The organism is Nocardia asteroides, from assembly GCF_900637185.1.
Classification (GTDB): domain Bacteria; phylum Actinomycetota; class Actinomycetes; order Mycobacteriales; family Mycobacteriaceae; genus Nocardia; species Nocardia asteroides.
In genome coordinates this window covers 4,555,143-5,015,201 of record NZ_LR134352.1, presented here as the reverse complement: position 1 = coordinate 5,015,201, position 460,059 = coordinate 4,555,143, and the positions used below count along the sequence as shown (strand labels likewise).

The following is a 460,059-nucleotide window of genomic DNA, read 5'->3' as shown; positions in this document are numbered from 1 at the left end:
CACAGCACGCCCTCCTGTTCATCGATCAGGTCGGCAAGGTGGGCCAGTTCGACCACCAAGGGCGCGTATTCGAGGCGGCGCGACAGCCAGTCGGTGAACTGGTCCCAGTCCCAGCCGCCTGCGTGGATCTGGGCGACGGTGAGGTCGGCGGTGTAGGCGATGGAGGCCTCGGTGAACGCCAACGCCGCCTGCACCTGGCCGGGGTCGAGCGCGCTGGCGAAGACCCGCAGCTCGAGGGTGTCGCGGGGGTGGGGGTTGATCGCCTGGTACCGGGGCAACCCGACCGCGTGGCGGGCGCCTTTGGCCAGGTCTTTGGCACGCGAGCGAGTGTCGGGCTCGAACGGGGCGTAGCGGCTGGTGCGTCGCGCCAACCGCGAGACCTGGTCGGAGTTGCGGTAGACCAGCTTCATCCACCGGAAAATGTGTGCGGGCCCGGTGAACCCTGCCCTAGAGGCGTGCACGTGCAAACCAACACCGGCACCGGTCTCACAGCCCAACCGGGCGAGCTGGTGCAGGACCTGCCACGGGAATTCGGTGAGGGCGTACTGGTAGGTCATCGGGTGGCACACGATCTCGAAACCCATGGGGCGGATCGAGGAATCACGTTTGAGATAGCCGAGCGATCCGAGTGTGTCGGTGGCGGTCGCGATCGCATCGTCGAAACAGTCTTCGGGTACAACGACTTCCAGTTCCAGCCCGAGGAACAACGGGCCGGTGCCGTGGAAGATCGGGTCGGGACGGTAGGTGTAGTTCCACAACGTGTGCCGGTCAGCGCACCGATCACACCCGCGCCGCCCCGCCAGCAACGTGCCGCAGTCCGGACACGCGCACAGCTCCTGAGCGCACGTAGGGCAGGTGCGGTGGTTGCCGACGACGTAGCGGCTGTGGCGGGTGAACCGTTCGCACCGGAAGCACTGATCGAACAACTGGTGCGCGCAGATCCCGCAGACGAAACCGCCGGTGTCGGTGCGCAGACCGGTGAAGGTCACCTCCGCACACGACACGCACGCGTTCAATCCGGTCGCACAGTCCGAACACAGGCGCCGCCCGGCGGCGGTGTCGGTGAGGGCGAGCGAACGCACGCCGCAGCGGTAACACTGGGCGCAGGTTCGGGCGCATGCGTGGCAGACGATCCCGGCGTCGACCGGGACACGTACACCGGGTTCGCGGGATCGGCAGACCCCGCACGGATCGGGCAGATCGAGATCGGGCACAGCAAACCCCTTCCGAAAGACGACGAACGCCGCACCCGAAAACCGGATGCGGCGTGAAAGACAGGACGAAAAACGTGACCCAGGACAGGGACAGGTCAGGCGGCGCGCGCAGTTGCCAGGCGGCAGTCGACCGGTTCGCCGAGATGGCGGCCCTCGCAGGAAACCAGCGTCAGCACACGGGAGGGCTGGGCGAGCTGGCGCCGGGCGATCGCCTCGAACTCATCGATCCGGCTAGCGTTGATGGCTTCGTGGTGCTCGCCCAGATCCCCGCCCAGACCATCGACGGTGGGCAGTCCGGCCTGACGCCACATCCGCACGTACAGGCCGAACGCGGTGGTGTTCAACGGAGTCACCAAGCTCGCGCGCATCAGCGACAACACGACCTCGACCGAGGTCCCCGGCTTTGTCGACACACCGGTCGCGACCCGCTCGAGCAGCTCCCGGGCATGCGCCCGGTAGACGAACTCGGTGGACATCCGATCTTCGGTCGCGCTCAACAGCGAAAAGCTGTGGTGCAACACGTCAGCGACATCAGGGTGGCGGGTTTGGGCTCGCTGGATCTCCTCCTCGGCCCACTCCAGCTGCCTGAACGTTGCAAGGAGGGTCTTGGTGAACTCCGATCCGGCTAGCTCGCGGAGGATCGGTTCGAACATGGTGTGCGAGGTGGTCATCGGTCTCCCTACTTCGAGAAACTGTGCGGGTGAGAGGGGCCGGGGGGAACGCGAAGTGGCTCACCCGGTCACCGAGCCGGACCGCAGGGCAGGACGCGTCGCGGGGCACAGCGAGCGGCAAGCGGATACGTAAGGGCTGGTGAAAGAACCTGTAGCGCCAGGGTGTTGCCGTCGCGATGCTGGCGAGGGCCCGAGTTGGCGGCGTAGGCTGGCAGGCGGAAGAGCCGCTGGTCGGGCCACTCTCAGGAGATCGAGATGCCTGCTGGCAGACAACGACGATCCAAGCGCGACCCCGAATCGAGTCGCCGTTTGGACGAAGTCCAGAAATTGATGAAAGCTCGGCGTGAGGCAGCCACGCGCCGCGAGTCCGAGATGATGGACGCAGTCCAGATCTATCTACGTGCGGCAGGATCGATCCGACAGTGCACCGCGATACGCGACCAGCGCGTCAGCGAGTTGCGCAAGAGGATCGAGCAGTTGGAAGGCGAGCACGAGACGGAAGTCACGCGTTGGCGAGCTCAGCAAGCGGGCGCAGTGTCGACGATGCGCGACTTAGGGGAGTCCGATGACGACATCAGTGAACTCCTCGAGTTGACCAACAGACAGGTGCGACAACTGATCGCTGTGGCGCGAGTATCCGTGGCTGCACAGAACGATCCCGATTCGCAGGGACGAACACGTCCCGACCACCACGAACCTGAGCGGCCAGGCATACAGAGGGAATCGAGGGCCGGGCTGAGTGCCGAAGAACAGGCCGGTCAGAGTTTGGCGTAACCGCCGGTGTTCCAGACGTGCCAACGAAACTGGCTGGGAGCGAGGGCGACTCGGTAAGGGATACCGGGTTCTGTCGGGTACGGCCAGTAGGCCACGCCGCATCGGTGGCAGTAGTAGCCGTGGCTCCAAACACCGCGTGCTCGGTGCCGCCCGGCGTCGACCTTGCTGTTGCGGCGTGCACGCTTGAACGCGGTAGTGAAGATCGCGACAACTGGAATGGACAGCAAGATCGGAAACAAGTAGAGGCCCAGCACCGACACCATCATCCGAATCGGATGCGAGGGCAACGGCTCCATCGTCAATCCGACAGTGCTCAGGCCGAACGCGATCAGCGGGAAGAACATCAACACCGAGCCGAGGACCGACAGAGGACCGGCCGACGGGAGAATCGGCTGCCACGCCAGACTTCTCGCCAACGCAGAGCTGTGGCTGAACTCGCTGGTGGAGGTCCCAATGACCGGGACAACTCCGCCCGGTGCGACACCGAACCCGGCATGCACGCCGGTGCTGTAGCCGCTGTGGGTGCCGTCGGACATGACCGCGGGCACGTTCTGAACCCAGTCGACACGATCGCACTGCGGACAGGACATATCGAAGTTCACAGGTCCCCCAAGGACATGGTTTCGCTGGAGAAGAGCACGAGAAGAGTGGTACCTGGCAACGAACCGTGCATCGATCAAACCTTGGACCGCAGCCACTGTCGATGTGGTGTGAACCACATCCGGCAAATGTTCAGCCCCCGTGCGCACGGGTCGAAACAGTGTCTGCCCCACCCAGTCATAGGTAGTGGGCGTGCGCACGGTCGAACGCAGCGTGCGCACACCCTGCCGGGTGGTCGCGCCCTACGTGCGCACGGTTGGACCGGTGTGCGCACGGTCGGCGGGTGGGGCGTTGTCGGCGTGCGCACGGTCGGTGGCAGCACTTGCATGCAGTCGTTCGGCATCTCGCAGGATCCGGCTGACGGCGGACCGGCTGCGTCCGAGTTCACGTGCAATGTGTGCGGCGCTCCAACCATCGAGGTAGCGATGTGACAACACCGCAAAGACGGTCGCACGATCGCGACGCCCGCCGGGGTCTTGGTCGCAGATCGACATCGCCAGCGCCTCCAGGTCGATGTCTGAGCTGATCCGATCGTCGAGTGGTTCCTCGACGGGTTCGCAAGGTTCCGGTGGCGAGGCAGGCAGTGCTGCTCGGACAGTCTCGGTCGGGAGTGGTTCGAGGGCGGGTATCCGTGCTGGCGTCTGGGATGTCGCGTCGATGTCGGTGTTGGGGTGGTGTGCGTGCGCCAGAATTAGCAGGGCCAGCGAACTTTGCGTCATGCTTCCCTCGACGATGAGCGGCCACAGCCACGCTTCGCCAGCGGGCACGCCCGCGGTGATCGCGAGGGCGCGTAGCGCGGTGAACGACAGCCAGAACGCCCCGCCGGCGATCACCACGGTCAGGGCGGTCGCAGCGCGACGCGCAGTGAGGGATACGGTGTCGGCGCGTGCGAGCAGCGCAACACCATGAACGGCTGCCAGCAACGCCAGGGGCGGAATGACCGCGACAGTGGCCGCGAGCAAGGGCAGGGCCGTGGTGTGCAGGACGGCTTGGGTCGCGTTGCCGATCACGCTGACTCCGGCGGCGATACAGAGCTCGGTCCAGAAGAAGACGTGCGCACGTTCGGTGCGCACGTCGTCGGTCGTCGGGGGCTGGTTACAGGCGGATGATGGCGATGTCGGTTGCATAGGCTGATCCCCTTGCTTGGGGGCATTGGTGGTCAGAAGTCGCGGTCAGAGGCATTGCTTCACCCGCGGAGGTCCGACGAGCCGAGACCGTCGAGGCCGTGAGGTTCAACATCGGCACCGCCTATCGGCGAACCTCGGCGTCGATCAAGGCCGAAATCGTGGCCGAGCACGGTGAGGCTGGAACCTCCATGACGAGGCGTGAGGAACCGGCGACGGTGTATCGAACGGTGGAGCAGGTTCTGTTGTGCGTCGCCAACGGCCGCACCCCGGCAGTACACGAAGCCGTCGCGGCACCGCCGATCGAGACGGTCACGCTGGCGAAGCCGCCGCCACGCCGACCACGGTGACGAGCCGAGACGGACCGATACCCGGTCGCCTCGGGTCGTGCCCGTGCGTCGAGGTGCCGGCTCGCCCCGCAGTGGATCGCCGCAGTCTGTGGTGAATTGCGAGGGTGGAGATCGGGTGCGGCCGCGTCGCTGCTGAGGTCACTCGGGCTGGAACTGGAAACCAATACAGGGGATGGCCGCGGCGGGCACGGGAGGATTCTCGACCGATGACGGAGTGCTCCGCGTGATGGGTTCCTGTCGGGAGGGCCGCAGGGCACTCCCCACTTTGTCCCCACTAATTCGGCCGAACACGCCGTTGTCCACCGTTGTCGATAGTTGTCCAGGATTGTCGTCACGATCCTGTTTCACCAGGTCAGAACGATGATCCGATGTCCGATTTGTTGTTTGCCGTTGTCTGTGGTAGTCCGTTCCATCTGCACCGAGAAGGTCAGGGGATCGATTCCCCTTAGCTCCACATATGTGCAGGTCAGACCATATTTTTCGTCTGATTTGCGGGCTATGTGGTCACCAGTAAGTCCCCACTAATTCAAATGGCGAGTGTCCGGCGGGGTTCGAGTTGGGCAGCGTATTTCGAATGGATTCGCGAGCGGTCTGATTCCGCTATCCGGTCACCGCTCGGTTGAGGACATCGGCGGCGGCCTTGTGTGGGCGTCCGCGTGCCATGTAGTGGCGTTGGGTCATCGCGGGGTCGACGTGGCCGAGGACATCGGCAGTGACACGGGCCGACAGGCCGGCGTCGTCGAGGATGGTGGCCACGGCGTGGCGGAAACTGTGTGGGGTGATGTCCTCGGCGAACCCCAGGGCTTCACGGACACGCTGCCAGCCGTGTCCGACGTTTTGCGGGTCACGCAATGTCCCCACGGCCGAGGGGAACACCAGATCCAGGACCTCGATTCCGGGGTCCGGAGGAGAAGCCGGTCGCCGGTTCGCCACCGCGGCTTTGCGGCGTTTGAGCATTTCCACCGCGAACTCGGGCAGTGCGATGGTGCCGGTCCGGTTCTTCGGGTCATCTTTCCTGGTCACACGGACCAGTCCTTTGCCCGCGACGCGGACGAGTTTTCCGGTGGGACGCAGGGTCGCTGCGTCGAGGTCGATGTCGGTCCACAACAGTGCGAGCATCTGGGAGCGGCGCAGGCCGGTGGCGGCGTAGAGGGTGATTATGTCGGCGAGGTCGGCGCTTTCGCAGTAGGCGGCGACGGTGGGTGGGGTGTATGCCTTGACGGGTGTGCCGCGTTCTCGTTCGGCTTTGGCGAGTTGTCGCGGGCACAGGATCTGGGAGGTCCGGACGGCGGAGAGGATGTAGCGCAGTTCGTCGGTGGTGAGGTCGCCGGCGCCGCCGGTGCGGCCCTTGGCTTCGATGTTTTTCGGCATCTGGACTTCGCGGACGGGGTTGATCTCGAGGGGGCTGGTGCGGACTGCGTAGCGGAACATGCCCGAGAGCACGATGCGCCCGGTGCGCATGTTCGAAGGCCCCCTGGCTTTTCCGACGTCGGTGAGGAAGGTTTCGACCGCGGAAGTGGTGACTTCGAACAGGCGCCGGTCACCGAAGGCGGTGTTGAACATTTTGGCGACTTCGTCGTAGCGGGCGATGGTGGATTCGGTGCGGTCTTGTGCGATGAGGCTTGCCCGGTACCGGACCCACAGGTCGCGCACGGTCATGGATGTGGACAGTTCGCCGCTGAGGCCGACGGTGATGACGGCAGCAGCGGCCATGACGGCGTCGAGTGCTCGTTGGCCGGTGCGGTCGGGGATCGGGCGGTTGCGGGAGTCGAGTTTGGTAGGGGAGACACGGATGAGGTCGCGTCGTTTTCCGGAGGAGTCACGGACCCGGACACGCGCTTTCCAGTACCCGGGAGCGAGTTCGGTGAGCATCGGTTTGCCGGGGACCCCGAGGGGCCGGGGTGGTCTACCGCGGGTCATGGGTACACCGATCGAGTCGGTTGTGGGTGGCGGCTGTCTTAGTGTGGTGTGGCAACGAAATCCCTTTCCGCTCGGTGAGTTGGGGGAGGCCGGCGTCGTCTGCGGGTGGAGTTCGGGGTTCAACCTCGCGCAGTGCGCGTCGACCACGCGGCGTCGGTCCACTTGACCGATGCCCGGGAAGGCGACTTCACTGAATGCGCAGCTCTAGCGGCTGCTCCGACCATCACGGCGTCGGCGGCGGTTGACCGTGTGGAGGATTGCTATGTCGCGCGAGAGGCGCCATGACCGTCTACCTGGCCCTCACTAGCGCACCGGGCCCTGAACCCCTGATTCGGCGGCGTCGAGTAAGTCCATCTCGGCGAGAGCGACCACGACTGCCAGACCTGTCACCGCGCCGACGACTGCTCGGTGTGCGCGTCGACGGCCGCCTCGCGAGCGAGGATGAAGGCTCCCGAGCGAGCTGCGGCACCTTTGCGTATGCGTGCTCCCCGGGCGCGCGGAATGAAGCCAGGGTGGGGGAGGTGCAGCTGTCCGGCCTATAGTGCTCCCCGCCCGAGCGGGGATGAAGCCACCGCCGGCCCCATTACAGGCAAGTCATGAGACTGCATGCCGCTGCGGGAGATGCCGATGATGGATCATCTCCGTGTCGTGGGTAGTGTCGAGTTCAGCCAGCATCTGTGCTGAGGGATCGCATCGGCTGTCCGGTGACAGTGAAGATGAGCCACGCCAACCTCGCTGACCTGCGGTGGCCCATTTTGAGTGGCAGGCTCCCCGACCCGATTTGCCATTCAAAGTGAGCCAACTCTCTCCATCGGCCACGGCGAACTGGCTGGTCGGGCTCTCGATGGTCCAGGTTCAGTGGCAAGGCTGCGTCGATGGCTCAGGTGGGTTGGCAATAGCCTATTTTCACTGGCAACGGACATCGGCTGTAGCGTTGCTCAGTGTCGGATCTCACCGATCCGATTGGTGAATTCTGACGTCGCCGGGTGTGGCAGGGCGGGATTGTCGCCAGTTCGCAGCACGCAACAGTGACGGCGGCGACCAGCAGAGTTCCGGGCGAAGATCCGTTGAGACAACGCTCAGCTAAGCCAGCGACGGGCCACTGGCCAGCGATAATCCCGGCGACGTCGATGGTCACCCCAGCCATAATCTCCGACGTGAAAGAAGTCGAGGTCGTCGTCCAGTACGAGCGCGCGACTCTGCACGTCGGCGGGGTGTTCCTGAAGATCGACGCTGAACAGTCGAACACCGACACCAAGGTCGAGGCGATGGCCGGCACCGTTCCCGACTCCGGATGTTCTGTGGCGTAAGCCACCAGTGCTCGCGCTCGCCGCTCTGCCAGGATTGGCACTCGGCGCCTCGGTGAGCAGTCGACCGCATCGCCAGCGGCGTGGGCCGCAGCGGGCGCCACCATACGGAAGCTGCACGACGCGCCGCTACCGCCATGGCCCGGCCGGGGCCTCGACGCGCACGCATCGGAGCGCAACCGCAAATGTGCAGCGCTTACCAGGAGCGGGGTGGCCCCACCAACGTAGTCGCACACAACCGCCGGATAGCCGAGATCGCGCTTCGGCCGTGAACGCCGGCATTCACCCACGGCGACCTCCGGATCTCCCACGTGTTCGTCGAAGGCGATGAGGTCACTGGCGTTAACCGGTCCGAGGCGGCCCAGGGCGATCCCCTGTATGACCTCGCCATCCTGACGCTCGAACACCCGGAACACCTCAGTGACGTCGTCGCCGGTTACGGTGCCGACATCGACCTCAAGGTGATCCGCGCCTGGTGGTCGTTGCCTAGCCTCCTGGGGCCCGCTGGGTGGTTGAGCACGGTTTCGATCCGGCCTCGCCAGGCTGCAAGGTCGACGTGCTGAGAACCCAGGCAATGCGGACTGATCACTCGCAACCAAGATCGCGACGTCAGTATTCGCCGATACAAACATCTTCGGATCTGGGGCGAAGTCAGGATCTACCTATCGGTGACGTCAGAGATCATCGATAGAACCACTATGGCTGGCCTTCTGGGCCGAATGCGGAGGCCCGGCCCGTGATAGCAGGCTTTCCGTAGCAGATCGACGTACGAGCTGGGTGGCGTCGGGAGTGGTTTCAGGGTGCAGCGTCGACTGATTTGGTGGTGTCGTCGGTGTCGGCGTGGACGGTTTTGGTGCCCCAGCCGATGTGGGATTCGCTGCGCATGCGTTCGATCATGTGTGGGTAGTGCAGTTCGAAGGCGGGTCGTTCGGAGCGGATTATGGGGAGTTCATAGAAGTTGTGTCGCGGGGGTGAGCAGGTGGTGGCCCATTCCAGGGAGTTGCCGTGCCCCATGGGTCGTCCACGGCCACGACTTGGCCGTATCGGTAGTTTTTAACACGTTCCACACGAATGTCGTCATCGACGCCCCGAGCAGGAACGATCCGAGGGTGGAGATGGTGTTCAGCGTGGTGAAGCCGTCGGTGGGCAGGTAGTCGGCGTAGCGGCGGGGCATGCCTTCGTTGCCGAGCCAGTGCTGGACCAGGAAGGTGGCGTGGAAGCCGATGAAGGTGGTCCAGAAGTGCAGTTTGCCGAGGCGCTAGTCGAGTAGACGGCCGGTCATTTTCGGGAACCAGAAGTAGATGCCGGCGAAGGTGGCGAACACGATGGTGCCGAAGAGCACGTAGTGGAAGTGGGCGACCACGAAGTAGGTGTCGTGGACATGGAAGTCCAGCGGTGGGCTGGCCAGGATCACCCCGGACAGGCCGCCGAACAGGAAGGTGACAATGAAGCCCAGCGCCCACACCATCGGGGTTTCGAAGGTGAGCTGGCCTTTCCACATGGTGCCGATCCAGTTGAAGAACTTGACCCCGGTCGGGACCGCGATCAGAAACGACATCAGCGAGAAGAACGGCAGCAACACCGCGCCGGTGGCGTACATGTGGTGGGCCCATACTGCCATCGACAGCCCGGCGATCCCGAGGGTGGCATAGACCAGCGCGGTGTAGCCGAAGATGGGTTTGCGGCTGAACACCGGCAGGATTTCGCTGATGACCCCGAAGAACGGCAACGCGACGATGTAGACCTCGGGGTGGCCGAAGAACCAGAACAAATGCTGCCACAGGACCGTCCCGCCCGTGGCGGGGTCGAAGATGTGCCCGCCCAGGCGGCGGTCGAAGGCGATGCCGGCCAGGCCCGGGGAGTGTACGATGTCGGACAGGGGCTGATAGGCGGTCCATCCGAAATCGGCGGCGCCGCCGGGGGTGAGGAATCCCGAGACCGCCATCGTCGCGCCGAATAGGAACAGCCAGTAGCTCAAGGCGTTCAGGCGGGGGAAGGCCACGTCGGGGGCGCCGATCTGCAAGGGCAGGATCGCGTTGGCGAACCCGAACACCGTCGGGGTCGCATAGAACAGCAGCATGATCGTGCCGTGCATGGTGAACAGCTGGTTGTACTGCTCGGGAGACAGGAACTGCATGCCCGGGCGGGCGAGTTCGCCGCGCATCAACAGCGCCATCAGCCCGCCGATGAGGAAGAACGCGGTGGTGGTGACCAGGTACATGATCCCCAGCAGCTTGGGGTCGGTGGTGGTGACGATGCTCCACACCGCTGAGCCCTTGGGTCCGCCGCGGGCAGGGAACGGGCGCGAGGCCTCGACGATGGAGCCTGTTGAGCTGGGACCTGCACCATTTCCACTCCTCACCCGTCACCGGCCGAACCCCAACGGCGATACCCGCTCGATGAGCGCTCAAACGATCGTGCGCGCCTTTACCGGAAATCTGGTGTAGGCTCGGCGCCGCCGGTGTTTCCGAGCAGGGGTCCGGGAACACTCACGAGATAAAGCCACGCAAAGCAGTTACCGCCATCTGGACACGATCACGCTCGCGAATACCCGTGCGACGTACGCGGTGGCGCTGGATCGCCTCGTCGCCGATTTCGGGCCCGATACCGCTGTGGCGCTGCTGGATCCGGAACCGGACCGGGTCAGCGGCTGGTTCACCTATGTGCGGGGTGCCAAGTCGGCCAAGACCTTCAACATCCGGCTGACCGCGCTGGGCTCGGCGTCGGAGTATTGGCGTGAGCAGGGCTGGCTGGCCGGTGATCGCTTATCCGGCTGCGGGCCCGACGTGCGCCGCCGGACACGAGCAAGCATTGAGCCGCGAGCGAGCGGCGTTCATCGTGGGATCGGATGTGCGCTGCGCGAACGGGCGCTGTGGCCATGCTCTATGAGTCCTCGGCGCGTGCTGAGGAGGTGCTGAATCTGGACGTGCCGGATCTCGATGCCGCGAATCGGTGCGCGGTGGTGATCCGTCGCGGTGGTGATCCGCAAAGGATTGCGCGTGAGCTGATCGCGGGACAGACGGATACGACCCACGCCGCGGAGGGCGGGCCTTAACGCCGGTGTTGATGAAGCTGTCCGGGCACACATTGGTGCGCAGCCTGCAAGTACGCGCGGGTCTTCGATGAAGGGCTGCGTCGGTTCCAGGCCGACAGCGACCCGGCCGCGCGCCGCCGCCGGGGTCGCTGTTCCTGCCCTGGTTGAGCGGGTGACGGACGCCGTGTGCCGGGTTCGACGGCAGTCGTGGCGGCGACGCCGGGGGCGGGTTACTACGCGCCCGCGGTGATTGCCGGTATCTCGCAGGGTAAGGCGGGTGTACGGGCGGTTCGGGCTCGTCAGTGGCGGGATGGAAGGACACGTTGATGAGTTCGTCGGACAACCCGGTGCCGGGGGTATACACGCATTGAGCCGCAATCAGGAGAGGTGCCGATGATGCCCAGAGATGCCCCGACCCCGCCGCACGGTCTGCAGGTGAGTACCCCTTTGGTTGCACGCTCGGTGTGGTCGGGTGTGCTGGTCGGTATCGGCACCGCGTCCTTCATCGACGAAACCGTGTTCCACCAGCTGCTGCATTGGCACCACTTCTACGACAAATCGACCACCTCGATAGGGCTGGTCTCAGACGGATTATTCCACGCGTTCGGGTTCTTCGCGGTGGTGATCGGGTTGGTGATGGTCGCCGATCTCATCCGTCGCGCAGGGTTGTCGAAGTACGGCTTGGCCGCTGGGATCTTCCTCGGACTAGGTGTGATGTCCAGGGAGGTTGTCCCGCTCCCCGCGGGTAAGTCGATGTGACAGGCGAAGGCCCCCGGTAGTGAAGTGGAGCTGTCTAGGAACCGCTTCACCACAACCCGGAGGCCTTCGTGTCCCACGCTAACGCAGCCCTGACTCCACGAGCACGACTACGCCTGGCCCAACTGATCGTCGACCGCGGCTGGACATACACAGCAGCAGGCAAGCTGTTCATGGTGTCTGCGCGGACGGCCGGGAAATGGGCCGACCGCTACCGCGTCGAAGGCCCGACCGGGATGGTCGACCGCAGCTCACGACCAACCACACAACCGAACAAAACACCACCACACCTGGTGCGACGCATCGTGGCATTGCGTTGGCGGCACCGGTTGGGTCCGATCTAGATCGCGGGCCGACTCGCGATGCCGGCCTCGACCGTGCACGCAGTACTGGTTCGCTGCCGAATCAACCGTTTGTCGCGCATCGACCGTGTCACCGGTGAACCGCTGCGCCGCTACGAACATGCCCACCCCGGCTCGATGATCCACGTCGATGTCACCAAGTTCGCCAACATCCCCGACGCCGGCGGGCACCGTTACCTGCACCGCGCCCAGAGCAAGCGAACCGGGGAACGCGGCGCCGCTTACCGGCCCGTCATCGGCACGGCTTACGTCCATACCGTCATCGATGATCACTCCCGCCTGGCCTACGCCGAGATCTGCACCGACGAGAAGGCGGTCACCGCGATCGGGGTACTGCAACGCGCGGTCACCTGGTACGCCGAGCGGGGTGTCACCGTCGAGAAAGTATTGTCCGACAACGGATCAGCCTATAAATCACATGCCTGGCGTGATGCCTGCACCGAGCTCGGGATCAGGCATAAACGGACCCGTCCCTACCGGCCGCAGACCAACGGCAAGATCGAGCGATTCCACCGCACTCTGGGAGAGGGCTGGGCTTATGCCCGGCTCTACGATTCGACCGAACAACGCAACACAGCACTACCGGGCTGGTTGCACTTCTACAATCACCATCGAGCCCACTCCGCGATCGGAGGTCGGCCACCGGTCACCCGACTGACCAACCTCCCTGGACATCACAACTAGGCGACTGGCGGTGACCTTTGTCTCGGGTTCCGCGATGGGAATGGGCCGTCGATCCCGGCGCTGTCGCAGGTCGGCGTACAGATTACATGCTCGCAACCCGTGTCGGTGATAGTTTTATCGATCCGCCGTCCTAGTGGCCTCGGCCGTCCAGGCAAGGGGATTTACTGCGTCGAATTACATCCCGCCGCGGAACCCGGGACAAAGTCACTGCGGCCGGTGGATCGTGGAGCAGACTTGCGCCCGCTCCCCCGGTACCGGCGCCTGGCCATCCGGTGGGCGCGCCGCATCGACATCCATTACGGATTCCTGAATCTCGATGCCGCACTGATCTGATGGCGACGGCACAGCAACCGCACCGACAGAAGCTATTAGCCTGCGCCAGAAGGTCATCCGGACACGAACCCGAGAATGAGCGGCCCCCGACAGCACGTACAGCCCTCCCCACTCCCCCTTGAACACCAACCTCGGGCTGTGTGGTGAGGGCTGGCTATTCCCGGCGGCTTCACTGGGAGTTGCGGTTCGCTAACCACCACAATCATCCGTCACATAGGTCCGCTGCGAAACTCCCTGCATCGCAACGTGTCTCGGTGACACATGCAGATTCACGCTAGGAGCTATGAGGACCGGTACCCGAACTCGAATGCCGCCGAAGCTCCGTACGATACCAGCGGTGGCCCACCGCAGATACTGCGCGCGGCATGTTTGGCGGTGCGCGCGAACGTTGCTGTTGAGCATCTTCACCGACGGCGGACTTACTTCGCAATCAGCACCGCGTCGGCACGTACACAGGCTGGTGAGCCGGATCGCCCACCGCAGTCGGGACTGCGCAACTGGCCAAGCACTTCGCCAAATCAGGTATTGCGTAATGGCCACGTCATCACCATCTCGTACCCAAGTGTCTGTGTGGCATGCTCGACCCCACTCTGCAAGTCGACAAATGTAATGAGCGTAGTTTTCTGTGGACTGATGTCGACAAGCGTCCGGGCGACTTCGGCGGAAAGCCCAGTGAAAATAACCTCCGCACCCAAAAGCGCACATGCTTTTACTGCTGTGATCAGATGGGCAGCAACGTCGAGATCGATCGACGGCAGTCCGGTGATATCGACGACGGCGGCCTGCGCCCTCGAATTGCGGATATGCGCCATCAGCTGATTGGTCAAATTAAGAGCCCGGCGATCGTCCAATTCTCCTACGATCGGGACTACCAGAAGCCCTGGGATCAACTGCAGTACCGGAGTCGGGAGTTCGCTCACCGCCCTCTGCTGCTCGCGATTCGAGTGCTCGCGTTTGGCGAGGTAGATGTCGGCGGCGAGGCCGATATCGAGGAACACCAGCCTTTGTAGCGCCAGCAGCGTCGCCAACGCACGCTCGGGATCGGAAGATGAGCTGGATTCACAGATCCGGCTCGCAGCAGAGCAAAGAAACCGATTGTACGCGCCGAGAAGCCATGTCGGCTTCACGCCGAGTCGCTCGTGACGCGCGGCCATACGCATACGCTCGATGAGATAGTCAGCATCGACGGTTCCCGCCGTCAAACCGGAAAGGTGATCGCTTCGAAGATGTTCGGCCTGTTCCTCAGTGTCGCGCTCAGAAAGAAGTGCGGCAGTGTCCCGGTGTTCGTTTAGGTAGGCGCGGAGTTCGTCGGCGATCTCAGCCATACCGGCTGTCGCGACTCCGCTAAACTGCCGCAGCAATGCCTCGTCTTCATCGGTGAATTCCATTAATCGTTTCCGAGCAGCGACCATGTCATCGGTGGTCACGAGGCCACCGAAGCTTGGCGTTTCCGGGATTTCCGGACCGTGCGTGCCCATTAGAGTCATAACAGCCGCATCCTGTGCGTAGTGTTTTGGCGGATCGTGTCAGACAGCGCATACTCGTGAGCGAAGCCCGTAGGTCACCGTCCCACAGCAGCCTGCACCCCAGAGTGCGCTGGCGGCATAGCGGTCCCGACCCAAGTCGTCCTCATCGCCTGATCGCGCCGGCCACAGTACGTGATCGCCGCTTAGGCCGTTGGTGGCACGTCTGAAGAGGTGGCACGCTGTGAGGCCAGGAAGAAGTGGTCGATGTTGACGACGAGAAAGAGCGCAGTAGCGGTTGTAACCATGTGGCCATGGTCGTCTTCGATGGTGGCCCGAAGGTTCAGTTTGCGACCCTGGCGGGAATGAAGATGGGCGCGGGCGATATACGGGGTGTCGAGTAGAACCGGGGAGAGGTAGTCGATGGAGAGGTGGCGGGTGACGGCGGGTTCTCCCACGGTGTAGAGGAGGAACCCGAACAGGTCGTCGAGGACGGTGGCGACTGCGCCGCCATGGGCGATCGCTGGGGCGCCAACGTGGCGGGAGTCAAACGTGTGACGGGCGTAGACACCTTCCGCGTCACGTCGGACGCTCAACTGGTGGCCGTGCGGATTGGCTGGCCCACAACCGAGGCAATGATCATGATGGGGCGGCAAGTCTTGGCATTCCGGCGGAACCACAGGGAAGAGGGGCGTACTCTCCTCGGCCTCGGACGATACGGATCTTGTGGTATCGGATGTGCGGCTCATGGGTGCTTTCTGCATATGTGTGTCACTGGGTGGTGGCGATAAGGATGTCGCAGTGGGCTCTGCGTGCGAGCTCGGTCGGTGTATCGGACAGCAGCCGGGCCAGCGGAGTCGACCGGCACAAGTCGGCGGTGATGATGAGGTCCGGCGCCGCAGTGGCGGCAAGGCGCAATAGGGCACGCAAAGTGGGTTCGGACAAGATGCGGGTGTCGATGTCGATGGCGCCGTGCGCTAGGGCGTGCTGGCAGGCCGTGCGCAATATCGCTTCGACCGGGTTGGTGCCGCGCAGCCGGTAGGCCTCGGGTCCCAGCCGGTCGAGGTCAACTCCGAGTGTGCGTTCGTCGATGTGGTGGCGGACGCCGACGATAACCAGTCGGGCGTGGGTGGCGTGGGCCAATTCGGCGGCGCGGTCGACCACGCGGTAGGAGCGATCGGATCCATCGGTATCCACAAGGATCGTGCGATAGGCCGTCATGCCGGGCGTCCTTCGCGGGTAGGGGACGTGCGAGAGGCAGGAGCCATCGTGCACGAGGGTTGTGCGCGGCATCGGCGAGTGGTGGGCCCGGGTGCAAGCACAGCCAGCACGATCGCGCCTGCGGCGGTAATAGCAGCCAACACCAGCGCGGCCTCGCCGCTGCCGTGCACGAACGCTGCCTTGGCGTACTCGGCTAGCGGCTGGGCCGCTGGTCCGCCCTTTTCGGCGACCTGCAGGGCGGCGGCCAGGGAATCGGCAACTGGTTCGCGAGCGGACTCGGGCAGGCGGGGTAGGGCGGGCTGGATACGCTGAGTATAGCCAGCGGCCAGCACGCTGCCGGCCACGGCGATCCCGATCGCGGCGCCGATCTCGCGGGCGGCATCATTCACCGCCGCGGCGACTCCGTGTTTGGCCTCGGGGGTGTCGGCGACGATGGCGTAAGTCGCCGGGGCGGTACACAATCCCAGGCCCGCGCTCATGATCAGCAGCGGCCACAGTAGGTCGAGGTAGTTCGCGGCGAGGTCCAACCGGCTCACCAGCACCAGCCCGGCAGCGATGGTGAGGAGGCCAGTCACGGTCATCACCCGCAATCCCACCATGCTCGAGAGCCAAGGCGCGATTACGGAAATCATGGCCAGCGGCGCCACCATCGGCGCCAGCGCCAGGGCCGACGCCAGCGGACCGTATCCGAGAATCAGCTGTAGGTACTGGACCAACAGTAGAAACACCCCAAAGGTGACCAGGAACTGAATGGTCACGGACAGGGAGCCAGCACCGAAGCCTCGGCGTCCGAACAACCGCACGTTTAACAGTGGTGCCGAGATCCGTAGCTCCACGGCCACGAACGCCACCGCCGCCACGACTCCGACACCGGCGGTGACAGCGACGAGCGGGTCGGCCCAGCCGCGTGCGGGAACCTCGATCGCGGCGAACACGATCGCCGCGATCGCGACAGCCACCGTCGCCGCGCCAATTCCGTCCACCGGCGGATGCTCGGGTTGGCGAGACTCCGCGATCGTGCAAGCCAACCCGGCCAGCACAATCCCCGCCACGGTCAGCCCGACAAATACCGATTGCCACGACCACCGCTCAAGCAACATCCCGGCACCGAGAATCCCCAGAACAGCTCCGGATCCGGCGACGCCCGCCCATACCCCCACCGCTCGGCCGCGATGAGCTAGAGCGAAGCCTGCGGTCAGAATCGACAGGGTCGATGGCATCACTAACGCTGCGCCAGCACCGGCGAGTGCGCGTGCCGCGATGAGCCACACCGGGTCGGTCAGCACCAGCGGCAACGCCGAGGCGGCCGCGAACACCGCCAGTCCCGCCACCAGCACCGCGCGGCGCCCATAGCGGTCACCGATGGCTCCGGCGGGCAACACCAGACACGCCAGCACCAGTGTGTAGCCGTCAACGATCCAGGTGAGCTGGGCTTGGGTCGCCCCGGTCGCGACTGCAATCTGAGGCAACGCCGAGTACAACGCCGCCATGGCCGCGACGACCAGCGCCACCCCCAGGCACGATACTGCCAGCACCCAGTATTGGGCCCTGGTCCACCGGGCGATCTCGACAGCGCCCGTCCGGGAAGTGTTCACCGCTGCACCTCCCGCCGTTGTAGATCGATAGTCTCTGTGTGAGACTATTAGTATCATAGTGGGTCGGCGAGCGAGATGACGTCCACGCACGATCAAATTGAGCGATACGAATCGAGGAAAGGGCGGCCATGACAGAGCCGGACTCTGCCGCGGCCGATCCGCGCACCGTAGCCGACGAGCAGGTCGATCCTCGGCTGGCGCGGTCCCGCAACCGGTTGCTCGACGCGGCCAGTCATCTGCTGTCCACCGGCGGGGTCGAAGCGGTCACAGTCGATGCCGTCACCCGCGTGTCGAAGGTCGCGCGCGCCACTCTCTATCGACACTTCGGAAGCACCACCCAACTGCTCGCGGCAACTTTCGAACGGTTGCTTCCCCATGTCGACACACCGACCGGCGACGGGCCCGTGCGCGATCAACTCATCGCGCTACTCACTACTCAGGCGGACCTCGTAGAACAAGCCCCAGTGCAGATGACCACGCTGGCCTGGCTGGCTATGGGAACGATCGGTGACGACCACACCGACCCGGCAGCGGTCACCTCGCTGCGTGCCCGCGTCATCGAGCAATATCGCCAACCGTTCGACCGGATCCTCACCGGCCCCGACGCGCGGGCGATGCTCGGCGAGTTCGACACCACCTTCGCCATCATCGAACTCCTCGGCCCGATCGTGTTCGCGCGCCTCACCGGACTACGCACCATCGATCATGACGACTGCGCCCAACTGGTCGACAACTTTCTCGCTACCCGCCCAAGGGTCGCGGTCGGAAACGGGACCGACCGTCGATCAGTGCCAGTGACCGAATACCCGCCCGTGGATAACGGGTGAGCCGCTTCGAAGCAGGCCGACAAGATCAAGTACCCAGCTCACCGGCGATCCCCTCCACCTAGCGGGTAAGACTGTCGGTTCGGCACCGATCGTCGCCTTCTCGTCAACTCCGGCCCTGGATGCGGGGCACGATCGATTCGTGCTGCAGTCCTGCATCGCAATGTAACTGGCTCAGTTAGGGCTGGCTAACCGAGTTGATGCGCTTCACGATTGAGAGACTCGACTCCGTCCATCTCATGCCCAGCCGTCACCGGCAGGATCCTGGTGGCAACGCGCTGAGATCATTCAGACCGGTGCCGACTCACTACTCGCCGTGTTAGGTGTTAGCTACGCCGCTGATAGCCGTTGGCTGCAGCAACGAGTTCGGCAAAGTTCTGCACGGTTTCGGCAAAGTCGCGAGGTTTTTTTGTCATATGCCGCAGCGGGTTCCTGCCTGGGGCCAGCCCCAACCGATCTGCACCAGATCGCGCAGACTCCATCCACCAGCGACGGGACGGGTGGTGCTATTCGTGTCGAAATTCGCTGGGAGAGCGACCGGTCCATCGCTTGAAGGCGTGCGAGAAGTTCGCGAGGTCGCTATATCCGAGATCGGCAGCTATCTCACTCACCGACATCGATCGGTCGAGTAGCCGCAGCATCGCACGGTCACGCAGAAATGATTCGCGCAACTCGCGAAAGGTGGTCCCCTCCTCGGATAGGCGCCGCTTGAGTGTGCTAGTCGATATCGACAGCTCGTGTGCGACCCAGTCTTTACTCCGCTTTCCAGGATCTTCCTCCAGCAGCCGTCGTACCTTCTCCGAGAAAGACATGGTTTTACTTCGCTGGTCGAGGGTTCGTTGCAGATCCACGATGGCAAGTCGATAGGCGACCGGATCGGAGAACCTGCATACCTCGTTGAGAGTGTCTGCCGGGACACTAAGGAATGACGTCGGAGCGTCGAAGAACAACCGCCCAGCTAGGGCATCCTCATTATCGGCTAGAAAGTTCGGCGCTGACCAGCTCAGATGGAGTGTCACGGTCGGCATATCGCCGGCCAGCATGTCGAGCAGGCGCAGGAGTGCCGACCCGCTATACGCGACGACCAGGCAGTTCAGCGCCGAATCGCCTGTGTGCGCGGCGAGCCCGACGGTGAGTCCCTCGTCACTTGGGTGGAACTGCGGACTGAGAGCCGTCGAGATCAAAGGCAGATAGGTGAGCAGCTCCACGATCTCAGCTACCGAGCCTGCGCTGACCAGCGGAAAACTCAATGGGCCGAAGGACGTCAACTGAGCTTGTTCGGCGAACGCGAAGCCGAGCGAAGTTGCCTGGTCGACATCGAGTGCAGGGTAGACCTCGCGAAACCACCGTATCGGGGCCTGGATATTGCGTTGGATCAACGTCGTCTCGTCAATTCCTTCGCGAGCCATGATGTCGCGAAGCCGAGCGGCGGCGTCCGGGTCGAGCGCTTGGCTCTCGAGCAGTTGCACGAACATGAGCGGAGGCACGCCCTCGTCGTTGAGGTTCACCATGGTCTCTCTGAGCCGAATTCACAAACTTCTGACTCTGCCGAACATAGCCTCCGAACCCGTGTTCGACAACACTTGGACCAAGTCACATTGAGGACAACGCATCGAGGAGTTGGCTATGGCAGTTGTCACCTTTGTCTCCCACGACGGCGAGAAGCACGAGGCGCCGATCGAGGAAGACCAGTCGCTGATGCAGGTCGCGACCAACAACGCTGTGCCCGGCGTCGACGGGGACTGCGGAGGCGAAGCTGCCTGCGGCACCTGCCATGTGGTTGTCGATCCGCAGTGGATCGAGCAGGTCGGGCGTTCCGGCGCCGATGAGGAGGAGATGCTCGCGATGAACCCCGAGCGCCAGCCGACCTCCCGGCTGTCGTGCCAGATGATGGCATCGACGGCTTGGGATGGCTTGATCGTCCACCTACCCGAGTTCCAGATGTAACGGCGAGAAACGGATACGACGCGATGAAGATTCCCGGAGCAATCACCGCCAAGGTTCAGTCGACCATCCCGATGGATCTACAGATCCAGGGTGCACACCTATATGACAAGACTCGCCGATGGATGACCGGAACGAACGGGGAGAAGCTCTTCGTCGAGAGGCCCATCCCGCCAGTCGAAGAAGTCGCGCTCGCCGACATCGACCTCAGCAACCCTTTCCTGTACCGCCAGGGACGCTGGCAGTCCTACTTCGCGCGCCTGCGAAACGAGGCCCCAGTCCACTATCAGCCAGACAGTCCGTTCGGTCCGTTCTGGTCCGTCACGCGGCATGCTGACATCGTGGCCGTCGACAAGAACCACGAACTCTTCTCCGCTGAGCCGTTCATCGTTATCGGGGCTCCGCCCCGTTTCCTCGATATCGAGATGTTCATCGCGATGGACCCGCCACGACACGACGCACAGCGGGCCGCTGTTCAAGGCGTGGTCGCGCCGAAGAACCTGCGCGAGATGGAGGGCCTGATTCGATCGCGCGTCCAAGAGGTGCTCGACGATCTACCCGTAGATAAGCCGTTCGACTGGGTGCAGAACGTCTCGATCGAACTGACCGCGCGGATGCTTGCGACCCTGCTGGATTTCCCGTACGAGCAACGTCACAAGCTCGTCTACTGGTCGGACCTCGCAACCTCGCTGGAGCAGGCCAACGGTGGGCCATCGGACAACGATGAGGTGTTCCCCGGCATGCGCGACATGGCGAGAGGTCTCAGCGCTCTCTGGCACGACAAAGCGGCCCGGACAGCCGCTGGGGAGCAGCCCGGATTCGATCTGATCACGATGTTGCAAAGCAATGAAAATACCAAGGACCTGATCGACCGCCCGATGGAGTTCTTGGGCAACCTCGTATTGCTGATCGTCGGAGGGAACGACACGACCCGGAACTCGATGAGCGGCGGCGTTCTTGCGCTCAACCGCTTCCCTGAACAGTTCGCGAAGCTGAAAGCGAACCCCGACCTGATCCCCAACATGTGCTCGGAGATCATCCGATGGCAAACTCCGCTTGCCTACATGCGCCGTGTCGCCAGAGCTGACACCGTTCTTAACGGGCAGTTCATCCGCAAGGGCGACAAGGTAGTGATGTGGTACGCCTCGGGAAACCGCGACGAGCGAGTATTCGAACGCTCCGACGATTTCATCATCGACCGGTCAAACGCCCGCAACCACATAGCCTTCGGCTTCGGTGTTCACCGCTGTATGGGCAACCGGCTCGCCGAGCTGCAGCTGCGGATCCTCTGGGAGGAGCTACTTCCTCGCTTCGAAAATATCGAGGTTGTCGAGGAGCCCGAGTACGTGCAGTCCAACTTTGTGCGGGGCATCAGCAAGATGATGGTCCGTCTCACCCCGAAAACCAGCATATGACCACGCGGCGGGCCGTCATCGTCGGGGGCAGCCACGCCGGGGTCCAACTCGCCAGCAGTCTGCGCCAAGAAGGATGGACCGACGAGATCACCATCATTGGAGAAGAGGCGGTATTACCATACCACCGCCCTCCGCTGTCGAAGGCATACCTGGCAGGGAAGCAAACCCTCGACGAGCTCGCGATTCGCAGCGCCGAGTTCTATAACAAGCAGGAAATCCAACTCGTGGATGCAACGGTGGAGGCGATCGACCGTTCGGCTGGCCTGCTCTCACTGAGCACCGGCGACGAAGTGCCCTACGACAATCTCGCACTGTGCACGGGCGCTCGCCCCCGTCGACTCCCCGTGCCCGGTGTCGACCTGGCCGGGGTCTATTACCTACGCTCCGCGGCGGACGTCGAGATGATCCGAGAGGAAAGCAGCCCGGGGCGCCGGGTCGTGATCATCGGCGGCGGATATATCGGACTGGAGACGGCCGCCTCGCTGCGTGCGCTGGGTCTGCAGGTCACTGTGCTCGAGGCTACCGAACGCGTCCTCGAACGGGTCACCGCCCCCGAGGTATCCGCGTTCTTCGACCGAATTCACCGACAGGAGGGCGTGAACATCCGAACAGGCGCGCTAGTCGAGGCCCTATCCGGAGACGTCAGGATCCGAGAGGTATTCCTGTCCAGCGGCGAATCAATTCCTGCCGACCTCGTCATTGTCGGCATCGGCGTGGAGCCGAATACCGAACTCGCCGCCGGCGCGGGTCTGCTGGTCGACAACGGGATCGTGATCGACGGCCAGAGTCGGACCAGCGACCACAACATCATGGCCGCTGGGGACTGCGCCAGTCACGACATGGCCCGTTACGGCCGTCGCATACGCCTGGAATCTGTACCCAGCGCGGGCGAGCAGGCCAAGGTCGCTGCCGCGACCATCTGCGGGAAGTCAAAGAACATAGCTGCGCTTCCATGGTTCTGGTCGGATCAATACGATCTCAAGCTCCAGATCGCCGGTCTGAACACCGGCTACGACGAAGTCGTACTCAGCGGAGATCCTACCCGGGGCCGCGAATTCACATGCTTCTACCTCCGTGCTGGCGAGCTGATTGCCGCCGACTGCATCAATCGCCCCCGTGACTTCATCTTCAGCAAGCGGGCCATCACCCAGCAGCTTCGCATAAGCCGGGCAGAACTGGTGCTCGCTGGCTCGCCCTGAGTGACCGACTCTCGGGCGACTCGCACGACGACTGCGTGCGAACAGCATTCAGAAAGGAATGTCAGTGACGTACGCCATCCATCTGCCGCTGGCGAAGAGTCGGGAGCGACTCTCGTCAGTCCTCCTGGCGCCACTGCCGAGCCGGGTCGATGCGGCCCTCCTGCGGGCCAGTGATCAGTGGCCTGTCCGTGAGCTGGCAATGCCCCCCGCAGGGTCGGGCCTCAAGCCGATCCGAGGGACCGCTGGTCTGCCTGTGCTCGGTCACACCCTGGACTACATCCGTTTCGGATCCAGCTTCACCCGGGCCAGGTACCAGCGATTCGGGCCCGTCTCATGGATGGGCGCCTTCGGCACCAAGATTGTGATGGTGGCCGGTCCAGATGCCATACAGGAGGCGCTGACCGTCAAGGCGAAATCGTTCTCACAGGACGGGTGGGCGTATCTCATCGACGCCTTTTTTCACCGGGGTCTGATGCTGATGAGCTTCGACGAGCACAGGATGCATCGACGAATCATGCAGGAGGCGTTCACCCGCGACCGCCTGACCGCCTATGTGGACCAGCTCGGGCCGCCGCTCGAGACCGGTATTCCCGCGTGGCCAGCGGGCCAGTCCACACGCATCTATCCACTGCTGAAGGGCCTGACCCTTGACGTAGCGACGAAGGTCTTCATGGCGGATCGGGGTGGCAGTGAGGACACTGACGCCATCAACGACGCCTTCGTGGCGGCCGTGCGTGCGGCCAGCTCGATCATCCGTTTCCCGCTGCCGGGGACTCGGTGGCGGGCCGGAGTCCGTGGGCGTGCGCTCCTGGAGGACTACTTCACCTTCCACCTGCCGGCGGCGCGGAGCGCCCAGGGAGAGGACCTTTTTGCGGCGCTGTGCCATGCCCGCACGGCCGACGGTCAAGCTTTCACCGATGAGGACGTCGTCAACCACATGATCTTCTTGATGATGGCGGCACACGACACCTCGACCATCACCAGCACCGCTGCCGTCTACTTCCTCGCCAAGCATCCAGCTTGGCAGGAACGGGCTCGGGCCGAGTCCGACCAACTGGGCGGACGTCGCCCAACTATCGACGACCTGGACGCGCTGAAGACTCTCGACCTGGTGATCAAGGAGACGCTACGGCTGGTGGCGCCCGTGCCGATCATGATGCGTAAGACCATCGAGGATGTCGAAATCGCCGGACACCAAATCCCCGCAAACACACTGGTAGCCGTGGCTCCGGCGGTGAACCACTTCGACGAATCGTACTGGACCGATCCCGACACTTTTGACCCTGACCGCTTCACCGAGCCGCGGCATGAGGACCGGAATCATCGCCTCGGGTGGATCCCCTTCGGAGGAGGCGTGCACAAGTGCATCGGCCTGCATTTCGGCACTCTCGAGGTGAAGGCGATCCTGCATCACATGCTGCGAACCTACACCTGGACGGTCCCTGACCAGTATGAAGCCAGGTGGGACAACACCTCGCTCCCAATTCCCGTCGACGGATTGCCGATAGACCTGGAGCACAGATGAAAACGGACCGGATGACATTCTTGGGAGCGACCGACTTCCTCGACATCGAGCACGAGTTAGTCCGGGAGTTCACCGCCACTGTGATCGGCGACGCGAGCACCGGCCGAGAGAAGGCGAAGCGTCTCTTCGCCGCCGTTCGCGACCGGGTCTGGTATGACCCCTACACGGTGTCTGACGACCCTGCCCACTATCGCGCGAGCTTCGTCCTCGAGTCCGGGCGCGCCTATTGCGTCCCGAAGGCGGTGCTCTTGACCGCGGTGTGCCGTGCGGCGGGGATCCCTGCGGTGCTTGGCTTCGCTGACGTCCGCAATCACTTGCAGACAGACGCGTTGCGAGCGCTCATGGGTGGCACAGACCTGTTCGTCTATCACGGTTACAGCCTCCTCAATATCGACGGCCGGTGGTTGAAGGCGACGCCCGCGTTCAACACCGAGTTGTGTGCGCGTTTCGGTGTGCCGCCGGTGGATTTCGACGGCGATCGCGATGCACTACTGCACGCCTTTTCTGCCGACGGAGCCGAGCATATGGAGTACGTCCGCGAGCGGGGCGTCTACGACGACTTGCCGTTGAACGCGATCCTGGCCGAACTTCGCCGCACCTATGGGCCTCTTATCTTCAAGCGGCCCCAGGTGATCGCTGACGCTTTCACCGATACACGCGCCCACCGCACCCATCCCGACGGGATCGCCCGCGATCCCCATTCACCTACGGAGGTCCGATGAGCGCGACGATCCCAGCGGGCGTCTTGGACGTGCGCAACCCCGCCGACGGTCGGCTCATCGCAACCGTCGCTGTCGACGACCGCGAGACAGTAAGTCTCGTCGCTGCTGATCTTCGAGACGCTCAGGTCGGGTGGGCCGAAGCCGGCCCACGCCAACGCGCCAAATGGCTGCATCGCTGGCGGGACTGGATCCTTGATCACACCGACGAGCTCACCAACTTGTTGCAAGCCGAGACAGGCAAGGTGCGTCCCGACGCCCTGGTGGAGACGACAGCATCGTGCGAGTTCATCAGCTACTACGCCGACCATGCCGCGCAGTTTCTCGCCGGCGAGCAGGTCAGGTCCTCGAGCCTGCTGACCTTGTCGAAACGACTCACTACGACCTATCACCCCTTCCCGGTCGTCGGCATGATCATGCCGTGGAACTTCCCGATCACCCTCTTCCTCATGGACGCAGCGCCCGCGCTGGCAGCCGGCTGCGCGGTCCTGGCGAAGTCCTCGGAGGAGACGCCGCTGACGTGCGCGCGGATCATCGAGGGCTGGCACGAGATCGGCGCCCCCGCGGTTCTGGCGCACGTTGTAGGTGATGGCGATTCGGGCGCAGCCGTGGTCGATGCCGCTGACTTTGTACAGTTCACCGGCTCGACCGCCACCGGGCGTGCGGTCGCGATCCGCTGTGCCGAGCATTTGAAGCCGATGAGTCTGGAGCTTGGCGGCAAAGATCCGGCGATCGTGCTGGAGGACGCCGACCTTGCTCGTGCGGTGGAGGGAATCGCGTGGGGCGCTCTGTTCAACGCGGGACAGGTATGCATCTCTGTCGAGCGGGTGTATGTGGTATCTGAGGTTTACGACGAGTTCGTGGCGCGGCTGACCCAACGTGTGCGGTCCCTCGCCCATGGTGCGGCCGGTCGCGACGTGGGCGCAATGGTCACCGCGAGGCAGGTCGATATTGCCGATCGCCACGTCAGCGAGGCAGTGGTGGCAGGTGCGCAGGTTCTGGCTGGCGGAACTCGGAGTGCGGTCGGAAACTACTACGCTCCGACGGTCCTGGTCGGTGTCGACCACACGATGGCCTGCATGACCGAGGAGACCTTCGGTCCCACGATTCCGGTGATGCAGGTCGCGGATGAGAACGAGGCCATCCGCCTGGCCAACGACTCGGCGTACGGCTTGTCTGCGACGGTGTGGACCCGAGACCATGCTCGTGCTCAGCGCATCGCATTACAGCTAAACGCGGGAGCTGTCAACATAAATGATGTCTTCAGCAACCTGTTCGCCACCACACTGCCGCACAGTGGATGGAAGGCCTCGGGCATCGGTACTCGGCTCGGCGGAGCTCACGGGCTACGCAAGTACTGCCGGGTACAGGCAGTGACAGAGCCACGGATCCCTGTCCTGTCGCGAGAACTCACCTGGTACCCGTACACCCCGCGGCGCGCGGCCATGGCCGGAAGAGTGTTGCGCGCGGCGGCCGGTCGCGGCCTATGGCAGCGCCTCGGCCTCAACAAGGAGAACAGCAAGTGACGACACACCGTGCCCGCACCGCCGCAAAGACCGTAGCTATCACCGGCGGGGCCCGCGGCATCGGCTACCAGACCGCGAAGGAGCTGATTCGACGAGGCCACCGCGTCGCCATCGGCGATGTCGATGAGAAGCGCGCTCAGGAGGCCGCCACCGAACTCGGCGTGAATATCGTTACCCACCTCGACGTAACCGACCCCACTTCGTTTCGGCAATTTCTCGAGCTGGTCGAGGAAGAGCTCGGCCCCCTCGACGTGCTGATCAACAATGCGGGCATCATGCCCACTGGTCACGTACACGAGGAAGACGACACGGTGACCCGGAGGCAGGTCGAGATCAACGTCCTGGGAGTCGTCTTTGGGACCAAACTAGCCCTTCAGCGAATGCTGCCGCGGCGCGCTGGGCACATCATCAACACCGCGTCGCTGGCCGGCGAGCTCGCTGTGCCTGGACTGGCGACGTATTGCGGTACCAAATTCGCGGTCATCGGATTCACCGAGGCGGCACGGCACGAGTACCGCACGTCAGGCGTCGAGCTGTCCACCGTTAGGCCCACATTCACCAACACCGAGCTCGTCGCGGGAACCGCTGGTGCCAAGGGACTGCGCAATGCCGAGCCCGAGGAGATCGCGCGGGCGACAGCCGATCTTATCGAGCGCCCGCGTCCATTCGTACGCGTCACTCGCCTGGCCGGCGTATTGGTCGCGGCGATGAAGTTCGTCCCTGGCTGGCTGACCGCCAGGCTCGGATCCGCGCTGGGCACGGACTCGGTATTTCTCGACGGCGTCGACACAGCGGCCCGCCAGGCCTACCTGGACAGAATCCGGAGCCACTGACCCGGTCTTCGATCCCCGTTGGCCCCCTCATTCACCCGAAAGGATTCACATGCCCCGCAGGACCCTGGTCGATGACTACCCGCACAAGATGGGGGGACACAGCGGTTCTGGCGCTATGCGGGATCTTCTGCATTGGCATGGACTGGGGTGGGATGGGCCGCCCGACGAAGGTCTGGTGTCCGCTCTCGGCGGCGCACTGGGGTTATCGTACCTCCGGTCAAGCGACCTCGTTCCACCGCTGTACCTGGTAGGACGAGGCGCCGACTTCGAAATTGATCTGCCCCGCCGACTCGGCGCGCAAGTCCAGGTTCTCACGACCGATGATCCCCGAGAGGGTGGTCATGGGTTCTCGACGAGCTCGAAGCAGGCAGACCCAGCCTGGTATGGGGAGATATCGGTGAGTTGCCGTACCTCCGCGTCCAGTTCCAGATGAGTCGCCACGACATCGTCGTGATCGGTCACGACGAGGCCGAGGGGATCGCCTTTGTCGTAGACAATGACCGCGCCGAGGTGCAGAAAGTCCCGCTCGATGCACTGGCTCGGGCGCGGTCCTCGAAGTCTTTCCCGCAACCGACGCGCCACTGTACATACCGCATCAGCTGGCCGAGTGCGCTGCCGGACGTGGCGGAAGTAGCGGCGGAGGCATTTCGACAGTCCGCAGCCGGAATGCGCCGCCCATCGCAACCCGGGATCGTCGATCTCAGGGCAGCGGCATCCGGTGCGGAGGGCTTGGCCGCGGCGGTGCAGCTGGCGGCCGACATTCAGACCTGGGCCGATCTTCCGGTGGACGACCTCGAGACTCTCCTGTTCAGCCTGAGCGCTTTCATTGAGAAGGCAGGTACTGGCGGCGGGCTGTTCCGCCGATTGCTAGCCGATGGCTGCGCAGATGTCGCTCGTCTGACCGGGGACTCCGCCACCGCTCAACTCGCCGTAGCGGCCAGCCGTTGTGCGCAGGCGTGGACCGCCACTGCGCGTGCCGGTATCCGCCGCGACGTTGATATACGAGTTCGCCTGGCCGGGGTGGCCTCGGCCGCTAGCCAACTACCAGAGCTGGAGACGGACCTGGTCGCGTCCCTGGAGGCTGCTTCCAGTTCGCTGACGGCTGGGATCGCTGACAGCAGCCCCATGTCGCCGGCCAGCGGCGAATCAACCCCCAGATCGCCTACGTTCGAAGACACTCTTGAATGAGGAAATGCTATGCAGAGCACGATGATGAACGTCCCGTTGACGACCGCGGCGATTCTGCGCCACGGCTCGAGTGTGCACGGCTCGGCGACCGTGCGGACTTTGCAACTTGACGGAAGCGTGAAGGTTGCTACGTTCTCCGAAATCGGACGGAGGTCCGCTCAGTTGGCCAACGCATTGCGGGCTTGCGGGATCACAGGCGATGAGCGCGTCGCGACCCTCATGTGGAACAACCAGGAGCACGTGGAGGCCTACTGCGCAGTGCCCTCGATGGGAGCGGTGCTGCATACCCTGAATCTACGGCTCGCCTCCGATCAGCTTGTTTACATCGGTAACCACGCTCAGGACCAAGTCGTGATTGTCGATGGAAGCCTAGTACCCATGATGGCCTCAGTGTTGCTGCAGCTCACTAGCGTGCATACCATCGTTGTCACCGGAGATGTGGACCTTACCCCGCTGCACCGTGAGGGACTGACAGTCGTTGATTACGAGGAGTTCATCTCCGCCCAGCCCGAGACGTTCGACTGGCCAGACCTCGACGAGCAGTCTGCGGCCGCGGCCTGTTACACCTCTGGCACCACCGGCGACCCCAAAGGTGTCGCCTATAGCCACCGGTCGACTTACCTCCACTCGATGGCGGCCTGCGCCGCCGACGGACTGAGCGTGAGCAGCGATGACCGAATCCTCCCCATCGTCCCGATGTTCCACGCGAACGCCTGGGGGCTGGTCTACGCCGCACTCATGGCGGGTGCCGACTTGCTCATGCCTGACCGGTTCCTACAAGCCGAGCCGCTCGTGCGGCTGATCGACGTCCACAAGGCAACCATCGCCGGGGCAGTCCCGACCATCTGGAACGACGTCTTGGACTTCCTGGATTCCCACCCCAGCTACGACATCTCGTCTCTAGGCCTGGTCGCTTGCGGTGGCTCAGCTGTACCCGTTCATCTGATGAAGGCCTTCGAAGAGAGGTACAACGTACAGGTTGTACAGGCGTGGGGAATGACCGAGACCTCGCCACTAGCGGCTGTCGCGCGGCCGCCGGCGTCGCTCGACGCCCAGGAGCGGTGGCGTCTGCGAGCGACCCAAGGTCGTCCGGTTGCAGGAGTCGAGCTGAGGATCGTCGACGACGGAGGCAATGAGCTCCCGCACGACGGCGAAGCCGTCGGTGAGTTGCAAGTGCGCGGACCTTGGATTACCGGCTCGTACATCGGCGAAGAGGATGGCGGGGATAAGTTCCAGGACGGCTGGTTGCGCACCGGCGATGTCGGCCGGATCGACGAACGCAGCTTTGTCACGCTGACCGACCGCACCAAGGACGTGATCAAGTCCGGCGGGGAGTGGATCTCCTCGGTCGAGCTCGAACTTCTGCTCGCCGGTCACCCCGACGTGCTCGAGGCATCAGTAATCGGGGTCCCGGATGAGAAGTGGCAGGAACGCCCCCTCGCTGTGATCGTCGTACGCGACGGGCGGCAAGTAACACCTGCCCAACTGCGTGACTTCCTCGACGGCAAGGTCGCCACGTGGTGGCTGCCTGAGCGCTGGAGCTTCACCGCAGAGGTGCCCAAGACCTCGGTCGGCAAGTTCGATAAGAAGCGGTTGCGCACCCTGCATGCGAACGGCGAGCTGACCGTCGTCGAGATTTAGGAATTATCTCCATGCCTGGTCCTGAGTAGGACGGAACAGGACATTGATACCCATAGTGCGAAGCTTTCGCGACACCGGCGACATTACCGTGCACGTCGACATCGGCGAAAGGCTGCAAATGAAGATGGGAGTCACCTCCCAGTGCACGGCACGTTTCGCGCCGGTGGTGGTGGAATGGGGCCACCGGCTGCGCACCCCCTCTGGCGTGCGCGATATGTATTTGCATAGTGGTCACGCTCGAGATCGGTGTTGGGTGCGGCTTCATCGACAGGAAGGCTGACCATGAGCAATCTATCGGACACGGGCGGCAGGTCGTCCGATCCTGACTTGGAGGAATGGGTGCGTTCGTTCCGACTTTTGGAACCTCGATCGACTGAGTTGCCTCCCCACCATCCCAACTGTCTCGGTTGTGGACCGGCCAACCCGCATGGGCATTTTCTGACGGCCCAGCGCTGCGCAGGCGGCGTGGTCGCTCACCACCGATTCGATCGACGTCATGTAGGAGCGCCCGGAATAGTGCACGGGGGCGCTGTGGCGACAGTAGTCGACGACCTATTCGGTTTCCTGCTATACACCGTCGGCGAACTCGCCGTGACGCGCCATCTCGACCTCGACTATCTTGCTCCGGTTCAGCTCGACACTCCCTACGCCCTGCACGCCGAACTACGGTCTCGAGATGGCCGGAAATTACATCTCGGGGCCAGAATCGAGGATGCAGGGGGACATTTGGTTGTCACGGCCACAGCACTGTTCATTGTGGTCGATGTCAAACATTTCTTGCAGTCGCCGGTGAGTGCAAGGAGACAGGCATGACTGTACCGAGCGAGCGAGCACTGCTCCTGGATGCCTTGCTAACCGATCACGGCTCGGCCGGACCTTACGAGGCGTTCCGGCGGCTGCGCCAGACGCAACCAGTGTTGGTTACACGATCGGGCGTGCTGGTATTGAGCCGCTACGACGATTGCGCGGCGGCGCTCCGCGACCGCAGCCTCGGCAAGGCCGACGAGTCGCTGGGCTTCGGCTTGTCCGACATTCCTGAAGAGCTGCACCATCAGGCCATGCACCGGTTCCGACGCACCATGCTGTTCCGCAACCCTCCTGACCACCACCGGCTGCGTCGGTTGGTCGCCGACGTGTTCACCCCGAGGCACATCGACGAGTTGCGCGGCCGCATCGTCACACAGGTCAATCACTTGCTCAATGTCATGGAAGCACGGGTCTCCGTCGACATCATCAACGATCTGGCGCTCCCGCTGCCCGTGAATGTGATTGGAGATCTACTCGGGGTGCCCTTTACTGATAGAGCGGTAGCAGCACTGATAGAGCGGTAGCAGCCCCACTGGTGCGGGCCCTGCTGGCCTCGCTCGAACCCGGTGCCGATATCGCAGCCTTGACAGCAGCCTGCGACGCCGAAGACCAACTTGCCGCATATTTCGCTGACCTGTTGGCGGTCAAACGCGCCCGCCCTACCGATGACCTACTGAGCCGGCTCGCCGTCGCGAATGGCGACGACATCCTAGACGACGACGAATGCGTCGGCACCGCGATTCTTTTGTTTGCGGCAGGGTTCGAGACCACCACGAACCTGATCGGCAACGGCGTCGCCGCGCTGCTCGCCCACCCTGACCAAATGCGCGAACTTCGTGCCAGGCCAGAGTTGGCGAGCAACGCAGTCGAAGAACTATTGCGCTATGAGTCCCCCGTCCAGACCAACGGGCGTACGGTGCTCCAGCCGACGCGACTGGCGGGAGTTGATTTACATCCCGGTCAGGTCGTACTGATCCTGCTTGGGGGCAGCCAACAGAGACCCGGATCGGTTCGACGACCCCGACAGTCTCGACATCACCCGAACCGGGGTCCCGCCATTGTCGTTCGGGGCCGGCATCCATTTCTGCCTCGGCGCACCGCTTGCACGGCTCGAAGGGGCAATATTGTTCCCGCTCCTGGCGTCCCGATTTCCCGATCTTCGGCTGGTCGAGCAGCCCCGCTGGCGCACCGGGCTGTCTTTTCGCGGACTTTCGACCTTGAAGGTGGTCACCGCATAAGTCGTTGGTTCATCGGACAGAGTTGATCCGGCAAACAACAAGGCCCCTGGCGGCTTTGCCGATGAGCGCCTCCTAACGGCTGTCCATAATTCGTTCGACTAGCAGTGAGTATTGTTCTGGGGGTAGCCACTCGGCGGCTTATTCGATGATGGAGTTGATCTCCGGGCTGTGGCCACGCATGTTCGCTCGCCCGACCACACGGCTTCCGCACGAGGGCACCGACCGGTCGTTGCGGGGCCGACATCGGGAGTTGTGTTTCGAGGGCCGGGTGTTGCTGGTGGCCAGGTACTGCGGACGCATCTGACGATGCGTCAACCCGCGGCGGTATTCGGAATGGAAGCCGGCCAAAGCCCGGTGATCGACGACCTGGTATTACGTTGGCGCTGCGACCCCGGTCCGATCCCGCATGGTGTGGCGCTTACGGTGGTCAGCATCTGGTCCGACCTGCGACCGCACATTGCCGCACCGAGTAGGAACCACTGGTACTCGACCCACCATCTGGTCGCCAGCGACGCCCGATAACGAAGTCGTCGTCGTGATCGGACGTCCGTTGCACCGCAGGCCTGGACGGAATCCGGCCCGACGCCTGCCGCACCGCTATGGTCATCGCCGACGGCGGCTACCAGGGAACGGCCTCTTCATCCCGCACCGCCAGGCGCCCGGTGTCGGACTGCCGAAATGGAACAGGCCCACAACAAGTTCCACCGCTAGGTTTACGAGAAATCCCTGAGTAAACCACTCTTTGCCACGTACCGCAAACTGGCGATCGCGTGGGCAGTCGCGGACTACTTCCGCGGGCCGCTCACTTCCATCGATGCCAGGTTCAATTCCGGCCGAATCAGGGATCTGGCACTATTTCGTAATTCGACTGTGTGGGTTGCTCAGCCGCTCAGAAGGATTCGCCGAAGGTGGCGTCGCCTCTCACACAGCTCCTTGATGATCGCGGCAAACGAACGTGACCAGCGGGTGCGTCGAATCCGGGCTGGCGGTAGAGTCATGTCGAAGCGCCACTGGCCATTTGGGTCTATGCGAGCAGGTTCGGTCATAATTGGGGGCCCGATGATGTGAGCGGCATCGAGGAAGGCCTGATAGGCGCGGACGAGGTTCGGCTGACTTCGATAGCCGCAGGCGGTGATCGCGTCAAACAGCAGGGCGGCGTCGGGTGCATCCCTTATTCCACCGCTGAGGAGATAGGGCTTGAACTCGTAGATGATTCCTGGACCTCGGCGAAACGCTGCTGGCATCGGATCGCGACCCTGTCTTGGCGCAGACCTGGCTCGACCGGACCACGATGCAAGCCTGCGGAGACCTCGGCGATATCGGGTAGTTGCGGGGGCGTCATCGAGGCAGCCCGCCGCGGCGGTCAGGCAGTGTCGGCGGTGCGATAGCGTGTTCGAGGGCGTCACCGACGTTCTCCCAGATGTGCCACCGATCAGCGACCTGGAATCCTACTGGCTCCCCGCTGGCCACACCTCCGGAGTAGGGCTGTCACCCAATCCTGCAGGAGCCCCGAACGGCTCAGGCTCCAACCGGCTAGACCAGGAACGGGGCGCACTCTCGGGCCGGACACCACGACAACCGGGCAGTCACTCAGATCGGGCATGTGCCATTAGCCGACCACCCGAGCACGTCGGCGACGAGAGTTCATCACCAAAGTTCGCTCCCGACTGGCTGTTCTGCTGACGCCCTGAAGCGGTCCGCAAGTGTGAACGGATCCGGAAAGTGCGTTCGGCTTACCGTTGCGCCGGTTCAATGGTAGGCATTGACTCCAACCGCTTCCTCCGCGCACCACGCGTAAGCCGGAGGCGTCGCAGACGATTTCGACGGCCCCGGCGAACGCAACTGACTTTGTGGCCTTCGTCGACTGTGCGTCCAGGAGAGAGCGGGATGAGTATCAGCGCGCCTGCGAGGCTGATCACGGCCAGCGCGAACGCGGAGTGTTCCACTCCATCCCAGAAGGCGGCTTTCGCATACTCGGCGAGGGGCTCTCCCGCAGCCCCCGCGCGCTCAGCGACTTCGAGTGCACCAGCCAGCGAACTCCGCACCGGGTCGCGAGCAGGCTCAGGAAGGCGGGGTAACACCTCCGCGATCTTCGACGTGTAGTTCGCCGACAGGATGCTGCCGGCGACGGCGACACCGACTGCGGCGCCGATCTCTCGAGTTGCGTCGTTGACCGCAGCTGATACCCCGTGTTTCTCCAAGGGCGTGTCGAGCATGATCGCGTTGGTGGCGGGAGCGGCCGACATGCCCAGGCCAGCGCTCATGATCAGCAGCGGCCAGAGCGCATCGAGGTAAGACGAACCGGTGTCGAGGCGCTGGAGGGCCAACAAGCCGACTGCGATGGTAAGTAGCCCGGTCGTGGTCGTCACCCGGAGCCCCAGCCACGCGGCGATCATCGGTGAGACGAGAGACATCACGATGAGGGGAGCAACCATCGGGGCAAGCGCCAAGGCCGAGTGCAGGGGCGTGAACCCCAAGATGAGCTGGAAATGCTGCACCAGCAGGAACATCACACCGAAAGTCACGAGGAATTGAATGGTTATCGACAACGCACCGCTCGAGAAACCTCGGCGGCGGAACAGCCGTACATCAAGCAAGGGGTGCTCGACACGGAGTTCAGTGACGATGAAGGCCACGACACTCATTGCGCCGGTCGCTCCCATGGCGAAGACCCAGCCATCGGTCCAACCACGCGTCGGAGCCTCCATGACCGCGAATACCGTCGTCCCGATCGCCAGTACCACCAAGAACATGCCGCGAACCTCCAGCCGCGGGCATTCGGTGTCTTGTGAATCAGGGACGGTGAGACCAAGCACCAACAGCAGCAGTGCGACGACGGTCAGGCCGACGAAAATCGAGTGCCATGACCAACGTGTGAGGAGCAGACCGGATCCGACCATACCGATTACTCCGCCGGAACCGGCGACACCTGCCCACACCCCGACCGCGTACTCCCGTTTGTCCACCGGTAAGTTTGCGGTCAGCAGCGAGAGAGTCGCAGGCATGACAAAGGCGGCTCCGGCTCCCGCTACAGCCCTGGAGAGCATGAGCCATATCGGGGCGTCGACCAGCACGGGCACCAGAGAAGCGACCGCGAATACGGCCAAGCCTGCCGTCAGAACACGTCGACGGCCATATCTGTCGCCGATCGCTCCCCCTGGCAACACGAGGCAAGCAAGCACCAGCGTATAGCCGTCGACTATCCAGGTAAGCGCGTTTTGATCCGCGCCCGTGTCCAAGGCTATAGCGGGGAGCGCGGTATAGAGCGCTGCCATAGCCGCGACAACGAGAGCCACTGCGCCGCAGGTGACAATCATGGTCCAGGCTGCGGATCTTCGGGCGTCGAGCAGGTGTCCATAGCGGATCATGTCGGTTCCGGTTCCATTCGCAAGCGGCTGGTTGTCGCCGTCCGTCTTCGCGGTCCGTAGTTCAACTCGGCGTCGCCTCGACTTCGTCTAGTGATGACGGCGTGGGGTATGGCGGGCGACCGCGGCCTTGAATCCGATAGCGACCCCAGAAGTCTCGATCACCGATGGTTCCGGCAGCTTCGCCGGCAGAAGTCCGGACCACTACCGAACGTCGACGACCCTGCAGAAACTCGTCGAGAATGTCACTCTGTCCAACCCGCCCGTACCAGCAGAAGCGGCCATCGATGGGTTGGAAGAAGCCGCGCAGCTCGACCTGTACCTCGACTTCCGTGCTTGCCATGATCACCGTCGCGGACCCGATGTAGTCGGAGTCATCGTGCGGACTATGAGAATTCACTGTGGCTTCCTTCGCGTGATCGCCAGCCGACGCCTGCAACGGGATCCACCACACCAGCACTGCCGGTGTGGTGGGCCGACGTCGGAATCCGAGGGCGTTGACCGCTTGACAATCCGGTCTGCCGCAGTCAAAGTTACCTCATACCCCGAGTATCCGCTACCCATCGTTCGGGTAACTTTGGGCGGGAGTCCAAGCATTCCGACGGGGTGGCACACCGTGCCAGATACGCCGATGCCGTGCCATCGGCCGAGTCGAGAGATGGACAAATGACATCAAGCGAAGTACGAAGCCACAGCGCCGGGCCGATAGCCGTTACCACTGACGGCATGGCCCGCGTGAGTGGACGCCGACGCACCGATCTTCAACGATCGGCCGGGCGACTGCTCAAGACCTCTGCCGAGAAGTCCTATGACGCCGAGGTTGACATCGACTGGGATAGTCCATGGTGGCCGGATAAGGCATGGCTGCCCGAACACCGGGTGTCGCTCTTCGGCACCGAGATCTGGGACCGGCTCTCGGACGCACAGAAAGTTGAGCTGGGCAAGCATGAACTCGTGAGCATTCTCAGCTTCGGAATCTACGCTGAGAATCTGCTGAGCATGGCGTTGCTACGGCAGAACACCACAGGGGACCTCGTCGACAACAAGTCGCTGTACGCACTCGCCGAAGTTGGCGACGAGAGCCGCCACTCCATGATGTTCGCGCGCTTGATTGCCAAAACGGGCATCCCGCCCTACAAGCTCCCGCGCGGGTTCCTTTCGATGGCGAAGATCCTGCACTTCATCCCGCTGGGGCCGTCCATTCAGGGTGCGACGCTGTTGATCGAGGAGATCCTCGATAGGGCCCAGCGCGAGGCGATGAATGACGAGCGTCTACAGCCACAGGTCCGGCAGTTGATGAAGATCCATGTACTCGAGGAGGCACGCCACATCACGTTCGCGCGAACCGAACTTGTCGATGGCATGCGCGTACGGGGGCGAGTCTCGAGAGCATGGCATCGCGGCGTGCTCGCGGTCGTCGCAAACTTGGCTTATCCGATCTTGATTAACCCGAAGCTGTATCGTGTCGTCGGCGTGCATCCACTACGTGGGTTCTTGGCGTGCCAGTCCGGTCCACACTACCGGGAGAATTTGCAGTTCATGTCCGAGCCGATGATCCGGTTCTTTGACGAGGCCGGCATGATCGAAGGGCGCATCACAATGTTCCTGTGGCGTCTGTCCAGGAGCCTCCCCGAGGATATCGCCCAGCGGTGAGCAGCCCAGTCCGGCGAAAACACAAGCGCACGGACGTGGCGAGGAATTTCGCACGACACATGAATTTGCGGCTAGCACTGGGCGAGCCGCACCGGCCAGAGGAAACCGATGAGCAAAAGTCGATCTGCCAAGTATGCACAAAAGTCCAATGGCTCGGGAGGTGACGGAGCGCGAATCACAGTCCACCGGGCGCAAGTCCTCATCGTCGGAAGCGGATTTTCGGGAATGGGGATGGCAATACAGTTGCTGAGAGCGGGAATAGATGATTTCCTAATTATCGAGAAAGAGACCGAGATCGGCGGAACATGGCGCGACAACACGTATCCGGGCTGCGCATGTGACGTTCCTTCGCATATGTACTCGTACTCCTTCGAACCCAAACCGGACTGGAGTCGGCTCTGGGCAGGGCAGGGCGAGATCCAGAACTATCTCACCGGGCTAGCACGCAAGTACGATCTGTATCGGTACACTCATTTTGGTCGGACACTGCAATCCGGACATTGGGATCCCGATGATTCCGCCTGGCATCTGGTCACATCCGACGGCCACGAGTACATCGCCCAGTTCCTAGTCTCAGGAGTCGGAGCGCTACACATACCGAGCATCCCTACAATTGACGGGCAGAAGAACTTCAACGGCACGGTCTTTCATTCGGCGCAGTGGGATCATGATTGCTCATTGGCGGGCAAGAAGGTCGCCGTGATCGGCACCGGAGCCAGTGCGATTCAGTTCATTCCCGAGATTGCCAAGGAAGCCGCTGAACTGCACGTATACCAGCGGACGCCAGCATGGGTACTACCAAGGAAGAATGTCAAGATTCCGGAATCTATCCGGGCGGCATTCACCAGGATGCCGATTCTTGCGAAGGCAGTGCGGGCGGCTGTCTACTGGTCAGCAGAATCGTTGTCAATGGGCCTCAATGGCCACCTCAACCTCATGCGCCCACTTGAGAGCATTGCCAAGTGGAACATCGCACAGGGAATCGATGATCCCGTGTTGCGCGGTAAACTCACGCCTAGCTATCGCATCGGATGTAAGCGGATTCTCGGCTCGAGTGACTACTATCCAGCACTGAATCGACCAACCACAACCGTCATCACCGAAGGTATCTCTGAGATAACCGAGGACGCGATCGTGTCACGGAACGGCGAGAAGCGTCCAGCGGATGTGATCATCTACGCGACCGGATTCCATGTGACCGACGGGTTTGAAAGCCTTCGCCTCAAGGGCTCGTCCGGCAGGGAACTCGCAACGGTTTGGTCGGACGAAGGGATCCAGACGCACCTCGGCATCACCACCGCCGGATTCCCCAATCTCTTCTTCCTACTCGGCCCCAACACGGGGCTGGGCCATAACTCCGTAGTCTTTATGATTGAATGCCAGATCAGATACATTATCTCGGCGATCGATCTTGTCAACAAACGTGGCGCAGCTGCGCTAGAAGTACGCGAGCCGGTCCAGCGGAAATTCAACTCCGAAATTCAGGCCAAGCTGGTCAAGGGAGTCTGGAGTAGCGGCGGGTGTACAAGTTGGTACCTCGACGCACAGGGTGTCAACCGAACTGTTTGGCCGGGCTTCACATGGCAATACTGGCGGCGCACTCGCAAACTGGCGCCGGCGGATTTCGGATTTATCGGCGACTTGGCCGGTACACAATACACCGCCGACCTCTCGAAGGCGCTCGAAAAGGGGAACCTTCCGAAATGAAATACTTCAGAGACCGGGTGGTCTCGGTAACGGGGGGCGGTTCGGGCATCGGCCGCGCCGTCGCAATTCGGCTCGCTGGCGACGGCGCCCGGCTCGCGATCGCTGATATCGACGCGGAACGCGCACAGGAGACCGCCGCTGTTTGCAGTTCGCTTGGTGCAGAATGCCGACCCTATGAGCTCGATGTAGCCAATCGTCACGCATTCCAGGATTACCGGAACCGCGTCCTGGCGGAATTCGGATCGATCAGCATGGTCGTCAATAACGCGGGCGTTGCGCTAGGCGCCGATGTAGTGGACATGGAATGGATCGACTTCGAATGGTTGATGGGCATCAATTTCTGGGGTGTGGTTAACGGAACAAAACTATTTCTTCCGGATCTGATTGATTCAGGTGACGGCCACGTTGTCAATGTTTCGAGCGTTTTCGGGCTGATGGCCATACCCAGCCAGAGCGCGTACAACGCGTCCAAATTCGCTGTCCGAGGTTTCACCGAAGCGCTGCGTCAAGAGATGCGAATTAACCGCTTGCCCGTAGGTGTAACCTGCGTTCATCCCGGTGGCGTCCGGACCAATATCGTGCGGGATGCTCGGGGCGTCGGCACAATGGGCGATCAAAAGAAGATTGTTGCCGGATTCGATCGGATTGCTCTCACGACACCCGAAGGCGCTGCGGATTCAATCATGAAGGGCGTGCGTCGCAATAAGCCGCGCGTTCTCATCGGGCCTGACGCCCTCGGCTTCGATTTTATTACGCGGGCGGTAGGGCCACGGTACCAGGACCTCAACGCGCCTCTGGCCCGCCTCGGATTCGCGATAGGTCGCCGATACGGTCTGGTGAATTACAACATTTGATGCCGGACCGCCGGGCCATACGGACGTCCTAGAGTGACTGTCCAGCATCGAGGGAGATGGAATGTTCTCGAAGAAAAATATGCCATGTGAGCTCACTGTGTCCCGCGTGGTGCAGGAGACGCAGGATGCCGTCTCGATATGGTTTGACGTCCCGGAGCATCAATGGGCAACATTCTCGTACACTCCGGGACAGTTCCTTACGTTGCGCATTCCTGGGAGTGGCGAGAGGGAACCTGCAGCCCGTTGCTACTCGCTGTCGAGTTCTCCGCACACCGAGGACGAGCTGGCCGTAACAGTAAAACGCACAGCGGGTGGGTATGGATCCAACTGGCTGTGCGACAATATCACCACTGGCACTATCGTGTCCGTGCTACCGCCTAGCGGACACTTCACGCCGCAGGATCTGAATTCGGATATGGTACTGCTAGCAGCTGGCAGCGGCATCACGCCAATCATCTCAATTATCAAGTCAGCTCTGCTCGAGGGTGATGGCCATCTTGTGCTTTTCTATGCGAACCAGGACGCAGAGAGCGTAATTTTTGGCGAAGACCTTCGCTATATGGCGAAACAGTTTCCGGAACGGCTCATTCTCATAGAGTGGCTGGAGAGCGAGCGAGGACTCCCGGACCGAGAAACTCTCTCAGAACTCTGCAGCGCATATAAGAATCGAATGTACTTCGTGTGCGGTCCAGCGGCTTTCATGGACCTAGTGGGCGACGTAGCGCATCATGTCGGCATCCCGCATGGCAATCTCCATCGAGAAATTTTCCAATCTCTTCGTTCCGATCCGTTCGACACCGAAATTGGCGTCAAGCAGTCGATGACCACGGAGCAGGCACGTCTCGTGGTCTACCTGGATGGTGACCGTGCCGAGCTTCAATGGCCCAAGGATCTTACGCTCGTCGAAGTCCTGCTGAACGAGGGCTTTTCGCCGCCGTACTCGTGCCGCGAAGGCGGATGCGGCGCGTGCGTATGCAAGGTCATAGATGGTGACATACAGATGAGAGTGAACGACGTACTCGACGAGGACGACATCGAGGAGGGCGACCGCCTGGCTTGCCAGTCTCTACCGATCACCGATACCGTCATTGTGACATTCGGCTAACCGTCCACAACCAGCGGTGGCATCGCCAGAATCCAGGCGTTAACGGGCTGCCGACCTCGTGTACTTGTCCATCCGTGTAGCCCGTAGCGTAGGATCGGCATCGTGGCAGGCGCGCGACGGAAAATGTTGGAGGTCGGTAGCTCGGTGGTTCGGCGAGTTGACGCACGATCAAGCCGTTGGGAAGAGCATCGGGCCGTAGTGCGCGCGGAGCTGGTCGATGCCGCGTACCAAGCCTTCGCTAAATATGGCCCCGAGGCCAGCATGGACGATATCGCCCGGGAAGCAGGCGCAACAAAACCTAAGCTGTATCGCCACTTCAACGACAAACAGGGCCTCCGTGCCGCTGTGGTGGAGCGGGCGAAGGACCTCATGTGGACCAACATTCTCGATGCGGTCGACTTCGGATCCGAGCCGATCGGTAAAGTGATGAATCAGCTCGTCGAGCAATATACGCAATTGGTCGACGAGCACCGCAACGTTTTCAAATATCTCGTGCGGAGTCATTTTAGCGAGAGCTCATCAGAATCCGATCAGGCCCTGGAGGATGCACGCGAGCTCGCCGGTTTCATTGCTGGCCATTTCGCCGCCGTGTTGGAGAACGTTGGCGCGGACAGCACCGGCATAGATTTGGTCGTGCAGTCAATCATAGGGGCCAGCCTCTCCGCAACCGATTGGTGGATTGACTCGCAAGCCGACCCATCCGCGATGTCCCGCTCGGCCTTCCGGGATCATCTCAGCGCTATCATTTGGGGAATTATCGATGCGTCGTCACGAGCCCGGGGAATCCGAATCGATCCGACTGCGACGCTGCACACCGAGAATATTGGACTGCTCTAGGCGGATTTCGCAAGACAACGAAGTCTGATCAAAGGCCTACATTCCAGGCGTACCATCTCGGTCGCTTTGCCTTTACTTGCCAGGCCCAGCACGGCCGACGAGCAGGTTCAGGACCGCGCTGGGGTGCGGGGTCTGCTGCAGATTAGAAGGGATTTCGGGCTATAGCTACTGTAATTGCTGATGAGGGTTCTGGAAGGAAGCTGCGCTGCAATGTATCCAGCCCCATTGCTCACGTCATACCACCTCGCGTTGGCAATCATTCTATCATTTCCTTGATATTCAATTGCTTCAGTGCCAGTGGCTGATGCACCGGTGCTACATGTGAGTGCGATACGCATCCCACCGGGCCGGGCACCGGCAAGGACGCCATCGGTCCCGCTCTGCAACCAGTCACCACCGGTGCACTCGGAGTCCGAGGTCTCGAACCGGCGCGCTTGCTCGGCGGGTCGGTCGGAAATCCTAGGCTTGGCGAAGGCCGGAGTGAGATGTGGTGGGTGGTCTCACCGAGCGGCGTGCCAAGGTTATTCGGGTCGTCGATAATCGGCTCAGGGCCGTAGGGACGATCGGCTCGTTGGGAAGGCGCGGCAGTCTGGCGCAGTGACCGGGATAGACCGGGACGGTGGGCGTCATGTCAAATCCCCGTGGCCCCCAGCGCAGCCAGGGCTGCGCGCAGGCGGGTGGTGGCATCCTCGGCGACCGGATCGAGTGCGGGCTGACCGGTGACTGCGACCATGAACTGAGGGTTCATCGCTTCGACGATGATGGTGTCGGTGTCGGTGTCGGTGTCGGTGTCGGTCCGGTCGCGACGGACCACGACATTGCAGGGCAGCAGCAGCCCGATCTGGCGGTTGATCTCGACCGCTCGGTGGGCCAGGGGTGGGTTGCAGGCGCCGAGGATGCGGTAGTCCTCCATGTCGTGGCCGAGGGTGGCTTGCATGTCGATCTCGGTGAGGATGCCGAATCCTTGCTCGGCCAACGCGTCTCGGGTGCGTTCGAGCGCGTCGTCGAAGGTGGTGTGCAGCGTGGTCGACAGGGCCAGGTCCATTCGTGTGCTCCGATCCGAGGAGAGCGGTCAGGCGGTAGGGGTTGGGCAGGTCGTGTCGGTCAGACCGAATCGGCGCATCACCAGGGTGGCCGGGCACCAGCCCGCCGCGCTGTAGAGCAGCAAGTTCGCCCCGACCAGGGCGGCCAGGATCAGCCACCACGGAGACAGGGTCACACTCAGCAATACGCTGAGCAGGACCAGCGTCCCGGCCAGGGCCGGGACGAGGCGGGTGATGGTCCATCCGTGCGGTCGCGGTGGCAATGCCATCGGCGGGAGTCCTTCCAGTGTGCGTACCCGACCCCGCGCTGTGTGGGGTCAGGCTAGGGCGAGAAAGAGCTTTTCCAGTTCGTCGATGCTCATGGGCGCGGCCTCACCGTCGGGGGTTTCGGTGAGGCATTCGCGCAGGCCGGTGGCGACGATCTTGAATCCGGCGCGGTCGAGCGCTTTGGAGACCGCGGCGAGTTGGGTGACCACGTCCTTGCAGTCGCGCCCGTCCTCGATCATGGCGATCACCCCGGTGAGTTGGCCCTGGGCGCGGCGCAGTCTGTTGAGGACTTGCGTCATCGCCTCGTCGTTGGCGTTCATCGATGTTTCCCTTCTCGGATCCTCCCCAATATACCCCGTGGGGTATTGAGCGGGGGATCCGAGGAAGTGGGTTGGCCGGTGGTTCAGTGGTGAGCGAAGCTGATGGTGGGAAGCACCCGGGTCAGCCACGCCGGGCTCCACCAGGCAGCGTGCCCGGTCAGGCGCAGGATCACCGGCAGCAGCACCAGCCGCACCAGCAGTGCGTCGAGCAGGACCGCGACACCCAGGATGATGCCCATCTCCTTCGGGGGCAGCGGGTCGGCCAGGGCGAAGGTGAAGAACACCGCCACCATCACCGCCGCGGCGGCGAAGATGACCCGCCCCGAATGCGCGAGCCCGTCCAGGTGCGCGGCGTGCGGGTCGCCAGAGCGTTCGTAGTGTTCCTTGGCGGTGGCCAGCAAGAACACCGTGTAGTCCATCGCGATGGCGAAGATCATCGCGAAGAAGAACACCGGCCCCCACCCGTCCAGGAACCCCTGCGGGGTGAAGCCCAGCAGCTCGGCGCCGTGCCCGTCCTGGAAGATCAGCTTGGCCACCCCGAACGCGGCCGCGGTCGAGAGCAAGCTGACCAGGGTTCCCAAGGCCGCGATCAGCGGGGCCTGCAACGCGATCAGCAACAACACGAACCCGAGCACCAAGATGATGGCCACCACGATCGGCAGGTAGTCGTCGAGGGCTTGTTTCAGGTCGAGGTTTTCCGCCGCCGCGCCACCGACCACCGCGTCGGCGGGCAGGTCGGCGCGCAACCGGTCCAGGATTTCGGCCATCTGTGGTGCCGAGGGATCGACTGCGGGCATGGCCTGCATCATCACCACATCAGCGCCGTCGGCGGCGGGCTGGGGCGGGGTGAGCATGACGATGCCGTCGCTGGCGCGCGCGATGGTCTCGCTGGCCGCCGCGTCGGCGGTCGGGCTGATGATCGAGAGCATGCCCGGAGCGCCGGACCCCATCTGCTCGGCGATCAGTTCATAGCCCTGGCGCACCGGCGCGTCGGTGGGCACGACCGCGATCGAGGGCATCGCGGTCTTGAGCCCGAACACCGGCGCGGCCAGCCCGATCAGGATGGCCAGTGCCACCGCGGCGAACGGCCACGGATGCTTGTGCAGGATCTGGGCCCAGCGCGCGAACACCGGCGAGCGGTGCTGCTGGCGGCGCGTGTAGGGCAGCGCGGCGGCGTTGATCTTGGTGCCTAGCGCGCCGAGGACGGCGGGCAGCAGGGTCAGGGTCGCGGCGAGGACGAACACCACCGCGAGCATGATCCTGACCGCCATGGTCCGCACGGCGGGAGCGGGCACGATCAGCACCGCCGACAAGCTCACCAGCACCGTCAGCCCTGAGAGCAGGACGGCTTTGCCTGCGGTGTCCATGGTTTCGGCGACCGCGGCGCGGGGATCGCCGGTGCGGGCCAGCGCGTCGCGGAAGCGCGCGACCAGGAACAGCGCGTAGTCGATGCCCAGGGCCAGGGCGAACATCATGGCGAAGTTCATCGCCCACACCGAGATCGGAGTGATCTGGTTCAGCAGCACCAACCCACCCGCGGAGGCCACCAAGCCCGCGAGGGTCAGCAACAGCGGCAGCCCGGCCGCGACCAGCGATCCGAACGCCAGCACCATGATCGCCAGGGTGACCGGCCACGACAGCATCTCGGCCTGGATCATCGCGTCGTGGTTGGCGACATTGAAATCGCTCCACAACGCCGACGCCCCGGTCGGATACACCTCGATGCCGTCTTTGGACAGCGCGGTCAACGAGTCTTTGTGCTCGTCGACGGCTTTGACCATGTCATCGGTGGAGGCATTGGCGCCCGCGATCACGATGCCGGTGTGTCTGTCAGGGCTGATCGTGAACCCCGGTTGCGGGGCGATCACCTGCCCGATCCGCTCGTCCCCGGCGAAGACCGCCGTGGCCTGCTCGACCACCCGTGCCATCGCCGGGGCACCGATGGTGGCGGTGTCGGAATGGATCACCACCTGCACCGCGGCCGAGGAGTTACCACCGAAGTGCTGCTGGGCGAGTTCACGGGCGCGGACCGATTCCGAGCCGTTGGCTTGCCACCCGGCCCCGGCCAGGGAGGTGAACACACTCGGCGCGGCGGCGCCCAGTGCGATCAGCACCAGCAGCCATATCCCGATCACTGCCCGGGTGCGCCCGGCCATGAACGCGCCCCACCGGCCCAGCAGTCCTGGCCCGGAGGTCGTGCCGGGTGGTTTCGCCGAGGCGGTATCGAGCTTCGTTTCGGTCATCGGGAGGGTCTTCGCCGCAGCCACCGCAACCGGCGGGCCCGAGGCGTTCGCGCGACTCTACGACACCGCCGGAAACCGGCTGCACACGCACGGCAACGACCTCGGGCCCACCGCGCTCGCCGAATCACTGTCCGACGCCGACATGGACCCGGCACTGGCCCAGTACCTGGACGACCCCGGTCTCGACAGCGCCGTCACCCGCTCACACCAGGCCAGCCAGAATGCCCTCGGAGGCACCGGCGGCAGTCCGATCATCGTCATCGACGGCCACGGTTTCCAGGGACCCGTCCTGACCGAAACCCCTGCCGCCGAGCAGGGCCCGGTCCTGCTCGAGGCGATGGTCACCGCAGCCACCACCCCGGGGTTCGCCGCCCTGCACCGCCCCTACCAAGGTCCCCCGAAAATCGAGACCACCACCGAGGCGGGCCGCTGATGTGCTCCCCCGTGCGATGCCAGACCTGCGCCAAGACCACCTGGTCGGGGTGCTGCGCCCACATCGACCGTGTCCGGGCCGGAGTCGAACCCGAACAGTGGTGCCCTGGCCACCCGCGCGTGCAGGCGGGCACACCGTGGTGGCGTCCCCGAAGAAAATGAGGACATCGGCGTCAGTGCGACGTCACCGGCTGCCATTGTTGTTGTCGCCGTAGTACATGGCGTTGAGCGCGCCCGGTCGCGAGGTACCACTGGCCGGCCAGGACCGCGGCGAGCGCGAGTTCGACAACGTCACCGCCGTAATACATGATCTGGGCGCCGAGCTGCACATCGCCGACAGCGAACGATGTTCCCGCCGGTCCGGAGGCATACAAGGTCTTGGCCAGATCGCATGCCCCGCGGCAGCCGCGACCAGCGTCGCCGCCCGCAGCAGCAGCGAGTACCGGTGCCGTACCGGCTCGAGCTGGGTCACCGCCGCGGAAAACAGCACCCCCGAGGCGAAGACGTGTACGAACACCACCGCATGCAGGCCCATCCGGTCATGCACGGCCGCGAACATGCCGGTGCGGTAGAGCAGCCATAATCCGCCGATATCGAGCACCGCCGCCACCGGCGGGAACATCAGCACCGCGACGACCCTAGACCGCACGATCCCGAGCAACCTGGCCCTGGCCGGTTTGCCCAACGCGCGGAGCGCGAGCGTGATCGGGCGAGCCAGCACCAGCGCCAGCGGCGCCACCATTCCCACCACCATGTGCGTGGCGAACGGTTCGCCCGGCAGCGGCGCGAGCGCCGCAACGATCAGCAGCACACCGCAGCTCAGAGCCGCGGCTGCCGGCCACCACGACCAGTGGTCACCGCGGGCCCGTAGCCGCCACACTGCCGCCAGATATGCACCGACGGCGGCGAGTACGAGCACAACGACGATCCCGGTCAGATACTCACCCGATACGTCGGGACTGTGATGTTCGTGCACGGCCCGGCCGCTATCGTGGCGCCGCCGCACCGCGGCGACGTGCTACACCCAACAGCAGTACGCCCACCACGAGCAGCAGCACGGCGATGACATTCCACGCCCAGTCGTAGGGTACGATGTCGACCTCATAGCGGATCTGGTGCAACCGCATCAGCTTGTGCTGAACGGTGCCGTCATAGAGCTCGAACCCGCCTAGTTGTGATGTCCAGGGAGGTTGGTCAGTCGGGTGACCGGTGGCCGACCTCCGATCGCGGAGTGGGCTCGATGGTGATTGTAGAAGTGCAACCAGCCCGGTAGTGCTGTGTTGCGTTGTTCGGTCGAATCGTAGAGCCGGGCATAAGCCCAGCCCTCTCCCAGAGTGCGGTGGAATCGCTCGATCTTGCCGTTGGTCTGCGGCCGGTAGGGACGGGTCCGTTTATGCCTGATCCCGAGCTCGGTGCAGGCATCACGCCAGGCATGTGATTTATAGGCTGATCCGTTGTCGGACAATACTTTCTCGACGGTGACACCCCGCTCGGCGTACCAGGTGACCGCGCGTTGCAGTACCCCGATCGCGGTGACCGCCTTCTCGTCGGTGCAGATCTCGGCGTAGGCCAGGCGGGAGTGATCATCGATGACGGTATGGACGTAAGCCGTGCCGATGACGGGCCGGTAAGCGGCGCCGCGTTCCCCGGTTCGCTTGCTCTGGGCGCGGTGCAGGTAACGGTGCCCGCCGGCGTCGGGGATGTTGGCGAACTTGGTGACATCGACGTGGATCATCGAGCCGGGGTGGGCATGTTCGTAGCGGCGCAGCGGTTCACCGGTGACACGGTCGATGCGCGACAAACGGTTGATTCGGCAGCGAACCAGTACTGCGTGCACGGTCGAGGCCGGCATCGCGAGTCGGCCCGCGATCTAGATCGGACCCAACCGGTGCCGCCAACGCAATGCCACGATGCGTCGCACCAGGTGTGGTGGTGTTTTGTTCGGTTGTGTGGTTGGTCGTGAGCTGCGGTCGACCATCCCGGTCGGGCCTTCGACGCGGTAGCGGTCGGCCCATTTCCCGGCCGTCCGCGCAGACACCATGAACAGCTTGCCTGCTGCTGTGTATGTCCAGCCGCGGTCGACGATCAGTTGGGCCAGGCGTAGTCGTGCTCGTGGAGTCAGGGCTGCGTTAGCGTGGGACACGAAGGCCTCCGGGTTGTGGTGAAGCGGTTCCTAGACAGCTCCACTTCACTACCGGGGGCCTTCGCCTGTCACATCGACTTACCCGCGGGGAGCGGGACAACCTCCCTGGACATCACACCTAGTCCGAGGAAGATCCCAGCGGCCCGACCCCACCAATATCGGCGAACGGTGATCGATGGAACGCCGCATCGACATCCACTATCGATTCCTGAATGTCGGTGCCGCAGTATCAGACCGCGACGACTCAGCAACTGAACCTGACCGCAGCTCCTAGGGCACAGCGTGGTAGTCGGATAGGGCGAACTGAGTCATTTGGCTACGGAATTGTCGAGCCAAGCCCGGGAAAGCCGCGGGATTAAAACCATCTTCCCCGACAGGCCAAGTAACGCATCCAGAGTTCCAAGTCGTGCGAGCCAAGTGCCGTTGAACAACCGCGTTGAATCGGTCCTGCGCTGACTTTCGTACATCAATATATCGGAGCCCCCATCGCTCCAGCGTCCGCACCGACTCTACGATGTAATCTATCTGCGCCTCCAGATAGGCTAGGGCTGTGCAGAAATACGGACCGGAGTTCGGTCCGAAAGTGAAATGTAGGTTGGGATACCCAGAAAGATGTATGCTCTTGTACGCGTAAACTCCTTCGACCCATTCTTCCTGGAGGAGACGTGCGCCACAACCACGAACCGGGAATGGTACTCCAGCCTCGCCGGGTGCATCGAAAACGATCGTATCGAAGCGGCGCTCGACGCCATCAACCGTGAGGATTCCGTGCTCCGTAAGCCGAATGATCGGGAAGGTGAGGAGTCTGCAGTTGTCCCGATCTAGAGCCGGTAAGAAATCATTTGAGATGAGCAATCGCGGACGGCACGCCCGGTTGTCCGGTGCGAGCTGCCGTCGCGCCCATCTATCTTTGACCTGAAGCCTCAACTGGATTTTAGATACCTGTTCCAGCGCGGTGGTGAGACCTGTTGTTCGAACCAAACCGTATCCGATAGACTCGTACGCCCAGAAGTGGGCACTCCGGGCTAGATCCTCGGCCAGCGGTAGTTTCTCGAATAGCGAACGTCTCCACCCTGCCGTCCCGTACTGCGGGTGGGGAAGAACCCATCGCGGTGCACTCTGAAATACGGTGACGTGGCGGGCTCGGTCCACCAACTCCGGGATCATCTGGACTGCATTGGTGCCGGTACCGACGACTGCCACCGTCAGTCCGGTTACATCCATACCGGCGTCCCATCGGGTACCGTCTATCTTGTGGCCACGAAAGTCGTCGGCGCCCACGATCTCGCGCCTGCTTGCGTTCGAGAACGGCACAGTCGCCACCACGACCGAGCGGGCAGTGATGCTCTCCTCCTCGCCACTGCTGGTCGAGACACGCACATGCCAGGTCCCTCGAGCCTCGTCGAAGTCGAGTCCGTTTACGTTGTACCCGTAGCGAATCCGTCCATCGAGACCATGCCGGGTGATCACGCCGCGCATGTAGGCACGGACGTCTACGCCCGGCGTATACCTATGGCTCCAGGCGGGATCCCGTGTGAACCAGAACGACCGCAGTACTGACGGACGACCGCAGGATGCGTCCGGATGAACGCTGTCGCGCCACTCACCGCCGGGCTCAGGTGCGCGCTCGAGAACCACGACGTCCTCGATCCCCGCGCACCGTAATCGGATCGCGGTGCCGATTCCCGAGAACCCGGCACCTATGATCACGACTCGTGTGGGACCGGGAATTGTTTGCCCGGGGTCATCGTCTGTCGGCCGCCCCTCGTCGATCATGCTGCGGCCACCGGTTGGTAAGTGAGCTCGTTGATCCAGGAAGGAGTCGAACCGAGCCATTGTTTAGGGTAGTGCTCAGTGATCGTCAACAGGGCATTGCCGAGTAGTCGATGATAAGGGTGCGACTGGTCCATGACCATTTCACCGTAGTACTTGACGAGTTGGTAGATCGGATTGCGGCGGGTGGCGACGCTCCGGTCACCGATAATGCCGAACTTCCGAATCGCGTCGAAGAGCATCTGTTCGTCGAGTCCCATCGCGATGATGCTGTCGTGCATACGGGTCAGCAGGGGCAACCCGGTGAGGATGCCGATGAGTAGGGATGGGCGCAGCGCGGCGCCGGCGGCTTCGATCAGCAGTCGGTGTATCGGCCCCGCTCCAATCATGTCCAGCACATGGAAATCCACAGCTAGGTGACGGGACTCATCGGCATTGATCCGCTGAAAGACCTTGTGGCACAGGGGATCCTGGATCTCCTCAAGTAGGAACTTCAACAGTGCTCCGTCGAGTGCCACCTCGAGCATCGGAATCGCTGAGCCTAGTACGGACAGCGGCAGATCATCTGCGTAGCTGTCCAGCCATTCTATGGCTAGTCGGATATTGATATTCGGTTCTGGGATCTCGTCGTCATCGAGCATTCCCCAACGGCGCATGAGGGCCAGCTCGGCGTTTGCGTGCTTTTGTTCCTCGGCCTGGAAGTAGCGGTAGATCTCAGCTAGCGTACTGTCCTTGGTTTGACGGCCGAGCGCGACGAAGGCGCGCGAGCCGACCTGCTCGATCCAGACCAGATCGGACATGAATTGCTTGACCTGCGGGAGCTGCTCGGCCGTTATCGTGTCCGCGCCGGGCTCCCCCCAGTCGAAGTCGCCGAGTGCCCATTGGCGTTGTTTTATGATTTCCAAGGTGTGCGGCAAATCGATTGACATCGCTCTACTCCTTCGCAAATATGGACACAAAATCTTGGCCTGGTGTCCGGAGGCCGTGCATTTCGCAGCGGTAGCCGCTCACGTGTGGCATTGTCGGACAAAACTCTTGGAACTCGTTCCAGTAGACGAAAACGCTCGTCGCTGGCGCATGCTGGCCGTGAGTAATCCGGCGCCGGGCGAAGGCCGCGGCGCAGCGGGGTCTCCTGAAATCGCGGGCCCGTGCGCGCCATTTGCGTCCGTTAGCGAGGTCGAGGCCGGCGAGGGGGGAGGTGTCAGGCGATCGCAGCTGCGATTAGGCGTACGTCCTGGCCATGAATCGACGGGCAGAGGCCCCGCCTCGGGTACTCCGCGATGGCGATTTGAAAGCCCTCTAATCGCGTGGCGGACCACCGACAGGCCCGCCATCCATGGTCGTGCGCACCAGGAGAGCGACACCGTCGGGGCGTTCGGCGCACGACCGAGGGCACCGGGAAAGGCAGATCGTGCGGAGAGCTCAGACGTCAGTCTGCTGTGGGCGGGCAGTGAACAAGCCGCGAGCGTAGCGGCGTGAACGCAGGGGAGTGTAGGTCCGCAATGCTTGACACCGGGAGCGTGAACTGCGCCACCAAGTGAGCAAGCAGCCCCGAAACGCGTGCGCACAAGCGAGACCGCCGACGCCCACACCGCACTTCGGACACCGCTTCCAATGATGACTATTGCAAGGCCAGAGCACTCCCTCTCCGATAGGGCCAGTCCCGAGGCGACGACATCCGACGATGAGGACCCGCGCGTGTTGGTCCTCATCCATTCGTTCGTCGTCAGCCCGGACTTGCACCGGGGCGCCCCGTTGCGTACCACAGGAACGATGGTACTCACCTAGTATGATCGTTTCAATGCCCACGTCAGGGGTTTGAAAGTATGGCGTACGGAGGTTCATTGGGTGCATACTCAACGGTCGACCAACGACCCCTGCCCACATGACACCCGGCGACGTTGCCCGGCTCGAAGGATCCGATCACGACGATGAACTACACCAGGTTGCTTCTGAAGGCCATCGCGGTGATCCGGACGCCGTCGCCGTCTGGGACCTCGGAACGTATCCTCGACGCCGGGCTAAGGCAATTCGAAGTTGTCGGGATCAGCCGCACACGGATCGAAGACATCGCTCGTCGCGCACGGCTGGCACGTGTGACGCTGTACCGACACTTCCCGAGCAAGGGGCGCATTGTCGAGGCGGTGATTCTGCGAGAACTCGCCAGGTTCCTCGTTGAGTTGGAAGCAGAGGTGTCAAATCATCAGGATCTCGAGGAGAAGATCGTCGAAGGATTCGTTTTCACGCTGAAGGCAGTACGGGGGCACGCCCTGCTCAACAGGCTGTTGGAGACCGAGCCGGAGTCACTACTGCCGTTTCTCACGATCGAGGCAGGGGGTCTTGTCGCGACCGCGTCGAACTTTCTGGCCGACCAACTCGCGCAAGAAGTTGATGCTGCCCGCACGGATGTCGAACTTCACGTGGTTTCCGAGCTGACTGTCCGCGTGATCCTGTCGTTCGTGCTGACCCCATCGACCCGCATATCCCTCGATACCCCTGAGGGTGCGCGCCGATTCGCGCGCCGCCACCTCCTGCCTCAGCTGCGTGACGACTCAGTTGGCGGTAGCGCGACATAATGTCAGATCTGTATCGCTGCCCGGCCGCAGAGATGCGCACCGGTAGAGGACAGAGGGGGATGCGCTCCTCGACGAAGTAGCGGCATACTTGTTGTGGTGACGACGAAATCTGCACGTCGCGGCGCGCGATTCTCGGCCCTGGGTAGCACCCGGGATGCCCTACTTGATGCCGCAGAGTTCTGCTTCGAAGAGGTCGGATTCTCGGCGACGACGATGGAGGACATCGCTCGGCAGGCCGGCGTCTCTCGGGCCACGGTGTACCGGCACTTCGCGAACCGTGAATCGGTGGTCTCGGGCGTCGTCCTGCGGACGGCCGGCCGCTACCTCGACGGGATTGGCGGGCCACTCGCCGGACAGCCTGATCTCGCATCTGCCGTGCTGGTCTTCGTAGAGACCACTGTTCACGCCGCCAGCCGAGAGAAGTCGATTTCCGCTCTGTTCGTCAGCGATGATCGCCTCGCTGGAATCGGTCTGACAGAGTCCACATCGGTCGCCCTCTTCGAACTCGTCACCGAGTTCCTGCGACCGGTATTCACCCGTCACCGCGATGACCTGCAGCCGGGGATCTCAGTGGACGACGCCGCGGAGTGGATCCTGCGGACGATCCTCAGCCTGCTCACCGTGCGCGGTCCGAGACGACGCAGCCCTGCTGGCCTCCGTGCGTACCTTTGCCGCTGCCTCCTGCCTGCCATCGTCGTACCAGCGTCTACCGAATTGGATCGGCACCGCTGTCACGACGACGTGCAGATCGGCAATGCAGGTGACACAAATCTGCAGTAGTGTCACCTTGGGCAGTAGTGTCACCTTGGGGCAGGTCAACGCAGAGACGGAGGAGGCTCCGATGGAATTCCCGCAGTTCGACCCCCGAGTTGCTGGGCAGGTGCTCGGCGCAGCAACGGATGTGGGCGGCATCTCGGCTTATCTCGGATTTCGTCATGCCGAACTGAGCGCCGGTCGGTTGATCGCCGAGATGGAGGTGCGAGACGAGCTCCTTACCCCCTTCCGTACATTGCATGGTGGCTGCCTGTCAGCCATGGTCGACCATTGCCTGGGTGTTGTCTTTTATCCGGTGATCCCGACCGGCTGCTGGGTCGCGACAACCGAGTTCAAGATCAATCTTCTGCGGCCGGTCACGGCTGGCGTATGCATCGCCACGGCAGATGTCATTGCCCTGACCAGGCGATCGGGCGTCGCACGCATCGACATCACCAACGACGGCAGGCCAGTGTGCGCCGCTCAGGGAACGGTTACGATCGTCAGCGACGGGGGCGGCAGCTCGTGACGGATGGCATTATCGAGATGCAGGTACTGGCTCGTGACGGAATCACGCTGGCGGCCGACTACTATCCCCATGGTTCCAACCAGCAGGTTGTGATCCTGCTGCATGGAGGTGGGCAGAGTCGTCACGCCTGGACCACCTCAGCGCTCCGCCTGCGCGATCGCGGCTACACAGTAGTTGCATACGATGCACGTGGGCACGGCGACAGTGACTGGGCCCCCGACGGACGATACGACGTCGAGCACCTTGTCGATGACCTGCTCATAATGCGAGAACGATTCTGCACCGAGGACGCGCCCGCGGTCGTCGGAGCATCATTGGGCGGGATGACCGTTCTTGCCGCGCACCTGCTTGCGCCCCCCGAGTTGTGGGGAGCGGTGGTGCTGGTCGACGTGACCCCACGGATGGAGTTCGATGGCGCTCGACGCATCGTCTCGTTTATGTCCGCGCATCCTGACGGATTCGCGAACCTCGAAAACGCTGCCGACGTCATCGCGGCATACAACCCGCACCGCGAACGACCGGTGCGGCTTGAGGGCCTTTACAAGGTACTGCGGCAACGAGCCGACGGTCGATGGGTGTGGCGATGGGATCCCGCCTTCATCACGAGTCGTTTTCAGGCGTTGCAACAGGACGCGTCTGCCGGTGCCGAGCAATTCGACACACTTGTAGAATTGCTCGTCGCGGGTGCGGGTAGAGTCGTCGCGCCGACCCTGCTCGTGCGCGGTGCCCTGTCCGATCTGGTATCGCAGGAGACCGTTGCAGAATTCCTGGAAATTGTGCCGCACGCGGAGACGACCGATGTCTCCGGAACTGGCCATATGGTGGCAGGAGATGACAATGACGCATTCACGCAGGTTGTCACCGACTTCCTCGGACGCACCCTATAGGCCCGATCGCTTCCGGCGGTTGGATGCTGGTCATGGCGCCTTGCACGACACCATTGCCAAGGGAACGCCTGCTGACGGGCTGTTCTCTGATTGCAAGAAGGCACATCGCGACTTGCAAAGGCCAGGCGGCTGAAGGGTGAGAGGCCCATCAGCCGCATATGACGCCGGCCAGAGATAGCGGGAGAGGCGCGGACTTGAGGTCGCTAGCGATGGCCAACTGGCGATAGTGCGCGGCCTGGGCAGCATTGCATGTGCTCTCCGTTCGTCCTGCTTGTGCTGGCACCAGCCTTGCCCCTTTGAGCCAGTTCGGGCAGTTTGGAGACCAATCTCAACCGTGTCACAGAATGACGCCGGGCCGTCGGCAAACCGTCACGGGTTGAGGACCGCCTTGGGCTGTCTAGGAATTCTGTCCGCTGAGTTGTGAGTTTCCAACCGTTCGATGGACGGATCTCCGCTCATGCCGATGATGTACTCCCCACAATTCCGTGAAAGCGCTGTCGCTCTGGTCGTCGATAAAGGACGCAGGGTCGCCGATGTCGCCCGTGATCTGGAGTCACCGAGCCACGCTGTAGCGGTGGAACACCAGGCCCGCGGTGAGGCCCCCGGGACATCCATGGACGAATCGGCGCAACTGAGGGATGCGCTGAACAGGATCAAGCAACTCGAGGAGGAGCTGCGAGCGACTCGGGGTTGGCCGCGAAGGTTTTCGACGACCCACGCTCGGCTCAAAAGGCGGTCCCCGGCTGTCTCGACCTTGACCGGGCAAGGAATCAGCATCCGCACCACCAGCCGTGTGCTCGGCGTGTCCGAGCGCGGCTACCGCCATCACCGCAACCGATCACCCAGCCAACGCCGACTGCGCCACGAGATGCTCGCCGAAACGATCCGGGCTATCCATCTGGCCTCCCGTGGCCGCTACGGCGTGCACCGCATGCACGCCGAGCTCACTATCGGCATGGGTATCGAGGTTGGCTCTGGACAGGTGCGCTCGATCATGAAACATCTTGGATCCAGGAGTCGTCGCAACGGCCGGACTATGAAGCGTCCATCAAAGCAGCCAAACGTTGGGCTGGTGTGTCGCAGTCGAGAATTTTTCTGTGGACGGCCGGTGAGTTCCTCGGCGACCTCGGTTCTGCCGCAGAGTACCATTGGTGTCTTTCGTTGCTGCCGCGCTGCCACAGTGCGCCGGGATCGGCGAAGAAGACGCGAATGTCGGTGGCCATGGGAAAGGGATCGGTGCTCGGCTGTCTCGGCATCCTGGTCCCAAGTCGCGGTGCGGTGGGGGGTCGCGGGTAGTTCGGTGACGGCGGCGATGAGGCTGTCGCGGACGACTTCGGCGGTCCGTTCGGCGCCGAGGTGTCCGAGGACGAGATAGCGCTTCAGAGTTTCTGGATCGAGGAGCCAGGAACCGGGCCGCTGCCGCGGGAGTTTCGCCTGACGTCGGCTATCGGTGGGTTCATCGGGCTGGAGGCTCGACGCCGCGTCCGACGCCACGGGTGTATATGCGGAGCAAGACGCGATGTTCGATACCTCGAGCTCTTCCGCAACCGGCAGCGGCGGCATAGCGGCATCGGAATGCTGACCTCGATGGAGTACGAGAACGCAACCATCGTGGCATGAGGTCCACGGCTCCGTGAAACCAGGGTAAGACCAGACCTAGAAGACCGGCCGAGACAGATTCCATCATGGCTGGCGGAAGCACTCGCGCCCGCATGAAGTTAACTGTAGTTTTGCTCATGCCATCTCGGTCACCTTGCGCGAGTGATGATGGGCCAGGTCTTCCCCGGACCGTTCTCCCGGCAGATTCTGCTGTGTATGCATGGAGACTGCTCGAAAATGGAGTTACGGGAAGGCTTCGAGACGGTCATGCGGCGATGAAGGGGCATATCGCGGTCGGCGAGACCGCGCTGATGGGTCTGGCGTGTCGGCGAGCTTGCATCCGGTGGAGGTCGCGAGCGACTCGAAATCCATCGCCAAGCGGCGATCGTCGGATCGGATCGCAAGTTAGCGGATCGATTGCTGTTACGCATCCGTTGGAGTCTGATGGTCTATTGACAGGGTGTGACCCAGGACGCATACTCGTACCTTGAGTATCTAGTACTTGCCGTAGCACACATGGAGGTGGCGTGGTCGTGATGGCGCACTTGGCCGCAACTCAGCAAGGCACAGCTTTCCGGCCAACACCAGCCGAGTGCGTCGGGTGCAAGATCGGCCGAACCGATGCGTTCTTTGCGCCCGCCGCCATCTCGGACAACGATGCGAGAGACGAGATGGGAATCTGCCGTGGTGCCTGCGCGTAGCGAGTTGTCGGCGTCGGCCCGAGTAATTCGTGAGAATTTATCCGGAACAGTGGTCTCTGGCCTCCGAACGTTTGGTCGGACTACGCGGATGGCGTATTCAGCCGCGATGGGTGCCGCGAGTGACATTGCCGGATTGAAGTTTCAATGGCGTGAGGCGCTGTATCAATCCTGGTACTTGATTACGGTTACCGCAATTCCGGCAATTCTAATGGCCGTGCCATTCGGGGTTATCGTCTCGGTTCAGGTCGGGAACCTGATCCATCAGATCGGCGCAGATTCGCTTCTCGGTGCAGCCGGCGGTTTGGGGGTAATAAAACAGGGCGCCCCCATGGCGACAGGATTGTTGCTGGGCGCGGCTGGCGCGGCCGCGATCGCGGCCGACTTGGGCGCCCGCAACATCCGTGAAGAGATCGACGCCATGCGAACGATGGGCATAAGTCCTATGCATCGCCTCGTGATTCCCCGGATGGTGGCGATGATTCTCGTTGCACCGATGCTCAATGTCTTGATCATCTTCGTAGGGGTCGTGGCGGGATATGCAGTCGCGGTCGGTCCTCAGGGGGTGACGCCCGGCAGCTATTGGGGAACCTTCGGATCCTTCACCGTAATGGCGGATATCGGCGTGTCGATTGTCAAGTCTGTGCTGTTCGGCTTCATCGTCGTGATGATCGCGTGCCAGCGGGGTCTTGAGGCCAAAGGTGGTCCACGTGGAGTAGCGGATGGCGTGAACGCGGCAGTTGTTCTCTCCGTCGTCTCTGTCGCTGTCGTGAATCTATTGGTCACTCAGTTGGTCTCAATGTTCCTTCCAACAAGGCTGGCATAGATGTCGGAGATGAAGTACACTCCCCCGCGGCTAGTGAAGGCCCGGCGAACTGCGGCGTCACTCGGGCACCGTGTCGTTCCGGTGGAGCCTCTAGGTTTCGTCCTCAATTTCATCTGGCAGGCATTGTCGGCGATACCGTTCACGCTCAAACGATATCGAGCGGAGACAATGCGCGCGATCACGGATATGACGTGGGGGCAAGGCTCGATCATCGTGGGCGGTGGAACGGTCCCGATGCTGGTGGTGCTGGGACTGGTCATCGGCGGCTCGGTCGGCGTCGAGTCATTCGCGACTCTAGACCTCATCAGTATGGGGCCGGTGTCAGGCATTGTCTCAGCCTTCGCCAACACCCGAGAGCTAGCGCCGATCGCGGCAGGAGTCGGATTCGCCGCACAAGCTGGGTGTCGTATAACCGCCCAAATCGGATCGATGCGGATCTCAGAGGAGATCGACGCCATCGAATCGCTTGGATTGCGATCGATTCCTTTCGTTGTAACGACCAGGATTGTTGCCGGCGCGGTGGCGATCGTTCCGACTTTTCTTATCGCGCTAATCCTCAGCTACGCGGCGTGCCGGACTGTGATCGTCCAGCTGCACGGCCAGGCCGCAGGTGTCTACGATCACTACTTCTATCAATTCATCAGCGGGTGGGATATCACTGCTGCTGTGATCAAAGTTCTGGTATTCGGGACGGCTGTCATCTTGATTCACAGTTATCAAGGGTTCTTCGCGACAGGCGGGCCGGAAGGCGTCGGAATTGCGTCCGGCCGTGCCGTCCGGGCAAGTTTTGTGGCGATCATCGGTCTAGACATGGTATTGACCATCCTCCTGTGGGGTGTCAACTCCGCGATCGAATTCACAGGGTGAGCGCCGATGTCTCGATATGAAATGCCGGGAGTATCGGCAACAAAGCGATCGTCGATTATTGTCGGTATGGTCGCCGTGCTGACGGCACTGTCAGTAGCGGCCGCTTGGACAGTTGGCAATGCGGCCCGCGGCGACAACCGAATGCTCGTGGTGTTGCGCACCGAGAAAATCGGAGACGGCGTCGGCGTGGGAACGCCGGTGCAGTTCGACGGTGTCGGCATCGGTGCCGTCACTGCCATCGGCTCAGGTGATGGGGCGAAACAGGTGACTTTGATGCTTGATCGAACAAACTCGAGCGGGCTCACCGACAGCCTTCTCGTAGACTACTCGCCGTCTAATCTCTTCGGTATCAGCGAGGTTGCGCTGAAACCGGGCGTTGGGGGCACACCCCTGCGAGACGGCGTTGTTATCGACCTGACGGGTCCTCGATCTGACAGGCAGCGAGATGCGACCATGGGTGTACTGATTCGGACAGTCGCGGAGACCACGGGAAGCCTCCTTACCCCGGAACTCACCGACGTGCTGGTGCGGGTTGCTACAGCGGCCCGCCAATTCACGCCACTGATGGAGGCGATTGTGGTATCCGGTCGGAACGTCGCTGAGACACGCTCTGTGCCGGTCTCGGCATTGCTGGAACAGTACGGCTCGATGCTTGTCGGCAGCGCATCGATGATCGACGGCACGGTAGGCCTGATATATCGACTCACCACCATCGAGATTCTGAATAACCAACGCGAACTATTCGACGCCACAGTCAGTGTTGTAGGCCAACGCTTCTTCCCCGCCCTCGCGGGAACGCTATTCACGGCGCAGGCGCATCTGTCAGAATACGCGGCAATGCTCACGCCGATTCTTGCAAGTGGCAGTCGAATGGTTTCGACGCCTGGTGTTTCGAGCATGCAGCTCTCCGAGATACTGTCGCGGCTGGATCGGTCGTTCACGTCGACGCCTAGTGGCCCGGTACTGAGTATCAAACTGATTCTCGATCTAGTTCCCGCGATTGCGGCGTCATCGCCGGAAACGTTGGTTCCGACACCGTATTTCGGGGGTGGTCGATGAACAGGCATGGCAGCCTATTGGTGGTAGTCGCGAAGCTCGCGGTTTCTGTAGTCGTGATCGCAGTGCTGCTCGCAGCAATCGCGCAGACTGTACAACGCCCGGTCTCAGGAGGGACTAAGCAGTTCTCATCGGAGTTCGTCGATGCGAACGGTCTCAAGTCCGGAGACGATGTTCGGATGAACGGTGTCCGCATAGGTAAAGTGCTTTCGATCTCACTTGAGGATGGTCGCGCAATCGTCACGTTCATGGTCGAACGCGATCGGCATTTATACGAGAACACCGTCCTAGCTATACGATATCAGAGTCTGGTGGGCCAGCGTTACGTCGACGTTCAACAATCATCGCCAGTCACTGCGGAGTTGGCGGCAGGCAGTAGGATCGGGGCTTCCAGAACCATCCCGTCATTCGACATCACAGCTCTATTCAACGGGCTGGAACCGGTTCTGAGCGAGTTGTCACCAGCAGCAGTAAATAAGTTCGCTACTAATATGATCGCCGCTATAGAAGGAGACGGCTCGGGTATCGGTTCGGTTCTCGACTCTATCCAGACCTTGTCCAGCTATACGATGGACCGACAGGCAGTGATTACCGCGTTGGTGGCTAATCTGAAAAAGATATCTGACCATCTCGGCGGTCGATCCTCACATCTGGTGCAGCTTGTTTCGGAGCTGTCGGTGGTTGTCTCCACGCTACGTAGCAAGGTGGATGGAATCGTCGAATTCGCTCTTATGGCTCCAGACGTGATCGCGCCGCTGAACAGCCTCCTCGACGCGATTGGGTTGACTCCTGGTAGCAATCCGGACGCCGATACACTGCTGCGGACGATATTTCCAGATCCTCAACAGGCAGTCGAAGTACTCCGAAAACTGCCAGCGATGCTCCAGACCCTGAATAGTTGGATCCCGTCCGATAGTCCTGTCGTGAACCGAAACTGTTCGAACGGGAACGTCGACAGCCCGGATCCTTTCCAGGTGATGATCACGGGACAAAGGATATCGATATGCAAAGGATGATAGCCAAACTAGTCAGCATTATCGGGAGATTCGCTGGCTGGGCGCCAACGGCTGCCTCATCACGTGACTCGCGGGAATTGCGATGGGGCGCCCTCGGAGCATTCCTGATGGGTGTCGCGTTGCTAGCGAGCGTTTTGGTGTACGTGGTGCCATTCGGCAAGTCGACGTACTGGGCCGAGATGTCGGAACTCGGGTCCATAAAGGTCGGCGATGACGTCCGTATCGCCGGTGTTCCGGTCGGCGCCGTGAAATCGATTGAGCTGCGTCGAAAGGACGTCCGCGTGAGCTTTACGATTGACGATGATATTTTCATAGGCGATCAGACAAGTCTCGACGTCCGAATGTTGACTCTGATCGGTGGGCACTATCTCGCCTTGACATCAGCAGGGACTTCATCGCTTCGCGCCCCGATACCTTCTGACAGGGTGCATCTCCCGTACAGCCTCGGTCGGACCTTTCAGGACGCAGCACAGCCGATCGCGGATATTGAGGGCGATACCTTACGGCAGAACTTGACTAACATGAACCGCGCGATCGTTTCCGGGCCGGCAGGGATCCAGCGAGCAGTCGATGCGTTCACATCGCTCGTCGAAATTCTCGACCGTCAGAGTCGGGACGTGTCGGAAACGCTTGCGATGGCCGACGAGTACATCAGTGCAATCAATAACTCGAAGGCGATCCTCGGGGAACTGATCGCAAGTGTCAACCTTATGGAGACGGTGGGGCTCGGCAAAAAGGCTGAGATTTTCGAGGCAGTCCGGTTGATGGAACAGCTTCTGTCTCGGATCGCAGCACTCGAGCCGGTGTACCGGTCAAGGCTGGATTCCATCGCCCGAAGTCTGGCCGAGGTCATACCCGAACTGAACCGTCTAGGCGAAGGTATGGGGCAGATCATCACAAGCACTCGGGACTTGATGTCGAGACTGCAGCCCGTCGCTTCCTCAGAAGATGGCATCGTTATTGACCAGTCTGCATCGGTTGTCGTTGCGCAGTCGTTTTGTATTCCCGTCCCTGGAAAGGACTGCTAAGGATGAATAGGATTCTGGCCTCCCGCGGCCTCATATCCCTCCTCGGCGTCGGGGCTATATGCACGATATTGGTTGCTGGGTATTTCGCGGTACTCAATCCTCCGAAGACGATGCGGCACTACTGCGCAACCATGCCGGACGCAATTGGACTGTACACCGGAAACCACGTCACCATTCGTGGCGTCAGAGTTGGCACGGTGACGCACATCGAACCTCGTGGCGAAGCGGTGCAGGTTGATTTCGAGGTGGACGCCAACCATACGCCGCGTGGTGAGGTATCGGCCACTACCCTTTCAGACACCATCGTTGCTGATCGCTCCTTGGCTATTCTCGACAACAGTGAATCCGATGCTGAATGGGATCCCCGAAAGTGCATTTCCCGTACTTTGACTCCGAAAAGCATGACACAGACACTCGATGCGTTGGGTGCCCTCGCAGCAGAAATCGACAATGGGAGTGATCCGGCACAGCGCGGGCAGCTATCCGAGGAAATCGCCGCACTCGACAGCTCGTTGTCCGGCACAGGTCCGAAAATGAATGAAATAATCCGTACACTCGACCGGGCGCTCGGCTCGTCCAACGCTGCCGCCGGACACCTCGGAGCCCTCATAGATTCGCTGCACAGCTTGATGAATAGTGTCGCGCGTGGATGGGGAGATATCGAATCCATGATCACCCGTCTGGCGCCGGGGCTGGCGGTGATCGACCACGGAATCTTCGCGCGAACAGTCTCGATCATCGACTCATTGCGAATTATCGTGCCATGGCTGAACGAAATCACCACTATGTTTGGTGACCAAATCCTCCAAGGTCTCGATGCGACAGTTCCCCTCGCGCGCCTCGCCAGCGCGAATATCGGTACAATGAGGGACATTGTCGACATGGCGCCCCCGCTGCTGCAAGCCTTCGGGGACGTAACCGACGCGCACAGCGGTCGACCCGTTCTGACGTATGCAACCCCTAGGGTGGCCATGCCCCAAGCTGATGCTGACCGAATATGTGCCGCGATCGGCCTGGTCGCACAGGGCCGTTGCGATACTGCTGAGGACGGTTTGACGAATGTTTCTCTGATTCCCTTGGTGCTCGGAATGGCGGGTGCGCGATGATGAATCTGCGAGTAGACGCGGTGGCCATTTCTTCCCGGACCCGCCGGACGCAATTCGTGACCGCGGCCGCTGTGGCACTTGTATGCCTTGTCCCCGGCTGCGGATTCGATCCAGCTTCGATTCCTGTCCCTGGGACTGGGATATCGGGGGCCCGCTATAGTATCCGAATCGAGTTCGCCAATACGCTAAACCTGCCGTCACAAGCACGAGTGACGGTCGACGGTCTGCGTGCCGGAATTGTCCGCGACGTTGCGGTGATCGATGCCGGGAAAGATAACGACGGGTATGTCGTGGTCGACGTGGAAATAATCGAATCGGTCCGGTTGCCTGTTGGAACTACGGCTGAGCTCCGCCAGCCGACCATTCTGGGTGACGTCTCCATAGCGTTGATCACCCCGGAGGCCGGCGGAGGTGGCCTCATCGCGCCGGGCTCCACAATCGATCGAGGACAAACTAAGCCGTTGCTTCAGGTTGAGGACACCATGAACGTCTTGGCGACCTTTGTCCAAGGGGGTGGAATACAGCAGGCTCAGGAGATCATCAACCGCGTGAACTCGGTGCTTCCGGCGGATACACGGGAGACTGCCTCGATCTCGGAAGTGCTGGGTGCCGATATCGAAGACTTGGCACAGCACCTGGATGCTATCGACGGCTTACTGGGTGGACTGCGGGCCAGTACCGATGCTGTCCTGAGCCGAACACCCGAATTGGAGTATCTGCTGACAGATTCTGGAGTGGATCAGGCGGCTGCGTCGATGACGTCGATGATCGGTTTGATCACACTGTATGATGGATTCACGCTACTGACAGATTCCCTCCGATGGATCGGTCCGCTGGCGCAGTCAGGCGACGCGGCTGCCCGTGCTTTTATACCACTCCTTTTCACGTCCCGTCCGTTGGACCTCTCAGCCCCGTCGAACTTGAACAAGATCATTGCGCTTTTGCGCGAAAAGGTCATTCCATTCGTGGAGCACGGACCGAAGGTTAATGTTGCCGGCCTTGAGACTGCCGAAGGCTCTCCCGGATCCGAAGCCGACCGGATCGCTGGAATTCTATCGGCATTGCGGATGATCGGAGCAGTGCGATGAAACTGAGTTCGGGACTATCCCTCGTTGCTATCATGTCGGTTTTGATTCTGGGCGTCGGTTATCTCACATTCGGTGTATTGCGAATAGATGTCTTCAGTGACTCGATCAACGTGACGTTGCGTGTTCCCCAGGCGGGAAGTCTGCTAGTGGGTTCACCGATACTCCTACGTGGTGTGAGGGTGGGAGAGATCGCGTCGATAGAGAAGGCTGAACGCGGTGTCGAAATGCAACTAGCCCTCGAGTCGAGATACCGAATTCCGGCAACAGGGACCGCGACAGTCGAAGACCTATCAGGTCTCGGTGAGCCTTATATCGAGTTCGTGCCGAAGAACGGCGCCGGTCCCTACCTAACCGATGGCCAGCGCCTCGACGCGGTGCAAGTAATACTGCCCCGTTCGATTCCAGACGTGGCGCAGACTGTTACGGGTCTGCTTGAACAACTGAATCCGCAGGCGATCAGCAACATCGTCAAGACGTTGGATCAAGCGCTGACGGGAACAGACACCGTTATGCCGAGGCTGGCAGCCTCGACGACACTGTTGTCGGAGACGATTCTGAGTAGGTCGCCCGCCATCCGCAGCATCCTCGTCGATCTACAGACGATGGGCGCGGACATGGCTTGGGCCGGGCCCGGGATGGCAGCCGCTGGTCCCTTGTGGGACGAGGCAGGAATGTGGGGTGCTCTCATCGCCGATTCCATCGCCCGGCTGGCCCGTATCGGCACCATGCCGGACGACTACTTGCAAGGCAACGGCGTCGTGCCTTTCCTCGGCGAGGTCACGGAATATCTCAGCCGCATTGGACCCGACTTGCAAGAATTGGCACCAGCCGTGCAACCGCTGGCGGACAGCGCGGCGATGTCCATGCCACAGATAGACATAAGCGATTTGATAGCACGTGCTCTCAGTGCGACTGGAGACAGTGCATTGAATGTGCGTATCGGCATCAAATAGGACCGAAACACGCTACCCGAGGAGATATTCATGCCCGTAGAAACCGCTGACAACATCGACGGCAGAGCGGAGACCGTATCTAGTAAGTTGGGTACGCCGGCAGAGTCGGTCGTAGCGAACAGGAACCGGTTTGGTCCGGGAAGAACGCTGTCGGTGGACTTGCGCTCGATCATTGTCGGAGCGATAGTGGTAACACTTGTCGTTGGGATGTCTGTTAGCTTTCTGTTGTGGCTCTCTACGAGGAATGAGCTGCGAGAAGCTGACTCCATTGCGTCCGCGGAAAAGAGGGCTGAAGAAGTAGCCTCCGAGTACGCTGTTGGCGCGTCCAATATTGATTATCAGAACTTCGATGGATGGGTACGTAATCTGAAATCGAATACTTCCCCCGCCCTAGCGAACAAGTTCGACCTCACTGCTCCGCAGCTCAAAGACATTGTACTTCCACTTAAGTGGACTTCGAACGCGACCCCAATCGCCGCGAGAGTGAAATCAGAAGACGCTGGTGTTTATGTTGTGAACGTCTTCTTGAGTGTGACATCGACCAGTGCGCAGACCCCGGAGGGCGCGCAAACAACTGTCACCTACACGGTGACGCTAGACAAGAACACGGATTGGAAGATCACGGATGTCGGCGGTGTTGACATGGCCCTTCCGGTCAAGTAGCCAGCGACACTGTCAGTAGTAGGGAACTGAAATTATGACCTCGAGATCTACGATCTTTGTGGCTCCCCGAAAATACATGCTTGAGCGGGACTCTGGGCCTGCTTTGCATATCGCCGAGTGGGGATCGACGAGCCCGAGAGTGACAATCATCCTGGCACACGGGCTGGCGCTTTCTCATGGGAGTTGGGAAGACGTCGCACAACTCGTCGTCACGGCGGATCCCACCGTGCGTGTACTCGCCTATGACCATCGAGGACACGGGCAGTCGCAATCTGCTCCAGCGAGCCTGGAGCTTCTCGCCGACGATCTCGCTGCAGTCATCTCCGCATATGCACCCGTCGGCCCGATCGTGCTCGGCGGTCATTCCATGGGCGGAATGACATTGATGGCGCTGGCCGAACGCGACAGCATGGTGCTCGAAGCGCGAGTCGTCGGTGTCGCGTTCGTGGCGACTGGAGCCGGAGATATCCTCGGACGACTGATGCGCCGCGGGTTCTGGTCATGGTTGGTATCGCTGGCGTTGACTGTGGCACCGCTTCTCGTGATCCCTTCCCGGCCGCTGCTCATCGTGCGACAGCTGACACGTGCCGTCTTGTTCGGGTACCGCCCATTCCGCCACGACCTGAACCGAGCGGTAGGGCAGCTGGCGAGCAGCAATCCTCGCAGCGTCGCACAGCTGGCTCGTTCGATCCTGTCCCATGATCGGTACTCGGCACTGGATCGATTCGACTGTCGTGTCGTCGTATTCGCAGGTTCGCGCGATCTGTTGACTCCCGTTTATCACGCTCGTGCGATACACCGTCGCGTACCAAAGAGCGGCCTGGTCATCTTCCCGAACTCCGGGCACTTTCTACCCTATGAACGCCGCGGTGAGATTGCGGCCCACCTACTGGGATTGACAATGCCAATGGCGTACTCGGACAGCGACGTTGCATAGCGGCATCGGAGGCTCGAGTTCGTCGTAGGCCCAGGCGGTGTCGCCGGACAGCTCTTAGGTCTTGTCCTCATGCCCCTCGGTGGTGACCACAACGGCGATGGCTTCGGTCAGATCCCGGCGCGACGCCGAGGCGACCACACCGTCGCCGGTGCTCGACAGCGGCACACCGGTCTCGCGAACGGTGGGGATGTCGCGGCCGTAGTTCTCGCTGTACCGGCCGTTGCGCAGGATCGTGTACGACACCCCGCTGGCACGCACGCGTCTTCGGTGGGCAGGTGCATGGCCGCGGTCGACAGCGCGGTGTCGTCGGCGTTGAGGCCGCTGGTGTAGATGATCCGCGCGGCACCGGCTTTCGCGACGGCAGCGATCTCCTCGGTGTGCTGGCGGTCGCGGTTGGCCAGGTCGGTGCCCGAGACCAGCACGAACATATTCACCGGCGTAATGGTGGTGGGGTCATCGTAGTCGATGACCGCGGTGTGCACCCCTCGGGCGGCGTGGTCAATGATCTTGGCCAGGTCGCGGGCACCGGCGATCACCTCGGCGGGGTCGGTGCTGCGGTCGAGGACGGCTTCGACGGCTGCTCGGCCGAGGTGACCGGAGGTAACGGTGATGACGATGGACACAGGTCTCCGTTCAGGTTTCGACGGTGGTCAGTTGCTGATGGCGCCTGCGCGATGCAGGTAGCGGCTCTCGCCGATCTGATCGGCGGTGAAGGCGGCGATGCCGGCGCGGGTGATCGCGAAGCCGAGCTTGTCGGTGCCGAAGAACCTGACCGGATATGGCCCTTCGGTGCACAGTCCTTGGGGGCGATGAACCGCACGATCGTCCAATCCAGCCCCGAGGACATGATCTGGTTCGACATGCCGGTGATCTCCTCGTAGGCGCGGGGCATGAACGTGCGCGGCATGAACTCGATCAACCGGGTGATCAAGGTCGGGGACCCCTGCGGGTCCAGTACCGCAGGAGTGGCGTGGCCGACGAAGCGGCCCACACCGTGACGCTTCATCGCCGCCAGGATGTGGCTGGTGCCCTCGATCAGCGGGGTCCCGGTTGGCTTTGCGGTCCATGCTCGGGCCCAACGCGCTGATCACTGCATCGGCACAACATACTGCGTCCTCGATCGCGCCGCATTGGAAACCTCGCCGACCACGACTTTCACTTGCTCACCCCAGCGAGAGGGGATCTTGGCGGGTTGTGGGCGTAAGCGGTCACGGTGTGCCCGGCCGCGAGCAGCCGGTCCACCATCAGCGAACCGGTGGCCCGAAAACGGTGACATTCATACGAGTCCTCCTTCGGGAATCGGGGTGGTCAGGAGGCGTAGGGGCCGAAACGTCCCCAAGTGACGAACACCGCGGCTGCCAGCAGGGCCAGGTTGAACACGATCGCGGCGGGCTCCTTCCAGCGCGCGTGGGCCACCATTGCCAGCGTCATGATCACCGCGAGGCCGACTGCGGCGCTGAGACGTCGATGCCTTCAGCTTCTACCGTCGCAATGCTCCGTTCGTTTTCTCGACACCACCGCCGAGCGGCTACGGTTCGATGCACCTCACGAGCTCGGGCACCTATGTATTCACTGCACTCATGCTGTGCGCACGGGCGCGAGGCGGAAGCTGCGGCGAATCAGTTCGCCAGCGCGCTGCTCATGCCTCGCAATGATGTTCTGGCGGTGGGTCTGCGAAACCCGAGCGTGGCGCAGATCATCCGTGCGAAGGCTCGATGGAACGTCTCCGCGACAGCGCTGGCGAACCGGCTGCATGCGCTGGGTTTGATGACTGACTGGACATATCGCGCAGCGTTGGTGGAGTTGAGCAAGCGTGGATTCCGCTCCGCGGAGCCAGGCTCGGCGCTTGTACATGAATCGTCACAGGTGCTGGATAGAGTGCTCGCCGGGCTGCGTGGGCAAGGGATGACGGTGCGCGACATTGCCAAGGAGTTCGGTCTCACTCCCCAAGGGGTGACCGAGTACCTGTTCGGACTGACGATGACCCAGCACGAGGGAAACGGGTCGCGGACGGTCGCGGATGGATCGCCTCGCCCGCGCCTCACTGTCGTGCGAGATTACGTATCTGCTGGGTACACCGTGAGAACCTTCGTGCTGAGGGCCGTGCGCACAGCGGAATCTCTCCGATTTCTCGGCGTGCGCACGGGGCGGGTGTAGATGCGCACGGCCAGCTGCACTGTGTGCGCGGCTGAACGGGGCGTGCGCACGGTCTCGATCCTGGGTGTCAGCGTGCGCACGCGCCCACAGCGGCGGCGTACAGAAGCAGTCGAAGTGGAACGGGTGAACCAATCGTGCGAGACATGGCTGTCGCTCCGGTTCTCGACGTCGGCGCGCCGAGTCTGGCCAGCGCCGTCCTCGTCGAGCCTTCAGCTGGCGCTGATCTGTCGGTGGCCATGGCTATCGTTGTGCAAGCTCACCGACTAGGAGGTACAACGTGACTTCTGCCGACCTGAATACCTGGGCCAACAACTTCTCTGCACTTCGCGACATGCTCGACAACTACGAGAGCGAAGCGGCAAGGATCAACCCCAACTCTCCGAACCAAGGCACGAGCCAGCTCGTTGCCTTCCAGTATGGCACCTGCCTCTCCATGCTGGATCTCGCTCCGTGGCAGCAGAAGCCCGCCTGGCTCGACGCCGTGGAGTTCGGGCCGACCGCAGGCAACGAGCATAAGCTGCTCGCCTCCCGCTACGTACTCGAAGCGACTTTGAATCACGTCGACAACGTGCCGCTTGAGCAAGCGCGCACCGCTTTGCGTAACTCGGCTGACCGGCTCGAACAATTCGCTACTCGGTGGGCTGAGGGAGGGGTCGATTCCGCTGAGCTCGACGCGATTGCCACCGAGCGCCGCGCCCTCGCCAGTCGCGCCAAGAAAGCGGCTGCGGCCGTTAGCCAGCAGTAGTCCCACGGGGCAGGCCCGGGCGAGAGCGTCAAATCGCGTGGGCCCCGACCCCTGCGGGAAGAACGTCTACGCCTGACTGGTTGTACGCCGCGCCCTGGGTGTCGTCGTCGCAAGAACGCGACGGATCGGACCGTACCGGGCACGATGTCCCGCGTAGGGACTGATGCTTCGCTCGCGAAGAGCAACCGAAGGCGCCCTCCAAGGGAGCCTTCGGCGTATTCAGGACTGTCCTTGACAGGCTCGGGAAGAGCACTGAGCTCGCTAGATGATCTGGGACCCGATGGCCAGCACCCTGTCCGCAAGTTCCTGGCCTGCCACGTCGGCAACCTGCACACCGAACGGGACCAGTGCTGCCTTCAACCAGTTGAGCCCGCGCTTGATCCCCTTCTCGGTCAACGTGTCGACATCTTCGAGAAGTTCCGCGCGGTCGACGTCATCGATGCCGGGGGCGTATTCGATGTCATTGCGCAGCTGGCTGATCGCCGTCAGGACGTCGTCGAGAGACGCCCCCTGTGTAATGGTGGCGTTCATGGTGTGCCCCTGCCCGCCGACAGCCTGGTTGCCGACGGTCATCGCCCCGTAGTTGTCGGCCGAGATGTTGGTGACCGGCGCGATGGGTGCAGAACCCCCATCGATCAGGTACGGATGGCGCGCGGCGGCCCGACCGTTGGGAGTGATTTCCACGTGGTAGAACTCTCCGTCTGCTCGTTCGGAGCCCTTACAAAGACCAATCTCAACCAGATAGTGTGTTGCTTCGCGGATCTCGCCGGCAGACAACGGCCCGCTGAAGTCGTCGGCAACATCTGAACCAGGGTTCGCAAGCCGTTCGAGAACGCGGCGCAGCGCGAGCTCGTGGCGGTACGTATCACGGGCGATGCGAGCCTGGACGCGTCCTTCGGTTGGCAGGTAGAAGTCGAAGCTGCCTTCGGGGTCGCCGCCAATGGACAGATTGTTGTGGATAGCGCCCTGCGAGACCAGTTCGTCGAACACAGCCCGCGAGTCCTCTGACGGTACGACCTCGATAGGCGCGGTCGATCTGGCTTGGCCCGCGAAGACCGAGGACACCGTGGATATCCGAATCGACTCCCCCACAATGAAGTTGCTAACCGTCGGCACCGCAGGCAAGGCCCGCTCGGGTCACTGCTGTGGGAAGTTTGGCAGGATTGCGCTCGCCTGCGTAGTCGAAGTCCTCACCACCCGAGACGGCGGTCGTTGCCGATGTCATGCCGAGAATATTCGCCGAGAACCCCGACATGTGACGAGGACTTTAGCGCATCTGGCCCCTTGCACACCTGGTCGCTGGACCATACGCCCAGCGCTGCCGACGGTGGCCATCAGGAAACGAGCGTTCCGTTCGTCCTCGGTGAGCGTTGCCAGGTCCCACGCGACCTCAGTGTTGCTGGCGGTAGGCGATCCATTCGCCGACGTGGGTTCCACGCAGCATCACCTCACGCTACTGGGTCGTCTGCGGGACCGGCTGGGGGGATGGTGATCCCACTATCTCACCACTAGGTCATGTCTCCCAGTAGCTTGAGCCATTCGACTGTCAAGGCCATGACGATCCCGGCCCGGTAGGTGCAGGCCAGCTTGTCGTAGCGGGTCGCGACCCCACGCCAGTGTTTGGCCTTGTTGAACGCCCGCTCGACCACGTTGCGGCCCTTGTAGGCATCGAAATCGAACTGGGGCGGGCGTCCGCCTGCGCGTCCGCGGCGTTTCCGGTTGGCGACCTGATCAGACCGTTGCGGGATAACCGCAGTGATCCGCCTGCCTCGCAACAGCTCTCGATTCGCCGCCGAGGAATACGCCTTGTCAGCGAGCACCCGATCGGGGTTGCGGCGCGGCGAGCCACCGGCCAGCCGCGGTACCCCGATCGCATCGAGAACTGCTGGCATCATCGGCGAATCTCCGGCTTGGCCTGCGGTGATCAACACCGCCAGACCACGACCCTTGCCGTCGGTGGCCAGATGGGCTTTGGTAGTCAACCCACCGCGAGACCGGCCTATCCCGTGATCAGCCGGCTCATAACTCACCGTCCGGGCCGGGCACCGCGCCGACACCTCGGCGGGTATTGGCACCGTGCTGATGCACCCGCACGATCGTCGAGTCGACCGAGACCACCCAGTCGAGATTCCCGGTCGCATCTGCCAACGCGGTCAACGCGACCAGCACCCGATCCCAGGTCCCGTCCTCGGCATAACGGCGGTGACGCTTCCATACCGTCTGCCACGGACCGAACACCTCGGGCAGGTCTCGCCACGGCAACCCGGTCCGCAACCGGTACAGCATCCCCTCCACGACCAGGCGATAGTTGGAGAAGTTGCGACCAACCCGACCATCCGACTTCGGTAGCAGCAGCTCGAGCAGTTCCCACTGGTTATCCGTCAGAACCTGATGCCGATCACCGACAGCCGCCGCCACATCGAACATGATGCCCGACCCGATCACCTACCAGGCGAAAACCGGGGAACACGATTGGGAGACATGACCTAATTCGGCTGGAGACGCCGTTGTGGAGAGTTGTCCAGCGTTTCCGATCGTTGTCGTGGCGAAGCGTGTTTGCCCAGGTGGGGGTGCTGTTCTGGTAGTCGACAGTTATCCAGCGTTGGCCATAGTTGCCTGTGCTGCGCGCTCGGAGAAGGTCAGGGGTTCGATTCCCTTAGCTCCACGTATGCGCAGGTCAGCCTATGTTTTTAGGCTGACCTGCGTTTGTTTTTGTCACCATTAACTCCCCACTAATTCTGTTGGCGGGCTTCTATGGGTTCGAGTTCGGGCGATCTTCTCGGGTTCCTGCTGCTGATGTACTGGCAACTATCGGGCAGTGTCGTTCGGTAGTTGTCCGGTGATCGCGTGGTTGAGTACATCGGCGGCGGCCTTGTGTGGGCGTCCGCGTGCCATGTAGTGGCGTTGGGTCATCGCGGGGTCGACGTGGCCGAGGACATCGGCAGTGACACGGGCCGACAGGCCGGCGTCGTCGAGGATGGTGGCCACGGCGTGGCGGAAACTGTGTGGGGTGATGTCCTCGGCGAACCCCAGGGCTTCACGGACACGCTGCCAGCCGTGTCCGACGTTTTGCGGGTCACGCAATGTCCCCACGGCCGAGGGGAACACCAGATCCAGGACCTCGATTCCGGGGTCCGGAGGAGAAGCCGGTCGCCGGTTCGCCACCGCGGCTTTGCGGCGTTTGAGCATTTCCACCGCGAACTCGGGCAGTGCGATGGTGCCGGTCCGGTTCTTCGGGTCATCTTTCCTGGTCACACGGACCAGTCCTTTGCCCGCGACGCGGACGAGTTTTCCGGTGGGACGCAGGGTCGCTGCGTCGAGGTCGATGTCGGTCCACAACAGTGCGAGCATCTGGGAGCGGCGCAGGCCGGTGGCGGCGTAGAGGGTGATTATGTCGGCGAGGTCGGCGCTTTCGCAGTAGGCGGCGACGGTGGGTGGGGTGTATGCCTTGACGGGTGTGCCGCGTTCTCGTTCGGCTTTGGCGAGTTGTCGCGGGCACAGGATCTGGGAGGTCCGGACGGCGGAGAGGATGTAGCGCAGTTCGTCGGTGGTGAGGTCGCCGGCGCCGCCGGTGCGGCCCTTGGCTTCGATGTTTTTCGGCATCTGGACTTCGCGGACGGGGTTGATCTCGAGGGGGCTGGTGCGGACTGCGTAGCGGAACATGCCCGAGAGCACGATGCGCCCGGTGCGCATGTTCGAAGGCCCCCTGGCTTTTCCGACGTCGGTGAGGAAGGTTTCGACCGCGGAAGTGGTGACTTCGAACAGGCGCCGGTCACCGAAGGCGGTGTTGAACATTTTGGCGACTTCGTCGTAGCGGGCGATGGTGGATTCGGTGCGGTCTTGTGCGATGAGGCTTGCCCGGTACCGGACCCACAGGTCGCGCACGGTCATGGATGTGGACAGTTCGCCGCTGAGGCCGACGGTGATGACGGCAGCAGCGGCCATGACGGCGTCGAGTGCTCGTTGGCCGGTGCGGTCGGGGATCGGGCGGTTGCGGGAGTCGAGTTTGGTAGGGGAGACACGGATGAGGTCGCGTCGTTTTCCGGAGGAGTCACGGACCCGGACACGCGCTTTCCAGTACCCGGGAGCGAGTTCGGTGAGCATCGGTTTGCCCGGGACACCAAGGGGCCGAGGTGGTCTCCCGCGTGTCATCGGTGCGCTGGCGTGGTTGGGGGTGGGGTCGGCTGTTTACGGTGGGGTGTGGCACGTGAATTCCTCTCCAAATCTGTGGATTTCGCGACGAGGCTGGCGGTGCTCGGCGCTCCGGTGCGGCGTTGATTCGCGAAGAGTCGATACGCGAATGTAGCCATCGATGGGGGCATTCGACGCTGGTAGCCGCGCCGGTGCGCGTGGTCGGCCTCCCCGGGAAGACATGGCGGGCCGAGGCGTTCAACGTGACTGATGTGGATGTGGCTTTGGAAACATGTGACGATGCCGGTCAGGCCATTAGCTGCCGGAGTTGTTCGACGACAAGAGATAACCATGTCCGCGACCGGATGGATGCCGACATGTGCCGCATCGAGGTCGCGGATCGTTATCCCGACAGCCACGACGGCACGGTTGCCCGCAACCGTGGCGAACAGGACGCCGACGGCGTCTGCAACAGCCAAGCTGCCCGGAGCAGGTCGACCATCGTCGACGACTCGATGCGTAAACTCCCCTGCCCGCGCAGCAGTAGCCGACTGTGCAGAAACCTCAGACACTTGCCGTGCGTGAATCCTCGGCGGTTCGGTCCCTCGTCGGGTCTTCACCCCCCCGACAACGTCGGTTCCCGCGGCGCCAGTAGCGGGATTGGTCTGGGCTGGTTCCTGATCTCTTCGGAAACGATCGTTCACCGAACACCGTGGCGGCGACCGACAGCCGACCTCGGACTCGCAGGATTGAGTGTTCGAGAACCCGTTCGGCGACATCGGCCCGAACGAACTCGGACTCCGGCCCCTACATGAGCACGGGATTGTCCGGGTCGATGCCGGCTTCCTCGAGGACCCTGCGGGTGGAGATGATCCGGTGGAGCTCGCCGGTGGGCAGCGGCTGCCAGATCTGGTCGACGTGGCCGCGGTCGACATCGTCGCACAGTTGTTGACACTCGGCTCCGAGACTGGTGTGGTCGCAGCGTGCGTGCTGGTCGACGTAGAGCCGACTAGTGCCGTTGGGTCCGTAGACGAGGATCGCACAGGCCAGACTGAACTCCCGGTAGGGCTCAGGGAGCAGATCTAGGAAGCTGACAGGAACTTCGGTCCAGGGCAACACTGTGCCGATTAAAGGTGGGAGTGGAGGCAAGGCGGCCCCGCGCTCCGGTGGGGCGAACTCGACCACGAGGCGCCCGCCGTCCTTGCCTGGTACGAGTTCCCAAGCGAATGGCTCGGTCGGAGCGAAACCCGGAATCTGGAGTGGGATCCGACTCGCCTCGCGCGCGTGTAGCGCGGGGACCAGCAGCGGGGGAATGTTGATCGGGAGATGGATGAGTGCGATCTTGCCGCCCGACGCCTGATCGAGCACGCCTGCCACCGTGAGACCGTCCAGCGAATCTGTAGCGGTGCCGAACGCGGCAATCACCGCAGTAGCCTGCCCCGGTGGAGCTGCGGGAATCTTGACGACCGAGGATGACAGCGAGCCGTCGGGTGTTTGCCGCAGTTCGGACTCTGGGAACCAAAGACATAGGGCCGCACGCCAATTGCCCACGATCGGAACCTGAGGGATCTCCCACCGGTCCGTGGCGTACTGGTCGCCCGGCCTCATCGCGGCACGGGCCTTCTCGATGTGGCCGAGCTGAGCGTAGTTGCTGCTGTGGAGGCTGAACTTGAACTCTCCGGCGCGCGCTCGAGGCGTCATATACAGCTCGTCGGTGACCTTTTTGCCGCTGCCGGTCCACACCCGCCACTCCGCCGATCGGCGACCGTCCGGCGCGACGACCACGAACCGCACGGTGTTCTGCGGCCGCTCAAGTTTAGTCATGCCGACACCAACGAACCTCGAGCCGGAGTCGTTCCGCAGCCAATCTGTGGCCGCCGCACTGGGGCACACGCAGAGTCGATTGCGCGCCGAGACGTAGGTGGAGCCTTGGCTGTACCTCTGTGTGCGTCAGGCCGACACGTGGTCATTAGGGTTCGGGCCGCTTGAGCACTTCGAACACCCGCATTACACCCTGGCCGCATGAGCGAACCGGTATTGCGCGAGCCTCCGCTGTTTGTAGTCGAGCACGCCCAGCAGCTGCTGATGCACCTGGACACGCTGCGGTATGGATCCACCGCGACTCGTTGCTCAAGCTGACGTCGTCGTCGCGGCCGAACACGTGTGATCAGCGCCTCTGGTGGTGGGGGCGTGCGAATACGTCCGACTCAACGTGGGAAGTTCCCTATCCGGCGAGGTATCGCCATCGCTCGCTGCGGAGGACCGTAGGATCGATGCCAACGGGTTCCGGCAGAAGGGAGGGCTATGGCTGGCCTAGGAGAACACATCACCGCGATGGTCCGCAACCACGCTGCCGGCGACGATGCTGCGTTTTATTCCGTCGCATTGCAGATCGCTGCGCGCGAGGCACGGCAGGGACACCACGTCCTTGCCACCAACATCAAGCAAGCTGTCGACGCGTCGCGTGAACGAGCGCCGCTGGCGAACGTCACAGCGCTTCCTCGAGCTCGTGGCGAGTTGGCGGAACTAGTCGAGGTATCGCATCCTCAAGTACACCTACGTGAGCTGGTGGCACCATCGGAACGAACTGCTCAGATCAAGCAGTTGCTTGCTGAGCAGCGTCAGCGAAAGAACCTACTTGAGCATGGGTTCGCACCATCGCATCGCTTGCTTCTAGTGGGCCCGCCGGGAACAGGAAAGACGATGACCGCATCGGTGATCGCCACCGAGCTGTCTCTTCCGATGTACACCGTTCGTCTCGACGGCTTGCTCAGCAAGTTCATGGGCGAGACCGCTGCGAAGCTACGCACCGTGTTCGACGCCGTCGCTGTAGAACGCGGCGTCTACCTCTTCGACGAGTTCGATGCGCTCGGCGCGGACCGCTCAGGGAACGACGTCGGTGAAGCCCGCCGGATACTAAACTCCTTCCTTGTATTCCTCGAGAAATCTAGCCCTGAGTCGATCGTGATCGCGGCAACGAACCACCGATCCATCCTCGACAAAGCACTGTTTCGACGTTTCGACGCGGTCCTGGACTACACACTGCCGGACTCTCGGCAGGCTATTGCGGTGATGCGCGCCCGCCTCGGCTCACTGGTCGAGAGGGCAAGCCTGAACAAACTTGGCGAGTACACAGATGGTCTCAGTCATGCAGATCTGGTAAAGGCTGCAGAATCGGCGGCCAAAGCGGTTCTCATGCGAGGCGAGGCGATGGTGGAGCGCGACGATCTCATCGCAGCACTCAATGCGCGGCGATCGGCCACCATTGGCTGACCGGGACCAGCCACTCGAGCATCTCTACGTCCAAGGACACGCGACAGCTGAGCGCTTCGACCGCTACTCCGGACACGGCGGTGGTGGCGGATTCAAGCGCCGACCGGTCGATCGCGGTGCTCACGGAGCTGCGCGAAAACAGGAACTAACCGATGCGTTCGATGAACTCGATGGCGAACGTGAGGACTTCGAGCTTTCCTACGATGAACTCGCGTCACAAGGAACGATCATCGTCCTCGAGGGTGAAGGCGCGTCCTACCCGCTGAAGCTCGAGTCTTTGAACCGAATGACTGGTCACCAGAAGACTCCCAAACAGCCTCGCTGGCTATTGCTTTCGGTAAGACCAGCAACACTGGATGCTCCCGAGCGGGCGACGGTTTGGGTGTCGGACGCGCATCGCGCCGCGTTTATGAAACTGTTCGAGGACTACCTCAACGGCGAACCTACCAGGACTGGGCAACCACCGAACCAAGACCTCGTCGCCAACATCTCGCGAATCCGCAAAGCGATTCTCGCCGATCTGTGGACCTCTGAGGGCGAACCACCGTTGAAAGGCCAGCATTGGTGGGAGCTTTGGCTCGACACCTCGAGTGGCGACATCGAAACTATCAACGGGTTCGTGAACGCTTACAACCTTCGGATGCTGCCTCGGTCGATCCAGTTACGCGACCGCTTCGTGGTGTGGGTAGAGGCTAGCTGGAGCCAACTCGAACCGCTGCCGTTTACGCTCGTTCCACTAGCGGAAATTCGCAAGCCCGAGTTCATCGAAGCAATCGAGGACCTACCCGTAGATGAGCAGGACGAATACGTTCATGACCTGGTCGAACGCCTAAGTACGGCCGACGGAAGCGCTCCGGCGGTGTGTCACCTGGACACCGGTGTGTTGCGTAGCCATGTGCTGATCGAAGCGTCGCTCGCATCGGAGGACCTGCACACCATCATCGGCCTGTCGGGAGCGGACATGGATCCGCGGGGGCATGGCACCTCGATGGCCGGCCTCGCGCTTTTCGGTGATCGGTTGGACGCGGCACTGCAGAGCAGCGACCCTGTTCAGCTTCGGCACCGCCTGGAGTCTGTGCGAATGAAACCGGGCCCAGACGAGGCGCAAATCGATCCGTTGGACTACGGAAGCGCCACGGTCCAAGCAGTCGCTCTCCCGGAAGTCACCGCTGGGAGGAGGCGTGTGTTCGCCCTCACACTGAGTACCAAGCCCGACAACCCCGGAGACCCGACGCTCTGGTCCGCGGCCGTCGATGCTCTCGCGGTCGGCACTGACACTGCACGAGACGGTGATCGTTTCCGCCTCATCTCGGAGCCGGATCCCGACCTTGCGCGTCTCATAGTCGTCGCTGCTGGCAACGTCGACTCCTATGCCAAGGAACATGATGTCAACTCCGACCTTGCTGCGATCGAGGATCCCGCGCAGGCATGGAACGCGTTGACGGTTGGTGCGTTCACCAACCTGACCGAAGCACCGCAACATCCTCAGTACGCAGGTTGGACGCCACTGGCGGAGGCTGGGGGGCTGTCACCCCATAGTCGAACGTCGATGTTGTTTCGACACCGTAGCGCACCCATCAAGCCTGACATCTGTATGGAGGGCGGCAACGTCCTGACCGACGGCGCCCAGATGTTCGAACCCAAACTCCCGGTTCTGTCCCTACCGTCCACCGGGACCACCAGCAACGTCGCTCTGGCCTCGGCGAACGCCACCAGCGCCGCAACGGCCCAAGCGGCGCGTCTCGCTGCTCTCGCGATGGAGCGCTACCCCGACTACTGGCCGGAGTCCATCAGAGGCCTCCTTACTCATGAGGCCGACTGGACGCCGACGATGGTTCGTAGGGTACAGGCCGATAGGCTCAAAAACACCCGCCTCGAACAACTACGGCGCTACGGCTGGGGGGTCCCGACAGAGGACTCGGTTCTCAACTCATCGCGGCGGGCGGTCACGCTGGTCACCCAGGACCAGTTCGTGCCATTCGATGGCACCAGCTACGCGATGCGGCGTTTTCGGCTACACACACTCCCGTGGCCGACTGAGGCCCTCGAAGAACTCGGGTCTGCGCCGGTCCGGCTCCGGATCACGCTGTCGTACTTCATCGAGCCGTCAGCATCGCGACGCGGATGGCGGCAGCGATACGCCTACCCGTCCCACACGCTTCGGTTCGACATGCAAGGAGAGCTGGAGACTCGTCAGCAGTTCGTCGATCGGATCAACCGCGATGCCCAATCCCAGGAAGATGGTAGGGCCGGCGCAGGAACAACCTCCGATAGGTGGTTCCTCGGGGAACGTCAGCGCCATCTCGGGTCGCTGCACCAAGATGAGTGGCACGGCACAGGAAGTCAGCTCGCGCGATGCAATTCAGTGGCCGTCTACCCTGCCGGCGGATGGTGGAAGAACAACAAGCGGAGCGACCGTATTGACATGCCAGTCCGCTACTCGCTGATCCTGTCCCTCAGGACGCCCGAACAAAGAATCGACTTGTACACGCCAATTGCGACCCAACTGCATGTTCCCATCGAGACCGAGATCGTCGTGGAGTGAGATCCCGTCCAGAACCCATCGAGAGGCATCGTTGCGGGCGTGATCTTGGCCCTCTCCGGCCTAGAGACCTTTCGCCCGTTGACTGCTTATGTCGTGCGGCATGGGGCTGAGGTGATTTCGCGGCAGGCCTGAGTCGAGGATCTCGATGTCGAAGCAGGCGCGGGGCAGTGCGTCCTGGCGCGCATCCGGGCGCCGGTATCCCGGACGATGCCAGTGTCGGGAACGGTTCAGCACCCCGGATATCGGCCCGTGTCAGTCTCGCCTCGGAGGTGTTCGCAGCTTTCCTGCCCGTCAACAACGAAATTGGTACCTACTCGGGCCAGATGACCTGCCCGAGCAGGTGGTCCGGGGCGATCACGACGACGGCCTTTTCTGCGAGATGCTTCGCAGTGTTTGTGCGGCGGCCGCGGAGGTATGAGCGCACCGCTTCAACTGGATCGGTATCGATTGGGCAGTCGAGGTCCTTGCCGAGGAAGTCGACGCGGCGTCCGGACTTCCCGATGTCTTCAGGGTGGCGTCCGAGCTCGGACAGCCCGAAATCTCCGGTCTTTCTCCGTCGTGGCGGGTACTTCTGCTCAGGATGCTTGGCGTAGAAGGTGAACACGTCGAGGTCCTTCACGCCGTTCTCGCCGTCGATCCAGTGCAGTGCGCCACCTTGGCACAGTGCGGTCAGGAGTACTCGATCTCGGAATACGCGCAGGTGGGGATAATGCCGCATCAGTTCGACGTGGTCCTCGTGCGCCAGCTCGGCCAGGCGGCGGAGGTGAGCTTCGGTCAGTGGTTCGTAGGAGCGCTCACTGACATCGTCGTAGGTCATGCCGCGACTGTAGGACGATCGCCGCAGGATGAATGGGTTCTCCGGCGCGGCGGGTGGAGGGCGGGGATCCCACTAAGTCACCACTAATTCGGCTGGACACGCCGTTGTCGATAGTTGTACAGAGTTGTCGATGGTTGTCGTAGAGGAGCCTGTTTACCCAGGTAGAGATGCTGATCTGGTAGTCGAGAGTTGTCCAGCGTTGCTCATAGTTGCCGGTTCTGCACGCTCCGAGAAGGTCAGGGGTTCGATTCGGGCAGCACCGCGCTGTTGAGAGAAGCGTGGTTGGGTGCACGCCGGTGGCGAGCCCGGGAGGATCCGGCATGCGACCCGCGGGGCGCGGACCGGTCGAATACCCCAACCGGCGAGCACATTGCTGCCGACGAGAACTGTCGGCCGACGCAGGTGAGAATCAGTCGGCCGAAACTTGACGTCCGACACGGGATCGACACGAGTTCAGCCGGAAACGATCGGAATTGTCGGGATAGGTTGGGAAGTGAGCGGTGACCATTCCCCCAGGTAGCAGGCAGTTTTGGGATGTGTTGAGGCCAATTATGACTACTGCGAACCCTATTAGGTGAACAGGAAATCGATCACCGGGTGGGTGGTCCCGGCCGCGCGGCGCTCCAGATAGGGGCCCACCAGCCGGTCGAGCCGCTCGCGATGGTCCCGGGCACGCTCGTGCCACTCGACCTGCGGTAATACCCGCAGTTCGAGTGCGTGCTCCAGGGCGTCGCGCGTGCTCACGACACCTATTGTCCCTGCTCCGGTCGCGGGGGGCGCAGGGCCCCGCTACTGTGCCGGGCCCGGCCGGCCGTCTCGATAAACTGTCCCGATGGCTTTACGACATGCGGTGCTGGCCGCGTTGACGGCGGGCGAAGCCTCCGGCTACGACCTGGCCAAGGACTTCGACGCCTCGGTCGCGAACTTCTGGATGGCGACCCCGCAGCAGCTCTACAAGGAGCTCGAGCGGATGAGCGCCGACGGGCTCATCACCGCGCGGGTCGTCGAGCAGGAGAAGCGCCCGAACAAGCGGCTATACTCGGCCACCGCGGCCGGGCGCGACGCGCTGAGCGCGTTCATCGCCGATTCGACCAGGCCCACCGTCATCCGGGACGAGATGATGGTGAAGATCCAGGGCATGGGCGAGGGGGACGACGCCGCGATCACGGCGGTGCTCACCGAGCGGATCGGCTGGTCGCAGGGCAAACTCGCCCGCTATGAGCGGCTGCGTTCGCGCATGCTCGGCGGCACCAGTGAACAGGCCTATCTGGGCGAAGCCGAGCACATCGGCCCGTACCTGACCCTGTTGCGCGGCATCGCCTTCGAGCAGGAGAACATCCGCTGGGCCGAATTCGCCCTCGGCGTCCTGCGGCGCAGGAGCGCCGAGGTGACCGATCCGCCGGCGGGGGACTAGGCGATGGGGGCGACGCCACGAGTCGTCGCCCCCAACCGGCCGGTCGCCCGGATCGTGCGAGATGAGGGGGTTCGCACGATCCGGGCGCGGTCGACGCCCCTGGCTCTCGGGGCGCCTGTGCCGAGATCGGCTCGGCACAAGTACTATCTACGTTCGTAGATAGTAGGTACCGATCGTGTCCGGCGCAAGGCCCGGGCGCGAATCCGACGGCGGATCGTCTCCGTGCCCGCCGCTCGCTAGGATGTTTCCGGACGGTAAACACCGTGAATACCAGGCGGTCCCGAGCCGGCAAAGGAGCCGACGAATGCCCTGCGCGACTGTGTGTCCGGCGATGCGCGCCGAGGTGGGCTCCGGGTCGGGGCGCGCATGAGTGTGGCGCTGTGTCTACTGGCCTACACCGTGGTTGTCGTGGTCCTGGCGCCGCCGATCCTGCTGCGCGCGACCCGGAGCGGCGGGCGGCCCCGGTTGGCGCTGGCGGCCTGGCTCGGCGCCGTCGGTTCGGTCGCGGTGTCCTGGGCGCTCGCCATCGGGCTGATCGTGGTGGACGTGGTGCGGGACCTGCTCGCCGACCGGCACCTGAACCTGGGCCGCTGTTTCGTCCAGCTGCACGACTCCGTCACCGGCCGCTACGGTGCCGTGATCCAGATCGGCGTGCTGGTGCTCGGCGTGCTCGCGCTGCTCGCGTCCGCCGTCGTGGCGGGGCGGCTGGGACGATCGCTGGCGCGGGCCAGATCGGCGACGCATCGGCATGCCAGGGCGGCGCGGATGGTCGGCAGACGGCACGCCCACCACGACGCGGTCGTGCTGGACCACCCCGAGCCAGCCGCGTATTCGGTGGCGGGCAATCCACACACGATCGTGCTGACCCGCGGCATCGTGGCCGCGCTGGACGAGGACCAGCTGGCCGCCGTGATGGCCCACGAGCGCGCCCATCTCTCGGGCCGCCACCACATGCTGCTCGCCGTGACCCGGGCACTGGCCGGGGTGTTTCCCCGGACCGACCTGTTCGTCACCGGCGCCGCGCAGGTGGCGCGGCTGGTCGAGATGATCGCCGACGACGCCGCGGCCGAGATCCACGGACCCGCCACCGTCCGCGAGGCGCTGATGCTGCTGTCCGGCTCGCGGACGGCGGATCCGGCGGCCACCGCGGGGGTGGCGCTGGCCGATCGGGTGCGGCGGCTCTCGCCGCCGGTCCGCGACCGATAGGGTCCGGTCGGTCATAGCCGGTCGACGTGACAGGACGTCGCCGCACGTCCTACGATACTGCTACGTAGATTTAAGGTTCCTGTCAGGAGGACGCCCGTGGCGCACCGATTCGGCGATCTCGAAGCCGCCGTGATGGACCGGCTGTGGGCGGCCGAGGACGACGTCACTGTGCGCGACATCTTCGAAAGCCTGCTGCAGGAACGCGAAATCGCCTACACCACGGTCATGTCCACCATGGACAATCTGCATCGCAAGGGCTGGCTCGACCGGGAGCGCCACGGCAAGGCCTACCACTACTGGCCCACGCTCACCCGCGAGCAGTACAGCGCCCAGCTCATGCGGGCCGCGCTCGAAGGCGGCCGCTCCGATCTCGTGCTGGCGCATTTCGTCGAACAGATCACCGAGGACGAATCCGACGCCCTGCGCGCGCTGTTACGCCGCCTCCGCCCCCATCGCCCCAAGAGCTGACCTTCTCGCGTCCCTGTCGCCGACCCGAAGGACCGACAGCGTATGCCCAGCGAACATTCCGGTACCGGTACGGACCACCACCACACCGCCGAGCACGACGCGCACTCCGACAGCGTCACGCACGACGCGCACCAATCCGGCCACGCCGGCCACGGTGGCGATCACGTCGCGATGTTCCGGCGCCTGTTCTGGATCATGCTCGCGCTGGCCGTCCCCGTGGTCGCCGCCGACATGATGTTCGCCGACCTGGTCGGCTACACCGTGCCCACGGTGTTCGCCTGGGTCTCGCCCGTGCTGGGCACCGTGATGTTCTTCTGGGGCGGGCGGCCGTTCCTGACCGGCGCCGTCGGCGAGGTCCGTGCCCGCAAGCCGGGCATGATGCTGCTGATCGCGCTGGCCATCACCGTCGCCTTCGCCGCCTCCTGGGGCTCGACCCTCGGCCTGCTGGCCCACGAGCTGGACTACTGGTGGGAACTGGCCCTGCTCATCGTGATCATGCTGCTCGGGCACTGGCTCGAGATGCGCTCGCTCGGCCAGGCGACCAGCGCGCTGGAATCACTGGCCGCGCTGCTGCCCGACGAAGCCGAACTGCTCGGCGCCGACGGCGTCACCAGCACCGTCCCGGTCGACGACCTGCGCACCGACGACCTCGTCGTGGTCCGGCCGGGTGGCCGCGTCCCGGCCGACGGCACCGTCGAGACCGGCAGCGCCGATGTCGACGAATCCATGATCACCGGCGAATCCCGCCCGGTGCGGCGCGGACCCGGCGACCGGGTCGTCGCGGGCACGGTCACCACCGACTCGGCGTTGCGGGTGCGGATCACCGCGGTCGGCGCCGACACCGCCCTGGCCGGGATCCAGCGCCTGGTCGCCGAAGCGCAGAACTCGACCTCGCGAGCTCAGGTGCTGGCCGACCGTGCCGCGGCCTGGCTGTTCTGGTTCGCCTCCGGCGCGGCGGTGCTCACCGCCGTCACCTGGCTGCTGCTGGGTCAGCCGGAAGCCGCGGTCACCCGCACGATCACCGTGCTGGTCATCGCCTGCCCGCACGCGCTCGGCCTGGCCATTCCGCTCGTGGTCTCCATCGCCACCGAACGCGCGGCCAAGGCCGGCGTGCTGATCACCGATCGTCGCGCACTCGAGACCATGCGCACTGTCGACGCGATCCTGTTCGACAAGACCGGCACCCTCACCCGTGGCGAACCCGCGGTCGTCGCCACCACCGCGACGGCGCCCGGCCTGACCGACGACGAGGTCCTCGCGCTGGCCGCGGCCGTCGAGTCCGACAGCGAACACCCCCTGGGCCGGGCCATCGTCGGCACCGCCACCGAACACGGTCTCACCATTCCCACGGCGACGGATTTCACCGCCGAGAACGGTGTCGGGGTCACCGCGACCGTCGGCGGCGCGCGCATCGGCGTCGGCGGCCCGGCCATGCTGGCGGGCTATCACCTCGAGCCGGCCCCCGCGGCCGCCGCATGGTCCGAGCAGGGCTCCACGGTGTTGCACGTGGTCCGTGACGGCGCCCTGATCGGCGCGCTCGCCCTGGCCGACGAGATCCGGCCCGAATCCGCGCAGACCATCCGGGCACTGCACGACCGCGGCATCCACGTCGCCATGATCACCGGCGACGCCGAGCCCGTCGCCCGCACCGTCGCCGCCCAGCTGGGCATCGACGAAGTGTTCGCCGGGGTCCTGCCTCAGGACAAGGGCGCCAAGGTGCAGGCATTGCAGCAGGCCGGACACACCGTGGCCATGGTCGGCGACGGCGTCAACGACGCGCCGGCGCTGGCCCGCGCCGATGTCGGCATCGCCATCGGCGCGGGCACCGACGTCGCGATCGCGTCGGCGGGCGTGGTCCTGGCCTCCGACGACCCCCGCGCGGTGCTGTCGGTCATCGAGCTCTCGCACGCCACCTATCACAAGATGGTGCAGAACCTGGTGTGGGCGGCCGGATACAACATCGTCGCGGTGCCGCTGGCCGCGGGCGTGCTGTCGCACTGGGGTATCACGCTGCCGATGGAGGTCGGCGCGCTGCTGATGTCGGCCTCGACCGTGGTGGTGGCGGTCAACGCCCAGCTGCTGCGGCGCCTGGACCTGAGTCCCGACGCCGTGCTCGCCGGGCGCTGACCCGCCACCCCGCTCAGTCGGTCAGGCGGTGGGTGCCGTCGCGCACCGTGCCGACGAACTCCTCGATGAGGTCCTCCAGCGCCACCACACCGACGGTGTTGCCCCGGCTGTCCACCACCCGGCCCAGATGGCTGTTGGTGCGGCGCAGCCGGGCCAGCGCCTCGTACAGGGTGGTTCCGGTGCTGACCGTGGGCAGCGGCCGGATGTCGGTGCGCGGGATCTGGGTCTCCGGCCCGGCCGCGTCGTCGGCGACCTTGTCCAGCACGTCCTTGACGTGCAGGTACCCGACCAACGAGCCGTCCGAAGCGCGCACCGGATAGCGGGAGAACCCGGTCTCGGCGACCGCGGCCTCGATGTCGCCGAGCGTGGTCCCGTTGCCGCGCAACGGGACCGACCTGGCCTGGGCCAGCGGCACCATCACGTCACCGACGATCCGTTCGGAGGTACCCAGCGCCTGGGTGAGCCTGCGGTGCTCCTCCTCGTCGAGCAGCCCCTCGGACCGGGACTCGCCGATCATCTCGGCCAGTTCCACTGTCGACACCGTGGCGTCGAGCTCGTCCTTCGGCTCCACTCGCACCAGCCGCAGCGACATGTTGGCCAGGAAGTTGTAGAGCGCGATGAGCGGGCGCGCGATCCGCAACCACACCAGATGCGCCGGAACCAGCAGCAGCGCGGACCGTTCCGGCCCGGCCAGCGCGATGTTCTTGGGCACCATCTCACCCAGCAGGATGTGCAGGATCACCACGATCGTCAGCGCGATCGCGAACGCCACCGGGTGCAGCAGCTGGTCGGGTAGCCCGGCCAGCTCGAACGGGCCCTCGAGCAGATGGGCCACCGCGGGCTCACCGACCCGGCCGAGCAGGATCGAGCAGATGGTGATGCCCAGCTGCGCCGCGGCCAGCATCATCGACAGGTTCTCACCCGCCTCGATGACGATCTTGGCGTTCTTCTTGCCCTGGGCCACCAGGGCTTCCAGCCGGTCGCGGCGGGCCGAGATCAGCGCGAACTCGGCGGCGACGAAGAACGCGTTGCCCGCCAGCAGCACGACGGTCAGCACGATGCCGAACAGGTCACCCATGGTTGTGCTCCCGTGCCAGGTAGTCCGCGTCGACCGGAACCAGCCGGACCCGGTCGATGCGGCGGCCGTCCATCCGTTCCACGCGGGCGATCCAGCCGCCGCCGGAACCGCGGGATTCGGGCAGCACCACCTCGTCGCCGGTGGCCGGGATCCGGCCGAGCTGGGTCAGCACGAGACCGCCCAGCGTTTCGTATTCGCCTTCGGGCGCTTCGTATCCGGTCGCCCGCGACACCTCGTCGATGCGCAGCAGACCCGAGCAGTCCCAGCCGTCGGAGACCCGGCGCACCTCGCGTTCCTCCTCGTCGTGCTCGTCGCGCACGTCGCCGAGGATTTCCTCGATGAGGTCCTCCATGGTCACCATGCCCGCGGTGCCGCCGTACTCGTCGACGACCAGGGCCACCTGCATGCCGTCGGCCCGCACCCGTTCCATGACGGCGTCGCCGTCCAGGCTGGCGGGCACGATCGGCACCGCGACGGCCAGCTTGCTCAGCGGGATCTGCTTGCGCAGATGCGCGGGCAGCGTGAACGCCTGCTTGACGTGCACCACCCCGAGCGCGTTGTCGAGATCGCCGTCGATGACCGGGAACCGGGAGTAGCCGGTGCGCGCGGAGGCGGCGATGAGGTCGGCGACGGTGTCCTCGCGATTCAGCGATTCCACCTTCACCCGCGGTGTCATCAGGTCCTCGGCGCTGCGCTCACCGAATTCCAGCGAGCGGTCCATCACCTGCGCGGTGCGCTGGTCCATGGCGCCGCGCTGGGCGGAGGTGCGCACCAGCGAGCCCAGTTCCTGCGGTGAGCGGGCCGAGCGCAGTTCCTCGGCCGGTTCGATGCCGAGGCGGCGCACGATCCAGTTGGCCGCGCCGTTGAGGAACCGGATGAGCCAGGTGAACGTCGCGGAGAACCAGATCATCGGGCCCGCGGTGAGGCGGGCCGTGGCCAGCGGCTTGGCGATGGCGATGTTCTTGGGCACCAGTTCGCCGTAGATCATCGACAGCGAGGTGGCCAGGACCAGGGCCAGCACCAGGGCGACCGCGTGGGCGGCGCTCGGGCTCAGGCCGACCGCGTCGAGCGCGGGGTCGAGCAGCCGGGCCAGCACGGGTTCGGCGATGAAGCCGGTGATCAGGGTGGTGATGGTGATGCCGAGCTGGGCGCCCGACAGCTGGAAGGACAGGGTCCGGTGGGCTTGCTTGACCAGCCGGGATCGCACGTCACCTTCGCGGGCCGCGGCCTCGACGGTGCTGCGTTCCAGTGCGGTGAGGGAGAACTCGGCGGCGACGAACAACGCGGTGCCGAGGGTGAGTGCTACGAAGCCGAGCAGGCTGAGCACGGTCAGAACGACGGCCATCCTCAGCACCACCCACAGGAAGTGAGGGGGAGGACGGAGAATCGAGCGGACGCTGAGGGTAGGAGGACGCCGGGTTGGTCACCCGGCTCCGTAGAGGAACCCTCCTGTGTGGCGCCCTTGGACGCGGGTGACAACTGGATCCTTTCGGGGTGGGGAGAAAGCAGTGCCGAGGTCGGCAACTCCATAGTAATCGGTCCCCACCGATGATGCGTCAGCGGCGCGGGTGCTCCGCCAGCAGGGCCCGCGTGCGCCGGTCGAGCTGGCGCGCGGCGGCCGCGTCGAAATCCCGGCCGTCGACGGCGATCCGGCGTCCTTCGACGAACGCCGACAGCGGCGCGGCCGGTGGCTGGTCGAGGATGTCGAGGATCGGAGCGGCGGCGACCGGGATCGGCGTGGCCGTGCGCGCCATGGCCGCCACCATCGCCCGGGTGGGCGCGTCGTAGTCGCCGGTGTGCGCGGTCGCGGTGACGCCGGGGTGGACCAGCACGTATCGGGTGCGCCCACCCGCGTACCGGGCGGCGAACGCGACCCCGAGCAGGTCGTTGAGCTTGCCGTTGTGGCCCAGCGCGGCGCCGCCGTGATAGCCCGCGCTCAGTTGCAGGTCGTCCAGGCGCGCGGCCGCCAGCGGTGCGCCCGGGCCCGCGACGTTCACGATCACCGGCGCCGCGGCGCGTTCGAGTGAATCACGCAGGCCGTGGCTGAACAGGAAGCGGCTCAGGTAGAAGTGCGCGAAGGTGGCCTCGAGTCCGTCCGCCGTGACGGTGCGGTGGGAGCGGTAGAACCGGGCGCCCAGGACGAGCGCGTCGATGCGCGGGTGACGTTCGGTGAGCTCGTCGAGGACGGCGTGGTTGCGGGCGATCGAGTCGAGATCGGCGCGCACGAACGTGCCGCGCTCGCCGGCGGTGGCGAGAAACGCCGCTCCCTTGGCCGCGCTGCGCCCGATCACCACGACGTGGTCGCCGCGGGCGACGCGCTGGTCGGCCAGGTACCGCCCGATGCCGTCGGTGCCGCCGGTGATGACGAAGGTGCCCATCAGCGTGACCTGTCGGCGCGAGTACTGGGCAGGTGGGTGGATGTCGTCATGGGACCTCGTCGGAGTGGTCGGAATGGTCGGCCGGACCGCTGCACGATAGGTCGTCCACGGCTCGAACTGAACTGATAAGTTCACCTGGATTCTCATCCTGGTTCAGTTCGGCGCGCTGTGCGTCCCCACGAAAACGACTGTGGCCGAACGGAACCCGAGGTCCGGTCGGCCACAGTGCGGCAGTGTCTACCAGCCGCTGGGCAGCGGGCGGCCTTCCGCGAAACCGGCGGCGGACTGCACGCCGAGCACCGCGCGCTCGTGGAACTCCGGTAGCGAGCGGGCGCCGGCGTAGGTGCAGGAACTGCGCACCCCGGAGGTGATGTGGTCGATCAGGTCCTCCACGCCGGGACGTTCCGGGTCCAGGCGCATCCGGGAGCTGGAGATGCCCTCCTCGAACAGCGCCTTGCGGGCGCGGTCGAAGCCGCTGTCGGCCGCGGTGCGCGCGGCGACGGCCCGCTTGGATGCCATGCCGAAGCTCTCCTTGTAGGCGTTGCCGTCGCGGTCCACGCGCAGGTCGCCGGGGGACTCGTAGGTGCCGGCGAACCAGGAGCCGATCATCACGTTGGACGCGCCGGCCGCCAGCGCCAGGGCGACATCGCGCGGATGCCGCACCCCGCCGTCGGCCCACACGTGCACGCCGAGTTCCTGTGCGGCGGCGGCGCATTCGGCCACTGCCGAGAACTGCGGGCGACCGACGCCGGTCATCATCCTGGTGGTGCACATGGCGCCGGGCCCGACCCCGACCTTGATGATCGTCGCACCGGCGGCGGCCAGGTCGCGGGTGCCCTCGGCGGAGACCACATTGCCCGCCACCAGCGGCAGGCCGAGACCGAGATCGGCCACGGCGCGCAGGGATTCGAGCATCTTGGCCTGGTGACCGTGCGCGGTGTCGATGACGAGCACGTCGGCGCCCGCCTCCGCGAGAGCCTTTGCCTTGGCGGCCACGTCACCGTTGATGCCGACGGCCGCGGCGACCCGCAGCTGACCGCGCGCGTCGACGGCGGGGGTGTAGATCCCGGCGCGGATCGCCCCGGTGCGGGTCATCACGCCGGCCAGGGTGCCGTCGGCATGGGTGAGCACGGCCAGCTGGGCGTGCGCCTCGGCGAGCCGGTCGAAGATCTCGCGCGGCGACTCGTCGACGGGCGCCTGCACGAAATCGGTGGCCGCGACCTCGCGCAGCCGCGCGAACCGGTCGACATCGGCGCACGCGCCCTCGGTGACCACACCGACCGGCTTGCCGTCCTCCACCACGATCACCGCGCCGTGCGCGCGCTTGTGCATCAGCGCGACGGCGTCGGACACCGATTGGTCGGGGTCGAGGGTGACGGGGGTGTCGGCGGTGAGCGAACGGCTCTTCACGAACGCGATGGTCTCGGCGGCCGCGGGGATCGGCAGATCCTGGGGGAGCACGACGATGCCGCCGCGTCGGGCGACGGTCTCGGCCATCCGCTTGCCCGCGACGGCGGTCATGTTCGCGACGACGAGGGGGATGGTGGTGCCGGACCCGTCGACGCTGGACAGGTCCACGTCGAACCGGGACGCGATGTCCGTCCGGCTCGGGACGAGGAAGATGTCGTCGTAGGTCAGGTCGTACGGCGGCTGGGGTCCCGGAAGAAATCGCACTCGGCCGATCATAGCTGTGTGAGGGTCGACGTGGGCCGTGCCTCAGTGCGCGGGTTCCTTCGGCGCGGGCAGCGGCGCGGCCTGCGCCCGGCACAGCGCCACGGTGGCCGCGCACATCACCACGACGCACACGACGACCACGATCTGGCCCGCGCGTCCGGTGCGCAGGTGCTCGCCGAGGGCGGTCAGGCCCAGGAACGCGGCGGCGAGCGGTTCGGCGACCGCGGCCGCGGGCAGCGAGGCCGCCAGCGGACCGGCCTGATAGGCGCGTTGCTGCAGGTAGAAGCCGAGCAGTCCGGCGGCGATCAGCGCCCAGGTCTGCCAGCCGGTGAGCACGGCCCCGAGGCCGTCGCCGAACAGGGTGACCACCCGATCGGTGATCGCGGCCGCCAGCCCGAACAGCGCGCCGCCCGCCAGGCCCAGCGCCAGGGCCCGGTGCGCGTGGTCGGTGAGCACCAGTCCGGCCACGACGGCCACCCCGACGACGCTCCCCAGCACGGTCAGCGGGACCAGCCAGTCGCGCAGGGGCGCGGTCTCGCTGCCCGCGGTCGGATCACCGACGATCAGGAACAGCACCAGCGCGACGACCAGGACCACGGCGGTCGTGGCGGTGCGGCCGGTGATCCGCTGACCGTTGAGCCGCGCCGCCAGCGGCAGCGCGAAGACCAGGGAACTCACCAGAATCGGCTGGACCACCAGCACGGCGCCGAAACCGAGCGCGAGCACCTGCATGCCGTACCCGCCGAGATCGCCGACGATCGCGGCCCACCAGCGGCCGTTGCGCAGCAGTGAGCGCAGCAGGCCGGAGTCGTCGGGCACCGACGCGGCCGCGCGCTGCTGCGCCACCGACGCCACGGCGAACAGCATCGCGGCCAGCAGTGCGAACACGATCGCGGCGATCGCATGGTTCGTCACGCAGTCAGTGTGGCAGCCCGATCACGGCGTCGGGATCGGCCGGACACGGCGCAGGCCCGACGGGCGGCCGAAGGACAGCGTGGCCGAACCGTAATCGGTTCGGCCACGCGAGGATTCAGTTTGCCGAGCGGTTGCGGCGGGTCGCTGGAGCGGCCGGACGCGCGGCGCGACGACGCGAATTCGTCGGCGTGTCGCCGCTGCGGGCGTGTCCACCGGTGCCCGCGGGCTTGCGCGAACGTGACTCCCCGGCGGGGCGTTCCCGCCGCGGCGCGCCGCCGCCCCGGCTGTGGCCCTGACCGGCGTCGGCCGCCGCGGCGCCACCGGACCGGTTGCGTCGCGGCCGGCCACCGGTCGCCGACTTCGGCGCGGCCGCCTGCGCGGCGGGCGGTGCGGGCGGGGCGATGGCGATGCCGCTGGGCTTGCGGGCGCCGGTGATCTCCACCAGCTTCCGGTCGCCGGAGCGGACCTCGACGCCGTCGGTCTGCACGCCCGCCTTGCGGGTCATCGCGGCGACGTCCTTGCGCTCCTCGTCGGTGACGAGGGTGACCACGACGCCCTCCTCGCCCGCGCGCGCGGTGCGTCCCGCGCGGTGCAGGTAGGCCTTGTGCTCGGCGGGCGGATCGAAGTGCACGACCAGCGAGACACCGTCGATGTGGATGCCGCGCGCGGCGACATCGGTGGTGACCAGCACCGGCACCGACCCGTCGGCGAAGGCCGCCAGGGTGCGGGTGCGGTTGTTCTGCGCCTTGCCGCCGTGCAGCGAGCCGGCCGCCACACCGGCGCCGCGCAGCTGCTTGGCCAGCCGGTCGGCGCCGTGCTTGGTACGCACGAACATGATGGTCAGGCCCTCGCGGGCGGCGATCTCGGTGGCCACCGCGCGCTTGACGTTCTTGTCACGCACGTAGAGCAGGTGGTGCGACATGGTGGTGACCGACGCCTCCGGCGGCGCGGTGGAGTGGGTGACCGGCTGGTGCAGGTAGCGCTTGACCAGCTTGTCGACATCGCCGTCCAGGGTGGCCGAGAACAGCAGCCGCTGGCCGTCGGCCGGGGTGCGGTCCAGCAGCCGGGTGACCTGCGGCAGGAAGCCCATGTCGGCCATGTGGTCGGCCTCGTCGAGCGCGGTGATCGCCACGTCGGACAGGTCGGCGGAGCGCTGCTTGATCAGGTCGTCGAGGCGTCCCGGGGTGGCGATGAGCAGGTCGACGCCGCGCGCGAGCCGGTCGGCCTGGCGCTTGATCGGGGCGCCGCCGACCACCGAGGCCACCCGCAGGCCCAGCGCCAGCGCGGGCTCGTCGAGGGCGCGTTCGATCTGGGTGGCCAGTTCCCGGGTGGGCACCAGCACCAGGCCGCGCGGGCGGCCGGGCTTGGCGGGGGAACCCGCCAGGCGGGTCAGCATCGGCAGGCCGAAGGCGAGGGTCTTGCCCGAGCCGGTCGGTCCGCGGCCGAGCACGTCACGCCCGGCGAGCGCGTCGCCGATCGTGGCGGCCTGGATGGGGAAGGGCTTCTCGATGCCCGCGTTACGCAGGGCCTGCACGAGAGCTACGGGCAGACCGAGGTCGGCGAAGGTGGCGTCGGGACGCGAAGGAGTAGACACAGGGGCCTTTCGTTGGGCTGCGCATCGCGCTGGAAGATGACCGGCGCCGATGGACCCGGATACGCCGAGGGCGTGCACGGGGTGCGGCCCAGCAGGAAGGACCGATGTCCCAGGATAGGCGGCTTTGCGCTCGGGTGGGTAAACGCGCTGGTCAACCGACCGTTTTGTAGCGAGGATTGTCCTGCGCGCCGCAGCGCCGGCGGGTGGTGCCGATCCAGGGTCCGCGGAGGAGGGCGAATCGCCAGGTCAGCCGTGGAAGAGCCGGTTGAGCTCCTGCAGCCACGGCACGGCCACGGCGAGGGTCGGCACCACCAGGATGGCGGCCGATCCGAGGTAGGCGGCCGTGGCGACTCTCACGTCGCCGGTCCGGCCCGCCAGACGCTGGATCCGGATGAGGGTGGTCGGTCCGCCCGCGGCCAGGGCGCCCTGCGGAGCGGTCGACTTCGCGCACGCGACCAGGGCGCGGGCCAGCGGCTTGGGGCCGGTGACCTTGACCGCGGAGTCGTCGGCGAGCAGCTCGATCAGCAGTTTCACCGAGCCGAGCGCGGCCTTGCTGCGGACCACCCGCGGGAACGCCTCGTGCACGGCGGTGAACGCCTCGAGCACCAGGTCGTGGCGGGCCCGCAGATGCGAGCGCTCGTGGCTCACGATGGCGGTGACCTCGGCGTCGTCGAGGCTGGTCAGCGTGCCTTCGCTGAGCACCACCCGCTGCCGCAGCCCGGGCAGGCAGTAGGCGATGGGTTCGGTCGCGGCGAGCACGCGGATGTCGGCGGCGCGGCGCACCGGTCCGCTCTGATCCAGCAGGTCGACCAGCATGCGATGCCGGGACCGGCGGCGGCGGGTGTGCACGCCGACGCGCACGATGGAGAACATGAGCCGGGCGCCGACCATCAGGGTCAGCGCGAAGACCAGCACGTACACCGTCCACAGCGGCAGACCGAGCGCGTCGATCTCCTTGGTGGGGGAGGTGGTCGGCCTACCGTCGGGGCCGGGGACGAGCAGCAGGCTGGCGATGGCCAGCCCGGAACCGAAGGCGCTGAGCACGGCGGCCAGCGCGATGGCCTGCCACAACACCAGTGCCGCGCGCGGCGTGCGGTGCACCCAGGTCGCGCGACTGAGCAGAGCGGGTATCGGCCCTGCGAGAAGCAAGGCGAGACCTGCGAAGACTGCCGCGGTTGCGTTCATCGACTCTGCTCACTGCGTTGTGGGACCAGGGGCGCTCACGTCGTTGTGAGAGCCGCCAGGGAGTCTAGCTGCTCTTCTCGTCGGATTCGAGCTTGGCGAGCGCCTCGCGCAGGGCATCGGCCTCGTCCTTGCCGACCTGTTCCACGAAGTGCACCAGGGCCGCGGCGCGGCTGCCCGCCGCGTCGGCCTGCTGGAGCGCGTCGACCATCAGGCTCGCGACCAGCTCGTCGCGACTGTGCACCGGTGCGTATCGATGGGCGCGATCGTCGCGCCGCTGCACCACCAGATCCTTCTTCGCCAGCCGCTGCAGCACCGTCATCACCGTGGTGTACGCGAGCTCGCGCCGTGCCGCCAGTGCTTCGTGGACCTGCCGCACCGTCTGCGGTTCGTCGGCCGACCACAACTGGTCCATGACCGCTTTTTCGAGTTCGCCGAGTCCTGCCATTCCCTGATTTTACGGACTCAACGACAAAGATGCGTACTACAGATTGTCGTAACGGGGGGTTTGCTGGTGTGTCATTCGTCATACCCGGCCGCGCCGCGCACGTGCCGGGTGCCGATCGGGACGATCATCGGCCTGCCCGAGACCGGATCGGTGAGCACGGTCGCCTCGAGCCCGAACACCTCCGCGAGCAGCTCGGCGCTGACGATGTCGGCGGGCTTGCCCTGCGCCACGATCCGGCCGGCCGACATCACCACGAGCTCGTCGCTGTAGCGGATGGCGAGGTTGAGATCGTGCAGCACCATCACCACGGTGCGGCCGAACTCGGCGTGCAGCCGGTCGACCAGATCGAGCACCTCGAGCGAGTGCGCGAGGTCGAGGTAGGTGGTGGGCTCGTCGAGCAGCAGGATGTCGGTGCCCTGCGCCAGCGCCATGGAGATCCAGGCGCGCTGGCGCTGGCCGCCGGACAGCTCGTCGAGGGTGCGTTCGGCCAGGTCGGCGATGCCGGTCTGGGCCAGCGCGGCGGCCACCTCGGTCTCGTCGTCGGCCGACCACTGCCGCAGCCAGGACTGATGCGGGTGCCGTCCGCGGGCGACCAGGTCGGCGACGGTGAGACCTTCGGGCGCCACCGGGGTCTGCGGCAGCATGCCGATCACCCGGGCCACGTCCTTGGTCTTCATCGACGTGATGGCCTTGCCGTCGAGCACCACCTGGCCCGCGCGCGGGCGCAGCAGCCTGCCCAGGGACTTGAGCAGGGTGGACTTGCCGCAGCCGTTGGGCCCGATGACGGTGGTGACCACGCCGGGGGCGATCTCGATGCTCAGCTCGTCGACGATCACCCGCTCGCCGTAGCCGAGGGAGACGCTGTCGGCGGCGAGGCGACGGGCGGGGCTGGTCATGAGAGCGTGGCCTTCCGGTTCATGCGGACGAGCAGGTAGAGCAGGAACGGTCCGCCGAGCGCGGCGGTGACGATGCCGACCGGCAGATCGACGGGAAGCAGTGTGCGCGAGATGATATCGGCTCCGGCGACCAGGCCCGCGCCGGTGAGCGCGGAGGCGATGAGCGGTTCACCGGGCGTCCGCAGCGCCATCCGGGCGATCTGCGGTGCCGCGAGTGCGACGAAACCGACCGGCCCGACCGCCGCGGTGGCCACCGAGGCCGCCACCACGGACGCGCCGATGAGCAGCGCCTGCTGGGACTGGATCCGCACCCCGAGCACCCGGGTGGACTCCTCGCCCAGGCGCAGCGCGGCCAGCGTCCGGGCCGAGACCAGCGCCACCACCGTCACCACGGTCAGCGCGATCGCGGCGGGCACCACCCTGGTCATGTCGGCGGCGTTGAGCGAGCCGTTGAGCCAGACCTGGGCCCTGGCCGCGTCGGTGAGGCTGGCCCGGGTGAGCAGCCAGCTGATCACCGACATCAGCACCGCGTTGACGCCGATGCCGATGAGTACCAGCCGGAAACCGGTGACCCCGCGTTCCCCGGCCCCGCCCCGGCCCCAGGCCAGCAGGTAGATCGCGGCCGCGGCGAGCAGCCCGCAGGCCAGGGCGGCCAGCGGTGCGCCGACGGTGGCGATCAGCCCGGTGGTCGCGCCGCCGGTGCCGACCAGCACCGCGACCGCGCCGACGCTCGCGCCGGTGGTGATGCCGAGCACGTCCGGTCCGGCCAGCGGGTTGTGCAGGATCGACTGCATGAGCGCCCCGGCCAGGCCCAGCGCCGCGCCGACCACCACGGCCGTCAGCGCCCGGGGCAGCCGGGACTCGAGAATGATGAACCGCTGCGAGCGGGTGCCGCCGCCACCGAGGACATCCAGCACCCGGCTCACCGGAATGTTGGTGTCGCCGACGGCGATGTCCAGGCAGAACAGCACGAAGACCAGCACGGCCAGCGCCAGCACGGCCCCCAGCAGCACCGGCCGCAGCACCAGCGACACCGGGCCCACCCGCAGCGCCGGTCGCACCGCGCGCAGCTCGGCGCCGGGCTTGTCGGTCTCGATCGTGCTCACAGCGTCACCAACTTCTTCCGGCGCACCAGCGCGATGAAGAACGGGGCGCCGATCGCCGCCAGCATCACCCCGACCTGGAGTTCTCCCGGCCGCGCGACCACCCGGCCCGCGATGTCGGCGATCAGCAGCAACAGCGCCCCGATCAGCCCCGAATAGGGGATCAGCCATCGATTGTCCGGTCCGGTGACGGCGCGCGCGATGTGTGGCACCACCAGCCCGAGGAACGCGATCGGGCCGACCGCGGCGGTGGCCGCGCCGCTGAGCAGCACCACCGCGAACAGGCCGAACGCCCGGGCGCGCCCCACGTCGACGCCGAGGCCGCGGGCCACGTCGTCGCCCAGGCTCAGCAGATTCAGGCCCGGCGCGGCCGCGATCGCCATCGCCGCGCCGACCAGGATGAACGGCAGCACCTGCCAGAACACCCCGGCCTCGCGCCCGTTCACGGTGCCGACCACCCAGAACCGGTAGGTGTCGAGCGCGGCGTTGTCGAGCACCACCACGGCATTGGTCATGGCCTGCAGGAACGCGGTGACCGCGGCGCCGGCCAGGACCAGGCTCAGCGGACTGGCCTTGCCGCCGCCGATCGAGGACACCCCGAACACGATCACCCCCGCGATCGCGGAGCCCGCGAAGGCGAACCAGATGTACTGACTCGGCGCGGTGAAGCCGAACAGGAAGATGCTGAGCGCCGCGAGGAAGCCCGCGCCGGCATTGAGTCCCAGCAAACCGGCATCAGCGAGCGGATTCCGGGTATACCCCTGGATGAGCGCGCCCGCGATGCCCAGCGCCAACCCGGCGACCAGGGCCAACGCGGTGCGCGGCAGACGCAGCTCACGCACGATTTCCTCGGCGGTGGAGCGGGCCGGGCATCGGAACGGGCCGCCGTCGCAGCCGAGAGCGTGTGTGACGGCGTCGAACACCGTGGCCGGTGCGAGTGAGCGGGTGCCGATGGCGATGCTCGCCACCACCGCGACGGTGAGCAGTACCACGAGCAGAAGAAGCCCGGTCAGACGACGGCGTCTGACGGTGCCAGGGTGGATCACGGCGACGAACTTCTCCTGACTCGAATCCGGACATGACTTGATAAGTCTGGTAAGCCTAACCTATGTTCCGAGACATCATCGTCACGGGAACCAACCGTTCGAGGAGGTTCGATGCCCGAGCCCGTCACCACCGCCACGACCCGCCGCACCGCCGCGTTCGACCGCGCGTGTGCCCGGTTGCAATCGCTGCAGCCCGAACATCCGCGGGTCTATGCCGTGGCGGCGATGGCAGGCCAGGGCAAACGCCGCTGGTGGCACGTGCCGAACGGCCTGTCCGAGGGGCGCGTCGAGCTGATGTACCGGCGCCACGCCGCCGAGATGATCAACGACGACATCGCCGCCGAAGTGGTGGCCACCGCGCTGATCCACGCCGTGGTGGGCCGGGTCACCGCCCTGTTCGTGATGGCGGGCCAGGCCTGGGATCCCGGCCGCGACAACCTGTGGATCCATCACGACAACGACGGCGGGATCGACTGGGCGGGCTTGTCCGACACCACGATTCGCGTCGTCGACGGTGACCCCACCGGCGACGAGCCGGACGCGGTCGCGCTGCCGTGCGAGGCGGCGATGGCGGTCTGGCTGGCCCAGCGCTGCGCGTCCTCGCTGATCCCGTTGCAGTCGGTGCTGACCCGCTGCTCCGGGCTGCCCGCGCGCCGGTTCTGGTCGCTGGTCGGCGAATCCGTCGTCGGCGCCGCCACCTACGTGCCCGACCTGGCGCGGGCCGACAGCGCGGCCGGTGGGCGCCGTGGTCAGCTGCTGCTGGCCGCGCTCGAGGATCGCGGACTTCCGGTGCGCCGCACCAGCTGCCTGCAACGTCAGTGACCCGCCCCGGCGGGCGCGCCCAGCGCGGCGGCGAGGGTTCGGAAGGAGCGCAGCAGCAGCTCGCCGTAGTGCTCCGGGTCCGGCATCATCGCCGCGTTCGTCGTCACCGCGACGACCAGTTCCGCGCCCTGCGAGCTGATCAGATGACGCAGCCCGTCGCCGTCGAGCACCGGTAGCGAGCCGACCGCCCGGCGGACCGGCCTGCCGCAGAACGCGAGGGCGTCGGTCACCGGTGGCACATTGCTGATCGTGGTGTTGCACAACGGAACCGACGCGGCGTCGTCGAAGCGGCGCTGCGCGCGGGCCCACCCGGCCGCGCGCAACAGCAGCGCGGGCGCGGTCTCCACCCTGCGGTCGCCGCGCAGTACCACCGGATCGGCGGTGCGCTGTTTGGCCCAGGTCGCGGAGCGCTGCACGGCGGCGAGCCGCTCGATCGGGTCGGCGATGTCGGTGTGCAGGTCCACGATCATCTGGGTGAGCTGATTGGCCGAATCCCATTCGGCGACACCGCGCATCGACATCGGCACCATGGCGGCCAGTGATTCGGCGGGCAGCTCCTCGTGCTCGGCGAGGTAGGCCGCCAGGGCGCCGCCGATCGTGGTGAGCATGAGGTCGTTGATCGTGACCCGCCGCGGCGCCGCCGCTGTCGCCGCGCGGATCTCCGCCATCGGCAGCGGCAGCAGGTGAAAGGTCGTCGCCGCGTGGATGTCCCGGTTGAACCGGGTCGCCGGGCGCAGCGCGACGGGCTCGTGCACCGTGCCCGACTCGATCAGGCCGCGCAACTCCTCCTGGGCCGCGCTCGCCCGGCGCAGTCCCGTGAGGAAGCGCACGGGCTGGGTCAGCAGCGAGGCCGCGGTCCGTGCGGCGGTCGCCAGGGGAGCGGGGTCGTCGAGCCGGATCGCCGGCGCCGGTTCGGTGCCGAACAGCTTGCGTTCCAGCGCCCGGGTCGCGACGCCGTCGCCCACGCTGTGGTGGAACTTCAGCACCACGATGGTGGTGTGCTCCGCCATGGCGGGAACGCCGGTGACGCGATCGAGCACATGGATCTCCCACGGCGGCTTGCGCAGATCCATCCGGGTGGCGGTGATCTCGGCGATCCGCGCGCGGGCCTCGTCCCAGGTACCCGCCCCGGGCCGGTCCAGCCACACGTGGTCGCCCACCGTCAGGCCGGGGTCCGGCACCCAGTACGGCAGGTCCAGATCCAGGGGCACCCGCTGCAACCGCCGGTGGAACAGGGCGGAGTGCCCGAGGACGGACCGGGCCCAGTCGAGCACGTCGGCACGGGTGAGCGCGGGCCGACCGGTGGCCTCGGCGAAGTACACCGCGACGATGTTCGACAGGTGCCGGTCGGTCTCGTCGTAGACGAACACCGCGTCGCGCGGGCTCAATTGTCGGGTGCCCACCCGCAATTCGGCGCTCACAGGCCCAGTGAGGTCGCCAGCATCGGCCACGACACGTGCAGGTCGTCTTCCCAGTAGCCCCACGAGTGGGTGCCGGTCGGGCGGACGTTGACGGTGATGTTCGTGCGACCCAGCTCCTGGGCGCGCCTGCCCATGCTCGCCGTGCAGTACGCGGACGCCGCCTCGATACCGCCGCCGACGAGCATCTGGTTGGTCAGGATCGACTGGGGGTTCTTGCCGTTGATGTGCACCCGCGGATTGGCGAGGGTGTCGTGCGCGCCGGGCAGGCCGCTGCCGCTGGAGATGTAGATCGGGATGTCGGGCAGCCGGTGCGCCTGGACGTACGGGTCGTGCTCGCGCCAGGCCGCGTCGGTGACCGGGCCCCACATGTTCTCGACATCGCCGCCGCCCAGCCGCACGACGAGCGAGACGAAGGCCCGCCCGATCGGGTCGCTGGTCATCGCGCACCCGCTGTAGGCCGCGACGCTGCGGTACAGCTGCGGCGCCTGGATGGCCAGGTCCAGCACCGAGGTGCCCGCCATCGAGATGCCGGCCAGGGCGTTGTCGCCGGTGGTGGCGAAGGCCGCGTCGATCACCGGCGGCAGTTCCCGGGTGAGGAAGGTGGTCCACATGTTGTGGCCGTTGTTCTCGAGATTCTTCGCCAGACCGGCGTCGGGTTCCCGCCAGTCGGTGTAGTAGCTGAACGCGCCCTCCATCGGGATGACGACATTGACGTGCTTGTCCGCGAAGAACCCGGCCGCGTCCGTCTGCCCCGGCCAGTTGGCCGAATCCTCGCCGCCTCCGGCGCCGTTGAGCAGATACAGCGTGGGCGCCGGCGTCGTGGTGTCGGCGGGGCGCAGCACCCGCAGCGCGATCGTGCGGTCCATCGAGGGCGAGTACACGCTGATGTCGACGGTCTGGCCGGTCTGGGTCCGGCTCACCAGCCGGGCGCCGGGGTCGGCCGCGGCGTACGCGTCGACGACGACGGGCGTGGTGGCCAGTGCGGCGGCGCAGACGGCCGACATGATTCCGCGGAGGACTTGGTTGTTCACGGTGATACGAACCTGCTGACTTCTCGGAAACGACAGAAATGGATTTCGCGCCATTGTTCGCGCACGGCGGGGCGGGTCGTGGAACGACCCGCCCCGGTACATCGGCGACGAATTACTTACCCGGTGTGGGTGTGCCGCCGCTGACGGTGATCAGCGCCTGGATGAACGGCAGCGCGGCGTCGCTGAGACTGCCTGCGCCGGTTTCCAGCAGTTCGTAGAGGGAACCCATTTATCGCTCCTGAGAATTCGGGTGAATATGCCCCGACAATTCGGGGGTCGGGCGGGAGTGCGCGGTGATCTACGGGAAGAACGCTTCCACCGAGCCGAGGAATACGGTGAGCAGGTTGTCGCCCTCGGCCGCGGACCCGAGGCCGGCGATCGCCGCCTGCACGATCTCGGTCAGTGAACCCATGGTCTATCTCCTTGCGTGGTCGTCGTACACCCCCGGAAACCAGGGGCAGCCCGGGTGCGGGGGATGGGTCACAGTCAGCTTCCTGCTGTGACGCCGGTAACGTATCGCTGCTCCCATTGTGTGGCAAGCCGGTGTTTCACTCAGCGTGATTCGTTCATTCTTTTCTTTCCTGATGGAAGCTGCTTGACGATTGCCCCGGTGCCCCTCCGGACTACGTGTGACCTGTGGTAACGGCGACTGTCTGGCACAGTCGAGCCGTCTTTCGCGGCGAACGAGGACGTCTGTCATCGATGTGTCCAGGGGGCTGGATTTCATGGGATGAGTGGCTGTGATCTGCGCACGATCGAGGGTTCGGCGTACCGGCTCGGGGGCCGGAGTGGCGTGCGGGTGGGAACGCTGCGGTGGCGAGCGCCCGCGGGTGCACTAGGAGTGCCTGGTCGATTGCCGACCGGCATGTGTGCCCCTTTTTCTGGGGGCATCGGGCCGTGAATCGTCGTTTCGGTTCCGTCTCGACGCCGTTCGAAATTCATGTATGAAAGCTATCGACGGTGATGTGGGGAATGCGGAAACGCGTCGGGGGCGGACCGTTCGCGGCCCGCCCCCGGCTCCTGCTCGGTGGTGCTACTTGCCCGGCGTCGGTGTGCCGCCGCTGACCGTGATCAGGGCCTGCACGAACGGCAGGACGGCATCGCTGAGGCTGCCCGCGCCGGTTTCCAGCAATTCGTAGAGAGATCCCATGTGCCTTCTCCTTCGGTGTCGAGAATCAGTTCGGTGAATTGTTTACGGGAAGAAGGCTTCGACCGAGCCCAGGAACACGGCGAGCAGGCCGTCGCCCTCGGCCGCGGAACCTATTCCCGCAATAGCGGCCATCATCAACTCGGTCAATGAACCCATGGTGATTCTCCTTGCATCATCGGAAAGCGCCCCGTCGCGAAATGGTGTGGTGTGCACGGCGGGAGCGAGGATCACAATCAGATTTCCGCTGTCGTGATGTTGGGTAACGTAGCCGCAGTCATTTCCTCCGGCAAGAAAATCGGGCGATCCGGCTAATTCACGCCGAGATCCTTCCCGGTGGAAACACCGGCGGGTGTTGGTGTTCGTCACAGCCGATCGCCGCGTGACCTGTACCGACGTCCAGTCCCGTCAGCGCGGCGGCGAACGGTGGCGTTCGCCGTCGGGATCGTCAATCCCCCTGGAGGTCCCGCCGCCAAATCCGCGCCGGAATCCCGCTGACCAGATCGCGGCGCCGCGGTCTCGGTGTCGCGCCGCTCGGCAAGGTGGCGCTGCGGGTGCGGGTCAGCGCGGAGGTGGTGGGGTTCGGCCGGTGACGACCATCAGCAGTTCCGCGGCGGTCCCGGTGATCGGCGTGCCGGTACCGGCACGCCATCCGGTATCGCTGGCGGTGAAGGCGTATCCGGCGAACCGGGAGCGGGCGTGGAACGGCACGCCCATCGTCCAGACCCGGTCGAGGGACCACTGGGCGGCCTGGGTGGGCATCGCGCGGTCGACGCCGAGCGGGACCGCGATGTCCTGGCCGTGGACGAGCAGATCCATCAGCCGGTCGATGGGTTTCGTGCCGATCGGGGTGACGCGCGAGCCGACGGTGGCCTGCAGTTCGGTGAGCAGGTCGGTGGTCGGGGCGCGATCGGCGAGGCGGACGGCGGTGTCGTGGATGAGCCGGTCGAGGTCGCCGCGGGCCCGGACCAGGTTCACCACCAGGGATCCGAGCGTCACCCGGGTGGCCAGCAGCAGATGCGCCACCACGTCCCGGATCCGCCATCCGTCGCACAACGACGCGGTGTCCCAGGCGGATTCGGGGAGTTCTCGGAGCATGTCGAGCAGGGTGGTGCGTTCGTGGGCCACGGCCGCCCAGATGTCGTCGGTCGTCGGCTGTTCGGTTGTCATGCTGTCTCCTCGGTGGGGGTGTCGTCGGTACCGTAGGAACTCCACCGAGGTGGAGGTGCCAGCGACTGTGACCGACAGCACACGCATGACGATCGGCGAACTCGCCGCCAGGACGGGCGTCGCGGTCCGCACCATCCGGTTCTACTGCGACGCGGGCCTTCTCGACGTCGGGCGCACCGCGGCCGGTCACCGCGTGTTCGACGGCACCGCGGCAGAACGGCTGGCGCTGCTGCGCCGCCTGCGCGCCCTCGGTATCGGGCTGGCCGCGATCGCCGACGTGCTCGCCGGTGACCGGACGGTCGGTGAGGTGATCGCCGCCGAACGCGCCGCGGTCGACGCGGAACTCGCCGCCCTGAGCCGCCGCCGATCGCTGCTCGCCGCCGTGGGCGACGCGGGTCCCTCGGCCCTCACCATGGTCGCCGCGGTGGCCGACCCGCCCGTCGGACGCGCGGCGCTGCGCGAGTTCTGGCACCATCAGCTGGCCCCGCTGCCCCGGGCGACGATCGCCGACTTCCTCGACATGAACGTCCCCGAACCCGCCCCGGACGCGAGCCCGGAACAGGTGCTCGCCTACGCGGAACTCGTTGCCGCCGTGGGCGATCCACTGCTGGGCGCGGCGATGTCGGACACCATTCGGCATCGTGGCACCCCCGGGGTGCGCGACGAGCGACGGCTGCTCGTCGACCTGGCCGAGGCCTGCCTGGCAGCGGCCCCGCTGGTCGCCGCGCAGCGGGCGCCCGCCCCCGGCGCGGTCCTGGATCAATATGTCGACGTGCACGCCACCGCGCGGCGGCGTGCCGACACCCCGGCCTTCCGGCGCGAGCTGCTCGCCGCTGCCGCCGACGCCGCCCCGGTCCGCCGGTACTGGCAGCTCACCGCGACACTGACACCGGAGGTGACCTCCGGCGCCGCCCATCTCTGGCTGTTCGACGCGCTCACCGTGTCCGTGACAGCAGAACGGGGAGGCCGGATCCCGGCCTCCCCGTCAGGGTCGCGTGCCGCTCACGGCACCACTTCGACGATGTCGCCCGGCTCCAGCCACTCGTAGTGCGCCTTGGCGCCCTCGGGCGTCAGCCGGATGCAGCCGTGGGACTGCTCCTCGGTGGGCCCGATGTGATAGGCGATGTCGCCGTTGAAGAACACCGCGTACTCCATCGGCGCGTTGTGCAGGGTGCTCCAGTGGAACGGCTTCTTGAACGCCACCTTGAACACCCCGGGCGGCGTCTCGTAGCCGGGACGGCCGTGCGACATCGGGGTGGGCCCGTAGGTGACCTTGCCGTTGTCCATCAGCCACGCGTTGTTGGTGGACAGCTGCAGGCACGCGCGCGCCTGCTCGCTGCACGGGGCCACCACCGGTTCCGGCTCCGGCGCGGGAATGATCGCCGGCACGCCGGGGACATCGGGACCGCCGGGCCACAGGGGCTCGGCCTGCACGGGCGCCGCGACGGCGGCACCGGCCACCGCCGCGCACATCGCCGCCTGCACGGCCCAGCGGGGGATACGACTGCTCTTCACGAAATCTTGCCTCTCTCGCCGCGCCCACCCCTGGCCGTCGCGCGCCCAGAACATGAGCTTTCACCATCGACACAAGCCTCGGAACATAGAGGTAACTGTGATCATGGAGTATTGCGATCGTATTGAGCAAGCCCCGCTGTGCCGGTGTGTGTGTCGGCGAACTCCCGGATCAGGCGGGCGAGCTGCGCGGGCTGGTCCTCGACTGACGCCCAGCGCGCTTCTCGGCGGGGCACCCGCATCGTGGTTCTCGACCCGGCGCGCAGCCTGGGCCGGGGGCCGGCCGGCGAGGCGAATACACCGGGCGCTTGACCACTTAGGTAAGCCTGACCTATGCTCAATCCGGCGTATGGATGAGCCGGTGGTCCCGAGGGCTGCGGTCGACCCCCTCATTCCTGCCGCGGCGGGCTCCGTCCTCTGGACGGGGTCCGCCGCATCCGTCTCCCGGGGTGACCCGCCCCGGAACCGATGGTGTAGACCGGAGCGTATGAGCGACATGTCCCTGGCCGATATCACCCCCGAACTGATGACCAAGGCCAGCGAAGGCACCTTCACCGATCTGATCGGGCTGAAGTACACCGAGGTCGGCCCCGACCGGGTGCGTGGCGAGTGGGAGGTGCGCCCGCAGCTGCACCAGCCCGCGGGCATCCAGAACGGCGGCGTGTACTGCACGATCATCGAGACCCTGGCCAGCGTCGGCGCCGGGGTCTGGTTCGGCGCGCGCGGCTCGGTGGTCGGCGTCAACAACAACACCGACTTCCTGCGCGCGGTCCGCGACGGCATCCTCACCGGCGAGGCCACCCCGATCCACCGCGGCCGCAGCCAGCAGCTGTGGGTCGTGGTGATCACCGACGCCGAGGGTCGCACCGTCGCCCGCGGCCAGGTCCGCCTACAGAACCTGGCGTCCTGAGCCCCCTCACTCCGTGGTGGTGACCCGCCACCCCTCGCGACCGAGTACGTCGACGACCAGCGCCCCGATATTCCACGCGTCGTCCTCGCCGCGATGGTGGCGGCCCTCCAACGGCAACCCGGCGATCGGCAACGCCTGCGCCATCCCCGGCCGCTTGCGCAGCCCGTACGCCTCGGCGAACACCTGCTTGGCATTGGTGTGCCGCCCGCCGAACGGATATCGCACCCCACCCGCGGCGCACTGGGCCCGGAACTGCTTACGGTCGTAGTCGCCCCAGCTCGCCCACGGCCGCGCCGCCGCGTCGAATTCCGACACCAGCAGCGCGCAGGCCTCGGCGAAGGGCACCCCACCGCCGACCTGCTCCTGTGTGAGCCCGGTCAGCTCGGTGCAGAACGCGCTCACCACCGACCGTTGGGGCCGCACGAGGATCCCGTGCCTGCTCACCCGCTCCCGCCGCTGTAGATCCACCACGGTCAGCCCGATCTCGATGATCTCACTGGACTGCCCCGCGGGCACCGTCCCGTCCCAGCACGTGGCTTCCACGTCGACCACGTTCAGCAGCCCACTCCATGCGTTCACGGTTGTCGACGATAGAGCCGGAATTCCCCACCGTGCCATCGGTTTTCCCGGCGGCGATCAGGTCGAGGGTCGAGTTGTGTCTCGCCTAGGGGTTCGGCTGCGGAGGGGGCCGTTCTGCGGACCGGGCGGGCGGGCCGGATCGGGTGGACGGGCGGGTGGGGTTCGGGCGTGTCAGAATGTCGGACACCTGTCCACGATCCGTGAGGAGACCCGATGCGCTTGTCGCCGCACGAGCAGGAACGGCTGCTGCTGAGCTACGCGGCCGAGCTGGCCCGGCGCAGGCAGGCGCGGGGGCTCAAGCTCAACCATCCCGAGGCGGTCGCGCTGATCACCGATCACGTGCTCGAGGGCGCGCGGGACGGGCGGACCGTGGCGGAGCTGATGTCCTCGGGGCGCTCGGTGCTCACCCGCGACGACGTGATGACCGGCGTGCCGGAGATGATCCACGACGTGCAGGTCGAAGCCACCTTCCCCGACGGCACCAAGCTCGTCACCGTGCACCACCCGATCGGATAGACGCCCATGATCCCCGGTGAATACCTCTGTGCCGAGGGCACGATCGAACTCAACGCGGGCGCGGTCCGCCGCCGGCTCGAGGTCGTCAACACCGGCGACCGGCCGGTCCAGGTCGGCAGCCACGTGCACTTCCCGCAGGCCAACGCGGCCCTCGACTTCGACCGCGCCGCCGCCCACGGCCACCGCCTCGACATCCCGGCGGGTACCGCGGTCCGGTTCGAACCCGGTCTGCCGCAACAGGTCTCGCTGGTGCCGATCGGCGGCACCCGCGAGGTGTACGGAATCAGCACCACCCCGCCGGGCCGCCTCGATGGGTGACCGCGTCGACCTCGATGGAGGGACCCGATGACCGAACTGAGCCGCGCCCGCTACGCCGAACTGTTCGGCCCCACCACCGGTGACCGCATCCGGCTCGCCGACACCGACCTGCTCATCGAGATCACCGAGGACCGCAGCGGCGGACCGGGGCTGGCCGGCGAGGAGGCCGTCTTCGGCGGCGGCAAGGTGCTGCGCGAATCGATGGGCCAGTCGCGGGCCACCCGTGCCGACGGCGCCCCCGACACCGTCATCACCGGCGTGGTGATCGTCGACTACTGGGGCATCGTCAAGGCCGACGTCGGCATCCGCGACGGCCGCATCTGCGGCATCGGCAAGGCGGGCAACCCCGACACCATGACGGGCGTGCACCCCGCTCTCGTCGTGGGCCCGTCGACGGAGATCATCGCGGGCAACGGCCGCATCCTCACCGCGGGCGCCATCGACTGCCACGTGCACTTCATCTGCCCGCAGCTGCTCGACGAGGCGCTGGGCGGCGGCATCACCACGCTCATCGGCGGTGGCACCGGCCCGGCCGAGGGTTCCAAGGCCACCACCGTCACCCCCGGCTCCTGGCATCTGGCGCGGATGCTGGAGGCCCTCGACCACTGGCCGATGAACATCGTGCTGCTCGGCAAGGGCAACACGGTCAGCCAGGAATCCATGTGGGAGCAGTTGCGCGGCGGCGCCTCGGGTTTCAAGCTGCACGAGGACTGGGGCTCCACTCCGGCCGCGATCGATGCCTGTCTCACCGTCGCCGACGCGGCGGGCGTACAGGTGGCGCTGCACTCCGACACCCTCAACGAGGCCGGTTTCGTCGAGGACACCCTGGCCGCGATCGGCGGCCGCGGCATCCACGCCTATCACACCGAGGGCGCGGGCGGCGGGCACGCGCCCGACATCATCACCGTCGCCTCGCATCTCAACGTGCTGCCCAGCTCCACCAACCCCACCCGGCCGCACACCGTCAACACCCTCGACGAACACCTCGACATGCTGATGGTGTGCCACCACCTGAGCCCGTCGATCCCCGAGGACCTGGCCTTCGCCGAATCGCGGATCCGCCCGTCCACCATCGCCGCCGAGGATCTGCTGCACGACCTGGGCGCCATCTCCATGATCGGCTCGGACTCCCAGGCCATGGGCCGCATCGGCGAGGTCGTGATGCGCACCTGGCAGACCGCGCACGTGATGAAACGCCGTCGTGGCGCCCTGCCCGGTGACGGCGCTGCCGACAACGCCCGCGTGCAGCGCTACATCGCGAAATACACCATCTGCCCGGCGGTCTCGCACGGACTCGACGCCGAGATCGGTTCGGTGGAGGTCGGCAAGCTGGCCGATCTGGTGCTGTGGGAACCCGCGTTCTTCGGTGTCCGCCCGCACGCGGTGCTCAAGGGCGGCATGATCGCCTGGGCCGCGATGGGCGACGCCAACGCGTCCATCCCGACGCCGCAGCCGGTGCTGCCGCGGCCCATGTTCGGCGCGGCCGCGCCCGCCGCGGCGGCCACCTCGCTGCACTTCGTCTCCGAGCAGGCGATCGACGACGGCCTGGCGAACCGCCTCGACGTGCGGCGAAAGCTGGTGCCGGTCAAGAACACCCGCACGGTCACCAAGGCCGACATGCCGCACAACGACGCCATGCCGCGCATCGAGGTCGACCCCGACACCTTCACCGTCCGCGTCGACGGCGAGGTGTGGGCCGAGGAACCCGCCACCGAACTGCCGATGGCGCAGCGGTACTTCCTGTTCTGAACGACGATGCCCCGCCGACCACGGTGTCGGCGGGGCATCGCGTGCGGCGCGCTCGCTCAGTCGAACGAGCAGCCGCCGACCGGCTTGTCCGCAAGCCGGTCGAGCAGGTAGGTCACCGCGTTGTCGGGACCGAAGCCGTCGATCAGCTCCGGACCGAAGTGGCCGGGGATGGTCGTGCCGGGCAGGATCGGCGGCAGCTCGTTGGTGCGGAAGGTGACCGTGGCGCCCTGCCCGCACCAGTCCTCGGCGAGGCGGCGGGCCTGGCCGTAGGGGACGGTGTCGTCGTTGCGGCCGCTGGTGATCAGCACCGGCGTAGCCGGGGCGGCACTGCCGAGGCGCAGTTCGGCCAGCACGGGCGCGGCCTCGGGAATCTCGGCGAGGTGCTCGGTGAGCGAGCGGCCGTCCACCGTCAGCGAGTTGGTCCGCAGGAACGGGTGGTAGGTGATCAGGTCGGCGACGCAGGAGTCGGACAGCGTCGCGAGCATGGCCCGGCCCTCGGGGCTGGTCACCCGGTCCACGGCCTGCTCGAGTTCGGGGTAGCGGGCCAGCATGCCGTTGACCGCGAAGCCGATCGCGCCACCGATCAGCGCGCCGTCGATGGTCGACAGGATCGCCGACAGGTCGGCGACCGGACCACCGGCCCAGGTGCCCTTCAGATTCAGTTCCGGCGCGTAGCTCGGCTGCATCTCGGCCGCGGCCGCGGTGGCGCCGCCGCCCTGCGAATAGCCCCACAGCACCAGCGGCGTCTCGGGGCCGACCCCGCCGAGCGCGTTGGCGGCGCGGGCGCCGTCGAGGATGGCGTGTCCGCTCTCGAACCGGTTGGCGTAGGTGTGGATCCCCGGCGTGCCCAGGCCGATGTAGTCGGTGATCAGCACGCGCGCGCCCAGCGCGGTCCACACCGCCGAGGACGGCAGCTCCTGATTCGCCGAGAGCCCCAGCGGGTCGGCGGTCACCGACACCCCGGTGGAGAAGGCCACCGACATCGCGCACCGGTCGCCCTGGCCCGAGGTGCCCGGTCCGATGACCACGGTCGGGCGCGGCCCGGCGCCGCGCCAGGGATTCTGCGGCTCGATGTAGGTGCCCGACACCGCGACGGGCGAACCGTCCTGCAACCGGCTGGTGTACATCACGTGCTGGGCCTGCGTCGGCCAGCCCGTGGCCGTCGGCGGGGTCGCGAGGATGGTCATCGGCTGCGTCTTGACGATCGAGCCCGGCGCCTCCGGGATCGCCGCGGGCGGCACATAGAACGCGCTGACCGGCTCGGCGGATGCCGCGGGCATCCCGATTCCGGTGCCGGCCATCGCCGCCACACAGGCCACCGCGGCCACCGCCACCCGGCGCGCCAGCGATCGTGCTTGCTGCATACCACTCCCATCGATGCCACCACCGCACCGATGCGGTGGTGTCCTGCGCCGCAGCGGAGCTCCGTCATGACCCAGGTCACGCCGCGGCGGCAGGGTGAACGGTAACACTGTTACCGCACGCCGGGAAGCGTGGGTCGGTGGCACACTGGCGCCTATGACGGACAACGACTGGGCAGGCGTGGACCGGTATCTCGTGGACGCGCTCATCGGCGACGACGGCGCGCCCGCGCTGGCGGCCAACGCGGAAGCGGGGCTGCCCGCGATCGACGTCTCCCCGCCGCAGGGCAAGTTCTTGCACCTGCTGGCCCGCTCGGCCCGGGCGCGGCGCGTGCTCGAGATCGGCACGCTGGGCGGCTACAGCACCGAATGGCTCGCGCGCGCGGTCGGTGACGACGGCATCGTGGTCACCCTGGAATTCGAGCCGCGCCACGCCAAGGTGGCCAGGGCCAACCTGGACCGAGCCGGGGTCGGTGACCGCGTCGACATCCGGGTCGGCGCGGCCCTGGACACCCTGCCCGAGGTCGCCGAGGACAGCACCGAACCCTTCGACCTGGTCTTCATCGACGCCGACAAGGTCAACAACGCCAACTACGTGCAGTGGGCGCTGCGGCTGACCCGGCCCGGCTCGGTCATCCTGGTGGACAACGTGGTGCGCGGCGGTGCCGTGGCCGACGAGCACTCCGAGGACCCGAACGTGCGCGCCAGCCGGGAACTGATCGAACTGCTCGCCGCCGAACCGAGCCTGGACGCCACCGTCGTGCAGACGGTCGGCGCCAAGGGCTGGGACGGTTTCGCCTACGCGGTGGTCAACGGCCCGGTCGGGTGAATCCCGCCTGGGCGGCGCGACGACGCCCGGCGCGGTAGAGTGGGACGTTCTGCGCGATACCCCTGGCGCGCCGGTTATTTCGCGCCTCGACGACGGCGCGCCGGGTCGGCCACGCCGATCCCGTGGACGGGTTCACCCACCGGCAACGCGCGCGGCGGCTCCTGGGCGACCGGTATTCATCACCGGTTATCCGATCTCGATAGCGTGGTGTCATTCGGAAGGAGCCCGGCGTCATGGAATTCCGACATCTCGTTTCGTTCATCACCATCGCCGAAGAGTTGCATTTCGGCCGCGCAGCGCAGCGCCTTCACCTGACCCAACCGAGTCTCAGTGCCCAGCTGCAGAAGCTGGAGAAGTCGCTCGGTGTCCAACTGGTCGCCCGCAACTCCCACGAGGTGCGGCTGACCCCGGCGGGCCGGGAGTTCGAACTCCAGGCCAGACAGATCGTCGCCCAGCTCGACCGGGCGGCCCAGGCGGCCAAGGCGACCGCCGAGGGCCGCGCGGGCAGTCTCAATGTCGGCTACAACCTGCCCGCCAGCAGGCATGTCCTGCCCGAGGCGCTCACCAGGATGACCGAACGACATCCCGACATCGTCGTGTCGCTCTGGGAGAAACGCACCGGACCGCAGCTGGCCGCCCTGGCCGACGGCTCACTCGACCTGGCCCTGGTCTACGGCCACCCGAGCACGGCGGATTTCCGGTATCGCAGGCTGCTGCACCGGGTGCCGCTGGTGGCCGTCGTCGGCCGCCGGCATCGCTGGGCCGATCGGCCCGGTGTCCCGTTCGCGGAGTTACAGAGTCAGGACTGCGTGCTGTTCGCACGCGAACAATGTCCGGCGATGTACGACACGATCCTGCGGTCGGCGGCCGAGACCAGGATCTCGCTCAATGTCACGCATTCGGCCGACGACCCGGGCGCCACGGCGCACATGGTGTCGGTCCGGCCGCTCGTTGGATTCGCGTCGCTGCCGCGCGCGATTTCGATGGGAATGGGTGTGCCGGGCAGTAGCTCGGTGGCGGTGAAATTGTTCGATCCGGTGCCGACATTGGATTTGCACGCCGTCTGGCGGGCCGACGAACAGAATCCCGCCGTGTCGTTGTTCCTGGAATGCATCGAATCGGCACAGGTCGATGATGTCCGCGCATTGTCGGCCTGAACCCGTCGATAGGACATGACTCTCGTGCGGTAGGAACAGCGATCGTGGCGGCGACGTGATCACTTGCCGCCGTGAAGAATTCGATTCGTGAACACAGTGTCTGTCACCGCGAACGGATTCGTTCCATCCGAAACCTCCAGTCTGTATGCGATTGTTTCCGAGGCGGCCCGGCGTGACCCCGCGCGCCCGTCGCTGTGTGCCGCCGACGGCACCCAGCTGACGGCGGGGGAGCTGGACCGCCGGGTGCGCGCGCTCGCCTCGGCGCTGCTCGACCGGTCGGTCGCCGCGGGCGACCGGGTGGCCGTGCTGGGCCGCACGAGCCTGGAATGGGCACTGCTGGACTGCGCCGCGGTGGCCGTGGGCGCCGTGGTGGTCCCGGTGTATCCGACCTCGTCACCGGCCCAGATCGCGCACATCCTGCGCGACAGCGGCAGCGCGTTCTGCGCGGCCGAGACCGCCGACGACGCCGAACGGCTGACCGCCGCGGGCGCTCCGGGCCCGGTGTGGTCCTTCGCGGAGCTCGCGACCTGGGCCGCCGACGGCGCCGAGCATCCGGACCTGGACGCGCGGATCGACGCGGTCGGTGCCGCCGATCTGGCCATGATCGTCTACACCAGCGGCACCACCGGCCTGGCCAAGGGCTGCATGATCAGCCACCGCAACATGTACGTCACCGCGGCCAACACCGCCCGCCAGACCGTCGATCTGTTCGACGGCACCACCGCGCTGGCGCTGCCGCTGGCCCACGTGTTCGGCCAGACCATCCTGTTCGCCTGCCTGTACGGCGGCAGCCGCACCCACCTGCTGCCCGGCGTGCCCGACCTGGTGCCCGCGCTGGCCGGGCTGCGCCCGACCTTCCTCGCGCTGGTGCCCTACGCGCTGGAGAAGATCCGCAAGCACACCCGGGCCCTGATCACCGAGGAGCAGGAGGCCGAGGCGGTCGAACGCGGCCTGGCCCTGTTGGCCGAGGGCGCCGAACCCGCCGCGAGCGACGACGCGGTGTCGGCCGCGTTCGGCGGCAGGCTGCGCTACGTGATCTCCGGCGGCGCGTCCCTCGACGACACCACCGCCGGCTTCTACGCCGGGTTCGGCGTGGTGATCCTGAACTGCTACGGCCTCACCGAGGCGGCCACCGCGGTCACCGTCAGCGCGCCGGCCACCAACCGGCTCGGCACCGTCGGCCGCCCGATCCCCGGCACCGAGGTGGGCATCGGCGCCGACGGCGAGGTGCTGGTGCGCGGCCCGCACGTCTCGCCCGGGTACTGGGGCGCCGCCGCCGATCAGCGGCCGGTCGACGCCGAGGGCTGGCTGCACACCGGCGACATCGGCGAACTCGACGACGGTCACCTGCGGATCACCGGGCGCAAGAAGGAGATCCTGGTGACCTCCGGTGGCAAGAACGTCGCACCCACCCTGCTCGAGGACCGGGTCCGGCTGCATCCGCTGGTGGGCAACTGCATGGTCGTCGGCGATGGGCGCCCGTTCGTCACGGCGCTGGTCACCCTCGACGCCGACCGCGCGGCGAAATGGCGCATCGATCATCCCGACGAGGATCCGGCCACCGAGATCCAGGCCGCCGTGGACGACGCCAATTCACTGGTGTCACGGGCGGAATCCATTCGCGCGTTCCGGGTCGTCGACGGTGATTTCACCGTCGACGCCGGCCTGCTCACCTCGTCGCTGAAATTGCGCCGGGCCGCGATCGCCGAAACCTATTCCGCGGAAATAGATCAGCTGTACGTGTCGCGCGGGTAACGCGGCGCGAAATTCCCCAGCCGTCCCGCCGACGATAGCCGGGACCGATCGGCCGATGAATTGCGGTGGCCCGCAGTGGTTTCCGCAATACACCGGCGACAGACTCGAAATCGGAATTCGACCACCGAAAGTGATCACATCATGTATGACGTCATCGTCGTCGGAACCCGGGTCGCGGGCTCGCCCCTGGCCATGTTGCTGGCCCGTCAGGGCTATCGGGTGCTCGCCGTGGATCGCGCGACCTTTCCCAGCGACACCCCGTCCACGCACTACATCCACCAGGCCGGCCTGGGCTTCCTGAAGTCCTGGGGGCTGCTCGACACCGTCGTGGCCACCGGCTGCCCGCCGATCCGCCATCTCAACTTCACCTACACCGACATCGAGATCCCGGGCATGGCCGACCCGTCGGCCGACGGCATCGACGCCGTGTACTGCCCGCGCCGCACCGTGCTCGACAAGATCCTGGTCGACGCGGCGGGGGAGTCCGGCGCCGAGCTGATCGAGGGCTTCACCGTCACCGGTCTGCTGCGCGACGGCGACCGGGTCGCCGGTATCCGTGGCCGCGTCGGTGAGGGCCCGGAGCAGGAGTTCCGCGCGAAGCTGGTGGTCGGCGCCGACGGCGCGAACTCGATCGTCGCCAAGGAGGTCGGCGCGGCCACCTACGAGGGCTCGCCCGCCGCCTGCTTCGTCTACTACTCGTACTACGAGGGCGTCGACTGGGGCATGCACCACCGCACCGGTTTCGGTGAGCAGCAGTTCGCCTCCTGGCCGACCAACGACGGCCTGGCGCTGGTCGCGGTGATGCGCAAGCGCGACCGCTTCCGCGACTTCCGCACCGATCCCGACGCGGGCCTGCAGGAGATCGTCGACCAGGTCGACCCGGAGATCGGCGCGCGGCTGCGCGACACCGGCAAGCGCGTCGAGCCGTTCCGGCCGATGCTGTACCCGGACAACTACCGGCGCCAGTCCTTCGGCCCCGGCTGGGCCCTGGTCGGCGACGCCGGCTACCACAAGGACCCCTTCACCGGCTGGGGCATCACCGACGCCTTCAAGTACAGCCAGCTGCTGGCCGACCTGGTGCACGAAAGCCTCTCGGGCGCACGTCCCTTCGAGGAGACCATGCCCGAGTACCAGCGCGAGCGCGACGCCCAGAGCGCCAGCACCTACGAGCTGACCCAGTCCATCTCCGACCTCACCCTCACCCCGTACTACGACTCGGTGTTCCGCGCGGCCAGCCGCAGCGAGCACTACTCGAAGAAGTTCTTCGGTCTGATCGCCGGGCTGTACCCGCCGGACAAGTTCTTCGGTGAGGAGGAGCTGGCCGCGCTCTACGAAGAGGTGAACTTCCCCGTCGCCGACCGGCACGTGGTGAATACCGGAGTGACGGCGTGATCGCGGCCGGCCTGACGGCGCTCGGCGACAGCTTCGTGGAAGGCCGGGGCGACCCGGCCGCGGCGGGCGGCTACCGGGGCTGGGTGTCGCGGCTGGGCGGCCAGCTCGGGCTGCGCCCCGCCACGATCCGCAACTTCGGCACCCACGGCGCCACCACCGGTGATGTCGTCGCGGGTCAGCTGGCGGCGGCGACGAGCGCCCGGGCCGGCCTCTACGGTGTGGTTGTCGGCGTGAACGACCTGGTCAGCGCGTACGACGAGGCCCGTTTCGCCGACAACCTGCACACCATCTTCACCACCCTGCGGGCGGGCAGGGCCACCGTGTTCACGGCGACCTACCCCGACATCCCCGCCCGGCTGCCCGTGCCCGACGGCTTCCGCGGCCTGCTGCGTGAGCGGTTCGCCGTCGCCAACGAGGTGCTCGCCCGCGTCACCGCCGACACGGGCACCCTGCTGCTGGATATCGCGGCGCACCCCGACTGGGCCCGGCCGGAGGTGTGGACCGCCGACGGTCTGCACCCCAGTCCGGCGGGCCACCGCCTCTTCGCCGCCACCGCGGCCGAACTGATCTCGTCGACCACCGCCACCACTGTCGCCGCTTGAGCGTCGCGACTGCCCGTTTTCGAGAGGAAATTACGTGACGGACGAACGACGTCTGGCCCGCGACCCGATCGCCATCGTCGGGATGTCGGGTCTGCTGCCCCAGGCACACACCCACCGCGAGTACTGGCAGAACATCATCGACGGCGTCGACTGCACCGCCGAGGTGCCCGCGTCGCGCTGGAGCCTGGACGACTACTACGACGCCGACCGCTCGGTGCCGGACAAGACCTATTCGCGCCGTGGCGCCTTCCTGCCCGATGTGGAGTTCGATCCGCTGGAGTTCGGCCTGCCGCCGAACCAGCTCGAGGTCACCAGCACCATGCAGACCCTGAGCCTGGGGGTGGCGCGGGATCTGCTGATCGACGCGGGCGCGACCGGCTCGCAGTGGTACGACCCGGCGCGCACCGGCGTGGTGCTGGGCACCACCGGCCCGGTGCCGCTGATGCATCCGCTGGCCGCGCGCCTGTCGACCCCGGTGCTGGCGGAGGCGGCCCGCTCGGTCGGCCTGTCCGACAGCGATGTCGCGGAGATCTCGCGCCGATTCGTCGCCGCGTTCGCGCCGTGGGAGGAGAACTCCTTCCCCGGCCTGCTCGCCAACGTGGTGGCGGGCCGCGTCGCCAACCGGCTCGGGCTCGGCGGCATGAACTGCACCGTCGACGCGGCGTGCGCGGCCTCGCTGGCCGCCATCCGCACCGCGATCGCCGAACTGCAGGACGGCCGCGCCGACATGATGATCACCGGCGGCGTCGACACCGAGAACTCGATCTTCATCTATCTGTGCTTCAGCAAGGTCGGCGCGCTGTCGCCGACCGGCCGGATCAGCCCGTTCTCGGCCGAGGCCGACGGCACCCTGCTGGGTGAGGGCATCACCATGCTGGCACTGCGCCGGTTGTCCGACGCGCGCCGCGACGGCAACCGGATCTACGCGGTGATCCGCGGTCTGGGATCCTCCAGCGACGGCCGCGCCAAGAGCATCTACGCCCCGGTCGCCGCCGGGCAGCGGGTGGCGCTGGAGCGCGCCTACGCCGACGCCGAGTGCTCGCCCGCCGACGTGGAGCTGATCGAGGCGCACGCCACCGGCACCGCCGTCGGCGACAAGACCGAGCTGACCGCGCTGAAAGGCCTGCTCGCCGACGCGAGTTCGGAGACGGGGTTCGCCGCGCTGGGCAGCGTGAAGTCGCAGATCGGGCACACCAAGGGCGCCGCGGGCACCGCGGGCGTGATGAAACTCGCGCTGGCCCTGCACCAGAAGATCCTGCCCTCGACGATCAATGTCGACGCGCCCAACAGCGAGGTCGACGCCACGTCCACCCCGTTCTACGTCAACACCAGGACCCGGCCGTGGGTGCGCGACCCGCAGCGCCCGGTGCGCCGGGCCGCCGCCTCGGCGATGGGCTTCGGCGGCACCAACTTCCACCTGGTGCTCGAGGAAGCCGACGGCGAACGCGGCCAGGTGCTGCACCGGGTGCCGCGCGCGCACCTGTGGCACGCGCCGGATGTGGCCGGGCTGATCGACGTGGTGCGCAGCACCCCCGGCACCGACGGCGGCGACATCCCCGCCGGCCACGCCCGGATCGGTTTCGTCGCCGTCGACGCCGACACCGCCGCCGACCTGCGCACGCTGGCCGTCGACGAACTGGTGCGCAATCCCGACGCGGCGCACTGGGATCACCCCGAGGGCGTCTACTTCCGCGCCGCCGCGCTGCCCGCGCCGAAGGTCGGCGTGCTGTTCGCAGGCCAGGGCAGCCAGTACGTGGACATGGGCCTGGACACCGCGCTCAACAACCCGCCCGTCGGCGCGGCCTTCGACGCCGCCAACGCCGCGTTCACCGGCGCCGCCCAGCGCGTGGGCGCGGTGGTCTTCCCGCCGCCCGCGTTCACCGAGCAGGTTCGCGCCGAGCAGGAAACCGCGCTGCGCCGTACCGAATTCGCGCAGCCCGCCATCGGCGCGCTCGCCGCGGGCCAGTTCCGCGTGCTGACCGAGTTCGGTCTGCGGGCGCACGGCTACCTCGGCCACAGCTTCGGTGAACTGACCGCGCTGTGGGCCTCGGGCGCGCTGCGCACCGAGGACTTCTTCGCGCTGGCCCGGGCGCGGGGCGAGGCGATGACCGTCGCCGACGATGCCGAGGCGGGCACCATGGTGGCCGTCAACGCACCGCGCGAGGACGTCGCCGAGGTGCTGGCCGACCTCGACGACGTGTGGATCTGCAACCACAACGCGCCCGACCAGATCGTGGTCGGCGGTGGCCCGGCGGGCATCGCGGCGTTCACCGCGCGCAGCACCGAGAAGGGATGGGCGACACGGGATCTACCGGTCGCCGCGGCGTTCCACACGCCCTACGTCGCGCACGCCGTCACCGAATTCGGCGCCGCCGTCGCCCAGGTCGACATCACCGAGCCCGACGCCCCGGTCTACGCCGACACCGCGGGCGCGTCCTACGGCGCCGACGTGGCCGCCAACCGGGCGACGCTCACCGCCCAGCTCAGTCAGCCGGTCGAGTTCGTCGACGCGCTGCGCGCCATGCACGCCGACGGCTGCACGGTCTTCGTCGAATGCGGCCCCAAGCAGGTGCTCACCTCGCTGGTGCGCCGCACCCTCGGCGACGACGTGATCGCCTTCGCCACCGACACCGGACCCATCGGCAACGGCGACGTCGCCCTCAAGCGCGCCGCCGTTCGCCTGGCCGTCCTCGGTGTCGAGATCACCGGCATCAACCGGTACGCCGCGACCGGCGACCTGCGGCCTGCTCCGGCGGCCGACCGCATGACCGTCACCCTCTCGGCCCCCGAATACGTGCCCGACAGCCGCCGCGCGGCCCACGCCGCGGCCCTGTCCGACGGCTACCGCGTGCACCTCGAGGTGCCCGCATCCCCGCACCAGCCTGTGGTGCCACCGATCGTGGAGGAACAGCTCGTGACCACCCCCGCCCCCGGCCCGTCCGAACACCGGACGACCGACTCGCTCGACACCGCCCTGGTGCAGCACCTCGACACGCACCGGCAATACCTGGACGGCCAGCTCGACCTGGCCCGCGGTCTGGCGAGCGCGCTGAGCAACGGCGCGCTCGACGAGAACACCCTGCGCGCCATCGAAGCGGTCAAGGACCACGGCATCGCCATCAGCGAAAGCCACTCGCGTGCCAGTGATGTGCTCGCCCAGCTGGCCGAGCTCGAGGGTGGTGCGCCGGTCGCCGGGCCTCGCACGGTCGCCGTCACCCGGCCCGCGCCCCGGGCGATCACCGCCGCGCCCGCGGTGCCCGCGATCGGTGCACCGGCCCACGCACCTGTCGACGGGAACGGGCACGCGACGCCGGTCGCACCGGACGTCGATGGTGCTGCTCTCGCGGCGGTTCCGGCGGCTTCCGCCCAGCGGCCTGTAGCTACGGTGCCGCAGTCCATTGCTGCGGTGTCCGACTATGCGGACCGGGCGCAGCACGCTGCCGCGGTCGCGCGGTCCGCTACCGCGCCGCAGTCCGGTGTCGCGGTGGCGCAGTCCGCTGCCGACGGCGCGATCAGCGGTGAGGCCGTGCGCGCCGCCTTGCGGCAAGTCGTGGCCGACAAGACCGGCTACCCGGTCGAGATGGTGGATCCCACCATGGATCTCGAGGCCGACCTCGGCGTCGACTCGATCAAGCGCGTGCAGGTCATCGGCGCGCTGCAGGAACGCTTCCCGTCGCTACCCAGCCTCGGCCCCGAGCAGCTGGGCACCCTGCGCACCCTGGACCAGATCGCGGACCTGCTCGCCACCGCGGACAGCGCTCCCGCTGCGCCCGCCACCGTCGCGCCCGCCGGCGCCGGGGCCGCCACGGCCGACGGTGCCACCACCGCCGACACCCTGCGGCAGGCGCTGCGGGAAGTAGTCGCCGACAAAACCGGCTATCCGGTCGAGATGGTCGATCCGACCATGGACCTGGAAGCGGATCTGGGCGTGGACTCGATCAAGCGGGTCCAGGTGATCGGCGCCCTGCAGGAACGGTTTCCGAACCTGCCCAGTCTGGGACCCGAGCAATTGGGCACCCTCCGTTCGCTGGATCAGATCGTGGCCGAGCTGGCCGGGGGTGATGTCCACCCAAAAGCTGAGGCCGCGGCCGAAACGCCGCGGCACGTCGTCGAACTCGTCGAGCTGGCCCCGGTCGACCTCGCGGTCGACCCGTATCGCCCGGCGGGTCGCGCACTGGTGGTCTGCCTGGACGACTCCGCCGAGACCGACGTCGAGGCGATCGAAGACGCACTGCGCGAACGCAGCTGGACCGTCCAGCGGGTCGGCGCGGCCGAGGCCGTGCACGGCTCGGCGGATGTGTGCGTGGTCGTGGCTGGCGTCGCGTCGGAGTGGGCGCAGGCCGAACGCATCCTGACCGAGGCGATTCTGCTGACCGGCCGGGTGCTGCCCGCGCTGCGTGGGGCGAGTGCCAGGGCGGGCTATGTCACCGTCACCCGGCTGGACGGGCACCTGGGACTGCTCGGTGACGCCGAGCCGGTGCCCGCGCTGCTCGGCGGCCTCGGCGGCCTGGTGAAGACGCTGGCCGCCGAGGAACCGGCGCTGTTCTGCCGAGCCCTCGACATCGCTCCCGCGGCGACACCGGGGCGGGTGGCCCAGATCGTGCTCGAGGAACTGTGCGACGCGGCGATCGACACCGTCGAGGTGGGCGTCGACGGCTCCGGCCGCCGCCGCACCCCGGTGCCGAGCACCCACAAACCGGCGGTCACCACCGAGATCGTGAGCGCTGGACCGGCACTCGCTGCCTCGGCGCGCACCACCGAGGCCGTCGGCCGGGGGACGCGGTCCGGCTCCTCGGCACGCATCAGCGAGACCGCCACTGCTGGAAGAGACTTCGCGCCTTCGCTGCTCACCGCGGATGACGTGCTGCTGGTAACCGGCGGTGCCAGGGGCGTCACCGCCACCTGCGTGCTCGCCCTCGCCGAGCACAGCGACGCCCGGTTCGTCCTGCTCGGCCGGACGCAGCTCACCGACGAGCCGGCCTGGGCGGCGGGGATCGCCGAGGGCGACCTCAAACCCGCCGCAGTGCGCGCCCTGGCGGGGACCGGGGTGAAGCCGAAGGACATCGATCGGGCGTGCGGGGAGATCCGCGCGGTGCGCGAAATCCGTTCCACCCTGAACACTCTCGGTGATCGCGCCGAGTACCTGGCCGTCGACGCCACCGACGCGGACGCCCTCGCCACAGCGCTCGCGCCGTGGCGCGACACCGTCACCGGCGTCGTGCACGGGGCCGGTGTGCTGGCCGACTCCCTGATCCCCGACAAGACGGCCGAGTCGATCAGCCGGGTGCTGCGTCCCAAGATCGGCGGCCTCGCCGCGGTCCTGGCCGCGGTGGGGGAGCCGAGGGACCTGGTGCTGTTCACCTCGGTGGCCGGGCTGTTCGGCAATTCCGGGCAGGCCGACTACGCCGCCGCGAACGAGGCACTGTGCCGCTTCGCGGTGAGCTGGCGGCGCAGGCATCCCGGACACCGCGTCACCGCGCTGGACTGGGGCGCCTGGGACGGCGGCATGGTGACCGACGACCTGCGCGAGTACTTCCGTGGCCGCGGCATCCCGCTGCTCGCGCCCGCCGCCGGCGCCGCCGCGTTCACCACCCAGTTCACCACCGCGCGCAGGCCCGAACCGGTCCTGCTGGTCGGCGCGGCCACCGCGCTGTCGACGGGTGAGCGCCCGGCGGCACCCGTGCGGGCCCGCCGCGACGTCACCGGTCTGGTCGACGAACCCGTCATCGCCGCGCACCGGATCGGCGAGCACATCGTGCTGCCCGCCACCTTCGGGCTCGGCGCGATGGTCAACCTCGCGGAGCGGACCCGGCCGGGCCACACCGTGATCGGGGTCCGCGACTACCAGGTGCTCAAGGGACTGGTGTTCGACCATCCGGTCACCGCGCTGGAGATCGAGCTCGAACCGCTCGCCGACGTCGACGGCCGCACCGCGCTGCGCGCCACGGTCTTCGGCGACAAGGCCGCCCATTTCCGGGCGACCCTGCTGCTCGCGGCGGAACCCGAGGCGGCGGGCCGCCGGTCGATCGTGGCCGGTCCCGGCACCGGTGCCGACCGGATCTACACCGACGCGATCCAGTTCCACGCCCCCGCGTTGCAGGGCCTGCGGGCCATCCGGTCCGAGAGCGACAGCGCGATCGTCCTGGAGTGCTTCCTGCCCACCGGCCCGGTCGCCGACGGCGCCTACGCGGGCCGCCTGCACGATCCGGTCGCCGCCGACCTGATCCTGCAGGGCCCACCGATCCTGGGACACCGCCTGCTCGGCGCGGCCTGCCTGCCGCTGGGCGTCGGCCGGATCGACTACCACCACCCGCTGCCCACCACCGAACCCTTCGTGCTGGTGGTCGACAACCCCCGCGCCGGCCGGCTCGAAGCCCGGATCGACGCGACCGCGCTGGCCACCGACGGCACAGTGCTGCAGCGGTTCTCGGACGTCACCGTCCTCACGACGCCCGATCTGACGGAGAAGTTCCAGACCTCGGTGAGGGAGTGGACCCGATGACAGTCCTCGATTTCGACGGCATCGCCTTCGACCCGGTCGGCGCGGTCGACGCCCGTCCGGTGCCGCAGGCAGCGCCGTCCCCGACGTCCACCGCGCAGGCAGCGCCGCCCGCGCCCACCTCCGAAGTCGCGCCGTACCCGGCCGCGCCGGTCACCGAGGCGGCCCTCGGCCCGATCGGCGAGCTGCGCACCGGCCTCGTCGCCGCCCACCGCGCCGCGCTCGGCGCGCAGGTCGCGCTCCAGCGCGCCCTGTGGCAGCGGGCGACGGGGACGGCCGCCGACACCGCGTCCGGCGGTCGGCAGCTCGCTCTCACCAGCGGCGCCGCGTCCTCCCACAGCAGCCGAACCGCGTTCGGCGCACCGGACGCGGCTCACCCGGCAGGCGACGGGGCGACACCGACCGGCAGTCGCGGCTCGGCGGCCGAGTCGGCTCGGTTTTCGGGCAACCGGCAGGCAGCGGCCGACGACCACCTGCCGATCACCTCGGCTGCCGCGGGGATTGTCGCCAGGGAAGGTGCGTTCAAGCCGCTGGCGCGCACCGGGCGGACCCAGCTCGACCGCGCGGCACTGGAATTGCTGGCGCAGGGCGCGGTGGCCGAGGTCTTCGGGCCGGGGCACCAGCGCCACGGTGTCGAAGTGGCCGTCCGGCTGGCCGCCGGAGAACCGCTGGTACTCACCGGGATCGAGTCGATCGAGCTCTACGGCGGGACCGGCGACGGTCGCGTCGTCGCCCGCTACGACGGTGCGCCCGGCGCGGCGGCGCGCCAGGCCGCCGAGGTGTTCGCCCTGTTCACCGGTATGCACCTGTGCCTGTCGGGCAGCACGCTGAGCGGGGCGACCCCGGCGGTGTCCGGCGCGACCCAGGGCACGGTGGAACTCGTCGTCACCAGCCTGGATCTGGTTCCCCGTCCGTATGTGGCCGCCACCGCGAGCTTCGCCGGTGGCGAGCCGAGCGTGGCGGTCCAGGTCACCGTCGCCGAGCCTGCGGGCGCCGGTGTCGGCCCCGGCCAGGCGGCACCGAGCCTGCTGCTCAACGAGTTCCACATGACGCACCTCGCCCGTGGCGACCAGGCGATCGCGATGGGCCCGGAGTTCGCGGAGTACACCGGCGTGCGCGCGACCCGCCTGCCCACCGGCGGCCTGCTCCTGGTCGACCGGGTCCGCGACTTCGACGGTGCCCGAGGCACTCTCGACGCCGCGTCCTACACCACCGAGTACGACTCGCCCGCCGACTCCTGGTACTACGCCGACACGGCCAACGACTCCATGCCGCACTTCGTGTACATGGAGACCTCGTTGCAGGCGGCGCTGCTCATGGGCTACTACGCCGGGCCGACCCTGACCCAGCCCGGCGTCACCCTGAGCCTGCGCAACCTGGGCGGAACGGCCACGGTGCTGCGGCAGGTGGACCTGCGCGACCGCACGATCGAGCAGTCCTCCCGGATGCTGTCGACGACGATCCTGCCCGGATCCTCGCTACAGACCTTCGATTACACGCTCAGCGTCGACGGCGAACCGTTCTACACGGGCGAGACCATGTTCGGCTACTTCAGCGACGAGGCCCTGGCCAACCAGACCGGTCTGGACGCCGGCCGTCCCGCCCCGTCGTGGCTGGCCGAGAACCCGCAGGCGCCGGTCCGGACGATCGACGTGGCCGCTCGCCGCGCCGACCCCGCCGCGCCGCTGTGCTCGCGCCGCGCACTGACCCTGATCGACCGCGTCGAGGTCGTCGACGGCGGCGGGAAACACGGTGCGGGATATCTGCATTCGCTGCGCGCCATCGATCCCGACGACTGGTTCTTCGCCCGCCACTTCCACCTCGACCCGGTCATCCCCGGCTCGCTGGGCGTGGAATCGGTGATCCACGCCGTGCAGGAATGGCTCGTCGACGCGGGCCACACCGCGGGCATGGCCGACCCGGTGTTCCGGATCCCGGCCGACATCCCGTTCAGCTGGCGCTACCGCGGCCAGTTCCTGCCCACCGACGGCACCGTCGAACTCGAGGCGCACATCAAGGAGCTGCGCCGCGGGCCGCACGGGGTGATCGCGGTGGTGGACGGCTCGCTGTGGAAACCGGGCCTGCGGATCTACGAAGTCACCGATCTGGCCGTCGAACTCGTGGATCGGGGCGCGTGATGACCACGATGCGCACCGCTGCGGTGGCGAGCACCGCCGCGGAGATCACCGCCCTGCTGCTGGACCTGGACGCCCCGGTCTGGATCGTCCGCGCCGACGGTCGCGTCGGCGCCACCGCCGACCAGGCCGTGGCGGCCGGAGCCCAGGTGCTCGCGGCCGTGGCACCGCTGCCGCCGGAACACCTCGGCGACAGCGCTTTCCGCGCCGCGCACGGCGTCCGGTCCGCCTACGCGGCGGGCGCGATGGCCAACGGCATCGCCTCACCCGCCCTGGTGAAGGCCATGGCCCGCCACGGCTACCTGGCCGCTTACGGCGCGGCCGGCGTCGCACCGGCCGTCGTCGACTCGGCGCTGGGCGAACTGGCCACAGAACTCGGCGGACAACCGTTCGCCTGCAACCTCATCCACAGTCCCAGCGAACCGGCGCTGGAACGCGCCATCGTCGATGCCTGCCTGCGGCACGGCGTGCGCTGCGTGGAGGCCTCGGCCTTCATGGATCTCACCGCCGAGGTCGTGCGCTACCGGGCCGCCGGCCTCACGGTCGACCGGCAGGGCGGCATCACCATCGGGCACCGGGTGATCGCCAAGGTGTCCCGCGTCGAGGTGGCCGACCTGTTCCTGCGACCCGCGCCCGCGCGACTGCTGGCCGATCTCGTCGCGGCGGGCCGGATCACCACCGACCAGGCCCGGCTCGCCGAGCGCGTCCCGATGGCCGACGACATCACCGCCGAGGCCGACTCCGGCGGCCACACCGACCGCAGGCCGCTGACGGTCCTGCTGCCCGAACTGATCGCCGCCCGGGATCGCCTGGCCGCCACCGTCCCCGGCGCCGACCGGGTGCGGATCGGCGCCGCGGGCGGCATCGGCACCCCCGACGCCGTCGCCGCCGCCTTCGGGCTCGGCGCGGCCTACGTGGTCACCGGTTCGGTCAACCAGTCGGCGGTGGAGGCCGCGCAGTGCGGCGCCACCAAGACCCTGCTGGCCAAGGCCGAATTCGCCGACTGCGCCATGTCGCCGTCCTCGGACATGTTCGAACTCGGCGTGCAGGTCCAGGTGCTGCGGCGCGGCACGATGTTCGCCGCCAGGGCGCAGCGGCTCTACGACACCTACCGCGCCTACGACGGCCTCGACGCCCTGCCCGCGACACTGCGCGCCGAGCTCGAGTCCAGCCTGTTCCGCAGGCCGCTCGACGAGGTGTGGCAGGAGTGCGTGCGGTACTTCACCGAACGCGATCCCGCCCAGCTGGCCGGGGCCGAACAGGACCCGAAGGCGCAGATGGCGCTGGTCTTCCGCTGGTACCTCGGCCTGTCCTCGGGCTGGAGCATCCGCGGCGAAGCCGACCGGGTCACCGACTACCAGATCTGGTGCGGTCCCGCGATGGGCGCCTTCAACACCTGGGCGGCGGGGACCTACCTGGCCGCACCCGAGAACCGGGCCGTCGCCGATATCGCGGGACAGCTCATGACGGGCGCCGCCTACCTGACCCGGGTCGCCCAGCTGCGGACCGCCGGTGTCCGGCTGCCCGCGGCCTGTGCCCGCTACGTCCCACGCCCGCTGGAGGACCGATGACCATCGTCGAGACCGGAACCGCCACCCTCGGCCCCGCCTGGCTGCTGTGCCCGGCCTGCCGGACGGTCGTCTACGGCAAACGCTACGACCGCGCCGACCGGGTCTGCCCCGAATGCGACGACCACGGCATGCTCACCGCCGACCAGCGCGTCGACCTGCTCCTGGACGAGGATTCGGCCCGGCCGATCGCGACCGCGGCGACCGTCACCGACCCGCTCGGCTTCGTCGACACCAAGCCCTATCCGGAACGGGCCGAGCAGGCACGCCGGGCGACCGGTCTGCCCGAGGCGATCCGCTGCGTGCGCGGCACCGTCGACGGCACGCCGATCGTGCTGGCGGTCATGGACTTCCGGTTCCTCGGTGGCAGCCTGGGCAGCGCCGTCGGCGAGGCGGTCACCGCCGCCGCCGAAGCGGCACTGGCCGACCGGGCGCCGCTGGTGATCGTCACCGCCTCCGGTGGCGCGCGGATGCAGGAGGGCATCCTCGCGCTCATGCAGATGGCCAAGACCAGCCGTGCGCTGCGCCGTCTCGACGACGCGGGCGTGCTGACCGTCTCGATCATCACCGACCCGACCTACGGCGGCGTCGCCGCCTCCTTCGCCACTTCCACCGACATCATCATCGCCGAACCCGGTGCACGCCTGGGCTTCGCGGGCCCGCGGGTGATCCAGCAGACCATCGGCCAGACCCTGCCCCCCGGGTTCCAGACCGCCGAATTCCTGCTCGCGCACGGCATCGTGGACATGATCTGCCACCGGTCCGCGCTGCGCGCCCGGCTGTCGCGCCTGGTCGCGATGAGCACCCGCCCGCCGCGCCGCACCGAGCCGGGCGACGGCGACGCCGTCATCACCGACCCGGCCGTGCTCACCGCGCGCGGCTCCTGGGACTGCGTGCGCGCGGCCCGCCGGCTCGGCAGGCCGACCACCCTGGACTACCTGGCGTCGGCCTTCGACGATTTCGTCGAGCTGCACGGCGACCGGATGTCGGCCGACTGCCCGGCCATGATCGCGGGCCTGGCCCGGCTCGACGGACTGCCGGTCGTCGTGATCGGGACGCAGAAGGGCCACACCGGCGCCGAACTGACCGAACGCAACTACGGCATGCCGACCCCGGCGGGCTACCGCAAGGCAGCCCGGGTGCTGCGGCTGGCCGCCAAGCTCGGCCGCCCGGTCGTCGCGCTGGTCGACACCGCGGGCGCCTACCCCGGTATCGAGGCCGAGGAGCAGGGCCAGGCGGTCGCCATCGCCGAGTCGCTGAAACTGCTCGCCGGCCTGCCGGTTCCGGTCGTCACCGTGATCACCGGCGAAGGCGGCAGCGGGGGAGCGCTGGCCCTGGCGCTGGCTGACCGGGTCCTGGTGTGCGAGAACGCGGTCTACTCGGTGATCAGCCCCGAAGGGTGCGCGGCGATCCTGTGGAAGGACCCGGCCGCCGCGCCCCGCGCCGCCGCCGCCCTGCGCGTCGACGCGGCCGCCCTGCTGGAACTGGGCATCGCCGACGCCGTGGTCCCCGAACCCCCGGGCGGGGCCGACCGTGACCCCGTCGGTGCGGCCGCGCTCCTGCGCCGCGCCGTCCGCCAGGCCGTGCACGAACTGCGCGCCTGGCCGGTCACCGACCTGCTTGCCCAGCGCCACAGCCGATTCCGGGCCTACGGCGTGGTGCGGCCCGAGAACCCGGCGGCCCGATGACGCCGCACGCCCGCACCCGACCCGACCCCTCGACTCGCCCGCACCCAGAGCCAGGAGACCCGATGTCCGAGTCCGCGACCAGCGAATCCACCTTGCGCGCCGTGAGCGCCACCGACGCCGATCACAGCCTGGCGGTGCTCACCCGGCACGCGCTGTCCGTGCGCGCCGCCGCGTCGGCCCCGACCTCGGTGACCATCGCCAACGGTCCTGTGCTGCTGCGCATCACCTGGGACGACCACCCGGTCTCTGCGCCCGCCGTGGGCCACGAGAACGGCACCGACATGGCGGGCCACCTCTCGCTGGTCACCCCGGCCGCCGCCGCGCCCACCTCCGCCGTGCGGGCCGACGCCGCCGCGGCCGCGAACACCTTCGCCCTGACCGCCGAGACGGTCGGCGTGTTCTACCGCTCGCCGGAACCCGGTGCCGCGCCGTTCGTCGCGGTCGGTGACCCCGTCCGGGCGGGTCAGCAGGTCGGCATCATCGAGGCGATGAAGCTGATGATCCCGGTCACCGCGACCAGGGAGGGCGTCGTCGCCGAACTGCTCGTCGACAATGGTGACGCCGTCGAGCACGGCCAGCCGCTGATCGTGTTCGAGGCGCTGCGGTGACCCGCCCCTTGCGCAAGGTACTCATCGCCAACCGCGGTGAGATCGCGGTCCGGGTGATCCGCACCTGCCGGGAACTCGGCATCGCGACCGTCGCCGTGCACTCGGCCGCCGACCGGGACTCGGCGGCGGTGCGGCTGGCCGACGAACGGGTCCAGATCGGTCCCGCCCCGGCCAAACGCAGCTACCTGTCGATCCCGGCGATCATCGAGGCCGCCCGCGCCACCGGTGCGGACGCCATCCATCCCGGCTACGGATTCCTCTCCGAGGACCCGGATTTCGCCGAGGTCTGCGAGACCGAGGGGTTCGTCTTCGTGGGTGCGCCCGCCGCCGTGATGGCCCGCCTGGGCGACAAGTCCACCGCGCGGGCGCTCATGGCCGACGCGGGCCTGCCGCTGCTGCCCGGCAGCCGTGACCCGATCGACGACGTCGACACGGCCCGGGCGCTGGCCGAGGAGATCGGCTACCCGGTGATCATCAAGGCGGTCGCCGGTGGTGGCGGTCGCGGTATGCGGGTGGTCCGTGACGGTGAGGACTTCGGCACCGCCTGGCAGCAGACCAGGGCCACCGCCGCGGCGGTGTTCGGTGACGGCAGGCTCTACCTGGAGCGCTATCTGGAATCGGCGCGGCACGTGGAGGTCCAGATCCTGGCCGACACCCACGGCACCGTCGTGCACCTCGGGCTGCGGGACTGCTCGCTGCAGCGCAGGCATCAGAAGCTGGTGGAGGAAGCACCCGCACCCGGCCTGTCCGACGAGCTCGCCGAACAGATCGGCGCGGCGGCGGTGCGTGGCTGCGCGGCCGCGGGGTATGTCGGCGCGGGCACCGTGGAGTTCCTGCTCGCGCCCGACGGCGAGTTCTACTTCATGGAGGTCAACTGCCGGCTGCAGGTGGAACACCCCGTCACCGAGATGGTCACCGGCGTCGACCTCGTCGCCGAACAGCTGCGCATCGCGGCCGGTGAGCCGCTGCGGGTGGGCGCGGGCGTCCGCCCGTCCGGGGTCGCCATCGAATGTCGCGTCAACGCCGAGGATCCCGAACGCGAATTCGCCCCGGCCCCGGGCACACTCACCGAGTGCGTGCTCCCGGCCGGCCCGTTCGTGCGCGTCGACACGCACATAGCCGCCGGTTACGCCGTTCCCCCGCACTATGATTCGCTGCTCGCCAAGGTCGTCGTGTGGGCGCCGGACCGCCCGGCCGCCATCGACCGCATGCGCCGCGCCCTCGCCGAGACCACCATCGCCGGCGCGGGCGTCGCCACCACCACCGACTTCCTGCACGACATCCTCGACCACCCCCGCTTCCGCGCAGCCGCCCACGACACTGCCCTCATCGGTAGCCTCACCGCTCGCTGACGGGTACTCGCCACCTGTGCGCGAATCGTGCCGGACGGCGCTCGCCGAGGGCACGCTGATCGAATCCCGGCTCGGCACAGAGCTCGAGGTCCTGACGGGATAGCGGGTTGGCCGCCGGACGCGCATCACGTCGTGACGTGCCGTCGACAACGCGGCCCGAGCTCTACTCGGTCCACTCGTAGAAGTGCCAGGAGTCTCCGAGCGGGATGTAGGTGGTGTGGTGGACGAGGCCGTCGCGGGTTTCACCGGGGAGATAGTCGAACCCGGTCCGCACGACCGGGTAGTTGCGGAGCAGGCGGAAGTGGCAGCCACCGTTCGGGAGGCGTTGGACGCTGTGGAAGTGGTAGACCCCGACTCGGCGGCCTTCGAGGGCGGCGCCCGTCCAGGTGGGTTCCGAGGGATCACACGTGGTGGCGGCTCGGTGCATGGCGTCGCGGGACAGCGCCCAACCGACGTGGCCGGGAACATGGAAAAAGGTCAGCGCCATCGTCGAGGCGATGAACACGGGCACCAGGAGTCCGAGCCGCCACCAGGCCGGGTAGCGCCAGGCCACAGCGATGAGCAGGGCCACCGCCCAGATCACGACGGGAATCGCGGCCGCCAGTTCCGCCGTGAACGTGGTGTCGACGTCCTCGAACACCGTCGCGTCGGCCCAGACGATCCAGAGGCAGCACGCGAGCACCCACGCGGAGGCGAGCAGGACCGTCGCCTTCCAGGCGAGCGGAAGGGATTGTCTCGGAACAGCTGTCGCACTCACGAACGACCAAGGTACGGGTCACTCGCCCACGATGTCGGCGAGTGACTTCGCGCCGGTGACGATCTCGGTGGCCTCGGCCAGATCCAGCCGCAGGTCGCGGTCGGCGGCGGTGGCCGGGCCGTCGTGGTGGGTGACGCCGTCGGGGCCGATCACGTAGTGCAGGACGGTCTCGCCGATGTGGACGGTGACCGTGCCCGCGGGCACGAGGCCGGCGACGGCGTGGCCGAGGGGCAGCGCCAGCCAGTGCGCGCGCACGGCGTCGGTCGGGGCGCGCTCGCCCAGCAGGGGCGTGCCCCAGCCGGACAGGGCGTCGAGGACCGGGCGCAGGGCGCGGCCCGCGTCGGTCAGCTCGTAGCTGGAGCGCATCCCGTTGCGATGGTGGGTGAGGATGCCGTCGCGCTCGAGGTCCTTGAGCCGGGTGGCCAGCATGTCGGTGCTGATCCCGGGCAGGTCGGCGAGCAGATCGCTGTAGCGGCGCGGACCCGCGGTGAGTTCGCGGACCACGAGCAGCGTCCAGCGGTCGCCGACCAGATCCAGGGCGCGGCTGACCGAGCAGTAGTGGGCGTAGCTTCGGCGTGACACGTGTACTACCTTAACCAGTGGCTTGGAAAAACCAAGTGAAATCTTGGAAATACCAAGTAGTGTGTGCGGCAACCACGGTTCGGAGGGATGTTCATGCAGGTCAAGCAGTCCAGCAAGCTGTCGGGAGTGTCGTACGAGATCCGCGGCCCGGTCGCGGAGGAGGCCGCTCGGCTCGAGGCCGAGGGGCATCACGTCGTCAAGCTGAACACCGGCAACCCGCTGATCTTCGGCTTCGACGCGCCGCCGGATCTGTTGCAGGACATGGTGCGCACGCTGCCGTCGTCCACCGGCTACTCCTCGTCGAAGGGGCTGCTCTCGGCCCGGCGCGCGGTGGTGCAGTACTACCAGACCCTCGGCGTCGACGACGTGAGCGTCGAGGAGGTCTTCCTCGGCAACGGCGTCTCCGAGCTGATCATGATGGCGATGACCGCGCTGCTGGAGAACGGCGACGAGGTCCTGGTCCCGGCCCCGGACTTCCCGCTGTGGACCGCCGCCACCGCCCTCAACGGCGGCACCCCCGTGCACTACCTGTGCGACGAGGGCGCCGACTGGTACCCCGACCTGGCCGACATCACCGCCAAGATCACCGACCGCACCCGCGCCATCGTGCTGATCAACCCCAACAACCCGACCGGCGCGGTCTACCCGCCGGAGGTGCTGCGCGAGATCCTCGAGATCGCGCGCAGGCACAATCTGGTGGTCTTCGCCGACGAGATCTACGACAAGATCTACTACGACGACCTCGAGCACACCGCTGTCGCCTCCCTCGCCCCCGATCTGCTCTGCCTGACCTTCTCGGGCCTGTCGAAGAACTACCGGGCCGCCGGATTGCGCTCGGGCTGGCTGGTGGTCTCCGGCCCCACCCAGCACGCGGCGAGCTACCTGGAGGGCCTGACCATGCTGGCCGGTCTGCGGCTGTGCGCGAATGTGCCCGCCCAGCAAGCCATTCAGGCCGCGCTCGGCGGACATCAGAGCATCTACGACCTCACCCTGCCCGGCGGCAGGCTGCGCGAGCAGCGCGACCGCGCGTGGGAGGCCCTCAACGCCATTCCGGGTGTGTCGTGTGTGAAGCCCAAGGGCGCCCTGTACGCCTTCCCGCGCATCGACCTGGACATGTACCGGATCCACGACGACGAGAAGTTCGTGCTGGACCTGCTGCTACAGGAGAAGCTGCACATCGTCCAGGGCACCGGCTTCAACTGGCCGCGGCCGGACCACTTCCGCATCGTCACCCTGCCGCACGCCGACGAGCTCGAGGCGATCATCGAACGCATCGGCCGCTTCCTGTCGACCTACCGGCAGTGACGCCGCGGGCATCCGGCGCGGCCTGGCGCGGTGCCGGGGCGGTGATCCGTCCCGGCGTGCTCGCCTTCACCGGGACGATCGGCGGCACTCGCGCCCACGCCCACCATGCCGTGCAGATCGTCGTGGCCGACACGCCGGTGACCGTGGCCGACGCTGCCGGTCGCACGCACACCGGGACCGAGCTCGTGATCCCGCCCGATACCGAGCACCGCATCGAAACCGGCGCCGCGACAGGGATCGTCGTGTTCCTGGACCCGGATTCCCCGGCCGGTCGCGGTGCGGTGGCGCGGGTCGCGGACCACGGCTGGGGTGGTGGGCCCACCCTGCGCGATCTCACGCGGTCCGTGGTCGCCGCCGGCGACTTCGTCGACGGGCTGCTGGGCACCCTGGCGGAGGCGGGTGGCGGTGCCGCCGTCGCACGGCATCCGGCCGTGGTGGCGGCGGTGGCCGCGTTGCCCGCGCTGGTGGCGCGCGGCCCGGTGCGCACGGGCGAGGTCGCCGCCCGCGTCGGCTTGTCGGCCAGCCGGCTCACCCATCTGTTCACCGCCCAGGTCGGGCTACCGCTGCGCCGCTACATCCTCTGGTTGCGGCTGATGAGCGCCGTCGAGTTGGCCCGGGCCGGCCACGACCTGACCACGATCGCCCACACCGCGGGGTTCGCCGACAGCGCGCACCTCACCCGGACCTGCCGGGAGATCTTCGGGCTGCCGCCGTCGGCGCTGACCGGCGCGGTGGACTGGGACGACAGCCGAATCGTTCAAGCGCCGTCGGGGGAGCGGCGCCCAGGCTGAGGGCATGAACCTTGCGCTGCGCCGGCTCGCCCGGTACGGGTATGTCCCCCTGATGCTGGTGGGGGTCAACGGCATCGGCCTCGCGCTGGCCGCCGCCCACGCGCCGAAGCCGTGGCTGCTGCTCGTGCTGGTGGTGGCGATGGCCCTGTCGTTCGTGGCCGAACGGCTGATCCCGTACGAACCGGACTGGAACGGCGCCCAGGACGACAGCGTCCGCGACCGGGTGCACGCCGTGGTGAACGAGTCGCTGATCCTGGTGAGCGTCGCGGTCATCCCGCTGCTCGCCGCGATCGTGCCCGCACCCGGGTTGTGGCCCGGCGGCTGGCCGTTCCCGGCGCAGATGGTGCTCGCGATCCTCGTCGCGGACGCGGGAATCACGCTGACGCACTTCGCCAGTCACAAGATCGGGGTGCTGTGGCGGTTCCACGCCGTGCACCACAGCGTCACCCGGTTCTACGGTCTCAACGGCCTGATGAAGCACCCGCTGCACCAGACCGTCGAGATGGCCGCCGGGGTGGCGCCGCTGATCCTGATCGGCCTGCCGGTCGACGTCGCCGCCGCGCTGGCCCTGGCCGTCGCCCTCCAGCTGCTGCTGCAGCACTCCAACGCCGACTACCGGGTCGGGCCGCTGAAGCACGTGCTCGCCCTGAACGCGGGGCACCGCTTCCACCACCTCAAATGGGCGGGTGTCGGCGACGTCAACTTCGGATTGTTCACCCTGCTCTGGGACCACCTGCTGGGTACCTACAGCTACGACCCGCGGCGCCGCTTCACCTCCGAACAGCTCGGCATGGCAGCGCATCCGGACTATCCGGTCGGCTATACGGCCCAGCTGATCGCGCCCTTCCGCCGCCTCACTTGAGCCCCGACCGGACGAAGGCGTTGACGATGTGGCGCTGCAGCACCAGATACAGCAGCAGCACCGGCAGGCAGGCCAGGCTGGCCAGCGCCATCATCGGCCCCCACTGATCGCCCTCGGTGCCCATGAAGCTGCGCAGACCGAGCTGGAGCACGTCGTTGGACTGGCGCAGCACCACGGCGGGCCAGAAGTACTCGTTCCAGGCGTTGATGAACAGCAGGATGCCCAGCGCCGCGAGCGCGGGGCGCAGATTGGGCACCACCACCGTCCACAGGATCGCCCACGACGAACGGCCGTCGATCTTGGCGGCCGCGACGAGCTCCTTGGGGAAGGCGTTCATGTGCTGGCGCAGCAACAGAACCCCCAGCGCCGAGCACAGTGTGGGCAGCACGCAGCCGATCAGCGTGTTGATCAGCCCCATCCGGTTGAGCAGGATGTAGTTGGGCAGCATGGTGACCTGGAACGGCACCAGCCAGACGCCCACGAACGCCAGATACATCAACCGCTGCAACGGGAAGGTGTACATGGCGAACGCGTACGAGGCCAGCAGCGCGATCAGCAGCTGTCCGGCCGCCGACAGGATCGCCACCACGAAGGTGTTGACGATCAGCCCGGCCACGTCGACCTTCTGCGCGGCGTCGGCATAGTTGGCCACCGACAACGGCCACGGCAGCGGCGACAGCGAGGTGACGTCCTCGGGCCTGCGCAGTGCCGTCGCGAACAGCCAGTAGATCGGGAACACGCACACCAGCGCCGTCCCGGCGAGCAGCAGATGGCTGCCCGCCAGGCGAAGTCGGTCAATCATCATGAACGGCAACCTTTTCCGAGATCCAGACCAGGACGACGGCCAGCAGGCCGAACCCGGCGAACAACAGCACACCCGCCGCCGCGCTCAGGCCGGCGTCGAAGCTGTGGAACGCGTAGTCCCAGAGCAGGTAGTAGATGTTGGTCGTGGCCTGTGACGGGCCGCCCTGCGTCATCGAATCGATGAGCGGGAAGGACAGCGTGGGGCTGAGCAGCACCGTGGTGAGCACCAGGAACAGCAGCGTGGGCGACAGCAGCGGCAGGGTGATCCAGCGCCGGATCTGTCCCGGCGTGGCACCGTCGACGCGCGCGGCCTCGCTGTAATCGCCGCTGATGCCGGCCAATCCGGCCCACACCACCAGCACCGCGAAGCCGAGCAGCTGCCAGCCGGTGATCACGATGATCACCGCCTGCGCGGTCTCGGCGTCGTAGACCCAGTTGCGGCCCGAACCGGCCAGCTGGTCGACGAAACCGGAACCGGGATGCAACAGCCAGCGCCACACCGCCGCCGCCGCGACCGGGGCGACGAGGAACGGCGCGAACACCAGCGCCTGGTAGAACGTGCGAGCCCGGCCCTGCACCCGCCTGCTCGCCAGCGCGATCAGCACCGGCAGCACCACGGTGAACGGCAGCAGCCCCAGGATCAGCGTCGCGGTCCGCCACAGCGAGCCCCAGAACGCCGGAAGTTCGAGCAGCCGTTCGTAATTGGCCGTCCCGACCGGTCTCATCGGCGCGGTCGGCAGCAGGTTCCACGAATACGTGGACAGCTGCACCGCCTGCACCAGCGGCTGATAGGTCCACACCACGAGCAGGACCAGCGCGGGCGCCAGATACAGGTACGGCGCGATCAGGCGGGTCGCGCGGCGCCGGGTGAACCGGCGCGGACCCGGCGCGGGGGCGATGACCGCCACCCGCGCCGGGTCCTGCCTGTCGTCGACGACGAACATGTCACCGCGTCCGCGCGGCGATCGCCGCGAGCTGATCGAGCACCTCGGATTCCGGCCGGTCGTAGACCGCGGTCGCCGGGGTCGCCTCGATGGCGCAGGCCACCATGGTCGAGCCGACGAGATCGATCCGGCTGTAGCCGAATCCGGTGAAGCCGCGATGCCTGCCCACCGGCGCCAGCGGATCGATCCGGTACGACAGCGCCGGTCCGATCCACACCGGGATCCCGGCCACCGCCGCCGCGGCGGTGAGATGGTTGTGCCCGCACAGGATCATCCGGACGTCGCTGCCCGCCAGCACCTCGGCCAGCCGGTCGGCGTCGGTGAGCTTGAGGAAATCGACCGTGGCGTTCGGCGAGGGCACCGGCGGGTGGTGCAGCACCAGCACCGTGCCGCGCGGGGCGGGGGTGCGCAGCTGCACCGACAGCCAGGCCAGCTGCTCGACCTCGAGCCTGCCTTCGTGCCGCTGTGGGGTGGTGCTGTCCAGCACGATGATCCGCACACCGGCCACCTCGACGACGTGGTCGTGCGGCAGCGTGGTGTCCACCGAGCCGGGTGCCAGGTCCAGCAGTTCCTCACCGAACGCGGCGCGCTCGTCGTGATTGCCCATCACGTAGACGATCTCGGCCCCGATCTCGGCCGCGACCGGCTCGACGGCCGCCCGCAGCCGCCGGTACGCCTCGGGTGACCCGTTGTCGGACAGGTCACCCGAGAGCACCAGGGCATCCACGTGCTGCCCGGCTTCGCGCAGGTGGGTGAGCACCCGCGCGAGGTTCGCGTCGGTGTCGACGACACCGTGGACGAGCTCACCGGCGGGACGCAGGTGGGTGTCGGTGAGCTGGACGAGGGTGAATTCGCTCATGAGACCGGCAGGAGTTTGGTGCCCTCTGCCTGCGCAGCGGTCAGCGTGGACTGGGGATCCTTGCCCTGGAACACGATCGCCTCGACGGCGTCCATCATGCCGTCGCGCATCTGCAGGTAGTTGTTGCCGGGCATGGAGACCCAGGGCTCCATGGCGCCCAGCTGGGCGACGTTCGGCTTCAGCAGCGGGTTCTTCGCGGCCCAGTCCTTCAGTCCGTCGGCCTGGTCGAGCAGCCCGGTGCGCAGCGGCAGATAGCCGATGTTCTGCGCGATCTTGATGTAGGACTCCTCGCTGGTGAGGAACTTGATCAGCTCCCAGGAGGCGCGCTGCTTGGCCGGGTCGTTGGACAGGATGTGCAGCCCCGCACCGGAATTGGTGGGCACGGTCGGCTTGCCGGCGAACGCGGGCATCGGCGCCGACTGCAGGTCCCACTTGTCCTTGGCGCCGGTGACGAAGGTGCCCTGGATGGCGCTGGTCTCCAGGATCATGCCCATCTCGCCGCGGGCGAAGGCCTCATAGCCCTGCTTCTGGTTGAGCTTGGGCATGCTGCCGGAGTTCACCAGGTTCTGCGCCATCGTGGTCACCTCCACGACGGGGGCGTCGGCGTAGGTGAGGGTGCGGCGGTCCTGGGAGATCACCCGGCCGCCGTTGGAACGCACCAGCGACTGGAAGCACCAGTCCTTGGCGGTCTTGGTCAGGCAGTCGATGTACACCCCGCCCTTGCCGGTGCGGTCGGCGATCTGCTTCGACGCGGTCGCGACCTCGGCCCAGGTGGCGGGCGGCTTGGCCGGATCGAGCCCGGCTTCGGTGAACAGCGACGCGTTCAGGTACAGCACGGGGGTGGAGAACACGAACGGCACGCCGTAGGTGTGGCCGTCCCAGTCGTCGAGTACCCGGGCGCGGGGGGCGTAGGCGTGGCGGCCGTCGAAGTTGGCGGCCACCTCCTGCTTGCCGACCAGCGTGTCGAGCGGCTTGGCCTGCAGCTGGTGCACGGTGAAGTCCAGGTCGGAGAAGCCGAGCTGGGCGACGTCGGGCGGGGTGCCCGCGACCATCTGGTTCTGGATGCTCGAGATGGTGTCGGTGGCCGGGTTCGGGCTGTTGCCCTGCGGCTTCTGCGCGGTGACCTTGATATTGGGGTACTTCGTGCCGAAGTCGGCGATCAGCGCGTTGAACGTGTCGGTCCAGGCGCCCGCCATGCCGTAGTTGTAGGACTCGAACACGATCGAGACCTGCTGATCGGGCTTCAGCTCGGGAATCTGCGCGGTCGTCGTGGTGTCCTCGGACACGGTGCCGCCCAGGCCGCAACCGCTGAGCGCGACGGCGGTGGTGAACACCAAGCCCAGGATGGGCAGGGTGCGCTTCATGGTGGTTCTCCTCATCAACGGGTCGTGCGGAAATCAGGGGACGGGCACGGCCGCCGCGTCCTGGCTCGGTGCCGAATCCCGGTGCGGCGCCTGCCAGGTCAGCCGCAGGCCGGTATCGGGATCGAACAGATGGATGTCGGCGGGGTCGACGCGCACGGCGATGTCCATGCCGACGCGGACTCCCGCCGGGCGCGGGGCGCGCACGCACAGGCTGGTCGTGCCGGTGTCGAGGTGCACGAGTTCCTCGCTGCCGAGGTTCTCGACCATCCGGACCGTGCCGCGCACATCGCTCGCGGTCGCGTCGATACGCAGGCGTTCGGGCCGGATGCCCGCGATCACCGCGGTGGCGGTGTCGAGGTCACCGGTGATGTCGAGCGCGGCGTCGACGCCGTCGGCCGTGACCCGCAGGGCGCCCGCGCGGGACTGCACGACGGCGGGGAACAGGTTCATCGGCGGGGAGCCGAGGAACCCGGCGACGAAGGTGGAGCGCGGCTCGTCGTACAGCTCGGCGGGGGTGCCGCACTGTTCGACCCGGCCCTCGTTGAGCAGTGCGATCCGGGTGGCCATCGTCATCGCCTCGACCTGGTCGTGGGTGACATAGAGGAACGTCGCGCCCAGCCGCCGGTGCAGCGCGATCAGCTCCGCGCGGGTCGCGCTGCGCAGCTTGGCGTCCAGATTTGACAGCGGCTCGTCCATCAGGAAGGCGCCGGGGTCGCGCACCATGGCGCGGGCCAGCGCGACGCGCTGGCGCTGCCCGCCCGACAGGGCGACCGGCTTGCGGTCCAGCAGCGCCGACAGTTCCAGCGTCCCCGCCACCTCGCCCACCCGGCGGGCGATCTCGGCGCGCGGGGTGCGCCGGGCCCGCAGCGGGAAACCGATGTTCTTCGCGACCGACAGGTGTGGGTACAGCGCGTAGCTCTGGAACACCATGGCCAGGTCACGCCGCTGCGGCGCCGCGTCGGTGACGTCGGTGCCGCCCACCAGGATCCGGCCCGCGCTGGGTTCCTCCAGCCCGGCGATCATCCGCAGCAGGGTGGACTTGCCGCAGCCGCTGGGGCCGAGCAGGACCATGAATTCGCCGTCGGCGATGTCGAGGCTCACCTCGCGCACCGCGTAGTCGGTGTCGAACTGCTTCGACACCGCCTCGATCTGCAGTCGTGCCACGTCTCTCCTTCAGGCCGGCGCGGTGCCGGCGGTGATCCACTGCGACACGCCCGCCGCGATCGCGGGCGCGTCCTTCAGCCAGGTGAAGTGGTCGAGGTGCTCGACCGCGGAGTCCTCGTCGAGGTGCCACTGGGTGACCTCGGCCGACGGCATCCGCGAGACCAGGAAGTCGACATTGGACTTCGGGCCGAGCACGTCCTGCGACAGGGAGATCGCCAGCACCGGCAGGGTCATCCGCGACAGCAGCGTGTTGTAGCGGCGCTTGCTGCCGCTGGGGCGGTAGTAGCTGGTCAGCGAGTGCACCGACCAGTCGATCATCACCCCGCCGGGCATCGGCGCCGGGATGAGCACGCCACCGGGCCAATGCCCCTTCACTCGCGACACCAGGCCGATCCACTGGATCTGGCTCAGCGCCTCGAACCAGCGCCGCGGGCCGAACGCCCACCAGAACACGGTGCCGGTGCCGATCACGGTGACCCCCGCGACGCGGTCGGACTCGGCGGCGGCGAACAACAACGCCAGCTGACCGCCCAGGCTGTGCCCGAACAGGTGCAGCGGCGCCCGCGGGAACCGGTCCTCGACCGCCGACACGATGGCGGGCAGGTCGATCTCGAGCATCTCGCGATACCCGAAGTCGGTGTGCTCGCCGAGCGCGGGCTCGGCCTCGCCGTGCGCGCGCAGGTCACAGGTCGCCACCGACAGGCCGGTCGCGTGCAGTGCCTTGGCCAGCGACCGGTAGTTGCGCGCCTTCATGGCCATCGCGGGCAGGATCAGCACGACGGGCGCGGCCGGGTCGGCGGCGGGCAGCCAGCGCACGGTGAACCGGACACCGTCGCCGGTCTCGACCGTGGTGGTGTCGGGCGTGGTGGCGGGCCCGCCCGCCCCGCCCCCCACGGAATCGCTGCGCGATGCGGGATTCATCGGTCGTCCGTTCCGGCGATGCGGACATCGCACACGTAGTCGAAGGTGAATTCGGCGGTGAGCACGTCGTTGTCGTCGAGCAGTTCGGCCCGGCCCGCCAGCGGGAACCGGGCGGACTCGGTGGCGCCCAGCACGGCGGCCAGGCCGTCGGCGTCGACGGTGGCCACCGCGCGGATCCGGCCGCGGGCCGGCTTGCGGTAGGCGGCGGTGCCGCCGCGCAGCACCAGCCGGTCGATCGTGTACAGGCGGTGCGCGGCGGCGCCGACGAACGCGGCGGCGCCGGCGATGTCGGCCGCGGTGAACAGCGCGCCCGCGTGCACGGTGCCCATGTGGTTGCACATCACCGGCTCGGCGGGGATCTCCACCACCGAGCGGGCCCGGGAGATCTCGGTGATCCTGGTGCCGACGTGGGCGCCGAACGGGACCAGCGCCTGCGAGGCGTCGCGCAGGTAGGCGTAGTCGACGGCGTCGGGGTCCAGCGCGGGGTAGGCGGCCCCGAAACCGGCGATGCTGCGGGTGGCCATCTCGTGTCCTCTCAGCGCGGCCCGCGCAGGACGCGCCGCGCGATCGACCAGCGCAGCACCTCCGACGGACCCTCGTAGATGCGGAAAGCCCTGGCCTCCACCAGGAACCGGGCCACCAGGTAGTCCTCGCAGACGCCGAGCCCGCCGTGCAGCTGCACCGCGCGATCGAGCACCCGCCACACCGCCTCGGAGACGAAGGTCTTGGTGATCGAGGCCTCGTGCCTGGCCTGCCCGGAGGTGGCGCCGTGCTCGTCGATGGTGGCGGCGGTGGCCCGGACCAGGCTGCGCGCGGCGGCGAGGTCGATCTCGTTGTCGGCGATCAGGCCCTGGGCCATGCCGTGGTCGGCGATCGGGACGCCGAAGGAGTGCCTGCCGGTGATGTGCTCGGCGGCCAGCTGCTGGGCGCGCACCGCCAGCCCCAGCCAGTTCATGCAGAACACCAGGCGCGAGGGCGCCAGCCGGGCCTGCGCCAGGTCCAAGCCGCGGCCGACCGTGCCCAGGATGGCGGACTCGTCGACCTCGCAGTCCACGAACTCCACCTCGCAGTGCCCGCCGGGCGCGCTGGTGTGGTCCAGGGTCGGCATCCGGCGGCCCACCCGCAGACCGGGATTGTCCCGGTCGACCAGGAACATGGTCGGCCCGTCGGTGGTGGCGGCGACGCAGATGGTGAACGCGGCGCCCTGCGCGCCGGTGGTGAAGTGCTTGCGGCCGTTGATGACCCAGCCGGCGTCGGTCTCCTCGGCCACCGTGGCCAGCATCCGCGGATCGGAGCCCGCGCCGGGGGCCGGTTCGGTCATGGCGATGGCCGAGCGGACCTCGCCGGAGGCCAGCGGCGCCAGATACCGCTGCCGCTGTTCGGGATTCGCGACCGCGGCCAGCAGGTGGATGTTGCCGTCGTCGGGGGCCCAGGCGTTGACCGCGAGCGGGCCGAGCAGGCTGGCGCCCGCCGCCTCGAGCACCTCGGCCTGTGCCCTGGTGTCGAGGCCGAGTCCGCCGTAGGCGGGGTCGGACAGCGGGCCGAACACACCGGCCTCTTTGGCCTTCTTCTGCAAGTCGAGGCGCAGGGCGTCGTCGGTGACGCGGCCACCGGCCACGACCTCGCGCTCCACCGGGATGACGTGATCTCGAACGAACTGCCTGGTCTTTTCGACCAGTTCCGGCACGGGAGTCATGCCGCCAGTCTCGGGCGGTGGGTGCGCCGGAGGCCGGGGCGATAGTGAACGTCGATCGGTCCAATCGTCTCGCCACGCCCCGGCGGCACCGCGGGCGCCGCTGCACCACGGTGATCTCGACAACGATTCCGCCGAGGGGATGGGCATGACCGACGTGAGCGTGCGGGTGATCGACCGCACCGAGGCAGCCGACGCGGTGTTCGCCCTGGTGCTCGCCGCGGCCGACGGCGGCGAGCTGCCCGCGTGGACGCCGGGCGCGCACATCGACGTCGCGGCAGGCGCCGCCGGGGTGCGCCAGTACTCGCTGTGCGGTGACCCCGCCGAGCGGGACCGCTGGCGGATCGCCGTACTGCACGAGCCGCGAGGCCGTGGCGGCTCGGCGCACCTGTTCCGGACCGCGCTGCCCGGCAGCACGCTGTCGGTGTCCTCGCCCCGCAACAACTTCGAGCTGGCGCCGGCCGCGCAGTACACCTTCGTGGCCGGCGGGATCGGAATCACCCCGATCCTGCCGATGATCGCCGCCGCCGACCGGGCGGGCGCGGACTGGACGCTGCACTACGGCGCCCGCAGCCGATCGCACATGGCCTTCGCCGAGGTGCTCGCCGCGGACCACCGCGTGCGGCTGGTGCCGCAGGACGAGGCCGGGCTGCTGCCGATCGCGGAGATCCTGGCCGCCCGGCCGGGCGCGACGGTGTACTGCTGCGGTCCGGAACCGCTGTTGACGGCCGTCGAGGCCGAGGGCGCGCGCGGCGGTGTCACCGTGCGCACGGAACGCTTCGTGCCGCGGCCGGTCGAGGACGCCGGCGCCGACGCGCCCTTCGAGATCCGGCTGGCGCGGACCGGCCGGACCCTGCGGGTCGCGGCCGACCGGTCCATCGTCGACGTCCTCGAGTCGGCGGGCGTCACGGTGATCACCTCGTGTCGCGAAGGCACCTGCGGCAGTTGCGAAACCCCGGTGCTCGACGGCGCGGTCGACCACCGCGACTCGCTGCTCACCGCCGAGGAACGCGACAGCGGCGCCACGATGATGCTCTGCGTCTCGCGGGCCCGCTCCGGCGTGCTGGTGCTCGACCTGTGACCGCCCCGCGGAATCGATGCCCCCAAGAACGAGCGCGTAACCGACGCGCCCGATTCCCGTCCGGGAATGTGAGAGGAAGAAACATACGATGAGGAAATCTGCTGCGGCCGCGGCGCTGCTCGCCGCCGCGATCGGCATCACGGCCGGCATCACCGGCTCGGCGTCGGCCCAGGCCGGCGCGCCGGTCAACTTCACCGCGCAGGAAGTGGCCGGCAAGTCCGTCATCACCACCGACGCGGGCTCGATGGTCGTCGAGGACGGCGCGTTCAAGGTGAAGGCGACCGACGGCACCACCATCGCCGCCACTCCGCTGACCTTCCGGCTCGACGAGTTCGAGCTCCCCATCGCGGCCGAGATCGCGGGCAACACCGCGACGCTGACCCCGCAGCTCGACGCCTCGCAGGCGGTCTACAAGCCCGTCGCCCTGCCCTTCGAGGACAAGGCGCCCTGGAAGAACGAGTACGACCGTGAGGTCGCGGCCTGGAGCCGGCTGACCTCCACCATCTCCACCGGTGCCGCGGTGGGCACCCTCGTCGGCGGCCTGGCCGGTGGCGCGGTGGGTTGCGTGCTCGGCGGCATCGTCGGCGCGACCGTCGCCTCGGCCACCATCGTGGGTCTGTTCGGTCCGTTCCTGCCCGCCGCCGCGGTGGGTTGCATCGGTGGCATCCTGGCCGTCGGCGCCCTGGGCACCCTGGCCGGTCAGATCTTCATCACCGCGCCCGTGGCGATCGGTGCGGCCATCCAGTACTTCACCACCATCAACCAGCCGTTCAACGCCCCGGCGAAGTAGCGGTGGTCGAAGACCCGGTATAGAGCGACCGGGGGACACCCGACCCCGTCCGATCCCCCGATCGGGCGGGGTCTTCGCCGTCCACTACTTTCGACGGATGACCGCGACCTCCACCGCGCTGTACTGCGGGACGCACTGGGACGAGCAGGGCCGCTGGTTCTACGCGTTGCTGCGCGCCGACGGCAGCACCGAGCTGCTGCCGGGCATCGGTACCCGGCTGGCGTTCCGCGTCACCGGCGGTGACCGGTTCTGCCTCGGGTATCACGGTTTCGGGGCCGGGCGGCGGGGCAGGCAGCCGTGTCCGCGCCGCGCGGTCGCCGAGTCCGGCAAGCAGTGCGCGCAGTGCCGGATCACCGAGGGCTGGTCGGTGGTGCACAGCCATCGCGGGCCGCTCACCGCGCTGCCCGAACAGATCCAGGGGTATGTCGCGCAGCCGCACCACCTCTACATCGCCTACTTCGGCGACGGTATGGCCAAGGTCGGGACGGCCTCGGCCGTGCGGCGGCACCGCAGGCTGTTCGAGCAGGGCGCGCTGGTGGCCCGGTTCATCACCGATTCCCCGGACGGGCTGCACGTGCGCGAGCTGGAACGCGTCGTCTCGGAACGCGCCGGCCTGCGCCAGGCGGTCGCCGGGGTGACCAAGACCCGCATCCTGACCAAACCGCTCCCGCCCTGGCCCACACTGGAATCCGCGGTCGCCGAGGCGGCCGAACACGCGGCGAGCACCCTGCCCGCCGACATCGTGCGCACCGACACCGCCTGGGCGGGCGGCCGCGACTTCTACGCCACGATCCAGGCCCGCGGCCGCTTCCCCGATGCCGTCGAATTCACCGCGGACACCGGCGAATACGTGCTGAACGCGGTCACCGCGCACGGCCACACCATCGCCTGCGCCGACGAGGCGGGAGCCGCGGAACTGGTGCTGGTCAACGATTCCCGGCTCGTCGGCAGACGGATCGAACTCGACGCCACCATCAGCGCGGTGGCCGCCCCCGCCCAGACCAGCCTGTTCTGACCGCCCCGATCAGCGCGGCAGCACGGGCAGGGCGAGCAGGCCGCGGATGAGCGTGCTGGTCTGCCAGCGAGGGGTCAGGGCCGCCGGCGCCAGCCGCAGGCCGGGGTAGCGGCGCTGCAGGGCGGTGACGGCGATCGTGGCCTCCATCCGGGCCAGCGGGGCGCCGACACAGAAGTGGATGCCGTGCCCGAAGGCCAGGTGCCCGGCGGTGGGCCCGTCGGTGGCGAGGACGTCCGGATCGGCGAACCGGGCGGGATCGCGATTGGCGGCCGCCACCGACACATAGACCAGCTCCCCCGCGGGAATCTCGGTGCCGCCCAGCGTGACCGGCTCGGCGGTGTAGCGCACCGTGGCCATGTCGACCGGTCCGTCGAAGCGCAGGAACTCCTCGATCGCGGCGGGTACCGCGGCCGGATCGGCGCACAGCGCCTGCCACTGCGCCCGGTCGCGCAGCAGCGCGTTCATGCCGTTGCCGATCAGGTTGACGGTGGTCTCGTGCCCGGCGACCAGCAGCAGGAACGCCATCGACACCAGCTCCCGGTCGGTGAGCCGGTCGCCGTCCTCGTCGGCGAGCACCAGCTCCGAGAGCAGATCGTCGGCCGGGTCGGCCTGCTTGGCCCGGACCAGACCGGCCAGGTAGCCGACCATGGCGGCGGAGGCGGCCGGGCGCGCGTCGTCCTCGCCCTCGCCGACGACCGTCACCAGCGCCCTGGTCCAGGCCTGGAAATCGTCGCGGTCGGCGAACGGCACCCCGAGCAGCTCGCAGATCACGGTCACCGGCAGGGGATTGGCGAACTCCTCCATCAGGTCGACCTCGTCCCGATCGGCCATCGCGTCCAGGAGGTCCTCGGTGATCCGCTCGATCCGGGGCCGCAGCCCGGCGACCTGCTTGGCGGTGAACGCCTTGTTCACCAGTTTGCGCAGCCGCGTGTGCGCGGGCGGGTCGGTGCCGAGCATGTGGCTCAGCAGCGCGCTCACATTCGGGTCCAACGGGGTGTCGTGGCGCTTCGCGCGCAGGATCTCCTCCACCTGCCCGACATCCTTGGCCAGGCGCGGATCGGCCAGTGCCGCACGGGCTTCGGCGTAGCCGATGACCACCCAGCGGATCACGTCGTCGGGGAACCGGACCCGGTGGACCGGGCCGTCGGCGCGCCAGCGCCGGTAGTGGGCGTGCGGGTCGTCGAAGAAATCGGCGCCGATGGACTCGACGCGGGCAGCAGCGGTGGTGTCGGCCATCTCACCGACGGTACCCGCGTCCGGCGAACGACTCGCCGGACGCGCGCGATCCCGATCAGGCGATCGGAGCTGGGCATGGAATCGGCTGCGGCGAACCGGAATTCACCGAACGCTGCTCGAATGGGAGCCGAATCGTCCGCAGGGAGGAAGACCATGACAAGTACCGAAATCGACGTCGACGCGACCGCGCAGCGGCGGGTCGCGGAATTGACCGCGGTATTCGAACGCGGACTGCAGGAGAAGCTGGGGGTCGGCGATTCGCTCGGCATCCGGCTGGACAGCGCGTCGAAAGGCCGCACGCGCTATCACCTGGACCCGAATCCGGCGACCATCAACGCGATGTTCACGGTGCACGGCGGAGTACTGGCCACCCTCATGGACACCGCCATGGGCAGCGCGGTGTTCACCGAACTCGGCGACGGCGTCGCCTACACCACGCTGGAACTGAAGGTGAACTTCATCCGCGCGGTGACGCTGGACGGCAGCAGGCTCACCTGCGACGCCACCGCCGTGCACGTCGGACGCCGCACCGCGACCGCGGAGGGACGTATCACCGACGCGGCGGGCAAGCTCATCGCCCACGGCACCACCACCATTCTCGTGCTGGCCCAGGGCAATTGAGAAACGACTCCGGCCCCGTCCCGAGACGATCGGGGCGGGGCCGGAGTCGTCGGCTCAGGCCAGCGCGCGGCAGCTCTCGACGAAGGCGACCAGTTCGTCGACCGGTTCGGTGCGCGCGTCGACGGCGCGGTCGATCACCTTCACCAGGTGTTCGTAGGCGGCGGTGTGGTCGTAGTCGGCCACGTCCGCGATCTTCAGTGCCCAGCGCCAGTAGCCGCGCAGGGTGTCCGACAGCGGCATCCGGAAGTGGGCGACCACGTCGCGGATCGGCGTGACCACGGCGTCACCGTCGTGGCGCAGGTAGCGGGTCACCACGTCGGCCATGAAGCTGAAATGGCGGGCCTCGTCGCGCGACAACCGGGTGAGCACCCCGGCCAGCACCGGGTCGGCGACCACGTCACGCAGCTGCTGGTAGTACATCTGCGTGGCCTTCTCCTGCACCAGGGCGTAGGCGAAGAACTGCACCGGATGGTCGTAGGGCAGGTCGAACGGCTTGTGCCCCTCCACCGCCAGCTCCGAGCGCAGCGTGGACCGCTGCGCCATCCCCGCCGCCTCCTGATAGCGGGCCAGCGCCCTGGCGTGGGTGTCCTCCTCGAGCGCCCACCGCACGGTGAAGTGGTAGAGCTCCCGATTGTGTTCGAAGGTGGGCAGGTCCACGGTGTCGTCGACCGGGAAGTGCCGGTGATACACGTCGAAGTAGCCGGGCAGGTGGTCCTCGATGAGGGTCACGAACTGCACCGCCGAACGCTGTCCCTCGGTGAGCCTGCCCGCGTCGGCGGCGGCCCAGTCCACGGCGGTCTCCACGTCCCAGGCGCGCGTCGCCGGTGACGCGGCCAGGAAGCTGTCGACCGCGGTGACCAGCTCCGGCACCGGCAGCAGCCCCGCTGTGCCGATCATGGCGCTACCTCGCATTCCGGCAGACCAGCGCGTAGTGCTTGGTGGTGTAACCCCAGCCCGCGTTGGCGATCTCGAGATAGCGGCGCAGCTCGGCGGCCAAGCCGGGACCGTGGGTGTCGATGCGCGCGGCGGCGGCGTCGACATTGGCGATCCAGTCCTCGATGGTGCGCCGGTAGTGCTCGGTGAGATCGTCGACCGAGATCACCGAGAAGCCGGCGTTCTCGGCGGCCGCGATCAGCTCCGACAGCGGGCGCAGCTCACCGAAACCGAAGATCGCCTCGCGGACGAATCCGGTGCCGGCCCGGTCGTCGAACGCGGTCCGGTTGGCGGCGTTGCGGAAGCAGCTCTCCGACACGTACAGCGTGCCGCCGCGGCGCAGCACCGACCTGGCCCGCCGGAACACCGCGTCGGGGTCGGGCATGTGCACGATCGAACCGAGCAGCGTGACGGCGTCGAATCCGCGGGCGGGCAGGTCGAGGTGCTCGAAATGCCCGACCCTGGTGTCGACCAGGTGGGCCACGCCGCGCGCCGCCGCCTGCTCGGCGATGTAGTCGTGCTGGCGCGGCGCCGGGCTCACCCCCAGTGTGCGACAGCCCAGTTCCCCGGCCATGTACAGGATCAGCGAGCCCCACCCGCAGCCCACGTCGAGCAGCTGTTCGCCGCCGCACAGCCCGAGCCGGTCGGCGACGAACCGCAGCTTGTTGCGCTGCGCCTGTTCCAGAGTGTCGTCCTCGGATTCGTACAGCCCGGAGCTGTACTTGCGCAGCGGATCCAGGAACTGGCCGAAGATGTCGGGATCGAGATCGTAGTGCTGATTGGTGTCGGCGACGGCGGTCACGACGAGGTCTCCCGCACCGCGCGCTCCACCACCGCGGTGACCTCGGCCAGGGTGGACATGCCGAAGACGTCGGCGTCCTCGAGTTCGATGTCGAAGGTGCGCTCGATCCGGGCGACCATGCGCAGCACCCGCACCGAGTCCACGCCCGCCATGGCGCGCAGGTCGGCGTCGGGGGTGAGGTCGGCGGCGGGCAGGCCGGTCTCGGAGATCGCGATCTCGGTGACCGTGCGCAGGATGGTGTCGGCGGAAGTGGTGGTCATGGCCGGGCTCCGTTCGGGGAGAAGGTGTTCGCCGTGGACAGGGCGTGGTCGAGCAGGGCGACATCGTCGTCGCCGAGAGTCAGCCGGGCACGCTCGGCGTGCAGGTCGAACGGCTGGTAGGTGGCGGTCGAGGAGGCGCACACCGCGCCGTCGAGGTCGAGGATCTCCGCCTGCGCCGGAATCGGGCCCGCGCCGCGGCCGGTGGGCAGCGTCGCCACACAGCGGTAGTCGCGGTCGACGGCCAGCGGGGTGAGGAAGCGGGTGCGCTGGGAGACGGTGAAGGCGGGCACCTGGCGGGCCAGCACGATCAGGTTGCCCATCACCTCGTCGCAGATCACGCCGATCAGGCCGCCGTGCACCACGCCGGGATAGGACTCGAACGCGCGCCCGAGCCGGAACGCGGCCACCAGGGCGCCGTCGTCGCGGGGGGTGAACGTCAGCCGCAGGCCGGTGGGGTTGTGCGGGGAGCAGCCGAAGCAGTGGTAGTCGGGGATCACCGACCACGGCACCTCGACCGTCGCGGGCCGGTCGCCGGTGGTCATCAGGCGATGGCGTCGGCGAGGGCGCGGCGCACCTTCGCGTTGCTGGACAGGTCGAGGCCGGTGATGCCGGCGAAGGTGCGGCGTACCTTGTCGTGCAGCACCTCGAGCTCGCCCTCGGCGGCGACCTGCTCGAGGAACAGGTCGAAGCCGGTGTCGATGGTCTCGTGGTCGCCCAGTTCGGCGATGCCGGCCTTGAACGTGCTCACCGGATGCTTGATCTTGGCCTCGGAGCTGTAGACGTAGAGCGTCTCGAGCACCGACGGCAGTTCCTCGGGCCGCCTGCGCAGCCGCTCGGTGGTGTAGTGGATGAACTCCCGGGCATGGCCCGCCTCGTCACGACTGGCGTTGAGCAGCAACGTCTTCAGCACCGGCTCGGCCACCCAGCCCGACACCGCCCGGTACACGTGATTGACCGTGAGCTCGGAGATGATGTTGGTGGCCAGGGTCGCCGAGGGCGTGCTGCCCGGCGCGTACGGCTCGCGCATCGCGTCGACCGCGCGGTCGGCGACGTCCTCGCCGACGGCGCGCAGCCAGGCGCGGAAGGCGTAGTGGTGCTGCACTTCCTGATAGCCCCACACCACCGCGAAGGTGGAGAAGTCGTAGTCGTCGACGAACTCGTCGAGGAAGCCGTGCACGGCCGCGATCACATTGGACTCGCCCATCGCCGCGCTCTTGGCCAGGGTGATGTACTCGGGGCGGACCAGGGCCGGGTCGACGGTGTCCAGGGCGAGGTCGCCGAGGTTCCAGTGCAGGCGTTCGTAGTGGCGGAAGATGTCGTAACTGTGCACGGGGCACTCCCATTCGGTCGCGGGGTGGGTGGCGCGGGTCAGCGCCGGCCGATCAGGTCACGGGCGGCCAGCCGCTGGAGCTTGCCGCTGCTGGTGCGGGGGATGCTGCGCGGCGGCACCAGGTGCACCCGCACCGCGGAGAGCCCGAGGTGGGCGGCGACGGCGGCCCGCACGGCGGCGGCGAGGGCTTCGGCGTCGGGCCCGGTGCGTTCGGTCTCGGCGATCAGCGCGATCACGTCGTCGTCGGGATCGACGGCGGCGGTGCAGCGGGCCTGGTGGATGCCGTCGAGGTCACGGACCGCGGCCTCCACGTCCTGGGCGTAGTAGTTCACGCCGCGCACGGTGATCATGTCCTTGCAGCGGCCGGTGACGAACAGTTCGCCGTCGCGGCGGTAGCCGAGGTCGCCGGTGCGCAGCCAGCCGTCGGTGAACCGGTCGGCGACCGCGTCCGGGTCGGCGCTCAGATAGCCGGGGGTGACGGGCGCGCCCTGGATGAGGATCTCGCCGACCCGGCCGTCGGGCAGCTCCGCGCCGCTGTCGAGGTCGACGATGCGCAGCGCGATCCCGGCCACCGGCGCACCGACCGAGGCCACGGCCCTGGCACCGGCATCGGTGCGCGGAACCGGCTGGGCCAGTGCCGAATCCGACAGCCGTGCGCGGTCGACCCACTCGAACACGGGCTCGCGCAGCAGCGGCGGGAACGCCACGGCCAGGGTGGCCTCGGCCATGCCGTACACGCCGAACATCGTCGACGGCGCGAACCCGGCCGGCGCGAACCGCGCGCAGAAGGCGCTCACCACCGGCTCCGCGATCGGCTCGGCGCCGTTGAACGCGATCCGCCAGTGGCTCAGGTCGTAGTCGGCGACGCGCTCGGGCGGGATCGCGCCGAGCAACGCCTCGTAGCCGAAGTTCGGCATGGCGGTGATGGTGGTCCCGGTGGCCGCGAACTCGGACAGCCAGCGCGCCGGGTCCTTGACGAAGGCCAGCGGCGACCAGACATGGGCGGGGATGCCGCGCAGCACCGCCGACAGCGTGCCGAACAGGCCCATGTCGTGGAACAGCGGCAGCCAGAAACCGCCCTGGTCGGTCAGCCCGAGGTCGATGCCGGTGCGGATCGCGGACAGCCCGGCCACCACATTGGCGTGGGTCAGCCGCACTCCCTTGGACAGCGCGGTGCTGCCCGAGGTGAACTGGACGATCGCCGCGTCGCCGGGGCCGAGGTCGGGCAGGATGTCCGGCTCGGCGGTCACGCCGGTGATCAGGCCGGTGGTGTCGACGAACTCGACGCCGATGCCGCCGAGCAGCGGGATCATCGACGCGAATCGCGGTGACACCAGCACGGTGCGCATCCCGGCGGCCGCGGTGATCGCGGCCAGTTTGGCCGGATACGCCGCCGTCGCGCGGGCGCCGACGGGCAGCGGCAGGGGAGTGGCCGCCCCGCCCGCCCCGGCGATCCCGAACAGCGCGGTCAGGAACTCCGGCGCGTTCGGCGACAGGATGCCCACCGGTTCCCCGCGGCCGATCCCGCGCCGCCGCAGGGCGGTGGCGGTGGTGTCCGCCCGCTGCCGCAGCTCGGCGTAGCCGAGGTGTTCGGACACCGACCAGAACGTCGCCCGCACCTGTGGATGCGCGGTGGCGACGGCGGCCAGCAGCGTACCGAGCGTGTCGCCCGAACCCGAGGAATTCATGACCGAAACGACAACAGTGCCATATGAAATCGTGTTGAACGACTTCCGAAATACACGCGCCGATAATCACCGTCGATCGCCCAATTGCGCTGCCTGATAAAGATATTCGGCTATCGCCCGATCGGAGCGGCCGATACTGCGCGAATTCGGCGTTCCCGGGCGGCGACGATGAGCGGCGAATTCGCACACCGAAATATCGCGCAAGGAGCTGCCGGTGACGTCCGATCATGTCGCGGTCGGGGACCCGACTCCGGTACAGATCGCGGTGCTGGAGAGCGTCGCCCCGCACTGCCGCCACGACCCCTACCGAAGCTACGCGACCCTGCGTGCCGCCGGCCCGTTCGTGCCGGGCCCGCACGAGGTGCACCTGGTGCCCCGGCACGCCCAGGCGCAGGCGATCCTGAGCGACCCGCGCTGGAGCCACGCCGAGGAACCGGAACTGCTGCACGGCGACAGCGAGGTGGAACTGCCCGGGTCGTTCCTGTGGATGGAACCGCCGGACCACACTCGGCTGCGCGGCCTGGTCGGCAAGGCCTTCACCGCCCGCACCGTGGCCGGGCTGCACGAGCGCGCCGAGCGGCTCGTCGCCGAACTGCTCACCGCAATCCTGGCCGAGCGCGAGACCGACGTGCTCGAGGCGCTGGCCTATCCCGTACCGCTGACCCTGATCTGCGAACTGCTCGGCGTGCCCGCCGAAGCCCACGCCCATGTGCGCGAGATCTCCGCGCACATCGCGCGCGGCCTCGATCCCGACACCCTGCTCAGCCCCGCCGAACTGGCCGCCCGCACCACCGCCGTGCACGCCTTCACCGATTTCTTCGGCGACCTGATCGCCCAGCGCCGCCGCGACCCGCGCGACGACCTGATCACCGCCCTGGTGCACGCCGAGGACGCCGGCGTCCGGCTGACCCGCACCGAACTGATCGGCACCCTGCTGATCCTGGTCGTGGCCGGGCACGAGACCACCGTCAACCTCATCGGCAACGGCCTGCTGGCCCTGATCCGCCACCCCGACCAGTTCGCCCGGCTGCGCGCGGACCCCGCGCTGTGCGGCCCGGCCGTCGACGAGGTACTGCGCTACGACCCGCCCGTGCACCTGACCACCCGCACCGCGCGACACGAGATCGAGCTCGCCGGACGGACCTTCGTGCCCGGCGACGCGGTGATCGTGCTGATCGGCTCCGCGGCCCGCGATCCCGGGGCTTTCCCCGACGCCGACCGGTTCGACATCGGCCGCTACCGCCCTGGGCAGCGACCGGAGCGGCACCTGTCGTTCGGGCTCGGGCTGCACTACTGCCTCGGCGCGCCGCTGGCCCGCCTGGAGATGCAGACGGTGCTGCGCGCGGTCGCCACCCGGGTCGAGCGGATGGAACTGCTCGCCGAACCGCCGTACCGCCCGAACGTGGTGGTGCGCGGCATGTCCGAACTGCGAATCAGCCTGGAGGGCCGATGAGTACCGCTGTCCCCGCCGACCTCACCTTCGACGCCTTCGCGCCCGAGCACCGGGCCGACCCCTACCCGGCCTACCGCCGGGTCAGGGAGGCGACGCCGCTGTTCCCGTACGCGCTGGGTGATGTCCCGGTGACGCTGGTGACCCGCTACGAGGAATGCGCCGCCGTGCTCACCGGCACCGACTGGGGACACGGCTACGCCGCCGGGATCAGCCCCTTCCGCGACACCACCGCCGCCATCCCCGGCTCCTTCGTCCGGATGGACCCGCCCGAGCACGGCCGCTACCGCAAGCTGGTCGCCAAGGCGTTCACGCCCGCGCTGGTCGGGGCCATAGCGCCGGTGGCGGGGGCGGTCGTCGACGGCCTGGTCGACGCCGCCGTTGAACGCGGCGAGCTCGACGTGCTCGAGGATCTGGCGGTGCCGCTGGCCGTCGCGATGGTCGCGGTGCGGCTGCTCGGCGCCGACGCGGCCGACGGAGACAGCTTCCGCGCCTGGCAATTGGCGATCGCGCGCGGCAGCGACCCGGACTCCTGGCTCGGCCCCGACGACATCACCGCGCGCACCGACGCCGCGCTCGCGTGCATGGGGCACTTCGCGCGGCTGATCGGCGAGAAGAAGCAGCGCCCCGGGCCCGATCTGCTCAGCGAACTCGTCGCCGCGAGCGTGGACGGTGACGTCCTCACCGAACCCGAGGTGATCGGGATGTCGCTGTTGCTGCTGGTCGCGGGCATGGAGACCTCGATCAACCTGATCGGCAACGGCATGCTCGCGCTGCTGCGCCACCCGGACCAGCTGGCCCTGCTGCGGGCGAACCCCGACCTCGTGGGACCGGCGATCGACGAGATGCTGCGCTACGACGCGCCCACCCAGTTCACGATCCGGGTCGCCCTGGCCGACACCCGGGTGGGCGAGCACACCTTCCGCCGCGGCGACGGCGTCGTCGTGCTCACCGGCTCGGCCAATCGCGACGACCGGGTCTACCGCGACGCCGACACCTTCGACGTCACCCGGTTCACCGGAAACCGGCCGCCGCGTAAGCATCTCGGGTTCAGCCTGGGGATCCACTACTGTGTCGGCGCGCCGCTGGCCCGGCTCGAAGCCGAGGCGGCCATCCGCGCCCTGCTGGACCGGGCACCCGAACTGGCCCTGGCCGACGCGCCGATCGAGTACCGGCCCAGCCTGATCCACCGCGGCATCCGGCACCTGCCGGTGACCCTGTGACCCCGCGCGCCGGGCACGCCATCGTCGTCGGGGCGGGCGTCGCCGGGCTGCTGGCCGCGCGGGTGCTGGCCGATCGCTTCGAACGGGTCACCGTGCTCGAACGCGACGAGCTGGACGCGAAAGAGCCGGTGCGGCGCGGTGTTCCGCAGGCCTGGCACCTGCACGGCCTGCTCGATCGCGGCCGCCGGATCATGGAGGAGCTGTATCCGGGGTTCACCGAGCAGGCGGTCTCGGACGGCGCGACGGTCGCCGAGGTGCTGGTCGGCACCCGCTGGTACGTCGGCGGCGGCAGGCTCGCGGCAGGTTCCACCGGTCTCACCTCGCTCATCGCCACCCGGTCGCTGCTCGAGACCGTGCTGCGGCGGCGCACCCTGCACCTGCGCGGGATCGAGCTGCTGACCCGCACGACCGCGCAGGGCCTGGTCGGCGACGCGCGGCGGGTGCGTGCCGTGACGGTGCTCGGACCGGCGGGCACCCGGACCCTGACCGCCGACCTGATCGTCGACGCCGCCGGCCGGGGCTCCCGGATCACGCAGTGGCTCGGCGAGATCGGCGCCGCCGCACCCGCGGAGGAACGCCTGGATGTCGACCTCGGCTACGCCTCGCGGTTCTTCCGGCACCGGCCCGGTCAGCTCGGCGGCCAGGCCTCGGTGATCGTCTCCACCGGCGCGAACGGGCGCGGTGGCGGCGCGGTCCGGGTGGAGGGTGACCGGTGGCACGTGACGCTGGCCGGGATGCTCGGCGACCACCCGCCCGTCGACGACCACGGCTTCCGCGACTACGCCGCCTCGCTGTCGGCGCCCGACATCCACTCCCTCGTGGTGGGTTCCGAGCCGCTCGGCGACGCGGTGCCCTACCGGTTCCGGACCGCGGTGCGGCGCCGGTTCGACGGCAGGTCCGCGCCCGCCGGGCTGCTCGTCCTCGGCGACGCGCTGTGCGCCTTCAACCCGCTCTACGCCCAGGGCATGACGGTCGCCGCGCTGCAGGCGGCGGCCCTGCGCGACTGCCTGGACGCGAGCGAATCCGACCTGCCCGCCCGCTATTACGCCGCCGCCGACGACGCGGTGGCGGTGGCCTGGCAGCTCGCCGCGGGCTCGGACCTGCGCCATCCCGGCGTGGCGGGCCGGCGCACGGTGCGCACCCGGCTCACCAATGTCCTCGTCGGCCGGATCCAGCGCGTGGCGCACCACGATCCGCGGGTAGCCAGGACCTTCCTGCGGGTCGCCCACCTGGTCGACCCGCCCGCCGCCCTGACCACCCCGGAGTCCTTGCGCCGCATCCTCCTTCCCTGACCACCACCGGAGAACCAGGAGACCCACCCATGACCTCCACGACTTCGCCGATCGACGCCCAGGCGGTCCAGACCGCGCTGGTCCAGCTGTTCGGGCCGGACGGCCGCGCCGACCCGTACACCCCCGCCGCCGTGCTGCGTGAGGCGGGCCCGATCCATCAGACCCCGCTGGGCCACCACGTGCTGACCCGCTACGAGGACTGCGCGGCCGTGCTGTCCACCACCGCGTGGAGCCACGCCGAAGAGGCGGCGATGATGCATCCGACGGTGTCGCCGGAGGACGCCGCCGAGGAACTGCCCACGTCGTTCCTGTGGATGGAGCCGCCGGACCACACCCGCCTGCGCAACCTGGTCACCAAGGGTTTCACCCCGCGCATGGTGACCCGGCTGCGGCCCCGGATCGAGCAGCTGTGCGAACAGCTCGTCGACGACGCCTTGGCCGCAGGGGAATTCGATCTCGTCGAGATGATCGCGTACCCGCTGCCGCTGATCATCGCCTGCGAGCTGATCGGGGTGCCCGAGGAGGCCTACGACCAGGTGCACCGGTGGTCCCAGGACCTGGCCCGCGGGTTCGACCACGACTACACGCTGCCGCCGGAATGCCTGACCGCGCGCAGTGCCGCCTCGCGCGGGTTCATGGGCTACTTCCGCGAGCTGCTCGACGAACGCCGGGCCGACCCGCGCGACGACCTGCTCAGCGTGCTGTCGCAGGTCGAGGACCGGGGCGACGTGCTCACCGAGCAGGAGCTGCTGGCCACCTGTATCACCACCTTCGTCGCCGGCCACGAGACCACCGCCAACCTCATCGGCACCGGCATGCTGCGCCTGCTGCGCAACCCCGATCAGCTGCGGCTGCTGCGCGAGCGGCCGGAACTGCTCGCGTACGCGCCCGACGAATTGCTGCGGCTCGACCCGTCGGTGCAGATCACCACCCGTGCCGCGACCCGTCCGATCACCGTCGCCGGACACGAGTTCGAGCAGGGCGAAGGCGTGGTGATCCTGATCAACTCGGCCAACCACGACCCGGCCGCCTATCCCGATCCGGAGCGCGTCGACATGACCCGCTACTCCGATCCGATGAACCCCGCCAAGAAGCACCTCGGCTTCAGCCTCGGCATCCACTACTGCCTCGGCGCCCCGCTCGCCCTGCTGGAGATGGAGATCCTGCTGGATGTCCTGTTGCGCAAGGCGGGCACGTTCGAATTGCGTTCGGACAACCCGGTGTTCAAGCCCAACGTGGTCATCCGCGGCCTGGAATCACTGCGGGTCGCGCTGACCCCGGCCTGATCCGCGCCGGTCCCCGGCCCCGCCCGCCGTCCGGCAGGCGGGGCCGGCGGCCGTCTCAGTCGTCGGCCGGGATGTCCAGGGCCTCGAGGAACGCCGACGCGGCGGGACTGCGGCCGACGCGGCTCCACACGACGTACTCGACCCGGGTCGGCGCGTCGGCCACCTCGACGGTGCGCACCCCGGTCAGGTGCGGCGCGTGCGCGGCGGGCAGCATCGCCACACACAGGTCCTGCCCGACCAGGCGGGCGATGTAGTCCGCGGTCGTCACCTCGAAGGCGACGTCGCGGGTGAGCCCCGCCGCGGCGAACGCCAGGTCCGACTGGATCCGGCCGGCCGTGCCCGCGGGCAGATCGACGAACACCTCCGCGGCCAGCCGGGACAGCGTCACCATCGGCTCGCCCGCCAGGGCGTGTCCCGGCGCGACCACCGCCACCAGCCGGTCCCTGGCCAGCTCCCGCACGGCGACGCCACGCGGCGCGGCGCCGCTCGGCAGCCCGAGGAAGGCCACGTCCAGCGTGCCCTGCTCGACCTGCTCGGCCAGGTCCTCGCTGGCGCCGACCCGCAGGCTGATCCGCACGTGCGGATGCCGTGTGCGGAATTCGCGCAGGGCGGCGGGCAGATCGACCGCGGCCACGGTCGGGATCAACCCCACCGCGAGCCTGCCGCGCACCTCACCGACCGCCGCCGCCACCTCGGCCGCCGCCCGCTCGGCCGCCTCCAGGCATTGCCGGGCCGCGGGCAGGAACGCCGCGCCCGCCGGGGTGAGCCGGACCCGCCTGCTCGTGCGCTCGAACAGTCGCGCGCCCAGTTCCCGTTCCAGCCGGGCGATCTGGTGGCTCAGCGCCGACTGCACCACCAGGCAGCGTTCGGCGGCGCGGGTGAAGCTGGTGGTCTCGGCGACGGCCAGGACGTAGCGCCGTTGTCGCGGGACGTTCCCGCACCCACGGAACGAAGGATCGGATGAGGCCCCTGCTCGTCGTGGCGGCGGTGCTCGCCGGAGCCGTCGCGTCGATCCCGCTGCCCCAGCACCGCGCTGCGGCCGAGGACCTGCTGTTCCCCGCGACGCTCGGGCTACCCGCAGGGTTCCGGCCCGAGGGGATCGCGATCGGATCGCTGCCGATGGCCTATCTGGGGTCGATGGCCGACGGCTCGGTCTACCGGGCGAATCTGGTGACGGGGCACGGTGCGCTGCTGAGCCGGGGGCCGGGAACCCCGGCGCTGGGCCTGCGGCTGGACGAGCGCGGCAGGCTGTTCGTGGCGGGCGGCACCGGCGGGGACGTCCGGGTGCTCGATGCCGGGACCGGCGCGCAGCTGGCGAACTACCGGGTCGCCGACGGCCAGGCGACCTTTGTCAACGATGTGGTGCTCACGTCCGCGGGCGCGTGGATCACCGACTCCACCGCGCCCGTGCTGTATCACCTGCCGATCGGCCCCGACGGCGCCCTGCCCGCGCCCGAGGCGGTGGTCCGGGTGCCGCTCACCGGCGAGATCGAGTACGTGCCAGGCGCTTTCAACGCCAACGGCATCGTCGGCACACCCGACGGCACCGGTCTGCTGATCGTGCAATCGGTCACCGGCCTGCTCTTCCGGGTCGACCCCGCCACCGGCGAGACCCGCCGGGTCGACCTCGGCGGCGCCTCCCTCGTCGACGGTGACGGGCTGCTCCTCGACGGCACCACGCTGTACGCGGTGCAGAACCGGCAGCAGGCGATCGCGGTGATCGACCTCGACCCGTCGGGCGCGACAGGGGTGCTCACCGGTCGCGTCACCGATCCCCGCTTCGACGTCCCCGCCACCATCGCGGCCTACGGCGATCGGCTGTATCTGCCGAACGCCCGCTTCGACACCGAGCCGACCCCCGCCACGCCCTACACGGTCGTGGCGGTGCGCCGGCCGCGCTGAGCGCCTACGTGCCGGCGACGCGGATGTTGCGCATCGTGACCAGCGCGGTGGCACAGAGGATCTCGGCGTCGTCCTCGACGGAGAAGACCTCGGCGGCGGCGATGGTGAGCAGCGAACCCGGCTTGATCACCCGGCCGCGGGCGAGGACGGTCGCGCCCTTGGCGGGAGCGAGGATCTTCACGGTGTAGTCGACGGTCATGTTGATCCAGCCCGCGGGCAGCAGGGTGCCCGCGGCCGAGCCGGCGGCGAAATCGGCGAGCGAGCCGAGGACACCGCCCTGGAAGTAGCCGTCGTGCTGGGTGAGTTCGCGCCGGTGCGGCTGCACGATCTCCACCTCGCCGGGGTCGATCCGGCCGAAGTGGAAGCCCAGGTGGGCCGCGGCCGGCATGGACAGCACCGCGGCCGACACCAGCTGGGCGAAATCGGGATTCGGGGCCTGTGGGGTCATCGGGGTCCGGCTCCTCGTTCGGGCGGATGCGGCCAGGCGGCGAATCCCGCCGCCGCGTAGCGGGCGCGGGCGGCCGACCTCATGATCTTGCCACTGCTGGTCTTGGCGAGCTGGCCGGGCAGGGTCAGCACCAGATCGCCCACGGCGAGATCGTGCTCGCGGAGCATCGCGGACCGGATGGCGCCACGCACCTCGGCCGGGTCGGCGTCGAGCCGGTCGCGGCGCAGTTCCTGCACGACGACCAGCCGTTCGCCGTCCGCGCCCGGGGCGGCGAAGGCGGCGGACCCGCCGTGGCGCAGCGCGGGATGCGCCGACTGCACGGTGTCCTCGATGTCGTGCGGATAGTGGTTGCGCCCGCGGATGATCACCATGTCCTTGACCCGGCCGACCACGTACAGCTCGCCGTCGACCAGCAGGCCGACATCGCCGGTGCGCAACCAGCCGGTGCGCGGATCGTCGGCGGCGCGCGCCCGCAGCAGTTCGGCACTCGCCTCGGGCCGCTGCCAATAGCCCTGGGCCACATGGTCTCCCGCGACCCAGATCTCCCCGGCGCGCCCGGGTGGGCACGGTCGCAGGGTGGCGGTGTCGACGACGCGGACCCGCTCGCCGGACAGGACGCGGCCCGAACTCACCAGTGTGCGCGGCTTCCCCGCCCGGGCGGGACGGTAGTGGCCCGCGCCGAGTGCCGCGGCGTCGGCGGTCAGGGTGCGCGGACCCCGGCCCTTGCCGCTGCCGGTGACCAGCAGCGTCGCCTCGGCCAACCCGTAACACGGGTACAGCGAGGTCGCGCGGAAACCGTACGCGGCGAAGGTCTCGGCGAACCGGGCCAGGGTGGCGGCGCGGATCGGTTCCGCGCCGTTGAACGCGACCTGCCAGCTGGTCAGATCCAGCCCGGCCGGTGGTTCGGCGGCGGCCCTGGCCACGCAGGCGTCGAAGGCGAAGTTCGGTCCGCCGCTCGAGTGCGCGCGGTACTCGCCGATCGCTCGCAGCCACAACAGCGGCCGTCGCACGAAGGTGGCCGGCGCCATCAGCACACTGGTCGCACCCACCCAGAGTGGTTGCAGCACATTGCCGATCAGCCCCTGGTCGTGGAACAGCGGCGCCCAGCCGACCACGGTGGACCCGCTGTCGTGGCCGAAGGCCAGCCGGATCATCTCCTGATTGGCCGCCAGATTGCGGTGCGAGACCAGCACGCCCTTGGGCGTGGCCGTGGAGCCGGAGGTGTACTGCAGCAACGCCACCGCGTCCGGTTCGATCGGCTCGGCCGCGAAGGCGGTGTCGCCGGGAAGGCCGGCGGTGAGCCACCGCGCGCCGGGCAGCAGCGGCGCGAGGGCCGCGCGCAGCGGCTCCACGGCGGCGGCCTCGGTCAGGACGACCGCGGGCGTGCAGTCGAGGACGATGGCGCGCGTGGCCTGCTGCACGTGTCCGCGGCGCGGCGGATTCACCGGGACCGCGATCACCCGCGCGTACAGGCACCCGAAGAACGCGGCCAGGAAATCCGGTCCCGTCGGGTAGACCAGCAGCGCCCGGTCACCCGGCGCGCACACCGCGCGCAGCCGCGCCGCCACCGCCGCGGCCCGTGCGTGCAAGCCGGCGTAGGTGAGATGGCCGTTCTCCGTGCCGGTCTCGTCGAGGAACCGGAAGGCGACCCGATCCGGTGTCGTCGCCGCGCGTTCGCGCAGCACCTCGGGCAGCAGCTGTCCGGGCCGGGTCATCGGCCCGCGCCGAACGACACCGGCAGGCTGTCCAGTCCGCGCAGCAGGAAACTGTGCTGCTGCCAGGCGAATTCGCCGGCGGGGGCGGCCAGGCGGGGGTGCCGCCGCAGCAGTGCGCCGAGGGCGATCCGGGCTTGCAGCTGGGCGAGCGCGCCGCCGAGACAGCCGTGCATGCCGTGCCCGAAGGCGAGGTGGTCGCCGGGGACGCGGGTGACGTCGAACTCGTCGGCGCGGGCGAAGACGGCGGGATCGCGATTGGCCGCACCCAGACACACCAGGACGTGCTCGCCCGCCTGGATCGTCTCGCCACCGATCACCACGTCGCGGGTGGCCAGCCGTTTGGTCAGCTGCAGGGGCGCGTCGTAGCGCAGAGCCTCGGCGACGGCGGCGGGGAGCCGCTCGGGGGACTGCCGCACCAGCGCGGCCTGGTCCGGATGCCGCAGCAGCGCCAGGGTGGCGGTGCCGATGAGGGCTTTGGTGGTCTCGGTGCCCGCCACGAAACACATGACGCAGACGAAGATCAGCTCCTCGTCGGTGAGCGTGTCGCCGTTGGCCGTCCTGGCCGCGAGCAGCAGGCTGATCAGATCGTCACCGGGGGCGGCCCGTCGCTCGGCGAGCACGTCGGCCAGGGCGTCGGCGAACAGGTCGACCACCGTGCGCACCCGGGCCAGGTCCGGCGCGGTCATCAGGCCCGGCTCCAGCAGGAAGCGGATGTCGTGGGTCCAGCCGCCGACCCAGGCGTGCAGCGCGGGCGGCAGCGCCATCCACTCGCACAGCACCGCGACCGGCAGCGGCCCGGCCAGCGCGGCGACCACGTCGGCGCCCCCGGCCGCCACGGCCGGACGCAGCAGCCGTTCGGCGATCGCGGCCACCGTGGGCTCCATCGCCGCGACGGCCCGCGCCGTGAACACCTTGTTCACCAAACCACGCAACCGGGCGTGCGCGGGATCGTCGGTGAACACCAGCGAGGTGCGGCCCAGCCGCTCGATCCGCGCGATGTCGGGCGCACCCAGCCTGCGGGCCTGCGCGGTGACCAGTTCCGGTATCAGTCCCGCACCGAAGCTCTTGTCGTGCAGCACTTCTCGCGCGTCGGCGTGGCGGGTGAGTACCCACATGCCGAGTGTCTTGTGAACCGGCCGGGTGGCCCGCAACGCCCGGTACACCGGGTACGGGTCGCGACGGAACTCGGCGCTGAACGGATTGAACCGGATCGCGGGAGCGGTCGTCATCGGCCTCGTCCACGCGAGAGGAACGTGTCCGGGTGCGGGCGGGCGACGATCCGCAGCAGGCCGAGCTTGCCCATCCGGAAGCCCAGCGCCGACATCTTCAGATACCGCTCGTACCGGGCGACCGTCTCGGCGCCGACCAGGGCCACCGCCTCGGCGCGTCGCGCGCGCAGCCTGCGGGCCCACTGCTCGCAGGTCCAGGCGTAGTCGAGCCGGTCGTCGGTGAGCGCGACGATCGCGAACACCCCGTCGGCGGCCGCGGTGATCTCGGCGAGGGTGGGCAAGTCGGCGTCGGGGAAGATCTGCTGCTGCATGAACGCGCTGGCCTGCTCGCGGCGCATGTTGCCGTAGACGATCGTCTGCAGCGACAGGGCGCCGTCGACGGTCAGCCAGTCGCGGCAGCGGGTGAAGAACTCCCGATACACCGCGACCTTGGCGGCGGGAGTGTCGTCGGGCCGCGCGAAATGCTCGAACGCGCCGATCGAGACGATCCCGTCGAACCGGGACTTCGGCTCGAAGTCCACCCAGCTGCGCGTGTGCACCTCGACGCCGGGCAGATCCAGGGCACGGACGTGGCGGGCCTGCTCGTCGCTGAGGGTCAACCCGGTCAGCCGCGGCACGCCGTGACCGGCGCTTGCGCGCGCCAGCACCGCGCCCCAGCCGCAGCCGATGTCGAGCAGCGACTCGGCGTGCTCGGCGCCGACCGCGCGCAGATGGTGGGCCAGCTTGCGTTCCTGCGCCGCAGCCAGGGTGTCGCCGGGGGAGGCGGGCATGGCGCACGAATAGCTCAGCGAGTCGTCGAGCCACAGGCGGTAGAAGTCGTTGCCGACGTCGTAGTGGTGCCGGATCGCCGCCGCCGCTGCCTCGGTGCGCGCCGCGCCGGCCGGACCGGTCACGGACGGGCCGCGTTCGCCAGCTGCGCGTGCAGGTGTCCGGCGACCGCGTCCAGGGTCGGATTCTCGTAGAGGTCGTCGGGGGAGATGTCCACCCCGAACCGCTCCTCGACCTCGATGAGCAGCGCGACGGCCACCGCGGAATCGACACCGAGACGGTCGAAGTCGGCCTGCGGGTCGATCGCCGCGGTCGGTGTCTCCAGCAACTCCGCGAGGTACTCCCGGCACCACGCGACGATGGCTTCTCTACTGGTGTCCACGACTGCTCCTCATACGCGTTTGGCGGCCAGGCGGTCGGCCGAGGGGATCTTCAGATCCCAGGCCAGGCCGAAGGTTTCGAGCGTCCAGATCAGCCAGTAGCCGGGATCGAGCCGGTACCAGTGCAATCCGAACGACGGTGACTCGGGAAAGGCGTGATGGTTGTTGTGCCAGGACTCGCCGAGCGTGACCAGCGCGAAGACCCCGCCGTTGCGGCTGTTCTCGCGGGACCGGTAGGGCTTGGTGCCGATCCGGTGCAGGAACGAGTTGATCGCCCACACGATGTGTTCGAGCAGGAAGATCCGCACGAACCCGCCCCACAGCAGACCGCTGACCGCGCCCGTCCAGCTCTGGGTGAGCAGGCCGCCCAGCCCCGCCGGGATCAGCAGACCCAGGCCCACCCACCAGTAGTAGAGCCGCGCGACCCGGACCAGGGCACGGTCCTTGATCAGATCGGGCGCGTAGTGCACGACGTTCGGGTACTCGTGGCGGCGCATCCACAGGAAATGCGAGTGCGCCAGGCCGCGCAGCGCGCCCACCCAGCCGTCGCCGGACAGGTTGGGCGAGTGCGGGTCTCCCGCGCGGTCGCTGTACTCGTGGTGGCGGCGATGCAAGGCCACCCACGACACCACCGGGCCCTGCCCGGCCATCGAACCGAGCACGGCCAGTGTCGCGGCGACCGCGGGCGTGGTGTGGAAGGTGCGGTGGGTGAACAGGCGGTGATAGCCGACGGTGATCCCGAGTCCGGTCGCCAGCCACAGCGCGAACAGCAGCCCGAACTCGACGGCGCCGAACGGGCGCACGAACAGGAAGCCCAGTGCCGCCAGGGTTCCCACGATCGGCGCGATGTCGAACAGCAGGAAGTGCCTGCGCTGCAGGCGGTGGATGTAGGGGTTGCTGATCGTCTTCTTCCGCGGCGCGGTGTCGTCTCGCGTCATCTCACCCTCGTCAGGTCGCCGATCCGGTTGCCGGACAGTCGGACCGTAACAACGGACGAAGCCCACGGCGCGCGGTCGCCGCGGGCTTCGATCGTGGGATAGGAGCTGTGGATGGCGGGCCGGTCAGCCCGCGTTCGCGCGCAGCACCACCTTGCCGTTGCGGCCCGGGGTCTCCGACAGCACGGCGGCGTCGGCGGCGTGGTCGAGGGGGAATTCGGCCTGGGCGTCCAGGCGCAGGGTCCCCGCGGCGGCCAGGCCGACGAGTTCGGTGATCAGGCGCCGGTAGTCGGCGCGGTCGATCTCGGCGCTGCGCTTCTGGCCCCAGAAACCCTTGACGACAGCCTGTTTGAAGATGACGGCGCCGGTGTCGATGATCAGCGGCTGACCCGACAGCGCGCCGAAGGAGATCAGTTCGCCCGCGGGGGCCAGCAGCGACATGAGCGCGCCCGCGGCGGGGCCGCTGATCTGGTCGACGGCCCGCACCACCGGCTCGCCGTCGGTGACCGTGGCGGCGCGGTCGGCCCAGCCGTCGGTCTCGGTGTCGATCACCGGGCCGTACCCGAACTGCTCGAGCGCCCGCACCGACGCGGGGCCGCGGACCAGGCTCAGCACCCGCACGCCGCGCTGCCGCGCGAACAGGTTCAGCAGCCGCCCCACCGCGCCGTTGGCGGCGTTCACGGTGATCCACTGGCCCGGCTGCACCCGCAGGTCGTCGAGCAGCATGAGCGCGCTCAGCGGCATGGCCAGCAGCTGGCAGGCGGTCTCGTCGGGCACCGACGGCGGCATCGGCACCACCTGGTCGGCGCGGGCCAGGAAGAAGCCGGCCCAGGCCGCCCGCGCGCCCGCCACCGCGACCCGCAGGCCGACCTCGACGCCGACGGCGCCGGGACCGAGCGCGTCGACCACCCCCACCGCCTCGGTGCCGGGGATCGCGGGCAGCGGCGGCCGGTAGCCGTAGACGCCGCGGATGATGGCGAGATCGTGGTTGTGGACGGGGGACAGGATCGTCGCGATCCGGATCTCGCCCGGACCCGGCTCCGGCGGCGGCACCTCCTGGGCGGTGAGCACGTCTTTCGGTTCGCCGAACCGGTCGATCACCACTGCCTGCATGTCCGCCTCCGTCTGGTTGCGAGTCACTGCACGTCGGGTCCCATTGTGGCACCGCCCCGGTGTCGCGCAGGTCAGGCCAGCGGCGTCTCGTGCACCGTGCGCCAGCGCAGACGGTCACCGGTGGCGTCGAGGACCGCGGTCACGCGGCGCGCGGTGGTCACCGGACCCACGTGGTGGCGTTCGAGGAAACGGATCACCACGGTGGACCCGTCGTCGAACAGGCTCTCCAGTTCGGCGATCTCGATCGTCAGTCCCGGCTGGGCGTTGCGGGCCCCGCGCAGGCCGTGCAGCAGCTCGGCCTTGGCGAGGATCTCCCCCGCGGTGGTGACCATGGTGAAGGTGTCGTGCTGGGCGTCGGCGAAACGGTCGAACACGGCGTCGGGGGCGGCGGTGCCGAGCCAGTGCGCGAGGTCGGCGTGGACGGACTCCACGGAGGCACGCACGGCGGGACTGGGCGGGGTTCGGGTGTCCACGCGGTGATTCTAGGCCGCGGAACCGGATTGCCGGAGAAGTCAATACGCCGCAGGAGTGACCCGACGGGGTGAGGAACCCGCGCCGGAAATCGCTCCCGAGGGGGACGAGCCGGGGCCCGCCGCTGCCTAGGCTCGATCCATGGCAGAGGCACTGGGGACGCGGCCGCCCGCGACATCGTCCGGTCGGCGGATCGCCGAGGTCGACCTGCTGCGCGGCTTCGCGCTGTTCGGCATCCTGCTCACCAACGCGATCGTGGCGACCACGCTGTGGTCGGTGATCGGCACGAAGCAGTATCCGGTGTCGCTGTTCGGCGGCACCGTCGACCAGCTGGTGCGCGCCACCGTCGACGCGCTGTTCACCGGCCGGTTCTACCTGCTGTTCGCCTTCCTGTTCGGTTATTCGTTCACCCTGCAGATCGCCGCCGCCGAACGGGCCGGGGTCGCGCCGGTGCGGCGGTTGCTACGCCGCTGCGCCGCGCTGCTGACGATCGGGCTGGTGCACGTGTATCTGCTGTGGATCGGCGACATCCTCACCCTGTACGCGGTGCTGTGCCTGGTACTGATCACCCTGCGCAAGCTGCGCCCGCGCACCGCGGTGATCACCGGCGTCGTGCTGTACGCGACGTGGTCGGTGTGGAGTGTCTTCGCGGGGAAACCGGGCGTGCTCGCCCTCGGTGAGCTGGTGAACCTGCCGAAGATCTCGGCGGACTACACGGGCGCCTTCGCCGACACCGTCGCCGCCCAGACCGCGCTCGCGCCGGTGTTCCTGCTGCTGATCTGGTTCGGCCAGGGGGTGCCCAGCCTGGCCACGTTCCTGCTCGGCATGGCGGCCGGACAACGCACTCTCTTCGAGGATGCCGACACGCTGCGCCGGTGGTCGCCGCGGGTGCTGGTGATCGGGCTCGGACTCGGGCTGCCGATTTCGGCGGCGACCTTCGCCGAATCGATGCGCTGGTGGGAGGCGCCCGCGGTGCTGCACTGGCTGCAGTACTGCGTCGCCCCGGCCATGACCTTCGCCTACATCGCGCTGGTCCTGCGGCTCGCGTGGTGGGCGCCGACCGCGCGATGGGTGGCGCCGCTCGGTGCGGCGGGCCGGATGGCGGCGTCGAACTACATCGGCCAGTCCGTGGTCCTCATGGTCGTGTACACCGGCTACGGTTTCGCGCTCGCCGACGACATCCCACCCCTGGGCGTGGTCGCGATCGGCCTCCTGACCTTCGCCGCCCAGCTCGCCCTCAGCACCTGGTGGCTGCGCGGGCATCCCTACGGCCCGGTCGAATGGCTGCTGCGCGCCGCCACCTACCTGACGATCCCGCCCTGGCGGCGGCGCGCCGACGAGACGAAGGCCCGATCCGTGTGATCGCCCGCCGCGTATGAAATTCCTGCGAAACCCGGCCCGCAGCTGAGCCGATTCAGTCGGAAAGCATTGGGCGGCTATGGATTCGGCTGTGAGGGTCGGTGGAACTCGGCGCGCCAGCGCTGACGGCCGGGTGCGTCGGGCCGGGGCAGTCGCTCGACCCGGACCGCGGTGAGGTCGGGGGTGGCGAAGGCGTCGATGTCGCCGGCTGTGAGGGGCCAGGGTGGCCCGGGGATCGGGGAGGTGGCGATGTCGGCGATGACCAGCAGGGTGGCGCCGGGGGCGAGCAGGGAGCGGATGTTCGCGGTGGCGTCGGCGCGGACACCCGGCGGCAGGGATTGCACGGTGATGGACTCGAGCACCAGGTCGAAGGCGTCGAGCCAGGCCGCGGGCGGGTGCAGGAGATCGGCCACCTTGTAGGTGACCGGCGACTGCGGGAAACGGGCGCGGGCGCCGCGGATCGCGGTGGGGGAGATGTCGAACGCGGTGGTCCGGATGCCCTGGGCGGCGACGAATTCGGCGTCGGTGCCGTACCCGCAGCCGATGACCAGGGCGCGGGTGCCCGCGGGCTGCGGGGCGTCGCGCAGCCAGTCGACCAGGAGCGGATTGGGCTCCGCCCGGTCCCAGGGGACCACCGAGGTGCCCGCCGCGGCCTCGGCGTAGAGCGGCTCGAACCAACCGGTCGGATCATTCGCGGCCAGCGCCCGGTCGGCGAGACGGCGGTCGGCGGGCGGCTGCGCGGCGGTCATCCTTCCAGTCTCCACCAGTGCGCCACGGCCCGCCGTACGGCCTCCCGGCGAGTCGCCGCCGGTCAGGGGATGAGCACGACTTTGCCTGTCGTCGACCGATTTTCGAGCGCGTCGTGGGCCCGGGCGGCCTCGGCGAGCGGGAATTCGGTGACCGCGGGGACGAACAGTCCCTCGGCGGCCGCCGCGAGCGCCCGCCGCGACAGCACGAGCAGATCACCACCGGCCCGTTCCACCATCGGCGGCCCGAGCACCGACCGGGAGGTGACACCCCGCGCCGCCAGTGCCGCCGGGTCCACCTCGGTCGGCGCGCCCGCCGACCAGCCGAACACCAGATGCGTGCCGCCGGGGCCGAGCAGGTCGACCGCGGCGGCGCCGATCGCGCCGCCGACGCCGTCGAACACGTCGGTCGCCGCGCGTCCGCCGAGCTGCGCGCGCACCTGCGCGGGCCAGTCGTCGGCGGTGTAGTCGACGGCGATGTCGGCGCCGTCGGCCGCCACCCGGCGCACCTTGTCCGGGCCGCCCGCCAGCCCGACCACCGTGGCACCCGCCGCGCGGGCGTACTGCACGAGCAGGGTGCCGATGCCGCCCGCCGCGGCCGTCACCACCGCCACGCTGTCGGCACCCAGGTCGGCGAACTGCAGGATGCCCAGTGTGGTGCGGCCCGTGCCGACCAGGGCCACGGCCGCGGCGGCCGAGACACCGCCGGGGATCGGCAGCAGCCGGTCGGCGTCGGCCACCGCCGATTCCGCGTAGCCGCCGGGCGCGGTGCCCAGGTGGGTCACCACCGCGGTGCCGAGCAGCGCGGGATCGACGCCGGGGCCGACCAGGTCGACCGTGCCCGCCACCTCGCGGCCCGGAATCGTCGGCAGGTCCGGGAGGGGGAAGGGCCCGGGTTCGCCGCGGCGCAGCGCGGTGTCGACGAGGTGGACGCCACTGGCCGCCACCGCGATGCGCACCTGGCCGGGGCCGGGCTCGGGGTCGGGAACGGTCTCGTAGCGCAGGTGTCGGGCCGGGCCGAATTCGTGCAATCGGATCGCGTGCATGCGAATACTGTTCAACCTGAACGGCACTCGAGGTCAAGTCGGCGTGGGCGGCACACCGGTCGCCGATGGTCAGGCAGGTTCGGTGGCGACCCCGGCGCGGCGTTCGGCGCGGGCCGCGAAACCGTCGCACAGGGCGTCCAGGCCGAGGAACAGCAGGTCCTCGGAGGTGAGTTCGCTCACGCCGGCGCCCTCCAGGTCGGCCAGCGCGGGGGGCACCGGGAACGAGGGCGTGCCCTCGAGCAGGTCGCGCAGCCCGTTCGTGTCGTCGGTGGCGGTGCGGCGCTCCGCCAGCAGCGCGCCGCCCACCACGGGCAGGCTGGCGCCGGAGATGTAGTTCCAGACCGTGAACGCCATGGTGGTGGCCTCGCGCGCCGACACCTCCAGGGCGCGCAGCCCGTCGACCAGCCAGGCCAGGCTGGCCAGGCCCTGCGGGCCGAAGCTGTAGCGCGGGACGGCGAAGGTCAGCAGCACCCACGGATGCTGCTGGTAGAGCTGCCAATCGATCTCGGCGGCGATGCGTACCCGGTCGCGCCACGACCAGCCTTGGCCGGCCGGGTCGGGGTAGGGGTGGCGGGCGGCGATCTCGTCGGTCATCGCCGCGATCAGCTCGTCCTTGTTCGCCACGTGCCGGTACAGCGACATCGTGCCGACCTCGAGCCGCTCGGCGATGCGGCGCATCGACACCGCGTCGAGCCCATCGGCGTCGGCGAGGGTGATCGCCACGTCGACGATCGCGGTGCGGGTGAGTTTCGCATCAGTCATCCCATGACTCGCTTTCGAATTTCCCAGTCGATGCGTACACTGTACCCATTCCCCGCGTACGGTGTACGCAAACCTCGGAAGGATGTCGGAATGACGAAGCTGGAACCGGCGGTGCCCACCGCGCAGGCCGGTGGACGCCGCGCATGGCTCGGACTGGGCGTGCTGCTGCTGCCGGTGCTGCTGGTGTCGATGGACATCTCGGTGCTGTTCCTCGCCATGCCGACCCTCACGGCGGACCTGGACCCCAGCGCCTCCCAGCAGCTCTGGATCCTCGACATCTACGGGTTCATGCTGGCCGGACTGCTCATCACCATGGGCAACCTCGGCGACCGGATCGGCAGGCGCAACATCCTGCTGGCCGGCGCCACCGTCTTCGGCCTGGCCTCGGTGCTCGGCGCCTTCGCGCCGAACCCGGAAGTCCTCATCGCCGCCCGCGTGCTGATGGGCATCGGCGGCGCCACCCTGCTGCCGTCGAGTCTGGCGCTGATCTCGAGCCTGTTCCCCGACGTCCGCGAGCGCGCGACCGCCATCGGCATCTGGACCGCCTTCTTCGCCGGCGGCTCGGCCGTCGGCCCGATCATCGGCGGTGTCCTGCTGCACCACTTCTGGTGGGGCTCGGTGTTCCTGATCAACATCCCGGTGCTGGCGATCCTGCTGCTGTTCGGCCCGTTCCTGCTGCCCGAGCACCGCTCGGCCGCGCTCGGCCCGCTGGATCTGCCCAGTGTCGCGCTCTCCATCGGCGGCATCCTGCCGGTGGTGTACGGGATCAAGCACATCGCCGCCGAGGGTTTCGACATCACCTCGCTGGTGATCGCCGCGATCGGCGCGGTGCTGCTGGTGGTGTTCGTGCGCAGGCAGCGTCAGCTGGCCGAACCGCTGCTCGATCTGAGCCTGTTCACCCGACCGCTGTTCCGGGTGGCGATCGGCGCGAGCCTGGTCGGCATGATGTCGCTGGCCGCGCTGAGCTACCTGACCAGCGTCTATCTGCAGTCGGTCACCGGGCGTGACCCGCTGCAGGCCGCGCTGCTCGGCATCCCCATGGCGATCGCGGTGTTCGTGTTCTCGATGAGCGGGGCCAGGGTCGGTCGCGCGCTCGGCGTGCGCGCGACCTTCACCCTCGCCCTGGCGATGTCGGCGGTCGGCAACCTGATGCTGCTCGGCGTCGGCGTGGACGGCGGGCTGATCTGGTACCTGGTGGGCTCGGCGGTGGCCGGTATCGGCTACGGCATCTCGTTCACGCTGGTGTCGGACGTGGCCGTGTCGGCCGTGCCCGCCGAGCGGGCGGGGTCGGCGGTCGGCATCTCGGAGACCAGCTTCGAACTGGGCAACGCGCTGGGTCTGGCGCTGCTGGGCTCGGTCGCCGCGCTGGTCTTCCGGTCCGGCGGCGACTTCGGCGACACGCTCGGCGAGACCGTCGCCGAGGCGGGTGGCGACACCGCGCTGATCGACGCGGCGCGCGCATCCTTCGTCACGGGCATGCACGTCGCGACCGCGGGCGGCGCGCTGCTGCTGATCGCGATGGCGGTGCTGGCCTGGCGTTCGGCCCGCGGCACCCGCTGAGCCGGACAGGCGGCCGGGCAGCACCGGCCGCCCTCACCGGGCGGATGTCCAGGTCGGTTGCATAGGATCGGCGGATGCGGAACGAGGGTGCGGCCGGCCTGGCGACATTGCTCGCGCTGGCCGACTCACGCCTGCCCGTCGGCGGGCACGTGCACTCCGGCGGCGTCGAGGAGGCGATCGCGGCGGGCCTGCTGCGCGACAACGCGACTGTCGAGCTGTACCTGCGCCGGCGGATCGCCACCTCGGGGCTGGTCGCGGCGTCGCTGGCCGCCGCGGTCTGCGCCGGATCGCTGACTCCCGAGCGCGCCGAACTCGAAGCCGACGCCAGGACACCCTCGCCCGCCGCCAGAACGGCCTCGCGCGCGCAGGGCCGCGGCGTGCTGCGGCTGGCGAAACAGCTGTGGCCTCAGCACGAATGGACGCCCGCGGGCGTGCGGCCGCACCTGTCGACGGTGTTCGGCATGGTCGGCGCCGCCGCGGGCACCGAGCCCGAACAGCTGGCAGGCGTCGTCGTCTACACCACGCTCACCGGCGCCGCCACCGCCGCCCAGCGACTGCTGGCGCTGGACCCCGCCGCCATCGCCGCGGGCACCATGCGGCTCGCGTCGCTGTGCGACCGGATCGCCGCCGAGGCGGTCAGCGGCCTGGCCGCGCTGTCGGATCCGCTGCAGGACGCGCTTGCCGAACGGCACCTGCACCGCGACATGCCCCTGTTCGCCTCCTAGCCTCCCCGAATCCCCGTCCCCGAGAAGGAGTCACCATGCCGCCCCATCTGATCGACGGCGAGCCGCACGAGCACAGCCACGACCGCCCCAAGCGCCACCGCGTGCCGGGGGAGGCGCTGCGCATCGGCATCGGCGGCCCGGTCGGCTCCGGCAAGACCGCGCTGGTCGCCGCCCTGTGCAGGCAGCTGCGCGACGAATTGTCTTTGGCCGTGCTGACCAACGACATCTACACCACCGAGGACGCGGACTTCCTGCGCCGCCACGCCGTCCTGCCCGACGAGCGGATCACCGCCGTGCAGACCGGCGGCTGCCCGCACACCGCCATCCGCGACGACATCACCGCCAACCTCGACGCCATCGACGACCTGGTCGCGGCCAACCCGCCGCTGGACCTGATCCTGGTGGAATCCGGCGGCGACAACCTCACCGCCACCTTCTCCTCCGGCCTCATCGACGTGCAGATCTTCGTCGTCGACGTGGCGGGCGGTGACAAGGTCCCGCGCAAGGGCGGCCCCGGCGTCACCTTCTCGGACCTGCTGGTGGTCAACAAGACCGACCTGGCCCCGCTCGTCGGCGCCGACCTCGGCGTGATGGAACGCGACGCCGCCAAGGTCCGCGAGGGCCGACCGACCGCGCTGGTGTCGCTGACCGACGACCCCGCCGCCACCCCGGTGCTGGCGTGGGTGCGCGAGCAGCTGCGCCACGCCGCCGAGCAGGACACGGCCACCGGCGTTGCGCACTGAGCTGAGCATCGTCGCCGCGCTGGGCAGGCTGCCCCGCATCGAAGCGGTGGGCGGCCTGGCCGCGCGGTACACCGGCGCCGACACCGTGCACCTGATCGGCACCGCGGCCACCCCGCTGGGCGGGGACGAGCTCGACATCCGCGTCGTGGTGCTGCCCGGCGCGCGGTTGACCGTGCGGTCGGTGGCGGCGACGATCGCGCTGCCGAGCGCGCGGACGCCGATGTCGGTGGGGCACTGGCACTTCGAGGTCGGTGCGGGCGCGGAACTGGATGTCGATCCGGAGCCGATGATCGTTGCCGGTGGCGCGTGTCATCACACGGTGACGACGGTGCGGCTGGCCGCCGACGCGCGGCTGCGGCTGCGCGAGCGGGTGCAGCTGGGCCGCAGCGGCGAGGACGACGGCGCCTGGCGCGGTGACCTGATCGCCGACCTCGACGACCTGCCCCTGCTCCGGCATCGCCTCGCCCTCGGCGCCGGCACGGTCACCGACGACCGGTTGAGCGCCGCACGCGCCATCGACAGCGAACTGCGCTACCCGGACGATCGGCCCGCCTGGTCCGGTGGGCTCGACGCGGTCCGGCTACCGCTGGCCGCGGGCGGATCGCTGTCCACCCGCACGAGCACCCGCCTGCACGCGGGCGATCCGTCCGGCGCGGACCGAACGGCCGCCGTCGGCTAGAACGAGATCAGGCCGTTCGGCGCGGAACGAGCGGGCACCACCGAGCGGCGCCTTCTGATACGCGAATGGGAGCCGGGGCGAACCCCGGCTCCCATCGCTGTGGATCATCGATCAGGCGCTGACCAGCACCGCCGAGTCGTCGGCGATCTCGCCCGGCGCGGCCGCGCGCGGCGGCGCGAGGAATCCGTTCGCCGCGCCCACCGCCGCGCCGACACCGGCGCCGACGACCGTGAACGGCACCGACACCGCCATGTAGCCGGCCATCCCGCCCAGGATCGGACCCGCGACCAGGCCGATCGGGACGAACGGGATACCGGCGACGAGGCCGGCCACCGCGCCGCCCGTGCTCGCCATCATGGCGAACGGGGTGGCCACCATCGACCCGACGGCGGCACCGCGCGCGGCGGAGCCCAGGGTCTCCGACGCGATCCGGTCCGACCGGCTGCGCTCGAGCCCCACCGAGTCGAGGAAGGTCGCGAGGTTGGCCTCGGTGTTGGCCGCCGCGTCGTTGATCTGGATCGACGTCTCGACCGGGACGAACTCCGGCACCGGGACCAGCTGGTCACCGAAGCGGAACTGCCCCGGCGGCGGCAGGATCGGCGGCACCGGCGCGACCGCCGTCGGCGCGTGCAGCGTGCCCACCGGCGACAGGTAATCCGTCTCCGGGCCGCTGCGTGACCACGCCAGCGAACTGCGCGTGTTCTCCGGCATCTGCTGTCCCACATAGGGGGTGGCGTTGGGCGCCACCGCGTCGAACTCCGGCCCGGCCGGAAGCTCGGTCTGGGTCACCGCCGCCTGCGCGGGATCGGCGTTCGCGGTGCCCGTGCCGATCAGGGCCATGACCAGGGGGACCGCTCCCGCCGCGACGACCGACCCCACTTTCTGTCGCTGCGGGCTCGGCGCCCTGTGTTTCCCCGTCGCCATAGATCACCTTTCATCCTGGGGATTTGGTCACACATATGACGTCCGGCATTCGGACCGAGGCCGGACCCGGATGGGTCCGAAACGACGGCAGCCCGCAATATCGTGTGTGGGAAGGGTGATCGGACGACGCGGGCCGGGCGGTTCGGGAGAACCACCCGGCCCGACGAGGCGTGCGAACTAGCCGGCCTCGCGCTGCGCGCGCACCTGCTTGCTGTTGTTGCCGGGCGGGGCGCCGAGCGCGGCCGCGAGCTCGTCGGCGTCGGCCTGGTCGGACTGGACCTCCTCGATCGCCAGCCGGGCGAAGACCCACTGCTCGGTGGCGGCCATCTGACCGCGGTTGCGGCCGAGGAACGAGACGAACCAGCCGATCACGGTGACGATCCGGCTGCGGTAGCCCACCAGGTAGTACAGGTGCAGCGCCAGCCAGGCCAGCCACGCGAGGAAGCCGCTGAACTCGAACTTGCCGATCTGGCAGACGGCGTCGAAGCGCGAGATCGTCGCCATCGAGCCCTTGTTGAAGTACTTGAACGGCGCGCGCTGCTCGGGGGTCTGGCCCTTGAGGCCGGCCTTGATGGCCTTGGCGGCGTAGGTCGAGCCCTGGATCGCGCCCTGCGCCTGGCCGGGCACGCCCGGCACCGACATCAGGTCGCCGACCACGAAGATGTTCGGATGGCCCTTGACCGTGAGGTCGGGTTCGACGATCACGCGCCCGGCCCGGTCCACCTCGGTGCCGTCGGACCGCTCGGCGATCATCTTGCCCAGCGGGCTGGCCTGCACACCGGCCGACCACACCTTGCACGCCGATTCGATCCGGCGGGTGCTGCCGTCGGCGTCCTTGACGATGACGCCGTGCGCGTCGACATCGGTCACCATGGCGTTGAGCTGGATCTCCACGCCCATCTTCTCCAGCCGCTTGGCCGCCTTGGCGCCCAGTTTGGGGCCCATCGGGCCGAGCACGGCACCCGCGCCCTCGAGCAGGATGACGCGCGCGTCGCGGGGGTCGATGGTGCGGAAGGTGCCGTCGAGGGTGCGATCGGCCAGCTCGGCGATCTGCCCGGCCAGCTCCACACCGGTCGGGCCCGCGCCGACGACGATGAAGGTGAGCAGCCGGTCGCGCTCCTCCTGGGTGGTGGCGAGCTCGGCCTGCTCGAAGGCGCCCAGGATGCGCGCGCGCAGTTCGAGCGCGTCGTCGATGGTCTTCATGCCCGGCGCGAAGGTGGCGAAGTGGTCGTTGCCGAAGTACGACTGCTGGGCGCCGGTGGCAACGATGAGGCTGTCGAACGGGGTGACGGTGTCGCGGTTGAGTAGTCGCGAGGTGACCGTGTTGTTCTCCAGGTCGATGTCGTGCACGTCGCCGAGCAGCACCTGCGCGTTCTTCTGCTTGCGCAGCACCAGCCGGGTGGCGGGCGCGATCTCACCGGTGGACAGGATGCCGGTGGCCACCTGGTACAGCAGCGGCTGGAACAGGTGGGTGGAGGTCTTCGAGATGAGGGTGATGTCGACATCGGCCTTGCGCAGGTGCCTGGTGCCGAACAACCCGCCGAACCCGGAACCGATCACCACCACGCGGTGCCGCTGGTTCCCGACAGACTGAGTGCTCATCGTCCTGCTCCTCGACAGACTGGGGTGGCCCCGCAACGGTGGTGACAGGGTTTACCGTAGTCGGCTCCGGATGCGACGTCGCCACGAGATCCCGGTTCCGATCTTGGTGTGGTGCGTTCCTTCACCGGGCGCCGTGGGTCGCGGTGAGAACCACCGCGGCCCACGGACCCGATGACGTGATCGAGGATACGGGACGAGCCGGGTCAGCGACCGGCAAGCAGGAGCTCGGCGACCTTGGTGTCGGTCTCGGCGCCCTCGGTGTAGCCGCCGTCGGCGCCGAGCGCGTTCATGATCGCCAGGGTGTAGCGCTCGCCGTCGCCCGCCACGCCCACCGAGTTGACCACCCAGCCGTCGGCCTCGGCCGACCAGCCGTTCTTCAGGCCGGGACGCATCCGCGCGCCCGCGCCCCACACGCCCCAGTGCTGGTTGGAGTCGACCGAGCGCATCCGGTCCAGCAGGTAGGCGAGGTCGTCGGGGTGCATGGTGTCGAGGATGGTGTTCATCAGCCGGTCCAGGTCGGCGGCGGTGCACTTCTGGAAGGACCAGTCGGGGAACATCGCCGAGGCGGTCGGCTGCGGGATGAGGCTGACCATGCCGTAGGCCCGGAACGCGTTGTTGTAGGCCATCCGGTCGAGACCGATGTACTTGTTCCACAGGACGTCGGCGGCGTGATCGTTCGACGTGGCCAGCATGGATTCGAGGTTGGTGCGGTCGTCGGGGGACAGGCCGATGGCGCCGACCCTGGCCCGGTTGAGCAGGTCGGCGGCGATGGCCAGTTTGATCGTGGAGGCGGTCCACACCTGGTTCTCGGCGTGCTCGTTGGCGTAGGTGCCGCCGGTGACGCGATCGCGCAGCACGTAGCCGACGACGCCGGGGCGGCCGGCCAGGTAGGAGTTCACCCGCGCGATGCGCGAGCTCATGTCGTTGTCGAACCCGGGCACCGTGACCTGGGTCAACGCGGGGGGCGCCGCCTGGGCCGCGGTGACCACCAGCGGCACCCCCGGAGTGAGGACGCCGGCGGCGGCGAGGAGACAGGCGGTTGCTGCGACCCGGGAAACGACGCGGGTGGAAGGGGAACGGTCACGCACGAGGGACCACCTTGGCACACCTGACGCCCGATCGCACTACTTGAGGTGAGATCCGGAGTGTGTTACATCGTCGTTGCGCCGCAGCGGATTCCGATCAGTGATGGGCCGCGTGCGGAGTCGCGATGGTGCAGCCGTTGAGCCGATGGCAGTGTTCGAACGCTTCGCCGTGGCGATCCAGCGGCCACGAGTGGATCACCTGATCGGGGCCGTACCGCCGGGAATTGATCAGCTCCCAGCGTGCACCCGCGCGTCGGACGACGAAGCCGCCACCGGGAACCAGGGGAATCACCTGCGCGCTCATGTACCGGACCAGCCTTTCGCCTGCCGCCGAACTGTCCCACCCGAAGGCCAACGATCCCACGGCCGCGCTCGGGGGTGCCGCAGGCGCGGCCGCGAAGGCGTTGCGGTGTGGTCTATTTCACTAGCCCTGCGCGGTCACCTCGGCGGGGCCGCGCGATTGCGGGTCGGTCGCTGGGCGTATAAACGACGGATGCCGCTGCATCTCCATCGCGCCGAACGCGCCGACGCGCTGGCCGACGGATTGGGAACGGTGCTCGCGGCGCCGCAGGCCGATCCGTTCGCCGCCGAGGTGGTGGCGGTGCCGGCGAAGGGGATCGAACGCTGGCTGGCGCAGCGGCTGTCGGGGGTGCTCGGCGTGGCGGGAACCGGCGACGGAATCGCCGCCAATATCGCGTTCCCCGCACCCGCGGCGCTGGTCGCGGAAGTGCTGGCCGCGGCGACCGGCGTGGCGCCCGCCGACGATCCGTGGGCGGGGCAGCGGGTGGTGTGGACCCTGCTGCGCGTGCTCGACGAGGTCGTGGACCAGCCGTGGGCGGCGGTGCTGGCGCGTCATCTCGGGCTGCCCGGCGCGGGCCACCGGATCGGGCGGCGCTATGCCACCGCCGCGCACCTGGCCGCGCTGTTCGAGTCTTATACCGCACAGCGGCCCCGATTGCTACTGGACTGGGCGGCCGGTGCCGACACCGACGGCGCGGGCGGACCGGTCCCCGCGGACCTGGCCTGGCAGCCGCAGCTGTGGCGGGCCCTGCGCGCGGCGATCGGATCGCCGAGCCCGGCCGAGCGGCTCACCGCGGCCTGCGCGCGACTGCGGGCCGAGCCGGACTCCGTCGACCTGCCTGCGCGGCTGTCGCTGTTCGGCCTCACCCGGCTGCCCGCCGACCAGCTCGCCGTGCTCACCGCGCTGGCCGAACACCGCGACGTGCACCTGTGGCTGGCCCACCCCAGCCCGGCGATGTGGACGGCCCTGTCCGCGGCGTCGCGTGACGAGCACGCGGGTGACACCGGTGCCCGGAGCGACGACACCGATCGCGGGGACCATCAGTCGGCGACCGATCGCACGGACCACCTGTCGGGGGCGGCGGCGCTCGCGACCGATCGTGTGGACTCCCGGCCGGGGGCGGCCGCGTTCGCGACCGATCGTGCGGACCAGCACTCGGGGATGACCGGGAGTACGCACGATCGCGCGGACGAGCAGTCGGCGGCTGCCGTGCTTCCGGACATCGCCGAGGCAGTGCGCGGGGAGCGGGGGGCGACGATGCCCCGATCGGCGGACGACAGCGCCGACCTGGTCCGGCATCCGCTGCTGGCCGGCCTGGCTCGCGACGTCCGTGAACTCCAGCATCGACTGAATCCGTTGCTGCACAGCGAGACCCACCTGTCCGGCACCCCACTGCCCGGCAGTCTGCTCGGCGCCGTGCAGTCCGCTCTCCGGGACGATCGGGTGCCCGCCGCGGGCGCGGTCGCCGACGGCACCGTCGAGATCCACGCCTGCCACGGCCCGGCCCGCCAGGTCGAGGTCCTGCGCGATCTCCTGCTGACCACCTTCGCCGCCGACCCCACCCTGCAACCGCGCGACGTCCTGGTCATGTGCCCGGACGTCGAGGCCTACGCGCCGCTCGTGCGCGCGGCCTTCGGGCAGCGCGGGACCGGCGCCGTCGACCTGCCCGCCGAGGGCGAGCACCCCGCGCACCAGTTGCGGGTCCGGCTCGCCGATCGCGGCCGGGCGGTGACCAACCCGATGCTGGCGGTGGTGATCGCGCTGCTGGAACTGGCCGACGGTCGCGTCACGGTGACGCAGGTGCTCGAACTCGCGGCGAGCGAGACCGTGCGGCGCCGCTGCGGCTTCGACGACGACGCCGTCGAGCGGCTGCGCGAATGGGCCGCCGAATCCGGCGCCCGCTGGGGCATCGGGTCGCGGCAGCGCGAGGCGTTCGGGCTGGCCGAGTTCGCGCAGAACACCCTGAACGCGGCCGTCGACCGGATCCTGCTCGGCGTCACCGCCGACGAGTCCGGTGACGACTGGCTGGATCTGGCGCTGCCGCTGGACGACGTGGACTCCAACGACGTGGATCTGGCCGGTCGCTTCGCCGAGTTCGTCGACCGGCTCGCGGTGTGCCTGCGCGACCTGCGTGGACCGCGCCCGGCGGCGGAGTGGACCGCGGTGCTGCTGCGCGCGGTGGATCTGCTCACCGACGTGCCGGACGCGCAGTCCTGGATCCGGGCCGAGGCGCGCCGCGAGATCGTGGCCGCCACCGAACACGCGGGCAGCACCCCGCTGCGGCTCGCCGATGTCGCGGTGCTGCTGACCGGCCGTCTCGCCGGTGGGCCCGGCCGCGCCAACTTCCGCACCGGCGAACTCACGGTGTGCACGCTGGTGCCGATGCGTTCGGTGCCGCACCGGGTGGTGATCCTGCTCGGCCTCGACGACGACGTCTTCCCGCGGCCCGGCTCGGTCGACGGTGACGACCTGCTCGCCCGCGACCCGCTGGTCGGCGAGCGCGACGCCCGCAGCGAGGACCGGCAGCTGCTGCTCGACGCGATCATGGCCGCCCGCGACCAGCTGCTGATCCTGCACACCGGCGCCGACCCCGTCACCGGCGCGAGCAGGCCGCCCGCGGTCCCGGTGGCCGAACTGCTCGACGTCCTCGCCGCGCACGTCGGTCCGGCCGCGCTGGGCGCGGTCCACCAGCGGCACCCGCTGCAATCGTTCGACCGCCGCAATTTCGCGTCCGAACGCCCGCGCAGCTTCGACACCGTCGCCCTCGCCGGCGCCCGCGCGGCCGCTCGCCCGGCGCGCCCGCGCCCGCCGCTGCTCAGCGAACCACTGGCACCCGCTCCGCCCTCCGATGTGGCGTTGGCCGAACTGATCGCCTTCGCCGAACATCCGGTGCGCGCGTTCCTGTGGCAGCGGCTCGGGTTGCGGGTGCCGGAGGAAGCCGAGGACATCGCCGAGCAGCTGCCCATCGAACTCGACGGTCTGGCCAAATGGGACCTGGGCGAGCGGATGCTGAGCGCGCGGCTCACCGGCGCCGACCCCGCGGCCCTGCGCGCGGCCGAGTGGCGGCGGGGAACCTTGCCGCCCTTCGCTTTCGGCGCCGCGGTGCTCGACGAGGTGGAAGGCACCGTCGACACCATCGTGCGCACCGCCCTGCCCGACTACGAGGCCGCGCCGCGAGCCGTCGACATCGCGATCGACCTCGGCAACGGCCGCACCCTGGCCGGCACCGTCCCCGAGGTGCGCGGGGAGACCCTGGTCCGCACCACGTATTCGCGGCTGGCGCCCAAACACCGGCTGGCGGCCTGGGTGTCGCTGCTGGCGCTGGCCGCGACCGAGGACCGGTCGTGGCGCGCGATCAGCACCGGACGCGGGCAGTTCCGCAGCAGGCCGGTGGCCCGCTCGGTGATCGTCGCCCCGGAGGCGCCCGCCGCGCTGGCGGTGCTGCGTGATCTGGTCCGGCTGCGCGACGAGGGCCTGTGCGAGCCGCTGCCGGTCGCGCCCGCCGCCACCGCCACCTACGCCGAACGCCGCTTCCGCGGCGACAGCGTCGCCGACGCCCTGCTCGCGGCCGAACACGCCTTCGACGGCGGACCCAACGGCCCCGACAAATTCGGCGACCACACCGACCGCTACCTGCGCTACGTGTGGGGCCGCGCGCCCCGCTTCGACCGTGTCGCCGCGGCGGCCGCGCGGGCCGGGGAACCGGAGAGCACCCGTTTCGGCGCCGTCGCCCGCCGCTGGTGGGCGCCGCTGCTGGCCGCCGAGAGTCAGGGGCAACCGTGACCGAGACCGTGGCTGCGCCCGCCGCCTTCGACGCCACCGGTCCGCTCCCGGCGGGCACCACGGTGCTCGAGGCGAGCGCGGGCACCGGCAAGACGCACGCGATCGTCGGGCTGGCCGTGCGCTACGTCGCCGAGGCCGGCATCGGCATCACCGAACTGCTGCTGGTCACCTTCAGCCGCGCCGCTACCCAGGAGCTGCGCGAACGCACCAGGGACCGCTTCGTCGCCGTGGCCGCCGCGCTGGCCGACCCGGAGGTCGCGCGCGCCCACCCGGACGAGCTGGTCCGCGCCCTGGCCGACACCGACCCGGCGACGCTGCGGCTGCGCAGGCACCGATTGCTCACCGCCCTGGCCGATTTCGACGCGGGCACCATCGCCACCACCCACTCGTTCTGCCAGCGGATGCTCGACGAACTCGGCCTGGCGGGGGAGCACGATCCGGGCGCGCGGCTGGTGGAATCGGTCGACGAGCTGGTCGCCACCGTCGCCGACGACCTCTACCTGGCCCGCTACGCCCGCGACCGCCCGCCGTTCACCCTGCGCGAGGCGCGCACCCTCGCGCTGGCCGCCGTGCACGACCGGCACGCCGAACTCGCTCCGCGCACCGACGGCGCCGCCGGCGAGCGGGTCGCCTTCGCCACCGCCGTGCGCGCGGAGACCGAACGCCGCAAACGCCGCGCGGGCCTGCGCGATTTCGACGACCTGCTGGTGCTGCTGCACGAGGTCCTCAGCGACCCCGAGCACGGCGCCCGCGCCTGCGCGCGGATCCGGGAGCGCTACCGGGTGGCCCTGGTCGACGAGTTCCAGGACACCGACCCGCTGCAGTGGGACATCCTGCGCCGCGCCTTCCACGACCACGCCACCCTGGTGCTGGTCGGCGACCCGAAACAGGCCATCTACGCCTTCCGCGGCGCCGAGGTGCTCAGCTACCTCGACGCGGTGGCTGTGGCGGACCGGCGCAGCGAACTCACCCGCAACTGGCGCAGCGACGCCGGGCTGCTGCGCGCGCTCGACCACCTGTGCGGCGGTGCGGAACTGGGCCATCCGGAAATCAGCGTCTACCCGGTCACCCCGACCCGGCCCGCCACCCGGCTGCACGGTGACCCCGCGATCGTCACACCGCTGCGGCTGCGGGTACTGCCGCGCACCGGCGCCGGACCGCGCAACCGGTCGGGCTTCCCGTCGGTCGGCAGGCAGCGTGCCAAGGTCGCCGACGATCTGGCCGCCGACATCGTGGCCCTGCTGGAATCCGGCGCCACCATCGAGGCCGGGCCCGAACGCGGCGCGGGCAGGCCGCTCACCGAGGTCGGCGACGGCCGCCCGCGCAGGCCGATCGGACCGGGCGACATCGCGGTCCTCGTGCGCACCCGCACCCAGATCGACGTGATCCGCGCCGCCCTGGACCGGGTGGGTGTCGCCTCGGTGCTGGCGGGCGGCACCAGCGTGTTCGCCACGGTGGCCGCCACCGACTGGCTGTGGGTGCTGCGCGCGCTCGAACAACCGCATCGCGGCGACCGGGTCCGGCTGGCCGCCTGCACGCCGATCCTCGGTGTCACCGCCGCCGAGATCGACACCGGGGGCGCCGATCTGGTGGGCCGGATCTCCACGCAGCTGCGCGAGGCGGCCCGGCTGTTCGGGCGGGCCGGGTTCGCCGCCGTGTTCGACAAGCTGGCCACCGAGACCGATCTCGCGCCGCGGCTGCTCGCGGTGGAGAACGGCGAACGCGAACTGACCGACCTGCGTCACCTGGCCCAGCTGCTCGACGAAGTCGCCGTGGCCGAGGGCCTCGGGCTCACCGCGCTCACCCGCTGGCTGGCCGACCGCGTCCGCGACCCGGAGGCGGGCAGCGTCAGCGGCCGCAGCCGCCGCCTGGACCGCGACGCCGCCGCCGTGCAGATCGCCACGGTGCACGCCAGCAAGGGGCTCGAATTCCCGCTCGTCTACCTGCCGTTCGCGTGGGACAGCGCCAAGAACCCCTATCCGGCGACGCTGCTGTTCCACGACGACGCCGGCGCCCGCGTCCTCGATATCGGCGGCAAGGAGGCGCCCGGCTACAGCGAACGCCAATTGCGGTGCGAGGCCGAGGAATCCGGCGAGGAACTGCGGCTGCTCTATGTCGCGCTGACCCGGGCCATGTGCCAGGTGGTGGCCTGGTGGGCGCCGGCGGTCACCACCGGCGCCGCGCCCCTGCACCGGATGCTGCTCGGCCGCAGACCCGGTTCCGCGCAGGTACCGCGCCGCGCCGAGATCCCCGCCGATACCGCTGCCGTGCAACGCATCACCGAGTGGGCCGCCCCGGCCGCCGAGGTGATCTCGGTGACCGCCGTCGACCGTCCCGACGACGTGGAACCGCGCCGCGTCCGCACCGAACTGCCCACCGGGGAGCTGGCCGCCGCCCACTTCGCCCGGGTGCTCGACCAGCAGTGGCGCCGCACCTCGTACTCGGCCCTCACCGCGGGCGCCCACGACGCGACCGGAGTGACCGCGGAGGAACCCGAGGACGGACCAGGGCCCGACGACGAACCGGCCGAAGCGCCGCTGGACGCCCCCGTCGGGGGCACGGGCGCGCCGTCGCTGATGAACGGCCTGCCCTACGGCGCGGAATTCGGCACCCTGGTGCACGGCGTGCTGGAAGCGGTCGACACCTCGGCGCCCGACCTGGCGGTCGAGGTCCACGCCCGGTGCGTCGAAGCGGTCGAGCACACCATGGCCGAACTCGACGTCGACCTGCTGTCCACCGCCCTGCTCGAAGTCCTGCGCACCCCGGCCGATTTCGGGTCGCTGGCCGGCATCGCCGGCCGGGACCGGCTGCCCGAGCTGGAATTCGAGCTGCCGCTGGGCGGCGGTGACACCCCGGGCACGCACGCCGCGGGCATCCACGCCGTCGCCGGCCTGCTACGCACCCACCTGCCCGCCGACGATGTGCTGTCCAGCTACGCCGACCACCTCGCCGCCCTGCCCGACACGGTCCTGCGCGGCTACCTCACCGGCAGCATCGATGCCGTCCTGCGGGTGCCCGACGGGAGCGGGGAGCACCGCTACCTGATCGTCGATTACAAGACCAACCGCCTCGGCACCGGCGACCTCACCGTCGAGCACTACCGGCGCGAGCACATGGTGGCCGAGATGATCCGGTCGCACTATCCGCTGCAGGCGCTGCTCTACGCGGTCGCGCTGCACCGCTACCTGCGCTGGCGGCTGCCCGGCTACGACCCCGCCCGTCACCTCGGCGGCGCCCGCTATCTGTTCGTGCGCGGCATGATCGGCGCGGACACCCCGCCCGGGCACGGTGTCTTCGACTGGCGTCCGCCCGCCGAACTCGTCGTCGCGCTGTCGGATCTGCTGGCAGGGGGACCACGATGACCGCGATCCAGGTGGCGCAGCGGGGCACCGGGCTGCTGCGGGTGTTCAACGAGGCGGGCGTGCTCTCCGCCGCCGACGTGCACGTCGCGGTGCGGCTCGGCCGGATGGGCCGCGAGGACAGCGAAGACGTACTGTTCGCCGCCGCGCTGGCGGTGCGCGCCGTGCGCTCGGGCTCGGTGTGCCTGGAGCTGGCGCGGATGCGCGAGATCGGCATCGACGCCGACGAAACCCGCGACACCGCGACGGGGATCGACCCGGCGAGCCTGCCGTGGCCGGACCTGGACCGGGTGCTGGACGGGTTGCGGCGCAGTCCGCTGATCCAGGGTGGCCAGGCTGGTCCGCTGCGGCCGCTGCGCATCGTGGAGGCCGACGCCGAGGGTGGCGCGCTGCTCTACCTGGACCGCTACTACCAGCAGGAACAGACCCTGCGGCGGGTGCTCACCGAGCGTAGCGCCGATCACCCGGAGATCGACACCGCCCTGGTCCGCGCCGAACTCGACCGCCTCTTCGCCGACCCGCTCGGCGCGGGACCCGACCGGCAGCGGCTCGCGGCCGCGCTGGCCGCCACGCACTGGACCACCGTGGTGGCCGGTGGACCCGGCACCGGCAAGACCCACACGATCGCGCGCATCCTCGCGCTGCTCACCGCGCACCGCCGGGCCAGCCCGAAGCTGCCCGCGCTGCGGATCGCGCTGGCCGCGCCCACCGGCAAGGCGGCCGCGCGGTTGCAGGAGGCGGTGCGCGACCAGGCCGCCGAACTCGGCTTGCCCGAGCTGACCGCGTCCACCCTGCACCGGCTGCTCGGCTGGCAGCGGGGGCGCACCACCCGTTTCCGCCATCACGCGCACAACCGGCTGCCCTACGACGTGGTGGTGGTCGACGAGACCTCGATGGTCTCGCTGACCATGATGAGCCACCTGTTCTCGGCCTTGCGCCCGGACACCCGCCTCGTCCTGGTGGGCGACCCCGACCAGCTGGCCTCCGTCGACGCCGGCGCGGTGCTGGCGGATCTGGTCGCGGGGCCGATCGGCGGTGCGCCGAATCCGGCACTGCGCGAACTGCTTCCGGCCGACCCCGCCTTCGCGGCGCGGGCGGGGTCGGCGACCGCCGGCGTAGGGCCAGGGGATCACAGAGGCGAGACGCCTGACCTCCACGGGCGGACCGGTGACGCGACGGGACTCGGTGGCGGCACCGAGTCTTCGGCGGATTACCCGGGAGGGCAGTCGGATTCGGATTCGCTGAGCGCGCTGGAACTGCGCCGGCTGCGCGGTGGGATCGTCCGGTTGACCCGGGGCAGGCGGTTCGGCGGCCGGATTGCCGACCTGGCCGTCGCGGTGCGCGCCGGTGACGCCGACGCGGCGCTGCGGATCCTGCGCGCGGGCGGCGGCGATGTGTCGCTGTGCGATCCCGACGACACCGCCGCGGTCCGCGCGGACGTGACCGCCGCGGCCCTGGCGGTCACCACCGCCGCCGACGCGGGCGACGCGGTCGGCGCGCTCACCGCCCTCGAATCGCACCGGCTGCTCTGCGCGCATCGCCAGGGCCCGTTCGGCGTGGAGCGCTGGGACCGGCTGGCCGCCGACTGGGCCGCCGCCGGGGGCGCGGGACCCGAAGGGCCGCAAGCGGTCTGGTATCCCGGCCAGCCGCTGCTGGTCACCGCCAACGATCACGAGGCGCGCATCTACAACGGCGACACCGGCGTCATCGTCCGCCGTCCCGACGGTTCGCTGCGGGCGGCGCTGCAGCGCGGCAGCGAACCGTACCTGGTGCATCCGACCCAGTTCCCGGCCGTGGTCACGGTGTTCGCGATGACCATCCACCGCAGCCAGGGCAGCCAGTACGACACCGTCTCGGTGGTGCTGCCCGAACCCGAATCCACGCTGCTCACCAGGGAATTGCTCTACACCGCCATCACCCGCGCCCGCACCCATGTGCGGATCATCGGCACCGAGGAGTCCATTCGCGCCGCCATCGGACGGCGGGTGCTCCGGGCCAGCGGACTGTCCCGGAACACCCCGGTCTAGCCGTCAGCGGGCCGCGCTGCGCGACAGGTTCCACGACCACCAGGCGTCGTCGTCGAGTTCGGCGTGGATCGGTTCCTCGATCTCCAGGCGCAGTTCGGGTGGCAGGCCGGTCAGCGCGGGCAGGATGTCGGGCGACAACCGGCTCAGGTACCCGGTGTCGAGCCGCTTGCCGTGCTCCCAGCGATCGACATTGCGTTCGGCGACAAGGTGTTCCGGATTCAGCAGCGCCAGCGCGACCAGCGTCGCCAGCGCGGTGCCGACCGCGGCGCGCGGCACCCAGCTCCACCGCAACCGGGCGATGGCGACCAGCACCAGCACGTACACCAGGCCCACCCACAGCTCGCACACCTCCACCAGCAGCCGCAGCACGGTGAACCCGTAGGCCTGCTGGTAGGTCCACATCCGGGCCAGCGCCGACCCGACGATCACCAGGGCCAGCACGCTCACCGCCGAGAGCAGGATCCGCAACCAGCGCCGGTCGGCCGCGCTGTCCTGGGCGGCCCAGCGCAGCACCGCGAGGATCACCGCCAGGGTCAGGATGCTCACCGCCGACAGCTGCCAGAAACCGCTGCGCGCGTACTCCGCGTAGGTCAGGCCCGCGGTGCGCTGCACGTAGTCGTCGCCGCCGAACAGGGCGACGAACTGGGCGCCGACGAACGCGGCGAACAGCACGGTCAGCGCGCCGACCGGCAGCATCCACTCACCGCGCGCCCAGGTCCGCGCCGGACGGGCGACGGCGGTGGCGGGCGCCGGTGGCCCGGCCAGCAGATACAGCGCGCCGAGCGCGCCCGCCGCGACCACCCCGAACAGCAGGATCCACTGCCAGGCCGTCGCCGCGTCCACCGAGGGCACCAACCCGCTCAGCAATTCGGCGAACGTGGCGTCCGCCCCACCCAGCAGCGGCACGAACACCACCAGCAGCGCCGCCGTCACCGCCACCGACGCCCCGTAGCGGCGCACCGTCGACGAATCCGCCGCCTTGCCCGGCCGCAGCCCCGCGAACGCCCATGGCACCGCACCGAACACCGCCACCGGCACCGCCGCCACATCGTGCAGCAATCCCCGCCGCGTCGCCCGCCCCAGCACCGCCAGCGACCCGGCCACCCCGGCCGCCAGCACACACAACACGAACAACCACCCGGCCGCCCGGAACGTCCCCACCCCGAGCAGGACCAGCGCGGCCGCCGCCCACCACACCCGATCCCGCACGGTGGCGGGGCGCTCGGCCTCGGCCGCGGACTCGCTTTGTCCCGCAGCAGCATTCACTGCCGACGGAACCCGCCCCGCCGCTCCCCGGTCGGCCGAGGAAGCCTGCTCGGAGCCGACTTGTACAACGCCACCCGTCGATGCGGCGTTCGCGGAGCCTGCGTGCACCGCAGCGATGGTCGCCGTGGAGTGCGGCAGGCCGGAGCGCGTGCCGCCACTGGTCGGCGTGCGCTGCGCGGAGCCGGGTCGGGCGCCGTCACGAGGCGGTGCGGACCGGGCCGGCCCGGTGGCCTGATCGGGCCGTTCGTTCGAGGATTCGACGGACGGCGCCTGGGCCCGGTGGGTCTGTGCCACATCGGGTGTCGAGCCGGCAACGGTCGGCCGGCTGCCGGTGGTCTGCTGAGATGCCGCAGCAGTGCTGGTCGCGCTGGGCTGCGCGGCGCCACCGGTCGGAGTCGACTCGGTTGAGTCGGACTCGGCGGACCGATCGGGCGGTGTGATCGAGGACGCGTCGGCCGCACCCGTGGCCCGGTGGGTCTGGGCCGCTTCAGGTTCGGGCGACGAGGGTTGGTTCGCTTCGGCCGTGGTTTCGGCCGCATCTGATGCCGAGCTGTGTTCGGTGGTGGGCGTTGAGTGTTCGGTCGATGGTGTTCGGTGAGGCGGCGCGTCCGCAGGGCCCGCCGTGGCAGACAGGTCCCCGGCGACCGGGGGAGTAGGGTTGTTCGGCGACGCCGAGGACGTCTGTGCGGCAGCGGGATTCGGGGTCGCTTCGGCGGAAGCGCGGGAGCGTGCGCGGTAGTCGACGGCGCACAGGGCTCCGGTCAGGACGGTGCCGGCGAGGAGCCAGCCGATGCCGGGGCGGTCGATCGGGATGACGGTGGCGCCGATGACGCCGGTGATCGCGGCGGCCGGGAGGACGCCGGCGGGACGGGCGACACGTTCCCAGTACGGAGTGGCCCGGGGTGCGGGTGGGGGCAGCTTCGGCATGGGCTGCATCGGGGGAGTGGTGGCGGCTGCGGCCTGCCAGCCCGCCGTCCACGGCGCGGGCGATGTTTCAACCTGCGCCGCAACTGCTTTCGTTGCAGGACCGGCCCCTGTTCGTGCGTCGAGCAGACTCGTGCCGGTGGTCGCGGCGCCGGTGGTCGTTGGTGCTCCGCTGCTGCTGCTGCCGCTGGCGCTGGCGCCGCCGCCGCTGGCGCTGGCGCTGCCGGTGCCGCTGCTGTCGCTGCTGCTGCCGGTGCTGCCGCTGCTGCTGCTGCTGCTGCTGTCGCTGCTGTCGCTGCTGTCGCTGCTGTCGCTGCTGTCGCTGCCGCCGCTGCTGCTGCCGCTGCCGCCGCTGCTGCCGCTGCTGCCGCTGCTGTCGCTGCCGCCGCTGCTGCCGCTGCCGCCGCTGCTGCCGCTGCCGCTGCCGCTGCTGCTGCCGCTGCTGCTGCTGCCGCTGCCGCTGCTGCTGCTGCTGCCGGTGCTGCTGCTGCCGGTGCTGCTGGCGCTGCTGCTGCCGCTGCCGCTGCTGGTGGCACCACTGCTGATGGCACCACTGTCGCCGCTGCTTGTGCAGCCACTACCGCCGGGCTCGCTGTGGCCGGTGTCGCCGGGGTTCGTGCCGTCCACGGCCGCGGGGATCGCTGTGGTGGCGGCACTTTCGGCGCCGGTGGATAGGGCGTCGCCGGAGGCGGGTGGCGGGGTGGGTTCCTGCGGTGTCGTGGTTTCCTCGGGCATGGGTCCCCTCCAGGGATGTGCGGGATCGTCCCGGGACCGTGGCGGTCCGGGATGGTGGGTGTCGGGTGTGGGGCGGGTCAGTCCGTGGGAAGGACGACGCGGATGCGGGAGCCGGGGCCGGCGACGGCGATGGTGCCGCCGTGCAGGTCGACCACCCAGCGGGCGATGGCGAGGCCGAGGCCGGTGCCGCCGCCGTCGGTGCGGCCGCCCCGGGTGAATCGGTCGAAGACGGTGGCGCGGTCGGCCTCCGGAATGCCGGGGCCGTCGTCGGCGATCTCGAGGACGGTCGCGTGCGGCGTCGCGTGCGCGTGGACGCGCACCTCGCCGCCGGCGGGACCGTGCCGGGCCGCGTTGTCGAGCAGGTTGAACAGCACCTGGTGCAGGCGGGCGCGGTCGGCGAACACCGTGGCGGCCGCCGGGTCGATCGCGGTCGTGAAGCGGACGCCACGGCCGAGCGCGGCCGTCATCACCTCGGCTTCGGCGATCACCTCCGCCAGCAGCGGGGCGACAGGACAGTGTTCGCGATCGAGGGTGAATGCGCCCGCCTCGATGCTGGACAGGTCGAGCAGTTCGGAGACGAGTAGACCCAGCCGTTCGGTCTGCGCCAGCGCCGTCCGCAGAGTCGCCGGATCGGGGTCGCTCACCCCGTCGACGATGTTCTCCAGCACCGCGTGCAACGCCGTCACCGGCGTCCGCAGCTCGTGCGAGACATTGGCGATGAGATCGCGGCGCTGCCGGTCGGCGGCGGCCAGGTCGGCCGCCATCTGGTTGAACGCCGTCGCGAGCTGACCCACCTCGTCGCGCGAGGTGGCTCGCACCCGGAAGCTGTAGTCGCCGTGCGCCATCCGCCGCGCCGCCGCGGTCATCTCCCGCAGCGGCCTGGTGATGCCGTGCGCGAGGAACTGCGAGGTCACCAGCGCGATGATCATGGCGGTGAGAGTGGTGAAGGTCGGCAGCCAGCCGATCCGGAACCAGAAGTAGGCGAACGCGACCGCGCCCGAACACACCATCAGCACAGCCAGTTTCAGCTTGATCGAGCGCAGCGGGTCCAGTGGCCGCGGCAGCCGGTCGGCGACCCGGTCCAGCAGGGTCGGGGTCGCGTCGGTGGCCGTCATCGCGCGTCCAGGGCGTAACCGACACCGTGCACGGTGCGGATCAGATCGGCGCCGAGCTTGCGGCGCAACGCCTTGATGTGACTGTCGACCGCGCGGGTCCCCGCGGCGTCGGACCAGTCCCAGATGTCCTCGAGCAGCCGTTCCCTGGCCAGTACCGCCCGCGGCCGCTGCGCCAGCCGGGTGAGCAGATCGAATTCGAGCGGCGTCAGCCTGGCCTCGGTGCTGCCGCGCCAGACCCGCCGCTCGTCGAGATCGATCCGCAGGTCACCGACCACGATGGCGTTGTCGCCGCGCTCGGCGGCCCGCTCCACCCGGCGCAGCAGCGCGTGCACGCGGGCGGCCAGCACCCGCATCGAGAACGGTTTGGTCAGATAGTCGTCGGCGCCGACGCCGAGGCCGACGAGCTGATCGGTCTCGTCGGTCCGCGCGGTGAGCATGAGCACCGGGACATGCCGCTCGGCCTGAATACGCCGGCACACCTCGAGCCCGTCGAAACCGGGCAGCATCACATCGAGCACCACCAGATCCGGTTCGGACGCGGCCGCCGCGGCGACCGCGCCGGGACCGTCGTGCGCCACCTCCACGGTGTAGCCCTCGGCCCGCAACCGCGCCGCGACCGACTCCGCGATGGTCACCTCGTCGTCGACGACGAGGATCCGCCGCGCGGGTGCCGCGGTCCCGCCCCCACTGAATTCCATGGTCAGACCCTAGCGAGCGGGTGTGGAGGGAACCGGCGCCAAGTGTGGAGATTCTGTGTGCGGTCGATACCATGGCCGGGTGCCTCAGCGTTTCCGCTCCACGCCGCCGCCCGCCTCCTGAGCGAGGTGCACCGAGTAGCCGTACCGCCCGCGATGAGGTGGTGACGGCCCCGCTCGGTAGTCGATGGCGCGTGCCCTGACCCGCTGTGCGCACCTCGTTTCCGCGACCTCCTTCCCTCTGTCGCAGGAGCGAATTCCCTGATGTCTGTTTCCCTTTCCGTGTCCACGCCTGCCCGTCGCGGGCTCGTTCCGCTCGTCGTAGCCGGGGTGCTGTGGGGCACCGGCGGATTGCTGGGTGCCCTGGTGCGAGACCGCACCGGGCTGGTGCCGATCGGTGTCGCCGCCTACCGGCTCGCCGTCGGCGGCGTGATCCTGGTGCTCGTGTCGCTGCTCGTGCGGCGCGCACTCCCGCGTGGGCGCGCCGCCTGGCGGCGTATCGGTGCCGTCGGCGCGCTCGCCGCGGTGTTCCAGACCTGCTACTTCGCCGCGGTCGCCACGTCGTCGGTGGTGCTCGCGACCCTGGTGACGATCGGTGCCGCGCCCGTCGTCGTCGCTTCGGCCGACCATGTCACCGGCCGCAGGCCGCTGGACCGGCGTCGCGCGGGGACCCTCGCCCTGGCACTCACCGGGCTGGCCGTGCTGGTCGGGGTACCGGGTGCCGACGCGACGGGTCTGCTCGCCGGTGCGGTGCTCGCCCTCGTCGCGGCCTGCGCGTTCGCCGCGGTCACCCTCGTCACCGCGCGACCGGTCCCCGGCCTCGACCCGGTGACCGCCACGGGTTACGGATTCCTGGCCGGCGCCGCCCTGCTCGCCGTCCCCGCCGCCACGACCGGCCTCACGATCGCCCCGACCCCGGCGAATCTGCTCGCGGTCACCGTCCTCGGTCTGGCGCCCACCGCCCTCGCCTACGGTCTGTTCTTCCACGGCCTGCCCGCCGCGGGTGCCGCCACCGCCGCGCTGCTCACGTTGCTGGAACCCCTCACCGCCACCCTGCTCGCCGTCGTGTTCCTCGGCGAACGCCTCACTCCCGTGGCCTGGACCGGCGCGGGGCTGCTGGCCGCCGCGCTGATCCGTACCGCGACGATCGACGACCGCGCACCGGTCGAGCCAGGCTGAAACACGCAGTGGGCGAGGCGATCAGGCGTCCGGGAACAGGCCAGGCAGTTCCATGGCGTAGGCCAGGTCGTCGCGGGTGCCGAGGGTGACCAGCAGGACGCGGATCATGGTGATGCGGGCTTCGGAGGCCAGCGCCGGGTCGGGATCGCTACCCGGCTCGGCGTCGGCGGTGAGCCGGTAGACGATGTACTCGCACACGTGCAGCGCCGCGTCCATGTCCAGCGGCGCGGGCACCGGGCGGCCCAGCTCCTCGAACGTCTTGCGGACCAGATCACGGATGTCGTCGAGGGCGCGTTCGCGATAGGCCGAGACGGGGGAGCCGGGGTCGTGCAGTTCGGCGAAGAGCGGACGCAGCATCGGGCCGTGCCCGCGCGCCCAGTCCACATAGGCGTCGATCAGCCGGATCCCCAGCTGGACCGGCTCGTCGGTCCCGCTCAGCGCCTCCCTGATCCCGCCCACCAGGCCGTCGTTGGACGCGGTCAGCACCACGTGCAGCGGCTCGGAGGCATTGCCGAAATAGCGGTAGAAGGTGGGCCTGGCCAGGCCGGCCTGCTCGATGATCTGGGCGACGCTCAGCCCGCGCGAGCCGTTGCGGGCGAACACCGCTGCGGTCGCGTCCACGATCCTGGCCCTGACCTCGTCGGCCTGTGCCCTGGTCTGCGGGGGACGTCCACGGCGCACCGTGGCGGAATCACCGGACATCGCACCTCCTCACAACCGCCCGACGCCTGCGGAAAGCTTGACACGGTACCGGCTCCAACCATTAATCTAACACTACTGTTCAGCAAATAGCCGAACCTGCGCGATCGCACCGCGCGACCCATCTGTTGAGGAGAAGGGCCGACAATGACGACAGCCCCCGAGCTGACCGCCGAACCCACCGCGCTGCCGACCGCGCTGGTCAAGCCCCTGTTCGACCGTGCGGTCGCGGGCGGCGCCCCGTCGGTACCGGTCTACGCCCCGGCCACCGGACGCAAGATCGGCGACCTGCCGCAGTCCTCCGTCGACGACATCGAACGTGCCTTCAAGGTGGCCCGCCACGCTCAGCGCGACTGGGCCAAGGTGCCGGTCAAGCAGCGCGTGGAGATCCTGCGCCGCTTCCACGACATCGTGCTCGCCGAGCAGGACACCATCCTCGACATCGTGCAGACCGAGACCGGCAAGTCCCGGCCGCACGCCTTCGACGAGGTCGGCGACGTCGCGCTGAACTCGCGCTACTACGCCGCGGTCGCGCCCAAGCTGCTCGCCGACCGCAAGCCGCGCGGCGTGCTGCCGGTGCTCACCTCGGTCGAGGTCCGCAACCGCCCCAAGGGCGTCGTCGCGGTCATCTCGCCGTGGAACTACCCGCTCGCGCTGTCGGCCTCCGACGCGTTGCCCGCGCTGGTCGCCGGTAACGCGGTGATCGCGCGTCCGGACAACCAGACCGCGCTGTCGGCGCTGTGGGCCATCGACGCCGCCGAGCGCGCGGGCCTGCCGCGCGGGCTGTGGCAGGCCGTGCTCGGCCGTGGCCGCGAGATCGGCGGCGACGTGATCGCCCGCGCCGACTACGTCGACTACACCGGCTCCAGCGCCACCGGCCGCACCATCGCCCAGCAGGCGGGCGAGCGCCTGATCGGTTACTCGCTCGAGCTCGGCGGCAAGAACCCGCTGCTGGTGCTGGCCGACGCCGACGTCTCCAAGGCCGCCAAGCTGGCCGTGCGCGCCTGCTACTCCTCGGCCGGTCAGCTGTGCGAGTCGATGGAACGCATCTACGTCGACGCCTCGGTCTACGACCAGTTCGTCGCCGAGTTCGTCGGCAACGTCAAGAACATGTCGCTGGGCGGCGAGCTCGACTACAGCAAGGACATGGGCTCGCTGACCTTCCAGCGCCAGCTCGACACCGTCAGCGCGCACGTCGACGACGCCGTCGCCAAGGGCGCCAAGGTGCTCGCCGGCGGCCGCGCCCGGCCCGACCTCGGCCCGTACTTCTACGAGCCCACCGTGCTGGCCGACGTGCGCGAGGGCATGACGGTCTACCGCGAGGAGACCTTCGGCCCGGTCGTGTCGGTGTACAAGGTCGACTCCGACGAGGACGCGATCGAAGCCGCCAACGACACCGCCTACGGCCTCAACGCCAGCGTGTGGAGCAAGGACGAGGAGCGCGGCAAGGCCGTGGCGGCCCGGATCAACGCCGGATCGGTGAACGTCAACGAGGGCTTCATCGCCGCCTGGGGCAGCGTGGACGCGCCGTCGGGTGGCCTGGGCATCTCGGGCCAGGGCCGTCGGCACGGCCCCGAGGGCCTGCTCAAGTACGTCGACACCCAGACCATCGCGGTCCAGCGGGTGCTGCCGATCGCGCCGCTGCCCGGCATGTCCGAGCAGATGTGGGCCAAGACCATGACGCTGGTCTTCGGCGTCATGAAGACGCTGCGCCAGAAGTAGCGCAGCGAAAAACGAAGCAGGGGTAGGTATTACATGAAGCTCGAGACGGTCGCGGGTAAGCGGGTGCTGGTCACCGGCGCCGCCATGGGCCTGGGCAGGCTGTTCGCCGAGACGGCGGTCCGTGAGGGCGCCGACGCGGTGGTGCTGTGGGATGTCAACGAACTCGCGTTGCGCGAGACCGCCGCCCAGCTGACCGCCCTGGGCGGCAAGGTGCACTCGCACGTGGTCGACGTGTCCTCACAGGACTCCATCCGCGAGGCGGCCGAGGCCGTGCGCAAGGAGATCGGCGGCATCGACATCCTGGTCAACAACGCCGGGATCGTGCGCGGTAACACCTACTTCTGGGAAACCGAGAACCGCGCCGACATCGACAAGACCATGGCGATCAACTCGCTGGCCCCGATGTACGTGGCCCTGGAGTTCCTGCCGGGCATGGTCGCCGGTGCCGGGCAGGCGCGGGTGCTCAACATCGCGTCCTCGGCCGGTCTGGTCGCCAACCCGCGCATGGCCGTCTACGCGGCGTCGAAGTGGGCGGCGCTGGGCTGGTCGGATTCGGTGCGCCTGGAGCTCGAGCAGGCCGGCCACGACCACGTCAAGGTCACCACGGTCTGCCCGACCTACATCAACACCGGCATGTTCGACGGCGCCAAGGGGTTCCTGTTCACCCCGATCCTCGAGCAGACCGAGGTCGTGGAGACCTCGTGGGCGGAGATGAAGGCGGGCGGCGCGCTGGTGGTGCTGCCGTGGACCTCGCGGATGAACCGCGCGATCTCGGGCCTGCTGCCGCTGAAGGTGCGCGACTTCTATCTCAACGCGGTGGGCGTGTACCACTCGATGGATCAGTTCACCGGTCGCAAGTAGACCCCGGCGACGCCCCGCCGACCGGCCGCGCTCGCGGTCGACGGCGGGGGCGTCGCCGTCCGCAGCCTCGCGACACACGGGTGCGTGAGGGTCCGGTCGGCTACCTACCCGGTGCGGGACCGGCTCTGACGACCTTTCACGGTCGCGACCCCAGCACGACGGTGGCGTAGTACTCCTCGGATTCCTCGACGCGGGGCACCAGTCCGTGCCCGGCCAGGATCGCGCACGCGCTCTCGACCTGTCCCGTTGAGGTTTCCACCAGCACGGTGCCGCCGGGCGCCAGCCACCGCGCGGCCCCCGCCGCGACCCGCCGGAACACGTCGAGCCCGTCGGCGCCGCCGTCCAGGGCCACCAGGGGTTCGTGCTCGCGGGCCTCCGGCGGCATGTCGGCCACCCGGTCGCTGGGCACATACGGTGTGTTCGCCAGCAGCACGTCGATCCGTCCGCGCAGATCACCCGGCAGCGCGTCGAAGAGATCACCGCCGAAGACGGGCGCGTGCAGCGGCGCGAGGTTCGCCCGCGCGCACGCCACCGCCACCGGATCGATGTCGGCGGCCGCGAGTTCCACGTCGTGTCCCCGCGCGCCGAGCTCGGTGGCCGCCGCGAGCCCGAGTGCCCCACAGCCGCAACACAGGTCGACGACACACACCTGCGCCGCACCCGGCGCGACCCCGGCCACCGCCCGCTCGACGAGGAACGCGGTGCGCTGCCGGGGCACGAACACCCCGGGCCGCACACCGACGCGCAGCCCACGGAACTCCACCCAGCCCAGCAGATACTCCAGCGGCGTGCCCGCGACCCGCTCGGCGACCAGGCCCGCGAGGCGGTCGGCGTCCCCGGCGGCGGCCTCGACCAGCAGGGCGGCCTCGTCCTCGGCGAACACGCAGCCCGCGGCACGGAGCGCGCCGATCACCGCGGTGGGGGCGGAAACAGTCATGCAGCGATTGTCCCGTGCCGGGCAACCGGTTTTCCCGCGGCGGGCTCAGCGCGCGGTGTCGAGCTCGAACGTGCGGGTCGCGTCCAGGTAGATGCCGCGCTGGGCGATGCGCGCGGGCGGCGGCAGCTGGGAGACCAGCTGCTCGAGCGAGGTCATCGCGCCCACCACGTTCGTACCGGCCACCAGGAAATCGGCGACCGCGCGCCGGATGTGGTTCGGCGAGGTCACCACGACCGCGCTGGTCGCGCCGATATCGCGCAGCAGCCGGGTGCTGAACAGCGCGTTCTGCACCGTGGAACCGGCCCGATCCTCCACATGGATGCGCTCGTTCGGCAATCCGCGCCCGACCAGCCAGCGCCGCATCGCCTCCGCCTCGGACACCCCGTTCTGCGGGTTGCCGCCGGTGACCACCACCGGCGAGAACGGCGCGGCGACCGCCTGCAACCAGGCCGCGGTGAGCCGGTTCTCCAGCTCGGGGCGCAGCGCGCCGTCGGGCAGCAGGCCGTAGCCCAGCACCACGATGCCGGTCTGCGGGCCGATCAGCGCGGGCAGGGGATTGGGCAGGGTCGAGGCCGCCGCGGTGACCGCGCGCAACACATTCGAGGTGCCCGCCGCCATGCCGCCGTCGATCGCGCCGAGCCGCGCCATCGCCTCGCCGACCGCGGCGGGGTCGCCCGCGTAGTGCGACCAGATGGCCTGCAGGGCCAGTGCGTCGACATCGTTGGGGTCGGCGGCGATGAGGGCGCGCAGATCGGCGCGCCCCGCGGCGTCGTCACCGTCGGTGAAATGCCGCTGAGCGGAGTTGTACAGCGCCGTCACGTCCGCTTCCGCGGCGGCGGGGGCGACACCGGCGGAGGTGACCGCGGCTACCGCGGCGGCCGCGGCGGCCAGCTGTTTCCAATGCCTCGAGAACTTCACGACAGTCGACACCCTTCCCGCGAACGGTTCGGTACGTGCTGGCAGAGCTGGTGGCAGAGCTGCCGACACCCTACGGCCGGGCCGCCCCGGCGCCGAGCACCCCGACGACCTTCCGCGCGTCGCCGCCCGGTGGTCGGCGCCGCGGGTTGCGGCGGATAAGCTGATGCACCGTGGATACCGCTTCGCTGACCGGCAAGGAACTCGCCGCCGCCATCAACGCCGACACGAAGGAGCGCGCCGCCGCGCTCACCGCCGCGGGCACCGCGCCCACGCTGGCGCTGATCGTCGCCAACGACGACCCGGCCAGCGCCTGGTACGTGAACTCGCTGCGCAAGGCCGCCGAACGCCTCGGAATCGCTTGCGAGCGCATCGATCTGGGCGCCGACGCGAGCGCCGAGGCGATCCGCGCCGAGCTCACCGCGCGCAGCGCCGACCCGGCCACCGACGCGATCATGCTGCAGACGCCGCTGCCCGCGGGCGTCAGCCTCGACGACGTGAGTTCGGCGATCGCCGCGCACAAGGACGTCGACGGTGTCAGCCCGCTGTCACTGGGTCTGCTCGCCGCCGGCCTGGACGGTTTCGTGCCCGCCACCTCCGAGGCGGTCGTGGAACTGCTCGCGCACCATGGCATCGCGCTGGAGGGCCGCCCGGTGACCGTCGTCGGCCGGTCCAACATCGTCGGCAAGCCGCTCGCGCAGCTGCTGCTGGCCAGGAACGCGACGGTGACCGTCGCGCATTCGCGTACCGCCGATCTGGCCGCGGTGACCACCCCCGCCGAGATCGTGGTCGCGGCCGCGGGCCGGATCGGGCTGGTCACCGGCAAGCACATCGCCGACGGCGCCGTGGTGATCGACGTGGGCACCAACGAGGCCGCCGACGGCGGCATCGTGGGCGACGTGGACGCGGCCTCGGTGCAGGGCAAGGCCGCGGCGCTGAGCCCGGTCCCCGGCGGCGTCGGCCCGGTCACCACCGCGCTGCTGATGCGCCACGTGGTCGTCGCGGCCGAGAAGGCCCGCGCCTGAGCGGGTTACCCGCCGTCCTCGATCGGGTCTAGCGGACCGGCCCGATCGAGGTGATCAGATACTTGCCGCCCACCTTGGCGGTGCCCACCAGCTGCGGGTTGTAGATGATCGGCGCGGAATCGGGCCGGAACTCGGTGATCACCACGAAGTACTGACCGGCGAACGCGGCGGGCGTGATCGACAGGCAGTGCGTGGTGCCCACCGGAATCGTGTCGATCCCGGCCTGGATCGCGGTGCCCGAGGGGAGCGCGGCGTCACCGGAGACGAGTGTCCTGGCCTGATCACCAGAGCGCGCCACGTAATACGCGTGCTGGAAGGCCAGGATCGCGGCGACGCCGTTCTCGGTGCCGCCCGGCCCGTTGCCCTGGATCTTGCTGCCGACCTGTTCGGGCGGGCAGCTCCCGGCGACCGGTACCGCGCTCGCCGGCGCGGGCTCGATCGGCGTGCTCGCGGCCGCGGACTCCGGTGCCGGACCTCGCAACTGGTAGTAGCCGCCGCCGATCAGCAGCGCGCCCGCCACCGACGCGGCCAGCGGCGCGGCCCACCGCGGCGGACGACGGCGGCGCCGGGATCGGTCGATCATCCGCGCGAAGACCTCGTCGTCGCCGCCGTAGTCGGGGGCCGGGCGCTCGGGTTCCGCCGTGGCCGCGACCCAGTCGGCCCAGGTGCCCGCAACCACGGGGGCGCGCGTGTCGGGGGTGATGATCGGCAGTTTGTCGGTGCTGGGGCCGTTGTCCGGTTCCGGAAGGGCGTGGCGCGCACCGGGATCGAACGGTCCGCCGACGATGGGCAGCCGATCGGTGGCGTAGTTGTCCGCGGGGGCGAGACTGCGCAGCGGCGCGGGCCGCGCCTCGGGCTCGGTGGCGTGGACCGCGGACAGGGAGATCACCGGGATGCCCGCGGGCGTCGTCGGACCACCGGCGATGCGATGGCGCGGTCCGGTGACCGGTTGCGGACCGGATTGCTCGGTCAGCCGGCGGGGGCGCGGCGCACCCAGATCGCGACCGGGGCGCCGGGATCCGGCAGCGGTGAACGGCACACCGGCCGATCCCGGGTCCTGCTGCCGTGCCCCGATCGGTCTGTGCGCATCCGGTCGATCCATCGCCCCACCTTCATCAGGCTGTCGCCGTCAGTTCGTCCCACAACGATTTCGTTACGGGCACGATACTGCGCTGACGGTGGGATCGGCGAATGCCACGAGGGAATTACTCACCAGTGAATGTAGACCGGGTCACCGATCCCGACATTCTCGTAGTACCAGGCCGCGTCGTCGGGGGAGAGATTGATGCAGCCGTGGCTGACATTGGCATAACCCTGCGAGTCCACCGACCACGGTGCCGAGTGCACGAAAACGCCACCCCAGGTGAGGCGCTCGGCCCATTCACCGTCGATGATGTAACCCTCGGGGTCGTCGAGCGGAATGCCGATCGTGCGCGAGTCGAACACCACCGAGCGGAACTTCTCCAGCACGGTGAAATTGCCCGTCGGCGTTTCGAAACCGGGCTTGCCCATCGAGGCGGGCATGTTCCGCACCACCTGGCCGCCGATGCTGACGGTGAAGGTGTGCGCCGACAGGTTCGCCTCGGCGTACACGCCGCCGTTGGTCTGGAACTCGGTGCGCAGATTGCCGAACTGCACCGAGATCGGTGCGCTGGCGGGCAGATTCGCCGACGGCGTCCAGCGCAGCTCGGTGTTGTTCACCCAGGCGAAGGTGCCGGGCAGCGCCTCGGTCGAGCGGATCGTCGCGGTGCGCTCGGCGGCCGCGCGGTCGGTGACCGGGGCGGCGAAGGTGAACGTGACCGGCGCCGCGACGCCGACGAGCTGTCCGTTCGCCGGGGAGATCGCGGTGACCGTCGCGGTCGGGGTTGTGCCGATCAGGGCCGCCGACGCGGCTCCGGACCAGAACGCGGCGAGGAGTGCCGCCATGGTCGCGACGAACAGGAAACGAAGTGCGTTCTTCATAAACGCCACCCCTTCAGTCACTCGTAGGCGGATTCCAAGTCTAGGCCGCCATGATCAACTAGACCTATCGAAGTGATAACGGCCGACGGGCCCATCGGAGTGTCGTCTTGTGTTCGTGCAGGTCATGCGCCCTGGAAATCGATCCCACATCGATACCGGTTCAGCCGAGCCGGCCCGGCCCGGGCAGCGGGACCGGCGCGACCGCCCGCGCGGCGTCGAATTCGGCTCTGGCCGCGGTGATCTCGTGCTGATGCCGGACCACCCAGGCGCCCATGGCGTGGCTGATCCGGCCGAGGTCGGTGCCGAGCGGGGTGATGGCGTACTCGACCCGCGGCGGCACCGTCGGGTACACGGTGCGCCGCACGAGCCCGTCGCGTTCCAGGTCACGCAGGGTTTTGGTGAGCATCTTCTGGGTGATGCCGTCGAGCCGCCTGCGCAGCTCGTTGAACCGCACCGGACCCTGGGCCGCCCGCAGCGTTCCCAAGACCAGCAGTACCCACTTGTCGGCGAGCACGGCCAGTAGCTGCCGGGCCGGGCAGTCGCGCAGGAAGGCCTCGACCGAGCCGTCACGGTCGCCGGGCGTCGGGACAGTATCCATGAGGTACCACGGTATCGGAAAGGTGCCTACTTCCCCGGAGATACCACGGCGCCCAGACTGGAACGCATGTGGCAGATCGCGCAGACGGCAATCGGTGGACCGGACGTGTTCGAACGGGTGGAGGTGCCGCGCCCCGAACCCGGGCCGGGGGAGGTGTTGCTGCGCGTGCTGGCGACAAGCGTGAACGCCGCCGACCGCAAGCTGCGCAGCGGCCACAACCGCACCCTGGGGCCACCGCCGCTCGTCCTGGGACTGGATGTGTCGGGTGTCGTCGTCGAGCGCGGCGACGCCGCGCACCGGTTCGCGGTCGGCGACGCGGTGTACGGCATCGTGTTCGGCGGTGCGAACGCCGAATACGTGGTGGCCCACCAGGATCGGCTCGCTCCGGTGCCGGATTCCCTCGATCCGGTGGTGGCGGCGGCGCTGCCGGTGGCCGGGCTCACCGCCTGGCAGACGCTGTCGTCGGTGCGCGCGGGGGAGCGGGTGCTGATTCACGGGGCCGCGGGCGGTGTCGGGCATCTGGCGGTCCAGCTCGCGGCGCGGCGCGGAGCCTGGGTCGCAGGCACCGCCCGGGCCGAGCATCATGGCGCGTTGCGCGCCCTCGGCGCCGCGGAGCTGATCGACTACCGCACAGCGGATTTCACCAGCGGCGTGCGTGACATCGACCTGGTGCTGGAACTGATCGGCGACGACACCACCGACCGATCGCTGCGGGTGCTGAGCCCGGCCGGGCGGGTGATCGCCGCCGAGGGCCCGGACATCCACCCGGACGCGCGGGTGACCCGGTTCCGGGTGGCGCCGGCGACGAGGGCGCTGACCGAGCTCGCCGCCACCGTCGCCCGCGGCGATCTGGCCGTGCACATTGCGGCCGTCCTGCCGCTGGCCGAACTCGCCGCGGCGCATCGGCTCGGCGAGGCGGGCGGGGTGCGCGGCAAGATCGTGCTGACCGCGGTGTGAGTCAGCCCCGGACGGCGTGCAGGACGTCGGCGTGCAGCGCGTCGGCCCGGGCGGCGATGGTCTCGACGCGCAGCAGGGCGGTGGCGAAACCGTCGCCCAGGGCGGCCGGCAGCGAGCCGACATTGATCTCGATGTTGAGCTGGGAGCTCAGCGCGGCCGCGCGCGCGGCGTCGGCCGCGGCGCCGATGTCGGTGACCACGTTGGGGTTGCCGATCGGCAGCAGTTCGGCGGCCAGCGACAGGATCTCGTCGGCCTCGTCGACCACGGCGGCGGGCACCCGGGCGGCCTCGACCAGGGCGGCGTTGATCGCCTCGGTCCGGGCGGCCTGGTCGGCCTCGGTGTCCTTGGGCAGCTTGTAGGCGTCGCCGACCGCGGTGAACGCGGCGGCGTCGGCATCGGCCAGCGCCAGCGAGCGGGTGCGGGCGGCGTCGGCGGCCTCGATGATCCGGTCGACGACCGGCCGGTGCGCGGCGTCCTTGGCCCGGGTGGTGTAGCGCGCGACCATCGCGACCAGCGCGGCCGCCTGGGCGGCGTGCAGGGCCGCCACCGCGCCACCGCCGGGCGCGGGCACCTTCGCGCCCAGCTGCGACAGATAGTCCTCCAGGGTCACCGCACCGAAGGAGGGGGTGGTCTGCTGCGGCGAGGCGGTGGGCTGCGACACGACGAGGTGGCCTTTCGATGCGGCGAGAAGTGCGGGGAATCGCCGTCAACGCTACCGGGTCGCCGCCCGCGTACCCCGCCCGACCAGCACTCCCGGCGACAGACCGACCGGTCGGGGTGGCTGTCGGCGGCGGGGCTATGTTGAGACCATGCGGATCGGATTGAGCATCAACTACTCGGGCGGTTTCAAGGAGGTCGCGGCCGAGGTCGCCGACCTGGAACGCGCCGGCCTCGACATCGTCTTCGTGCCGGAGGCGTATTCGTTCGACGCGGTCAGCGCCCTGGGCTACCTGGCGGCCCGCACCGACCGGGTGCAGCTGGCCTCGGGCATCCTGCAGCTCTACACCCGGACCCCCAGCCTCACCGCGATGACCGCGGCCGGCCTGGACTTCGTCTCCGACGGGCGCTTCATCCTCGGCATCGGCGCCTCCGGTCCCCAGGTCATCGAGGGCTTCCACGGCGTGCCCTACGACGCGCCGATCGGGCGCACCCGCGAGCTGGTGGAGATCTGCCGCCAGGTGTGGCGTCGCGAGAAGGTCAACTACCAGGGCAAGTACTACCAGATCCCGCTGCCCGCCGACCGCGGCACCGGCCTGGGCAAGGAACTGAAGCTGATCAATCGTCCCGTGCGCGAACGCATCCCGGTGCTGCTGGCCGCGCTCGGCCCGAAGAACGTGGAGCTGGCCGCCGAGGTCGCCGAGGGCTGGCAGCCGATCTTCTTCCTGCCCGAGAAGGCCCAGGACGTGTGGGGCGACGCGCTCGCCGCGGGCAAGGCCAAGCGCGACCCCGCACTGGGCGACCTGGAGATCTTCGCCGGCCCGCCGCTGGCGATCGGGGACAACGTGACCCCGCTGCTGGAGTTCGTGAAGCCGCACCTGGCGCTCTACATCGGCGGCATGGGCGCCAAGGGCAAGAACTTCTACCACACGCTGGCCACCAAGTACGGCTACGGCGCCGCGGCCGACCGCATCCAGGAGCTCTACCTGGCCGGTGACAAGCAGGCCGCCGCGTCGGCCGTGCCCGACGACCTGGTCCGCGACGTCTCGCTGATCGGCACCGAGAGCTTCGTCAAGGAGCGCATCGCGGCCATGGCCGCGGCCGGTGTCACCACCCTCAACGTCACGCCGCTGGCCGAGGACGCCAAGGGCCGGGTCAAGCTGATCGAACAGCTGCGCGGCCTCTGCTGAGACCCCCGCCGACGCGAACGCGCCGCCGTCCTCGCTCCGGGCGGCGGCGCGTTCGTGTGGGTCAGGACGTGAACGATGCCAGCGCGGCGGCCAGCGTGGTGTGCATGGCGAACACCTGATCCAGGCTCGTCATCTTGAGCTGCCTGCTGGTGGCGGGCCCATCGGCGACGATCGCGATCGCGGTGTTCGTACCGGCCCGCTGATGGGCGGCGACCAGGGTCGCCATGCCCGCCGAGGCCAGGAAGCCGACCGCGGTCAGGTCGATCACCAGCGCCGCGGGTTTGCCCGCCAGGATCGCCTCGATGGCGGCGTCCAGCGCGGGCGCGGTCGCCAGATCGACCTCGCCGGTCACCGTGAGCACCGTGACGCCGTCCTGTACCGCCGTCGTGGTGGTCATCGTGTCCGTGAGTGGATACGCGTCTCCGGATGAATTGGTCACGACTCAACAACACACAACTTCGCCCGAATACGCAAGCCATCCGGCGGCGAGCAGGCTGCCGGAGCCGCTCGCGCGCCTATACTCGGGAACCGGTGCGAGTCTCCGCCACGCCGTGTGCCAGGGAACAGGAGTACCGATGCTGCCCGACCCCGTCGACGCCACCGACCTCAACATCTACGGCACCGACCAGCTGCCGTGGAGCCGGGTGCGCAGCGCGCTCGAGACCGGCCTGGCCGCGCTGGAGACCGCCCAGTTCCTCGGCACCGTCGGTCCGGACGGCAAGCCGCACGCGGCGGGCATCGGCGCGACCCTGGTCGGCGAGCACTTCTACTTCACCAGCGGTCCCGCCGCGCACAAGACCCGCTACCTGGCCGCGAATCCGGCCTGCACGCTGTCGTTCCGTTTCCCCGACGATGTCGACCTGGTCGTCGAGGGCGTCGCCACGCGCACTCTCGACCACGCCGAGATCGATCGGGTCACCGCCGACTACCGCGACACCGGCTGGCCCGCCGAACGCGCCGGCGAGGCCGTCACCGCGCCGTTCAGCGCGCAGAGCGCCGGACCCGCGCCCTGGTATCTCTACCGCTTCACCGCCCACTTCGCCGTCGGTGTCGCGCTGACCGATCCGCACGGCGCCACCCGCTGGCGTTTCCCGCACTGACGCGCCACCGCCGCGTCGGCGCGGAATCCGGGCCGGGCGATGGTAGAGCTGGCAGGCATGAGCCGCGCGGTGGTCTGGATGCTGTGGATACTCGAGCTGAGCGTGACCGTCCTCGGCCTGGTCTGGCTCCTGTTCTACTCCTGGAGCGGGTCCGGTATCGGGGTGCTGGTGGTCTGGAACGTGCTCGCGCTGGCCTACATCGCGGCGGGGTGGGCGCTGCTGAGCAGACGGCTGCCCGACGAGCCGGGGCTCGAGTTCGCCGGGTGGTGGATCGGGCCGCGCTGGTACGCCACCATGATCGCGCTGGTCGCCAGTGGTTCCGGGCTGGCCGCCGGGATGATCCTCGTCGTCGCCAAGAGCGCCGCCGCGGAGGAGCCGCTCACGCAAGGGGTTTCGGCGGCCACGGTCCTGATGTCGTGGCTGCTGCTGCACACCGCGTTCGCGCAGATCTACGCCCGCGCGTTCTTCCCCGGCGGCGGACTGCAATTCCCCGAGTGCGCGGTGCCGCAACTGGCCGAGTTCGTCTATTTCTCCTTCACCATCGGCACCTCGTTCGCGGTCTCGGACGTGTCCGTGGTCGACCGCGGGATGCGCAGGCGGGTCACCGCGCACAGCGTGCTGAGCTTCTTCTTCAACGCCGCCGTGGTCGCCATCGCCATCGACTGGCTCAAGGGCTGAGCGGTGCCGCCGGGGTAGGTCTGGCGTATTCCCGAAGTCGTCGTACTGTGAGGGCGTGAACATCGATGTGACGCCGCTACCGGGGATCGGCGTGTGCAAGGACTTCCCGCTGGCCGAGGCGCGGCGCCGGATCGGCGTGATCGAGCATCGCGACGGTTCGGTGGACCTGGTGGTCTCCCGGCCGGGCGACTACGACACCACCACCTCGATTCCTTTGTCCAGCACCGAGATCGGAGTGCTGGCCGGTTTGCTGGGCGCGCCCCAGGTGGTGCAGAAGACCCGCGACGCGCTCGTGGTCGGAGGGCTGTCGACGCGGCAGTTCGCGATCGATCGCGGCAGCCCGTTCGACGGCCGCCCGCTGCGCGACACCGAGATGCGCACCAGGACCAAGGCCTCGGTCGTCGCCGTGGTCCGCGCCGGTGAGGTGACGCCCTCGCCCGGAACGGATTTCACCTTCATCGCCGGTGATCTCGTCGTCGTGGTCGGCACCGAGACGGGGCTGGAGGCCGCCGGAAGGTTGCTCGACCAAGGCTGACCGGCCCGCGGAATGGTAAAGGGAAGGTAAGGTATCGCCTAGCTGAGGTTAGGTGATCCAATGAATGTAGATGTGACTTCCCTGCCGGGAATCGGTGTCAGGAAAGAGTTTTCGCTGTCGAAGGTGGACCGCCGGATCGGTGTGGTCGACCATCGGGACGGGGGGACCGACCTGATCTTCACCAAGGTCGGTGACCCGGACACGACCGTGCAGGTCCCGCTCTCGGAGACCGAGGCACGCACCCTGGCCAGCCTGCTCGGGGCGCCGCAACTGGTCGCGCAGCTGCGCGAGGAGCACCGCGAACTCGACGGGGTGAGCACCCGGTCGCTGCCGGTGCCGCCGAACTCGCCGTACGCCGGGCGGCGCCTGGGCGAGACGGAGATGCGGACCAGGACCAGGTCCTCGATCGTCGCCGTGCTGCGGGCCGGCCAGGTGCACGCCTCGCCGGGACCCGAGTTCGAGTTCGTCGGTGGTGACATGGTCGTCGTGGTCGGCACCAATGCCGGGCTCGACGCCGCCGCTGCGATTCTCTCCGACGGCTGAGCTCGTGCAGCTCAGTGGAACCGCGCTGGCATTGATCCAGTTGGGGGCGGTGTTCTTCGGGTTGGGTGTGCTGGGCCGGATCGCGGCGCGCGTGGGCTTGTCGCCGATCCCGCTCTATCTGCTCGGTGGTCTGGTGTTCGGCACCGGCGGCCTGATCGAACTGCACGAGGTGGAGGACTTCATCCATCTCGCCAGCGAGATCGGCGTCGTGCTGCTGTTGTTGCTGCTCGGTCTGGAGTACACCGCCGGTGAACTGGTCACCGGCATGCGGAAATCGTGGACGGCCGGTCTGCTCGATCTGGTGCTCAACGCGACGCCCGGGGTGATCGTCGCGCTCATGCTCGGCTTGGGACCGACCGGGGCGATCGCGATGGCGGGCGTCACCTACATCTCCTCGTCCGGCATCGTCGCCAAGGTGCTCAACGATCTGGGCCGGCTCGGCAACCGGGAGACGCCGGTGGTGCTGTCGATCCTGGTGTTCGAGGACCTGGCGATGGCGATCTACCTGCCGGTGCTGACCGCGGTGCTGGCCGGTGTCGGATTCGCGGCGGGCCTGACGACGGTGGGGATCGCGCTGGTGGCGGTGACGATCGTGCTCGTCGTCGCGCTGCGCTACGGCAAGTACGTCTCGGCGATCGTGGCCAGCGAGGACCGGGAGATCTTCCTGCTCAAGCTGTTGGGCTCGGCGCTGCTGGTGGCCGGTGTCGCGTCGGCGGTGCAGGTGTCGGCGGCGGTCGGGGCGTTCCTGCTCGGCATCGCCATCTCCGATTCCACCGCGCACGACGCCACCAAGATCCTGGAACCGCTGCGTGATCTGTTCGCGGCGATGTTCTTCGTGCTGTTCGGCCTGAGCACCGACCCGGCGACGATCCCGCCGGTGCTGGGCTGGGCGGTGTTGCTGGCCGTGGTCACCACCGCGACCAAGATCGCCACCGGCTGGTGGGCGGCCAAACGCGCGGGTGCCTCCCAGCTCGGCCGCGCCAGGGCGGGCACCGCGCTGGTGGCGCGCGGCGAGTTCTCGATCGTCATCGCCGGTCTGGCGGTGGCCGCGGGCGCGGTGCCCGACGAGTTCGCGGCGCTGGCCACCACCTACGTGCTGCTGATGGCGGTCATCGGGCCGATCGCGGCGCGCGTTGTCGAGCCGGTCATGCGGGCCACCGTCACCCGCAAGCAGAGCGTGCGGGCGGACCCCGCGCTGGAGTGAGCGGTCCATCGCGGCCCCCCCGCGCGGGGGCCGCGATGGGCTCACGGCTCGATCAGCCCGGCGCGGATCGCGTATCTGGTCAGGTCGAGGCGGTCGCGCAGGCCCAGTTTCTGCAGGATGTTGGCGCGGTGCCGGTCGACGGTCTTCGCGCTGATCACCAGGGTGGCGGCGATGTCGCGGGCCGAGTGCCCCTCGGCGATGAGCTTGAGCACCTCCTCCTCGCGCGGGGTCAGGATGGTGTCGGGCAGCGCCGAACCCTGGCGGGCCAGCTGCAGGTAGTCGCGGATCAGCGCGGTGACCGCGCCCGGGTACAGGAACGATTCGCCGCGCATGGTGGCCCGGCACGCCTCGATGAGATCGCGGTCGGCGACCGACTTGAGCACGTACCCCGACGCGCCCGCCTTGAGCGATTCGAAGAAGTACTGCTCGTTGTCGTACATCGACAGCATGAGGATGCGGGTGCCCGGCCGGGTGCGGGTGATCTCGCGCGCGGCCTGGATACCGGTCATCCGCGGCATGGCGATGTCGAGGATGACCAGGTCGATGCCGTCGTCGGCCAGCGCGGTCACCGCGTCGAACCCGTTGGCCGCCTCGGCGACCACCCGCAGATCGGGTTCGTTGTCCAGGATCATCCGCAGCCCGCTGCGGACCAGGGCGTGGTCGTCGGCGAGCAGGATGCGGGTCGGGGCGCTCATGTCGGTGCTCCGTTCCGCCGCACGGGGATCGCGAGTTCGACCGCGGTGCCGCCCGCGACCGGGGAGTCGATGGTGAGGGCGGCGTCGATCAGCAGGGCGCGCTCCCGCATGCCCCGGATCCCGGCCCCGTCCATGGCGACACCGCCGCGGCCGTTGTCGGACACCCGCAGGATCACCGCGCCGCCCCGCGGGGCCAGCAGCAGGTGCACCTCGTCGGCGCCCGCGTGCCGCAGCACGTTGGTCAGACTCTCCTGGGCGATGCGGTAGCAGACCAGCTCGACGTTCGGGTCGAGCCGGGAGATGTCCGGATCGAGGTGGCGGTGCACGGGAACCGCGGCGGTGCGGGTGAATTCGTGGCACAGCGCGTTGATCGCGCTGTGCAGTCCCAGATCCTCGAGCACGTCCGGGCGCAGGCGCGCGGCGATCCCGCGGACCTCGTCGAGGCAGCCGCGCACGGTCTCCTGCGCCTCCTCGACCTCGGCCCGCAGCTCGGTGGGCGCCCGGTCGAGGACCCGTTTGAGCCGCAGCAGCGCCACGGTCAGGCTCTGCCCGATCTCGTCGTGCAGTTCCCGCGCGATCCGCCTGCGTTCGCCCTCCTGCGCGGCCAGGGCGGTGGCGCCGGCGACGGAACGTTCGGCCTCGAGCCGGTCGAGCATGGCGTTGAACGTCTCGATCAGGTGGTGGAAGTCGCCGCTGTCGCGCCGGTCCAGCCGGGCCGCGCGTTGCGGCGGGTCGACCCGGCGCATCGAGGCCACCAGCTCGTCGAGCGGGGCGAAGCTGGTGCGCAGCGCGAGCGCGTTGGCGGTCAGGATCACCGCCAGCCCGATGAGCAGCACCGGCACCTCGGTGAGCCGGACCCGGGCCGAGACGGTGGCGGGGGACAGCGCCAGCACCAGCGTGCCGAGGGTGAAGACGACGCCGTTGAGCAGGCAGACCCGCCAGAACAGGGCCGTGACCGGAGTACGGGCTGCTGGACGGTTCATACGACCCAGCATGCTGGCGCTCCGCCCGCGTGTCTATGGGGTCCCGCACCCATCCGGCCTCCACCCCGCAGGTGTCGCGGCGCCCGGAAATGGGTGCCACGGCCGATGGTGACGGCCGGTGCCGCCGCCGAGACTCGGTATATCGCATTCCACCAGGCCAGGAAGGACCCGCTCGCCGATGGACACCGAGCGCACGACGATCCCCGGCACCGGCGTGCTGCACCACTTCCGCACCCGCCGCGGCACCCGCTTCGCCCTGCTGACGGAGCCGACCGGCACCCGGCACCTGCTCGCCTACGCCGCGGACCGCGACGAGCCCGCCGCCGACATCGCGCTGGCGCCTGAGGAAGCCGACCAGCTCGCCGAGCTGCTGCGCAGCAGTGCGGTGCTGGACCGGGTCGCCCGGCTGGAGCGGCGCCTCGACCACCTCACCGAGCGGGGCTGACCGGTCGTGCGCGCCAGGGACATCGCGATGAACCTGCCCACCGTGCGGCCCGCCGATCCGGTGGCCAGGGCGGTGCGGCTGATGGTGGTCAACCGGCTGCCGGGCCTGATCGTCGTCGACGCCGCCGACCGGCCCGTCGCGGTGCTGCCCGGCACCCAGGTGCTGCGCCTGGTGATTCCCGGCTCGTACCAGAACGATCCGACACTGGTCCGCACCATCGACGAGGTACACGCCGATCTGTTCTGGCAGGAACCGGGCAGCCTCACCGTCGGTGACTGCCTGCCCGACGGCGCGGCCACCCCGGCGACGGTGACCCCCGACGCCACGCTGCTCGAGATCGCGATCCTGATGGCGCGCAAGCACTCTCCGCTCATCGCCGTGGTCGACCGGTCGCGCACGCTGCGCGGGGCCATCACGCTGGAGCGGTTGCTGACCAGTCTGGCCGTCGCGGGCCCGGGCGACTGAGGCCGACCGATGGCCGCCGCGCTCGCCGTGCTGATCTTCGTGGTCGCGTTCTACTTCATCGCCACCGAGAAGGCCGACAAGGTCAAGACCGTGCTGATCGCCGCGGGACTGATGGCGGTGTGCGGGCTGATCCCCGGCGAGGAGGTGTTCTTCTCCCCGCACGAGGGGATCGACTGGAACGTGATCTTCCTGCTGCTCGGGATGATGATCATCGTCGGTGTCGTCAAGCAGACCGGGCTGTTCGACTATCTGGCGATCTGGTCGGCCAAGCGCTCCCGGGGCAACCCGTACCGGCTGATGGTGATGCTCATGCTGATCACCGCGGTGGCCTCGCCGTTCCTGGACAACGTCACGATCATCATGCTGGTGGCCCCGGTGACGCTGGTGGTGTGCCGCCGGCTGGGCATCGCCGCGCAGCCGTTCCTGATCGCCGAGGTGCTGGCCGCCAATATCGGTGGCGCCGCCACGCTGATCGGCGATCCGCCCAACATCATCATCGCCAGCCGGGCCGGTCTGACGTTCAACGACTTCCTGGTGCACATGGCGCCGATCGTGGTGCTCACCTTCGCGGTGTTCGTGGCGCTGACCCGGTTGCTGTTCCGCTCGGCCCTGCGCACCGATCCGGGCTCGGTGGACGCGGTGATGGCGCTGCAGGAACGCCGCGCGATCCGCGATCCGAAACTGCTGATCCGCTCGCTGATCGTGCTCGCCGGGGTGATCGTGGGGTTCTGCCTGCACAGCGTGGTGCACGTGTCGCCGTCGGTGATCGCGCTGGTCGGCGCGGGCACCATGGTGCTGGTGTCGGGCCTGGACATCGGCGACATCCTGCACGAGGTGGAATGGCCGACGCTGGTGTTCTTCATGGGCTTGTTCGTCATGGTCGCCGGGCTGGTGCACACCGGGGTGATCGCCGCGATCGGCGGCGCCGCGATCCACCTGGTCGGCGACGACTACTTCCTGGCCGCCACCGCGCTGGTCTTCGGGTCCGCGCTGCTGGGCGCGTTCGTCGACAACATCCCGTACACGGCGACGATGGCCCCGGTGGTCGAGGACATCGTCGCCGGTGCCCCCGACCCCGAGACCGGGCGTGCGCTGTGGTGGGCCTTCGCCCTGGGCGCCGACTTCGGCGGCAACGGCACCGCCGTGGCCGCCAGCGCCAATGTCGTCGCGCTCGGGATCGCCGCCCGGGCCGGGCAGCGGATCTCGTTCTGGCAGTTCACCCGGTACGGCATCGTGGTGACGCTGCTGAGCACCACGATGGCGTGGATCTATGTGTGGCTGCGCTACTTCTGACCCGCGCGGCTACTCCGCGGGCAGCGCGACGCCGGTCGCCTGGGCGATGTCGGCCAGCATGCGCTGGGCCGCCTGCACGCCGATGCCCGACATCCAGGTCTCGTCCGGCACCTCGTAGACCCGGTTGCCCTTGACCGCGGCCAGGTCACGCCAGACCGGGCTGCTGGTCACCGCGTTCTTCGGGGTCTTGCCCGGATCGTCGATGGTGGCGACGAAGATCATGTCGGCGTCGGCGCTGTCGATCTGTTCCGGGCTCACCTCGACCATGATCTTCTTCGGGTCGGTCGTGATCTGGTTGGCCGGCCGGTTCAGGCCGACATCGGCCAGCACCACGCCGCTGAAGGACTGGTTCTGGTACAGCCGGGTCGGGCCCGCCAGGAAGCGGATCACCGACGCGCTGGGCGCGGTGCCGTTGTTCTCGGCCTTGATCAGTTCGCCGAGCGCGTGCGCGCGGGCCTCGTACCTGCCCAGGGCGTCGGCCGCGCGCTGATCGAGGCCGAGGGCCTTGGCGTGCACGGCCAGATTGGCCTTCCACGGGCCGCCGGTGGTCTCGGTGAACACGGTCGGGGCGATGCCGCTGAGCTTGTCGTAGACCTTCTCGTGGCGGATCTTCGAGGACAGGATCAGGTCCGGCTTCAGCGCGGCGATCCGCTCCAGGTTCGGCTCGAGCAGCGGACCGACGTCGGTGACGTCGCCGAGGCCGGCCTTCAGGTACTCGGGGAAGCCGCCCGCGGTCTTGGTGTGCGGGACGACCGCGCCGACCGGGGTCACCCCGAGCAGCGTGGTCGAGTCGAGTTCGGCGGTGTCGAGCACCACCACGCGCTGCGGGGCGCGCGGGATGGTCACCTGTCCCATGACGGTGTCGAGGGTGCGCGGGAAGCTGGCCGTGTCGGCGCCGGTGTTCGCCGCGCCGGTCTGCGGTGCGTCGGTACCGCATCCCACGAGCGCGGTGAGCGCGAGCAGCGCTCCCGCGGCGGCGGTGCCTGCCCGGCCGAATCCGCGGGCGCGGAGGCGTCGAAGGGACATGACGGTCCTCATTTCTGGTCGGAGGGCGACGGCCCGGAGCCGGGTCGCCGTGGGGGACAGCGGATGTCAGGCGCGGGCCCGGGCCGCCCGGCCGAGCGGGATCACCAGGGGCGTGCCGGTTTCCGGATCGGGGATCACCCGGCATTCGACGTCGAAGACGGTGCGCACCAGCTCGGCGTCGAGCACCTCGGCGGGCGGGCCCGCGGCGGCGAGGGCGCCCTCGCGCAGCACCACCAGGTGGTCGGCGTAGCGCGCGGCCTGGCCCAGGTCGTGCAGCACCATGACGACGGTGCGGCCCGCGGTGGTGTTGAGATCGGCCACCAGGTCGAGCACGTCGAGCTGGTGCCGCAGGTCGAGGAAGGTCGTCGGCTCGTCGAGCAGCAGCAGGTCGGTGTCCTGGGCCAGGGCCAGCGCGATCCAGGCGCGCTGGCGCTGTCCGCCGGAGAGCTGGTCGACGGGCAGGTCCCGCAGCGGCGTGGTGCCCGTGCGGGCCATGGCGTCCTCGACGGCGGACTGATCCTCGGCCGACCAGGGGCGCAACAGTTTCTGATGCGGATAGCGGCCCAGCCGCACCAGCGCCTCGACGGTGATCGCCTCGGGTGTGATCGGCTGCTGGGGCAGCAGGCCGAGCCGCAACGCCAGTGCGCGCGCGGACATCCGGTGGATGTCGGCGCCGTCGAGGGTGACGGTGCCGCCCGCGGGCCGCAGCAGCCGGGTCAGCCCGCGCAGCAGCGTCGACTTGCCGCAGGCGTTGGGACCGACGATGGCGGTGACCGCGTGACCGGGCAGGGTCAGGTCCAGCCCGTCGATCACGGTGCGCTCGCCGTAGCGCAGTGCCAGTGCGCGGGTGGCCAATTCGTTGCCGGGCTGCCCGGTCATGCTGTCCTCCGATTCGCCGGATTGCTGTCGCGCACCAGCAGCCACAGCAGCCACGGTGCGCCGACGGTGGTGGTGACGACGCCGACCGGCAGGCCCTCCACCGGCAGCAGGTGCTGCGCGACGAAGTCGGCGCCGGTCAGCAGGGTCGCGCCGGCCAGGCCGGTGACGGCCAGGGTCGCCGCCGTGGGCGGCCCGCACAGCAGCCGCACCACCTGCGGCACCGCGAGCGCGACGAACACGATCGGACCCGAGATCGCCACGGCCAGCGCGGCCAGCGCCACCGCGGTGAGCAGCAGGCGCAACCGGGCGTTGCCGACGCCCACACCGAGCCCGCCCGCCGAGTCGTCGCCGAGATCGAGCACGGCCAGGGTGCGGTACTGCACCACCAGCAGGGCCAGGACCAGCACGGAACCGACGGCGGCGCCGGTGACCTCGGGCCAGGTGCGGCCGTAGAGCGAGCCCGCCGTCCAGTGCATGGCCGAGCCGGCCAGCTCCTTGGGGAAGCGCACGATCACCAGATTCACCGCGGCGGCCAGCCCGGCCTGGATCGCCAGGCCCACCAGGACGAGCCGGGCCGTGGGCACCTGGGTGCGCCAGCCGATCACGCCGAGCGCCACCGCGGCCGCCAGGCCACCGGCGGTCGCGCCGACCGGGATCGCGTACTGGGTCGCCCCGGCGGCCAGCACCAGCACCGCGCCGAGCGAGGCGCCGCCGGTCACGCCGATGACGTCGGGGGAGGCCAGCGGATTGCGGAACAGCCGTTGCAGCACGCCACCGGCCACGGCCAGCCCGGCACCGGCGATGACCCCGGCGGCCACGCGCGGCGCGCGGAACTCCTGCACGACGTAGACGTCGCCGCGGTCGCCGAGCCCGAGGGCGGCGTGCAACGCGGTCAGGGCGCTCATCGGCACCTCGCCGGTGGACAGGGCGAGGGCGATCAGGGCGCACAGCGCCACGGCGAGCACGAGCGCGAGCACCCGGGTCCGGGTGGCGGGCGCGGTCAGCACGGTCGTCATCGGCGGACCTTCCTGGTGGCGAGGACCGCGAGCAGCGGCGCGCCGACGAACGCGGTGATGATCCCGACCTCCACCTCCGAGGGCCGGATGATCAACCGGCCGATGATGTCGGCGCCCAGCAGCAGCACCGGACCCGCGACGAGACAGCCCGGGATCAGCACCCGGTGATCGGTGGTGCCGGTGACCAGCCGCACCAGGTGCGGCGCGGCCAGCCCGACGAAGGCGATGGGCCCCGCCACCGCGACCGCGGACCCGGCCAGCAGGACGACGGCCACCATGCCCGCGGTCCGGATCCGGGTCACCGGCACGCCCAGCGCCACCGCCGCCTCGTCCCCGAGGGCGACCGCGTTGAGCCCGGACGCCAGCAGCACCCCGGCGAGTACGCCGATCACCACGAACGGCAGCAGCGGCGTCAGCACCGACAGTTCGCGTCCCGCGATCGAGCCGACCAGCCAGAACCGCGCCTCGTCGAGGGTGCGCTCGCTGAACAGCAGCACCGCCGAGGTCCACGACGCCAGCACCAGCTGCACCACCGTGCCGCCGAGGACCAGCCGGACCGGGTCCAGATCGCCCGCCCTGCGTCCCAGCGCGAGGGTGAACACGGCGGCCACGGCCGCACCGGCGAAGGCGAACCAGACGTACTGGCCCGGCTGACTCAGCCCGAGCGCGTAGATGGCCGTGACCACCGCGAGCGCCGCGCCCGCGGTGATGCCCAGCGTCGTCGGCGCGGCCAGCGGATTGCGGCTCACCCCCTGCACGATGGCGCCGGCCAGCCCGAGCGCGGCGCCGACCACGAGCCCGACGACGGTGCGCGGCCAGCGCATCCCGGTGATCACCGCGGCGTCGCGGTCGGTGCCCTGGCCGAGGATCGCGTCGATCACGGTGCCGACGGGCACCGACCGGGATCCGAGCGCGAGGCTGAGCACGATGCACAGGGCCAGCGCGGCGAGCCCGGCCGCGAACACCGCGGTGCGGCGCAGCGCCGGGCTTGGCGAAACTGTCATGGACACGGTGGATTTCCCTCATCGCGCACGACCGAGCGCGCCTGGCCGTCGGGCAGGCGGAAGACGCTGTGATGCGTGCGGATCGGTCGGCGAGCAGGTGGCGGGACGACGGCGCGGCCGTCACCCTCGCCGTGCTGCGAAGGTTGCGAACCGGATCGCGGGAAACCTTAGGATAGGCAAGCCTTCATTGCAAGACGCTCGTTCTCAGGGCCGCACGTGGCCGGTGACGAGGCGATGCAGCAGCCGGGCCGCGGTCCGCGCGGTGCGCCCGTCGATGTCGAGTGCCGGATTGAGCTCGGCGACATCCACGACGGCCAGCGCGCCACCGGCGCTCACCCGGTCGCACACGGCCTGGATCGTGGGCAACGCGACACCGTAGGCCGCGGGCGCGCTCACTCCCGGCGCCACCGCGGCGGGCAGGACGTCGAGATCGATCGTCAGGTAGAGCAGGTCGACCCCGGCCACGAATTCGTCGACGAAGGCCAGCGCGCGGTCCGGGTCGCAGTCGTCGTCGAGCAGGTACCGCACGCCGAACCGGTCGGCGGTGTCGAACAGGACCGTGGTGTTGCTGGGCTGGCTGATCCCGAGCACCGCGTAGCGCACGTCCGGGTCGGCCTCGAGGATCTGCCGGAACGGGGTGCCGGAACTGGGCACCGGATCGGGTCGCAGGTCGAAATGCGCGTCCAGGTTGAGAATTCCGATTCGCGTGCCCGGGATGCGTCGCGCCGAGCCGGCGAGCCCGAGGTAGGTGCCGTACGCCACCTCGTGCCCGCCGCCCAGGATCACCGGGAACGCGCCGTCGTCGAGCAACGCGGACACGGTCGCGCCGAGGCGGCGCTGGCCGTCCTCGAGCCGGTCGCCGGTGACCGTCACGTCGCCCGCGTCGCAGGCGCGCAGGGGAGTGCGCAGCGCCATCGGGGCCAGCGCGCGCCGCAGCGCGTCGGGACCCTGCGCGGCGCCGGGCCTGCCCTTGTTGCGCCGCACCCCTTCGTCACTGACGAAGCCGACGAACACGCAGGACCCGGAATCGGTGCCCGGCGCGTACGGCCGCACCGCCTGGTGCCAGCGCAGGTGCTCGGTGGTGGTGCCGTCGATCCGGCCGGTCCACGGGGATTCGGACATCATCGGGCAGACCTCATTTCGCGTAGGCGAGCGCGCCGCCGCGCCACACCCGGCTGATCAGCGGAACTCCGGGACGGTAGGCCAGATGCAGGTGCGAGGGGGCGTCCAGGGCGATCGCGTCGGCGCGCAAGCCCGGGGTGAGCGCCCCGATATCGGTGCGCCGCAACGCCCGGGCGCCACCGGCGGTCGCCGCCCACACCGCCTCGTCGGGCGTCATGCGCAGATCCCGCACGGCCAGCGCGATACAGAACGGCAGACTCGTCGTGTAGCTGGTCCCGGGATTGCAGTCCGCGCCGAGTGCCACGGTCACGCCCGCGTCGAGCAGCGCGCGCGCGTCGGGATAGCTGTTGCGGGTGCAGAAGTCGGCCCCCGGCAGCAACGTGGCCACGGTGTCGCTGCCCGCCAGCGCGTCGATGTCGGCCGCGCTCACGTGCGCGAGATGGTCCACCGACGCCGCGCCCAGCTCCACCGCGAGCTGCGCGCCCGGACCCTGATGCAGCTGATTGCCGTGCACGCGCGGCACCAGCCCGTGCGCGATGCCCGCCGAGAGCACGGCGTGGGCCTGCTCGCGATCGAAGGCGCCCTGCTCGCAGAACACGTCGATCCAGCGGGCGTGCGGCGCGCAGGCCGGAATCATCTCGGCGCACACCATCGCGACGTAGTCGTCGGCGCGCCCGGCGTACTCCGGCGGCGGAACGTGCGCGGCGAGCAGGGTCACCTCGTCGGTGAACCGGCCCGCGATGCGGACACTGCGCAGTTCGTCGACGACGGACTGGCCGTAGCCGCTCTTGCACTCGACGGTGGTGCTGCCCGCCCGCAGCGACTCGTCCATCAGCCGCCGCACGGTCGCGGCGAGCTCGTCGTCGGACGCGGCCCTGGTCGCCGCGATGGTGGTGCGGATGCCACCGGCGCCGTAGGGCAGCCCGGCCATCCGCGCGGCGAACTCCTCGGCCCGGTCGCCGGCGAACACCAGATGCGAGTGCGACTCGACGAACCCCGGCAGCACGGCACGCCCGTCCAGGGACAGGCCGGTGTCGGCGGCGGGCGCGTCGGCACTGTCGCCGACCCACAGCACCGTCTCGCCGTCGAAGACGATCGCGGCGTCGCGGCGCAGGCCGAGCGGGCCCTCGCCCAGGGCGGGATCGTTGGTGACCAGGGTGCCGATCTCGGTCAGTGCGGTGGTGGGCACGGGGGACGTCCTCCTAGACGCGGGTGTCGACCATGGCGGTGTGCGGGGGATAGATCATCCGTGCGGGCGGACGGGCGGTGCGGCGCGCGACCGGGTAATAGATCGCCGCGGTGAACACGATGCCCACGATCCAGGAGATGTCGGCGCCGCCGAGCAGGTCCGTGACCGGACCGGTGTAGAGCTTCTGCGCGAGGAACGGGATCTGGGCCAGCACGCCGAGTCCGTAACAGGCCAGCGCGGGCACGTTCCACGCCCCGTAGCGGCCGTGCGGATCGTAGAGCGCGGGCAGGTCCACCCGTTCCTTCGAGATCAGGTAGTAGTCGATCAGATTGATCGCGCTCCACGGCGTGAACACCATGAGCAGCACCAGCACGAAGTTCTTGAAGTTGTTCAGGAAGTCGGCGCTGGCCGCGATCGCGATCAGCATCGAGACACCGACGAAGCCCACGATGTAGAACGTGCGGGCCCGGGTGGAGATCTGGGTGCGGCCGTCGAAAGCGGTGACGGTGGTCAGGATCGACATGAACCCGCCGTAGGCGTTGAGCACGTTCACCGTCAGCTTGCCCACCACGATCACCAGGTACACCCCGAAGGCCAGCGCCGCGGGCCCGGCCAGCGCGCCCAGGAAGCCGACCTGGTCGGCCAGGAACGCCTTGCCCGCGACCGCGGCCACCAGCGCGCCCAGCGTCATCGCCCACTGCGAGCCGAGCACGCTGCCCAGGAAGGTCGACCAGAAGGTGGTGCGTTCGCTGGTACTGCGCGGCAGGTAGCGGGAGTAGTCGGCGACATACGGACCGAAGGTCAGCTGCCAGCCGGCACCGAGGGAGATGGCGAGCAGGAAGGTCACCGCGTCGAACCCGATCACCCCGACGAAGTCGCCGACCGGGTATTCGGCGAAGAGGCGGACCGTGAGATAGGTGAACCCGACGATCCCGACGACGGTCGCGATCCGGCCGACGACGTGGATGAGCCGGTACCCGGTGACGGCCACGAACGCGGTGAGCGCACCGAAGATCACGATGCCGATCACCGGATCGTCCACGTGCAGCATGTTGTTCACCGCCTGCCCGGCCAGCACCGTGCCGGTCGCCGCGAACCCCAGATACATCAGGATCACCAGCACCAGCGGCACCACCGCGCCCCGCACGCCGAACTGCGCGCGGCTCGAGATCATCTGCGGCAGTCCCATGCGCGGTCCCTGCGCCGAATGCAGCGCCATCACCACGCCGCCGAAGACGTTGCCGAGCAGCAGACCGAGGATCGCCCAGAGCGCGTCGGCGCCGAAGACCACCGCCAGCGCCCCGTCGACCACCGCGGTGATCTGCATGTTCGCGCCGAACCAGAGCGTGAACTGGCTGCGCGGGGTGCCGTGCCGTTCGCTGTCGGGGACGACGTCGATGGTGCGGCGTTCGGGGGTGAGCAGGTCCTCGGAACTGCCGGTGCTGGTCATAGCGGCCTGTCTTTCTGCGGTGACGCCGTCGAGCGTGCGGCCCCGGCCTGTGCGCTGGGTCACGTTCGATATGTATATGCCTGTATAGACAGGTTCGTCAAGCGCTAGGCTGCCGTCGAACGGTCGCACATTGACACGGCTGTATATACAGGTTTATACATGTACCGGTCGCTGTGACCGGCCCCACAGGCGAATCCATCGAGTATCACCCGATCCGTGCGCCGTTCCGATATCCCGGGAGAATGGTTTGAACAAGCCCGTTGCTGTGCTGACGCGGGGTCTCACCGCGCGTCACATCCGTTTCATCGCGCTCGGCTCGGCCATCGGCACCGGCCTGTTCTACGGTTCCGCGGAAGCCATCCACCGGGCCGGACCCTCGGTGCTGCTGGCCTACCTCATCGGCGGCGCCGCGATCTACCTCGTCCTGCGCGCCCTGGGCGAGATGGCGGTGAGCAATCCGGTCGCCGGCTCGTTCGGCGAATACGCCAGTAAGCACCTGGGCCCGCTGCCCGGGTTCCTCACCGGCTGGACCTACACCTTCGAGATGCTCATCGTCTGCCTCGCCGACGTCACCGCGTTCGGCGTGTACATGGGCTTCTGGTTCCCCGATGTGCCCCGCTGGATCTGGGTGCTGTCGATCATCTTCTTCATCGGCGCGATCAACCTGCTCAGCGTCAAGGTGTTCGGCGAGGTCGAGTTCTGGTTCAGCCTGGTCAAGATCGTGGCCATCGTGGCGATGATCGCCGGCGGCATCGCCGTGCTGATCTTCGGCTTCGGCATCCACGACACCGGCGACGGCGTGCGGAACCTGTGGTCGGACGGCGGCTTCTTCCCGACCGGCGTCGGCGGTTTCCTCGCCTGCTTCGCCATCGTGATGTTCGCCTTCGGCGGCACCGAGATCATCGGCATCACCGCGGGCGAGGCCGAGGACCCGCAACGCACCATCCCGCGCGCGATCAACACCGTGCCGGTGCGCATCATCCTGTTCTATGTGCTCACCCTCGCGGTGATCATGGCGATCGACCCGTGGCGCACCATCGGCGACGAGGGCAGCCCGTTCGTGCAGATCTTCCAGAGCCTGGGGCTCGGTCCCGCGGCGGCCGTGCTGAACGTCGTCGTGATCACCGCGGCGCTGTCGGCCATCAACAGCGACATCTTCGGCGCGGGCCGGATGATGTTCGGCATGGCCCAGCGCGGCCAGGCGCCCGCGGTGCTGCGGCAGGTCTCGCGCAACGGGGTGCCGTGGATGACGGTGGTCATCATGACCGTCACGCTGCTGGTCGGCGTGCTGCTCAACTACCTCATCCCGGACAAGGTGTTCCTGGTCATCGCCTCGATCGCCACCTTCGCCACCATCTTCGTCTGGCTGATGATCCTGCTCTCGCAGTACCGCTCGCGGCGGCGGATGTCGGCCGAGCAGGTCGCGGCGCTGAAGTTCCCGGTGCCGTTCTGGCCGTACGGTCCGATCCTGACCATGGCGTTCCTGGTGTTCGTGGTCGCGGTGATCGCCTTCGACGCCGACAGCCGGGTGGCGCTGGTCGTCGGCGCGGTGTGGCTGGCGCTGCTGTGCCTGGCCTACCGGCTGTGGGTGCGCCCGGCCGTTGCCGCCGCGCCGGACCCGGTGCCCGCACCGGAACCCGTCGCCGATATCGCCTGAAAAGTCGTGTCCCGCAAATTGTTTGGAATGGAGTAAGCACAGTGAGCATCGACTCGGACCGGCAGGCGCCGGTCGACCGGGAACCGGTCGTCGTCGGGACGGGCGCGGTGGCGCCGCGCGACGTGGTGCGGGTGGCCAGGGACGGCGCGCCCGTGCGGCTCTCGGCCGAGGCGCTGGACGCGATCGCCCGGAGCCGTCGGCGCATCGAGGCGCTCGCGGCCGATCCCAAGCCGGTCTACGGCGTGTCCACCGGTTTCGGTGCGCTGGCCGTGCGCCACATTCCGCTCGAGCTGCGCAAGCAGTTGCAGCGCAGCCTGGTTCGCTCGCACGCGGCCGGGTCGGGTGCCGAGGTGGAGCGGGAGGTGGTGCGCGCGCTGATGCTGCTGCGCCTGTCGACCCTGGCCACCGGACGGACCGGTGTGCGTCCCGTGGTCGCGCAGACCTACGCCGCGCTGCTGTCGGCCGGGATCACTCCGGTGGTCTACGAATACGGCAGCCTCGGCTGTTCCGGTGATCTCGCACCGCTGGCGCACGTGGCGCTGGCGGTGCTCGGCGAGGGCACCGTGCGCGACGCCGACGGCGCGCTCGTACCCGCCGCGCGGGCGCTGGCGGCGGCCGGGATCGAACCGGTGGAGCTGGAGGAAAAAGAGGGTCTGGCGCTGATCAACGGCACCGACGGCATGCTCGGCATGCTGGTGCTGGCCTGCCACGATCTGCGGGCACTGCTGCGCCTGGCCGACGTGACCGCCGCGATGAGCGTGGAGGGCCTGCTCGGCACCGACAAGGTCTTCGCCGCCGATCTGCAGGCGCTGCGCCCGCAGCCCGGCCAGGCCGTCGCGGCCGCGAACATGACCCGTCTGCTGGCGGATTCGGCGATCGTCGCCAGTCACGCCACTCCCGACTGCACCGTCGTCCAGGACGCCTACTCGCTGCGCTGCGCCCCGCAGGTGGCCGGCGGCGCCCGCGACACCCTCGCGCACGCCGAACGCGTCGCCGGGTACGAACTGGCATCCGCGGTGGACAATCCGGTCGTCACCCTGGACGGCCGGGTCGAATCCAACGGCAACTTCCACGGTGCCCCCGTCGCCTATGTGCTCGACTTCCTGGCGATCGTCGTGGCCGACGTGGCCAGTATCAGCGAGCGGCGCACCGACCGCTTCCTGGACAAGGCCCGCAACCACGGCCTGCCGCCGTTCCTGGCCGACGACCCCGGCGTCGACAGCGGCCACATGATCGCCCAGTACACCCAGGCCGCCATCGTCTCCGAACTCAAGCGCCTGGCCGCGCCCGCGTCGGTGGATTCCATCCCGTCCTCGGCCATGCAGGAGGACCACGTCTCCATGGGCTGGTCGGCCGCCCGCAAACTGCGCCGCGCCATCGACGGACTCACCCGCGTCCTGGCGATCGAGGCGCTCACCGCCGCCCGCGCCCTCGACCTGCGCGCCCCGCTCACCCCGTCCCCGGCCACCGCCGCCGTCCGCGACGTCCTGCGCACCCGGGTCCCCGGCCCCGGCCCCGACCGCCACCTGGCACCCGAAATCGAGGCCGCCGTCCACCTCGCCGCCACCGGCGCCCTCCTCACCGCCGCCGAATCCGTCACCGGCCCCCTCGGCTGACCAGCCGCCCCCGCCGGAAACGGCGGGGGCACCGGGCTCTTCCGGGTGATGAGGCATGCTGGAAGTCGGCGGACGCGTCGACGGAACAGGAGCCGGAATGCTGCCCGAGCACCGTGAACCGACTGTGCGACACGCGGTTCGCCTGATCATGCTGGACGATCTCGACCGCCTGCTGCTGTTCTCGGGAATAGACTCCACCGACGGGGACACCTTCTGGTACCCGATCGGCGGCGGCCGCGAACCAGGCGAGACGCCTCAGCAGACAGCGGCCCGTGAAGCCGAGGAGGAAACCGGCCGCACCGATCTCGTGGTCGGCCCGGAACTCTGGCGCCGCCGCGCCCTCGTCACCTGGGACGGCACCACCTACGACTGCCACGAACGCTACTTCCTCGCCCGCGTCCCCTGTTTCGACATCGACACCACCGGCTTCACCGCCCTCGAACGCGCCACCGTCACCGGCCACCACTGGTGGACCCTCCCCGAACTCACCACCACCCCCGCCCGCATCGCACCGGGCGAACTCGTCACCCGCCTGACAGACCTCCTCCGCGACGGCCCACCCCCCACCCCGATCACGCTCGCGCACTGAGGTTCTCGGTCGCGGGACGGGCCAGTGCTTCGTAGACCCACTGGTGGGCTCGCCCCACAGTGACGCGCGGGGTCAGGAGGGTGTCGGTCAGGGTCCAGTAGCGGTGGATGCGGGGGTCGGTATCGGTGGCACCGGTGAGCATGTCTCGGCGGAACCGCGGCGAATCGCGTTCGCCGCGGGCGCGGGCGTGGGCTCGGACGTAGCGGTCGACTTCGTCTGTGCTGTGCGGGTGTTCGTCTCGCAGGACGCGGGGGACGACATCGGTCATGATGTCGCCGACTTCGACGTACAGGCGGTGGCCGTCGCGGACCAGGTGCGGGCGGTCGCGCCAGAGTTGGTGTCGCACAGCGGTGTGCAGGTCGGCAGTGGTGGTGAGCGCGACCAGTTCCGCGTAGGCGACGATCTGGTCGACCGTCGGATCCGGAGGCGGTTCGGGCACGTTCCACCCGACGAAGACGTCGATTTCGCGGCCCGGAATCGGGGCGAGCACGCGCTGCCAGAATCGCAGCAGTTCCACGTGTGCCGCGTCGCCGTCCTGAGCGGCGGCCAGCACGGCGAGGCGCTGCGCGCGGCCGGCCGGAGCGGCCGTGCCGATGGCCCGCAGCGCCGCACGTCGCCAGGCCAGCGAGCGGAATTCGGCGTCGACCCGGGCACTTTCGGCCGCGACCACCTCGTCGATCGATCGTTCGCCTCGCAGCACCGCGGAGATCGCTTCCAGCCCGAGTCCGAGCGCGCGCAGACGCCGGACCAGCAGTAGCCGTTCGGTGGCGGCTGTGCCGTCGAACATCCGGTGGCCGCCGGCGCTGCGCTGGGACTCGAGTATGCCCTCGTCGCAATAGAACCGGATCGTGCGCACGGCGAGCCCGGTGCGCCGCGCCAATTCCCCGATGCTCACCAGTGTCACCGCGGGTGTGTCACCCGTCACAATCTCTTGCACCTCCACCCCGGTGGAGCTTTTAGCGTACCGGTACCGCCGCTCGGTCCCGGATGGGCTCGGCGGGCGGCGCAGCGTACAGAGAATGCAGACAGGAAAGGGTGATTCGTGGCTACCACGCGGGAAGACAACATCGTCGCAGGCATCGCGGAGATCGTCGAGGAGGTGACCGGCATCGACGTCGCCGACGTGACGATCGAGAAATCCTTCGTCGAGGACCTGGAGATCGACTCGCTGTCGCTGGTGGAGATCGCCGTCCAGCTCGAGGACAAGTACGGCGTCAAGATTCCCGACGAGGACCTGGCGAGTCTGCGGACCGTCGGTGACGCGGTGGCCTACGTACAGCGCATGGAGGCCGAGCAACCTCGGTTGGCCGCGGAGATGGTGGCGAAGTTCACCGAGGCCCAGGACAGCTGAGGTTCGGCCGCCGGGGGAGCGGCCGGATCTCAGCGTCGCCCGCCCGCGCCGGTAGGGGGCGCGGGCGGGGTGGGGATCAGTTCTCCTGCATGGGAATGCGGACCCCGCGCTCGCGGGCGACGTCGGCGGCGTGGTCGTAGCCGGCGTCGACGTGGCGGATGACGCCCATGCCGGGGTCGTTGGTGAGGACGCGCTCGAGTTTCTGGGCCGCCAGGGGCGTGCCGTCGGCGATGCAGACCTGGCCGGCGTGGATGGAGCGGCCCATGCCGACGCCGCCGCCGTGGTGGATCGACACCCAGGACGCGCCGGAGGCGGTGTTGAGCAGGGCGTTGAGCAGCGGCCAGTCGGCGATCGCGTCGGAACCGTCGGCCATGGCCTCGGTCTCGCGGTAGGGGGAGGCCACCGAGCCGGAGTCGAGGTGGTCGCGGCCGATGGCGACCGGGGCGGACAGTTCACCGGAGGCGACCATCTCGTTGAACTTCAGGCCGGCGCGGTGCCGTTCGCCGTAGCCGAGCCAGCAGATCCGCGCGGGCAGGCCCTCGAACTTCACCTTCTCGCCCGCCATGGTGATCCAGCGCTTCAGGTGTTCGTTCTCGGGGAACAGTTCCATGATGGCGCGGTCGGTGGCGGCGATGTCGCGCGGATCGCCCGAGAGCGCGGCCCAGCGGAACGGGCCGAGCCCCTCCTCGAACAGCGGCCGGATGTAGGCGGGCACGAAACCGGGGAACGCGAACGCGCGGTCGTAGCCGCCCTTGCGGGCCTCGTCGCGGATCGAGTTGCCGTAGTCGAACACCTCGGCGCCCTTGTCGAGGAACCCGACCATCGCCTCGACATGCTTGGCCATCGAGGCCTGCGCCTCGGTGGTGAACCAGGCCGGGTCCTTCTCGGCCAGGGTGTGCCAGTCCGCGAGCGCGACCCCGATCGGCAGGTAGGACAGCGGATCGTGGGCGGAGGTCTGGTCGGTGACGATGTCGATCGGCGCGTCCATCGCCAGCAGCTGCGGGAACACCTCGGCGGCGTTGCCGACCAGCCCGACCGACAGCGGCCTGCGTTCGTCGCGTGCCGCGATCGCGAGTTCGAGTGCCTCGGTAAGGGTGTCGGCCTTCGTGTCGAGGTAGCCGTGCGCGATGCGCCGGTCGATGCGCGCCGGATCGCAGTCCACGCACAGCGCGACGCCGGAGTTCATCGTCACCGCCAGCGGCTGCGCACCACCCATGCCGCCCATGCCCGCGGTCAGGGTGATGGTGCCTGCCAGGGTGCCGCCGAACCGCTTGCGCGCCACCGCGCCGAAGGTCTCGTAGGTGCCTTGCAGGATGCCCTGGCTGCCGATGTAGATCCACGAACCGGCGGTCATCTGCCCGTACATCATCAGCCCGAGCTGCTCGAGCTTGCGGAACTCCTCCCAGTTGGCCCAGTCACCGACCAGATTGGAGTTGGCCAGCAGCACCCGCGGCGCCCACTCGCTGGTGCGGAACACCCCCACCGGCTTGCCGGACTGCACCAGCAGCGTCTCGTCGTCGGCGAGGGTCTCCAGCGTGCGCACGATCGCGTCGAACGCGGCCCAGCTGCGCACCGCACGACCGGTACCGCCGTAGACGACGAGATCGTCGGGGCGCTCGGCGACCTCGGGATCGAGGTTGTTCATCAGCATCCGGAGGGCGCCCTCCTGCTGCCAGCCGCGCGTGCGCAGCTGCGAGCCGCGCGGCGCGGAGACGGGCCGGGGGCCGGGTTCGGGCCGGTGGGCGGCGTCGGTCATCGGTTTCACTCCTCGAAATGACGGCTGTGTCCTGGGTCACTGAAATCCAGGTTAGTGGTATAGTCCTGTATATACAAGTACCTGTCAAGCTCGCTGTGGCGTTCGGGCGCAACGTATTCTCTGAGCAAACCGAGGGAACGGATACCGGTGGTGGCGATCGAAGTGGTCGATGCGGACCTGGCCGCACTGTACGGCGAGCTGGGGACCGAGTTCGCGGCGTACGAACGCGTGAAGCAGCTGATCATGGCTCAGATCAAGGGCGGCCGGTGGACCGAGGGCGCGCAGATCCCCTCGGAGAACCAGCTGGTCACCGCGCTCGGGCTCTCCCGCATGACGATCAACCGGGCCCTGCGTGATCTCACCGCCGACGGCGCGCTCACCCGGGTGATGGGGGTCGGTACCTTCGTCGCGCCCGCCAAGGCGGCCTCACCGCTGTTCGAGGTCAGGAACATCGCCGACGAGATCTCCCGGCGCGGGCACCGGCACCGGACCGAGGTGGTGTTCGTGCGCGCCGAGGAGGCGGGCGACCGGCATCCGGTGCTGGGAAACGCCATGAGCGGCAGGGTGTTCCACTCGCTGCTGGTGCACATCGAGGACGATGTGCCCATCCAGGTGGAGGACCGCTATGTCGATCCGGCACAGGCGCCCGACTACCTGACCCAGGACTTCACCACCGTCACCCCGAACACCTACCTGAGCGAGGTGGCTCCGCTGATCCGCGGTGAGCACGTCGTGGAGGCGGTGCGGGCCAGCCGCGAGGAGTGCGCGCTGCTCGACATCGACGCCGACGAACCGTGTCTGCTCATCCGGCGCAAGACGTGGTCCTCGGGCGGGCTGGTGAGTGCCGCGCGGTTGATCCATCCCGGTTCGCGTAATCGGCTGGAAGGTAGCTTCGGGCCCAATCGCGACGAATGAAGCCGCTCGATTTCACTGCCGTCCGCCACGCTGTTCCGGCCGGTGTGAACACTGGCCGGTGATACCTCGAATTCGTGGCCGATACCGCCTCGGAAATTGTTATCCGATCTGAATGCCGGCCGCGTACAGCAAATTGCTGGCTAATCGAAAAAATGTCCTTGACCTGGCATGTTGCGCGGAGGGCAATTTTCGTTACGTTTCGGGTTATCACTGTTTCGTGACGAAACACCCGCCCTGACCTGTTCGGGCTGTACGTTTGGTGGCCCATGGTTCGCTGGGTTCCATTCAGGTAACGGAGAGGGCGGAAATGGCTATAGTGGCGCGGCAGTCGGGGCCGCTCCGGACGACCTCCCGACAGGGCTTTTCCGTACTGAAATCGACCACGGCGCAGTCGGTGCCGGTGGTCGCGGCCATGGCATTGCGGCCGGCGTGGTGGCGTGGTGCCGCCACGGGACAGCAGTCGTTCGGTTCCCTCGCCCGCTAGGAGCTCACCATGCAGACCCACCGACCCGTCGCGGGCGCGACGATCCCGGCCATCGAGCCGATCCTGACCCCCCACGGTGACGACTGCCGACGCCTGCGCGTCGTCGCCCGCATCGACGACCCGGCCGTCTGGCACACGGCGGTCGGCCGACTGCTCGCCGGCGGCCTGCGCCGCTGGCACGCCAGAGCCGACATCGCCGACCATCCGGCGCTGCGCCGCTGGTCCCGCCTTCAGGACGACCGGCCGGTGCCCGAACGGCCGAGCCTGCGGGCGGTGTTCGAGGCGGTCGCCGCCGGTGCCGAGCTCGCCACCGGCGACCCCTGCGCCGACCTCGCCACCGCGATCATGCTGCTGTCGAGCTGCCCCACCGAGGTGGTCCTGCAGGCCGACCCGATGAACGACCCACGCGCGGTGCGGTTCTCCGTGTACGCCTACCGCGACGACGACCTCCCCTTGGCCGAGGCGCTGATCACCACGACGGTCGAGGCCTGCGGCGCGCTGCTGGCCCGCCGCTGCACGGTCCTGCGCGAGGGCCCCACCGTCCGTCCCACGGTCCCGATCGTCGACCACCCCCTCCCGGACCTCCTCGTCCTCGGCAGCACCGCCGCCCGCTGACTCACCCCGCCCGTCGCCGAGCATCGCGGACAGTGCCTCGGTGATCGCCGCCCGCAAGCGGTCGTGCCGTGGCCCGAGCGCGTGTTCGGGCGCCGACCGCTCGGCACCGTACAGATGCACCGGCCCGACCCGCAGCGCCGCCGGCTCCCAGTCGTACCGAGCGTGCACATGCCCGTGCAGATGCGCCCGGGTATTGCCGAGCACCTCGTAGTTGATCCGCGGCCGCGGCAGCTCGGTGAGCAGGATGCCTCGACGGCGGCTGTGCGAGAGGGATTTCGATGCTACCGGCGGGCGGTGACACGCACCGGGGACGTGGGGGAAGGGTCGGCCGAAACGCTTCCAATTCGAAACGAATGCCCTGACGGTGTGACGTTGAGTGTCGAAATGGCAAGGGAGCGTTAGTATCTCGAGCTAACGATCGGGAGTATTGGGAAAGACGCCAAACTTCGGCGGGGGACCTGTGGAGATCTCACTATGCGGACAAGCCGATTCGCGGCAACGCGCGCGCGGTCGTAGAGTGGGTTCGAGCGGCGATTCCGCGCTCCACCCGCCGGACGACGACGTCCACGGCAGCCCCTCTGATCAGGTGTTTTCCGGGTTTCCTCGGAAGAATCGGCTCGTGGTCGGTGCGATCCCCAGTGGCGGGGACGTCGTGCCCGCATCGCGCTGTCGCAGTGTCGCGACAGCTCTTCAGTCCTTACCTCGGCGCAACAAGTTCCCCGCCTCGCTGGGCTAGGGTCTCCGAATCCCTTGGAGCACTGCAGCTTCCACTGGGTTACGGGGTTCGCCCATGGTGAAGATTCGGTCTTGTGTGACTCGCGTGCTCGAGTTACCTTGCGGCACTGTCGAATACCACGGGTGAAAAGTGAAACCTGTTGTAGCGCTTGACAAGTCGGGGAACGTTCTACAAAACTACCCGTCGGTAGGTAAGCGGTCGGGAAGCTCTCGGGCCCGGTCGTTTGTGACAGGTCACCAGCGTCGACGGCCCGCGCTCGAGCACCCGCCGAACCCTGTGCGCCAGTCGGGGTGAACCTCACCGCCATCGTGACCACACCAAAGGAGTTCAGCGCCATGGACAATCCCGCGCTACCCTCAGCACCCCGTCAGGATGGGCACCCGGCCGTGCACCCGGAGCACTCGGGTGACCAGGTGGCGGTCCTGTCGCGACCGTCCGGCGTCGGCGACGCGGCTGTCGGCCCGGTCGAGCTGCTCCCGCTGGTCACCGAGCGATTGCATGAAATCCTCGGCACCGGTGGTGAATTCGACGACATCTACCGGCACGTCCTGGCCGCTCCCGGGAAACGGGTCCGGGCCCGCCTCGTGCTCGCGTGCGCGGGTCTGCTCCCCGACGTGGAGGCGGCACCGCGTCACGCCGCCATCGATCTGGCCTGCGCGATGGAGATGCTGCACGAATCCTCGCTGCTGCACGACGACATCTGTGACGGTTCCCTGTTGCGCCGCGGCGCGCCGTCGGTCCCCGCCGCCTTCGGCGTGCGCATCGCGGCCAGGGCCGGATTCCACCTGGCCGGCACCGCCATGCAGGTCGTCGCCCAGGTGCTGGCCGACAACGCCGGGGTGTTCGCCGGCATCGGCGACGCCCCCGGCGTGACCTACGCCGACCGGCTGTCGGACCTGTCGTTCGGCCAGCTCATCGAAACCCTGCCGCCCGCCGTCGACGCCACCGCGCTGCGCCGCCACTACGAGCTGGTGGCGGGCGCCAAGACGGGCACGCTGTTCCGGCTCTCGTGTTCCTACGGCGGCACCGCGGGCGGCGCCGACAACGACCGGCTGCAGGCGCTGATGGAGTACGCCGACCAGCTCGCGCTCGCCTTCCAGATCATGGACGACGTCCGCGACATCGAGGGCGGACCCGAACTGGGCAAGGACGCCTGCGGCGACCTGGACCGGCGGGTGCCGACCTGGCCGGTCATCGAATGGCTGGCCCTGCGCCCCGGCGCCCGCGAGATGTGGCTGGACGAGACCACCTCCAGCGCGGTCCTGCAGGCCGACCTCGTCGACAGCGGCGCGACCAAGGCCGCCCGGGTGGTCGCGGTGCGCGCCACCGAGACCGCGAGCGCCGCGCTCGACATCTTCCCGCCGTCGCCGGCCCGCGACGATCTCCGCGAACTCCTGCAGCAGGTGATCAACCGATGAGAAAGACCCGGATCGGCTCGCTCGCCTACGGGCTGCGCCACCTGCGGCGCGCGCCCGACCTGGCCGCGCTGCGCGCCGCGACGACCCCCGCCGAGCTGGCCGCGCTGGCCCTGATCCCGGCGGGCCGCAACCTCGGCATCTCGGTGAGCTTCCTGCCCGCGCACCTGCGCGACGAGGCCACCGCGGCCCTGCTGGCCTGCCGGGTCCTCGACGCCTTCGAGGACCTGAGCGAGCGCGCGATCGCGAGCGGCGCCGTGCTCGCGGCGGCGGACTACCTCACCGGCGCCACCGACACCCCGCCGCCCGCGCTGCCCGCGGTCGCCGTGGCGGCCCGCGACAGCGAGGCCGTCGACCGGCTGCTCGCCGACCGCATCACCGACATCAGGGCACTGGTCTCGGTGCTGTCGGCGGACGGGCGCAAGCGGGTCGGCGAGGTCGTCACCGACGTGGCCGGCGTGATGGCCCGCAACATCGACACCCCGCTGTCGCGGGTCGCCTACAGCGAGGGCGTGCTCGGCCGGGTCACCCACTACGCGTGCGCCCTGGTCGCCGACAATGTGCTCTCCGAAGCCGACCTGCGTGAGCTCACCGGCTGTGTCGCGGTCATCGCCCAGTCGGCGAACGACCTGCGCGACAACGAGTTCGAGATCTACGGCGTCGCCGACCGCGAGGAACTGAAGCGGATCGTCATGCTGCAGTTGCTCGCCCCCGCGCTCGGCGGGTTCGCCCTGCTGGCCCGGCTGGGCCCCGGCACCCCGAGCCGGGGTGCGCGCGCGGCGATGGCGTACATGACCATCACCACCTCCGCGTTCCTGTGCTCGGTGGTCGACACGCCCGCGCCCTACCGGCGCAAGGTCGGCGCCGCGCTGCTGGCGGCGTCCTCGAACCGCTACTGGAACCGGATGCTGGAGCGCGTGCGCGGTACCGCCGACCTGGCGATCCACCGGATGCTCGACGCCTCACCGGATTTCGCCGACGGCGCGAGCGGAGCCACGCGGGTCCTCGGCGCGGGCGACCCGCTGTCGATGCCGACCTCGCTGGTCCCGCTGATCGTCGACACCACCTTCGCGCTCGTGGAGACGCTGCCCGAGGAGCCGCTCACCGGCGAACTCCCCGACGCCGAGATCCGCACCATGATGATCGCCGACCACCTCGCCTTCGGCGCGATGGAACGGGTGGCACCGCACGAACCCGAAGCGCTGCAGGCCCTCGCCACGAGACTCCAACTCGCTGCCCTCGACACCAGCACCCAAGGGAGCCGCCCATGAGCAACCTGATCCGACCCGCGCTCACCGTCCTGGACATCACTAGCGAAGGAGCTCGACTATGAGCACCCCAACGCCCGTCGCCCCCGAACAGACGCCGTTCAGCAAACGCGTGCTCAAGCTCGAGCACGCCTCCAATGTCGGCCCGCTCGTGCACATCGCGCTGTGGATGGGCATGACGGCCTTCGGGCTGTTCGTGCCGTTCGCCTCGAACTGGTACGTGGCGGTGCCGCTGATCATCGTGCTGTCGCTGCTGAACCTGTCGCTGACCATCGGCGTCATGCACATGCACACCCACCGGCCGCTGTTCGTGTCGAAGTTCCCGAACCGGGTCGTCGACATCCTGTGCTGTCTGCCGGGCAACCTGACCGCCGCCGAGATGCGTGAGGTGCACGTCCTCAACCATCACCGGTTCAACGACGGGCCCGGCGACGTCACCGCGACCACCGGTATGGAGAAGGGCCTCGGCGCCATCTGGTACTGGGTCCGCTACGGCGTGATCGTCAAGGTCCACACCATGCGGATGGTCTTCGCCGCGAACCCGGCGCCGCGGCGCCTGCGCACCCGCCACCAGTTCCTGTTCGACCTGGCGGTGTACGCGGTCGTGATCGGCGGTGTCTGGTACGCCGCAGGCATGGAGAAGTTCGTCCTGTTCTACTGGGTGCCGTTCCTCATCACGCAGGTCAACGCGGGCTACTTCGCCTGGCTGAGCCACGCGCCGGCCCGCGGCTTCGACGACGAGCCGAGCACCTCGCTGAACAACGCGGGCAACATCCTCAACTTCCTGATCTTCAACCAGGGCTACCACAGCGTGCACCACCGCTACCCGGGTATCCACTGGAGCCAGATCCCGGACAAGCTCGACTACATGCGTGACGTGAACCCCGGCGTCATCGTCCCCTACTGGATGGTCGCGCAGTCGGGCTGGCGCCTGTTCTGGCCCGGCGGCTTCCTCAACGAGGGCTACGGCAACAAGTGGAAGGCCAAGCTGGAGAAGCGCATCGAAGAGGGGACCGTGCGCAACCGGTACCTGCCGTGGTTCGCATGGATCTGATCACCCCCACGTCGTCGCAGGCCAGGGACGTCCTGACGAGCCGCTCGCGCCTCGTGCCGTTCCTGTTCGCCTTCGCCGTCTACGGCGTCGCCGGCATCACCGTGCCGCTGATGCTGCTGTTCGCCGGCGGCTGGTTCCTGCCGAAGACGATCGACAAGGGCCCGCACCTGTCGACCGTCCCGGCACTGATCATCGACGTGCTGCTGCTGGGCCTGTTCGGCCTGCAGCACTCGGGCATGGCCCGGCCCGCGTTCAAGGCCTTCGTCACCCGCTGGGTGCCGGAGGCGCTGGAGCGGACCGTCTACATCGTGGCCGTGTGCCTGGTGATGTGGGTGATCATGCTGGCGTGGCAGCCGATTCCGGCGCAGCTGTGGTCGGCCGAGGGCACCGTGGGACTGGTGCTCGACGCCGGGTTCTGGCTCGGTTTCGTGCTGGTCTACGCGGCGACGTTGCTGCTGAACCACTTCCACCTGCTCGGCATCAGCCAGGCCTACCGCGAGTACGTCATCCAGGTACCCGACGCGACGGTGGACCGGTTGCAGGTGAACGGGGTGTACCGACTGGTCCGGCATCCGCTGATGACCGGCCTGCTGGTTTCGTTCTGGTTCGCCAGCACGTTCACCGTCGGGCATCTGGTGTGGGCACTGGGGCTGACCGGCTACATCCTGCTGGGCACCTACCTGGAGGAACGGGACCTGATCGCGCGCTTCGGTGCGTCCTACCGCGCCTACGCGGCTCAGGTTCCCGCCTTCTTCCCGTCCGTGCTCCGCATCTTCGGCCGATCGACCCGACAGCCGTGAAGCGTTCCCGCCCCGCGTGTTTCCCCTTCGGGTGACACGCGGGGCGGGCACCGCCCGAGTGCGGGAGAGGAATCGATGTGAACGCGCATCCTGTTCGAGAGCGCATCAGACACAACTCCACAGACCCGGGCCCGGCGGCCGGCATCGGCCGCTCGTACGCCAAGGCGATCCTGCTCGGTGAGCACACCGTCGTCCACGGCACCCCCGCGATCGCGTTTCCCCTGCCCGCGTTGCCGGTGCGCGCCATTGCCCGGCGCGGCGCCCCCGACACCGAATCCTCCGTCCTGGCCGCGGGACACTTCCGGTTCCTCGCCGGTGATCCGCACACCGCGAGCACCGCCTCGGGGCCGCGGGTCGCGGTCGAGGAAGCGTTGCGGCGCTGGGGATGTGCCGGCGATCTCGTCGACGTCCTCGTCGAATGCGACATCCCGCTGGCGCGTGGCCTGGGCTCCAGCGCCGCGTGCGCGGGCGCGGCGGTCCGCGCGGTCGCCGACCTGTACGGCCGCGCCGTCGACCCGGCCACGCTCTACGAGCTGGTGCAGTGCGGCGAACAGGTCGCGCACGGCCGGGCCAGCGGCATCGACGCCAGCGCCGTGCTGGCGAGCGGGCCGATCTGGTTCCATCAGGGCGCGGCCCGGCCCTTGTCCGTCGGCGTGGACGCCGCGCTGGTGATCGCCGACACCGGCGTTCCCGGTTCCACCCAGCACGCGGTGGCGGGCGTCCGCCGCACCTTGGAGCGCGACCCGGCCGCCGCGCGGGCGCAGCTGGCCACGGCCGCCGGGCTGATCGAGGCCGCCGCCGCCGATCTCACCGCCGGACATGCGGCGGCCCTGGGCGATGCGATGCTGTCGTTCCAGCGCCTGCTCGCCGACCTCGGGGTCAGCACCCCGCAGATCGATGCCCTGGTCGAGGCCGCCTGCGCCGCGGGCGCGTTCGGCGCCAAGCTCACCGGGGCCGGCCTCGGTGGCTGCGTGCTCGCCCTCACGCCCACCGGATCGGTGGCCGCGGTGAGCGCCGCCCTGCGCCGGGCCGGCGCCGCGCAGACCTGGACGGTCACCACCGCGAGCCTGCGCCCCGGCCCTCTGTCCCCCTCCGCCTCGAGACCGGAACGCGAAACCAGCCGATGACTTCCCCTTCCGCAGCACCCGTGGCGGCCGCGCCGCAGTCCGACGGCACGGCCGTGGCCGTCGCCTACCCGAACATCGCCCTGGTCAAGTACTGGGGCAAGCGCGATGAGACCCTGTTCCTGCCCGTCACGGGCAGCCTGTCGATGACGCTGGACATCTTCCCGACGACCACCGCCGTGCGGCTCGTCGACGGTCCCGCCGACACCGTCGAACTCAACGACACCGCCGCGACCGGTACTGCGCTGAGCCGGGTCGAGAACTTCCTCGACCTGGTCCGCGCGCTGGCGGGCCGATCCGAGCGCGCCGCCGTCGTCACCCGCAACGCGGGCCCGACCGGGGCCGGTCTGGCCTCCTCGGCCAGTGGATTCGCCGCCCTCGCCACCGCGGCCGCCGCCGCCTACGGGCTCGACCTGGACGGGCGCGCCCTCTCGCGGCTGGCCCGGCGGGGCTCCGGCTCGGCCTCGCGCTCGATCTTCGGCGGGTTCGCCGTCTGGCACGCGGGCGAGGGCGACGGCGAAGCCGGCGACCTGAGCTCCTACGCCGAGCCGATCGGTGGGGACGAGCTGGATCCGGCCCTGGTCGTCGCGGTCGTCGCGGCGGGCGCCAAGTCGGTGTCGAGCCGGGTCGCCATGCGCCGGACCACCGAGACCTCCCCGTTCTACCGGCCGTGGGCCGAGTCCTCGGTGCTCGATCTGGCCGAGATGCGGACCGCCGTCGCGAACGGGGATCTGGCCGCCATCGGCGAGATCGCCGAACGCAACGCGCTCGGAATGCATGCCACCATGCTCACCGCGCGGCCCGGCATCCGCTATCTGTCCCCGCACTCGCTCGCGGTGCTGGACGCGGTGCAGGCGCTGCGCGCCGACGGCATCGTCGCCTACGCCACCATCGACGCGGGCCCCAATGTGAAGGTGTTGTGCGCGCGGGCCGACGCGCCCACCGTCGCCGCCACCATCGAGGCGCTCGGTGGCTTCGTCGCCACCACCACCGCGCACATCGGTCCCGGCGCGCGGCTGATCGGGGGCGAACACCCGTGATCAGTTGTCGCGCACCGGGAAAGCTGTTCATCGCGGGGGAGTACGCCGTCGTCGAGCCGGGCCATCGTGCGGTGCTCACCGCGGTGGACCGCTACGCGACCGCGACGATCACCGAGGTGCCCGCCGACGCGGCCACGACCCTGCGGTCGGATCTGGACGGCGGGACCTCGCTGACCTGTCACCGTGACGGTGACCGGCTGGTCCCGGCCACCCCCGATGCCGCCGTCCCGGCCGCGTTCGCCTACGTCTTCGCCGCCGCGTCGACGCTGGACCGGCTGCGTGCCGAGCGCGGGATCGTCTCCCGCCCTTATGATCTCGCGGTCTCCACCGACCTCGGCGACCCCGACGGCCGCAAGTACGGTCTCGGTTCCAGCGCGGCCGTCACCGTCGCGGCCGTCGCCGCGCTCGGCCGGTTCCACGACCTCGATCTTTCCCCGATGGACCGGTACCGGCTGGCCATGCTCGCCACGATCGCGGTGAATCCGCGCGCCTCCGGGGGCGACGTGGCGGCGGCCACCTGGGGCGGGTGGCTGGCCTACACGTCCCCGGACCGCACGTTCGCCGCCGCCCTCGCCGCGAACGACGGCATCGACGCCGCACTGCACGCCCCTTGGCCCGGCCTCTCGGTGCGCCCACTCCGAACCCCGACCCGGCTCGCCCTGCATATCGGCTGGACCGGAAACCCCGCGTCCACCCCGGATCTGGTCGCCGCTGCCACGGCCGACCCTGCCGCCGTCCCTACTCGCCGAGTAGCGGTCGCCGAGGCCGTCCCTGCCGCCGGCACGGCCCGCGATCGCCGCGCGGCGTTCAATGCCCGCAGCAACGACTGTGTCGGCCGCCTGCTGCTCGCGCTCGATGCCGACGATCCCGTCGCGGTCCGCGCCGAGATCGACCGCGCCCGTGACCTTCTGGTCGACCTCGACGACAGCACCGGCCTCGGCATCATGACACCGCGGCTGCGGGAACTGTGCGCGGCGGGCGCCGCCGTCGGCGCGGCCACCAAACCCTCGGGCGCGGGCGGCGGCGACTGCGGGATCGCCCTGATCGAGCGGGACCGCCCGGCCGCGATCGCCGAACTCACCGGCCGCTGGGTCGCCGCGGGTATCCGGCCGCTGCCGCTCCGTATCCACCCGACCGAAGGGGAGATCGCATGATCGCCGATCGCAAGGACGACCACGTCCGGCACGCGGTGAACCAGCGTCGCGCCGACTCCGGCGGCAACGACTTCGACGCGGTCACCTTCGTCCATCACGCCCTGGCCGGTATCGACAGCGCCGATGTCGCGCTGACCACCGAATTCGCCGGAAAGCCCTGGGACACACCGCTCTACGTCAACGCCATGACCGGCGGCAGCGCCGCCACCGGCGAGATCAACCGCAAGCTGGCTGTCGCGGCCCGCGAGACCGGCATCCCCATCGCCACCGGCTCGATGAGCGCCTACTTCCGCGATCCCGCGGTGGCCGGCACCTATCGGGTGCTGCGCGAGGAGAATCCGCACGGTTTCGTGATGGCCAACGTCAACGCCACCGCCACGCTGGACCAGGCGCGCCGCGCGATCGACCTGCTCGAGGCCGACGCGCTGCAGATCCACCTCAACGCGGTGCAGGAAGCCGTGATGCCCGAGGGCGACCGGTCCTTCGCCTCGTGGCCGCGCCAGATCGAGCACCTCACCGCCCACGTGCCGGTGCCGGTGGTCGTGAAGGAAGTCGGCTTCGGGCTGAGCAGGCAGACCGTCACCTGGCTGCGCGACGCCGGGGTCGCGGTCGCCGATGTCGGCGGACGCGGCGGCACCAACTTCGCGCGCATCGAGAACGAGCGGCGCCCGGCCGCCGACTTCGCCTTCATCGAGAGCTGGGGCCAGTCCACCCCGAACTGCCTGCTCGACTGCGCGGGCATCGACGGGATCGACATCGCGGCCTCCGGCGGCATCCGCTCGCCGCTCGACATCGCCAGGGCGCTGGCCCTGGGCGCGACCGCGACCGGCGTGGCCGGCGCGTTCCTCGACACCGTCGTGCGCGCCGACACCGACACGCTGATCGCCCAGATCCGCACCTGGCTCGACCAGCTGCGCCAGATCCTGACCGTGCTCGGCGCCCGCACCCCGGCCGACCTGGCCGGCTGCGACCTGCTGATCACCGGGGACGTGGCGACCTTCTGCGCACTGCGCGGCATCGACGCGGCGTCCCTTGCCCACCGGAGTCCCTGGTGGCGCGAATCGAAAGACCGAGGAGGAGTCATCGGTGAATGACATGTCGTACGCAGCGGTCCCGCTGCAGTGGGTGGGGCCGGTGCGCATCACGGGGAACGTCGTCGACGACGCCGTCGACATTCCCCTGGCCACCTACGAGACCCCGCTGTGGCCCTCGGTCGGTCGCGGCGCCCGCATCTCCACGCTCACCGAGAAGGGGATCGTCGCGACCCTGATCGACGAGCGGATGACCCGTTCGATCCTGCTCGAGGCCGACGACGCCTACACCGCGCTCACCACCGTGAACACGCTGAAGGACCGTTTCGCCGAACTGCAGGACGTGGTCGCCGGCACCAGCCGCTTCGCCCGGCTGATCGATCTGCACCACCAGATCAACGGCAACCTGCTGTTCCTGCGGTTCGAGTTCAGCACCGGCGACGCCTCGGGCCACAACATGGCCACCCTGGCCAGCGATCACCTGATGGACCACATCCTGGCGACCCTGCCGGGCGTGCGATACGGCTCCATCTCGGGCAACTTCTGTACCGACAAGAAGGCCACCGCGGTCAACGGCATCCTCGGGCGCGGCAAGAACGTCGTCACCGAGCTGCTGATCCCGCGCGCGGTGGTCGAAGCGCGGCTGCACACCACCGCCCGCCAGGTGGTGGAGCTGAACATCCGCAAGAACCTGATCGGCACCCTGCTCGCGGGCGGAATCCGTTCCGCCAACGCGCATTACGCCAACATGCTGCTGGCGTTCTACCTGGCCACCGGCCAGGACGCGGCCAACATCGTCGAGGGTTCCCAGGGCGTCACCCACGCCGAGGACCGCGACGGCGACCTGTACTTCTCGTGCACCCTGCCCAACCTCATCGTGGGCACCGTGGGTAACGGCAAGCACGCCAGCTTCGTCGACGAGAACCTCGAGCGCCTCGGTTGCCGCGCCGACCGCGAGCCGGGCGAGAACGCCCGCCGCCTCGCCGTCATCGGCGCGGCTTCGGTCCTGTGCGGCGAACTGTCGCTGATGGCGGCACAGACCAATCGCGGCGAGCTGATGCGCGCCCACACCCAATTCGAGCGGTCAACCACGAGCAACGGAACCCAACGATGACGCACACACTGCCGGTCGGTATCCACGACCTTTCGTTCGCCACCACCCACTACGCCCTCGACCACGCCGTCCTCGCCGAACGCCTCGGCGTGGATCGCGACAAGTTCTACCTGGGCATCGGCCAGGAGAAGATGAGCGTCGCCGCGGCCGACGAGGACATCGTCACCATCGCCGCCGCGGCCGCGGCGCCCATCCTGGAGCGGCACGGCACCGACAACATCCGCACCGTGCTGCTGGCCACCGAGACCGGTGTGGACCAGTCCAAAGCCGCCGCGCTGTACCTGCATTCGCTGATCGGGCTGCCCAACGCCGCGCGGGTGGTCGAGCTCAAGCAGGCCTGCTACGGCGGTACCGCGGGCCTGCAGTTCGCGGCGGGCCTGATCGCCCGTGACCCCGCCCAGCGGGTGCTGGTGATCGCGGCCGACATCGCCAAGTACGACCTCGACTCCCCGGGTGAGCCCACCCAGGGCGCCGCGGCCGTCGCGATGCTGGTCACCGCGAATCCGGCCATCCTGCAACTGGATCCGCAGTCCGGGCTCTACAGCGCCGACATCATGGACTTCTGGCGGCCCAACTACCGTAGCGCCGCCATCGTCGACGGCAAGACCTCGGTCAACGCCTACCAGAAGGCGGCCCAGGAGGCCTGGACCGACTACCGCCGCCAGGGCGGGCGCGACCTCGGCGAGTTCGCCGCGTTCTGCTACCACCAGCCCTTCACCAAGATGGCCTACAAGGCGCACCGCCACCTGCTGGAGAGCCAGGGCCACACCGCCGACGCCGCCGCGATCGAGGCCGCCATCGGCGACACCACCCGCTACAACCGCACGGTCGGCAACAGCTACACCGCGTCGCTGTACCTGGGCCTGGCCGCGCTGCTCGACCACGCGGGCGACCTCACCGACCGGGCACTGGCGATGATCAGCTACGGCTCCGGCAGCGTCGCCGAATTCTTCAGCGGCACCGTGCAGCCCGGCTACCGCGAGCACCTGCGCACCGCGGCCAACCGGGCCGCCATCGACTCGCGCGAACTGATCGGCTACGAGCACTACCGGCAGCTGCACGAGGCCGGTTCGCCCAGCGACGGCGCCTACCACGCCATGGCGGAGGAGACCCGGCGCCCGTACCGGCTCGCCGCCGTATCCGGCCACAAACGCATCTACGAAGCCCGCTGAGGTGGCCCTGTGAGCAGTAACGACACCACCACCGTCACCGGCGAGCTACCCGGTGACACCGCCCCCCGGAGCCACGTCCGGGTCCTGATCATCGGCAGCGGCCTGTCCGGGCTGGGTACCGCGATCCGGCTGAGCCAGCACGGGGTCACCGACTACGTCGTCGTCGAACGCGGCGCCGACGTGGGTGGCACCTGGCGCGACAACACCTACCCGGGCGCGGGCTGCGACGTGCCCTCGCAGCTGTACTCGTACTCGTTCGCGCTGAACCCGAACTGGTCGCGCTCGTTCTCCCCGCAGGCCGAGATCGAGCAGTACCTGCGCGAGGTCGCCGACCGCTACGGCGTGCGCGACAAGCACGTCTTCGACTGCGCGATGACCGCGGCGCGGTGGAACGACACCGACGGGCACTGGGAGGTCGACACCACCAAGGCCGCCTACACCGCGGACTTCGTCGTGTCGGCGGCCGGCGTGCTCGCCGAACCGAATCTGCCCGACATCAAAGGCATCTCGAGCTTCGAGGGCGAGATCTTCCACTCCGCGCGGTGGAACCACGACGCGAGCCTGGCGGGCAAGAAGGTCGCCGTCATCGGTACCGGCTCCTCGGCGGTGCAGATCGTGCCGTCGATCGCGCCCGAGGTCGAGCACCTCGACGTGTACCAGCGCACCGCCACCTGGGTGATGCCGCAGCTGGCCCGGCCCTACCTGTGGCCCGAACGCTTCGCCTTCCGTCACATCCCCGGCTTGCAGCGGCTGGCCCGCGGCTTCATCTACCTGGCCCGGGAACTGTTCGTGATCACCCAGGTGAAGTACCCGCGCACCGGTCTGCTGCTGGAAGCGGTGGGCCGGGCGAAGATGCGCTGGGAGATCCGCGACCCGCAGCTGCGGCGCAAGGTGCTGCCCGAGCACCGCCTCGGCTGCAAGCGGATGCTGGTGTCCAACAAGTTCTATCCCGCCCTGGACCGCGACAACGTCGACCTGGTGACCGACGGCATCGCCGAGGTGCGGGCGAACTCGATCGTCACCGAGGACGGCACCGAGCGCGAGGTCGACGCGATCGTGCTGGCCACCGGCTTCCACGTCGCCGATTCGCCGACGTTCAACCTCTACACCGGACGCGACGGGCGCACGGTCTCGGAGGCGGCCGACGCCGAGGGCTACCAGATGTACAAGGGCACCACGGTGGCCAACTTCCCCAACATGTTCTTCATGCTGGGCGCCAACTCCGGGCTGAACTACACCTCGCTGATCTACATCATCGAGTCCCAGATCAACTACGTGGTCGACGCCATCGCCACCATGCAGGCGCGCAACCTGCGCTCGTTCGAGGTGAAGGTCGACGTGCAGCGCGCCTACAACCGCGCGCTGGAGCCGAAGATGGCCCGCACCGTGTGGGTCACCGGCGGCTGCACCAGCTGGTTCCTGGACAAGCACGGCAACAACTCCGCGCTGTGGCCCGACTACAGCTTCAAGTACCGGCGCCTGGTCCGCCGGTTCGACATCGAGGCCTACGACACCACGGCGCGGGCCCGGTGACCGACTCGCCGCGCCACGTGCGGGTGGCGATCATCGGCGCGGGATTCGCCGGGCTCGGCGTGGCCATCCGGCTGCGCCGGCTCGGGATCACCGACATGGTGGTGTTCGAACGGGCAGGCGATGTCGGCGGCACCTGGCGCGACAACACCTACCCCGGTGCCGGCTGCGACGTGCCGTCGCAGCTGTACTCGTACTCGTTCGCCCCGAATCCGAACTGGACGCACTCCTTCTCGACCCAGCCGGAGATCCAGCAGTACGTGCAGGACGTGGTGGACCGGCACGGGATCCGCGAGTCGATCCTGCTCGACTGCGAGGTGACCGGCGCGCGCTGGAACGCCGAGACCGCGCGCTGGGACATCCACACCACCCGGGGCGCGTTCACCGCCGACATCACGGTGTCGGCCGCGGGTCCGCTCAGCGCGCCCAAACTGCCGGACATCAAGGGCATCAGCGAGTTTCGCGGCCCGCTGTTCCACTCGGCACGCTGGGATCACGAGGCCGACCTCACCGGCAAGCGGGTCGCGGTGGTCGGCACCGGCGCCTCGGCCATCCAGATCGTGCCCGCGATCGCGGACCGGGTCGGGCAGCTGTCGCTGTATCAGCGCAGCGCGCCGTGGGTGCTGCCGCGCCTGGGCCACCGGTACACCCGGGCCGAACGCCTCTGGTACCGGCACGTGCCGGGCGCGCAGCGGGTGGCCCGCACCGCGGTGTACTGGGTGCGCGAGTCGTTCGTGCTGTGGCAGTCGAAGTACCCGCCGCTGGCCGACTTCTTCTCGGCCGGTGCCCGCCTGAAGATGTGGCAGGTGCTGCGGGATCCGGTACTGCGCCGCAAGGTCACCCCGGACCACCGGCTCGGCTGCAAGCGCATGCTGATCTCGAACGAGTACTACCCGGCCCTGGCCAGGGACAATGTCGAGGTCGTCACCGACGCGGTCACCGAGATCACGGCACAGTCGATCGTCGCGGCCGACGGCACCGAACGCGAGGTCGACGCGATCGTCTTCGCGACCGGGTTCCGGATCACCGACTCGCCGACCTACGACCTGATCAGCGGCCGGGACGGGCGCACCCTGGCGGAGGTGTTCGACGCCGAGGGCCTGGCCGTCTACAAGGGCACGACCATCGCGAACTTTCCCAATCTGTTCCTGATGATCGGTCCCAACGCGGCATTGAGCTACACCTCGGCGGTGTTCACCATCGAATCGCAGATCAACTACATCGCCGCCGCGATCGAGACGATGGACGCACGGGGACTGGCGACCGTGGAAGTGCGCGCACAGGCTCAGCGTGACTACAACCGGGAATTGCAGACGAAATTCGCCGGCACGGTCTGGAACGGCGGCGACTGCACCAGCTGGTTCGTCGACGAAAAAGGAAATCAGTCCCGGCTCTGGCCGGATTTCAGTTTCCGGTTCCATCGCATGCTGCGGTCTTTCGACGTCGCGGCCTATGACACCACGATGCTCGGGGATCCGGTCGCGCCGAATTCCTGACACAACTGATCCCGGGACGAGGTAGGGGGCGTCCCGGGATCGGTCGTCGAGTTATGCCGACATTGTTTCCAGCAAGGCCACGACTATTTCCACGATGCCACCGATGACACTGGACATAGCACCTTCTCCCTTCGGTCGGATGATCGGCCCGCAGGCGAGCACGCATCGACGTCGCAACGCCGACTTCATCGATGTCGTGCGGAGGGACGGAAAATCGCCTGTAGTCCGGAATGCGGAAGAACGCTGAATTATCGGGTCGCACCGAACTCGGTGCGGAACAGCATTCACACCGTAGCAACCCGGTTTCCCGCATTCAAGATCCGATGTCGCTGCGGCGAGTCCGCCGGATATCTACCGAATCGACGGGGTGACCTGCTGGCCCGGGCCGCGGGTCGATCCGCGCAGCGGATTGGCCGTCGGGAAAGTGATCGAGGGCAGGGTGACCCACATCCGGACGCGGGTGCCTTTCTCGTCGTGCCCGAATTCCAGATCCTCGGTGAGCACGCGCATCATCTCCACGCCGCGCCCGCGGAAACCGGGGTCGGTCGGGGTGGGCACCCAGGTGCCGAAATCGGTGATCTCGATGACCACCCGGTTGCCCTCGCAGGTGGCGGTGAGGGTGACCCGGCCCGGCTCGGTGTCGCGGTAGGCGTGCTCGACGCTGTTGCTGCACGCCTCGTTGGCGGCGGCGACCAGATCGGCGGCCAGATCGTGCGGGACGGCGGCGGTCGCGAACCAGCGGTAGAGATTGCGGCGCAGGCCGGTCAGTTCCGCCGCGGCGGCGGGGATGTCGAGGCGCAGCGGCTCGGGCGGCTGCCGGTAGACCACCATGGCGACGTCGTCGTCGTAGCCCGCGGGCGGACACAGGCGCGAGAGCACCGCGTCGGCCACATCGCGGGGCAGCGCCGCCCCCGTCTCGCTGAGCACGCCGGCGATCTTGACGAAACCCTCGTCGATGTCGATCCCGCGCTGTTCCACCAGGCCGTCGGTGAACAGCACCAGGGTCGCGCCAGGGGGCAGCGCGGTGGTGGCCTCGGGCCTGCGCGGGGTATCGAAGGTGGCCAGCGGCACCGCGCGTCCACCCTCGAGCATGCGGCCCGGCCCATTGGGCGGCGCCAGGATCGGCGGCATGTGACCCGCGTTCGAGTAGCGGACCATGCCGCGTTCGGGGTCGAGGACCGCGGCGCACACCGTGGTGCACATGGCGCCCGGAATCCGGGCCGCGACGGCGTCGAGCTCGGCGAGCAGCTGCGCCGGACCGGCGCCGCGCAGCAGCAGAGCCCGTGCGGCCGTGCGCAATTGGCCCATCACCACCGCCGCCGACAGGCCACGGCCGACGCAGTCGCCGACCACCACGCCGATGGTGCCGTCGCGCAGCGGGACCACGTCGTACCAGTCGCCGCCGATCTCGAGCGGCGGCAGCGCGGGCTCGTAGTGCACCGAGAAGCGCGGCGGCAGCTCGATCGGGCCGAGCATGGCGCGCTGCAGGGTGAGCGAGGTGGCGCGGGCCTGATCGAAGTTGCGGGCGCGCTGCAGCGCGACGCTGAGATGTCCCACCAGCAGCGAGCACAGCGCCCAGTCCGCCGCGTTGACCGCGCGGGGCGAACCGAACCGCAGCCACAGCGCCGCGTCGCCGGTCTCGCCGAGCGCCGCGACGACGGCCTCGACGCCGCCGTCCTCGCCGGTGACGGCGGACAGGCCGCGGGCGGGCTGACGGCGCGCGCGGTCCAGCAGGCTGCGCACCTCCTCGTCCAGGAGGACCCGGCCGCCCACCTCCTGCACCGGCGAGGCCACGAATTGCGCGGTATCGGCAGGGGAGTCGGTGCCGGGGGCGGCCGACGGCGGCTCGCCGCACGAGTACACGTCGGGCAGCCCGGTCCGGCTCGGCCAGACCGCGACGAGCGCCGTGCGCGCCCCCATCGTCTGGCGCAGTTCGTCGAGCCCGACCGACAGCACCTCCACCATGCTCGTCGCCGCGCCGACCGCGGTGGCCAGTCGCGAGGCCGCCTGATCGCGGGCCTGCGCGTCGTGCTCGGCGGTCACGTCGCGCACAGTGCCGACGAAGATCTGCTCGTTGTTCTCCTGCTTCACCAGGGAGCTCGCACTCACCTCGAGCCAGCGTTCGCGCCCGTCCCGGTGCTGGATCGGCAGCACGAAACGCGAAGCCTCCGTACCGATCTGGGGATATCCGGCGCGCTCGGGCAGCGCCCACGGATGCGGCAGCCGGTAGGGGACCGCGTCGGCGCCGTAGCCGGTGAGCACGCCGAAGGCGGAGTTCACCTCGACGATGGTGCCGTCCTCGTCGGCGACGAAGAACCCGTCCTGCAGTGACTCGACCAGCGCGGTCCGGAAGGCGTCGCGACCGGCCAGATCCTCCGCGCGCGAACGCTGCTGCTCGTAGCGGCGGGTGCCGTCCAGATAGCCGCGGGTGGCGATGTCGAGCGCGGCCATCGTCTGCAGCAGGAACTCCAGCGCCACCTCGGCGACGCGGCTGTCCGGGGCGGCGGCCACCTGCTCGGCGACCGTGCGGAAGTGGTGCTCGGTGAGGTCGAGCAGGCTGATGCCCTCCACGAGAGCCCGCCTGCCGAGGTCGTAGCCCTCCGTGAGGCCGGCCTGGCCGGGCGCGGCGACATGGCGGCGCAGGGCTGCCGAGTAGTCGTCCAGAAATGCGGCCAGGCCAGCGGTCATCGGCAACCTCTCATGGGCAGGGTCCGCGGTAGCGGGCGGCGAGGACCAGCGCGTCGTCGGTGTCCTTGGCGTCGCGGGCGAGCACGTCGCCGGCGATGGCCGTCGCGGGGCGGGCCAGATCGATCGATTCGGGGCCGACTGAGACGATGCCGTCGGTGGCCATCAGCAGCAGATCACCCGCGCGGATCGGCAGGGTCTGCGGTTGCAGGTGCGCGGGCAGCCGGTAACCGACGATGCCGCCGGTGAGCAGCATCGTCGCCCGCAGTTCCGAACCGGCCGGGCCCCGCGTGAGCAGCCGGGACTCGACATTGCCAACGCCGAGCCACTGCAGCGTCTCGCCCGGTCCGATCAGCGCCAACGAGACTGCGGCGCCGCGGGTTTCGACCATCGCGCGATGGCACAGCACCATCAGCACGTCCAGTGGTTCGCCGCGGTTGTCGGCCAGGATGACCATCGCGCGGTCGGCCGCGTCGGCCGCGGCGGCGCCGTGCCCGAGTCCGTCGAGCACGGCGAACAGCGCGCCGCCGTCGCCGGTGTCGAGGACGACGGCGCGATCACCGGAGACGTCCTGTCCCGGCAGTGCCCGACCGGCCGCCGACCATTCGGTGCGGCCGATGATCCCGTCTTCATGCACCGTCGGGTACCCACTTCCACATCTCGATCAACGTCCCGCGACCGGGGGCGGAATCGATGGTGAGGCCGTCCATAAGCCTGCGCGCGCCGGGGAGCCCGAGCCCGAGTCCGCGGCCGGTGGAGTACCCGTCCTCGAGTGCCCGGGGGATGTCCCGGATGCCGGGGCCCTGGTCCTCGGCCTGGACCACCAGCGAGCGGCGGCCTTCGCGCAGATCGACGAGCAGGCGGATCTCGCCGCTGCCCGCGTAGCTGGTGATGTTGCGCGCGATCTCGGAGATCGCGGTCGAGATCATGGTGCGGTCGGTGAGGGTGAAACCCAGGGCAGCGGCCAGCTCGTGACCCGCCTGCCGGGCGGTGACGATGTCCTCGGACACTTTGACCGCGATGGCCACCTGCTCAGCGACCACTGTCACGACCGTCTCGTCGACTGCGCGGGAGCCGGTTGAGCCAGGCGAGGCCTTCCTCCAGATCCAGCGCGGTGTGCATGTCTTCGAAGGTCAGACCCAGCTGGACCATGGCGAAGGCCACCTCCGGCTGTAGTCCCACGATGACGGTCTCGGCACCGCGGAGCTGGGTCATGTGCGCGATGGTCCGCAGCGAACGGGCCGCGAAGGAGTCCATGACGTCGATCGCGGTCACGTCGACGATGATGCCGGTCGCCCGATAGTGGCTGACCTGCTTCATCAGGTCGTCCTGGAGCCGCTCGGTGTCGGCGTCGGTCAGGGCCGACTGCACCGAGGCGATCAGGTACGTGCCCTGCTTGAGAATGGGTACCGGCATGGCGGGGGAGTCAGCGTCCGTCCCGCTCGCCGACGCGCTCGGTCACCCGGGACACCTCGTAGCCGAGCAGGCGCTCGGCCTCTTCGATACCGCCCTGCAGGTCGCCGACCGCGTTCATCTTCGACAGGTCGAGGCCGATGGTGACCAGGGTGAGCGCGATCTCCGAGGACAGGCCGGTGATGATGACGTTGGCGCCCATCAGGCCGGAGGCGTCGACGGTCTGCACCAGGTGGTTGGCCACCACGGAGTCGATCGCGGGCACACCGGTGATGTCGATGACGACCACCTTGGCGCGGTTGGCGCGGATGGCGCGCAGCAGCTGCTCGGTGAGCTGGCGGGCGCGCTGGGAGTCGAGCACACCGATGATCGGCAGGATGAGCAGCTGCTCACGCACCTGGAGCACCGGGGTCGACAGCTCGCGGATGGCTTCCTGCTGGCGGCTGATGACGCGCTCGCGCTCCTGCACGAACGACACGCCCACGGTGTTGGCGATGCGGTTGGCGGCGGGCTCGTAGGCGTCGAGCACCTGGTTGAGCATCTCGAAGTTCGACTGGTACTTCGAGAACAGCGAGCGGGCCAGCACGTCGCGCAGCAGCAGCACGATGCCCAGGATCTCGTCGGTCTCCACGCCTCGGGGCACGATGCGCTCGGACAGATCCCGCGCGTAGGCCTGCAGTGCCTCGACGCTACCGGTTTCGAGCACCTCGACGTAGTTGTCGAAGATCGAGGTGGCCTCGGAGAAGATCTCCTCCGGGGTCATCGCGGTGAGCAGCTGGGCCTCGGTGATGCGGCGGGCCCATTCCTCGCGCAGGACGGTGCGGTTCTGCCGGAGGTGGTCGACCAGTTGCGGCAGCAGACTGTCTACCGGTCGTGCCGGCAGCGAATCCGCCGAAAGACTCATGGACACCTCGGACATGGAAACTCCTGCCCCTTTCGACGGAACTGCTCGGGTGCGCACGGCGCGCGGTTGATCCGAGCCTACTCATACCCCAACCGGGATGCCGCCCAAACGTGCGGGTTCTCCGCCGCGTCGCGGGCTACTCCGGGGCGAACCCGCGTTCCAGGGCGCTCAGCGCGCGGTCCAGATAGACCGTGAGGTCGGTGTCACCGCGCTCGAGCCAGGCGTCGAAGGCGGCGCGCGCGGCGGCCAGCGTCGTCCGGCCGACGGCCAGCGGGACCAGGTCGTTCGCGGTGGTGCCGAGCCTGCGGGCGGCGAACTCGCCGACGGCGCGCTCCCAGGCGTCGTAGTGCGCGCCCGCCCCGGCCGACAGGGCGGGGACACCGGAGACGAGCAGCATCCTGGTCCGCAGTTCGGGGATGTCCTCGGCGCGATAGCGGTTGGCGGCCACCACGATCCGGCGCACCGCGGCCATCATCGGCTCGTCGTCGGGTACCGCGGCGAAGGCGTCGCGCAGGTCCTCGACCTCGACGTCGAACTGATGCCACAGCACCTCGGCCTTGCTGGGGAAGTACCGGAAGAAGGTGCGTTCGCTGACGCCGGCCGCGGCGGCGATGCGTTCCACGGTGACGTCGTCGAAGCCGTGCTCGGCGAACAGCCGCATCGCGATCACTTCGAGCTCGCGGCGCGTGGTGCGCGGGGGGCGACCGCGATGAGCGCGCGGCGTCGGGACTGACATGGATACAGAGTAGGGACTCCGCGGGCCTTGATTATGTCAGTGACTGTCGTTAATGTCGGAGCCATGTTCGTGGCCCACCTCACATGGCCCGAGGCGGGCTCATGTGCCGCCGCGGGAGTGATCCTCGTCATCCCGCTCGGTGCCACCGAGCAACACGGCCCCCACCTGCCGCTGTCCACCGACACCGACATCGCCGCCGCGGTGTGCGCCCGGGTCGCCGCCGCGCGCGCCGACGTCCTGGTCGCGCCCGCGGTGCCCTACGGCGCCAGCGGCGAGCACGCCGGCTTCGCCGGCACCCTGTCGATCGGGCAGGCCGCGCTGGAACTGCTCGTCGTGGAGCTGTGCCGCTCGGCCACCGACACGTTCGCGCGGATCGTGCTGGTCAACGGGCACGGCGGCAATGTCGAGACGCTGCGCCGCGCGGTCGCGCTGCTGCGCGCGGAGTCGCGGGACGTGCGCCTGTTCTCGCCCGGCTACGGCGGCGACCCGCACGCGGGCCGCACCGAGACCTCGATCCAGCTCGCGCTCGCGCCCGACCGGGTGCGGACCGAGCTGGCCGAGCCGGGCGACCGCCGCCCACTGGCCGAACTGCTGCCGCTGCTGCGCGCGGGCGGGGTCAGGGCCGTGAGCCCCAACGGCATTCTCGGCGACCCCACCGGGTGCAGCGCCGACGAAGGCGCCGCGCTGCTGCGCGCGGCCACCACCGCACTGCTGGAAGACCTGGGCCGCTGGTGGCCGCAGGATCGTGAGGAAGGACTTCACCGATGAATCCCTGGTTCGAGACCGTCGCCGAGGCGCAGCGCCGCGCCCGCAAGCGCCTGCCGAAATCGGTGTACGGCGCGCTGATCGCGGGCTCGGAACGCGGCCAGACCATCGAGGACAACCAGGCCGCGTTCACCGAACTCGGCTTCGCCCCGCACTGCGCGGGTCCGATCGGCGAGCGCGACCAGTCCACCACCGTGCTCGGTCAGCAGCTGTCGATGCCGGTCATGATCTCGCCCACCGGCGTGCAGGCGGTGCATCCCGACGGTGAGGTCGCCGTGGCCAGGGCCGCCGCCGCGCGCGGGATCGCCATGGGCCTGAGCTCGTTCGCGAGCAAGCCGATCGAAGAGGTCGTCGCGGCCAATCCGTCCACCCTGTTCCAGCTGTACTGGTGTGGCAACAAGGACCAGATCCTGGAGCGGATGGCCCGGGCCAAGGCGGCGGGCGCCGTGGGCCTGATCCTCACCCTGGACTGGTCGTTCTCGCACGGGCGCGACTGGGGCAGCCCGGTGATCCCGGAGTCGCTGAACCTGCGCACCATGATGTCGTTCGCGCCGCAGACCCTGGCCCGCCCGCGCTGGCTCGCCACCTACCTGCGCTCGGGCTCCATCCCCGACCTCACCGCGCCCAACATGGCGGTCGGCGGCGGCGCGGCGCCCGGCTTCTTCGGCGCCTACGGCGAATGGATGCAGACCCCGGCCCCGGACTGGGACGACGTGGCCTGGATCTGCGCGCAGTGGGACGGGCCGGTGCTGCTCAAGGGCGTCATGCGGGTCGACGACGCGCTGCGCGCGGTCGACGCGGGCGTGGCCGGCATCTCGGTGTCCAACCACGGCGGCAACAACCTCGACGGCACCCCCGCCGCGATCCGCGCGCTGCCGGTGCTGGCCGACGCCGTCGGCGACCAGATCGAGGTGGTGCTCGACGGTGGCATCCGCCGTGGCAGCGATGTGGTCAAGGCCGTGGCGCTGGGCGCCCGCGCGGTCCTGATCGGCCGCGCCTCGCTGTGGGGCCTGGCCGCCAACGGGCAGGCCGGCGTGGAGAACGTCCTCGACATCCTGCGCGGCGGCATCGACTCGGCGCTGCTGGGTCTGCGCAAGACCTCGATCGCCGATCTCGACCGTGGCGACATCGTCATCCCGGCCGGTTTCGAGCGCGCCCTCGGCGTGCCCGCCGACAGCGAGAAACCGCTCACCACCGCGGATCTCGTCCAGTAGTAGGCCAGACGGACGGCACCGGGACCCGTCCACGCGGGTCCCGGTGCCGCGTCCCTTTCGACCGCGCGGGCCCGGTCTGCCGCTAGAATCGGCCCTTCGCGCAATCGATTTCGAGGGGGACGACGTGGGTGGGGGATCCGGGGGCGCGATCGGGCGCGTGCGAATCATGAAGTCGCGCAGTGTGTCCTGCACGCTGCCCGCCGTGGTCGCGCTGGCGCTCGTGACGGCGGGCTGCGGGACCGGGGCGCCGTCGCACCGCGCGGCGACGACCACCAAGTCGCCGGTGACCAGCACGGCCCGGCCGACCACCGGTACGCCGTCGCGGACCACGTCCTCGGCGCGGCCCACCACCAGCACCACGGGACAACCCACCGCCGTCGGAGTCTGCGTGGACACCACCTCCTCGACCCGGGTGGCCGACGGGCAGTGCGACAGCTCCGACAGCCGGTACGCGCGCTTCTGGTACCAGCACACCGACACCCTGGTCTATCCGGCGATCGGTGCGGCCGTGGCGGTGGCCGCGGGCAGTTTCGTGCGGCCCACCGGCGGGGTGATCCACGACCGCGGGGCGCCCGAGCGCGGCGGCACGATCACTCGCGGCGGGCTCGGGAACAACCGGCCCGACTCCGGGAGCAGCGGGTCCTAGCCGGTCGCGCGCCGGTGGGTCAGACCGGATCGGGCGCGGGTTCGCCTGTCTCGGCGGGGCGGCCGCGGCCGGTGGGGCCGAATTCGGTGCCCGCGCTGCGGTGGTGGTTGATCAGCACGTCGTAGATCTCGGCGAGGGCGGCGAGCTGGCCGCGGTCGAGCACGTCGATCATGTTGCGCCGCACGCTGCGCACGTGCGCGGGCGCGGCGGTGGTGAGCAGCTGGCCGCCCGCGGTGGTCAGCCGGGCGACGGTGCGGCGCTGATCGTGCGGCATGGTCTCCCTGGTCACGAGTCCGCGCTTCTGCATACGGGTGATCTGGTGCGAGAGCCTGCTCTGCGACCATTCGAGCGCACCGGCCAGGTCGGCGAAGGTCAGGCGCTGACCCGGCGCGTCGGCCAGGTAGGCCAGGACCGAGTACTCGACCCAGCTGAGGTTGGCAGCCCGGCCCGCGTCACGCCCGATCGCCGCGGCGATCAGGTCGCGGGTCCGGACGTAGCCCAGCCAGGCGCGCATTTCGACATCATCGAGCCACTGTGGATCGGTCACGATCGAGCTCCAGATTCTCCGGTGCATGCTTCGGATTGGAACGGTGCACGCCCCGCCACCGTCCGGAGAATGGGTAGCACCGTTCGGGTTGAACGTGCAACCTCGATCTTGGTTCAGGCCATTGGCTTACGTCACATAGGGTTGCCTAACCAGCAGGTGGACGCGGGTGGTCGATAGGCTTCCGAGTGCTTTGTGACCAGCCACCCGAGGAGTGCGATTCGTGACCGCGCCGGAGTTCCGCTATTCCGATCTGCTGCCGATCGGCGCCGACGACACGCCGTACCGCTTGCTCACCACCGAGGGGGTCAGCACCTTCGAGCACAACGGTCGCACCTTCCTGCAGGTCGAGCCCGAAGCGCTGCGGCTGCTCACCGAGACGGCGATCCACGACATCAGCCACTACCTGCGCCCGGCCCACCTGCGCCAGCTGCGCAAGATCATCGACGATCCGGAGTCCTCGGGCAACGACCGCTTCGTGGCGCTCGACCTGCTCAAGAACCTCAACATCTCCGCGGGCGGCGTGCTGCCGATGTGCCAGGACACCGGCACCGCGATCGTGATGGGCAAGAAGAGCGAGGGCGTGCTGACCGGTGTCGACGACGCCGAGTGGATCAGCCGCGGCGTGTTCGACGCGTACTCCACGCTGAACCTGCGGTACTCCCAGCTCGCCCCGATCACCATGTGGGACGAGAAGAACACCGGCTCCAACCTGCCCGCCCAGATCGAGCTGTACTCCACCGAGGGCGACGCCGACAACCCGGTCTACAAGTTCCTGTTCATGGCCAAGGGCGGCGGTTCGGCCAACAAGTCGTTCCTGTACCAGGAGACCAAGGCCGTCCTGAACCCCGAGCGCATGCTCGAGTTCCTCGACGAGAAGATCCGCTCGCTGGGCACCGCGGCCTGCCCGCCCTACCACCTCGCTGTGGTCATCGGTGGCACCAGCGCCGAATTCGCCTTGAAGACAGCGAAATACGCCTCGGCGCACTACCTGGACAACCTGCCGACCGAGGGCTCGATCACCGGCCACGCGTTCCGTGACCTGGAGCTCGAGGAAGAGGTCTTCCAGCTCACCCGCGAGTTCGGCATCGGCGCGCAGTTCGGCGGCAAGTACTTCTGCCACGACGTGCGGGTGGTCCGCCTGCCCCGGCACGGCGCCTCCTGCCCGGTCGCCATCGCGGTCTCCTGCTCGGCCGACCGCCAGGCGCTGGCCAAGATCACCAAGGACGGCATCTTCCTGGAGCAGCTGGAAACCGAACCGGCCCAGTACCTCCCGGAGCAGACCGAGGAGATCCTCGGCGGCGACGTGGTGCAGATCGACCTCAACCGTCCGATGGACGAGATCCGCGCCGAGCTGTCGAAGTACCCGGTGAAGACCCGGCTCTCGCTCACCGGCCCGCTGGTCGTGGCCCGCGACATCGCGCACGCCAAGATCAAGGAGCGCCTGGACGCGGGCGAGCCGATGCCGCAGTACCTCAAGGACATGGCCGTCTACTACGCGGGCCCGGCCAAGACGCCCGAGGGCTACGCCTCCGGTTCGTTCGGTCCCACCACCGCCGGTCGCATGGACTCCTACGTCGACCAGTTCCAGGCCGCGGGCGGCTCGATGATCATGCTGGCCAAGGGCAACCGCTCGGCCCAGGTCACCAAGGCCTGCGGTGAGCACGGTGGCTTCTACCTGGGCTCGATCGGTGGCCCGGCCGCACGCCTGGCGCTGGACTGCATCAAGAACGTCGAGGTGCTCGAGTACCCCGAGCTCGGCATGGAAGCGGTCTGGAAGATCGACGTCGTGGACTTCCCTGCCTTCATCGTCGTCGACGACAAGGGCAACGACTTCTTCGCCGAGACCTCCAAGCCCATCGCCCTGCGGGTGCGCACCCGGTCCAAGGAACGCGTGTAGACCTCGTCCGGCTGTCGACGGCCCCGGTTCCCGCTGCGGTGGGGACCGGGGCCGTTCTCGTTCGCCGCGCGAACGGGCCCTCGTGTCGCGACGTTCCGGAGGCGGGTGGGCCGACCAGCATCTACGTAGTGGCATAGTAGGTTGGTCGTGGAGGTCGTCCCCGGCGAGCGGAAGGAGGTCACGGTGGTGCACGCGCCGGACCGTCCCGTCGCCGGCTACCGGCCTGGTGTCGTCGCCGCGCTGCTGGCGATCGTCGGCGCGGTGTGCGCGCTCGTGATCGACTGCACCACGGTGCATCACGAGGACCACCACGCCGCCGGCGCCGAGCGCCTCGCGGTGGCCGCCGTCGTGGACACCCTCGATCTCGTCGTGCCCGGGCACCCGCTGCCCGATCACTGCCTGGCCGGGACGGCCGTGGCCGACACCGGGATCGTGCTGCCCGCGCTGAGCCTGCTGGGCGCGCTGATCGTCGTGCTGGTGGCGGCGCTGGAGCATCCGGTCCGCACACCGCGCGGTCCGCCGCGTTCGTCGCCGCGGTACCGCCCGGGCCGCGACATCCTGACCCACCACTGCATCTGTCGTCGCTGATCGGTCAGCGCCAGGTCCGGCCGTCTCCGGCCGGACCGGAGTCCGCGTGCCCGTTCTCGTCAGTGCCGCCGCGCCCGGCGGACGACACAGGAAGCGACAGACATGCAGGAACACGTGCTCGACCGAACCGTGCCCGCGATCGCCGACCGGCCACACGCCCTGGTCGGCAACACCCCGGTGATGTGGGTCGGTGCGCCGCTGGCCACCGCCGACCGGGGCTTCTGGGCCAAGCTCGAAGGCTTCAATCCCGGCGGTATGAAGGACCGTCCCGCCCTGCACATGGTGCGCAAGGCCGAGCAGCGCGGTGAGCTGCTGCCCGGGGCCCGGATCGTCGAATCCAGCAGCGGCACCCTCGGACTCGGCCTGGCTCTGGCCGGGCTCGTGCACGGGCATCCGGTGACGGTGGTGACCGATCCCGGGCTCGAACCGATCGTGGCGCGCATGCTCACCGCGTTCGGCGCCCGGGTCGATCTCGTGGAGCGGCCGCACGCCACCGGCGGCTGGCAGCAGGCCCGCCGCGACCGCGTCGCCGAACTGCTCGCCGCCGAGCCCACCGCCTGGTGCCCCGACCAGTACAGCAATCCTGACGCCGCCGACGGCTACGCCGGGCTCGCCGCCGAACTGATCGAGCAGCTCGGCCGGATCGACGTGCTGGTGTGCGCGGTCGGCACCGGCGGCCACTCCGCCGGGGTGGCCCGCGCATTGCGCCGCCACCATCCGCGGCTGCGGCTGATCGGCGTCGACACGGTGGCCTCGACCATCTTCGGCCAGCCCGCGGGCCCGCGCCTGATGCGCGGGCTCGGGTCCAACATCCATCCGGCCAATGTCGACTACGGCGCGTTCGACGAAATCCACTGGGTCGCACCGGCCGAAGCCGTCTGGGCGTGCCGCACCCTGGCCGCCACCCACTACGCCACCGGCGGATGGAGCGTCGGCGCGGTCGCGCTGGTGGCCGGGTGGGCGGCGCGCACCGCCCCCGCGCGCACCAGGATCGCCGCGATCTTCCCCGACGGACCGCACCGCTACTTCGACACCGTCTACAACGACGCCTACTGCCACGAGCACGGCCTGCTCACCGGGCCGCCCGCCACCGAGCCCGCGACGATCGGCCATCCGGCCGAGCGGGTGGTCGAATCCTGGACGCGGTGCACCACGGTGGTCGACCCCCGCGCGGCGACGCCCGGTGCGCACCGGACCGGAGCGGTGACCGCATGACGACGCTGCGGACCTTCGCCGGATTCGACACCCCGGCGCGGCTGCTGATGATCAACCAGTTCGGCATCAACCTCGGCTTCTACATGCTCATGCCGTATCTGGCCGGCTACCTGTCCGGCTCGCTCGGCCTGGCGGCCTGGGCGGTCGGGCTGGTGCTCGGGGTGCGCAACTTCTCCCAGCAGGGCATGTTCCTGCTCGGGGGCACGCTGGCCGACCGGCTCGGCTACAAGCCGCTCATCGTGGCGGGCTGTGTGCTGCGGACCGCGGGGTTCGCCGCGCTGATCTTCGCGACCTCGCTGCCGATGCTGCTGATCGCCTCCGCCGCGACGGGATTCGCCGGCGCGCTGTTCAATCCGGCGGTCCGTGCCTACCTGGCGGCCGAGGCGGGGGAGCGGCGGGTCGAGGCGTTCGCGGTGTTCAACGTGTTCTATCAGGCGGGCATCCTGGCGGGTCCGCTCGTCGGTATCGCCCTGCTCGGCGTGGATTTCCGGTGGACGGCCGCCGCGGCCGCGGTGGTGTTCGCGCTGCTGTCGGTGGCGCAGCTGTGCGCGCTGCCGCAACGCACGGGGGTGACCACCACGACGTCGGTGCTCGCCGACTGGCGCGCCATCGCGGCCAACCGGCGCTTCATGGCGTTCGCGGTGGCGATGGGCGGGTCGTATGTGCTGTCGTTCCAGGTGTATCTGGCCTTGCCGCTGCAGGCCGATGTCATCTCGGGGGCCGGCGCGCAGGTGCTGACCGCGCTGGTGTTCGTGGTGTCCGGCGTGGTCGCCGTCGCGGGGCAGGTGCGGATCACCGCGTGGTTCCGGGAGCGCTGGGGGGTCGGTCGCGGCCTGGTCCGCGGTGTGGGTGTGCTGGCGGTGGCGTTCGTGCCGCTGGTGCTGGTGCCCGGCCCCGCACCGTTCGGCACGGTGGCAGCGGCGACGGCGTTGCTGCTGTCGGCGGCGGTGCTGGCGATCGGGACGGCGGCGGTGTTCCCGTTCGAGATGGACACCGTGGTGTCGATGGCCGACGGCAAGCTGGTCGCCACCCATTACGGGTTCTACAACACGATCGTCGGTGTCGCGATCCTCGCCGGCAATCTGGCCACCGGCGCGGTGCTGGGCGCCGCCCGCGCCGCCGGGGCCGACCGGCTGGTCTGGGCGGGCCTGATCCTGATCGGCGTGCTCACCGCCGTGGCGGTACATCGCGCGATCCGGCCCGCCGGCGGACGGCACCGGCAGGCGGCGGCGCTGCCCGCCTACACCGCGGCGCCGGGCCGCTGGCCGGTCCGGACCGGCGGTGACCGGTGGACGGATCCCGTTCCGGCCGCGCGCATCGACGAGCCGGTGCGCTGACCTGCGCCCGAGCCCGAGCCAGTCCCCGCGGTCGGCTCGGGCTCGGGCGTGGTCGATAGACTTCCGGCATGACTACTGTGCTCGGCCGGGTGGCCGACCGGATGCTGGTGACGATGACGGCCGCCGCGGCCGTGACCGCCGTCGGCGCCGGCCTCGTCGCAGCCCAGCCGGGCACCCCCGACCAGCGCGAACAGTTCCAGTCCGCCGCGGGCACCGAGGGCCTGGACCCGCCGTTGGCGCTGGCCTACACCCTCGCCGAACAGCAGGCCCACGCCGAGGGCGTGCCGCTCTCGATCACCTCCGGCTACCGCACTCCCGAGCAGCAGGAACTGCTGTGGCAGGACGGCCTGGCCACCTACGGCAGCCCCGACGAGGCCCGCCGCTGGGTGCTGCCACCGGAGGAATCCACCCACGTCTCCGGCCACGCCGTCGACGTCGGCCCCCAGGAAGGCGCCGCCTGGCTGGAAGCCAACGGCAACCGCTGGGGCCTGTGCCGCACCTTCGACAACGAGTGGTGGCACTTCGAGCTGGTCACCGCGCCGGGCGCGCCCTGCCCGCCCACGGTGCCCGACGCCAGTCTGCGCTGACCCCGGGCACGACCGCGTCAGCGCAGCGGCGCGAAGAACGCCCGGATGTCGGCGACGTGCGCGGCCGGTTCCTCCATCGCGACGAAATGGTTGCCGGGGTTGTCCGCCGGCCAGTGGGTGATCTTGTGGTCGCGGTCGGCGAGCTTGCGCATCAGGGGTGAGCCGCCGCCGTAGACGCCGGTCGGTACCAGGTTCTGGCCGGTGGGCCACGCGAAGCCGCCGTCACGCAGCCCGTCGTACATCGGCCACGAGGACGTGCCGGTGGTCTGGGTGAACCAGTAGATCGCGGCATTGGTGAGCAGCAGGTCGCGGTCGATGACGTCCTCGGCGAGCTCGGCCATCGGGGTGAACTCTTGGAACTTCTGCATCAGCCAGGCCAGCAGCCCCACGGGGGAGTCGTTCCAGCCCAGCGCGAAGGTCTGCGGCGCGGCCCGCAGCAGGGTGTGATGGTCGATGCCGCCGGTCATCCACTGCTGCATCTCGTTCCACTGTTCCAGATCCTCGGCCGACATGTCCGGCACGTCGGCGGCGGTGGGCATCCCGATACCCCCGTCGAGGTGGACACCGATCACATGTTCGGGCGCGGCCATGGCCATCTCGGGTGCGATATAGGCGCCCAGGTCACCGCCCTGGGTGCCGTAGCGGGCGTAACCGAGCCGGTCCATCAGGGTCGCCCACATGCTCGCCACCCGCGCGGTGCTCATCCTCGCTTCGCGCGGCTCGGCCGAGAAGGCGAATCCCGGCACCGACGGCACCACCACATGGAAGGCGAGTTCCGGATCGAGTCCGTGCGCCCGGGGATCGGTCAGCGGGCCGATCGTGCGGGTGAACTCCACGAACGAATTCGGCCACCCGTGGGTCAGCACCAGCGGCACCGCGTCCGGCTCCGGCGACCGCACGTGCAGGAAGTGCACATCGAGGCCGTCGATCTCGGTGACGAACTGCGGGAACGCGTTGAGCGCGGATTCCTGTGCGCGCCAATCGAACTGCTCCACCCAGTACGTCGCGAGTTCGCGCAGGTAGCTGGTGGGCACGCCACGTTCCCACCCCGTCCCCGGCAGCGGTGCGGCCCAGCGGGTGCGCCGCAGCCGCTCGTGCAGGTCGTCGAGGTCGGCCTGCGGGATGTCGATACGGAAGGGGCGAATGGCGGTCATGCGATCTCCTCTGTCGATGTCTTCACCGACGATAAAAGGCATCTAGGACAGTTTCGGTCCTAGATGGCAGGCAGAATCGACGGCATGACCGATACCGCCGCCCGCCTGCTCCGATTGCTGTCGCTGTTGCAGATGCCGCGGGAGTGGCCCGGCAGCGAACTCGCCGACCGGCTCGGCGTCACCGACCGCACCGTCCGCCGCGACGTCGACCGGTTGCGTGAGCTGGGCTATCCCGTCGTCGCGGCCCTGGGCGCGACCGGCGGCTACCGGCTGACCGCCGGGTCCGCGCTGCCGCCGCTGGTCCTCGACGAGGACGAGGCGGTGGCGGTCGCGGTCGGATTGCGGGTCGCGGCAGGGCAGGCCGTCGCCGGGATCGAGGACGCGTCGGTGCGCGCGCTGACCAAACTCGAGCAGGTCCTGCCCGCGAAACTGCGCAGGCGGGTGCGGGTGGTGGGCACGGCCGTGGCGGTGCGCGCCGGCACCGGCCCCACGGTCGACCCGGAGGTGCTCACCACGCTGGCCGCCGCCGTGAGCAACCGGGAACGGGTGCGCCTGCGCTATCGCGACGCGGCGGGCGCCGAGTCCCGGCGCCATGTCGAACCGATCGGTGTCGCCGCGGCGGGCCGGCGCTGGTACCTGGTGGCCTACGACCTCGACCGGGACGCCTGGCGCAGCTTCCGCGCCGATCGGATCGAGGGGCCGCAGCCCACCGGCGCCCGCATCGTCGCCAGGGAACTGCCCGCCGACGACGCCGCAGGCTATGTCGCGGGCTACCGAACCGACTGGGCCACACCGGAGTACACGGTGGACGTGACGATCGATGCCCCACCGGGCCGGGTGGCGGGCAGGCTCGGCGCGGCAGCGGGCAGCCTCCTCGCCGTGGGCGACACCGCGTGCCGGCTCACCGAGACCCGTGCCGACGACCCGGACTGGCTCGCCGTACAACTGATCGGCCTCGGCGTGCCGTTCCGGGTGTGCGACTCACCGGAACTGCGCGCGAGTCTGCGTGCCTGCGCGGCCCGGCTGGCGCACGCGCTCGGCGGGTGAGCTCAGAGCCGGCCGGTGTCCTTGAGCACCCGGCGGGACTGGGCGAAGAGCATGCCCACATTGACCGACTTGCGGCAGACCACCACCACGACCAGATCGTCGCGGCTCTCGGCGCGCAGGAACAGGTGGGTGAGGTTGTTGGAGTTCACCAGGATTTCCTGGAAGTAGTGATCGTCGCTGCGGATGCCGCGGCGCTCCTTCCAGATGTCCTCGATCATCACCACATTGCGGCCCTGGAACAGGTCCAGGGTGGCGGCGGCGAGCAGGTCGAGGACCTCCGGCGGATGGTTGTCGACGGTCTCCACCGCCAGCAGCATGCCGGTCGACATGTCGATGACGCCCGCCGCGACACAGTCGGGGACTTCGCCGCGCAGGGACTTCACCATCCCGCCGAGCCGCTCGGACATGCTGGCGGGGGTGCCGTTGGCGTTCATGGGATCCTCTCGGTTCGCCGCCGTGGCGACGGGTCGGGCACGTCCGCGGCGGTCGCGGACGGGGGAGCGGCCTGCGGTGGACGCGGCCGCAAAGTGTCGTTGATCCCGCTGGCACCGCGGCGGCGCCGGGGAAGAGCCGGATCGACCATGCCGGTCCGCCCGGTCGCGGGCGGCAGGTCGGTGGCATGCCGGGCGGGCACCGTCACCTGCCCACCTGCCAGCAGCCGCGCGACCTCGACGGTCACCGGGTAGAGCGGGCGCCCGAGCAGGAAGGCCAGTTCGCGGCAGCTGCGGGTGCCGTCGACCAGCCGCAGCAGCGCGGCGGCCGCACCGTCGCCGTCGGCGGCGCAACGCCCGATTTCGGTGAGTGCCAACAGGTTCCGGTAGGGCGAGAAGCCGGCATGGATCAGCGCGGCCAGCCTGCGTTCGGTCTCGTCGAGCAGCCACCGCGGCTCGTAGCCGGGATCGGCTCCGGCGAACATCTCCGGATCGGCGTCGATCCAGTGGTAGCGATCGATCCAGCCCGCCGCGATGGCGAAGGCGCCGTCGACGGTCGCCGTCATCCGCAGCAGCCGGGCCCTGGCCGCCCCGAGCGGCCGGTCACCGCCCGCCCGGTCCAGTGCATCGAAACCCGGTGCGCCCCCGGTGGTCACGGTGACGACGCGGCCGCCGGCGAACCGGATGTCGCCACCGGGCTCACCGGTGATCCGCAGGATTCCGGAGAACCGGCCGGCCTCGGCGTGGGTGAGCGCCGTCGCGAGCGGACGGGTGGTGTCCCGCAGCGGGACGGGTAGCTGCATGGTGGTCACATCCGGTGGGCGGGGCGAGGTCGGCGCCTGATCGGGGGATCGGCGCCCCCGGCGCACGCGGGCCAGCAACGGCCACCGAGCAATTCCGGCGAACATTTCCGGCACCTTCATCGGGCTGGGCGGCCGAGTTCCGGCGAACTCAGCGCATCGGCGAATGCGGCGGCCACGCGCGGCCCGCCCGAGCGCGCGGACCACGCGGCGGCGCACCGTAAACCTGACGGTTCAACCCGGGTGGACGGTGTCGATTCTGTCGATCAAGCACGACGATCCCCTGAAGAATTGCTGACGGCGTGCGGTGTCGACCGCACCGTGATCGCTCCGGCTCGACCGGGTGGTCGCCGTCGCGCAAGCAAAATCCTGGCAGCACAGAGGATTTCGAGCAACCGATTCCGCGAAATTCGATTCGGCGAATTCCGATGGACAAAACCGGTCGGTCTCGGCCACCCGGCAATCGCCTGGCCACCACCCCACCGACCCGGCCCGGCACCGTCAAGCCGGGTTGGCGGACGGCGCCGCTCAGCCCACCGGCGCCGGTTCGCCCGGCATGCCTGCCAGGGTGAGGCCGCCCTCGATGGTGTTGGGGACGCGGCGGCGGTTCGGGGAGCCGAGGGCGGTGGTCAGGTCGCCGCCGTCGTGTTCGGCGAGCAGCTCGCCGCTGTCCCACACCAGCAGCGTCGCGCTGACGGTGTTCTCGGCGGTCGAGTGGGCGAGGTCGTAGTGGGCGCAGCCGGGGACGTGGCCGTAGGTGATCCACAGGTCGTAGCCGGTCATGAACAGGTCGAGGTCGAATTGCACACTCAGGCCCAGCAATTCGCTGCGGCCGTTGTCGTCGACGCCGGCGAACGCCTCGTCCAGCGCCAGCAGGCGCGGGGCCTGCGGGTCGGCGGAGTCGAGCATCACGTGCGCGGCCGCGAACAGCGGCAGGTGCAGCGACACCGACTGTTCGCCACCCGAGAGCGCGCTGTGCCGGGCCACGGTCAGCTTGTCCTCGCTGCCGTCACCGTTGATGAGGGTGAACGAGAAGACCCGCCAGGTGCGGTAATCCAGGGTGGCGGCCAGGATCTCGGGGTAGGACCGTTCGGGGTGGGCGGTGCGCGCGGCCCGGATCTCGGCGGCGAAGTGGGCGCGTACCGCGCCGAGGTCCTCCGGGCTCAGCGCGGCGGTGTCGCGGTCGAGCAGCTTGCACATGGCGCGGGCGGCCTCGGACTGGCCGTCGGCCAGTACCCAGTGCACGCCGATGGTGTTGCCCGAGGACATCCGGCGCTGCTTCATCTCCGCGCCCATCCGGGTGATGAGTTCGCGTGCGTCGCTGGTGCGTTCGTGGATCTGCTGGGCCAGGCCGGTGAGCAGCGCGTCCTCGAGGATGCGCCGTTCGGCGTCGGTGAGCAGCAGCTCCTGGTCGCGGCGGGCGGCGTCGATGCGGGCGGCGAAGTCGGCGAGGGCGGCCTGGCCGTTCTCGTCGTGCACGGCCACCACGGTGAGCCCGTCGGCGGCGTCCCAGTGCAGCCGGTAGTCGCGGCCCGACGCGGTGAGCGCGGCGTCGAACTCCTGCAGCGCGCTGGTCACCGCCGAGCGGGTGGACTTGCGCCCCGCCTCGGTGGCCTTGACCTGGGCCGTGGCGCGCTCGAGATCGACGTAGAGGGCGGCGACCTCGTCGGGCAGCACCACCGGATCGGTCTCCGGTCCCGCGGCCACGATGCGGTATTGCAGCTGGTCCGGGGTGGACCAGGCGGCGTCGGTGCTCGGCCAGCGATGCTCGACCGACGCGCCGAGCAGGCTGAGCAGGTCGGGCCGGGCGTAGGGCGCCAGCGAACGCACCTCCGCCAGCACCTCGGTGAGCGCGGTGGCCAGCGCCTCGTTGGCGGTGCGGTAGGCGGCCTCGGCGTCACCGACGGCTTCGATCGCGGCATTGGCGGCCTTGCGGGCGGCCCGCTGCTCGGCCTTGGCCGTCTCGATCGCGGCCCGGGCGGTCTCGAGTTCCCGGTCGATGTCGGCCGCGCCCGCGCCCAGCGCCTCCCGCAGCGTCTCCAGCTTGCGCTGCTGCTCGGCGACGCCGAGCCGTGCGGCCTCGGCCTCCTCCGCGAAGGCCTCGGCCAGGGCGCGCGCCTCGTCGTGCCGGTCGGCGCCCTCGCGTTCGCGTTCACGCTCGCGCTCGTGTTCGGCGCGCAGCCGCAGCAGACCGGTGCCGGTGTTCTCGAAATGCCGGATGGCGGCGGCCAGCGCGTCGAGTTCGCGCGCCTCGGTGGGCGTGCGGTGCGCTTGGGCGGTGGCGCGCAGCTTCTTGTCCATGGCGGTGGCCTCGCCGACCGCCTGATCGTGATCGCGTTCGGTCTGCGCGACCGCCTCGGATCGCGACCGCATGAGCCCGGCGGTTTCCGCGACCGCGCGCATGGCGCCGGTGATCGCCGACGGACGGGGCAGGGCTTTGACGGCGGCGCTGATACGCGCCGAGTCGGCGGTGGCCGAAGCCTGCTCTGCTTGAGCCGCCTCGACCTCGGTCGTGGCGGCCTCGATCGCCGCGTCGAGTTCGGCTTGCCGCAGTTCGCGGCGGCGGGCGCGCGCGGTCGCGCCGAGGAATTCGGCCTCGGTTTTCGTGTGGCGGCCCACGTGCAGGCCGTGATGGAAGATGCCGGCGGTGCCGATGACCGGGTGCCCCGAGGTGGCCGGGACGCCGCGGATCCCGTCCGCCGCAAGTGACTCGTCGACGGCGATCGAGGCGAGCACCCCGGCGACGAGCTCCGCCGGGATCGGCAGGTCGGCGGAATCGTCCTCGACGACGAGCAGATCGGCGAGCGTGCGACCGGCGGGGCGATCGGTGGCGGGCAGCGGGACCAGGTAGCGGACCCCGGCGGTGTCCGGGACCAGGGCCGGGTCGCAGATCCGGGCGTCCAGGAGTCCGGTGGCCTGCAGGGCGGCCTCGATGCCCGCGGCTTCGGCCGGGGTCACCGTGTCCGCGAAGCGGACCGCACGCCACAGCGGCGCGCCGGGGAGATCGTCGTGCGTGCGGGCATCGGTCGGGTGCGGTGGCGGCGCGTCGTCGCGTTCGGCGGCCACCTGCTCGCGCTCGGCGACCAGGGCCTCCCTGCGGGTGGTGGCCGCGGCGGCCCGGGACTTGGCTTCCTGCCTGCGGGTACGGATCCGGTCCTGGAGGGGCTCGCAGAACTCCGCGAGGACCTCGTGTGGTGACGGCGCGTCGTCGGTGCCCGCCGCGGCCAGCGCAGATTCCAGCGCGGCGAAGAGATCGCCGGTGGACCCGGGCTCGTCGGCGGGCGACGTGAACGCCGCGGCGTGGGTCTGCCACCAGGTACGCAGGGCGGCGGTGGATTCGGTGCGGGCGAGGGCGACCGCGGCTTCCGCGTGGGCCACCTCGGCGGCCGCGGCGTCGCGCAGCTCCACCGCGCGTTCGGCCAGGCGCTGGGCCCTGGTGCGGTCGGCGGCCAGGGATTCCCAGCGGCTCAACGCTTTTCGCACCGCGCGCACGTCGGCGTCGCGTTCCTCGGCGTGCCCGCGCACGGTGGCGGTGAGCTGGTCGCCGCGGCCGTCGGCGCCCGGCGCCGTCCACTCGATGCCCGCTTCCTCGGCGGCGGCGCGCAGCGCGTCCTCGCCGCGGACCAGCGCGGCCGCGGCGGTGCGGACCGCCTCGGCGGCCCGCTCGGCCTCCTCGGTGCGGCGCTGCAGCGTCTGGCCGGCCTCGGCGGCCTTGTCGCGGTGCACGGCGGCGGAGGTCTCGAGCCTGCGGACCGCGTCGGCGAGGTCGTCGAGCTGCTGTTTGCCCTCGTAGGCGCTGGAGCGTTGCAGGTTCTCGCGGTCGGCGATGGCCTGCTCGTAGGCGCGGTCGGCCTCCTCGGCCCTTACCTCGGCCGCGGTGCGGTCGGCGTCGCGGCGGGTGCGCAGCGCGGTCGCGGCGAACAGGGCGGTCGAGGCGTTGGTCACCGCGTCGAGCCGGGCGCGGACCTGGTCGACGTCCGTCTTCGCCTGTACCGCGAGGTATTTGCGGTACACGTCGACGAAGCGGCGGGTCGCGGTGTCGGCCTGCACCAGGCCGTCGAGGGTGCGCCCGACTTCCTCCATATCGCTGAAGGAGCGGGCCGCGTCCAGGATCAGCTGCTCGTCGAGCGGCCGCAGGCCGTCGGTGAGGGCCTGGGACAGCCCGCGCGGGTCGAGGTTCTTGGCCAGCTGCGGCCTGCGCAGCGTGAGGATCAGGTTGATCAGCTGGTCGTAGCGCTGCACGCCGAGCCCGAACATGCGCGCGTCGATGGCGGCGCGGTACTCCACCGGCCGGTCGACGATGGCGTCGCTGCCGATCTGCTCGGCCAGCTGCTTGCGGGTCAGCGGGCGATCGTCCGGGCCGATCAGCGAGAAGTCCACGCCCGCGCGGCCGTCGGCGACGAAATACCAGCGGGTCACCTTGTCCGAGGATCGGGTGGCGCGCATGCCGATGCCGACCGTGACGACCTCCGGATCGTCCCAGCTGCCGCGCGCGAACTCCATCCACACATACGAGTAGGCCGATTCCTGCTTGCGATACAGCAGATTCGACTTCATGGTGCGCTCTTCACCGGCGAACGGGTTGAGCCTGCGCGGCTCGATCCGCCCGTCCAGGACGAACGGGAACAGCACCTCGAGCGCCTTGGTCTTGCCCGAACCGTTCGGGCCGCGCAGCACCAGGCGGCCGTCGGCGAAGCAGAACTCCTGGTCGCGGTAGTCCCACAGGTTGACGATGCCCGCGCGGGTCGGGACGAAGCGCACTCCGCCGTGAATGAGCGACATCTCAGTTCCCTCCCGTTGCGGTGCCGTCGGTCTCGGCGGCCGTGACGAACAACTCCTCGGCCCGGCGGACCCGCACGGTGACCACCGCGCCCCGGTACCTGGCCAGCGCGGGCAGCACCAGCAGCCCACCCTCGACCGGCCGCACCAGCCGCAATCGGCTCAGCAGGCCGACGACCTCGGTGGTGAGCCCGCCGACATCGGCCTGCCACTGGGCGGCGAAGGTCGCGCCGTAGCGGTCGGTCAGCGCGGTGACGGTGCCGCGCACCCAGGCGTCCTCGAGGTACGGGTAGCCGGGAGGCTCCTCGTCACCGGCCTGTTCGTCGCCGGATTCGCCGGTGGCGTCGAGGGATTCGGTGTCCTCGGCGAGCGGGGCGAACACGCCCGCCGCCGGGATGGCGGCGTCGAGCTGGTCGAGCAGGGTGCTGGACGCGTCGGGCGCGGCCCGCAGCGGCAGCGGATGGTCGATGTCGAGCACCACGTCGGCGATCTCGCCGATCAGCAGCAGCGCCACCTGGGCGAGCGTGCCGGTGCCGGGGAACCGGGTGTCGGACAGTCGGCCCGAGGTGTCGATGAGCGCGACCCCCTCGGCCCGGCGCTCGGCCCGCAGCCCGGTGCAGTACTCGACCTCGCTCACCAGGTGGTCCTGGCCCAGCAGCGCGCGCTCGACCGGCGTGAGTTCGGCGAGGTACACGACCGGCCGTTCCACCAGCGCCCGGCGCACCCGGCGGGCCTGCTCGGCGGGCGCCTGCTCACTCTCGTCGGCCAGCAGGCCGCGCACGCTGTGCAGATGCTGCAGGGCGCGGGGCGGCCGGAACAGGGCGAAGACGACGGGCCGGTCGATGTCGTAGAGCGCCTCGCCGGCCTCGGGATCGCTGGCCCAGCCGCCGGCGTCGCCGTCGGCCAGCGTCAGCGCGCCCCGGGTACCCAGCCAGCCGACCGCGTCGACGAACGCGTCCCGGTCGGCGGCGCGCTCGGTGGACAGCTCCAGGCCGTCGACGCGGCTCGCGTAATCGGCCACGTGCTCGGCAAGTTCGGACAGCGTGATCTGGTCGCCCGCGCGGCCCAGCGCGGCCAGCGCCAGCGCCAGGTAGGCGTAGCGGCGGCGATCGAAGACCCGGTCGTTGACGCTGCGCGCGGGCTGGGAGTCGTCGAGGCGGTCGTGCACCGGATACAGCCGGGCCGTGGTCTCGGTGACCTCGAGCCGGTAGCCGAACAGTTCGGCCAGGTCCTCGCGCAGTTCGGTGGCCCAGCGCCGGATCAGCGGCAGCGCGATCCGGTCCGGGTAGACCCGGGTGACCAGGTGGTTGGCGAGCATCACCCGGGCCGCGCGCTGGTAGCTGTCCAGGGCGAGGGCGTCGATGCGGCGTTGCTGTCTCATCGCGGCGTCCCCCGCCGGGTCGTCGCGGTGACCTCGAGGCGGCGGTTGTTCAGGTGCAGCAGCCCGGCCGCGGTGCGGATGACCGTGGACCCGTCGCAGGGTCGCACCGTCAGTGTGACGCCGTTGTCGGAACCCGTTGTGCCGTCGACTTTTCCGCTCACCGGCACCCACGCGGTCGAGGCCGCGTCGAGCAGGCGCAGCAGCACCTCGGTCTCGCGCCGGTCCAGCACCCGCTCGTGCACGGCGCCGGTGGCCAGCGACGCCGCGGCCGCCGCGCGTTCCCGCTGCGCGGCCAGCTGGGCTTCGCGCAGCCGCCGGATACCGGCGTCGTTGCGCGCGATCCGGGCGGGCGCGCCCGCGCTCGGCGCGCGACCGGTTTCGGCGAGGGTGCGCGAGATCTCCAGCGGCGGTGCCTCCCACCAGGATCGGCCCGCGGGGATCAGGTCGGCGTCGGGATGCTCGAGCGCGAGATGACGCGGCCTGCCCAGCCCGAACACCGCGTCGTAGAGCGCGTGCGCGCTGCCCGTGGTGGGCGTGTCGACGAACCAGGCGGCCAGATGGCGCAGCGCCGATTCCCGGCTCACCCCGCCCCGGCGGGTCTCGGTGACCCGGCGCAGCAGCGACAGCACCGCGGCGATCGCGCTCATGGTGGCCTCGCGCAGCCGGTCGGCCTCGCACGTGTCGCTGGACTCGCCCCCGGTGGCGACGAACCAGGTGCGCAGGCCGTCCCAGCGTGAGCGCCAGTCGGCCTCCCGCTCGGCCGGGCTCAGCAGCACCCGCTCGTCGCAGCTCGCGGCCCGCGCGATCAGCTCCGCCACCCCGGTGTCCTCGACCTCACCGATCGCGGCCGCCAGCCGCGGCGCGAACCGGGCCAGATCCATGCTGAACTCGCGCATGTGCGCCAGCAACGCGTCCTTGTGCGCGAGAAAGGATTCCGGGGTGATCTCGGTGGTGCGCACCAGATCGCCCAGCGACAGGTAGAAGTGCGCGGCCCTGGCCGCCATGTCGGTGAGCGCGGCGTCGAGCCTGCGCAGCGTGGTGTAGACCCGCTCGGCGTCGCCGTCGCGATTGGCCGCGGCCAGGGTGCGCAGATCGGTGAGCAGTTCGGGCAGCACCAGCCGCGACAGCGACGCGTCGTCCATCCGGGCGGTGAGCACGCCCGCCACCGCCCGGTACGCCTGGAACCCGGCCTGGGCGAACTGGTAGACGTAGTGCCGGTTGCGGTACTCGGCCAGGGTGGCCGCCCTGGTGCCGTCGTAGCTGCGTTCCAGCACGCCCCAGCGGTGCAGCTGCTCGAGCAGCGGGCCGATCTCGCCCGCGGGCAGCGGCACGCCCGCGGGCGCGTCGCCGGTGTGGGTCTCGGCCCTGGCGATCCACTCGGCGACGTCGTCGGCGTGCAGCAACACCACGTAGGCGGCGCGGGCGCTGTCGAAGGCGCGCAGCACCCGCAGGTAGTCGGCCCGCTTCTCGGCGGTCGCGAACGAGAACAACCGCAGCCGCTCGTCCCACAGGGCGGGGACGGCGCTGGGCAGGCCGTCGGCGAGGTCGGTCACCGTAGACAGGTTAGTGGTGGCCGCCGCCGGCTCCGGGGGACCCGTCCCGGATCGGCGCGCCCCCGCCGCGTGGTAGGCCCCGCTCACCCGACGTTGAGCGTGCGCAGCTGTTCGAGGAAGGCCTGGGTCCGCGGGTCTCCGGGATAGCGTTCGATGATCTCCCTGGCCGCCTCGCCCGCGATCCACGCCAGCGACGGCAGCGAGCGCCTACCCGCGCCGAACGCCGCCACCCCTTCTTCGACGGCCCGTTCCAGGTCGCGGTCGCGCACCGCGACCACGGCCAGGGTGAGCCGGGCCTCCGACACCCGCATCGGGTTGCGGACACTGCCGTCGGGCCGGGTCGAGTCGCTGATCACCTGCTGGGCGTAGCGCTCGGCCAGCCGGTCCTGCCCGGCCACCCGGCAGCAGTCCATGGCGTAGAAGTCGAACTTCGTCGCGTCGACCACGAAGTGGTTGTCCAGCCCGGCCGGATATCCCATCCGCGACAGGATCGCCCTGCCCTCGTCGAGGGCGGTCTGCACGGCCCTGCGGTCGCCGAGCCGGGCCCAGCCCTTGGCCCGCTGGGCCGCCAGCTGCACCCCGACGCCCATCGACGAGGTGCCCGGCATGGCCTTCTCCGAGACGTCGATCGCGCCCCGGAAATTGCCCTGGGTCAGCGCGAACCAGGCCGACATCTCGGCCGCCCAGGCGGAGATCTCGATGTTGCCGGCCTCCCGGCCCAGCGAGTCCGCGGCCCGCCGGGTGGCCTCGGCGCCCGCCCGCCTGCCGAGGTCGTAGTCGACGCAACCGACCAGCAACGCCACCCAGCCCGCCAGCACCAGGATCTCCCGGTGCTGGCTCAGGGTGAGCCTGCCGTCGAGCAGCGAGGTGATCCGGCGCAGCCAGGCGGTGCCCTCGGCGTGCAGCTCGTGCGGGTCGGCGTAGGCGTACTCGCAGCACAGCCGTTCGGCGGTGATCCGCACCGCGTCCAGGGTGGCGCTGTTGACGTCGGACATCCGGAGCCTGCCGATGAACTCCAGGGTGTCCATACCCGTCGCCGATAACAGCTCGTCATCCCGGTTGGGCCGGGCCTTGGGGAAGAACGCGGCGGTGACGGTGTCGAACGCGGCCGCGATGATCGGCGCGTAGAACTCGTCGGGTCGCGATTCGCCGGACTCCCAGCGTCGCCAGTTGCGCAGCAGAGTACTGTCCGTGGGCAGGTTGTGGGAGGACTTGGCACGCATGGCGCGGACGGCATCGGCTTGCGACCACCCCCTCGCGTCACGTTCCGAACGCATCCGGACAGCCCAGACGGGTCGATCATCAGTTGCGGTCACGGCGGTAGTATCCCACCAGTTAACGTTCGGCGTCCCGAATAGGGCATGTAGATGTCATCGGCTTGACATCTGCTGCCGGCGGCCGCGAATACGCATGCTGTAAGCAGGTGCTCGGCCCGCAGACCGGACACCCGCTCTGCAGGAGAGCTTGCAGGGCAACGCAGTACCCCCGCGCCGCGTCCGGCGTGGCGCGGGGGGATCCGACAACAGAACAGCGATCCCAATCCAACGGAGGTTCGGGTGGAAGCGTTGATCTATGGATACTTGCGGGACGACCTGGCCGAAGGCCAGGGCGACCAATTGGAGGATGCCCTACGCACCCTCGCGCGCACCGCGGGGATGTGTTTCGCCGCGACGTTCCATGAATCGACCGCGGGTGACGGTGCGGCCTTCGCCGAGCTCACTCAGGAATTGAAGCGGGCCGACGCCCACCACGTGGTGGTGCCGTCACTCGATCACCTTGCCGGCCAGACGATCCCGCGCGACCTGCTGATCGCGAAGCTGGCGCACGAGGCGGCCGCCCAGGTCCTGACCCTGGAGCGCTAGCCGTGGCAGGTTCCGCCGGCACAGAACCACCATCCTGGTAGCGGCCGCTCCGGCCGCGAGGCAGGCGAACAACGCGAGCAGGCGCTGGTCGCCGAACACCGGATACACCTGCCAGTGCAGCAGGTACGCGAACAACGAGCTGTCGGCCACCGCCACCGCCACCACGGCGAGGACGGCGGGCACGCGCAGCGCGGGCAGCCACACCAGCAGCAGGATGCCCGCCATCACCAGGCGTTCCCGATCGGTGACGCCGAAATACCCTGGAACACTTGCCAGCAGCACGGCGCTGACGACGAGCCGCTGCCAGACAGCCGTCGCCTTCGCTCCGGCCCAGCCGAGAACGAAGTACCAACAGGCCAGCGGTGACAACGGGATATCGCGAGGGGGATAGAGCCCGAACGATTGCCACCGCACGACCAGCGTCATACCCAGCACGGCCAGCGCGAACCAGAACGGCGCCCGCCGCTCCCAGCGGTCGAGCCGGGGGATCCGGATCAGCAGCGCCGCGGCCACCGTGCAGTAGAGCAGGACCTCCAGGAACCACAGATGCCCCGCCGTGTCGTTGCGCGGGCCGAGGATCTTGTTGAGCAGCAGCACATTCTGCCAGCTGTAGTAGCCGGGTTGCCAGACCATGGTGAGCAGCACCCACAGCGCGGTCGGCACCGCGATCATCGCCACCGCGCGGCCGGTGTGCCGCAACCGCCGCGCCGCCGGTGCCGCGGTCACCGCGAACCGGGCGAAGTTGTAGCCGGCCACCGCCAGCAGCACGTGCGCCGCGCCCCACACCTCGAACAGCTGGATGTGCGAGCCGAGGATGAGCACGATGCCCAGCGCGCGCAGCGCGGTACCGGTGTCGAGCGACCGGCCCAGCCCGGTCCGGCCGCGCGGGACACGCTCCAGCTGGGCGATCGGCTGTTGCGGCCAGTCCCGCGGCAGCCTGCCGACGATCCGCTCCAGCCGGGCCGCGGTGGTCACATAGCTGAGCGAATTGCCGCCCAGTTCCACGAAACTGGACTCCCTGGTGACGCGGTCGACGGGGATCGCCAGCGCGTCGGCGTAGATGGAACGGATATCGGCGCCGCCATCCTGGTCCGGCGCCAGCGTACGCACCGCGGGGTAGTCGATCTTGCCGTTGGCGAGGCGGGGCAGTTCGGCCACGGTCGCCACCGCGATGGCGCTCGCGGGTAGCCCGGACACCCGTGCGATGACGGCGGTGGGATCGCCGGTGCCGGCGTGGTCGACCGCGGCGATCAGGCGGGTGCCGTCGTCGGCGCAGGCCGCGGTGAAACCGGCGGCCGCGAGCTCGGATTCGACCCGGCCCAGGTCGATGCGCAGCCCGAACAGCTTCGCGAACCGGCTGCGCCTGCCCACCACCTGATAGAGGCCGTCGCCGGTGCGCCGCGCCAGATCGCCGGTGCGCAACGCCTCGACCGTGCGGCCCAGCGCCAGGTCGGCGGGCTCGCGCGCGTACCCGAGCATCACGTTGGGACCGTGGTAGACCAGTTCGTCGGCGGTGCCGTCGTCGACCGGATCCAGCGTGAAATGCCCGCCCGGCACCGGGATTCCGATGCAGTCGGGATGCTCGGCGGCGAGTTCCGGTGGCAGATAGGCCATCCGGGCCGTGGCCTCGGTCTGGCCGTACATGACGAAGAACCGCCAGCCCGCCGCCGTGCCCAGGCGCGCGTAGGCGCGCACCCGGGCCGGGTCGAGCCTGCCGCCCGCCTGGGTCACGTATCGCAGATCCGGCAGCGACATCTCGGCGAAACCGATCCGGTCCAGCATGTCCACCGTGTACGGGACGGCGGCGAAGGAGGTGGCCCGGTGCGCCCGGAACTCGTCCCAGAACTCCGGTTCGAGCACCGAGCGGTCGGTGAGCAGCAGGCTCGCGCCGCGCAGCAGATGGCTGTGCACCACCGACAGCCCGTAGCAGTAGAACAGCGGCAACGTGGTCGCCGCCCGGTCGGCGGGGCCGATCGCGAGGTATTCGGCGATCGACTCGGCATTGGCCAGCAGATTCCGTGCCGAGAGCCGCACCAGCTTCGGCGACCCGGTCGAACCCGACGTGCTCAGCAGCAGCGCCAGCTCCGGATGCAGCCGGTGCGCCGACCGTGCGCGCTCGGACACGACCCGCCCACCCTCGACGACGACGTCCGGGTCGTAGGTTGCCCCGAGTTCACCGGTGAGCTCCTCGGTCAGCAACACCACACAGCCCGCGTCCAGCGCGCCGAGGTAGGCCACGAGCGAGCCGAGATCGTTGCCCGCGGCCAGCGCCACCAGCCGCCGCTCGGGACCCAAGCGCTCGGAGAAAGCCGCGACCAGGTCCGCGAGCTGGGCATAGGTGACCCGATCCAGGGTGTGCGCGTCGGTGGACGGCTGCCGGTGCAGCACCGCGATCCGCTCGTCGAAACCCCGGAGATGCGCGACGATCGGGTGGTTCGGCACCCGCAGCAGTCTAGGTGCCGGTCCGGGCGATGTCCGGGAGTTACCGGCGTGGCGAACTCCCGGTGAACCCGATCAGAGCCCGAAACTGCCCGGACCGCGCCGCCGCAGGTACTTCTCGAACTCCGCCGCGATCGCATCGCCGTCGATCTTGGCCATCGTCTCGTTGAGATCGGTCGCCGCGTCGCCGCGCTCCTCGAGCGAGCGCACGTACTCGTTGATCTCCTCGTCGCCGACGGTCATCTCGTTGACCGCCGCCTCCCACTCCTCGGCCTGTTTGGGCAGCTCACCGAGCGGAACCTCGATGTCGAGCACCTCCTCGACCCGGTGCAGCAGCGCGATGGTGGCCTTCGGGTTCGGCGGCTGCGACACGTAGTGCGGCACCGCCGCCCAGAACGACACCGCGGGCACCCCGGCCTTGACGCACTGGTCCTGCAGCACCCCGGTGATCCCGGTGGGCCCCTCGTACCGGGTCTGCTCCAGGCTGAACCGCTCGGCCGCCTCGGGGCTGTACGCCGATCCGGTGACCGGCACCGGACGCGTGTGCGGCGTGTCGGCGAGCAACGCGCCGAGGATCACCACGGTCTCCACGCCCAGCTGCTCGATGAACTCCAGCAGGTCGTTGCAGAAACTGCGCCACCGCATATTGGGCTCGATGCCGCGCAACAGCACCACGTCGCGGTCGCTCCCGGGCGGCGAGCACACCGACAGCATCGTCGAGGGCCACTGGATCTCCCTGGTCACCCCGTCCACCTGGCGGACCGTCGGGCGGTTGACCTGGTAGTCGTAGTAGTCCTCGGAATCGAGTTCGGCGAGCGGCTCGGCGTCCCAGATCAACTCCAGATGTTCGACCGCGCCACTGGCCGCGTCACCGGCGTCGTTCCAGCCCTCGAAGGCCGCGACCAGCACGGGATTGCGCAACGTCGGCAGTTCCGTCTCGGGGGTTTCACTGGCATCCACCCGGTCAGCCTAGTGTCTTGCGCGAATTGTTTTGCGGTGACCGGCGCTGTTGCGTGTTTCCCGCGCCGGCTGTGTCCGGCGCCACTCGTATCACCCACATGGTCCTGCGCGTCGGGGCCGCCCATTAGTCTTGAATCATGTCTGCGTCCTTGCCCACCGGGTTCGATACCACGCTCCTCGACACGCTCCGGCGGCGTGTCGTCATCGGCGACGGCGCGATGGGCACGATGTTGCAGGCCGCGGACCTCACGCTCGACGATTTCCGTGGCCTCGAGGGATGCAACGAGATCCTCAACGACACCCGCCCCGACGTGCTGCGCGCGATCCACCGCGCCTACTTCGAGGCAGGCGCCGACGCCGTGGAGACCAACACCTTCGGCTGCAACCTGCCCAACCTGGCCGACTACGACATCGCCGACCGGATCCGCGACCTGTCCGAGCGCGGCACCCGCCTGGCCCGCGAGGTCGCCGACGAGATGGGCCCGTCCGCCGACGGTACCCCGCGCTACGTGCTCGGCTCCATGGGACCGGGTACCAAGCTGCCCACGCTGGGCCACGCCCCGTTCGTCGCGCTGCGCGATGCCTACACCGAGGCGGCGCTGGGCATGCTCGACGGTGGCGCCGACGCCATCCTGGTCGAGACCTGCCAGGACCTGCTGCAGGTCAAGGCCGCGATCACCGGCAGCAGGCGGGCCATGGTGGCCGCGGGCCGCCGGATCCCGATCATCACCCACGTCACCGTGGAGACCACCGGCACCATGCTGGTCGGCAGCGAGATCGGCGCGGCACTGACCGCGCTCGAACCGCTGGGCATCGACATGATCGGCCTGAACTGCGCCACCGGTCCCGACGAGATGAGCGAGCACCTGCGGCACCTGTCGCGGCACTCCCAGATCCCGGTGTCGGTGATGCCGAACGCCGGTCTGCCGGTGCTCGGCGCCAACGGCGCGGAGTACCCGCTGACCCCGGAGGAGCTCGCGGTCGCGATGAGCGGCTTCGTCTCGGAGTTCGGGCTCTCGCTGGTCGGCGGCTGCTGCGGTACCACGCCCGAGCACATCCGGCAGGTCGCCGAGGCGGTCCGCGCGACCGAGGCCACGCTGCCGCCGATCGAGGCGCGCCGCACGCCCGCGCACGAGCCCGCCGTGTCGAGCATGTACACCGCGGTCCCGTTCGAGCAGGACGCCTCGATCCTGATGATCGGTGAGCGCACGAATGCCAACGGCTCCAAGGCATTCCGCGAGGCCATGCTGGCCGAGGACTGGCAGCGCTGCCTGGAGATCGCCAAGGACCAGACCCGCGACGGCGCGCACATGCTCGACCTGTGCGTCGACTACGTGGGCCGCGACGGTACCCGGGACATGAACGAGCTGGCCTCGCGCCTGGCCACCGCCTCGACCCTGCCGATCATGCTCGACTCCACCGAACCGCCGGTGCTGCAGGCCGGTCTGGAGCACCTGGGTGGCCGCTGCGCGGTGAACTCGGTGAACTACGAGGACGGCGCGGGCCCGGATTCGCGCTTCCAGCAGATCATGCGGCTGGTGTCCGAGCACGGTGCCGCCGTCGTCGCGCTGACCATCGACGAGGAGGGCCAGGCCCGCACCGCCGAGACCAAGGTCGCCATCGCCGAGCGGCTGATCGAAGACATCACCACCAACTGGGGCCTGCTCGAGTCCGACATCATCGTCGACACCCTGACCTTCACCCTCGGCACCGGCCAGGAGGAGTCGCGCCGCGACGGCCTGGAGACCATCGAGGCCATCCGCGAGCTCAAGCGCCGCCACCCCGACGTGCAGACCACCCTGGGTCTGTCCAACATCTCCTTCGGCCTGAACCCCGCCGCCCGGCAGGTGCTGAACTCGGTGTTCATGCACGAATGTGTCGAAGCCGGCCTGGATTCGGCGATCGTGCACGCCTCCAAGATCCTGCCGATCAGCCGGATCCCGGAGGAGCAGCGCCAGACCGCGCTGGACCTGGTCTACGACCGCCGCACCGAGGACTACGACCCGCTGCAGAAGCTGATGGCGCTGTTCGAGGGCGTCTCGACCGCGTCGTCGAAGGCTTCCCGCGCCGAGGAACTGGCCGCGCTGCCGCTGTTCGAACGGCTCGAGCGGCGCATCGTCGACGGCGAGCGCAACGGCCTCGACACCGACCTCGACGAGGCCATGCAGACGGTGCCGCCGCTGCAGATCATCAACGAGACGCTGCTGTCGGGCATGAAGACCGTCGGTGAGCTGTTCGGCTCGGGCCAGATGCAGCTGCCGTTCGTGCTGCAGTCGGCCGAGGTGATGAAAACCGCGGTGGCGCACCTGGAACCGCACATGGAGGCCACCGACGACTCCGGCAAGGGCCGGATCGTGCTGGCCACCGTGAAGGGCGACGTCCACGACATCGGCAAGAACCTGGTCGACATCATCCTGTCCAACAACGGCTACGAGGTGGTCAACCTCGGCATCAAGCAGCCGATCGCCACCATCCTCGACGCCGCCCAGGACAAGAAGGCCGACGTGATCGGCATGTCCGGGCTGCTGGTGAAGTCGACCGTGGTGATGAAGGAGAACCTCGAGGAGCTCAACGCCAAGGGCGTGGCCGAACAGTTCCCGGTGCTGCTCGGTGGCGCCGCGCTGACCCGCTCCTATGTGGAGAACGACCTCACCGCCGTCTACGCGGGCGAGGTGCACTACGCCCGCGACGCGTTCGAGGGCCTGCGCCTGATGGACGAGATCATGACCGTCAAGCGCGGCGGTGGCCTGGATCCCGACAGCCCGGAGGCCATCGCGGCCAAGGAGAAGGCCGCCGAGCGCAAGGCCAGGCACGAGCGGTCCAAGCGGATCGCCGCCGAACGCAAAGCCGCCGAGGTGCCGGTGGAGGTGCCCGAGCGCTCCGACGTCGCCGCCGACCTGCCGGTCCCGACGCCGCCGTTCTGGGGCACCCGGGTGGTGAAAGGCCTGCCGCTGCAGGAGTATTCGGGTCTGCTCGACGAGCGGGCGCTGTTCCTGGGCCAGTGGGGCCTGCGTGGACAGCGCAGCGGGGACGGCCCCTCCTACGAGGAGCTCGTGGAGACCGAGGGCAGGCCGCGGCTGCGGGCCTGGCTCGACCGGCTCGCCACCGAGGGCGTGCTGCAGCACGCCGCCGTCGTCTACGGGTACTTCCCGGCGGTGTCGGAGGGCGACGAGGTCATCGTGCTGACCGAGCCGGATCCCGATGCGCCGGAACGGTACCGGTTCACCTTCCCGCGCCAGCAGCGCGACCGGTTCCTGTGTATCGCCGACTTCATCCGCTCGCGGGAGCGGGCGCGCGAGACCGGCCAGGTCGACGTGCTGCCGTTCCAGCTGGTCACCATGGGCCAGCCGATCGCCGACTTCGCCAACGCGCTGTTCGCCGGGGACAACTACCGCGACTACCTCGAGGTGCACGGCATCGGCGTGCAGCTCACCGAGGCGCTGGCCGAGTACTGGCACCGCCGGGTGCGCGAAGAGCTCACGCTGGACGGGCATTCGGTCGCCGACGACGATCCGGCCGACATCCAGGACTACTTCAAGCTCGGCTATCGCGGTGCCAGGTACTCCTTCGGCTACGGCGCCTGCCCGGAGCTCGAGGACCGGGCCAAGCTGGTGGACCTGCTCGAGGCGAGCCGGGTCGGGGTGACGCTGTCGGAGGAGCTGCAGCTGCATCCGGAGCAGTCCACCGACGCGTTCGTGCTGCTGCATCCGGAAGCGAAATACTTCAACGCCTGAGACACTGGCAGACGACGGTGCATCGGACCGGTCCTCGCGGGACCGGTCCGATGTCGTTGTGCCGGTTGTGAGTCTGGTCACGAAGCCGCCGTGTGTGCACTGGCCACGGCGATCTCCGGGCCGGGCAAAGCAGTTCAGCACGTAGGATTTTCGGAAGTTTCATCCCGCTGTGGCGCGGAGGGCTGGACGACTCGGCGGTATGCAGGAGGGGCACACGTTATGACATCGGATCGGTTGATCGCGGGACGCTATCGACTCACCGACCCGATCGGCACGGGCGCGATGGGGGTCGTGTGGCGCGCCACCGACGTCCGGCTGCGTCGCACGGTCGCGGTCAAGCAGCTGCTGCTGGCACCGGGACTCACCGGTTCGCAGGCGCTGGAGGCGAAACTGCGGGCCATGCGCGAAGGCCGGATCGCGGCCCGCCTGCACCACCCCAACGCCATCACCGTCTTCGACGTCGCCGAGGAAGACGGCCAGCCCTGGCTGGTCATGGAATACATGAACGCGCCGAGCCTCGCCGTGAAGCTGGCGGGCGGGGCGACGCTGCCGCCGCTCGAGGTGGCCGGGATCGGCGCCCAGGCCGCCGCGGCGCTGTCGGCCGCGCACGACGCCGGGATCATGCACCGCGACGTGAAGCCGGCCAACCTGCTCGTCGGCGACGACGGCACCGTCAAGCTCACCGACTTCGGGATCTCGCACGCCACCGGCGATGTCACCGTCACCGCCACTGGTTTCCTGGCGGGCACCCCCGCGTATCTGGCGCCCGAGATCGCCCGTGGCGACGATCCGAAACCGGCCGCCGACGTGTTCGCGCTCGGCTCCACCCTCTACGCGGCCGTGGAGGGCGCGCCACCGTTCGGCGAGGGCGACAACCCCCTGGCGGTGCTGCACGCCGTGGCCAGGGGAGTGGTGCCCGAGCCGAAGCAGGCCGGCTCGCTCGGGCCGGTGCTGATGTGGCTGCTGACCGCGTCGGCCGACGACCGCCCGACCATGGCGCAGGCCCGCAAGGCGCTGGAAGACGTGGCGGCGGGCCGGATTCCGGCACTGCCCGCCACGGCGACGAAAGTGCTGCCGCTGAGCGAGTCGGCCACGACGGTGCTGCCGCAGCAGGCCGCGCCCGCGGGTGCGACGGCGGCCAAGGGCGGCGCTGCCGCGCTGCTGGGCGGTGGCCTGGCGCTGGCCAAGGCGGCCAGGTCCGCGATCACGGGTGGGTCGTCCGCCGCCGGAACAGCGGGCCCGGCGGGTGGTGCGGACGCGGCACCGTCGCGAGCACCGCGCGGCGACGATCCGCAGCGCCACGACGTCCAGGACGACGTGCGCGGTGAGGAGCGCGCGCTGTCGCCGTCCGGGCCGCCCCCGGTCGTCCCGGCTGCGCCCGCGCGCACCGACCCGCCGAACAACAGCCGGGCCATCCTGCTGCTCGCCGCCGCCGTCGCGGCGTTCACGGTGATGCTGGTCGTACTGGTGGTCACCCGGGACCGGGGCGCCGATCCCGCGCAGCAGGCCGCGGATCCGGTCACCGTCACCACGGTGGTCGACGGCAAGGTGAGCACCGTGGTGATCGTGCCGGAGCAGGAGACGGTCACCGTGTCCGCGCCGCCGCCGTCCGGGCCGACCACCCCGGGCGCCACCTCCGGCGCCGCGCCGACGAGCACCTCGGGCAAGCCGACCGCCACCCCGAGTCCGACCACCACCACGATCACCACCACCCCGTTCGGCCCGCCTACCCCGGACAAGATCAACCAGTTCATCGCCGGGTACTACGGCATGCTGCCGGGCAACATCGGCGGCGCCTGGGCCCAGCTCGCCCCCGGCTATCAGGCCCAGACCGGCGGCTTCGGCGAGTACTCCAGGTTCTGGTCGTCGGTGCGGTCGGTGACGGTCGGCTCGATCACGCCCAGCGGGGAGAACCGGGCCGTCGTGTCGCTGACCTACCAGCTCGCCAACGGCACCGTGACCTCGGAGAACCGGTGGATCCAGGTCGCCGGGACGGGCGCCGGCCTGCAGATCGCCGGATCGGGCGTCTGACTCGCCCGCTACCCTGGATCCGGCTCCGGCGCCCGCCGGCCGACCCCGACGTGACGAGAACGAGGCGAGAATCAGGTGAGCGCGCGACCGGCCGCGGTGCTGTGGGACATGGACGGCACGCTGCTCGACTCGGAGAAGCTGTGGGACATCGCGGTCCGGGAACTGGCCAGGGAGCACGGCCGGGAGCTGACCGACGAGGTCCGGCACGCGCTGATCGGCGCCTCCGGGCCGAACGCGCTGCGGATGCTGTTCGACGGCATCGGCGTCGACGCGACCGTGCCGATGCTCGCCGAGGCGGGGGAGTTCCTCGAACGCCGGGTCACCGAACTCATGCTCGGCCCGATCCCGTGGCGGCCCGGCGCCAAGGACGCGCTCGCCATGGTGCGCGCCGCCGGGATGCGCTGCGCGCTGGTGACCAACACCAAGCGCTCGCTCACCGAATACGGGCTCGACACGCTCGGGCGCGACTTCTTCGACACCTCGGTCTGCGGTGACGAAGTGGCGCACGGCAAACCCGACCCCGCCATCTACCGCAGGGCCGCCGACCTGCTCGGCGTCGACCCGCTCGCGTGTGTGGCGATCGAGGATTCGCCCACCGGCGCACTCGCGGCACAGGGGGCGGGCTGTGGGCTGATCGTGATTCCGTGCGAAATCGCGGTTCCCGAGGCGCCGGGGCGGGTATTCCGGGAGTCACTGGTGGGTTTGTCGGTCGCCGATCTGACCGCCGCGCTCGTGGCGCGGGACGAACATTTCGGCAGCGCAGCGAGATAGGGCGCAATAGCCTACCGTGATTGTTTCGCGATCGCGGTGAAACTTTCGAAAACTGTTGTCGCACAGCACAATCCGGCCGACTGTGATCTGCTCGGGATAGGCCGGATTTGCCGAAACCCTGGGCGTGTCGGCGAGAATTACCGCAAACTGAATACATGACAGGGACGCGGGGGCTTGACGAAATCGTCGACATCGCACGGTATCCGCTCACCGATCTCGGTGGTCCGGGCCGGCGCGCCGCGGTCGAGGCCGCCCGCGCCGAACTGGCCGGGGACGGCTGTACGGTCCTGCGTGAATTCATCCGGCCGGAACTGTGGGACACGCTGCGCGCCGAGGGGGAGGCGATCGCCCCCCACGCCCACTACCAGGTGGAACGGGTCAACGCGTACAACATCCCGCTCGACGCCGATCTGCCCGACGGTCATCCGGCCCGGATCGTGCTCGACCGCGGCAACGCCTTCGTCGCCCGCGACCGGATTCCCGCCGACGCGCTGATCCAGCGCCTCTACACCGACCCGATCTTCCAGCGCTTCGTCGCCGACTGCTTCGAACTCGACGAACTGCACGAATTCGCCGATCCGCTGGCCGGTCTGTGCCTGAACGTGGTCGAGCCGGGCATGTCGCACCCCTGGCATTTCGACACCAACGAGTTCACCGTCAGCATGCTCACCCGGCGTCCCGACGCGGGCGGGGTGTTCGAATACTGCCCCAACATCCGCGCGCCGCACGCCGAGAATCTCGACGACGTGCGCGCCGTGCTCACCGGCGAGGGCGAGCGGTTCATCCGCGCCCTGGAACTGCGCCCCGGCGATCTGCAGCTGTTCAAGGGCCGCTTCTCGCTGCACCGGGTCACCGAGGTGGCCGGTGCCGGACAACGACATTCGGCGATCTTCGCCTACACGGACCGGCCCGGGGTGATCGGCACTGTCGAACGCACCAGGCAGCTGTTCGGCCGTGTCCTGCCCGACCATGTGGCCGCCGCGGCCGACGCCGTCCGAGGTGACCGACTGCTCGACTGAGAGGAACCGCCCATGTCCGTTCCGTTGCACACCACCGGCAAAGCATCCTTCGACGACATCTACGAAAGTCCCGATCCGCGTGCCTACTTCGCGCGGATGAACGAGCTGGACTACCGGATTCCGGAACTGGCCAAGCCGCACTTCCAGGAGCAGTTGCGCCAGCTGCGCGCCGCCCGGCCGGACCGGATCCCGACGGTGCTCGACCTGGGTTGCTCCTACGGGGTGAACGCGGCGCTGCTGCGGACCGGCACCACGGTCGAAGAACTGGCCGGGCACTACCGCGACCACGCCGAGACCGACAAGGTGGGGCTGATCGCGGCGGACCGGGAGCGGTTACGCACCGACCTGCTGCCCGACGTACGCTTCGTCGGGATGGACGCCGCACGCCCGGCGCTTGCCTACGCTCACGCCGCCGGATTCCTGCACGACTACGTGCACGCCGACCTCGAGGCCACCGAGCCGACCGAGGCGCAACGCCGTGTGCTCGCCTCCGCGGATCTGGTGATCTCAACCGGCTGCGTCGGCTACATCACCGAGAAAACCCTGTCCAGGGTCGCCCAAGCGGATCCGCGCAAACGACCGTGGATGGCCCATTTCGTGTTGCGCATGTTCGATTTCGGCCCCATCGCCGAGGAACTCGCCGCGCTCGGCTATCGCAGCGAGCAACGTCCCGGTATGTTCCAGCAGCGTCGCTTCGCCTCCGATCAGGAACGCGCCCAGGTGCTGGATGCGTTGGCCGCCAAGGGAATCGACACCACCGACCACGAAGCCGAAGGCTGGCTCTACGCCAACCTGTTCGTCTCCCGCCCGCATCCCATCGAGACCTGAGGATCTGGATTGAACCAACCGACGTTCGCCGCCGAAGACACCCTGCCCCGGGTACCGCTGCCGACACTGGACGACAGTTGCGCGCGGTTCCTGCAGTGGTGCCGACCGCTGCTCGACGCCGACGAACTCGCCACCACCGAGGCCGCAGTAGCCGAGCTGCTGCGGCCCGGCGGTGCGGGCCGGACCCTGCACGCCGCGCTCGCGGAGTACGACGCGACGCCCGGGGTCGGTAGCTGGCTCGACGAGTTCTGGCCCTCGCGCTACCTGGGCCGCCGCGACCGGATCGCGCTGAACGCCAACTTCGTGTTCCTGTTCCGCGACGACACCCCGCTGGCCGCCTCCACCGTGGCGGGCCAGACCGAGCGCGCCGCCGCGCTCATCGGCGCGGCCGTCGACTACAAGCTCGCGCTGGACCAGGAACTCGTCCCGCCGGTCACTCAGCGTGGGCAGCAGCTGTCGATGTGGCAGAACAAGTACCTGTTCTCCGAGACCCGGATCCCCGGCGCGGAACAGGACACCGTCCGCAAGCCCTACAGCCCGGAATGGCCGGGTCCGTCGGACGCGCGCCACATCGTGGTGTTCTACCGCGGCAACATCTTCCGGATGGACGTCATCGGCCCCGACGGCGCGCCCTATGCCTTCGAGGACGTGGTCGACGGACTGCGCGCGGTGCTCAAGGGCGGCACCAAGCCCGCGGCGACCGACACCGCGGTCGGCCACCTCACCACCAAGGCCAGGGCCGAGTGGGCGAGCAGCCGGGCCGCACTGCGCACCGAGGCGGCCAATGTCGCCGCCTTCGACGAGATCGAGACCGCGCTGTTCGCGGTGTGTCTCGAGGACTTCGCCCCGCGCGACGAACTGCACGCCTGTGATCAGCTGCTGCACGGCGACAGCGCCAACCGTTACTTCGACAAGTCGGTGTCGTTCATCGTCTTCGCCGACGGCCAGGCCGGCATCAACATCGAGCACTGCGGCCTCGACGGCACCACCGTGCTGTCGTTCGTCGACGCGCTGCTCGAGCGGACTGCGCAGGACCACGCCGCCACCAGCGGCGCCCGCGCCCAGGGCCTGCCCGCGGTGGAACCGGTGGAGTTCGTGCTCGACTCGGCCGCCCGCGCCGACATCGCCGCGGCGGGCGCCGACTTCGCCCGCTTCGCCGCCGACACCGCCACCGCGCTGGTCTCCTTCGACGACTTCGGCACCGGGGCGGCCAAGCAGCTGGGCATCTCGCCCGACGCCTTCGCCCAGCTGGCCTACCAGCTCGCCCACCGGCGCAGCAAGGGCCTGACCGGGGCCACCTACGAGTCCATCGCCACCCGGCAGTTCCGCAACGGCCGCACCGAGGCCATGCGCGTGGTCACCCCGGAGATGGTGGCCTTCGTCGACGCGATGGTCGACGACACCGCCGACCGCGCGGCCAAGCTGGCCGCCGCCCGCACCGCGGCGAGCGCGCACGTGGGCCGGGCCAAGGAGTGCCAGGCCGGGCAGGCGCCCGAGCAGCACCTGTGGGAGCTGCAGTGGATCCAGCGCCGTCGCGGCGCGGAACTGGGCGTCGCCGACGAGCAGATCGCGCTGTTCGACAGCCCCGGCTGGACGATCATGCGCGACGACTACCTGAGCACCAGCTCGGCGCCGTCGGTGCACATCCGCTACTTCGGTTTCGGCTCCACCAGCCCCACCTGCATCGGCATCGCCTACGTGCTGCTGCCGGACCGCTGGAACATCTACCTGGCCACCCCCAAGTCGGTGGCCGACCAGATGCACGCCTTCGCCGACCACCTGCGCACCGCGGTCGCCGACCTGCGCGAACTGCTGAGTTAGCCGGCGGCGGGGGCGCCGCGTGTTCGCGGCCCCCTGTGTCCCGCCGGTCAGGCACCGTTGCTGTGCTCCTTGTCGCCTGCGCAACGGCACCTGACCGGCGGGACGGCCGCGAACCGGCCACGGCGTGGCCGTCCCCTCCGCGAGGTCGGGGCGTGCGGGGCGGGGCTTGTTCGGCGGCAGTCCGGGTGCGCGGGTGCGGGGCTGGAAATCGGGTGGCAGGCGTGTGAAACAATCTCTCATCGTGAAGAACTTCGAATCCCTGTTCGCCGAGCTGACCGAGCGTGCCCAGACCCGTCCCGAGGGTTCCGGCACCGTGGCCGCGCTGGACGCCGGCGTCCATTTCCAGGGTAAGAAGGTGCTCGAGGAAGCCGGGGAGATCTGGCTGGCCGCCGAGCACGAGAGCGACGAGGCACTCGCCGAGGAGATCTCCCAGCTGCTGTACTGGGTCCAGGTGATGATGGTGGGTCGCGGGCTGACGCTCGAGGACGTGTACCGACATCTGTGACGGCTGATCCGTCCGGTCGACACCTCCTCCCGTCTTCTTCCCGAAAGGACCCCTTCCCATGTTGCGCGTCGCAGTTCCCAACAAGGGCTCGCTGTCGGAATCGGCCGTCTCGATCCTGAGCGAGGCCGGTTACCGCAAACGCACCGACTCCCGTGACCTGACCGTCCTCGACCTCGCCAACCAGGTCGAGTTCTTCTTCCTCCGGCCCAAGGACATCGCGATCTACGTCGGCTCCGGCGAGCTCGACCTCGGTATCACCGGTCGTGACCTGGCGCTGGACTCCGGCTCGCCGGTCAGTGAGCGGCTCGCCCTCGGCTTCGGCCGCTCCACCTTCCGCTACGCCGCGCCCGCGGGCGAGGACTGGAAGGTCGAGGATCTGGCGGGCAAGCGCATCGCCACCTCCTACCCGAACCTGGTCCGGTCCGACCTGGCCCGCTTCGGCATCGAGGCCGAGGTGATCCGCCTCGACGGCGCCGTGGAGATCTCGATCCAGCTCGGCGTGGCCGACGCGATCGCCGATGTCGTCGGCTCGGGCCGCACCCTGCGCCAGCACAACCTGGTCGCGTTCGGCGACTCGCTGTGCGACTCCGAGGGCGTGCTGATCGAACGCGCCGGGTCCGCGCAGGACGACCGGGCCCGCAATCAGCTCATCGCCCGCGTGCAGGGTGTGGTGTTCGCCCAGCAGTACCTGATGCTCGACTACGACTGCCCCAAGTCGCTGCTCGACGACGCGGTCGCCATCACCCCCGGCCTGGAATCGCCGACCATCTCCCCGCTGGCCGACCCCGACTGGGTCGCCATCCGCGCGATGGTTCCGCGCAAGCAGGGCAACGAGCTGATGGACCGCCTCGCCGACCTCGGCGCCAAGGCCATCCTCGCCACCGATATCCGGTCCTGCCGCGCCTTCTGATCTCCGCTGCGGTGACGGCCCGGCGAGCACGAACGCTCGCCGGGCCGTCACCGTCCGTGGGCCATTATCGCGTGCCCGGCGCCGCTGTCTGCGAGATCCGCTCAGGCTGAACGCAATCGGTGTGGGGCGGCGAACGCGTTGCTACCTTGCGGTTTCTCGATGAGGAACACAAGGAGTCACCGTGTCGCAGACACCACCCGAGCCGCGCCCGGGTAGCGCGTTCACCTGGAACGAGGACTGGCTGGCGACCGTCGTCGGCCTCGCACTGATCGGCCTGGTGCTGGCCGGCGCGATTCCCGACTGGCTGGTGCCGTGATGAGCGAGCCGAAGACCACCACCGAAACCGCCGCGCTGCACACCAATCCGAAACCGACCGGCGCCGACGTGGTGGCCGGGATCGCGCTGGTGCTCGCGCTGGGCGCGCTGACCCGCTTCTTCGACACCCAGGCGCCGCAGTGGGCCGTCGGCACGCCGTTCCAGCGGGTCGCCAAGACGGTCGAATACCCGGTGTACGCGATCGCGATCGGGTTGATCGGCAATATCGTGCTGAGCAAACTGGGGCTGCGGGATCGGCTCTCGGCCGGGTTCCGGACCGAATTCTTCATCAAGACCGGCGTCGTGCTGCTCGGCGCCTCGATCAACCTGAAGATCCTGGTGACGGCCGCCGCGCCGGCGATCGTGCAGGCGCTGGCGCTGATCACGATCGTCTTCGGCTTCACCTGGTGGCTCGGCGGCCTGCTCGGGCTCGACGACAAACTGCGCGCGCTGCTGTCCTCGGCGGTCTCCATCTGCGGGGTGAGCGCGGCGATCGCGGCGGCCGGCGCGGTGCAGGCGCGGCGCGAGCAGATCGCCTACGCGGCGTCGCTGGTGATCATCTTCGCGCTGCCGTCGATCTTCCTGCTGCCCTGGCTGGCCGGCGCGCTCGGCCTGTCCGACGCGGTGGCGGGTGCCTGGATCGGCGGCAATATCGACACCACGGCGGCGGTGGCCGCGGCGGGCGCGCTGGCGGGCGAGGACGCGCTGAAGATCGCGACCATCGTCAAGACCACGCAGAACGCGCTGATCGGCGTCGTCGCGATCGCGCTGACCGCCTGGTTCGCCTTCCGGGTCGACCGCACCCCGGGCGCGGCCAGGCCGTCCCTCGGCGAATTCTGGGCTCGCTTCCCGAAATTCGTGCTCGGTTTCGTGGCGGCCTCGATCATCGGCACCCTGTACCTGCAGTCGGTCGACAAGAAGACCGGCGCCGCGCACCTCGCGGTGATCAACGACCTGCGGACCTGGTTCCTGATCCTGGCCTTCGTCTCCATCGGCCTGGAGTTCTCGCTGCGCGGGCTGCGCGAGGCTGGGTGGCGGCCGATCGTCGTCTTCGGGTCGGCGGCCGTGGTGAATCTGGCGGTCGGACTCGGACTCTCGGTGCTGCTGTTCCGCGACTTCTCCGGGTAGCCGCGCTCAGACGTCCTCGGGCGGGCGGACCTCGGGCACGCCCAGCGCGACCGGCGACGAATCCTGCTGCGGCCAGCCCGGATACGGTGGCGGGGTGCCGCCGTACTCCGGGCACAGGCTGTGGAAGTCGCAGAACCGGCACATCGAGTTGCGGGTGGGCGGGAAGTCGCCGGTGCGGCCCGCCTCCAGGATCGCCTGCCACAGGGCCGTGAGGATGCGCTCGAACCGTTCCAGCTCGTCGCGATCGGGGGCGTAGGTGAGCAGGACCTTGTCGGCCAGATAGATCAGGCGCAGCTGGGCGGGCAGGATGTTGCGGGTGCGCAGGATCATCAGCGCGTAGAACTTCAGCTGGAACAGCGCGCGTGCCTCGTGCTGCGGGCCGGGGGAGCGGCCGGTCTTGTAGTCGACCACCCGCAGCAGCCCGTTGGGGGCCACGTCGATGCGGTCGACGAAGCCGCGCAGCGGGATGTCTCCGGCCAGGTCGACCTCGACCCGCTCCTCCAGTGCGTGCGGCTCGAAGCGGGTGGGGTCCTCGAGCTCGTAGTAGCTCTCGACCAGCCTTCGGACCTCGGCGAACAGGGCCTCGGGCCCGCCCGCGGCGACCACCTCGTCGACCTCCTCGCGCCCGGCGCGCACCCGCTCCCAGGCCCCCGGCACGAGCTCGGCCGCCCGCCGCGGATGACGATCGGCGGCGGGCAGCCCGAACAGATCCTCCAGCACCGCGTGCACCACGGTGCCCCGCACCGCGGCCCGGCTGGGCGGTTCCGGAATCCGGTCCACCGCCCGCAACCGGTACTTCAACGGGCACTGCTTGAAATCCGCTGCCCGCGAAGGCGACAGCGCCGGACGCGACCGCGGGGCCGGAGCGTCGGCGGCATCGTCGGCGGGGGACACGGACACGGGCACTGACATACTTCGCAGGGTATCGGCAGGCACCGACAGCCCATCGTCACGATTCGTCGCGCACCCTCGCCTCTGCCAAGATCACCGCATGCATCGAATGATCCGGGTGGGGGCGGCCGTGGCCGCGATGATCGTGCTCAGCTCGTGTGAGGAACCGGGCAAGACGGTCCGGGTACCCGCCAGCACCACGGCGGCGGCGACCACGACGACCAGTCCCGAGCAGGCCCTGCGCACGGGCAAGCTGGCCGAGGGCATGCGGATCGCCGAGGTGCTGGCGCTGCCCACCGACATCGACCCCCGTTTCGTCCGGCACGGCAGCTCCGATGTCCTCACCTCGGCGCGGTTGCGGATCTCCGCCGGGCACCACAACGCGATCGCCGAGGCCGCCGACGACAACGGCTTGCTGGCCGGGTTCGTCAGCGAGCGATCCAACGGCAGCATGGAGATCGGCGAATCCCACTGGCTCACCCACGGCGTGCTGCGCTTCCCCGACGCCGCCGCCGCGACGACCGCCGCCGACGACTTCGCCACCGCCGCGACCGCCGAACGCGGACTGCTGCAGACGGCCGACTGGACACCGACGCCCCTGGCGACCGCGCCGGACACGCGGTTCGTCCAGCTGACCGCGCGCGGCCGGGTCGAGGGCATGGCCTTCACGCCGTACCGCGACTACGTCGTGTTCACCAAGGTGCGCGCCGGTGCGCTCGCCGACATCGAGGCGATCACCGCGCGGGCCCTGGAACGGCAACGGCCGCTGCTGGATTCGTTCACCGCGACGGCCACGGCCGACCTCGCCCGCCTGCCCTACGACCCGGACGGCATCTACGCGCTCTCGATCGGCGACAACGGCAGCGGCCGGGGCGCCTACCGGCAGCACGCCGCGCTGCTCTTCGCCGAGGACCAGCAGGCGGCGGTGACGCTGTATCCCCGGCTGGGCGTGAGCGCTCTGGCCACCAAGGGCAGCACCGTCTACCGCGCCGCCGACGCGGCGGGCGCGGCCGAACTCAGCGCGGCCACCGCGGCCGCCATCGCCGCCGCGCGCGCCAAGACCACCGCGCCCGCGCCGGCCGACGTACCCGGGGTGTCCTGCCTGACCGACGGGAAGGACCATGCCAACGCCTGGGTCTGCCTGGTGACCGCGGGCAGGCACGTCGCCGAGGTCTGGGCGAAGACCCAGGAGGTGGCGCACAGCGAGGCGCGCGAGCAGTACCGGGTACTCGCGGCGGCGAAGTAGACCACCCACGGGTCACCCCGTGCGGTGCGGGACCGGGCCGACCTGGCAGGCTGTGATGTCCACTCGAAGAACGGAGATCCATGACGGCCAGACGGACCGGTCCATTCACCATCGGGGACCGGGTGCAGCTGACCGATGCCAAGGGGCGCCTCTACACGGTGGTGCTGGAGGAAGGGAAGGAATTCCACACCCACCGCGGCGGCATCAAACACGACGACCTCATCGGCACCGACGAGGGCACCGTCGTGAAGTCCACCAACGGCACCCCCTACCTGGCGCTGCGCCCGCTGCTCGTCGACTACGTGCTGTCGATGCCGCGCGGCGCGGCCGTGATCTACCCCAAGGACGCGGCGCAGATCGTCCACGAGGGCGATGTCTTCCCCGGCGCGCGGGTGCTCGAGGCCGGCGCGGGCTCCGGCGCGCTCACCTGCTCGCTGTTGCGGGCCGTCGGGCCCGAGGGCGAGGTGATCTCCTACGAGATCCGCGACGACCACGCCGAGCACGCGGTGCGCAACGTCGAAACCTTCTTCGGCGAACGTCCGGCAAACTGGTCGCTGACCGTCGCCGACGTCGCGGGCTACGAGGGTGAGCAGGTCGACCGCGTGGTCCTGGACATGCTCGCGCCCTGGGACGCGTTGCCCGCCGTTTCCAAGGCGCTGGTCCCCGGCGGCGTCCTCATCGTCTACGTGGCGACGGTCACCCAGCTGTCGAAGGTGGTCGAGGCCCTGCGTGAGCAGGAATGCTGGACCGAGCCCCGCTCCTGGGAGTCCATGGTCCGCGGCTGGCACGTCGTCGGCCTGGCGGTGCGCCCCGAACACCGCATGCAGGGCCACACCGCCTTCCTGGTGAGCGCCCGCCGCCTCGCCGAGGGCACCGTCACCCCCAAGCCTCAACGTCGCCCCTCCAAGGGCTGAGCGGGCTGTCCGGCTCCTCCGGCTACCCGGGGGGCCGCACGGGCCCTGTCGGGCGCGCTGCGCGGGTCAGGCGGGGGTGCAGGGGGCCTGGGCGAAGCCGAGGAGGAGGCAGCCGCTGGCGTCGGAGATCTTCCAGGTGCCGTCGACCTGCTCCCAGGTGACCGGGAAGGCGGGGGCGGTGCCGTGCGGGGAGGTGATGGTGACGTCGGCGGTGGCGGTGTTGCCGGTTGTCACGACGTTGGCGACGGCGAAGCTCAGGGTGTAGCCGGCCAGCATGCCGTTCATCTGGTCGATGTTGGACTTGCGCGCCTCGCCGTTGACGATCAGCTTCGCCTTCTCGTCGGTGGACAGCGCGGGGTCGGAGAACTCGAGCAACGTCGCCTTCAGGGAATCGGCGGTGGGTGCGGCGGCGTTGTCACCGGACGGAGTTGCCGAAATGCTGGACGGAGCGGCCGCGATACTGGTACTGCTGCTGGTGGCCTTCGTCGAGGAATCGTCGGAGCCGCCGCAACCGGTCAGTCCGACGGTGACGGCGAGCGCCGCAGCGGCGGTAGCGACGGTGACACGGATCGTGCGGGGAGGAAGGAGCATGCTCAGCAACCTTTCGGCTCGATGGGCGAGAGCACTCGCCGAGTGCCCCGCAGTGGGGTGTTAGGGGAGCCTAACATGGCCCGGATCGGCCGATCACCGTACAAGATGTGATCACGACGAAACCATGTCGGAAAGCGAGAACTGACGGCGCCCGGTAGCGTTGAAAGACCGGGACTGGGAGGAGCAGCATCATGAGCCCCAACGAGAATTCGGATTCGGCGGCCTGGCGAGAGCTCGAGGCGGTACGCGCCGAGGCGGCTGCTCTCCGCAGGCAACTCGCCGACTCGCCGGATCGCGCACGCGAATTGGAAGCACGGATCGATTCGCTGACCATCCGCAACGGCAAGTTGATGGACACGCTCAAGGAAGCGCGCCAGCAGCTGATCGCCCTGCGTGAGGAAGTCGATCGCCTGGGTCAGCCGCCCAGCGGCTACGGCATCGTCATCCACACCTACGAGGATCAGACGGTCGACGTCTTCACCTCCGGTCGCAAGATGCGCCTCACCTGCTCGCCCAACATCGACGTCGCGACGCTCGAGTACGGCCAGACCGTGCGGCTCAACGAGGCCCTCACGGTCGTGGAGGCCGGGAACTTCGACGCCATCGGCGAAATCGGCACGCTGCGCGAGATTCTCGACGACGGCCGCCGCGCCCTGGTGGTCGGCCACGCCGACGAGGAGCGCGTGGTCTGGCTGTCCGGCCCGCTGTCCAAGATTGCCGAGTACGACGACGTCGACGACCCTGATTCCCCGATTCGCAAACTGCGCCCCGGTGATTCGCTGCTGGTCGACACCAAGGCCGGCTTCGCTTTCGAGCGGGTCCCCAAGGCCGAGGTCGAAGACCTTGTGCTGGAAGAGGTTCCCGACGTCGACTACACCGACATCGGTGGGCTCGGCCGCCAGATCGAGCAGATCCGCGACGCGGTGGAACTGCCGTTCCTGCACAAGGATCTGTTCCGCGAGTACGCGCTGCGCCCGCCCAAGGGCGTGCTGCTCTACGGTCCGCCCGGTTGCGGTAAGACGCTGATCGCCAAGGCCGTCGCCAACTCGCTGGCCAAGAAGATCGCCGAGGCCCGCGGTGAGGACGCCAAGGAGGCCAAGTCCTTCTTCCTCAACATCAAGGGCCCCGAGCTGCTCAACAAGTTCGTCGGTGAGACCGAGCGCCACATCCGGATCATCTTCCAGCGGGCGCGCGAGAAGGCCTCCGAGGGCACCCCGGTGATCGTGTTCTTCGACGAGATGGACTCGATCTTCCGCACCCGCGGTTCGGGTGTCTCCTCCGACGTGGAGACCACCGTTGTGCCGCAGCTGCTTTCGGAGATCGACGGCGTCGAGGGCCTCGAGAACGTCATCGTGATCGGCGCCTCCAACCGCGAGGACATGATCGACCCCGCGATCCTGCGGCCGGGCCGCCTGGACGTGAAGATCAAGATCGAGCGGCCGGACGCGGAATCGGCGCAGGACATCTTCTCCAAGTACCTCACCGAGACGCTGCCGCTGCACGAGAGCGACCTGCGCGAGTTCGACGGCGACAAGGCCGCCTGTGTGGACGCGATGATCGAGAAGGTCGTCGAGCGGATGTACGCCGAGAGCGACGACAACCGGTTCCTGGAGGTCACCTACGCCAACGGTGACAAGGAGGTCCTGTACTTCAAGGACTTCAACTCCGGCGCGATGATCCAGAACATCGTGGACCGGGCCAAGAAGTACGCGATCAAGTCGGTGCTCGACACCGGTAACCCGGGTCTGCGGATACAGCACCTCTTCGATTCGATCGTCGACGAGTTCGCCGAGAACGAGGATCTGCCCAACACCACCAACCCGGACGACTGGGCCCGCATCTCGGGCAAGAAGGGCGAGCGGATCGTCTACATCCGCACGCTGGTCACGGGCAAGAACGCGTCGGCCAGCCGCGCGATCGACACGGAGTCGAATACGGGTCAGTACCTGTAGGCGCGTACGCAGAAGGCCGCGCTCCCTGGGGGCGCGGCCTTCTCACGTACCGGGGCCCGGTGAGCTTTTTTCCCGAAAACGCCACGCGACACAGAGTGGATAGGGCACGCTTCACATGTTCGTCAGACCTGATGAGGACCCTAAACGAGGAGTGTTGTCATGGCCGGTTCCGCCGCTGATCTGCTGACCGAGATCATCCTGCAGACCATCCAGAACCTGTTCAGCTCGATCAGCGCCGGCTGATCCCAGCCGTCCGCACGAGGGCCGCGTCTCCCACTCCCGGGGACGCGGCCCTCGGTCGTTTCTCAGCCCTGGGCGACGGTCACCGCGTCGAACACCACATCGGCCACCGGGGTCCCGTCGGCGCCGCCGCCGGCCACACCGGCGTTCGCCACGGTGGTCAGCGCGTCCATGCCCGCGGTGACGGTGCCGAAGGGGGTGTAGTTCGGCGGCAGCTGGGTGTCGCGGTAGACCAGGAAGAACTGGCTGCCGTTCGTGCCCGGGCCCGCGTTGGCCATGGCCACGGTGCCTGCCGGGTAGACCGCGCCCGCGAGGTTCTCGTCGGCGAACTTGTAGCCGGGGCCGCCCATACCGGTGGCGGTGGGATCGCCGCACTGCAGCACGTAGATGCCCTGGGTGGTGAGCCGGTGACAGCGGGTGTGGTCGAAGTAGCCCTCGCCGGCCAGGAAGGCGAACGAGTTCACCGTGCGCGGCGCCGCGGCGGCGTCGAGCTGGATCGCGACGGTGCCGCAGGTGGTCTGCAGGGTCGCGGTGTAGCTCGCGGCCGGGTCGATGGTGAGGGCGGGCTCGGCGTTCCACTGCTTGCCGTTCGGCGCGCCCGCGGCCGCGGGCGCGCACCCGGGGACGACCGCCTGGTGCGCGGGCACGGCCTGGGCGGCCGGGGCGATCGCCGCCAGCGCGGCGACGGCGCCCAGGCCGACGGAGACGCGACGGAGGATGGCGATGACGGATCGGTCCTGCGAATGACTGCTCACCTGGATGGTGTCTCCTCGGACTGGGTGCTGCCGGACGATGTACCGCGCATCCTGCCAGCCGGGCTCGTCGTGTGGGCGGTGGACGCCGGAACTCGCGGGCGGCGATCGTCGAGGACCGGTCCGGGGCGTCCTAGGATGAGACACGGGATTCGTCGACAGCGGTGCCGGCCCGGCTCACCCGGACCGGTGACAAGGAATCGAGGCGCCCATGGACATCGGCGTGGTGCTGCAGTGCAATCCGCCCGCGTCCCGGGTGGTCGAATTGGCGAGAGTGGCCGAGACGCACGGGTTCTCGCACGTGTGGACGTTCGACTCGCACCTGCTGTGGCAGGAGCCCTACGTCATCTACAGCGCGATCCTCGCCGCCACCCGCACCGTCGTGGTGGGGCCGATGGTGACCAACCCGGCCACCCGCGACGTGACGGTGACCGCCTCCACCTTCGCCACCCTCAACGCGATGTTCGGCAATCGCACGATCTGCGGGATCGGGCGCGGCGACTCGGCGGTCCGGACCCTCGGCGGCAGGCCGGCGAGCCTGGCCGCGCTGCGCGAGGCGGTGACCGTCATCCGGGAACTGGCCAACGGGCGCAGCGTCCGGATCGGCGACAGCGAGGTGCGGTTCCCGTGGGGCGCGGACTCGCGGCTGGACGTGTGGGTGGCCGGGTACGGGCCCAAGGCGCTCGCGCTCACCGGGCAGATCGGTGACGGGTTCATCCTGCAGCTGGCCGACCCCGACATCACCGCCTGGTCGATCGCGCGGGTGCGCGCGGCGGCGCGGGCGGCGGGCCGGGATCCGGCGTCGGTGCGGATCTGTGTCGCCGCGCCCGCCTACGTCACCGACGGGACCGCGGCCGGGCTCGACCACGCCAGGGAGCAGTGCCGCTGGTTCGGCGGGATGGTGGGCAACCACGTCGCCGAGATCGTGGCGAGATACGGTGCGAGCGAGGAGATCCCGGCCGCGCTCACCGACTACGTCGCGGGCAGGCAACCCTACGACTACAACGAACACGGGCGTGCGGACAACACCCACGTCCAGTTCGTACCCGACGCGATCATCGACCGTTTCTGCCTGCTCGGCCCGCCCGACGCACAATTGGCCCGGCTGCGTGAACTGGAGCGGCTCGGTGTCGACCAGTTCGCCGTCTACCTGCAGCACGACGCGAAGACCGCGACCCTGGACGCCTACGGCGAGCAGGTGCTGCCCCGCCTGCGCGCGCCGGTCACGGCCATGCGCGACGCCCGCGGCTGACGGGCCGGCGCGTCGCCTGCCGCTACGCTGCGGGGATGACCGAGATCTGGCACAACCCCCGCTGCACGAAGAGCCGCAACGCCACCGCGCACCTGGACGCGACCGGTGTCGAGTACACGGTGCGGCGCTACCTCGACGATCCGCCGACCGTCGACGAACTGCGCGCGGTGCTGGCCCGGCTGGGCGCGCAGCCGTGGGACATCACCCGCACCGGCGAGCAGATCGCCAAGGACCTGGACATGGCGAGCTGGGGTCGTACCGAGGCCGATGTGGATCGCTGGCTGGCCGCGCTGGCCGAACATCCGAAACTCATCCAGCGCCCGATCGTGCTCACCGCCGACGGCGGCGCCGTGGTGGCGCGCGACGAGGAATCCCTGCGCGGCCTCGACTGATCGGTGTTAGCCCACCGATAACTATTCGGGCACAAGCCGTAACGGGTGCGCCGCTCCCGGTGATGTAGATCACATCAGCGGGACATGGTGTCCCGCGGCGGATATCGAACCGAACGTGGATCGCCGGCGGGTTCGACAGCGGGAACTCCACGCGGTGGGAGGTTGTCATGAAATCGCTTCGCAAGATCGCTGTCGGCGCTGCGGCCGCCGGGCTCATCGGTGCCTCGACGTTGCTCGCGGGCCCGGTCCAGGCCACACCGCCCGGCCACTGTTCGGTGAACCCCATCGCGGGCACCGGAGCCTTCTCCCAGTGTGGTGATCCGGTCTGGCATCAGGTGCGCGTGACCTGCTGGGCCTGGTGGAACTGGTTCAGCAGCTACGAGCGGTACGGGCAGCCCGCGTTCGGCGGGTACCACTCCGAAACCGCCTGTGACCTGCCGTTCAGCATGCAGACCTGGCAGGTGATCGTCTACTGATCCGGACTCGCGGGGGCCCCGGCGAGCAGCGCGTCCAGGATGACCCTGGTGTCGGGGACGAACGGCCAGGCCGGATAGGCCAGGTGCGCGCGCAACTGCTCGTCGCGCCACCACCAGCCGTCCGCGATCTCGGACGGCTGGTGGCGGATCGGACCGTCGTGGCGCACCTCGTAGCCGAACAGATGGCAGCGCAGCGGCCTGCCCGCCCAGCTGCCGTCCCAGGACGCGGTGGCGCGCAGGGCCGGTCGGGTGCCGGCGGGCAGCGCGATGCCCAGTTCCTCGTGTAGTTCGCGGGTCGCGGTATCGGCCGGGTCCTCGCCCGCGTCGACCACGCCGCCGGCCAGGATGTCGTGCAGGCCGGCGAAGACGAGTTTGCTGTCGGTGCGCCGATGGACATAGATCCGGTGGCCGTCACGCGAGCGCACCAGCACCCCCGCGCTGGCGTGCCAGAGTCCCTCGCGGTAGACGGTGCCCCGGTCGGCGGTGCCGATCACCGTCCCGCCCGCGTCGTAGACGGCGAGCAGTTCCGACTCCGGGTTCGCGGGCACCGCCCGAGGGTAGCCGGTCTCAGCGGCGCCGCCCGCGCGGCTTCACCCCCGGACGCGGTGCCGCCGCCCGGGCGCGGGCCGCGGACACCGCTGCCGCGGCAGCGGTGTCGGCATCGATCCGCCGGCGGATCAGATACTGCTGCACGCAGGTCCACACCGCGTTCGTCGCGAAGTAGACGAGCACGACGACCGGCATGATCGCGCCGCTCACCAGTGCGCCCGCCGGGAACACCCACAGCGACATGCGGCGCAGCAGCGTCGCCGTCGCGTCCTCGGTGGGCGGGGTCAGCCGGGCGGTGAGATGGGTGGCCAGCACCGTGAGCAGCACCAGCGGCACGGCCAGCGCCGCGACCGGCCCGACCAGGTCGCCCGCGCCGGTCAGCGTCGCCGAAAGGGGAGCGCCGAACAGCCGGGCGTCGAGGAAGGCGTGCACGTCGGGCACGCCGAACAGGTAGTTCGGGGTCGCGCTGTTGACCTCCACGGACAGGGGAGTGCTGGTGGCGGTGAACGGGCCGGTGGCGTAGGCGCCGGTTCGGTCGAACGAGCGCAGCACGTGGAACAGCCCGAGGAACACCAGGCCCTGGGCGATGAGCGGGACGAATCCGCCGAACAGGCGCACGCCGTGTTCGCGGTGCAGCGCGCGGATCTGTTCGGCCTGCGCGCGTTGATCGCCGGAATGGCGACGGCGGATCGCCTCGACGCGCGGTTGCAGCGAGCGCAGGACCGCCTGGGATCTGGCCTGCCGCAGCGCTGGCCGGATCAGCAGGGCGCGGACGGTGACGACGAGCGCGGCCACCGCCAGCAGCCAGGCCAGGCCGTCGGCGGGACCGAGGGGAACGGCGAGAAGCCGGTGCCAGCACCACAGCAGCGCGGACACTGGAAAGTACACGAAATCGAGCATGACGGGACGACCTGTCCGGAGAGCGTGCGCGAACGCACGGGTGGGGGAGTGGGATCACGAGATCGACCGGTCGCGCGGGTGCGCGATCGGTCAGCGGTGATCGATCCCCGGTGCTCGGGGGCGTGGGCGCCCGGCACTGTCCGGATTGCTCTGCGGCAGAAAGGAACCGCGCAGACGACGCTGGGCCGACCGGGGCGGTCCCGCGGTGGCGATGCGGCCGGGCAGGCGCCGCTGTCCGGTGACCGCGACGAGTGCGCAGACCATGGCGGCGGCGACCGCGCCGAAGGCCAGCATGCGCGCGGTGTCACCGCCCGGGGTCGTCAGGAGCACGAAGGCGGGCAGCACGCACGCGAGGACCGCGTACGCGAGAATCAATGCCCGGGCCTGCATGCCGCCGAGCATACCGATCGGCGGCGTCCCGCGACGGCGGCGAGGCGAGGCGGATGATAGGTGGTACAGCGTGTCACGGGCAATAGCGGCACGGGTATCCTGGGCCCTGTGACTGCATCATCCGCCCAGGCCGAGCAGCCCGTCGGCGACGGGCGAGCCACGCGCTGGCACGGCCACAAGGCCAAACGCCGCGCGGAGATGATCGACGCCGCCATCGAGGTGATCGAGGAACACGGGCTCGAGATCTCGGTGCAGTTGATCGCCGAGCACCTCGCCCTGCCCCGGCCGGTGGTGTACCGCCATGTGGGCGGTCGCGCCGAACTCGACGCCCTCGCCCGCCAGCGCATCCTGGAGATGCTGCTGTCCCAGCTGCTGCCCGCGCTGCAGCCCGACGGAACCCTCAAGGACGCGGTCCGCGGTGCCGTCGGCACCTATCTGGACTGGATCGAACTCCATCCCAACCTGCACAAATTCCTCAGCGACGCGGCGCCCGAAGGCAGCGCGGTGACGCTGGCCGGCGCGGGCCGCGAGGTCGGCGGCCAGCTGGCCGACATGTTCGCCGCCACCCTGGCCCGGTTCGGCATCGACCCGGCCAGGGCCCGGCCGATGGCGTTCGGCATGGTCGGTCTCGTCGACGGCGTGGTCGCCAGCTGGCGCGCCGATCCGGAACCGGTGCTGTCGGCCGAGCAGGTCCAGGGCATCCTGACCGAGTCGGTGCTGTCGCTGTTCGAGGGCAACGCGCGCAGTCTCGGTGTTCCGCTGCAACGTGATTCGCTGGTGGCCGAACTGCTCGTCGCGCCCGAGGCGGCCCCGCCGCCCGAGGCGCGCCTGCGCTGACTTCACCCCGCGGGCGCCACCAGCCGGTAGGTGCGATGCCACAACCACTCCACCGGACCCTTCGTGAACCGGCGTAGCCACAGGTGGGCGAACGCGGTGATCAGCAGGACGACCAGCAGGTAGATCCCGACCGTGAAAGGCACCCGCGCGGTGGCGGGAACCTGTGCGGCCAGGCCGAAACCCCAGCCGTAGCACAGCAGTCCGGCCAGCAGGTTCTGCAGGATGTAGCAGCTGAGCGCGGTCTTGCCCACTTCGCTCAACCGCGCGCCGGCGAACCCGACCCGCGGCCTGCGGACGTAGAACTCCGCGACCGCGGCGAGAATGCCGAGGGCGACGAAAGCCGCCGTGCCGTAGCGGGTGAACAACACCAGATCGCCGCCGACGAAGACACCGGCCAGGAAGTCGACCGGCGCCGCCACCCCGAACCCGATCAGCATCAGCCGCCGGCGCAGGCGCGTGCCCTCGGGCGCGAACACCCCGGCTCGGTACAGCCGCGCGCCCAGCAGGAACAGCGCCACCGACATCGGGAACACGAACAGCGCTTCCACCCGGAAGGTGAGCGCGTGGTCGAGCCGGAACACCACCAGGTCCCAGAACGAGCCGTCCGCATAGGGATTGGGGTCCAGCGGTTCGGACTCGGGCTGCCCGCCCGCGGGTGCGAAGGCCAGCGCGGCGGCGATCAGGGTCAGCATCGTCACGTGGACCGAGGCCGCGACGATCAACCACCGGCGTTGCGCGCGTTCGGAAGTCGCCAGCAGATAGGCCACCACCAGGCCGGTCACCGCGTAGCCCATCAGCACGTCGAATTCGGCCACCAGCAGGAAGTTCAGCAGGCCGTCGAGGAACAGCAGGCCCGCCCGCCACGGATACCGGCCGGGCCACGGCCTCCCCGCGCGCCGGGCCGAGGACTGCTGGATCGCCAGCCCGATGCCGAACATCACCGTCAGCAGGCCGAGGAACTTGCCCTGGGCCAGCTGTTGCAGCACCCGCTGCGACCACATCCAGCCGTTCTCCGCCGTCGCGCCGAGGCTGTCGACATAGCCGACGAGTCCGGCGGGGTCGGTGAAGATCCACACGTTGGTGCCGAGGGTGCCCAGAATCGCGATGCCCCGCAACACATCCAGGGCGAGCAGCCGCCCGGGGCGAGGCGGTGCGGCGGTGCCGATTTCCCGAACGGATTCGCTCATCGTCCGAGTATCGCGAGGGTGCGGATGCGCGGGATCGCCCGCGAGGACCATCCCGGGGTCATCCCCTCGGGTGACCCCGGGTCCGACCCGCTCCGCCGGGTCAGCCCCGCTGGGCCGGCCCGACCAGCACCGCGGTCGACGAACTCGGCGACGCCCTCGTGATCTGGCCACCGACCAGCTGTTCGGGGTGTTCTGGTACCGGCTGCCGGTGGGCCACACGCCGCCACCTCCGGAGCAGGCTCCCGGGCTGGTCGCGCAGGTGCTGGCGGGTCTGCGACCGCGCGGCTGAGCTCGGCGGCCGTGGCCCCGTGGACCGAGATGCCGGTGCGCGTCGGGCGCGTCGCCTAGGCTCGACAGCATGCAGCGCATCATCGGAATCGAGGTCGAGTACGGCATCTCGACCCCCACGGAGCCGACGGCCAACCCGATCCTCACCTCCACCCAGGCGGTTCTCGCCTACGCCGCCGCGGAGGGCGTGCCCCGGGCCAAGCGGACCCGCTGGGACTACGAGGTGGAATCCCCGCTGCGTGACGCGCGTGGTTTCGATCTGAGCCGGATGAGCGGGCCCGCGCCCGTGATCGACGCCGACGAGGTCGGCGCGGCCAACATGATCCTCACCAACGGCGCCCGGCTCTACGTCGACCACGCCCACCCGGAGTACTCGGCCCCCGAGGTCGTCGACCCGCTCGACGCGGTGATCTGGGACAAGGCGGGCGAGCGGGTCATGGAGGCCGCCGCCCGGCACGCCTCCAGCGTGCCCGGCGCCCCGCGCCTGCAGCTGTACAAGAACAACGTCGACGGCAAGGGCGCCTCCTACGGCACCCACGAGAACTACCTGATGAACCGCGACACCCCGTTCAGCCACATCATCGCGGGCCTGACGCCGTTCTTCGTCTCCCGCCAGGTGATCTGTGGCTCCGGCCGGGTGGGCATCGGCCAGTCCGGCGACCACGCGGGCTTCCAGCTGTCCCAGCGTGCCGACTACATCGAGGTCGAGGTCGGCCTCGAGACCACGCTCAAGCGCGGCATCATCAACACCCGTGACGAGCCGCACGCCGACGCCGACAAGTACCGGCGCCTGCACGTGATCATCGGCGACGCCAACCTGGCCGAGATGTCGACCTACCTCAAGGTGGGCACCACCGCGCTGGTGCTGGACCTGATCGAGGCGGGCGAGGACCTCTCGGAGTTCCAGCTGGCCCGCCCGGTCACCGCCGTGCACCAGATCAGCCACGATCCGTCGCTGCGCGCCACCGTGGCGCTGGCCGACGGCCGCGAGCTGACCGGCCTTGCCCTGCAACGGCTCTACCACGAGCGGGTCGCCAAGTTCGTCGACCGCGAGGGCAACGACGACCCGCGCGTGCGCGACATCGTCGACAACTGGGCGATGGTCCTGGACCTGCTCGAGCGCGACCCGATGGAGTGCGCCAACCTGCTCGACTGGCCGGCCAAGCTGCGCCTGCTCGAGGGCATGCGCAGCCGTGAGGGCCTGGGCTGGGCCGCGCCCAAGCTGCACCTGATGGACCTGCAGTACTCCGACGTGCGCCTGGACAAGGGCCTCTACAACCGCCTGGTGGCGCGCGGGTCGATGAAGCGGCTGGTCAGCGAGCAGCAGGTGCTCGACGCGATGACCAAGCCGCCCACCGACACCCGCGCGTACTTCCGCGGCGAGTGCCTGCGCCGCTTCGGCGCCGATATCGCCGCCGCCAGTTGGGATTCGGTGATCTTCGACCTGGGCGGCGATTCGCTGGTGCGGATCCCCACCCTGGAACCGCGCCGCGGCACGAAAGCGCACGTCGGGAAGCTGCTCGACGCCGCGCAGTCGGCCGCCGAGCTGGTCGACCAGCTCACGCACTGAGGCGTTTTCCGGCACGACCGGGCGACAATCCGATCGCTAATAGACCACCTTGTCGGATCGGCTCGGTAGGGTTGAGGGACGAGCACGAACATTGCTCATGATCTCGACCGTGCTCATCCGAAAGGTCGGGATCATGATGAGGAAAGAGGAGGTCGGCTGCCATGGCACAAGAGCAGACCAAGCGCGCCGGGGGTGGCGACGAGGACGAGGGTCCCGAGGGTGTGGACGCGGCGGGTCAGGAACGCCGCGAGAAGCTCGCGGAGGAGACCGACGACCTGCTCGACGAGATCGATGACGTGCTCGAAGAGAACGCCGAGGACTTCGTGCGGGCCTACGTGCAGAAGGGCGGCCAGTGACCTCAGGTGATCCGTTGCGCCTCCACGCGGGGCAGGCTCTCTCCTCGTTCACCGAACACCTCCGCATGCACGCCCCGGACCTGTTGCCCGGCAGCAGGTTCGGGGGTACGGATCTGACCGCGGCGGCCGACTTGGCGCCGCACGGGACCACCATCGTCGCGGTCACCTACCGCGGCGGCGTGCTGATCGCGGGCGACCGCAGGGCCACCATGGGCAACCTGCTGGCCAGCCGCGACACCGAGAAGGTCTACATCACCGACACCTTCTCGGCGGCGGGTATCGCGGGGACCGCGGGCATCGCGATCGAGATGATCCGGTTGTTCGCGGTGGAGCTGGAGTACTACGAGAAGATCGAAGGCGTGCCGCTGACCTTCGACGGCAAGGCCAACAAGCTGTCCAAGATGGTCCGCGACAATCTGCCCGCCGCCATGCAGGGGCTGGCTGTCGTGCCCATCCTGGTCGGTTTCGACGACCAGATCGCCGATCCCGACCGGTCCGGCCGCATCGTGTCTTACGACGTGGTCGGCGGGCGCAGCGAGGAGCGGTTCGGCTACACCGCCGTCGGCTCGGGCTCGATGTTCGCCAAGTCGTCGCTGAAGAAGCTCTACCAGCGCGGCATCGATCAGGACCGGGCGCTGCGGGTCGCGGTGGAATCGCTGTTCGACGCCGCCGACGACGACACCGCCACCGGTGGTCCGGACATGCTGCGCGGGATCTACCCGACAGCGGTGGTGATCGACGGCGAGGGTGCCGCCGAGGTGGGCGAGGACCGGCTCGCCGAGATCGCCGCCGCCGTGATCGCCGACCGGGAAGCCGCGGAAGAAGGGGGCGCCGTCCTATGACGCTGCCGTATTACGCCTCGGCCGAGCAGATCATGCGCGACAAGACCGAGCTCGCCCGCAAGGGCATCGGTCGCGGTCGCAGCGTGGTGGTGCTCGTGTACGACAAGGGCGTGCTGTTCGTCGCCGAGAACCCCTCGGCGACGTTGCACAAGGTCAGCGAACTCTACGACCGCATCGGTTTCGCCGCGGTGGGCAAGTACAACGAGTTCGAGGCCTTGCGCCGCGGTGGCATCCTGCAGGCCGACCTGAAGGGCTACCAGTACGACCGGCGCGATGTCACCGGTCGTGGTCTGGCCAACCTCTACGCGCAGAGCCTGGGCTCGATCTTCACCGATCAGCTCAAGCCCTACGAGGTGGAGCTGTGCGTCGCCGAGGTCGGGTATCCGGAACAGTCGTCCACCTCGGTGCTGTACCGGATCACCTTCGACGGTTCCATCGTCGACGAGCGCGAGTACGTCGTCATGGGCGGCACCACCGAGCCCATCCTGACCGCGCTCAAGGCCGCCTACAAGCCGGGGCTGTCCCTGGACGAGGCGCTGAAGGTGGCGGTCGGGGCGCTGCAGGCCGGTCAGCCCGAGGCCGACAAGGACAAGCGCACGCTGGGTGTGGCCTCGCTCGAGGTGGCCACGCTGGAGCAGGCACGGCCCCGGCGGGCGTTCCGCCGGCTGCAGGGTACCGCCCTGGAGCAGGCCCTCGGTACGCCGAAGGCCAAGGCCGTGACCGAGGCGAAGCTGCCCGAACCCGAGGACGGCGCGGGGGAGTAGACCCCGCCGTCACGATCATGATCGGGCCCGCGGACCGGCACGGTTCGCGGGCCCGATCCCGTCGTGCGCGGCGGGGTCTTTCGCTGTCCGAATCGTTGTGAACACGTTTGCGAATGGGTTGTCCGGAGCGCCGCGCGGGCCCTGGTCATGGCTGTAGTGTCGATAGTGTGCAGCGACGAATCATGGGGATCGAGACCGAGTTCGGTGTGACATGCACCTTCCACGGTCACCGTCGGCTGTCCCCCGACGAGGTGGCCCGGTACCTGTTCCGCCGGGTGGTGTCCTGGGGCCGTAGCTCTAATGTCTTCCTTCGAAACGGTGCCAGGTTGTACCTCGACGTCGGATCGCATCCCGAGTACGCCACGGCAGAATGCGACAGCCTGGTGCAGCTGGTCACCCACGACCGGGCGGGCGAGCGGGTGCTGGAAGACCTGCTGATAGACGCCGAACAGCGGCTCGCCGAAGAAGGCATCGGCGGCGACATCTACCTGTTCAAGAACAACACCGACTCCGCGGGCAACTCCTACGGCTGCCACGAGAACTTCCTCGTGGTCCGCGCGGGCGAGTTCTCCCGGATCTCCGACGTGTTGCTGCCGTTCCTGGTCACCCGCCAGCTCATCTGCGGTGCGGGCAAGGTGCTGCAGACGCCCAAGGCGGCCACGTTCTGCCTGTCGCAGCGGGCCGAGCACATCTGGGAGGGCGTCTCCTCGGCGACCACCCGCTCGCGCCCGATCATCAACACCCGCGACGAGCCGCACGCCGACGCCGAGAAGTACCGGCGCCTGCACGTCATCGTGGGCGACTCGAACATGGCCGAACCGACGACGATGCTCAAGGTGGGCACGGCGTCGCTGGTGCTGGAGATGATCGAGGCGGGCGTCTCGTTCCGCGACTTCGCCCTCGACAACCCGATCCGGGCGATCCGCGAGGTCAGCCACGATCTGACCGGCCGCCGCCCGGTGCGGCTGGCGGGCGGCAGGCAGGCCAGCGCGCTCGAGATCCAGCGCGAGTACTACGCCCGCGCGGTCGAGCATCTGCGCAACCGCGACCGTGATCCGCAGGTCGACGCGGTGGTGGACCTGTGGGGCCGCACCCTCGACGCGGTCGAGGCGCAGGACTTCGCCAAGGTCGACACCGAGATCGACTGGGTGATCAAGCGCAAGCTGTTCCAGCGCTACCAGGACCGCTACAGCATGGAGCTGTCCGACCCGAAGATCGCCCAGCTCGACCTGGCCTACCACGACATCAAGCGCGGACGCGGCGTCTTCGACCTGCTGCAGCGCAAGGGGCTGGCCAAGCGGATCACCGAGGACGAGGCCGTCGACGCCGCGGTGGACACCCCGCCGCAGACCACGCGCGCCAAGCTGCGCGGTGACTTCATCACCGCCGCGCAGGAAGCGGGCCGGGACTTCACGGTGGACTGGGTGCATTTGAAGTTGAACGATCAAGCACAGCGCACGGTGTTGTGCAAGGATCCGTTCCGGTCGGTCGACGAGCGGGTCGATCGGCTGATCGCCTCGATGTAGGCGACACCCCCGGACGGGGGGCTTGCGGCGGGACCGATGGCGCATGGGAGCGACTGCGTAGGCGCCATCGGTCCCGTTGTCGTGTGCGGGGTCAGTCGGTGGTGGTGACGACCGTCGCGTAGGTCGCGGTGAGGCCCGCGACGAACGAGGTGAGCGCCAGCTCGAAGCTGTCGTCGTCGATCTCGTCGGCCACCGCGCGCAGCAGGTGCGCCTGGTTGAGGTGCGGGTAGCGGTCGCGGTAGACCTGCACGTCGTCGGCGAATCCGCCGGCGAACGAGCCGACCGTGGAGCCCATCACCAGGTAGCGGGTGGCCGCGCCGATCATGGTCGCGTAGCGCGGCGGCCAGCCCGCGCCGACCAGGCCGCCGTGCACGGCGTCGGCCGCGCGCAGGTTCTCGGCGCGGCGGCCGGGGCCCGCGGCCAGGTACGGCACGAAATTCGGGTGCGCGACCAGGGCCGCGCGGTAGCTGCGCGCCCAGGCGGCCAGGGCCCGGTCCCAGGGCTCGGTGTCGAAGGCCGAGGTGTCGACGTGGCTCATGATGCCGGTGGCGATGTCGTCGAACAGGTCGTCCTTGTTCGGGTAGTGGCCGTAGAGCGAGGCCGCCTGGACGCCGAGTTCGGCGGCCAGTTTGCGCATGGAGACCTCGGCGAGTCCGTCGCGGTCGATCAGGGTCAGCGCGGCGTCGCGAATGCGCTCGCGGCTCAGCAACGGTACGCGCGGCCTGGCCATGCGGTCCTCCTGTCGGCTCGGGGTCGGAGTCGAACGCTATCACCGTTCGCCGAAACGGCTCTTGATTAACCGAACAGCGTTAGGATACGGTGCCCGAGTAAACCTAACACCGTTTGGTTCAGGAGTGGTCCGATGGATCTCGCACTCTCGCAAGCGCACCGCGACCTGCGCGAACTCGCCCGCACATGGGTGGACAAGGAAGTCGTCCCGCACGCCGCGGAGTGGGACCGGGCCGAATCGGTCGACCCCGCGATCGTGGGCAAGCTCGGCGCGCTGGGTTTCCTCGGCATCGGCATCGACGAGGAGTACGGCGGCTCCGGCGGCGACATGCTGGCCTACTGCGTACTGCTCGAGGAACTGGGCCGGGGTGACAGCGCGGTGCGCGGCATCGTGTCGGTCTCGCTCGGCCTGGTCGGCAAATCGATCGCGCGCTTCGGCACCGAGGAGCAGAAACGCCGCTTCCTGCCGCCGCTGTGCGCGGGCGAGCAACTCGGTTGCTTCGCCCTCACCGAACCCGGCACCGGCTCCGACGCCGCGAGCCTGACCACCCGCGCCACCCGGGACGGGGCGGACTGGGTGCTCGACGGCAGCAAGATCTTCATCACCAACGGCACCTGGGCCGAGGTGGCGCTGGTGTTCGCGCGGACCGGCGAGCCCGGCCCCAAGGGCGTCACCGCGTTCCTCGTCCCCACCGGCACGCCCGGCTTCGGCCGCACCGAGATCAAGGGCAAGCTCGGACTGCGCGGCCAGGCCACCGCCGAGATCGTCCTCGACCGGGTCCGGGTCCCCGACGCACTGCGGCTGGGCGAGGAAGGCCAGGGTTTCCGGATCGCCATGGCCGCGCTGGACAAGGGGCGGGTCGGGGTCGCGGCCGGCTGTGTGGGCCTGGCTCGCGCCTGCCTCGAGGCGGCGGTGCGGTACGCCGGGGAGCGCGAACAGTTCGGCAAGCCGATCGCCGGTTACCAGCTGGTGCAGGAGTTGCTGGCCGACATCGCCGTCGACACCGACGCCGCGCGGCTGCTGGCCTGGCGCGCCGCCGATCTCGTCGACCGGGGCGAACCGTTCGGCACCGCGGCCTCGATGGCCAAGCTGTTCGCCTCCGAAGCCGCCGTGAAGGCGGCGAACAACGCGATCCAGGTGTTCGGCGGCTACGGCTACATCGACGAGTACCCGGTCGCCAAATACCTGCGCGATGCCCGCGTGCTGACCCTCTACGAGGGCACCACCCAGATCCAGAAACTGCTCATCGGGCGCGCCCTCACCGGCGTGAACGCCATTGTCTGACACAGGAGTACCCACCGTGACCACCAGAACTGCCTTCGTCACCGGGGCGGCCCGCGGCATCGGCGCCGCGACCGCTGCCCGGCTGGCCGCCGACGGCTACGCCGTGGCCGTCGTCGACCGCGACGCCGACGCCGCCGTGCTCGCCGCGGGCGCGATCAACACCGCGGGCGGCACCGCGATCGGGCTCGGCTGCGATGTCGCCGACGAGGACGCGGTCGCCGCGGCGGTCGCGCGCACCGTCGCCGACCTCGGCTCGCTCGACGTACTGGTCAACAATGCCGGCGTGCTGCGCGACAACCTGCTGTTCAAGATGACGGTGGACGACTGGGACACCGTCATGGCGGTGCACCTGCGCGGTGCGTTCCTGTGCAGCCGGGCCGCCCAGAAGTACATGGTCGAGCGGGGCGGGGGCGCCATCGTCAACACCTCGAGCGTGTCGGCGCTGGGCAACCGCGGCCAGGCCAACTACGCCGCCGCCAAAGCGGGCATCCAGGGGCTGACCCGCACGCTGGCCATGGAACTCGGGCCGTTCGGCGTCCGCGTCAACGCGGTCGCGCCCGGGTTCATCGCCACCGAGATGACCGCCGCCACCGCGGCGCGAATGGGTGTGGAGGCGGCGGACCTGCAGGCCAGGACCGCCGAGATCACCCCGCTGCGCCGGGTCGGCACGCCCGCCGACATCGCAGGCGTGGTCGCGTTCCTCGCCTCCGACGACGCCGGATTCGTCACCGGCCAGACCGTGTACGTCGACGGCGGCCGCCGTCTCTAGATCGAAGGTTCGCACACATCATGCAGCGCACAGTTTTCACCGAGGAGCACGAGGCGTTCCGCAAGACCGCCCGCGCGTTCATCGAATCGCAGGTCGTGCCGGTCTACGACCAGTGGTATGAGGCGGGCATCGTCCCGCGCGAGTTCTACCGGGCCCTGGCCGATCTGGGGGTCTTCGGCATCGAGGTGCCCGAGGAGTACGGCGGCGCCGGGATCGAGTCGTTCAAGTTCCAGGCGATCCTGATGGAGGAAACCGCCAGGGCCGGAGTGTCGTTCGGCGGTTCGGGGGTGCACGTGGGCCTGTGCCTGCCGTACCTGAAGAACCTCGCGACCGCGGAGCAGAAGCAGCGCTGGCTGCCCGGGTTCGTCTCCGGCGAGATCATGTTCGCCATCGCGATGACCGAGCCCGGCACCGGATCCGACCTGGCCGGCATGCGCACCACCGCGCAGCTGTCCGAGGACGGCACGCACTACGTGCTCAACGGCGCCAAGACCTTCATCACCGGTGGCGTGCACGCCGACCGGGTGATCGTCTGCGCCCGCACCGCACCGCCCGCGGAATCCGATCGCCGCCACGGCATCTCGCTGTTCGTCGTGGACACCACCGCGCCCGGTTACCTGGTCGGGCGCAAGCTCGACAAGCTGGGCCTGAAGGTCTCCGACACCGCCGAACTGTCGTTCAGCGACGTGCGGGTGCCGGTCTCGGACCTGCTCGGTGAACCGCACCAGGGCTTCCGCTACCTCGGGCAGAACCTGCCGCAGGAGCGGCTGTCCATCGCGGTCGGCGCCTACGCCCAGGCCAGGGCCGCGATCCGGTTCGCCCTGGCCTACACCCGGGACCGGACCGTGTTCGGGCAGCCGGTGGCGCATTTCCAGAACACCAAGTTCGAGCTGGCCGCCTGCCGGGCCGAGGTCGACGCCGCCGAGGCCGTGGTCGACCGGGCGCTGGACGCGCTGGACCGCGGCGAACTCACCCCCGCCGACGCCGCCTCGGCCAAGCTGTTCTGCACCGAGGTCGCCTCCCGGGTGATCGACCGCTGCCTGCAGCTGCACGGCGGTTACGGCTACATCACCGAGTACCCGGTGGCGCGCCTGTACGCCGACAACCGGGTCAACCGCATCTACGGCGGGACCAGCGAGGTGATGAAGATGATCATCGCCAAGGACATGGGCCTGTGAACGCCACCCTGTCGCTGGCGAGTATCCTCGCCGAACCCGCGCGCCGAAGGCCCGACCACCTGGCCCTGATCGAGGGCGAGACCCGGATCACCTTCGCCGAGCTGTGGCGCCAAGCCCGCGCCCAGGCCGGTGCCCTGATCGCGCGGGGCGTACGTCCCGGCGATCGGGTGGCGCTGTTGTGCCCCAACACCGCCGACTTCCCCCGCGCCTACTTCGCGATCCTGGCCGCGGGCGCGACCGTGGTCCCGGTCCACCTGCTGCTGACGGCCCCCGAGATGGCCTATGTGCTGCGCGACAGCGGCGCCACGCTGCTGATCTGTCACCCGCAGGTCGCGGCCACCGGGGCCGAGGCGGCGCGGGCGGTGGGCATCGACAGCGTGGCGCCCGCCGACCTGGCCGGCGAACCGATTCCGGCGTTCGTCTCGCGCGGCCCGCTCGACACCGCCGTGGTCTTCTACACCAGCGGCACCACCGGCACCCCGAAGGGCGCCGAGCTGAGTCATCTCAACATGGTGATGTGCGCGACGGTGAACACCTTCGACGCCAACGAGATCCACCGCGACGACATCGCCCTGGGCGTGCTGCCGCTGTTCCACGTGTTCGGCCAGACGGTGTCGATGAACTCGCACTGGCGGGTCGGCGGCACCCTGGTGCTGCTGCCCCGCTTCGACGCCGCCGCGGCGCTCGCGGTGATGACGGCCGAGCGGGTGAATCTGTTCCACGGCGTCCCGACGATGTATCTCGCGTTGCTCGACGCCGCGACGCGGGCGGACGAACTGCCCGCGCTGAAGCTGTGCATCAGCGGCGGCGCGGCCCTGCCGGTGGCGGTGCTCGAGGACTTCGAGCGGGTCTTCGGCGCGCCAGTGCTCGAGGGCTATGGGCTGTCGGAGACCTCGCCGACCGCCGCGGTGAACCAGCCGGTCTACGGCACCGAGGCGGGCACCGTCGGGCATCCGGTGTGGGGCGTCGACGTCGAGATCGCCGATCCCGCCGTCACCGACCGGATCGCGCTGCTGCCCGTCGGCGCGGTCGGCGAGGTGGTGGTGCGTGGCCACAACGTGTTCAGCGGCTACACCGGCAGGCCCGAGGCGACCGCGGCGGCGGTGGTCGACGGCTGGTTCCGCACCGGCGACCTCGGCACCCGCGACGACACCGGCCGGATCCGCATCGTCGACCGGATCAAGGAGATGATCCTGCGCGGCGGGTTCAACGTGTACCCCACCGAGGTCGAGGCGGCGCTGGTCCGGCACCCGCGGATCGCGCAGGTCGCGGTGATCGGGGTGCCCGACGAGCACTACGGTGAGGAGATCGTGGCCGTCGTCGTGGCCGACGGCGAGCTCACCGAGCGGGAGGTGATCGAGTTCGGCCAGGAGCAGGTCGCCCGGTACAAGTACCCGCGCCGCGTCGAATTCGTCACCGAACTGCCCCTCGGTCCCACCCACAAGGTGCTCAAGCGGGAACTGCGCCGACGTTTCGGAGGAGTGGCATGACAACGGATTTCGCCGATTTCGACAGCCTGCGGGCGGCGGCGGGCAGCGAACTCGGGCCGAGTGAGTGGATCACGATCGACCAGGACCGGATCGACCGGTTCGCTGCGGCCACCGGTGACCACCAGTGGATCCACGTCGACCCGGTCCGCGCCGCCGCCGGTCCCTACGGCACGACGATCGCGCACGGCTTCCTCACCCTGTCGCTGATCGTGCCCATTACCCAGCAGGTGATGACGGTCAGCGCGGCGAGCGCGGCGATCAACTACGGCCTCGACCGGGTGCGGTTCCTGACGCCGGTGCCGGTGGGCGCCCGGATCCGCGGCCGGGTCGCGCTCACCGAGATCACCGAGGTCCCCGGCGGTGTGCAGGCGCACCGCCGGGTCACCGTCGAGCTCGAGGGCGCCGACCGGCCCGCCTGTGTGGCCGACGCCATCGCCCGCTACCTGGCCTGACCTCGACCGGGGGCCGCTGTCCGCGGTCCCCGGCGTGCGGAGCGGGTGCAGCCCGGTCCGTGCCGCAACCGTGCGCCGACGCGCCGTGACGGACGGGCGACCATTACCCTCTATCGGGTGGCGATATCCAAGGTCGAGCGGCTGATGAATCTGGTCATCGCGCTGCTGTCGACCCGGCAGTTCCTGAGCGCGGAGCGGATTCGCGCCAGCGTGGCCGGTTATGAGGACTCCGCGACCGACGAGGCGTTCAGCCGGATGTTCGAGCGCGACAAGAACGAACTGCGCGACCTGGGCATTCCGCTGGAAGTCGGCCCGGTGGGGCGGTTCTCGACGCTCGAGGGGTACCGGATCAACCGGGACGCCTACGAACTGCCCGACATCGACCTGTCCAGCGAGGAGGCGGCCGCCGTCGCCGTCGCCGTGCAGATGTGGGCCTCACCCGAACTCGCGAGTGCCGCCGAGGGCGCGCTGCTGAAGCTGCGCGCGGCCGGGGTGACCGTCGAGACCGAGAACGTGGGGGTGTCGGTGCCCGCGGTGCCCGCGCGCACCCGCGGCTCCGAACCCGTGCTGCGCGAACTGCTCGCCGCCGTCGACGCCGGACAGGCGGTGCGCTTCGGGCACCACAGCGCGATCACCGACCCGTTCGTCACCCGCGACGTGGAACCGTGGGGCGTGGTGACCCGGCACGGGCGCTGGTACCTGGTGGGGCACGACCGCGAGCGCGACGCCGTGCGCACCTTCCGGCTGTCGCGCATCGGCGGCGAGGTGACGCCGTACGGTCCGGTCAACGCCGTGCGCAAGCCCGAGGACGCCGACCTGCGCGCCATCGTCGACCGGGTCACCGGGGACGCGCCCGTCACCGGGACGGCCACGGTCTGGGTCGCCAAGGGCCGCGGGCGCGAACTGCGCCGCATCGGCACCGAGGTGGAGACCGGCGAACTCGGCGGCAGGCCGGGCTCGGTGGTGACGGTTCCGGTGCGTTCGCGGGACTGGGTGGCCCGGCTGATCACCGGCCTCGGACCCGATGTTCTCGTGCTGGATCCGCCGGAACTGCGCGCCGACGTGATGAACCGGTTACGGTCGGTACTCGACCACACGGAGGTCACGTCGTGAGTTCGCGTCTGTCCCTGCGCCTTTCGCGCCTGCTGAACATGGTGCCGTACCTGCTCGCGCACCCGGGTATCAGCGCGGCCGAGGCCGCCGCCGAACTCGGGGTCACCACCAAGCAGCTGATGAGCGATCTCAATCAGCTGTGGATGTGCGGGCTGCCCGGCTACGGGCCCGGCGATCTGATCGACCTGTCGTTCTCCGAGGAGAGCATCGAGGTCACCTTCTCGGCCGGTATCGACCGCCCGCTGCGGCTGACCTCCACCGAGGCCACCGCGCTGCTGGTGGCGCTGCGCTCGATCGTGGAGATGCCGGGCATGGTGGATCCGACCGCCGCGCACGCCGCCATCGCCAAGATCGAATCGGCCATCGCCAGCAGCGACGCCGTCGCCACCGGGAAGCCGGCGGTCGTGCCGGTGGAACAGCCGGTGGTCGCCACCGTGCGCGCGGCGCTCGCCGACGGCAGGGCGGTGCGATTGGTGTACTACTCGGCCAGCCGCGACGAGGTGTCCGAACGCGTCGTCGACCCGATCCGGGTGGTGCTGGTCGACAACAACAGCTATCTGCAGGCCTGGTGCAGGCAGGCCGAGGGGGTGCGGCTGTTCCGGTTCGACCGGATCGAGGACGCCGCCGAACTCGACGAACCCGCGCGCCCGCCCAGCCACGCCGCCGCCGACGCGGCCGCTCTCGACCTGTTCCAGGACGACCCCGACGTGCCGCTGGCCCGGCTGCGGATCCGCGCCGACTACGCCTGGGTGCTCGACCAGTACCCGATGCACCGCATCCAGTCCCGGCCCGACGGCAGTATCGAGGCGGGCATGCGCTTCGCCTCGGCCGACTGGATGGCGCGGCTGCTGCTGGGCTTCGGCACCGGCGTCAGCGTGCTCGGCCCTCCCGACCTGGTCGCGGCGGTGCGCGAGCGCGCCGACGCGGCCCTGGCCGCCTACGCGGCCGCCGGACTGCTGGGGGAGACCGAGCCGGCGTGAACCAGCGAGTACTGGTCCTCGGTGCGGGCAGCGTCGGGGTCTTCGTCGGCGGTCACCTGGCCGCCGCGGGCATGGAAGTGATCTTCGTCGGACGGCAGCGGGTGCTCGACGACATCGCCGAGCACGGGCTGCGGCTGACCGACCTCGACGGCGGTGCGACCGAGGTGTCGCCCGACCGCTTCGGCCTGGCCCTGGAACCCGACGAACCGGAACTGGCCGACCTGGTCCTGGTGACGGTGAAGTCCGCCGCGACCGCGGCCGCGGTGCGCGCCGTCGCCGGACGGCTGCGGCCCGGCACCCCGGTGGTGAGCCTGCAGAACGGGATCGGCAACGACACCCTGATCCGGGAGGTCCTGCCCACGGCCATCGTGCTGGCGGGCATGGTGATGTTCAACGTCGTGCATCGCGGCAACGGCAACTTCCACCGGGCCAGCGACGGCGTGGTCGCCGTGCAGGACGACCCGGTGGTCGACCGGTTCGCCGAACAGTTCCGCGCCGCGGGGCTGCCACTGCGCCGCCACCGCGACCTGCGCCCGGTGCAGTGGGCCAAGCTGCTGCTCAACCTGAACAACCCGATCAACGCGCTGTCCGGGCTGCCGCTGCGCGAGGAACTGGCCGAGCGCGACTACCGCCGCTGCCTGGCCCTCACCCAGGCCGAGGCGCTGGCGGTGATGAACACTGCGCGAATTCGGCCCGCCCAGCTGACCGCGGTACCGCCGGAACTGATGGTGCACCTGCTACGGGTGCCCGATGTCGTGTTCCGCCGGGTGTTCGGCCGGGTGCTGGCGATCGACCCGCTGGCCCGCTCGTCCATGGCCGACGACCTCGCCCTGGGCAGGCGCACCGAAATCGCGTGGTTGTGCGGGGAAATCGTGCGGCTGGGCGAGATGGTGGGGGAGCCGACGCCGGTCAACCGCAAGCTCACCGAGCTGATCCGGATCGCCGAATCCGGCGACCCCCGCCGCTACAGCGGCAGCCGGCTGTTCGCCGAGCTGAGCGGCGCGGCGGGCGGCGGCCGGGGTTGAACGCGTGGCGAACACCGCTGCGGGTGACCGGTCACCACGCCGCGCGTGCAGGTAGCATCGGTAATCACCACAGTCTTTGGAGGTAACTGATAATGGGCACGTTCAGCTGGACGCACCTGCTGATCATCGCGTTGCTGTTCGTCCTGCTCTTCGGCGCGAAGCGGCTGCCGGACGCGGCGCGTGGTCTCGGCCGGTCCCTGCGCATCTTCAAGAGCGAGGTCGGCCAGATGCAGTCGGAGTCCGCTCCGCAGGCCGCGCAGACCGCCGCCACGCCGGCGCCGCCGCAGCAGCTGCCCGCGTCCGCACCGCAGGCGCAGGCACCGATCGCCGAACCGCAGCCGAACCAGAAGTCGGTCTGACCTCGGTCCTCACCCCGGAGCGCGGACAACCGCTCCGGGGCTGAGCGCTGTTGTGACGAGCATCCGCCGGACCGAGGGTTAGAGGCCACCACCCACCATGCGCATTCCGTTCGATCCCCGGCGCAGCAAGCGCAGGACGAATCCCGACGGCACCATGTCGTTGGTCGAGCACCTGCAGGAACTGCGCACGCGGCTGTTGCTGGCGCTGGCCGCCATCGCGGTCACCACGCTGCTCGGTTTCCTCTGGTACGCGCACCCGTTCCTCGGGATCGAGAGCCTGGGTGAGATCCTGCGCGGACCCTACTGTTCGCTGCCGGAGTCCTCGCGCGCGGCGCTGACCCCCGACGGCACCTGCCGGCTGCTCGCGACCGCCCCCTTCGAACAGTTCATGCTGCGGTTGAAGGTGGGCTTCACCGCCGGTGTGGTGCTGGCGGCGCCGTTCTGGCTGTACCAGCTGTGGGCGTTCATCACCCCGGGGCTGTACGCCAAGGAGCGCCGGTACGCGGTCGGGTTCGTGGTGTCGGGCACGGTGCTGTTCGTGGCGGGCGCGGTGCTGGCCTACGTCGTGGTGTCGCACGCGTTGTCGTTCCTGTTGAGCATCGGTGACAACGTCCAGATCACCGCGCTCAGCGGTACCCAGTACTTCGGGTTCATCATCAATCTGCTGATCATCTTCGGCGTCAGCTTCGAGACGCCGCTGGTGATCATCGGGCTGAATCTGGTGGGCGTGCTGCCCTACGTCAAGCTCAAGGCGTGGCGGCGCGGCATCATCTTCGGCCTGTTCGTCTTCGCGGCGATCGTCACCCCGCAGGACCCGTTCTCGATGCTCGCGCTGGCCTGCGCGCTGACGGTGCTGTTCGAGCTGGCCGTGCAGTTCGCCCGGTTCAACGACGCCCGCCGCGCCCGCCGCGCCGCGTCCGAGGGCTGGGGCGCGCTGTCGGACGAGGAAGCCTCCCCGCTGGACACACCAGCCCCGGTCACCCCCGCCGCCCCGGTCGCCGACCCGGAGAAAACCACCCGCCCGGTGTCGGACTACTCCGATACGCTCTGACGGGTGACCGATTCTCCCGCGGGGGCCAGCGAGTTGGCGCGGTTCGCCAGCGAAATCTCCTTCGATCTCGACCCTTTCCAGCGCGACGCCTGCGCGGCGCTGGAAGACGGGCACAGTGTGCTCGTGTGCGCCCCGACCGGCGCGGGCAAGACGATCGTCGGTGAGTTCGCGGTCCACATGGCGCTCGCCTCGGGCGGCAAGTGCTTCTACACCACGCCGATCAAGGCACTGTCGAACCAGAAGTTCGCCGACCTCACCGCACGGTACGGCCGCGACAGCGTCGGCCTGCTCACCGGCGACCAGTCGATCAATCCCGACGCGCCCGTGGTCGTGATGACCACCGAGGTGCTGCGCAACATGCTCTACGCGTCCTCCGACGCGCTGCGGGGCCTGTCGTACGTGGTCATGGACGAGGTGCACTACCTGGCCGACCGGTTCCGCGGCGCGGTGTGGGAGGAAGTCATCCTGCACCTGCCGCCGGACGTGCGGCTGGTGAGCCTGTCGGCCACGGTCTCCAACGCCGAGGAGTTCGGCGCGTGGATGGAGACCGTGCGCGGCGACACCGCGGTGGTGGTCGACGAGACCAGGCCGGTGCCGCTGTGGCAGCACGTGATGGTGGGCAGGCGGATGTTCGACCTGTTCGACACCAAGTCCAGCGATCAGAAGGTGCTCGTCGACGAGGACCTGGTGCGGTTCATCCGCCAGCGCGAGACCGCCGACCGCATGCAGGGTTACGGCGGACCGCGCGGTCGCGGCGGCCGCAGCGGCTTCCGTCCGCTGCCGCGCCCGGAAGTACTGGCCCGCCTCGACGAGGAAGGCCTGCTGCCCGCGATCACCTTCATCTTCAGTCGCGCGGGCTGCGACGGCGCGCTGGCCCAGTGCCTGCGCTCGCGCCTGGACCTGAGCAGGCCCGGCGACAGCGAGCAGATCGACGCGATCATCGACAAGCACACCGGCGACCTGCCCAAGGGCGACCTCGAGGTGCTCGGCTACTGGGAGTGGCGCGAGGCGCTGCACCGGGGGCTGGCCGCCCATCACGCCGGCATGCTGCCCGCCTTCCGGCACACCGTGGAGGACCTGTTCGTGCGCGGGCTGGTGCGGGCGGTCTTCGCCACCGAGACGCTGGCGCTGGGCATCAACATGCCGGCCAGGACCGTGGTGCTGGAACGGCTGGTGAAGTTCAACGGCGAATCGCACGCCGAACTGACCCCGGGCGAGTACACCCAGCTCACCGGGCGCGCGGGCCGCCGCGGCATCGACGTGGAAGGCCACGCGGTGGTGCTGTGGCAGCCCGAGGTCGACACCAGCGCCGTGGCGGGTCTGGCCTCCACCCGCACCTACCCGCTGCGCAGCTCGTTCCGGCCCGGCTACAACATGTCCATCAACCTCATCGACCGGATGGGCGCGCAGGAGGCGCGGGCACTGCTCGAACGGTCCTTCGCCCAGTTCCAGGCCGATCGCTCGGTGGTCGGGCTGGTCCGTGGCATCGAACGCAACCAGGGCGCGATGCGCAAACTGGAGAGCCAGCTCGGCGGCGTCGAGAGCGGGTTCATGGAGTACATGTCGCTGCGCGAGCGGATCAAGCAGCGGGAACGCGAGATCCAGCAGAAGGGCCGCGCCGACCGTCGCGGCGCCGCGGTGAAGGCGCTGATCGAACTGCGCCGTGGCGACGTGGTGGCCATTCCGTCGGGCAGGCGGGCCGGTCTCGCGGTCATCCTGGAACCCGACCAGACACCCGGCGACCCGCGTCCGCTGGTCCTCACCGAGGACCACTGGGCGGGCCGTGTCTCGGCCGCCGACTTCCCGGTGCCCGCCGAGGCACTCGGGCACATGCGGCTGCCCCGGCGCGTCGACCACCGCACCGCCCGGATCCGGCGCGACCTCGCCTCGGCGCTGCGCGGCACCGGCATCTCCGCGCCCGGCAGGCGCAGGCGCAACGACCACACCAGGGCGGGCGAGGACCGGGAACTGGCCACCCTGCGGCGCAGCCTGCGCGCGCATCCCGCGCACAACCGTCCCGATCGCGAACAGCTCAGCCGCACCGGCGAGCGCTACGCGCGGCTCGCGCGCGAGACCGAGACGATGCGCCAGAAGGTTGCCGCGACGACGAATTCGCTCGCCCGCACCTTCGACCGGATCGTCGGCCTGCTCGAGGAACGCGGCTTCGTCGAGCGCGGCGAGGTGACCGCCGACGGCAGGCGGCTGGCCCGGATCTACGCCGAGAGCGACCTGGTGGTCGCCGAGGCGCTGCGGCAGGGCCTGTGGCGCGGGCTCGGCCCGGCCGAACTCGCGGCGGTGGTGTCGACGCTGGTCTACGAATCGCGCCAGGAAGGCGGCTTCCTCACCGCGTCCGGTCCCACCGAGCCGATCCGGCGGGCGGTGGGAGCCACCATCGAGGTGTGGTCGCAGCTGCGCGCCGACGAGTCGCGGCACAAGCTGCCGCCCACCAGGGAACCCGATCTCGGGTTCGTCACCGGCGTGTACAAGTGGGCGCGTGGCGACGCATTGGCCGAGGCGTTGCTGGCCAGTGGCGACCAGGGCACGCCGCTGTCGGCCGGTGATTTCGTGCGCTGGTGCAGGCAGGTCATCGATCTGCTCGACCAGATCGACAAGACCGCCGACGATCCCGAGATCGCGGGCACCGCGGCCAAGGCGGTGCGTGCCGTCCGGCGGGGTGTCGTCGCGGTGGACGCCGCGTAGTGGATACGTCTGTGATTTGATTTCCTGGCGTACCGACCGTGATGGCGGAGTCGTGCGAAAGCGGCTGGCCTGGCGCGGGGGGCTACCGTATGTACAACGATGCGAGTGGAGGCGAGTGGATGAGCGGCCCGTACGGACCGAACGGCCCAGGGGAGGGAAGCAACGATCCCACCCAGCACTGGGGAGGTCAGCAGGGGGCCGGTGGCGCCGGTCCCACCCAGCACTGGGGTGGCGCGGCGCAGCCACCGCAACAGCCGCAGCAGGCGCAGCCCACCCAGCACTGGGGTGATCCGAACGCGCAGCAGCCGCAGCAGCAGTGGGGCCAGCAGCCCCAGCAGCCCGCGCAGCCGCAGTGGGGTCAGCAGCCGCAGCAGGGTGGGGTGCCGCAGCAGCCGACCGGTCCGCAGCAGCAGTGGGGGCAGACGCAGCCGCCGCCGCAGGACTGGAATGCCCAGGCGGGCAACGCCCAGCAGCAGTGGGGCCAGCAGCCGCAGCAGCAGTGGGGGCAGCAGCCCGCGCCGCAGCAGCAGTGGGGCCAGCAGCCGCAGCCGTCCTCCGGTGGCAAGGGCAAGGGCCTGATCATCGGCCTGATCGCGGCGGGCGTGCTGGTGCTCGCCGCCGTCGTCGGTCTGCTGCTGGTCGTGTTCTCCTCCGACGAACTCGATTCCGCCGCGGTGCAGGACGGCGTCTCACGCGTGCTGAAGGACTCCTACGGCATCGCGGACGTGTCCGACGTGTCGTGCCCCTCGGGCCAAGAGGTCAAGGTCGACGCGACCTTCACCTGCGACCTGAAGGTCAGCGGCGAGGCCAAGAAGGTCACCGTGAAGATCACCAAGGACGACGGCACCTACGAGGTCGGCCGGCCGAACTAGGCTGTCACGTCACCGATTCCGGGCCGTCCGCGTTCGCGGGCGGCCCGGCATCGTGTCAGGCCCGGTGCACCGCGGTGAGCGCGGTGACCAGCCGGGTGATCGGGCTCTCGGCGTTGTAGGCGGTGGCGAGCGCGAGCAGCCGGTCGTGGTCGGCCGGGGTGACGGGCAGCGTGTCGGGACCGGACAGGATCACCTCCGCGTCGCGGACCACCCGCACCACCGGGGCCGCGGCCTTCAGATAGTCCTGGGCCGCCGCCAGTTTCGCGCGCACACCCTTGGCCAGGTCGGACTCCGGGTCGGCCACGGCCGCGGTGAGGGCGTCCAGGGAGCCGAACTTCGAGATCAGCTGCGCGGCCGACTTGTCCCCGATACCCGCCACGCCGGGCAGCCCGTCGGACGCGTCGCCGCGCAGGGTGGCCATGTCGGCGTAGGCCGGTCCCGCGTTCTGTTCGGGCACACCGTATTTCGCCGCCACCTCGGCCGGGCCGAACAGCTCGGCCTTGGCCAGGCCGCGACCCGCGTAGAGCACCCGGACCGGCGGTGCCGGGTCGTCGCGGACCAGCTGCAGCAGGTCGCGGTCACCGCTGACGACGATCACCGGATCCCGGCGCTCGCGGCTGGCCAGAGTGCCCAGCACGTCGTCGGCCTCGAGGCCCTCGGCGCCGCCGGTGGCGATACCCACCGCGGCGAGCACCTCGATGATCATCTCGACCTGCGGGGTGAGAGTGTCGGGCACCTCCTCGGCGCCGGGCGCCGCGCCCGCGCTGGTGTCGAGCCGGTGCGCCTTGTAGGAGGGCACCAGGGCCACCCGGTACGGCGGGCGCCAGTCCAGGTCGAGGCCGACGACCAGCCGGCTCGGGCGGTGCTTGGTGATCAGCGAGGCCACCATGTCGGTGAAGCCGCGCAGCGCGTTCACCGAGCGTCCGTCGGCGGCCCTGAGCTTGTCGGGGATCGCGTAGTAGGCGCGGAACCACAGGCTGGCTCCGTCGAGGATCAGCAGGGGTCCGCGCGAGGTGTGGTCAACGGTCACGCCCGTGATTGTGCCCCGGATCGGGCCCACCGCGCCCGTGGCCCGGGCTGCGCGTCGGCCCGGCGGGCGGTCACGCCGTCCTGGGCCGCACCGCCCGCGGCGGGTAACGTCGGGGGCTATGAGCGCGCACACGGATGCCAGGTTCGCGGCCGATGTCTACGGTGAGCGGTTGGAGCGGGCGGTGGAGCTGATGCGCGCGGCGCATCTGGACGCCCTGCTGATCACCCCGGGGCCCGATCTGCGATACCTGATCGGATCGGCCGCCGAATCCTTCGAACGGCTCACCTGCCTGGTGATCCCGGCCGACGGGGCGACGCCCTCGGTGGTGATCCCCAAACTCGAGCTGGCCTCGCTGGACGGTTCGGCCGCGGGCGAACTCGGCCTGCAGATCCTGGACTGGGTCGACGGCGTCGACCCGTATCAGCTGGTCCGCTCGACCCTGCACGCCGGCTCGCGGATCGCCGTGGCCGACGCCATGCCCGCCCTGCACCTGATCCCGCTGGCCGAATCCACCTCCGGGCTGCCCGCCTCGGCCACGCCGGTGCTGCGGCAGGCGCGGATGATCAAGGGCGAGGCCGAGATCGAGGCGCTACGCCGTGCCGGTGCCGCCATCGACCGGGTGCACGCGCGGATGGGCGAGTTCCTGCGGGTGGGCCGCACCGAGGCCGAGGTGGGCGCCGACATCGCCGCCGCCATCGTCGAGGAGGGGCACACCGAGGCCGCGTTCGTCATCGTGGGCAGCGGCCCGCACGGCGCCGATCCGCACCACGGTGTCTCGGACCGGGTGATCGAGCCGGGCGATGTGGTCGTCATCGACATCGGCGGCCCGGTCGAGCCCGGCTACTACTCCGATTCCACCCGCACCTACGTCCTGGGCAGTCCGGGCAAGCAGGTCGCCGAGCGGATGGCCCTGCTCGAGGCCGCTCAGGCGGCCGCTGTCGCCGCGGTCCGCCCGGGGGTGACCGCGGAGTCCATCGACGCGGCCGCGCGCACCGTGCTGGCCGAGGCGGGCCTGGGCGACGCCTTCGTGCACCGCACCGGGCACGGCATCGGCCTGTCGGTGCACGAGGAGCCCTACATCGTGGCGGGCAACGACCTGGTGCTCGAGCCGGGCATGGCCTTCAGCATCGAGCCCGGCATCTACTTCCGCGGCAGGTGGGGCGCCCGTATCGAGGACATCGTCGTCGTCACCGCCGACGGCGCGGAGTCGATGAACAACCGGCCGCACGGCCTGACGGTGTTGTAGCCGCTACTTCAGCGTGCTCGACGACAGCACCCGGCGCACCTGGATCGCCACCACGACGCGCGTCGGGTTCTCCCGCGGCACCCGGTAGCGGGCGGTGTAGCGGCGCACCGCCTCGGCCACGTCGTCGGCCTCGGTGAGCACGGTGGCGGGCCCTTCCAGGGTGAGCCAGCGCGGTCCGTCGAGCTGGCTCACCGCCGCGTACCTGCCGCGCGCCGCGTTGCGTGCCTTCACCGACGCGCCGTCGGTGATGACGCGCGCGATCCCGCTCTCGGCGTCCCAGGTGAAGCCGACCGCGACCACGTGCGGCGTGCCGTCGGCGCGCAGGGTGGTGAGGGTGGCGAGGTGCCGTTCGGTGACGAAGTCCAGGGCGGCGGGGGACAGCGGTGTGGTGGCGGTCGGCATACCGGAAACGGTAGCCGGGCCGGCGGGCGGCCCACGCCCCGGGTTTCGGCCCGGGCGGCCGGATTCCGGCGCGGGGCGGCCCGGCGCCGGGGACATCGCCGGGATGACAGACTGAGCCCCATGGGAAAGCAGCAGAACGACGGACCGGTGCTGGTCCTGGGCGGGCGCAGTGAGATCGGCGTCGAGGTGGCGCGCCGGCTGGCACCCGGACGCGTGGTGATCCTGGCCGCCCGCCGGTCCGACGCGCTGGGCCCCGAGGTCGAGCAGATGCGCGCCGCGGGCGCGACCGCCGTGCACACCGTGGAATTCGACGCCGACGACACGGCGACCCACGCCCGGCTGCTGGAGAAGATCGCCGGCGAGCACGGCGGCATCGGCACCGCGGTGCTGGCCTTCGGCGTGCTCGGCGATCAGGCCCGCGCCGAAACCGATCCGGCGCACGCGGTCGCGGTGGTGCACACCGACTACGTCGCCCAGGTCAGTGTGCTGACCTCGCTCGCCACGCTGCTGCGGGCGCAGGGCACGGGGCAGATCGTGGTGTTCAGCTCGATCGCCGGGGTCCGGGTGCGCCGCGCGAACTACGTCTACGGTTCGGCGAAGGCGGGCCTCGACGGCTTCGCGAGCGGTCTCGGTGACGCCCTGCACGGCACCGGCGTCCAGCTGTTGCTGGTCCGGTCGGGCTTCGTGATCGGCCGGATGACCACCGGGATGGCGCCCGCGCCGATGTCGAGCACGCCCGGCCAGGTCGCCGACGCCGTCGTGCGGGCCCTGGGCAAGGGCGCGACCCGGGTCGCGGTGCCGGGCCGGATCGTGCTGATGTTCTTCGTGATGCGGCGGCTGCCGCAGTTCGTGTGGCGCCGGATGCCCCGGTGACCGAGGGTTCCTGGGCCGGTCACCCGATCGTCGTCGTCGGGATCGGCGCCGACGGCTGGTCCGGGCTCGGCGAGCGGGCCCGCGCCGCCCTTGGCACCTGCGAGGTGGTGTTCGGTTCCGCCCGTCAGCTGGGCCTGCTCCCGCCCGGTCCGGCCGAATCGGTGCCGTGGCCGACCCCGCTGCTGCCCGCGCTGACCGAGTTGTTCGCCCGCGCCGCCGAGCGCCGGATCGGTGTGCTGGCCAGCGGCGATCCCATGTTCTACGGCATCGGTGTCACCCTGGCCCGCCGCTTCGGCGCCGACGCGCTGCGGGTGTATCCGCAGCCGTCCTCGGCGTCGCTGGCCTGCGCACGGCTCGGCTGGCCGCTGGCCGAGACGCCGGTGGTGAGCGTGGTGGCCCGGCCGCTGCCCACGGTGCTGCCCGAACTGGCCGACGGCCGCCGCCTGCTGGTGCTCAGTGAGAACGAGACCACGCCGCGCCTGCTCGCCGAACTGTTGCGCGACAACGGTTTCGGCGCCTCCGCCCTCACCGTCCTGGAACAGCTGGGCGGGCCGGACGAGAATCGGCACACCGGCACCGCCGCCGACTGGGCGCACCCCGACGGCGATCCGCTCAACCTGATCGCCGTCACCGCCGTCGCCGACCCGGACCGCAGGCGCGACACCCGGCTGCCCGGCCTGGCCGACACCGCCTTCACCGGTGACGGTCAGCTCACCAAGGCCGAGGTCCGCGCGCTCACGGTCACCGCCCTGGCCCCCGCGCCGGGTGAACTGCTGTGGGATGTCGGTGGCGGGTCCGGCAGTATCGCGATCGAATGGTGCCGGACGCATCCGCTGTGCCGGGCCGTCACCTTCGAACGGCTGCCCGCCCGGCGCGCGCAGATCGCCGCGAATACGCGCGCGCTCGGCGTTCCCGGGATAACGATCCGCGGCGAAGTGCGCTCGGAGTTTGCCGACGGCGAATTCCCGGCGCCGGACGCGATATTTCTCGGCGGCGGTCTCACCCAGGACGGCGTGTTCGGTGAGTGCTGGCGGCGGTTGCGTCCCGGCGGCCGCCTGGTCGCCAACGCGGTCACCGCGGAATCGGAAGCGCAGCTGCTGGACTGGCGGGCCACCCACGGCGGCACCGTGCGGAAATTTCAGATCTACCGGGGTGAACCGCTGGGCGGGTTCACCGCGTGGCGCCCGCAGCTGCCGGTCGCCCAGTGGATCGTCACAAAACCCGCTGGTTGACGCTGCGCGCGGCCGGTCCGCCGATCACGGGCAGATCACGCGCAGATCACGGTGAAACCGTTCACGCAGCATCCCGACGCCATGAAAGTTACGAACCGAACGTGTAAGAAGCGTGGCTCGGGGGTAGGGTCGGGGCCGTTCCGGGTAGATCTCCCGGTGCGATGTGTCCATTGATGGGGAGTTACATGAAATATTCGATGTTCGCCACCATGACCGACCTCGGTGGGCAGTCCTGAGGGTCCTGATCCTCGGCGGCACGGGCGAAGCCCGGGAGCTGGCCCGGATCGCGTCCGGTGAGCGGGGGCTCGACATCGTGTCGTCCCTGGCCGGGCGGGTCACCCATCCGCGGCTGCCCGTCGGTCCGGTGCGCATCGGCGGGTTCGGTGGTGTCGAGGGCCTCCGAACCTGGTTGCGCGAGAACGCGATCGATGCCGTCGTGGACGCCACCCATCCCTTCGCGGCGCAGGTGAGCGCGCACGCGGCGACCGCGGCCGACGATCTCGGCATCCCCGCACTGCACCTGCGGCGCCCGGAATGGGTGCAGCGGCGCGGTGACCTGTGGACTCGGGTGCCGGACCTGGCGGCGGCCGCCGAGGCGCTGTCCGCGCACGGTGAGCGGGTGCTGCTCACCATCGGCCGCCAGGGCGTCCGCGCCTTCGCCGGCTGTACCCGCCAGCGGTTCGTCATCCGCTCGATCGACGCTCCCGAAGGGCCGATGCCCCCGCGGCACGAACTGCTGCTGGCACGGGGACCGTTCACCTTCGACGACGAACTGGTGCTCATGTCGCGCCACCGGGTCGACGTGCTGGTCACCAAGAACAGCGGCGGCGCGCAGACCGAGGCGAAGATCGCCGCCGCCCGCACGGCGGGTCTGCCGGTGGTGATGGTCGACCGGCCGCCGCTGCCCGCCGGCGCGGTGAGCGTCGGCGAGGTCGGCGCCGCCGTGGACTGGCTGCACGACGCGGCCGCGCACCGGGTGTGCTGAGCTTGTCCCGTGCTCAGCGCGGGGCGGCGAAGATCCGTGGGAGCTGGTCGAACCAGTGCAGCACCGCGCGCTCGTAGGCGATGCCGAATTCGAGCGTGGCCCGCTGGTGCGGGGCGAGCGCGGCCGGGTCCTCGTCGAGGTAGCGATCGAGCCGGTCCTGGTGGACGTCGCGGTTGGTGGCGATGATCCGGTCCCGGTGCGCGGGCTCGAGATGCTCGCCGAACGACAGCGTCAGCAGCAGTGGCACCCGGATGGTCTCGACGCCGGGATCGCGGCCGATCCACTCGGCGAAGGCCTCGCGGCCGGTCTCGGTGATCCGGTAGGGGGTGCGCTCCCTGGCGCCGCGTTCCCCCTTGGTCACCAGGCCCGCCGCGTCCATGGCGGACAGTTCGCGGTACACCTGGCTCTGGGTGATCGTCCAGAAGTCGCCGATGCGATGCTGGGCCTGGGTGGCCAGGTCCCAGCCCGACTTCGGGCCCTCGTGCAGGAAGCCGAGCAGCGAGGCCGCGGTGGAGTTCAGCGGGCGGCGTCGAGTCGCGGTGTCGGTCAACGGTCAACTCCCTTCGAACTACATTCCTCTGTGGAATGTTACGCCGGGGTGCGCGGGTTCCCATCCTGCCGGGCGTCGCGGCGTGTTCGCCGGGAGTTCGCCGAAGCGACGGCGACCGGGCGGAAACGCGCGCCCTGATCGCCGTCGCCCCGACCGCGGTCAGAGCTGGGAGACCGAGAGGGTGTCGCCGTCGCGCAAGCTGTACTCGCTCAGCGGCGCGCCGTCCTGGAGTTCGACGTCGGTCTCGGTGAGCAGGCGCTGGCTCTCGACCGGGATGCCGGTCTCGGTGGCGACCTCTGCCTTCAGTTCGTCGACCGTTCCGGCCAGATCGATGCTGACCTGGATGGTCGTGCCGTCGGGTCCGGTGATGTTCAGGGTGGCCGTCTCGGCGATCGGGGCGCCGGGCAGGCCGGGCGCCCCGCCGGGAGCCGCCGGAGCCGCCGGTGCCGCGGGTGCGGCATCCGGTGCCGCGACGTCCGGTGCGGGAGCGCCGGGTGCCGCGGGGGCACCGGGCACCGGCGGCAGCCCGGGACCGGGCTGGGCCGTCGCGACGCCGGACAGCCCGGCGACGGGCACGAGCAGGGCCGCCGCCGTGAGTGCCGTCGCGACGGCGTGGCGCACCCGGGAGGGGAGAACACGATCTGCGTGGTGCTGAACTCTCATCGTGGTGAATCCTTTCCTCGTCCGCGCGGGACGTGCTGGGGAATCGAACCAGGTCACGAGATGTCACGCTGTGGAGCAGGGCGGGCCGGGCCCGCCGGACCCCAGTGTGCCACCGGACACCCCCGGGATCGTCGAACCCGGGGGTGTTCTGCGAGGCGGATCGCGCTGCTAGACGGGTGTTCCGTAGCGGCGCGAGGTGAACACGCGGGTCCCCTCGGGGGTCGCGAACGCGGCCGTGGTGGAGGAACCGATGATCAGCAGGGTGCGCATGTCGACCTCGTCCGGGTCGAGCTCGCCCAGGGTGATCACCCGGACCGACTCGGCCGGCCCGCCGACATCGCGGCCCAGCACCACCGGTGTCTCGGGCGCGCGGTGGGCCAGCAGCACCTCGCGCATGGCGCCGACCTGCCAGCGGCGCTGCGAGGAGGCCGGGTTGTAGATCGCGATCGCCATGTCGGCGGCGGCGACGGCGGCCAGCCGCTGGGCGACGACATCCCACGGCTTGAGCCGGTCCGAGAGCGAGATCATCGCGTAGTCGTGGCCCAGCGGCGCGCCGACCCGGCTCGCGACGGCATTGGCCGCGGTCATGCCCGGCAGCACCCGCACCGGCACCTGCGCGAACTGCGGCTCGGCCGACACCTCGAGCACCGCGGCGGCCATCGCGAACACGCCGGGATCGCCGGAGGACACCACGGCCACCTTGGCGCCGCGCCGCGCGAGATCCAGGGCCATGGCGGCCCGTTCGGACTCGACCTTGTTGTCGCTGGCGTGCCTGCGCTGGCCCGGGCGGACCGGCACGCGGTCGATGTAGGTGGTGTAGCCGACGAGATCGGTCGCCGCGGCCAGTGCGGCGGTGACCTCCGGGGTGGTCCAGGCGGTGTCGCCGGGGCCCAGCCCGACGACGACGACCTCGCCCGTGGATTCGGCCGGTGCGGTGGTGGTTTCGGCCCGGGCGGTGCGGGCGACGATCGGGGTGGTCGGGGTGGGACCGGGCACCAGGGTGATGGCGAAGTACGGCACGTCGGCGTCGTCGACGTCGGCGGCGGGCAGCACCCGCTCGCGGGTGCTGCTGGCCCGCTCCACGTAGTACGCGTCGGCGAGGCGTCCCGAATCCGCGAGTGCCTGGCGCACACCGGGATAGGTGCGGCCCAGTTTCATGATCGCGGCGGCCTCGGTGTCGCGCAGGCGGCGGGTGAGCTCGTCGACCGGCAGCGTGCCCGGCAGCACCGTGAGTACCTGCTCGCCCTCGACCAGCGGCGTGCCCAGGGCGGCCGAGGCCGCGCTGACCGAGGTGATGCCGGGGACGATCTCGGCCTCGAACCGGTCGGCCAGGCGCCGGTGCATGTGCATGTAGGAGCTGTAGAACAGCGGGTCGCCCGCCGCGAGCAGGGCCACCGAGCGGCCGGCCGCGAGGTGGACGGCCAGCCGGGCCGCGGCCTGCTCGTAGAACTCGTCGATCGCGCCCTGGTAGCCGCCGGGATGGTCGGTGGTCTCGGTGGTCACCGGGTAGACCAGGTGTTCTTCGATCTGGCCGGGCCGCAGATACGGTTCGGCGATGCCGCGCGAGATGCTGCGCCCGTGGCGGGCGCTGTGGAAGGCCACCACGTCGGCCGCCGCGATGAGGCGGGCCGCCTTCACCGTCACCAGTTCCGGGTCGCCGGGGCCGAGGCCGATGCCCCAGAGTTTGCCGCTGCTGATGTCACTCACTCCTGGTCACTCGCGATCGCGTTGAGCGCCGACGCGGTGATGGCGCTGCCGCCGCGCCTGCCCCGCACGGTCAGATATTCGACTCCACCGAAGTCGATCAGCGCCTGCTTGGATTCGGCGGCGCCGATGAAACCGACCGGGATGCCGATGATCGCGGCCGGGGCGGGCGCGCCCGCGTCGAGCATGTCGAGCAGGTGGAACAGCGCGGTCGGCGCGTTGCCGATGGCCACCACCGCGCCGTCGAGCTGGTCGCGCAGCAGCTCGAGCGCCGCGACCGACCGGGTGTTGCCCATCTCGGCGGCCAGCGCGGGGACCCTCGGGTCGGTGAGGTTGCACAGCACCGGGTTGTCGGCGGGCAGCCGCTTGCGGGTGACCCCGGAGGCGACCATGTTCGCGTCGCACAGGATCGGCTTGCCCGCGCGCAACGCCGCGCGCGCCGCCGCGACGACGCCCGGGGAGTAGGCGATGTCACCGGCCAGGTCGACCTGCCCGCAGCCGTGGATCATCCGGACCGCCACCCGCTCGACGTCGGCGGGGAAACCGGCGAGATCGGCTTCGGCGCGGATCGTCGCGAACGAGCGCCGATAGATCTCGGCGCCGTCGGTGAGGTAGCTGGTACGCACGTCGGACATGCGGTCAACCCTAGAACCTGTGTCCGGCGGGGTATCCGCCGCGGTCGCTCAGGTGCGCGGCCGCTCCAGGATGCGCGACATCACCAGCGAACTGCGGGTGCGGCCCACGCGCGCGTTCTCCCTGATCCGCTCCACGGTCACCTCGATCTCGGCCATGTCGGTGGCCATCACGTGGACCAGCGCGTCGGCCTCGCCCGCGATGGTCCACACGCCGACGATCTGCGGGATCGGTTCCAGGGTGCGGCGCAGTTCGGCGGGGGAGATGTTGTCGCGGTAGTACACCTCCACGTACGCCTCGGTCGTCCAGCCCAGGGCCGCCGGATTGACCTGGGCGGTGAAGCCGGTGATCTGACCGGTGGCGACCATCTTGTCCACCCGCCGCTTCACCGCGGGCGCCGAGAGCCCCACCGCCGCGCCGATCTCCTGGAACGAAGCGCGCGCGTGGGTGAGCAGCGTGGCCAGGATGCGGCGATCGATGTCGTCCATGTCACTCCTCGGGCCGGAGACGCAAGATTTCTCCATCATGGCACCGATATGCGCAACGAATCGGTGTTCCCCGTGCAACGGGCGGACATTTACCTTCGGAGCAACACTCGATCCGCGCAGCCACCGGGAGTCCTGATGACCGCCGCAGCCCCCCTTCGCGCCACGACGTCCACGCGGGTCGCCACCCCGCGTCGCTATGTCATGTGCAGGCCCGATCACTTCGAGGTCGCCTACGCGATCAACCCCTGGATGGACCCGGCGGCCCCCGTCGACCGGGCGCGCGCCCTGGCGCAGTGGGAGATCCTGCGCGCCGTGCTCGAACAGCACGGCCACAGCGTGGAGACCGTGCCGGGCGAACCCGGTCTGCCGGACATGGTGTTCGCCGCCAACAGCGGCATCGTGATCGGCGGGCACGCGCTCTCGGCGCGGTTCGCCCACCCGGAACGTGCCGCCGAGGGCCCGGCGTTCCACCGCTGGTTCGCGGCCAGGGAACTGCGCGCACTCGCCCCGGCGGAGGAGACGAACGAGGGCGAGGGTGACTTCACCTTCGCCGGGCAGCGGATCCTGGCCGGAGTCGGCTTCCGCTGCTCGCTGTCCGCGCACGCCGAGGTGGAGCGGTACTTCGACCTGCCGGTGGTGTCGCTGGAACTGGTCGACCCGCGCTTCTACCACCTCGACACCGCGCTGATGGTCCTCGACGACACCACCGTCGCCTACTACCCGGGCGCGTTCAGCCCGGCCGCTAGGGAGGTGCTGGCCGCGCTGTATCCGGACGCGATCCGCGCCGACGAGAACGACGCGCTCGCGTTCGGGCTCAACGGCGTCAGCGACGGACACCATGTCTTCCTCGACCCGGGCGCCACCGGCCTGATCGCGGCCTTGCGGGCGCGCGGGTTCACGCCGGTACCGGTGGACATGTCCGAATTACGGAAGGGCGGCGGCGGGGTGAAGTGCTGCGTGCTCGAACTGCACGCCCGCCGCGCCGCCTAGCCCGGGTGCCCCGGCCGCGGTCGCGGCGGCCGGGTGGGCGCGGGGCCGTGTCCACCTCCCGGTCCGCGGCCGGCCCGCCGGCGCGGCAGGTGGGCGTGGAAACCGCCGCGGCTCACTCGAATTCGGTGCCGCCGTCGCGCAGCACGTAGGCGTCGGAGACGATCTTGCCGATCGCCCGTCCACCCAGCACCGGCGACATCCGTTCGACGGCGGGCCGCACGACGAGACCCTCCCGGATGTTGCTGCCCGCACCGCTGACGGTTTCGGCGCCCTCGGCCAGCGCCAGCAGCGCGGCCGCGTCGTACGGGCCCTCGTAGAGCACCGGCACCCGCGGCACCGCGAGGCCGAGTTCGCCCAGCAGCGCGCCGATCTCGGCATGGCCCAGCCAACGCACCGGCTCGTCGCCGGTGGCGACGGCGATGTCGAACAGGCCGAACCCCAGCGTCGCGTCCTGCGCGGCCGAGGCGCCGTAGTGCAGGTCCTGCACGCCCGCGCCGTACACCTCGCCGAAGAGCCCGACCCGGTCGGCGTCGAGCGCGGTGGCGATCTTGCGGGCCGCCTCGTCGAGTCCGTGCGCCCGGATCGCGCGCCAGTACAGGTTGCCCTCGGCGGGCACCAGCGCGAGCGATCTCCCGCCGACGCCCTTGGAGGACACCAGGATCCGGTCCTCGGCGCGGACGTGGGTGAGCAGGCAGGCGGTGCCGTGGATCTTCTCCGTCGCCACCACCGGCTCGCCCGCGGCGAAGATGCCGGGGAACCGTTTGATGTTCTCCACATCGATCCAGCGCAGCAGCTCCGGCGCGGCTTCCAGCTGTCCGGACATCGAGACCGGGACCGGCGGAACCCATTTGGTGACACCGAGCGCCTCGGCGAAATCGGTGCGGGCGCTCGCCGCGGCCGCCAGGTCGACCCCGGCCAGCGCGGCGGGCGTGCACACGATGCCCTGCGACACCTCCCCGCGCAGCCGCACCGCCTTCACCCGATCGCGCCGCGACCCCGCCAGTTTGCCGGTGAGCCCCAGTTCGGCGATCAGCTCCTCGGGCAGCACCGCCTGCTCCGGGATGTAGATCGCGTGCTCGCCGGTGGCGAACTGGCCTTTGGCGACGACGGCCCGGTACAGGCCGACCTGGGCCAGCTCGAGCCGGTCGGCGTTCGGATGCGGATGGACGACGAGCCGTTCGGCCGTCACCTGCAATGTGGACATGGAAACCCCCTCTTGACGTGGGGGTCAGCGTACGAGGCGGCACCGACGGAGTCGACCGAATTTCCCTGCGGTGCAGCGCAGGTGGGTCAGTGCGTGCGCACGTGGTACCCGTCCGGCGTCGCCACGACATCGGTGACCGGGCCGGTCGGGCGCCCGCACCGGCGGTCGCACCCGGACCAGTGCTGCCTGCCCGCCACGGTGACCTCCTCGGCCACGATCAGCGCGTCCACCGGCGGCTGCGGGCCCGGCGTGACCCGGTCGGCCTCGACGGCCGCGGCGAGGTCGGCGCGCACATCGGTGAGCGATTTCGCGCACCCCGGTTTCCCCGCGCACGCGCTGGTCAGCAGCCACGGCGAGTGCGCGTCGAAGATCAGGCCCATGGGGGCCAGTACCCGCACGACGGTGTCGGCGGGACCCTCGTCCAGATCGGTGACGACCAGGCTGCGCCACGGCGTCACCAGCACCGGTCGTTCGACGGCGGCGAGGAATTCGGCGGTCCGCGCGGGCAGTGTCCCCAGCGGCACGCCGGCGCCGAGGCTGACCAGGCCGTCGTCCTGATCGAGCCAGCCGATCGGAATGTCGTGTGCCGCACCGAGTTCCAGTGGCGCGCCGGCGGGGGAGCGGTCCAGGGTCTCGACGACCCGTTCGGCGCCACCGGGGATCTCGTGCAGCCGCCACTGCCCGTCGGCGCCGGTGCCGCGCAGGTCGAGGAAGCCGTGGGCCGCGTCGAGCATCACCTCGACGGCCTCGGCCGCGGTCACCCGCACGCGGGTGTCGGCGCCGGCCAGCAGCAGCGCGAACTCGCCGTCGCCGACCGCCTGGATACCGATGTCGCCGCGCAGCGTGCTCACATCGCCGCGGCCGTCGTCGAGGGTGAACAGCACCCGGCCCGGTAGGTCCGCCAGCCGGGGGTCGCCCCGCAGGCCGGTGTCGAGGTGGGTCGCCAGGTCGCGCACGTCCGACCAGCCGCCGACCCGGCCCGACAGCGGCGAGGCGACGATATTGCGGACCCGCTCGTGGGTGCGGCTCGGCAGCAGGCCGACCGCGTCGAGCCGGTCGGCGAGCGCGGCGGCGTCGGTGACCCGGCGCAGCTGGATGTTGCCGCGCGAGGTCAGCTCGAGCGCGCCGTTGCCCAGCTCGCGCGCCGCGTCGGCCAGGGCCTGCAGTTGCGCCGGGGTCAGCGTGCCGCCGGGGACGCGGATCCGGGCCAGCGGCCCGTCGGCGGCCTGGTGCAGGCGCAGGACACCGGGGCAAGAGTCGGGAGTGCTCCTGGTCATGATCCGTCCAGCCTACGACCGCCGACGCGCGCGGCACCGCCGGGCATCGCCGCGCGCGGTCCCCTAGGGTGGTGGGCGACAGATCGCCGGTTCGGACATCGACAGGAGAGGTTGTCGCATGTTGCGTGAGTTCGTGGACAAGCGGGTGGTTCCCGCGCTCGACAAGGTCGCGCGCAGGCAGACCGGGGCGGTGGACCGCTACGTCGACTGGCTCGAGCGCAGGCATCCGCAGGACGCGCCCGTGCAGACCGTGCAGCGGCTGTCGCGCCAGTATCTGGTCGTCGTCACCACCAGTGGTGTGGTGGTCGGGCTCACCGCCGCCGTGCCCGGGGTGGGCACCGTGCTGAGTCTGCTCGCGACCGGCGTCGACACCGCGGTGTTCCTGGAGGCGTCCTCGGCGCTGGCCGTCGGCGCCGCGGCCGCCTACGATCTCGACCCCGCCGATGCCCGCCGCGACCATCTGGTGTCGAAGGTGGTGCTCGGGGAGTCGGGGACGAAGCTGCTCGACGAGACCGCCGGGCACAAGACCGGCCAGTGGCTGGGTGTCGTCACCGACCGGATTCCCGGCCTGGCGAGCATGCCCGATTCGCCCGCCAAGCGGTTCATCGTGAACTACCTGGTGAAACGGACGCTGCTGATGTTCGGCACGTTCATTCCGGCCGGAATCGGCGCCGTCATCGGCGGTGTCGGCAACAACGCGCTCGGGCAGATGGTGGTCGCCAACATCTACCGCAACCTCGGTACCGGTTCGCCGGAGATGGTCGCGGTGGGCACCGACCGCGACTGACGCCGCCGGCTTGACCTTCGAGCCGCTCGAACCCCGATGATGGGCCGGTGTCCGATTCCGAGCTGCTCACCATCGGTGCCTTCGCCCGTGCCTGCGGGCTGAGCGCCAGCGCGCTGCGCTTCTACGCCGACGCGGGCGTGCTGGTCCCGGCCGTCGTCGACGCGACCACCGGGTACCGGTACTACGCCCCCGATCAGGCCGCGACCGCCCGGCTCGTGCGATCCCTGCGCGCCGTCGACATGCCGCTCCCCGCCGTCGTCACGGTTCTCACCGAACCTGATCCGGCCCGGCGAGCGTCCCTCGTCGACGACCACCTCCACGCCCTGGACGACCACCTCGACGCGATCCGCTCCGCCGCCGACGCCGCCCGCACCGCGATGCGGTCCGGAACCACACCTGCCGTGCCCTCCGCCACCGGCACAGCGCCAGAGACGGATTCGCCGTCGGGTGACCGCGACCACGCGCCGGCAGCGGAACCGAACACAGCGGCGCGGCGAGACGAGTGTGTCGTCCGGGTGCGCGGCCCGCTGCTCGCCGCCGCGATCGACCAGATCGCCGCCGCGACGGTGCTCGACCCGGATCTGCCGGTACTCAACAGCATTCACCTCGAAGCCCGAGGCGAGGACCTCGTCCTCACCGCCACCGACCGCTACCGCCTGGCCACCCGCACCCTCCGAACAACCCCGGCCGCCGCCCAAACCCCCACCACCGACTTCGATCCCGCCACCGCGGGCCAAGCCGCGACGCTTGCCGCCGAAGATCGCCCCGCGGCCGACATCGCCGCGACGGTCGCCGCCGACGACAGCTTGGGCACCGCCACCGTGGGCGAGGCCGCGACGCTCACCTCCGGCGATCTCCGCGCGGCCGACATCGCCGCGACGGCCTCGGCCGCGGACTGGGGCGCCGCCGTCCCCGACTGGTCCGCGACCGTCGACGCCGACGACCTGCGGACTGCGGCCTCCTGGCTGCGTCGTACGCACACCGTCCGCTTGCGTCCCGGCGCGACGCACCTCGAACTCGGCGCCGACGCCGCGCGCGAAGACCGGCGGCGGTGCCGGATCAGTGCCGAGGAGTTCCCCGACTATCGGGCGATGCTGGCCGCGTTGCCCCCGGTGACGACCCGGGTGGTGCTGAACCGGGCGGCAGCGCTGGCCGCGCTCGAGGAGTGCGCCGCGCCGACGATCACGCTGGTTGTGGACTCGGCCGGGGTGCGGCTCGGGGTGGCGCCGATGGGTGCGACTGCCGCCGGTCCGCCGATGACGATCCACTTCGCCGTGATCACGCTGTATCCCGCCGTGGCGGGCGCGGTCGGCCCCGACGTGATGGTCGACCTGCTCGCGCCGGACCTGCCCGCCCGCATCCGTTCCGCCGACGACGGCGACCTGCTCACCCTGGCCATGCCGTGCCGCCCCGACCTCCCCGAGGAGACCTCCCGATGACCACCACCGACCCTGTCATGGCCCGGATCACCCAGGGCGTCAAGGACTTCCGCGCCGGTGACGCCGATGCCGCCCGCACCACGCTGCTCGCGATCTGGTCCGAGATCGGTGTCGCGGGTGATCCCCTGCACCGCTGCACCCTCGCCCACTACCTGGCCGACTGCCACGACGATCCCGCCGAGGCCCTGGTCTGGGACACCCGTGCTCTCGATGCCGCCGACGCACTCTCCGACGCCCGCGCTCAGCAGTACCACGCGAGCCTGCACGTGGCGGGCTTCTATCCCTCCCTGCACCTCAACCTCGCCGACAACTTCCGCCGCCTCGGCGCTTTCCCCGCCGCCACCCGCCACCTCGACGCCGCCCGCGACCGCCTGGGTGCCCTCACCGACGACGCGTACGGAGCGATGATCCGCACCGCCGTCACCGAGGTCGCCGCCATGATCGCCGCCGGTGACTCCACCCGCCGCCCGACCCACTGACCGCCGGCACCCAGGTGGGCTGGAAAGTTGCTTCCCGGGGGCGGCCAGTACGATCGGGATGCTCGGCGGGCGTCGAGGAAACCGGTGGAAATCCGGTGCGGTCGCGCCACTGTGAACAGCCAGACCCTCTCCGGCGAGCACCCCACCCGATCCCGTTGGGCGCGCCACCCGAGGAAGGTCTCACCCTGTGATCCTGCTGCTGTCCACCTCCGACACCGACCTGCTCAGCGCGCGCGCCAGTGGCGCCGACTACCGGTGGGGCAACCCCGCCCGGTTGCTGATCGAGGATCTGCCGGAGCTGCTCGACGGCGCCGACCTGGTGATCGTGCGCATCCTCGGCGGCAGGCGGGCCTGGGAAGCGGGCCTGGACGCGGTGCGTGCCAGCGGAGTCCCGATGGTGGCGCTCGGCGGTGAGATCGCGCCCGACGCGGAGCTGATGGAATGCTCCACCGTCCCGGTCGGCGTCGCGGCCGACGCGCACAACTACCTCGCCGCCGGTGGCGCCGAGAACCTGCGCGAGCTGCACCACTTCCTCTCCGACACCGTGCTGCTGACCGGGCACGGCTTCGCCCCGCCGGTGGAACTGCCCACCTGGGGCGAGCTCGAGCGCTCGGCGCGCATCCTGGAACCGCACGCCCCGACCGTCGCGGTGGTCTACTACCGGGCCCAGCACCTGGCGGGCAACACCGGCTACATCGACGCCCTGTGCACCGCCATCGAGGCCAAGGGCGCCCGCGCGCTGCCGGTGTACTGCGCCTCGCTGCGCACCGCCGAACCCGAACTGCTGACGCTGCTCGGCCGCGCCGACGCCCTCGTGGTCACCGTGCTCGCGGCCGGCGGCAGCAAGCCGGCGACCGCGTCGGCGGGCGGCGACGACGAAGCCTGGGACGTGGCCGCGCTGGCCGCCCTGGACGTGCCGATCCTGCAGGGTCTCTGCTTGACCAGCGGCCGCGCCCAGTGGGAGGCCAACGACGACGGCCTCTCGCCGCTGGACGTCGCCACCCAGGTGGCGGTGCCGGAATTCGACGGCCGCATCATCACGGTGCCGTTCTCGTTCAAGGAGTTCGACGCCGACGGCCTGTCCACCTATGTCCCCGACGCCGAGCGCGCGGCCCGGGTGGCCGGTATCGCCGTGCGGCACGCGCGCCTGCGCCACATCCCCGCCGCCGACAAGCGGATCGCGATCATGCTGTCGGCGTATCCGACCAAGCACGCCCGCATCGGCAACGCCGTCGGCCTCGACACCCCCGCCAGCGCGATCCGGCTGCTCACCGAACTGCGTTCCGCCGGTTACGATCTCGGCGACTCCGGCGAGATTCCCGGACTGGACGACAACGACGGCGACGCGCTGATCCACGCGCTCATCGCCGCGGGCGGCCAGGACCCCGACTGGCTGTCCGCCGAACAGCTCGAAGGCAATCCGATCCGCATCGGCGCCGCCACCTACACCCGCTGGTTCGACTCGCTGCCCGCCGACCTGCGCGAGGCCGTCGTCGAGGCGTGGGGCCCGCCGCCGGGCGAACTCTACGTGGACCGGTCCGCCGATCCGCAGGGCGAGATCGTCATCGCCGCACTGCGTTTCGGCAATGTGGTGCTCATGGTGCAGCCGCCCCGCGGGTTCGGCGAGAACCCCGTCGCCATCTACCACGACCCGGACCTGCCGCCGAGCCACCACTACCTGGCGGCCTACCGCTGGCTGTCCGCGCCCGACGGCTTCGGCGCCGACGCCATGGTGCACCTGGGCAAGCACGGCAACCTGGAATGGCTGCCCGGCAAGACCCTCGGCATGTCGGCTTCCTGCGGCACCGACGCCGCCCTGGGCGACCTGCCGCTGATCTACCCGTTCCTGGTCAACGACCCGGGCGAGGGCACCCAGGCCAAGCGCCGCGCGCACGCCACCCTGGTCGACCACCTGATCCCGCCGATGGCCCGCGCCGAGACCTACGGCGACATCTCCCGGCTCGAGCAGCTGCTCGACGAGCACGCCAACATCTCCGCGCTCGACCCGGCCAAGCTGCCCGCCATCCGCCAGCAGATCTGGACGCTCATGCGCGCGGCCAAGATGGACCACGACCTGGGCCTGGCCGAACGGCCCGAGGAAGACGTCTTCGACGACATGCTGCTGCACGTCGACGGCTGGCTGTGCGAGATCAAGGACGTGCAGATCCGCGACGGCCTGCACATCCTGGGCCAGGCGCCCGCCGGCGAGATGGAACTCGACCTGGTGCTGGCCATGCTGCGCGCCCGCCAGCTGTGGGGCGGCGAACAGAACGTGCCCGGCCTGCGCGAGGCGCTGGGCCTGAGCGAAGCGGGCGACGAGTCCCGCGAGCGGGTCGACGTTGTGGAGGCCCGCGCCCGCGAACTGCTGGTGGCGCTGCAGGCCGAGGGCTGGTCCGCCGACGCGGTCGAGCGCCTGGTCGCCGACTTCGAGACCGCGATCCTCGACGGCCACCGCGCCACGGGCGCCGATGCCGAGCGCTTGGACAAGGTCGCCGCGATCCTGCGGTTCGCCGCCACCGAGGTCGTGCCCCGGCTGCGCGAGACCAGCGTCGAGATCGCCCGCGTGCTGCACGCGCTGAACGGCGGGTTCATCCCGTCCGGGCCCAGCGGCTCTCCGCTGCGCGGCCTGATCAACGTGCTGCCGACCGGCCGCAACTTCTACTCCGTCGACCCCAAGGCCGTGCCGTCGCGGCTGGCCTGGGAGACCGGTCAGGCCATGGCCGAATCGCTGCTCGCGCGCTACCGCGCCGACCACGGTGACTACCCGAAGTCGGTGGGCCTGTCGGTGTGGGGCACCTCCGCGATGCGCACCTCCGGTGACGACATCGCCGAGGTGTTCGCGCTGCTCGGGGTGCGGCCGGTGTGGGACGAGGCCAGCCGCCGCGTCACCACTCTCGAGGTGATCCCGCTCGCCGAACTCGGCCGTCCCCGTGTCGATGTCACCGTGCGCATCTCGGGCTTCTTCCGCGACGCCTTCCCGCACGTGCTCGCCCTGCTCGACGACGCGGTCCGCCTGGTCGCCGATCTCGACGAACCCGCCGAGTCGAATTACGTCCGCGCGCACGCCCAGTCGGATCTGGCCGAGCACGGCGACGCCCGCCGCGCGACCACCCGCATCTTCGGCTCCAAGCCCGGCACCTACGGCGCGGGCCTGCTCCAGCTCATCGATTCCAAGAGCTGGCGCACCGACGACGACCTCGCGCAGGTGTACACCACCTGGGGCGGCTACGCCTACGGCCGCGACCTCGACGGCGCGCCCGCCGCCGACGACATGCGCACCGCCTACCAGCGCATCGCGGTGGCGGCCAAGAACACCGACACCCGCGAACACGACATCGCCGACTCCGACGACTACTTCCAGTACCACGGCGGCATGGTCGCCACCGTGCGCGCGCTGACCGGCAAGAACCCCGAGGCCTACATCGGCGACTCCACCCGTCCCGACGCCGTGCGCACACGCACGCTGTCGGAGGAGACCGCCCGCGTGTTCCGGGCCCGCGTGGTGAACCCGCGCTGGCTCGAGGCCATGCGCAGGCACGGCTACAAGGGCGCGTTCGAGATGGCCGCCACCGTCGACTACCTGTTCGGCTACGACGCCACCACCAATGTCGTCGCCGACTGGATGTACGAGAAGCTCACCGAGAGCTACGTGTTCGACGAGGTGAACCGCAAGTTCATGGAGCAGTCCAACCCGTGGGCGCTGCACGGCATCGCCGAGCGGCTGCTCGAGGCCGCCGAACGCAAGCTGTGGGAGCACCCCGAAGCCGAGACCCTGGACAAGCTGCGCCAGGTGTACCTCGAGACCGAGGGCGAACTGGAGTGAGCGCCGAGCAGCCCGCCGCCTACTTCCGGCGCGACGGCGCGGTGTACACGCCGACGTCGTGGGGTCGCAGCCTGTGGGCCGACGGGCTGCTGTCGGGTCCGCCGGTGTGCGGGCTGCTGGCCCGCGAGATCGACGACCGGTTCCACGACGGTGACTTCGCGCCCGCGCGCTTCACCGTCGACCTGCACCAGCCGGTGCCCGCGGTCCCGCTCACCGTGGACAGTGAACCCACCCGGGACGGCAACCGGGTGCGCGCGGCCACGGCCGTACTGCGCGCGGACGGGGAGGTGGTCGCCCGGGCCTCGGCGGTGCTGCTGAAACGGTCCGCGCAGCCGCCGGGCGAGGTGTGGCGCGCGGACCGCCGCCCGCCGCTGCCCCCGCCGTCGGTGCTGGCGGCGGTCGCCCCGACCGTGCACCTGTTCGACAGCGACGGCTCCGGCGCGGGCTGGACCGTCGAGATCTCCCGGCACGAGAACGACTCCCGCAAACGCAAGTGGGTCCGCCCCATCGCGGTGGTGGCCGGGGAACCGTTGTCGCCGTTCTGTTCCGCGGCGATGGCGGGCGAGCAGGCCAGCCTGGTCACCAACTGGGGCACCGAGGGGATCGGGTTCATCAACACCGACGTGTCGATCACCTTCGCGCGGCTGCCGCGCGCTGTCGAGATGGGCATCGAGGCCGATGATCACCTCAGCAGCGACGGCATCGCCGCCGGTGCCGCCATGCTCTACGACGCGGACGGGGTGTTCGCGCTGTGTACCGTGTCGGCCGTGGCCAACGAGCGCAGGCAGATCAGCGGCGCGGCCATCGACGCCTACATCCCGGCCCGGGGTGGCGCGCAGCGGGTCTGACTCCCGACTTGCCGGAAAACTAGAACAGGTTCTAATCTGTTCGGGGAGCGGCACCCGGCCGCGTGCAGAAGAGAGTCGCGATGAGCACTTCTCCGGCGTATTTCACGCGAGACGACGGCGTTTTCCAGCCCACCAGGTACTCGATGAGCCTGTGGGCGCCGAACACGCTGTCCGGGCCGCCGGTGTGCGGGCTGATGGCGCGCGAGGTGGAGACACGCTACTGCGCCGACGGATTCGCCCCCGCCCGGCTGACCGTCGACCTGCACCGCGCCGTACCCGCCGTGCCGCTGACCGTGCAGAGCGAGCTGGTCAGGGACGGCAAACGGGTCCGCGCGGTGAGCATCGTGCTGCGCTCCGGGGAGGCCGTCGTGGCCCGTGGCAGTGCCCTGCTGCTGCGGCGTTCGGCCCAGCCGCCGGGCCAGGTGTGGCGCCCGGAGCGGGAGCGCCCGCTTCCGCCGCCGGAGGCACGCGCCGCGATCGACGACGCCATGCACCTGTTCGGCAGCGACGGCACCGGCTGGTCGGTGACCATGAGCGAGCACCAGAACGACACCAGGAAGCGCAAGTGGGTGCGCAACATCCCCGTCGTCGCGGGGGAGGAGTCGTCCCCGTTCTGCTATGCCGCGATGACCGGCGAGCAGACCAGCCTGGTCACCAACTGGGGCACCGAGGGCATCGGCTTCATCAACACCGACGTCTCGATCACCTTCTCGCGCATGCCGATCGGGCCGGAGATGGGCATCGAGGCGGAATCGCATCTCAGCGCCGACGGCATCGCCGCGGGCGCCGCGGTGCTCTACGACGCCGAGGGCGCGTTCGGGATCTGCACCACCACGGCCCTGGCCAACGAGCACCGCCAGATCAGTGGTTCGGTGATCGACACCATGACCGAGGTGATGTCGATGGCTGAGGTCACGCCGGATCGAGCCCGCTGAACGCCAGCCCGACCGTGGTCGCGCACAGCACCACGCCGACCGCCGTCGTGGTCAGCAGGTAGCCGAGCACGATCAGCCGCGCCACGGGCAGCAGTGCCAGCACCAGCGCGGGGGCCAGCAGGACGGCCAGTGTCAGTGCCCAGCTGAGCCAGTACGCGGTGGGAATCGGTTCGATCTCGGCGAACGCGACGGTGCGCGGCATCGGGATCCGCCAGGCGTCCTGGACCGCGAAGGTCGCGGGGACCAGCACGAACACCGCGACGAACAACCCCGCCGCCACACCCCAACTCGCCCGCCACCTGACCTGTCCCGGCACCGTCGCACTCACCCGCGCACACCTTCCCTGCCACCCGGTTCACCCACTCCGCCGTGGCCCATGCTGCCTCGAGTGGGCCGCGCACGGACGCAACCGCGCGCCGTGTCACCACGCCGGAACCGTGCGAGGGGTGCTCAGGCGGGCACGAGGGTCACGATCAGTTCGTCGGCGATCGACTCGGCCTTCACCATGCCCTCGCCGAGGTACAGGGTGGCGGCGCGGGGCCTGCCGTCGGGCAGCGGGACCACCGAGACCGCGTCGACCCGGCGCCCGGCGAACAGGACGTACGGGTGCTCGTCGGTGACGTCGAAGGCGGTGTATTTGCCGGAGGCGGCGACGTATTCGATGTTCACCGGGTCCACCAGCGGCTCGAACGGATCCCGCCACGGCGCGGCGCCGATCCGCAGTTCCGCGCCGTCCACGCCGACGTCGAGCAGCAGGGTCGACCCGTCGTGGAAGGTGAACTCGATCGGGCCCTCGGCGGTGTCGATGTCGTCGCCCAGGACGTAGAACATCCGGCGGACGGCGATGATGGTCGCGTCGACCGCGGCGGAGAGCGCGGTGCGGCCGTACTCGTCGATGTCGGACACAGGTTTCCTCTGACGGTCGATCTCGCACGCGACGGCGCGACGCTCCGGACGGATGCACCATCATGTCGCCGGACCCGCGCGGCACGCAACTTCGCCCCGGCGTGTTCGCCGTCCCGTCCCCTCGTACAGTGGATTCATGGTGGATGCCGCCCCGGACGCGGTCCAGCGTGCGGCCGACGTGCTGGCCGGACGCCGGCTCGTGGTGATCACCGGGGCCGGGCTGAGCACCGACAGCGGCATCCCCGACTACCGCGGCCCGGCTTCGCCGCCGCGCAACCCGATGACCTACCAGCAGTTCGTGGGCGACGCCGCCTTCCGGCAGCGCTACTGGGCCCGCAACCACCTGGGCTGGCGGCGGATGGACGCGGCCCGCCCCAACCCCGGCCACCGCGCGGTCGCCGCGCTGGAACGGGCCGGCGTGGTGAGCGGCGTGATCACCCAGAACGTCGACCTCCTGCACACCAAGGCGGGTGCGCGCCGGGTGATCGACCTGCACGGCACCTACGCGCGGGTGCGCTGCCTGCGGTGCGCGGCCACGATCTCCCGGATGACCCTCGCCGACCGGCTCGAAGCCGCCAATCCCGGTTTCGCCGAGGATGTCTCGGCCACCGGCATCGAGGTGGCCCCCGACGCCGACGCCGTGGTCGCCGACACCGCGCGCTTCCGGATGCTCGACTGCGCCGCCTGCGGCGGCATGCTCAAACCCGACATCGTCTACTTCGGCGAATCCGTCCCCGCCGACCGCGTCGCGGCGGCATTCGCCCTGGTCGACGACGCGCAGGCGGTCCTCGTCGCCGGCTCGACGCTGACGGTCATGTCGGGCCTGCGATTCGTCCGCCGCGCCGCGAAGAACGGTGTGCCGGTGGTGATCGTGAACCGCGGCGCCACCCGCGCCGACGAGCTGGCCACCGTCCGCGTCGAGGCCGGCTGCTCGGAGACGTTGTGCGCCTTTGCCGAACGGCTGCCCGCGCCGATCCCGGTCGCCGGACCATGAGCGAATCCGCCGACGACGCGATCGCCGCATTCTTCGCCGGAAAACCGCATTCTCTCGAGATCTTCACGGTGCTACGGGAATTGATCGCCGCAAACGGGCCGGCGGAACTGTCGGTGGCTTCGCAGATCGGCTTCGGCCGTGCCAGGAAGTTCGCCTGGGTTTCGCTCTACAACATCAGCGGGCGGAATCCGGAAGGCACCGTGCAGATCATGCTCGCGATCGATCGGGAAATCGCGGGTCCACCGGTGTACCGGGTGAATCAGGTCGGGCGGGCGCGCTGGAATCACCTGGTCGTCGTGCATTCGCTCGCCGAAGCACACGATCCGGAACTGGCAGATCTGATCGCCGCCGCCTATCGTTTCGGTGCGAAATGATCGGTTACTTGATCCCTCGGTGACGGCGCCGGATCCGGCGTGGGTAAGCTCTGCGCACCAGTGCATGAAGAGTTCCACCCGCGGCGCAAAGTTTTCCTCGCAGCGGGGTTGTCGGCCCTCGTGTGGGCCGTGTGATCGCCCCCCATTCGCCAGCCGATCAGAACCAGGGCTTTTCGATGACCGATACCGTCGTTGCCGAACCACGCCTCACGCACCGCCAGACCCTCACGATCCTGTCCGGCCTGCTACTCGGGGTGTTCCTCGCCGCGCTCGACCAGAACATCGTCAGTGTCGCGATCGTCCGGATCGCGAACAGTCTCGACGGGTTCGACGAACAGGCCTGGGCGACAACGGCGTATCTGATCACCGCCACCGTCACCACGCCGCTCTACGGCAAACTGGCCGACATCTACGGGCGGAAACCGTTCTATCTGCTGGCCATCGCCCTGTTCGTGATCGGGTCGGCGGCCTGCTGCTTCGCGACCACCATGTACCAGCTGGCGGGTTGCCGCGCCTTCCAGGGGCTGGGCGCGGGCGGGTTGATGTCGCTGGCGTTCACCATCGTCGGCGATATCGTGCCCGCCCGGGAACGGGTCCGCTACCAGGGATATTTCCTCATGGTGTTCGGCATCGCGACGGTGCTGGGCCCGGTGGTCGGCGGCTTCCTGTCCGACTACGAGAGCCTGGGCGGCATCGAGGGCTGGCGCTGGGTGTTCCTGGTGAACGTGCCGGTCGGGGTGCTGGCGTTCCTGGTCGTGGCCAAGGTGCTCAACGTGCGGCACGTCCGGGTGCGCAGCCGGATCGACTGGTTCGGCGCGGCCACCCTGGTGATCGGCGTCGTGCCGTTGCTGATCGTGGCCGAACAGGGCCGGATGTGGGGCTGGACCTCGCCGAAGTCGTTGCTCTGCTACGGGATCTGCGCGGGCGGGCTGCTGCTGTTCCTCGTCGTCGAGTTCGTCATGAAGGACGCGGCGCTGATCCCGCTGCGGCTGTTCCGCAGCTCGACGTTCAGCATCGCCATCCTCGGTGGCTTCCTCGTCGGTGTCGCGATGTTCGGCGCGATCACCATGGTGCCGCAGTATCTGCAGGTGGTGCGGGGGTTCTCGCCGACCGAGGCGGGTCTGCTGATGCTGCCGCTGGTGCTGGGCATCATGGTCGGCGCGCAACTGTCGGGCCTGATCACCAAGGCCACCGGCCGCTACAAGGTGCTGCCGGTGCTGGGCGCGCTGATCCTGGCGATCGGCTGCGGCCTGTTCGCCCGGGTGAGCTTCGACGGGCCACTGTGGCAGCCGCTGGCCTTCAGCGCCGTCATGGGTTTCGGGCTCGGCGGCTGCATGCAGACCCTGGTCATCGCGGCGCAGAACGCGGTGGCGCAGAGCGAGATGGGAGTGTCGACGGCGGCGGCCACCTTCTTCCGCCAGCTCGGCGGCACCCTGGGCGTCGCGGTGTTCCTCACGGTGCTGTTCGACCGGCTGCCCGGGTCGATCCTGTCCGCGTTCGGCGGCGCGCTGCCGCCCGGGCTCGACGCCGCGGGCCTGGACGCCCTGCAACGCGACACCTCCGGGATCGCCGGGCTGCCCGACGAACTGCGGGTGCCCATCCTGACCGGGTTCACCGACGCGATGCAAGGTGTGTTCCTGCTCGCCGCCGACCTCGCGATCGTGGCCTGCCTGGTCCTGGTGTTCATGAAAGAGATTCCGCTGCGCGAGGATCCGGTGCCCGACGAGGATCCCGACGCCACCCTGCTGCGCGATGTGAGCCTGCACGACGCGCACGAGATCGGCGACCGGTTGCATCCCACCGCCACCGGCCGGGTGATCGCCGGTCTGCTGCGCCGCGACGACGACCGTCCCGTCCCCGGCGCCACCCTCACCCTGATCGACCAGCACGGACATCAGGTGGCGCGCGGCAACGGCGACGCCGCGGGCGCCTATGTGGTGGAGGCGCCGGAACCGGGCAACTACGTGCTCATCGCCGCGGCCGCCGGGCATCAGCCCGAGGCGGTGAGTGTGTCGATGGGGGAGCGGGCCCTGCACGTGGACCTGATGCTCGTCGGCGCGGGGGAACTGACCGGCATCGTGCGCTCGGCCCGGCGCGGTGAACCGCTGCTGGGCGCCACGGTGACGCTCACCGATCCCGGCGGCGACGTGGTGGGCGCCGCCATCACCGGCGAGGACGGCGCCTACGTGTGCCGCGACGTCGTGAGCGGCACCTACACCCTGGTGGCGGTGGCCGACCACATGCGGCCGTCCGCGGTATCGCTGACCGTGCCGGAAACCGGGTCGCTGCACCACGACATCGACCTCGAGCCGATGGCGATCCTGATCGGCTCGGCCTGGGTCGACGGCGAGCGGCCGGTCGCCGACGTGCAGATCACCGTCCTCGACGCGGCGGGCGACCCGGCGGCCACCACCCGCACCGACGACAAGGGGCAGTACCTGGTCCCCGACCTTCCCGAGGGCGAGTACACCGTCGTCGCCCGCGGGTATCCGCCGGTGGCGAGCCAGGTCTCGGTCACCCGCGGCGAGATCACCCACGACGTGACCCTCGGCTACGACACCGAGGAGTCGATGCACCACCGCTGACCGGGGTGCCGCGCGAGTACGCGGCACCCCGGCTGGTCAGGCGCTGACGGAGGCTTCGCGCTGGAGTTCCAGCGCGATGTCGACGAGCTGGTCCTCCTGGCCGCCGATGAGCTTGCGCCTGCCCGCGCGCACCAGCAGCTCGGCGGCGGAGACGCCGTAGCGGTCGGCCTGACGTTCGGCATGCCGCAGGAAGCTGGAGTAGACGCCCGCGTAACCCATCATCAGGGCCTGGCGATCCAGCAGGCATTCCGACGGCATGGCCGGGCGGACCACGTCCTCGGCGGCGTCGGTGACGGCGAAGAAGTCGACGCCGGTGGAGATGCCGAGTTTGTCGCAGACTCCGATGAAGGCCTCGATCGGCAGGTTGCCCGCGCCCGCGCCGAATCGCCGTGCGCTGCCGTCGATCTGGGTGGCGCCCGCGCGGACCGCGTACACCGAGTTCGCGACCGCGAGACCGAGGTTCTCGTGCCCGTGGAAGCCCACCTGGGCGTCGTCGCCGAGCTCGGCGACCACGGCCGCCACCCGGTCGGTGACCTGCTCGAGGACGAGCGCGCCGGCGGAGTCGACGACGTAGACGCACTGGCAGCCCGCGTCGGCCATGATGCGCGCCTGTCGCGCGAGCACGTCCGGCGGCTGGCTGTGCGACATCATCAGGAAGCCGACGGTTTCCAGGCCCAGTTCGCGGGCGACCGTGAAATGCTGGACGGAGACGTCGGCCTCGGTGCAGTGGGTGGCGACGCGGCAGATGGTGGCGCCGTTGTCCTGCGCGATCTTGATGTCGTCCTTGACACCGACGCCGGGCAGCATCAGGAAGGCGATGCGCGCCTTCTTCGCCGTCTCGGCGGCGGCCTTGATGAGCTCCTGTTCGGGGGTCTTGGAGAACCCGTAGTTGAACGAGGAACCGCCCAGGCCGTCACCGTGGGTGACTTCGATGACCGGCACGCCCGCGCCGTCGAGCGCCGCGACGATGTCGCGGACCTCGGTGACGGTGAACTGGTGACGTTTGTGGTGCGACCCGTCCCGCAGCGAGGTGTCGGTGACGCGGATGTCGAGTTCGGGGGAATAGACCATGATGTGCGCTCCTTACACCCGGGCCGAGAGGATCTGGCCGGCGACGACCTCGCCGACGCGGGTCGCGGCGGCGGTCATGATGTCGAGGTTGCCCGCATAGGGGGGCAGGAAGTCGCCGGCGCCTTCGACCTCGACGAAGATCGAGACCTTGGCCATGCCACCGGAGATCACCGACGGGTCGTCGAACTGTGGGTCGTTGAGCAGCCGGTAGCCGGGCACGTATTCCTGGATCGACTTCTCCATGGCGACGATGCTCTCGGCGATGGCGTCGCGGTCGGCGTCGTCGGGGATGGAGCAGAAGATGGTGTCGCGCATGATCATCGGCGGTTCGGCCGGGTTCAAGATGATGATGGCCTTGCCGCGCTCGGCGCCGCCGATGGTCTCGACACCCTTGGAGGTGGTCTTGGTGAACTCGTCGATATTGGCGCGGGTGCCGGGGCCGGCCGAGACCGAGGACACCGAGGCGACGATCTCGGCGTATTTGACCGGCACGACGCGGGATACGGCCGCGACCATGGGGATGGTGGCCTGGCCGCCGCAGGTGATCATGTTGACGTTCGGGGCGTCGCGCAGCGAGTCCAGGTTCACCGGCGGGATCACCGCCGGACCGACCGCGGCCGGGGTGAGATCGATGGCACGGATACCGAGTTCGGCATAGCGCGGCGCGGCGGCGCGATGCACGTACGCCGAGGTGGCCTCGAAGACCATGTCCGGCTTCTCGTCCTGGGCGAGCAGCCAGTCCACGCCCTCGGCCGAGGTCTCCAGGCCGAGCCCGCGGGCGCGCTTCAGGCCTTCGCTCGCGGGGTCGATGCCGATCATCCAGCGGGGCTCGATGGACTCCGAGCGCAGCAGTTTGTAGAGCAGGTCGGTGCTGATGTTGCCGGATCCGACGATCGCGGCGGTGACTGTCCCGTTGGACACGTCGAGCCTCCTTGGCACAGTAGTGGGCTAGGCGAAAGACAAACGGACGGAACCGAGTCCGGCGAACTCGGCGAGGAATTCATCCCCCGGGCGGGCGTCGATGGCGCGGGTGCAGGAACCGGGCAGCACGATGTCGCCCTTCTTCAACCGCACCCCGAAGGTCGCGACCTTGCGCGCCAGCCACGCCACCGCGATCACCGGATCACCCAGCACCGCGTCGCTGCGGCCCTCGGCGATGACCTCACCGTTGCGGGTGAGCACGGCGTCGATGGCCTTGATATCGATGTCGCCGGGCGCGACGCGCTGTTTGCCGAGGACGAAACCGGCGGAGGAGGCGTTGTCGGAGATGGTGTCGGCCAGGCCGATCTTCCAGTCCTTGATCCGCGAATCGATCAGCTCGATCGAGGGCGCGTAGGCGACGGTCGCGGCGAGGACGTCGGCTTCGGTGCAGTCCTCGCCGGGCAGGTCGGCGCCGAGGACGAAACCGACCTCGACCTCCACGCGCGGCAGCAGGTACTTCGAGGTGTCGACGGGGACGTCCTCGAAGACCTCCATCTCGGCGAGCAGGTGTCCGTAGTCGGGCTCGTCCACGCCCATCATCTGCTGCATGGCCTTCGACGACAGGCCCACCTTGTGACCGACGACCTTGGCACCCGCCTTCAGCCGGCGCTGGATGTTGAGCAGCTGGATCTCGTAGGCGTCGACGACATCGATCTCCGGGTGCCGGGCGGCGATGGGGGACAAGGCCACCCGATCCAGCTCGGCCCGTGCCAGTTCGGCGGCCACCTCGGTGCGCACGCTGGTTGTCAGCATCCTGGTTCCCTCTTCTCCTCTGGTGATGCCTCTTCATGCTCGGGGCCGGGACGGGCGCCGGGGCCGGTCGTTCCCGCTGGATGGGCCGGAAGTTGTGTGATCCGGCCCGGGATCGCGGCACACGCGACGACCAGCACCACCGTCATGGCGGCGATGGTCGCGAACACCAGATGCACCGCGCCCGACAGCGATTCCGGCGAGGGCGGTGCGCTGTCGCCGAGCCTGGCGTTGACGACCGCGCCGAACACCGCCACACCCACCGCGCTGCCCAGTGAGCGGGCGAACATGTTCGTCGAGGTCACCACGCCGCGTTCGGTCCAGCTCGCGCTCGTCTGCGCGGCGATCAGCGTCGGGGTGGCCACCAGGCCCATGCCGGAGCCGACCACGAAACACGAGGCGGCGACCTGCCACAGCGGCGCCGACTCGTCGAGCAGCAGCGTGGTGGCCGTCCCGAGCGCGGCGATCGAACTGCCCAGCACCGCGCAGGTGCGGAAACCGAAGCGCAGGTACACCTTTCCCGCCTGCGCCGCCGACAGTGGCCAGCCCAGGGTGAGCGCGCCGGTGACGACACCCGCCACCAGCGCGCTGGTCCCGAGTACGCCCTGGTTGAACATCGGCACGTAGGTGGTGAACCCGAACAGCAGCGCGCCACCGAGCATCGAGGCCACACTGCTCGCCACCACCACCCGCCTGCCGAACACCCACGGCGGCAGAATCGGGTGCGCGGCCCGCGCTTCCACCGCCGCGAACACCACCAGCGACACCGCCGCACCGCCGAACACGGCCAGGCTCGCCGGCGAATCCCAGGCCCACGCCCGCCCGCCCTCGAGCAGCCCGAGCACCAGCGCGCCCGCGCCGAGCGTCAGCAGGACCGCGCCCGGATAGTCGACGCGGCGCCGCTGCCGGGGCGATTCCTCGTGGAAGTTGCGCACCAGCATCCAGGCCGCCAGCCCGGCCAGCGGCAGATTCACCAGGAAGATCCAGCGCCAGCCCAGGTAGTCGGCGCAGATCCCGCCCAGCAGCGGACCCGTCACCGACGACACCGCCCACACCCCCGCCAGATAGCCCTGCACGGTGGCCCGTTCGGCGAGGGTGTACAGATCGCTCGCGATCACCATGGTGGTCGGCTGGATGGCGCCCGCCCCGATGCCCTGCACGGCCCGGAACGCGATGAGCGCCACCATGCTGGTCGCCAGCCCGCACAGCAGCGAGCCCAGCGCGAACACCGCGACACCGAACAGCATCACCGGTTTGCGGCCGAAGGTGTCGGCGAGCGCGCCGTAGACGGGCACGGTCACCGCCTGGGCCAGCAGATAGATCGTGAAAAGCCAAGGGAACAGCGCGAAGTCACCGAGGTTGTCGGTGATCGACAGCACCGCGGTCGCCAGGATCGTCGAATCCAAGGCGACGAGACCGGTGGCCAGCATCAGCGAGGCGAGCACCGGTCCGCGTTCGGAACCGAAGCCGACTTCCGCACGCGCGGTATCGGTCGCCACAGGGCACCTCCCGGCTCAGAAGCGGATACGGACGGTGTCGCTCGCGGGCCTGGCCTGACAGGCCAGGGTGTAGCCGGCGTCGATGTCCTCCTGATCGAGGACGGTGGAACCGGGCATGCTCACCTCGCCGGCCACGACGGTGCACGCGCACGACCCGCACTCGCCCTCGCGGCACGAATACGGCACGTCGAGACCGTCGGCCAGCATCACATCGACCAGCGTTCGCGACTTCGGCCAGCGCAGCGCGTGCACGGCGCCGTCGAGTTCCACCTCCACCTCGGCGGCCTCGCCCGCGTCGTCGGCGGCGATCGGCTCCGGATCGGCGAACGGATCGCCCGACAGCGAGACGAACACCTCGGTGGTGATCCGCTCCCGCGGCCAGCCCGCGCCCGCCAGCGCTTCGGTCACCGCCGCCATGAACGGGCCCGGCCCGCACACGAACGACTCGAAACCGGCATACGGATCGGCGAACCGCGCCAGCTGCGCCGCCGTCGGCAGGCCCTGCAGTGATTCCAGCCAGTGCACCACCTGCACACGGCCGGGGTGCCGGGCCGCCAGGTCGCGCAGCGCCGCGGCGAAGATCACCGACTCCGGGTCGCGATTGGCGTAGAACAGCACCACCCGGCCCGTACCCGAGGCCAGCGCCGATCGCAGGATCGACATCACCGGGGTGATGCCGCTGCCGGCGGCCCACAGCAGCAGATCGGTGTCGAGGGAGGCCGGGGTGAAGGTGCCCTGCGGCGGCAGCACGTCCAGGGTGTCGCCGACGGAGACGTTGTCGCACAACCAGTTCGATCCGTACCCGGCGGCGGTGCGCTTGATCGTCACCTGCGGGCGCTCGTCGGTGAACGGGGAACTGGCCAGCGAGTAGCACCGGGCCACCGGCTCGGGCCGTTCGCTGGGGATCCGCAGCGTGAGGAACTGGCCGGGCCGGTAGGCGAAGCGTGCGGCGGCCTCGGCGGGAACGTCGAACACCAGCGAGCGCGCGTCCGCGGTCTCCTCGATCACCGCGGCCACCCGCAGCGTCACCACCCGCGAGCCACGCGGCACATCGACAGTCGCCCTCGTCACTGGTGTCCTCCTCGCTCACAGCACCGGTCGTGCGAGGCCACCGTCGCAGCCCGCGGCGGTGCGCGGGGGCGCCGCTCCCGGTGGCCGGGAGATCACCGGCGCACCGCCCACTGACCGGGAAGACCAGGGCGGACACCGGACCGCGCGACTCTAGCGTCGCCGTCGTGGACACTCGATCTCCCGGGGGCGCCCGATGAACCGCATGCAGAACACCGTCGCGCTGGTGACCGGCGCGGCCGGGGGAATGGGCCGCGCCCATTGCCGTCGGCTCGCCGAGGAAGGCGCCGACATCATCGCCGTCGACATCGAGGCCGCCGCGGCGGGCCTCGCGCAGACGGCCGCCGAGGTCGCGGCGCTGGGCCGCCAGTGCGTCACGGCCACGGCCGACGTGCGTGACCAGTCCGCGCTGGACGTGGCCGTGGCCGACGGCGTCGCCGCGCTGGGCCGCCTCGACGTGATCGTGGCCAATGCCGGGATCTACGCCGACCTCGGCCCCTCCTGGGAGCTGACCGACGAGGCCTGGCAGCGCACCGTCGACATCAACCTCACCGGCATGTGGCACACCGTGCGCGCCGGCGTTCCCGCGCTGACCGACGGCGGGTCCGTCGTCATCGTCAGCTCCACCAACGGCATCACCGGCGCCGCGTCGGCCTCGCACTACTCGGCGAGCAAGCACGCGGTGGTCGGGCTGGCGCGGACGCTGGCCAACGAACTCGGCCCGCGCGGCATCCGGGTGAACACCGTGCACCCCGGCTCGGTCGCCACCCCGATGATCCTCAACGACGCCGTCTACGCGAAACTGCGGCCCGATCTCGACCAGCCGACCCAGCAGGACGCCGCGGAGGCACTGGCCGCTCGCACCCTGCTGCCGGTGCCGTGGGTCGACCCGGTCGACGTGAGCAACGCGGTGCTCTTCCTCGCCTCCCCCGAGTCCCGTTACGTGACGGGAACCCAGCTCGTGGTGGACGCCGGACTGACTCAGAAGGTGTGACATGGGACGGGTTTCGGGCAAGATCGCACTGGTGACCGGCGCCGCGCGCGGCATCGGCCGGGCACAGGCCATCCGGCTGGCCGAGGAAGGCGCCGACATCGTCGCCGTCGACCTCTGCGGACCGGTCGACACCGTGGTGACGCCACCGGCGAACGCCGACGACCTCGCCGAGACCGTGCGCGCGGTCGAGGCGACCGGCGCGCGTGCCGTGGCCGCCACCGTCGACGTGCGGGACGGCGCCGCGCTGCGCGGCGCGGTCGACGCCGCGGTCGCCGAGCTGGGCGGACTCGACATCGTCTGCGCCACCGCGGGAATCAGCTCCAGCGGCGGCGCGCTGGAACTGACCGAACAGCAGTGGCAGACGATGATCGATGTGAACCTCACCGGGGTGTGGCAGACCTGCAAGGCCGCCACCCCGCATCTGATCGAACGCGGCGGCGGCGCGATGATCCTCACCAGCTCCATCGCGGGACTGCGCGGGCTGGTCGGGGTCGCCCACTATGTCGCGGCCAAGCACGGCGTGGTCGGCCTCATGCGGTCGCTCGCCAAAGAGCTGGCCCCGCACCACATCCGGGTCAACTCGGTGCACCCCACCAATGTGGACACCCCGATGATCCAGAACGACCACGTGCGCAAGATGTTCCGGCCCGACCGGGAGGTGCCCACCCGCGAGGAGTTCGCCGAGGCCGCCCGGCACATGAACATGCTGCCGATCCCGTGGGTCGAACCGGTCGACATCGCCAATGCCGCCCTGTTCCTCGGCTCCGACGAGGCCCGCTACATCACGGCGGTGACCCTGCCGGTGGACGCGGGCTCGACCCAGCGCTGAACCGCTCGCGGCACAGGCAGTGACCGCCGGCATGCCCGGCGGTCGGCAGGACGAACACCCGCCGACCGCCGCCACCGGCGCGGGACCCTGTGCCGGCGCCGCGCCCTGGGTGTGCGGCCGTGCGGGAATCAGCGTGCCGGGGCGGGATCGCCGGCCGGCCGGGCTGGGGCGGGATCTGTGGCCGGCGCGGACAGGGCCGGAGGGAGCGGACCCTCGTGCAGGACGCCGAGGCGCTGGGTCGCCCGGGTGAGTGCCACATAGAGTTCGGCGGCGCCGCGCGGCCCGTCGGCCAGGATCCGGGCCGGGTCGACGACGAGGACGGCGTCGTATTCGAGGCCCTTCGTCTCCGCGGCGGGGACAGTGCCGGGAACACCCGGCGGGCCGATCACCACGCTGGTGCCTTCCCGGCCCGCTTCGGTGCGGACGAATTCCGCGATGGCATCCGGCAATTCGGCCTTGTCGACACGGCGGGCCCACGGCCGGACACCACACGCGCGCACCGATTCCGGCGGCCGCACCTCGGGTGCGAAGTCCGCCAGGACCGCGGCGGCGACGGCCATGATCTCGGCGGGGGTGCGGTAGTTCACGGTCAGCGGGCGGTAGGCCCAGCGGCCGGGGACGTAGCGGTCCATGACGGTGGCCCACGAGGTGACACCGGCGGGGGAGCGCCGCTGGGCGAGATCGCCCACCACGGTGAACGACTTGCCGGGGCAGCGGCGCATCAGCACCCGCCAATCCATCTCCGACAGCTCCTGCGCCTCGTCGACGACCACGTGCCGGTAGGTCCAGTCCCGGTCCGCGGCGGCGCGTTCGGCCAGTTCCCTGGTGTCGCGTTCGAGGAACCGTTCGGCCAGGTCCGCGCCGAACAGCATGTCCTGGGCGAACAGGTGATCCTCGTCGTCCATGTGGTCCTCACGGCTCACCAGGGTGTCCAGCACGCCGGCCGCGTAGGCCGCCTCGGCGCGGCGTTCGCGCTCGGCGGTGTCGTCGACGGGCTCGTCCCGGCCCAGCAGGTCGACCAGCTCGTCGAGCAGCGGCACGTCCGACACCGTCCACGCGGCGCCGTCCGCGCGAGCCAGCGACGCGTCGGCACCGGCGGCGCGCAGCCGCTCCGGCGACGAATACAGCTCGGCGAGCAGGGTTTCCGGCGTCAGGATCGGCCACAGGGCATCCAGGGCCGCGGTGAAATCGGTGCTCTCGGCGAGCTCGGCGACCAGGTCGCCGCGCACCTGTTCCCAGGCCTCCCGGTCGTCGCGGGTGAGCCAGCCCTGCCCGATCCGCCCGATCGCGCGCTCGGTGAGCACGTAGGTGACGATCTCGCGGAACACCGCGCGCGCCTCGTTGTGCGGCCTACCGCTCGCGCGCGCCTCCTCGATCGCCCACTGCGCGGTCTCGCGGTCGATCCGTACCGTGACGTCGGCCAGCTCGATCGGGATCGGGTCCTCGGGCAGGCGCTGCCGATCGGCGACGGCGGCCGCGAGGACCTCGAGGATGCGCAGGGAACCCTTGTGGCGCACCGCGTCCGGCGTGTCCTCGGCGGTCACGCGCAGGCCCGGCACGAGGTCGCCGGTGGTGGTGAACACGACATTGGTCTCGCCCAGCGCGGGCAGCACGTGCGAGATGTGGTCGAGGAAGGCCGGATTGGGGCCCACCACCAGCACACCCTGCCGTTCCATCCGCGCGCGCTGGGTGTAGAGCAGATACGCCACCCGGTGCAGCGCGACCACTGTCTTGCCGGTGCCGGGACCGCCCTCGATGACCAGGACACCGGGATGGTCGAGGCGGATGATCTCGTCCTGTTCGGCCTGGATCGTCGCGACGATGTCGCGCATCCCGGCCCCGCGCGGCGCGTCCAGCGCCGCCAGCAGGGCCGCGTCACCGTGCTCGGCGCCGTCGGGCCTGCCCAGCACCTCGTCGGTGAACTCGGCCACCCGGCGGCCCCGGGTATGGAACTGCCGCCGTCTGCGCATGCCCTCCGGCGAGGCGGCGGTGGCGACGTAGAAGGCGCGGGCCGCGGGCGCGCGCCAGTCCAGCAGCAGCGGCTCGAATTCGTTCGTCTCGTCGAACAGGCCGATCCGGCCGATATAGGAGGTCTCGCCGGTCACGGCGTCGAGCCTGCCGAAACACAGGCCGTTGTCGGCCACATCCAGGCGCCGGGCCTCCTTGGCCAGCGCCCGCGCCTCGAAGTCACGGTCCATGGCCGAGACGCCCTTGCCGCGCAAGGTCGCGCGGTAGCGGCCCTTCACGCGGGCGCGTTCGCTGTCGAGCCGCGCGTACAAGCCGTCCACATACTGCTGTTCGGACCGCAGTTCGTCCTGATACCCCTGAGCGGACACCTGCCCTCACTTTCCCGGTTCGCCGATCCGGCGGAGCGCGTCGTCAGTCTCGTTTCCGCAGCTCATCGCCACGGCCGGACGATTATGGGGCATCACCGGGGCCTTGCGGCAAGGCCCCCTGTGCGCTATATGTTGGAAAGGGAAGGGAGTGAGGGGCTCCTTCCGTTCCCACGCACAGGGGGCCGAGAACCGGCGATCACGCCGAGCGGGCCGTGTCCTTCCTGGTCAGGAATGCCAATACCGCGGACTCGAATTCGTCCTTGCGCTCGATCATCGCCCAGTGCCCGCAGTTCGGGAACACGTGCAGCTCGGCGCGCGGAATGGTGCGCATCGGGATCAGCGCCATATCGAGGGGGCTCACCCGATCGTCGCGGCCCCAGGTGATCAGGGTCGGCGCGGCCACCTTGTGCAGCATCGCCCACGGCGGCGGCGCGTCGGAGGCCTCCATCGCCTTGACCATCATCGCGAACGCGGCCTTGCTGTACATCCGGCGGGCGCTGTCGAGAGTGGCCGGATCGGTGGCCTGGGTCCAGCGCTCCTCGATCAGCTCCTCGGTGACCATCGCCGGGTCGTAGACCATCGAGTGCAGCCACTGGATCAGCCGCTCCCGGCTTGGCTCCTCGGTGAACTCCTGCAGCAGCTTGATGCCCTCACCGGGGCCGGGGCTGAAGATGTTCTTGCCGATGCCGCCGATCGTCACCACCTTGCCGACCCGCTCCGGATGCGCGATCGCGTAGTTCAGCGCGACACCGCCGCCCATCGAGTTGCCGATGATGTCGACGGTGTCCAGGCCGAGCGCGTCGACGAAGCGGACCACCGCCTCCAGCGCGGTGACCATCGGGTGGCCGCCGAAGTCGTCGCTCACCCCGAAGCCGGGGAATTCCAGGACCAGGCAGCGGAACTTCTCGGCGAACACCGCGAGATTGCCGCGGAAGTTGCGCCAGCCGGTCACGCCGGGACCCGAACCGTGCAGCAACAGCAGCGGTGGGCCGTCGCCCGCCTCGTGATAGCGCAGCACGCCCGCGTCGGTGTGGATCTCCCGCAGCGTCGCCTCGTAGCTCAGCTCGGTCATGCGTGCGTCCCGCCGTCGATGCGGATCTCGGTGCCGGTGATGAACGCGCCGTCCTCGGAGACCAGCATGGCGATCACGCCGGCCACCGCGGTCGGGTCGCCCATGCCCGCGCCGCCGGACTCCAGGTCGGTCGGCAGGACCGGCGACAGCTTGGCGAACAGCGCCCAGTCGGCGTCGGCGGGCACGTACCCCGGGGTGGCGTCGGTGATGCCGGACTTGATGCTGCCCGGCGCCACGCACACCGCGCGCAGGCCCTTGCCGCCGAACTCCAGGGCGATCGCGTGCGTGAAGGACTGGATGCCGCCCTTGCTCGCCGCGTAGGCCGCCATGTACGGGTGCGCGAACGCCGCCGAGGTGGAGCTGAAGTTCACCACCGTCGAGCGCGGGTTGGCCAGCAGCGCGGGCAGTGCCTCGCGGACCACCAGGAAGGTGCCGGTGAGGTTGATCCGGATGATCTGGTCCCACAGGTCCAGTGAGGTCTGCTCGGTGTGCGCGGCGCGCAGGATGCCCGCCGCGTTCACCAGCGAGTCCAGGCCACCGAGGGTGTCGATCGCCGCGCGGAGGCCGTCGACGACCGACTGCTCGGCGCCGATGTCGATGGTCAGGGTGGTGAGCCGGTCCGCGGTGCCGCGTTCTTCGGCCTGCGCGCGGGTGGCGGCCAGGCCGTCGGCCGACACGTCGGCGCCCACCACCCGGGCGCCCTCGTCGAGCAGCCGCAGCACGGTGGCCTGGCCGATGCCGGACGCGGCGCCGGTCACCAGGGTCCGGTGGTCGTCGAGTCTGTTCATGATCGTCTCCTGACAGGGTGTGGGGTCAGCCGAGCCGGCCGGGGACCGGCTCGTGCCGCAACTGATCGGTGGCCAGCGCCCCGGCGCGCACCGCGTTCTCGATGGAGTCGCGCATGGCGGGGCAGGTGGGGATCCAGCTGCTCGGTTCGCCGAGCGCGGCGCGGCGGGCGAACTCCGGGCACGCGGACTCGGCGTCGTCGAGCCACTGGACGCTGGTGTGGCTGGGACTGAACTTCTCGGCCAGCACCTTGTTGCCGCAGCTCGCGCATTCGACGGGTTGCATGGCGGCCCGCCTCAGCGCTCGCCGGCGGCGTGCCGGGCGCCGACGTAGCCGAACACCATGGCGGGGCCGATGGTGGCGCCCGCACCGGCGTAGTCGTTGCCCATCACCGCGGCCGAGGTGTTGCCCGCGGCGTAGAGACCGGGGATGGGCGTGCCGTCGGCCCGCAGCACCTGCGCGTCCTCGTTGTAGACGAGTCCGCCCTTGGTGCCGAGATCGCCGATCCGTACCCGCAGCGCGTAGAACGGGCCCTTGTCCAGCACGTCGAGCGCGGGCGTGGCCAGGGTCGGGTCGCCGTAGTAGTTGTCGTAGGCGCTCAGGCCGCGGCCGAAGTCCGCGTCGTGACCGTCGCGGGCGAAGCCGTTGAACCGGCCCACCGTCTCGCGCAGGGTGGCGGCCGGGACGCCGATCGCCGCGGCGAGGCCTTCGACGTCCTCGGCGGTCCGCATCAGCCCGCTGGTCAGCCAGGACGCCGGGAACTTCTGGCCGGGCACGATGCCGCCGATGGGGTAGCGGCTCTTGGCCTTGGCGTCGAAGATCAGCCAGGCCGGATCGTGGCTGCCCGCCAGCTGGGCGTGCACGAACGTCACGTACGGCGAGGCCTCGTTGGTGAAGCGGTGCCCGGTGGCGTCGACGATGATCGAGCGCGGGATCGAGCGCTCCGACACCAGCACCTGGTTGATGCCGTCGGGCCGCTGGAACGAGGGCATCCACCACGCGTCGTCCATCAGGTCGACGGCCGCGCCGACCTGCTCACCGGCGACGATGCCGTCGCCGGTGTTGTCCGCCGAGGCCGCGCTGAAGTTGTCGCGCCCGCCCTCGGGCAGATAGCGCTTGCGCATGGCCTGATTGTGCTCGAATCCGCCCGTGGCCAACAGCACCCCGGCGCGCGCCCTGATCCGGATCTCGCGGCCGCCGCGTTCGGCGACGACACCGATGACCGCGCCGGACTCGTCGGTGATCAGCGAGCGCAGCGGGGTGTCGAGCCACAGCGGGACGCCCGCGTCGCGCAACGCCAGCCGCAACCGGGCGATCAGCGCCCGGCCGAGGGTGTCCATGTGCCGGCGCAGCAGGATCGCCTTGACCGCGCGCAGGCCGGTCAGCAGCGCCGTCCACCGTGCCTTCCAGGTGCGCGTCACCATGTTGAGCTGGACGAAGTCCTTGGAGGTGATGAACAGGCCGGGCGGGGTGGCCAGCGCGGCGGGGCGCAGCAGCTCCTCCTGGTCGCCGAGCTGCTTGAGGTCCACCGGCAGCGGCTCGATCGAGCGGCCGGCGGGCCGCCCGCCCGGCGCCTCCGGGTGGTAGTCGGAGTAGCCGGTGCACCACTGGAAACGCAGGTGCGGGCTGGTCTCGAGGAAGGCCAGCATGCGCGGGCCCTCGTCGATGAAGGCGTCGAGGTTCTTCGACGGGACGCGGTCGCCGACCACGGCGTCGAGGTAGGCGCGCACATCGGCGCGGGAGTCGCCCAGTCCTTCGCGCAACAGCGTCGGGTTGTTGGGCACCCAGATGCCGCCGCCGGAGAGGGCGGTGCTGCCACCGTAGTAGGCGGCCTTCTCGATGACGAGGGTGTCCAGGCCGCGGTCGGCGGCCGCGAGCGCGCCGGTGAGCCCGCCCGCGCCGCTACCGACGACGAGGAAACCGACTTCGTGATCCCAGTGCTGATCGGTCATCGTCGCCTCAGCCCACGACCATGTCGTCCTGCGACCAGAACGCGCGCATGCCGGTGATCCGCGCGCCCTCGTCGAAGGTCATCACATCGATCGGATCGAGGGTGAACTTCTGGTCACCGAAGGTGGTCACCACCCGGAAGCTGAAGGCGGCGCTGTCGCCGGCCACCCGCACCGAGAACAGCTCGGTCGCGCGTTCCATCGGCTCGATGGCCTCGTAGAACTTCCGGATCGCCGCGTGGCCGACGTGCGGTTCGCTGCCGACCGGATCCTCCACCGTCGCGTCCTCACGGTAGAGGGCGACGATGTCGGCGGCCGTACCGTTGCCGACGGCCTCCACATATTTCCGCACCGTCGCGCGAATGTCGTCCGCTGAAGCCATCGTGTCGCTCCTGAAAATGTCGAGAAGGGGGTTGTGTGAACGGAACCACAGTCCGGGTCCGTTCCGGGCCGGTCTCTCCCGGCCAGCGGGAGAGACCGGAAGGGGGTTCATCCGCCGAGGATGTCGCGCACGGCGAGGTGGCTGAACAGCATCGACGCGCCGATCGGGTTGCCGCCGCCGGGGTACACCTCGCCGCTGACCGCGGCCATGGTGTTGCCCGCGGCGTAGAGCCCCGGAATCGGGGATCCGTCGCGGCCGAGGACCCGGGCGGCGGTGTCGGTGCGCAGTCCGCCCTTGGTGCCGAGATCGGAGATGCCGAACGCGGCCGCGTGGTACGGGCCCTTGTCGAGGGCCACCAGCGGCGGTTCGCCATTCGAGAAGGCGCGGTCGTAGGCCTCGTCGCCGCGGCCGAAATCGGGATCGGTGCCGGTGGGGACCAACGCGTTGAACCGCTCGACGGTGGCCACCAGGTTCTCGGCGGGCACGCCGATCTTCGCGGCCAGCTCCGGCAGGGTGTCGGCGGTGTGCCACAGGCCGGCGTCCACGTACCGCTGCGTCTCGACCATGGAGACGTTGGTGGCCTTGATCGGCGGCACCTCGCCCTCCTTGTCGTCGTAGATCATCCAGAACGGCAGGGTCAGCCCGCGCTCGGTCATCTGCCGGATCACCTCGCGGCCCAGCCGGTCGTAGGGCGCGGACTCGTTGACGAAGCGGCGCCCGTCCTGGTCGACGAAGATGCCGCCGGTGAACCACAGCGCGAACGCCGACCGGCCGTCCGGATGGGTCAGCCCAGGCGACCACCACGCCTGATCCATCAGATCGGTGTCGGCGCCCGCGGCGATGCCCGCCTGGTGCGCCAGCCCCTGATTGCCCCACGGCCCCATGGTGTCGCGCGCCTCGCCCGGCACACCGTAGTGCGCGCGCAACTCGGCGTTCTGCTCGAAACCGCCCGCCGCCAGCACCACACCGCGACGCGCGCGGATCGCGATCCGGGCGCCGTCGCGTTCGACGATCGCCCCGGTCACCGCGCCGTCCTCGACGATCAGTTCCACCAGCGGGGAGTTGAGGAACAGCCGGGCGTGCGGGTAGCTCGACAGCGCCCGCAGCATCCGCCCGATCAGCGCCTGTCCGCCGATCAGCAGCTCGGGCAGGGGCGCGCCGAGCCGGTCGGTGTCGAGCGGTCCGCGCAGCGATTCGCGCAGCGGGCCCAGCTCGGCCGCGGGCAGCGGCGTCGGCATGATGTGGCGCTGCCCGTCGAGCCTGGCCTTGGGCGCCTTGCCGAAGTAGTCCGGCCACGGCAGCATCTCGAACGCGAAATGATCGTCGGATTCCAGGTATTCGATCAGGTCGCGGCCGCGCCGCACATAGGTCTGCTGCAGCTCGTCGGGGGTGCGGTCGCCGACGACGGCGCGGTAATAGGTGAGCGCGTCCTCGATCGTGTCGTCGGTGCCCGCGCGCTCGAGCACCGGGTTGCAGGGGAACCACACCCCGCCGCCGCCCGAATACGCGGTCGTGCCGCCGAACTTGTCGGTCGCCTCGACCACCGCGACGCTGAGCCCCTCGCGGGCGGCGGTGTAGGCGCCGGCCAGGCCACCGCCCGAGCCCGCGACCAGTACATCCACCTCGTCGTTCCAGTCCACCACTGTCTCCTCCTGGTGCCACCTGTGCAGTGCGCACGACGGTAGGACCCGTGACGGCGGTCACGGTGGCGCCCGTCCCGATCACCGGGAGGCCATCGATGCGCGAACGTGCCAATCAGCGGGAGGGACACCTGCTCTCCCGGCCCGGGTTTCCTTAGCGTCGCCGCCAGAACCGGTCTCCATCGAAAGGTAGGCACAGTGAACCCCGAGACCCCATCGGCACCAGCGCAGGACCAGGCCGACGTCGACGTGGTCGTCGTCGGCGCGGGCATCGCCGGGCTGTACGCCCTGCACCGATTCCGCGGCAGCGGCCTGACGGTGCGGGTGTTCGAAGCAGGCCAGGGCGTGGGCGGCGTCTGGTACTGGAACCGCTACCCGGGCGCGCGCTGCGACGTGGAGAGCGTCGACTACTCGTACTCCTTCGACGAGGCCCTGCAGCAGGAGTGGGACTGGAGCGAGAAGTACGCCACCCAGCCCGAGATCCTGTCCTACCTCGAGCACGTCGCCGACCGCTACGACCTGCGCCGCGACATCGAATTCGGTACCCGCGTCACCGATGTCGTGCTCGACGAGACGACCCTGCGCTGGCAGGTCGCCACCGACACCGGCCGCACGGTGCGGGCCCGGTTCGTGGTGCTGGCCACCGGGCCGCTGTCCAACGCCAACACCCCGGCCATCGAGGGGCTGGACACCTTCGCCGGGCAGGTGCTGCACACCTCGCACTGGCCGCACGAAGGCGTCGACCTGACCGGCAGGCGGGTCGGCGTGATCGGCACCGGATCCTCCGGCATCCAGACGATCCCGTGCGTGGCCGAGCAGGCCGCGCAGCTGCACGTGTTCCAGCGCACCGCCAACTACAGTGTGCCCGCGGGCAATACGCCGCTCACCGACGACGACCGGCGGGCACAGAAGGCGAACTATCCCGAGCGCAGGCGGCTGTCGATGGCCAGCGGCGGCGGCTCGCCGCACCAGGCCCATCCCGAGTCCGCGCTCGCGGTGGACGCGGGGGAACTCCGCGCCGCCTACGAGAAGCGCTGGGCGCTGGGCGGTGTGCTGTTCAGCAAGACCTTCCCGGACCAGCTGGTCACCCTGGCCGCCAACGACACCGCGCGCGAGTTCTGGGAGGAGAAGGTGCGCGCGGTCATCGACGACCCGCGGGTGGCCGAGCTGCTGGTGCCGCGCGATCACCCGATCGGCACCAAGCGCATCTGCACCGACACGAACTACTACCAGACCTACAACCGCGACAATGTCGAGCTGGTCGACCTGCGGGCCACGCCCATCACCCGGGTCGACGCCGCGGGCATCCACACCACCGACGCGCACTACCCGCTCGACACCCTGGTCCTGGCCACCGGCTTCGACGCGATGACCGGCTCGGTGTCGCGGATGAACATCGTGGGCCGCGGCGGTGAGACGCTCAACGAGGCGTGGCGCGAAGGGCCGAAAACCTATCTGGGACTGGGCATGACGGGCTTCCCGAACCTGTTCAACCTCACCGGACCCGGCAGTCCGTCGGTGCTGGCCAACATGGTGCTGCACTCGGAACTGCACGTGGACTGGGTGGCCGAGGCCATCGCCTTCCTCGACGGCCGGGGCGCGCTGGCGCTCGAGGCACGGCCGGACGCGGTCGCCGACTGGGTCCGCGAGTGCGCGCGGCGGGCCGAGGGAACCCTGATGATGCAGGCGAATTCGTGGTACCTGGGCGCCAATATCGAGGGCAGGCCACGGGTCTTCATGCCCTTCGTCGGCGGGTTCGGGGTCTACGGCGAGATCATCGCCGAGGTCGCGGCCGCGGGCTACAAGGGCTTCGACGTCCTGGAGGACTGAGCACAGACGACAAGGGGTGGTCCCGCGCGGGACCACCCCTTGTCGTGTGCTTCAGGCGGAGAAGCCGCCGAACGCGCCCCGGTAGAACAGCAGCGGCCGGGCGCCCTCGGTGGCCCGCAGATCGGCGACCCGGGCCAGCACCACCGTGTGATCGCCCGCGTCGTGCTCGAGCTCCACCGTCGCCTCGATGTGGGCCAGCGCCCCGGCCAGCGCCGGCGCGCCGTTGCCCGCCGGGTCCCAGTCGACGCCGGCGAACTTGTCCGCGCCGCTCACCGCGAACTGGCGGCACAGCGCGCTCTGCTCCTCGGCCAGGATGTTGATGCACAGGGCGCCCGCCGTGCGCAGCAGCGGCCAGCTCGTGGAGCTCTTGGCGGGGCAGAACGAGACGTACGGGGGATCCAGCGACACCGACACCACCGACTGACAGGTGAAGCCGAGCGGGCGCGTCCCGTCGTGCGCCGCGATGACGGCGACACCCGTCGCGAAGTGTCCCAGCACCCGGCGCAGCTCGGCCGGGGCGGGGATACCCGCGTCGACGACGACGTTGTCTGCATTCATGGAGGTCCTTCCGAACGGATTGCGGTGCCCTCAGAATCCGGGGTCGGCGGGGGCGGGCGAAAGATGTCCTCCCGGTCAGCGGTTGTCGGTGGGGAAGTGGTCACCCGCCCGGTTGCTACCATGCACCGATGGTGACCAGCGAGCCCGATCCCGGCGTGCCCAACCTGCCGCCGACCAGCTGGGCGGTCCTGGCCATGCTCTCCTACGAGGAGGAGATCTCCGGCTACGACCTGAAGAAATGGGCCGACTGGAGTCTGCGCTACTTCTACTGGACACCGTCCTACAGCCAGATCTACGCCGAGCTGAAGAAGCTCGAACAGCACGGCTTCGCCAGTTCCCGGCTCGACCACGACAACGCCATGCGGGGCAGGCGGCTCTACCAGATCACCGACGCGGGCCGGACCGCGGTGACGCTGTGGTGGAACCGCGCGCCGGTGGATCCGTCGGTGCTCAAACATCATGTGCTGCTGCGCGTGATGTTCGGTCACCTCGGCTCACCGGACCGGCTCAAGCAGATCCTGCGTGACCACATCGCCGACGTCGACGAGCTCGAGCACCGGGCCGCGATCGACGCCGAGGCCGCGAAATCCGAACCGGGCTGGGCCTATTCGCAGATCGTGCTGCAGTGGGCACAGCGGCACTACGCGGCCGAACGGGAACTGGCCCAGCAGCTCATCGACGACATCGACGAGGCCGCGACCGTGCTGGCCAAGGCCGAACGCGACGACCGGGCCGAATACCCGCACCCGACACCGGGTCGCTGGCGCGAGATCGAGCAGCAGGTCCGCGAGGAAGAGGACCGTCAGCACGACCCGGCCTAGGTAGGCCGGGTCGTCGGGGTCCGGCGGTCAGGCCGGTCCCAGGACGTCGCGCACCATCGCCCACACCTCGGCCCGTGCTGTCCGGGTGGCCGCCAGCGACGGGATGGTGAGGAAGCCGTGGAACAGGCCGTCGTAGCGGCGATGCCGCACCGCGACACCGTCCTTCGCCAGCCGCCGGGCATAGGCGTCCCCGGCCGCGCACGGCGGATCCAGTTCGGCGGTGACCACCACCGCGGGCGGCAGCCCGGCCAGCGACGCGGCCCTGGTCGGCACCAGCCGGACGTCGTCGGTGCCGTGCGGGGCGTAATTCTGCCAGTACCAGCGCATGGCGCTGGTGGTGTTGTAGTGGCCGGTGCCGAACCGCCGGTAGGACTCGGTGTCGAAATCGTCGTCGATCACCGGGTAGAGCAGGATCTGCGCCGCGAGCGCGGGACCGCCGCCGTCGCGCACCGCGATGGCCACGGTGGCCGCGAGATTGCCGCCCGCGCTGTCGCCGGCCAGCGCGATCCGCGCCGGATCACCGCCGTAGGTGGCCGCGTTCGCGACCGCCCAGCGCAGGGCGGCGAGCATGTCGTCGTGGGCGGCCGGGGCCGGGTGTTCGGGGGCGAGCCGGTAGTCGACCGAGATCACCACCGCGCCGACCCCCACCGCCATCGAGCGGCAGAATTCGTCGTGGCTGTCCAGATCGCAGAACACGAAGCCGCCGCCGTGGGCGAACACGATCACCGGCAGCGCGGCGCCGTCGTGGTGCGGGCGGAACACCCGCAGCGGCAGCGGGCCACCCGGGCCGTCGATGGTGAGATCGTGTGTCTCGCGCATCTCGGGCAGGCGCTGCAGCGGGCCGCGCCGGGCGCGGATCGCGGCTCTGGCCTCGGCGGCGTCCATCGCGGCGACATCGGGGAAGCCGGCGTCGAGCGCGGCGAGCATCGCCGCCACTTCGGGATCGGGCACGGCGCCGGGCCCGGTGGTGGGGAATTCACGGACTGTCACTGACCCTCCAGGGGTGAGGCGAGCAGGCTCGGCGTGCGAGCGGGTCGCCGGTCACGGTAGGGCCGTGGGGCCGCGACGCACCCGCAGTCTCCCGCTGGGCGGAAACCCCTGGTCGGTCCGCCCGGCGGGGTGCCTACCGTCGGCCCATGAACACCGCGAAGGTCTACGTGACCGACACCGTCGTGACGAAACCCGGCCGGGCCAGGGACTTCGTCGACGCGTATCTGCGTGAGTACGCGCCGGGCGCGCGCGAACGGGGGATGGCGCTGGAACGGATCGTGGTGAGCCCACCGATCTGGTTCCCGGACGAGTCCAACACGGTCGTGGCGACCTGGGTACTCGACGGCGCCGAGGGCTGGTGGGAGATGACCTGGCGCGGCCGCACCGACACGGCCCTGCGCGCGTGGTGGGCCGCCGCGGACGAGCTCGTCCTGAGCCGGACCCGCACGACCGGGGCCGAGGCCGCCGATATCGAAAGGCTCGGCCATGTTTGATGTCGTCCGGCTCCTGCACCTGCCGCCCGGGCTCGACGCCCCGCCCGCCACGCTGCTCGACGAGCTGCGGTCGGCCCCGGCCGGGCGGGCCCGCCGGGTGCTGGTCCAGCCGACGCTGCCCGGCGTGCGCAACGGCGGCGACGTGCTGGTGCATCTGCGATTCGACGAACCGGCCGACTGGTCGGCCTGCGCGCCGCGCGTGGCCGCGGTGCTGGCCGAACACGGTGTCGCCCACATCGACGGCGCCGAATTCGACGGCGGCGTCGGCGGTGCCGCCGAACCGCGCACACCCGGCACGGTGTACCGGGTGCTGCTGTTGCGGGTGGCACCCGGTACCCCGCGCGCGACGATCGACCGGTTCGAAGCCGACCTGCTGCGGATGCCGCGCTACATCGACACCATGCGGTCCTGGCAGCTGAGCCGGGTGATCCGCGGGATCGGCTCGGCGCCGTGGACGCACGTGTGGGAACAGGAATTCACCGACCTCGACGGGCTGGACGGGCCCTACCTGATGCATCCGGTGCACTGGGCCCACGTCGACCGGTGGTTCGATCCGGAGTGCCCGGAGTCGATCGTGCACGATCGCATCTGCCACAGCTTCTGCGAGAACATCGTCGCGGGCTGAGCCGGTTCGCCGCCCGGGCCCGCGCCGGGCGGCGAACCGGGCCGGGTCAGGCGGTGCGCACCACGCGCCGGTCGGCCATGGTCCTGGTCGCCGGGCCGACGCCCAGCGGGCGCGGATGCTGCTGCAGGGTGGGGCGCACTCGCACCCGGCCGTCGTCCACGTGGCGCCAGATGTTGAGCGCGGTGGTGCGCACCGGGGCGGTGAGCCGGTGGTCGAAGAGCATGCGGTCGACCGGACCGCACACCGACACCGCGGCCACCGCGGACTCGCCCAGATCGCCGATCGGGGCCGCGATGCACCCGAACCCGGCCAGCGACTCCTGCCGTTCCACGGCGATGCCGTGCGCGCGCACCTTGTCCAGCTCGGCGTCGAGCTGGGCGCGGGTGGTCAGCGAGTACTTGGTCCGCGCGCCGGCCTGACCGGTGACGACCTCGGCCAGCCTGCGCTCGTCGGAGTAGGCCAGGATCGCCTTGCCGACCGCCGTACAGTGCGCGGGCCGCCTGCCGCCGACCCGGGTGGGGACCGCCGCGGCCAGATCGCCGCCGACCTTGTCCAGGTACACGACATCGGCGCCGTCGAGGACGGCCAGGTGCACCACGAATCCGGTGACCCGGTGCAGTTCGTGCAGGAACGGCATCGCCGCGCGATGCAGCCGGTCCTGGTGCACGGCGAGTGAGCCGAGCTCCATCAGCCGGATGCCGAGCTCGTAGTCACGGCCCTCGCGCCGCAGCCAGCGCAGCTGCACGAGCCGCTCCAGCATGCGATGCGCCGAGGACCGGGGCAGGCCGGTCCGGCGCACGATCTGGGCGAGCGTGAGCCTGCCAGGGCCGTCGAACGCGTCGAGCAGCAGGGACGCGCGATCCAGGATCGCGCTGGGGGTGGTGGCCTCGGCCTGGATGACCATGGGGTGCTCCATTCGGATCTACGAGCTGATGCCCGCTCGCATATTTCGATTAGGCATATACCTATTGATACCATCTGTTGTGTTCGTTGTCACATGAATGGCCGAAGGTGTTCCGAACGACAACGGCCCCCGTCCCGAGCGGGGTGCTCGGGACGGGGGCCGTGAACGGGCCGCGCGGACTACATCGCGGCCAGCGGCTCGCTACCGGACCAGTCGTGGCCCCAGTAGCTGTCGGCGGTGATCTCCTCGGCGCTGTAATAGGTTTCGTCGACCCGCATCCCCTCGGTGCCGAACTCGATGTCCCAGCCGCCGGGCGCGCGCACGTAGAACGAGACCATCTTGTCGTTGGTGTGGCGGCCCAGCGTGGACGAGACCGAGAAGCCGTCCTTGGTCACCCGGTCCAGCGCCTGGCCGACCGCGTCGAGCGTGTCGACCTCCACCATGATGTGCACCAGGCCGGGCGCGCCACCGTGCGGCGCCGGGCACAGCGCCAGGCTGTGGTGGCGCTCGTTGATGCCGAGGAAGCGCACCCGCATGGGGCCGAACTCCGGCGGGGCCGGGATACGGAACGCGCCGCGCGGCAGGAAGCCGAGCACCTCGGTGTAGAAGCCGAACGCGCCGTTGGGGTCCATGGTCGGCAGCACGACATGGCCCAGGCCCTGCGCGCCGGTGACGAACTTCGCGCCGAACGGCGTCACCACCGGGCTGTGGTCGAGCACCGCGCCGTGGAACACCTCGAGAGTGGCTCCGGTCGGATCCTCGAAGGTGATGACCTCCTCGACCCGGCGCGCGTCGGCCTCCTCCACCGAGAGCGGCTTCACCGCGATGCCGGCGGCGGTGACCGCCTCCTGCACCCGCACCAGGGCGGCGTGGTCGCGCACCTCCCAGCCGATGGTCACCACGGCGTCGGTGTCGCCGGGCACCACGGTGATGCGCGCCGCGCGCTCGTCCATCCGCAGGTACAGCGCGTCCGGGTCCGGGCCGCTGCCCTGGGCGAAGCCGAGCACGTCGAACGCGAAGGTGCGCCAGCGGTCGATGTCGGCGGTCTGGATCTTGACGTAGCCGAGGCCTTTGATGTCTGTCATTTCCGTGTGTCCTTCGTGGTGGTCGGTCAGATCATCGAGCGCAGGTTGTCGGCGGGCTCGATGCCGAGGGAGCTGAGTGCCGAGGCGTGGTACACGGTGCTGGGCACGTGGATGGCGTGGGCCAGGCCGACGTGGGCGTCGCGCCAGAAGCGCTGCAGCGGCTTGTCCATCCGCATCGCGTTGCCGCCGGAGCGGGCGAAGATCTGGTCCACGGCGGTCACCGCGCGCCAGGCCGCGCGGACCTGGGTGCGCCGCACCGCGGCCCGCTCGGCGAAGCCGATCTCCTTGCCCGCCTCGACCAGGTCGTAGATCCGGTCGACGTTGGTGAGCAGTTCCTGGCGCGCGGCGTTGATGTCGGCCGCGGCCTCGCCGATGGCGAACAGCACGTACGGGTCGTCCTTGACGGCGGTGCCCTGGGCGCCGACGCGGTCGCGCTGGTAGTCCAGGTGGGCGGCCAGCGCGCCCTCGGCGATGCCGACCACCGCGGAGCTGATGCCCAGCGGGAACATCGTCGACCACGGCATCTTGTAGAGCGTCTCGGTGACGCCGTACTCCTTCTGCGCGGTGCCGTCGATGACGTGGTCGCCGTTCATCACCCGGTAGTCGGGCACGAAGGCGTCCTTGACGATGATGTCCTTGGAGCCGGTGCCCTTGAGGCCCACCACGTTCCAGGAGTCCTCGACGATCGTGTAGTCCGACCGCGGCAGGATCATGTGCAGCATGGTCGGCGGCAGCGCCATCTTGCCCTCGGCGTCGCCGAGGAAGGCGCCCAGGAAGATCCAGTCGCAGTGGTCGGTGCCGGAGCTGAACTGCCAGCGGCCGTTGAAGATGTAGCCGCCCTCGACCGGCCGGGCGATGCCGGTGGGCGCGTACGGCGAGGCGATCCAGGTGTCGTGGTCGTCGGACCACACCTCGTCCTGCACCTTCGGATCGGCGAAGGCCAGCTGCCACGGGTGCACGCCGACGATGCCGGTGATCCAGCCGCTGGCCCCGTCCAGCGCGGCGGTCGCCATGACCGTCTCGGCGAACTCGCGCGGGTGCGACTCGAACCCGCCGTACTTCTTGGGCTGCAGCAGGCGGATCGGGCCCGCCTCCTTCAGCAGCCGCGCGGTGGCGTCGGGCAGCTGCCCGAGCTGTTCCGCCTCGGGAGCCTGATCGCGCAGCTGATCGGCGATCGCGGCGATGTTGTCGAGAACCTTGGTCATCGCAGGTGGTGCTTTCTGTTCGTGGGGTGGCGGATCAGGACATGGTGTTGATGACGGCGCCGCGGGCGATGTTGTCGGCCACCTCGGCCTCCCAGCTGGTCACCGCGCGCTCGGTGTCGATCTCGAACTCGAACCGCTTGGTCATGTCGTCGGTGACGTCCTCGATGTCGACGTAGAACTGCTTGTACCAGCGTCGCAGCTGGTAGACGGGTCCGTCTTCCTCCGAGAGCAGCGGGTTGTCGATCGGCGCCTTGTTCTTCCAGATCGCCACGTCCTGCTCGAAGCCGTACTCGACGCCCTGGGCGAACTGGGCGGCCATGGCGTTGGCGTCCTCGTCGGACATGCCCTGCGGCTTCTTGACCATCGCGCCGTACTGCAGCACGAAGGAGTTCTCGCTGACCGGGTAGTGGCAGTTGATCAGCACGGTCTCGATCGTCATGCCGTTGGCCTCGCTCCAGAGCCAGTCGATCATGTACGACGGACCGAAGTAGGACGCGTCCGAGCGCAGCGTGGAGTTCGGGTCGTCGTAGCTGGTCCCGACCTCGATGTCGTGGCGCGGGGTCGAACGCATGTACTGGGTGGCGACCGGGCCCTCGAAGACGTTCTTGAAGTAGCGCGGGAACGCGTAGTGCACGTAGAAGAAGTGCGCCATGTCCACCACGTTGTCGACGATCTCGCGGCAGTGCGAACCCTCGATGAGCATCGAGTTCCAGGTCCAGTCGGTCCACTCCGGGGAGCCGTAACCCTCGATCTCGGGGATGGTCACGGCGTCGGTGGGCTTGCTGCCCTGCGGGTCGTGCCAGATGTAGAGCTGGCCGTTGCGCTCGAGCGTCGGCCAGGACCGGGTCTTGGCCAGCGGGGGCACGCGCCGCGCGTAGGGGATCGCGGTGCACTTGCCGTTGCCGCCCCAGCGCCAGTCGTGGAACGGGCAGGCGATCGAGTCGCCCTTGACGGTGCCGTGGGCCAGGTTGCCACCCATGTGGCGGCAGAAGCCGTCGAGCACGTGCAGCGCGCCGTCGGACTCGGACTGGAACACCACCAGCGTGGTGCCGAAGGCCTTGACCTCGTGCGGCTTGCCGTCGCGGAACGACGACAGCAGGCCGAGGCAGTGCCAGCCGCGGGCGAAGCGCGTCGGCGCGGCCGCCGCCTCGATCTGGCGGTAGTCGGCGGTGGCGGCGGGTGTTCGGCCGTTCGGCGGGTTCTCCGGCATCGAAACCTCCATGTATCGGACGGAGTGGGATGAGCTGCGCCGATGGTCGTGCCGCGAGCGCCGTCGCGGCACGGTGTCTTCCCGGTCAGCGGACATGTTTCGTCGGCTTCGGGCGCCTTTCCCGATCAGCGGGAGAGGAACCGGTCACAGCGCGCGCCCGGTTCTAGCGTGGCCCTCGACCCGCAGGAGGAGAGGAACGCTCATGAGTACCGTCGCGGTGGTTCTGCAGACCGACGCCATCCGGCTCTTCGCCGAGGCCGCGCGCTCGCACGATCCGGCCTACCGGCTCGCCGATCGCCCCGTGGTCCCGCCGACCTTTCTGCCCGCCGACGGCTTCGGCGTGCCCGCGGGGGCGCGGACCCAGACCGATCACCGCTTCTTCGGCCCGCCGCCGCGCGGCGGCGACCAGCTGACCGCGATCCGCGCGGCCGCCGGCGCCGCGGCCACGGAAACCCTCACCCGGTACTTCGACCGCACCGGCGGACTCGTCGCCGAGTCCTGGGCCGACGCCGAACCCGTCGCGGCCGAACCGATGTCGCCGCAGGTCACCGCGTTGCTGGCGACCTACGCCACCGACTGGCTCGGCGCGGAGAACATCCGCCGGTTCCGCACCAGGGTGGTGCGGGCGCTGCCGCCGGGCGACACCCTCGCCTGCTCCGGCCACCTCACGCAGAGCTACGTGCAGGACGGCGAGGCGCGCGTGGACGTCACGCTCACCGGCGTCGACGGCACCGGCGCCGTCGTGGTGCGCGCCTGGGCGTGCTTCGCGCACGAGCCCCGGCAAAACGACTGATTCGGCCCTACGCGCCCGCCCTCGATGGTGTGATGTGCATAGTGCACAACGACGTACGGAGGTAGGACATGGCGCGACGGTACGAGGGCAAGGTCGTCTTCATCACGGGGGCGGCCCGGGGCCAGGGCCGCGCGGAGGCGATTCGGTTCGCTGAGGAGGGCGCCGACATCATCGCGGTCGACGCGTGTGTGGATTTCGCCAGCACCAGCTACGCGGGCGCCACCGAAGCCGATCTGGCCGAGACCGTCGAACTGGTCGAGGCCGCGGGCGGCAAGATCATCGCGAGCAAGGCCGATGTCCGCGATTTCGCGGGGCTGTCGGCGGCGCTGAACGCCGGGATCGAGCGATTCGGCCGGCTCGACGTGGTCGTGGCCAACGCGGGCATCTGTTCGGCCGCGCTGTCCTGGGAGGTCACCGCCGAGCAGTGGCAGGAGACGGTCGATGTGAACCTGACCGGCGTCTTCCACACCGCGAAGGCGGCGATTCCGTACCTGATCGAGCAGGGCCAGGGCGGTGCGCTGGTATTCATCAGCTCGGTGTCGGGCCTGAAGGGCACCCCGTTCACCGGCCACTACGTCGCCACCAAGCATGCGATCACCGGCCTGGCCAAGACCATGGCCAACGAGCTCGGCGTGCACGGGATCCGGGTCAACACCGTGCATCCGGCGGGCGTGGCGACCGGCATGCAGCTCACCGAGATGGGCCCGCTGCTGGAGAAGTTCGCGAGCACGCTGGCGCCCATCTTCATGAACGCCCTGCCGACCTACCTGACCGAGCCGTCCGACATCGCCAACGCCGTGGCGTGGGTGTGCTCGGACGAGGCCTCGCAGGTCGCCGGCGCGCAGATCCCGGTGGACATGGGCAACCTGAACCGCTGATTGGTATTTTTATACCGCTCACGCTACCGTGGTATTAAAATACCAACTGGAGGCGTGATGGTGGAGTTGAAGTCGCCCGCGGAGATCGAGCGGATGCGGGTGACCGGCCGGTTCGTCGCCGACGTGCTGGCCGGCGTGCACGCGTCGGCCGCCGTCGGGGTGAACCTGCTCGAGCTCGAAGAGTATGTGCGGGAACGGATTCGCGAGCGCGGCGCGGTGTCGTGCTACTGGGACTACGCGCCCTCCTTCGGCCGCGGACCGTTCCGCAACACGGTCTGCCTGTCGGTGAACGACGCGGTGCTGCACGGACTTCCGCACGACTACGTGCTGCGCGACGGCGACGTGCTCACCGCCGACCTGGCCGTCTCGATCGACGGCTGGGTCGCCGACGCCGCGGTCAGCTCCATCGTCGGGACGCCGGATCCGGCCGATCAGCGCCTGATCCGCGCCACCGAGGAGGCCCTGGAAGCCGGCATCGCCGCCGCGGTGCCGGGCAATCACATCGGCGACATCTCCGCGGCGATCGCGGAGGTCGCGCGGGCGTACGGCTATCCGGTCAACACCGAGTTCGGCGGCCACGGGCTGGGCCGGACCATGCACGAGGACCCGCACGTCGCCAACAGCGGCCGCCCCGGCCGGGGTTTCCGGCTGCGGCCCGGCCTCACCCTCGCCATCGAACCCTGGTTCGCGGCGCGGACCGCGACGGTGGTCACCGACGCCGACGGCTGGACGATCCGCTCCGCCGACGGTTCCCGCTGCGCGCATTCCGAACACACGATCGCCGTCACCGCCGACGGTCCGAGCATCCTCACGCTGCGGGACGGAACATCCGGCTGATCAGGCGGATTCGGCGACCTGCTCGGCCCGGTAGACCTCGGCGAGTTCGGCCAGCGGGATCGACAGCGCCTCGGCCAGGCCCACGACGGTGCCGAAGGCGGGGGAGGGCAGGCGCCCGGACTCGATCTTGCGCAACGTCTCCGGGGAGATGCCGGCCGCGTGGGCGACCTCGGTGAGATCGCGCTCGCCGCGCGCCGAGCGCAGCCGACGGCCGAGCCGGCGGCCCGCTTCGACCTGGGCGGGGCTGAGAGGAAGACGCACCATCTGTCCGAGGGTAGGTGGGGTATTTAAATACCGCAAGCGCGGACGGGCCGGTGATCGTCGCCGATCACCGGCCCGTCCGCGCGCGGACTCAGTGTGCGGTGCCGCCGGTGGCGGGCGTGCGGCCGTGCCGCATGATCACCGCGAGCACCAGGGCCACGGCCGCGGCGGCGCCGCAGACCCAGAAGCCCAGCTCGTAGCCGCGATCACCGAAGATGTCCGGCACCGGCGTCGGCGGCTGGTCCTGGCCACCCACGCTGATCAGCGCGGTCATCCCGTTGGCGTGCAGGAAGGCGGTGACCACGGCCAGGCCGATCGCGACACCCATCGACTGCATGACACCGAGCATGCCCAGGCTGATGCCCTGCTGCTCCTGCGGCACCGCCTCCACCATGAGGATCGGCATGGCCGCGTAGTAGAAGCCGAAGCCGATGCTGAACACGGCGTTGACCAGCAGGAACACCGTGCTGGTGTGTGGCAGCACGGCGAAGGCCGCGGCCGAGCAGACGAAGATCGCCAGCGCGATCACCAGCGGGATCCGGGCGCCCACCTTGCGCGCGATCACCCCGGCGAGCGCGCCGCACACCATGGTCACCACCGCGCCCAGCAGCGCGATCCGCAGCGCGAACTCGAGCAGGGTGTAGCCGTTGCCGTAGGTGTAGCCGGGATCGAGCGCCACCTGCACGGCCTCGGGCGGCATCGGCTGACCGGTCATGGCCTGCACCTTGGCCAGCACGCCCTGCTGGACGCCCGCGGTCACGGTCGCCTCGTCGGGCGTCTGCGACATGTAGGCGATGGCGTAGGACACGACGCCGATCTGCAGCGAGGCGAACAGTGCCCCGGCCAGCACCAGCGCCACGCGCGGGTGGAACAGCAGCTGCATGTCCATGATCGGTTGCGCCACCCGGGTTTCCACCAGGACGAACAGCACCAGCAGGACCACACCGGTGATCACCCAGGCCAGCGTGGTCGGCTTGCTCCAGCCCCAGTCGTGGCCCTTGTCGAGGTAGATCAGGATCAGCGCGGCGCCGCCGGCGAGCAGCAGCGCGCCGACGAAGTCGATGCGCTCACGCACGCGCAGGGTGGATTCCGGGACGACGAAGTACACCAGCGGCAGCATCAGCAGGGTGAACGCGGCCAGGGCCCAGAAGATCGCGCGCCAGCTGTAGTTGTCCACCAGGAAGCCGCCGAGCAGCGGACCCGCGATGGCGGAGACGCCGAGGCCGGTCGCGGTGATGCCGAGGCCGAGCGGAACGTACTTGCGCGGCATCAGATCCCGGATCAGGCCGTAGGCGATGACCGCGGTGGCGATGGCGGTGGCCTGCAGGCAGCGGCCGAGCAGGAAGATGCCCCAGTTCGAGGTGGTCGCGTCCAGGACGCAGCCGATCAGGAACAGCACGCCGCAGACCAGGAACATTCGCTTCTTGCCCCAGACGTCGCTCATCTTGCCGATGAGCGGTGAGGCGGCCGCGCCGATGAGCCCGAAGACGATGATGGCCCAGTTGATGTTCGCGCCGACGCCGGGGAAGGTCGGGGCGATCTTCTGCAGCGCCGCGGACACGATCGTGTACTGCATCGGCGCGATCTCGGTGAACAGCACGATCACCGCGAGTACGGCGAAGACGCGCGCCTTGGAGGCGCCGTCGAGCCTGCCGGTGTCGTTCTCCGGTTTCGTCGTCGTCACGGGACTCGCCGGGGTGGGATCTTGGGGAATGGTGGACATGCCACGCTCCGATGTTCGAGAACTACTGCGAGGGATGGATCCCCGGCGAATGTGACGCAGGTCGCAGTGCCGGTTCCGCCTCGGAGTATGTGACCCCTACCGAGCGCTAGGTTGGTGAAGTTATGGAAACGTTATGTTTGCTCCCGCTGAGTGGGTGAAAGCAGCGTGACGAAGTGGCGGTAGGCCTGCGGTAGGTCGATCTCGTCGCCGTCGAGCAACCACTGGATCTGCAGTCCGTCGAGGACCGCCAGTAGCAGCGGCGCCGCCTGGGCCGGGGTCAGGCCGCCGGGCAGGTGGTCACCGAACTCGCTGGTCAGCAGGTCGGCGAAGTCGGCGCGGGCCTTGGCGTAGCGCGCGGTGAAGAACGCGCGGGCCGGGTGCGCCTCGGTCACGCTCTCCCCGGCGAGCACGGTGAACGCCTGTGCGTCGGCGGGCCGCTCGGTGGTGTACTCGACGATCTGGTCGAGGTGGGCCAGCTTGGCCTCGGAGAGCCGGGCCACGAACGCGGCCACATCCCAGCGCTCGCGTGCCTCGAGGACGCCCGAGAGCAGTGCGTCCTTGCTGGGGAAGTAGTGCAGGACCCCGGCCTGGGTGAGGCCGACGCGGTCGGCCACGGCGGCCAGTGAGGTGCCGTGGTAGCCGCGCTCGGCGATGAGGGTGGTCGCGGCATCGATGATGGCGGTGCGGCGGGCCTGAGCCTGGGCCGCGCGGCCGCCTTGCTGTCCCCGGGTCACCTCGCGAGCGTATCGGTCGGGCGCCGCGCGGCGTGTCGGCGGCGTGGCGCGACGCGGCTGGGGCGCGACCGGTCGGTACGTCCATCCGGTGCGAATCCTGTTGTGCCGGAGCCCGATCGGGATCTGTCCGATCTGGTGTTATGCACAATAGCCATGGCGCATCATGAGTGGGTAACGCGCCGATTCCGGGGTAGGACCGGTTCGGCAAGTCGGAGGGAAAGCCCATGAAGTTCAAGCAGTTGCTGGCTGCCGGTGTCCTCACCGTGGCAGCGACCGGCATCACCGCGGCCACCGCGTACGGCGCTCCGGTCGCCGGGCCGTCGGTGTCCGGGGTCGACGGCGCGGTGGCCTATACGGCGGCGGTCGCGCCCGACGGTTCCGCGGCGACGGTGGAACTGGCCTCGGGCCGGTTCGAGCTGACACCCGACGCCGGTGTCGCCGTGCTCGCGCCGGACGGGAGCCGCGTGGGCTTCATTCCGACCACCGTGCAGACCGTGGCCGGGCCCGCCGTGCGGGTGGTCCCCGAGGTCGATGCCGCCGCCACGACATTGACCCTCACCTCGGTGGGCGCGCCCGCACCGAATCCGGTGGCGCTGCAGCACATCGACCAGACCGGGAACATCGTCGCCGGCATCGCCATCGGGTGTGTGGTGGGCGCGCTGATCGGCCTGATCTTCCTGGTCGTCTCCGCGATCCCGGGCTGCGTGATCGGCGCCGTGATCGGCGGGATCATCGGCGCGAACCAGTAGGGGAGTGGACGGCGGGTGGTCGACGTGACCACCCGCCGTTCCGCTGTCCTGAGGCGTCCGGCCGGTCGGTCACGGCCTGACCGCCCGGGTCGCGCGGTCGACGAAGGCGCTGTCGGTCAGGACCGGCACGGTGGGGTCGGCGTCGAGTTCGGTGGCGAGAACGACGTCCTCGGCGAACCCGATCGTCGCCAGTTCGCGGCCGGACGCGCAGTCGGCGATCAGGGCTCCGACATCCGGTATGGCCGTGAACATGCTTGCCGCGGACAGGCTTTCCGGCGACGGCTGCGTGGCGCCGCGATCCAGCAGCGCCGCGGCGAGCGCGCCCGCGCCGAGCCAATCCTCGAGCGCGGGCCGATGGAGTTGTGCGCCCGGGCCCGGGTCGGCCCGGCCGTCACCCGGCCGGTGTTCCCCGGCGGGCACGATCGCGATCGGATGCCGCGGCGTCCCCCAGCCCTGGGCGATCAGCCAGTCCGCGACCGCCCGGCGATTGCGCAGGGACGCGGCGACGACGGTGGTCGTTCCCGCCGCGGTCGCCGCGATCGCCGACCCGTTCGGTGAGGGCAGGACGAGCCGTTCGGTGAACGGCGCCCGCCGGATCGCCGCAGGCGACAACGACCACGGGTGCCCCGGTCCCGCCGCACGCCGCCCGACCGCGAGCGCGGCGTCACGGCTCTCGGCGAAGTCGCGCGCCGAGTCGTCGCGCCACCGGTACGGAAATACCGCGGTCCCCGCCGCGGTCGCCACCGAGACCGAGGTGGTGAACGACAACACGTCGATCACCACCAGGCAGGCCGCGTCCTCTCCGATCGCCGCCGCTCCGGCGCGCCCCCATTCGGTCCTGATCCCGAACCCGCGCTGCGCGGCCCACTCCGCCCCCACCGGGACCTCCTCCGTCGATCGCTGAATGTTCCAGTCCACCACGAGGTCCCGGACCGGTGTCAGTGATGCGCTCAGGCTGCGCGTAGATCAGCGGGGTGGCGGTGGCGTGAGATCCAGGTGGGGTGGCGGACGGAGGCGGCGCAGGGTGCCGTCGATGCTGGTGACGAACAGCGCCCAGTCTGTGCCGTCGCGGGCGATGCGGACCGAGGTGGGGCCGATCGGGGGCGGTGCGGGCAGGGGGCCGGTGCGGGGTGTGGTCCAGGCGGTGGCGAGGGTGCACCAGGCACCGGTGGTGATGTCGACCTGGTAGACGCTGCCGGAGTAGTCGCCCGCGACGAAGGCCAGCCCCGCGGCGGACACATCTAGGTCGTCGAGGCCGGGGAGGAGTCCGTCGGGCACGGCGGCGACCGGGACCGGCCGGTCGGGGGCATCCAGCGGCACCCGCAGGATCTGGGAGGTCGCCACGTCCTCGGTGAGGACGGCCCGTCCGTCGGGGGCGAGCGCGAGGCCGTTGGGGCGGGGCACCGGCGACCAGCCGAGGACGAATTCGCCTGTGGCCGGGCGGTATCGGCTGATGCCGACCGGCGGCCACGGCACCGACAGCTGGGAGATGAGCAGATCACCGTCCGGGAGCAGCAGCAGTCCGTTGGGCTGGACCAGATCGGGTAGCAGCACGGTGACCTCGCCGGTCGGCAGGTGCAGCTGCCGCAGCGTGCCACCTCCGCCGGGGGTGGTGCCGTCACCGGTGACGAAATACAGGGTGTCGCCGGACAACCGGAGCCCGGCGGGATTGTCCAGCCCGGTCAGCACGGTGGTGACCAGGCCGTCGCGGTCGACGTGCAGCAGTTCGCCCTCGACGATCCCGGTGACGTAGAAGCCGCCCGCGCCGTCGGCTTCCAGATTCTCCAGCCCACCGAGATCGGCGGCCACGACCTCGGCCTGCCAGCCGCCGGCGCAGCCGGGAGCGGCGTGCGCGACGGTGACCGGGCCGAGGCCGGTGACGGCCATGGCCACGAGTGCTGTTGCGAGACAGCGGAGATGACGCGGTCCGGAAGCTCGGCGCATGCCCGCAGCCTAGCTGCGATTCCGCCTCAGTCCGCGGTGGTCGTGCTCAGCCAGGTGGCCAGGACCGCGGACGCCTCGGCGTCGGCCGCCAGCACGGCACGATCGTCGGTGGTGAGTTCGACGGACTCCAGCTCGGACTTCCAGTGGGTCAGCCGCTCGGTGTCGCCGGCCGCGACCGCCAGTTCGGCGAGCGCGGCGTAGGCGCGGGCCCGGTCGAGGGCGGGTGCGGTGGTGGCGAACCGGCGCAGACCGGTCTCCAGCACCCGGGTCGCCGCGCGGTCGTCGTTCTTGAAATCGCGCAGGATCCGGGCATTGTCGAGCACCTTCGCCAGGCCCGCCAGCTCCCGCGAACCACCGTATTCCAGCTTCATCGGCTCGTCGCGCTGCACCACCAGCACCGTATTGCCGACCGGATCCACCAGCGAGAACCGCGACTGGCCGGGCCGGAACCGGGTGATCCGCGGCCGCCCCTTGGCGGGAATCCTGCCGTAATGCGCGCGCAGCGCGGCGGTGAACTCGGCGTGCCGGGCCGCGACATCGTCGACGAACACCAGCGCGTTCACCTGTTCGGCCTGCTCCGCCACCCCCGCCGGCCCGGGCGCGAAATGCAGCGCGCACCCGAATCCTTCGACCGCCCCGTACACATAAGGCCGAGTCTGCTCATAGGTGACGGTGTAGCCCAGCGCCCGATAGAACGCCAGGGTGTTCGGCAGATCGCCGCTCCACAGCATCGGCACCGCGGTATCGGTCATCATCAAGCCCTTCCGGAGAACGAAGTCGATCCGCCCCGAGGTTAGGAAGACTTTCCCGAATCCGCCCATACTTGTTTCGCCGAAGACACCGCCGCTCCGTTGTCGGAGCAGCTGAGCCGCGCGCGGATTCTCGGTCAGGGCGTCGGGGGCAGGGAGGCCGACATCCTGCCGACCGGAGTTGCCATGAGTCGGATCCGGTCAGCCAGCAGTGCGCAGTCGACCGGGCCGGTGGTGTCGACGACGAGTGTGTTGGTGAGCCCGAGCGGCGTGGCCTCTGCGCCATGGCGAGGGATACCTTCACGGTGTCCTTGGACAAGAACTGGGCATGCAGTTTCGGCGCCAGCGCGCGTCCCAACGTGGACTTACCCGAGCCGGGAAGCCCGTTGATCAACACCAGTAGCTTGTCCATCGCATCATCATCCCGAAGATCCGGCGCAGTAGACCTGGTGAAGGATCCGGCGGCCGGGTGGGGTGGGGCTGATGGCATTAGGCTGCCGGGTATGACGAACCGCCTCGGCGAACTGCAGGACGCGAACTTCGTGCTGCTCACCACCTTCCGTAAGGACGGCACTCCGGTCGGCACGCCGGTGTGGGCTGTCGCCCGCGACGACAAGCTGTATGTCTGGACGGTCACCGACTCCTGGAAGGTCAAGCGGATCCGCCGCAATCCCGAGGTGACGCTGCAACCGTGCGACGCGCGCGGCAAGACGCACGGTGCCGTCGCCGGCGGAACCGCGCGGATCCTCGACGCCGCCGAGACCGAGCAGGTGCGGTCCTGGCTGCGCCGCAAGTACTGGCTCACCGGGCCGCTGGTGATCCTCGGCAGCAACCTGCGCCGCGGCAAGGCGGGCACCATCGGCATCGAGATCGTGCCCGCCTGACGGATCGGCGCGAAGCAGTACCCAGTACCGACGGTATCGGATAACGTGGGCCGGAGCGGATATCTCCGAAGGGACTCACATGGCCGACAAACGCACCCGCGCCGTCGTCGTCGCGGGCGCGCGTACCCCGTTCGTGCGCGCGTTCACCGACTTCACCCGCCTCGACAGCATCGCCCTGGCCGGTGCCGCCGTCCGCGGCCTGATCGAGCGCACCGGTATCGCGCCCGGCGAGATCCAGTCCATCGTGTGGGGTGGCGTGGTGCTGCCCAGCCACGCGCCCAACATCGCGCGTGAGGTGGCCCTCGACCTGAACCTGGACTTCGGGTGCGAGGGGTACACGGTGACCAGGGCGTGCGCGTCGGGCCTGCAGGCCGTCACCTCCGCGGCGGCGGCGATCGAACGCGGCGAGTACGACATCATGATCGCCGGCGGCAGCGACTCCACCAGCAATGCCGAGATCAAACTGCCGCAGAAGGTGGTGCACGCGGTCGCGCCCGTCGCGCTGGGCAAGCCGAAGCCCAAGGACTATCTCGATGTGGTCCGTCAGCTCGCGCCGTTCACCGACATCCTGCCGCGCCAGCCCAAGATCTCCGAGCGCACCACCGGCGAGGTGATGGGGGAGTCGGCCGAGAAGATGGCCAGGATCAACGGCATCTCCCGCGCCGACCAGGACGAGTTCGCGGCCCGCTCGCACCACCGGGCCGCCGCCGCCATCGCCTCGGGCCGATTCGACGACGAGGTCGTCCCGGTGACCACACCGTCGGGCGTCCGGATCGAGACCGACGGGCTGGTCCGCGCGAACACCAGCGTCGACAAGCTCGCCGGACTGCGCCCGGTCTTCGCCGAGGGCGGCACCGTCACCGCGGGCAATGCCAGCCCGCTCACCGACGGCGCGTCCGCCGTGCTGCTGATGAGCGAGGAGAAGGCGCGCGCACTGGGTTTCACGCCGCTGGCCGCGTTCCGCTCGTGGAGCTTCGTCAGCGTGGACCCGGCCGACCAGGTCCTGATCGGCCCCGCCATCTCGATGCCGCGCGCGCTCGACAAGGCGGGCCTGAGCCTGGCCGACATCGACCTCGTCGACATCCACGAGGCGTTCGCCGCGCAGACCCTGTCCGTACTGCGCATGCTGGAGAGCCCGGAGTGGGCCAAGACCCGGCTGGACCGCGACGAACCCGTCGGCTCCGTCGACATCGACAAGCTCAATGTGCACGGCGGCTCCATCTCGCTCGGCCACCCGTTCGGCGCCACCGGCGCCCGTATGGTGACCACCATGGCCAACGAACTGGCGCGCACCGGCAAGGAGACCGCGCTGCTGGGCATCTGCGCGGCGGGCGGCATCGGCGCCTCGGCGGTACTCGAACGCGTGTGACCGGCGGTGGGCAGACCCTCCGCCGACCGAACGTCGTCGCACCCCCACCGCGAACAGCGCGCACCGCGAACAGCGCAGGCAGCGCGAGGTAGCGCGGGCAGGCATCAGGTCGTCTGCCCGCGCTGGCGCAGATAGCCGCTGAGGTGGGCGGCCGCGTCCAGCATGGCGAGGCCGCGCGCGGTGAGCCGCGCGCGCCAGTCGTCGAGGGCGCGGCTGACCGCGTCCGTGCCGCCCGCCTCGCGGATCTGCGTGACGACCAGCGCGATCCGCGACAGGGGGTAGCCGCCGCGGCGTAGCAGGTGGGCCAGTTCGGCGTCGCGGATGTCGGCGGGTCCGTAGCGCCGGTAGCCGGTGGATCGGTCCCGGGCGGGGGTCAGGATGCCCGCGGCCTCCCACTTCCGCAGCGTCGCGGGGGTGACGTCGAGCAGGTGCGCGAGTTCGCCGATGGTTCTGACCTCGGCCCGCGGGAGCGCGGAAGCGTCGGCGGTCAGCTGCGCGACGGCCGCGGCGACCGCGTCGAGGGTCTCGCGGTCGCGCAGCAATCGCTGGTGACCCCGGTCGACGAGGTCGAGCGCGAGATCGATGTCGCCGGCGCCGATCGCGATCATGATCCGCCCGCTCGTGGCATGCCCGTAGGCGGGCAGCAGCGCGAGAAAGGCCCGCAGAGCGGTGGCGTGCAGCTCGGTGTAGATCCGGTAGCCGCTGGGGGTGCGCCGCGCGGCGGGGAGAAACCCCGATTCCTCGTAGTTGCGGACGGCCTGTGTCGACAGGCCGTGTTCTCGTGCCAGATCGGACGGCCGAAGTTCTCTCACGGTTTTGAGACTTTACCCGGCATCTCACGCATTATCGCAGGCAAAGTCTCCATCGAATGTTCAACGATACGATTGAGACACATGAGCCACGACATTCGCGACTTCGTCCCGTCCACCTGCACCCTGCTCGGCCTCGGCGAACCGACCCACCTCGAGCCGGCGTTCCCGCTGCTGCGCAACGAGCTGTTCGCCCAGTTGGTCGCACACGGGTTTCGGTCCATCGCCCTGGAATCCGATCGGCTCGCCGCGTTCGCGGTCGACGACTACGTCCGCCACGGCATCGGCGATCTCGACGAGGTGCTGCGCTCCGGCTTCTCGCACGGCTTCGGCGCGGTGCCCGCCAACCGGGAACTGGTCGAGTGGATTCGTGACCACAACCGCACGGTGCCGCCCGCCGAACAGATCGCCTTCCACGGCTTCGATGCCCCGCTGGAGAACACCAGCGCCCCCAGCCCGCGCCTGTACCTCGAATACGTCCGCGACTACCTGGAACTGGACCTCGACATCGCCACCCCCGCCGGCGACGACGAACGCTGGCACCGCGACGAGGCGATCCTGGACCCGGCGAAGTCGATCGGCGACACCGACGACGCGCGGCGCCTGCACGCCCTCGCCGACGACCTGCAGAACACCCTGTACGCCCGCACCCCCGAGCTCATCGCGGCCACCTCGGAAACCGAATGGCGCAGGGCCACAGCGCAGCTCGGCGCCGCGCTCGGTCTCCTGCGTTACCACCGCCAGGCCGCCCGCCGCGTCGACGAGGCCACCCGGATCTCCGGCCTGCTCGCCACCCGCGACGTGCTCATGGCCGAGAACATCCGCGACATCCGCGAGGTCGAAGACCGTCGCGGCCCCACCCTGCTCTACGGGCACAACGTGCACCTGCAGCGCAACCGCAGCACCATGACGATGGGTCCGCTGACCCTGCGCTGGTACAGCCCCGGAGCCATCCTCGGACCCCTGCTCGGCGACCGCTACACCTACCTCGCGGGCAGCCTCACCCGCGACCCCGAAACCCCAGGCGCCCAAGCGAATATGCGCGACTGGACGCTGACGCCCGCCGCCGATGCCACCGCGAGCGACCCCGACATCGACGAGCGCGGCCTGTTCCCGCTGGACCAGGAGACCATCGACGGCGCGGACGCGATCTGGCACCTCCGCCTCGCCGCCCCGGCGCGACAGCCCTAGGTCGCCTGGCTCACCGAGGACATGTGGAAGTCCGGGATCCGCAGCGGCGGCATGGCGGTGCGGGTGAACCAGTCCTTCCATTCGCGAGGCAGGGTGATCTCGGTGGCGCCCGCCTCGCTGACCCGGCGCAGCAGGTCCAAGGGACTCTCGTTGAACCGGAAATTGTTGACCGCGCCGGTGACCCGGCCGTCCTCCACCAGGTAGACCCCGTCGCGGGTGAGCCCGGTCAGCAGGAGGGTGGCCGGGTCCACCTCGCGGATGTACCACAGGCAGGTCAGCAGCAGTCCGCGTTCGGTGCGGGCGATCATGTCGTCGAGCGAGGCGTCGCCGCCACCGGTGAGCAGCAGGTTCTCCCCGGGAACCGTGGCGGGCGCGGCGAACTCGGCGGCGGTCGCACGCGGGTACACCAGCGACTCCACGACACCGGACCCGATCCAGTCCACCCGCTGCGCGGGCAGCCCGTTGTCGAACACCGACAGCGACTCCGACGACGCCGGGGTCGCCACGAACGGCCGGTACTCCAGGCCGCTCGCGTTCGGGTCGGAGTACAGGGTCAGCGGAATGTCGCTGAGCCGCTCGCCGATCCGGGTACCGCCGGCACGGGAGAACGCGGTGTGGCCCTCGTGCGCGCCGCGGCCCTCCATCGTCCAGGCCAGATAGATCATCAGGTCGGCCACCGCCGACGGTGGCAGCAGCGTCTCGTAGCGGCCCGCGGGCAGCGCGACCCGGTTGGCCGACCAGTCGAGGCGCCGGGACAACTCGGCCAGCAGCCCGGGGGTGTCGACATCGGTGAAATCGGCGGTGCCGACGCCGACCCAGGCGCTCGCGAGATCGCTACCCTCGCCGCGCTTTCCGTTGATCTCCACCGACCCGGTCGGCTGGCTGAACCGGCGCCGGATCCCGGTGGATGTGCCCAGCCAGGTGGTGTGCAGCTGGTGGTGGGCGAAACCGTAGAGCCGGTCGCCACCGTCGAACCCGGCCGACAGGTCACGGGCCAGCTGGGTGAACACCGCGATCTCGGTGGCGCCGGGCGCGTGGTCCCAGGTGGCGGTGTCGTCGACGGTGGGTTCCAGCAGTGGCATCGCGTCGCGGGCAGGCGCCGCCGTCCGTGCGGCCTCCTCGCTGGCGCGCACCACCGCCTCGATCTCGTCCGGGTCGACGCTGGTGGAGCTGATACTGCCCACCCGCGCGGCGTTCGGGCCGTCGCGGAACACCGAGACCACCGCCCAGTCGCGCGACACCGACGACCCGTTGGTGGTCATCGAATTTCCCGCCCACCGCAGCGACGCCTCGTGCGCGTCGGTGACGATCACGATCGCCTCGTCGGCCTTCGACGCCGCCAGCGCGCGCTCGACCACCGCGCCCGCCGGGAACACACCCGTTGCACTCACTGGCCGCCCTCCGTCCGGGTGTTGAGAATGTTGATCCCGCGTACCAGCACCGACGGGCAGCCGTGGCTCACTGCCGCCACCTGGCCGGGCTGGGCCTTGCCGCAGTTGAACGCGCCGCCGAGCTGCCAGGTGCTGGGCCCGCCGACCGCCTCCATCGCACCCCAGAAGTCGGTGGTGGTGGCCTGGTAGGCGACATCGCGCAGCTGACCGGCCAGCTCCCCGTCGCGGATCCGGAAGAACCGCTGCCCGGTGAACTGGAAGTTGTAGCGTTGCATGTCGATCGACCACGACTTGTCGCCGACGATGTAGATGCCGTCCTCGACCCGGGAGATGAGCTCGGCGGTGCTGGTGTCGCGCTCGGGATCCGGTTGCAGCGACACATTGGCCATCCGCTGGATCGGCACGTGGTGCGGGGAATCGGCGTAGGAACAGCCGTTGGACCGGTCCAGCCCGAGGCGTGGCGCGAAGACCCGATCCAGCTGGTAGCCCACCAGGACGCCGTCGCGCACCAGATCCCAGCGCTGCCCCGCCACCCCCTCGTCGTCGTAGCCGACCGTGGCCAGGCCGTTGACCTGGGTGCGGTCCCCGGTGACGTGCATGATCGGGGTGCCGTAGCGCAGTGTGCCGAGCTGGTCGGGCGTCGCGAACGAGGTGCCGGCGTAGGCGGATTCGTAGCCGATCGCCCGGTCGTACTCGGTGGCGTGGCCGATCGACTCGTGGATGGTGAGCCACAGGTTCGTCGGATCGATCACCAGGTCGGTGGGACCGGCGACGACGCTGGGCGCCTTCACCTTCTCCGCCAGCCAGGTGGGGATCTGCGCGAGTTCGCCCGCCCAGTCCCAGGTTCCGTCGGCGCCGGTGACGTACTCCCAGCCGCGGCCCGCGGGCGCGGCGAGGGTGCGCATGGTCTCGAACACCCCCGACGCGGCGTCGACGGTGATCGCCTCCAGCTGCGGATGCAACCGCACCCGCTGCTGGGTGATCGTGGAGCCGGCCGTGTCGGCGTAGAAGGTCTGTTCCTTGACCTGCAGCACCGAGGCGGTCACGTGGTCGACGCCGTCGGCGGACGCGAGCCGCTCCGAATAGTCCTGCAGCAACGCCACTTTGTCGGCGGTGGGCACCGCGAACGGGTCGAGGTCGTAGGCCGACACCCACGACACGTCCGCGTAGCGCGGCTCGGCGGCGAGCTCGACCCGCTCGCGGTTGAGCGCGGGCAGCGTCGTCGCGACGGTGACCGCGCGGCGCGCCACCTCCGCGGCGGTCGCGGGCGTGAGCGCGGCGTGCGAGGCGAAACCCCAGGTGCCGTCGACGATCACGCGCACGGCCAGACCGAGCTCGGTCGCGTCGGTGACCGCCTCCACCCGCCCGTCGCGTAGCCGGATGGACTGGGTCACCAACCGCTGGACCCGCAGATCGGCGTGCTCGGCGCCGGCCGCGCGCGCCGCCGACAGCGCCGCCTCGGCGAGCGCGGGCAAGCCCAGCGCACGGAACTGTTCGTCCACTTCTCTCGACGTCGCGGTACTCACCCGGCCTACGCTAGCCGGTGCCGCCGACACACGGGACCCGTGCCGCCGATTGCGGTCCCGGCCAGGCGGTATTTCGGGCCGTCGTGCGCGAAAACCCGGCTCCGGCAGCACAACCGTGACGCGCTGACCCCGATCCTCCCGCCGCGAGCTGTCCGGATGGCGTAGGGTGCCCGCCGTGCCGCCATCCGCCCTCCGCGATCGAAAAAGGGAACGAACCCGTCGTGCGATCCTCGTGGCCGCCGTCGGCTTGTTCGAGGCCAGAGGCTATGAGGAAACGACCGTGGCCGAGATCGCGGCCGAGGCCGAGGTCGGCACCCGGACCTTCTTCAACTACTTCGCCAGCAAGGAAGAACTGCTCTTCCCCGAACCCGACGAACGGGTGCGCGCGGCCGTCGCCGCCATCGCCACCCGGCGGCCGGGGGAGCGGCCGGTGGAAGTGCTGCTGCGCGCCTTGCGCGCGGCGGGCGACAATCCCGGCGAACATCTCGTCGACGATCTGGGCGCCCGCGTGGCCGCGCTGCGCGCCCGGGTCTCGCGCACCGTGCCCGCGGTGAGCGGTCGCGCCGCGCACGCCCAGCTCGTGGCCCAGCGCGAGATCGCCCGGCAGTTGCACGCGGCGTTCCCGCACGAACTCGACGAGGTCGGGGCCGCCGCGCTGGTGGGCGCGGTGGTCGGCGCCGTGTCGGGCGCGCTGACGGTGCTGTTCCAGCAGCCCCAGCACGGCATCGACGACGGCGAACGACTGCACCGCAAGATCCACGAGACCACCTCGCGCGTGCTCCAGCCGTGGCTCGCCGCCGCGGCGCCGAAGGAACCGGCGCGCTAGCCGAACTGCTGCCAGCCCAGCCGCACCACCATCACCACCACCACGACCAGCAGCACCACCCGCACGAACCCCGCGCCCTTGGCCAGTGCCATCCGCGAACCGACCAGCGCGCCCGCCACGTTCGCCACGGCCATGCCCGCGCCGAGACCCCACAGGATGTGCCCGGTCGCACCGAGGAACACCAGGGCGCCCAGATTCGATCCGCAGTTGATCACCTTCGCCATCGCCGCCGCCCGCACGAACTCGGTACCGAGCAGCGTGGCGAAGGTGATGATCAGGAACGTGCCGGTGCCCGGCCCGAGCAGGCCGTCGTAGAGCCCGATCAGACCCGCGGCCAGCGCCACCACCAGGATCACCTTGCGCTGCGTCGGCGGATGGGTCGCCATCGTCATGCCGACCGAGGGCCGCAGCGTGACGAACAGCGCCACCGCGACCAGCACCACCATCACCAGCGGGATGAACAGCTCCCGATCGATCAGCGACACCGCGGCCGCGCCGCAGGCGGCGGTGATCGCGGCGATCATCGCACCGGGGATCAGCACCGCCCACTGCATCGGCACCCGGCGCGCGAAGGTGACGACCGCCGTGGCCGTGCCCGACAGCGCCGCGAGCTTGTTGGTGCCCAGGGCCGTCTGCGGCGCGATCCCGGGCGCCACGAGGAACAGCGTCGGCAGGATGATCAGCCCGCCGCCGCCGACCACCGCGTCGACCCAGCCCGCCGCGCCTGCGGCCACGAGCAGGACCGCCCAGTCTCCCAGTTGCATCCGACCAGGCAATCAAGATCACGGCCGGAACGCCAACCCGGGCCTAGGCTGGTCCGGTGCGCCGGTTCAGCTTGTGGCTTCGCGGCCGCCCCATCGTGGCCGATTCCATCCTGGCCTTCATGCTCATGGTGCTCGACGCCCTCGGCGCGGGCAACGAGGACAACAAGGCCGCCTACCTGGTCTTCTCGCTGATCCTGCCGCTGCCGCTGGTGCTGCGCCGGATCTACCCGCGGGCCATGGCCGCGGCCATGTTCGCGCTGTCGCTGCTGTGCACCGCGGTCGGGTACGTGGTGGGCAACGACACCACCGGCCACGTCGCGCTGATCGGGCTCGGGGTGATGCTCTACACCCTGGTGGCCTATGTCGGGCGCCGCGACGGTCTGCTGTATCTGCTCTGCCTCGGCGTCGACCTGACCGTCTCGGTCCTGCTGCTGCGCCAGCCCGACGGCGGCGACCTCGCCCTGGTCGGGGTGATCTACGCGCTGTGCTGGACGCTGGCCGAGTTCAACGGCGCCCGGCACGCCTACGACGCCGAGGTCGCCGCGCGGCTCGCCGTCGCCGACTACGACAAGGAACGCCGCGCCCACGAAGCCGTCGCCGCCGAGCGCACCCGCATCGCCAGGGAACTGCACGACGTGGTCGCGCACGCGGTCAGCGTCATCATCGTCCAGGCCGACGGCGCCAAGTACGCGCTGCGCCACGACCCCGACACCGCCGAACGCGCCCTGGCCACCATCGCGGGCACCGGCCGCGACGCCCTGCGCGAACTGCGCCGCACGGTCGCGCTGCTGCGCACCGAGCACGCGCCGGAACTGCTGCCCCAGCACGGCAGCGCGGGCATCGCCCAGCTCGCCGAGCTCATGCGCGACGCGGGCCTGGCCGTCGACCTGGAACTGACCGGCGAACTCGACGACATCACCCCCGAGGTGAGCCTGGGCGTGCACCGCATCGTGCAGGAATCGCTGACCAACACCCTGCGCCACGCCGGGGCCAGCCCCAAGGCGACGGTGCGGGTGCAGCGGCGGCCCGACGACATCCGGATCGAGATCGTCGACAGCGGCGGCGTGCCGGAACGCGAACCCGCCGGCGGTATCCCCGGCGCGGGCATGGGCCTGGTCGGGATGCGGGAACGGGTGGCCGTGCTCGGCGGAACCCTGTCCGCCGGACGCACGGGCGACGGGCGCTGGCAGGTGCTGGCCACCCTCCCGCTGCGGGCCGAAGCGGACTGATCCGCCCGCTAAGGTTGGGAAATGCCGATCAGCGTGCTCGTGGTGGACGATCAGGAACTCATGCGGATGGGCCTGAAGATGGTGCTCGGGGCACACCCCGACATCGAGGTCGTCGGCGAGGCGGGCAACGGCGACGAAGCGGTGCGGCGCACGGCGCAACTGCGGCCCGACGTGGTCCTGATGGACGTCCGGATGCCGGTGGTGGACGGCGTCACCGCCACCGGCCGGATCGTCGCCGCGGGCGACGGCGTCCGCGTCCTGGTGATGACCACCTTCGACCTCGACGAACACGCCCTCGGCGCGCTGCGCGCCGGCGCCAGCGGGTTCCTGCTCAAGGACACCCCGCCCGAGGATCTCGTCTCCGCCATCCGCAGCGTCGCCGCCGGTGACGCGGTGGTCTCGCCCAAGGTCACCAAGCGTCTGCTGGACCGGCTCGTGGCCGAGGACCCCGCCGGCCTGCGCGACCCCGGCGTCCTCGACGTCCTCACCGCGCGCGAACGCGAAGTGCTCGAGCAGATCGCCGCGGGCCGCTCGAATGCCGAGATCGCCGCCGCGCTGTTCCTCTCGGAGGCCACGGTGAAGACGCATGTGGGCCGGGTACTCACCAAACTGGGGCTGCGCGACCGGGTGCAGGCGGTGGTGCTCGCGTACGAGACCGGGCTCGTGCGGCCCGGCGGCTGAGCGGCCGGGAGAAAAATCGGGCGCTCGTGCGTTGGAGAGGGTAGATCGTCCGAAAGGATCGCCATGACCGCCCTGCTGTTCGTGCTCTACGTCGTCGTCGAGATCGCCGCGTTCGTCGGCCTGGCCCAGCTGATCGGGGCCGGCTGGGCGTTGCTGGCGCTGATCGCCGTCTCCGGCGTCGGCCTGCTGCTGCTCGGCGCCCAGGGCCGCCGCGTGTTCGACCGCTTCCGCCGGGCCGCGCGCGGGGAGGTCACCGCCGAGAGCGCGGTCGCCGACGGCCTGCTCGTCGCCACTGGATCGGTCCTGCTGTTCGTGCCGGGCCTGGTCACCGGCCTCATCGGGTTGCTGGCGCTGTTCCCGCCCACCCGGGCGCTGCTGCGGCCGGTGCTGGAGAAGCTGGGCACCCGCCGGTTCGGGCCGCTGCCCTCGTTCGCACCATCGCCGTACCGCGGCATGGTGGTCGACGCCGACAGCGGCGACGTGGTCGACGGTGTTGTCGTCGGGCAGTGGTATGACGACGGACACACCGGCGGTCCGCGTGCCCTCGGGTCCGCCTGAGCCGGATATGCGGCCCCGGGGCGGGCGAGGGTCTACAGTGTGCCGATGGCCACCGAGCAGATCACCGTCACGGTGAGCGCGGAACTGGCCGACGCGGTGCGCAGAGCGAGTGCCGCTGCCGGACAGTCCATGTCGGATTTCACGGTCGCCGCGTGGCGACTCGAACTCATCGCCGTCGAAGCGGGCGGGCACACCCCGGCGGGGTTGCGCGACGCCGACGTCCGCGCCGTGCTGTCCCTGCCGACCTGACGATCCGCCGATACGGCAGACTGGGTCACCGTGAGTACCCAGTTGCTGATCGGCGGTCGTTTCTACAGTTCCAGCTCCCCGGACGCGACCGCGATGGCGGTCACCGACGGCACCGTGGTGTGGCTCGGCGCCGAAGCCCCGGGCCGGGCGATGCACCCCGACGCCGAGATCGTCGACCTCGACGGCGCGTTCGTCGCCCCGGCCTTCGTCGACCCGCACGTGCACGTCACCGCGCTGGGCCTGCAACTGACCGGACTCGACGTCCGCGGCGCCGCCTCGCTGGCCGAACTGCTCGACGCCGTCCGCGCGCACGCCACCGCACAGCCGGACGGCGTGATCATCGGCGAGGGCTGGGACGACACGACCTGGCCCGAACAGCGGCCGCCGACGGTGGCCGAACTCGACGACGCCGCCGGTCCGGGCCGGCTCGTCTACCTGGCCCGGGTCGACGCGCACTCCGCCGTCGCCTCCTCGGCCCTGCTCGACGCCGCCGGTGACCTCGGCGACGGCTACCGTCGCGGTGAGCCCGTGCGCGCCGACGCCCACCACCGGGTGCGCACCGCCGCCCTCGCCGAACTCGGTCGCACGCAACGGGATCGGGCCCGCACCGCCGCGCTCGACGCCGCGGCCGCGCACGGGATCGTCGCGGTCCACGAATGCGCCGGACCCGACATCTCCGGTCGCGACGACGTCCGCGAACTGCTCGCCTTCGAGCACGGCGTCGCGGTCCGCGCCTACTGGGGCGAGGCCGTCCGCACCGCCGACGAGGCCAAGGCCCTGATCGCCGAGCTCGGGGTCGACGCGCTCGGCGGTGACCTGTTCGTCGACGGCTCGCTCGGCTCGCACACCGCCCTGCTGCGCGACCCCTACGCCGACGCGGACGGCTGCGGCACGCGGTTCCTCGACGCCGACACCGTCACCGCGCACCTCCGCGCCTGCACCGAAGCCGGTGTGCAGGCCGGATTCCACGCCATCGGCGACGCCGCCATGGACATCGTCGTCGCCGGATTCGCCGCGGTCGCCGCCGAACTCGGCGGACCGGCGATCGCCGCGCGCGGGCACCGGGTCGAGCACGCCGAGATGACCGACGCCGCTGCGATCGAGCAGCTCGCCACGCTCGGGGTGATCCTGTCCGTGCAGCCGGGCTTCGACGCGGCCTGGGGTGGCCGGGACGGGATGTACGCCACCCGCCTCGGCGCCGAGCGCGCCGCCGCGATGAACCCCTTCGCCGCCATGGCCGCCGCGGGCATCTCCCTCGCCGTCGGCTCGGACGCGCCCGTCACCACCCTGAACCCGTGGGAACAGGTCCGCGCCGCGGTACACCACCGGACCCCGGGTCACGGCCTCTCGCCGCGCGCGGCGTTCGCGGCGGCCACCCGCGGCGCCTGGCGGGCGGGCGGTGTCCGCGACGGGGTCGCGGGCACCCTGGTCCCGGGCGCGCCCGCCTCCTACGCGGTCTGGGACGCCGGTGACCTCGTCGTCGCGGCCGCCGCCGACACGGTGCAGCGCTGGTCGACCGATCCGCGCTCGCGGGTCCCCGGGCTGCCCCGCCTCGACCCCGGCGCCGACCTGCCCACCTGCCTGCGCACGGTCCGCGACGGCGTCACGATCTTCACCGCCTGACCACGCGCCGTACCGGCATCGAATCACGGAGCAGGACATCATGATCCATCCCGCCACCGACCCCGGGTCCGACCCCGCGCCCGCCGGGGGCGAGCCCGCCGACCCGGCAGGACGCGCCCGGAACGGCACCGCGACCGGGGGCGCCGCGGAGAACGAGCAGGACCCGAGCGATACGGCGGCTCCTCGCGGCGCGGCGGGCGGAGCGGGCGCGGCGACTGCGGACGGCGCGGCAGCGGAACGAGGCGCGGCGACGCCGGGCACGGCGGCGGGCGGACAGGGCCCGACCGGCACGGCGGCCCCGGGCGCCGCCGCGGGCGGTGGTCGCGTCGTGCTCCTGCGGCTACTCGCGGCCGTCGCGGGCGGGCTGCTGCTGTTCGGCAGCTTCCCGCCCCGGCCGTGGTGGTTCCTGGCGCCGGTCGCGATCGCCCTGCTCACTCTCGCCGTGCGGGGCACGGGCAAGGCGCGCGCGGGCTTCGGGTACGGATTCCTCGGCGGGCTGGCGTTCTTCGTACCGCTGCTGCCGTGGACCGGCATCTACGTCGGTCCGCTGCCGTGGCTGGCGCTGTCCACGGCGTGCGCGGTGTACTTCGGACTGTGGGGTGTGCTCACCCGCCGGCTCGGTGCGTTGCCCGGCTGGCCGGTCTGGGTCGCCCTGGCCTGGACGGCGACCGAATGGGCCAGATCGAGTTTCCCGTTCGGCGGATTCCCCTGGGGGCGGGTGGCTTTCGGGCAGGCCGACGGCTGGTACCTGCCGCTGGCGGCCTACGGCGGCGCCCCGCTGATCGGTTTCGCCGTCGCCCTCACCGGCACCGGCCTGGCCGCGCTCGCCCTGCGGGTGCGCGCCTGGTCCCGGCACCCGGCACCCCGCCGGGCCGACCGGTCCGTTCGCCTCGGATTTGCCACCGCGGCAGTCACTGTGGCTATCATGCCCCTCGCCGGAGTGATCCTCCGGCCGACGCTGCCCGCCCCGGACGACGGCAACCGGACGATCACGGTCGCCGCGATCCAGGGCAGCGTGCCGCGGCTGGGCCTCGAGTTCAACGCGCAGCGGCGGGCCGTGCTGGACAACCACGTCCGGCGCACCGAGGAACTCGCCGATGCCGTGGACCGCGGCGAGACGCCCCGGCCCGATGTCGTCATCTGGCCGGAGAACTCCTCCGACATCGATCCATTGCGCAACGCCGACGCCGCCGCCGAGATCACCCGGGCCGCGCAGCGGATCGGCGCGCCGATCCTGGTCGGCGCAGTCCTGGTGAACGGTGACCGCACCACCACCAACTCGGTGATGGTGTGGAACGGCGCGGCGGGCCCGGCCGATCGGCACGACAAGAAGATCATCCAGCCGTTCGGTGAATATCTCCCGATGCGAGGTTTCTTCCGTTTGTTCTCTTCCTATGCCGACCAGGCCGGCTATTTCGTCCCGGGCGACGGTGACGGAACGGTCACGGCCGCCGGCGTGCCGATCGGAGTGGCGACCTGTTACGAAGTCGCGTTCGATCGGGCATTCCGGGAATCGATGGCCGCGGGCGCGCAACTGCTGACGGTGCCGACCAACAACGCGACCTTCGGCGAGAGCGAGATGACCTACCAGCAGATGGCGATGTCGCGGGTGCGCGCGGTCGAGCACGGGCGGGCGCTGGTGATCGCAGCAACCACCGGTGTCAGCGCGATCATCACCGCGAACGGCGTGATCGAGCAGCAGTCCGAGCAACTCGTCCCCGCCGCGCTGGTGGCTCAGCTACCATTGCGCGACACGACGACGATCGCGACCCGAATCGGCGCGGCGCCCGAACTGGCGTCCGTTATTCTGACCGCGATCGGCGTGGCGCTGGTATTTTTCCGGCGCCGGCGAGCGAATCAGGCGCAGGTTATGCGGAGCTCGCAGAATTCCGAATAAGCGGTTTGTTTCAACCCGGGGGAAGCGGCCTCAGGTAGCTGCTGCGAGGGTGTAATCCGTTGAGCTCGAAAACAAATCCAGAACGGTAGCCATCCGGCTGCCGGAGTACTCCGAATCTATGGGCGTGGACAGCCACGCCCTGGGCCTTCGTGTGCCCGGGCGCTGCTCGGGGAGTCGTGACACAAAGGCAGAACGGAGTGCTTGATGAGTTCATTGGCCACCGACCGCGTCAGCTCATGCGTCACCGACGACGATCCGGGCCAACCGTTCGCTCTCTCGCCCGGTCAGACGGCCCTGTGGTATGCGCAACGGATCCGGCCCGATATTCCCCTCACCATCGCCCATTACGTCGAACTGCACGGTGATCTCGACCCGGGCAGGCTGCTCTACGCCGTGGAGCGCTTCGGTGCCGAATCCCAGGTGGGACACGTGCGCCTACTCGAGATCGACGGGGTACCGCACCAGCGGGTCGACCTGGCCTGGCGGCCGGGCTGGGCCCGCATCGACCTGCGCGGCGAGCCGGACCCGCGCGCCGCGGCGCTGCGCTGGATGAATCAGCACGCCAGCACCCCGATCGACATGGAACGCGAACCGCTCACCATCAATGTCGTGTTGCAGGTCGGTGACCAGGACTGGTTCTGGTACGAACGCGGACACCACATCGTTATCGACGGTTACGGAGCGATGAACGCGCTCGCGCGCACCGCCGAGATCTACACCGCCGTCGGCGAACAGCGCGAGCCGTCGGTCTCGCGGGCCGCCGCGCTGGTCGAGCTCTACGCCGACGAGTCGCGCTACCGCGAATCCAGCCGGTGCCGGGCCGACCGCGAGTACTGGATGGAACAGCTCGCGGGCGTGGGCGAGCCGATGACACTGTCCTCGGTCACCGCCACGGGCGACACCCACGACCCGGGGCGCCACCGCGCCACCGCGGTCCTCGACACCGACCTCGACGCCCTGCTCACCGACGCGATCACGGCGCACGGCTCGGCCAACTCCGCGCTCATCGTCGCGGCCCTGGCCGCCTACGTGCGCTCGGTCACCGGCGACTCCGACGTCGTGCTGAGCCTGCCGGTCTCGGCCCGCACCACCGTGGCCCTGCGCCGCTCGGCGGGTGTGGTGTCGAACGTGGTGCCGCTGCGCGTGCGCTTCGACGAGCACACCACCGTCGCCGACGTCGTGCGCCAGACCGAACTGCAGATCACCGGTGCGCTGCGGCACCAGCGCTACCGCTCCGACGACATCCGCCGCGACTGCGGGTACTCCCGGGACGCGCGTGGCTTCTTCGGCCCGATGGTCAACATCATGCTGTTCCACGACGAGCTCAAGTTCGGTGACATCGCAGGCCAGCTGCACGTGCTCGCCACCGGTCCCGTCGAGGACCTCTCGATCAACATCTACAACGGCGACGGCGGCCGCATCCAGCTCGACTTCGAAGCCAACCCCAAGCTCTACGGCGAGGCCGAAGTGGCCGCCCACCACGGTCGCTACCTGGACTTCCTCGGCCGCTTCCTGGCCGCCGAGCCCGGCACCCCCACCCGCGCGCTGACCGCGATCACCGCCGACGAGCAGGCCCTGGTGCTGCGCGAGTGGAACGCCACCGAGATCCCGGTGCCCGAGGCCACTCTGGTCTCGCTGTTCACCGACCAGGTGCGCCGTAGCCCGCACGCCGTCGCCCTGGAATTCGGCGACCGCGCCATCGGCTACACCGAGCTCGGCGACCGGGTGAACCAGCTCGCCCGCGAACTGATCGCGCGCGGGGCCGGACCCGAGACCACGGTCGGGGTGTGCCTGCACCGCAGCATCGAGATGGTCATCGGGCTCTACGCCGTGCTGGCCACCGGTGCCGCCTACCTGCCGCTGGATCCGGATCATCCGGCCGACCGGATCGACGCCGTGCTGGCCCAGGCCCGCCCGGTGTGTGTGCTCACCGCCGCGCGCGACCTGGTCCGCCTGCCCGAAGGCGTCACCCGGGTCGAGCTGGACACCATCGACGTCACCGGCCACGCGGCCGACCCGATCACCGACGCCGATCGGCGCGCACCGCTGCGGCCCGAGCAGCTCGCCTACGTCATCTTCACCTCCGGTTCGACCGGCAAGCCCAAGGGCGTCGGCGTCACCCACGCGTCGATCGTCAACCGGCTGCGCTGGATGCAGGCGGAATACCCGCTCGACCACACCGACGCCGTCCTGCAGAAGACCCCCGCCACCTTCGACGTGTCGGTCTGGGAGTTCTTCTGGCCGTTGCAGGTGGGCGCCCGGCTGGTCGTCGCCGCGCCCGACGGTCACCGTGACCCGGCCTACCTGGCGCGCATCATCACCGAGAAGGGCATCACCACAGCGCATTTCGTGCCCTCGATGCTGTCGCTGTTCGTCACCGATCCGCGCGTGGCCGGTGGGGCCGGGCTGCGGCGGGTGTTCTGCAGTGGCGAGGCGCTGCCCGGCGCCACCGTCGCCGATTTCCACGCCGCGCTGCACGGTCTCGACGGCGGCCCCGACCTGCACAACCTGTACGGGCCCACCGAGGCCGCGGTCGACGTCACCTACTGGCCGTGCCCGGCCGACGCGACCACGGTGCCGATCGGCTCGCCGGTCTGGAACACCCGGACCTACGTGCTCGACTCGCAGCTGCGGCCGGTCCCACCCGGTGTCGCCGGTGAGCTGTACCTGGCCGGCGTCCAGCTGGCGCGCGGCTATCTCGGCCGCCCCGACCTCACCGCCGACCGGTTCGTCGCCAACCCGTTCACGCCGGGCGAGCGCATGTACCGCACCGGCGACCTGGCGCGCTGGCAGCTCGACGCACCTGTCCTGGAATACCTGGGCCGCACCGACTTCCAGGTGAAGATCCGTGGTCTGCGGATCGAGCTCGGCGAGATCGAATCGGCGCTGCTCGCCCAGGACGCCGTCGCCCGGGCCGTGTGCGTGGCCCGCCCGAGCCGCACCGGGGACGACGAGCTCGTCGCCTATGTGGTCGCGGCGTCCGGTGCCACCGCGCCCGAGCCTGCGGTGCTGCTGGCGGGGCTGCGCCGCAGCCTGCCGTCGTACATGGTGCCCTCGGCGCTGGTCGTGCTCGACGAGATGCCGCTGAGCGCCAACGGCAAGGTCGACCGCAAGGCCCTGCCCGAACCCGCTGTCGGCGTGCGGCTCACCACCGGCGCCGCCGCGCCGCAGACCGAACTGGAATGCGCGCTCGCCGAGATCTTCACCGAGGTCCTCGCCCTGGACGGGACCGCCATCGGCGTCGAGGACAGCTTCTTCGACCTCGGCGGCAACTCGCTGGTGGCGGCGCGCGCGGTGGCCCGGATCAACACCACCCTCGACGCGAACCTCACCATCCGTGAGCTGTTCGAGGCCTCCACCATCGCCGCGCTGGCCGGCTACATCAGCACGCACCGGCCCGAAACGTCCACGCCCAAGCTGGTTCCCGCGGTGCGCCCGGAACGGGTGCCGCTGTCGCTGGCCCAGCAGCGCCTGTGGATCCTCAACCGCTTCGCCGAGCACGCGGCCGCCTACAACATGCCGCTGGCGCTGCGCCTGACCGGCACGCTCGACCTCGACGCGCTGCGCGCCGGCCTGCGGGACGTGCTCGACCGGCACGAAAGCCTGCGCACCAGTTTCCCCGAAGGCCCCGACGGTGCCTACCAGCTGATCCACCCCGCGGCCGCGGTGGAGCCGGCACTGGTACCGGTCGACGTGATCGCCGCCGACCTCGTCGGCCTGATCGCCGAATTCACCGGCCAGGGCTTCGACCTGCGCACCGAGACCCCGCTGCGGGTCGCGCTCTACCGGGTCGGCGCCGCCGACCACCTGCTGGTGGTGGTGCTGCACCACATCTGCGGTGACGGCTGGTCGGTCGCCCCGCTGGCGCGAGACCTCATGAGCGCCGTCGCGGCGCGCGCGGACGGCGCCGCGCCGCAGTGGACTCCGCTGCCGGTGCAGTACGCGGACTTCGCGCTGTGGCAGCGCGCGCTGCTCGGTGACGAGGCCGACCCGGAGTCGCCGTTGGGCAAGCAACTCGGTCACTGGCGTGACGCGCTGGCCGGTCTGCCCGACCAGCTGGACCTGCCGCTGGACCGCCCGCGCCCGCTGCACCGCGAGACCGGCGGCGACACCGTGGCCTTCACCATCGACCCCGAGATCCGCGGCGCGGTGAGCGAACTCGCGCACGCGCGCGGCGTCAGCATGTTCATGGTGCTGCACGCCGCGCTGGCCACCTTGCTGGCCCGCCTGTGCGGCACCGGCGACATCACCGTCGGCACCCCCATCGCGGGCCGCTCCGATCCGGCCCTGGACGACCTGGTCGGCATGTTCGTGAACACGCTCGTGCTGCGCACCGAGGTCGACCTCGGCGCCGGATTCGACCGGATGCTCGATCAGGTCCGCGAGACCGACCTGGACGCCTTCGCCAATCCCGACGTTCCGTTCGAGCGGCTGGTGGAGCTGGTCAACCCGGACCGCTCGACCTCCCGGCACCCGCTGTTCCAGGTGATGCTGTCCTACGACCGCACCCCGGAACTGCGCGTCGAACTGCCCGGCGTCGCCGCCGAACTGGTGCCCGTCGAGACCGGCGTGGCCAAGTTCGACCTGCAGCTCGAGGTACGTGACAACCACGCCGACGGCCCGCTCGAGGCCGAATTCGGTTTCGCCACCGACGTGTTCGACCGCGCCACGGTCGAAGCGATCGCCCGCCGTTTCACCGCGCTGCTGACCGCCGTCGTCGCCGACCCGACTGTCCCGGTCGGGGACCTGGAGCTGCTCGACCGCAAGGAGGCCGCGCGCCTGGTGCCGATCGCCGGCGCGCCGGCCGAGCCGGCCGGCACGCTGGCCCGGCTGCTGGGGGAGACCGCCCAGCGGCTCGCCGACGCCGTCGCCGTGCGCTACCTCGGGTTCGACACCACCTACCGCGAACTCGACGAGCGCTCGAACCGGTTGGCGCGCAGCCTGATCGCGCACGGCGCCGGACCGGAGGCCGTGGTCGCGGTCGCGCTGCCGCGCAGTCTGGAATCCATCGTCGCGATCTGGGCCGTGGCCAAATCCGGTGCCGCGTACGTGCCCGTCGACCCGGCCTACCCGGCCGGGCGGATCGCGCACATGATCGGCGACTCCGGCGCCGTGCTCGGGCTCACCCTGCCCGAGCATCTCGCGGGGCTGCCCACCACCACGGGCAAGCACCGCAAGGCGCCGGAATGGCTGGTCTTCGGCACCGCCGAGTTCGAGGCCGACTGCGCGAGCCGCTCGGCCACCCCGGTCACCGACACCGACCGCAGGCACCCGATGCGCGCCGGTCAGCCCGCCTACCTGATCTACACCTCGGGCTCGACCGGCACGCCGAAGGCCGTGGTCGTCACCCACGCCGGCATCGCGTCGCTGGCCAGCGAGCAGACCCAGCTGTTCAAGGTGACCGACGGCGCGCGGACCATGCACTTCTCCTCGCCCAGCTTCGACGCCTCGGTGCTGGAGCTGCTGCTCGGCTTCGCCGCGGGCGCCACCATCGTGGTGGCACCGGCCGACCTGTACGGCGGTGCGGAACTGGCCGGATTCCTGCGCTCGGAGCGGATCACCCACGCGTTCATCACCCCGGCCGCGCTGGCCACGGTGCCCGCGGGCGACTTCCCCGATCTGAGCACCGTGATCGTCGGCGGTGAGGCCTGCTCCGACGAACTCGTCGCCCGGTGGGCCTCGGCGTACCGCATGCACAACATGTACGGCCCCTCCGAGGCCACCGTCGCGGTCACCGCCAGTGCCGCCATGGTGGCGGGGGAGCCGGTGCCGTTGGGCGCGCCCGTGCGCGGTATGCGGCTGTTCGTCCTGGACGCGCGGCTGCACCCGGTCCCGCCGGGCACCCCCGGCGAGCTGTACGTGTCCGGCCCCGGCCTGGCGCGCGGCTACCTCGGCAAGCTCGCCCTCACCGCGCAGCGGTTCGTCGCCAACCCGCACGGCCGGGTGGGCGAACGGATGTACCGCACCGGCGATCTCGTGGTCTCCGACGCCGTCGGGCGGCTGCGCTTCCTCGGCCGCGCCGACGACCAGATCAAGATCCGCGGCTTCCGCATCGAACTGCGCGAGATCGACCACGTGCTGCGCGAACACCCCGGCGTGCGCTCGGCGCTGACCGTCGTGCACGTCGACGAGCAGGGACAGCAGCGGCTCGCCTCCTACGTGACCGCCGACGGCGCGATCGAACCCGCCGCGATTCTGGCCACCGCGCGCGGCAGGCTGCCCGGATACATGGTGCCGGCCGCGGTCGCGGTGCTGGACCGGATGCCGGTCACTCCGGCGGGCAAGCTCGACCGAAAGGCTTTACCCGCACCGGAATTCACGACCACCGCCGGATCGCGGGCGCCGCGTACCCACCTGGAGATGCGCGTCGCCGCGGTGTTCACCGAGATCCTGGGCCGCCCGGTCCCCGGCGCCGAGGACAGCTTCTTCGAGATCGGCGGCAACTCGCTGCTGGCCACCCGGCTGGCCGCGGCACTGCACGCCGATTTCAGTGTGGATCTGCCGGTGCGCCAGATCTTCGAGGCGCCCACTGTGGCCGGCATCGCCGGTCTCATCGCGGAAGCGCCCCGGACGCAGCGGGTGGCGCTGGCGGTACACACCCCGCGCCCGGGACGCATACCACTGTCGCTGCCGCAGCAGCGGCTGTGGTTCCTGAACCGATTGTCCCCCGAATCCAGCGCGTACAACATCGCATTCGTCTTGCGAATCGGCGGAGATCTGAACGTCGCGGCCCTGCGCGCGGCGCTCACCGATCTGGTCGAGCGCCACGAGGTGCTGCGGACGATCTTCCCCGAGGACCTGTCCGGCGCCCAGCAGATCGTGCTGCCCGCGGCGGGCGCGGTCCCGGCCGTCGCGGCGATCGACACCGATCCCGCGCAGGCCGAGGCCACGCTGACCACGCTGGCCCGCGAAGGATTCGACCTCACCTCGCAGACGCCGCTGCGTGTGCGGCTGCTGCGGGTCGCGCCCGAGGAGCACCTGCTCGGCGTCGTCGTGCACCACATCGCCGCCGACGGCTGGTCGCTCGGCCCGCTCACCCGGGATCTGGCGCAGTCCTACGTCGCCCGGGCCGCGGGGAGCGCACCGGCGCGGCCGCCGCTGCCGGTGCAGTACGCGGACTTCAGCCTGTGGCAGCGGACGGTGCTGGGCGCCGAGGACGACCCGGACAGCATCGCCGCCACGCAGCTCGCGCACTGGCGCGAGGCACTGGCCGAACTGCCCGACGAACTGCCGTTGCCGTTCGACCGGCCGCGCCCGGCCGACCCCACCGGGGTGGCGGGCACGGTGCGGTGCGAGGTCTCGGCGCCGCTGCAGCGGGCCATGCGTGAGCTGGCCGCCGACACCGGCGTCAGCCTGTTCATGGTGATCCGCTCCGCCCTGGCCGTGCTGCTGCGCGGGGTCACCGGCGGTCGCGACATCCCCCTCGGCACCCCGGTCGCCGGGCGCACCGACATCCAGCTCGACGACCTGGTCGGCATGTTCGTCAACACCCTCGTCCTGCGATCCGACGTGGACCCGGACCGCAGCTTCGTCGACCTGCTGCTGGCCGACCGCGACGACGAACTGGCCGCCATCGCCAACTCCGACCTGCCGTTCGAACGGGTCGTGGACGCGCTGGGCCGCGACAGCAGGGCAGGCAACCGGCACCCGCTGTTCCAGGTCGCGCTGAGCATGCAGGACGACCGCGCGCCGCGCCTGGAACTGCCCGGATTGCGGTTGGCCGCCGAGGAACTCGACATCGCCCGCGCCAAGTTCGATCTCGAACTGCGGGTGGCCCCCGGCGAGGACGACGGACAACGGTTCGACTTCGTGTACTCGGCCGAGTTGTTCGACGCGGACACCATGGCCACGCTCGCGCAGCGGTTCGTGCAGATCCTGACCCAGGTGACCGCCGACCCGCACCAGCTGGTGAGCCAGATCGAGGCGCTGACCGTGCCCGAACGCCGGACCCTGGTTCCCGCGCAGGGACCGTCCGCGGTGACGCCGATCGTGCTGGCCGACATCATCGAGCGCGCCGCGACCACCTTCGCCCACCGCCCCGCGCTGCGCTGGTTCGCCGGTGGCAGCGTCGCGGGCGAAGTGGGCGAGCTCGACTACGACGAGGTCGGCGAGCGGGCGCACCGGCTCGGCCGGGCCCTGATCGCGCGCGGCATCGGCACCGGTGACCGGGTCGCGGTCGGCCTGACCCGCGGGCTGGACTGCGCGCTGGCGATCTTCGGCGTCGCCGCGAGCGGCGCGGCCTTCGTGCCGGTCGACCCGCGCTACCCGGCCGACCGGGTCCGGCACATGCTCACCGACTCCGGCGCGAGCGCCGTGCTCACCACCACCGCCGACGTGGCGTCGCTGCGCGAGGCGGCCGGCCCGATCGAGACCCAGTGGATGCTGGTCGACGACGTCGAATTCCACGCCGAACTGGCAGGCTACGACGGTGCGCCGATCACCGACGCCGAACGGGTCCGCCCGGTCCGCCCGGCGGATCTGGCCTACCAGATCTACACCTCCGGCTCGACCGGCCTGCCCAAGGGTGTCACCGTCACCCACAGCGGTCTGGTGAGCCTGGCGGTCGATCTGCAGGAGCGGATGGGGCTGGACCGGTTCGCCCGGACGTTCTTCTTCTCCACGCCCAGCTTCGACGTCTCCGTGCTGGACATGCTGCTCGCGGTCTGGTCGGGCGCCGAGATGGTGATCGGCCCGATCGACATCTACGGCGGCGACGAACTCGGCGCGCTGCTCGAACGGGAGGACATCACCCACACCTTCCTCACCCCGGCGGTGCTGGCCTCGATCGACGCCGCTCGCTGGCCGCTGCCGCACCTGCGCGGGCTCATGGCCGGTGGCGAGGCGGTACCGCCGGACCTGGTGGCGAACTGGGCGCCGGGCAGGCGGTTCGTCAACGCCTACGGTCCCACCGAGTTCACCGTCATCGCGGCGATGTCGCAGCTGGCGCTGGACCGGCCGGTGACCATCGGCACGCCGGTGCGCGGTGCGCGGGTGCTCGTCCTGGACGAGCGGCTGCGGCCCGTCGCCACCGGAGTGCCCGGGGAGCTCTACCTCGGCGGTGCCGGCATCGCCCAGGGTTACCACGAGCGGTTCGGGCTCACCGCGGGCCGGTTCGTGGCCGACCCGTTCGGCCCGGCGGGCAGCCGGATGTACCGGACCGGTGACGTCGTGCGCTGGACCGCCGACCGCGAACTGGACTACCTGGGCCGCAGCGACCATCAGGTCAAGGTCCGTGGATTCCGCATCGAGCTGGGCGAAATCAGCGCCGTGCTCGGCAGCCACCCCGACGTCCGGTTCTCGCACACCGAGGTCCGGCGGATCGCCGGCGACGACCGCATCGTCGCCTGGGTGCAGCTGGCCGACGGCACCGACCCGGCCGTGCTGGCCGAGGTCCGCAACCACGCCGCCGCGCGGCTGGCCGGGCACATGGTGCCCGCGTCGCTGACCCTGCTCGACCAGGTCCCGCTGACGCCGGTCGGCAAGCTGGACCGGGGCGCGCTGCCGGAACCGGAGTTCACCGCCACCGCGGGCCGCGCCCCGCAGACCGCCGCCGAGCGGCTGGTGGCCCAGGTGTTCAGCGATCTGGTCGGCGCCGCCGAGGTCTCGGCCACCGACAGCTTCTTCGACATCGGCGGCAACTCGCTGCTCGCCACCCAGCTGGTGGCGCGGCTGGCCGCGGCCAGCTCGGTCCGGCTGGAGGTGCGCACCGTGTTCGCCGCGCCGACGGTGGCCGAACTCGCCGCGCTGCTCGATGCCGGGCCGTCCGGCGACGAAGGCCGCCCCGACCTGGTGAAGCAGGAGCGTCCGGAACGGATTCCGCTGTCGGCCGCCCAGCGCAGGCTGTGGTTCCTCAACCGGTTCAACGCGGGCACCGAGGGCGAGGGGCAGTCGGCGGGCGCCTACAACATCCCGGTCGTGCTGCGCCTGCACGGCCCGGTCGACCTCGACGCGCTCATTGCCGCTCTGCACACGGTGCAACGTCGGCACGAGACGCTGCGCACGGTGTTCCCGGAGAGCTCGGGGGAGCCCGAGCAGCTCGTCCTGGACCCGGAGATCGCGGCCGTCACCCTGTTCCACGCGACGGCCTCGCCCGACGAGGTCGAGTCGGCGGTGACCCGGTTCGTCACCCCCGGCTTCGACCTGTCCGGGTCGGTCCCGATGCGCGCGGCCCTGATCACGGTGGACCACACCGGCCTGCCGGTGCCCGCGCAGGCCAAGCTCGCCGTCGCGGGCTCCAAGGAGCACGTGCTGGTGCTGGTCGTGCATCACATCGCGATGGACGGCTGGTCGCTGGAACCGCTCGCCGGTGAAGTCGCCGCCGCCTACCGCGGGATCCGGGCCGGCGAGCAGTACGGCGACTTCATCCCGGAGATCCAGTACACCGACTACACCCTGTGGCAGCAGGAACTGCTCGGCACCGAGGACGATCCCGAGTCGGTGATCAGCAAGCAGCTGGCGCACTGGCGCGGTGTCCTCGACGGCCTGCCCGAGCTGCTCACCGTGCCGGCCGACCGGCCGCGCCCACCGGTGCCCTCCTACCGCGGCGGCACCGTCGACTGCCAGGTCGACGCGGCCACCCACCGCGCGCTGCGCAGCATCGCCACGGCCAACAACGTCAGCATGTTCATGGTGCTGCACGCGGCGCTGGCCGTGCTGTTGCACCGGGTCACCGGCGACGACGACATCGCCGTCGGCACCGCGACCGCGGGCCGTGGTCACCCGGCGCTCGACGCGATGATCGGCATGTTCGTCAACACCCTGGTGCTGCGCACCGAGGTCACCGACGAGCGCGCCTTCGTCGACCTGCTGCGCAATGTCCGCGACCGTGACCTGGACGCCTTCGCCAACGCCGACATGCCCTTCGAGCGCCTCGTCGAGGTGCTCAATCCGGCCCGCTCGCAGGCTCATCACCCGCTGTTCCAGGTGATGCTGTCGGTGCGCAACGCCCCAGTGCGGATGCTGGAACTGCCCGGGCTGCGGATCGAGGCGGTCGACACCGACGCCGGGATCGCCAAGTTCGACCTGCAGTTCACCTTCACCGAGACCCAGACCGCCGACCGGATCGGCGACGGCATCACCCTCGCGGTGAACTACGCCGCCGACCTGTTCGACGAGGTCACCGCACGAAGGCTCGGCGACCGGCTGGTCCGGCTGCTCACCGCCGTGGCGGCCGACCCGCACACCGCGGTCGGCGACCTGGCCCTGCTCGACGCCGTCGAGTGGACCGCGCTCGCGCCGGTGCACGGCAGCCGCGCCGACATCCCGGTGAGCTTCCCCGCGGTCTTCGGTGCCGCGGTGGCCAGGTCACGGGACTCGGTGGCGCTCTCGGCCGGCGACACCGTGGTCACCTACGACGCGCTCGACCGCTGGACCAACCGGCTGGCCCGGGTCCTCATCGGTCAGGGTGTCGGACCGGAAAGCCTGGTGGCCCTGGGCATTCCGCGCTCGGTAGAGTCGGTGGCGACCATGCTCGCGGTCGCCAAGGCCGGTGCGGCGTTCGTGCCGGTCGACCCGAACTACCCGGCACAGCGGATCAGCCACATGCTCACCGACTCCGGCGCCGCGGTGGGGCTGACCCTGCTCGCGCACCGGGACCGGCTGCCCGGCGACTGCCGCTGGCTGGTCCTGGACGACCCGCAGACCCGGGCCACCGTGCTCGGCACCGACGACACCCCGATCACCGACGCGGACCGGATCCGGCCGCTGCGGGTGAGCAACCCGGCCTACATCGTCTACACCTCCGGCTCCACCGGCACCCCGAAGGGCGTGGTTGTCACCCACGGCGGCATCTCGAACTTCGCCGCCGAATGCGCCGACCGCTACGACGTGCGGCCGGGTAGCCGGATCCTGCACTTCGCCACCCCGAGTTTCGACGGTTCCATGCTCGACATCCTGTTCGCGCTCGGCGGCGCCGCGACGCTGGTGATCGCCCCCACCGGCATCGTCGGCGGCGAGGAACTGCGCCAGCTCTACATCCGCGAACGCATCACACACGCGTTCGTGACCACCGCGGCGCTCGGCACCGTCGACCCGGCCGGGGTGAACTCGCTGGCGCACGTGCTCGTCGGTGGTGAGGCGCTGCCGCCGGATCTGCTCGCGCGGTGGGCACCGGGCCGCAACTTCTACAACGTGTACGGACCCACCGAGACCACGATCGTCACGCTGATGCCGCAGCCGATGAGCCCGCAGGGGCCGATCACCATCGGCGGCCCGATCCGCGGCGTCGCGGCCACCGTGCTCGACCGGCGGCTGCACCCGACCCCGGTCGGCGTCACCGGCGAACTGCAGCTCGCCGGTTCGGCGCTGGCGCGTGGCTACCACAACCGGCCGGGCCTGACCGCCCAGCGGTTCGTCGCCAATCCCTATGGCGCGCCGGGCGAACGGATGTACCGCACGGGCGACCTGGTGCGCTGGCGCGACGGTGTGAAGTCGGCGCTGGACGTGGAGTACGTGGGCCGCACCGATCACCAGGTGAAGGTGCGCGGGTTCCGCATCGAGCTCGGCGAGATCGACGTGGCATTCGGCAGGCACCCCGACGTGGAGTTCGCGCTCACCATCGGGCACACGACCCAGGCGGGTGCGACCGCGCTGGTGTCCTACGTGAAGGCGCGGGCCGGACTCGCGCCGACGGTGCGGGAACTGCTCGACCACGTCGGCGCGCACGTGCCGAACTACATGGTGCCGCAGTCGGTCATGCTCCTCGACGAGGTGCCGCTGAACCCGGTCGGCAAGCTCGACCGGGCCCGGCTGCCCGAGCCGGTGTTCACCGCGGCCGAGGGCTATCGCGCGCCCTCGACCCCGGCCGAGGTGGCGCTGTGCACCGTGTTCGCCGAGGTGCTCGGCGTGGAGCGAGTCGGCGCCGACGACGGGTTCTTCGAACTCGGCGGCAACTCGCTGCTGGCCACCAAGGTCGTCGCGGCGCTGCGCGAGCAGGGCTACGACATGCCGGTGCAGCTGATGTTCGGCGACGCCACCCCGGCCGGCATCGCCGCCCGGCTCGACGGCGCCGACGCCGGTGCCGCCATCGCCGCGGCGACCGCCCCGGTGCTGCCGATCCGGCCGTCCACCGGGCCGCACGACACCCCGCTGTTCTGCGTGCACCCCGCGATCGGTCTGGCCTGGTGCTACGCGGGCCTGCTCGCGCACCTGGCGCCGGGACGCCCGGTCTACGGCCTGCAGGCGCCGCACGTCTCCGGCGACGACCGGTTCACCTCCATCCCGGAGGCCGCCGGACACTATGTGGCCCACATCAAGTCGATCCAGCCGCACGGTCCGTACCACCTGCTCGGCTGGTCGCTCGGCGGCCTGATCGCGCAGGAGGTGGCGGTCCAGCTGCAGGACGCGGGGGAGGACGTCGCCCTGCTCGCCATGATGGACAGCTACCAGCTCGGCGACCGCTGGCTCGACACCGCGATGCCGAGCGTGGCCGACATCCTCGGCGAGTTCGGCGCCGACATCCTCGGCGGGGCACCGCTGCCCGCCGACATCGACCTGCACGAGGCGGCGGATCTGCTGCGGGCACAGCCGGGCCCGTTCGCCGCGCTCTCGGTCGAGAATCTCGAACGGCTCTACACCGGGTACGCCGACGGCACGATGATGGCGAACCGGTTCCGGCCGCGCACCTTCGACGGCGACCTGGTGTTCTTCTCCGCCGTGGCGGACGAGATCAACGCCGCCGATCCCGGCAGGCGAGCCGAAGCGTGGCAGCCGTTCGTCACCGGCAACATCCACAACCACGACCTGCCCTGCAGGCATGCGGCGATGACCACGCCGGAATCGCTGGCGGTGATCGGCCCCGTGCTGCATCGCCACCTCGACGCGGTCCCGGAGATCACCGTGTGCGGCGGCGGCCAGAAGGAGATGCGTCCGTGAGTCTGGCGGTAGAAGTCCGTGGCCTGGCCAAGAGTTACGGCAAGGTGCGCGTGCTGAAGGAGATCGACCTGGAGATCCCCGCGGGCACGGTGCTCGGCCTGCTGGGACCCAACGGCGCGGGCAAGACGACCACCGTGCGGGTCGTCACCACGCTGCTGCGGCCCGACGCCGGCTCGATCCGGGTCGCCGGTGTCGACGTGCTGGCCGACCCGGCCACCGCGCGCACCCGGATCGGCCTGTCGGGGCAGTACGCCGCGGTCGACGCGAACCTGACCGGGTACGAGAACCTGCGCATGGTGGCGCGCCTGTACGGCATGTCCCGCAAGCAGGCGGTGGAACGGGCCGAACAGCTGCTCGCCGCGCTGGGCCTGGAATACGCCGCCGGACGGCGCGCGGGCACCTACTCCGGCGGCATGGCCCGGCGGCTCGACCTCGCGGGCGCGCTGGTGGCGCGCCCGCCGGTGGTGGTGCTCGACGAACCGACCACCGGCCTGGACCCGCGCGGCAGGCTGGACATGTGGCAGGTGATCGGCGACCTGGTCGACGACGGCACCACCGTGCTGCTCACCACGCAGTACCTGGAGGAAGCCGACCTGCTGGCCGACCGCATCACCGTCATCGACAAGGGCACGGTGATCGCGCGCGGCTCGGCCGACGAACTCAAGACCTCGATCGGCGGCGACCGGCTGACGGTCACCCTCGCGGCCGGGCAGAGCCCGGCGTCGGCGATGACGGTGCTGCAGCAGGTCGGCGTCGGTGAACCGATCCACGAACCGGGCAGCGACGAGGTGTCGGTGGTGGTCGGCAACGGCTCCCGCACCATGGTCGAAGCGCTGCGCCGGCTCGACGACGCGGGGGTGTGTGTCGTCGACGCCGTCGTCGTCCGGCCCACCCTCGACGACGTGTTCCTTTCCCTCACCGGGACTCCGGCCGAACCGGTCGTGGAGCCCGAAACCGACGACGTGCAAGAGGAGATTCTCTCGTGAGCGTGGCACCGGAGGTCGCGGAGGATTACGACACCCGCGAGATGCCGATCCAGACCGCAGCGCCCCGGCCCGCCGCGGCGGCCGAGGCGCCGCCGCGGGCTCGGTTCATCCGCGACAGCGCGATCGTGGCCCACCGCAATCTGCTGACCATCCTGCGGGTGCCGACGCTGCTGGTGACCGCGACGGTGCAGCCGCTGATGTTCGTGTTCCTGTTCGCCTACATCTTCGGCGCGTCCCTGGGCGGCGACCAGTACCGCGAATTCCTGCTTGCGGGCATCTTCACCCAGACGGTCGCGTTCAACGCCGCCTTCACCACCGTCGGCCTGGCGGGTGACCTGCAGAAGGGCATCATCGACCGGATGCGGACCCTGCCGATGTCGCGGCTGGCGGTGCTGATGGGCCGCACCCTGTCGGACCTGGTGGTGAACGTGCTCAGCCTCGGGGTGATGGTGATCTGCGGCTACATCGTGGGCTGGCGCATCCACGGCAGCGTCGCCGACGCCGCGCTGGCCTTCGCCATCATCCTGCTGTTCGCGTTCGCGATGTCCTGGGTCGGCGCGCTGACCGGCCTGATCTCGCCGACCGTCGAGGTCGCCCAGAGCGCGGGCCTGATCTGGATGTTCCCGCTGTCGTTCATCTCCTCGGCGTTCATCTCCGCCGAGACGCTGCCGGGTCCGCTGCGCACGATCGCGGAATGGAACCCGATCACCGCGGTGTCGGCGGCCGGGCGCAAGCTGTTCGACAACGACGCGCCGCCCTCGTTCGCCCCGGCCACCGGCTGGGCGGCCGACAACTGTGTGCTCTACGCGGTGATCTGCTCGGTGGTGATCCTGGCGGTCGCCATGCCCGCGGCCCTGCTGCAGTACCGCAAGGTCGCCAGTCACTGACGGCCGGACACGGCGAAGGCCGCCTCCCATGGGGAGGCGGCCTTCGCCGTGTGTGTCGCTCGCCCGCTAGCCGCGGCGGCGGGTCTTGAGCAGCTCCAGGCGCTCCTTGAGCAGCTCCTCGAGCTCCTCCTTGCTGCGTCGCTCCAGCAGCATGTCCCAGTGGGTGCGGGGCGGCTTGACCTTCTTGGTCTCCTGGGTGGTGCCCTCCATGAGCGTGCCCTCCTGGCCGTTGCGGCACAGCCAGGTGGGCGGGATCTCCGCGTCGTCGGCGAACGGGACATCGAACTCTTCACCGTTGTCGGTGCGGTAGCGGGCGATCCGGCGCGGGGCCAGGTCGTGGTCGCGATCGGTCTCGTAGCTCACCGCTCCGAGCCGACTGCCTCGGAGTACGCGATCTGCCATGTGTGCTCCCTGTCTTCGGCGGCGTGACGCCGCGGGTTCGCGGCCGTGGCGGTTGCGGCGCGCGAACTGGTCGTGGTCCTACCGTTAACGCGCGGGACGTCTGAACTGTTCCATTGTAGTGGAACGGGCGACGGCGCCGAGCGGGCCATGAGCCGTGCCCGCTGAGCGAGACCTGAGCCGCCCGATCGGCGCTCGGACCGCTAGGGTTTCGCAGCATGTCGCGCAGTCGCCTGCTGCCCTGCCTCTGGTGCGGGCGGGAGATCGTGGATTCCGAGTCGGGTCGCCGTCGCCGCTATTGCCGCCAGTCGTGCCGGCAGCGTGCCTACGAACACCGCACCAGCCTCAAGGGAACCGGGATTCCGGAGGACGCGGTGGTGCTGTCCGCGCAGGAGGCCGCGGATCTGGCCGACCGCTGGTTCGCCGCCCGCTGCGCCGCCGAGGACGTGGCCACCGCGGTCTCGGAGGGCGCCGAGCACGACGAGCTCGCCCAGCTCAGCGCGACGCTGTTGCAGTTGGCCAAGGAAGCCGAGCGGCTGCGCTGAATCTCGCCGTGGGCCAACGTCTTCCGGGGCATCAGGCTTCGATCGCCGTGTCGGCGCGGGCGCGCAGGTACACCGCCGTCACCCCACCGGCGACGAACAGCGCCAGCGCGGTGGCCGCGCCCGCGGTGGCCAGGTCGGGGCTGGTCAGCGGCTGCCCGCGCAGCGCCTGCCACAGCACCAGGGTGAGCAGCCCGAAGTAGCCGAGAACCGCCACCCCGAGCAGCGCCGCCCGGACCGTCTCCGTGCGCAGCCACCGGTACCGGGGAGCCAGGGCGACCAGGGCGACCGCGAGCAGCAACAGCACCTGGATGCCGTGCAGCCCGACGAAATGCGGAATGCGCAGGTCACCGCCGGTGGTGCTCCAATGGGTGAGCGGCATGGCGCCGAGCCCGTCGCGGGCCGCGTCACCGTGCGCGCCGCCGGCCCGGACGGTGTGCCCGGCCATCAGCCCGACGACGGTGCCGTCGGCCTGGCGCACCAGCTGGGGCCCGGTGAAGCCCATCAAATACCCGAGCATCATGCCCGCCACCGCCAGCCACAGGCCCGCCTTCAGGGCGATCCGGGTCGGCCGGTCGGCCAGTTTCTGCCACGAGATGATCAGGGCCAGGACCAGATTGGCGAGGAACAGCCCGGGCACACCGGAGGTGAAGACCTGCTGCCCGATCTGGTTCACCGGGTCGCTCGCGGTGTTGAAATGGCTGAAGGTGCCGCGCGCGGCCTGCAGCGCGATGAACCCGACGTCGGCGATGCCGGTGATCGCGAACACGGTGCCCAGCCACCAGGTCGCGCGGCGCCCGCGATGCGGCAGGCGCAGGATCCAGGCCAGCGTGAGTCCGTAGAGCGCGAAGGCGAGGCCGAACTTGGCGGGTTTGAGCCAGACCGATTCGCCGAGCAGTTCCCGGTCGTCGACGAGCATGCCGACCGCCGACACCAGCACCAGCGCGGCCATGAGCGCGGAGTTCACCAGCAGCGGGACATGCCAGGGCGCACGGTCGCCCCGCGCGGGCGCGGCGGGGGAGCGGAGCCGGGACAGGGTGTGGGTGAGATCGATCGTCGCCATGGCTCGACGGTAGAAATCCGATGTGCGCCAGCACCTCCCGCTGCGGGACCGTTCGATTCCGGTACCGGGGTAGGGGTCGGCCCTACCCCGGTGGGGTCAGATGCCCAGGCGCCAGATGGCGGCGTCGACCGCGCGTGGCGACACGGTCGCCACGGCCTGCAGGAGGCGGGTGTAGCGCGGGTAGAGCTCGATCGGGCGGGTGCGGATCGCCGTGCGGATCCATCCCGCGGCCTCGTCGGGGGTGAGCGCGGCCGACTCGGCGTAGTCGCCGGTGGGGGCGATCATCTCGGTGCGCACCAGCGGGAAGCCGACCGTGGTGACGTGCACGCCACGGGACCGGGTCTCGGCGCCCAGGCTGCGCCCGAACGCGCCGAGCGCCGCCTTGGATGCGTGATAGGCGGTGAACAGCGGCATCGAGCCCGCCGCGACACCCCAGGTGGCGACATTGACGACGTGCCCGTCGCCCGCCGCGAGCATGCTGGGCAGCAGGCCCATGGTCAGCCGGGCCGCGCCGAAGTAATTGAGCGCCATGGTGCGCTCGTAGTCGTGGAATCGGTCGGTGGCGTCGGCCGCGCGCCGGCGGATCGAGCGGCCCGCGTTGTTGACCAGCACGTCGACCGTGCCGTAGCGCTCGAGGACGGTCTTCACCAGGTCGTCGACGTCGGCGGGATCGGACAGGTCGCAGGGGATGGCGTCGGCGAGCCCGCCCGCCGCGCGCACCGCGTCGCGGACCTCCAGCAGCGGTTCGGGGGTGCGGGCGACCAGGATCAGGCGGGCGCCGTCGCGGCCGAGCGCGTGCGCGGCGGCCCGGCCGACTCCGGACGACGCGCCGGTCAGCAGGACGGTCTTCCCGGCGATCTCGTGCTGTTCGCCCAGCACGAAGCGCGCCACGGCGCGGGTCGCCGCGGGCGGGTTGAGCAGCAGCGATCGGGCGAGCTCTGCGAACACGGCGACTCCTGGACATCGAGGGACGGCGATCAATTGACTACCTAGTAAATTACAAACTGGTCAATTGAGTGTCAACCGTCGCCGCGCTGATGGTTGGATGGGGCGGTGAGTACAGCCGGAACCAAGGGTGTCCCGCGCCCCGAGCGTGAGCAGCAGATCCTCGACGCCGCCGTCGCCGAGATCGGCCGGGTAGGCTACGCGGGTCTGTCGCTGGCCGACGTCGCGCAGCGGGCCGGGGTGTCGAAGCCGCTGGTCTACACCTATTTCCAGTCCAAGGACGGACTGTACATCGCCTGTGTCGAACGCGCGGCCACCCTGATCTACGACGCCATCGAAACGGCCATCACCGGAGCCGACGGCCTGAGCAAGGCCGAACGGACCCTCGACGAGCTGTTCCGCGCCCTGGCGCCCCGGCCGCACGACTGGACCGTGGTCTTCGACCGTTCCCATCCGGACGAGGGCGCCGCCGCCGACGCGGTGCGCGCGGCCCGGCGCCGCATCGCCGCCCAGGCCGCGCGCGGCGTCGCCGACGCGCTCGCCGGTCTCGCCCTCACTGATCCCGACGACCTGTCCGCCTTCACCGACGTCTGGATGGGCGCGGTGACCTCACTGGTGCTGTGGTGGCTGCGCCACCCCGAGCAGACGGCGGCGCAGATGAGTGCCCGCAGCCACCGGCTGTTCGGGGCCCTGGTCACCGCGCCGCGCTGAGCGGCGCCTTCGGCGACTCCGGCAGCAGCTCCGCGAGCAGCGGTGCCCATTCGTAGCGGCGCCCGGGGAAGCAGCGGTCGAGCAGGTCGCGCATGACCGCGGGGGCGATGGACGCGCCCGGAGAGGCGCCCAGCAGACCGGCGATGGTGCCGTCGGCGCCGGTCACCAATTCCGTGCCGAAGGCCAGCACACCGCCGCGCCTGCTGTCGGGCTTGACCAGCTGGGCCCGCTGACCGGCCTGGATCAGTTCCCAGTCGGCCGGATCGGCGGTGGGGTAGAACCGCTGCAACTGGGCGAACTTGCGGCGCGGCGCGGCGAGCAGTTCGGTGACCAGGTATCGCACCAGGCCGAGGTTCTGCAGCCCGGCCGCCACCAGCGGCACGATGTTGTGCGGCCGCAACGTGGTGAACAGATCGGTCAGCTTGCCGTAACGCAGCAGCCTGGTGCTGAAGGTGGCATACGGGCCGAACAACAGCGCTGCCGAGCCGTCGACCTCGCGGCGGTCCAGATGCGGCACCGACATCGGCGGCGCGCCGAGGGCGGCCTGGCTGTAGACCTTCGCGTGGTGCTCGGCCACCACGGCGGGATTGCCCGTCCGCAAGAACTGGGCGCCCAGCGGGAACACGCCGTAGCCCCGCACTTCGGGCAGGTGCGCGCGCTGCAGCAGCCGCAGGGCGTACCCGCCCGCGCCGACGAACACGAACCGCGCGCGGACCTGGAAACGTTTGCCGCTGTCCAGGTCCCGGCCACGTACGGTCCAGATCCCGTCCTTGCCGCGGGTGAGCCCGGTGATCTCGCGATGCAGCCGCACGGCCGCACCCTGCGTCGCCATGGCCGACAGCAGCGACCGGGTCAGCGCGCCGAAGTCGACGTCGGTGCCCGCGGTGTGCCGGGTGGCGGCCATCGGCTCGTCGTCGGCGCGACCGCGCACCAGCAGCGGCGCCCACTCGGCGAGCACGGCCCGGTCCTCGGTGTACTCGAGACCGGCGAAGCCGGGCTGATCGCGCAGGGTGGCGTAGCGCTGCCGCAGGTAGGCGATGTCGCGGTCGCCGAAGACCGCGGTCACGTGCGGGGTCGGGGTGGTGAAGGTCGCCGGGTCCAGCGCGCCGCGCGCGGCCAGCGCCGTCCAGAACCGGCGGGTGAGCGCGAATTGGCCGGCGATCTCGGCCGCCTTGTCCGCGTCGGTGGGATCGGGCATGTAGTTGAGCTCGCACAGGCCCTGGTGGCCGGTGCCGGCGTTGTTCCACGGATGACTGCTCTCCGCGGCCGGCTCGCCGAGCCGTTCGAACAGCGCGATCGACCAGTCCGGCGCCAGCGTGGCGAGCAGGGCGCCGAGGGTCGCCGACATGATCCCGCCGCCGATCAGTACGGCATCGAGAATGTCTGCGCCACCGGATGTTCCGGGGTGGATGGGTGTCGTCTCGGTCATCGTCGAACCTCCCGTGAGCGGTGTACAGCCCATCCTCACGCCGCGGAGAGTGATCCGTCCAATACGGAATCGGTGAGGATATGATCCGGAAATGGATGATTTCGGTGACGCGCAGGCCCTGGCGCCACTGCTGGCGGCCTTCGACGCGGCGGCCGAGGAGGGGCACTTCACCCGGGCGGCCGACCGGCTCGGCGTGCCGCAGTCCTCGCTGAGCCGCCGGATCAAGACGGTGGAACAGCAGCTCGGGGTGGCGCTGTTCCAGCCGTCGGGCCGGGGCGTGACGCTCACCGTCCCGGGCCGCGCGCTCTACGAACACACTCGCGGCCTGGTCCGGGCCCTCGACGACGCGGTGCGCCGGGTCCGCGCCGACGCCGACCCCGACAGCGGCCTGGTGCGGTTCGGATTCCCGCTCACCCTCGGACCGGTGAGCGTCCCGTCGTTGCTGGCGCAGTTCCACACGAGAGCGCCGAAGATCCGGCTGCATCTGGTGCAGGCGCACGGGGAGGCGCTGGCCGCGCAGGTCCGCGACGGCAGGCTGGACCTGGCGGTGATGATCCCGCCGCCGCCCGACCTGCCGTCGGTACCGCTGGGCAGGCAGCGGATCGCGCTGCACGTGGCGCGCACGCATCCGCTGGCCGCGCGCGACCGGGTCGACCTGGCCGAGCTGGCCGCGGCGCCGTTCATCGCCAACCCGCCGACCTACCAGCTCCGGACCCTGCTCGACACCTGGTGCGCCGCAGCCGGTTTCACCCCGCGAGTGCTGTTCGAGATCACCGAGTTCGACACCCTGCGCGAGCTGGTCGCACTCGGCCTCGGCGTGGCACTGCTGCCCGCGGCCGAGATCGCGCACCCCGATCTGGTGGTGGTGGCCATCGATGGCGAACGCGACCGCGAGATCGGCCTGGTCTCGGGAGACCATGGGCCGACACTCGCGGTCGCGCGGCTACGGGATTTCCTGATCGCGCGCACGGCGCACATCAGTGGAGCACGGGATCAGTCCTGAGCGACACCGGCGTCGACGCCACGGGCGGCGAGCCACGGGTGCGGGTCGATCGGGGCGCCGTAGAGCGAACCGTCCGGCACGTGCACCTCGTAGTGCAGGTGGGGGCCGGTCGACTGACCGCGGTTGCCGACGGTCGCGACGACGTCACCGGCGTTCACGTGCTGGCCCGGCTGGACCAGGATCTCGTTGACGTGACCGAACACGCCGATGGTGCCGTCGTCCTGCTGGATCCGGACCCACAGGCCGAACCCGGAGGCCGGACCGGTCTCGATGACGGTACCGTCGGTGACGGCGAAGACCGGTGCGCCGATCGGATCGCCGAAGTCGATGCCGTTGTGCGCGGTGCCCCAGCGGGCGCCGTAGTAGGAGGTCAGCCTGCCGTTGACCGGGCGCACGGTGTGCGGGCGCGGCGGCGGCGGGGGCGGGGCGATGGCGGGCAGCGGGGGCAGCTCCGGCAGCGCGAGCGCCACGGCTTCGCGGTGCTCCTCCCACGGGATCGGGGCCGAGACGGGCGCGGCGCCCTGCGGGCCCTGGGCCTCGGCGGGGGTGTAGGCGGTGAAACGGTACGGCGACTGACCCGCGGCGATGGTCTCGGCGGAGCCCGCGGTGATGCTGGTGTCGGAAGCCGGGGTCTCGGGCGCACCGAAGGTGGCGGCGGAGGTTCCCACGAGTGCGGACAGAGCCACCGCACCCGCGACAACGCCTCCCCAACGGCCGGCCATGGCGTCGGAGACTCGAGCAGATAACGGGTTGGTCACGAACATGTTTCGAACGTAGCGAAACCGTGATCTCGACAGCGAATGATGTGGCTGCGATCACGAACCGCTATAACGCCAGTTGATCTATAACGACACCATAACGAAAGCGGAAATTCCCGGGACCGACCGGGCGGAATTCCCAGGTCGCAAGATCATTGCCGAACTACGGCTTCCGGAGGACACTGATTCAGTGGACGCTAACGGAGTTCGGGCCATCGCCGCCCTGGCCGACCCCACCCGGCGCGTGATCTTCGAGTCCTTACCGCAGGGCCCGCGCGCGGTCTCCGACCTCGCCGCGGCAGCCGGGATCACCAGCTCCGCCGCGTCCCAGCACCTGCGGGTGCTGCGCGAAGCGCACCTGGTGTCGATGCGTCGCGACGGCAACCGGCACCTGTACTCGCTGGACCCGCGCGGCCTCAGCGATGCCCGCGACTACCTCGAGCAGTTCTGGCCCAGCGCGCTGGCCGCGCACGCCGCCGCACTGCGCGAGGCTGCCGCCCCCGGTCAGCCGACGCGGCGATAACGCGACCGGGTCGACTCGGTCCAGTCCTGCTTGTCCAGCTGGGCGTCGACGGCGGACACCACCTCCGGCACCCCGATCCGCAAGAGTCCTGGGTCCGGGACCCTGGCCTCGGGATCGCCGACCTGACCCGCCCACAGCACCGCGTGCCTGCCGAGCAGATGCGCGGGCGGTCCGCCGCGCCGCGGTGGCGTGGGACCGAACAGCAGCACCGTCCGGGTACCGAACGCGGTCGCCAGGTGCGCGACACCGGTGTCGCCGCTGATCACCAGGGCGGCCTCGGCGACCGTGGCGGCCAGGTCGGTGAGGTTCTGCCTGCCCGCCAGCACCCGGTCGTCGGGCAGCCCGGCCTGGGCTGCGACCTGCACCGCGATCTCCCGCTCGAACGGATCACCGGTCAGCACCACGTCGCGCCCGAGGACCAGCAGGTGCCGCACCACCGCCGCGAACCGCTCCGGCGGCCAGCGGCGGGCCTGCGCGCCCGCGCCGACGTGGACGACGACGCAGTCCCGGCGGCTGATCGAGGTGACCGGCGGCATGAGCCCGAGGTTGCGGCGATCGGCCGCGATGCCCTCGGTCTCCAGCAGCCGGCACCAGCGGTCCACCACGTGCGCCTCCGGGTCCCAGCGCGGCCCGGCGAGCTTGGGCAGCGCGGGGGAGCGATGGCCGATGATCCGCGCGGCGCCGGTATCGGCCAGCGCTCTGGCACTCGCGCCGTCGGCGCCGTGCAGATTCACCGCCAGCTCGGGCGCGGGCCCGTCCCAGATGAGGGCGGCCGGATCGGCGGTGGGCACCAGCTCGTCGACCGAGGAGATCAGATCGACGATCTGCTCCAGTCGATGCGGTGCGGCGAGCACGATCCGGCTCCGTGGTTCGGCCCGGCGCAGAGCACGCAGAGCCGGGACCGCGGCGAGGAGGTCACCGAGGCCCCGGGCTTGCAGCACGAGTACAACCGACACTTCCATGAGCTACCCGAGAGCCGCGCCGACCAAACGTTCGCGAATGCAAGGACGTGGCGACGGTCACCCCCGGTGCCCGCGCCCGCACTCGACGCGATGCCGCCGATCGCGACACGATCACAGCTCCAGCTAATATCGGGAAAACCGGAGATCCCAGGCATAACATCTCGTCATGACGACAAATACCGTGCTGGAGAGCCCCTTTGCGGCTCTGGCCAAGAAAACCTGGCAAACGATTCTGGTCACCGGCCTCCTCGCGGTGGTCCTCGGCATCATCGTGCTCGTGTGGCCCGGTCCGTCACTGCTCGTGGCGGGCATTCTGTTCGGTATCTACATGGTTGTCAGCGGCATCTTCCAGTTGGTCGCCGCCTTCACCCACCTGCCCAGCACCAGCTTCCGGGTGCTGTCGTTCATCAGTGGTCTGCTGTCGCTGGTGATCGGTATCTTCTGCTTCCGCGATGACCTGACCTCGATCCTGCTGCTCGCCTTGTGGATCGGCATCAGCTGGCTGTTCCGTGGCATCACGGTGCTGTTCGCGGCGGCCTCGGAGCCGGGGACGCCCGGGCGCGGGTGGCAGATCTTCTACGGCATCATCAGCGCCGTCGCCGGTGTGGTGCTGATCGTGTGGCCGATCAGCTCGATCTCGACGCTGGTGCTCGTGGTCGGCATCTTCCTGATCGTCATCGGCATCATGGAGATCATCACCGCCTTCGGTGTCCGCAAGGACGCCCATCTGCTCGACCAGCAGCTCCGGTAACCCGCGCACGAGTTCGTCGGACCACGGCCGGTGCCTTCGGGCACCGGCCGTCGTCGTCTGAACTAGGCTCGGCACCCATGGAATTCGTATACAACCTGGTGGTTGTCACCCATCTGCTGGGCATGGCGGCGGTGGTCGGTGGATTCGCCGCGTCGCGGCCGGTGGTCTCGGAACTGATGGTCTGGGGCGCGCGGGCGCAGCTGATCACCGGCGTGATCCTGGCGGGCCTGGCCTCCGGGGTCGACTCGCTGGGCAAGGACCCGGACACCACCAAGCTGGCCGTGAAGCTGGCGATCTCGGTGATCGTGGTCGCGCTGGCCGAGATGGGGCGGGCCGACGCCAAGCGCGGCAAGCAGATCGACTGGATGACCGATGCCGCGGGCGCGCTCGCGATCGTCAACGTCGCCGTCGCCGCGCTCTGGAACTGAACGGCGTCCGGATGGAGTTCCTCGGGGTCCATCACGTCGCGATCATCGCCACCGACTACGCGCGCTCGAAGCGGTTCTACACCGAGATCCTCGGTGGCACGGTGCTCGACGAGAACTACCGGGCCGACCGCGACTCGTGGAAGCTCGATGTGGCGCTGTCGGGCGGCTGCCGGATCGAGCTGTTCTCCTTCCCCGACCCGCCTCCGCGGCCGAGCAGGCCGGAGGCGGCGGGGTTGCGGCATCTCGCCTTCGCCGTCGCGGACGTGGCCGCCGCGCTCACGACCTTGCGTGAGCGCGGCGTGCGCACCGAGGAACTACGGGTCGACGAGCACACCGGCAAGCACATGGCGTTCTTCTTCGACCCCGACGATCTGCCGCTGGAGCTGTACGAGGCGTAACTCGTCAGCTCGCGGCGCGGGCCAGCCGGGTGAGTTCGACCGTGGCCGAACGCAGGTCACCGATCCCCGAGAGCGGCGCGGTGTAGCCGACCCGGGTGCGGGCCACCCCGCGCGGTGTCTCGACCCGCAGGTCGAGGCCGTAGCGGTCGGCGCGCTCGCAGGTGGCCGCCGTGGCGTCCGGGAATCCGCCGAGCCGGGTGGCCATGGCCAGCAGCGCGTCGGCGTGGTCGGCGTTGAGGTGGGCGATGCCCGGCGCGGCCAGCGGCACGATCGGATCCGGCTGCGCGGCCAGGTAGTCCTGCGCGGAGGCCGAATCCATCCGTCCGTACCCGCCGACCCAGCGCACCCGCTGGACCCGCAGCACCCACAGGGTGAAGTCGCTGTAGTCGATGTAGTACTTCGCCGCCGGGATCGCGGCCAGGTGTGCCGCGCGCGCGGCCTCGGCCTCGGCGCCCTCGGGACGCTCGACCACACCCGCGAGGGTGATCCTGGTGCCCGCCAGCGGATCAGCCGGAATGTCGGGGGTGACGATCGCGATGCTGGCGCGCGGATCGGCGGCCAGGTTGCGGCCGTGTTCGGCCAGCCGGGACACGCTCAGCACCGGGGCGCCGTCGAGCAGTCCGTAGGTGATGAACGACGCCCACGGCGCGCCGTCGGCGGTGAGACTGGCCAGGGTGCCCGTATTGGTGGCCGCCGCAATCGTTCTGGCCTCCTCGGCCGCCGAGGGGCGGGCCTCGTTGGCCAGGGGAGCGGTCGGCAGCGGGATGGAGGGAGCGTCGCCGGGATCGCCGTGGTCGAGAGTCATGGCCACAGCGTATCCACCCGGGCCGTCCGGCGGGGGGTGCTCGCGAGCCAACCGTGCAGGGCCGTGTAGACCGCGTCGTGGTTGAGCAGACTGAAATGGTGGGCCGCGGGCACGTGCAGGCCGTCGATGTCGGCCAGCCCGATCCGCCGGGTGCGGCCGCGGCCGGCGCCGCTGCCGCTGAGCACCAGCCCGTCCCCGACCACCCGGCCGACCGGATGGGCGGGGCTGTGGGTGACGGTGGCGGTGACGAAGTAGTGGTCGACGCCGGCGATCAGCGGCACCTCGCGCACCGCGCGGGCGCGCAGGGCGTCGGCATCGAGATCGCGCCAGTCCTCGTCGACGAGCGAGCCCTGCCGCAGGTCGCGGATCCCGGCACTGCGCCGCCGCAGCAGCGAGCTGAGCGGCCGGGTCTCGGGCAGCAGGCCGAACGCGGCGGCGGCGACATGGGCGAGCTGCTCGAGCGGGGCGCCCAGGTGCGGGGAACCGAGGCAGACGATCTGCCGGACCGCGCGCACCCAGCTCGCGCCCGCCTCGTCGGCGCGGTGGCAGGCACCGCGAGCGACAAGCCCGCCCATGGAATGGCCGATCAGGCAGATCTCGTGCACCGGCAGCGGCCACGACGCGACGAGGCGGGTCAGCAGGTCGTCGAGCTGAGCGGCGTTCTCGGAGATGTGCAGCCCGGAGTTGTAGCGCACGAAGACCGGTGTGTAGCCGAGGTCCTGTTCGAGTCGTGCGCCGTAGCTGGGACGGCCGCCGAGGCGCCAGGCGTGCTCGGTCTCCGCGAGTCCGTGCAGGTGGACGGCCAGCCGGGTGGTCGGCACCGGGACGTGCGCGGCGAACTGTTCCGGCGGGACCGGTGCGCCGTCGACGCGGAAGGTCATGGGGGAGGCCAGGATCGGAGCCTCGTCCTGCAGGGTGTCGCCGATGAGTCCCTGCACGGCGGCCAGTACGCCCGCGCCCCACACCGTGCGCGAGGGCGCGGTGACGCCGGGCATCCGGACCGCGCTCGCGACCTCGCCGACCACGAATCCCGTACCGCCGACGACCGCGTACACGCTGTCGGTGATCGCGTCGTGCACCACCTTCACCGGGTGGGCGGCCGGGCCGACGCCCATCCGTACCGCGGCGAACACGCGATCGGAGATGGCGCGATGGATGGCCGCGATCCCGTCGACGGCGCCGACGAACTCGTCGCCGGCCAGGCGTGTGAGTGCCTGTACTTCGGCCTGGGACTGGGGGAGCTGCTCGGTCACAAGTTTGAGAGTACAACTGTGCACTGAAATGCGCGGGGTTCGGGTCGCTTTCGGGGAAAGTGTGCGCCGGTCCGGATCTCGGTGCTGACACATCACAAACGCCATGCCGATACTGAGATATGCGCATTAAAACATGTGTCTGCGATCGAACAACACCTAAAAAAGAAGGGCACGGACGGGGGAGGGCCACCGTCCGTGCCGCCGACGACCCGCTCAGGGCCGGTGCATGATCGCGTACCAGAGCGCACCCATCGTGCCGAGCACGAACAGCGGTGAGATGACCCAGGTCTCGACCCGGTTGCCGGTCCGATCGATCAGGGGCACCCGGGTCCGCAGCGGGAACGGCCACAGCAGCCGGCAGCCGCGGTCGGTGAGACAGTCGCCCAGCAGATGCGCCAGGCAGCCGAGGCCGACACAGATCGGCAGCCACGCGGGCCGGTCCACGATCCAGTGGTCGACGGCGAAGGTGCCCGCCGTCGCCAGCACGATCACCGTGCCGTAGGTGCGCACGCTCTTGCCCGGCGGGCACAGATGCAGCGACCGCACCGCCAGCGCCAGCAGGAAGAACACCAGGCTCAACGTGAACGGCCTGCCGAGATAGTGCTCCCCGGCCCAGGTGGCGGCGACCGCGGCGACGACGAACAGCAGCGAGTGGGTGCCGTGCCGGTGCCCACCGGAGACCCAGGAGATGAACCGGCACAGGTGATGTGAGACCGGGCCCAGCACATGCGAGATGGTGCCGCTCGGATGATCCGCGTCCGGCAACAGCGCGGCCCCCGCGGTGAGCAGGGTACCCATGATCAGCTCGGCGATGCCGAAACGGGTTGTGTCGCTGTCGAACAGGGGGAACGCGGCGACCGTGAGCGGGAGCGCCGCGGCGGTTCCCGCCCAGGCCAGCGCACCACTGGTCGCATGAGAATGTCCAAGCACCCCGCAACGTTAGTGGACCGAACTATCTCGGCGCATATGCCGAGGACTGCGGGGAATGCCCGGCCCGCCACGGTGGTTGGGTCAGGGGACACCAGGGAAAGGACGACGATGAGCGCATTCAACGACCAGGTGATCGCCGAATTCCGGGCCAACGGCGGCCGGGTCGGCGGCATGTTCGAGGGCAACGAGCACATGGTGATCATCACCACGACCGGTGCGAAATCCGGTCGCGCGATCACCAACCCGCTGGTGTACCTGCCCGACGGGGAGCGGATCGTGCTGATCGCCTCCAACGGCGGCGCCGACCGGCACCCCGCCTGGTACCACAACCTGGTCGCGAATCCGGAACTCACCGTGGAACTGCCCACCGAAACCTTCACCGCCAAGGCCGAACTCGTCACCGAGCCGGAACGCACCGCGCTCTACGACCGGATGGTGGAGCTGATGCCCGGCTTCGGCGAGTACCGGGAGAAGACGAGCCGTCAGATCCCCGTCTTCGCGATCCACCGGGCGGGTTAGTCGCGGGCTCGAGCCGAATAGTTGCCGGGTGTGTGAGCTGCTGGTTCTATCGGTTCGTGACCGAAACCACCGACGTGCCCCGCATCGTGCACGCCTCCCGCGACATCGCGGCGAGCGCGGCCGCCCTGTTCGAACTGATCGCCGACCCCGCCCAGCAGCCGCGCTGGGACGGCAACGACAATCTCGCCGAGGCGGCGGCGGGCCAGCGGGTCCGCGCCACCGGTGACGTGTTCACCACCACCCTCACCAACGGGGTCGATCGCGACAACCACATCGTCGAGTTCGAGGAGGGCCGCCGGATCGCGTGGAACCCGTCCGAGCGTGGCAAGACCCCGCCCGGACACCTGTGGCGCTGGGAGCTGGAACCCATCGACGAGGCCACCACGCGGGTGACCCACACCTACGACTGGACCCGGTTGGACGACGAGCTGCGGCAGGTGCGGGCCAAGGCCACCACCGCGGACAAGCTGCAGGCCTCGGTGGACCGCCTGGCCGCCGTGGCCGAGGCAGGCCCGGCCGTCTGAGCCGACAGCGACGCCCCGTGACCGGAGAAGGTCACGGGGCGTCGCGCTGTGCGGGTGGGCCCGGCGGCGGATGCGGCCGATCGTGCCTAGGTGGTCACCGGGGTCCGGGTGGCGCGCTCGATCAGGTATTCCACCAGGTGTGTCAGTACCGCCTTGGCAGAGGGCCGGTCGCGGGCGTCGCACAGCACCACCGGGGTCGCCGGATCCAGGTCGAGCGCGTCGCGCACCTCGTCGACGGTGTAGCGGGGCGCGCCCTCGAAGCAGTTCACCGCGATCAGGAACGGCAGCCCGCGCCGCTCGAAGAAGTCGACGGCGGCGAAGGAATTGCTGAGCCTGCGGGTGTCGGCCAGCACGATCGCGCCCAGCGCGCCGCGGCACAGCTCGTCCCACAGGAACCAGAACCGGTCCTGGCCGGGGGTGCCGAACAGGTACAGCACCAGGTCGCGGTCGATGGTGATGCGGCCGAAGTCCAGCGCGACCGTGGTCGTCGACTTCTGTTCCACCCCCGACAGATCGTCGACGCCGGTGCTGACCTCGGTGATCAGCTCCTCGGTGCGCAACGGCGCGATCTCGCTGATCGAGGAGACCATGGTGGTCTTGCCGACGCCGAAGCCGCCGGCGATGAGGATCTTCACCGACGCGGCCAGGTGCTGCCCGCCGCCCGGTGCGCTGAGGTCAAAGTTTTCGGATGCCATCCAGAACCGCTCGCAATACGTTGAGGTCCCCGGAGCCGGCCTCGGCCGCTACCGGAGCCCGGAAGATGAGGTGGCCATCGCCGATGAGATCACCGACGAGGATCTTGGTCACCGCCAGAGGAAGTTTCAGCACGGCCGAGACTTCGGCCACCGACTGCGGACGTTTGCACAGGCGTGCGATCGTCGCGTACTCGGGTTCCGGTCGTCGCAAGGTCGGGGCGGGATGCACCGCCACCACCACCGTGAGCATGTCCAGGTCGTGCGCCGCGCCCATGGTGCGGCCGCGGGTCACCGCGTACGGCCGGACCAGGGGTCCGGCCGCGTCGTCGAACCACGGATCGCCGAGTCGAGTCATCGCAGTGCTTCCTATAGCTCGGCCAGTCCGTGGCGCGGCTCGGTCGACAGGTAGCTGCCGACCCGCTGCACGGTGAGGTTCATTTCGTAGGCGACCATACCGAGATTGGCCGACTCGTTCGCCTGCAGCGCCAGGCAGGCGTTGTCGCCGGCCGAGGTCACGAACAGGACGGCACGGTCGAGCTCGATCACCGCCTGCCGCACACCGCCGCCGTCGAACCGGCTGCCCGCGCTGCGCGCGAGGCCGTAGAGGGTCGACGACATGGCGGCGAAGTGTTCGGCGTCTTCCCGCTTCATCTGCGAGGAGCGACCGAGCAGCAGCCCGTCGGTGGACAGCACGACCGCGTAGCGGACCCCGGCCAGCCGGTCGACGAGATCGTCGAGCAGCCAGTTGAGATCACCTGGGTGGGAAGAGTTCACCTCAGCCTTCCTGTTCGTCCTGATGCGTGGTGGAGAGTGGTTTGCGGCCCTGCCTGGTGCCGTTCTCGATCGCCGACATGATGTCGCGCGCCTGTTCGGCCGAGCGTGGCCGCTCCGGCGTGCGCGGCGCCTCGGCCGCGGGTTCGTCGGTGAGTTCGGGCGCGAGGTTGGTCTGGCGCTGGCGGCGCGGCAGCGCGGGCCTGCCGTCCTCGGTGGGCGCGGGCGGTTCCGGTGCCGGTTCCACCGGGCGCGGCGCGGGCGTGGGCGCCGGGTCGGCGACCAGGGTGGCCACCGGCGAGTGCGCCGGCTCGATGGCGGCGATCGGGGCCGGCGCGGCGACCGCGGCGGGCAGGCCGCGGCGCAGCGGTCCGGTGGTCGACGGGGACGCGGGCGCGTCGGCGTCCCCGGCCAGCAGCGACACCGGCACCAGCACGATCGCGCGGATGCCGCCGTAGTCGGATTCGCTGAGCCGCACCGAGATACCGTGCGCGACGGCCAGCCGGGCCACCACGAACAGGCCGAGACGCGAGTCCGAGGACAGCGTGCCGACGCCGAAGTCCGGCGGATCGGCCAGCATGGCGTTGAACCTCTCCAGGTCCTCCGGGCCCATGCCCATGCCCTGGTCGGTGATCTCGATGACCACGCCCTTGCCGACGACATTGCCGCCCGCCTCCACCCGCGACTGCGGCGGGGAGAACGCGGTCGCGTTGTCGACCAGCTCGGCGAGCAGGTGCACGAGGTCGGCGACCACGGTGCCCACGACGCTCACCTCGGGCAGCTTGGTCACCCGCACCCTGGCGTAGTCGAGGGTCTCGCCGATGGCGCTGCGGACCACGTCCATCACCGGCACCGGGTTGCGCCACTGCCTGCCGGGCCTGCCGCCGCCGAGGATGATCAGGTTCTCGGCGTTGCGGCGTTCGCGGGTGGCCAGGTGGTCGAGCCGGAACAGGGTCTCCAGCAGGGCCGGATCCTCCTGGCGGCGTTCGGCTTCGTCGAGGATCTCGAGCTGGCGGTGCACCACGATCTGGCTGCGGTGGGCGATGTTGAGGAACACCGCGCGCACGCCCTCCCTGGTCCGGGCCTCGTCGACGGCGGCGCGCAGCGCGGCCGAGGCGGCGTGCTCGAACGCCTGGGCCACCTGGCCGATCTCGTCCTTGCCGAAATCGAGGGTGGGGGAGGTCGGCACCGCGTCGATGTCGCCGCCCTCGCGCAGCGCGCGCATGGTGGCGGGCAGCTGCTCGTCGGCCAGCGCCAGGGTCTCGGTGCGCAGCCTGCGCAGCCGCCGGATGATCCGGTTGGCCAGGATCACCGCGACCAGGAACACCAGCACACTGAGCGCGAGCACGCCGCCACCGGCCATGGCGGCGTTCACCTCGGCCCGCTCGGCGGTGTCCTGGGCGAGCTTCTGCACGTGCCGGTTGTGCGCGCCGTACGCGTCGAGCATGGCGCGGTTGACTTCGGTTGCCGCGCTCTGCCATTCCGCGTTCGACAACGGCAGCGCGGCCTGGGTTTGCTTGGCCGTCGACCCGCTGGTCGTGGTCGTGGCGGGCGCGGCGAAGCGCTGCACGATGGCCGACTCCATCCCGGACAGCTGCTGCCAGGTCGGGGCCGCCATCAGGGCGGTCAGCGCGGTGCGCTCGGATTCGCCGAGTTCGGCCACCACATTGGCGATCTCGTGGCGGTAGAACCCGGCCTGGCGGATGAACTCGTCGAGCGGCACGGTGGCCGCGGGGCCGCCCGCGACCATGGCCACGGCGAGCGCATTGCTGCGCGACATCGCCTCGGCGGCGTTGAGCAGGCGCATGCCCTCGGCGACGCCGGAGGCCACCACCGCGTCGGGGGCGGCGCGCTCGGCGACCTTGGTGCCCTGGGTGAACACGTCGAGCAGCCGGTTGTAGAAGGTGTAGGCGTCGGTGGCGGGCAGCATGCCGGCGTCGGCGCCGCCGCGGACCCCGGCCAGATGCGTTCCGAGGGTGGTGAATCCGCCCTTGTCGTCACCGATGTTGGAGTCGTCGACCTCGCGGATGCCCGCGGAGATCTCGATCAGCGCGCGGAAGGCGGCGTCGAGCCGGGCGCGCGCGGGACCCAGCGCGGCCTGGGCGGTCTCGTCGCCGGCCAGGTGGGCCAGGGTGAGCTGACGTTCGGACTGGACGGCCTCGATCAGCTCGCGGGTGTACGGCACCGCGGCCTGCATCTCCGAGGCCCAGGTCTTGGCCTTGTTGCTCTCGTCGACCAGGTAGCCCGCCGTGCCGACGCCGACCACCACCAGCGTGAGACTGGGGATGAGAGCGATCGCCAGAATCCGGGTACGAACACCGAGTCTCGCTAAGAACATCGCCATAACGTAACGGAATCGTTGCAGTCTTGACCTGCGTGTCTCGCTGAGCGAGACGCGATTTGGTTTGCGCGGGAACGTTTTTGCTATGCGGGGACGACATCGCGCGGCGGCGAGCTCACCCCGCCGGCTGAGCCGCGATGGCCCAGTCGGCGGGGGCTCGCCATGGCCTGGCGGGCCCGGGACGGTCCCACCAGGTCAGGTCGGTGGCGCCGCTACAGCGTGCGGTCGGCGCCCGTTCGTGGGGGCGGGGCGGCCGCCAGGGCCGCGTTCTCCGCCTCGGTCAACTGCCGGGCGCGCAGGACGAATCGCATGCCACGGCCCGCCTCGAGGGAATCCGCGCCTGCCTGGCCGCGGACCGCGTCCACGGTCAGGTGGGTGTCCTTCCAGCATTCGAACAGCTCCGGGCTGATCCAGAACTCGGTGTGCCAGCTGAGCCTGCCCAGCAGGACGTCGGCCTTCTCGATCGGGAACTGCTTGGCGGACAGGCACACCGGCGCCGCGTCCTCGTCGGCGCAGTCGCCGGACTGGCGGAACAGCACCGGCCCGTTGTCCTCGATCAGCCTGCGCAACAGAGTCTGTGCTCGTTCGGTGATCTCCACACGGTGGACCCGGTTCTGCATCAGAACATCCCCAGTGTCGTCGTCGAATAGCTGACCAGCAGATTCTTGGTCTGCTGGTAGTGCCCGAGCATCATGGCGTGATTCTCCCTGCCGAATCCCGACTTCTTGTAGCCGCCGAAGGCGGCGTGCGCGGGGTAGGCGTGGTAGCAGTTGGTCCAGACCCGGCCTGCCTTGATGCCACGGCCGAGCCGGTGGGCGGTGTTGATGTCGCGGGTCCACACGCCCGCACCGAGGCCGTAGAGAGTGTCGTTGGCGATGCGGATCGCTTCGTCGGTGGTGTCGAAGCGGGTCACCGCGACGACGGGGCCGAAGATCTCCTCCTGGAAGATCCGCATGGTGTTGTCACCCTCGAAGACGGTGGGTTCGATGTAGTACCCACCCGGCAGGCCGTCGACCTTGCGTGCTTCCCCTCCAGTCAGCACGCGGGCGCCTTCGGCTCTGCCGATGTCCAGGTAGGACAAGATCTTCTCGTATTGGTCGTTGCCGGCCTGTGCGCCGATCATCGTCTCGGTGTCGAGCGGATGACCGGACACGATGGCCTCGGTGCGGGCGATGCAGCGGGCGAGGAACTCGTCGTAGATCGACGAGTGGATCAGTGCCCGGGAGGGGCACGTGCACACCTCGCCCTGGTTCAGGGCGAACAGGACGAAGCCTTCGACGGCCTTGTCCAGATAGTCGTCGTCGGCGGCCATCACATCGGGCAGGAAGATGTTGGGGCTCTTGCCGCCCAGTTCCAGCGACACCGGGATGAGGTTCTCGGCGGCGTACTGCATGATCAGCCTGCCGGTGGTGGTCTCGCCGGTGAAGGCGATCTTGGCCACCCGGGGGCTCTGCGCCAGCGGTTTGCCCGCCTCGACGCCGAACCCGTTGACCACGTTGAGAACTCCCGGGGGTAGGAGATCGGCGATCAACTCCACCACCAGCAGCAGCGAGGCCGGGGTCTGTTCGGCGGGTTTGATCACCACGCAGTTGCCCGCGGCGAGCGCGGGAGCGAGTTTCCACGCGGCCATCAGGATCGGGAAGTTCCACGGGATGATCTGCCCGACCACGCCGAGCGGCTCGTGGTAGTGGTAGGCGACCGTGTCCGGATCGATCTGCGAGATCCCGCCCTCCTGGGCGCGCAGCACGCCGGCGAAGTAGCGGAAGTGGTCCACCGCCAACGGCAGGTCGGCGGCCAGGGTCTCGCGGACGGGTTTGCCGTTGTCCCAGGTCTCCGCGACCGCCAGCGGCTCGATGCTGTTCTCGATCCGGTCGGCGATCTTGAGCAGGATGTCGGCGCGCTCGGCGACCGGGGTCGCGGCCCAGCGCTCGGTGGCCCGGTGCGCGGCCTCGAGGGCCATGTCGATGTCGGCGGCCGTCGACCTCGCCACCGCGCAGAACGTCTCGCCGTCGACCGGCGAGGTGTTGTCGAAGTAGCGGCCCTCGATGGGGGCGGCCCAGTCACCTCCGATGAAGTTGTCGTATCGGGCGGCATAGCTGACTATGCCGGTATCCGATCCGGGCTTGCCGTAGATCATGCGTCTCGCTCCTCGCGACCCGTGCGTGGTGGAACCCACTATGGTCGGCGAAGGTTGGCACGAGGTAGGTGAGCGCGTTCGCGCAGGTCAGCCCTGGCGTGCGGTGTACAGACGCGCGGTGACGACGGCCCGGCGGACGTCGTCGCGGGGCAGCAGGCGCAGGGCGTGCTCGTGCACGGCGACGTCGCCGGTGCAGCGCTGCCCGAACGCGACGGCGTGTTCGGGCCGGTCGCTGTTGAGGACCGCGTTGCGGATCCCCACGTCGAGGTGGGCGCGCCACTGTTCGACGCCGGGCAGGTCCGAGCCGGGCAGCAGCGGGCCGCGGTAGAGCCACAGCGCCGAGGTGAGGTCGCCGCCCTCGATGGCCGCGAGCAGGTCGACCGCGTCGCAGGACACCGGCCCGGTGAGCATGTAGCGCCGGTTGGCGATCTCGCCGCGGGTGGCCCGGCGCAGGTGCGAGACATCGGCTTTGAGGGTGTTGAGCGAGACCGCGCGGTCGCCGTAGACCGCGGCGTGCAGCTGCTCGGGGGTGTAGCCGTCGGGTTCCAGTGCCAGCAGCGCGAGGATCTCGAGCTGGCGCGGTGGCAGCGGCACCGGCCTGCCGTCACGCAACAGCCTTGCGGCGCCGAGACATTCGAGGCGCACGCCCGGCGCGGGCGCGGGCGCTTCGGCGCGCAGCATCGTCTCCACGGCGGTCACCAGGGCGCGCACCGAGGTCATCACCATCGGATGCGACCGTTCCCAGCTCGACGACAGGTCGAGTACGCCCACCTGTCGCCCGTCGGGGCCGTGGATCGGCGCCGAATAGCAGACCCAGCCGTGCAGGGCGGCGACCAGGTGCTCGGCGGAGAACACCGTGACGGCCTTGTCGTCGTGCAGGGCCAGCGACAAACCGTTGGTGCCCATGTGGCTTTCGTCCCAGACCCCGCCCGGCGCGAAGTTCACCTGTTCACCCTGGCGGCGCAGGGCGCGATCGCCCGCGGTCCACAAGATGGTGCCCGATTCGTCACTGACGACGGCCAGGTACCCGGAATCCTCGGCGATGCCGCGCAATTGGCCTGCCAGTTCGGTGACCGGTCTGCGCAGCGGCGACTCCGACCAGCGGTCGCTGATGTCGTCGAAACCGGGTGCCACGGACTGGGCGGGATCGACGGTGTGCAGCGAGCGCTGCCAGGATTTGGCGACTTCCTCGCGCACCGGGCCGGTGTCGCGGGGCAGCTGCAGCGGGCGCGAGGGCGCGGCGAGCTTGTTCCACTGCTGCTCGAGCGCGCCCCGGTAGTCCGAGAGCCGGTCGGGTCGGGGCGATCCGGCGATCGGGTCGTCGTGTGCGCCCACGTTCACTCCCTGCTCGTCGGTGGCGCCTTCCTGTCTAGCAGCTGCGTCACCGGTGTGTGGACCGTTTGCGGGAGGACGACCGGGTCACCGGTAGCTGCCCTGTCGTGGCGGCTTGACGTGGCGGCCGCGGTTACTTGTTCAGGAACAGCCCGGCGATGTCGGCGTTCTTGATCGGGGTGTCGATATTGCGCTGACCGGCGCAGAGCAGGTCCACCTGGACGATCATCGAGTCGACCAGGGTGCCCGAGGGCTCGTTGTCGGTGCCGTTGCGTTCCTTGATCGCCTTGGTGATGGTGATCCGCTTGGTGTCGGGTTCCTGGCCGACGTAGTCGCGGCAGGTGGTGTCGCCGCCCTTGTTGAGCACCCGCTCGACCTCGGTGCAGCCGCTCGCCAGGGCTGCCGCCACCGCGATGCCAACGGCGAGAGCGCCGGTCCGGGTGGTGGCGTGCATGGTTCCTCCTGGTGGTCCGCTGCGCGCGACTCGCGCGCCGAGTGGCTCCAGCCTAGGCGGTGCGGGTCAGCTGCGGTGTATCCGCAACGGAACCAGCTGTTCGCCCGGAGTCATCGAGCCGTGATAGCCCACCATCATCGACTCGACGGGTTCGGCCGCGGTGCGGACCACGCCCGCGCTGCCGCACGCGGCGACGACGAGATCGCCGATGCGCGCGGCGGATTCGTCGGACACCTGCGGCCCGAACCAGCCCGCGGTGATCGCCTCGGCCCTGGTGCGGACCAGGAAGTCGGCGCCGAGGATCCCCGTCCAGGTGTCGGCGACATCGCCGAGCGCGCCGTCGGCGGTATAGACGTGGCGGGCCCTGACCTCGCCGCCGAGCGCCACGACGCCCTCGGTCAGGCGCGGGTCGGCATCGGCGTCGATGCGGTCGGTGAGCTCGACCATGCCGTGGTCACCGGTGACGATCAGCGCCGAGCGCGGGGGCAGCCGGGTGGCCAGCTCGGTGACGATCCGGTCGACATTGGCCAGTTCGAACCGCCAGGCGCGCGAGCGCGGTCCGCGGGCGTGCCCGGTGGTGTCGAGGTCCGAATGGTAGGTGTAGACCAGGGTTTTCGGCGCGGAGGCGAGCGCGTCGAGGACACCGTCGACCAGGTCGCCGACGGAGAACGTCGGGCGGAAACCGCCGCCGCGCCAACCCGCGCGGGTGAGGCCGGACCCGTTCTGATAGCCCGGCGCGACCTGGATCGCGGTGACCCCGCCGGCCGCGGCGCGCTCGAAGGCGGTGCGCTGGGGCTGGATTCGCTCGGGCGGGAATGCGGTCAGGGTGTCGACCTTCGGGCCAGCGCCGGTGAGCCGCCAGCGCAGGGTGTTGAACAGCCGCTCCTCGCCGGGCAGCCGCACCAGGTAGCCGACGATGCCGTGTTCACCCGGCGGCAGACCGGTGCCCAGGGTGGTCAGGCTGGTCGCGGTGGTGCTCGGGAAGCCGACGGTCATCTCGGCGGGCGGCAGGCTGGTCAGGAAGGGCGCGCTGTCGGGGTGGGCGGCCAGGGCTTCGGCGCCGAGCCCGTCCACCAGCAGGACGCAGACGTGGTCGACATCCAGGGCCAGGCCGAGCCGGTCGGTCTCGCCCGCGACACCGAGGCAGGCCAGGGCCGAGGGCAGCAGGTCGGAGAGCGCGCCCGTCCCGTAGCGCGGAAGTGTGAGGTGTTCGTCGGTCACGCCTGTCCTGTTCCGGCTCGGCCGGTGGCGCGTCGCGGACGGCGGACCGCCGGCGGGGAAATGCGGTGTCACCCACTGTAGGTGAGCGTGCGCGCCCGGCCGAGCGAATAAGCGAGAGCGCCTCAGGCGCCGGCGCGGTGCCCGGCGATCAGGTCGGCGAACGAGCGCATGATGGTGTCGACGAGGACAGTGGTCGGGGTCCCCAGCTGCTGGCAGCGCTTCTCGAGCTGGCCGTCGAGCCACAGCGAGGCCAGGCCGTGCGCCAGGCCCCACCAGGCCACGGCCAGGGTCTCGGCGCGGTCGGCCGACAGCGCGCCGGTGGCGACGGCCTCGGCGACGGTCTCTTCGAGCACGCCGAAGGCGGTGTCCCCGGCGATGTGCGCGTCGGGGTGTTTGTCGGGCTGGGAGAGCTCGGGCCGGAACATCAGCTGGAACTGCGCCGGATGTTCGCGGGAGAACCGGATATAGCTCGCACCGAGGTCGGACAGCGCGGCCAGCGGGGTGTCGGCGGCGGCGCGCGCGGCGGTGAGGTCGGCGGCGAGCTGCTGGAACCCGTCGACCGAGAGCGCCGAGAGCAGCGCGGCACGGTCGGCGAAATGGTGATAGGGCGCGCCGCTGCTGACCCCGGCCTCGCGGGCCACCCGGCGCAGGCTGACGGCGGCCAGGCCCTCGGTTTCGATCAGGCGCAGGCAGGCGTCCATCAGCGTGGCCCGCAGGTCGCCGTGGTGGTACTTGGTGCGCTTCACCCTCCGAGCGTATGCGAGGAGCGGTCGCGGATCGGTACTGGACAGGAAATCTATGCGGTGCTTAGATTATTTGAGCACCGCTCAGATGGGCGGTCGCCACCGCGGAACGAATGGGTGAACCACCATGACCACACGGGTACTCGTCACCGGCGCAACGGGTTTCGTCGCCGGCCACTGCATCGCCGAACTGCTCGAGCACGGATACGCCGTGCGCGGCACCGTGCGCGACCTCGCCGCGCACGGCAAGCGCGCGCACCTGACCGAACTCGCCCGCCGCACCGGCGGTGAGCTCGAGTTCGTGGCCGCCTCGCTCGACGACGACGCGGGCTGGGCCGCCGCCGTCACCGGGTGCGACGCGGTCCTGCACGTCGCCTCGCCGTTCCCGTCCACTCCGCCCGCCGACGAACAGGCGCTCATCGGGCCCGCGGTGGAGGGCACGCTGCGGGTGCTGCGCGCCGCCGCGGCCGCCGGGGTGCGCCGCGTGGTGCTCACCTCGTCGGTGGCCGCGGTGGCCTACGGTCACGACGTCGACCGGCCGCGCACCGAGGCGGACTGGTCCGTCGTCGACCGGATCCCGGCCTACCAGAAGAGCAAGACGCTGGCCGAGCGGGCCGCCTGGGACTACGTCGCCACCCTGACCGACGGCCCCGAACTCGTCGCGGTCAACCCGGGGATGGTGCTCGGGCCCCTGCAGAGCGCTCAGGTCACCAGCACCTCACACGAACCGATCCGGATGCTGCTGAACCGGGAGGTGCCGGGCTCGGTACGCACCGGCTGGACCCCCGTCGACGTCCGCGACCTCGCGACGGCCCATCGGCTAGCCCTGGAAGTGCCCGCGGCGGCGGGCAATCGGTACCTGTGCGCGGCCGAGCCGCTGTGGATGGGCGAGCTGGCCCAGCTGCTGGCCCGCGACTACGCCGCGCAGGGCTTCAAGGTCCCGACCCGCGTCCTGCCCGACCTGCTGGTCCGGCTGGTGGCGGTCTTCGACAAGACGGTGCGGCTCACCCTGCCCGTCCTCGGCCGCACCGAACACGTCGTCGCCGACAAGGCCCGCGACGAACTCGGCTGGACCATGCGCCCCATCGAGGACACCGTCCGCGACACCGCCGACAGCCTCATCACCTTCGGCCTGGTCACCCCACCCGGCGCCCGCAAGCAGCGCCCAGCCGCCACTCCGGCCGGAACCCACTGAGGGTCAGCGCCATTCCTGGCGTTGCAGGTCCAGGATCACCGGGTGCATGAGGGTGGACACCTCGGGGTCGTTCGCGCGGCGGTCCGGGGGGAAGACGGTGGCGGCGGCCAGGGTGCGGTCGTCGAGGGACCGTAGCGGGGTGGGGGAGCGCAGGGCCGGGGACGGGGTGTCGCCCGCCGCGGCCAGGACGAAACCCCAGTCGCCGAAACTGGGGACGTCCACGTGGTACGGGGTGGTGTGCAGGCCCGCGGCGCGCAGGGTGGCGTCGATGGTCCAGAACGAGCGGGGCGCGAAGAACGGTGAGCCGGACTGCACCACCAGGCGGGCGCCCGGGGCCAGGACATTGGCGGTCATCGCGTAGAACTCCTGCGAGTACAGCTTGGCCACCGAGGTCTGGTCCGGATCGGGCAGGTCGACGATCACCGCGTCGAACAGACCCGGCGCGCCACGCAACCAGGTGAAGGCGTCGGCGTTGATCACCCGGACGCGGGGATCGTCGAAGGAACGCTGGTTGAGGGCGGTGAGGCGCTCGTCGGTGCGGGCCAGCTCGATCATCGCCGGATCGAGCTCCACCAGCGTCACCTGCCCGATATCGGGGTAGCGCAGGATCTCGCGCAGCGCCAGCCCGTCGCCGCCGCCGAGCACCAGCACCGAACGGCGCGACCCCGCCAGCACCGGATGGACCAGCGCCTCGTGATAGCGGTATTCGTCCACCGAGGAGAACTGCAGCCCGCCGTTGAGGTAGAGCCGGGTGTCGGTGGTGCCGAACGGCGAGAACGACTCGGTGAGCACGATCTGCTGATACGGCGTGCGCGACTGCCACACGATCGGATGCGCGAACAGCGCCTGCTGCGCGCTGGCCTCGAACCGGTCGGCGTAGACGTAGGTGCCGGTGAGCCCACCGGCCACCACCACCGTGGCGACGATCAGCACGTGCCGGGCGGTGCGGGCCATCCGGTCGCGAAAGAAGAAGAACGCCAGCGCCAATCCCGCGATCGCGTTCACCACGCCCACCACGAGACTGCCCCGGATCTGCCCGAACACGGGCAGCAGCAGGAACGGGAACGCCAGCCCGCCCAGCAGTGCCCCGACATAGTCGGCGGCGAACAGGTCGGCGACCGCGCTGCTGGCCTCCTGCCTGCGGACCTGCTGCAGCAGTTCCATCAGCAGCGGGATCTCGGCGCCGACCAGCATGCCGATCAGCGCCGCGGCCAGCACCAGCGTGCCGGTATAGACATTGAGCCAGGCGTAACTGGCGTACAGCGCCGCCACCGACAGTCCGCCGATCACCGCCAGCGCCAGTTCCACCGCGACGAAGGCGGCGGCCGCCTGCGCGCGCAACGGTTTCGCTGCCAGCGCGCCGACACCCATGGCGCACACCATCACGCTCAGCGTGATCGAGGCCTGCGCGGCGGTGTCACCGATCAGGTAGCTGCCGAGGGTCACCAGCGACAGCTCGTACACCAGACCGCAGGCGGCGCAGACGAACACGGTCGCCAGCAGCGCCACCCTGGCCAGGCGGTGCACCGGCATCAGGTGAGGCTCGCGGCCACCACCAGCGCCACCGCGATGTGCGCCGAGGCCGTGACCCAGACCGCCGGATGCGGTTCCGGATCGGCCACGACGGCCCGGAAATCACCCGGGGTGAGCGCGTCGAGCAGGACGAACGCCAGCGCCATGGCGGCCAGGCCGATCACGCCGTAGATCGCGCTGGCGAGCAGGGCCTGGACGATCTTGCCGTCGGAGGTCCAGATCGCGGTGGCCACGATGACGCCGACGCCGAACAGGTTCGACGCGAGCAGGATGGCGGCGTTGCGGTTGCGCTCCTGCCAGATCTGGGCGCGCAGATCACCGGAGGTGAGCAGGTCGACGAGGCCGAAACCGACCGCCATCAACACGATTCCCACCGCGGAATAGGCGAGCGCGGCGCCCGCGTCCGCCGCCAGGTCGGCGAGCATGAGTGTCCTCCTGTGCTGTGTGAGGCGAGCCGCCTCGGTGAACTACTTGCCGCCGTTGTCGCTGCCGCCACCGCGGAAGTCGCCTGCGGCCGAGCCGCTGTTCCAGCCGTAGGTGCTGGTGTGGGCGTGATGGCGGCGGGTGCCGTTGGCGAGACTGTCGATCAGCACGAGCGAACCGCCCGCGTGCGGGGACACCGCGACGAGATCCTTGTCGAAGCGCAGGTAGTGGTTGTCGCCGGTGTTGCGGCGATCGCGCGGATCGGTGGCCTTGGCGATCGCGGCCGCGACGGCGGCGGGCGCGGCGGCCGCGGTGAACGCGAGCCCGTTGTTGGCCTGATCGAGCTGGCGGGCGCGCTGATAGCGCTCGGCCACGAAGTCGCGCGGATTCTGGTCGCGGGTCACGACGACCACCACGATCACGGCGACGATGGTGGTGACGACGGCGACGATGCCCGCCACGATCCACTTGGTGCGAGTCATCGTCACCGCGGCGCTCCGGAACCGGTGCGCCGCACGACTGTCGGCGATGCGCTGATGAGAAACCCTCCCCGTACAAAAACTGGGCGGACTGTATCACCCGGGGCGCGCGCACGAAAAGTCGTTCGTCCGGAGATCAGTGCTCCCGCGGGCGCCGCCAGAGCAGGGTGTAGCGCCACATCAGGCGGCGCCGGATCCGTACTCCCGGCAGCAGCTCGGCCGACACCGACCGGATCTCGGCCAGCGTCTCTCGCGGGTCGCGCACGGTCGCGGCCGGCCCACCCGCCTGCCCGCGCCGCCACCGATCGATCCCGGCGATGACCGGCAGGACGGGCAGGTAGTGGAAATCGGTGTGGGGGCGCATCTTCCACAGGCCGACGACGGCGAGGGTGCCGCCGGGGGCGACCAGCTCGCGCAGGGCGGTGACGCCCTCGCGCAGCGGGACGTGGTGCAGCGTCGCGACCGCCGTGACCACGTCGAAGGTGTCGTCGAGGGCGCGGAAGTCGCCCTGCTCGAGATGAACGCGAGGCGCGGCGGGCGCGGTGGCGAGCACGGTGTCGTCGATGTCGACGCCGAGGACCGCGTCGCAGCGGGTGGCGAGCTTGCGGGCCAGCAGGCCGTCGCCGCACCCGATGTCGAGGGCCGTGCGGGCACCGGCGGGGACCTGGTCGAGGATCCACGGGTGGTAGTGGGTGTTGTGATTCCAGTAGGGGTCCGGCGACATGTCACGACAACGGGCGCGTCCGCGTCCCGGTTCCCGGGCGGAACCGCCGGGCGCGCAGCCGGTTCGGTGGCTAGCCGCGCGTGGCCGCGTAGTTCGCGAGCCAGGCGGGGAATTGGGTGAGGTCGTCGAGGACGATGTCGGCGCCCGCCGCGCGCAGGCCCTCAGCGTCGTAGGGGCCGGTGGTGACCCCGACGGCGAACGCCTCGGCGGCCTTGGCGCCGCGCATGTCTCCCGCGTGGTCGCCGACGAACACCTGGGCCGATTCGGCCAGCAGGACCTCGGCCTTGCCGGTGGACCACAGGTCACCGGCGAGCCGGTCGACGGTCCAGCCGAAATGGTCGACGTGCAGCCGGGCATGCGGTTCGAACTTGCCGGTGACCACCAGGGCGCGGCCGCCGCCGGTGCGCACGGTGTCGAGTGCCTCCGCCGCGCCGGGCAGGGCGGGGATGTCCGCGACGACGTCCGGGTAGAGCTCGCGGTAGCGGGTGACCAGATGCGGGATCAGGTCGTCGGGTGCGCCCGCGTCGCCGAGCAGGGTCGCCAGGGGCGGCCCGAGGTGCTCGGCGAAATGGCTGCCGTCCATCGGCAGGTCGAACTCGCGGGCGAGGGTGTCGATCGCGAGGGCGACACCGGGGCGCGAGTCGATGAGGGTCATGTCCAGATCGAAGCCGACGGTGAGGGTCACCGGAGGAGCCTATCGGGGCGGGTCGCCGGGGCCGCGGCGTGACGGCGGGAGGCCCGGTCAGGGGCTGATTCACGTGGAACGCCCGGTGCACTCGATGCCGAAATAAGTTGGGGGAGCGGGTTTCTGTGATGCACAGCGCGCATCACTGCACCCATTCCCGGAAGTATGGCCGGTTCGATGCGATCGGCGAAGTGCCAGGTGAAGGCTGGTCGAGGGCGGCTCGCGTCACTGGAATCACCCGTCACGAACAGTGACCGCAAGTGTGCATCGACTGCCATAACGGTGCGCACGAGTGTCGGCCGGAACAGGGGTCGATCGCCGGTGCCGTGCGTTGAGGAGACGTCGGCAGGGGTCCGGACACGACAATGGCAAGGAGGGGAAACCACTCCTTGCCACTCTCAACATATAGCGCACCCCGGGGCTTGCGGCAAGACCCCCGTTCTGCGGCACAATCGCCTGCCGAAGCTGTGACCTGCGAAAATGATGGGGGTAGACGTGATCGACGTGATTGTCGCGGGCGCCGGGCCGACCGGTGTGATGCTGGCGAGCGAGCTGCGGCTGCGCGGCGTGGACGTGGTGGTGCTGGACCGGGACCCCGCACCGACCTCGGTGGTGCGCGCGATGGGCCTGCACGCCCGCAGCCTGGAAATACTCGATCAGCGCGGCCTGCTGGACCGGTTCCTCGCACTCGGCCGGACCCATCCGCTGGGCGGCTTCTTCGCCGGCATCGTCAAGCCGCAGCCCGGCGGTCTCGACACCAGTCATCCGTACGTGCTGAGCCTCCCGCAGACCGTCACCGAACGCCTGCTCACCGAGCACGCCGTCGAACTGGGGGTGCCGATCCGCCGCGGCGCCGAGGTGACCGGCCTCGACCAGGACGACCGAGGTGTGCGGGTCGAGCTGGCCGACGGCACCGCGCTGCGATCGCGCTACCTGGTCGGCTGCGACGGCGGCCGCAGCACCGTGCGCAAGCTGCTCGGCATCGACTTCCCGGGCGAACCGAGCCGGGTCGACACCCTGCTCGGCGAGATGCGGCTGACCGCGTCGGCCGAGACGCTGGCCGCGGTGAACGCCGAGGTCCGCAAGACCCAGCTGCGCTTCGGCGCCATGCCGCTCGGTGACGGACTGTACCGCGTCGTCGTGCCCGCGGCCGAGGTCGCCGAGGACCGGACCGTGCCGCCGTCCTTCGACGAGGTGACGCGGCAGCTGGTGGCCACCGCGGGGACCGACCTGGGCGCGCACGCGCCGCGCTGGCTGTCGCGTTTCGGCGACGCCACCCGATTGGCGCAGCGCTACCGGTCCGGCCGCGTGCTGCTGGCCGGCGACGCCGCGCACATCCACCCGCCGCTGGGCGGCCAGGGTCTCAACCTGGGCCTGCAGGACGCGTTCAACCTGGGCTGGAAGCTGGCCGCCGAGGTCGGTGGCCGGGCGCCGGCCGGGCTGCTGGACAGTTACGAGGCCGAACGGCGCCCGATCGCCGCCGACGTCCTGGACAACACCCGCGCCCAGATGGAACTGGTCTCGCTCACCCCCGGCGCGCAGGCCGTGCGCAGGCTGTTGGCCGAGCTGATGGACTTCGACGAGGTCAATCGGCACCTGATCGAGAAGGTCGTCGCCATCGGGACGCGCTACGACCTCGGCGACGACCACGACCTGGTCGGCCGGCGCCACCGCGACATCGCCCTCACCGAGGGCCGCCTCTACGAGCGGATGCACGCAGGTCGCGGGCTCCTGCTCGACCGGACCGGCCGCCTGTCGGTCACCGGCTGGGCCGACCGCGTCGACCATCTCGTGGACGCCGGTGCGGACACCGAGGTCCCCGCGGTCCTGCTGCGGCCCGACGGTCACATCGCGTGGGTGGGCGCCGACCAGCGGGATCTACTCGAACCCCTGTCCCGCTGGTTCGGCGCCGCGGCCTGACATCGGCCTCGATCAGCTGCTGGCCGCCGCGGTGAACGGAGCGACCACCGGCACCGCGGCGGGCCGCGACGGATGCCGCCACACGCCCTTGCGCTCCAGGATCGGCAACACACCCTCGCCGAACCAGTAGGCCTCCTCCAGATGGGGATAGCCGGACAGGATGAAGTGATCAATGCCGAGCGCGGCGTACTCGAGCAGCCGATCGGCCACCTCCGCATGTGAGCCGACCAGCGCGGTCCCGGCCCCGCCGCGGACCAGCCCGACCCCCGCCCACAGGTTCGGCGCGATCTCCAGGCCGTCGGTGCGGCCGTCGTGCAGGCGGGCCATCCGGCGCTGGCCCTCGGACTCGCTGGCGGCCAGGCTGGCCTGCACCCGCTCGATCTCGCCGGGCGCGATCCCCGACAGCAGCCGGTCGGCCTCGGCCCAGGCCTCGGCGGCGGTGTCGCGGCTGATCACATGGATCCGCAGGCCGAAGTCGACGGTCCGGCCCTCGGCGGCCGCGAGCCCGCGGATCCAGTCGAGCTTGGTCGCCACCGCGTCCAGCGGCTCGCCCCAGGTCAGGTAGGTGTCGGCGTAGCGGGCGGCGACCGGTCCGGCCGGACCCGAGGAACCGCCGAAGAAGACGGGCGGAATCGGGTCGGGGCGGGAGCTGAGCAGCGCGTCCCGGACCCGCAGGTGCTCGCCGGTGAAGCTGAACGGCGTGGTCGACTCCCACAGCTGCCGCACGATGTGCAGGAACTCGCCGGTGCGCGCGTAGCGCTCGGCCTTGTCCAGGAAGTCGCCGTAGGCCTGCTGCTCGCGCGGCTCGCCACCGGTCACCACGTTCAGCAGCAGCCGGCCGCCGGAGTGCCGCTGGAACGTCGCCGACATCTGGGCCGCCAGCGTCGGGCTGGTGAGGCCGGGGCGCAGCGCGACCAGGAACTTCAGCGTCTCGCTGGTCTGCACCAGCATGGCCGTGGTCAGCCAGGCGTCCTCGCACCAGGCGCCGGTGGGGGTCAGCACGCCCTCGAAACCGTTGTCCTCGGCCGCGGCCGTGAGCTGGTTGAGATAGCGCAGCGTGGCGGGCCGATCGCCGGACATGAAGCTGCCGTGTCCGCCGGCGACCAGCCCGCGGGAGTCGCCGTATGTGGGCAGGAACCAGTGGAACGACAGTCCGCGCTCGGTCATGTCCGCCTTTTCGTCGCAGTGATGGGAACAGTCATCGATGCTGACCGGCGAATCCGGTGCCGTCACGGATTCGGATCACCCTGCGTCCAACCCCCGGCCCGCACGACAACGGCCGGGGAAACTAGACGTAACCATGCGAAACACGTAACCTCGTTGGAGGCTCGCGCAACGATGCGTGGGCGGCCACGACCTACGAAACGAGTTTCCTCAATGACGCGGCATGTCGACGTACTGATCATCGGCGCCGGCCTCTCCGGAATCGGCGCGGCCTGCCACCTCGTTCGCGAGCAGACCGGACGCAGCTACGCGATCCTCGAGCGCCGCGAGAACATCGGCGGCACCTGGGATCTGTTCAAGTACCCCGGCATCCGCTCCGACTCGGACATGCTGACCTTCGGTTTCGGTTTCCGCCCGTGGATCGGCACCAAGGTGCTCGCCGACGGCGGCAGCATCCGCCAGTACGTCGAGGACACCGCGAAGGAATACGGCGTCACCGACCACATCACCTTCGGCCGCAAGGTCGTGCACCTGGCCTTCGACCGCGCCACCGCGCAGTGGACCGTCCAGGCCCTGATCGAGGCCACCGGCGAGACCGAGACCTGGACCGCCGACGTCGTGGTCGGCGCCAGCGGCTACTACAACTACGACGAGGGCTTTCAGCCGGACTTCCCGGGTCAGGCCGATTTCCAGGGCCAGATCGTGCATCCGCAGCACTGGCCCGAGAACCTGGACTACCGCGGCAAGAAGGTCGTCGTGATCGGCTCCGGCGCCACCGCGATCACGCTGATCCCGTCGATGGCCGACGATGTCGAGCACATCACCATGCTGCAGCGTTCGCCCACCTACATCCAGGCGCTGCCCTCCGACGACCCGGTCGCCATCGGCTTCAAGAAGTCGCGGGTGCCCGACGCCATCGCCTACAAGATCGGCCGCGCGCGCAACATCGCGCTGCAGCGGGCCAGCTTCCAGCTCTCGCGCACCAACCCGGAGCTGTCCAAGAAGCTGATCCTGGCCCAGATCCGGCTGCAGGTCGGCAAGCACGTGGACATGCGTCACTTCACCCCGTCCTACAACCCGTGGGACCAGCGGCTGTGCGTGGTGCCCAACGGTGACCTGTTCAAGGCGCTCAAGAGCGGCAAGGCCGACATCGTCACCGACAGGATCGCGAAGTTCACCGAGAAGGGCATCCTGACCGAGTCCGGCCAGGAGCTCGAGGCCGACATCATCGTCACCGCCACCGGCCTGAACGTGCAGATCCTGGGCGGCGCGACCATGACCATCGACGGCGAGCCGGTGAAGATGAACGAGACCGTCGCCTACAAGAGCGTGCTGTACTCCGACATCCCGAACTTCCTGATGATCCTGGGCTACACCAACGCGTCCTGGACGCTGAAGGCCGACCTCGCCGCGGCCTACCTGTGCCGGGTGCTCAACATCATGCGCGACCGGGGGTACACCACCTTCGAGGTGAACGCCAAGCCCGAGGACTACGCCGAGGAGTCGCTGATGGGTGGCGCCCTCACGTCGGGCTACATCCAGCGCGGCGACGGCGTGATGCCGCGGCAGGGCGCGCGCGGGGCCTGGAAGCTGGTCAACAACTACTACCGCGACCGCACGCTGATGCACAAGGCGCCGATCGAGGACGGCGTGCTGCGCTTCAGCAAGACCGGCACCGCCGCGCGGGCCGGGCAACAGCAGGTCGCCGAAGCCGAGGCCTGACCGCCGGGCAGTACCGGCAGCACAGACGGGGTCCGTCACACCATCGGTGTGGCGGACCCCGTCCGTTGCCGGGCGGCGATTCGTGCCCGATCCGCTTGCGCGGAGCGGGTTTCGATCACCCGGGCGAATTCCCAGCGCCTCCCGTACTATCGCGATCGAAGACACCGCCCGGGGAGACGAAGGAGGACGGTGTGGGATCTCGCCTACCGGCGACCATCCGTGACGCGGGGACGTGGCTACGGCGATTCGCCGCGACGACACCGGGCATCATCGGGGTGCTGCTCGTGGTCACCACGGTGGCCTGCCTGGCCGCCGGATCGACTGCGGGACAACAGCTCGACGCCAAGATCGGGCGCACCGAGCAGGTACTGGACCGAACCGAACCGCTGGCCTTCGCCGCGCAGAGTCTGTACGTCTCGCTCTCCGCCGCCGACGCAGGCGCGGCCACGGCGTTCCTGTCCGGGGGCATCGAGTCACCGCAGGTGCGCGACACCTACGAGCAGTCGCTCGCCGAGGCAGCCGCTGCCCTGGCGGAGGCGACCGCGGGCGCCACCGACGCGCAGAGCCGGGCGATCGTGGCCCGCATCGCCGCCGACCTGCCGACCTACACCGGCCTGGTGGAGACCGCGCGGGCCAACAACCGGCAGGGCTTCCCGGTCGGCTCGGCCTACCTGCGCCAGGCCTCCGACCTGATGCAGACCTCGTTGCTGCCCAACGCCGAACAGCTCAACAAGGCGCGCTTCGCCGCCGTGCGCGAGGACCAGGACCGGATCGGCGCGCTCCCGCTCACCTCGATCACCTTGCTGCTGCTCGTGCTCGTGGCCTGCGGGGTGGGCTCGGTGCTGTTGTTGCGCCGCACCAACCGGTGGGTGAACGCCGGCGTCGTGGTGGCCGCGGCGGCCGCCGTGGTGGCGCTGCTGTGGTCGGTGGGCGCCACCCTCACCGCCGCGCACCTGCTCGACACCGGTGACACCGGCGCCGGTGCGCGCGTGGAGAACCTGGCGAACGCCCGCATCCTGGCCCAGCAGGCCCGTACCGACGAGACCCTGGCCCTGATCACCCGTGGCGACATCACCGCCCCCGAGGCCGCGTTCCACACGCACACCAGCGCCCTCGAGCAGCGCCTGACGGCGGCCGGTGGCGGCGACTCGGAAGCCGGTCGGGCACTGACGAACTGGACCGCGGGCCACAACGCCCAGCGCACCGCCTACGAGAAGGCCGACTTCACCGGCGCGGTCACCCAGGCCATCGGCACCGGGCCCGACAGCTCGGCCACCAGCTTCGCCCGCCTCGATCGCGAACTGCGCGACGCGCTGGCCCAGGCGCGCACCGACCTGCGCGACGGCGTGGACGCGGCCGGAACCACGTTCGCACTCAGCCCCTTCGGCACCCTGCTCCTGCTGCTGGCCGCGGCGGGCGCGGTGGTCACCGGACTGTGGCCACGAATGAAGGAATTCCTATGAGAACCCGGCGCCCCCTGCTGGCCACGGCCGTGGCCGCGGTGTTCGTGCTGGTCGCCGGCTGCGGTGACGCTCCCGAACCGTCGACCATCCCGGCCACGGCCGTCGCACCGCCGATTCCCGGAGCCGAGGCGATCACCGCGGCGCCGAGTGCCGAGGGCAGCGGATCCTGCGACACCGAGGCCACATTGGCCCCGGCCGGGCAGCCGCGCCCCGGCGCCATGCCCGCGGGGTCGTCGATGGCGGCGATCGTGGCCAACGGCAGGCTGCGGGTGGGCGTGGACCAGAACACCTACATGTTCGGCTTCCGCAATCCGTCCACCGGGCGGCTGGAGGGCTTCGACATCGATCTCGCCCGCGAGATCGCCCGCGATCTGTTCGGCGACCCGGACAAGATCGAGCTGCGCTCCGTCGCCGCGGCCGACCGGATCCCGCTGCTGCAGGAGAAGAAGGTCGACATGATCGTGCGCACCTTCTCCGCCACCTGCGAACGCCGCCGCGACGTCGACTTCTCCAGCGTGTACTACCGTGCCGCCCAGCGCATCGCGGTGCCGAAGGGCGCGGGCATCACCACCTCCGCCGGGCTGGCGGGCAAGCGGGTCTGTGTCACCAAGGGCACCACCGCCGCGGCGCCGCTGTTCGCGCTGCCCACCCCGCCGGCCGTGCTCGGCGTGACCAACTGGACCGACTGCCTGGTCGCCCTGCAGCAGGGCACCGTCGACGCGATCAGCGGCGACGAACCGATCCTGGCCGGACTCGTCGCCCAGGACCGCAATCTGGAACTGGTCGGCGACCCCATCGGCACCGGCGCCTACGCGGTCGGGGTGCCCAAGGGCAGTGAGGATCTGGTCCGCTTCGTCAACGGCGTCCTCGACCGCGCCCGCGCCGACGGCACCTGGCAGCGGATCTACCAGCAGCACCTGTCGGTGCTCGGCCCCTCGCCGGGCCCGCCGCCACCGAAGTACGTGGGATGAGCTGGCCGCTGCTCGGCCCGGCCGAGATCGATCGGGAACTGGCCGCCCGCACCGCGGAACTGGCGACCGTGACCACCACACTGCTGGAACTGGACCGGCATCCGGGGCTGGCGCTGGTGCGCCGGTACCCGCCGACGGGGGAGACCGCGCGCCGCTGGGCGCCGGTGGAGAAGGCGCTCGGCGAACTCTGGGAGGACCTGGGCCGGGTCCGCGCGATCGTCGCGGAGGCCGAAACCGTGCGCGGCGCACGCAAACTCGACGACCGGACCCGCGCCCGGCTCACCGACCTGCTGCGCGGCCGTCCGCACGAGATCGCGCGGATCCCGATCCCGTTGGCGCAGCGCGGCCTCACCGGACCCGCCGAAACCGTGGTGACCGTCGGTATCGCGGACTCGCTGGACCGCATGCGGGCCGCCTTCGCCGTCGTCGCGCCGTTCGCCGACGCGGTGGCGGCGGTGGACAGCCAGGTCATCGGCGCCGTCGCGCCGCTGCAGCAGCGGGTCGAACAGGCCCGGGGCGCGCTCGACGCGGCGGCCGAACCGCTGGCGACGCTGCTGCGCCGCGCGGGTACCGACCCACTCGGCTTCGCCCCGGGCGAGATCACCGCCGCGCTCACGGCGCTGAACGCGCTCGTCGCGGCCGAATCCGCCCGCCACGCCGACCATCTGGCCGTCGCCGCCGATCTGCCCGCCGCGGTGGCGGCGCTGCGGCGGCAGCTGACCGAGCTGGCCGAATTGCAGCGCCAAGCCGACGACACCGCAGCCCAGGCCGCGCGGAAGGTCGCCGCGGGCGCTCTGCCCGGCGGTGGGGAACCGGCGGCGCGGCTCAGCGCCGAACTCGACACGCTCGGCGCACAGCCGACCCGGCCGACGGTGGAGCACCTGCTCGCGCTGCGGGCGCGCGCCGACACCGCGGCGGGCACGGCGGCGCAGCGCCGGGAACTGGCCGGTGGCCTGCTGGACCGGCGGGCCGAACTACGCGGCAGGCTGACGGCGTATCGCGCCAAGGCCTCCCGGCTCGGGGTGAGCGAGGACCGCGACGTCCTGGCCGCCGATCGCATCGCCGCCGGGCTGCTCGGCCGCACTCCGTGCGATCTGGCCGCGGTCACCCGGGCGGTCGCCGACTATCGTTCGATCATCGGGGAGAAAGCGGGGCGGACAGCATGACATGTAGTGAACCGGGGTGCGGCGGCACCGTGGAGGACGGCTACTGCGCCGTCTGCGGTACCGCGCCGGTGGCGGAGAGCGCGCCACCGCCCGATCCGGCCCGGGGTACCGGGCGGTCGTCGCGGACCACCGCGCAGCCACGCAACGGTGCCGCCGCGCCGGCCCCGGTGACACCCGGCAGGTGTGCCGAACCCGGGTGCGGCGGAACGATCGCCGACGGCTACTGCGAGATCTGCGGCACCGCGCCGACCGCCACCGCGGTGTACAGCCCGTCCGCGCCGACCGTGAGCGCGAGCAGCCGCACGTCGAGCCGTTCGGTGCGCACCCACCGGTCCGGGTCGGTCCGCTCGGCGGGCCGCGGCAGGCTCGGCGCGGGCCTGGTCGAAGTGCCGCCGGTACCGCGCGTCGACCCGGCCGCCGCGGTGCTCACCGACCCGCAGGTCCCCGAATCCGATCGGTACTGCGGCAAATGCGACAAGCCCGTGGGCCGCAGCCACGACGGCGTTCCGGGCCGGACCTCCGGCTTCTGCCCGCACTGCGGCACCCGCTACTCCTTCGTTCCCCGCTTGCGGGCGGGCGATCTGGTGGGTGGGCAGTACCAGGTCGCGGGCGCGCTCGCGCACGGCGGGCTGGGCTGGATCTACCTGGCCACCGACCATCGGGTCAACGACCGCTGGGTGGTCCTGAAGGGCCTCATCGACATCGGCGACAGCGACGCGCTCGCCGCCGCGCTGGCCGAACGCCGGTTCCTGGCCGAGGTCGACCACCCGAACATCGTCAAGATCCACAACTTCACCGAACACGCCGACGCCGACGGTGATCCGGTCGGCTACATCGTGATGGCCTACGTCGGCGGCACCTCGCTCAAGCAGATCCTGCGCAAGCACCGGGCCGAGACGAACAGCTATCTGCCGCCCGCCCAGGCCATCGCCTACGTGCTGGAAATGCTGCCCGCTCTGGGCTACCTGCACGCGCGGGGCTGGGCGTACTGCGACTTCAAACCCGACAACGTGATGCAGACCGAGGAACGGCTCGAGCTGATCGACCTGGGCGCGGTCATCTCGATGGACGACCGCACCAGCCCGATCTACGGCACCATCGGCTACCAGGCCCCCGAGATCGCCGAGACCGGCCCCACCGTCGCCACCGAGGTCTACACCGCGGGCCGTACCCTCGCCGTCCTCATGATGCGGGTGGCCACGGCCGAGGGCAAGCTCGGCCCGCTGCCCACGCCGGACACCGAACCGCTACTGGCCCAGCATGATTCACTGCACCGGTTCCTGCTGCGCGCCACCCACGCCGACCCGCTGACTCGCTTCGGTTCCATGTCGGAGATGGCCGACCAGCTCACCGGAGTGTTGCGCGAGGTCCTCGCGACCGGCGACGGCATTCCGCGGCCGGGGATGTCGAGTTCGTTCGGTCCGGCCCGCGCGGTCTTCGGCATCGACGGCACCACCCCCGACGCCGCCGCCCTCGTCGCGGGACTGCCCGCGCCACTGGTCGACCCGGCCGACAGCGGCGCCGCCCTGCTCGCCACGACCGACGCGGCGACCCCCGCCGAACTGGAGGCCGCGCTCACCGCCGGGCTGCGCGCGGTGGTCACCGGATCCGGTGAGTCGGTGGAGATCCCGCTGCGCCTGGTCCGCGCCGAACTCGAGGCGGGCGATCCGGCGGCCGCCTTGACCCGGCTGGACGCCCTGGACGCCGACCTGGACTACGACTGGCGACGAGTCTGGTACCGCGCGCAGGCCGCGCTGCTCACCGGCGACCACGGCACCGCGGCCGCCGATTTCGAAGCCGTCTACAACGCCCTGCCCGGCGAGCCTGCCCCGAAGCTGGCCCTCGCGGCAGCCCTGGAACTCGGCGCGCAGCAACGTGACACGCCCGAGCTGCGCCGCGCCTCGGCGCTCTACGAACTGGTGTGGCGCACCGACCACACCTACCTGTCCGCCGCCTTCGGCGCCGCCCGGCTGCGGCGCGCGGCGGGCGACCGCGCCGGGGCCGTGGCCGTGCTCGACCAGGTGGACCGCACCTCGTCGATGTTCACCGAGGCCAGGGTCTCCGCCGTCGACACCCTGCTGGCGGGCCGAGCGGCCGATGACCTGGACGAGGCGCTGCTGCGGGAGGCGGGCGAGCGGGTCGAGCGATTGAACCTGGACTCGCGCAAGCGGACCGCCGAGGTCCGCATGCCGGTCCTGGAGGCGGCGCTGAACTGGATCCGGTCGGGACAGCGGCCGAGTGCGGCAGGCAAGCTGTTGGACGTGGAATTCACCGAGCAGGGAGTGCGGACGGGGTTGGAACGATGCTTGCGGACATTGGCGCGGGAAGCCGACGACATGTGGAGCCGGTTCGTGCTGGTGGATCAGGCCAACGCGGTGCGGCCCAGGACCACGCTGTGAGCGCGCCGGGCTGCCCCGACTGCGCGGGGTCGGCGCGGGCGGGCCACCGCTTCTGCGAGGGCTGCGGCCGTGAACTCGGGGTGCGCAAAACCGCGCTGCCGGTCCACGATCCGGTCACCGCGCCGCAGTGCTCCACCTGCGGGGAACGGCAATATCAGGGCGGCTACTGCGTGCAGTGCGGCAGCCCCAAACCGATGCCCGACCGGTTCGAGGACGATCTGGGCGCGGTCTACCTGCTCACCGATCGCGGGATCAGCCACGCCAGAAACGAGGACGCGATCGCCGCGGCGGTGCGCGACGGCGACGGCACCCGGGTGATCGTGGTCAGCGACGGCGTCTCCACCTCCCAGGACCCGCAGGCCGCCTCCGGCACCGCGGCCAGGTCCGGTGTCGACGCGGCCCTGGCCGCGCTGGCCGACGGCCGGTCCGCGCAGGACGCCGTGATGGCCGGGCTGGCCACCGCGACCGCCGCCGTGCGCGGGATGTCCCGCACGGCCGAGTACTCGCCGTCGTGCACGTATGTCTCGGCGATCGTGCGCGACACCCCCGAAGGCACCGAGATCACCGTCGCCAATGTCGGTGACAGCCGCGCCTTCTGGCTCGCCGCCGGCGACCCCACGGCCTCGCGCCGGCTCAGCGTCGACGATTCCTGGGCCCAGGCCCTCGTCGACGCGGGCGCCCTCGACGAGGAAGCCGCCATGCACGATCCGCGCGCGCACACCCTGCTGCGCTGGCTCGGCGCCGACGGCGGTGAGACCCCGTGGTCGGCGAACTGCCTGCAGAGCATGGTGGCCACCGAGCCCGGCACCCTGCTGCTGTGCAGCGACGGCCTGTGGAACTACCTGCCCGACGCCGTCGCCCTCGCCGGCTTCACCGTCGAGACCTCGCCGCAGTCGGCGGCCCGCGCGCTCGCCGACTTCGCGATCAGCAGCGGCGGCAGCGACAACATCACGGTGGCGCTGGCACCGGTGCCGGTGCCCCGCGCCGTTTCGCCCGATCCAGGAGTGTCATGAGTTCACCGGGAACCGCAGGTATTTCGATCGCCGTCGACCAGAACGAGTTCCTCGCCGACGGCGCGCGCGTGGTGGACGCGGTGCTCACCGTGACCACCGGCCCCGAGCTGGCCGCGATCGCCACCCCGCCGCCGCGGCTGGAGATCCTGATCATCGACTGCTCGGGGTCGATGGGGAACAAGCGCAAGTTCGACAACGCGCGCACCGCCACCCGCACCGCCCTCGACGAGATCCCCGACGGCACCGCGTTCGCCATCATCGAGGGCACCGAACGGGCGCGGATGATCTATCCGACCGGCACCATGTCGGCCCCGGCCGACGGCAACCACCGCACCGCGGCCAAGCGCGCGCTGGACCGGCTGCGTCCCGACGGCGGTACGGCCATGGGGTCCTGGCTGGCGCTGGCCCGCCAGGTGGCCGCGGCGCACCCCGGCGCGCAGGCACACGCCATCCTGCTCACCGACGGCAAGAACGAGCACGAGACCCCCGAGCAGCTGGCCACCGAACTCGACCGCGCCGAAGGACTTTTCGTCTGCGATTGCCGCGGTGTCGGGGACGACTGGAACGCCGCCGATCTGCACACCATCTCCTCGAAGCTGTCCGGCGACGCCGACGTGGTCGCCGACCCCAAGGACCTGTCGGCCGACTTCGCGGCGATGATGCGGTCCTCCGCGGCGCGGGTCATCCCCGAACTCACGCTGAAGGTGTGGACGCCGGCCGGGGCGCGGGTGCGGATGGTCAAGCAGGTGGCGCCGGTGCTCGAGGACCTCACCGGCCGCCGCGTCGACACCGGACCGCAGGTGGGGGAGTATCCGCTGTCGTCGTGGGCCGCCGAGGAACGCGAGTACCACGTGCAGATCGAGCTGGAACCGGCCGCGCCCGGCCGGGAGAAACTGGCGGGCAGGCTCAGTGTGCTGGCCGGGGACGAGGTGCTCGGCCAGGGCCTGGTGCGGGCGGTGTGGACCACCGACACGACGCTGTCCACCCGGATCAGCACCCGCGTCGCCCACTACACCGGCCAGGTCGAGCTGGCGCAGGCGGTGCAGGAGGGGCTGGCCGCGCGCCGCAGCGGCGACGTCACCACCGCCACCGCCAAGCTGCGCCGCGCCGTCGAACTGGCGGCGGCCTCCGGCCACGAGTCGACGGCCAAGCTGCTGCGCGGCGTCGTGGAGGTCGACGACCGCGACGGCACGGTCCGGTTGCGCGGCCAGGTCACCGCGGCCGACGAACTGGCGCTCGACATCCGCTCGACGAAGACGGCGCGGGTCCGGCCGGAGGGCGCCTGACATGCCGGTGTGCGCGGAAGGGCATCAGTCGCAGGCCATCGACTACTGCGATGTGTGCGGGTCGGCCCTGGACGACACCCCGGTCGCCGATCCGGCCGCGCTGCGCCTGTGCCCGTCCTGCGCCACCCCGACCAGCGGCCGCTTCTGTGAAGTCTGCGGCCACGATTCGGCCCTGCCCGCGGCCGCGACACCGCAGGCCGACCGACCCGAACCGCGGGGCAGCGACCCGACCCTGGTGCGCGGCGAGGCCGGTGCCGGGCTCTGGGTGGCCAGGGTGTTCGCCGACCGCGACTTCTACGCCAGGGTCCAGGCCCGCAAGGGTCCCGACGCCGAACGGGTCGCGTTCCCGGACTTCTACCCGGAGCGCCGAATCCCCTTGCGCGGCGAGCGGTTCCTGATCGGGAAGCGGTCGGCCTCGCAGGGCATCGTGCCTGAGATCGATCTCGGGATCGCCCCCGCTGACATCGGCGTCTCGCGCGCGCACGCGCTGATCCGCCTCGACCCGGCGGGCGGGCTCACCGTCACCGACCTCGGCTCCACCAACGGCACCAGCCTCGACGGCGCCGAGACACCCATCCCGGCGCAGGCCCCGGTGCCGCTGCGCGACGGCAGCCGGATCCACGTGGGCGGCTGGACCACCATCGCGATCACGACCGGACCATAGACGGATCCGTTCACCGAACCGTAGGGTCGGGACCATGACGAAGTTCGACGGGAAGACCTGCCTGATCACCGGTGCCGCCAGCGGGCTCGGCCGCGCCACCGCGTTCGCGGCCGCCGCCAAAGGCGCAGCCCTCGTGCTCACCGACATCACCGCCGACGCGCTGGAGACCACGGCCGCGGAACTGCGCGCCGCCGGCGCCACCGTGCACCTGGCCCACGCCGCCGACGTCAGCGATCACGCCGCCGTCGTCGGGCTGGCCGCGCACACCTTCGACGCGGTGTCCCGGGTCGACATCGTCATGAATGTGGCGGGCATCGCCACCTGGGGCACCGTCGACAAGCTCACCCACCAGCAGTGGCGTCGCACCGTCGACATCAACCTGATGGGCCCGATCCACGTGATCGAGGAGTTCGTGCCGCCGATGATCGCGGCGGGCCGCGGCGGTCACGTGGTGAACGTGTCCTCGGCGGCAGGTCTGTTCGGCCTGCCCTGGCACGCGCCCTACAGCGCCACCAAGTTCGGGCTGCGCGGTGTCTCGGAGGTGCTGCGTTTCGACCTGCGCAGGCACAAGATCGGCGTCAGCCTGGTCTGCCCCGGCGCGATGGCGACCCCGATGGTCGACAGCGTCGACATCGCCGGTGTCGACCGCGACAACGCCGCCCTGCAGAAGGCGATGGGCCTGTTCCTGCGCCATGCCGTCACCCCCGAGCAGGCGGCCGCCGCCGTGGTGAAGGGTGTGGAACGCAACCGCTACTGGGTCTACACCTCCCGCGACATCCAGCTCGCCCACTGGGGCCAGCGCTACGTTCCCTACGGCTACACCCTGGCCATGCGCGGACTGAACTCGGTGATGTCGAACTACGCCACCAAGAACGCCCTGGTGCGCTGACCGGCCGGGCCCCGGATCGCGAGGTCCGGGGCCCGGAGCCGCTCAGCGCGTCAGGTCGGCGGGGTCGGTGTTGGCCCCGCACAGCACGACGCACACCCGTTCACCCGGTTGCGGCCGGTAGGCCGGGCCGGTGCCGCCGTCGAGCAGGGCGGCCAGTGCCGTCGCCGCGCCGTATTCGACCGCGATCCGGTGCTCGTCCCACAGCTGCCTGCGGGCGCGCACGATCAGTTCGTCCTCGACGAGGACCGAGCGCACGCTCTCGTCCTGCGCCACGGCCAGCGCCATCGCCGAAACATTCGGCGCGCCCAGGGAATCGGCCGCGACGGAGTCGACCGTGACCTCCACCGGCCGGCCCGCGGCCAGTGCCGCGTTCAGCGACCGGCAGCGCACCGGTTCGACCGCGACCGTCCGCACCCCGAGGTGCTGGGCCGCGACGGCCGTGCCGGTGAACAAGCCGCCGCCACCGACGGCCACCAGCACGGTGTCGAGATCGGGAATCCGGGCGCCGATCTCGCGCATCAGCGTGCCGGCGCCGGCCGCGACGAGCGGATGATCGTAGGCGTGGGAAGACAGCGCGCCGGTGGTCGCGGCAAACTCCTGGCACGCTGCCAGCGCCTGCTTGTACTCGGGCCCGATCAGCCGCACCTCGGCGCCGTAGTCGCGCAGTCGCCGGATCTTCACCGGGGGAGCGGTGTCCGGTAGGAAAACGGTCGCGGGCACGCCCGCTTCGCGCGCCGCCCACGCGCACGCGAGCCCGGCGTTGCCGCCAGAGGCGATCGTCACACCCGCCTCCGGCAGCGTCCCCGCCGCCGCGTGCGCGCGCACGAAATTCTGCGCGCCGCGCGCCTTGAACGAGCCGGTGAACTGCAGGTACTCGAGGGCGAACCACAGGGGATCCGCCCCGGTCGCGGCCGGTGCGAGCGTGATCGGGCGCACCGATCCCGCGATCCGCGCGGCCGCCGCGGTGATGTCGTCATACGTCGGTGTCACGCCTCGACTATGCCAGCGCAACGCCCTCGCCGAGCGGTCTCCGAAGGCTCCGCGGACCGGTCGAATTGTTACGGCGGGTTTACGCGGAGCTGAGGCTGGGTAAATAACGGATCGGTAACAAGCTCGAAGACGGGATGTCGCGTCGGTCTGGGGACGCGAGTTCCCCGACGTGATCCGACGCACGTCCCGTGTGTCAGCAAAGGATGTGCACATGAGCGAGCGCAAGACGCGGCCGACAACCACAGCCGCCACCGCGGTCATGACGGAGCCCAGCTACAGCGAGGTGCAGGCATGAGTGCGAACTTGATGATCGTGGACGACGACGTCCAGATGCGTGGCGACCTGCGCCGCGCGATGGAGGACGAGGGATACGCCGTCGCCGAGGCCGGCGTCCCCGAGGACGCCCTCGACCGGCTCCGCAGCGACGGACCGCCCGACCTGATGATCGTCGATCTGATGCGCGGCGAGACCGACGGCTTCGACTGCATCAGGGAGATCCGCCGCGACCACGACGTGCCGATCATCGTGATCAGCACGCGCTACGACACCCACGACGTGGTCGCCGCGCTCGAGGCGGGCGCCGACGACTTCGTCAGCAAGCCGTTCGAGATCAAGGAGATCACCGCCCGGATGCGCGCCCTGCGCCGCCGCGCCAGGATCACCGCCGAACGCGATGTGACGCCCGAAGCGGTGCTCGACGCCGATCCGGTCGCCCCGCTGATCCTGGCCACCGACGCGGGCGCGGTGCGCCGCGGCAGCGAGGAGATCCATCTCACGGTCACCGAATTCCGGTTGCTGTGTGAGCTCGCCGAGACCCCCGGGCGGGTGCTCAGCCGCAGCGTCCTGCTCGAAAGAGTCTGGGACCAAGGATTTTTCGGTGACGAGCGGATCGTCGACGTCCACGTGCGCCGGTTGCGCACCAAGATCGAGCGCGATCCGTCCGACCCGCGCATCGTGGTCACGGTGCGTGGTCTGGGCTATCGCCTCGATCCGCAAGCGTAGTCAAAGACTCGTCATACAACTGCAAAGAGCTCGACACAGAGACCGCAAAGTCGGTTCGCCACTGTAGATGTATGCCTTCGTCCACCACGTCCATCGAATCCGCCACCGCCCCTGCGGTTCTCGGTTCCGAACCGAGACTGCGCCCCGCTCGCCTGGGTGACGGGGCCCAGCTGTGGCGGATCGCCCGTGACTCACAGGTACTCGACGTCAACTCCAGCTACGCGTACCTGCTGTGGTGTCGCGATTTCGCCGCCACCTCGGTGGTCGCCGAGAGCGACGGCCGCGCGGTCGGATTCGTCATCGGCTACATCCGCCCGGACGCACCCGACACCGTGTTCGTCTGGCAGATCGCCGTCGACGCCGAATTCCGCGGCCGGGGTCTGGCCGCCCGGATCCTGCACTCGCTGCTGGATTCGGTGGCCCCCGCGGGCATCACCACGCTGGAAACCACGATCTCACCCGGCAACACCGCCTCCCAGGCGTTGTTCGCCGCGGTGGCCCGGGAGCGCGGTGCGGGTTTGCGCACCGTCTCCCTGTTCGAAACGCACGATTTCCCCGATTCACACGAGGCCGAGCAGCTGTACGTCATCGCACCCGCTCAGCGCCAGGAGGAACGACGATGATCACGACCACCGACACCAGCATTTTCGAGGCGATGGAATCGAACGTGCGGGGCTACTGCCGAGATTGGCCGACCGTCTTCGCCACTGCCGAGGGTGCCTGGCTGCGCGACGAGCAGGGCCGCGACTACCTCGACTTCTTCGCCGGGGCGGGCGCGCTGAACTACGGCCACAACAACCCGGTGCTCAAGCGGGCGCTGCTGGACTACGTGGCGGGCAACGGCATCACCCACGGCCTGGACATGTCCACCGTGGCCAAACGCGAACTGCTCGAAACCATCCGCGACACCCTGCTGTCGCCGCGTGGCCTGGACTACAAGGTGCAGTTCCCCGGCCCCACCGGCGCCAACGCCGTCGAGGCCGCGCTGAAGCTGGCCCGCAAGGTCACCGGCCGCAAGACGGTGCTGAGCTTCACCAACGCTTTCCACGGCATGACCCTGGGCGCGCTGTCGGTCACCGGCAACGCCGCCAAGCGGGCGGGCGCGGGCGTGCCGCTCGAGCACGCCACCCCGATGCCGTTCGACGGCTACTTCGACAACACCATCGAGGACTTCGGCTGGATGCAGCGCGTCCTCGACGACAGCTCCTCCGGTTTCGACCGCCCCGCCGCGGTGATCGTGGAGACCGTGCAGGGTGAGGGCGGGGTCAACCTGGCCCGTGCGGAATGGCTGCGCCACCTGGCCGGCCTGTGCGCCGCGCGCGACATCCTGCTCATCGTCGACGATGTCCAGATGGGCTGCGGCCGCACCGGCCCGTTCTTCTCCTTCGAGATCGCCGGCATCACCCCCGACATCGTCACCCTGTCGAAGTCGATCGGCGGCTACGGCCTGCCGATGGCGCTGGTCCTGCTCAAGCCCGAGCACGACCAGTGGGCGCCGGGCGAGCACAACGGCACCTTCCGTGGCAACAACCCGGCCTTCGTCACCGCCACGGCCGCGCTGCGCGAGTACTGGTCCGACGACACCCTCGCCCAGCGCACCATCGCCAACGGCGACTACCTGTCGCGGTCGCTGGCCGCGATCGCCGGGCGTCACTCCGGCGTCTCCACCCGGGGCCGCGGCATGGTGCACGGCATCGTGTTCGACGACCCGTCGCAGGCGGGCAAGGTCTGCCGGACCGCCTTCGAACAGGGCCTGCTCGTGGAGACCTCCGGTTCGATGGACGAGGTGGTGAAACTGCTGCCGCCGTTGACCCTCGGCAGCGACGAACTCGAGCAGGGCCTGTCCGTGCTGTCGAACTCCATCGACACCGTGTGTGGAGGTGCCGCATGATCGTGCGCACCACCGCCGAGATCACCGGTACCGAACGGGATGTGGCCGGGCCGGGCTGGCGCAGCAAGCGCATCGTGCTGGCGGGTGACCGCGTCGGTTTCTCCTTCCACGAGACCACCATCGAGGCCGGTACCGTCCACGAGTTCCACTACCAGAACCATGTCGAAGCGGTGTGGCTGATCGAGGGCGAGGGCAGTCTGCTCGACCTCGACAACCAGGCCGTCTACCAGCTCGGACCTGGTTCGATGTACCTGCTCGACGGCAACGAACGTCATCAGGTCAACGCCCGCACCCGCCTGCGGATGCTGTGCGTGTTCAACCCGCCCGTGACCGGCCGCGAGATACACGACGAGAACGGGGTGTATCCGCTGATCGTCGAGGAGGATGCCCGTGTCTGATCGGCTCGACCGTTACCCGACCCGCCTGACCGAACCGGCCGCGCACATCGAGCGCACCGATCCCACGGTGTGGGGGCAGGTCACCTCACCCGAGCTGGCCGGGTTCGACTCGGCCGGGTACTCGGTGATCCCCGACCTGCTCACGCCCGACGAGGTCGCCGCGTTCGGCGCCGAAGTGGGCCACCTCGCCGCCGACCCGGTGCTCTACGGCGACGAACGAGTGGTCGTGGAACCGGTGGCGGGTCAGGTGCGTTCGGTGTTCCAGGTGCACAAGCTCAGCAAGCCGATCGCGGAACTGCTGGCCGAGTCGCGGATCGTCGGCCTGGCCGAGCAGATCCTCGGGTCGGCGGTGTATCTGCACCAGAGCCGGGTCAACTACATGCCCGGTTTCGGCGGCAGCGGCTTCGCCTGGCACTCCGATTTCGAGACCTGGCACGCCGAGGACGGGATGCCCGCCCCGCGCGCGGTGAGTCTGTCGATCGCGTTGACCGACAACTTCCCGTTCAACGGCAGCCTGATGCTGATGCCCGGGTCGCACCGCACCTTCGTGCCGTGCCTGGGTGAGACGCCCGACAGCCACTATCGGGAGTCGTTGCAGGACCAGCGGTTCGGGGTGCCGACGAACGACGACATCACCTTCCTCGCGGCCCGCTACGGCATCACCCAGTTCACCGGCCGGGCCGGTTCGGCGCTGCTGTTCGACTCGAACCTGATGCACGGTTCGGCGAACAACATCACCCCGTTCCCGCGCTCGAACATCTTCCTGGTGTTCAACAGCGTCGAGAACGCGCCGGTGCGGCCGTTCGCGGCACCCGCGAGCAGGCCCGCGCACATCGCGGCCAGGGAGATCACCCCGGTCCGCGAGTACGCACCGGAACAGGCCGCGCTGGCGGATCGCTAGCGCGGCAGCTCGGTCAGGGAGGCCGCGGCCCGCGGATCATCGTGGGCCGCGGCCTTCCACCAGTGTTCGGCGCCCGCTCGGTCACCCGCCCGCAGCAACAACACCCCGAGGTCGTACGCGGCCGCACTGTGGCCCGCCTCCGCGGCCTGCGTCAGCAACATCCGCGCCGAATCATGCTCTCCCCGTTCGTGCATGGCGGTCCCGAGGTCGTACAGCGCCCGCCCGAACCCCTGCCCACCCGAAGCCTGCGGTGCGCGCAGAGCCGACGCCGGCGGGTTCGGCTCGGCCGGAGAATCCGGGGGTATCGCCGGTACCACGGGCGCGATCGGTCCCTGTCCCGGCGCCCGGCTGTCGATCGCCGGTTGTTCGGGCATCCGTGAGTCCGCGGAGGGCAGTCCCTGGGTCCCCCTGCCCAGCGGGGTGATCGTCGCCGGACGCTCCGGCCCCGCAGCCGCAGAGGAAACCGGATGCGGCCTGCCGGCAGCAGACATCACGCTCGGCGCCGACGGAGTTGCCGGCACGCCACCGACTACGGGATCGGACTGCGTCCCACCGTGGCTGTCATCGGACGCCGATACAGCCGCCGGTGGGGGAGTGGAAGACTCGGAGACCAGCGGCGAGGGATCCGAAGCAGCGGCGTCGTTCGTCGACGCAGCGCCCCGTCCGGGAATCGCCGACGTGTCCGACATCGGCGCACGGAACTCCGGAGACACGAACCGCGCCCCGGCATGTTCTGCGGCGGACGGGCGATCGTCGAACGATCCGGCCACGGCATCTCGCCCGCCAGCCGAACCATGGCCGTCAGCCGAGCTGTGGCCGTCAGCCGGAACCTGGCCACCAGCCGAACTGTGGCCGTCAGCCGGAACCTGGCCACCAGCCGAACTGTGGCCGTCTGCCGGAACCTGCTGGACGGAGGAGATCCGCCTGGTCGGAAGCCGCTCAGCAGTCGGCGCCTGGCGAGCGTCCGGTGCCTGGCCGTCGACCGAATCCTGCCCGGCGGTCGAGATCCGCCTGGTCGGAAGCTGCGCGGCGTTCGGAGCCTGCGCCTCGTTCGGAGCCTGCTCGGAGGATGCGACTCTCCTG

417 protein-coding genes and 5 pseudogenes (3 of these 422 only partly in view) are annotated in these 460,059 nt (G+C 69.8%); 225 read left to right on the top strand and 197 right to left on the bottom strand.

Annotated elements, in window-relative coordinates; all coding sequences use genetic code 11:
* Positions 1-3, bottom strand: the 5' portion of a protein-coding gene (locus EL493_RS23410; protein WP_022566096.1) for a class II glutamine amidotransferase. It extends 789 nt beyond the left edge of the window; 3 of the gene's 792 nt are visible here — the first part of the coding sequence; the start codon lies at positions 1-3; its stop codon lies off the left edge, out of view.
* Positions 1-1,082, bottom strand: partial view of a hypothetical protein gene (locus EL493_RS23405; protein ID WP_232017250.1) — the 5' portion only. The gene continues 10 nt to the left of window position 1, outside the view; only the first 1,082 of its 1,092 coding nucleotides appear in the window; its start codon is at positions 1,080-1,082; its stop codon lies beyond the left edge, outside the window. Before EL493_RS23405 ends, EL493_RS23410 begins: the two co-directional genes overlap by 13 nt.
* Before the next feature lie 39 nt (positions 1,083-1,121).
* On the opposite strand from EL493_RS23405, the gene EL493_RS32475 reads away from it, so the two are divergent.
* Positions 1,122-1,271, top strand: a complete 150-nt coding sequence (locus tag EL493_RS32475; protein WP_019050224.1) for a hypothetical protein — start codon at positions 1,122-1,124, stop codon at positions 1,269-1,271.
* A gap of 38 nt (positions 1,272-1,309) precedes the next feature.
* On the opposite strand, the gene EL493_RS23400 is transcribed toward EL493_RS32475, so the two are convergent.
* Positions 1,310-1,885 (bottom strand): hypothetical protein, encoded by a 576-nt coding sequence (locus EL493_RS23400; protein ID WP_019050223.1) that lies wholly within the window; start codon positions 1,883-1,885, stop codon positions 1,310-1,312.
* 309 nt (positions 1,886-2,194) lie between these two features.
* Between EL493_RS23400 and EL493_RS23395 the strand changes: the two genes are divergently transcribed.
* A complete protein-coding gene (locus EL493_RS23395; RefSeq protein WP_126405862.1) occupies positions 2,195-2,659 on the top strand; it encodes a hypothetical protein in 465 nt (154 codons plus the stop codon).
* On the opposite strand, the gene EL493_RS23390 is transcribed toward EL493_RS23395, so the two are convergent.
* Both EL493_RS23390 and EL493_RS23385 read right to left on the bottom strand, forming a co-directional pair.
* Positions 2,644-3,480 (bottom strand): hypothetical protein, encoded by an 837-nt coding sequence (locus EL493_RS23390; protein WP_022566099.1) that lies wholly within the window; start codon positions 3,478-3,480, stop codon positions 2,644-2,646. The genes EL493_RS23395 and EL493_RS23390 overlap by 16 nt on opposite strands.
* 21 nt (positions 3,481-3,501) lie before the next feature.
* The gene (locus tag EL493_RS23385; protein ID WP_019050220.1) at positions 3,502-4,332 is read right to left on the bottom strand and encodes a DUF2637 domain-containing protein; all 831 of its coding nucleotides are present in this window, start codon (positions 4,330-4,332) and stop codon (positions 3,502-3,504) included.
* Positions 4,333-4,484: 152 nt separating this feature from the next.
* Here EL493_RS23385 and EL493_RS23380 point away from each other — a divergent pair, with 152 nt between their 5' ends.
* A complete protein-coding gene (locus EL493_RS23380) occupies positions 4,485-4,733 on the top strand; it encodes a hypothetical protein (protein WP_019050219.1) in 249 nt (82 codons plus the stop codon).
* Positions 4,734-5,333: 600 nt separating this feature from the next.
* Here EL493_RS23380 and EL493_RS23375 read toward each other — a convergent pair.
* Positions 5,334-6,605 (bottom strand): site-specific integrase, encoded by a 1,272-nt coding sequence (locus EL493_RS23375; RefSeq protein WP_232017344.1) that lies wholly within the window; start codon positions 6,603-6,605, stop codon positions 5,334-5,336.
* Between the two features lie 1,178 nt (positions 6,606-7,783).
* On the opposite strand from EL493_RS23375, the gene EL493_RS32780 reads away from it, so the two are divergent.
* Both EL493_RS32780 and EL493_RS32775 read left to right on the top strand, forming a co-directional pair.
* On the top strand, positions 7,784-7,963 hold the full coding sequence (locus EL493_RS32780) for a hypothetical protein (protein WP_022565737.1): 180 nt from the start codon (positions 7,784-7,786) through the stop codon (positions 7,961-7,963).
* A gap of 308 nt (positions 7,964-8,271) precedes the next feature.
* On the top strand, positions 8,272-8,523 hold the full coding sequence (locus tag EL493_RS32775) for a hypothetical protein (protein WP_022565736.1): 252 nt from the start codon (positions 8,272-8,274) through the stop codon (positions 8,521-8,523).
* A gap of 232 nt (positions 8,524-8,755) precedes the next feature.
* On the opposite strand, the pseudogene EL493_RS23365 reads toward EL493_RS32775, so the two are convergent.
* A pseudogene (locus EL493_RS23365) lies at positions 8,756-10,280 on the bottom strand (cytochrome c oxidase subunit I).
* 247 nt (positions 10,281-10,527) lie between these two features.
* On the opposite strand from EL493_RS23365, the gene EL493_RS23360 reads away from it, so the two are divergent.
* The 3 genes and pseudogenes from EL493_RS23360 (at position 10,528) to EL493_RS23345 (ending at position 12,796) form a co-directional block, all read left to right on the top strand.
* Entirely contained in the window at positions 10,528-10,878 is a 351-nt protein-coding gene (locus EL493_RS23360) for a hypothetical protein (protein WP_022565734.1), read from the top strand.
* A gap of 551 nt (positions 10,879-11,429) precedes the next feature.
* Entirely contained in the window at positions 11,430-11,753 is a 324-nt protein-coding gene (locus tag EL493_RS23350) for a DUF2243 domain-containing protein (RefSeq protein ID WP_197724355.1), read from the top strand.
* A gap of 68 nt (positions 11,754-11,821) precedes the next feature.
* Positions 11,822-12,796: pseudogene (locus tag EL493_RS23345) on the top strand (IS481 family transposase).
* Between the two features lie 851 nt (positions 12,797-13,647).
* Here the strand turns inward: EL493_RS23345 and EL493_RS23340 are convergent.
* From EL493_RS23340 to EL493_RS23325, 4 genes are all read right to left on the bottom strand, one after another.
* The gene (locus tag EL493_RS23340) at positions 13,648-14,556 is read right to left on the bottom strand and encodes a protoglobin domain-containing protein (protein WP_162178105.1); all 909 of its coding nucleotides are present in this window, start codon (positions 14,554-14,556) and stop codon (positions 13,648-13,650) included.
* 242 nt (positions 14,557-14,798) lie between these two features.
* On the bottom strand, positions 14,799-15,341 hold the full coding sequence (locus EL493_RS23335; RefSeq protein WP_051719635.1) for a PaaI family thioesterase: 543 nt from the start codon (positions 15,339-15,341) through the stop codon (positions 14,799-14,801).
* A 22-nt stretch (positions 15,342-15,363) separates the two neighbouring features.
* Positions 15,364-15,813 carry a universal stress protein gene (locus EL493_RS23330; RefSeq protein ID WP_022565929.1) on the bottom strand — a complete coding sequence of 150 codons (450 nt, stop codon included), beginning with the start codon at positions 15,811-15,813 and terminating at the stop codon, positions 15,364-15,366.
* Positions 15,810-17,408 (bottom strand): MFS transporter, encoded by a 1,599-nt coding sequence (locus EL493_RS23325; RefSeq protein WP_019050193.1) that lies wholly within the window; start codon positions 17,406-17,408, stop codon positions 15,810-15,812. The genes EL493_RS23330 and EL493_RS23325 overlap by 4 nt, the downstream gene beginning before the upstream one ends.
* A 128-nt stretch (positions 17,409-17,536) precedes the next feature.
* Between EL493_RS23325 and EL493_RS23320 the strand changes: the two genes are divergently transcribed.
* Positions 17,537-18,235 (top strand): TetR/AcrR family transcriptional regulator, encoded by a 699-nt coding sequence (locus tag EL493_RS23320; protein WP_019050194.1) that lies wholly within the window; start codon positions 17,537-17,539, stop codon positions 18,233-18,235.
* A 503-nt stretch (positions 18,236-18,738) separates the two neighbouring features.
* Here EL493_RS23320 and EL493_RS23315 read toward each other — a convergent pair.
* Positions 18,739-19,740: a helix-turn-helix domain-containing protein gene (locus tag EL493_RS23315; RefSeq protein WP_030204276.1), complete on the bottom strand. Its 1,002-nt coding sequence runs from the start codon at positions 19,738-19,740 to the stop codon at positions 18,739-18,741.
* Positions 19,741-19,858: 118 nt separating this feature from the next.
* On the opposite strand from EL493_RS23315, the gene EL493_RS23310 reads away from it, so the two are divergent.
* The 12 genes and pseudogenes from EL493_RS23310 to EL493_RS33965 all read left to right on the top strand — a co-directional run bounded on the left by EL493_RS23310 (position 19,859) and on the right by EL493_RS33965 (position 32,293).
* The gene (locus EL493_RS23310; RefSeq protein WP_019050196.1) at positions 19,859-20,179 is read left to right on the top strand and encodes a 2Fe-2S iron-sulfur cluster-binding protein; all 321 of its coding nucleotides are present in this window, start codon (positions 19,859-19,861) and stop codon (positions 20,177-20,179) included.
* 23 nt (positions 20,180-20,202) lie between these two features.
* Complete coding sequence (locus EL493_RS23305) at positions 20,203-21,591, top strand: cytochrome P450 (protein WP_019050197.1); 1,389 nt, start codon at positions 20,203-20,205, stop codon at positions 21,589-21,591.
* Positions 21,588-22,790 carry an NAD(P)/FAD-dependent oxidoreductase gene (locus tag EL493_RS23300; protein ID WP_019050198.1) on the top strand — a complete coding sequence of 401 codons (1,203 nt, stop codon included), beginning with the start codon at positions 21,588-21,590 and terminating at the stop codon, positions 22,788-22,790. The genes EL493_RS23305 and EL493_RS23300 overlap by 4 nt, the downstream gene beginning before the upstream one ends.
* A 64-nt stretch (positions 22,791-22,854) precedes the next feature.
* The gene (locus EL493_RS23295) at positions 22,855-24,315 is read left to right on the top strand and encodes a cytochrome P450 (RefSeq protein ID WP_022565928.1); all 1,461 of its coding nucleotides are present in this window, start codon (positions 22,855-22,857) and stop codon (positions 24,313-24,315) included.
* Positions 24,312-25,037, top strand: a complete 726-nt coding sequence (locus tag EL493_RS23290) for a transglutaminase domain-containing protein (RefSeq protein WP_019050200.1) — start codon at positions 24,312-24,314, stop codon at positions 25,035-25,037. The genes EL493_RS23295 and EL493_RS23290 overlap by 4 nt, the downstream gene beginning before the upstream one ends.
* A complete protein-coding gene (locus tag EL493_RS23285; protein WP_019050201.1) occupies positions 25,034-26,560 on the top strand; it encodes an aldehyde dehydrogenase family protein in 1,527 nt (508 codons plus the stop codon). Before EL493_RS23290 ends, EL493_RS23285 begins: the two co-directional genes overlap by 4 nt.
* Entirely contained in the window at positions 26,557-27,393 is an 837-nt protein-coding gene (locus tag EL493_RS23280) for an SDR family oxidoreductase (RefSeq protein ID WP_019050202.1), read from the top strand. Before EL493_RS23285 ends, EL493_RS23280 begins: the two co-directional genes overlap by 4 nt.
* A gap of 49 nt (positions 27,394-27,442) precedes the next feature.
* Positions 27,443-28,497, top strand: a pseudogene (locus tag EL493_RS23275) (BtrH N-terminal domain-containing protein); the annotation flags it as partial.
* A 93-nt stretch (positions 28,498-28,590) separates the two neighbouring features.
* Entirely contained in the window at positions 28,591-30,222 is a 1,632-nt protein-coding gene (locus tag EL493_RS23270; RefSeq protein WP_019050205.1) for a long-chain fatty acid--CoA ligase, read from the top strand.
* Between the two features lie 282 nt (positions 30,223-30,504).
* Positions 30,505-31,035 (top strand): PaaI family thioesterase, encoded by a 531-nt coding sequence (locus tag EL493_RS23265; protein ID WP_022565926.1) that lies wholly within the window; start codon positions 30,505-30,507, stop codon positions 31,033-31,035.
* Entirely contained in the window at positions 31,032-31,553 is a 522-nt protein-coding gene (locus tag EL493_RS33250) for a cytochrome P450 family protein (RefSeq protein ID WP_198041206.1), read from the top strand. The genes EL493_RS23265 and EL493_RS33250 overlap by 4 nt, the downstream gene beginning before the upstream one ends.
* Before the next feature lie 11 nt (positions 31,554-31,564).
* Entirely contained in the window at positions 31,565-32,293 is a 729-nt protein-coding gene (locus EL493_RS33965; RefSeq protein ID WP_198041205.1) for a cytochrome P450 family protein, read from the top strand.
* Positions 32,294-33,148: 855 nt separating this feature from the next.
* On the opposite strand, the gene EL493_RS23255 is transcribed toward EL493_RS33965, so the two are convergent.
* The 3 genes from EL493_RS23255 to EL493_RS23245 all read right to left on the bottom strand — a co-directional run bounded on the left by EL493_RS23255 (position 33,149) and on the right by EL493_RS23245 (position 36,092).
* Positions 33,149-33,511 carry a hypothetical protein gene (locus tag EL493_RS23255; RefSeq protein ID WP_022565923.1) on the bottom strand — a complete coding sequence of 121 codons (363 nt, stop codon included), beginning with the start codon at positions 33,509-33,511 and terminating at the stop codon, positions 33,149-33,151.
* 489 nt (positions 33,512-34,000) lie between these two features.
* Positions 34,001-35,635 carry an MFS transporter gene (locus tag EL493_RS23250; RefSeq protein WP_022565922.1) on the bottom strand — a complete coding sequence of 545 codons (1,635 nt, stop codon included), beginning with the start codon at positions 35,633-35,635 and terminating at the stop codon, positions 34,001-34,003.
* 61 nt (positions 35,636-35,696) lie between these two features.
* Positions 35,697-36,092: a DUF4873 domain-containing protein gene (locus tag EL493_RS23245; protein WP_022565921.1), complete on the bottom strand. Its 396-nt coding sequence runs from the start codon at positions 36,090-36,092 to the stop codon at positions 35,697-35,699.
* Between the two features lie 206 nt (positions 36,093-36,298).
* On the opposite strand from EL493_RS23245, the gene EL493_RS23240 reads away from it, so the two are divergent.
* The 5 genes from EL493_RS23240 to EL493_RS23220 all read left to right on the top strand — a co-directional run bounded on the left by EL493_RS23240 (position 36,299) and on the right by EL493_RS23220 (position 41,788).
* A complete protein-coding gene (locus EL493_RS23240; protein ID WP_051719633.1) occupies positions 36,299-37,285 on the top strand; it encodes an AurF N-oxygenase family protein in 987 nt (328 codons plus the stop codon).
* A gap of 225 nt (positions 37,286-37,510) precedes the next feature.
* On the top strand, positions 37,511-38,992 hold the full coding sequence (locus EL493_RS23235) for a flavin-containing monooxygenase (protein WP_022565919.1): 1,482 nt from the start codon (positions 37,511-37,513) through the stop codon (positions 38,990-38,992).
* Complete coding sequence (locus EL493_RS23230) at positions 38,989-39,846, top strand: SDR family NAD(P)-dependent oxidoreductase (protein WP_022565918.1); 858 nt, start codon at positions 38,989-38,991, stop codon at positions 39,844-39,846. The genes EL493_RS23235 and EL493_RS23230 overlap by 4 nt, the downstream gene beginning before the upstream one ends.
* A gap of 61 nt (positions 39,847-39,907) precedes the next feature.
* Positions 39,908-40,951 carry a ferredoxin--NADP reductase gene (locus EL493_RS23225; RefSeq protein ID WP_022565917.1) on the top strand — a complete coding sequence of 348 codons (1,044 nt, stop codon included), beginning with the start codon at positions 39,908-39,910 and terminating at the stop codon, positions 40,949-40,951.
* A gap of 198 nt (positions 40,952-41,149) precedes the next feature.
* The gene (locus EL493_RS23220; protein WP_019050212.1) at positions 41,150-41,788 is read left to right on the top strand and encodes a TetR/AcrR family transcriptional regulator; all 639 of its coding nucleotides are present in this window, start codon (positions 41,150-41,152) and stop codon (positions 41,786-41,788) included.
* Between the two features lie 631 nt (positions 41,789-42,419).
* Here the strand turns inward: EL493_RS23220 and EL493_RS23215 are convergent.
* From EL493_RS23215 to EL493_RS23200, 4 genes are all read right to left on the bottom strand, one after another.
* The gene (locus EL493_RS23215; RefSeq protein ID WP_019050213.1) at positions 42,420-42,833 is read right to left on the bottom strand and encodes a DUF302 domain-containing protein; all 414 of its coding nucleotides are present in this window, start codon (positions 42,831-42,833) and stop codon (positions 42,420-42,422) included.
* Between the two features lie 27 nt (positions 42,834-42,860).
* Positions 42,861-43,100 (bottom strand): YgaP-like transmembrane domain, encoded by a 240-nt coding sequence (locus EL493_RS23210; protein ID WP_022565916.1) that lies wholly within the window; start codon positions 43,098-43,100, stop codon positions 42,861-42,863.
* A 48-nt stretch (positions 43,101-43,148) separates the two neighbouring features.
* Positions 43,149-43,418: a metal-sensitive transcriptional regulator gene (locus EL493_RS23205; RefSeq protein ID WP_019050215.1), complete on the bottom strand. Its 270-nt coding sequence runs from the start codon at positions 43,416-43,418 to the stop codon at positions 43,149-43,151.
* Between the two features lie 83 nt (positions 43,419-43,501).
* On the bottom strand, positions 43,502-45,661 hold the full coding sequence (locus tag EL493_RS23200) for an MMPL family transporter (RefSeq protein WP_074965658.1): 2,160 nt from the start codon (positions 45,659-45,661) through the stop codon (positions 43,502-43,504).
* On the opposite strand from EL493_RS23200, the gene EL493_RS23195 reads away from it, so the two are divergent.
* Positions 45,573-46,094, top strand: coding sequence for a mycothiol-dependent nitroreductase Rv2466c family protein (locus EL493_RS23195; protein WP_170211469.1), 522 nt, complete (start codon positions 45,573-45,575; stop codon positions 46,092-46,094). The two genes, EL493_RS23200 and EL493_RS23195, sit on opposite strands and share 89 nt — an antisense overlap.
* Positions 46,095-46,277: 183 nt before the next feature.
* On the opposite strand, the gene EL493_RS23190 is transcribed toward EL493_RS23195, so the two are convergent.
* The 5 genes and pseudogenes from EL493_RS23190 to EL493_RS23170 form a co-directional block, all read right to left on the bottom strand.
* Positions 46,278-47,069, bottom strand: a complete 792-nt coding sequence (locus EL493_RS23190; protein WP_022565914.1) for a cytochrome c oxidase assembly protein — start codon at positions 47,067-47,069, stop codon at positions 46,278-46,280.
* Positions 47,070-47,079: 10 nt separating this feature from the next.
* Positions 47,080-47,220, bottom strand: a complete 141-nt coding sequence (locus tag EL493_RS23185; RefSeq protein WP_081723039.1) for a DUF2243 domain-containing protein — start codon at positions 47,218-47,220, stop codon at positions 47,080-47,082.
* A 41-nt stretch (positions 47,221-47,261) separates the two neighbouring features.
* Positions 47,262-48,236: pseudogene (locus EL493_RS23180) on the bottom strand (IS481 family transposase).
* 270 nt (positions 48,237-48,506) lie between these two features.
* The gene (locus EL493_RS23175; RefSeq protein WP_378671433.1) at positions 48,507-49,946 is read right to left on the bottom strand and encodes a flavin-containing monooxygenase; all 1,440 of its coding nucleotides are present in this window, start codon (positions 49,944-49,946) and stop codon (positions 48,507-48,509) included.
* 62 nt (positions 49,947-50,008) lie between these two features.
* Complete coding sequence (locus EL493_RS23170; RefSeq protein WP_022565911.1) at positions 50,009-50,938, bottom strand: ferritin family protein; 930 nt, start codon at positions 50,936-50,938, stop codon at positions 50,009-50,011.
* Between the two features lie 1,002 nt (positions 50,939-51,940).
* Here EL493_RS23170 and EL493_RS23165 point away from each other — a divergent pair.
* From EL493_RS23165 to EL493_RS23095, 15 genes are all read left to right on the top strand, one after another.
* A complete protein-coding gene (locus EL493_RS23165; RefSeq protein WP_022565909.1) occupies positions 51,941-52,585 on the top strand; it encodes a TetR/AcrR family transcriptional regulator in 645 nt (214 codons plus the stop codon).
* A 96-nt stretch (positions 52,586-52,681) separates the two neighbouring features.
* A complete protein-coding gene (locus tag EL493_RS23160; protein WP_081723035.1) occupies positions 52,682-53,365 on the top strand; it encodes a TetR/AcrR family transcriptional regulator in 684 nt (227 codons plus the stop codon).
* Between the two features lie 61 nt (positions 53,366-53,426).
* On the top strand, positions 53,427-53,867 hold the full coding sequence (locus EL493_RS23155; protein ID WP_030204326.1) for a PaaI family thioesterase: 441 nt from the start codon (positions 53,427-53,429) through the stop codon (positions 53,865-53,867).
* 17 nt (positions 53,868-53,884) lie between these two features.
* Complete coding sequence (locus EL493_RS23150) at positions 53,885-54,754, top strand: alpha/beta fold hydrolase (RefSeq protein ID WP_022565907.1); 870 nt, start codon at positions 53,885-53,887, stop codon at positions 54,752-54,754.
* 439 nt (positions 54,755-55,193) lie between these two features.
* Positions 55,194-56,129 carry an IS3 family transposase gene (locus EL493_RS33915; RefSeq protein ID WP_081723032.1) on the top strand — a complete coding sequence of 312 codons (936 nt, stop codon included), beginning with the start codon at positions 55,194-55,196 and terminating at the stop codon, positions 56,127-56,129.
* A 1,013-nt stretch (positions 56,130-57,142) separates the two neighbouring features.
* On the top strand, positions 57,143-57,877 hold the full coding sequence (locus EL493_RS23140) for an ABC transporter permease (RefSeq protein ID WP_019050175.1): 735 nt from the start codon (positions 57,143-57,145) through the stop codon (positions 57,875-57,877).
* Positions 57,878-58,744, top strand: a complete 867-nt coding sequence (locus tag EL493_RS23135; RefSeq protein WP_022565903.1) for an ABC transporter permease — start codon at positions 57,878-57,880, stop codon at positions 58,742-58,744.
* A 66-nt stretch (positions 58,745-58,810) separates the two neighbouring features.
* The gene (locus tag EL493_RS23130; RefSeq protein WP_022565902.1) at positions 58,811-59,803 is read left to right on the top strand and encodes an MlaD family protein; all 993 of its coding nucleotides are present in this window, start codon (positions 58,811-58,813) and stop codon (positions 59,801-59,803) included.
* A gap of 53 nt (positions 59,804-59,856) precedes the next feature.
* The gene (locus tag EL493_RS23125) at positions 59,857-60,816 is read left to right on the top strand and encodes an MCE family protein (RefSeq protein WP_198041217.1); all 960 of its coding nucleotides are present in this window, start codon (positions 59,857-59,859) and stop codon (positions 60,814-60,816) included.
* A 107-nt stretch (positions 60,817-60,923) separates the two neighbouring features.
* Positions 60,924-61,844 carry an MlaD family protein gene (locus EL493_RS23120; protein ID WP_019050177.1) on the top strand — a complete coding sequence of 307 codons (921 nt, stop codon included), beginning with the start codon at positions 60,924-60,926 and terminating at the stop codon, positions 61,842-61,844.
* A gap of 2 nt (positions 61,845-61,846) precedes the next feature.
* Entirely contained in the window at positions 61,847-62,950 is a 1,104-nt protein-coding gene (locus EL493_RS23115) for an MlaD family protein (protein WP_022565899.1), read from the top strand.
* Positions 62,951-63,159: 209 nt separating this feature from the next.
* Complete coding sequence (locus EL493_RS23110) at positions 63,160-64,038, top strand: MlaD family protein (RefSeq protein WP_022565898.1); 879 nt, start codon at positions 63,160-63,162, stop codon at positions 64,036-64,038.
* Entirely contained in the window at positions 64,035-64,991 is a 957-nt protein-coding gene (locus EL493_RS23105) for an MlaD family protein (protein WP_022565897.1), read from the top strand. Before EL493_RS23110 ends, EL493_RS23105 begins: the two co-directional genes overlap by 4 nt.
* A gap of 30 nt (positions 64,992-65,021) precedes the next feature.
* On the top strand, positions 65,022-65,654 hold the full coding sequence (locus tag EL493_RS23100) for a hypothetical protein (protein ID WP_022565896.1): 633 nt from the start codon (positions 65,022-65,024) through the stop codon (positions 65,652-65,654).
* A gap of 139 nt (positions 65,655-65,793) precedes the next feature.
* A complete protein-coding gene (locus EL493_RS23095) occupies positions 65,794-66,591 on the top strand; it encodes an alpha/beta fold hydrolase (protein WP_067488063.1) in 798 nt (265 codons plus the stop codon).
* Positions 66,592-66,645: 54 nt separating this feature from the next.
* Here EL493_RS23095 and EL493_RS23090 read toward each other — a convergent pair whose 3' ends face one another.
* The 3 genes from EL493_RS23090 to EL493_RS23080 form a co-directional block, all read right to left on the bottom strand.
* Positions 66,646-66,849 carry a Rossmann-fold NAD(P)-binding domain-containing protein gene (locus EL493_RS23090; RefSeq protein ID WP_022565894.1) on the bottom strand — a complete coding sequence of 68 codons (204 nt, stop codon included), beginning with the start codon at positions 66,847-66,849 and terminating at the stop codon, positions 66,646-66,648.
* 274 nt (positions 66,850-67,123) lie between these two features.
* Positions 67,124-67,597, bottom strand: coding sequence for a Rossmann-fold NAD(P)-binding domain-containing protein (locus EL493_RS33910; protein WP_022565893.1), 474 nt, complete (start codon positions 67,595-67,597; stop codon positions 67,124-67,126).
* 302 nt (positions 67,598-67,899) lie between these two features.
* Positions 67,900-68,022 carry a hypothetical protein gene (locus tag EL493_RS23080; RefSeq protein WP_081723034.1) on the bottom strand — a complete coding sequence of 41 codons (123 nt, stop codon included), beginning with the start codon at positions 68,020-68,022 and terminating at the stop codon, positions 67,900-67,902.
* Between the two features lie 132 nt (positions 68,023-68,154).
* Between EL493_RS23080 and EL493_RS23075 the strand changes: the two genes are divergently transcribed.
* Both EL493_RS23075 and EL493_RS23070 read left to right on the top strand, forming a co-directional pair.
* Positions 68,155-68,748 (top strand): ImmA/IrrE family metallo-endopeptidase, encoded by a 594-nt coding sequence (locus EL493_RS23075; RefSeq protein WP_022565892.1) that lies wholly within the window; start codon positions 68,155-68,157, stop codon positions 68,746-68,748.
* 277 nt (positions 68,749-69,025) lie between these two features.
* Positions 69,026-69,493 carry a hypothetical protein gene (locus EL493_RS23070; protein ID WP_019050185.1) on the top strand — a complete coding sequence of 156 codons (468 nt, stop codon included), beginning with the start codon at positions 69,026-69,028 and terminating at the stop codon, positions 69,491-69,493.
* Between the two features lie 261 nt (positions 69,494-69,754).
* Here the strand turns inward: EL493_RS23070 and EL493_RS23065 are convergent, their stop codons facing one another.
* The 4 genes and pseudogenes from EL493_RS23065 to EL493_RS23050 all read right to left on the bottom strand — a co-directional run bounded on the left by EL493_RS23065 (position 69,755) and on the right by EL493_RS23050 (position 75,448).
* Entirely contained in the window at positions 69,755-70,483 is a 729-nt protein-coding gene (locus tag EL493_RS23065) for a hypothetical protein (RefSeq protein WP_126405856.1), read from the bottom strand.
* 518 nt (positions 70,484-71,001) lie between these two features.
* Positions 71,002-71,920 (bottom strand): annotated as a pseudogene (locus EL493_RS23060) (IS5 family transposase).
* 381 nt (positions 71,921-72,301) lie between these two features.
* Positions 72,302-73,597 carry a site-specific integrase gene (locus EL493_RS23055; RefSeq protein ID WP_232017248.1) on the bottom strand — a complete coding sequence of 432 codons (1,296 nt, stop codon included), beginning with the start codon at positions 73,595-73,597 and terminating at the stop codon, positions 72,302-72,304.
* 834 nt (positions 73,598-74,431) lie between these two features.
* Positions 74,432-75,448 (bottom strand): hypothetical protein, encoded by a 1,017-nt coding sequence (locus tag EL493_RS23050; protein WP_019047707.1) that lies wholly within the window; start codon positions 75,446-75,448, stop codon positions 74,432-74,434.
* Positions 75,449-75,928: 480 nt separating this feature from the next.
* On the opposite strand from EL493_RS23050, the gene EL493_RS23045 reads away from it, so the two are divergent.
* Positions 75,929-76,897, top strand: coding sequence for an AAA family ATPase (locus tag EL493_RS23045; protein ID WP_022566726.1), 969 nt, complete (start codon positions 75,929-75,931; stop codon positions 76,895-76,897).
* The gene (locus tag EL493_RS23040; protein ID WP_030203671.1) at positions 76,890-79,442 is read left to right on the top strand and encodes a S8 family peptidase; all 2,553 of its coding nucleotides are present in this window, start codon (positions 76,890-76,892) and stop codon (positions 79,440-79,442) included. Before EL493_RS23045 ends, EL493_RS23040 begins: the two co-directional genes overlap by 8 nt.
* Before the next feature lie 310 nt (positions 79,443-79,752).
* Here the strand turns inward: EL493_RS23040 and EL493_RS23035 are convergent, their stop codons facing one another.
* Positions 79,753-80,259, bottom strand: coding sequence for a hypothetical protein (locus tag EL493_RS23035; protein WP_019047704.1), 507 nt, complete (start codon positions 80,257-80,259; stop codon positions 79,753-79,755).
* Between the two features lie 570 nt (positions 80,260-80,829).
* Positions 80,830-81,003, bottom strand: a complete 174-nt coding sequence (locus EL493_RS23030; protein ID WP_019047703.1) for a hypothetical protein — start codon at positions 81,001-81,003, stop codon at positions 80,830-80,832.
* Positions 81,004-81,091: 88 nt separating this feature from the next.
* Here EL493_RS23030 and EL493_RS23025 point away from each other — a divergent pair, with 88 nt between their 5' ends.
* From EL493_RS23025 to EL493_RS23010, 4 genes are all read left to right on the top strand, one after another.
* A complete protein-coding gene (locus EL493_RS23025; RefSeq protein WP_022566728.1) occupies positions 81,092-81,673 on the top strand; it encodes a PadR family transcriptional regulator in 582 nt (193 codons plus the stop codon).
* Positions 81,674-82,039: 366 nt separating this feature from the next.
* Positions 82,040-82,879 carry a M56 family metallopeptidase gene (locus EL493_RS23020; protein WP_019047701.1) on the top strand — a complete coding sequence of 280 codons (840 nt, stop codon included), beginning with the start codon at positions 82,040-82,042 and terminating at the stop codon, positions 82,877-82,879.
* Positions 82,880-83,011: 132 nt separating this feature from the next.
* Positions 83,012-83,347, top strand: a complete 336-nt coding sequence (locus EL493_RS23015) for a BlaI/MecI/CopY family transcriptional regulator (RefSeq protein ID WP_198041140.1) — start codon at positions 83,012-83,014, stop codon at positions 83,345-83,347.
* 42 nt (positions 83,348-83,389) lie between these two features.
* Positions 83,390-85,474: a heavy metal translocating P-type ATPase gene (locus tag EL493_RS23010; RefSeq protein ID WP_019047699.1), complete on the top strand. Its 2,085-nt coding sequence runs from the start codon at positions 83,390-83,392 to the stop codon at positions 85,472-85,474.
* A gap of 13 nt (positions 85,475-85,487) precedes the next feature.
* Here EL493_RS23010 and EL493_RS23005 read toward each other — a convergent pair whose 3' ends face one another.
* The 11 genes from EL493_RS23005 to EL493_RS22955 all read right to left on the bottom strand — a co-directional run bounded on the left by EL493_RS23005 (position 85,488) and on the right by EL493_RS22955 (position 97,734).
* Positions 85,488-86,552 carry a hemolysin family protein gene (locus EL493_RS23005; protein WP_019047698.1) on the bottom strand — a complete coding sequence of 355 codons (1,065 nt, stop codon included), beginning with the start codon at positions 86,550-86,552 and terminating at the stop codon, positions 85,488-85,490.
* Positions 86,545-87,897 (bottom strand): hemolysin family protein, encoded by a 1,353-nt coding sequence (locus tag EL493_RS23000; protein ID WP_022566729.1) that lies wholly within the window; start codon positions 87,895-87,897, stop codon positions 86,545-86,547. The genes EL493_RS23005 and EL493_RS23000 overlap by 8 nt, the downstream gene beginning before the upstream one ends.
* Before the next feature lie 211 nt (positions 87,898-88,108).
* The gene (locus tag EL493_RS22995; protein WP_019047696.1) at positions 88,109-88,930 is read right to left on the bottom strand and encodes an SDR family NAD(P)-dependent oxidoreductase; all 822 of its coding nucleotides are present in this window, start codon (positions 88,928-88,930) and stop codon (positions 88,109-88,111) included.
* A 237-nt stretch (positions 88,931-89,167) separates the two neighbouring features.
* Entirely contained in the window at positions 89,168-90,604 is a 1,437-nt protein-coding gene (locus EL493_RS22990) for a GuaB1 family IMP dehydrogenase-related protein (RefSeq protein ID WP_022566730.1), read from the bottom strand.
* 42 nt (positions 90,605-90,646) lie between these two features.
* On the bottom strand, positions 90,647-91,519 hold the full coding sequence (locus EL493_RS22985) for a DMT family transporter (RefSeq protein ID WP_019047694.1): 873 nt from the start codon (positions 91,517-91,519) through the stop codon (positions 90,647-90,649).
* Positions 91,520-91,634: 115 nt separating this feature from the next.
* A complete protein-coding gene (locus tag EL493_RS22980) occupies positions 91,635-93,113 on the bottom strand; it encodes a DEAD/DEAH box helicase (RefSeq protein WP_022566731.1) in 1,479 nt (492 codons plus the stop codon).
* A gap of 246 nt (positions 93,114-93,359) precedes the next feature.
* A complete protein-coding gene (locus tag EL493_RS22975; protein WP_022566732.1) occupies positions 93,360-94,298 on the bottom strand; it encodes a M56 family metallopeptidase in 939 nt (312 codons plus the stop codon).
* 64 nt (positions 94,299-94,362) lie between these two features.
* A complete protein-coding gene (locus EL493_RS22970; RefSeq protein WP_019047691.1) occupies positions 94,363-94,743 on the bottom strand; it encodes a BlaI/MecI/CopY family transcriptional regulator in 381 nt (126 codons plus the stop codon).
* Between the two features lie 71 nt (positions 94,744-94,814).
* Entirely contained in the window at positions 94,815-95,639 is an 825-nt protein-coding gene (locus tag EL493_RS22965) for an ABC transporter ATP-binding protein (protein WP_019047690.1), read from the bottom strand.
* Positions 95,636-96,745 (bottom strand): FecCD family ABC transporter permease, encoded by a 1,110-nt coding sequence (locus tag EL493_RS22960; protein ID WP_019047689.1) that lies wholly within the window; start codon positions 96,743-96,745, stop codon positions 95,636-95,638. The genes EL493_RS22965 and EL493_RS22960 overlap by 4 nt, the downstream gene beginning before the upstream one ends.
* Positions 96,742-97,734 carry a FecCD family ABC transporter permease gene (locus EL493_RS22955; RefSeq protein WP_019047688.1) on the bottom strand — a complete coding sequence of 331 codons (993 nt, stop codon included), beginning with the start codon at positions 97,732-97,734 and terminating at the stop codon, positions 96,742-96,744. Before EL493_RS22955 ends, EL493_RS22960 begins: the two co-directional genes overlap by 4 nt.
* A 165-nt stretch (positions 97,735-97,899) precedes the next feature.
* Here EL493_RS22955 and EL493_RS22950 point away from each other — a divergent pair, with 165 nt between their 5' ends.
* Entirely contained in the window at positions 97,900-98,610 is a 711-nt protein-coding gene (locus EL493_RS22950) for a hypothetical protein (protein WP_019047687.1), read from the top strand.
* Here EL493_RS22950 and EL493_RS22945 read toward each other — a convergent pair.
* From EL493_RS22945 to EL493_RS22930, 4 genes are all read right to left on the bottom strand, one after another.
* Positions 98,604-100,031 carry a wax ester/triacylglycerol synthase family O-acyltransferase gene (locus tag EL493_RS22945; RefSeq protein ID WP_019047686.1) on the bottom strand — a complete coding sequence of 476 codons (1,428 nt, stop codon included), beginning with the start codon at positions 100,029-100,031 and terminating at the stop codon, positions 98,604-98,606. The two genes, EL493_RS22950 and EL493_RS22945, sit on opposite strands and share 7 nt — an antisense overlap.
* The gene (locus tag EL493_RS22940) at positions 100,028-101,035 is read right to left on the bottom strand and encodes an alpha/beta hydrolase (protein WP_019047685.1); all 1,008 of its coding nucleotides are present in this window, start codon (positions 101,033-101,035) and stop codon (positions 100,028-100,030) included. The genes EL493_RS22945 and EL493_RS22940 overlap by 4 nt, the downstream gene beginning before the upstream one ends.
* Positions 101,036-102,254: 1,219 nt before the next feature.
* Entirely contained in the window at positions 102,255-102,578 is a 324-nt protein-coding gene (locus EL493_RS22935; protein ID WP_126405849.1) for a hypothetical protein, read from the bottom strand.
* 192 nt (positions 102,579-102,770) lie between these two features.
* Positions 102,771-103,379, bottom strand: a complete 609-nt coding sequence (locus EL493_RS22930; RefSeq protein ID WP_019047680.1) for a maleylpyruvate isomerase family mycothiol-dependent enzyme — start codon at positions 103,377-103,379, stop codon at positions 102,771-102,773.
* 67 nt (positions 103,380-103,446) lie between these two features.
* Here EL493_RS22930 and EL493_RS22925 point away from each other — a divergent pair, with 67 nt between their 5' ends.
* Positions 103,447-104,427, top strand: coding sequence for a MerR family transcriptional regulator (locus tag EL493_RS22925; RefSeq protein WP_019047679.1), 981 nt, complete (start codon positions 103,447-103,449; stop codon positions 104,425-104,427).
* Here EL493_RS22925 and EL493_RS22920 read toward each other — a convergent pair.
* Positions 104,382-104,894, bottom strand: a complete 513-nt coding sequence (locus EL493_RS22920) for a L,D-transpeptidase (protein WP_232017247.1) — start codon at positions 104,892-104,894, stop codon at positions 104,382-104,384. The two genes, EL493_RS22925 and EL493_RS22920, sit on opposite strands and share 46 nt — an antisense overlap.
* Before the next feature lie 493 nt (positions 104,895-105,387).
* Between EL493_RS22920 and EL493_RS22915 the strand changes: the two genes are divergently transcribed.
* Positions 105,388-105,801, top strand: a complete 414-nt coding sequence (locus EL493_RS22915) for a PaaI family thioesterase (protein WP_030203690.1) — start codon at positions 105,388-105,390, stop codon at positions 105,799-105,801.
* Between the two features lie 6 nt (positions 105,802-105,807).
* On the opposite strand, the gene EL493_RS22910 is transcribed toward EL493_RS22915, so the two are convergent.
* The gene (locus EL493_RS22910) at positions 105,808-106,380 is read right to left on the bottom strand and encodes a 3'-5' exonuclease (protein WP_036836623.1); all 573 of its coding nucleotides are present in this window, start codon (positions 106,378-106,380) and stop codon (positions 105,808-105,810) included.
* 213 nt (positions 106,381-106,593) lie between these two features.
* Here EL493_RS22910 and EL493_RS22905 point away from each other — a divergent pair, with 213 nt between their 5' ends.
* From EL493_RS22905 to EL493_RS22895, 3 genes are read left to right on the top strand one after another with little or no spacing between them, the layout of a single operon-like run.
* Positions 106,594-106,896 carry an urease subunit gamma gene (locus EL493_RS22905; protein ID WP_019047675.1) on the top strand — a complete coding sequence of 101 codons (303 nt, stop codon included), beginning with the start codon at positions 106,594-106,596 and terminating at the stop codon, positions 106,894-106,896.
* Positions 106,897-106,902: 6 nt separating this feature from the next.
* Complete coding sequence (locus tag EL493_RS22900; protein ID WP_019047674.1) at positions 106,903-107,214, top strand: urease subunit beta; 312 nt, start codon at positions 106,903-106,905, stop codon at positions 107,212-107,214.
* 27 nt (positions 107,215-107,241) lie between these two features.
* Positions 107,242-108,963, top strand: a complete 1,722-nt coding sequence (locus EL493_RS22895; protein WP_019047673.1) for an urease subunit alpha — start codon at positions 107,242-107,244, stop codon at positions 108,961-108,963.
* 56 nt (positions 108,964-109,019) lie between these two features.
* Here the strand turns inward: EL493_RS22895 and EL493_RS22890 are convergent, their stop codons facing one another.
* The gene (locus tag EL493_RS22890; RefSeq protein WP_019047672.1) at positions 109,020-110,327 is read right to left on the bottom strand and encodes a lipase family protein; all 1,308 of its coding nucleotides are present in this window, start codon (positions 110,325-110,327) and stop codon (positions 109,020-109,022) included.
* A gap of 154 nt (positions 110,328-110,481) precedes the next feature.
* Here EL493_RS22890 and EL493_RS22885 point away from each other — a divergent pair, with 154 nt between their 5' ends.
* The 11 genes from EL493_RS22885 to EL493_RS22835 all read left to right on the top strand — a co-directional run bounded on the left by EL493_RS22885 (position 110,482) and on the right by EL493_RS22835 (position 129,909).
* Entirely contained in the window at positions 110,482-111,153 is a 672-nt protein-coding gene (locus EL493_RS22885; protein WP_019047671.1) for an O-methyltransferase, read from the top strand.
* A gap of 233 nt (positions 111,154-111,386) precedes the next feature.
* Positions 111,387-112,310 carry a LysR family transcriptional regulator gene (locus tag EL493_RS22880; RefSeq protein WP_019047670.1) on the top strand — a complete coding sequence of 308 codons (924 nt, stop codon included), beginning with the start codon at positions 111,387-111,389 and terminating at the stop codon, positions 112,308-112,310.
* Between the two features lie 96 nt (positions 112,311-112,406).
* Positions 112,407-114,065, top strand: a complete 1,659-nt coding sequence (locus EL493_RS22875) for an AMP-dependent synthetase/ligase (protein ID WP_019047669.1) — start codon at positions 112,407-112,409, stop codon at positions 114,063-114,065.
* A 141-nt stretch (positions 114,066-114,206) separates the two neighbouring features.
* A complete protein-coding gene (locus EL493_RS22870) occupies positions 114,207-115,457 on the top strand; it encodes an NAD(P)/FAD-dependent oxidoreductase (protein ID WP_019047668.1) in 1,251 nt (416 codons plus the stop codon).
* Entirely contained in the window at positions 115,454-116,059 is a 606-nt protein-coding gene (locus tag EL493_RS22865; RefSeq protein WP_019047667.1) for an SGNH/GDSL hydrolase family protein, read from the top strand. Before EL493_RS22870 ends, EL493_RS22865 begins: the two co-directional genes overlap by 4 nt.
* A gap of 34 nt (positions 116,060-116,093) precedes the next feature.
* Positions 116,094-122,561, top strand: coding sequence for a type I polyketide synthase (locus tag EL493_RS22860; RefSeq protein WP_019047666.1), 6,468 nt, complete (start codon positions 116,094-116,096; stop codon positions 122,559-122,561).
* Positions 122,558-124,696 carry a beta-hydroxydecanoyl-ACP dehydratase gene (locus EL493_RS22855; RefSeq protein ID WP_030203691.1) on the top strand — a complete coding sequence of 713 codons (2,139 nt, stop codon included), beginning with the start codon at positions 122,558-122,560 and terminating at the stop codon, positions 124,694-124,696. The genes EL493_RS22860 and EL493_RS22855 overlap by 4 nt, the downstream gene beginning before the upstream one ends.
* Complete coding sequence (locus EL493_RS22850; protein ID WP_019047664.1) at positions 124,696-126,264, top strand: PfaD family polyunsaturated fatty acid/polyketide biosynthesis protein; 1,569 nt, start codon at positions 124,696-124,698, stop codon at positions 126,262-126,264. The genes EL493_RS22855 and EL493_RS22850 overlap by 1 nt, the downstream gene beginning before the upstream one ends.
* Positions 126,261-127,949, top strand: coding sequence for an acetyl-CoA carboxylase, carboxyltransferase subunit beta (gene accD, locus EL493_RS22845; protein ID WP_019047663.1), 1,689 nt, complete (start codon positions 126,261-126,263; stop codon positions 127,947-127,949). The genes EL493_RS22850 and accD overlap by 4 nt, the downstream gene beginning before the upstream one ends.
* 62 nt (positions 127,950-128,011) lie before the next feature.
* Positions 128,012-128,557, top strand: a complete 546-nt coding sequence (locus tag EL493_RS22840) for an acetyl-CoA carboxylase biotin carboxyl carrier protein (protein WP_019047662.1) — start codon at positions 128,012-128,014, stop codon at positions 128,555-128,557.
* On the top strand, positions 128,554-129,909 hold the full coding sequence (locus EL493_RS22835; protein WP_019047661.1) for an acetyl-CoA carboxylase biotin carboxylase subunit: 1,356 nt from the start codon (positions 128,554-128,556) through the stop codon (positions 129,907-129,909). The genes EL493_RS22840 and EL493_RS22835 overlap by 4 nt, the downstream gene beginning before the upstream one ends.
* A 163-nt stretch (positions 129,910-130,072) precedes the next feature.
* On the opposite strand, the gene EL493_RS22830 is transcribed toward EL493_RS22835, so the two are convergent.
* Positions 130,073-130,666: a hypothetical protein gene (locus EL493_RS22830; protein WP_022566740.1), complete on the bottom strand. Its 594-nt coding sequence runs from the start codon at positions 130,664-130,666 to the stop codon at positions 130,073-130,075.
* 18 nt (positions 130,667-130,684) lie between these two features.
* Positions 130,685-131,248 (bottom strand): winged helix-turn-helix transcriptional regulator, encoded by a 564-nt coding sequence (locus EL493_RS22825; protein WP_019047659.1) that lies wholly within the window; start codon positions 131,246-131,248, stop codon positions 130,685-130,687.
* A 93-nt stretch (positions 131,249-131,341) separates the two neighbouring features.
* Here EL493_RS22825 and EL493_RS22820 point away from each other — a divergent pair, with 93 nt between their 5' ends.
* The 3 genes from EL493_RS22820 to EL493_RS22810 are packed head-to-tail and all read left to right on the top strand — an operon-like array spanning position 131,342 to position 134,206.
* Positions 131,342-132,553, top strand: a complete 1,212-nt coding sequence (locus EL493_RS22820; protein WP_030203695.1) for a pyridoxal phosphate-dependent aminotransferase — start codon at positions 131,342-131,344, stop codon at positions 132,551-132,553.
* Entirely contained in the window at positions 132,550-133,344 is a 795-nt protein-coding gene (locus tag EL493_RS22815; protein WP_019047657.1) for a helix-turn-helix transcriptional regulator, read from the top strand. Before EL493_RS22820 ends, EL493_RS22815 begins: the two co-directional genes overlap by 4 nt.
* 4 nt (positions 133,345-133,348) lie before the next feature.
* A complete protein-coding gene (locus EL493_RS22810; RefSeq protein ID WP_019047656.1) occupies positions 133,349-134,206 on the top strand; it encodes a sterol desaturase family protein in 858 nt (285 codons plus the stop codon).
* Here EL493_RS22810 and EL493_RS22805 read toward each other — a convergent pair.
* From EL493_RS22805 to EL493_RS22770, 8 genes are read right to left on the bottom strand one after another with little or no spacing between them, the layout of a single operon-like run.
* Complete coding sequence (locus EL493_RS22805) at positions 134,199-135,011, bottom strand: carbohydrate ABC transporter permease (RefSeq protein ID WP_019047655.1); 813 nt, start codon at positions 135,009-135,011, stop codon at positions 134,199-134,201. The two genes, EL493_RS22810 and EL493_RS22805, sit on opposite strands and share 8 nt — an antisense overlap.
* On the bottom strand, positions 135,001-135,954 hold the full coding sequence (locus tag EL493_RS22800; protein WP_019047654.1) for a carbohydrate ABC transporter permease: 954 nt from the start codon (positions 135,952-135,954) through the stop codon (positions 135,001-135,003). Before EL493_RS22800 ends, EL493_RS22805 begins: the two co-directional genes overlap by 11 nt.
* Before the next feature lies 1 nt (position 135,955).
* Entirely contained in the window at positions 135,956-136,813 is an 858-nt protein-coding gene (locus EL493_RS22795) for a metallophosphoesterase (RefSeq protein WP_019047653.1), read from the bottom strand.
* The gene (locus EL493_RS22790; protein WP_019047652.1) at positions 136,810-138,177 is read right to left on the bottom strand and encodes an ABC transporter substrate-binding protein; all 1,368 of its coding nucleotides are present in this window, start codon (positions 138,175-138,177) and stop codon (positions 136,810-136,812) included. Before EL493_RS22790 ends, EL493_RS22795 begins: the two co-directional genes overlap by 4 nt.
* 33 nt (positions 138,178-138,210) lie before the next feature.
* On the bottom strand, positions 138,211-139,341 hold the full coding sequence (locus EL493_RS22785; RefSeq protein ID WP_019047651.1) for an ABC transporter ATP-binding protein: 1,131 nt from the start codon (positions 139,339-139,341) through the stop codon (positions 138,211-138,213).
* Between the two features lie 9 nt (positions 139,342-139,350).
* The gene (locus EL493_RS22780; RefSeq protein WP_019047650.1) at positions 139,351-140,262 is read right to left on the bottom strand and encodes an alpha/beta hydrolase family protein; all 912 of its coding nucleotides are present in this window, start codon (positions 140,260-140,262) and stop codon (positions 139,351-139,353) included.
* Complete coding sequence (locus EL493_RS22775; RefSeq protein WP_019047649.1) at positions 140,259-140,786, bottom strand: YiiD C-terminal domain-containing protein; 528 nt, start codon at positions 140,784-140,786, stop codon at positions 140,259-140,261. The genes EL493_RS22780 and EL493_RS22775 overlap by 4 nt, the downstream gene beginning before the upstream one ends.
* A gap of 11 nt (positions 140,787-140,797) precedes the next feature.
* A complete protein-coding gene (locus tag EL493_RS22770; RefSeq protein WP_019047648.1) occupies positions 140,798-141,958 on the bottom strand; it encodes an acyl-CoA dehydrogenase family protein in 1,161 nt (386 codons plus the stop codon).
* Between the two features lie 145 nt (positions 141,959-142,103).
* Between EL493_RS22770 and EL493_RS22765 the strand changes: the two genes are divergently transcribed.
* From EL493_RS22765 to EL493_RS22755, 3 genes are all read left to right on the top strand, one after another.
* Positions 142,104-143,036 (top strand): PDR/VanB family oxidoreductase, encoded by a 933-nt coding sequence (locus tag EL493_RS22765; protein ID WP_126405847.1) that lies wholly within the window; start codon positions 142,104-142,106, stop codon positions 143,034-143,036.
* Positions 143,037-143,124: 88 nt separating this feature from the next.
* The gene (locus tag EL493_RS22760) at positions 143,125-143,826 is read left to right on the top strand and encodes a hypothetical protein (protein WP_019047646.1); all 702 of its coding nucleotides are present in this window, start codon (positions 143,125-143,127) and stop codon (positions 143,824-143,826) included.
* 97 nt (positions 143,827-143,923) lie between these two features.
* Complete coding sequence (locus EL493_RS22755) at positions 143,924-144,841, top strand: DUF2797 domain-containing protein (protein ID WP_019047645.1); 918 nt, start codon at positions 143,924-143,926, stop codon at positions 144,839-144,841.
* 9 nt (positions 144,842-144,850) lie between these two features.
* Here EL493_RS22755 and EL493_RS22750 read toward each other — a convergent pair whose 3' ends face one another.
* On the bottom strand, positions 144,851-146,077 hold the full coding sequence (locus tag EL493_RS22750; RefSeq protein WP_019047644.1) for a cytochrome P450 family protein: 1,227 nt from the start codon (positions 146,075-146,077) through the stop codon (positions 144,851-144,853).
* 153 nt (positions 146,078-146,230) lie between these two features.
* Between EL493_RS22750 and EL493_RS22745 the strand changes: the two genes are divergently transcribed.
* Entirely contained in the window at positions 146,231-146,698 is a 468-nt protein-coding gene (locus tag EL493_RS22745; protein ID WP_019047643.1) for a PaaI family thioesterase, read from the top strand.
* A 54-nt stretch (positions 146,699-146,752) separates the two neighbouring features.
* Here EL493_RS22745 and EL493_RS22740 read toward each other — a convergent pair whose 3' ends face one another.
* Genes EL493_RS22740 through EL493_RS22715 form a run of 6 tightly spaced genes read right to left on the bottom strand, consistent with a single transcriptional unit; the run spans position 146,753 to position 151,711 of the window.
* On the bottom strand, positions 146,753-147,595 hold the full coding sequence (locus EL493_RS22740; protein ID WP_019047642.1) for an acyl-ACP desaturase: 843 nt from the start codon (positions 147,593-147,595) through the stop codon (positions 146,753-146,755).
* A 4-nt stretch (positions 147,596-147,599) separates the two neighbouring features.
* Positions 147,600-148,433: an SAM-dependent methyltransferase gene (locus EL493_RS22735; protein WP_019047641.1), complete on the bottom strand. Its 834-nt coding sequence runs from the start codon at positions 148,431-148,433 to the stop codon at positions 147,600-147,602.
* Complete coding sequence (locus EL493_RS22730; protein ID WP_019047640.1) at positions 148,430-148,693, bottom strand: acyl carrier protein; 264 nt, start codon at positions 148,691-148,693, stop codon at positions 148,430-148,432. Before EL493_RS22730 ends, EL493_RS22735 begins: the two co-directional genes overlap by 4 nt.
* Positions 148,690-149,235 carry a PaaI family thioesterase gene (locus tag EL493_RS22725; protein ID WP_019047639.1) on the bottom strand — a complete coding sequence of 182 codons (546 nt, stop codon included), beginning with the start codon at positions 149,233-149,235 and terminating at the stop codon, positions 148,690-148,692. The genes EL493_RS22730 and EL493_RS22725 overlap by 4 nt, the downstream gene beginning before the upstream one ends.
* Entirely contained in the window at positions 149,235-150,023 is a 789-nt protein-coding gene (locus EL493_RS22720; protein ID WP_019047638.1) for a ferritin-like domain-containing protein, read from the bottom strand. Before EL493_RS22720 ends, EL493_RS22725 begins: the two co-directional genes overlap by 1 nt.
* Before the next feature lie 38 nt (positions 150,024-150,061).
* The gene (locus EL493_RS22715) at positions 150,062-151,711 is read right to left on the bottom strand and encodes an AMP-binding protein (RefSeq protein WP_019047637.1); all 1,650 of its coding nucleotides are present in this window, start codon (positions 151,709-151,711) and stop codon (positions 150,062-150,064) included.
* A gap of 214 nt (positions 151,712-151,925) precedes the next feature.
* Here EL493_RS22715 and EL493_RS22710 point away from each other — a divergent pair, with 214 nt between their 5' ends.
* Genes EL493_RS22710 through EL493_RS22695 form a run of 4 tightly spaced genes read left to right on the top strand, consistent with a single transcriptional unit; the run spans position 151,926 to position 156,962 of the window.
* Positions 151,926-153,164 carry a cytochrome P450 gene (locus tag EL493_RS22710; protein ID WP_019047636.1) on the top strand — a complete coding sequence of 413 codons (1,239 nt, stop codon included), beginning with the start codon at positions 151,926-151,928 and terminating at the stop codon, positions 153,162-153,164.
* Positions 153,161-154,384, top strand: coding sequence for a cytochrome P450 (locus tag EL493_RS22705; RefSeq protein WP_019047635.1), 1,224 nt, complete (start codon positions 153,161-153,163; stop codon positions 154,382-154,384). The genes EL493_RS22710 and EL493_RS22705 overlap by 4 nt, the downstream gene beginning before the upstream one ends.
* On the top strand, positions 154,381-155,676 hold the full coding sequence (locus tag EL493_RS22700) for an NAD(P)/FAD-dependent oxidoreductase (protein ID WP_019047634.1): 1,296 nt from the start codon (positions 154,381-154,383) through the stop codon (positions 155,674-155,676). The genes EL493_RS22705 and EL493_RS22700 overlap by 4 nt, the downstream gene beginning before the upstream one ends.
* A 29-nt stretch (positions 155,677-155,705) precedes the next feature.
* On the top strand, positions 155,706-156,962 hold the full coding sequence (locus EL493_RS22695) for a cytochrome P450 (protein ID WP_019047633.1): 1,257 nt from the start codon (positions 155,706-155,708) through the stop codon (positions 156,960-156,962).
* Positions 156,963-157,017: 55 nt separating this feature from the next.
* Here the strand turns inward: EL493_RS22695 and EL493_RS22690 are convergent, their stop codons facing one another.
* The gene (locus tag EL493_RS22690; RefSeq protein ID WP_030203702.1) at positions 157,018-157,869 is read right to left on the bottom strand and encodes a LysR family transcriptional regulator; all 852 of its coding nucleotides are present in this window, start codon (positions 157,867-157,869) and stop codon (positions 157,018-157,020) included.
* 53 nt (positions 157,870-157,922) lie between these two features.
* On the opposite strand from EL493_RS22690, the gene EL493_RS33235 reads away from it, so the two are divergent.
* Complete coding sequence (locus EL493_RS33235) at positions 157,923-158,864, top strand: SMP-30/gluconolactonase/LRE family protein (RefSeq protein WP_019047631.1); 942 nt, start codon at positions 157,923-157,925, stop codon at positions 158,862-158,864.
* Positions 158,865-158,868: 4 nt separating this feature from the next.
* On the opposite strand, the gene EL493_RS22680 is transcribed toward EL493_RS33235, so the two are convergent.
* From EL493_RS22680 to EL493_RS22645, 8 genes are all read right to left on the bottom strand, one after another.
* Positions 158,869-159,312: a PaaI family thioesterase gene (locus tag EL493_RS22680; RefSeq protein ID WP_019047630.1), complete on the bottom strand. Its 444-nt coding sequence runs from the start codon at positions 159,310-159,312 to the stop codon at positions 158,869-158,871.
* Entirely contained in the window at positions 159,309-161,027 is a 1,719-nt protein-coding gene (locus EL493_RS22675) for a fatty acyl-AMP ligase (RefSeq protein WP_019047629.1), read from the bottom strand. The genes EL493_RS22680 and EL493_RS22675 overlap by 4 nt, the downstream gene beginning before the upstream one ends.
* Positions 161,024-162,256: a cytochrome P450 gene (locus tag EL493_RS22670; RefSeq protein WP_019047628.1), complete on the bottom strand. Its 1,233-nt coding sequence runs from the start codon at positions 162,254-162,256 to the stop codon at positions 161,024-161,026. The genes EL493_RS22675 and EL493_RS22670 overlap by 4 nt, the downstream gene beginning before the upstream one ends.
* The gene (locus EL493_RS22665) at positions 162,253-163,149 is read right to left on the bottom strand and encodes a class I SAM-dependent methyltransferase (protein ID WP_019047627.1); all 897 of its coding nucleotides are present in this window, start codon (positions 163,147-163,149) and stop codon (positions 162,253-162,255) included. Before EL493_RS22665 ends, EL493_RS22670 begins: the two co-directional genes overlap by 4 nt.
* Positions 163,146-163,406 (bottom strand): acyl carrier protein, encoded by a 261-nt coding sequence (locus EL493_RS22660; protein WP_022566742.1) that lies wholly within the window; start codon positions 163,404-163,406, stop codon positions 163,146-163,148. The genes EL493_RS22665 and EL493_RS22660 overlap by 4 nt, the downstream gene beginning before the upstream one ends.
* 9 nt (positions 163,407-163,415) lie before the next feature.
* Complete coding sequence (locus EL493_RS22655; RefSeq protein ID WP_019047625.1) at positions 163,416-164,342, bottom strand: acyl-CoA desaturase; 927 nt, start codon at positions 164,340-164,342, stop codon at positions 163,416-163,418.
* 123 nt (positions 164,343-164,465) lie between these two features.
* Positions 164,466-165,452, bottom strand: coding sequence for a zinc-binding dehydrogenase (locus tag EL493_RS22650; protein ID WP_019047624.1), 987 nt, complete (start codon positions 165,450-165,452; stop codon positions 164,466-164,468).
* A gap of 71 nt (positions 165,453-165,523) precedes the next feature.
* The gene (locus EL493_RS22645; RefSeq protein WP_019047623.1) at positions 165,524-165,925 is read right to left on the bottom strand and encodes a hypothetical protein; all 402 of its coding nucleotides are present in this window, start codon (positions 165,923-165,925) and stop codon (positions 165,524-165,526) included.
* Positions 165,926-166,064: 139 nt separating this feature from the next.
* Between EL493_RS22645 and EL493_RS22640 the strand changes: the two genes are divergently transcribed.
* Positions 166,065-167,285, top strand: coding sequence for a DUF418 domain-containing protein (locus tag EL493_RS22640; RefSeq protein WP_019047622.1), 1,221 nt, complete (start codon positions 166,065-166,067; stop codon positions 167,283-167,285).
* Positions 167,286-167,359: 74 nt separating this feature from the next.
* Here the strand turns inward: EL493_RS22640 and EL493_RS22635 are convergent, their stop codons facing one another.
* From EL493_RS22635 to EL493_RS22625, 3 genes are all read right to left on the bottom strand, one after another.
* Complete coding sequence (locus tag EL493_RS22635) at positions 167,360-168,031, bottom strand: class I SAM-dependent methyltransferase (protein WP_019047621.1); 672 nt, start codon at positions 168,029-168,031, stop codon at positions 167,360-167,362.
* A 62-nt stretch (positions 168,032-168,093) separates the two neighbouring features.
* Positions 168,094-169,074: a zinc-binding dehydrogenase gene (locus EL493_RS22630; protein ID WP_019047620.1), complete on the bottom strand. Its 981-nt coding sequence runs from the start codon at positions 169,072-169,074 to the stop codon at positions 168,094-168,096.
* Positions 169,075-169,143: 69 nt separating this feature from the next.
* Positions 169,144-169,836 (bottom strand): TetR/AcrR family transcriptional regulator, encoded by a 693-nt coding sequence (locus tag EL493_RS22625; protein ID WP_019047619.1) that lies wholly within the window; start codon positions 169,834-169,836, stop codon positions 169,144-169,146.
* 90 nt (positions 169,837-169,926) lie between these two features.
* On the opposite strand from EL493_RS22625, the gene EL493_RS22620 reads away from it, so the two are divergent.
* The 4 genes from EL493_RS22620 (at position 169,927) to EL493_RS22605 (ending at position 173,543) form a co-directional block, all read left to right on the top strand.
* Entirely contained in the window at positions 169,927-171,396 is a 1,470-nt protein-coding gene (locus EL493_RS22620) for an MFS transporter (protein ID WP_019047618.1), read from the top strand.
* A gap of 74 nt (positions 171,397-171,470) precedes the next feature.
* The gene (locus EL493_RS22615) at positions 171,471-172,121 is read left to right on the top strand and encodes an urease accessory protein UreF (protein ID WP_019047617.1); all 651 of its coding nucleotides are present in this window, start codon (positions 171,471-171,473) and stop codon (positions 172,119-172,121) included.
* 35 nt (positions 172,122-172,156) lie between these two features.
* Positions 172,157-172,864, top strand: a complete 708-nt coding sequence (gene ureG / locus EL493_RS22610) for an urease accessory protein UreG (protein ID WP_019047616.1) — start codon at positions 172,157-172,159, stop codon at positions 172,862-172,864.
* A complete protein-coding gene (locus EL493_RS22605) occupies positions 172,854-173,543 on the top strand; it encodes an urease accessory protein UreD (protein ID WP_019047615.1) in 690 nt (229 codons plus the stop codon). The genes ureG and EL493_RS22605 overlap by 11 nt, the downstream gene beginning before the upstream one ends.
* A gap of 111 nt (positions 173,544-173,654) precedes the next feature.
* Here the strand turns inward: EL493_RS22605 and EL493_RS22600 are convergent, their stop codons facing one another.
* The 4 genes from EL493_RS22600 to EL493_RS22585 form a co-directional block, all read right to left on the bottom strand.
* Positions 173,655-174,422, bottom strand: coding sequence for a hypothetical protein (locus EL493_RS22600; RefSeq protein WP_198041134.1), 768 nt, complete (start codon positions 174,420-174,422; stop codon positions 173,655-173,657).
* Between the two features lie 222 nt (positions 174,423-174,644).
* Positions 174,645-176,069, bottom strand: a complete 1,425-nt coding sequence (locus tag EL493_RS22595) for an NAD(P)/FAD-dependent oxidoreductase (RefSeq protein ID WP_022566746.1) — start codon at positions 176,067-176,069, stop codon at positions 174,645-174,647.
* Positions 176,070-176,272: 203 nt separating this feature from the next.
* The gene (locus tag EL493_RS22590; protein WP_019047612.1) at positions 176,273-177,067 is read right to left on the bottom strand and encodes a serine hydrolase; all 795 of its coding nucleotides are present in this window, start codon (positions 177,065-177,067) and stop codon (positions 176,273-176,275) included.
* 184 nt (positions 177,068-177,251) lie between these two features.
* The gene (locus tag EL493_RS22585; protein WP_019047611.1) at positions 177,252-177,458 is read right to left on the bottom strand and encodes a hypothetical protein; all 207 of its coding nucleotides are present in this window, start codon (positions 177,456-177,458) and stop codon (positions 177,252-177,254) included.
* Positions 177,459-177,647: 189 nt separating this feature from the next.
* Between EL493_RS22585 and recC the strand changes: the two genes are divergently transcribed.
* Genes recC through EL493_RS22570 form a run of 3 tightly spaced genes read left to right on the top strand, consistent with a single transcriptional unit; the run spans position 177,648 to position 186,624 of the window.
* Entirely contained in the window at positions 177,648-181,238 is a 3,591-nt protein-coding gene (gene recC / locus EL493_RS22580; protein WP_019047610.1) for an exodeoxyribonuclease V subunit gamma, read from the top strand.
* On the top strand, positions 181,235-184,600 hold the full coding sequence (locus EL493_RS22575) for a UvrD-helicase domain-containing protein (RefSeq protein WP_019047609.1): 3,366 nt from the start codon (positions 181,235-181,237) through the stop codon (positions 184,598-184,600). The genes recC and EL493_RS22575 overlap by 4 nt, the downstream gene beginning before the upstream one ends.
* A complete protein-coding gene (locus EL493_RS22570; RefSeq protein WP_019047608.1) occupies positions 184,597-186,624 on the top strand; it encodes an AAA family ATPase in 2,028 nt (675 codons plus the stop codon). The genes EL493_RS22575 and EL493_RS22570 overlap by 4 nt, the downstream gene beginning before the upstream one ends.
* Positions 186,625-186,627: 3 nt before the next feature.
* Here the strand turns inward: EL493_RS22570 and EL493_RS22565 are convergent, their stop codons facing one another.
* From EL493_RS22565 to EL493_RS22550, 3 genes are all read right to left on the bottom strand, one after another.
* Positions 186,628-187,890, bottom strand: a complete 1,263-nt coding sequence (locus EL493_RS22565; RefSeq protein WP_198041135.1) for a DUF4153 domain-containing protein — start codon at positions 187,888-187,890, stop codon at positions 186,628-186,630.
* A gap of 1,736 nt (positions 187,891-189,626) precedes the next feature.
* Positions 189,627-190,664, bottom strand: a complete 1,038-nt coding sequence (locus tag EL493_RS22555; RefSeq protein WP_019047606.1) for a HAMP domain-containing sensor histidine kinase — start codon at positions 190,662-190,664, stop codon at positions 189,627-189,629.
* The gene (locus EL493_RS22550) at positions 190,661-191,362 is read right to left on the bottom strand and encodes a response regulator transcription factor (RefSeq protein ID WP_019047605.1); all 702 of its coding nucleotides are present in this window, start codon (positions 191,360-191,362) and stop codon (positions 190,661-190,663) included. Before EL493_RS22550 ends, EL493_RS22555 begins: the two co-directional genes overlap by 4 nt.
* Positions 191,363-191,623: 261 nt before the next feature.
* Between EL493_RS22550 and EL493_RS22545 the strand changes: the two genes are divergently transcribed.
* Positions 191,624-192,538 (top strand): DMT family transporter, encoded by a 915-nt coding sequence (locus tag EL493_RS22545; RefSeq protein WP_022566750.1) that lies wholly within the window; start codon positions 191,624-191,626, stop codon positions 192,536-192,538.
* Positions 192,539-192,559: 21 nt separating this feature from the next.
* Here EL493_RS22545 and EL493_RS22540 read toward each other — a convergent pair whose 3' ends face one another.
* Positions 192,560-193,240, bottom strand: coding sequence for a TetR/AcrR family transcriptional regulator (locus EL493_RS22540; protein WP_019047603.1), 681 nt, complete (start codon positions 193,238-193,240; stop codon positions 192,560-192,562).
* A gap of 144 nt (positions 193,241-193,384) precedes the next feature.
* On the opposite strand from EL493_RS22540, the gene EL493_RS22535 reads away from it, so the two are divergent.
* Together EL493_RS22535 and EL493_RS22530 are read left to right on the top strand one after the other, a co-directional pair.
* Positions 193,385-194,959, top strand: coding sequence for a succinic semialdehyde dehydrogenase (locus EL493_RS22535; RefSeq protein WP_019047602.1), 1,575 nt, complete (start codon positions 193,385-193,387; stop codon positions 194,957-194,959).
* 33 nt (positions 194,960-194,992) lie between these two features.
* Positions 194,993-195,820 (top strand): SDR family NAD(P)-dependent oxidoreductase, encoded by an 828-nt coding sequence (locus tag EL493_RS22530; protein WP_019047601.1) that lies wholly within the window; start codon positions 194,993-194,995, stop codon positions 195,818-195,820.
* 136 nt (positions 195,821-195,956) lie between these two features.
* On the opposite strand, the gene EL493_RS22525 is transcribed toward EL493_RS22530, so the two are convergent.
* Both EL493_RS22525 and EL493_RS22520 read right to left on the bottom strand, forming a co-directional pair.
* Positions 195,957-196,757 (bottom strand): putative protein N(5)-glutamine methyltransferase, encoded by an 801-nt coding sequence (locus EL493_RS22525; RefSeq protein WP_019047600.1) that lies wholly within the window; start codon positions 196,755-196,757, stop codon positions 195,957-195,959.
* A 45-nt stretch (positions 196,758-196,802) separates the two neighbouring features.
* Positions 196,803-197,675: a YdcF family protein gene (locus EL493_RS22520; protein WP_019047599.1), complete on the bottom strand. Its 873-nt coding sequence runs from the start codon at positions 197,673-197,675 to the stop codon at positions 196,803-196,805.
* A 170-nt stretch (positions 197,676-197,845) separates the two neighbouring features.
* Between EL493_RS22520 and EL493_RS22515 the strand changes: the two genes are divergently transcribed.
* Positions 197,846-198,697 (top strand): bifunctional 5,10-methylenetetrahydrofolate dehydrogenase/5,10-methenyltetrahydrofolate cyclohydrolase, encoded by an 852-nt coding sequence (locus EL493_RS22515; protein WP_019047598.1) that lies wholly within the window; start codon positions 197,846-197,848, stop codon positions 198,695-198,697.
* A 28-nt stretch (positions 198,698-198,725) separates the two neighbouring features.
* Here EL493_RS22515 and EL493_RS22510 read toward each other — a convergent pair whose 3' ends face one another.
* The 3 genes from EL493_RS22510 to EL493_RS22500 form a co-directional block, all read right to left on the bottom strand.
* Complete coding sequence (locus EL493_RS22510; RefSeq protein ID WP_022566751.1) at positions 198,726-199,799, bottom strand: hypothetical protein; 1,074 nt, start codon at positions 199,797-199,799, stop codon at positions 198,726-198,728.
* A 107-nt stretch (positions 199,800-199,906) separates the two neighbouring features.
* On the bottom strand, positions 199,907-200,659 hold the full coding sequence (locus EL493_RS22505; protein WP_019047596.1) for a L,D-transpeptidase: 753 nt from the start codon (positions 200,657-200,659) through the stop codon (positions 199,907-199,909).
* A 160-nt stretch (positions 200,660-200,819) separates the two neighbouring features.
* Positions 200,820-201,257 (bottom strand): winged helix-turn-helix transcriptional regulator, encoded by a 438-nt coding sequence (locus EL493_RS22500; RefSeq protein ID WP_019047595.1) that lies wholly within the window; start codon positions 201,255-201,257, stop codon positions 200,820-200,822.
* 66 nt (positions 201,258-201,323) lie between these two features.
* Here EL493_RS22500 and EL493_RS22495 point away from each other — a divergent pair, with 66 nt between their 5' ends.
* Positions 201,324-202,214 carry an NADP-dependent oxidoreductase gene (locus EL493_RS22495; RefSeq protein WP_019047594.1) on the top strand — a complete coding sequence of 297 codons (891 nt, stop codon included), beginning with the start codon at positions 201,324-201,326 and terminating at the stop codon, positions 202,212-202,214.
* 1 nt (position 202,215) lies between these two features.
* Here EL493_RS22495 and EL493_RS22490 read toward each other — a convergent pair whose 3' ends face one another.
* A complete protein-coding gene (locus tag EL493_RS22490) occupies positions 202,216-202,875 on the bottom strand; it encodes a cyclodeaminase/cyclohydrolase family protein (protein ID WP_019047593.1) in 660 nt (219 codons plus the stop codon).
* A 148-nt stretch (positions 202,876-203,023) separates the two neighbouring features.
* Here EL493_RS22490 and EL493_RS22485 point away from each other — a divergent pair, with 148 nt between their 5' ends.
* Complete coding sequence (locus EL493_RS22485; RefSeq protein WP_019047592.1) at positions 203,024-204,061, top strand: LLM class F420-dependent oxidoreductase; 1,038 nt, start codon at positions 203,024-203,026, stop codon at positions 204,059-204,061.
* Between the two features lie 61 nt (positions 204,062-204,122).
* Here the strand turns inward: EL493_RS22485 and EL493_RS22480 are convergent, their stop codons facing one another.
* Positions 204,123-204,458 carry an STAS domain-containing protein gene (locus tag EL493_RS22480; RefSeq protein WP_019047591.1) on the bottom strand — a complete coding sequence of 112 codons (336 nt, stop codon included), beginning with the start codon at positions 204,456-204,458 and terminating at the stop codon, positions 204,123-204,125.
* 178 nt (positions 204,459-204,636) lie between these two features.
* Here EL493_RS22480 and EL493_RS22475 point away from each other — a divergent pair, with 178 nt between their 5' ends.
* From EL493_RS22475 to EL493_RS22455, 5 genes are read left to right on the top strand one after another with little or no spacing between them, the layout of a single operon-like run.
* The gene (locus EL493_RS22475) at positions 204,637-205,161 is read left to right on the top strand and encodes a pyridoxamine 5'-phosphate oxidase family protein (protein WP_019047590.1); all 525 of its coding nucleotides are present in this window, start codon (positions 204,637-204,639) and stop codon (positions 205,159-205,161) included.
* 57 nt (positions 205,162-205,218) lie between these two features.
* On the top strand, positions 205,219-205,839 hold the full coding sequence (locus tag EL493_RS22470) for a DUF1345 domain-containing protein (RefSeq protein WP_019047589.1): 621 nt from the start codon (positions 205,219-205,221) through the stop codon (positions 205,837-205,839).
* A 55-nt stretch (positions 205,840-205,894) separates the two neighbouring features.
* The gene (locus EL493_RS22465; RefSeq protein WP_022566753.1) at positions 205,895-206,374 is read left to right on the top strand and encodes a cation:proton antiporter regulatory subunit; all 480 of its coding nucleotides are present in this window, start codon (positions 205,895-205,897) and stop codon (positions 206,372-206,374) included.
* A gap of 60 nt (positions 206,375-206,434) precedes the next feature.
* On the top strand, positions 206,435-206,917 hold the full coding sequence (locus tag EL493_RS22460) for a cation:proton antiporter regulatory subunit (protein WP_022566754.1): 483 nt from the start codon (positions 206,435-206,437) through the stop codon (positions 206,915-206,917).
* 4 nt (positions 206,918-206,921) lie between these two features.
* Positions 206,922-208,121, top strand: coding sequence for a cation:proton antiporter (locus tag EL493_RS22455; protein ID WP_030203715.1), 1,200 nt, complete (start codon positions 206,922-206,924; stop codon positions 208,119-208,121).
* Between the two features lie 41 nt (positions 208,122-208,162).
* Here EL493_RS22455 and EL493_RS22450 read toward each other — a convergent pair whose 3' ends face one another.
* Positions 208,163-208,816, bottom strand: a complete 654-nt coding sequence (locus EL493_RS22450) for a response regulator (RefSeq protein WP_019047585.1) — start codon at positions 208,814-208,816, stop codon at positions 208,163-208,165.
* Positions 208,813-209,799: a sensor histidine kinase gene (locus EL493_RS22445; protein WP_019047584.1), complete on the bottom strand. Its 987-nt coding sequence runs from the start codon at positions 209,797-209,799 to the stop codon at positions 208,813-208,815. The genes EL493_RS22450 and EL493_RS22445 overlap by 4 nt, the downstream gene beginning before the upstream one ends.
* 178 nt (positions 209,800-209,977) lie before the next feature.
* Here EL493_RS22445 and EL493_RS22440 point away from each other — a divergent pair, with 178 nt between their 5' ends.
* The 3 genes from EL493_RS22440 to EL493_RS22430 are packed head-to-tail and all read left to right on the top strand — an operon-like array spanning position 209,978 to position 212,002.
* The gene (locus EL493_RS22440) at positions 209,978-210,244 is read left to right on the top strand and encodes a hypothetical protein (RefSeq protein ID WP_019047583.1); all 267 of its coding nucleotides are present in this window, start codon (positions 209,978-209,980) and stop codon (positions 210,242-210,244) included.
* A gap of 27 nt (positions 210,245-210,271) precedes the next feature.
* On the top strand, positions 210,272-210,709 hold the full coding sequence (locus EL493_RS22435; protein ID WP_174436000.1) for a CBS domain-containing protein: 438 nt from the start codon (positions 210,272-210,274) through the stop codon (positions 210,707-210,709).
* A 9-nt stretch (positions 210,710-210,718) separates the two neighbouring features.
* The gene (locus tag EL493_RS22430) at positions 210,719-212,002 is read left to right on the top strand and encodes an ArsB/NhaD family transporter (RefSeq protein ID WP_019047581.1); all 1,284 of its coding nucleotides are present in this window, start codon (positions 210,719-210,721) and stop codon (positions 212,000-212,002) included.
* Positions 212,003-212,011: 9 nt separating this feature from the next.
* Here the strand turns inward: EL493_RS22430 and EL493_RS22425 are convergent, their stop codons facing one another.
* From EL493_RS22425 to EL493_RS22395, 7 genes are all read right to left on the bottom strand, one after another.
* Positions 212,012-213,028, bottom strand: coding sequence for an ABC transporter substrate-binding protein (locus tag EL493_RS22425; RefSeq protein ID WP_019047580.1), 1,017 nt, complete (start codon positions 213,026-213,028; stop codon positions 212,012-212,014).
* Between the two features lie 66 nt (positions 213,029-213,094).
* Positions 213,095-213,907, bottom strand: coding sequence for an ABC transporter ATP-binding protein (locus EL493_RS22420; protein WP_019047579.1), 813 nt, complete (start codon positions 213,905-213,907; stop codon positions 213,095-213,097).
* A complete protein-coding gene (locus EL493_RS22415; protein WP_019047578.1) occupies positions 213,904-214,923 on the bottom strand; it encodes a FecCD family ABC transporter permease in 1,020 nt (339 codons plus the stop codon). Before EL493_RS22415 ends, EL493_RS22420 begins: the two co-directional genes overlap by 4 nt.
* Positions 214,920-215,927, bottom strand: a complete 1,008-nt coding sequence (locus EL493_RS22410) for a FecCD family ABC transporter permease (protein ID WP_022566756.1) — start codon at positions 215,925-215,927, stop codon at positions 214,920-214,922. Before EL493_RS22410 ends, EL493_RS22415 begins: the two co-directional genes overlap by 4 nt.
* 204 nt (positions 215,928-216,131) lie before the next feature.
* Positions 216,132-217,052, bottom strand: a complete 921-nt coding sequence (hutG, locus tag EL493_RS22405; protein WP_019047576.1) for a formimidoylglutamase — start codon at positions 217,050-217,052, stop codon at positions 216,132-216,134.
* A 10-nt stretch (positions 217,053-217,062) separates the two neighbouring features.
* The gene (hutI, locus tag EL493_RS22400; RefSeq protein WP_019047575.1) at positions 217,063-218,238 is read right to left on the bottom strand and encodes an imidazolonepropionase; all 1,176 of its coding nucleotides are present in this window, start codon (positions 218,236-218,238) and stop codon (positions 217,063-217,065) included.
* Positions 218,239-218,251: 13 nt separating this feature from the next.
* Positions 218,252-219,688 (bottom strand): purine-cytosine permease family protein, encoded by a 1,437-nt coding sequence (locus tag EL493_RS22395; protein WP_019047574.1) that lies wholly within the window; start codon positions 219,686-219,688, stop codon positions 218,252-218,254.
* 247 nt (positions 219,689-219,935) lie between these two features.
* Between EL493_RS22395 and EL493_RS22390 the strand changes: the two genes are divergently transcribed.
* Genes EL493_RS22390 through EL493_RS22380 form a run of 3 tightly spaced genes read left to right on the top strand, consistent with a single transcriptional unit; the run spans position 219,936 to position 223,550 of the window.
* A complete protein-coding gene (locus tag EL493_RS22390) occupies positions 219,936-221,345 on the top strand; it encodes an amino acid permease (RefSeq protein WP_030203724.1) in 1,410 nt (469 codons plus the stop codon).
* A 41-nt stretch (positions 221,346-221,386) separates the two neighbouring features.
* Positions 221,387-222,961 carry a histidine ammonia-lyase gene (gene hutH, locus EL493_RS22385; protein ID WP_019047572.1) on the top strand — a complete coding sequence of 525 codons (1,575 nt, stop codon included), beginning with the start codon at positions 221,387-221,389 and terminating at the stop codon, positions 222,959-222,961.
* Positions 222,962-223,016: 55 nt separating this feature from the next.
* A complete protein-coding gene (locus EL493_RS22380) occupies positions 223,017-223,550 on the top strand; it encodes an NUDIX hydrolase (protein ID WP_081723184.1) in 534 nt (177 codons plus the stop codon).
* Here the strand turns inward: EL493_RS22380 and EL493_RS22375 are convergent.
* Complete coding sequence (locus EL493_RS22375; protein ID WP_022566758.1) at positions 223,534-224,475, bottom strand: MerR family transcriptional regulator; 942 nt, start codon at positions 224,473-224,475, stop codon at positions 223,534-223,536. The genes EL493_RS22380 and EL493_RS22375 overlap by 17 nt on opposite strands.
* Before the next feature lie 117 nt (positions 224,476-224,592).
* On the opposite strand from EL493_RS22375, the gene acpM reads away from it, so the two are divergent.
* Positions 224,593-224,901, top strand: coding sequence for a meromycolate extension acyl carrier protein AcpM (gene acpM, locus EL493_RS22370; protein WP_019047569.1), 309 nt, complete (start codon positions 224,593-224,595; stop codon positions 224,899-224,901).
* Between the two features lie 76 nt (positions 224,902-224,977).
* On the opposite strand, the gene hutU is transcribed toward acpM, so the two are convergent.
* The gene (gene hutU, locus EL493_RS22365) at positions 224,978-226,657 is read right to left on the bottom strand and encodes a urocanate hydratase (protein ID WP_019047568.1); all 1,680 of its coding nucleotides are present in this window, start codon (positions 226,655-226,657) and stop codon (positions 224,978-224,980) included.
* Between the two features lie 141 nt (positions 226,658-226,798).
* On the opposite strand from hutU, the gene hutC reads away from it, so the two are divergent.
* The 14 genes from hutC to EL493_RS22290 all read left to right on the top strand — a co-directional run bounded on the left by hutC (position 226,799) and on the right by EL493_RS22290 (position 243,605).
* The gene (gene hutC / locus EL493_RS22360) at positions 226,799-227,572 is read left to right on the top strand and encodes a histidine utilization repressor (RefSeq protein WP_081723185.1); all 774 of its coding nucleotides are present in this window, start codon (positions 226,799-226,801) and stop codon (positions 227,570-227,572) included.
* Positions 227,573-228,065: 493 nt separating this feature from the next.
* A complete protein-coding gene (locus EL493_RS22355) occupies positions 228,066-228,671 on the top strand; it encodes a hypothetical protein (protein ID WP_019047566.1) in 606 nt (201 codons plus the stop codon).
* A gap of 1,044 nt (positions 228,672-229,715) precedes the next feature.
* The gene (locus EL493_RS22345; RefSeq protein WP_198041137.1) at positions 229,716-230,825 is read left to right on the top strand and encodes a polyprenyl synthetase family protein; all 1,110 of its coding nucleotides are present in this window, start codon (positions 229,716-229,718) and stop codon (positions 230,823-230,825) included.
* Entirely contained in the window at positions 230,822-232,093 is a 1,272-nt protein-coding gene (locus tag EL493_RS22340) for a hypothetical protein (RefSeq protein WP_019047564.1), read from the top strand. Before EL493_RS22345 ends, EL493_RS22340 begins: the two co-directional genes overlap by 4 nt.
* A 58-nt stretch (positions 232,094-232,151) precedes the next feature.
* Positions 232,152-233,144 carry a fatty acid desaturase gene (locus EL493_RS22335; protein ID WP_019047563.1) on the top strand — a complete coding sequence of 331 codons (993 nt, stop codon included), beginning with the start codon at positions 232,152-232,154 and terminating at the stop codon, positions 233,142-233,144.
* Positions 233,135-233,944, top strand: coding sequence for a methyltransferase family protein (locus EL493_RS22330; protein ID WP_019047562.1), 810 nt, complete (start codon positions 233,135-233,137; stop codon positions 233,942-233,944). Before EL493_RS22335 ends, EL493_RS22330 begins: the two co-directional genes overlap by 10 nt.
* 77 nt (positions 233,945-234,021) lie before the next feature.
* The gene (gene mvk / locus EL493_RS22325; RefSeq protein WP_019047561.1) at positions 234,022-235,071 is read left to right on the top strand and encodes a mevalonate kinase; all 1,050 of its coding nucleotides are present in this window, start codon (positions 234,022-234,024) and stop codon (positions 235,069-235,071) included.
* Positions 235,068-236,108, top strand: coding sequence for a diphosphomevalonate decarboxylase (gene mvaD / locus EL493_RS22320; RefSeq protein WP_030203734.1), 1,041 nt, complete (start codon positions 235,068-235,070; stop codon positions 236,106-236,108). The genes mvk and mvaD overlap by 4 nt, the downstream gene beginning before the upstream one ends.
* Positions 236,105-237,262: a phosphomevalonate kinase gene (locus EL493_RS22315; RefSeq protein WP_019047559.1), complete on the top strand. Its 1,158-nt coding sequence runs from the start codon at positions 236,105-236,107 to the stop codon at positions 237,260-237,262. The genes mvaD and EL493_RS22315 overlap by 4 nt, the downstream gene beginning before the upstream one ends.
* Positions 237,259-238,356, top strand: coding sequence for a type 2 isopentenyl-diphosphate Delta-isomerase (fni, locus tag EL493_RS22310; protein WP_019047558.1), 1,098 nt, complete (start codon positions 237,259-237,261; stop codon positions 238,354-238,356). Before EL493_RS22315 ends, fni begins: the two co-directional genes overlap by 4 nt.
* A 1-nt stretch (position 238,357) precedes the next feature.
* Positions 238,358-239,407 carry a hydroxymethylglutaryl-CoA reductase gene (locus EL493_RS22305; protein WP_019047557.1) on the top strand — a complete coding sequence of 350 codons (1,050 nt, stop codon included), beginning with the start codon at positions 238,358-238,360 and terminating at the stop codon, positions 239,405-239,407.
* Positions 239,404-240,579 carry a hydroxymethylglutaryl-CoA synthase gene (locus tag EL493_RS22300; RefSeq protein ID WP_019047556.1) on the top strand — a complete coding sequence of 392 codons (1,176 nt, stop codon included), beginning with the start codon at positions 239,404-239,406 and terminating at the stop codon, positions 240,577-240,579. The genes EL493_RS22305 and EL493_RS22300 overlap by 4 nt, the downstream gene beginning before the upstream one ends.
* Positions 240,580-240,588: 9 nt before the next feature.
* Complete coding sequence (locus EL493_RS22295; RefSeq protein WP_019047555.1) at positions 240,589-242,112, top strand: flavin-containing monooxygenase; 1,524 nt, start codon at positions 240,589-240,591, stop codon at positions 242,110-242,112.
* Positions 242,109-243,605, top strand: a complete 1,497-nt coding sequence (locus tag EL493_RS22290; protein ID WP_019047554.1) for a flavin-containing monooxygenase — start codon at positions 242,109-242,111, stop codon at positions 243,603-243,605. Before EL493_RS22295 ends, EL493_RS22290 begins: the two co-directional genes overlap by 4 nt.
* Positions 243,606-243,956: 351 nt before the next feature.
* Here the strand turns inward: EL493_RS22290 and EL493_RS22285 are convergent, their stop codons facing one another.
* From EL493_RS22285 to mftR, 6 genes are all read right to left on the bottom strand, one after another.
* Positions 243,957-246,293, bottom strand: coding sequence for a SpoIIE family protein phosphatase (locus tag EL493_RS22285; protein ID WP_019047553.1), 2,337 nt, complete (start codon positions 246,291-246,293; stop codon positions 243,957-243,959).
* Between the two features lie 10 nt (positions 246,294-246,303).
* On the bottom strand, positions 246,304-246,927 hold the full coding sequence (locus tag EL493_RS22280) for a PP2C family serine/threonine-protein phosphatase (RefSeq protein WP_019047552.1): 624 nt from the start codon (positions 246,925-246,927) through the stop codon (positions 246,304-246,306).
* A complete protein-coding gene (locus tag EL493_RS22275; protein ID WP_019047551.1) occupies positions 246,920-247,333 on the bottom strand; it encodes an ATP-binding protein in 414 nt (137 codons plus the stop codon). The genes EL493_RS22280 and EL493_RS22275 overlap by 8 nt, the downstream gene beginning before the upstream one ends.
* Positions 247,323-247,706 (bottom strand): STAS domain-containing protein, encoded by a 384-nt coding sequence (locus EL493_RS22270; RefSeq protein WP_019047550.1) that lies wholly within the window; start codon positions 247,704-247,706, stop codon positions 247,323-247,325. The genes EL493_RS22275 and EL493_RS22270 overlap by 11 nt, the downstream gene beginning before the upstream one ends.
* 10 nt (positions 247,707-247,716) lie before the next feature.
* Positions 247,717-248,622 carry an STAS domain-containing protein gene (locus EL493_RS22265; RefSeq protein ID WP_019047549.1) on the bottom strand — a complete coding sequence of 302 codons (906 nt, stop codon included), beginning with the start codon at positions 248,620-248,622 and terminating at the stop codon, positions 247,717-247,719.
* Positions 248,623-248,743: 121 nt separating this feature from the next.
* Positions 248,744-249,343 (bottom strand): mycofactocin system transcriptional regulator, encoded by a 600-nt coding sequence (gene mftR / locus EL493_RS22260; protein WP_030203743.1) that lies wholly within the window; start codon positions 249,341-249,343, stop codon positions 248,744-248,746.
* 63 nt (positions 249,344-249,406) lie between these two features.
* Here mftR and mftE point away from each other — a divergent pair, with 63 nt between their 5' ends.
* The 3 genes from mftE (at position 249,407) to EL493_RS22245 (ending at position 251,968) form a co-directional block, all read left to right on the top strand.
* Entirely contained in the window at positions 249,407-250,111 is a 705-nt protein-coding gene (gene mftE, locus EL493_RS22255) for a mycofactocin biosynthesis peptidyl-dipeptidase MftE (protein WP_019047547.1), read from the top strand.
* Entirely contained in the window at positions 250,108-251,322 is a 1,215-nt protein-coding gene (gene mftD, locus EL493_RS22250) for a pre-mycofactocin synthase MftD (RefSeq protein ID WP_019047546.1), read from the top strand. Before mftE ends, mftD begins: the two co-directional genes overlap by 4 nt.
* A 166-nt stretch (positions 251,323-251,488) precedes the next feature.
* On the top strand, positions 251,489-251,968 hold the full coding sequence (locus tag EL493_RS22245; protein WP_019047545.1) for a hypothetical protein: 480 nt from the start codon (positions 251,489-251,491) through the stop codon (positions 251,966-251,968).
* A 19-nt stretch (positions 251,969-251,987) separates the two neighbouring features.
* Here the strand turns inward: EL493_RS22245 and EL493_RS22240 are convergent, their stop codons facing one another.
* Positions 251,988-252,515, bottom strand: a complete 528-nt coding sequence (locus EL493_RS22240; RefSeq protein WP_022566765.1) for a MarR family winged helix-turn-helix transcriptional regulator — start codon at positions 252,513-252,515, stop codon at positions 251,988-251,990.
* Positions 252,516-252,735: 220 nt separating this feature from the next.
* On the opposite strand from EL493_RS22240, the gene EL493_RS22235 reads away from it, so the two are divergent.
* From EL493_RS22235 to EL493_RS22215, 5 genes are all read left to right on the top strand, one after another.
* The gene (locus EL493_RS22235; protein WP_022566766.1) at positions 252,736-254,412 is read left to right on the top strand and encodes a fumarate hydratase; all 1,677 of its coding nucleotides are present in this window, start codon (positions 252,736-252,738) and stop codon (positions 254,410-254,412) included.
* 147 nt (positions 254,413-254,559) lie between these two features.
* Positions 254,560-255,000, top strand: coding sequence for a putative copper homeostasis (lipo)protein LpqS (gene lpqS, locus EL493_RS22230; protein WP_019047542.1), 441 nt, complete (start codon positions 254,560-254,562; stop codon positions 254,998-255,000).
* 102 nt (positions 255,001-255,102) lie between these two features.
* The gene (locus EL493_RS22225; protein ID WP_019047541.1) at positions 255,103-256,215 is read left to right on the top strand and encodes a PLP-dependent cysteine synthase family protein; all 1,113 of its coding nucleotides are present in this window, start codon (positions 255,103-255,105) and stop codon (positions 256,213-256,215) included.
* Entirely contained in the window at positions 256,212-257,552 is a 1,341-nt protein-coding gene (locus EL493_RS22220; protein WP_022566767.1) for an MFS transporter, read from the top strand. Before EL493_RS22225 ends, EL493_RS22220 begins: the two co-directional genes overlap by 4 nt.
* Positions 257,553-257,620: 68 nt before the next feature.
* Complete coding sequence (locus tag EL493_RS22215) at positions 257,621-258,139, top strand: M15 family metallopeptidase (RefSeq protein WP_022566768.1); 519 nt, start codon at positions 257,621-257,623, stop codon at positions 258,137-258,139.
* Positions 258,140-258,156: 17 nt separating this feature from the next.
* On the opposite strand, the gene EL493_RS22210 is transcribed toward EL493_RS22215, so the two are convergent.
* Positions 258,157-259,293 (bottom strand): epoxide hydrolase family protein, encoded by a 1,137-nt coding sequence (locus tag EL493_RS22210; RefSeq protein ID WP_019047538.1) that lies wholly within the window; start codon positions 259,291-259,293, stop codon positions 258,157-258,159.
* An 84-nt stretch (positions 259,294-259,377) separates the two neighbouring features.
* Here EL493_RS22210 and EL493_RS22205 point away from each other — a divergent pair, with 84 nt between their 5' ends.
* Positions 259,378-260,340 carry a helix-turn-helix transcriptional regulator gene (locus EL493_RS22205; protein ID WP_019047537.1) on the top strand — a complete coding sequence of 321 codons (963 nt, stop codon included), beginning with the start codon at positions 259,378-259,380 and terminating at the stop codon, positions 260,338-260,340.
* Positions 260,341-260,342: 2 nt separating this feature from the next.
* On the opposite strand, the gene EL493_RS22200 is transcribed toward EL493_RS22205, so the two are convergent.
* The 6 genes from EL493_RS22200 to EL493_RS22175 form a co-directional block, all read right to left on the bottom strand.
* Positions 260,343-260,774 (bottom strand): hypothetical protein, encoded by a 432-nt coding sequence (locus EL493_RS22200; protein WP_019047536.1) that lies wholly within the window; start codon positions 260,772-260,774, stop codon positions 260,343-260,345.
* Positions 260,771-261,679, bottom strand: a complete 909-nt coding sequence (locus EL493_RS22195; RefSeq protein ID WP_126405840.1) for a hypothetical protein — start codon at positions 261,677-261,679, stop codon at positions 260,771-260,773. The genes EL493_RS22200 and EL493_RS22195 overlap by 4 nt, the downstream gene beginning before the upstream one ends.
* A gap of 420 nt (positions 261,680-262,099) precedes the next feature.
* Positions 262,100-266,353 (bottom strand): TIGR02680 family protein, encoded by a 4,254-nt coding sequence (locus tag EL493_RS22190; protein WP_019047534.1) that lies wholly within the window; start codon positions 266,351-266,353, stop codon positions 262,100-262,102.
* A gap of 1 nt (position 266,354) precedes the next feature.
* Entirely contained in the window at positions 266,355-267,731 is a 1,377-nt protein-coding gene (locus EL493_RS22185) for a TIGR02678 family protein (protein ID WP_019047533.1), read from the bottom strand.
* Positions 267,728-269,284: a TIGR02677 family protein gene (locus EL493_RS22180; RefSeq protein ID WP_019047532.1), complete on the bottom strand. Its 1,557-nt coding sequence runs from the start codon at positions 269,282-269,284 to the stop codon at positions 267,728-267,730. The genes EL493_RS22185 and EL493_RS22180 overlap by 4 nt, the downstream gene beginning before the upstream one ends.
* Before the next feature lie 83 nt (positions 269,285-269,367).
* Positions 269,368-270,507: a hypothetical protein gene (locus EL493_RS22175; RefSeq protein ID WP_019047531.1), complete on the bottom strand. Its 1,140-nt coding sequence runs from the start codon at positions 270,505-270,507 to the stop codon at positions 269,368-269,370.
* 333 nt (positions 270,508-270,840) lie between these two features.
* Between EL493_RS22175 and EL493_RS22170 the strand changes: the two genes are divergently transcribed.
* Positions 270,841-271,146 (top strand): hypothetical protein, encoded by a 306-nt coding sequence (locus tag EL493_RS22170; protein WP_022566773.1) that lies wholly within the window; start codon positions 270,841-270,843, stop codon positions 271,144-271,146.
* Here the strand turns inward: EL493_RS22170 and EL493_RS22165 are convergent.
* A complete protein-coding gene (locus tag EL493_RS22165) occupies positions 271,048-273,588 on the bottom strand; it encodes an AMP-binding protein (RefSeq protein WP_019047530.1) in 2,541 nt (846 codons plus the stop codon). The genes EL493_RS22170 and EL493_RS22165 overlap by 99 nt on opposite strands.
* A 72-nt stretch (positions 273,589-273,660) precedes the next feature.
* Positions 273,661-274,545 carry a PAC2 family protein gene (locus EL493_RS22160; RefSeq protein WP_019047529.1) on the bottom strand — a complete coding sequence of 295 codons (885 nt, stop codon included), beginning with the start codon at positions 274,543-274,545 and terminating at the stop codon, positions 273,661-273,663.
* Positions 274,546-274,682: 137 nt separating this feature from the next.
* On the opposite strand from EL493_RS22160, the gene metH reads away from it, so the two are divergent.
* The 10 genes from metH (at position 274,683) to EL493_RS22115 (ending at position 287,607) form a co-directional block, all read left to right on the top strand.
* On the top strand, positions 274,683-278,279 hold the full coding sequence (gene metH, locus EL493_RS22155; protein WP_030203754.1) for a methionine synthase: 3,597 nt from the start codon (positions 274,683-274,685) through the stop codon (positions 278,277-278,279).
* Between the two features lie 219 nt (positions 278,280-278,498).
* Positions 278,499-280,310, top strand: a complete 1,812-nt coding sequence (locus tag EL493_RS22150; RefSeq protein ID WP_022566774.1) for a serine/threonine-protein kinase — start codon at positions 278,499-278,501, stop codon at positions 280,308-280,310.
* A 75-nt stretch (positions 280,311-280,385) separates the two neighbouring features.
* Complete coding sequence (locus tag EL493_RS22145; protein ID WP_019047526.1) at positions 280,386-281,081, top strand: HAD family hydrolase; 696 nt, start codon at positions 280,386-280,388, stop codon at positions 281,079-281,081.
* 155 nt (positions 281,082-281,236) lie between these two features.
* Positions 281,237-282,100 (top strand): HalD/BesD family halogenase, encoded by an 864-nt coding sequence (locus EL493_RS22140; protein WP_019047525.1) that lies wholly within the window; start codon positions 281,237-281,239, stop codon positions 282,098-282,100.
* Between the two features lie 12 nt (positions 282,101-282,112).
* Complete coding sequence (locus tag EL493_RS22135) at positions 282,113-282,928, top strand: class I SAM-dependent methyltransferase (RefSeq protein WP_019047524.1); 816 nt, start codon at positions 282,113-282,115, stop codon at positions 282,926-282,928.
* Between the two features lie 9 nt (positions 282,929-282,937).
* A complete protein-coding gene (locus EL493_RS22130) occupies positions 282,938-284,749 on the top strand; it encodes a choline/carnitine O-acyltransferase (protein ID WP_019047523.1) in 1,812 nt (603 codons plus the stop codon).
* A gap of 241 nt (positions 284,750-284,990) precedes the next feature.
* Positions 284,991-285,254 carry a phosphoribosyl-ATP diphosphatase gene (locus tag EL493_RS22125; protein WP_019047522.1) on the top strand — a complete coding sequence of 88 codons (264 nt, stop codon included), beginning with the start codon at positions 284,991-284,993 and terminating at the stop codon, positions 285,252-285,254.
* 58 nt (positions 285,255-285,312) lie between these two features.
* Positions 285,313-286,164, top strand: a complete 852-nt coding sequence (hisG, locus tag EL493_RS22120; RefSeq protein ID WP_019047521.1) for an ATP phosphoribosyltransferase — start codon at positions 285,313-285,315, stop codon at positions 286,162-286,164.
* Between the two features lie 181 nt (positions 286,165-286,345).
* Entirely contained in the window at positions 286,346-286,480 is a 135-nt protein-coding gene (locus tag EL493_RS33615) for a hypothetical protein (protein WP_019047520.1), read from the top strand.
* Entirely contained in the window at positions 286,480-287,607 is a 1,128-nt protein-coding gene (locus EL493_RS22115) for a YeiH family protein (protein WP_019047519.1), read from the top strand. Before EL493_RS33615 ends, EL493_RS22115 begins: the two co-directional genes overlap by 1 nt.
* Before the next feature lie 6 nt (positions 287,608-287,613).
* Here the strand turns inward: EL493_RS22115 and EL493_RS22110 are convergent, their stop codons facing one another.
* The gene (locus EL493_RS22110; protein WP_051719589.1) at positions 287,614-288,519 is read right to left on the bottom strand and encodes a RecB family exonuclease; all 906 of its coding nucleotides are present in this window, start codon (positions 288,517-288,519) and stop codon (positions 287,614-287,616) included.
* Between the two features lie 79 nt (positions 288,520-288,598).
* Between EL493_RS22110 and EL493_RS22105 the strand changes: the two genes are divergently transcribed.
* Complete coding sequence (locus tag EL493_RS22105) at positions 288,599-289,744, top strand: DUF7373 family lipoprotein (RefSeq protein WP_126405838.1); 1,146 nt, start codon at positions 288,599-288,601, stop codon at positions 289,742-289,744.
* An 80-nt stretch (positions 289,745-289,824) separates the two neighbouring features.
* On the top strand, positions 289,825-290,658 hold the full coding sequence (locus tag EL493_RS22100) for a tRNA (adenine-N1)-methyltransferase (RefSeq protein WP_019047516.1): 834 nt from the start codon (positions 289,825-289,827) through the stop codon (positions 290,656-290,658).
* 66 nt (positions 290,659-290,724) lie between these two features.
* Here the strand turns inward: EL493_RS22100 and EL493_RS22095 are convergent, their stop codons facing one another.
* On the bottom strand, positions 290,725-291,249 hold the full coding sequence (locus EL493_RS22095; protein ID WP_019047515.1) for a hypothetical protein: 525 nt from the start codon (positions 291,247-291,249) through the stop codon (positions 290,725-290,727).
* A gap of 191 nt (positions 291,250-291,440) precedes the next feature.
* Between EL493_RS22095 and arc the strand changes: the two genes are divergently transcribed.
* Positions 291,441-293,201 (top strand): proteasome ATPase, encoded by a 1,761-nt coding sequence (gene arc / locus EL493_RS22090; RefSeq protein ID WP_019047514.1) that lies wholly within the window; start codon positions 291,441-291,443, stop codon positions 293,199-293,201.
* A 305-nt stretch (positions 293,202-293,506) separates the two neighbouring features.
* Here the strand turns inward: arc and EL493_RS33610 are convergent, their stop codons facing one another.
* Positions 293,507-294,196 carry a peptidylprolyl isomerase gene (locus tag EL493_RS33610; protein WP_019047513.1) on the bottom strand — a complete coding sequence of 230 codons (690 nt, stop codon included), beginning with the start codon at positions 294,194-294,196 and terminating at the stop codon, positions 293,507-293,509.
* A 208-nt stretch (positions 294,197-294,404) separates the two neighbouring features.
* On the opposite strand from EL493_RS33610, the gene EL493_RS22080 reads away from it, so the two are divergent.
* The 3 genes from EL493_RS22080 to EL493_RS22070 all read left to right on the top strand — a co-directional run bounded on the left by EL493_RS22080 (position 294,405) and on the right by EL493_RS22070 (position 296,313).
* Positions 294,405-295,445, top strand: a complete 1,041-nt coding sequence (locus tag EL493_RS22080) for a TIGR03842 family LLM class F420-dependent oxidoreductase (RefSeq protein WP_019047512.1) — start codon at positions 294,405-294,407, stop codon at positions 295,443-295,445.
* Between the two features lie 35 nt (positions 295,446-295,480).
* A complete protein-coding gene (locus EL493_RS22075) occupies positions 295,481-295,837 on the top strand; it encodes an arsenate reductase family protein (RefSeq protein ID WP_019047511.1) in 357 nt (118 codons plus the stop codon).
* Between the two features lie 167 nt (positions 295,838-296,004).
* Positions 296,005-296,313, top strand: a complete 309-nt coding sequence (locus EL493_RS22070; RefSeq protein ID WP_019047510.1) for a hypothetical protein — start codon at positions 296,005-296,007, stop codon at positions 296,311-296,313.
* Here the strand turns inward: EL493_RS22070 and EL493_RS22065 are convergent.
* From EL493_RS22065 to EL493_RS22055, 3 genes are all read right to left on the bottom strand, one after another.
* Positions 296,307-296,861, bottom strand: a complete 555-nt coding sequence (locus EL493_RS22065) for an NUDIX hydrolase (protein WP_019047509.1) — start codon at positions 296,859-296,861, stop codon at positions 296,307-296,309. The two genes, EL493_RS22070 and EL493_RS22065, sit on opposite strands and share 7 nt — an antisense overlap.
* Positions 296,862-296,880: 19 nt before the next feature.
* The gene (gene yidC, locus EL493_RS22060; protein WP_198041138.1) at positions 296,881-297,750 is read right to left on the bottom strand and encodes a membrane protein insertase YidC; all 870 of its coding nucleotides are present in this window, start codon (positions 297,748-297,750) and stop codon (positions 296,881-296,883) included.
* A gap of 102 nt (positions 297,751-297,852) precedes the next feature.
* Positions 297,853-298,152, bottom strand: a complete 300-nt coding sequence (locus EL493_RS22055) for a DUF6412 domain-containing protein (protein WP_074965630.1) — start codon at positions 298,150-298,152, stop codon at positions 297,853-297,855.
* A gap of 108 nt (positions 298,153-298,260) precedes the next feature.
* Here EL493_RS22055 and EL493_RS22050 point away from each other — a divergent pair, with 108 nt between their 5' ends.
* Positions 298,261-298,989, top strand: coding sequence for a TetR/AcrR family transcriptional regulator (locus EL493_RS22050; protein ID WP_030203762.1), 729 nt, complete (start codon positions 298,261-298,263; stop codon positions 298,987-298,989).
* Positions 298,990-298,991: 2 nt separating this feature from the next.
* Here the strand turns inward: EL493_RS22050 and EL493_RS22045 are convergent, their stop codons facing one another.
* Positions 298,992-300,155, bottom strand: coding sequence for a DUF418 domain-containing protein (locus tag EL493_RS22045; RefSeq protein ID WP_030203765.1), 1,164 nt, complete (start codon positions 300,153-300,155; stop codon positions 298,992-298,994).
* 379 nt (positions 300,156-300,534) lie between these two features.
* Here EL493_RS22045 and dop point away from each other — a divergent pair, with 379 nt between their 5' ends.
* The 5 genes from dop (at position 300,535) to pafA (ending at position 305,522) form a co-directional block, all read left to right on the top strand.
* Entirely contained in the window at positions 300,535-302,034 is a 1,500-nt protein-coding gene (gene dop / locus EL493_RS22040; RefSeq protein WP_019047504.1) for a depupylase/deamidase Dop, read from the top strand.
* 161 nt (positions 302,035-302,195) lie between these two features.
* Complete coding sequence (locus EL493_RS22035; RefSeq protein WP_019047503.1) at positions 302,196-302,390, top strand: ubiquitin-like protein Pup; 195 nt, start codon at positions 302,196-302,198, stop codon at positions 302,388-302,390.
* Positions 302,387-303,232 (top strand): proteasome subunit beta, encoded by an 846-nt coding sequence (gene prcB / locus EL493_RS22030; protein WP_022566778.1) that lies wholly within the window; start codon positions 302,387-302,389, stop codon positions 303,230-303,232. The genes EL493_RS22035 and prcB overlap by 4 nt, the downstream gene beginning before the upstream one ends.
* Positions 303,229-303,996, top strand: a complete 768-nt coding sequence (gene prcA, locus EL493_RS22025; protein ID WP_019047501.1) for a proteasome subunit alpha — start codon at positions 303,229-303,231, stop codon at positions 303,994-303,996. The genes prcB and prcA overlap by 4 nt, the downstream gene beginning before the upstream one ends.
* A gap of 167 nt (positions 303,997-304,163) precedes the next feature.
* Positions 304,164-305,522 carry a Pup--protein ligase gene (gene pafA / locus EL493_RS22020; protein ID WP_030203767.1) on the top strand — a complete coding sequence of 453 codons (1,359 nt, stop codon included), beginning with the start codon at positions 304,164-304,166 and terminating at the stop codon, positions 305,520-305,522.
* Between the two features lie 91 nt (positions 305,523-305,613).
* Here pafA and EL493_RS22015 read toward each other — a convergent pair whose 3' ends face one another.
* Complete coding sequence (locus EL493_RS22015) at positions 305,614-306,252, bottom strand: TetR/AcrR family transcriptional regulator (RefSeq protein WP_019047499.1); 639 nt, start codon at positions 306,250-306,252, stop codon at positions 305,614-305,616.
* A 132-nt stretch (positions 306,253-306,384) separates the two neighbouring features.
* On the opposite strand from EL493_RS22015, the gene EL493_RS22010 reads away from it, so the two are divergent.
* From EL493_RS22010 to EL493_RS21955, 12 genes are all read left to right on the top strand, one after another.
* Positions 306,385-307,536, top strand: a complete 1,152-nt coding sequence (locus tag EL493_RS22010; RefSeq protein ID WP_019047498.1) for an acyl-CoA dehydrogenase family protein — start codon at positions 306,385-306,387, stop codon at positions 307,534-307,536.
* A gap of 16 nt (positions 307,537-307,552) precedes the next feature.
* Positions 307,553-308,305 carry a 3-oxoacyl-ACP reductase FabG gene (gene fabG, locus EL493_RS22005; RefSeq protein WP_019047497.1) on the top strand — a complete coding sequence of 251 codons (753 nt, stop codon included), beginning with the start codon at positions 307,553-307,555 and terminating at the stop codon, positions 308,303-308,305.
* A 20-nt stretch (positions 308,306-308,325) separates the two neighbouring features.
* Positions 308,326-309,483, top strand: coding sequence for an acyl-CoA dehydrogenase family protein (locus EL493_RS22000; protein WP_019047496.1), 1,158 nt, complete (start codon positions 308,326-308,328; stop codon positions 309,481-309,483).
* Entirely contained in the window at positions 309,480-310,973 is a 1,494-nt protein-coding gene (locus EL493_RS21995) for a long-chain-fatty-acid--CoA ligase (RefSeq protein WP_019047495.1), read from the top strand. The genes EL493_RS22000 and EL493_RS21995 overlap by 4 nt, the downstream gene beginning before the upstream one ends.
* Positions 310,970-311,425, top strand: a complete 456-nt coding sequence (locus EL493_RS21990) for a MaoC family dehydratase (protein ID WP_019047494.1) — start codon at positions 310,970-310,972, stop codon at positions 311,423-311,425. Before EL493_RS21995 ends, EL493_RS21990 begins: the two co-directional genes overlap by 4 nt.
* A 117-nt stretch (positions 311,426-311,542) precedes the next feature.
* Positions 311,543-312,538 carry a helix-turn-helix transcriptional regulator gene (locus tag EL493_RS21985; protein WP_019047493.1) on the top strand — a complete coding sequence of 332 codons (996 nt, stop codon included), beginning with the start codon at positions 311,543-311,545 and terminating at the stop codon, positions 312,536-312,538.
* A complete protein-coding gene (locus EL493_RS21980; protein ID WP_019047492.1) occupies positions 312,535-313,518 on the top strand; it encodes a helix-turn-helix transcriptional regulator in 984 nt (327 codons plus the stop codon). Before EL493_RS21985 ends, EL493_RS21980 begins: the two co-directional genes overlap by 4 nt.
* A complete protein-coding gene (locus tag EL493_RS21975; protein WP_019047491.1) occupies positions 313,515-314,543 on the top strand; it encodes a 2-dehydropantoate 2-reductase in 1,029 nt (342 codons plus the stop codon). The genes EL493_RS21980 and EL493_RS21975 overlap by 4 nt, the downstream gene beginning before the upstream one ends.
* Before the next feature lie 92 nt (positions 314,544-314,635).
* Positions 314,636-314,902, top strand: a complete 267-nt coding sequence (gene tatA / locus EL493_RS21970) for a Sec-independent protein translocase subunit TatA (protein ID WP_019047490.1) — start codon at positions 314,636-314,638, stop codon at positions 314,900-314,902.
* 97 nt (positions 314,903-314,999) lie between these two features.
* A complete protein-coding gene (gene tatC, locus EL493_RS21965; protein WP_019047489.1) occupies positions 315,000-315,953 on the top strand; it encodes a twin-arginine translocase subunit TatC in 954 nt (317 codons plus the stop codon).
* A 3-nt stretch (positions 315,954-315,956) separates the two neighbouring features.
* Positions 315,957-318,653 carry a DEAD/DEAH box helicase gene (locus EL493_RS21960; protein WP_022566780.1) on the top strand — a complete coding sequence of 899 codons (2,697 nt, stop codon included), beginning with the start codon at positions 315,957-315,959 and terminating at the stop codon, positions 318,651-318,653.
* A gap of 119 nt (positions 318,654-318,772) precedes the next feature.
* Positions 318,773-319,525: a DUF4333 domain-containing protein gene (locus tag EL493_RS21955; protein WP_019047487.1), complete on the top strand. Its 753-nt coding sequence runs from the start codon at positions 318,773-318,775 to the stop codon at positions 319,523-319,525.
* A 55-nt stretch (positions 319,526-319,580) separates the two neighbouring features.
* Here the strand turns inward: EL493_RS21955 and EL493_RS21950 are convergent, their stop codons facing one another.
* The gene (locus EL493_RS21950; RefSeq protein ID WP_019047486.1) at positions 319,581-320,555 is read right to left on the bottom strand and encodes a 5'-3' exonuclease; all 975 of its coding nucleotides are present in this window, start codon (positions 320,553-320,555) and stop codon (positions 319,581-319,583) included.
* A gap of 118 nt (positions 320,556-320,673) precedes the next feature.
* On the opposite strand from EL493_RS21950, the gene EL493_RS21945 reads away from it, so the two are divergent.
* Positions 320,674-321,801, top strand: a complete 1,128-nt coding sequence (locus tag EL493_RS21945; RefSeq protein ID WP_019047485.1) for a M24 family metallopeptidase — start codon at positions 320,674-320,676, stop codon at positions 321,799-321,801.
* A gap of 3 nt (positions 321,802-321,804) precedes the next feature.
* On the opposite strand, the gene EL493_RS21940 is transcribed toward EL493_RS21945, so the two are convergent.
* Complete coding sequence (locus EL493_RS21940) at positions 321,805-322,203, bottom strand: TIGR03618 family F420-dependent PPOX class oxidoreductase (RefSeq protein WP_019047484.1); 399 nt, start codon at positions 322,201-322,203, stop codon at positions 321,805-321,807.
* Positions 322,204-322,323: 120 nt separating this feature from the next.
* Here EL493_RS21940 and EL493_RS21935 point away from each other — a divergent pair, with 120 nt between their 5' ends.
* The 3 genes from EL493_RS21935 to EL493_RS21925 all read left to right on the top strand — a co-directional run bounded on the left by EL493_RS21935 (position 322,324) and on the right by EL493_RS21925 (position 325,293).
* Positions 322,324-323,076, top strand: coding sequence for an SDR family NAD(P)-dependent oxidoreductase (locus EL493_RS21935; protein ID WP_019047483.1), 753 nt, complete (start codon positions 322,324-322,326; stop codon positions 323,074-323,076).
* Positions 323,055-324,308 carry a precorrin-6y C5,15-methyltransferase (decarboxylating) subunit CbiE gene (cbiE, locus tag EL493_RS21930; protein WP_019047482.1) on the top strand — a complete coding sequence of 418 codons (1,254 nt, stop codon included), beginning with the start codon at positions 323,055-323,057 and terminating at the stop codon, positions 324,306-324,308. Before EL493_RS21935 ends, cbiE begins: the two co-directional genes overlap by 22 nt.
* Positions 324,309-324,540: 232 nt before the next feature.
* Positions 324,541-325,293 carry a cobalt-precorrin-6A reductase gene (locus tag EL493_RS21925; protein WP_030203771.1) on the top strand — a complete coding sequence of 251 codons (753 nt, stop codon included), beginning with the start codon at positions 324,541-324,543 and terminating at the stop codon, positions 325,291-325,293.
* A gap of 13 nt (positions 325,294-325,306) precedes the next feature.
* On the opposite strand, the gene EL493_RS21920 is transcribed toward EL493_RS21925, so the two are convergent.
* The 5 genes from EL493_RS21920 to EL493_RS21900 form a co-directional block, all read right to left on the bottom strand.
* A complete protein-coding gene (locus EL493_RS21920) occupies positions 325,307-325,843 on the bottom strand; it encodes a PadR family transcriptional regulator (RefSeq protein ID WP_019047479.1) in 537 nt (178 codons plus the stop codon).
* A 159-nt stretch (positions 325,844-326,002) separates the two neighbouring features.
* Entirely contained in the window at positions 326,003-326,506 is a 504-nt protein-coding gene (locus EL493_RS21915) for a ubiquitin-like domain-containing protein (protein WP_022566784.1), read from the bottom strand.
* A gap of 168 nt (positions 326,507-326,674) precedes the next feature.
* Positions 326,675-328,204: a precorrin-2 C(20)-methyltransferase gene (locus EL493_RS21910; RefSeq protein WP_030203776.1), complete on the bottom strand. Its 1,530-nt coding sequence runs from the start codon at positions 328,202-328,204 to the stop codon at positions 326,675-326,677.
* Between the two features lie 5 nt (positions 328,205-328,209).
* Entirely contained in the window at positions 328,210-328,845 is a 636-nt protein-coding gene (locus EL493_RS21905) for a precorrin-8X methylmutase (protein ID WP_019047477.1), read from the bottom strand.
* A 48-nt stretch (positions 328,846-328,893) separates the two neighbouring features.
* The gene (locus EL493_RS21900) at positions 328,894-329,331 is read right to left on the bottom strand and encodes an Lrp/AsnC family transcriptional regulator (RefSeq protein WP_019047476.1); all 438 of its coding nucleotides are present in this window, start codon (positions 329,329-329,331) and stop codon (positions 328,894-328,896) included.
* A 135-nt stretch (positions 329,332-329,466) separates the two neighbouring features.
* Between EL493_RS21900 and ddaH the strand changes: the two genes are divergently transcribed.
* Complete coding sequence (ddaH, locus tag EL493_RS21895) at positions 329,467-330,321, top strand: dimethylargininase (RefSeq protein WP_022566785.1); 855 nt, start codon at positions 329,467-329,469, stop codon at positions 330,319-330,321.
* A 112-nt stretch (positions 330,322-330,433) separates the two neighbouring features.
* Here the strand turns inward: ddaH and EL493_RS21890 are convergent, their stop codons facing one another.
* On the bottom strand, positions 330,434-331,525 hold the full coding sequence (locus EL493_RS21890) for an RNA ligase (ATP) (protein ID WP_019047474.1): 1,092 nt from the start codon (positions 331,523-331,525) through the stop codon (positions 330,434-330,436).
* Between the two features lie 86 nt (positions 331,526-331,611).
* The gene (gene cobG / locus EL493_RS21885; protein ID WP_019047473.1) at positions 331,612-332,802 is read right to left on the bottom strand and encodes a precorrin-3B synthase; all 1,191 of its coding nucleotides are present in this window, start codon (positions 332,800-332,802) and stop codon (positions 331,612-331,614) included.
* A gap of 118 nt (positions 332,803-332,920) precedes the next feature.
* On the opposite strand from cobG, the gene EL493_RS21880 reads away from it, so the two are divergent.
* From EL493_RS21880 to EL493_RS21855, 6 genes are all read left to right on the top strand, one after another.
* Complete coding sequence (locus EL493_RS21880; protein ID WP_019047472.1) at positions 332,921-333,589, top strand: hypothetical protein; 669 nt, start codon at positions 332,921-332,923, stop codon at positions 333,587-333,589.
* Positions 333,590-333,636: 47 nt separating this feature from the next.
* Positions 333,637-335,028, top strand: a complete 1,392-nt coding sequence (locus EL493_RS32465; RefSeq protein WP_019047471.1) for a DNA polymerase III subunit beta family protein — start codon at positions 333,637-333,639, stop codon at positions 335,026-335,028.
* Complete coding sequence (locus EL493_RS21870) at positions 335,025-335,507, top strand: hypothetical protein (RefSeq protein ID WP_019047470.1); 483 nt, start codon at positions 335,025-335,027, stop codon at positions 335,505-335,507. Before EL493_RS32465 ends, EL493_RS21870 begins: the two co-directional genes overlap by 4 nt.
* 187 nt (positions 335,508-335,694) lie before the next feature.
* Positions 335,695-339,330, top strand: coding sequence for a cobaltochelatase subunit CobN (gene cobN / locus EL493_RS21865; RefSeq protein ID WP_019047469.1), 3,636 nt, complete (start codon positions 335,695-335,697; stop codon positions 339,328-339,330).
* The gene (locus EL493_RS21860; RefSeq protein WP_019047468.1) at positions 339,327-340,178 is read left to right on the top strand and encodes an acyl-CoA thioesterase domain-containing protein; all 852 of its coding nucleotides are present in this window, start codon (positions 339,327-339,329) and stop codon (positions 340,176-340,178) included. The genes cobN and EL493_RS21860 overlap by 4 nt, the downstream gene beginning before the upstream one ends.
* An 80-nt stretch (positions 340,179-340,258) precedes the next feature.
* Positions 340,259-341,113 (top strand): acyl-CoA thioesterase domain-containing protein, encoded by an 855-nt coding sequence (locus tag EL493_RS21855; RefSeq protein ID WP_198041139.1) that lies wholly within the window; start codon positions 340,259-340,261, stop codon positions 341,111-341,113.
* Here the strand turns inward: EL493_RS21855 and EL493_RS21850 are convergent.
* Both EL493_RS21850 and EL493_RS21845 read right to left on the bottom strand, forming a co-directional pair.
* Positions 341,091-341,441 (bottom strand): hypothetical protein, encoded by a 351-nt coding sequence (locus EL493_RS21850; RefSeq protein WP_074965628.1) that lies wholly within the window; start codon positions 341,439-341,441, stop codon positions 341,091-341,093. The genes EL493_RS21855 and EL493_RS21850 overlap by 23 nt on opposite strands.
* 122 nt (positions 341,442-341,563) lie before the next feature.
* Entirely contained in the window at positions 341,564-342,019 is a 456-nt protein-coding gene (locus EL493_RS21845) for a hypothetical protein (protein WP_019047465.1), read from the bottom strand.
* Between the two features lie 136 nt (positions 342,020-342,155).
* Between EL493_RS21845 and EL493_RS21840 the strand changes: the two genes are divergently transcribed.
* The 3 genes from EL493_RS21840 to EL493_RS21830 all read left to right on the top strand — a co-directional run bounded on the left by EL493_RS21840 (position 342,156) and on the right by EL493_RS21830 (position 345,972).
* The gene (locus EL493_RS21840) at positions 342,156-343,013 is read left to right on the top strand and encodes an NAD-dependent protein deacetylase (RefSeq protein WP_019047464.1); all 858 of its coding nucleotides are present in this window, start codon (positions 342,156-342,158) and stop codon (positions 343,011-343,013) included.
* On the top strand, positions 343,010-343,387 hold the full coding sequence (locus EL493_RS21835; protein ID WP_019047463.1) for a DUF5655 domain-containing protein: 378 nt from the start codon (positions 343,010-343,012) through the stop codon (positions 343,385-343,387). The genes EL493_RS21840 and EL493_RS21835 overlap by 4 nt, the downstream gene beginning before the upstream one ends.
* Before the next feature lie 176 nt (positions 343,388-343,563).
* Positions 343,564-345,972, top strand: coding sequence for an MFS transporter (locus EL493_RS21830; RefSeq protein WP_019047462.1), 2,409 nt, complete (start codon positions 343,564-343,566; stop codon positions 345,970-345,972).
* A gap of 36 nt (positions 345,973-346,008) precedes the next feature.
* On the opposite strand, the gene dmpG is transcribed toward EL493_RS21830, so the two are convergent.
* From dmpG to EL493_RS21805, 5 genes are read right to left on the bottom strand one after another with little or no spacing between them, the layout of a single operon-like run.
* Complete coding sequence (gene dmpG, locus EL493_RS21825; protein ID WP_019047461.1) at positions 346,009-347,043, bottom strand: 4-hydroxy-2-oxovalerate aldolase; 1,035 nt, start codon at positions 347,041-347,043, stop codon at positions 346,009-346,011.
* A 12-nt stretch (positions 347,044-347,055) separates the two neighbouring features.
* The gene (locus tag EL493_RS21820) at positions 347,056-347,964 is read right to left on the bottom strand and encodes an acetaldehyde dehydrogenase (acetylating) (RefSeq protein ID WP_019047460.1); all 909 of its coding nucleotides are present in this window, start codon (positions 347,962-347,964) and stop codon (positions 347,056-347,058) included.
* Positions 347,965-347,991: 27 nt separating this feature from the next.
* Positions 347,992-348,777: a 2-keto-4-pentenoate hydratase gene (locus EL493_RS21815; protein ID WP_019047459.1), complete on the bottom strand. Its 786-nt coding sequence runs from the start codon at positions 348,775-348,777 to the stop codon at positions 347,992-347,994.
* Complete coding sequence (locus EL493_RS21810) at positions 348,771-350,273, bottom strand: MDR family MFS transporter (protein WP_019047458.1); 1,503 nt, start codon at positions 350,271-350,273, stop codon at positions 348,771-348,773. Before EL493_RS21810 ends, EL493_RS21815 begins: the two co-directional genes overlap by 7 nt.
* 15 nt (positions 350,274-350,288) lie before the next feature.
* Positions 350,289-351,344 (bottom strand): ferredoxin--NADP reductase, encoded by a 1,056-nt coding sequence (locus EL493_RS21805; RefSeq protein ID WP_022566786.1) that lies wholly within the window; start codon positions 351,342-351,344, stop codon positions 350,289-350,291.
* Positions 351,345-351,537: 193 nt separating this feature from the next.
* On the opposite strand from EL493_RS21805, the gene EL493_RS21800 reads away from it, so the two are divergent.
* The gene (locus EL493_RS21800; RefSeq protein WP_019047456.1) at positions 351,538-352,335 is read left to right on the top strand and encodes a mycofactocin-coupled SDR family oxidoreductase; all 798 of its coding nucleotides are present in this window, start codon (positions 351,538-351,540) and stop codon (positions 352,333-352,335) included.
* Between the two features lies 1 nt (position 352,336).
* Positions 352,337-353,164, top strand: coding sequence for a mycofactocin-coupled SDR family oxidoreductase (locus EL493_RS21795; protein WP_019047455.1), 828 nt, complete (start codon positions 352,337-352,339; stop codon positions 353,162-353,164).
* A 128-nt stretch (positions 353,165-353,292) separates the two neighbouring features.
* Here EL493_RS21795 and helR read toward each other — a convergent pair whose 3' ends face one another.
* The 7 genes from helR to EL493_RS21760 form a co-directional block, all read right to left on the bottom strand.
* The gene (gene helR / locus EL493_RS21790; RefSeq protein ID WP_019047454.1) at positions 353,293-355,500 is read right to left on the bottom strand and encodes an RNA polymerase recycling motor ATPase HelR; all 2,208 of its coding nucleotides are present in this window, start codon (positions 355,498-355,500) and stop codon (positions 353,293-353,295) included.
* A gap of 196 nt (positions 355,501-355,696) precedes the next feature.
* Entirely contained in the window at positions 355,697-356,572 is an 876-nt protein-coding gene (locus tag EL493_RS21785; protein WP_019047453.1) for an alpha/beta fold hydrolase, read from the bottom strand.
* On the bottom strand, positions 356,569-357,360 hold the full coding sequence (locus EL493_RS21780; protein WP_019047452.1) for an SDR family NAD(P)-dependent oxidoreductase: 792 nt from the start codon (positions 357,358-357,360) through the stop codon (positions 356,569-356,571). Before EL493_RS21780 ends, EL493_RS21785 begins: the two co-directional genes overlap by 4 nt.
* Before the next feature lie 25 nt (positions 357,361-357,385).
* Complete coding sequence (locus EL493_RS21775) at positions 357,386-357,643, bottom strand: hypothetical protein (RefSeq protein ID WP_019047451.1); 258 nt, start codon at positions 357,641-357,643, stop codon at positions 357,386-357,388.
* Positions 357,644-357,654: 11 nt separating this feature from the next.
* Positions 357,655-359,310 carry an FAD-binding protein gene (locus tag EL493_RS21770; protein WP_019047450.1) on the bottom strand — a complete coding sequence of 552 codons (1,656 nt, stop codon included), beginning with the start codon at positions 359,308-359,310 and terminating at the stop codon, positions 357,655-357,657.
* 7 nt (positions 359,311-359,317) lie between these two features.
* The gene (locus EL493_RS21765) at positions 359,318-359,689 is read right to left on the bottom strand and encodes a nuclear transport factor 2 family protein (RefSeq protein WP_019047449.1); all 372 of its coding nucleotides are present in this window, start codon (positions 359,687-359,689) and stop codon (positions 359,318-359,320) included.
* Positions 359,690-359,796: 107 nt separating this feature from the next.
* Positions 359,797-361,332, bottom strand: coding sequence for an FAD-binding protein (locus EL493_RS21760; RefSeq protein WP_022566787.1), 1,536 nt, complete (start codon positions 361,330-361,332; stop codon positions 359,797-359,799).
* Positions 361,333-361,527: 195 nt separating this feature from the next.
* On the opposite strand from EL493_RS21760, the gene EL493_RS21755 reads away from it, so the two are divergent.
* On the top strand, positions 361,528-363,159 hold the full coding sequence (locus EL493_RS21755; protein ID WP_019047447.1) for a flavin-containing monooxygenase: 1,632 nt from the start codon (positions 361,528-361,530) through the stop codon (positions 363,157-363,159).
* Positions 363,160-363,210: 51 nt separating this feature from the next.
* Here the strand turns inward: EL493_RS21755 and EL493_RS21750 are convergent, their stop codons facing one another.
* A complete protein-coding gene (locus EL493_RS21750; protein ID WP_019047446.1) occupies positions 363,211-363,717 on the bottom strand; it encodes a flavin reductase family protein in 507 nt (168 codons plus the stop codon).
* 131 nt (positions 363,718-363,848) lie between these two features.
* On the opposite strand from EL493_RS21750, the gene EL493_RS21745 reads away from it, so the two are divergent.
* The gene (locus EL493_RS21745; RefSeq protein WP_019047445.1) at positions 363,849-364,538 is read left to right on the top strand and encodes a PadR family transcriptional regulator; all 690 of its coding nucleotides are present in this window, start codon (positions 363,849-363,851) and stop codon (positions 364,536-364,538) included.
* 27 nt (positions 364,539-364,565) lie between these two features.
* Here the strand turns inward: EL493_RS21745 and EL493_RS21740 are convergent, their stop codons facing one another.
* A complete protein-coding gene (locus EL493_RS21740; protein ID WP_019047444.1) occupies positions 364,566-365,528 on the bottom strand; it encodes an alpha/beta hydrolase in 963 nt (320 codons plus the stop codon).
* A gap of 146 nt (positions 365,529-365,674) precedes the next feature.
* Between EL493_RS21740 and EL493_RS21735 the strand changes: the two genes are divergently transcribed.
* On the top strand, positions 365,675-366,022 hold the full coding sequence (locus tag EL493_RS21735) for a hypothetical protein (protein ID WP_019047443.1): 348 nt from the start codon (positions 365,675-365,677) through the stop codon (positions 366,020-366,022).
* Positions 366,015-366,647 (top strand): Dabb family protein, encoded by a 633-nt coding sequence (locus EL493_RS21730; RefSeq protein WP_019047442.1) that lies wholly within the window; start codon positions 366,015-366,017, stop codon positions 366,645-366,647. Before EL493_RS21735 ends, EL493_RS21730 begins: the two co-directional genes overlap by 8 nt.
* A 46-nt stretch (positions 366,648-366,693) precedes the next feature.
* On the opposite strand, the gene EL493_RS21725 is transcribed toward EL493_RS21730, so the two are convergent.
* The 4 genes from EL493_RS21725 to EL493_RS21710 all read right to left on the bottom strand — a co-directional run bounded on the left by EL493_RS21725 (position 366,694) and on the right by EL493_RS21710 (position 371,051).
* Complete coding sequence (locus tag EL493_RS21725; protein ID WP_022566789.1) at positions 366,694-367,551, bottom strand: IclR family transcriptional regulator; 858 nt, start codon at positions 367,549-367,551, stop codon at positions 366,694-366,696.
* Positions 367,552-367,730: 179 nt separating this feature from the next.
* A complete protein-coding gene (bphC, locus tag EL493_RS21720) occupies positions 367,731-368,636 on the bottom strand; it encodes a biphenyl-2,3-diol 1,2-dioxygenase (RefSeq protein WP_019047440.1) in 906 nt (301 codons plus the stop codon).
* Positions 368,637-368,662: 26 nt separating this feature from the next.
* Positions 368,663-369,841: an acyl-CoA dehydrogenase family protein gene (locus EL493_RS21715; protein WP_019047439.1), complete on the bottom strand. Its 1,179-nt coding sequence runs from the start codon at positions 369,839-369,841 to the stop codon at positions 368,663-368,665.
* Positions 369,842-369,875: 34 nt separating this feature from the next.
* Complete coding sequence (locus EL493_RS21710) at positions 369,876-371,051, bottom strand: Rieske 2Fe-2S domain-containing protein (RefSeq protein ID WP_022566790.1); 1,176 nt, start codon at positions 371,049-371,051, stop codon at positions 369,876-369,878.
* A 202-nt stretch (positions 371,052-371,253) separates the two neighbouring features.
* Here EL493_RS21710 and EL493_RS21705 point away from each other — a divergent pair, with 202 nt between their 5' ends.
* The 3 genes from EL493_RS21705 (at position 371,254) to map (ending at position 373,559) form a co-directional block, all read left to right on the top strand.
* On the top strand, positions 371,254-371,844 hold the full coding sequence (locus EL493_RS21705; RefSeq protein ID WP_019047437.1) for a hotdog family protein: 591 nt from the start codon (positions 371,254-371,256) through the stop codon (positions 371,842-371,844).
* Positions 371,845-371,912: 68 nt separating this feature from the next.
* On the top strand, positions 371,913-372,722 hold the full coding sequence (locus tag EL493_RS21700; RefSeq protein WP_019047436.1) for a mycofactocin-coupled SDR family oxidoreductase: 810 nt from the start codon (positions 371,913-371,915) through the stop codon (positions 372,720-372,722).
* Positions 372,723-372,779: 57 nt separating this feature from the next.
* Positions 372,780-373,559 carry a type I methionyl aminopeptidase gene (map, locus tag EL493_RS21695; protein WP_019047435.1) on the top strand — a complete coding sequence of 260 codons (780 nt, stop codon included), beginning with the start codon at positions 372,780-372,782 and terminating at the stop codon, positions 373,557-373,559.
* On the opposite strand, the gene EL493_RS21690 is transcribed toward map, so the two are convergent.
* The 3 genes from EL493_RS21690 to EL493_RS21680 all read right to left on the bottom strand — a co-directional run bounded on the left by EL493_RS21690 (position 373,560) and on the right by EL493_RS21680 (position 376,277).
* Positions 373,560-373,823 carry a helix-turn-helix domain-containing protein gene (locus tag EL493_RS21690; RefSeq protein ID WP_019047434.1) on the bottom strand — a complete coding sequence of 88 codons (264 nt, stop codon included), beginning with the start codon at positions 373,821-373,823 and terminating at the stop codon, positions 373,560-373,562.
* A gap of 88 nt (positions 373,824-373,911) precedes the next feature.
* On the bottom strand, positions 373,912-375,543 hold the full coding sequence (locus EL493_RS21685; protein WP_019047433.1) for an MFS transporter: 1,632 nt from the start codon (positions 375,541-375,543) through the stop codon (positions 373,912-373,914).
* Between the two features lie 131 nt (positions 375,544-375,674).
* Entirely contained in the window at positions 375,675-376,277 is a 603-nt protein-coding gene (locus tag EL493_RS21680) for a TetR/AcrR family transcriptional regulator (protein ID WP_019047432.1), read from the bottom strand.
* 224 nt (positions 376,278-376,501) lie between these two features.
* Here EL493_RS21680 and EL493_RS32460 point away from each other — a divergent pair, with 224 nt between their 5' ends.
* Positions 376,502-377,026: a hypothetical protein gene (locus EL493_RS32460; RefSeq protein ID WP_019047431.1), complete on the top strand. Its 525-nt coding sequence runs from the start codon at positions 376,502-376,504 to the stop codon at positions 377,024-377,026.
* Between the two features lie 69 nt (positions 377,027-377,095).
* Here EL493_RS32460 and EL493_RS21670 read toward each other — a convergent pair whose 3' ends face one another.
* The 4 genes from EL493_RS21670 to EL493_RS33905 all read right to left on the bottom strand — a co-directional run bounded on the left by EL493_RS21670 (position 377,096) and on the right by EL493_RS33905 (position 380,131).
* Positions 377,096-377,905 carry a 2-phosphosulfolactate phosphatase gene (locus EL493_RS21670; RefSeq protein WP_019047430.1) on the bottom strand — a complete coding sequence of 270 codons (810 nt, stop codon included), beginning with the start codon at positions 377,903-377,905 and terminating at the stop codon, positions 377,096-377,098.
* Positions 377,906-377,992: 87 nt separating this feature from the next.
* Positions 377,993-378,913 (bottom strand): NHL repeat-containing protein, encoded by a 921-nt coding sequence (locus tag EL493_RS21665; RefSeq protein ID WP_022566791.1) that lies wholly within the window; start codon positions 378,911-378,913, stop codon positions 377,993-377,995.
* 83 nt (positions 378,914-378,996) lie between these two features.
* On the bottom strand, positions 378,997-379,725 hold the full coding sequence (locus tag EL493_RS21660) for a VOC family protein (RefSeq protein ID WP_019047428.1): 729 nt from the start codon (positions 379,723-379,725) through the stop codon (positions 378,997-378,999).
* Positions 379,631-380,131 (bottom strand): AAA family ATPase, encoded by a 501-nt coding sequence (locus EL493_RS33905; RefSeq protein WP_074965489.1) that lies wholly within the window; start codon positions 380,129-380,131, stop codon positions 379,631-379,633. The genes EL493_RS21660 and EL493_RS33905 overlap by 95 nt, the downstream gene beginning before the upstream one ends.
* A gap of 91 nt (positions 380,132-380,222) precedes the next feature.
* Between EL493_RS33905 and EL493_RS21650 the strand changes: the two genes are divergently transcribed.
* Positions 380,223-380,603: a PPOX class F420-dependent oxidoreductase gene (locus tag EL493_RS21650; RefSeq protein ID WP_019047427.1), complete on the top strand. Its 381-nt coding sequence runs from the start codon at positions 380,223-380,225 to the stop codon at positions 380,601-380,603.
* A 79-nt stretch (positions 380,604-380,682) separates the two neighbouring features.
* Positions 380,683-381,972, top strand: coding sequence for an acetyl-CoA C-acyltransferase (locus EL493_RS21645; protein WP_019047426.1), 1,290 nt, complete (start codon positions 380,683-380,685; stop codon positions 381,970-381,972).
* A 104-nt stretch (positions 381,973-382,076) separates the two neighbouring features.
* Here EL493_RS21645 and EL493_RS21640 read toward each other — a convergent pair whose 3' ends face one another.
* Complete coding sequence (locus EL493_RS21640) at positions 382,077-382,784, bottom strand: TioE family transcriptional regulator (protein ID WP_019047425.1); 708 nt, start codon at positions 382,782-382,784, stop codon at positions 382,077-382,079.
* An 81-nt stretch (positions 382,785-382,865) separates the two neighbouring features.
* On the opposite strand from EL493_RS21640, the gene EL493_RS21635 reads away from it, so the two are divergent.
* Positions 382,866-383,972, top strand: a complete 1,107-nt coding sequence (locus EL493_RS21635; RefSeq protein ID WP_019047424.1) for an erythromycin esterase family protein — start codon at positions 382,866-382,868, stop codon at positions 383,970-383,972.
* On the opposite strand, the gene EL493_RS21630 is transcribed toward EL493_RS21635, so the two are convergent.
* Both EL493_RS21630 and EL493_RS21625 read right to left on the bottom strand, forming a co-directional pair.
* A complete protein-coding gene (locus tag EL493_RS21630; RefSeq protein WP_022566793.1) occupies positions 383,969-385,363 on the bottom strand; it encodes a metallopeptidase TldD-related protein in 1,395 nt (464 codons plus the stop codon). The genes EL493_RS21635 and EL493_RS21630 overlap by 4 nt on opposite strands.
* Positions 385,360-386,889, bottom strand: a complete 1,530-nt coding sequence (locus tag EL493_RS21625; protein ID WP_030202381.1) for a TldD/PmbA family protein — start codon at positions 386,887-386,889, stop codon at positions 385,360-385,362. The genes EL493_RS21630 and EL493_RS21625 overlap by 4 nt, the downstream gene beginning before the upstream one ends.
* 280 nt (positions 386,890-387,169) lie before the next feature.
* On the opposite strand from EL493_RS21625, the gene EL493_RS21620 reads away from it, so the two are divergent.
* Positions 387,170-387,715, top strand: coding sequence for a TetR/AcrR family transcriptional regulator (locus EL493_RS21620; RefSeq protein ID WP_022566794.1), 546 nt, complete (start codon positions 387,170-387,172; stop codon positions 387,713-387,715).
* Here the strand turns inward: EL493_RS21620 and EL493_RS21615 are convergent.
* A complete protein-coding gene (locus EL493_RS21615) occupies positions 387,712-388,479 on the bottom strand; it encodes a TSUP family transporter (RefSeq protein WP_019047420.1) in 768 nt (255 codons plus the stop codon). The two genes, EL493_RS21620 and EL493_RS21615, sit on opposite strands and share 4 nt — an antisense overlap.
* Positions 388,480-388,535: 56 nt before the next feature.
* Here EL493_RS21615 and EL493_RS21610 point away from each other — a divergent pair, with 56 nt between their 5' ends.
* The 9 genes from EL493_RS21610 (at position 388,536) to EL493_RS21570 (ending at position 410,461) form a co-directional block, all read left to right on the top strand.
* On the top strand, positions 388,536-389,708 hold the full coding sequence (locus EL493_RS21610) for a sensor histidine kinase (protein ID WP_022566795.1): 1,173 nt from the start codon (positions 388,536-388,538) through the stop codon (positions 389,706-389,708).
* A gap of 21 nt (positions 389,709-389,729) precedes the next feature.
* Positions 389,730-390,389 (top strand): response regulator, encoded by a 660-nt coding sequence (locus EL493_RS21605; RefSeq protein ID WP_019047418.1) that lies wholly within the window; start codon positions 389,730-389,732, stop codon positions 390,387-390,389.
* A 63-nt stretch (positions 390,390-390,452) separates the two neighbouring features.
* The gene (locus EL493_RS21600; RefSeq protein WP_019047417.1) at positions 390,453-390,947 is read left to right on the top strand and encodes an FxsA family protein; all 495 of its coding nucleotides are present in this window, start codon (positions 390,453-390,455) and stop codon (positions 390,945-390,947) included.
* Positions 390,948-390,992: 45 nt separating this feature from the next.
* Positions 390,993-391,196, top strand: a complete 204-nt coding sequence (locus EL493_RS21595; RefSeq protein ID WP_030202374.1) for a hypothetical protein — start codon at positions 390,993-390,995, stop codon at positions 391,194-391,196.
* A 30-nt stretch (positions 391,197-391,226) separates the two neighbouring features.
* Positions 391,227-392,819, top strand: coding sequence for an amidohydrolase (locus EL493_RS21590; protein WP_019047415.1), 1,593 nt, complete (start codon positions 391,227-391,229; stop codon positions 392,817-392,819).
* Positions 392,820-392,859: 40 nt separating this feature from the next.
* A complete protein-coding gene (gene lnt / locus EL493_RS21585) occupies positions 392,860-394,716 on the top strand; it encodes an apolipoprotein N-acyltransferase (protein ID WP_019047414.1) in 1,857 nt (618 codons plus the stop codon).
* A 204-nt stretch (positions 394,717-394,920) separates the two neighbouring features.
* Complete coding sequence (locus tag EL493_RS21580; RefSeq protein WP_022566796.1) at positions 394,921-408,588, top strand: amino acid adenylation domain-containing protein; 13,668 nt, start codon at positions 394,921-394,923, stop codon at positions 408,586-408,588.
* The gene (locus tag EL493_RS21575; protein ID WP_019047412.1) at positions 408,585-409,574 is read left to right on the top strand and encodes a daunorubicin resistance protein DrrA family ABC transporter ATP-binding protein; all 990 of its coding nucleotides are present in this window, start codon (positions 408,585-408,587) and stop codon (positions 409,572-409,574) included. The genes EL493_RS21580 and EL493_RS21575 overlap by 4 nt, the downstream gene beginning before the upstream one ends.
* Before the next feature lie 41 nt (positions 409,575-409,615).
* Positions 409,616-410,461: an ABC transporter permease gene (locus EL493_RS21570; protein ID WP_081723213.1), complete on the top strand. Its 846-nt coding sequence runs from the start codon at positions 409,616-409,618 to the stop codon at positions 410,459-410,461.
* Between the two features lie 66 nt (positions 410,462-410,527).
* Here EL493_RS21570 and EL493_RS21565 read toward each other — a convergent pair whose 3' ends face one another.
* Positions 410,528-410,863: an RNA polymerase-binding protein RbpA gene (locus EL493_RS21565; RefSeq protein ID WP_030202367.1), complete on the bottom strand. Its 336-nt coding sequence runs from the start codon at positions 410,861-410,863 to the stop codon at positions 410,528-410,530.
* Positions 410,864-411,078: 215 nt separating this feature from the next.
* Here EL493_RS21565 and EL493_RS21560 point away from each other — a divergent pair, with 215 nt between their 5' ends.
* A complete protein-coding gene (locus EL493_RS21560; RefSeq protein WP_019047409.1) occupies positions 411,079-411,405 on the top strand; it encodes a hypothetical protein in 327 nt (108 codons plus the stop codon).
* A 31-nt stretch (positions 411,406-411,436) separates the two neighbouring features.
* Here the strand turns inward: EL493_RS21560 and EL493_RS21555 are convergent, their stop codons facing one another.
* The gene (locus EL493_RS21555; protein ID WP_019047408.1) at positions 411,437-412,465 is read right to left on the bottom strand and encodes a hypothetical protein; all 1,029 of its coding nucleotides are present in this window, start codon (positions 412,463-412,465) and stop codon (positions 411,437-411,439) included.
* Between the two features lie 96 nt (positions 412,466-412,561).
* Complete coding sequence (locus EL493_RS21550; protein ID WP_019047407.1) at positions 412,562-413,413, bottom strand: SDR family oxidoreductase; 852 nt, start codon at positions 413,411-413,413, stop codon at positions 412,562-412,564.
* A gap of 105 nt (positions 413,414-413,518) precedes the next feature.
* Here EL493_RS21550 and EL493_RS21545 point away from each other — a divergent pair, with 105 nt between their 5' ends.
* Positions 413,519-414,121 carry a TetR/AcrR family transcriptional regulator gene (locus EL493_RS21545; RefSeq protein ID WP_019047406.1) on the top strand — a complete coding sequence of 201 codons (603 nt, stop codon included), beginning with the start codon at positions 413,519-413,521 and terminating at the stop codon, positions 414,119-414,121.
* Here EL493_RS21545 and mqo read toward each other — a convergent pair.
* Positions 414,105-415,550 carry a malate dehydrogenase (quinone) gene (gene mqo / locus EL493_RS21540; RefSeq protein WP_019047405.1) on the bottom strand — a complete coding sequence of 482 codons (1,446 nt, stop codon included), beginning with the start codon at positions 415,548-415,550 and terminating at the stop codon, positions 414,105-414,107. The two genes, EL493_RS21545 and mqo, sit on opposite strands and share 17 nt — an antisense overlap.
* A 91-nt stretch (positions 415,551-415,641) precedes the next feature.
* Between mqo and EL493_RS21535 the strand changes: the two genes are divergently transcribed.
* Positions 415,642-416,553: a LysR substrate-binding domain-containing protein gene (locus EL493_RS21535; protein WP_019047404.1), complete on the top strand. Its 912-nt coding sequence runs from the start codon at positions 415,642-415,644 to the stop codon at positions 416,551-416,553.
* Here the strand turns inward: EL493_RS21535 and EL493_RS21530 are convergent.
* Positions 416,544-417,221: a M23 family metallopeptidase gene (locus tag EL493_RS21530; protein WP_232017246.1), complete on the bottom strand. Its 678-nt coding sequence runs from the start codon at positions 417,219-417,221 to the stop codon at positions 416,544-416,546. The two genes, EL493_RS21535 and EL493_RS21530, sit on opposite strands and share 10 nt — an antisense overlap.
* Positions 417,222-417,501: 280 nt before the next feature.
* Between EL493_RS21530 and EL493_RS21525 the strand changes: the two genes are divergently transcribed.
* Positions 417,502-417,834, top strand: a complete 333-nt coding sequence (locus EL493_RS21525; protein ID WP_019047402.1) for an ArsR/SmtB family transcription factor — start codon at positions 417,502-417,504, stop codon at positions 417,832-417,834.
* On the opposite strand, the gene EL493_RS21520 is transcribed toward EL493_RS21525, so the two are convergent.
* Complete coding sequence (locus tag EL493_RS21520) at positions 417,816-418,790, bottom strand: glycosyltransferase family 9 protein (RefSeq protein ID WP_126405831.1); 975 nt, start codon at positions 418,788-418,790, stop codon at positions 417,816-417,818. The genes EL493_RS21525 and EL493_RS21520 overlap by 19 nt on opposite strands.
* A gap of 172 nt (positions 418,791-418,962) precedes the next feature.
* On the opposite strand from EL493_RS21520, the gene EL493_RS21515 reads away from it, so the two are divergent.
* The 3 genes from EL493_RS21515 to gloA2 all read left to right on the top strand — a co-directional run bounded on the left by EL493_RS21515 (position 418,963) and on the right by gloA2 (position 420,373).
* The gene (locus EL493_RS21515) at positions 418,963-419,547 is read left to right on the top strand and encodes an HdeD family acid-resistance protein (protein WP_036835772.1); all 585 of its coding nucleotides are present in this window, start codon (positions 418,963-418,965) and stop codon (positions 419,545-419,547) included.
* 77 nt (positions 419,548-419,624) lie between these two features.
* Entirely contained in the window at positions 419,625-419,975 is a 351-nt protein-coding gene (locus EL493_RS21510) for a hypothetical protein (protein WP_019047399.1), read from the top strand.
* Positions 419,976-419,986: 11 nt separating this feature from the next.
* Positions 419,987-420,373, top strand: a complete 387-nt coding sequence (gene gloA2 / locus EL493_RS21505; RefSeq protein WP_019047398.1) for an SMU1112c/YaeR family gloxylase I-like metalloprotein — start codon at positions 419,987-419,989, stop codon at positions 420,371-420,373.
* Positions 420,374-420,377: 4 nt separating this feature from the next.
* Here the strand turns inward: gloA2 and EL493_RS21500 are convergent, their stop codons facing one another.
* From EL493_RS21500 to EL493_RS21490, 3 genes are all read right to left on the bottom strand, one after another.
* Positions 420,378-421,178, bottom strand: coding sequence for a HugZ family pyridoxamine 5'-phosphate oxidase (locus EL493_RS21500; RefSeq protein ID WP_030202361.1), 801 nt, complete (start codon positions 421,176-421,178; stop codon positions 420,378-420,380).
* Positions 421,175-422,431: a lipase family alpha/beta hydrolase gene (locus EL493_RS21495; protein WP_036835770.1), complete on the bottom strand. Its 1,257-nt coding sequence runs from the start codon at positions 422,429-422,431 to the stop codon at positions 421,175-421,177. Before EL493_RS21495 ends, EL493_RS21500 begins: the two co-directional genes overlap by 4 nt.
* Before the next feature lie 213 nt (positions 422,432-422,644).
* Complete coding sequence (locus EL493_RS21490; RefSeq protein ID WP_019047395.1) at positions 422,645-423,361, bottom strand: metal-dependent hydrolase; 717 nt, start codon at positions 423,359-423,361, stop codon at positions 422,645-422,647.
* Between the two features lie 108 nt (positions 423,362-423,469).
* Between EL493_RS21490 and EL493_RS21485 the strand changes: the two genes are divergently transcribed.
* Both EL493_RS21485 and EL493_RS21480 read left to right on the top strand, forming a co-directional pair.
* Entirely contained in the window at positions 423,470-423,880 is a 411-nt protein-coding gene (locus tag EL493_RS21485) for a nitroreductase family deazaflavin-dependent oxidoreductase (protein WP_019047394.1), read from the top strand.
* Between the two features lie 56 nt (positions 423,881-423,936).
* Complete coding sequence (locus EL493_RS21480) at positions 423,937-424,404, top strand: SRPBCC family protein (RefSeq protein WP_030202354.1); 468 nt, start codon at positions 423,937-423,939, stop codon at positions 424,402-424,404.
* 86 nt (positions 424,405-424,490) lie between these two features.
* On the opposite strand, the gene EL493_RS21475 is transcribed toward EL493_RS21480, so the two are convergent.
* The 10 genes from EL493_RS21475 to EL493_RS21430 all read right to left on the bottom strand — a co-directional run bounded on the left by EL493_RS21475 (position 424,491) and on the right by EL493_RS21430 (position 434,101).
* Complete coding sequence (locus tag EL493_RS21475; RefSeq protein ID WP_022566802.1) at positions 424,491-425,099, bottom strand: GTP-binding protein; 609 nt, start codon at positions 425,097-425,099, stop codon at positions 424,491-424,493.
* A complete protein-coding gene (locus tag EL493_RS21470; RefSeq protein ID WP_019047391.1) occupies positions 425,080-425,454 on the bottom strand; it encodes a DUF742 domain-containing protein in 375 nt (124 codons plus the stop codon). Before EL493_RS21470 ends, EL493_RS21475 begins: the two co-directional genes overlap by 20 nt.
* Positions 425,455-425,465: 11 nt before the next feature.
* Positions 425,466-425,873 carry a roadblock/LC7 domain-containing protein gene (locus EL493_RS21465; protein ID WP_019047390.1) on the bottom strand — a complete coding sequence of 136 codons (408 nt, stop codon included), beginning with the start codon at positions 425,871-425,873 and terminating at the stop codon, positions 425,466-425,468.
* 1 nt (position 425,874) lies between these two features.
* Positions 425,875-428,214: a sensor histidine kinase gene (locus tag EL493_RS21460; RefSeq protein ID WP_019047389.1), complete on the bottom strand. Its 2,340-nt coding sequence runs from the start codon at positions 428,212-428,214 to the stop codon at positions 425,875-425,877.
* A gap of 209 nt (positions 428,215-428,423) precedes the next feature.
* Positions 428,424-428,831: a DUF779 domain-containing protein gene (locus EL493_RS21455; RefSeq protein ID WP_019047388.1), complete on the bottom strand. Its 408-nt coding sequence runs from the start codon at positions 428,829-428,831 to the stop codon at positions 428,424-428,426.
* Positions 428,831-430,348, bottom strand: a complete 1,518-nt coding sequence (gene exaC, locus EL493_RS21450; protein WP_019047387.1) for an acetaldehyde dehydrogenase ExaC — start codon at positions 430,346-430,348, stop codon at positions 428,831-428,833. Before exaC ends, EL493_RS21455 begins: the two co-directional genes overlap by 1 nt.
* Positions 430,349-430,435: 87 nt before the next feature.
* Entirely contained in the window at positions 430,436-431,689 is a 1,254-nt protein-coding gene (locus EL493_RS21445; RefSeq protein ID WP_019047386.1) for a transcriptional regulator, read from the bottom strand.
* A 124-nt stretch (positions 431,690-431,813) separates the two neighbouring features.
* Complete coding sequence (locus EL493_RS21440; protein WP_019047385.1) at positions 431,814-432,134, bottom strand: hypothetical protein; 321 nt, start codon at positions 432,132-432,134, stop codon at positions 431,814-431,816.
* 66 nt (positions 432,135-432,200) lie between these two features.
* Positions 432,201-433,355, bottom strand: a complete 1,155-nt coding sequence (locus tag EL493_RS21435) for an alkaline phosphatase family protein (RefSeq protein ID WP_019047384.1) — start codon at positions 433,353-433,355, stop codon at positions 432,201-432,203.
* A gap of 122 nt (positions 433,356-433,477) precedes the next feature.
* Positions 433,478-434,101: a TetR/AcrR family transcriptional regulator gene (locus tag EL493_RS21430; protein WP_019047383.1), complete on the bottom strand. Its 624-nt coding sequence runs from the start codon at positions 434,099-434,101 to the stop codon at positions 433,478-433,480.
* A 124-nt stretch (positions 434,102-434,225) separates the two neighbouring features.
* On the opposite strand from EL493_RS21430, the gene EL493_RS21425 reads away from it, so the two are divergent.
* Positions 434,226-435,293 carry an NAD-dependent epimerase/dehydratase family protein gene (locus EL493_RS21425; RefSeq protein ID WP_019047382.1) on the top strand — a complete coding sequence of 356 codons (1,068 nt, stop codon included), beginning with the start codon at positions 434,226-434,228 and terminating at the stop codon, positions 435,291-435,293.
* A 3-nt stretch (positions 435,294-435,296) separates the two neighbouring features.
* Here the strand turns inward: EL493_RS21425 and EL493_RS21420 are convergent, their stop codons facing one another.
* From EL493_RS21420 to EL493_RS21400, 5 genes are all read right to left on the bottom strand, one after another.
* Positions 435,297-436,826 carry a polyamine aminopropyltransferase gene (locus EL493_RS21420; protein ID WP_019047381.1) on the bottom strand — a complete coding sequence of 510 codons (1,530 nt, stop codon included), beginning with the start codon at positions 436,824-436,826 and terminating at the stop codon, positions 435,297-435,299.
* A complete protein-coding gene (locus EL493_RS21415) occupies positions 436,826-437,251 on the bottom strand; it encodes a DUF350 domain-containing protein (RefSeq protein WP_019047380.1) in 426 nt (141 codons plus the stop codon). Before EL493_RS21415 ends, EL493_RS21420 begins: the two co-directional genes overlap by 1 nt.
* 42 nt (positions 437,252-437,293) lie before the next feature.
* The gene (locus EL493_RS21410) at positions 437,294-437,731 is read right to left on the bottom strand and encodes a DUF4247 domain-containing protein (RefSeq protein ID WP_051719486.1); all 438 of its coding nucleotides are present in this window, start codon (positions 437,729-437,731) and stop codon (positions 437,294-437,296) included.
* A 133-nt stretch (positions 437,732-437,864) separates the two neighbouring features.
* Entirely contained in the window at positions 437,865-438,452 is a 588-nt protein-coding gene (locus tag EL493_RS21405; protein WP_019047378.1) for a class I SAM-dependent methyltransferase, read from the bottom strand.
* A 70-nt stretch (positions 438,453-438,522) separates the two neighbouring features.
* Entirely contained in the window at positions 438,523-439,137 is a 615-nt protein-coding gene (locus EL493_RS21400) for an HAD family hydrolase (protein WP_019047377.1), read from the bottom strand.
* A gap of 495 nt (positions 439,138-439,632) precedes the next feature.
* Between EL493_RS21400 and rox the strand changes: the two genes are divergently transcribed.
* A complete protein-coding gene (gene rox, locus EL493_RS21395) occupies positions 439,633-441,057 on the top strand; it encodes a rifampin monooxygenase (protein WP_019047376.1) in 1,425 nt (474 codons plus the stop codon).
* A 12-nt stretch (positions 441,058-441,069) separates the two neighbouring features.
* Here the strand turns inward: rox and EL493_RS21390 are convergent, their stop codons facing one another.
* Positions 441,070-442,224 (bottom strand): LLM class flavin-dependent oxidoreductase, encoded by a 1,155-nt coding sequence (locus EL493_RS21390; protein ID WP_019047375.1) that lies wholly within the window; start codon positions 442,222-442,224, stop codon positions 441,070-441,072.
* 210 nt (positions 442,225-442,434) lie between these two features.
* Between EL493_RS21390 and EL493_RS21385 the strand changes: the two genes are divergently transcribed.
* The 9 genes from EL493_RS21385 to EL493_RS21345 all read left to right on the top strand — a co-directional run bounded on the left by EL493_RS21385 (position 442,435) and on the right by EL493_RS21345 (position 453,794).
* Entirely contained in the window at positions 442,435-443,943 is a 1,509-nt protein-coding gene (locus EL493_RS21385) for a flavin-containing monooxygenase (protein ID WP_019047374.1), read from the top strand.
* Between the two features lie 191 nt (positions 443,944-444,134).
* Positions 444,135-445,406, top strand: a complete 1,272-nt coding sequence (locus tag EL493_RS21380) for a hypothetical protein (protein WP_022566805.1) — start codon at positions 444,135-444,137, stop codon at positions 445,404-445,406.
* A complete protein-coding gene (locus EL493_RS21375; protein WP_019047372.1) occupies positions 445,403-446,377 on the top strand; it encodes a glutamate ABC transporter substrate-binding protein in 975 nt (324 codons plus the stop codon). Before EL493_RS21380 ends, EL493_RS21375 begins: the two co-directional genes overlap by 4 nt.
* The gene (locus tag EL493_RS21370) at positions 446,374-447,543 is read left to right on the top strand and encodes a hypothetical protein (RefSeq protein ID WP_019047371.1); all 1,170 of its coding nucleotides are present in this window, start codon (positions 446,374-446,376) and stop codon (positions 447,541-447,543) included. The genes EL493_RS21375 and EL493_RS21370 overlap by 4 nt, the downstream gene beginning before the upstream one ends.
* Positions 447,540-449,942, top strand: a complete 2,403-nt coding sequence (locus tag EL493_RS21365; protein ID WP_081723187.1) for a serine/threonine-protein kinase — start codon at positions 447,540-447,542, stop codon at positions 449,940-449,942. The genes EL493_RS21370 and EL493_RS21365 overlap by 4 nt, the downstream gene beginning before the upstream one ends.
* Positions 449,939-450,955, top strand: coding sequence for a protein phosphatase 2C domain-containing protein (locus EL493_RS21360; protein WP_022566806.1), 1,017 nt, complete (start codon positions 449,939-449,941; stop codon positions 450,953-450,955). Before EL493_RS21365 ends, EL493_RS21360 begins: the two co-directional genes overlap by 4 nt.
* Positions 450,952-452,241 carry a vWA domain-containing protein gene (locus EL493_RS21355; protein ID WP_019047367.1) on the top strand — a complete coding sequence of 430 codons (1,290 nt, stop codon included), beginning with the start codon at positions 450,952-450,954 and terminating at the stop codon, positions 452,239-452,241. Before EL493_RS21360 ends, EL493_RS21355 begins: the two co-directional genes overlap by 4 nt.
* Position 452,242: 1 nt before the next feature.
* A complete protein-coding gene (locus EL493_RS21350; protein WP_019047366.1) occupies positions 452,243-452,905 on the top strand; it encodes an FHA domain-containing protein in 663 nt (220 codons plus the stop codon).
* Positions 452,906-452,939: 34 nt separating this feature from the next.
* The gene (locus EL493_RS21345; RefSeq protein ID WP_019047365.1) at positions 452,940-453,794 is read left to right on the top strand and encodes an SDR family oxidoreductase; all 855 of its coding nucleotides are present in this window, start codon (positions 452,940-452,942) and stop codon (positions 453,792-453,794) included.
* 42 nt (positions 453,795-453,836) lie between these two features.
* Here EL493_RS21345 and EL493_RS21340 read toward each other — a convergent pair whose 3' ends face one another.
* Entirely contained in the window at positions 453,837-454,784 is a 948-nt protein-coding gene (locus tag EL493_RS21340) for a threonine/serine dehydratase (RefSeq protein WP_019047364.1), read from the bottom strand.
* Positions 454,785-455,075: 291 nt separating this feature from the next.
* Between EL493_RS21340 and EL493_RS21335 the strand changes: the two genes are divergently transcribed.
* From EL493_RS21335 to thpD, 5 genes are all read left to right on the top strand, one after another.
* A complete protein-coding gene (locus EL493_RS21335) occupies positions 455,076-455,786 on the top strand; it encodes a response regulator transcription factor (RefSeq protein WP_019047363.1) in 711 nt (236 codons plus the stop codon).
* Positions 455,787-455,857: 71 nt separating this feature from the next.
* The gene (ectA, locus tag EL493_RS21330) at positions 455,858-456,409 is read left to right on the top strand and encodes a diaminobutyrate acetyltransferase (protein WP_019047362.1); all 552 of its coding nucleotides are present in this window, start codon (positions 455,858-455,860) and stop codon (positions 456,407-456,409) included.
* Positions 456,409-457,677, top strand: a complete 1,269-nt coding sequence (ectB, locus tag EL493_RS21325) for a diaminobutyrate--2-oxoglutarate transaminase (RefSeq protein WP_030202343.1) — start codon at positions 456,409-456,411, stop codon at positions 457,675-457,677. The genes ectA and ectB overlap by 1 nt, the downstream gene beginning before the upstream one ends.
* On the top strand, positions 457,674-458,075 hold the full coding sequence (locus tag EL493_RS21320) for an ectoine synthase (RefSeq protein WP_019047360.1): 402 nt from the start codon (positions 457,674-457,676) through the stop codon (positions 458,073-458,075). The genes ectB and EL493_RS21320 overlap by 4 nt, the downstream gene beginning before the upstream one ends.
* The gene (thpD, locus tag EL493_RS21315) at positions 458,062-458,976 is read left to right on the top strand and encodes an ectoine hydroxylase (protein ID WP_019047359.1); all 915 of its coding nucleotides are present in this window, start codon (positions 458,062-458,064) and stop codon (positions 458,974-458,976) included. The genes EL493_RS21320 and thpD overlap by 14 nt, the downstream gene beginning before the upstream one ends.
* Here thpD and EL493_RS21310 read toward each other — a convergent pair.
* Positions 458,973-460,059: the 3' portion of a hypothetical protein gene (locus EL493_RS21310; RefSeq protein WP_022566808.1), read on the bottom strand. The gene runs 1,889 nt beyond the window's last position; 1,087 of the gene's 2,976 nt are visible here — the last part of the coding sequence; its start codon lies beyond the right edge, outside the window; it ends in the stop codon at positions 458,973-458,975. The genes thpD and EL493_RS21310 overlap by 4 nt on opposite strands.

What these genes read in the sequence shown, in the direction of transcription:
- EL493_RS22940 (WP_019047685.1), bottom strand. Translation starts at nt 101,035, where the DNA reads ATGTCGGCCGTCTGCGCCGCCGCACTGGCCACCACGCCCGTCGTCGTC.
- EL493_RS22080 (WP_019047512.1), top strand. Translation starts at nt 294,405, where the DNA reads ATGGACATCGGCGTGGTGCTGCAGTGCAATCCGCCCGCGTCCCGGGTG.
- EL493_RS21690 (WP_019047434.1), bottom strand. Translation starts at nt 373,823, where the DNA reads ATGGTGCGTCTTCCTCTCAGCCCCGCCCAGGTCGAAGCGGGCCGCCGG.
- ddaH (WP_022566785.1), top strand. Translation starts at nt 329,467, where the DNA reads ATGACCGCCGCAGCCCCCCTTCGCGCCACGACGTCCACGCGGGTCGCC.
- metH (WP_030203754.1), top strand. Translation starts at nt 274,683, where the DNA reads ATGTCTGCGTCCTTGCCCACCGGGTTCGATACCACGCTCCTCGACACG.
- EL493_RS21320 (WP_019047360.1), top strand. Translation starts at nt 457,674, where the DNA reads ATGATCGTGCGCACCACCGCCGAGATCACCGGTACCGAACGGGATGTG.
- lnt (WP_019047414.1), top strand. Translation starts at nt 392,860, where the DNA reads ATGATCCATCCCGCCACCGACCCCGGGTCCGACCCCGCGCCCGCCGGG.
- EL493_RS22755 (WP_019047645.1), top strand. Translation starts at nt 143,924, where the DNA reads ATGACCGCGACCTCCACCGCGCTGTACTGCGGGACGCACTGGGACGAG.
- EL493_RS22190 (WP_019047534.1), bottom strand. Translation starts at nt 266,353, where the DNA reads ATGTCGCTCATTCACGGCGGAGTGCGCTTCGTCCCGACCCGCGCGGGC.
- cobG (WP_019047473.1), bottom strand. Translation starts at nt 332,802, where the DNA reads ATGACCAGGAGCACTCCCGACTCTTGCCCCGGTGTCCTGCGCCTGCAC.
- EL493_RS22100 (WP_019047516.1), top strand. Translation starts at nt 289,825, where the DNA reads ATGACGGCCAGACGGACCGGTCCATTCACCATCGGGGACCGGGTGCAG.
- EL493_RS22930 (WP_019047680.1), bottom strand. Translation starts at nt 103,379, where the DNA reads ATGACAACCGAACAGCCGACGACCGACGACATCTGGGCGGCCGTGGCC.
- EL493_RS22225 (WP_019047541.1), top strand. Translation starts at nt 255,103, where the DNA reads ATGCAGGAACACGTGCTCGACCGAACCGTGCCCGCGATCGCCGACCGG.
- EL493_RS22705 (WP_019047635.1), top strand. Translation starts at nt 153,161, where the DNA reads ATGAGTACCGCTGTCCCCGCCGACCTCACCTTCGACGCCTTCGCGCCC.
- EL493_RS21940 (WP_019047484.1), bottom strand. Translation starts at nt 322,203, where the DNA reads ATGCCGACCGCCACCACACCGCTGTCCCCCGCCGCCCTGGACTTCGTC.
- EL493_RS22135 (WP_019047524.1), top strand. Translation starts at nt 282,113, where the DNA reads ATGTCCGTTCCGTTGCACACCACCGGCAAAGCATCCTTCGACGACATC.
- EL493_RS22740 (WP_019047642.1), bottom strand. Translation starts at nt 147,595, where the DNA reads ATGATCGGCACAGCGGGGCTGCTGCCGGTGCCGGAGCTGGTCACCGCG.
- EL493_RS23195 (WP_170211469.1), top strand. Translation starts at nt 45,573, where the DNA reads ATGAACGCGCCCCACCGGCCCAGCAGTCCTGGCCCGGAGGTCGTGCCG.
- EL493_RS22330 (WP_019047562.1), top strand. Translation starts at nt 233,135, where the DNA reads ATGGATCTGATCACCCCCACGTCGTCGCAGGCCAGGGACGTCCTGACG.
- EL493_RS22055 (WP_074965630.1), bottom strand. Translation starts at nt 298,152, where the DNA reads ATGCAGGCCCGGGCATTGATTCTCGCGTACGCGGTCCTCGCGTGCGTG.
- EL493_RS22340 (WP_019047564.1), top strand. Translation starts at nt 230,822, where the DNA reads ATGAGAAAGACCCGGATCGGCTCGCTCGCCTACGGGCTGCGCCACCTG.
- EL493_RS22670 (WP_019047628.1), bottom strand. Translation starts at nt 162,256, where the DNA reads ATGACGACCGCTCCCGCGATCCGGTTCAATCCGTTCAGCGCCGAGTTC.
- EL493_RS23135 (WP_022565903.1), top strand. Translation starts at nt 57,878, where the DNA reads ATGTCGGAGATGAAGTACACTCCCCCGCGGCTAGTGAAGGCCCGGCGA.
- EL493_RS21410 (WP_051719486.1), bottom strand. Translation starts at nt 437,731, where the DNA reads ATGACTCGCACCAAGTGGATCGTGGCGGGCATCGTCGCCGTCGTCACC.
- EL493_RS23215 (WP_019050213.1), bottom strand. Translation starts at nt 42,833, where the DNA reads ATGGACCTGGCCCTGTCGACCACGCTGCACACCACCTTCGACGACGCG.
- thpD (WP_019047359.1), top strand. Translation starts at nt 458,062, where the DNA reads ATGCCCGTGTCTGATCGGCTCGACCGTTACCCGACCCGCCTGACCGAA.
- EL493_RS22010 (WP_019047498.1), top strand. Translation starts at nt 306,385, where the DNA reads ATGGATCTCGCACTCTCGCAAGCGCACCGCGACCTGCGCGAACTCGCC.
- EL493_RS23130 (WP_022565902.1), top strand. Translation starts at nt 58,811, where the DNA reads ATGGTCGCCGTGCTGACGGCACTGTCAGTAGCGGCCGCTTGGACAGTT.
- EL493_RS21580 (WP_022566796.1), top strand. Translation starts at nt 394,921, where the DNA reads ATGAGTTCATTGGCCACCGACCGCGTCAGCTCATGCGTCACCGACGAC.
- EL493_RS22625 (WP_019047619.1), bottom strand. Translation starts at nt 169,836, where the DNA reads ATGACTGATGCGAAACTCACCCGCACCGCGATCGTCGACGTGGCGATC.
- EL493_RS21535 (WP_019047404.1), top strand. Translation starts at nt 415,642, where the DNA reads ATGGATGATTTCGGTGACGCGCAGGCCCTGGCGCCACTGCTGGCGGCC.
- EL493_RS22485 (WP_019047592.1), top strand. Translation starts at nt 203,024, where the DNA reads ATGCGGATCGGATTGAGCATCAACTACTCGGGCGGTTTCAAGGAGGTC.
- EL493_RS23320 (WP_019050194.1), top strand. Translation starts at nt 17,537, where the DNA reads ATGACAGAGCCGGACTCTGCCGCGGCCGATCCGCGCACCGTAGCCGAC.
- EL493_RS22015 (WP_019047499.1), bottom strand. Translation starts at nt 306,252, where the DNA reads ATGGCCAGGCCGCGCGTACCGTTGCTGAGCCGCGAGCGCATTCGCGAC.
- EL493_RS21830 (WP_019047462.1), top strand. Translation starts at nt 343,564, where the DNA reads ATGACCGATACCGTCGTTGCCGAACCACGCCTCACGCACCGCCAGACC.
- EL493_RS23375 (WP_232017344.1), bottom strand. Translation starts at nt 6,605, where the DNA reads ATGCTCACCGAACTCGCTCCCGGGTACTGGAAAGCGCGTGTCCGGGTC.
- EL493_RS23140 (WP_019050175.1), top strand. Translation starts at nt 57,143, where the DNA reads ATGGCGTATTCAGCCGCGATGGGTGCCGCGAGTGACATTGCCGGATTG.
- EL493_RS21615 (WP_019047420.1), bottom strand. Translation starts at nt 388,479, where the DNA reads ATGCAACTGGGAGACTGGGCGGTCCTGCTCGTGGCCGCAGGCGCGGCG.
- mftR (WP_030203743.1), bottom strand. Translation starts at nt 249,343, where the DNA reads ATGTCAGTCCCGACGCCGCGCGCTCATCGCGGTCGCCCCCCGCGCACC.
- EL493_RS22900 (WP_019047674.1), top strand. Translation starts at nt 106,903, where the DNA reads ATGATCCCCGGTGAATACCTCTGTGCCGAGGGCACGATCGAACTCAAC.
- EL493_RS22805 (WP_019047655.1), bottom strand. Translation starts at nt 135,011, where the DNA reads ATGATGATTGACCGACTTCGCCTGGCGGGCAGCCATCTGCTGCTCGCC.
- EL493_RS23005 (WP_019047698.1), bottom strand. Translation starts at nt 86,552, where the DNA reads ATGGGTGACCTGTTCGGCATCGTGCTGACCGTCGTGCTGCTGGCGGGC.
- EL493_RS22870 (WP_019047668.1), top strand. Translation starts at nt 114,207, where the DNA reads ATGTATGACGTCATCGTCGTCGGAACCCGGGTCGCGGGCTCGCCCCTG.
- EL493_RS22820 (WP_030203695.1), top strand. Translation starts at nt 131,342, where the DNA reads ATGCAGGTCAAGCAGTCCAGCAAGCTGTCGGGAGTGTCGTACGAGATC.
- EL493_RS23045 (WP_022566726.1), top strand. Translation starts at nt 75,929, where the DNA reads ATGGCTGGCCTAGGAGAACACATCACCGCGATGGTCCGCAACCACGCT.
- EL493_RS23015 (WP_198041140.1), top strand. Translation starts at nt 83,012, where the DNA reads ATGGACCGGCTGTGGGCGGCCGAGGACGACGTCACTGTGCGCGACATC.
- EL493_RS22555 (WP_019047606.1), bottom strand. Translation starts at nt 190,664, where the DNA reads ATGACGGCCACCGACGCGACCCCGACCCTGCTGGACCGGGTCGCCGAC.
- EL493_RS23305 (WP_019050197.1), top strand. Translation starts at nt 20,203, where the DNA reads ATGAAGATTCCCGGAGCAATCACCGCCAAGGTTCAGTCGACCATCCCG.
- EL493_RS21355 (WP_019047367.1), top strand. Translation starts at nt 450,952, where the DNA reads ATGAGTTCACCGGGAACCGCAGGTATTTCGATCGCCGTCGACCAGAAC.
- EL493_RS21595 (WP_030202374.1), top strand. Translation starts at nt 390,993, where the DNA reads ATGGCCACCGAGCAGATCACCGTCACGGTGAGCGCGGAACTGGCCGAC.
- EL493_RS22970 (WP_019047691.1), bottom strand. Translation starts at nt 94,743, where the DNA reads ATGGCAGGACTCGGCGAACTCGAAAAAGCGGTCATGGACCAGTTGTGG.
- EL493_RS21470 (WP_019047391.1), bottom strand. Translation starts at nt 425,454, where the DNA reads ATGACTCGACTCGGCGATCCGTGGTTCGACGACGCGGCCGGACCCCTG.
- EL493_RS23075 (WP_022565892.1), top strand. Translation starts at nt 68,155, where the DNA reads ATGTATTCACTGCACTCATGCTGTGCGCACGGGCGCGAGGCGGAAGCT.
- EL493_RS22380 (WP_081723184.1), top strand. Translation starts at nt 223,017, where the DNA reads ATGCTGGAAGTCGGCGGACGCGTCGACGGAACAGGAGCCGGAATGCTG.
- EL493_RS21935 (WP_019047483.1), top strand. Translation starts at nt 322,324, where the DNA reads ATGGGAAAGCAGCAGAACGACGGACCGGTGCTGGTCCTGGGCGGGCGC.
- EL493_RS22630 (WP_019047620.1), bottom strand. Translation starts at nt 169,074, where the DNA reads ATGCACGCGATCCGATTGCACGAATTCGGCCCGGCCCGACACCTGCGC.
- EL493_RS22440 (WP_019047583.1), top strand. Translation starts at nt 209,978, where the DNA reads ATGGACACCGAGCGCACGACGATCCCCGGCACCGGCGTGCTGCACCAC.
- EL493_RS22810 (WP_019047656.1), top strand. Translation starts at nt 133,349, where the DNA reads ATGAACCTTGCGCTGCGCCGGCTCGCCCGGTACGGGTATGTCCCCCTG.
- EL493_RS22200 (WP_019047536.1), bottom strand. Translation starts at nt 260,774, where the DNA reads ATGAACGCCAACGGCACCCCCGCCAGCATGTCCGAGCGGCTCGGCGGG.
- mftD (WP_019047546.1), top strand. Translation starts at nt 250,108, where the DNA reads ATGAATCCCTGGTTCGAGACCGTCGCCGAGGCGCAGCGCCGCGCCCGC.
- arc (WP_019047514.1), top strand. Translation starts at nt 291,441, where the DNA reads ATGAGCCCCAACGAGAATTCGGATTCGGCGGCCTGGCGAGAGCTCGAG.
- EL493_RS22105 (WP_126405838.1), top strand. Translation starts at nt 288,599, where the DNA reads ATGCATCGAATGATCCGGGTGGGGGCGGCCGTGGCCGCGATGATCGTG.
- EL493_RS33905 (WP_074965489.1), bottom strand. Translation starts at nt 380,131, where the DNA reads ATGGACAAGCTACTGGTGTTGATCAACGGGCTTCCCGGCTCGGGTAAG.
- EL493_RS21855 (WP_198041139.1), top strand. Translation starts at nt 340,259, where the DNA reads ATGAGCACTTCTCCGGCGTATTTCACGCGAGACGACGGCGTTTTCCAG.
- EL493_RS22695 (WP_019047633.1), top strand. Translation starts at nt 155,706, where the DNA reads ATGACCTCCACGACTTCGCCGATCGACGCCCAGGCGGTCCAGACCGCG.
- EL493_RS21770 (WP_019047450.1), bottom strand. Translation starts at nt 359,310, where the DNA reads ATGACCGATCAGCACTGGGATCACGAAGTCGGTTTCCTCGTCGTCGGT.
- EL493_RS22680 (WP_019047630.1), bottom strand. Translation starts at nt 159,312, where the DNA reads ATGACCCCACAGGCCCCGAATCCCGATTTCGCCCAGCTGGTGTCGGCC.
- EL493_RS21635 (WP_019047424.1), top strand. Translation starts at nt 382,866, where the DNA reads ATGAGCCACGACATTCGCGACTTCGTCCCGTCCACCTGCACCCTGCTC.
- EL493_RS23210 (WP_022565916.1), bottom strand. Translation starts at nt 43,100, where the DNA reads ATGGCATTGCCACCGCGACCGCACGGATGGACCATCACCCGCCTCGTC.
- map (WP_019047435.1), top strand. Translation starts at nt 372,780, where the DNA reads ATGGTGGAGTTGAAGTCGCCCGCGGAGATCGAGCGGATGCGGGTGACC.
- EL493_RS21425 (WP_019047382.1), top strand. Translation starts at nt 434,226, where the DNA reads ATGACCACACGGGTACTCGTCACCGGCGCAACGGGTTTCGTCGCCGGC.
- EL493_RS23250 (WP_022565922.1), bottom strand. Translation starts at nt 35,635, where the DNA reads ATGATCCGCTATGGACACCTGCTCGACGCCCGAAGATCCGCAGCCTGG.
- EL493_RS22420 (WP_019047579.1), bottom strand. Translation starts at nt 213,907, where the DNA reads ATGACCGGGCAGCCCGGCAACGAATTGGCCACCCGCGCACTGGCACTG.
- EL493_RS22215 (WP_022566768.1), top strand. Translation starts at nt 257,621, where the DNA reads ATGACTACTGTGCTCGGCCGGGTGGCCGACCGGATGCTGGTGACGATG.
- EL493_RS21440 (WP_019047385.1), bottom strand. Translation starts at nt 432,134, where the DNA reads ATGCACGCCACCACCCGGACCGGCGCTCTCGCCGTTGGCATCGCGGTG.
- EL493_RS22300 (WP_019047556.1), top strand. Translation starts at nt 239,404, where the DNA reads ATGACGCACACACTGCCGGTCGGTATCCACGACCTTTCGTTCGCCACC.
- EL493_RS21455 (WP_019047388.1), bottom strand. Translation starts at nt 428,831, where the DNA reads ATGCAGAACCGGGTCCACCGTGTGGAGATCACCGAACGAGCACAGACT.
- EL493_RS21700 (WP_019047436.1), top strand. Translation starts at nt 371,913, where the DNA reads ATGGCGCGACGGTACGAGGGCAAGGTCGTCTTCATCACGGGGGCGGCC.
- EL493_RS22270 (WP_019047550.1), bottom strand. Translation starts at nt 247,706, where the DNA reads ATGCCGGTACCCATTCTCAAGCAGGGCACGTACCTGATCGCCTCGGTG.
- exaC (WP_019047387.1), bottom strand. Translation starts at nt 430,348, where the DNA reads ATGATCTACGGCAAGCCCGGATCGGATACCGGCATAGTCAGCTATGCC.
- EL493_RS23205 (WP_019050215.1), bottom strand. Translation starts at nt 43,418, where the DNA reads ATGAACGCCAACGACGAGGCGATGACGCAAGTCCTCAACAGACTGCGC.
- EL493_RS21880 (WP_019047472.1), top strand. Translation starts at nt 332,921, where the DNA reads ATGTTGCGTGAGTTCGTGGACAAGCGGGTGGTTCCCGCGCTCGACAAG.
- EL493_RS23025 (WP_022566728.1), top strand. Translation starts at nt 81,092, where the DNA reads ATGGCTTTACGACATGCGGTGCTGGCCGCGTTGACGGCGGGCGAAGCC.
- EL493_RS21945 (WP_019047485.1), top strand. Translation starts at nt 320,674, where the DNA reads ATGAGCGCGCACACGGATGCCAGGTTCGCGGCCGATGTCTACGGTGAG.
- EL493_RS22460 (WP_022566754.1), top strand. Translation starts at nt 206,435, where the DNA reads ATGAATGTAGATGTGACTTCCCTGCCGGGAATCGGTGTCAGGAAAGAG.
- EL493_RS22210 (WP_019047538.1), bottom strand. Translation starts at nt 259,293, where the DNA reads ATGACCGCCATTCGCCCCTTCCGTATCGACATCCCGCAGGCCGACCTC.
- EL493_RS22880 (WP_019047670.1), top strand. Translation starts at nt 111,387, where the DNA reads ATGGAATTCCGACATCTCGTTTCGTTCATCACCATCGCCGAAGAGTTG.
- EL493_RS22760 (WP_019047646.1), top strand. Translation starts at nt 143,125, where the DNA reads ATGAGGAAATCTGCTGCGGCCGCGGCGCTGCTCGCCGCCGCGATCGGC.
- EL493_RS22850 (WP_019047664.1), top strand. Translation starts at nt 124,696, where the DNA reads ATGACCACGATGCGCACCGCTGCGGTGGCGAGCACCGCCGCGGAGATC.
- EL493_RS21390 (WP_019047375.1), bottom strand. Translation starts at nt 442,224, where the DNA reads ATGACCGAGCGCGGACTGTCGTTCCACTGGTTCCTGCCCACATACGGC.
- prcA (WP_019047501.1), top strand. Translation starts at nt 303,229, where the DNA reads ATGACGCTGCCGTATTACGCCTCGGCCGAGCAGATCATGCGCGACAAG.
- EL493_RS21870 (WP_019047470.1), top strand. Translation starts at nt 335,025, where the DNA reads ATGACCACCACCGACCCTGTCATGGCCCGGATCACCCAGGGCGTCAAG.
- EL493_RS22750 (WP_019047644.1), bottom strand. Translation starts at nt 146,077, where the DNA reads ATGGCCGACACCACCGCTGCTGCCCGCGTCGAGTCCATCGGCGCCGAT.
- EL493_RS21565 (WP_030202367.1), bottom strand. Translation starts at nt 410,863, where the DNA reads ATGGCAGATCGCGTACTCCGAGGCAGTCGGCTCGGAGCGGTGAGCTAC.
- EL493_RS21365 (WP_081723187.1), top strand. Translation starts at nt 447,540, where the DNA reads ATGACATGTAGTGAACCGGGGTGCGGCGGCACCGTGGAGGACGGCTAC.
- bphC (WP_019047440.1), bottom strand. Translation starts at nt 368,636, where the DNA reads ATGACAGACATCAAAGGCCTCGGCTACGTCAAGATCCAGACCGCCGAC.
- dop (WP_019047504.1), top strand. Translation starts at nt 300,535, where the DNA reads ATGCAGCGCATCATCGGAATCGAGGTCGAGTACGGCATCTCGACCCCC.
- EL493_RS22140 (WP_019047525.1), top strand. Translation starts at nt 281,237, where the DNA reads ATGACAGGGACGCGGGGGCTTGACGAAATCGTCGACATCGCACGGTAT.
- EL493_RS21460 (WP_019047389.1), bottom strand. Translation starts at nt 428,214, where the DNA reads ATGGCGATGTTCTTAGCGAGACTCGGTGTTCGTACCCGGATTCTGGCG.
- EL493_RS21815 (WP_019047459.1), bottom strand. Translation starts at nt 348,777, where the DNA reads ATGCTGACAACCAGCGTGCGCACCGAGGTGGCCGCCGAACTGGCACGG.
- EL493_RS22795 (WP_019047653.1), bottom strand. Translation starts at nt 136,813, where the DNA reads ATGAGCGAATTCACCCTCGTCCAGCTCACCGACACCCACCTGCGTCCC.
- EL493_RS21710 (WP_022566790.1), bottom strand. Translation starts at nt 371,051, where the DNA reads ATGCCGGAGAACCCGCCGAACGGCCGAACACCCGCCGCCACCGCCGAC.
- EL493_RS21600 (WP_019047417.1), top strand. Translation starts at nt 390,453, where the DNA reads ATGACCGCCCTGCTGTTCGTGCTCTACGTCGTCGTCGAGATCGCCGCG.
- EL493_RS21775 (WP_019047451.1), bottom strand. Translation starts at nt 357,643, where the DNA reads ATGCAACCCGTCGAATGCGCGAGCTGCGGCAACAAGGTGCTGGCCGAG.
- EL493_RS32780 (WP_022565737.1), top strand. Translation starts at nt 7,784, where the DNA reads ATGGTCACCCCAGCCATAATCTCCGACGTGAAAGAAGTCGAGGTCGTC.
- EL493_RS23020 (WP_019047701.1), top strand. Translation starts at nt 82,040, where the DNA reads ATGAGTGTGGCGCTGTGTCTACTGGCCTACACCGTGGTTGTCGTGGTC.
- EL493_RS23310 (WP_019050196.1), top strand. Translation starts at nt 19,859, where the DNA reads ATGGCAGTTGTCACCTTTGTCTCCCACGACGGCGAGAAGCACGAGGCG.
- EL493_RS22185 (WP_019047533.1), bottom strand. Translation starts at nt 267,731, where the DNA reads ATGAGACAGCAACGCCGCATCGACGCCCTCGCCCTGGACAGCTACCAG.
- EL493_RS23010 (WP_019047699.1), top strand. Translation starts at nt 83,390, where the DNA reads ATGCCCAGCGAACATTCCGGTACCGGTACGGACCACCACCACACCGCC.
- EL493_RS21890 (WP_019047474.1), bottom strand. Translation starts at nt 331,525, where the DNA reads ATGTCCACATTGCAGGTGACGGCCGAACGGCTCGTCGTCCATCCGCAT.
- EL493_RS22915 (WP_030203690.1), top strand. Translation starts at nt 105,388, where the DNA reads ATGTCCCTGGCCGATATCACCCCCGAACTGATGACCAAGGCCAGCGAA.
- EL493_RS21375 (WP_019047372.1), top strand. Translation starts at nt 445,403, where the DNA reads ATGAGAACCCGGCGCCCCCTGCTGGCCACGGCCGTGGCCGCGGTGTTC.
- EL493_RS22430 (WP_019047581.1), top strand. Translation starts at nt 210,719, where the DNA reads ATGGCCGCCGCGCTCGCCGTGCTGATCTTCGTGGTCGCGTTCTACTTC.
- EL493_RS23285 (WP_019050201.1), top strand. Translation starts at nt 25,034, where the DNA reads ATGAGCGCGACGATCCCAGCGGGCGTCTTGGACGTGCGCAACCCCGCC.
- EL493_RS22885 (WP_019047671.1), top strand. Translation starts at nt 110,482, where the DNA reads ATGACGGACAACGACTGGGCAGGCGTGGACCGGTATCTCGTGGACGCG.
- EL493_RS23150 (WP_022565907.1), top strand. Translation starts at nt 53,885, where the DNA reads ATGCAGGTACTGGCTCGTGACGGAATCACGCTGGCGGCCGACTACTAT.
- EL493_RS21730 (WP_019047442.1), top strand. Translation starts at nt 366,015, where the DNA reads ATGTTTGATGTCGTCCGGCTCCTGCACCTGCCGCCCGGGCTCGACGCC.
- EL493_RS22035 (WP_019047503.1), top strand. Translation starts at nt 302,196, where the DNA reads ATGGCACAAGAGCAGACCAAGCGCGCCGGGGGTGGCGACGAGGACGAG.
- accD (WP_019047663.1), top strand. Translation starts at nt 126,261, where the DNA reads ATGACCATCGTCGAGACCGGAACCGCCACCCTCGGCCCCGCCTGGCTG.
- EL493_RS21715 (WP_019047439.1), bottom strand. Translation starts at nt 369,841, where the DNA reads ATGACCAAGGTTCTCGACAACATCGCCGCGATCGCCGATCAGCTGCGC.
- EL493_RS23290 (WP_019050200.1), top strand. Translation starts at nt 24,312, where the DNA reads ATGAAAACGGACCGGATGACATTCTTGGGAGCGACCGACTTCCTCGAC.
- EL493_RS23050 (WP_019047707.1), bottom strand. Translation starts at nt 75,448, where the DNA reads ATGACTAAACTTGAGCGGCCGCAGAACACCGTGCGGTTCGTGGTCGTC.
- EL493_RS22540 (WP_019047603.1), bottom strand. Translation starts at nt 193,240, where the DNA reads ATGTCCGGTGATTCCGCCACGGTGCGCCGTGGACGTCCCCCGCAGACC.
- EL493_RS22335 (WP_019047563.1), top strand. Translation starts at nt 232,152, where the DNA reads ATGAGCACCCCAACGCCCGTCGCCCCCGAACAGACGCCGTTCAGCAAA.
- EL493_RS22655 (WP_019047625.1), bottom strand. Translation starts at nt 164,342, where the DNA reads ATGACGCGAGACGACACCGCGCCGCGGAAGAAGACGATCAGCAACCCC.
- EL493_RS21645 (WP_019047426.1), top strand. Translation starts at nt 380,683, where the DNA reads ATGGCCGACAAACGCACCCGCGCCGTCGTCGTCGCGGGCGCGCGTACC.
- EL493_RS23330 (WP_022565929.1), bottom strand. Translation starts at nt 15,813, where the DNA reads ATGACGGCCTATCGCACGATCCTTGTGGATACCGATGGATCCGATCGC.
- hisG (WP_019047521.1), top strand. Translation starts at nt 285,313, where the DNA reads ATGTTGCGCGTCGCAGTTCCCAACAAGGGCTCGCTGTCGGAATCGGCC.
- EL493_RS22480 (WP_019047591.1), bottom strand. Translation starts at nt 204,458, where the DNA reads ATGACCACCACGACGGCGGTACAGGACGGCGTCACGGTGCTCACGGTG.
- EL493_RS23230 (WP_022565918.1), top strand. Translation starts at nt 38,989, where the DNA reads ATGAAATACTTCAGAGACCGGGTGGTCTCGGTAACGGGGGGCGGTTCG.
- EL493_RS21485 (WP_019047394.1), top strand. Translation starts at nt 423,470, where the DNA reads ATGAGCGCATTCAACGACCAGGTGATCGCCGAATTCCGGGCCAACGGC.
- EL493_RS22470 (WP_019047589.1), top strand. Translation starts at nt 205,219, where the DNA reads ATGAGCCGCGCGGTGGTCTGGATGCTGTGGATACTCGAGCTGAGCGTG.
- EL493_RS21560 (WP_019047409.1), top strand. Translation starts at nt 411,079, where the DNA reads ATGTCGCGCAGTCGCCTGCTGCCCTGCCTCTGGTGCGGGCGGGAGATC.
- EL493_RS22615 (WP_019047617.1), top strand. Translation starts at nt 171,471, where the DNA reads ATGCGGAACGAGGGTGCGGCCGGCCTGGCGACATTGCTCGCGCTGGCC.
- EL493_RS23335 (WP_051719635.1), bottom strand. Translation starts at nt 15,341, where the DNA reads ATGAGCCGCACATCCGATACCACAAGATCCGTATCGTCCGAGGCCGAG.
- EL493_RS22745 (WP_019047643.1), top strand. Translation starts at nt 146,231, where the DNA reads ATGACAAGTACCGAAATCGACGTCGACGCGACCGCGCAGCGGCGGGTC.
- EL493_RS23235 (WP_022565919.1), top strand. Translation starts at nt 37,511, where the DNA reads ATGGGGATGGCAATACAGTTGCTGAGAGCGGGAATAGATGATTTCCTA.
- EL493_RS21370 (WP_019047371.1), top strand. Translation starts at nt 446,374, where the DNA reads ATGAGCTGGCCGCTGCTCGGCCCGGCCGAGATCGATCGGGAACTGGCC.
- EL493_RS22500 (WP_019047595.1), bottom strand. Translation starts at nt 201,257, where the DNA reads ATGGATACTGTCCCGACGCCCGGCGACCGTGACGGCTCGGTCGAGGCC.
- EL493_RS23170 (WP_022565911.1), bottom strand. Translation starts at nt 50,938, where the DNA reads ATGTCAATCGATTTGCCGCACACCTTGGAAATCATAAAACAACGCCAA.
- EL493_RS22950 (WP_019047687.1), top strand. Translation starts at nt 97,900, where the DNA reads ATGCCCGAGCCCGTCACCACCGCCACGACCCGCCGCACCGCCGCGTTC.
- EL493_RS22535 (WP_019047602.1), top strand. Translation starts at nt 193,385, where the DNA reads ATGACGACAGCCCCCGAGCTGACCGCCGAACCCACCGCGCTGCCGACC.
- ectA (WP_019047362.1), top strand. Translation starts at nt 455,858, where the DNA reads ATGCCTTCGTCCACCACGTCCATCGAATCCGCCACCGCCCCTGCGGTT.
- hutG (WP_019047576.1), bottom strand. Translation starts at nt 217,052, where the DNA reads ATGATGTCCGAATCCCCGTGGACCGGCCGGATCGACGGCACCACCACC.
- EL493_RS21650 (WP_019047427.1), top strand. Translation starts at nt 380,223, where the DNA reads ATGACGAACCGCCTCGGCGAACTGCAGGACGCGAACTTCGTGCTGCTC.
- EL493_RS21405 (WP_019047378.1), bottom strand. Translation starts at nt 438,452, where the DNA reads ATGTCGCCGGACCCCTACTGGAATCACAACACCCACTACCACCCGTGG.
- EL493_RS21780 (WP_019047452.1), bottom strand. Translation starts at nt 357,360, where the DNA reads ATGAACAGACTCGACGACCACCGGACCCTGGTGACCGGCGCCGCGTCC.
- EL493_RS22195 (WP_126405840.1), bottom strand. Translation starts at nt 261,679, where the DNA reads ATGTTCGCCGGAATTGCTCGGTGGCCGTTGCTGGCCCGCGTGCGCCGG.
- recC (WP_019047610.1), top strand. Translation starts at nt 177,648, where the DNA reads ATGCCGCTGCATCTCCATCGCGCCGAACGCGCCGACGCGCTGGCCGAC.
- EL493_RS22305 (WP_019047557.1), top strand. Translation starts at nt 238,358, where the DNA reads ATGTCGTACGCAGCGGTCCCGCTGCAGTGGGTGGGGCCGGTGCGCATC.
- EL493_RS22855 (WP_030203691.1), top strand. Translation starts at nt 122,558, where the DNA reads ATGACAGTCCTCGATTTCGACGGCATCGCCTTCGACCCGGTCGGCGCG.
- EL493_RS23000 (WP_022566729.1), bottom strand. Translation starts at nt 87,897, where the DNA reads ATGGCCGTCGTTCTGACCGTGCTCAGCCTGCTCGGCTTCGTAGCACTC.
- EL493_RS22075 (WP_019047511.1), top strand. Translation starts at nt 295,481, where the DNA reads ATGACCGAGATCTGGCACAACCCCCGCTGCACGAAGAGCCGCAACGCC.
- EL493_RS21500 (WP_030202361.1), bottom strand. Translation starts at nt 421,178, where the DNA reads ATGACTCTCGACCACGGCGATCCCGGCGACGCTCCCTCCATCCCGCTG.
- EL493_RS33235 (WP_019047631.1), top strand. Translation starts at nt 157,923, where the DNA reads ATGAGGCCCCTGCTCGTCGTGGCGGCGGTGCTCGCCGGAGCCGTCGCG.
- EL493_RS21915 (WP_022566784.1), bottom strand. Translation starts at nt 326,506, where the DNA reads ATGAGAGTTCAGCACCACGCAGATCGTGTTCTCCCCTCCCGGGTGCGC.
- EL493_RS33915 (WP_081723032.1), top strand. Translation starts at nt 55,194, where the DNA reads ATGGACGGATCTCCGCTCATGCCGATGATGTACTCCCCACAATTCCGT.
- EL493_RS21705 (WP_019047437.1), top strand. Translation starts at nt 371,254, where the DNA reads ATGAGTACCGTCGCGGTGGTTCTGCAGACCGACGCCATCCGGCTCTTC.
- EL493_RS23225 (WP_022565917.1), top strand. Translation starts at nt 39,908, where the DNA reads ATGTTCTCGAAGAAAAATATGCCATGTGAGCTCACTGTGTCCCGCGTG.
- EL493_RS21900 (WP_019047476.1), bottom strand. Translation starts at nt 329,331, where the DNA reads ATGGACGACATCGATCGCCGCATCCTGGCCACGCTGCTCACCCACGCG.
- EL493_RS21385 (WP_019047374.1), top strand. Translation starts at nt 442,435, where the DNA reads ATGACGCGGCATGTCGACGTACTGATCATCGGCGCCGGCCTCTCCGGA.
- EL493_RS22425 (WP_019047580.1), bottom strand. Translation starts at nt 213,028, where the DNA reads ATGTCCCTTCGACGCCTCCGCGCCCGCGGATTCGGCCGGGCAGGCACC.
- EL493_RS22475 (WP_019047590.1), top strand. Translation starts at nt 204,637, where the DNA reads ATGCTGCCCGACCCCGTCGACGCCACCGACCTCAACATCTACGGCACC.
- EL493_RS23240 (WP_051719633.1), top strand. Translation starts at nt 36,299, where the DNA reads ATGACATCAAGCGAAGTACGAAGCCACAGCGCCGGGCCGATAGCCGTT.
- EL493_RS21570 (WP_081723213.1), top strand. Translation starts at nt 409,616, where the DNA reads ATGCCGATCCAGACCGCAGCGCCCCGGCCCGCCGCGGCGGCCGAGGCG.
- tatC (WP_019047489.1), top strand. Translation starts at nt 315,000, where the DNA reads ATGCGCATTCCGTTCGATCCCCGGCGCAGCAAGCGCAGGACGAATCCC.
- EL493_RS21905 (WP_019047477.1), bottom strand. Translation starts at nt 328,845, where the DNA reads ATGTCCGACGTGCGTACCAGCTACCTCACCGACGGCGCCGAGATCTAT.
- EL493_RS21795 (WP_019047455.1), top strand. Translation starts at nt 352,337, where the DNA reads ATGGGACGGGTTTCGGGCAAGATCGCACTGGTGACCGGCGCCGCGCGC.
- EL493_RS22110 (WP_051719589.1), bottom strand. Translation starts at nt 288,519, where the DNA reads ATGTCAGTGCCCGTGTCCGTGTCCCCCGCCGACGATGCCGCCGACGCT.
- EL493_RS22675 (WP_019047629.1), bottom strand. Translation starts at nt 161,027, where the DNA reads ATGACCCGGCCCGGACAGCTGCTGCCCGAGGTGCTGCGCGAACGCGCG.
- EL493_RS22070 (WP_019047510.1), top strand. Translation starts at nt 296,005, where the DNA reads ATGAAATCGCTTCGCAAGATCGCTGTCGGCGCTGCGGCCGCCGGGCTC.
- EL493_RS22765 (WP_126405847.1), top strand. Translation starts at nt 142,104, where the DNA reads ATGACCGACGTGAGCGTGCGGGTGATCGACCGCACCGAGGCAGCCGAC.
- EL493_RS22640 (WP_019047622.1), top strand. Translation starts at nt 166,065, where the DNA reads ATGGCAGAGGCACTGGGGACGCGGCCGCCCGCGACATCGTCCGGTCGG.
- EL493_RS22550 (WP_019047605.1), bottom strand. Translation starts at nt 191,362, where the DNA reads ATGGAATTCAGTGGGGGCGGGACCGCGGCACCCGCGCGGCGGATCCTC.
- EL493_RS22585 (WP_019047611.1), bottom strand. Translation starts at nt 177,458, where the DNA reads ATGAGCGCGCAGGTGATTCCCCTGGTTCCCGGTGGCGGCTTCGTCGTC.
- EL493_RS22620 (WP_019047618.1), top strand. Translation starts at nt 169,927, where the DNA reads ATGACGAAGCTGGAACCGGCGGTGCCCACCGCGCAGGCCGGTGGACGC.
- EL493_RS22635 (WP_019047621.1), bottom strand. Translation starts at nt 168,031, where the DNA reads ATGACCGCCGCGCAGCCGCCCGCCGACCGCCGTCTCGCCGACCGGGCG.
- EL493_RS23185 (WP_081723039.1), bottom strand. Translation starts at nt 47,220, where the DNA reads ATGCGGTTGCACCAGATCCGCTATGAGGTCGACATCGTACCCTACGAC.
- EL493_RS22450 (WP_019047585.1), bottom strand. Translation starts at nt 208,816, where the DNA reads ATGAGCGCCCCGACCCGCATCCTGCTCGCCGACGACCACGCCCTGGTC.
- EL493_RS23400 (WP_019050223.1), bottom strand. Translation starts at nt 1,885, where the DNA reads ATGACCACCTCGCACACCATGTTCGAACCGATCCTCCGCGAGCTAGCC.
- EL493_RS22725 (WP_019047639.1), bottom strand. Translation starts at nt 149,235, where the DNA reads ATGACCACCGGCGACCGGCCCGCGACGGTCGAGGTGCCGTGGTCGGTG.
- EL493_RS21420 (WP_019047381.1), bottom strand. Translation starts at nt 436,826, where the DNA reads ATGCCGGTGCACCGCCTGGCCAGGGTGGCGCTGCTGGCGACCGTGTTC.
- EL493_RS21510 (WP_019047399.1), top strand. Translation starts at nt 419,625, where the DNA reads ATGGAATTCGTATACAACCTGGTGGTTGTCACCCATCTGCTGGGCATG.
- EL493_RS22000 (WP_019047496.1), top strand. Translation starts at nt 308,326, where the DNA reads ATGCAGCGCACAGTTTTCACCGAGGAGCACGAGGCGTTCCGCAAGACC.
- EL493_RS22790 (WP_019047652.1), bottom strand. Translation starts at nt 138,177, where the DNA reads ATGAAGCGCACCCTGCCCATCCTGGGCTTGGTGTTCACCACCGCCGTC.
- EL493_RS21765 (WP_019047449.1), bottom strand. Translation starts at nt 359,689, where the DNA reads ATGGCTTCAGCGGACGACATTCGCGCGACGGTGCGGAAATATGTGGAG.
- EL493_RS22715 (WP_019047637.1), bottom strand. Translation starts at nt 151,711, where the DNA reads ATGAATTCCTCGGGTTCGGGCGACACGCTCGGTACGCTGCTGGCCGCC.
- EL493_RS22890 (WP_019047672.1), bottom strand. Translation starts at nt 110,327, where the DNA reads ATGCAGCAAGCACGATCGCTGGCGCGCCGGGTGGCGGTGGCCGCGGTG.
- EL493_RS21335 (WP_019047363.1), top strand. Translation starts at nt 455,076, where the DNA reads ATGAGTGCGAACTTGATGATCGTGGACGACGACGTCCAGATGCGTGGC.
- ureG (WP_019047616.1), top strand. Translation starts at nt 172,157, where the DNA reads ATGCCGCCCCATCTGATCGACGGCGAGCCGCACGAGCACAGCCACGAC.
- EL493_RS21840 (WP_019047464.1), top strand. Translation starts at nt 342,156, where the DNA reads ATGGTGGATGCCGCCCCGGACGCGGTCCAGCGTGCGGCCGACGTGCTG.
- EL493_RS22435 (WP_174436000.1), top strand. Translation starts at nt 210,272, where the DNA reads ATGAACCTGCCCACCGTGCGGCCCGCCGATCCGGTGGCCAGGGCGGTG.
- EL493_RS22220 (WP_022566767.1), top strand. Translation starts at nt 256,212, where the DNA reads ATGACGACGCTGCGGACCTTCGCCGGATTCGACACCCCGGCGCGGCTG.
- gloA2 (WP_019047398.1), top strand. Translation starts at nt 419,987, where the DNA reads ATGGAGTTCCTCGGGGTCCATCACGTCGCGATCATCGCCACCGACTAC.
- EL493_RS21835 (WP_019047463.1), top strand. Translation starts at nt 343,010, where the DNA reads ATGAGCGAATCCGCCGACGACGCGATCGCCGCATTCTTCGCCGGAAAA.
- mvaD (WP_030203734.1), top strand. Translation starts at nt 235,068, where the DNA reads ATGACTTCCCCTTCCGCAGCACCCGTGGCGGCCGCGCCGCAGTCCGAC.
- EL493_RS22730 (WP_019047640.1), bottom strand. Translation starts at nt 148,693, where the DNA reads ATGACCACCACTTCCGCCGACACCATCCTGCGCACGGTCACCGAGATC.
- EL493_RS21475 (WP_022566802.1), bottom strand. Translation starts at nt 425,099, where the DNA reads ATGGCATCCGAAAACTTTGACCTCAGCGCACCGGGCGGCGGGCAGCAC.
- dmpG (WP_019047461.1), bottom strand. Translation starts at nt 347,043, where the DNA reads ATGGTCTATTCCCCCGAACTCGACATCCGCGTCACCGACACCTCGCTG.
- EL493_RS22895 (WP_019047673.1), top strand. Translation starts at nt 107,242, where the DNA reads ATGACCGAACTGAGCCGCGCCCGCTACGCCGAACTGTTCGGCCCCACC.
- EL493_RS22905 (WP_019047675.1), top strand. Translation starts at nt 106,594, where the DNA reads ATGCGCTTGTCGCCGCACGAGCAGGAACGGCTGCTGCTGAGCTACGCG.
- EL493_RS22545 (WP_022566750.1), top strand. Translation starts at nt 191,624, where the DNA reads ATGTCTGTTTCCCTTTCCGTGTCCACGCCTGCCCGTCGCGGGCTCGTT.
- EL493_RS23255 (WP_022565923.1), bottom strand. Translation starts at nt 33,511, where the DNA reads ATGCCAGCAGCGTTTCGCCGAGGTCCAGGAATCATCTACGAGTTCAAG.
- EL493_RS23200 (WP_074965658.1), bottom strand. Translation starts at nt 45,661, where the DNA reads ATGACCGAAACGAAGCTCGATACCGCCTCGGCGAAACCACCCGGCACG.
- fni (WP_019047558.1), top strand. Translation starts at nt 237,259, where the DNA reads ATGATCGCCGATCGCAAGGACGACCACGTCCGGCACGCGGTGAACCAG.
- EL493_RS22205 (WP_019047537.1), top strand. Translation starts at nt 259,378, where the DNA reads ATGACCGATACCGCCGCCCGCCTGCTCCGATTGCTGTCGCTGTTGCAG.
- EL493_RS22285 (WP_019047553.1), bottom strand. Translation starts at nt 246,293, where the DNA reads ATGACCGCTGGCCTGGCCGCATTTCTGGACGACTACTCGGCAGCCCTG.
- EL493_RS22975 (WP_022566732.1), bottom strand. Translation starts at nt 94,298, where the DNA reads ATGAACGCAACCGCGGCAGTCTTCGCAGGTCTCGCCTTGCTTCTCGCA.
- EL493_RS21750 (WP_019047446.1), bottom strand. Translation starts at nt 363,717, where the DNA reads ATGAATGCAGACAACGTCGTCGTCGACGCGGGTATCCCCGCCCCGGCC.
- EL493_RS22150 (WP_022566774.1), top strand. Translation starts at nt 278,499, where the DNA reads ATGACATCGGATCGGTTGATCGCGGGACGCTATCGACTCACCGACCCG.
- EL493_RS21800 (WP_019047456.1), top strand. Translation starts at nt 351,538, where the DNA reads ATGAACCGCATGCAGAACACCGTCGCGCTGGTGACCGGCGCGGCCGGG.
- EL493_RS22570 (WP_019047608.1), top strand. Translation starts at nt 184,597, where the DNA reads ATGACCGCGATCCAGGTGGCGCAGCGGGGCACCGGGCTGCTGCGGGTG.
- EL493_RS22095 (WP_019047515.1), bottom strand. Translation starts at nt 291,249, where the DNA reads ATGCTCCTTCCTCCCCGCACGATCCGTGTCACCGTCGCTACCGCCGCT.
- EL493_RS21735 (WP_019047443.1), top strand. Translation starts at nt 365,675, where the DNA reads ATGAACACCGCGAAGGTCTACGTGACCGACACCGTCGTGACGAAACCC.
- EL493_RS23105 (WP_022565897.1), top strand. Translation starts at nt 64,035, where the DNA reads ATGAAACTGAGTTCGGGACTATCCCTCGTTGCTATCATGTCGGTTTTG.
- EL493_RS22965 (WP_019047690.1), bottom strand. Translation starts at nt 95,639, where the DNA reads ATGACCAGCCCCGCCCGTCGCCTCGCCGCCGACAGCGTCTCCCTCGGC.
- EL493_RS22395 (WP_019047574.1), bottom strand. Translation starts at nt 219,688, where the DNA reads ATGACCAGCACCGGCAGTTCCGAGGACCTGCTCACCCCCGAACGCCGC.
- EL493_RS33910 (WP_022565893.1), bottom strand. Translation starts at nt 67,597, where the DNA reads ATGAAGCGTCACGGTGTGGGCCGCTTCGTCGGCCACGCCACTCCTGCG.
- hutU (WP_019047568.1), bottom strand. Translation starts at nt 226,657, where the DNA reads ATGACCGACGCCGCCCACCGGCCCGAACCCGGCCCCCGGCCCGTCTCC.
- EL493_RS21515 (WP_036835772.1), top strand. Translation starts at nt 418,963, where the DNA reads ATGACGACAAATACCGTGCTGGAGAGCCCCTTTGCGGCTCTGGCCAAG.
- EL493_RS22445 (WP_019047584.1), bottom strand. Translation starts at nt 209,799, where the DNA reads ATGAACCGTCCAGCAGCCCGTACTCCGGTCACGGCCCTGTTCTGGCGG.
- EL493_RS22495 (WP_019047594.1), top strand. Translation starts at nt 201,324, where the DNA reads ATGTGGCAGATCGCGCAGACGGCAATCGGTGGACCGGACGTGTTCGAA.
- EL493_RS22410 (WP_022566756.1), bottom strand. Translation starts at nt 215,927, where the DNA reads ATGACAGTTTCGCCAAGCCCGGCGCTGCGCCGCACCGCGGTGTTCGCG.
- EL493_RS21350 (WP_019047366.1), top strand. Translation starts at nt 452,243, where the DNA reads ATGCCGGTGTGCGCGGAAGGGCATCAGTCGCAGGCCATCGACTACTGC.
- EL493_RS22525 (WP_019047600.1), bottom strand. Translation starts at nt 196,757, where the DNA reads ATGACTGTTTCCGCCCCCACCGCGGTGATCGGCGCGCTCCGTGCCGCG.
- EL493_RS21685 (WP_019047433.1), bottom strand. Translation starts at nt 375,543, where the DNA reads ATGTCCACCATTCCCCAAGATCCCACCCCGGCGAGTCCCGTGACGACG.
- EL493_RS21955 (WP_019047487.1), top strand. Translation starts at nt 318,773, where the DNA reads ATGAGCGGCCCGTACGGACCGAACGGCCCAGGGGAGGGAAGCAACGAT.
- EL493_RS22415 (WP_019047578.1), bottom strand. Translation starts at nt 214,923, where the DNA reads ATGACGACCGTGCTGACCGCGCCCGCCACCCGGACCCGGGTGCTCGCG.
- EL493_RS22800 (WP_019047654.1), bottom strand. Translation starts at nt 135,954, where the DNA reads ATGTTCGTCGTCGACGACAGGCAGGACCCGGCGCGGGTGGCGGTCATC.
- EL493_RS21660 (WP_019047428.1), bottom strand. Translation starts at nt 379,725, where the DNA reads ATGATGACCGATACCGCGGTGCCGATGCTGTGGAGCGGCGATCTGCCG.
- EL493_RS21605 (WP_019047418.1), top strand. Translation starts at nt 389,730, where the DNA reads ATGCCGATCAGCGTGCTCGTGGTGGACGATCAGGAACTCATGCGGATG.
- EL493_RS23100 (WP_022565896.1), top strand. Translation starts at nt 65,022, where the DNA reads ATGCCCGTAGAAACCGCTGACAACATCGACGGCAGAGCGGAGACCGTA.
- EL493_RS33250 (WP_198041206.1), top strand. Translation starts at nt 31,032, where the DNA reads ATGACTGTACCGAGCGAGCGAGCACTGCTCCTGGATGCCTTGCTAACC.
- tatA (WP_019047490.1), top strand. Translation starts at nt 314,636, where the DNA reads ATGGGCACGTTCAGCTGGACGCACCTGCTGATCATCGCGTTGCTGTTC.
- EL493_RS21555 (WP_019047408.1), bottom strand. Translation starts at nt 412,465, where the DNA reads ATGGCGACGATCGATCTCACCCACACCCTGTCCCGGCTCCGCTCCCCC.
- EL493_RS21415 (WP_019047380.1), bottom strand. Translation starts at nt 437,251, where the DNA reads ATGCTCGCCGACCTGGCGGCGGACGCGGGCGCCGCGCTCGCCTATTCC.
- EL493_RS22770 (WP_019047648.1), bottom strand. Translation starts at nt 141,958, where the DNA reads ATGACTCCCGTGCCGGAACTGGTCGAAAAGACCAGGCAGTTCGTTCGA.
- EL493_RS23300 (WP_019050198.1), top strand. Translation starts at nt 21,588, where the DNA reads ATGACCACGCGGCGGGCCGTCATCGTCGGGGGCAGCCACGCCGGGGTC.
- EL493_RS23120 (WP_019050177.1), top strand. Translation starts at nt 60,924, where the DNA reads ATGGGTGTCGCGTTGCTAGCGAGCGTTTTGGTGTACGTGGTGCCATTC.
- EL493_RS23155 (WP_030204326.1), top strand. Translation starts at nt 53,427, where the DNA reads ATGGAATTCCCGCAGTTCGACCCCCGAGTTGCTGGGCAGGTGCTCGGC.
- EL493_RS22995 (WP_019047696.1), bottom strand. Translation starts at nt 88,930, where the DNA reads ATGGGCACCTTCGTCATCACCGGCGGCACCGACGGCATCGGGCGGTAC.
- EL493_RS21990 (WP_019047494.1), top strand. Translation starts at nt 310,970, where the DNA reads ATGACAACGGATTTCGCCGATTTCGACAGCCTGCGGGCGGCGGCGGGC.
- EL493_RS23055 (WP_232017248.1), bottom strand. Translation starts at nt 73,597, where the DNA reads ATGCTCACCGAACTCGCTCCCGGGTACTGGAAAGCGCGTGTCCGGGTC.
- EL493_RS21345 (WP_019047365.1), top strand. Translation starts at nt 452,940, where the DNA reads ATGACGAAGTTCGACGGGAAGACCTGCCTGATCACCGGTGCCGCCAGC.
- EL493_RS22775 (WP_019047649.1), bottom strand. Translation starts at nt 140,786, where the DNA reads ATGGCCACCCGCAGCATCGCCGGTTTCGGGGCCGCCTACCCCGCGCTG.
- EL493_RS22115 (WP_019047519.1), top strand. Translation starts at nt 286,480, where the DNA reads ATGAGCGAGCCGAAGACCACCACCGAAACCGCCGCGCTGCACACCAAT.
- EL493_RS23265 (WP_022565926.1), top strand. Translation starts at nt 30,505, where the DNA reads ATGAGCAATCTATCGGACACGGGCGGCAGGTCGTCCGATCCTGACTTG.
- EL493_RS22840 (WP_019047662.1), top strand. Translation starts at nt 128,012, where the DNA reads ATGTCCGAGTCCGCGACCAGCGAATCCACCTTGCGCGCCGTGAGCGCC.
- EL493_RS21785 (WP_019047453.1), bottom strand. Translation starts at nt 356,572, where the DNA reads ATGACCGAGCTGAGCTACGAGGCGACGCTGCGGGAGATCCACACCGAC.
- mftE (WP_019047547.1), top strand. Translation starts at nt 249,407, where the DNA reads ATGTTCGTGGCCCACCTCACATGGCCCGAGGCGGGCTCATGTGCCGCC.
- EL493_RS22650 (WP_019047624.1), bottom strand. Translation starts at nt 165,452, where the DNA reads ATGCAGGCAGTGGTGATCGACCGGTTCGGCGAACCGAAAGACGTGCTC.
- EL493_RS23270 (WP_019050205.1), top strand. Translation starts at nt 28,591, where the DNA reads ATGCAGAGCACGATGATGAACGTCCCGTTGACGACCGCGGCGATTCTG.
- EL493_RS22530 (WP_019047601.1), top strand. Translation starts at nt 194,993, where the DNA reads ATGAAGCTCGAGACGGTCGCGGGTAAGCGGGTGCTGGTCACCGGCGCC.
- EL493_RS23035 (WP_019047704.1), bottom strand. Translation starts at nt 80,259, where the DNA reads ATGACCTACGACGATGTCAGTGAGCGCTCCTACGAACCACTGACCGAA.
- EL493_RS21665 (WP_022566791.1), bottom strand. Translation starts at nt 378,913, where the DNA reads ATGGCCGTCACCGGCCTCGGCCCGGTCACCGTCGCGCACGCCGCTCCC.
- EL493_RS22780 (WP_019047650.1), bottom strand. Translation starts at nt 140,262, where the DNA reads ATGAATCCCGCATCGCGCAGCGATTCCGTGGGGGGCGGGGCGGGCGGG.
- EL493_RS22355 (WP_019047566.1), top strand. Translation starts at nt 228,066, where the DNA reads ATGCAGACCCACCGACCCGTCGCGGGCGCGACGATCCCGGCCATCGAG.
- mqo (WP_019047405.1), bottom strand. Translation starts at nt 415,550, where the DNA reads ATGACCGAGACGACACCCATCCACCCCGGAACATCCGGTGGCGCAGAC.
- EL493_RS22510 (WP_022566751.1), bottom strand. Translation starts at nt 199,799, where the DNA reads ATGGATCGACCGGATGCGCACAGACCGATCGGGGCACGGCAGCAGGAC.
- EL493_RS21725 (WP_022566789.1), bottom strand. Translation starts at nt 367,551, where the DNA reads ATGGTCATCCAGGCCGAGGCCACCACCCCCAGCGCGATCCTGGATCGC.
- EL493_RS22595 (WP_022566746.1), bottom strand. Translation starts at nt 176,069, where the DNA reads ATGAGCACTCAGTCTGTCGGGAACCAGCGGCACCGCGTGGTGGTGATC.
- EL493_RS22265 (WP_019047549.1), bottom strand. Translation starts at nt 248,622, where the DNA reads ATGTCCGAGGTGTCCATGAGTCTTTCGGCGGATTCGCTGCCGGCACGA.
- EL493_RS23165 (WP_022565909.1), top strand. Translation starts at nt 51,941, where the DNA reads ATGAACTACACCAGGTTGCTTCTGAAGGCCATCGCGGTGATCCGGACG.
- EL493_RS22505 (WP_019047596.1), bottom strand. Translation starts at nt 200,659, where the DNA reads ATGAAGAACGCACTTCGTTTCCTGTTCGTCGCGACCATGGCGGCACTC.
- EL493_RS22245 (WP_019047545.1), top strand. Translation starts at nt 251,489, where the DNA reads ATGAAGTCGCGCAGTGTGTCCTGCACGCTGCCCGCCGTGGTCGCGCTG.
- EL493_RS22175 (WP_019047531.1), bottom strand. Translation starts at nt 270,507, where the DNA reads ATGCGTGCCAAGTCCTCCCACAACCTGCCCACGGACAGTACTCTGCTG.
- EL493_RS32460 (WP_019047431.1), top strand. Translation starts at nt 376,502, where the DNA reads ATGAAGTTCAAGCAGTTGCTGGCTGCCGGTGTCCTCACCGTGGCAGCG.
- EL493_RS23115 (WP_022565899.1), top strand. Translation starts at nt 61,847, where the DNA reads ATGAATAGGATTCTGGCCTCCCGCGGCCTCATATCCCTCCTCGGCGTC.
- EL493_RS23080 (WP_081723034.1), bottom strand. Translation starts at nt 68,022, where the DNA reads ATGACGCTGGCAATGGTGGCCCACGCGCGCTGGAAGGAGCCCGCCGCG.